Source organism: Sphingobium sp. 15-1 (assembly GCF_013375535.1).
In the GTDB taxonomy this organism is placed as follows: Bacteria; Pseudomonadota; Alphaproteobacteria; order Sphingomonadales; family Sphingomonadaceae; genus Sphingobium; species Sphingobium aromaticivastans.
The window spans coordinates 858704-1320076 of the sequence record NZ_JABXJG010000002.1; the positions used below are offsets into that span (position 1 = coordinate 858704).

At 62.9% G+C, this 461373-nt stretch carries 376 protein-coding genes and 3 pseudogenes (2 of these 379 only partly in view); 199 read left to right on the forward strand and 180 right to left on the reverse strand.

Going from position 1 to position 461373, the window contains the following annotated elements; genetic code table 11:
* The 4 genes from HUK72_RS20095 to fabG all read right to left on the reverse strand — a co-directional run.
* Nucleotides 1-249: the 5' portion of a fumarylacetoacetate hydrolase family protein gene (locus HUK72_RS20095; RefSeq protein ID WP_176598376.1), read on the reverse strand. 681 nt of this gene lie to the left of the window's left edge; the window shows 249 of its 930 coding nt (coding positions 1-249); its start codon is at nt 247-249; the stop codon falls past the left edge of the window.
* Nucleotides 250-459: 210 nt separating this feature from the next.
* Nucleotides 460-1452 carry an NAD-dependent epimerase/dehydratase family protein gene (locus HUK72_RS20100; RefSeq protein WP_176598377.1) on the reverse strand — a complete coding sequence of 331 codons (993 nt, stop codon included), beginning with the start codon at nt 1450-1452 and terminating at the stop codon, nt 460-462.
* A gap of 260 nt (nt 1453-1712) precedes the next feature.
* Nucleotides 1713-2615, reverse strand: a complete 903-nt coding sequence (locus HUK72_RS20105; RefSeq protein ID WP_176598378.1) for a MaoC/PaaZ C-terminal domain-containing protein — start codon at nt 2613-2615, stop codon at nt 1713-1715.
* Nucleotides 2616-2661: 46 nt separating this feature from the next.
* Nucleotides 2662-3411, reverse strand: a complete 750-nt coding sequence (gene fabG / locus HUK72_RS20110; RefSeq protein WP_176598379.1) for a 3-oxoacyl-ACP reductase FabG — start codon at nt 3409-3411, stop codon at nt 2662-2664.
* Between the two features lie 122 nt (nt 3412-3533).
* Between fabG and HUK72_RS20115 the strand changes: the two genes are divergently transcribed.
* The 4 genes from HUK72_RS20115 to HUK72_RS20130 all read left to right on the forward strand — a co-directional run bounded on the left by HUK72_RS20115 (nt 3534) and on the right by HUK72_RS20130 (nt 8671).
* On the forward strand, nt 3534-4781 hold the full coding sequence (locus HUK72_RS20115) for a thiolase family protein (protein WP_176598380.1): 1248 nt from the start codon (nt 3534-3536) through the stop codon (nt 4779-4781).
* Nucleotides 4782-4786: 5 nt separating this feature from the next.
* Nucleotides 4787-6211: an aldehyde dehydrogenase family protein gene (locus HUK72_RS20120; protein WP_336951012.1), complete on the forward strand. Its 1425-nt coding sequence runs from the start codon at nt 4787-4789 to the stop codon at nt 6209-6211.
* 70 nt (nt 6212-6281) lie between these two features.
* Complete coding sequence (locus tag HUK72_RS20125) at nt 6282-7163, forward strand: IclR family transcriptional regulator (RefSeq protein WP_176598381.1); 882 nt, start codon at nt 6282-6284, stop codon at nt 7161-7163.
* 32 nt (nt 7164-7195) lie between these two features.
* Nucleotides 7196-8671, forward strand: coding sequence for an AMP-binding protein (locus HUK72_RS20130; RefSeq protein ID WP_176598382.1), 1476 nt, complete (start codon nt 7196-7198; stop codon nt 8669-8671).
* Nucleotides 8672-8702: 31 nt separating this feature from the next.
* Here the strand turns inward: HUK72_RS20130 and HUK72_RS20135 are convergent, their stop codons facing one another.
* Nucleotides 8703-9491, reverse strand: a complete 789-nt coding sequence (locus HUK72_RS20135; RefSeq protein WP_176598383.1) for an SDR family NAD(P)-dependent oxidoreductase — start codon at nt 9489-9491, stop codon at nt 8703-8705.
* Nucleotides 9492-9693: 202 nt separating this feature from the next.
* On the opposite strand from HUK72_RS20135, the gene HUK72_RS20140 reads away from it, so the two are divergent.
* Complete coding sequence (locus HUK72_RS20140) at nt 9694-10170, forward strand: MaoC/PaaZ C-terminal domain-containing protein (protein ID WP_176598384.1); 477 nt, start codon at nt 9694-9696, stop codon at nt 10168-10170.
* Between the two features lie 47 nt (nt 10171-10217).
* Here HUK72_RS20140 and HUK72_RS20145 read toward each other — a convergent pair whose 3' ends face one another.
* From HUK72_RS20145 to HUK72_RS20185, 9 genes are all read right to left on the reverse strand, one after another.
* The gene (locus HUK72_RS20145; protein ID WP_176598385.1) at nt 10218-11465 is read right to left on the reverse strand and encodes a Xaa-Pro peptidase family protein; all 1248 of its coding nucleotides are present in this window, start codon (nt 11463-11465) and stop codon (nt 10218-10220) included.
* Between the two features lie 21 nt (nt 11466-11486).
* The gene (locus HUK72_RS20150) at nt 11487-13070 is read right to left on the reverse strand and encodes a hypothetical protein (RefSeq protein WP_176598386.1); all 1584 of its coding nucleotides are present in this window, start codon (nt 13068-13070) and stop codon (nt 11487-11489) included.
* A 56-nt stretch (nt 13071-13126) separates the two neighbouring features.
* Nucleotides 13127-13576 carry a hypothetical protein gene (locus HUK72_RS20155; protein WP_176598387.1) on the reverse strand — a complete coding sequence of 150 codons (450 nt, stop codon included), beginning with the start codon at nt 13574-13576 and terminating at the stop codon, nt 13127-13129.
* 5 nt (nt 13577-13581) lie between these two features.
* Nucleotides 13582-14694: an NAD(P)-dependent alcohol dehydrogenase gene (locus HUK72_RS20160; protein ID WP_176598388.1), complete on the reverse strand. Its 1113-nt coding sequence runs from the start codon at nt 14692-14694 to the stop codon at nt 13582-13584.
* Complete coding sequence (locus tag HUK72_RS20165) at nt 14688-15206, reverse strand: SCO family protein (protein ID WP_176598389.1); 519 nt, start codon at nt 15204-15206, stop codon at nt 14688-14690. Before HUK72_RS20165 ends, HUK72_RS20160 begins: the two co-directional genes overlap by 7 nt.
* A gap of 117 nt (nt 15207-15323) precedes the next feature.
* On the reverse strand, nt 15324-16571 hold the full coding sequence (locus HUK72_RS20170; RefSeq protein ID WP_176598390.1) for an amidohydrolase family protein: 1248 nt from the start codon (nt 16569-16571) through the stop codon (nt 15324-15326).
* A 16-nt stretch (nt 16572-16587) separates the two neighbouring features.
* Nucleotides 16588-17355 (reverse strand): hypothetical protein, encoded by a 768-nt coding sequence (locus tag HUK72_RS20175; RefSeq protein ID WP_176598391.1) that lies wholly within the window; start codon nt 17353-17355, stop codon nt 16588-16590.
* Nucleotides 17356-17548: 193 nt separating this feature from the next.
* Nucleotides 17549-18466: an AraC family transcriptional regulator gene (locus tag HUK72_RS20180; RefSeq protein WP_176598392.1), complete on the reverse strand. Its 918-nt coding sequence runs from the start codon at nt 18464-18466 to the stop codon at nt 17549-17551.
* Nucleotides 18467-18494: 28 nt separating this feature from the next.
* A complete protein-coding gene (locus HUK72_RS20185; RefSeq protein ID WP_176598393.1) occupies nt 18495-18632 on the reverse strand; it encodes a hypothetical protein in 138 nt (45 codons plus the stop codon).
* 214 nt (nt 18633-18846) lie between these two features.
* On the opposite strand from HUK72_RS20185, the gene HUK72_RS20190 reads away from it, so the two are divergent.
* The 8 genes from HUK72_RS20190 (at nt 18847) to HUK72_RS20225 (ending at nt 28045) form a co-directional block, all read left to right on the forward strand.
* A complete protein-coding gene (locus HUK72_RS20190) occupies nt 18847-19074 on the forward strand; it encodes a hypothetical protein (protein ID WP_176598394.1) in 228 nt (75 codons plus the stop codon).
* 3 nt (nt 19075-19077) lie between these two features.
* Nucleotides 19078-20754: a choline dehydrogenase gene (locus HUK72_RS20195; RefSeq protein WP_176598395.1), complete on the forward strand. Its 1677-nt coding sequence runs from the start codon at nt 19078-19080 to the stop codon at nt 20752-20754.
* A gap of 28 nt (nt 20755-20782) precedes the next feature.
* Nucleotides 20783-22288, forward strand: a complete 1506-nt coding sequence (locus HUK72_RS20200; RefSeq protein WP_176598396.1) for an aldehyde dehydrogenase family protein — start codon at nt 20783-20785, stop codon at nt 22286-22288.
* A gap of 129 nt (nt 22289-22417) precedes the next feature.
* Nucleotides 22418-23302, forward strand: a complete 885-nt coding sequence (locus HUK72_RS20205; RefSeq protein ID WP_176598397.1) for an MBL fold metallo-hydrolase — start codon at nt 22418-22420, stop codon at nt 23300-23302.
* A 168-nt stretch (nt 23303-23470) separates the two neighbouring features.
* Complete coding sequence (gene gabT / locus HUK72_RS20210) at nt 23471-24748, forward strand: 4-aminobutyrate--2-oxoglutarate transaminase (RefSeq protein WP_176598398.1); 1278 nt, start codon at nt 23471-23473, stop codon at nt 24746-24748.
* A 116-nt stretch (nt 24749-24864) separates the two neighbouring features.
* A complete protein-coding gene (locus HUK72_RS20215; protein ID WP_218036185.1) occupies nt 24865-26313 on the forward strand; it encodes an aldehyde dehydrogenase family protein in 1449 nt (482 codons plus the stop codon).
* 81 nt (nt 26314-26394) lie between these two features.
* On the forward strand, nt 26395-27681 hold the full coding sequence (gene ribB / locus HUK72_RS20220) for a 3,4-dihydroxy-2-butanone-4-phosphate synthase (RefSeq protein WP_176598894.1): 1287 nt from the start codon (nt 26395-26397) through the stop codon (nt 27679-27681).
* Between the two features lie 70 nt (nt 27682-27751).
* Nucleotides 27752-28045: a putative quinol monooxygenase gene (locus tag HUK72_RS20225; protein ID WP_176598399.1), complete on the forward strand. Its 294-nt coding sequence runs from the start codon at nt 27752-27754 to the stop codon at nt 28043-28045.
* A gap of 44 nt (nt 28046-28089) precedes the next feature.
* Here the strand turns inward: HUK72_RS20225 and HUK72_RS20230 are convergent, their stop codons facing one another.
* Both HUK72_RS20230 and HUK72_RS20235 read right to left on the reverse strand, forming a co-directional pair.
* Nucleotides 28090-29508 (reverse strand): aldehyde dehydrogenase family protein, encoded by a 1419-nt coding sequence (locus HUK72_RS20230; RefSeq protein WP_218036237.1) that lies wholly within the window; start codon nt 29506-29508, stop codon nt 28090-28092.
* A 22-nt stretch (nt 29509-29530) separates the two neighbouring features.
* Nucleotides 29531-31027 (reverse strand): AMP-binding protein, encoded by a 1497-nt coding sequence (locus HUK72_RS20235; RefSeq protein ID WP_176598401.1) that lies wholly within the window; start codon nt 31025-31027, stop codon nt 29531-29533.
* Nucleotides 31028-31433: 406 nt separating this feature from the next.
* Here HUK72_RS20235 and HUK72_RS20240 point away from each other — a divergent pair, with 406 nt between their 5' ends.
* Nucleotides 31434-31925 (forward strand): flavin reductase family protein, encoded by a 492-nt coding sequence (locus HUK72_RS20240; protein WP_336951035.1) that lies wholly within the window; start codon nt 31434-31436, stop codon nt 31923-31925.
* 32 nt (nt 31926-31957) lie between these two features.
* On the opposite strand, the gene HUK72_RS20245 is transcribed toward HUK72_RS20240, so the two are convergent.
* A complete protein-coding gene (locus HUK72_RS20245; RefSeq protein WP_255325882.1) occupies nt 31958-32803 on the reverse strand; it encodes a TetR/AcrR family transcriptional regulator in 846 nt (281 codons plus the stop codon).
* Between HUK72_RS20245 and HUK72_RS20250 the strand changes: the two genes are divergently transcribed.
* The 4 genes from HUK72_RS20250 to HUK72_RS20265 all read left to right on the forward strand — a co-directional run bounded on the left by HUK72_RS20250 (nt 32795) and on the right by HUK72_RS20265 (nt 38173).
* Complete coding sequence (locus tag HUK72_RS20250; protein ID WP_255325883.1) at nt 32795-33721, forward strand: aldo/keto reductase; 927 nt, start codon at nt 32795-32797, stop codon at nt 33719-33721. The two genes, HUK72_RS20245 and HUK72_RS20250, sit on opposite strands and share 9 nt — an antisense overlap.
* Nucleotides 33722-34086: 365 nt before the next feature.
* A complete protein-coding gene (locus tag HUK72_RS20255) occupies nt 34087-35445 on the forward strand; it encodes an FAD/NAD(P)-binding protein (protein ID WP_176598404.1) in 1359 nt (452 codons plus the stop codon).
* Nucleotides 35446-35662: 217 nt separating this feature from the next.
* Nucleotides 35663-36052 carry a nuclear transport factor 2 family protein gene (locus HUK72_RS20260; protein WP_176598405.1) on the forward strand — a complete coding sequence of 130 codons (390 nt, stop codon included), beginning with the start codon at nt 35663-35665 and terminating at the stop codon, nt 36050-36052.
* An 84-nt stretch (nt 36053-36136) separates the two neighbouring features.
* Nucleotides 36137-38173, forward strand: a complete 2037-nt coding sequence (locus HUK72_RS20265; protein ID WP_176598406.1) for a M3 family metallopeptidase — start codon at nt 36137-36139, stop codon at nt 38171-38173.
* A gap of 168 nt (nt 38174-38341) precedes the next feature.
* Here HUK72_RS20265 and HUK72_RS20270 read toward each other — a convergent pair whose 3' ends face one another.
* The 4 genes and pseudogenes from HUK72_RS20270 to HUK72_RS20285 form a co-directional block, all read right to left on the reverse strand.
* Nucleotides 38342-39073, reverse strand: coding sequence for an SDR family oxidoreductase (locus HUK72_RS20270; protein WP_176598407.1), 732 nt, complete (start codon nt 39071-39073; stop codon nt 38342-38344).
* Between the two features lie 22 nt (nt 39074-39095).
* Nucleotides 39096-40385, reverse strand: a complete 1290-nt coding sequence (locus HUK72_RS20275; RefSeq protein WP_176598408.1) for an MFS transporter — start codon at nt 40383-40385, stop codon at nt 39096-39098.
* A gap of 114 nt (nt 40386-40499) precedes the next feature.
* Nucleotides 40500-40670: pseudogene (locus HUK72_RS27355) on the reverse strand (cation transporter); the annotation flags it as partial.
* A 277-nt stretch (nt 40671-40947) separates the two neighbouring features.
* Complete coding sequence (locus tag HUK72_RS20285) at nt 40948-41601, reverse strand: TetR/AcrR family transcriptional regulator (protein WP_176598409.1); 654 nt, start codon at nt 41599-41601, stop codon at nt 40948-40950.
* A gap of 114 nt (nt 41602-41715) precedes the next feature.
* Here HUK72_RS20285 and HUK72_RS20290 point away from each other — a divergent pair, with 114 nt between their 5' ends.
* The 3 genes from HUK72_RS20290 to HUK72_RS20300 all read left to right on the forward strand — a co-directional run bounded on the left by HUK72_RS20290 (nt 41716) and on the right by HUK72_RS20300 (nt 47237).
* Nucleotides 41716-42696 carry an NAD(P)-dependent oxidoreductase gene (locus HUK72_RS20290; protein ID WP_176598896.1) on the forward strand — a complete coding sequence of 327 codons (981 nt, stop codon included), beginning with the start codon at nt 41716-41718 and terminating at the stop codon, nt 42694-42696.
* Nucleotides 42697-43064: 368 nt separating this feature from the next.
* Entirely contained in the window at nt 43065-45323 is a 2259-nt protein-coding gene (locus HUK72_RS20295) for a TonB-dependent receptor (RefSeq protein WP_255325884.1), read from the forward strand.
* 129 nt (nt 45324-45452) lie between these two features.
* A complete protein-coding gene (locus tag HUK72_RS20300; protein WP_176598411.1) occupies nt 45453-47237 on the forward strand; it encodes a CocE/NonD family hydrolase in 1785 nt (594 codons plus the stop codon).
* A 48-nt stretch (nt 47238-47285) separates the two neighbouring features.
* On the opposite strand, the gene HUK72_RS20305 is transcribed toward HUK72_RS20300, so the two are convergent.
* The 19 genes from HUK72_RS20305 to HUK72_RS20395 form a co-directional block, all read right to left on the reverse strand.
* Nucleotides 47286-48257: a nitronate monooxygenase family protein gene (locus tag HUK72_RS20305; RefSeq protein ID WP_066563473.1), complete on the reverse strand. Its 972-nt coding sequence runs from the start codon at nt 48255-48257 to the stop codon at nt 47286-47288.
* 134 nt (nt 48258-48391) lie between these two features.
* Nucleotides 48392-49021, reverse strand: coding sequence for a glutathione S-transferase family protein (locus HUK72_RS20310; protein ID WP_176598412.1), 630 nt, complete (start codon nt 49019-49021; stop codon nt 48392-48394).
* Nucleotides 49022-49062: 41 nt separating this feature from the next.
* Nucleotides 49063-51543 (reverse strand): CoA transferase, encoded by a 2481-nt coding sequence (locus HUK72_RS20315; RefSeq protein ID WP_218036186.1) that lies wholly within the window; start codon nt 51541-51543, stop codon nt 49063-49065.
* A 14-nt stretch (nt 51544-51557) separates the two neighbouring features.
* A complete protein-coding gene (locus HUK72_RS20320) occupies nt 51558-52448 on the reverse strand; it encodes an SDR family NAD(P)-dependent oxidoreductase (RefSeq protein WP_176598414.1) in 891 nt (296 codons plus the stop codon).
* A gap of 59 nt (nt 52449-52507) precedes the next feature.
* Complete coding sequence (locus HUK72_RS20325; RefSeq protein WP_176598415.1) at nt 52508-53533, reverse strand: NADP-dependent oxidoreductase; 1026 nt, start codon at nt 53531-53533, stop codon at nt 52508-52510.
* Nucleotides 53530-54720 carry an MFS transporter gene (locus HUK72_RS20330; RefSeq protein ID WP_176598416.1) on the reverse strand — a complete coding sequence of 397 codons (1191 nt, stop codon included), beginning with the start codon at nt 54718-54720 and terminating at the stop codon, nt 53530-53532. The genes HUK72_RS20325 and HUK72_RS20330 overlap by 4 nt, the downstream gene beginning before the upstream one ends.
* Nucleotides 54717-55724: an NADPH:quinone oxidoreductase family protein gene (locus tag HUK72_RS20335; RefSeq protein ID WP_176598417.1), complete on the reverse strand. Its 1008-nt coding sequence runs from the start codon at nt 55722-55724 to the stop codon at nt 54717-54719. The genes HUK72_RS20330 and HUK72_RS20335 overlap by 4 nt, the downstream gene beginning before the upstream one ends.
* Nucleotides 55724-56896 (reverse strand): acetyl-CoA C-acyltransferase, encoded by a 1173-nt coding sequence (locus HUK72_RS20340; RefSeq protein WP_176598418.1) that lies wholly within the window; start codon nt 56894-56896, stop codon nt 55724-55726. The genes HUK72_RS20335 and HUK72_RS20340 overlap by 1 nt, the downstream gene beginning before the upstream one ends.
* Before the next feature lie 28 nt (nt 56897-56924).
* Nucleotides 56925-57377 carry a MaoC family dehydratase gene (locus HUK72_RS20345; protein ID WP_176598419.1) on the reverse strand — a complete coding sequence of 151 codons (453 nt, stop codon included), beginning with the start codon at nt 57375-57377 and terminating at the stop codon, nt 56925-56927.
* Nucleotides 57374-59416, reverse strand: a complete 2043-nt coding sequence (locus tag HUK72_RS20350) for a 3-hydroxyacyl-CoA dehydrogenase NAD-binding domain-containing protein (RefSeq protein WP_176598420.1) — start codon at nt 59414-59416, stop codon at nt 57374-57376. The genes HUK72_RS20345 and HUK72_RS20350 overlap by 4 nt, the downstream gene beginning before the upstream one ends.
* A gap of 10 nt (nt 59417-59426) precedes the next feature.
* On the reverse strand, nt 59427-60224 hold the full coding sequence (locus HUK72_RS20355; RefSeq protein WP_176598897.1) for an SDR family NAD(P)-dependent oxidoreductase: 798 nt from the start codon (nt 60222-60224) through the stop codon (nt 59427-59429).
* 13 nt (nt 60225-60237) lie between these two features.
* Nucleotides 60238-61017: an SDR family NAD(P)-dependent oxidoreductase gene (locus tag HUK72_RS20360; RefSeq protein ID WP_176598421.1), complete on the reverse strand. Its 780-nt coding sequence runs from the start codon at nt 61015-61017 to the stop codon at nt 60238-60240.
* A 67-nt stretch (nt 61018-61084) separates the two neighbouring features.
* Nucleotides 61085-61867, reverse strand: coding sequence for an SDR family NAD(P)-dependent oxidoreductase (locus HUK72_RS20365; protein ID WP_087575710.1), 783 nt, complete (start codon nt 61865-61867; stop codon nt 61085-61087).
* 15 nt (nt 61868-61882) lie between these two features.
* Entirely contained in the window at nt 61883-62929 is a 1047-nt protein-coding gene (locus HUK72_RS20370) for a phosphotransferase family protein (RefSeq protein WP_176598422.1), read from the reverse strand.
* 51 nt (nt 62930-62980) lie between these two features.
* Nucleotides 62981-64264, reverse strand: a complete 1284-nt coding sequence (locus tag HUK72_RS20375) for an acyl-CoA dehydrogenase family protein (RefSeq protein ID WP_176598423.1) — start codon at nt 64262-64264, stop codon at nt 62981-62983.
* 38 nt (nt 64265-64302) lie between these two features.
* Nucleotides 64303-66018 (reverse strand): class I adenylate-forming enzyme family protein, encoded by a 1716-nt coding sequence (locus HUK72_RS20380; protein WP_176598424.1) that lies wholly within the window; start codon nt 66016-66018, stop codon nt 64303-64305.
* A complete protein-coding gene (locus HUK72_RS20385; RefSeq protein ID WP_176598425.1) occupies nt 66011-66907 on the reverse strand; it encodes an alpha/beta hydrolase in 897 nt (298 codons plus the stop codon). The genes HUK72_RS20380 and HUK72_RS20385 overlap by 8 nt, the downstream gene beginning before the upstream one ends.
* A 101-nt stretch (nt 66908-67008) precedes the next feature.
* A complete protein-coding gene (locus tag HUK72_RS20390; RefSeq protein ID WP_176598426.1) occupies nt 67009-69234 on the reverse strand; it encodes a TonB-dependent receptor in 2226 nt (741 codons plus the stop codon).
* Nucleotides 69235-69526: 292 nt separating this feature from the next.
* The gene (locus HUK72_RS20395) at nt 69527-70843 is read right to left on the reverse strand and encodes a TetR family transcriptional regulator (protein ID WP_255325885.1); all 1317 of its coding nucleotides are present in this window, start codon (nt 70841-70843) and stop codon (nt 69527-69529) included.
* Nucleotides 70844-70928: 85 nt separating this feature from the next.
* Here HUK72_RS20395 and HUK72_RS20400 point away from each other — a divergent pair, with 85 nt between their 5' ends.
* A complete protein-coding gene (locus HUK72_RS20400; RefSeq protein WP_218036188.1) occupies nt 70929-72053 on the forward strand; it encodes a helix-turn-helix domain-containing protein in 1125 nt (374 codons plus the stop codon).
* 31 nt (nt 72054-72084) lie between these two features.
* Here HUK72_RS20400 and HUK72_RS20405 read toward each other — a convergent pair whose 3' ends face one another.
* From HUK72_RS20405 to HUK72_RS20435, 7 genes are all read right to left on the reverse strand, one after another.
* Complete coding sequence (locus HUK72_RS20405; protein WP_176598429.1) at nt 72085-72936, reverse strand: alpha/beta fold hydrolase; 852 nt, start codon at nt 72934-72936, stop codon at nt 72085-72087.
* A 20-nt stretch (nt 72937-72956) separates the two neighbouring features.
* Complete coding sequence (locus tag HUK72_RS20410) at nt 72957-73556, reverse strand: HD domain-containing protein (RefSeq protein WP_176598430.1); 600 nt, start codon at nt 73554-73556, stop codon at nt 72957-72959.
* 66 nt (nt 73557-73622) lie between these two features.
* Entirely contained in the window at nt 73623-74420 is a 798-nt protein-coding gene (locus HUK72_RS20415) for a class II aldolase/adducin family protein (RefSeq protein ID WP_176598431.1), read from the reverse strand.
* Between the two features lie 66 nt (nt 74421-74486).
* Entirely contained in the window at nt 74487-75521 is a 1035-nt protein-coding gene (locus tag HUK72_RS20420) for an alpha/beta hydrolase (protein WP_176598432.1), read from the reverse strand.
* A gap of 225 nt (nt 75522-75746) precedes the next feature.
* Nucleotides 75747-76856: an alpha/beta hydrolase gene (locus HUK72_RS20425; RefSeq protein WP_218036189.1), complete on the reverse strand. Its 1110-nt coding sequence runs from the start codon at nt 76854-76856 to the stop codon at nt 75747-75749.
* Nucleotides 76857-76905: 49 nt separating this feature from the next.
* Nucleotides 76906-77718: an enoyl-CoA hydratase-related protein gene (locus tag HUK72_RS20430; RefSeq protein WP_255325886.1), complete on the reverse strand. Its 813-nt coding sequence runs from the start codon at nt 77716-77718 to the stop codon at nt 76906-76908.
* Between the two features lie 48 nt (nt 77719-77766).
* Nucleotides 77767-79560 carry an acyl-CoA dehydrogenase gene (locus tag HUK72_RS20435; protein WP_176598435.1) on the reverse strand — a complete coding sequence of 598 codons (1794 nt, stop codon included), beginning with the start codon at nt 79558-79560 and terminating at the stop codon, nt 77767-77769.
* Nucleotides 79561-80113: 553 nt separating this feature from the next.
* Between HUK72_RS20435 and HUK72_RS20440 the strand changes: the two genes are divergently transcribed.
* Nucleotides 80114-80920 carry an SDR family oxidoreductase gene (locus tag HUK72_RS20440; protein ID WP_176598436.1) on the forward strand — a complete coding sequence of 269 codons (807 nt, stop codon included), beginning with the start codon at nt 80114-80116 and terminating at the stop codon, nt 80918-80920.
* A 79-nt stretch (nt 80921-80999) separates the two neighbouring features.
* Here HUK72_RS20440 and HUK72_RS20445 read toward each other — a convergent pair whose 3' ends face one another.
* Nucleotides 81000-81971, reverse strand: coding sequence for a GlxA family transcriptional regulator (locus tag HUK72_RS20445; RefSeq protein WP_176598437.1), 972 nt, complete (start codon nt 81969-81971; stop codon nt 81000-81002).
* Between the two features lie 99 nt (nt 81972-82070).
* Between HUK72_RS20445 and HUK72_RS20450 the strand changes: the two genes are divergently transcribed.
* The 4 genes from HUK72_RS20450 (at nt 82071) to HUK72_RS20465 (ending at nt 86535) form a co-directional block, all read left to right on the forward strand.
* On the forward strand, nt 82071-82631 hold the full coding sequence (locus tag HUK72_RS20450) for a cysteine hydrolase family protein (RefSeq protein ID WP_176598438.1): 561 nt from the start codon (nt 82071-82073) through the stop codon (nt 82629-82631).
* A gap of 411 nt (nt 82632-83042) precedes the next feature.
* Nucleotides 83043-84563 carry an aldehyde dehydrogenase gene (locus HUK72_RS20455; RefSeq protein WP_176598439.1) on the forward strand — a complete coding sequence of 507 codons (1521 nt, stop codon included), beginning with the start codon at nt 83043-83045 and terminating at the stop codon, nt 84561-84563.
* Between the two features lie 86 nt (nt 84564-84649).
* Nucleotides 84650-85042, forward strand: a complete 393-nt coding sequence (locus HUK72_RS20460) for a nuclear transport factor 2 family protein (protein ID WP_176598440.1) — start codon at nt 84650-84652, stop codon at nt 85040-85042.
* Nucleotides 85043-85089: 47 nt separating this feature from the next.
* Nucleotides 85090-86535, forward strand: coding sequence for an amidohydrolase family protein (locus tag HUK72_RS20465; RefSeq protein WP_176598441.1), 1446 nt, complete (start codon nt 85090-85092; stop codon nt 86533-86535).
* Between the two features lie 75 nt (nt 86536-86610).
* On the opposite strand, the gene HUK72_RS20470 is transcribed toward HUK72_RS20465, so the two are convergent.
* From HUK72_RS20470 to HUK72_RS20490, 5 genes are all read right to left on the reverse strand, one after another.
* Nucleotides 86611-87411 (reverse strand): DUF2817 domain-containing protein, encoded by an 801-nt coding sequence (locus HUK72_RS20470; protein WP_336952991.1) that lies wholly within the window; start codon nt 87409-87411, stop codon nt 86611-86613.
* A complete protein-coding gene (locus HUK72_RS20475) occupies nt 87353-88123 on the reverse strand; it encodes an alpha/beta hydrolase (protein WP_218036190.1) in 771 nt (256 codons plus the stop codon). The genes HUK72_RS20470 and HUK72_RS20475 overlap by 59 nt, the downstream gene beginning before the upstream one ends.
* Nucleotides 88124-88264: 141 nt before the next feature.
* Nucleotides 88265-89845, reverse strand: a complete 1581-nt coding sequence (locus HUK72_RS20480) for a serine hydrolase domain-containing protein (protein WP_176598444.1) — start codon at nt 89843-89845, stop codon at nt 88265-88267.
* Between the two features lie 183 nt (nt 89846-90028).
* Nucleotides 90029-92290 (reverse strand): TonB-dependent receptor, encoded by a 2262-nt coding sequence (locus HUK72_RS20485; protein ID WP_176598445.1) that lies wholly within the window; start codon nt 92288-92290, stop codon nt 90029-90031.
* 396 nt (nt 92291-92686) lie between these two features.
* The gene (locus tag HUK72_RS20490) at nt 92687-93355 is read right to left on the reverse strand and encodes a DJ-1/PfpI family protein (protein ID WP_176598446.1); all 669 of its coding nucleotides are present in this window, start codon (nt 93353-93355) and stop codon (nt 92687-92689) included.
* Between the two features lie 124 nt (nt 93356-93479).
* Between HUK72_RS20490 and HUK72_RS20495 the strand changes: the two genes are divergently transcribed.
* Complete coding sequence (locus HUK72_RS20495; protein WP_176598447.1) at nt 93480-94433, forward strand: GlxA family transcriptional regulator; 954 nt, start codon at nt 93480-93482, stop codon at nt 94431-94433.
* 222 nt (nt 94434-94655) lie between these two features.
* Here the strand turns inward: HUK72_RS20495 and HUK72_RS20500 are convergent, their stop codons facing one another.
* Complete coding sequence (locus tag HUK72_RS20500; protein ID WP_176598448.1) at nt 94656-95597, reverse strand: LysR family transcriptional regulator; 942 nt, start codon at nt 95595-95597, stop codon at nt 94656-94658.
* Nucleotides 95598-95874: 277 nt separating this feature from the next.
* Here HUK72_RS20500 and HUK72_RS20505 point away from each other — a divergent pair, with 277 nt between their 5' ends.
* Nucleotides 95875-96252, forward strand: a complete 378-nt coding sequence (locus HUK72_RS20505) for a RidA family protein (RefSeq protein ID WP_176598449.1) — start codon at nt 95875-95877, stop codon at nt 96250-96252.
* 26 nt (nt 96253-96278) lie between these two features.
* Nucleotides 96279-97529 (forward strand): FAD-binding oxidoreductase, encoded by a 1251-nt coding sequence (locus tag HUK72_RS20510; RefSeq protein ID WP_176598450.1) that lies wholly within the window; start codon nt 96279-96281, stop codon nt 97527-97529.
* A 150-nt stretch (nt 97530-97679) separates the two neighbouring features.
* On the opposite strand, the gene HUK72_RS20515 is transcribed toward HUK72_RS20510, so the two are convergent.
* Both HUK72_RS20515 and HUK72_RS20520 read right to left on the reverse strand, forming a co-directional pair.
* Entirely contained in the window at nt 97680-99830 is a 2151-nt protein-coding gene (locus HUK72_RS20515) for a PQQ-dependent dehydrogenase, methanol/ethanol family (protein WP_176598451.1), read from the reverse strand.
* 163 nt (nt 99831-99993) lie between these two features.
* Complete coding sequence (locus HUK72_RS20520) at nt 99994-102285, reverse strand: TonB-dependent receptor (RefSeq protein WP_176598452.1); 2292 nt, start codon at nt 102283-102285, stop codon at nt 99994-99996.
* A 624-nt stretch (nt 102286-102909) separates the two neighbouring features.
* On the opposite strand from HUK72_RS20520, the gene HUK72_RS20525 reads away from it, so the two are divergent.
* On the forward strand, nt 102910-104157 hold the full coding sequence (locus tag HUK72_RS20525) for an MFS transporter (protein WP_176598453.1): 1248 nt from the start codon (nt 102910-102912) through the stop codon (nt 104155-104157).
* 32 nt (nt 104158-104189) lie between these two features.
* Here the strand turns inward: HUK72_RS20525 and HUK72_RS20530 are convergent, their stop codons facing one another.
* The gene (locus HUK72_RS20530) at nt 104190-104660 is read right to left on the reverse strand and encodes an Lrp/AsnC family transcriptional regulator (protein ID WP_176598454.1); all 471 of its coding nucleotides are present in this window, start codon (nt 104658-104660) and stop codon (nt 104190-104192) included.
* A 120-nt stretch (nt 104661-104780) separates the two neighbouring features.
* On the opposite strand from HUK72_RS20530, the gene HUK72_RS20535 reads away from it, so the two are divergent.
* From HUK72_RS20535 to HUK72_RS20560, 6 genes are read left to right on the forward strand one after another with little or no spacing between them, the layout of a single operon-like run.
* Complete coding sequence (locus tag HUK72_RS20535) at nt 104781-105836, forward strand: Glu/Leu/Phe/Val dehydrogenase (RefSeq protein WP_176598455.1); 1056 nt, start codon at nt 104781-104783, stop codon at nt 105834-105836.
* The gene (locus HUK72_RS20540; RefSeq protein ID WP_336952900.1) at nt 105833-106081 is read left to right on the forward strand and encodes a hypothetical protein; all 249 of its coding nucleotides are present in this window, start codon (nt 105833-105835) and stop codon (nt 106079-106081) included. The genes HUK72_RS20535 and HUK72_RS20540 overlap by 4 nt, the downstream gene beginning before the upstream one ends.
* Before the next feature lie 23 nt (nt 106082-106104).
* Nucleotides 106105-107340, forward strand: coding sequence for a thiamine pyrophosphate-dependent enzyme (locus HUK72_RS20545; protein WP_176598456.1), 1236 nt, complete (start codon nt 106105-106107; stop codon nt 107338-107340).
* Nucleotides 107341-107342: 2 nt separating this feature from the next.
* Complete coding sequence (locus tag HUK72_RS20550) at nt 107343-108356, forward strand: alpha-ketoacid dehydrogenase subunit beta (protein WP_176598457.1); 1014 nt, start codon at nt 107343-107345, stop codon at nt 108354-108356.
* Between the two features lie 4 nt (nt 108357-108360).
* Nucleotides 108361-109614, forward strand: coding sequence for a dihydrolipoamide acetyltransferase family protein (locus HUK72_RS20555; RefSeq protein ID WP_176598458.1), 1254 nt, complete (start codon nt 108361-108363; stop codon nt 109612-109614).
* Nucleotides 109615-109645: 31 nt separating this feature from the next.
* Complete coding sequence (locus HUK72_RS20560) at nt 109646-110893, forward strand: DUF3422 family protein (RefSeq protein WP_218036191.1); 1248 nt, start codon at nt 109646-109648, stop codon at nt 110891-110893.
* 235 nt (nt 110894-111128) lie between these two features.
* On the opposite strand, the gene HUK72_RS20565 is transcribed toward HUK72_RS20560, so the two are convergent.
* Nucleotides 111129-112094: a cation diffusion facilitator family transporter gene (locus HUK72_RS20565; protein WP_336952897.1), complete on the reverse strand. Its 966-nt coding sequence runs from the start codon at nt 112092-112094 to the stop codon at nt 111129-111131.
* A gap of 7 nt (nt 112095-112101) precedes the next feature.
* Entirely contained in the window at nt 112102-112611 is a 510-nt protein-coding gene (locus HUK72_RS20570; protein WP_176598461.1) for an NADPH-dependent oxidoreductase, read from the reverse strand.
* Nucleotides 112612-112706: 95 nt separating this feature from the next.
* On the opposite strand from HUK72_RS20570, the gene HUK72_RS20575 reads away from it, so the two are divergent.
* Nucleotides 112707-113558, forward strand: a complete 852-nt coding sequence (locus tag HUK72_RS20575; protein ID WP_176598462.1) for an SDR family oxidoreductase — start codon at nt 112707-112709, stop codon at nt 113556-113558.
* Between the two features lie 96 nt (nt 113559-113654).
* Here the strand turns inward: HUK72_RS20575 and HUK72_RS20580 are convergent, their stop codons facing one another.
* Nucleotides 113655-115829, reverse strand: coding sequence for a bifunctional diguanylate cyclase/phosphodiesterase (locus tag HUK72_RS20580; protein ID WP_255325887.1), 2175 nt, complete (start codon nt 115827-115829; stop codon nt 113655-113657).
* 114 nt (nt 115830-115943) lie between these two features.
* Nucleotides 115944-118064, reverse strand: a complete 2121-nt coding sequence (locus HUK72_RS20585; RefSeq protein ID WP_255325888.1) for a TonB-dependent receptor — start codon at nt 118062-118064, stop codon at nt 115944-115946.
* A 303-nt stretch (nt 118065-118367) separates the two neighbouring features.
* Between HUK72_RS20585 and HUK72_RS20590 the strand changes: the two genes are divergently transcribed.
* From HUK72_RS20590 to HUK72_RS20615, 6 genes are all read left to right on the forward strand, one after another.
* Nucleotides 118368-118916: a hypothetical protein gene (locus HUK72_RS20590; protein ID WP_176598465.1), complete on the forward strand. Its 549-nt coding sequence runs from the start codon at nt 118368-118370 to the stop codon at nt 118914-118916.
* A 113-nt stretch (nt 118917-119029) separates the two neighbouring features.
* Nucleotides 119030-119827, forward strand: coding sequence for an acyl-homoserine-lactone synthase (locus HUK72_RS20595; protein WP_255325889.1), 798 nt, complete (start codon nt 119030-119032; stop codon nt 119825-119827).
* Nucleotides 119827-120135, forward strand: coding sequence for an acyl carrier protein (locus HUK72_RS20600; protein WP_176598466.1), 309 nt, complete (start codon nt 119827-119829; stop codon nt 120133-120135). The genes HUK72_RS20595 and HUK72_RS20600 overlap by 1 nt, the downstream gene beginning before the upstream one ends.
* Nucleotides 120132-120998 (forward strand): cyclopropane-fatty-acyl-phospholipid synthase family protein, encoded by an 867-nt coding sequence (locus HUK72_RS20605; RefSeq protein WP_176598467.1) that lies wholly within the window; start codon nt 120132-120134, stop codon nt 120996-120998. Before HUK72_RS20600 ends, HUK72_RS20605 begins: the two co-directional genes overlap by 4 nt.
* Nucleotides 120999-121022: 24 nt before the next feature.
* Complete coding sequence (locus HUK72_RS20610) at nt 121023-122783, forward strand: fatty acyl-AMP ligase (protein WP_176598468.1); 1761 nt, start codon at nt 121023-121025, stop codon at nt 122781-122783.
* Nucleotides 122784-122895: 112 nt separating this feature from the next.
* A complete protein-coding gene (locus tag HUK72_RS20615) occupies nt 122896-123501 on the forward strand; it encodes a hypothetical protein (RefSeq protein WP_176598469.1) in 606 nt (201 codons plus the stop codon).
* Here HUK72_RS20615 and HUK72_RS20620 read toward each other — a convergent pair.
* Nucleotides 123483-124403 carry a LysR family transcriptional regulator gene (locus HUK72_RS20620; RefSeq protein ID WP_176598470.1) on the reverse strand — a complete coding sequence of 307 codons (921 nt, stop codon included), beginning with the start codon at nt 124401-124403 and terminating at the stop codon, nt 123483-123485. The genes HUK72_RS20615 and HUK72_RS20620 overlap by 19 nt on opposite strands.
* An 84-nt stretch (nt 124404-124487) precedes the next feature.
* Between HUK72_RS20620 and HUK72_RS20625 the strand changes: the two genes are divergently transcribed.
* Together HUK72_RS20625 and HUK72_RS20630 are read left to right on the forward strand one after the other, a co-directional pair.
* The gene (locus tag HUK72_RS20625; RefSeq protein ID WP_176598900.1) at nt 124488-125198 is read left to right on the forward strand and encodes a CoA transferase subunit A; all 711 of its coding nucleotides are present in this window, start codon (nt 124488-124490) and stop codon (nt 125196-125198) included.
* Complete coding sequence (locus tag HUK72_RS20630) at nt 125198-125851, forward strand: CoA transferase subunit B (protein WP_176598471.1); 654 nt, start codon at nt 125198-125200, stop codon at nt 125849-125851. Before HUK72_RS20625 ends, HUK72_RS20630 begins: the two co-directional genes overlap by 1 nt.
* Nucleotides 125852-126112: 261 nt before the next feature.
* On the opposite strand, the gene HUK72_RS20635 is transcribed toward HUK72_RS20630, so the two are convergent.
* The 3 genes from HUK72_RS20635 to HUK72_RS20645 all read right to left on the reverse strand — a co-directional run bounded on the left by HUK72_RS20635 (nt 126113) and on the right by HUK72_RS20645 (nt 130485).
* Entirely contained in the window at nt 126113-127822 is a 1710-nt protein-coding gene (locus tag HUK72_RS20635; protein WP_176598472.1) for an ATP-binding protein, read from the reverse strand.
* Between the two features lie 235 nt (nt 127823-128057).
* Complete coding sequence (gene acs, locus HUK72_RS20640; RefSeq protein WP_176598473.1) at nt 128058-130022, reverse strand: acetate--CoA ligase; 1965 nt, start codon at nt 130020-130022, stop codon at nt 128058-128060.
* Nucleotides 130023-130032: 10 nt separating this feature from the next.
* Nucleotides 130033-130485, reverse strand: a complete 453-nt coding sequence (locus HUK72_RS20645; RefSeq protein WP_176598474.1) for a pseudoazurin — start codon at nt 130483-130485, stop codon at nt 130033-130035.
* A gap of 229 nt (nt 130486-130714) precedes the next feature.
* On the opposite strand from HUK72_RS20645, the gene HUK72_RS20650 reads away from it, so the two are divergent.
* The gene (locus HUK72_RS20650; RefSeq protein ID WP_176598475.1) at nt 130715-130921 is read left to right on the forward strand and encodes a hypothetical protein; all 207 of its coding nucleotides are present in this window, start codon (nt 130715-130717) and stop codon (nt 130919-130921) included.
* Here the strand turns inward: HUK72_RS20650 and HUK72_RS20655 are convergent, their stop codons facing one another.
* The 3 genes from HUK72_RS20655 to HUK72_RS20665 form a co-directional block, all read right to left on the reverse strand.
* A complete protein-coding gene (locus HUK72_RS20655) occupies nt 130922-133222 on the reverse strand; it encodes a TonB-dependent receptor (protein ID WP_176598476.1) in 2301 nt (766 codons plus the stop codon).
* Nucleotides 133223-133311: 89 nt separating this feature from the next.
* On the reverse strand, nt 133312-134700 hold the full coding sequence (locus HUK72_RS20660) for a porin (RefSeq protein ID WP_176598477.1): 1389 nt from the start codon (nt 134698-134700) through the stop codon (nt 133312-133314).
* Between the two features lie 264 nt (nt 134701-134964).
* Nucleotides 134965-135921, reverse strand: coding sequence for a PQQ-dependent catabolism-associated beta-propeller protein (locus HUK72_RS20665; RefSeq protein WP_176598478.1), 957 nt, complete (start codon nt 135919-135921; stop codon nt 134965-134967).
* Between the two features lie 142 nt (nt 135922-136063).
* On the opposite strand from HUK72_RS20665, the gene pedF reads away from it, so the two are divergent.
* The 11 genes from pedF (at nt 136064) to HUK72_RS20720 (ending at nt 154925) form a co-directional block, all read left to right on the forward strand.
* A complete protein-coding gene (gene pedF / locus HUK72_RS20670) occupies nt 136064-136489 on the forward strand; it encodes a cytochrome c-550 PedF (protein WP_176598479.1) in 426 nt (141 codons plus the stop codon).
* 4 nt (nt 136490-136493) lie between these two features.
* Entirely contained in the window at nt 136494-137342 is an 849-nt protein-coding gene (locus tag HUK72_RS20675) for an ABC transporter substrate-binding protein (RefSeq protein WP_176598480.1), read from the forward strand.
* Nucleotides 137343-137563: 221 nt separating this feature from the next.
* Complete coding sequence (locus HUK72_RS20680; RefSeq protein ID WP_176598481.1) at nt 137564-139303, forward strand: methanol/ethanol family PQQ-dependent dehydrogenase; 1740 nt, start codon at nt 137564-137566, stop codon at nt 139301-139303.
* A gap of 13 nt (nt 139304-139316) precedes the next feature.
* The gene (locus HUK72_RS20685) at nt 139317-140093 is read left to right on the forward strand and encodes a response regulator transcription factor (protein ID WP_176598482.1); all 777 of its coding nucleotides are present in this window, start codon (nt 139317-139319) and stop codon (nt 140091-140093) included.
* Between the two features lie 290 nt (nt 140094-140383).
* Entirely contained in the window at nt 140384-141676 is a 1293-nt protein-coding gene (locus tag HUK72_RS20690; RefSeq protein ID WP_176598483.1) for a TolC family protein, read from the forward strand.
* Nucleotides 141673-143751, forward strand: a complete 2079-nt coding sequence (locus tag HUK72_RS20695) for a type I secretion system permease/ATPase (RefSeq protein ID WP_176598484.1) — start codon at nt 141673-141675, stop codon at nt 143749-143751. The genes HUK72_RS20690 and HUK72_RS20695 overlap by 4 nt, the downstream gene beginning before the upstream one ends.
* Nucleotides 143748-144935, forward strand: a complete 1188-nt coding sequence (locus tag HUK72_RS20700; protein ID WP_218036192.1) for an HlyD family type I secretion periplasmic adaptor subunit — start codon at nt 143748-143750, stop codon at nt 144933-144935. The genes HUK72_RS20695 and HUK72_RS20700 overlap by 4 nt, the downstream gene beginning before the upstream one ends.
* 37 nt (nt 144936-144972) lie before the next feature.
* Nucleotides 144973-151131: an Ig-like domain-containing protein gene (locus HUK72_RS27605; RefSeq protein WP_176598485.1), complete on the forward strand. Its 6159-nt coding sequence runs from the start codon at nt 144973-144975 to the stop codon at nt 151129-151131.
* Nucleotides 151132-151558: 427 nt separating this feature from the next.
* The gene (locus HUK72_RS20710) at nt 151559-152023 is read left to right on the forward strand and encodes an aminoacyl-tRNA deacylase (protein WP_176598486.1); all 465 of its coding nucleotides are present in this window, start codon (nt 151559-151561) and stop codon (nt 152021-152023) included.
* 266 nt (nt 152024-152289) lie between these two features.
* Nucleotides 152290-154512, forward strand: coding sequence for a catalase/peroxidase HPI (gene katG, locus HUK72_RS20715; RefSeq protein WP_176598487.1), 2223 nt, complete (start codon nt 152290-152292; stop codon nt 154510-154512).
* Between the two features lie 257 nt (nt 154513-154769).
* Nucleotides 154770-154925: a hypothetical protein gene (locus HUK72_RS20720; RefSeq protein ID WP_176597897.1), complete on the forward strand. Its 156-nt coding sequence runs from the start codon at nt 154770-154772 to the stop codon at nt 154923-154925.
* A 61-nt stretch (nt 154926-154986) separates the two neighbouring features.
* Here the strand turns inward: HUK72_RS20720 and HUK72_RS20725 are convergent, their stop codons facing one another.
* The 6 genes from HUK72_RS20725 to HUK72_RS20750 all read right to left on the reverse strand — a co-directional run bounded on the left by HUK72_RS20725 (nt 154987) and on the right by HUK72_RS20750 (nt 163881).
* The gene (locus tag HUK72_RS20725) at nt 154987-157194 is read right to left on the reverse strand and encodes a NahK/ErcS family hybrid sensor histidine kinase/response regulator (RefSeq protein WP_176598488.1); all 2208 of its coding nucleotides are present in this window, start codon (nt 157192-157194) and stop codon (nt 154987-154989) included.
* The gene (locus HUK72_RS20730) at nt 157191-158333 is read right to left on the reverse strand and encodes an FIST N-terminal domain-containing protein (RefSeq protein ID WP_176598489.1); all 1143 of its coding nucleotides are present in this window, start codon (nt 158331-158333) and stop codon (nt 157191-157193) included. Before HUK72_RS20730 ends, HUK72_RS20725 begins: the two co-directional genes overlap by 4 nt.
* Before the next feature lie 46 nt (nt 158334-158379).
* On the reverse strand, nt 158380-158772 hold the full coding sequence (locus tag HUK72_RS20735; RefSeq protein WP_369806042.1) for a DUF779 domain-containing protein: 393 nt from the start codon (nt 158770-158772) through the stop codon (nt 158380-158382).
* Between the two features lie 241 nt (nt 158773-159013).
* The gene (adh, locus tag HUK72_RS20740; RefSeq protein ID WP_176598490.1) at nt 159014-160534 is read right to left on the reverse strand and encodes an aldehyde dehydrogenase; all 1521 of its coding nucleotides are present in this window, start codon (nt 160532-160534) and stop codon (nt 159014-159016) included.
* Nucleotides 160535-160615: 81 nt separating this feature from the next.
* A complete protein-coding gene (locus tag HUK72_RS20745) occupies nt 160616-161263 on the reverse strand; it encodes a TetR/AcrR family transcriptional regulator (RefSeq protein ID WP_176598491.1) in 648 nt (215 codons plus the stop codon).
* Between the two features lie 188 nt (nt 161264-161451).
* Entirely contained in the window at nt 161452-163881 is a 2430-nt protein-coding gene (locus tag HUK72_RS20750; protein ID WP_176598492.1) for a TonB-dependent receptor, read from the reverse strand.
* A gap of 396 nt (nt 163882-164277) precedes the next feature.
* Here HUK72_RS20750 and HUK72_RS20755 point away from each other — a divergent pair, with 396 nt between their 5' ends.
* Nucleotides 164278-165636, forward strand: coding sequence for an amidohydrolase family protein (locus HUK72_RS20755; RefSeq protein ID WP_176598493.1), 1359 nt, complete (start codon nt 164278-164280; stop codon nt 165634-165636).
* 37 nt (nt 165637-165673) lie between these two features.
* The gene (locus HUK72_RS20760) at nt 165674-166090 is read left to right on the forward strand and encodes a DoxX family protein (RefSeq protein ID WP_176598494.1); all 417 of its coding nucleotides are present in this window, start codon (nt 165674-165676) and stop codon (nt 166088-166090) included.
* 64 nt (nt 166091-166154) lie between these two features.
* On the opposite strand, the gene HUK72_RS20765 is transcribed toward HUK72_RS20760, so the two are convergent.
* Together HUK72_RS20765 and HUK72_RS20770 are read right to left on the reverse strand one after the other, a co-directional pair.
* Nucleotides 166155-167048, reverse strand: coding sequence for a 3-keto-5-aminohexanoate cleavage protein (locus HUK72_RS20765; protein ID WP_369806024.1), 894 nt, complete (start codon nt 167046-167048; stop codon nt 166155-166157).
* Nucleotides 167045-167803: an SDR family NAD(P)-dependent oxidoreductase gene (locus tag HUK72_RS20770; protein WP_176598495.1), complete on the reverse strand. Its 759-nt coding sequence runs from the start codon at nt 167801-167803 to the stop codon at nt 167045-167047. The genes HUK72_RS20765 and HUK72_RS20770 overlap by 4 nt, the downstream gene beginning before the upstream one ends.
* An 88-nt stretch (nt 167804-167891) precedes the next feature.
* Here HUK72_RS20770 and HUK72_RS20775 point away from each other — a divergent pair, with 88 nt between their 5' ends.
* Nucleotides 167892-169361, forward strand: coding sequence for an amidase (locus HUK72_RS20775; RefSeq protein WP_176598496.1), 1470 nt, complete (start codon nt 167892-167894; stop codon nt 169359-169361).
* Nucleotides 169362-169405: 44 nt separating this feature from the next.
* Here the strand turns inward: HUK72_RS20775 and HUK72_RS20780 are convergent, their stop codons facing one another.
* Nucleotides 169406-170260 carry a dioxygenase gene (locus HUK72_RS20780; RefSeq protein WP_176598497.1) on the reverse strand — a complete coding sequence of 285 codons (855 nt, stop codon included), beginning with the start codon at nt 170258-170260 and terminating at the stop codon, nt 169406-169408.
* A 185-nt stretch (nt 170261-170445) separates the two neighbouring features.
* Here HUK72_RS20780 and HUK72_RS20785 point away from each other — a divergent pair, with 185 nt between their 5' ends.
* The 15 genes from HUK72_RS20785 to HUK72_RS20855 all read left to right on the forward strand — a co-directional run bounded on the left by HUK72_RS20785 (nt 170446) and on the right by HUK72_RS20855 (nt 183563).
* Nucleotides 170446-171450, forward strand: a complete 1005-nt coding sequence (locus HUK72_RS20785; protein WP_176598498.1) for a zinc-binding alcohol dehydrogenase family protein — start codon at nt 170446-170448, stop codon at nt 171448-171450.
* Nucleotide 171451: 1 nt separating this feature from the next.
* Entirely contained in the window at nt 171452-171823 is a 372-nt protein-coding gene (locus tag HUK72_RS20790; RefSeq protein WP_176598499.1) for a cupin domain-containing protein, read from the forward strand.
* Between the two features lie 27 nt (nt 171824-171850).
* Entirely contained in the window at nt 171851-172891 is a 1041-nt protein-coding gene (locus HUK72_RS20795) for an aromatic ring-hydroxylating dioxygenase subunit alpha (protein WP_176598500.1), read from the forward strand.
* A 105-nt stretch (nt 172892-172996) separates the two neighbouring features.
* A complete protein-coding gene (locus HUK72_RS20800; RefSeq protein ID WP_176598501.1) occupies nt 172997-173881 on the forward strand; it encodes a tRNA U-34 5-methylaminomethyl-2-thiouridine biosynthesis protein in 885 nt (294 codons plus the stop codon).
* Nucleotides 173882-174004: 123 nt separating this feature from the next.
* Complete coding sequence (locus tag HUK72_RS20805; RefSeq protein WP_176598502.1) at nt 174005-174814, forward strand: tRNA U-34 5-methylaminomethyl-2-thiouridine biosynthesis protein; 810 nt, start codon at nt 174005-174007, stop codon at nt 174812-174814.
* A 46-nt stretch (nt 174815-174860) separates the two neighbouring features.
* Nucleotides 174861-176321, forward strand: a complete 1461-nt coding sequence (locus tag HUK72_RS20810) for a 2-hydroxymuconic semialdehyde dehydrogenase (protein WP_176598503.1) — start codon at nt 174861-174863, stop codon at nt 176319-176321.
* The gene (gene mhpD / locus HUK72_RS20815; RefSeq protein WP_176598504.1) at nt 176318-177109 is read left to right on the forward strand and encodes a 2-keto-4-pentenoate hydratase; all 792 of its coding nucleotides are present in this window, start codon (nt 176318-176320) and stop codon (nt 177107-177109) included. Before HUK72_RS20810 ends, mhpD begins: the two co-directional genes overlap by 4 nt.
* 73 nt (nt 177110-177182) lie before the next feature.
* On the forward strand, nt 177183-177944 hold the full coding sequence (locus tag HUK72_RS20820; protein ID WP_176598505.1) for a 2-keto-4-pentenoate hydratase: 762 nt from the start codon (nt 177183-177185) through the stop codon (nt 177942-177944).
* Nucleotides 177941-178369: a RidA family protein gene (locus HUK72_RS20825; RefSeq protein ID WP_176598506.1), complete on the forward strand. Its 429-nt coding sequence runs from the start codon at nt 177941-177943 to the stop codon at nt 178367-178369. Before HUK72_RS20820 ends, HUK72_RS20825 begins: the two co-directional genes overlap by 4 nt.
* The gene (locus HUK72_RS20830; protein WP_176598507.1) at nt 178366-178728 is read left to right on the forward strand and encodes a nuclear transport factor 2 family protein; all 363 of its coding nucleotides are present in this window, start codon (nt 178366-178368) and stop codon (nt 178726-178728) included. The genes HUK72_RS20825 and HUK72_RS20830 overlap by 4 nt, the downstream gene beginning before the upstream one ends.
* 171 nt (nt 178729-178899) lie before the next feature.
* The gene (locus HUK72_RS20835) at nt 178900-179634 is read left to right on the forward strand and encodes a hypothetical protein (protein ID WP_176598508.1); all 735 of its coding nucleotides are present in this window, start codon (nt 178900-178902) and stop codon (nt 179632-179634) included.
* Nucleotides 179635-179657: 23 nt separating this feature from the next.
* Entirely contained in the window at nt 179658-180101 is a 444-nt protein-coding gene (locus HUK72_RS20840; RefSeq protein WP_176598509.1) for a hypothetical protein, read from the forward strand.
* A 7-nt stretch (nt 180102-180108) separates the two neighbouring features.
* Entirely contained in the window at nt 180109-180552 is a 444-nt protein-coding gene (locus tag HUK72_RS20845; protein WP_176598510.1) for a RidA family protein, read from the forward strand.
* A gap of 356 nt (nt 180553-180908) precedes the next feature.
* Entirely contained in the window at nt 180909-182501 is a 1593-nt protein-coding gene (locus tag HUK72_RS20850) for a family 16 glycosylhydrolase (protein ID WP_176598511.1), read from the forward strand.
* A gap of 30 nt (nt 182502-182531) precedes the next feature.
* The gene (locus HUK72_RS20855) at nt 182532-183563 is read left to right on the forward strand and encodes an IS630 family transposase (RefSeq protein ID WP_176596472.1); all 1032 of its coding nucleotides are present in this window, start codon (nt 182532-182534) and stop codon (nt 183561-183563) included.
* A gap of 219 nt (nt 183564-183782) precedes the next feature.
* Here HUK72_RS20855 and HUK72_RS20860 read toward each other — a convergent pair whose 3' ends face one another.
* The 3 genes from HUK72_RS20860 to HUK72_RS20870 form a co-directional block, all read right to left on the reverse strand.
* Nucleotides 183783-185030: an MBL fold metallo-hydrolase gene (locus HUK72_RS20860; protein ID WP_218036193.1), complete on the reverse strand. Its 1248-nt coding sequence runs from the start codon at nt 185028-185030 to the stop codon at nt 183783-183785.
* Nucleotides 185031-185035: 5 nt separating this feature from the next.
* Entirely contained in the window at nt 185036-186853 is a 1818-nt protein-coding gene (locus HUK72_RS20865; RefSeq protein ID WP_176598513.1) for a S8 family serine peptidase, read from the reverse strand.
* An 85-nt stretch (nt 186854-186938) separates the two neighbouring features.
* Nucleotides 186939-188279, reverse strand: a complete 1341-nt coding sequence (locus HUK72_RS20870) for an anti-phage deoxyguanosine triphosphatase (protein ID WP_176598514.1) — start codon at nt 188277-188279, stop codon at nt 186939-186941.
* 201 nt (nt 188280-188480) lie between these two features.
* On the opposite strand from HUK72_RS20870, the gene HUK72_RS20875 reads away from it, so the two are divergent.
* The 3 genes from HUK72_RS20875 to HUK72_RS20885 all read left to right on the forward strand — a co-directional run bounded on the left by HUK72_RS20875 (nt 188481) and on the right by HUK72_RS20885 (nt 192449).
* Nucleotides 188481-189677, forward strand: coding sequence for an AAA family ATPase (locus HUK72_RS20875; protein WP_066563674.1), 1197 nt, complete (start codon nt 188481-188483; stop codon nt 189675-189677).
* Between the two features lie 59 nt (nt 189678-189736).
* Nucleotides 189737-190828, forward strand: a complete 1092-nt coding sequence (locus HUK72_RS20880) for a ParB/RepB/Spo0J family partition protein (RefSeq protein WP_176598515.1) — start codon at nt 189737-189739, stop codon at nt 190826-190828.
* 418 nt (nt 190829-191246) lie between these two features.
* On the forward strand, nt 191247-192449 hold the full coding sequence (locus HUK72_RS20885) for a replication initiator protein A (RefSeq protein WP_176598516.1): 1203 nt from the start codon (nt 191247-191249) through the stop codon (nt 192447-192449).
* Between the two features lie 645 nt (nt 192450-193094).
* Here HUK72_RS20885 and HUK72_RS20890 read toward each other — a convergent pair.
* The 5 genes from HUK72_RS20890 to HUK72_RS20910 all read right to left on the reverse strand — a co-directional run bounded on the left by HUK72_RS20890 (nt 193095) and on the right by HUK72_RS20910 (nt 200169).
* Nucleotides 193095-194024, reverse strand: a complete 930-nt coding sequence (locus tag HUK72_RS20890) for a hypothetical protein (protein WP_176598904.1) — start codon at nt 194022-194024, stop codon at nt 193095-193097.
* A gap of 493 nt (nt 194025-194517) precedes the next feature.
* Entirely contained in the window at nt 194518-195549 is a 1032-nt protein-coding gene (locus HUK72_RS20895) for an IS110 family transposase (RefSeq protein ID WP_176598517.1), read from the reverse strand.
* Between the two features lie 150 nt (nt 195550-195699).
* On the reverse strand, nt 195700-196899 hold the full coding sequence (locus HUK72_RS20900) for an IS256 family transposase (protein ID WP_176598518.1): 1200 nt from the start codon (nt 196897-196899) through the stop codon (nt 195700-195702).
* A 1408-nt stretch (nt 196900-198307) separates the two neighbouring features.
* Nucleotides 198308-199141 (reverse strand): MucR family transcriptional regulator, encoded by an 834-nt coding sequence (locus HUK72_RS20905; RefSeq protein WP_176598519.1) that lies wholly within the window; start codon nt 199139-199141, stop codon nt 198308-198310.
* A gap of 752 nt (nt 199142-199893) precedes the next feature.
* The gene (locus tag HUK72_RS20910; RefSeq protein ID WP_013849042.1) at nt 199894-200169 is read right to left on the reverse strand and encodes an HU family DNA-binding protein; all 276 of its coding nucleotides are present in this window, start codon (nt 200167-200169) and stop codon (nt 199894-199896) included.
* Nucleotides 200170-200633: 464 nt separating this feature from the next.
* On the opposite strand from HUK72_RS20910, the gene HUK72_RS20915 reads away from it, so the two are divergent.
* The 5 genes from HUK72_RS20915 to HUK72_RS20940 all read left to right on the forward strand — a co-directional run bounded on the left by HUK72_RS20915 (nt 200634) and on the right by HUK72_RS20940 (nt 207349).
* Nucleotides 200634-202310 carry a ShlB/FhaC/HecB family hemolysin secretion/activation protein gene (locus HUK72_RS20915; RefSeq protein WP_176598520.1) on the forward strand — a complete coding sequence of 559 codons (1677 nt, stop codon included), beginning with the start codon at nt 200634-200636 and terminating at the stop codon, nt 202308-202310.
* A gap of 48 nt (nt 202311-202358) precedes the next feature.
* Nucleotides 202359-202919, forward strand: a complete 561-nt coding sequence (locus tag HUK72_RS20920) for a 2OG-Fe(II) oxygenase (RefSeq protein WP_176598905.1) — start codon at nt 202359-202361, stop codon at nt 202917-202919.
* An 866-nt stretch (nt 202920-203785) separates the two neighbouring features.
* Nucleotides 203786-204814, forward strand: a complete 1029-nt coding sequence (locus HUK72_RS27045; RefSeq protein WP_369806029.1) for a hypothetical protein — start codon at nt 203786-203788, stop codon at nt 204812-204814.
* 192 nt (nt 204815-205006) lie between these two features.
* Nucleotides 205007-206224: an autotransporter domain-containing protein gene (locus HUK72_RS20935; protein WP_176598523.1), complete on the forward strand. Its 1218-nt coding sequence runs from the start codon at nt 205007-205009 to the stop codon at nt 206222-206224.
* Nucleotides 206225-206350: 126 nt separating this feature from the next.
* The gene (locus HUK72_RS20940; protein WP_176598524.1) at nt 206351-207349 is read left to right on the forward strand and encodes a ParB/RepB/Spo0J family partition protein; all 999 of its coding nucleotides are present in this window, start codon (nt 206351-206353) and stop codon (nt 207347-207349) included.
* Nucleotides 207350-207443: 94 nt separating this feature from the next.
* Here HUK72_RS20940 and HUK72_RS20945 read toward each other — a convergent pair whose 3' ends face one another.
* The 3 genes from HUK72_RS20945 to epsC form a co-directional block, all read right to left on the reverse strand.
* Nucleotides 207444-207770 (reverse strand): cytochrome C, encoded by a 327-nt coding sequence (locus HUK72_RS20945; RefSeq protein WP_176598525.1) that lies wholly within the window; start codon nt 207768-207770, stop codon nt 207444-207446.
* Entirely contained in the window at nt 207767-208972 is a 1206-nt protein-coding gene (locus HUK72_RS20950) for a molybdopterin-dependent oxidoreductase (RefSeq protein WP_176598526.1), read from the reverse strand. The genes HUK72_RS20945 and HUK72_RS20950 overlap by 4 nt, the downstream gene beginning before the upstream one ends.
* Before the next feature lie 111 nt (nt 208973-209083).
* Nucleotides 209084-210007 carry a serine O-acetyltransferase EpsC gene (epsC, locus tag HUK72_RS20955; protein ID WP_176598527.1) on the reverse strand — a complete coding sequence of 308 codons (924 nt, stop codon included), beginning with the start codon at nt 210005-210007 and terminating at the stop codon, nt 209084-209086.
* A 281-nt stretch (nt 210008-210288) separates the two neighbouring features.
* Here epsC and HUK72_RS20960 point away from each other — a divergent pair, with 281 nt between their 5' ends.
* From HUK72_RS20960 to HUK72_RS20990, 7 genes are all read left to right on the forward strand, one after another.
* On the forward strand, nt 210289-211770 hold the full coding sequence (locus HUK72_RS20960) for an FAD-linked oxidase C-terminal domain-containing protein (protein WP_176598528.1): 1482 nt from the start codon (nt 210289-210291) through the stop codon (nt 211768-211770).
* 7 nt (nt 211771-211777) lie between these two features.
* The gene (locus tag HUK72_RS20965; RefSeq protein WP_218036195.1) at nt 211778-212926 is read left to right on the forward strand and encodes an FAD-binding protein; all 1149 of its coding nucleotides are present in this window, start codon (nt 211778-211780) and stop codon (nt 212924-212926) included.
* 1 nt (nt 212927) lies between these two features.
* Nucleotides 212928-214235, forward strand: a complete 1308-nt coding sequence (gene glcF, locus HUK72_RS20970) for a glycolate oxidase subunit GlcF (protein ID WP_176598529.1) — start codon at nt 212928-212930, stop codon at nt 214233-214235.
* A 143-nt stretch (nt 214236-214378) separates the two neighbouring features.
* Complete coding sequence (locus HUK72_RS20975; RefSeq protein WP_176598530.1) at nt 214379-214930, forward strand: hypothetical protein; 552 nt, start codon at nt 214379-214381, stop codon at nt 214928-214930.
* 307 nt (nt 214931-215237) lie between these two features.
* Nucleotides 215238-215789, forward strand: coding sequence for a TetR/AcrR family transcriptional regulator (locus HUK72_RS20980; protein WP_255325951.1), 552 nt, complete (start codon nt 215238-215240; stop codon nt 215787-215789).
* Nucleotides 215790-215899: 110 nt separating this feature from the next.
* Nucleotides 215900-217132, forward strand: coding sequence for an acyl-CoA dehydrogenase family protein (locus HUK72_RS20985; RefSeq protein WP_176598907.1), 1233 nt, complete (start codon nt 215900-215902; stop codon nt 217130-217132).
* Between the two features lie 12 nt (nt 217133-217144).
* Nucleotides 217145-218335 (forward strand): acyl-CoA dehydrogenase family protein, encoded by a 1191-nt coding sequence (locus HUK72_RS20990; RefSeq protein WP_176598532.1) that lies wholly within the window; start codon nt 217145-217147, stop codon nt 218333-218335.
* Between the two features lie 46 nt (nt 218336-218381).
* Here HUK72_RS20990 and cofH read toward each other — a convergent pair whose 3' ends face one another.
* The 8 genes from cofH to HUK72_RS21030 all read right to left on the reverse strand — a co-directional run bounded on the left by cofH (nt 218382) and on the right by HUK72_RS21030 (nt 228847).
* Nucleotides 218382-220766 (reverse strand): 5-amino-6-(D-ribitylamino)uracil--L-tyrosine 4-hydroxyphenyl transferase CofH, encoded by a 2385-nt coding sequence (gene cofH, locus HUK72_RS20995; RefSeq protein ID WP_176598533.1) that lies wholly within the window; start codon nt 220764-220766, stop codon nt 218382-218384.
* Nucleotides 220763-221428 (reverse strand): NADPH-dependent F420 reductase, encoded by a 666-nt coding sequence (gene npdG / locus HUK72_RS21000; RefSeq protein ID WP_369806030.1) that lies wholly within the window; start codon nt 221426-221428, stop codon nt 220763-220765. The genes cofH and npdG overlap by 4 nt, the downstream gene beginning before the upstream one ends.
* Before the next feature lie 40 nt (nt 221429-221468).
* Nucleotides 221469-222437 carry an LLM class flavin-dependent oxidoreductase gene (locus HUK72_RS21005; RefSeq protein WP_176598535.1) on the reverse strand — a complete coding sequence of 323 codons (969 nt, stop codon included), beginning with the start codon at nt 222435-222437 and terminating at the stop codon, nt 221469-221471.
* An 83-nt stretch (nt 222438-222520) separates the two neighbouring features.
* The gene (locus tag HUK72_RS21010) at nt 222521-223519 is read right to left on the reverse strand and encodes an amidohydrolase (protein WP_176598536.1); all 999 of its coding nucleotides are present in this window, start codon (nt 223517-223519) and stop codon (nt 222521-222523) included.
* Between the two features lie 45 nt (nt 223520-223564).
* A complete protein-coding gene (locus HUK72_RS21015; RefSeq protein WP_176598537.1) occupies nt 223565-224323 on the reverse strand; it encodes an enoyl-CoA hydratase/isomerase family protein in 759 nt (252 codons plus the stop codon).
* A 257-nt stretch (nt 224324-224580) separates the two neighbouring features.
* Nucleotides 224581-225390: an SDR family NAD(P)-dependent oxidoreductase gene (locus HUK72_RS21020; RefSeq protein WP_176598538.1), complete on the reverse strand. Its 810-nt coding sequence runs from the start codon at nt 225388-225390 to the stop codon at nt 224581-224583.
* A 27-nt stretch (nt 225391-225417) separates the two neighbouring features.
* Entirely contained in the window at nt 225418-227769 is a 2352-nt protein-coding gene (locus HUK72_RS21025) for a TonB-dependent receptor domain-containing protein (protein ID WP_176598539.1), read from the reverse strand.
* Between the two features lie 166 nt (nt 227770-227935).
* Nucleotides 227936-228847 carry a LysR family transcriptional regulator gene (locus HUK72_RS21030; RefSeq protein WP_176598540.1) on the reverse strand — a complete coding sequence of 304 codons (912 nt, stop codon included), beginning with the start codon at nt 228845-228847 and terminating at the stop codon, nt 227936-227938.
* Nucleotides 228848-229002: 155 nt separating this feature from the next.
* Here HUK72_RS21030 and HUK72_RS21035 point away from each other — a divergent pair, with 155 nt between their 5' ends.
* The 5 genes from HUK72_RS21035 (at nt 229003) to HUK72_RS21055 (ending at nt 235047) form a co-directional block, all read left to right on the forward strand.
* Nucleotides 229003-229761, forward strand: coding sequence for an enoyl-CoA hydratase/isomerase family protein (locus tag HUK72_RS21035; RefSeq protein ID WP_176598541.1), 759 nt, complete (start codon nt 229003-229005; stop codon nt 229759-229761).
* A 56-nt stretch (nt 229762-229817) separates the two neighbouring features.
* Nucleotides 229818-230987 (forward strand): acyl-CoA dehydrogenase family protein, encoded by a 1170-nt coding sequence (locus HUK72_RS21040; RefSeq protein ID WP_176598908.1) that lies wholly within the window; start codon nt 229818-229820, stop codon nt 230985-230987.
* Nucleotides 230984-232105 (forward strand): acyl-CoA dehydrogenase family protein, encoded by a 1122-nt coding sequence (locus HUK72_RS21045; protein ID WP_176598542.1) that lies wholly within the window; start codon nt 230984-230986, stop codon nt 232103-232105. The genes HUK72_RS21040 and HUK72_RS21045 overlap by 4 nt, the downstream gene beginning before the upstream one ends.
* Nucleotides 232106-232132: 27 nt before the next feature.
* Nucleotides 232133-233770, forward strand: coding sequence for an AMP-binding protein (locus tag HUK72_RS21050; RefSeq protein WP_176598543.1), 1638 nt, complete (start codon nt 232133-232135; stop codon nt 233768-233770).
* 143 nt (nt 233771-233913) lie between these two features.
* Nucleotides 233914-235047: a zinc-binding dehydrogenase gene (locus tag HUK72_RS21055; protein WP_176598544.1), complete on the forward strand. Its 1134-nt coding sequence runs from the start codon at nt 233914-233916 to the stop codon at nt 235045-235047.
* Nucleotides 235048-235127: 80 nt separating this feature from the next.
* Here HUK72_RS21055 and HUK72_RS21060 read toward each other — a convergent pair whose 3' ends face one another.
* The 3 genes from HUK72_RS21060 to HUK72_RS21070 are packed head-to-tail and all read right to left on the reverse strand — an operon-like array spanning nt 235128 to nt 238111.
* Nucleotides 235128-236312 carry an acetyl-CoA C-acyltransferase gene (locus HUK72_RS21060; protein WP_176598545.1) on the reverse strand — a complete coding sequence of 395 codons (1185 nt, stop codon included), beginning with the start codon at nt 236310-236312 and terminating at the stop codon, nt 235128-235130.
* Between the two features lie 12 nt (nt 236313-236324).
* Nucleotides 236325-237449 carry an acyl-CoA dehydrogenase family protein gene (locus HUK72_RS21065; RefSeq protein ID WP_176598546.1) on the reverse strand — a complete coding sequence of 375 codons (1125 nt, stop codon included), beginning with the start codon at nt 237447-237449 and terminating at the stop codon, nt 236325-236327.
* A 44-nt stretch (nt 237450-237493) separates the two neighbouring features.
* Nucleotides 237494-238111, reverse strand: a complete 618-nt coding sequence (locus HUK72_RS21070; protein ID WP_176598547.1) for a TetR/AcrR family transcriptional regulator — start codon at nt 238109-238111, stop codon at nt 237494-237496.
* A gap of 101 nt (nt 238112-238212) precedes the next feature.
* On the opposite strand from HUK72_RS21070, the gene HUK72_RS21075 reads away from it, so the two are divergent.
* Together HUK72_RS21075 and HUK72_RS21080 are read left to right on the forward strand one after the other, a co-directional pair.
* Nucleotides 238213-238974 (forward strand): SDR family NAD(P)-dependent oxidoreductase, encoded by a 762-nt coding sequence (locus tag HUK72_RS21075; RefSeq protein ID WP_176598548.1) that lies wholly within the window; start codon nt 238213-238215, stop codon nt 238972-238974.
* Nucleotides 238971-240041 carry a phosphotransferase gene (locus tag HUK72_RS21080; protein WP_176598549.1) on the forward strand — a complete coding sequence of 357 codons (1071 nt, stop codon included), beginning with the start codon at nt 238971-238973 and terminating at the stop codon, nt 240039-240041. The genes HUK72_RS21075 and HUK72_RS21080 overlap by 4 nt, the downstream gene beginning before the upstream one ends.
* A gap of 52 nt (nt 240042-240093) precedes the next feature.
* Here HUK72_RS21080 and HUK72_RS21085 read toward each other — a convergent pair whose 3' ends face one another.
* From HUK72_RS21085 to HUK72_RS21100, 4 genes are all read right to left on the reverse strand, one after another.
* Nucleotides 240094-240894 carry an SDR family NAD(P)-dependent oxidoreductase gene (locus HUK72_RS21085; RefSeq protein WP_176598550.1) on the reverse strand — a complete coding sequence of 267 codons (801 nt, stop codon included), beginning with the start codon at nt 240892-240894 and terminating at the stop codon, nt 240094-240096.
* 200 nt (nt 240895-241094) lie between these two features.
* A complete protein-coding gene (locus HUK72_RS21090; protein ID WP_176598551.1) occupies nt 241095-242489 on the reverse strand; it encodes an NAD(P)(+) transhydrogenase (Re/Si-specific) subunit beta in 1395 nt (464 codons plus the stop codon).
* Between the two features lies 1 nt (nt 242490).
* Nucleotides 242491-242781: an NAD(P) transhydrogenase subunit alpha gene (locus HUK72_RS21095; protein ID WP_025549500.1), complete on the reverse strand. Its 291-nt coding sequence runs from the start codon at nt 242779-242781 to the stop codon at nt 242491-242493.
* On the reverse strand, nt 242781-243917 hold the full coding sequence (locus tag HUK72_RS21100) for an NAD(P) transhydrogenase subunit alpha (RefSeq protein WP_176598909.1): 1137 nt from the start codon (nt 243915-243917) through the stop codon (nt 242781-242783). The genes HUK72_RS21095 and HUK72_RS21100 overlap by 1 nt, the downstream gene beginning before the upstream one ends.
* Nucleotides 243918-244142: 225 nt before the next feature.
* Here HUK72_RS21100 and HUK72_RS21105 point away from each other — a divergent pair, with 225 nt between their 5' ends.
* Nucleotides 244143-244838 (forward strand): FadR/GntR family transcriptional regulator, encoded by a 696-nt coding sequence (locus tag HUK72_RS21105; protein ID WP_176598552.1) that lies wholly within the window; start codon nt 244143-244145, stop codon nt 244836-244838.
* A 117-nt stretch (nt 244839-244955) separates the two neighbouring features.
* Here the strand turns inward: HUK72_RS21105 and HUK72_RS21110 are convergent, their stop codons facing one another.
* Nucleotides 244956-247247, reverse strand: a complete 2292-nt coding sequence (locus HUK72_RS21110; RefSeq protein WP_255325892.1) for a TonB-dependent receptor — start codon at nt 247245-247247, stop codon at nt 244956-244958.
* A gap of 6 nt (nt 247248-247253) precedes the next feature.
* Here HUK72_RS21110 and HUK72_RS21115 point away from each other — a divergent pair, with 6 nt between their 5' ends.
* From HUK72_RS21115 to HUK72_RS21135, 5 genes are read left to right on the forward strand one after another with little or no spacing between them, the layout of a single operon-like run.
* Nucleotides 247254-248984 carry an IlvD/Edd family dehydratase gene (locus HUK72_RS21115; protein WP_255325893.1) on the forward strand — a complete coding sequence of 577 codons (1731 nt, stop codon included), beginning with the start codon at nt 247254-247256 and terminating at the stop codon, nt 248982-248984.
* Nucleotides 248984-249835 (forward strand): SMP-30/gluconolactonase/LRE family protein, encoded by an 852-nt coding sequence (locus HUK72_RS21120; protein ID WP_176598553.1) that lies wholly within the window; start codon nt 248984-248986, stop codon nt 249833-249835. The genes HUK72_RS21115 and HUK72_RS21120 overlap by 1 nt, the downstream gene beginning before the upstream one ends.
* Before the next feature lie 19 nt (nt 249836-249854).
* On the forward strand, nt 249855-250991 hold the full coding sequence (locus HUK72_RS21125; protein WP_176598554.1) for an aldose epimerase family protein: 1137 nt from the start codon (nt 249855-249857) through the stop codon (nt 250989-250991).
* Between the two features lie 13 nt (nt 250992-251004).
* The gene (locus HUK72_RS21130) at nt 251005-252138 is read left to right on the forward strand and encodes a cellulase family glycosylhydrolase (protein ID WP_369806031.1); all 1134 of its coding nucleotides are present in this window, start codon (nt 251005-251007) and stop codon (nt 252136-252138) included.
* A gap of 30 nt (nt 252139-252168) precedes the next feature.
* Nucleotides 252169-253347 carry an SGNH/GDSL hydrolase family protein gene (locus tag HUK72_RS21135; protein WP_176598555.1) on the forward strand — a complete coding sequence of 393 codons (1179 nt, stop codon included), beginning with the start codon at nt 252169-252171 and terminating at the stop codon, nt 253345-253347.
* Nucleotides 253348-253368: 21 nt separating this feature from the next.
* Here HUK72_RS21135 and HUK72_RS21140 read toward each other — a convergent pair whose 3' ends face one another.
* From HUK72_RS21140 to HUK72_RS21155, 4 genes are read right to left on the reverse strand one after another with little or no spacing between them, the layout of a single operon-like run.
* Nucleotides 253369-254406: a family 43 glycosylhydrolase gene (locus HUK72_RS21140; protein WP_369806032.1), complete on the reverse strand. Its 1038-nt coding sequence runs from the start codon at nt 254404-254406 to the stop codon at nt 253369-253371.
* Entirely contained in the window at nt 254403-255038 is a 636-nt protein-coding gene (locus tag HUK72_RS21145) for a 2-dehydro-3-deoxy-6-phosphogalactonate aldolase (RefSeq protein ID WP_176598556.1), read from the reverse strand. The genes HUK72_RS21140 and HUK72_RS21145 overlap by 4 nt, the downstream gene beginning before the upstream one ends.
* Nucleotides 255035-255931, reverse strand: coding sequence for a 2-dehydro-3-deoxygalactonokinase (locus tag HUK72_RS21150; protein WP_176598557.1), 897 nt, complete (start codon nt 255929-255931; stop codon nt 255035-255037). Before HUK72_RS21150 ends, HUK72_RS21145 begins: the two co-directional genes overlap by 4 nt.
* Nucleotides 255904-257484: a sodium/solute symporter gene (locus HUK72_RS21155; protein WP_176598558.1), complete on the reverse strand. Its 1581-nt coding sequence runs from the start codon at nt 257482-257484 to the stop codon at nt 255904-255906. The genes HUK72_RS21150 and HUK72_RS21155 overlap by 28 nt, the downstream gene beginning before the upstream one ends.
* Nucleotides 257485-257654: 170 nt before the next feature.
* Here HUK72_RS21155 and HUK72_RS21160 point away from each other — a divergent pair, with 170 nt between their 5' ends.
* The 3 genes from HUK72_RS21160 to HUK72_RS21170 all read left to right on the forward strand — a co-directional run bounded on the left by HUK72_RS21160 (nt 257655) and on the right by HUK72_RS21170 (nt 260591).
* On the forward strand, nt 257655-258722 hold the full coding sequence (locus HUK72_RS21160) for a family 43 glycosylhydrolase (RefSeq protein ID WP_176598559.1): 1068 nt from the start codon (nt 257655-257657) through the stop codon (nt 258720-258722).
* A gap of 163 nt (nt 258723-258885) precedes the next feature.
* Nucleotides 258886-259614, forward strand: a complete 729-nt coding sequence (locus HUK72_RS21165; protein ID WP_176598560.1) for a FadR/GntR family transcriptional regulator — start codon at nt 258886-258888, stop codon at nt 259612-259614.
* A 53-nt stretch (nt 259615-259667) separates the two neighbouring features.
* On the forward strand, nt 259668-260591 hold the full coding sequence (locus HUK72_RS21170) for a Gfo/Idh/MocA family protein (RefSeq protein WP_176598913.1): 924 nt from the start codon (nt 259668-259670) through the stop codon (nt 260589-260591).
* 18 nt (nt 260592-260609) lie between these two features.
* Here HUK72_RS21170 and HUK72_RS21175 read toward each other — a convergent pair whose 3' ends face one another.
* The 6 genes from HUK72_RS21175 to HUK72_RS21200 all read right to left on the reverse strand — a co-directional run bounded on the left by HUK72_RS21175 (nt 260610) and on the right by HUK72_RS21200 (nt 265805).
* On the reverse strand, nt 260610-261947 hold the full coding sequence (locus tag HUK72_RS21175) for an MFS transporter (protein ID WP_176598561.1): 1338 nt from the start codon (nt 261945-261947) through the stop codon (nt 260610-260612).
* Nucleotides 261935-262156 carry a hypothetical protein gene (locus HUK72_RS21180; protein ID WP_176598562.1) on the reverse strand — a complete coding sequence of 74 codons (222 nt, stop codon included), beginning with the start codon at nt 262154-262156 and terminating at the stop codon, nt 261935-261937. The genes HUK72_RS21175 and HUK72_RS21180 overlap by 13 nt, the downstream gene beginning before the upstream one ends.
* A 125-nt stretch (nt 262157-262281) precedes the next feature.
* Nucleotides 262282-262605: a TonB-dependent receptor gene (locus HUK72_RS21185; RefSeq protein WP_176598563.1), complete on the reverse strand. Its 324-nt coding sequence runs from the start codon at nt 262603-262605 to the stop codon at nt 262282-262284.
* On the reverse strand, nt 262554-263393 hold the full coding sequence (locus HUK72_RS21190; protein ID WP_176598564.1) for a TonB-dependent receptor domain-containing protein: 840 nt from the start codon (nt 263391-263393) through the stop codon (nt 262554-262556). The genes HUK72_RS21185 and HUK72_RS21190 overlap by 52 nt, the downstream gene beginning before the upstream one ends.
* Nucleotides 263394-263521: 128 nt before the next feature.
* Nucleotides 263522-264730 carry an LL-diaminopimelate aminotransferase gene (locus tag HUK72_RS21195; protein WP_176598565.1) on the reverse strand — a complete coding sequence of 403 codons (1209 nt, stop codon included), beginning with the start codon at nt 264728-264730 and terminating at the stop codon, nt 263522-263524.
* A 226-nt stretch (nt 264731-264956) separates the two neighbouring features.
* Nucleotides 264957-265805 (reverse strand): SDR family NAD(P)-dependent oxidoreductase, encoded by an 849-nt coding sequence (locus HUK72_RS21200; protein ID WP_176598566.1) that lies wholly within the window; start codon nt 265803-265805, stop codon nt 264957-264959.
* Between the two features lie 678 nt (nt 265806-266483).
* Here HUK72_RS21200 and HUK72_RS21205 point away from each other — a divergent pair.
* A complete protein-coding gene (locus HUK72_RS21205; RefSeq protein ID WP_176598567.1) occupies nt 266484-267362 on the forward strand; it encodes an OmpA family protein in 879 nt (292 codons plus the stop codon).
* 67 nt (nt 267363-267429) lie between these two features.
* On the opposite strand, the gene HUK72_RS21210 is transcribed toward HUK72_RS21205, so the two are convergent.
* Nucleotides 267430-267948 (reverse strand): SRPBCC family protein, encoded by a 519-nt coding sequence (locus tag HUK72_RS21210; protein WP_176598568.1) that lies wholly within the window; start codon nt 267946-267948, stop codon nt 267430-267432.
* Complete coding sequence (locus HUK72_RS21215) at nt 267926-268291, reverse strand: helix-turn-helix transcriptional regulator (RefSeq protein WP_176598914.1); 366 nt, start codon at nt 268289-268291, stop codon at nt 267926-267928. The genes HUK72_RS21210 and HUK72_RS21215 overlap by 23 nt, the downstream gene beginning before the upstream one ends.
* Nucleotides 268292-268465: 174 nt before the next feature.
* On the opposite strand from HUK72_RS21215, the gene HUK72_RS21220 reads away from it, so the two are divergent.
* Entirely contained in the window at nt 268466-268693 is a 228-nt protein-coding gene (locus HUK72_RS21220; RefSeq protein ID WP_176598569.1) for a helix-turn-helix domain-containing protein, read from the forward strand.
* A 20-nt stretch (nt 268694-268713) separates the two neighbouring features.
* Nucleotides 268714-269139, forward strand: a complete 426-nt coding sequence (locus HUK72_RS21225) for an acyl-CoA dehydrogenase (RefSeq protein ID WP_336952538.1) — start codon at nt 268714-268716, stop codon at nt 269137-269139.
* 18 nt (nt 269140-269157) lie between these two features.
* Here the strand turns inward: HUK72_RS21225 and HUK72_RS21230 are convergent, their stop codons facing one another.
* Nucleotides 269158-269814, reverse strand: a complete 657-nt coding sequence (locus tag HUK72_RS21230; protein ID WP_176598570.1) for a TetR/AcrR family transcriptional regulator — start codon at nt 269812-269814, stop codon at nt 269158-269160.
* 152 nt (nt 269815-269966) lie between these two features.
* Between HUK72_RS21230 and HUK72_RS21235 the strand changes: the two genes are divergently transcribed.
* The 15 genes from HUK72_RS21235 to HUK72_RS21300 all read left to right on the forward strand — a co-directional run bounded on the left by HUK72_RS21235 (nt 269967) and on the right by HUK72_RS21300 (nt 282581).
* Nucleotides 269967-271136: an amine dehydrogenase large subunit gene (locus tag HUK72_RS21235; protein ID WP_176598571.1), complete on the forward strand. Its 1170-nt coding sequence runs from the start codon at nt 269967-269969 to the stop codon at nt 271134-271136.
* Entirely contained in the window at nt 271136-271624 is a 489-nt protein-coding gene (locus tag HUK72_RS21240; RefSeq protein ID WP_176598572.1) for a MauE/DoxX family redox-associated membrane protein, read from the forward strand. Before HUK72_RS21235 ends, HUK72_RS21240 begins: the two co-directional genes overlap by 1 nt.
* On the forward strand, nt 271624-272211 hold the full coding sequence (locus HUK72_RS21245; protein ID WP_176598573.1) for a methylamine dehydrogenase: 588 nt from the start codon (nt 271624-271626) through the stop codon (nt 272209-272211). The genes HUK72_RS21240 and HUK72_RS21245 overlap by 1 nt, the downstream gene beginning before the upstream one ends.
* A gap of 3 nt (nt 272212-272214) precedes the next feature.
* Nucleotides 272215-272760: a methylamine dehydrogenase light chain gene (locus HUK72_RS21250; RefSeq protein ID WP_176598574.1), complete on the forward strand. Its 546-nt coding sequence runs from the start codon at nt 272215-272217 to the stop codon at nt 272758-272760.
* Between the two features lie 2 nt (nt 272761-272762).
* A complete protein-coding gene (locus tag HUK72_RS21255; RefSeq protein ID WP_255325894.1) occupies nt 272763-273209 on the forward strand; it encodes a cytochrome c in 447 nt (148 codons plus the stop codon).
* Nucleotides 273206-273661, forward strand: coding sequence for a cytochrome C (locus HUK72_RS21260; protein ID WP_176598576.1), 456 nt, complete (start codon nt 273206-273208; stop codon nt 273659-273661). Before HUK72_RS21255 ends, HUK72_RS21260 begins: the two co-directional genes overlap by 4 nt.
* A gap of 15 nt (nt 273662-273676) precedes the next feature.
* Entirely contained in the window at nt 273677-275851 is a 2175-nt protein-coding gene (locus HUK72_RS21265; RefSeq protein ID WP_176598577.1) for a TonB-dependent receptor, read from the forward strand.
* Nucleotides 275852-275961: 110 nt separating this feature from the next.
* The gene (locus tag HUK72_RS21270; RefSeq protein ID WP_176598578.1) at nt 275962-277365 is read left to right on the forward strand and encodes an aldehyde dehydrogenase family protein; all 1404 of its coding nucleotides are present in this window, start codon (nt 275962-275964) and stop codon (nt 277363-277365) included.
* Nucleotides 277362-278993 carry an AMP-binding protein gene (locus HUK72_RS21275; RefSeq protein WP_176598579.1) on the forward strand — a complete coding sequence of 544 codons (1632 nt, stop codon included), beginning with the start codon at nt 277362-277364 and terminating at the stop codon, nt 278991-278993. Before HUK72_RS21270 ends, HUK72_RS21275 begins: the two co-directional genes overlap by 4 nt.
* Nucleotides 278983-279774 carry a thioesterase family protein gene (locus tag HUK72_RS21280; RefSeq protein ID WP_255325895.1) on the forward strand — a complete coding sequence of 264 codons (792 nt, stop codon included), beginning with the start codon at nt 278983-278985 and terminating at the stop codon, nt 279772-279774. Before HUK72_RS21275 ends, HUK72_RS21280 begins: the two co-directional genes overlap by 11 nt.
* A 158-nt stretch (nt 279775-279932) precedes the next feature.
* On the forward strand, nt 279933-280067 hold the full coding sequence (locus HUK72_RS27370; protein WP_255325896.1) for a hypothetical protein: 135 nt from the start codon (nt 279933-279935) through the stop codon (nt 280065-280067).
* A complete protein-coding gene (locus HUK72_RS21285) occupies nt 280057-281046 on the forward strand; it encodes an ABC transporter substrate-binding protein (protein WP_176598580.1) in 990 nt (329 codons plus the stop codon). Before HUK72_RS27370 ends, HUK72_RS21285 begins: the two co-directional genes overlap by 11 nt.
* Before the next feature lie 5 nt (nt 281047-281051).
* The gene (locus HUK72_RS21290) at nt 281052-281351 is read left to right on the forward strand and encodes an acyl-CoA dehydrogenase family protein (RefSeq protein ID WP_255325897.1); all 300 of its coding nucleotides are present in this window, start codon (nt 281052-281054) and stop codon (nt 281349-281351) included.
* A 413-nt stretch (nt 281352-281764) separates the two neighbouring features.
* Complete coding sequence (locus HUK72_RS21295) at nt 281765-282013, forward strand: hypothetical protein (protein WP_176598581.1); 249 nt, start codon at nt 281765-281767, stop codon at nt 282011-282013.
* A gap of 313 nt (nt 282014-282326) precedes the next feature.
* Nucleotides 282327-282581 carry a hypothetical protein gene (locus tag HUK72_RS21300; protein WP_176598582.1) on the forward strand — a complete coding sequence of 85 codons (255 nt, stop codon included), beginning with the start codon at nt 282327-282329 and terminating at the stop codon, nt 282579-282581.
* Here the strand turns inward: HUK72_RS21300 and HUK72_RS21305 are convergent.
* From HUK72_RS21305 to HUK72_RS27670, 3 genes and pseudogenes are all read right to left on the reverse strand, one after another.
* Nucleotides 282566-285733 (reverse strand): annotated as a pseudogene (locus tag HUK72_RS21305) (error-prone DNA polymerase). The gene HUK72_RS21300 and the pseudogene HUK72_RS21305 overlap by 16 nt on opposite strands.
* A complete protein-coding gene (locus tag HUK72_RS21310) occupies nt 285733-286062 on the reverse strand; it encodes a DUF6504 family protein (protein WP_176598583.1) in 330 nt (109 codons plus the stop codon). Before HUK72_RS21310 ends, HUK72_RS21305 begins: the two are co-directional and overlap by 1 nt.
* A gap of 745 nt (nt 286063-286807) precedes the next feature.
* Nucleotides 286808-286873, reverse strand: a complete 66-nt coding sequence (locus HUK72_RS27670; RefSeq protein WP_369806043.1) for a phage DNA packaging protein J — start codon at nt 286871-286873, stop codon at nt 286808-286810.
* Between the two features lie 608 nt (nt 286874-287481).
* Here HUK72_RS27670 and HUK72_RS27675 point away from each other — a divergent pair.
* The 7 genes from HUK72_RS27675 (at nt 287482) to HUK72_RS21345 (ending at nt 302748) form a co-directional block, all read left to right on the forward strand.
* The gene (locus tag HUK72_RS27675; protein ID WP_369806044.1) at nt 287482-288123 is read left to right on the forward strand and encodes a ShlB/FhaC/HecB family hemolysin secretion/activation protein; all 642 of its coding nucleotides are present in this window, start codon (nt 287482-287484) and stop codon (nt 288121-288123) included.
* Nucleotides 288120-295082 (forward strand): MBG domain-containing protein, encoded by a 6963-nt coding sequence (locus tag HUK72_RS21320; protein ID WP_176598585.1) that lies wholly within the window; start codon nt 288120-288122, stop codon nt 295080-295082. Before HUK72_RS27675 ends, HUK72_RS21320 begins: the two co-directional genes overlap by 4 nt.
* On the forward strand, nt 295079-298192 hold the full coding sequence (locus tag HUK72_RS21325; protein ID WP_176598586.1) for a CHAT domain-containing protein: 3114 nt from the start codon (nt 295079-295081) through the stop codon (nt 298190-298192). The genes HUK72_RS21320 and HUK72_RS21325 overlap by 4 nt, the downstream gene beginning before the upstream one ends.
* Entirely contained in the window at nt 298189-300228 is a 2040-nt protein-coding gene (locus HUK72_RS21330) for an adenylate/guanylate cyclase domain-containing protein (protein WP_176598587.1), read from the forward strand. Before HUK72_RS21325 ends, HUK72_RS21330 begins: the two co-directional genes overlap by 4 nt.
* Before the next feature lie 4 nt (nt 300229-300232).
* The gene (locus HUK72_RS21335) at nt 300233-300964 is read left to right on the forward strand and encodes a hypothetical protein (RefSeq protein ID WP_218036198.1); all 732 of its coding nucleotides are present in this window, start codon (nt 300233-300235) and stop codon (nt 300962-300964) included.
* 60 nt (nt 300965-301024) lie between these two features.
* Nucleotides 301025-301933: a phosphodiesterase gene (locus tag HUK72_RS21340; protein ID WP_176598589.1), complete on the forward strand. Its 909-nt coding sequence runs from the start codon at nt 301025-301027 to the stop codon at nt 301931-301933.
* A gap of 359 nt (nt 301934-302292) precedes the next feature.
* Nucleotides 302293-302748 (forward strand): YaiI/YqxD family protein, encoded by a 456-nt coding sequence (locus HUK72_RS21345; protein ID WP_176598590.1) that lies wholly within the window; start codon nt 302293-302295, stop codon nt 302746-302748.
* A gap of 144 nt (nt 302749-302892) precedes the next feature.
* Here the strand turns inward: HUK72_RS21345 and HUK72_RS21350 are convergent, their stop codons facing one another.
* The 4 genes from HUK72_RS21350 to HUK72_RS21365 all read right to left on the reverse strand — a co-directional run bounded on the left by HUK72_RS21350 (nt 302893) and on the right by HUK72_RS21365 (nt 306814).
* A complete protein-coding gene (locus tag HUK72_RS21350; RefSeq protein ID WP_176598591.1) occupies nt 302893-303453 on the reverse strand; it encodes a GDYXXLXY domain-containing protein in 561 nt (186 codons plus the stop codon).
* On the reverse strand, nt 303450-304613 hold the full coding sequence (locus HUK72_RS21355) for a DUF2157 domain-containing protein (protein ID WP_176598592.1): 1164 nt from the start codon (nt 304611-304613) through the stop codon (nt 303450-303452). Before HUK72_RS21355 ends, HUK72_RS21350 begins: the two co-directional genes overlap by 4 nt.
* A 163-nt stretch (nt 304614-304776) precedes the next feature.
* Entirely contained in the window at nt 304777-306144 is a 1368-nt protein-coding gene (locus tag HUK72_RS21360) for a HAMP domain-containing sensor histidine kinase (protein WP_176598593.1), read from the reverse strand.
* Nucleotides 306137-306814, reverse strand: a complete 678-nt coding sequence (locus HUK72_RS21365) for a response regulator transcription factor (protein WP_176598594.1) — start codon at nt 306812-306814, stop codon at nt 306137-306139. The genes HUK72_RS21360 and HUK72_RS21365 overlap by 8 nt, the downstream gene beginning before the upstream one ends.
* Nucleotides 306815-307045: 231 nt before the next feature.
* On the opposite strand from HUK72_RS21365, the gene HUK72_RS21370 reads away from it, so the two are divergent.
* Genes HUK72_RS21370 through HUK72_RS21390 form a run of 5 tightly spaced genes read left to right on the forward strand, consistent with a single transcriptional unit; the run spans nt 307046 to nt 316186 of the window.
* Nucleotides 307046-309298, forward strand: coding sequence for a TonB-dependent receptor (locus HUK72_RS21370; RefSeq protein WP_176598595.1), 2253 nt, complete (start codon nt 307046-307048; stop codon nt 309296-309298).
* 28 nt (nt 309299-309326) lie between these two features.
* Nucleotides 309327-310661, forward strand: coding sequence for a metallophosphoesterase (locus HUK72_RS21375; RefSeq protein ID WP_176598596.1), 1335 nt, complete (start codon nt 309327-309329; stop codon nt 310659-310661).
* 53 nt (nt 310662-310714) lie between these two features.
* The gene (locus HUK72_RS21380; RefSeq protein WP_176598597.1) at nt 310715-312118 is read left to right on the forward strand and encodes a TolC family protein; all 1404 of its coding nucleotides are present in this window, start codon (nt 310715-310717) and stop codon (nt 312116-312118) included.
* The gene (locus HUK72_RS21385; protein ID WP_176598598.1) at nt 312115-313113 is read left to right on the forward strand and encodes a hypothetical protein; all 999 of its coding nucleotides are present in this window, start codon (nt 312115-312117) and stop codon (nt 313111-313113) included. Before HUK72_RS21380 ends, HUK72_RS21385 begins: the two co-directional genes overlap by 4 nt.
* 4 nt (nt 313114-313117) lie before the next feature.
* Nucleotides 313118-316186 (forward strand): efflux RND transporter permease subunit, encoded by a 3069-nt coding sequence (locus HUK72_RS21390; protein ID WP_176598599.1) that lies wholly within the window; start codon nt 313118-313120, stop codon nt 316184-316186.
* Here the strand turns inward: HUK72_RS21390 and HUK72_RS21395 are convergent.
* Nucleotides 316177-316962 carry a hypothetical protein gene (locus tag HUK72_RS21395; protein ID WP_176598600.1) on the reverse strand — a complete coding sequence of 262 codons (786 nt, stop codon included), beginning with the start codon at nt 316960-316962 and terminating at the stop codon, nt 316177-316179. The two genes, HUK72_RS21390 and HUK72_RS21395, sit on opposite strands and share 10 nt — an antisense overlap.
* A 163-nt stretch (nt 316963-317125) precedes the next feature.
* Between HUK72_RS21395 and HUK72_RS21400 the strand changes: the two genes are divergently transcribed.
* The 5 genes from HUK72_RS21400 to HUK72_RS21420 all read left to right on the forward strand — a co-directional run bounded on the left by HUK72_RS21400 (nt 317126) and on the right by HUK72_RS21420 (nt 323149).
* Entirely contained in the window at nt 317126-318745 is a 1620-nt protein-coding gene (locus HUK72_RS21400; protein ID WP_176598601.1) for a SulP family inorganic anion transporter, read from the forward strand.
* Nucleotides 318723-319346 (forward strand): ParB-like protein, encoded by a 624-nt coding sequence (locus HUK72_RS21405; RefSeq protein WP_255325898.1) that lies wholly within the window; start codon nt 318723-318725, stop codon nt 319344-319346. The genes HUK72_RS21400 and HUK72_RS21405 overlap by 23 nt, the downstream gene beginning before the upstream one ends.
* A 638-nt stretch (nt 319347-319984) precedes the next feature.
* A complete protein-coding gene (locus HUK72_RS21410) occupies nt 319985-321145 on the forward strand; it encodes an IS110 family transposase (protein ID WP_176598917.1) in 1161 nt (386 codons plus the stop codon).
* Nucleotides 321146-321518: 373 nt separating this feature from the next.
* On the forward strand, nt 321519-322007 hold the full coding sequence (gene tnpA / locus HUK72_RS21415; protein ID WP_255325581.1) for an IS200/IS605 family transposase: 489 nt from the start codon (nt 321519-321521) through the stop codon (nt 322005-322007).
* A 125-nt stretch (nt 322008-322132) separates the two neighbouring features.
* A complete protein-coding gene (locus tag HUK72_RS21420) occupies nt 322133-323149 on the forward strand; it encodes an IS110 family transposase (RefSeq protein ID WP_176598918.1) in 1017 nt (338 codons plus the stop codon).
* Nucleotides 323150-323699: 550 nt separating this feature from the next.
* Here the strand turns inward: HUK72_RS21420 and HUK72_RS21425 are convergent.
* From HUK72_RS21425 to HUK72_RS21450, 6 genes are all read right to left on the reverse strand, one after another.
* Nucleotides 323700-324503 (reverse strand): MaoC family dehydratase N-terminal domain-containing protein, encoded by an 804-nt coding sequence (locus HUK72_RS21425; RefSeq protein ID WP_176590493.1) that lies wholly within the window; start codon nt 324501-324503, stop codon nt 323700-323702.
* An 8-nt stretch (nt 324504-324511) separates the two neighbouring features.
* Entirely contained in the window at nt 324512-324838 is a 327-nt protein-coding gene (locus tag HUK72_RS21430) for a hypothetical protein (protein ID WP_176590494.1), read from the reverse strand.
* 8 nt (nt 324839-324846) lie between these two features.
* The gene (locus HUK72_RS21435; protein WP_176590495.1) at nt 324847-326034 is read right to left on the reverse strand and encodes an acyl-CoA dehydrogenase family protein; all 1188 of its coding nucleotides are present in this window, start codon (nt 326032-326034) and stop codon (nt 324847-324849) included.
* 12 nt (nt 326035-326046) lie between these two features.
* The gene (locus HUK72_RS21440; protein ID WP_176598603.1) at nt 326047-327180 is read right to left on the reverse strand and encodes an acyl-CoA dehydrogenase family protein; all 1134 of its coding nucleotides are present in this window, start codon (nt 327178-327180) and stop codon (nt 326047-326049) included.
* A gap of 104 nt (nt 327181-327284) precedes the next feature.
* On the reverse strand, nt 327285-328421 hold the full coding sequence (locus HUK72_RS21445; RefSeq protein ID WP_176598604.1) for a phosphotransferase family protein: 1137 nt from the start codon (nt 328419-328421) through the stop codon (nt 327285-327287).
* Between the two features lie 132 nt (nt 328422-328553).
* The gene (locus tag HUK72_RS21450; RefSeq protein WP_176590498.1) at nt 328554-329519 is read right to left on the reverse strand and encodes an AraC family transcriptional regulator; all 966 of its coding nucleotides are present in this window, start codon (nt 329517-329519) and stop codon (nt 328554-328556) included.
* Between the two features lie 178 nt (nt 329520-329697).
* Between HUK72_RS21450 and HUK72_RS21455 the strand changes: the two genes are divergently transcribed.
* From HUK72_RS21455 to HUK72_RS21475, 5 genes are all read left to right on the forward strand, one after another.
* On the forward strand, nt 329698-330546 hold the full coding sequence (locus tag HUK72_RS21455; RefSeq protein ID WP_176590499.1) for an SDR family NAD(P)-dependent oxidoreductase: 849 nt from the start codon (nt 329698-329700) through the stop codon (nt 330544-330546).
* Nucleotides 330547-330612: 66 nt separating this feature from the next.
* Nucleotides 330613-331350 (forward strand): glucose 1-dehydrogenase, encoded by a 738-nt coding sequence (locus HUK72_RS21460; protein ID WP_176598605.1) that lies wholly within the window; start codon nt 330613-330615, stop codon nt 331348-331350.
* A 15-nt stretch (nt 331351-331365) separates the two neighbouring features.
* Complete coding sequence (locus tag HUK72_RS21465) at nt 331366-332499, forward strand: hypothetical protein (protein ID WP_176598606.1); 1134 nt, start codon at nt 331366-331368, stop codon at nt 332497-332499.
* Between the two features lie 13 nt (nt 332500-332512).
* Nucleotides 332513-333931, forward strand: coding sequence for a phosphotransferase family protein (locus HUK72_RS21470; protein ID WP_176598607.1), 1419 nt, complete (start codon nt 332513-332515; stop codon nt 333929-333931).
* Between the two features lie 12 nt (nt 333932-333943).
* The gene (locus HUK72_RS21475; protein ID WP_176598608.1) at nt 333944-334933 is read left to right on the forward strand and encodes a zinc-binding dehydrogenase; all 990 of its coding nucleotides are present in this window, start codon (nt 333944-333946) and stop codon (nt 334931-334933) included.
* Nucleotides 334934-334955: 22 nt separating this feature from the next.
* Here HUK72_RS21475 and HUK72_RS21480 read toward each other — a convergent pair whose 3' ends face one another.
* Together HUK72_RS21480 and HUK72_RS21485 are read right to left on the reverse strand one after the other, a co-directional pair.
* Entirely contained in the window at nt 334956-335912 is a 957-nt protein-coding gene (locus tag HUK72_RS21480; protein ID WP_176598609.1) for a hypothetical protein, read from the reverse strand.
* Nucleotides 335913-335914: 2 nt separating this feature from the next.
* Complete coding sequence (locus HUK72_RS21485; protein WP_176590505.1) at nt 335915-336928, reverse strand: aldo/keto reductase; 1014 nt, start codon at nt 336926-336928, stop codon at nt 335915-335917.
* A 211-nt stretch (nt 336929-337139) separates the two neighbouring features.
* On the opposite strand from HUK72_RS21485, the gene HUK72_RS21490 reads away from it, so the two are divergent.
* The 10 genes from HUK72_RS21490 (at nt 337140) to HUK72_RS21535 (ending at nt 349686) form a co-directional block, all read left to right on the forward strand.
* Complete coding sequence (locus HUK72_RS21490; protein WP_176590507.1) at nt 337140-338363, forward strand: Rieske 2Fe-2S domain-containing protein; 1224 nt, start codon at nt 337140-337142, stop codon at nt 338361-338363.
* 35 nt (nt 338364-338398) lie between these two features.
* A complete protein-coding gene (locus HUK72_RS21495) occupies nt 338399-339565 on the forward strand; it encodes an acyl-CoA dehydrogenase family protein (protein ID WP_176590508.1) in 1167 nt (388 codons plus the stop codon).
* Nucleotides 339566-339583: 18 nt separating this feature from the next.
* The gene (locus HUK72_RS21500) at nt 339584-339934 is read left to right on the forward strand and encodes an EthD domain-containing protein (RefSeq protein WP_176590509.1); all 351 of its coding nucleotides are present in this window, start codon (nt 339584-339586) and stop codon (nt 339932-339934) included.
* A gap of 77 nt (nt 339935-340011) precedes the next feature.
* On the forward strand, nt 340012-342135 hold the full coding sequence (locus HUK72_RS21505) for a TonB-dependent receptor (RefSeq protein ID WP_176590510.1): 2124 nt from the start codon (nt 340012-340014) through the stop codon (nt 342133-342135).
* Between the two features lie 59 nt (nt 342136-342194).
* Nucleotides 342195-343397, forward strand: coding sequence for a cytochrome P450 (locus HUK72_RS21510; RefSeq protein WP_176598611.1), 1203 nt, complete (start codon nt 342195-342197; stop codon nt 343395-343397).
* Between the two features lie 191 nt (nt 343398-343588).
* Nucleotides 343589-344836: a cytochrome P450 gene (locus tag HUK72_RS21515; RefSeq protein ID WP_176598612.1), complete on the forward strand. Its 1248-nt coding sequence runs from the start codon at nt 343589-343591 to the stop codon at nt 344834-344836.
* A gap of 11 nt (nt 344837-344847) precedes the next feature.
* Complete coding sequence (locus HUK72_RS21520; protein WP_176598613.1) at nt 344848-345960, forward strand: NAD(P)-dependent alcohol dehydrogenase; 1113 nt, start codon at nt 344848-344850, stop codon at nt 345958-345960.
* A gap of 141 nt (nt 345961-346101) precedes the next feature.
* Complete coding sequence (locus tag HUK72_RS21525; RefSeq protein WP_176598614.1) at nt 346102-347142, forward strand: IS110 family transposase; 1041 nt, start codon at nt 346102-346104, stop codon at nt 347140-347142.
* Nucleotides 347143-347455: 313 nt separating this feature from the next.
* Nucleotides 347456-348463, forward strand: a complete 1008-nt coding sequence (locus tag HUK72_RS21530) for an acyl-CoA dehydrogenase family protein (RefSeq protein WP_176590514.1) — start codon at nt 347456-347458, stop codon at nt 348461-348463.
* Between the two features lie 35 nt (nt 348464-348498).
* Entirely contained in the window at nt 348499-349686 is a 1188-nt protein-coding gene (locus HUK72_RS21535; protein ID WP_176598615.1) for an acyl-CoA dehydrogenase family protein, read from the forward strand.
* A gap of 46 nt (nt 349687-349732) precedes the next feature.
* On the opposite strand, the gene HUK72_RS21540 is transcribed toward HUK72_RS21535, so the two are convergent.
* The 4 genes and pseudogenes from HUK72_RS21540 to HUK72_RS21550 form a co-directional block, all read right to left on the reverse strand.
* Nucleotides 349733-350917: an acyl-CoA dehydrogenase family protein gene (locus tag HUK72_RS21540; RefSeq protein WP_176598616.1), complete on the reverse strand. Its 1185-nt coding sequence runs from the start codon at nt 350915-350917 to the stop codon at nt 349733-349735.
* Nucleotides 350918-350962: 45 nt separating this feature from the next.
* Nucleotides 350963-351568, reverse strand: coding sequence for a hypothetical protein (locus HUK72_RS27375; RefSeq protein ID WP_255325899.1), 606 nt, complete (start codon nt 351566-351568; stop codon nt 350963-350965).
* 73 nt (nt 351569-351641) lie between these two features.
* Nucleotides 351642-352559, reverse strand: a pseudogene (locus HUK72_RS27680) (MFS transporter); the annotation flags it as partial.
* Between the two features lies 1 nt (nt 352560).
* Nucleotides 352561-353643, reverse strand: coding sequence for an IS630 family transposase (locus tag HUK72_RS21550; RefSeq protein WP_176598618.1), 1083 nt, complete (start codon nt 353641-353643; stop codon nt 352561-352563).
* A 489-nt stretch (nt 353644-354132) separates the two neighbouring features.
* Here HUK72_RS21550 and HUK72_RS21555 point away from each other — a divergent pair, with 489 nt between their 5' ends.
* Entirely contained in the window at nt 354133-356355 is a 2223-nt protein-coding gene (locus HUK72_RS21555; protein ID WP_176598619.1) for a CoA transferase, read from the forward strand.
* 30 nt (nt 356356-356385) lie between these two features.
* Here HUK72_RS21555 and HUK72_RS21560 read toward each other — a convergent pair whose 3' ends face one another.
* Entirely contained in the window at nt 356386-357558 is a 1173-nt protein-coding gene (locus HUK72_RS21560; protein WP_176590521.1) for an acyl-CoA dehydrogenase family protein, read from the reverse strand.
* Between the two features lie 117 nt (nt 357559-357675).
* Here HUK72_RS21560 and HUK72_RS21565 point away from each other — a divergent pair, with 117 nt between their 5' ends.
* Together HUK72_RS21565 and HUK72_RS21570 are read left to right on the forward strand one after the other, a co-directional pair.
* On the forward strand, nt 357676-358431 hold the full coding sequence (locus HUK72_RS21565; RefSeq protein WP_255325901.1) for an alpha/beta fold hydrolase: 756 nt from the start codon (nt 357676-357678) through the stop codon (nt 358429-358431).
* A gap of 211 nt (nt 358432-358642) precedes the next feature.
* Nucleotides 358643-360862, forward strand: coding sequence for a TonB-dependent receptor (locus tag HUK72_RS21570; protein ID WP_176590523.1), 2220 nt, complete (start codon nt 358643-358645; stop codon nt 360860-360862).
* Between the two features lie 51 nt (nt 360863-360913).
* Here HUK72_RS21570 and HUK72_RS21575 read toward each other — a convergent pair whose 3' ends face one another.
* A complete protein-coding gene (locus HUK72_RS21575; protein ID WP_176590524.1) occupies nt 360914-361672 on the reverse strand; it encodes a hypothetical protein in 759 nt (252 codons plus the stop codon).
* 191 nt (nt 361673-361863) lie between these two features.
* Here HUK72_RS21575 and HUK72_RS21580 point away from each other — a divergent pair, with 191 nt between their 5' ends.
* From HUK72_RS21580 to HUK72_RS21590, 3 genes are read left to right on the forward strand one after another with little or no spacing between them, the layout of a single operon-like run.
* Nucleotides 361864-362616: an SDR family oxidoreductase gene (locus HUK72_RS21580; RefSeq protein WP_218036199.1), complete on the forward strand. Its 753-nt coding sequence runs from the start codon at nt 361864-361866 to the stop codon at nt 362614-362616.
* Nucleotides 362613-364223: an AMP-binding protein gene (locus tag HUK72_RS21585; RefSeq protein WP_176598620.1), complete on the forward strand. Its 1611-nt coding sequence runs from the start codon at nt 362613-362615 to the stop codon at nt 364221-364223. Before HUK72_RS21580 ends, HUK72_RS21585 begins: the two co-directional genes overlap by 4 nt.
* A complete protein-coding gene (locus HUK72_RS21590) occupies nt 364216-365235 on the forward strand; it encodes an aromatic ring-hydroxylating dioxygenase subunit alpha (protein WP_176590527.1) in 1020 nt (339 codons plus the stop codon). The genes HUK72_RS21585 and HUK72_RS21590 overlap by 8 nt, the downstream gene beginning before the upstream one ends.
* A 76-nt stretch (nt 365236-365311) precedes the next feature.
* On the opposite strand, the gene HUK72_RS21595 is transcribed toward HUK72_RS21590, so the two are convergent.
* From HUK72_RS21595 to HUK72_RS21605, 3 genes are all read right to left on the reverse strand, one after another.
* Nucleotides 365312-365725, reverse strand: coding sequence for an ester cyclase (locus tag HUK72_RS21595; protein ID WP_176598621.1), 414 nt, complete (start codon nt 365723-365725; stop codon nt 365312-365314).
* A gap of 35 nt (nt 365726-365760) precedes the next feature.
* Nucleotides 365761-367269: an aldehyde dehydrogenase gene (locus tag HUK72_RS21600; protein WP_255325903.1), complete on the reverse strand. Its 1509-nt coding sequence runs from the start codon at nt 367267-367269 to the stop codon at nt 365761-365763.
* A gap of 63 nt (nt 367270-367332) precedes the next feature.
* Nucleotides 367333-369528, reverse strand: a complete 2196-nt coding sequence (locus tag HUK72_RS21605) for a CoA transferase (RefSeq protein WP_176598622.1) — start codon at nt 369526-369528, stop codon at nt 367333-367335.
* 255 nt (nt 369529-369783) lie between these two features.
* Here HUK72_RS21605 and HUK72_RS21610 point away from each other — a divergent pair, with 255 nt between their 5' ends.
* The 8 genes from HUK72_RS21610 (at nt 369784) to HUK72_RS21645 (ending at nt 375912) form a co-directional block, all read left to right on the forward strand.
* Nucleotides 369784-370887, forward strand: a complete 1104-nt coding sequence (locus tag HUK72_RS21610; RefSeq protein WP_176598623.1) for an amidohydrolase family protein — start codon at nt 369784-369786, stop codon at nt 370885-370887.
* Complete coding sequence (locus HUK72_RS21615; RefSeq protein ID WP_176598624.1) at nt 370880-371875, forward strand: extradiol ring-cleavage dioxygenase; 996 nt, start codon at nt 370880-370882, stop codon at nt 371873-371875. The genes HUK72_RS21610 and HUK72_RS21615 overlap by 8 nt, the downstream gene beginning before the upstream one ends.
* Nucleotides 371876-371908: 33 nt before the next feature.
* The gene (locus HUK72_RS21620) at nt 371909-372541 is read left to right on the forward strand and encodes an RraA family protein (protein WP_176590532.1); all 633 of its coding nucleotides are present in this window, start codon (nt 371909-371911) and stop codon (nt 372539-372541) included.
* Nucleotides 372538-372921, forward strand: coding sequence for a RidA family protein (locus tag HUK72_RS21625; protein ID WP_176598625.1), 384 nt, complete (start codon nt 372538-372540; stop codon nt 372919-372921). The genes HUK72_RS21620 and HUK72_RS21625 overlap by 4 nt, the downstream gene beginning before the upstream one ends.
* 49 nt (nt 372922-372970) lie before the next feature.
* Nucleotides 372971-373288, forward strand: coding sequence for a 2Fe-2S iron-sulfur cluster-binding protein (locus tag HUK72_RS21630; RefSeq protein WP_176590534.1), 318 nt, complete (start codon nt 372971-372973; stop codon nt 373286-373288).
* A gap of 10 nt (nt 373289-373298) precedes the next feature.
* On the forward strand, nt 373299-373967 hold the full coding sequence (locus HUK72_RS21635; RefSeq protein ID WP_176590535.1) for an RraA family protein: 669 nt from the start codon (nt 373299-373301) through the stop codon (nt 373965-373967).
* 5 nt (nt 373968-373972) lie between these two features.
* Nucleotides 373973-374623, forward strand: a complete 651-nt coding sequence (locus HUK72_RS21640) for an RraA family protein (RefSeq protein ID WP_176598626.1) — start codon at nt 373973-373975, stop codon at nt 374621-374623.
* 71 nt (nt 374624-374694) lie between these two features.
* Nucleotides 374695-375912, forward strand: coding sequence for an acyl-CoA dehydrogenase family protein (locus HUK72_RS21645; RefSeq protein WP_176590537.1), 1218 nt, complete (start codon nt 374695-374697; stop codon nt 375910-375912).
* A gap of 87 nt (nt 375913-375999) precedes the next feature.
* On the opposite strand, the gene HUK72_RS21650 is transcribed toward HUK72_RS21645, so the two are convergent.
* From HUK72_RS21650 to HUK72_RS27685, 3 genes are all read right to left on the reverse strand, one after another.
* Nucleotides 376000-377604 carry a GMC family oxidoreductase gene (locus tag HUK72_RS21650; protein WP_176590538.1) on the reverse strand — a complete coding sequence of 535 codons (1605 nt, stop codon included), beginning with the start codon at nt 377602-377604 and terminating at the stop codon, nt 376000-376002.
* A gap of 78 nt (nt 377605-377682) precedes the next feature.
* Nucleotides 377683-379161: an aldehyde dehydrogenase gene (locus HUK72_RS21655; RefSeq protein ID WP_176598627.1), complete on the reverse strand. Its 1479-nt coding sequence runs from the start codon at nt 379159-379161 to the stop codon at nt 377683-377685.
* Between the two features lie 44 nt (nt 379162-379205).
* A complete protein-coding gene (locus HUK72_RS27685; protein ID WP_176598628.1) occupies nt 379206-380795 on the reverse strand; it encodes a GMC family oxidoreductase N-terminal domain-containing protein in 1590 nt (529 codons plus the stop codon).
* Between the two features lie 225 nt (nt 380796-381020).
* Here HUK72_RS27685 and HUK72_RS21665 point away from each other — a divergent pair, with 225 nt between their 5' ends.
* The 7 genes from HUK72_RS21665 (at nt 381021) to HUK72_RS21690 (ending at nt 389193) form a co-directional block, all read left to right on the forward strand.
* A complete protein-coding gene (locus tag HUK72_RS21665) occupies nt 381021-383267 on the forward strand; it encodes a TonB-dependent receptor (protein WP_176598629.1) in 2247 nt (748 codons plus the stop codon).
* Between the two features lie 84 nt (nt 383268-383351).
* Nucleotides 383352-384095 (forward strand): TonB-dependent receptor plug domain-containing protein, encoded by a 744-nt coding sequence (locus tag HUK72_RS27395; protein ID WP_255325905.1) that lies wholly within the window; start codon nt 383352-383354, stop codon nt 384093-384095.
* Nucleotides 384096-384316: 221 nt separating this feature from the next.
* The gene (locus HUK72_RS21670) at nt 384317-385939 is read left to right on the forward strand and encodes a TonB-dependent receptor (protein WP_255325957.1); all 1623 of its coding nucleotides are present in this window, start codon (nt 384317-384319) and stop codon (nt 385937-385939) included.
* Between the two features lie 21 nt (nt 385940-385960).
* Nucleotides 385961-387055 (forward strand): zinc-binding dehydrogenase, encoded by a 1095-nt coding sequence (locus tag HUK72_RS21675; protein WP_176598631.1) that lies wholly within the window; start codon nt 385961-385963, stop codon nt 387053-387055.
* Between the two features lie 97 nt (nt 387056-387152).
* Nucleotides 387153-388052: a nitronate monooxygenase family protein gene (locus tag HUK72_RS21680; RefSeq protein ID WP_218036200.1), complete on the forward strand. Its 900-nt coding sequence runs from the start codon at nt 387153-387155 to the stop codon at nt 388050-388052.
* Between the two features lie 176 nt (nt 388053-388228).
* Nucleotides 388229-388726, forward strand: a complete 498-nt coding sequence (locus HUK72_RS21685; RefSeq protein WP_176590545.1) for a MaoC family dehydratase — start codon at nt 388229-388231, stop codon at nt 388724-388726.
* A 5-nt stretch (nt 388727-388731) separates the two neighbouring features.
* Nucleotides 388732-389193, forward strand: a complete 462-nt coding sequence (locus HUK72_RS21690) for a MaoC family dehydratase (protein WP_255325906.1) — start codon at nt 388732-388734, stop codon at nt 389191-389193.
* A 46-nt stretch (nt 389194-389239) separates the two neighbouring features.
* On the opposite strand, the gene HUK72_RS21695 is transcribed toward HUK72_RS21690, so the two are convergent.
* Complete coding sequence (locus HUK72_RS21695) at nt 389240-390556, reverse strand: MFS transporter (RefSeq protein WP_176598632.1); 1317 nt, start codon at nt 390554-390556, stop codon at nt 389240-389242.
* Nucleotides 390557-390770: 214 nt separating this feature from the next.
* On the opposite strand from HUK72_RS21695, the gene HUK72_RS21700 reads away from it, so the two are divergent.
* The 3 genes from HUK72_RS21700 (at nt 390771) to HUK72_RS21710 (ending at nt 393866) form a co-directional block, all read left to right on the forward strand.
* Complete coding sequence (locus HUK72_RS21700) at nt 390771-392027, forward strand: CaiB/BaiF CoA-transferase family protein (RefSeq protein WP_176590549.1); 1257 nt, start codon at nt 390771-390773, stop codon at nt 392025-392027.
* Nucleotides 392024-392935: a CoA ester lyase gene (locus HUK72_RS21705; RefSeq protein ID WP_176590550.1), complete on the forward strand. Its 912-nt coding sequence runs from the start codon at nt 392024-392026 to the stop codon at nt 392933-392935. Before HUK72_RS21700 ends, HUK72_RS21705 begins: the two co-directional genes overlap by 4 nt.
* 151 nt (nt 392936-393086) lie before the next feature.
* The gene (locus HUK72_RS21710; RefSeq protein WP_176590551.1) at nt 393087-393866 is read left to right on the forward strand and encodes an SDR family oxidoreductase; all 780 of its coding nucleotides are present in this window, start codon (nt 393087-393089) and stop codon (nt 393864-393866) included.
* Nucleotides 393867-393878: 12 nt separating this feature from the next.
* On the opposite strand, the gene HUK72_RS21715 is transcribed toward HUK72_RS21710, so the two are convergent.
* Genes HUK72_RS21715 through HUK72_RS21725 form a run of 3 tightly spaced genes read right to left on the reverse strand, consistent with a single transcriptional unit; the run spans nt 393879 to nt 398824 of the window.
* Nucleotides 393879-395492, reverse strand: a complete 1614-nt coding sequence (locus HUK72_RS21715) for a GMC family oxidoreductase (RefSeq protein WP_176598633.1) — start codon at nt 395490-395492, stop codon at nt 393879-393881.
* Nucleotides 395493-395535: 43 nt separating this feature from the next.
* The gene (locus HUK72_RS21720; RefSeq protein WP_176590553.1) at nt 395536-397023 is read right to left on the reverse strand and encodes an aldehyde dehydrogenase; all 1488 of its coding nucleotides are present in this window, start codon (nt 397021-397023) and stop codon (nt 395536-395538) included.
* A 58-nt stretch (nt 397024-397081) separates the two neighbouring features.
* On the reverse strand, nt 397082-398824 hold the full coding sequence (locus HUK72_RS21725) for an amidohydrolase family protein (protein ID WP_176590554.1): 1743 nt from the start codon (nt 398822-398824) through the stop codon (nt 397082-397084).
* A gap of 161 nt (nt 398825-398985) precedes the next feature.
* Between HUK72_RS21725 and HUK72_RS21730 the strand changes: the two genes are divergently transcribed.
* Complete coding sequence (locus HUK72_RS21730; RefSeq protein ID WP_176590555.1) at nt 398986-399831, forward strand: IclR family transcriptional regulator; 846 nt, start codon at nt 398986-398988, stop codon at nt 399829-399831.
* Nucleotides 399832-399863: 32 nt separating this feature from the next.
* On the forward strand, nt 399864-400712 hold the full coding sequence (locus HUK72_RS21735; RefSeq protein WP_176590556.1) for a CoA ester lyase: 849 nt from the start codon (nt 399864-399866) through the stop codon (nt 400710-400712).
* Nucleotides 400713-400741: 29 nt separating this feature from the next.
* Here HUK72_RS21735 and HUK72_RS21740 read toward each other — a convergent pair whose 3' ends face one another.
* Genes HUK72_RS21740 through HUK72_RS21770 form a run of 7 tightly spaced genes read right to left on the reverse strand, consistent with a single transcriptional unit; the run spans nt 400742 to nt 411940 of the window.
* Entirely contained in the window at nt 400742-403009 is a 2268-nt protein-coding gene (locus HUK72_RS21740) for a molybdopterin-dependent oxidoreductase (RefSeq protein WP_176598634.1), read from the reverse strand.
* Nucleotides 403010-403020: 11 nt separating this feature from the next.
* On the reverse strand, nt 403021-403788 hold the full coding sequence (locus tag HUK72_RS21745; RefSeq protein WP_176590558.1) for an SDR family NAD(P)-dependent oxidoreductase: 768 nt from the start codon (nt 403786-403788) through the stop codon (nt 403021-403023).
* 58 nt (nt 403789-403846) lie between these two features.
* Nucleotides 403847-405280, reverse strand: coding sequence for an aldehyde dehydrogenase (locus tag HUK72_RS21750; RefSeq protein WP_176598635.1), 1434 nt, complete (start codon nt 405278-405280; stop codon nt 403847-403849).
* A gap of 16 nt (nt 405281-405296) precedes the next feature.
* Complete coding sequence (locus HUK72_RS21755; protein ID WP_218036201.1) at nt 405297-406736, reverse strand: NAD(P)/FAD-dependent oxidoreductase; 1440 nt, start codon at nt 406734-406736, stop codon at nt 405297-405299.
* A gap of 38 nt (nt 406737-406774) precedes the next feature.
* On the reverse strand, nt 406775-408559 hold the full coding sequence (locus tag HUK72_RS21760) for an acyl-CoA dehydrogenase C-terminal domain-containing protein (RefSeq protein WP_176590561.1): 1785 nt from the start codon (nt 408557-408559) through the stop codon (nt 406775-406777).
* Between the two features lie 10 nt (nt 408560-408569).
* Nucleotides 408570-410717 carry a 3-hydroxyacyl-CoA dehydrogenase NAD-binding domain-containing protein gene (locus HUK72_RS21765; RefSeq protein WP_176598637.1) on the reverse strand — a complete coding sequence of 716 codons (2148 nt, stop codon included), beginning with the start codon at nt 410715-410717 and terminating at the stop codon, nt 408570-408572.
* A 17-nt stretch (nt 410718-410734) separates the two neighbouring features.
* Nucleotides 410735-411940: an acetyl-CoA C-acetyltransferase gene (locus HUK72_RS21770; RefSeq protein ID WP_176590563.1), complete on the reverse strand. Its 1206-nt coding sequence runs from the start codon at nt 411938-411940 to the stop codon at nt 410735-410737.
* Between the two features lie 256 nt (nt 411941-412196).
* On the opposite strand from HUK72_RS21770, the gene HUK72_RS21775 reads away from it, so the two are divergent.
* Nucleotides 412197-412643, forward strand: coding sequence for an SDR family NAD(P)-dependent oxidoreductase (locus tag HUK72_RS21775; protein WP_176598638.1), 447 nt, complete (start codon nt 412197-412199; stop codon nt 412641-412643).
* 126 nt (nt 412644-412769) lie between these two features.
* On the opposite strand, the gene HUK72_RS21780 is transcribed toward HUK72_RS21775, so the two are convergent.
* On the reverse strand, nt 412770-413810 hold the full coding sequence (locus HUK72_RS21780; RefSeq protein ID WP_176598614.1) for an IS110 family transposase: 1041 nt from the start codon (nt 413808-413810) through the stop codon (nt 412770-412772).
* Between HUK72_RS21780 and HUK72_RS21785 the strand changes: the two genes are divergently transcribed.
* The gene (locus tag HUK72_RS21785; protein ID WP_255325958.1) at nt 413785-414357 is read left to right on the forward strand and encodes an SDR family oxidoreductase; all 573 of its coding nucleotides are present in this window, start codon (nt 413785-413787) and stop codon (nt 414355-414357) included. The two genes, HUK72_RS21780 and HUK72_RS21785, sit on opposite strands and share 26 nt — an antisense overlap.
* A 62-nt stretch (nt 414358-414419) precedes the next feature.
* On the opposite strand, the gene HUK72_RS21790 is transcribed toward HUK72_RS21785, so the two are convergent.
* Nucleotides 414420-416486 carry a 3-hydroxyacyl-CoA dehydrogenase NAD-binding domain-containing protein gene (locus HUK72_RS21790; protein ID WP_176598640.1) on the reverse strand — a complete coding sequence of 689 codons (2067 nt, stop codon included), beginning with the start codon at nt 416484-416486 and terminating at the stop codon, nt 414420-414422.
* A 284-nt stretch (nt 416487-416770) separates the two neighbouring features.
* Here HUK72_RS21790 and HUK72_RS21795 point away from each other — a divergent pair, with 284 nt between their 5' ends.
* Nucleotides 416771-419038: a TonB-dependent receptor gene (locus HUK72_RS21795; RefSeq protein WP_176590566.1), complete on the forward strand. Its 2268-nt coding sequence runs from the start codon at nt 416771-416773 to the stop codon at nt 419036-419038.
* 67 nt (nt 419039-419105) lie between these two features.
* Here the strand turns inward: HUK72_RS21795 and HUK72_RS21800 are convergent, their stop codons facing one another.
* On the reverse strand, nt 419106-421397 hold the full coding sequence (locus HUK72_RS21800; RefSeq protein WP_176598641.1) for a molybdopterin-dependent oxidoreductase: 2292 nt from the start codon (nt 421395-421397) through the stop codon (nt 419106-419108).
* A 196-nt stretch (nt 421398-421593) separates the two neighbouring features.
* On the opposite strand from HUK72_RS21800, the gene HUK72_RS21805 reads away from it, so the two are divergent.
* Nucleotides 421594-423015, forward strand: a complete 1422-nt coding sequence (locus HUK72_RS21805; RefSeq protein WP_176598642.1) for an aldehyde dehydrogenase family protein — start codon at nt 421594-421596, stop codon at nt 423013-423015.
* Between the two features lie 48 nt (nt 423016-423063).
* Here HUK72_RS21805 and HUK72_RS21810 read toward each other — a convergent pair whose 3' ends face one another.
* Nucleotides 423064-423744, reverse strand: coding sequence for an SDR family NAD(P)-dependent oxidoreductase (locus tag HUK72_RS21810; protein WP_176590569.1), 681 nt, complete (start codon nt 423742-423744; stop codon nt 423064-423066).
* A gap of 165 nt (nt 423745-423909) precedes the next feature.
* On the reverse strand, nt 423910-424197 hold the full coding sequence (locus HUK72_RS21815; protein ID WP_176598643.1) for a DUF1330 domain-containing protein: 288 nt from the start codon (nt 424195-424197) through the stop codon (nt 423910-423912).
* Between the two features lie 210 nt (nt 424198-424407).
* Between HUK72_RS21815 and HUK72_RS21820 the strand changes: the two genes are divergently transcribed.
* A complete protein-coding gene (locus tag HUK72_RS21820; RefSeq protein ID WP_176598644.1) occupies nt 424408-426405 on the forward strand; it encodes an acetoacetate--CoA ligase in 1998 nt (665 codons plus the stop codon).
* Nucleotides 426406-426435: 30 nt separating this feature from the next.
* Here the strand turns inward: HUK72_RS21820 and HUK72_RS21825 are convergent, their stop codons facing one another.
* Together HUK72_RS21825 and HUK72_RS21830 are read right to left on the reverse strand one after the other, a co-directional pair.
* Nucleotides 426436-427437, reverse strand: a complete 1002-nt coding sequence (locus HUK72_RS21825) for an NAD(P)-dependent alcohol dehydrogenase (RefSeq protein ID WP_176590572.1) — start codon at nt 427435-427437, stop codon at nt 426436-426438.
* Between the two features lie 77 nt (nt 427438-427514).
* Complete coding sequence (locus HUK72_RS21830) at nt 427515-428729, reverse strand: acyl-CoA dehydrogenase family protein (protein WP_176598645.1); 1215 nt, start codon at nt 428727-428729, stop codon at nt 427515-427517.
* Nucleotides 428730-429003: 274 nt separating this feature from the next.
* Here HUK72_RS21830 and HUK72_RS21835 point away from each other — a divergent pair, with 274 nt between their 5' ends.
* From HUK72_RS21835 to HUK72_RS21850, 4 genes are all read left to right on the forward strand, one after another.
* Complete coding sequence (locus HUK72_RS21835; protein ID WP_176598646.1) at nt 429004-431445, forward strand: TonB-dependent receptor; 2442 nt, start codon at nt 429004-429006, stop codon at nt 431443-431445.
* A gap of 176 nt (nt 431446-431621) precedes the next feature.
* Complete coding sequence (locus tag HUK72_RS21840) at nt 431622-433388, forward strand: amidohydrolase family protein (RefSeq protein WP_176598647.1); 1767 nt, start codon at nt 431622-431624, stop codon at nt 433386-433388.
* A gap of 71 nt (nt 433389-433459) precedes the next feature.
* The gene (locus HUK72_RS21845) at nt 433460-434284 is read left to right on the forward strand and encodes an SDR family NAD(P)-dependent oxidoreductase (protein ID WP_176590576.1); all 825 of its coding nucleotides are present in this window, start codon (nt 433460-433462) and stop codon (nt 434282-434284) included.
* Between the two features lie 48 nt (nt 434285-434332).
* Nucleotides 434333-436573, forward strand: coding sequence for a TonB-dependent receptor (locus HUK72_RS21850; protein WP_176590577.1), 2241 nt, complete (start codon nt 434333-434335; stop codon nt 436571-436573).
* A 56-nt stretch (nt 436574-436629) separates the two neighbouring features.
* Here HUK72_RS21850 and HUK72_RS21855 read toward each other — a convergent pair whose 3' ends face one another.
* From HUK72_RS21855 to HUK72_RS21865, 3 genes are read right to left on the reverse strand one after another with little or no spacing between them, the layout of a single operon-like run.
* The gene (locus HUK72_RS21855) at nt 436630-437370 is read right to left on the reverse strand and encodes an SDR family NAD(P)-dependent oxidoreductase (RefSeq protein ID WP_176590578.1); all 741 of its coding nucleotides are present in this window, start codon (nt 437368-437370) and stop codon (nt 436630-436632) included.
* Nucleotides 437367-438422, reverse strand: a complete 1056-nt coding sequence (locus tag HUK72_RS21860) for a phosphotransferase family protein (protein WP_176590579.1) — start codon at nt 438420-438422, stop codon at nt 437367-437369. The genes HUK72_RS21855 and HUK72_RS21860 overlap by 4 nt, the downstream gene beginning before the upstream one ends.
* On the reverse strand, nt 438419-439702 hold the full coding sequence (locus HUK72_RS21865) for an acyl-CoA dehydrogenase family protein (RefSeq protein ID WP_176590580.1): 1284 nt from the start codon (nt 439700-439702) through the stop codon (nt 438419-438421). The genes HUK72_RS21860 and HUK72_RS21865 overlap by 4 nt, the downstream gene beginning before the upstream one ends.
* Nucleotides 439703-439985: 283 nt before the next feature.
* Here HUK72_RS21865 and HUK72_RS21870 point away from each other — a divergent pair, with 283 nt between their 5' ends.
* The 3 genes from HUK72_RS21870 to HUK72_RS21880 all read left to right on the forward strand — a co-directional run bounded on the left by HUK72_RS21870 (nt 439986) and on the right by HUK72_RS21880 (nt 442848).
* The gene (locus tag HUK72_RS21870) at nt 439986-440861 is read left to right on the forward strand and encodes an enoyl-CoA hydratase (protein WP_176598648.1); all 876 of its coding nucleotides are present in this window, start codon (nt 439986-439988) and stop codon (nt 440859-440861) included.
* 148 nt (nt 440862-441009) lie between these two features.
* Entirely contained in the window at nt 441010-442116 is a 1107-nt protein-coding gene (locus tag HUK72_RS21875) for a 12-oxophytodienoate reductase (RefSeq protein ID WP_176598649.1), read from the forward strand.
* A gap of 15 nt (nt 442117-442131) precedes the next feature.
* The gene (locus HUK72_RS21880) at nt 442132-442848 is read left to right on the forward strand and encodes an SDR family NAD(P)-dependent oxidoreductase (protein ID WP_176598650.1); all 717 of its coding nucleotides are present in this window, start codon (nt 442132-442134) and stop codon (nt 442846-442848) included.
* Between the two features lie 16 nt (nt 442849-442864).
* Here HUK72_RS21880 and HUK72_RS21885 read toward each other — a convergent pair whose 3' ends face one another.
* Genes HUK72_RS21885 through HUK72_RS21905 form a run of 5 tightly spaced genes read right to left on the reverse strand, consistent with a single transcriptional unit; the run spans nt 442865 to nt 448137 of the window.
* Nucleotides 442865-443905, reverse strand: coding sequence for a phosphotransferase family protein (locus HUK72_RS21885; RefSeq protein WP_176598651.1), 1041 nt, complete (start codon nt 443903-443905; stop codon nt 442865-442867).
* The gene (locus tag HUK72_RS21890; RefSeq protein ID WP_176598652.1) at nt 443902-444822 is read right to left on the reverse strand and encodes a crotonase/enoyl-CoA hydratase family protein; all 921 of its coding nucleotides are present in this window, start codon (nt 444820-444822) and stop codon (nt 443902-443904) included. The genes HUK72_RS21885 and HUK72_RS21890 overlap by 4 nt, the downstream gene beginning before the upstream one ends.
* 47 nt (nt 444823-444869) lie before the next feature.
* Nucleotides 444870-445649, reverse strand: coding sequence for a crotonase/enoyl-CoA hydratase family protein (locus tag HUK72_RS21895; RefSeq protein ID WP_176598653.1), 780 nt, complete (start codon nt 445647-445649; stop codon nt 444870-444872).
* Between the two features lie 2 nt (nt 445650-445651).
* The gene (locus tag HUK72_RS21900; RefSeq protein WP_176590587.1) at nt 445652-446827 is read right to left on the reverse strand and encodes an acyl-CoA dehydrogenase family protein; all 1176 of its coding nucleotides are present in this window, start codon (nt 446825-446827) and stop codon (nt 445652-445654) included.
* Between the two features lie 41 nt (nt 446828-446868).
* Nucleotides 446869-448137 (reverse strand): acetyl-CoA C-acetyltransferase, encoded by a 1269-nt coding sequence (locus HUK72_RS21905; RefSeq protein ID WP_176590588.1) that lies wholly within the window; start codon nt 448135-448137, stop codon nt 446869-446871.
* A 284-nt stretch (nt 448138-448421) separates the two neighbouring features.
* Between HUK72_RS21905 and HUK72_RS21910 the strand changes: the two genes are divergently transcribed.
* The 3 genes from HUK72_RS21910 to HUK72_RS21920 all read left to right on the forward strand — a co-directional run bounded on the left by HUK72_RS21910 (nt 448422) and on the right by HUK72_RS21920 (nt 451786).
* Nucleotides 448422-449426 (forward strand): NADPH:quinone oxidoreductase family protein, encoded by a 1005-nt coding sequence (locus HUK72_RS21910; protein WP_176590589.1) that lies wholly within the window; start codon nt 448422-448424, stop codon nt 449424-449426.
* Between the two features lie 78 nt (nt 449427-449504).
* Nucleotides 449505-450671, forward strand: coding sequence for an acyl-CoA dehydrogenase family protein (locus HUK72_RS21915; RefSeq protein WP_255325908.1), 1167 nt, complete (start codon nt 449505-449507; stop codon nt 450669-450671).
* Between the two features lie 11 nt (nt 450672-450682).
* Nucleotides 450683-451786: an acyl-CoA dehydrogenase family protein gene (locus HUK72_RS21920; RefSeq protein ID WP_176590591.1), complete on the forward strand. Its 1104-nt coding sequence runs from the start codon at nt 450683-450685 to the stop codon at nt 451784-451786.
* Nucleotides 451787-451858: 72 nt separating this feature from the next.
* Here the strand turns inward: HUK72_RS21920 and HUK72_RS21925 are convergent, their stop codons facing one another.
* From HUK72_RS21925 to HUK72_RS21935, 3 genes are read right to left on the reverse strand one after another with little or no spacing between them, the layout of a single operon-like run.
* Nucleotides 451859-452641: an enoyl-CoA hydratase-related protein gene (locus HUK72_RS21925; protein WP_176590592.1), complete on the reverse strand. Its 783-nt coding sequence runs from the start codon at nt 452639-452641 to the stop codon at nt 451859-451861.
* A 13-nt stretch (nt 452642-452654) separates the two neighbouring features.
* A complete protein-coding gene (locus HUK72_RS21930) occupies nt 452655-453323 on the reverse strand; it encodes a 2-hydroxychromene-2-carboxylate isomerase (RefSeq protein WP_176598654.1) in 669 nt (222 codons plus the stop codon).
* A complete protein-coding gene (locus tag HUK72_RS21935; protein ID WP_255325909.1) occupies nt 453320-454144 on the reverse strand; it encodes a glutathione S-transferase N-terminal domain-containing protein in 825 nt (274 codons plus the stop codon). Before HUK72_RS21935 ends, HUK72_RS21930 begins: the two co-directional genes overlap by 4 nt.
* A gap of 133 nt (nt 454145-454277) precedes the next feature.
* Here HUK72_RS21935 and HUK72_RS21940 point away from each other — a divergent pair, with 133 nt between their 5' ends.
* The gene (locus HUK72_RS21940; protein WP_176598655.1) at nt 454278-455111 is read left to right on the forward strand and encodes an IclR family transcriptional regulator; all 834 of its coding nucleotides are present in this window, start codon (nt 454278-454280) and stop codon (nt 455109-455111) included.
* A 51-nt stretch (nt 455112-455162) separates the two neighbouring features.
* Here the strand turns inward: HUK72_RS21940 and HUK72_RS21945 are convergent, their stop codons facing one another.
* The 6 genes from HUK72_RS21945 to HUK72_RS21970 form a co-directional block, all read right to left on the reverse strand.
* Nucleotides 455163-456311 (reverse strand): acyl-CoA dehydrogenase family protein, encoded by a 1149-nt coding sequence (locus HUK72_RS21945; RefSeq protein ID WP_176590596.1) that lies wholly within the window; start codon nt 456309-456311, stop codon nt 455163-455165.
* Between the two features lie 2 nt (nt 456312-456313).
* Complete coding sequence (locus HUK72_RS21950) at nt 456314-457438, reverse strand: acyl-CoA dehydrogenase family protein (protein WP_176598656.1); 1125 nt, start codon at nt 457436-457438, stop codon at nt 456314-456316.
* Nucleotides 457439-457570: 132 nt separating this feature from the next.
* Entirely contained in the window at nt 457571-458350 is a 780-nt protein-coding gene (locus tag HUK72_RS21955) for an SDR family NAD(P)-dependent oxidoreductase (protein ID WP_176598657.1), read from the reverse strand.
* A gap of 25 nt (nt 458351-458375) precedes the next feature.
* Nucleotides 458376-459545, reverse strand: a complete 1170-nt coding sequence (locus HUK72_RS21960; protein ID WP_176598658.1) for an acetyl-CoA C-acetyltransferase — start codon at nt 459543-459545, stop codon at nt 458376-458378.
* Nucleotides 459546-459583: 38 nt separating this feature from the next.
* The gene (locus tag HUK72_RS21965) at nt 459584-460579 is read right to left on the reverse strand and encodes a trans-acting enoyl reductase family protein (protein WP_176590600.1); all 996 of its coding nucleotides are present in this window, start codon (nt 460577-460579) and stop codon (nt 459584-459586) included.
* A 162-nt stretch (nt 460580-460741) separates the two neighbouring features.
* A protein-coding gene (locus HUK72_RS21970; RefSeq protein WP_176590601.1) for an LLM class flavin-dependent oxidoreductase crosses the window boundary here: on the reverse strand, nt 460742-461373 show its end. Its footprint extends 709 nt past the window's final position; only the last 632 of its 1341 coding nucleotides appear in the window; the start codon falls outside the window, past its right edge — the gene reads right to left on this strand; it ends in the stop codon at nt 460742-460744.

The window sequence follows — 461373 nt, forward strand, 5'->3', positions numbered from 1 at the left end:
GCTGAGCTGACCGCACAGCAGCTTGGCCGGCCGCGGCAGAGGCGCGCGCAGGAGGACATCGCCCAAAGCAACCGTCGGACCATGGCCTGCGGCGATGATGCTCGCATATTCGTCCCACTTCTCGATCAGCGCCGGCATGCGGGCATAGGGCGGCAGCGCCATGATCTCGGGCAGATCGGCAGCCAGAATGCGCACAGACTGCCCATCAATCACGGCGGGAATATAATCGTCCACCAAAGCCAGCTTCATATCTCTCCCACCATTCTCTTGACTGCGCCTGCCGGAATCGCGGCGCATCTGCGCTACCATAATATACGTTACGTATATTCTGTTTGCAGACGAGTCAAGCCGTCCGCCCTTCCGTCATCCAGGCTCGCTGGCCGGTCAAACGGCGGCGAGCCTGGCTCGCGGAGAAAGAAAAATGGCGGACTGCGCGCCGATCCGATCGCTCGGACGATGCTAGGCGAGACCGTCCGCTATTTGTTGGAAAGTCTCCACTATGGACGTGCGGAGCGGACGATATTCCATCCCAAGCTCGGAAGCGGCCTTGCCATTATCCGCCCGCCAATGCGGCGTACTGAAATCCCAGGGCGTTTCCGGCGGGAACTGCCAGCGCTCGTCATTGCCAAATTCTTCCTTCAGGATCGTCGCCATATCGTTGAAGCTCAGGACATCCGCGAAGACGATGTTGCGACCGTTCGCCCCGAGAATATAAGCACCTCGCAGATGCGCATCGGCAACATCGCGCACATCAATCACGCCCACATCCCTCGACGGCAATTGCTTGCTGAAGGTGCCGTTCGACATCGCCCGAAACTGGTCGAAGGTCGCGGAAGTCTGCTTGGGAGCGGTGCCGGGTCCGACTATGAAGGCCGGATTGATCACGACAAGCTTCCAGCGAGTCTGCGCGCCAGCGATCTTCCAGGCTTCGCGTTCCGCCAGCACTTTGGAATAGGGATAAGCCGTCGTTTCCAGTGATGCATAGCCGTTCCAGTCCGCCTCGGTGCAGACCCTGTCGGTCAGCGTGACGGGATCGACGATCGCCACCGTGGAGCTTGTCAGGACCACGCGCTCGACCGTAGGGGTGCGATTGACCGTTTCCAGGACATCGCGCGTGCCGGCAAGGGCGGGTTCCACAAGATCCCGCTGGGGGTCGGAGATGCTCGACGGCAGGAGGAAGGGCGAGGCGGTGTGCATGACGATGCGGCACCCCTCCATCGCTGCCTCATGGCTCCCTTCCACAAGGAGATCGGCCTTGAAAAGACGCAGCGTTCCGGATGCCGCTTCGGCCATTTCGAGCAAATGGCCGACCTTCCCGATATTGTCGGGATCACGGACGCTGGCATGAACGGTCACCCCCGCGTCGAGCAACTGCTTGACCACCCATCCCGCAAGATAGCCAGTCGCTCCCGTGACGAGCACGGGGCCATAGGGAGCTTCCATCCTGACCATATCAAAAGCACCTTCCCAATTTTTATCAAAAAAGCCAGAATTGGCTCCTGCGGCCATCACTTCGCGCCAGAAGATTCACGGACCCGACCGGTCATTTTCCCAAATGTCGAAGGGAAACCAAGAGCAGTCTCACCTCCGCCTTCTTCGGACGACGCGGGCGCGTCTGGCACAGGCCACAGAGGTCACCAAATTATGGGCACCGCCCAAAGCTGTCAATCGTACGAAAATCGTTTTCGTGCAATTATGCACTTTGCCGCTCGCTATCCGAACTCGCAGGAAAGAGACGGAGAGATGAGCCCGGCTGCAACATGCGCAGCGATCAGCGCGCGACCATGGTCAATGACGACCTTCTGCCTTTCGGGCACCACGACCTGAAAGGCGACAGCGCCCTCGCCCTCATGCCACATCCTCACCTCAAGCGTCTCGCCGGGATGAACCGGCGCCGTGAATCGGCATTCCAGGGTCTTCAGGCGCGCCGGCTCATTGCCGCAGGCGGCGGCCAGAACGGCCCGGCCGGCGAAGCCATAAGTGCACAGCCCATGAAGAAGTGGCCCCGGAAAACCGGCTTCGCGGGCGACAGCCGGGTCGGCGTGCAAAGGATTATAATCGCCTGAAAGACGATAAAGCAGCGCCTGCTCCGGCCGCGTCATGAGCGGCAATATCCGGTCCGGCTCTCGATTGGGCACGGGCGCCAACGGAGCGATGACCGCTCCCCCGCCCCCTTGCCCGCCATCGCCGCGCAGAAAGGAAAGCTGCCGGACCGTCGCCAAAAGCCTGTTGTCGGCCTGATCGTAGATCAGACGCCGCGCACGAAGCAGGGCGCCTTTCGATGCCCCCTTGTCGACGATCGCGTCGATCGAGAATTCGCCTCGAACCTCGCCCTCGACAGGAAGGGGCGCATGGAATTCGCACGATTGCTCGGCATGCAGGACCCGCCGCCAATCGATGCCGTAACGCGGGTCCATTTGCCAGAAGCCTGGATAGGCCAGCACGACGGCCATCGTCGGCAGGGTGGCGAGCCTGTTTTCGAGAAGGAACGGCAGATCGGCGCTGTCCATACCCTGACCGGCGCCAACGCCAAGCGCATAGAGCATCGTATCGCGCCGGGAATAGCTGTGCGTGATGATCTGCGGCGGCAGGGTGAGGAGAAATTGCGGGTCCATGATCTATCCGACCGCCGCCGCGCAACATCTGGTCAGGCGATCGGCCTCACCCATAACGGCCGCCGGATACGTGCAGGACGTCCCCGGTCACATAGCCCGCGGCCTCCGATGCGAGAAAGGCGACCGCCGCCGCCACATCCTCGGCCCGCCCGAGTCGGGGCAGCGGAAGCGATGCTTCGGCATTGGCCTTGATCTTCTCGAAATGCGGCAGATTGCGGACCGCAGCGGTGTCGATGATGCCCGGCGCGACGGCGTTGACAGTGATATTGTGGCGGCCATTTTCCAACGCCATCGACCGCGTCAGGCCAAGAAGTCCCGCCTTGGCCGACGAATAGTTCGCCTGGCCGGGATTGCCCAGATAGGCGCGAGACGAGATATTGATGATCCGGCCCCAGTTTTTTGCGATCATGCCGGGCAGCACGGCCCTGGTGCAGAGAAACGCACCCTTGAGCACGACGTCGACCACCGAATCCCAATCGGCTTCCTCCATCCGGGTGATGCGCTTGTCCCTGGTGAAACCGGCATTGTTGACGAGGATGTCGACGCCGCCGAGCGCTTGAGTGATGGTCGCCACCGCTTCTTCCACGGACGCCGCATCGGCCACGTCGATCCTGACGGCCAGCGCCGTCACGCCAAGCTTGCGCAACCGGTCGGCCTCCGCTGCCGCCGCGTCGACATCGATGTCCCCGATCGCAACTTGCGCGCCCTCTTCACCGAGCAGGGCAGCGGTTCGGGCGCCGATTCCTCCAGCCGCCCCGGTTACAAACGCTACCCGATTCCCGATGCCCAGATCCATTTTTCACCCTCGTTGCTCGCTGCTCCGGTTCCCGTGGCTAAAGATTGGAACTGGGGTCGTCAACATATACGAAAATGATTTTCGTCTTTTCATGAGCGCGGAACTGCGTTAGGCGTTGGGCCATGAGCAACAGCCTTATCCTAGGCGTCGGCATGACGCCCCTTGGCAAACATCTTGATCGGTCCGTTCGCGCACTCGCTGCCGAAGCCGTCACCAGCGCGCTCCAGGATGCGGGCATGCGAAAGGAACAGATCGAAGCGGCCTGGTTCTGCAACACCCGGCAGGGCGCGCTGGAGGGCCAGCACGGCGTTCGCGGACAGGCGTCGCTTCGCGCCTACGGCTTTGAAAGCATCCCGATCTTCAACACCGACAATGCATGCGCCAGCTCAAGCTCCGGCGTCTTGCAGGCCTTCGCCGCGGTAGAGGCCGGGCTCTTCGAGGTCGCACTCGTGGTTGGCGCGGAAAAGATGAACTATCCGGACAAGCGCGTCGAAATGTTCGAAGCGTTCAAGGGCAGTTGGGACCGCGAACTCGCTGACGATCATATCGCGGCCTTGCTGGCGATTGGCGAAGGCGTGGAGGCCCCAGAGGGCAATATCGACTCGCCCGAACGCTCGGTCTTCATGGATATTTATGCGGCTCAGGCCCGGTTCCACATGAAGACTTTCGGCACCACGCCAAGACAGATCGCCGCAGTGGCGGCCAAGAACCACAATCATTCGCAACTCAATCCCTATGCCCAATATCGCTTTCCCCTGACGATCGAGGAGGTGCTGGCCGACCGCATGGTCGTGTGGCCGATCACCCGGTCGATGTGTGCGCCGATGAGCGACGGCGCTTGCGCGATCATCATCGCCTCACGCGCTTTTGCGGAAAAGCACGGGGCGCTTGGACGGGCCGTCCGCATCCGCGGGATCGGCGCCAGCAGCAGCAGCAATCGCACCGCCGCCCAATATGACAGGCATCTGACCAGAATCGCGGCCGACCGCGCTTATGCGAAGGCCGGAATCGGTCCCGAGGATGTCTCGGTCGCTGAACTTCACGACGCTTCCGCCATTGCCGAAATCCTTCATTCCGAAAATGTCGGTTTCTGCGCCTATGGCGACGGCGGCGCCCTGGTGGAGAGCGGAGAGACGAAGCTGGGCGGACGACTACCGATCAACGTCTCCGGCGGACTTCTGTCAAAGGGCCATCCCATTGGCGCGACGGGGGCGATCCAGCTTTTCGAGCTGGTGACGCAATTGCGTGGCGAAGCGGGCGAACGGCAGGTCGAGGGAGCACGGATCGGCCTTGCCGAAAATGGCGGCGGTTTCCATGGTCTTGAGGAGGCGGCCTGCGTGGTCACGATCCTCGAAGCGCCGGGCGCCTGAACGGCATGATCGAAATGGATATTTCCGGGCCCTATTGCGCAACGATCGACGGACAGCGCGTAGAGACGCCTCAATCGCTTCCCGTCATCGATCCCGCTACGGGCGAGGCGTTCGCGCAGGCGCCTGACTGCGACGCAGGGCATCTGGACGAAGCCGTGGCGGCAGCGAGGCGTGCATTTCGCCATTGGAAAGCCATTTCGTCGGAAGAACGCGATGCACTCCTGCACGCGGCCGCTGCCCGAATCCGCGAGGAAAGCGAGCCGCTTGCCCATCTTTTGACTCGGGAACAGGGCAAGCCGCTTGACGAAGCGCGTCATGAAATCGAGACGGCGGCCCGCTGGTTCGCGGCCTATGCCGATCATGCAATGCCGGTCGAAACACGCCGCGAGCCGGACGGACGACTGGCCGAAATCCGGCATGTCCCGATCGGCGTCGTCGCCGCGATCGCGCCTTGGAATTTTCCGGTCCAGCTTATGGCATGGAAGCTCGCACCCGCGCTGAAGGCCGGCAATACGGTCGTGGCCAAGCCCTCGCCCCATACGCCGCTGACGACGCTGAAAATAGGCGAACTCCTGTCAGGCATCCTGCCCGCTGGCGTGCTCAACGTCATTTCGGGTCGCGACCATCTCGGGCCGCTCATGTCCGGGCATCCCGGCATCGACAAGATTTCCTTCACCGGATCGACGGCCACCGGGAAGGCGGTGATGCGAAGCGCCGCCGGCAACCTCAAACGCGTGACGCTGGAACTGGGCGGAAACGATCCTGCGATCGTTCTCGCGGACGCCGATGCGGAAGCCGTGGCGGAACGCCTCTTCTGGGGCGCGTTCCGCAATGCCGGCCAGGTGTGCATCGCCGCCAAGCGCATCTATGTGCATGACGCGATATATGATCGTTTCGCCGCCAGGATGGTGGAGCTGGCGCGCGCGCATCCCCCGGTTCGCGGCGATGCGCCCGGCGCCCGCATCGGCCCGGTCCAGAACCGCGTTCAGTTCGACCGTGTGAAGGCGATGATCGAGGAGGCCCGCTCCAGCGGCCTTCGCTTCCTGAGCGAGCCGGGGGAGATGGCCGGTCCCGGCAACTTCATCGCGCCGACGATCATCGACAATCCGCCGGACGACGCGCCGGTCGTGCGCGAAGAGCCCTTCGGGCCGCTGCTGCCGCTGCTGCGCTTCAGCGACTTGGACGACGCGATCCGCCGCGCCAACGACAGTGAATTCGGACTGGCGTCGTCGGTCTGGAGCGCGGACATCGAGCGGGCGACGGCGGTCGGACGGCAGTTGGAGGCGGGGACGGTCTGGCTCAATACGATCCACTGCATGACGCCGACGCTGCCCTTCGCTGGGCACAAGCAATCGGGCATCGGCATCGAAAATTCCACTGAAGGCTTGCTTGAATATACTAATGTGCAGGTTCTGGTAAGGCAGCCGTGATGGGGCGACATGGTTCCACGGTGCATGCCGTGATCCGGTCGCCTATCCGGTTTGATCTCGAGAGGTACTGATGAAAGCGCAAGTCACTCCAGCGGAACGGGCCAAGCCGCGACAGGCGGGACAATTGGGCCATGCCTCTCGCGACGATGACAGTGATTCGCAGATCGTGGCGGCGCTTTCCCGCGGACTGGCCTTGCTCGACGCTTTCAACCGCGACGACAAAAGCCTGGGCAATGCCGAGCTTGCAGAACGCACTGGACTGACCAAGTCGACCGTATCGCGGCTGACCTACACGCTGACATTGCACAATTATCTGGCGTTCGATGCCCGCTCGCGCGAATATCGGCTAGGCCCCCGCGCCATTCGCCTTGGCGCGATCGCGCTTGCGACGACCAATGTGCGGACATTGGCCCTGCCGTTGATGCAGCAATTGGCGACCGGCAGCCACTTCAACGTGGGATTGGGCACCCGCGACGATCTTCAGATGGTCTACACCGACGCGGCGGAGGGTGATGCCCTGATCGCGCTCAGGCTGTTTCCAGGTTCTCGCGTTCCGATGGCGACTTCCGCGATGGGGCGGGCCTATCTCGCCGCGTGCCCGCCCGAAGAGCGGGAAGATGTGCTCGATCGGCTGCGGCCGCGCTACGGCGATGAATGGGGCCGAATCCGCAAGGGCGTGGAGGACGCGATCATCGAACAGCAACGCTTCGGCTATTGCTCCAGCATCGGTGACTGGCAGAAGGACATTAGCGGCGTCGCCGTTCCGATCGCGGCGCGACCTGGCGACACCGTCTATGTGCTCAATCTCGGCGGCCCTGCCTATGCCCTCCCTGAACGGGAATTGCGCGACCGGCTCGCGCCGGGGCTTCTCTCCATTGCCCGGCTGGTGGAGGCGGTGTTGCTGACCGGCGACGCGCAGCCCGATGCCAGCCCCGCCGATCACCCTCTTTAGCAACAATCCCGATCAGCTCCTGGAAGATTTTCATGCCCGTTCCCACCCTTCGATGCGGCGCCGCGACGCTGGACCAACTCGCCCTTAACCATAATGTCGCGAAAGTGGCCGGCGGGTTGGACGCGCTGGGCGTCACGAGCGGCGACCATGTCGTTCTGCTCCTGAAGAACAGCATCGCCTTCATCGAGATGACCCTGGGCATCGGCAAGCTTGGCGCATTCGCCGTCCCGGTGAACTGGCATTTCGCGGCAGCCGAAATCGACCTCTTGCTGGAGGATTGCGCGCCAAAGGTGATCTTCGTGCACGAGGATTTACACGCCAGCCTGCCGCCGACATGGCATTCGAAAGCACGGGTGATCGTAGTCGGCGCAGATGGCGTGCCGTCGGACTATGCGTCATGGCGCGACGAAAGCGCCGCTTTCGCCGGACCAGACCGGCCGGCGCCGGGCAGCATCGTCTATACCTCCGGCACGACGGGCCGCCCCAAGGGCGTCAAACGTCTTCCGCCAACGCCCGCACAGCAGGCGGCAATGCGCGCCGTTCGCTCCAACCTCTATCGCACGGACAGCAAGAGCCGGGTTCTGGTGCCCGGCCCTCTCTACCATGCCTTCCCCAATCAGTTCACCGTCCACGGCGTATTGACGGCCGAACATACGGAAATCATGCCGCGTTTCGATGCGGAAGCATTGCTCGCGATCATCGAGCGGGAACGGACCACCTCCGTCGCACTTGCTCCGATCATGTTCGTGCGGCTGCTGCGCCTGCCGGCCGAAGTGCGCAACGCCTATGACATCACGTCGCTGCGCTGGGCGCTGCATGCGGGCGGCCCTTGCGCCGACGACGTCAAGCAGGCGATGATCGATTGGTGGGGCCCTATGGTCGCTGAATATTATGGCGGCACCGAAGTGGGAGCGCTGACCCTGTGCACCAGCGCCGAATGGATGGACCGCCCCGGCACCTGCGGAAAGCCGCTGCCCGATGTAGAGCTCAGGATCGTCGATGCGGACGGGAACGACGTCCCGCGCGGAGAAGCGGGCGAAATTTTCGGCCGACTTCGCGCCTATCCCGACTTCACCTATCATAATGATCCGAAGAAGCGTGAGGATGTGGGACTTGGCGACCTCGTGTCGCTTGGCGATATCGGCTATCAGGACGAGGACGGCTATCTTTTCCTGTGCGATCGCGCCCGCGACATGGTGGTGTCGGGCGGTGTGAACATCTATCCGGCGGAAGTGGAAAAGGCCCTGTTCGCCTTGCCGGGCATAGACGATTGCGCGGCCTTCGGCATCCCCGATCCGGAATTCGGGGAAACGCTGGTGGCCTTCATCGTCGGCGGCGATCTTGACGGTGAAGATCTGCGCAAGCGGCTGCGCACGACGATCGCCGGCTACAAGGTTCCCAAGGCGATCGTGCGGGTCGAGACGCTGCAGCGCGACGCATCCGGCAAGGTCCGCAAATATCTGTTGCGGGAACGATATCTCGCAATGACCGGCGTCCCGGCGACCTAACCCTCTCGGGTCGCCGGGGCTTCCGGTCTCATCAGGTCAGCGTAAGCCCGCCATCGACCACAAGCTCGCCCCCGGTCATGAACGAGGAGGCATCGGAGCAGAGAAAGGCGATGACGCCGGCAATGTCCTCGGGTTCCGCCAGGCGGCCCATGGGATGCATCTTGGCGACGAGATCAAGTCCATCCTGCCCCTTTGGCCGCAATCCGAATTCGCCCAGTTGTGCGACCGAGTTCGTCATGAGCCATGTATTGACGGGGCCGGGAAATACAGTGTTCACGCGGATCTGATGTTTGGCCAGTTCCTGGGCCAGCCCTTTGCTCATCATTCGGACGGCGCCCTTGCTCGTCGAATAGACGACATGCGCCACGCCCGCGAAGAGCCCGTAAATGGACGACAGGTTGACGATCGACGGCTTCGCCTCGAAGCTTTCATGGGTCTCGATCATCAGCGGCGATGCCGCCTTGCAACCCATGAAGACGCTGCGGACATTGAGGTTCAACGTCGCGTCGAGTTCGTCGACCGTGGCATCGTGAAAGGGTCTGGGACGAAGCACGCCGGCCGCGTTGATCAGTCCGTCCAGCCGCCCATATTCCTGCCGGACGCGATCGATGAGCGCAGTCCAGCTTTGCTCGTCCGTCGCATCGAGTTGGACCGCGAGAGTCCGGCCTTCGATTGCGCCGGCCACAGACCGCGCACGGTCGAGGTCGATGTCCGCCACGACGACAGTCGCGCCCTGCGCACAGAGCGCCTGGGCCGCCGCTCCGCCGATCCCGCCACCGCCGCCGGTTACGATGATCACCCGTCCCGTCAGATCGAACATATATCGCTCTCCAAAGCTGTGGCGCCTTCGCAGAAATTCCATTTCAGGAATCAGAATGTGCAGAAAGGGCGCTCGATGATGCTGCCTGTTTTCTTGCTACGCTCTATACTTTGGACCTTCAATAGCTTGTTACGAAAATCATTTTCGTATAATTGGATTCAAGCGCTGACGTTGAATGCTTCCGAAGCGCCAAGGGCAGGATATGACCGAAAACATTCCAGATGCAGTCTATTTCGAGGACATCGAGTTGGAGCAGGTCCAACTGTCGAGTCTGGTCACGTTCGATCGCGATGAAATCATCGCCTTCGCGCAGCGATGGGATCCTCTTCCCGTCCATCTCGACGACGATGCGGCGCGGGCAGCGGGCTTTGCAGGACTTACCGCGTCGGGAACCCACATGCTGGCGGTGAAGCAACGGTTGCTGCATGAATTCAACGTCGGCCCGTCGGTGATCGCCAGCTTTGGATCGGATGAAACCCGCTATCATGCTCCCGCACGACCTGGAGACGTGGTCCGGCTGCATTTCAGTTGGGTTTCCAAACGTCCCTCCAAGTCGCGTCCGTCCTGCGGCATCGCGCAGCATCTGAGCGAACTCAGGCGAACCGATGGCGCGCTTCTGCTGTCGATCCTGGACACGGTCTTGATCCGTCGGCGGGAACCGGTGGGCGGCGCAGACTGAGACGGCGGGCCGCATTCCACAATGCTCCGGAAAACAGGCCCGGAAGGTCAATCGATGACGGTCAGACCAAGAGGCTGATCGCTCATCCTGATCGCGCCGGTCGGGCCGACCGCAATGGACTCCCCGAGAAACACCATCAGGCCGGACTTCGGGTCCCTAACCTGAACCTTGAGCGCGAACACATGATCCTCCCGGATGGGAAAGCCGATAATGGCCGGGTCGGTCGTATCGAAGATGATCATGGGACGATCTTCGCCCAGGGCGCGCGCGTGGATAATCGGAATCACCTGATAGCGCGAACCGGCACTTGTTTCCTTATATCGGGCAAGAACATCCCCCATGGAGACGCCGGGCGCCATCAGTCCCAGCACGGCCATGAACGTCTCCCAGCAGAGGTCCGCCATTTCGGCCAGTTGGGCGGGCGGGGTTCCGAGAAATGCGGTGCGGGTGATCTGTCCGAGATAGCCCGACGGACTGCGGGCTTCGATCTCGCAATAGATGGGCTCGCCGGTCTCAAGCGGGCGGCCGGTCGGGAACATGGCCAGGCTGAAATCGAAATTCGCACCCACCGACCAGCCGAGGAAATTGGGCGGGATCGATCCGCATTCGATGAGGCGGCCGACCATCTTCCCGTAAATGACTCGTTCCGGGACGCCCGGCCGTGCTTCGTTCAGGAGTAGCTTATAGGCCTCCTCGGTGATGGCGACGGCTTCCCCGACGGCGGCGCGCTCTTCCTCCGTCTTACGGCTGCGCACCGTGTCGAGGAGACTGGTGGCGTCGCTGATCGTCATTTTCGGAAATGCATTGGAAAGACGTTCGATAAAGCCGGTAGATGCCAATCCTTCGGGCGCTCGCGGCGTGCCGTGCAAGCCGGGGATGCCGATGCGCTTGCCGTCGGCATCCAGCTCGCGCAGGCGGGCGATCACCCCTTCGGCCAGCGCCCAGCGCGTGGTGCGCACATCCGTCACCCATGATTGCCAAGCCTGCCAGAAGCTTGGCGAAGGCGTCGATCCTGTTATGACGGTGACGTCGCCGTCAGCGGGAAACACCACGGAAACGGGACCGCCATTGCCGCTGATCGTCGAGAGATAGGCGGCGTTGGCCTGCAACTGGTCCATCATCCCGGGGTTGGGAGGGGTTACGAGTATGTCGATGCCCTCTGAAGCCATGGCGCGCCTGACGCGATCCCAGCGCTCGTCTCGTGTCGCCAGGCTGAGCTCATTGTCGCGCCGATAGCCGGCAAGGTCTCGTCGCTGGTCGCTCAAATCCACTTTCACCTCTCGCTGCTTCGACATCGCGCTCGCCGGACGATCAAATCAGGCCGCGGCCGGACCCGCCCAGACGATCTGGTAGGAACGGACGTCGGCATGATCGATCGTGAGCTCCAGCCCTTGCGACACGGCCTTGAGGGACGGATTGCCCCCGATACTGACCGCCCCGTCATCCGTCCCTTGCGCTATGATCTCCCCATCGCGATGGAGCGCCCAGTCGCCAAGGCCCTGAATGCGCGAAACGACGATCCGTCCCGTCCGCGCACCCTCGGTCAGCGACAGGTCGAACAGCAGGGCGCGATTGTCAGCGTCATAGACAGCCCGCCACACGTCGACGGGAAAATCGACCTCGGTCAGCGCGGGCTCCTCGAAATGGGCTCGCGTCCAGGGTTTCGTGTAAAGCAGGTGAAGCCCTTTGGGCACGTTCAACCGGGCGAAGGGAATGAAGGCATTGCTCTGCGCCGGGTTCATGACCGTCAGATTGCCCTCCGCATCATATTCTTCGTCGACGCGAAGATAATGATAGCCCCCCTTTGTCCATTGCGGAGACATATAGGCGTCGGCATAGGCAAGCAGCCCGTCGACGGTTTCCATGTCGCCCACTTCGCCGGCCAGCATCGCCATCCAGCCCATGGCGCACATCGGCCCGGCGGTCAGATCGGGATGGGCGAGATGATCGGGCATCTTGACCATCAACAAGCCGTCCTGGCGGCGTATGAGCCACCGATCGCGCTGCCGGGGATAATGTTCCTCGACGAATTCCGGGTTCCAGGCATGCATCAAGGTGCCCGTCCAGCCGTCGGACCAGACATCCATGCCGGGCAGCACTTCGTTCACATGCTGGCGGATGACCGACTTGAAGCTCCCCACTTCGTCGATGAAGCCGCCTCGCTCCTTCCAGGCCTTGACCAGACCCTCCGTCACCTCCTCCGCCGTCGAGCCGCCGGTCAGCAGGTCGTTGAAGCGGAAGCCGAGGATCGGCGGCTGATTGCAGGCGAGAAAAACGCAATGGGGTTCGCATGCGACGCCAAGATAGCCGCTCTCGACCATCTGCCAATAGATCAGATCGTTGAGCGAGTTTTGATCATAATTGAAATGATAGCCTTCAAGGGGATAGTGAAGGACAGGATTGTAATCGAGCGAGAGCGCGTTCGTCTGAGTATAGCGATCATCGTCGAAGAGAAGATTGTACATCAGCGCCATCGTCTGAAGGTAGGCGCTGTACATGATGTTGTCTTTCTTGACGGGGTCGGCCCACCCCTCGGTAACGCCCGCTTCATGGTTGAGCAGTCCGCCGCCCCGGCTTTCATCTTTCCAATGATGCCAGACGGCGGGGTGACGCATCTTCTCGATCAGGCGTTCGAACATGTTCTTGAAGGCGCCGGGCGCGGCGGGCAACCGATGGAAATGGGCAAGCCCAAGCCCGAAGGCCATGAAGGCGAGCTGGAATCGGAAGGCGGCAAAATCGGAGCCGAACGGCGTCGGCCCCATCATGCCGGACCAGTCGTTCTTCAACTGCCGGGCGAGATTGCCGATATGGCGCATGCTGCCGACCTGCTTTTCGTCCAGCAGGGGGAAGCGCTCCAGGTCCGCCTCGACGGCCGTGTTTCTATCCAGCAGAGTTGCCATGCCCATATCCTTTCGATTGGGGCCTGTTTCAGCCCGACAATATCCTTTTGCGCCCTTCAGAACGCCAGCGCCGGACGCCAATGGCTGATGCCGTTGAATGCGCAGCGGCCGACGAGAACGGCGAGCGTGAACGCGGCGCTGCCGGCCAGAGCGCCCTGAGTGGCGGCGACCGGCGTGTTGCTGATCGAAACCGCCAGCCTCTGCCCGATCATCATCAAGGCCATCATGGCGACGTAGGAGAAGGTGACAGCCAGGGCTTTCGTCGAGACGATGGAAGAGCCAGCCCAGGAGCCATGCGCCACAGTGGCCGCCAGCATCAGCAGGCTGGTGAAAGGCATCGCCCAAAGATGGAGCAGAAACAGCGATCCAATCCCACCCGATGCGCCGCCGCAAATTTGCTGCGCTATGATCCATGCGGCCGGCCCGTCCAGCCAGAGGCCAAGCGCCCCAGCGGTCAGGCAGAACGCCATTTCCCCGGCCATCGCCCTGTAGGACCACCCGGTCATGGCGATCAGCCACGCCCCGCCGGCAGCAGGATCGGCTTCAGGACCGTTCCCGCTTCCGAAGCGTGCGCCGCCTCCTCGATCTGGTCGAGGGCATAATATTGCACCAGGCGATCGAACGGAAAGCGGCCCTGCCGCCAAAGTTCGATCAGGCGCGGGATGAAAATCTGCGGCACGGCGTCACCCTCGATGATCCCGCGCACGGTGCGTCCGAAAAGGACCATGTTCATGTCGAGCGTGAACTCGGTGCCCAGGGGAGAGACGCCGATCACGCCACAGACGCCGGTCAGGCGCAGGCAATCGACGGCCTGCCGCACCACTTTGGGCAGTCCGGTCGCCTCCAGCGAATATTGCACCCCCTCGCCCGTAATCTCTCTTATGCGGGCGACGACATCGACCTCGCCTGCGTGGAGGACGTCGGTCGCGCCCAATTCCTTGGCGAGCCCCAGCCGATCGGCATTCATGTCCACCGCGATGATCGTCGTGCAACCGACAACGCGCGCGGCCATGACCGCCGACAGGCCCACGGACCCCGCTCCGAAAATGGCGATGCTCGATCCCGCCGCCGGCTTCAGGGCGTTCATCACCGCGCCCGCCCCGGTCTGGATGCCGCAGCCGAGCGGTCCCATGAGTTCGAGGGGAACGTCCTTGGGAATTTTCACGACGTTGCGCTCATTGGCCAATGCATGATCGGCAAAGGACGACTGGCTGAAAAAATGGCTGCTCAGCCGCGCACCCGCATGATCGGTGCAGCAGGAACTGCCATCGGGCCGCCCCCCGGAGAAATTGCGGCCATATAGATCGACGCAATAGCCGGGGGGTTCCTGAAGGCAATTCTGGCAGGTACCGCAACTGCCGAAGCTCAGGACGACATGATCCCCGACTTCGACCCGGGTCACCGCTTCGCCCACCGCGATCACGACACCCGATCCCTCATGGCCCAGAACGGCGGGGAGCGGCGTCGGGAAATATTGGTCCCGCACGACGAGGTCGGTATGGCACATGCCCGCGCCCGCTACCTCGACCAGCACTTCGTCCGCTCTCGGGCTTTCGAGAGTGATCGGCTCGATCGTGAAAGGACCGCTGCGTTCACGTATGACGGCCGCGCGACTGGTCAGCATGTGGCCTTCTCCTTCGGAAGAATATCCAGCAGACGCTCGACGATCTTGTCGGCGCCGATATGGTCGGCAAAATAGGTCAGCAAGCTCCCATCCGGTCCCAGAAGATAGGTGAGCGAACTGTGCGGCACCTCATACCCTTCGGGATCGTCGGGGTCCGGGCGACGACCGGCAAATACGCGAAATCGCGACCGCACATACTCGACGGCCGGTTTGTCGCCGGTGAGCCCGGTGAAGCGCGGAAAATTCGTTTGCAGGAAGGCGCGCATGACCTCGGGCGTATCGCGCTCCGGGTCCACGCTGATGTAGAATGGCGCCAGCCAGATGGCCCGTTCGCCAAGGCGCTCCAGCACTTCCGACAGCCGGCCGAGCGCGCGGGGGCAGACCAGCTTGCAACGCGTAAAGCCGAAGAATATCAGCGGATAGCTGCCCGCAAAATCGGATAGCCGACGCGCATGTCCCGTATCGTCGACAAGATCGAAGTCCAGATTGTCCGGTCGTCCGCCGTCCGCCATGACAATTTCATCCCATCCGTTGGCGGGCGATGCTGACTGTCGCCCTGCCTTGCTACAAATCCTATATGGCCGCCCGGCAGCGCCTCCTTCGAAGCACCACCGGGCGGCCGCCCCCGATCAATCCGGCAACAGGAATTCGCCGTTGGTGACGAAGAACTTCTCCAGGATCTTCGGACCGAGATGCTCCAGCGAGGAAGCGAACTCGCCAACCGGATCCTTGCCGCCTTCGACATGCGGGAAGTCGCTGGCGAAGCAGTAGACATCCTCAAGGCCATACATGTCGATATATTCGCCCACCGGCTCGAAGTCGAACGGCGACACCCGGACGTTGCGATTGATATATTCGGACGGTTTCATCGGCAGGCGGCGCCCTTCACTTCCATCAGCGAAGGTCTTCGGCTTGAGCGAATAATCATGCTCGTGCCAGATATCGAGCGAGCGGGCGAGCGGGCCGACCCAATGGGCGGTGAATTCGGTCACGCCAACGCGCAGCGTCGGATGCCGGTCGAACACGCCGCCCACGACCATGGTTCCGACGAAGTTCTGCGCCGCCAGATGATAGGTCGACAGCTTCCAGGGATTGAGGAGGACTTCGGTCGTCTCCTTATAGCCCTCGAACGCCTTTGCCTTGACCCAGTCGTTGGTGCGCAGGAACAGGTCTTCGCCGCCGATATGCAGGGTGATCGCGACCTTGGCTTCGGCCAGCATCGCATAGAAAGGATCAAGGTCGTTCGACGCCGGGGAAACGCCGCCCGGCAGCCGCGGAGCCGAGATCAGCACCGCCCGGATGCCGCCATGGATCAGCTTCTTCGTGACGGAGATCAGTTCCTCGGGCGTGTCGCCATAGATCGGCGCCACCGGACGGAAGCGAGGCGAAATCGCCGCGACCTCGACCGTCCACCGATTATAGCTGTCCATCAGTTTGCGGGCATAGCTGTAGAAAGTATCGTCCGTGACGCCGAAGCTGCCGACGCCATATTTGGCGGCTTCATTCGGGGAGCCATAGAGCGCCAGACCGCCCAATCCGGGACCGGACGGGAACATCAATTGCCGGCTGAGCCCCATAGTGTCCATGAGATCGAGCCGCCGGTTCATATCGGCAGCGCCCGGCGCGTTGGGCCCCTTGGCGGTCCAGACCGCCTTGGGGTCCATTTCTGCGACATCCCCGGCGAATCCTGGCACGCTGATGATGTTCTGGGCCCCGCCATTAGGGTTGATGTTGATCGCCCGCTCCGCCCAGGGCCGGGTGATTTCGCCCCATTCCTCGACCCAGAGCTGCGCCGGGACCATCTCGTGACTGTCAATGTCCGTGATGCGTCCGGCAAAGGGCGCCACGCTGTCCGGCAATGATGGTGTTACCTGCATTTAGACCTCCTCTATATCAATCTACCGCAGCGAGCTTGGCTGCTTCCCAGATCTCGATCGCCAAATGCAGCTTGTGCCCGTCGACGATCGGCATCGGCGTTTTCGGCGGGAAAGCAGCACATTGCTTTATGGAAAAGCCGTTCTCGAGCGGCTTGAATTGGTGATAGGCGTAAAGGTTCATCGGCGTGCCATCGCTGGCCAGGGTCGTGTGACCGGCCATCAACATGGGATAATCGGTGTCCCGCTCGACCGGGACGGATATCGTCTGGTCCGGATGGGCATAGAGCCAAGTGGGGCCGCCATAATGGCCGAATGTCTCCATATGCTCAAGGCGCGTGCTGTCGCCGCTCGCGAAATCATGGTCCGGATGCATGGCTGCATAGACATGGTGGATCGCGTCCAGGTTGACGACCTTGGCCAGATCCTCCAGCGAAACGCCGGTTACCGTTATGTCGGTCTGGGCCAGCAGCAGCGGCGCGCCCTCCGGCGCATCATTCGCCGCCTTCCACATCTTGTCCGACGCAAGAAGCTGCTCGCGATAGAGATCCTTAAGCCCCGCTGGTCCATAGGACTGGCGCGTCGCAATTGAAATGGCGCGCGCCTGATCGGGAAGCAGGCGGTCGATATCGTCATGGGACAACGGCCGGCCATCGCCTTCAATTGCGGCGCCAAGCCGCGCCATCCTATGAAGCGCAAGCATGTGGCGCTGATATTGAATGTCTTCAAGCTGACTGGCCGAGTAGCTTTGCCCGTCGATCAGACAATGTAACTGGAGATCGCGCATCAATCCTGATTCCACTCCTGTACGCGTACTTATTGCTTCCGAATGCCTAGAGCATTTGAATTTGGTTCATAACGCACTGCCGATGCATCGATGGCTGCTTCCTCTAAGCTACGCCGAGCGCCGCTCTCCACAATAACCGGAGACGCCAAAACTCTTTCGAAAGACGCCAATCCGGCAGCGCCGAGAAATGCCGTTAGCTCGCATGGGCGATCGAGCGCTGTGTCCTCCACTCGCCGGGAGAGACGCCCTCCCATTCCTTGAAGGCCCGGTAAAAGGATGTCGCGCTCTCATACCCCAGCATCGCGGCTATGGCGTCGATATCGAGATCGCGGTTGTCGAGAAGTTGCACGCCACGCTCGCGTCGCGCCTCGATAAGCAGCGCGCGATAGGTGGTCGCTTCATCGGTGATGCGTCGCTGGAGGGTACGTTCGCTCATCCCGAGTTCGCTCGCGATGGTCGCGACCTCTGGCCGGCCTGACGTCATGGCGCGCTTCATGGCGGATTTGACGCGATCACCGATCGTGCCCTCCGCCGCCGCTTTGGCGAAAGCGTCGATAAGACTTTGTGTGACAAGCTCCAGAAATTCAGGGCTATATCCGGGGAAAGGAATATCGAGATCGGCGCTGTCGAAGGTTATGGCATTATGCCGAGCGCCGAACTGCAACTCGCAGCCATAATAGGCTTCAAGGTCGTCGCAGCGCGTTCTTTCCCTGGCATATTGGACGCGAACCGGCTTGATGCGTTGCCCTGTTCCCCGCCGCCCCAATTCGACGATGAACGTGAATGCCAGATCGATGGAGAGGGCGGGTTCGGCTTCCGTCGCATAGGGCCAGTCCCGCCCCATCGACCAATGCCCCCCATCCTCCCGCGTCCATAATTTTTCGGATGAGACCATGCTCTTGAAATGGAGGAGACGGCTGATCGCATCCCGGAAATTGGCGGCATAGAGACCCGCCAGAAAACCGGGCTGCTGTCCGGTGCAGTCCCCTGCCTTGATGATGCGCAGCGCGAAACAGCAGTCGGCGGCCAGCGTCTCGATCGCCTTCCAGATGGCGAAATATTGCGGCGTCGAAAGGGGCGTCGCAGGGTTCAGATGAATGCTGGCAGGCAAACCCGCGAGATGCAGAACGGCTGACGGCTCAATCCCTGCGGCGCGTGTCGCCCGCCACAATGTGGACGGAAAGCTGCATCGATCCGTCCCGGACCTGATCACCGACCCTGATCCGGGTATCTGCGCCCCGCGTCCCTGCGCGCAGATGGCGAAGCGATGTTTTCATCCGTCATTCTCATGGCACCCGCGTCCATCCCGTTTGCCGTTGCGTTCTTGATGCTTTGAAATTGAGGCAAGCATGGCTGCGGCGCACTAACGAATGACGCCAACACTCTTGCAAATGACGCCAATCGTCATGGCGCTGTCCGGAGGCGGCACGTGCCAGCAGCGCAAGGCGTGGCAGATTAAGGCAAAGCTCGTCGTGGGAAATCACCCGGCAGGTGGCGATCGGCTTCCTGCCATACCTTTTACGTATAGCCATCGATCCTAATCGATATTTCCAGGCTGCTTGCTTCATCGGCATCCCTTTATCGGAACCGATGAAGGATGGGCGTCAGCTTGAGCCGGATTTCATGAACGGCGAAGCCGACATCCAGTCCGGCAGGCGTGGTCCTGGAGCAAGTGCGCAAGGAAATGCGCATGCCGTGATCTCCGGGGGAGGAGAATAAAGCGTGGCAAGGAAACGAGACGAGGTCAGCGAGAGCTACGACTATATCGTCATTGGCGCAGGGTCAGCCGGTTGCGTGATGGCGAACCGGCTGACGGAAGAGGGAGCCTCGGTTCTTTTGCTCGAAGCGGGCAAATGGGATCGCGATCCACTCATCCATATTCCCGTCGGCATCGGCAAGATCTTCCCCGAACGGCTCCACGACTGGGGCTATTTCATGCAGCCGGACGCAGGCATTGACGGACGCGGCATTGAATGCGCGCGCGGTAAGGTGGTCGGCGGTTCATCCTCGATCAACGTCATGGTCTATGTACGCGGTCATGCGGGGGATTATGACCGCTGGGCCGCGAACGGCGCGCGGGGCTGGTCCTATGCGGATGTGCTGCCCTATTTCAAACGGTCGGAGCGATGGGAGGGCGGCGCCAATGCCTATCGCGGCGGCAACGGTCCGTTGCATACCCAGCGGACGCGGTATCGCGACCCGATCCTGGCATCGTTCATCCAGGCCGGCAAGGAAGCCGGCTATCCGGTTACCGAAGATTATAATGGCGCCGACCAGGAAGGTTTCGGCTATGTCCAGTCGACTATCCATCGCGGACGGCGCTGGAGTTCGGCCGACGCCTATTTGCGGCCCGCGCTGGCCCGCCGGTCGCTGCGCGTGGAGACGCAGGCGGAGGCGCGTGAGATCCTGATTGATGAAGGACGCGCGACGGGCGTCCGCTATGTGCGCCAGGGGGTCGAGCGAAAGGCCCATGCGCGGCGCGAGGTGATCCTGTGCGGCGGCGTGATCGACAGCCCGAAATTGCTGATGCTTTCGGGCATTGGCGATCCCGATCAGTTGCGCGCCCTGGGAATAGGTGTGAAGGTCGCGTCCCCCGGCGTGGGCGCCAACTTCCAGGACCATCTGAGCGTCATCACCGTTCACCGCAGGAGCGATCCCGCGCCGTTCGAACGGGCCATGCGCTATGACCGGCTGGCGGGGGCGATGCTCGGCGCGATGCTGCGGCGCGACGGTTTTGCGGGGGACGTGCCGATCGGCGCGACGGCCTTCCTCAAAACCGCCAACGGGGAGTCCCTTCCCGACATCCAGTTCCTGTTCCTTGCCGCGCCTTTTCCGGCCAGGGTCTGGTTCAAACCCTTCATTCAGCCGGTTCCGAATACGTTCGGATGCCGGATCGCCCTGCTGCGTCCTGAAAGCCGGGGCGCCGTGCGGCTGGCTTCCGCCGATCCGACCGCGGCGCCGCTCATCGAGCCGGGCTTCCTCCAGTCCGAGCATGATCGCAGACGGCTGCGAGACGGCGTCCGGATGGCCCGCAAGGTGATGTCGCAGACGGCGATGCAGCCTCATGCCGGGTCGGAGATCCTGCCCGGCGAGGCCCGGCAAACGGACGAGGAACTCGACGCCTTCGTTCGGGCGAATTCGGTGACGGTGCACCATCCCGCAGGCACCTGCCGCATGGGAGGAGAAGGCGATGCCGGGCGGGTAGTCGATCCGGAGCTTCGCGTCTGCGGCGTCCAGGGGCTGCGCGTCGTCGATGCGTCAGTCATGCCGGACCTTGTCGGCGGCAACATCAACGGCGTCGTGATGATGATCGCGGAAAAGGCGGCCGATCTCATTCGCGGCAAGGCTCTGGCATCTGAGGAGCCCCATCCCTCGGTCGAGCTGGAAGCCGCCCTTTGACACCTCTTTGCGAACGGAACGCCGTGCGATGCAGACCCAATCCAGCCTGAAACCGATCGATCCCGCGAGCGAGGGCGTTCTGCCAGGCCAGCGCAATCTCTATTATGGCGGACAGTGGCACGCCCCGCTGCGCGGCGGCACGCGCGCCGTGCACGATCCGGCGACCGGGGCACTGCTTTGCGAAATAGCGGAAGCAGACGAGCGGGATGTCGACGCGGCGGTGATCGCCGCCAAAGCAGGCTTTGCCCAATGGCGCGATGTCGCTCCGCTCGAACGGGCGAAATTGCTGCGCGAGATGGCATCGCGCATGCGCGCCAATGCGGAGAAACTGGCGCTGCTCGATGCCATCGACGGTGGCAATCCGGTCCGCATGTTGCGCGGCGACGTTGAAATGGCGGCGGGGCAGATAGAATTTTTTGCCGGTCTCGTCACCGAAATGAAGGGCGCGTCGATCCCGATGGGCTCCGGTTCGGTGAACTTCTCGGTCCGGGAGCCTCAGGGCGTCGTGGCCCGGATCATCCCGTTCAATCACCCGCTGATGTTCTGCGCGGGCAAGGCGGCGGCGCCGTTGGCGGCAGGGAATGCGGTCATCATGAAACCGCCCGAGCAAGCGCCGCTCTCCGCCCTCATGCTCGCTGAAATGTTCGACGGGCTGCTCCCGCCCGGCGTGTTCAACATCCTGCCCGGCGGACGCACAGCCGGCGCGGCGCTGGCCGAGCATCCCGATGTGGCGATGGTGACCGTCGTCGGCAGCGTCGCCACCGGACGGGCCGTGATGCGATCCGCCGCCGAGACGATCAAGCCCGTGCTGCTGGAGCTGGGCGGCAAAAATGCCCTGATCGCCCTGGCGGACGCAGACCCCGAGGAGGTCGCGGATGCCGTCATCAGGGGCATGAACTTCGACTGGTGCGGCCAGTCCTGCGGCTCGACCAGCCGCGCCTTCATCCACGACAGCATCTATGACGCGGTGGTCGAAAGGGCGGCGGAGAAGATCAGGCGTTTCCGCCCCGGCATCCCCTCCGATTCCGAAACGGTGATGGGAGCGATCGCTTCCGAGGCGCAATATGACCGGGTGGTTTCGTCCGTCGAGCGCGGGATCGCGGAAGGCGCGCGGATCGTCTCTGGCGGCAAGCGGCCCAATGACGATGCATTGGCGCACGGCTGGTTCTTCGAACCGACCCTTTTCGCTGACGTGACAATGGACATGGCGATCGCCCGCGAGGAAATCTTCGGCCCGGTCCTCTCGGTGCTGCGCTGGCACGATGAGGAGGAACTGGTCGCCTGCGTGAACGGCAATGATCTTGGCCTGACCTGCTCGATCTGGACTAACGATCTGCACAGCGCGCACCGCCTCGCCGGCGCCGTCGAGGCAGGCTATGTCTGGGTCAACGAAGTCGCCCGGCATTTCCTGGGAGCGCCCTTCGGCGGTGTACGCCAGTCCGGCATCGGGCGCGAGGAATGTCTGGAGGAACTGCTCGCCTTCACCCGGGAAAAGAACATCCACATTCGGCTGAAGAAGTCGACGGCTGTCTAGAGCGCGCTGCGTTAAATCGGACGCAAGACGCGCGCGCTAAGTTTTTGTTGCCGCATCGTTTTTACGCAAAACCGGTTCCCACTTTTGCGCACGATGCTCTAGGCCAGCCCGTTAGGAAAGGAATTGGCGATGAAGATGCTCGGCAAGATAGGCAAGGTCGAGATAGGCCGCGTCTTTGACAGCGCGTTGCTGGGGTTCACGGCCCAGACATGGTTTCCCAACTTCACCCGAGAGGCGGTGAAGCCCCATGAACATTGGCTCTGCCCCGATCATTATGATCCGGAGACCGGGCGCTTTCCGATGCCCGTACATAGCTGGCTTCTCAAGGTCGGCCAATATAATGTCCTGATCGACACCTGCATGGGCAATGACAAGGATCGTCGCGCCTTCGCGGAAATGCATCATCTGGCCAACCGCTATCTGGAGCGGTTGGCGGAGCATGGACTTCAACCCGAGGATGTCCACTTCGTCCTCTGCACCCATCTTCATGTCGATCATGTCGGCTGGAACACCCGCCTGGTGAACGGACGCTGGGTTCCGACTTTCCCCAATGCGCGCTATGTCTTCTCCCGCGTCGAATATGAGGCGGCCAAGGCCGAAGCCGCCGATCCCGAATGCGCACCCTATTTGCGGGCCACATTCGAGGATTCGATCCATCCTGTCGTGGAAAGCGGCAAGATGATGCTGGTCGAAGACCTTCACGAATTGCTCGATTGCCTCCTGCTTCGCCAGGCGCCCGGTCATTCGCCGGGGCATGTCCGCATCGAGCTGCGGTCGGAGGGCGACACCGGCGTCTTCGCCGGAGACCTGCTCCATTCGCCCATGCAGGTGCCCCTCTGGCATATGAGCAGCATCGTCTGCTGGAATCAGGAGATGGCGGCCGCGACCAGACGCGAATTGCTGGAATTCTGCGCCGATGAAAATGCCCTGCTCATTCCAGGCCATTTCGAAGCGCCGTATGTCGGCCGCATCAGAAGGGACGGCGACAGCTTCGCCCTGGATCTGGGCTGGTGACATCCCGATCCGGTCCAGTTGGTCCCGCCCAATGCTGCGCGCCGGTGTGATAAGGACACCATGTGTGCCACCAATTGCATCTACGCATGACGCGCAGCCTGCCAGCATGATCCTCGTGCGCCCGCGGCTTTGTCGCCGGGATGCCGGGAACATCTTTCAAGAGAGACGATGAGCACCTCATTCCAAGACCGGCGCTTGGCCGCCATTCCGCGCGGCCTTGCCTCCGCCACACCCTTGGTCGCCGTCCGGGCGCTGGGCAGCGAGATATGGGACGCCGACGGAAAGCGCTATATCGATTTCGCGGCCGGTATTGCGGTGCTCAATGTCGGGCATCGGCATCCCAAGGTCATTGAGGCGGTCAAGGCCCAGATCGATCGCTTCACCCATACGTCTTTCCAGGTGATGGCCTATGAACCCTATCTGCAACTGGCAGAGGCGCTCAATGATCTGGCGCCGGTCCGGGGTTCGGCAAATACGCTGTTGTTGAACTCGGGCAGCGAAGCCGTGGAGGCCGCCGTCAAGATCGCCCGAATGGCCACGGGCCGGTCCGCCGTCATCGCCTTTGCCGGGGCGTTTCATGGCCGGACGCTGATGGCGACGACGCTGACGGGGAAAGTGGCCAACTATAAGCGCGGCTTCGGATCGATGGTGCCGGAGGTTTACCATGTCCCCTTCCCCTCGCCCGGATCGGGATTGACCACGGCCGATACCCTGGGCGCGCTCGACTTCCTCCTCAGCGTCGACGTCGATCCGGAACGCGTCGCGGCGATCATCGTGGAACCGATCCAGGGAGAAGGCGGCTTCAATCCGGCACCCGCCGAAATGCTGGCGGCCTTGCGCGCGCTGTGCGACCGTCATGGCATCCTGCTCATCGCGGACGAGGTTCAGACGGGCTTCGCGCGGACCGGCCGGATGTTCGCGGTCGAGCATAGCGGCATCGCGCCCGATCTGATCGCCGTCGCCAAGGGCATGGGTGGCGGCTTCCCGCTGGCCGGCGTGATCGGGCGCGCCGACATAATGAACGCCGGCGATCCGGGATCGCTGGGCAGCACCTATGGCGGATCGCCCGTCGCCTGCGCGGCGGGGCTCGCCGTGCTGGACATCATTCGCGACGAGCGATTGGCGGACCGGGCGATGGCCATCGGAGAGCGCATCGCCGCCCGCATGGCCGCTCTTGCCGGACGAGCGGACTTGATCCCGATTTCGCCCCCGCGCGGCATGGGGGCCATGATCGCCTTCGACATCCTGTCGGCCACTGACGGGAAACCTGACCCGGCCGCCGTGAAAATGGTCATGGCGCGTGCGCGCGAGCTGGGTCTGATCATCCTGTCATGCGGCACCCATGGTCAGGCGATCCGTCTGCTTCCGCCATTGACCGCTTCGGACCAGATCGTCGAAGAAGGTCTGACGGCGCTTGAAGAAGCCCTTTCCCGGAAAAGCATCTGACCCCCTTCATTCGGACCCTGCCACAGACGCACAAGCGGAACCATTCTTATCAAGCCTGTTTACATAGAGACAGATTATACGCAATATATATTCTATAAGACTCAGGGAGGTGCCGGGTGAAAATCGATTTCCACCAGAATTTCATCGATGGCGCGTGGATCGATCCGGTGGACGGGGGCACGATCCCGATCTACGAACCAGCGACAGGAGAGCCGTTCGGCCTCATCGCGGCCAGCGGCGCCGCCGACGTCGACCTCGCGGTCAACGCGGCGCGCCGGGCATTTGACGACGGCGCCTGGGGACGGACGACCGCGACCGAGAGAGGCCGGCTGCTCACCCGGTTTGCCGACCTCATCCTGCAGAATGCGGCCGAACTCTCGGCCATCGAAGCCAAGGATACCGGCAAGCCGCAAAGCGTCGCGGACGCCGACATCGCGGCGCTCGCCCGTTATTTCGAATTCTATGGCGGGGCGGCTGACAAGCTGCACGGCGAAGTCATTCCCTATCTGAGCGGCTATCATGTCAATGTCGTGCGTGAACCGCATGGCGTGACTGGCCATATCCTGCCGTGGAACTATCCTGCCCAGATGTTCGGGCGGACTCTTGCGCCGTCGTTGGCCGTCGGCAACGCCACCGTCCTGAAACCCGCCGAAGACGCATGCGCGTCATCGCTGCGGCTGGCAGAGCTCGCCAGCGAAGCCGGCTTTCCGGAAGGCGCGATCAACGTCGTCGCCGGTACAGGCCATGTTGCGGGCGCCGCGCTGGCGTCGCATCGCGGGGTCGATTTCATGTCGTTCACCGGATCGCCCGAAGTCGGCCAGATCATCCAGAAGCTTTGCGCCGATCATTACATCACCTGCACGCTGGAGCTTGGCGGCAAATCCCCCCATCTGGTGTTCGCGGATGCCGATCTCGACGCCGCTGTCCCGGTGATCGTCAAGGCGATCACGCAAAATAGCGGCCAGACCTGTTCCGCGGGCAGCCGCGTGCTCGTCGAGCGGACGATCCTCGACAAGTTCGCGGCTCTGCTCGCGGCGGCTTTTGCGAAGGTTCGCGTCGGCGCACCCGAGATGGATCTGGATTGCGGCCCCATCATCACGCGCAAGCAACAGCAGCGAGTGCAGGGCTTCATCGACCGCGCGCGTGAAGATGGCGTTGCCGTGATCTCAGAAGGGGAGATAGCCGAGGGGGCCGCGGCCGGGGGCTTTTACGTCAAGCCCGTGGTGTTCGGGCCGGTTCCTCGCTCCCATGCGATCGCATTGGACGAGGTGTTCGGGCCCGTCCTGACGGTCCTCCCCTTCGAAGACGAAGCCGATGCGCTCCGCTTGGCCAATGCAACGGAATATGGACTCGTCGCCGCGATCTGGACGCGCGACGGCGGTCGTCAGCTTCGCCTGGCGAAGCGCATTCGATCAGGGCAACTGTTCATAAACTGCTATGGGGCGGGCGCCGGCATAGAGCTTCCATTCGGCGGAGCAGGCAAGAGCGGACATGGCCGTGAAAAGGGCTTCGCCGCGCTCCACGACTTCAGCAAGACCAAGACTCTGGTCTTCCATCACGGTTAGCCCGGTCGCGGTTGCGAGAGCCGTCTCGCGAGAACTGAAAACAGGGCCGACAAGGTCAGCAATAGCGGACGGGAGTGAATGATGGAAGATGGCCTGAGAGAGAAATTGCGGCATCTCATTGTCGACGGGGGGCTATCGCGATCCGGTCTCGCTCGGGCCGCGGGACTGCCCAGCAACAGTTTGCGCCGCATGGATGACGGTGACTGGAAACCCCCGGCCGACATTCTGGCAAGGCTCCAATCCTATCTGGCGAAGCGCGAGGGAGGAACGGCGCTGGCGTCGCCGGAGGAAATCATCAATGAGGCGCGCAACGGCAGGATGTTTATTCTAGTCGATGACGAGGACCGCGAGAATGAAGGCGATCTGGTCATTCCGGCCCAGATGGCGACACCGGACGCGATCAATTTCATGGCGACGCACGGACGGGGGCTGATCTGCCTGGCGTTGACATCGGAGCGCGTGAACCAGTTGGGACTTGAACTCATGAGCCGCGAGAACGGAACGCGGCACGAGACCGCGTTCACCGTGTCGATCGAGGCGCGGGAGGGCGTCACCACAGGCATCAGCGCAGCCGACAGGGCGCGGACGGTCGCGGTCGCGATCGACGCCTTCAAAGACCGGAACGACATCGTGACGCCCGGTCATGTCTTCCCCCTCGTGGCCCGGGACGGTGGTGTTCTGGTACGCACCGGCCATACGGAGGCGGCGGTCGATGTCGCGCGCCTTGCGGGCCTCAATCCTTCCGGCGTCATCTGCGAGATCATGCGGGATGACGGGACGATGGCGCGCCTAACCGATCTGATCGGCTTCGCGCAAAAGCATGGCTTGAAGATCGGTACGATCCGCGACCTCATCGCGTTTCGCAGGCGCAACGATCATCTGGTCGAAAAGCGGTCCGACCTCAGCTTCACCAGCCGATGGGGCGGCGAGTGGAAGGCGATCGTCTTCTTCAACCGCGCGACCGGCACCGAACAGCTCGTGCTGCAAAAGGGAGAGGTCGATCCGGACCGCCCGACACTTGTCCGCATGCATCAGATGTCGCCACTTGCCGACACGTTCGGACAGGACGCGCCCCGCAGCCATCTTCTGTCGCGCTCGATGGAAATCATCGGTGAAGAAGGCGCGGGTCTGATCGTCATCCTTAATCGCCGGACGCCGGACATGTTCAGCCGGACCTTTGAAATGCTGAAATCCGGCACCGCGTCCAAAAGCGATATGGATGAACTGCGCGATTACGGTATCGGTGCCCAGATACTTGGCGAAATGGGCGTGCAGGACATGATCCTCCTGAGCAATACCCACCATAGCCTGGTAGCATTGGACGGCTATGATCTCGCGGTTGTCGGCCACCGCCCCATCGACCCTTAAAGGGCATTTGCCCGGCCTTCGGGTCGCTCCTGGCCGGCAGACAAATCCAGCACAGACAGAGGAAGCAGGAATGACGATCGTGCGGCATTATATCATCCACGCCAGAGAAGGGCAGGAAGCCGAAGTGGAAACGGCGTTGTCGGCGCTTGCAGAGCTGGCGCGGTCAACGGCCGGTTGCCGCGGAATCGAATTGCTTCACGACCTCGACAATGATCGTCGCTTTATCATCATCGAGAAATGGGATAGCGCAGAAGCACACAAGTCCGCATCCAATCCGCGGGCAAGCGCTTTGCTGGCAGAGTTGATCTCGTCATTCGAGGGAAGACCGGAAGGCGCCTATTGTACCCTTCTGAAAAGCATCTAAGCGAGACGGCCCACCACGCAAAAGCATGGTGGCCCTCCTCATCTTCAGGCTGCGTTCGTCACGATGGTCTGGACATTGCTATATTCGGCAAGTCCCTCCAGCGAATTCTCTATCCCCACACCTGATTGCTTGTGGCCGCCAAAGGCGACATGCGGCGAGAAGCTGTGGATTTCATTGATCCAGACGGTCCCCGCCTCGATCCGTTCGGCAATGGAGCGCGCCAAGGGCAGATCGCGGCTCCAGACCGAGGCGGCAAGGCCATATTCTGTCCGATTGGCGCGCTCGACCACATCGTCGATGTCGCGGAATTTCAGCAGCGGCAGGACGGGCCCGAATGCTTCCTCAACCACTACGCGGCTGTCCTCGGGCGGATTGTCGATGATGGTGACGGGCACGAAATAGCCGCGCTCCGCATCGGGGACGCCGCCGGTCAGGAAGTGCTGACCCGAAGCCTCCGCGTCGACAAGAAGCTCCTTCACCTTCTCGAACTGCATCCGGTTCTGGATCGGGCCGAGATCGGTGCCCTGGTGAGAACCGTCCCCTACCTTCACCGTGCCCGCATAGGCGGCCAGAGCGGCCGAAAGCTCGTCATAAATATCTTCGTGAATGTACAGCCGCTTCGCCGCGACGCAGAATTGCGCGCTGTTCTGGAAGGCCGCCCAGAACAAAGTCTGCGCGACCTCCTGCACGTCCACGTCGGGCAGCACGATGGCAGGGTCGTTGCCCCCAAGTTCCAGCGTGATGCGCTTGAGGTTCCCCGATGCCGAAGCCATGATCTTGCGGCCGGTCGCGGTCGATCCGGTGAAGCTGATCTTGCTGACGTCGGGATGTTGGGTCAGCCAGGCGCCCAGATCGTTTCCACCCGAAACGATGTTGAGCACCCCGGCGGGAAGGATGTCGCGGAGAAGCTCACCGAGCTTCAGCGTGCAGAGCGGGGTGTAGGGCGACGGCTTGAGAACCATCGTATTGCCCGCGACCAGCGCGGGAGCGATCTTCCAGATGGCCAGCAAAAGCGGGAAGTTCCATGGCGTGATCGCTCCGACCACGCCCAGCGGCACGCGCCGCGTCTCGACGCTGCGGGACTCCGTCTTCTCGACGACATGAAGCGGCAGTTCCTGCGTCGCGATCTCGCGGCACCAGACCACGGAACCGCCGATCTCCCATTCCGCCCCCTTGCGCGCCTTCCCCTGTTCACGCGTCAGCAGGCGCATGAAGGCTTCCGCATTCGCCTCGATAGCGTCACCAATGCGAGCAACGGCCTTTTGCCGTTCGGCCAGCGGAGTCGCACTCCAGCCTGGGAAGGCTTTGCGCGCGGCTGCGACCGCCTCATCAAGTTGGGCTCGCGAAGCGTCGGGAACCTGTGCGATCACCTCCTCGGTGGCGGGATTGAACGCTTCGAAATGGGCTGCGGCGGCAACGGCGCGGCCGTCGATCGTCATCTCATAGCCGTCGTCGAAATTCATACTCATCTCTCAAATCCTCATGTCAAAGAGCAGGCGATGACGGATCGCGCAATGCGCGCCGCAAGATTTTGCCCGTGCTGGTCCGGGGCAGTTCATCGACGAAAATATAGCGCCGCGGCACCTTGTACGGGGCAAGCCGGCTGCGGCAGTGCATGTTCAGATCCGCCTCGTTCGGCGCCTGCCCCGCGGCGAGCACGATATAAGCCTGGGCGAGTTCGCCCTTTTCCGCATCGGGAACCCCGACGACGGCCGACATCGCGACGGCGGGATGCATGGCCAGCACCTGTTCGACCTCCGCCGGGTAGATATTATATCCGCCGGTGATGATCATATCCTTCAGCCGATCGACCACGAAGACATAACCGTCCGCATCCACATAGCCGATATCGCCGGTCGCCAGCCAACCCGCGGGATCGATCGTATCGCCGGTCGCGTCAGGATTGCGCCAATAGCCCCTGGTCACCAGCGGGCCGCGCACCAGAATCTCCCCCGCTTCCTTCGCTCTGGCGATCCTTCCAGGGCGTTCCAGGGAGTTGATGCGAACCTCCGTGCCCGGAAATGGCAGGCCCACCGAACCATGCCGGGGCGGCCAGAAAGGCGAATGGGTGATGGCCGGCCCCGCCACCTCGGTCATGCCCCATAATTCCAGGAGCGGACAACCGAAGCGGGCGACCACCTCTTCGATCTTGGCCAAGGGCATGGTCTGGCCGCCAACCGTGCAGCGAGTCAGGCTGCGCAGATCGGATGAATCGGCGGCGGGATGGGCGAGCATCTGATAGAACATCGTCGGCACGCCCTCGAACAGCGTTATACGGTGCTCGCCTATGGCCGCCAGCGCCTCTCCGGCGTCGAAACGCGGAAGGACATAGAGTTCGCTGCCAGCCAGCAACCCCGCGTTCAATACGACATTGCCATAGACATGGGGAAAGGGCAGCGCCGTCAATATCCGGTCGCCTTCGTGGCGGACATGGACGGTGGCGGTCATCGCCACGCTGGCCGCGACGGCCCGGTGAGACTGGGTCGCACCCTTGGGCCGGCCGGTCGTTCCCGACGTGTAGCCGATGGTGAAAAGATCGTCCGGATCACGACCGGCCGCCGCGATCCAGTCGGCCGCCATCAGGCGATCGAGGTCCGCTTCGGAAAAGGTAAGCGGCCGTCCCAATTGCGCGGCCTGGATCGCATCGACACGATCGGCGGGAAGAATCTGGCACGCCACTTCCGCATCATCGGTGATCCAGCCCACCTCTTCCGCGGTCAGCAATATGTTGCAAGGCACGAAAACGGCGCCAAGGCGCGCGATCGCATGATAGGCAATGATCCAGTGCAAACCGTTAGGCAGATGAAGGGCGATCCTGTCGTCCGGCCCAAGGCCCTGCGCCGCGAGGCCGCCCGCCAGTCGACCAGCCAGCGAATCGATGTCGCGATAGCTGAGCGATGAGCCGCCCAAGACGGTTACGGCTGTGCGGTTTCCGTAGCGGGCGACAGCCGCGCCGCTGAGTTCGGAGATGGTCGCGATCATCGGCAACCAGGCCCCGCGATGCGCACTGGCGCGCCATCGCGCATGGCCCCGCCATCACCGTCGAGCGCCCCCATGCGCCAGCCTCTCACAAGGCCGGGGGACGTCCCTTGCGCGCTGTCGTTCCCACCACTCTGTCGCAACGGTCTCATCTCTCTCCCCAGTTCTCGCACGTCACGGCGCCAACGATCCAAGCGGCGTTGACAGCGCGCATTATCATAATATACTCTTCATATATTCTGTATATCCCACAGAGTCAATTTGGCGAGACAGGCAGGTTAATTTTTGCTGCATTTGCGGGTTTATGCGGGCCGCAGAAATTAGCGGCTGCTCGGGTTTGCGCGCATGACGATTGGTCTCGCTCGCGCCACTCCCGCCGCAGCCCGATCGGCATCGAACGGAAGTTATAGTGAGCGACACGATTCAGAATGATTTCAAACAGGCGATGCGTCGTCTGGCGTCAACAATAGCATTGGTCACGTCTGGATGCGGGGACGATTGGACAGGCATGGCCGCGACCGCCGTGACTTCCGTCACCGCCGATCCCCCCACCCTTCTGGTCGCCGTCAACCGGAGCACAAGCCTGTCGCCGGTTCTGGCGGAAAGCCGCCAGTTCTGCGTCAACCTCCTGTCGGAACGGCATCGGGATCTCGTCGCCCTTTTCAGCGGTCCCACCAAAGGTCTGGCGCGCTTTGAATCCGGCCTCTGGGGCGCTTCGGAAGAGGGATTGCCCGTGCTGCGCGATGCGGTCGCGAGCCTGGTCTGCTCGGTCACCATGACGGTGGAGGTCGCTACCCACACGCTCTTCATCGGAGAGGTGAGCAGGATCGTGAACCATCCCACCATCGACCCTCTGATCTGGGTCGACGGCAAAATGGCTTCAGTGAGCCAATTGATCTGATCCCATATCGGCGGATCGGATTGAACCGCCGTTTATAGGGGAGGTCCCGAACGCTTGTGCAGACCATCGACCAGTAGGGCGACCATCCTCTTGGCCTGCGGCACATCGCCTTCGCTCGCCGGCGTCGCAACGCGAAGCGCGGCATTCAAAAGATCAGCGGCGTCGACGTCATTCCGGATGGCGTCGGCGTCCACCGCTGCATCAAGAAGGTGGCGCAGCGACGGCTCCAAATGACCGAAAACGAAATCCGGAAGCGATTGATAGGCAGGATCGCCGGAGTGGAGAGCAGAACCCAAACCGCGCTTGGTGGCGACCAGGTCGACGAGACCGGCCATCCACAATCCCAGGGCTTCGCTTGGTTCATGGTCCCGGGCCAAGGTCGCCGCAGCTTCGGTAAGCGCCTCGACCTCCCGCCGGATTATCGCCTTGATCAGGTCCGAGCGCTGCGGGAAATGGCGATAGAGCGTTCCCACCCCAACGCCCGCCTGCGCCGCGATCGTGCGCATCGGCGCATCGACGCCAAGCTCGGTGAAAATGGCGATGGCGGCCTGAAGCAGCGCATCGACATTGCGGCGCGCATCAGCCCGAAGGGGCGCCGTCATTTCACCGCTCACGCCGTTCCCGCCATCATGTTCGTCCATCATCCTCATAAGCCTATTGCTAATCGGAACCTTGTTCCATATAAATGGAGGAACGTTCCGTTTCATATGACATAGGTCGTCTTGCGGAACTTTGCCAGCGCATTCCCTTAGGAGATCGAGATGAAATATCGCCCGCTCGGACGTACCGGCATCAAGGTGAGCCCCTATTGCCTTGGTGCGATGATGTTTGGAAAAATGGCCAATGGAGATCATGACGAATGCGTCCGCATGGTTCATCGCGCGCTTGATGCCGGGATCAACTTCGTCGACACGGCCGACGCCTATTGCCGCGGCGAATCCGAGGAAATCGTCGGCAAGGCATTGAAGGGCCGGCGTGACAGCGTCGTGCTGGCCACCAAGGCTTTCCAGCCGATGAGCGACGATCCCAACGACCGCGGCGGGTCGCGGCGCTGGCTGACGCGGGCGGTGGAAAATTCGCTGCGGCGCCTGCAGACGGACTATATCGACGTCTATCAACTCCACCGGCCCGTGCCGGATACCGACATCGAGGAGACGCTGTCGGTGCTGACGGACCTGATGCGCGAGGGCAAGGTGCGGGCCATCGGCGCATCGACCTTCCCCGCCGCCGACATCGTCGAAGCGCAATGGGTGGCCGAGCGTCGCGGGCTCGCGCGGTTCCGCACCGAGCAGCCCCCTTATTCGATCCTCAATCGCTCGATCGAACGGGATGTCCTGCCCGCCTGCCAGCGTTTCGGCATGGGCGTGATGTCGTGGAGTCCGCTGGCCAAAGGCATGCTCACCGGCAAATATCGCCAGGGCGAACAGACGCCCGACACGTTTCGCGCGAAATTCTTCCCCAACGCGATGAGCGATGAAGCAAGCCTCGACAAGATCGAGCAACTCATCCCGCTGGCGGAGAGCGCGGGCATTTCGCTGATCCACATGGCGCTCGCCTTCGTCGTGGCGCATCCGGCCATCACCTCGGCCATCATCGGGCCGCGCACGCCCGAACAGCTTGAAAGCTACCTGGCCGGTATCGAAGTGGTGCTGAGCGACGAAGTGCTCGACAAGATCGACGCGATCGTGCCGCCGGGGATTGACGTGGCACCGTTGGAGGGCGCCGCATATGTTCCGCCGTCGATCGCCACGACATCGCTCCGCCGCCGCCCCCTGGCGGAGCGCGCTGCCGCTTAATATCTCATCGACGTCACTCGGTTCTGGAATTCCGTCCGTTTTTCTGCCTTCTGGCCGGGAAACGGACGCTCCAGCGAGCGAGCCCGCGAACCTTCGGCATTGCGTCACCGGAGGAGGAATGTTTGTCGACATGAACCGCTGAGCCTTTCGCGCATGGCCGCTGTACCTGGGAGATCAGGAAACATAGACAGCGCAGCCACTTTGTCCCCGCGGTGGAAACCTGCTGGTGCGCTCGACCCCTACCAGAGCGCGATTTCCCTTGAACTGCCGCGACGCGCAGGGCATCCGATAAGTTCTCGGAAATCCGTGGCTTTTACAGGGGTATCGGCGCTGCCAGAGCGAATTCAGTCCGGAAATGCCGGCTTATGCTGAAGGTCGATCACGCCGCCATCGTCGGGGGCGGGTTCAGCGGCACACTGCTCGCCATCAACCTGCTGCGCCACGGGACGCTGCGGGTGACGGTGGTGGAGCGCCATGACGGCCGGCTGGGCCGGGGTCTGGCCTATGGCGCGGCGCAGGCCGGCCATATCCTCAACGTGCGCGCCGCCAATATGAGCGCGCTGCCCGACAGTCCGGATCATTTCACCGATTGGCTGAAGCGGCAGGGATTGGGGCAGGAAGGCAGCTTCGCCACGCGGCGCGACTATGGCGCCTATCTCTCCGCCATGCTGGACGAGGTGCGGGGGCAGGCCAGCGACAGGCTGACCATCGTGACAGATGAAGCGGTCGACCTGCGGCTGCGCGAGGATGGCGCCCATATCGCCCTGCGGTCCGGCGGCGGCGTGGATGCCGACATCGTCGCGCTGGCGCCCGGCAATCTGCCGCCCCATGATCTGCCTGCCTTTGCCGCCCTATCCGGCCATAGCGCTTCCTATGTGAACGATCCATGGGCTGCGTCTCTTGCCGAAGGGCTGGGGGCGAGCGATCAGGTTCTGCTGCTGGGCAGCGGACTGACCGCCGTCGACTGCGCGCTCAGCCTGGACAGCGCGGGCTTTCGCGGGCGGATCGTCGCGCTCTCCCGCCGTGGGCTGGCCCCACAAAGCCATGCGCCGGCCGCGCCCTATGCGGCCCGCAGCGACCGGCCCAGGGGCGCAGCCTCGGCGCTGGTCCGCGCGCTGCGCGACCGCAGTATGGAGATTGGCTGGCGCAATGCGGTCGATGAGCTTCGCCGCTTCACCCAGGACATGTGGCGCGCCGCCAGCCCGCAGGAACGCAGCCGCTTCCTGCGCCATCTGCGTCCCTATTGGGACGTGCACCGCCATCGCCTGGCCCCGCAGGTCGCCGCAAGGCTTGCAGAGATGCAGGCGGAAGGACGGCTGGAAATCCACGCCGCCAAGGTGGTGGAGGCCGTGCTCGAGGGCCATGGACTTAACGTCCGTCTGCGCAGGCGCGGGCGGGACGGGACGGAGACCCTGCCCTTCGCCCGGGTCATCAACTGCACCGGCCCGCTGGGCGACCTGCGACGCACCGACGATCCGTTGCTGCGTCAGTTGGCGATGCGCGGCGACATACGGCCCGATCCGCTGGCGATCGGCATCGACGTCGACCGGCAATGCCATGCCATCGCCCACGACGGATCGGCCCAGCAACGGCTGTTCGTGGTCGGACCGATGACCCGCGGCGCGCATTGGGAAATCGTCGCCGTGCCCGACATCCGCCGCCAGGTTTGGGAATTGGCGCGGGAGATCACCGGCGCGCATTGGGTCGAGGCCGAAGGATTGTGAAGGGGCGTGGTGCGTCACGCCGTTCCATGCAAGATGGGGTGCGGATTGGACCGGCATGCTCTAGGGTATGTGGGGATTCAGCCCATGGCGGGCTGCAAATAGCGGCTTTCTGCGCTTCCAGTGCTCACATACTTTGAGTACGCTGCGCGCCGGTTCTCGAAATCCACCATTTTCGCTCCACCCTGAACTGAATCCCCACACACCCTAAAGCGGCTCCATGACGACCTCTCCTGATCTTGCCATTCGCCTGCGCCGCGCCGATTTCAACCGTGCCCTGGCGGAAGCGGACCTGAATGCCATCGGGCCGCTGCTGGCGCTTCAGGCCGTTCTGGTCACCGGTTCGGACAGCGCCGTCATCTCGGGCCGCAAGGCGCAGCTCCAGGCGTGGAAGCGGGAATTCAGCGCGGCGGAGCGCACCATCTATACCCGCACGCCGGACAGCATCGTCGCCTCGACGGTGGAACCCATCGCCATGGAACATGGTCGGTGGCAGGGCGTGACCACCGGTTCGGACCGCCCCTTGGCATCGGGCACCTATAGCGCCAAATGGCGGCAGGTTGGCGCGAATTGGGTCATCGAAGCGGAAATCTACCTGACGCTCGCCTGACGGGAAACGCTTGAACAGCCGCCCGCCAGCGCCCAATTAGAGGCTGTTCCTCATCCCATAGAGGCCAGCAAGCCGCGAGTAGCCATGAACACCGCCAATCCCCTTCTAGCCGATAGCGACCTGCCCGATTTCGCGGCCATCCAGCCCGCCCATGTCGTCCCCGCCATGGAGGCGGCGATTGCGGCCCATCGCGCCGCCGTCGAGGGGATCACCGCCAGCGGGAAGGATGATTTCGATGCAGTCATCCTTGCCGCCGAGCGCGCCGATTTCCTGCTGTCGCGGGTCTGGTCGCCGGTCGGGCATCTCGCCTCCGTGGCCGACACGCCCGAATTGCGGGAAGCGCATGCCGCCGCCCAGGCGCTGATGACCGCCTATCTGATGGAAGCGGGCCAGAACCGCGCCCATCATGATGCCGTCGCCGGGCTGGCCGCCCGCCCCGATTTCGCCAGCCTGACGCCTGCCGCGCAGCGAGCCGTCGACCTCGCCCTGCGCGGCTTCCGCCTGGCGGGCGTCGCGCTGGAGGGTGAGGCGCGGCAGCGCTTCCTGGACATCGGCGTGGGGTTGAGCGACCTCAACACCAAATTCGGCAATGCGGTGCTGGACGCGACCGAAGCCTGGAGCGAGCATGTCACCGACGAGGCGGCGCTGGCGGGCGTCCCGGACAGCGACAAGGCGATTCTGGCCGCCTATGCGCAGGAAAAGGGGCTGACTGGCTGGCTGATCACGCTGCGCCAGCCGAGCGTGCTGGCGATCCTCTATCACGCCCAGGACCGGGCGCTGCGGGAGCGCGTCTATCGCGCCTACAACACCCGCGCCTCCGATCAGGCGGACGACAGGAGCCACGACAATAGCGAGCGGATCGACGCGATCATGGCGCTGCGTCATGAAGCCGCGCAGATATTGGGCTTTGCCGATTCCGCCGCCCATTCGCTGGAAACCAAGATGGCCGCCGACGCCGACGAGGCGCTGGCCTTCCTGGCCGACCTTGGCAAGCGGGCGCGGCCGGTCGGGGAACGCGAACTGGCGGAGGCCCGCGCCTTCGCGGCAGAGCATCTGGGGCTGGACGATGTGCGGCCCTGGGATCTTTCCTATGTGGCCGAAGCGATGCGCCGCACGCTGCATGGCGTGGATCAGGAGGCGCTGAAGGCCTATTTCCCCCTGCCCCGCGTGCTTGCGGGCACGCAGGCGCTGATCGAGCGGCTGTTCAGCGTCCGCCTCGTCGCGCGCGAAGGCGTGTCGACCTGGCATCCGGACGTGCTGTTCTATGACGTGTTGGACGCGAGCGGCGCCGTTGTGGCGGGCGTCTATCTCGACCTGTTCGCGCGGGCGGGCAAAAGGGGCGGGGCGTGGATGGACGTGTGCCGGTCCCGCTTCCGCGACGCTGACCGGCTGCATCTGCCCATCGCCTATCTCACCACCAATTTCGCGCCGCCCGCGGGCGACCGGCCTTCGCTGGTGACGCATAATGACGTGGTGACGCTGTTCCACGAATTCGGCCATGTGCTGCATCACCTGCTGACCGAGGTGGACCTACCGTCCATCGGCGGCATCAGCGGCGTGGAATGGGATGCGGTCGAACTGCCCAGCCAGTTCATGGAGAATTTCGCCTGGGACCGGGACACGCTGATCGGCCTGTCCGGCCATGTCGACAGCGGGGAGCCGCTGCCGCAGGCGATGTTCGACCGGCTGCTGGCGGCGCGGCAGTTCCAGGCGGGCCTGGCCATATTGCGGCAGATCGAGTTCGCGACCTTCGACCTGCTGCTCCACCGCGATTATGATCCGGCCAAGGGCGCGCGGGTCAACGCCATGCTGGATCAGGTGCGCAAGGCGGTGGCCGTGGTCCATCCGCCGGAATGGAACCGCTTTGCCCATGCGTTCAGCCATATCTTCGCGGGCGGCTATGCGGCGGGCTATTATTCCTATCTCTGGGCGGAATTGCTGTCGGCCGACGCGTTCGAGATTTTCGCCCATGCCGACATTCCGGGCGGCGGGGCGACCGCTTTCCGGCGTGAAATCCTTGCCGCCGGGGCGAGCCGCCCCGCCGCCGAGAATTTCCGGGCCTTTGCCGGACGCGCGCCAGAGGTCGATGCGCTGCTGCGGATGCGGGGGTTGGCTGCTTAGGGTTTGTCGCGATGAAATTGCGCGAGCCGTACTCCTGCGAAGGCAGGAGTCCAGTTCAGGCGTTGCATGGATGAGGCGAGGCCGGAACTGGGCTCTCACGAGCCATTCGTCTCATTCGAGTGCCTTTCGCAGGAACACGGTTCAAATGCCTGGCTGTACCTGCCCCCCTCAGAAATGGGCGGTGTAGCCGCCGTCCACCGCCAGCACCTGCCCGGTCACATAGGATGCCGCATCCGACGCCAGGAACAGGACCGGGCCGACAATCTCTTCCGGCCGACCCCAGCGTCCGAGCGACGTGCGGCGGGCGAGATGATCCGCGATGGCGGGGTCGGCGGCCATCTCCTCATTGGCCTCGGTCGCGAAATAGCCGGGCGCGACGGCATTCACGGTGATGCCCCGACTGCCCAGTTCCGCCGCCAGCGCCCGCGTCAGCGCGTCCAGCCCGCCCTTCGCCATGGTGTAGGCCGCGTCGCCCGACCGGGCGATCTGGCCCGCGATGGACGTGACGTTGACGATCCGCCCGCCCTCCTTCATCCCGGCCGCGATGGTGCGGGCGAGGTCGAAGGGCGCGACCAGATTGACCTCCAGCATCCGCCGCACCGCGGGCCGGTCCAGCGCGCCGATGGGTCGGCGGTCCCGATGCCCGGCATTGTTGACCAATATGTCCACCGGGCCACAGGGGCTGAGCGCCGCCCGCAGCGCCTCGCCATCTTCCAGGTCGAAGATCAGGGGCGCGCTCGTTCCGCCCGAAGCGGCGATGGCGACGGCGGTCGCCTCAAGCTGCTCGACATTTCGGCCATGGAGCAGGACATGCGCGCCGGCCCTGGCAAGGCCCAGCGCGATCTCGCGCCCCAGGCCGCGCCCGGCTCCGGTGACGAGGGCGATTTTTCCTTGCAGCATCCAAGCCTCTCCACACAGCCGGTCAGGCGAGGGCGAAGGTCTTGCTCCGCCCGCGATTGATCAGCAGCACCAGCCCCGCCCCGATCAGGCACAATATGCCCGCCGCGACGAAGGCGGGCATATAGCTTTGCCAGACCGTGCGGGAAAGGCCGCCCGCCAGCGCCGCGCTCGCCGCGCCAAGCTGATGCCCGGCGAAGATCCAGCCGAACACGACATTGGTCCGCTCCGCCCCGAAGCGCTGCGCCGTCAGCTTGACCGTTGGCGGCACCGTGGCGACCCAGTCCAGGCCATAGAATAGCGCGAACACCGACAGGCTGTAGAGCGAGAAATCGCTGAACGGCAGATAGAGCAGCGACAGGCCGCGCAGGCCATAATACCAGAATAGCAGCCAGCGATTGTCGAACCGGTCCGACAACCAGCCCGACGCCAGCGTGCCCACGAAATCGAACAGCCCCATCATCGCCAGCATCGACGCCGCGCCCACCGCCGCCAGCCCATAGTCGCCGCAAAGCGCGATGAAATGCGTCTGGACCAGCCCGTTGGTGCTGGCGCCGCAAATGTAGAAGGAGAAGAATAATATCCAGAAGCTGGGCACGCGCGCGGCATCGGCCAATATGCGGAGCGGGCTCATCAGCAGGGCGCCGAAGCTGGCGGGCTGCGGCGGGGCCGGATGCACCTCCCTCTCGCCATAGGGCGGCAGGCCGAGGTCGGCGGGGCGGTCGCGCATCAGCAGCAGCACGACCATCGCCGCCAGCAGGATCGCGCCGCACACCAGCAGGACCGAGGCGCGCCAGCCGAAACGCTCCGTCAGCGCGGCAAGCAGCGGCAGGAAGGCCAATTGACCGGTGGCGGTGCTGGCGGACAGCAACCCCATGACCAGCCCGCGCCTGTGCGTGAACCAGCGGGTCGCGACGGTGGCGCCCAGCACCATGGCGGTGAGCCCGGTGCCGATGCCGATGACGACGCCCCAGAGCAGCACGAGATGCCACAATCGGGTCATGCCCATCGACAGCAGCAGCCCGCCGACGATGATGGACAGTGAGATCAGCATCATCCGCCGCACGCCAAAGCGGTTCATGAAGGCGGCGGCGAACGGCCCCATCCCGCCGAACAACAGGAAGCGGATGGCCAGCGCCCCGGAAATATCCGCCGCGCTCCAGCCATATTCCTTTTGCAGCGGAATGATGAATACGCCGGGCGCGCCCACGGCCCCGGCAACGACCAGCATCGTCAGGAAAGTGGCGGCCAGCACGGCCCAGCCATAATGAATTTGCCGCGCGCCCATATGGCGGACGAGGGTCGCTGACAACATGAAGGCCCCTGTTCCGGAAGATTGCCGGGCATTAGATGATGTTCATCATGGCAAGGTCAAGGGGCCAGTTGGCGCAATCTGGACATGCAGGCCAGCCAGCGCGCTGGTCAGGCGCTATCGCGGGTCCGGCGAGGGGCGCGGCAGGACCAGGGCATCCTCCCGCTTTTCCGGACGGATGTAGATGGAGGTGAGTTTGGGAATCGCCCGCTTCATCTCGCTCTCCATCTCCTCGATCAGACTTTCCGCCCGGCCCATGCGCAGGTCGTCGGCAAAATCGGCGCTGATGCCCCAATGCATGCCGATCGCGGCCTTCGCTTCGAGATCACACAGAATCTGGATGGCTTCTTCAGGGTTCACATGCTGGGCCGCCATGAACCAGCGCGGATCATGAAGCCACCCCATAGCGCCATCCGGCGGTCGCCGGGGTCTCGAGACGACCAGTGGTTGGCCGAAACGATGTGAACCTCGCAGGTCGGACCGACAGGAATGACGTCCCCCGGTCGCGGTTCTTATGAAATGATCGCTCGTCGGGCCATAATAATAGACGTTCGAACGCGGCACTTCAGATCGGCTTTGGCGCGGCGGCACCTTCAACATGCACGCCGCCTGCGTAGCGGATGCCCGCCTCGAAGGCGCGCGCCAGTGTGGCTATGGTCGCGCGCAGCATCTCCTCGACCGGCGCTCCGGCGGCCACAAGCTGCGCAACGAACGCGGGGTGGACATATATCATCCCGGCATCCCGAACGACGCCCGCCGCGAGATCCACATCGTCAACCTTCCATTCGCCGCGCTGGACCGCCTTTTCGATCAGGCGGGCGATCAACGCCGTGATGCGGTCCGCATAGGCGGCGATCATGTCAGGCCGCTCCACGACGATGCGGCGATACAGGTTGTGAATTTCCTGGTCGCCCTCGAACCGCTCGCGTTTGCGGCGATGCAGGTCGAGCAACATCGCCGTCAGCTTTTCGGCGGCGGGACCGTCCGTCTCCACATGTTTGGCGGCCAGCCTGGCTTCGTCTTCCATCGCTTCCTGAACGATGGCGTCCATGATCGCGCTCTTCGAAGGATAGAAGCGATACAGCGCGGCGTGGCTGACGCCCATTGCGCGGGCAATATCGACCACATTGGTCTTGCTTTCACCGAAACGGCGGACCTGCCGCTTCGCGGTTTCCAGCACCGTGAGGGCAGAGAGAGGCCGGTCGGATTGCACGGGCATCGGAGCGATATGCACCACAACCCGAGCGTCAGCAATGGGGAAGTTACATATAACTAATATTGTAAGTTGTATGATGCGTTGCTATCTCCGGCTGAGTTAGTGGAGATCGGAGATATGAAAACCGCATTCGTGACCGGGGCCACCGGACTGCTGGGGCGCCACCTTGTCCGGAATCTGGTCGAGCAGGGCTGGAGCGTGCGAGCGTTGCATCGCTCACCGGGCGATGCGGCGGCGCTGCGGGAGATCGGCGCCCAGCCGGTCGCCGGCGATCTTAACGATCTCGCCAGCCTTCGCGATGGGATGGCGGGCGCCGCCGTCGTCGTCTTTCATGCGGCTGCCCTGTTTACCATGTGGGCCGCGCTTGCCGACTTCGAGCGCGTCAATATCGAAGGGACTTCCAATATGCTGGCCGCCGCCCAGGCTGAAGGCGTGGAGTGTTTCGTGTATATCAGCGCGGCTGGCGTCGTAATGGGCGAAGGAAAGCCGATGCGCGACGTAACCGAGGACGCGCCACTCGCTTATCCGTCCTGGGCGCCCTATCTTTCGACCAAAGCGCGCGCGCAGGAACTTGTCTTGGAAGCGAACAAGATCTCCGGCATTCGCACGGCCGTCATCATGCCGCCCATGATCTGGGGCCGCGGCATGCATATGCTCGACAATATCGTCAAAAATGTTGCGGAGGGGCGGTTCAGATGGCCGGCAGGCGGCGAACAGATGATGTCGACAGCGCATGTCGACAATGTTTGCGCTTGCGCCATTCTGGCCGCCGAAAAATCGCCGGGAGGCCGCGCCTATTTCGTTTCAGACGGCAAGAACCAGTCGATGCGCGCAGTGCTGTCCGATCTGCTCTCCACCCGTGGCGTTGTAGTGAAGGCCGCCAACGCTCCTCTCGACATGGCATGGCGAATGGCGATGGTTATGGAATTCATATGGCGGACCTTCCGGCGATCGGGTGAACCGCCGCTGACCCGGCAAATGCTTCGACTGGTAGGCTATGATTTCACCGTATCGAACCAGAGGGCACGTGATGAACTGGGTTATCAGCCTGTGACGAACTGGGCCGAAGGCTTGGCGGAAATGCGGGCCTCGGGCTGATCATCAAGTACCCGTTGCCATTGAAAGCGCCGTCAATTTAACGCGAAGTCCTCTCCACCCAATGCATTTCGGGCTTTGGAGGCGCCTTCTCCGTTTGCAATGCTCTGCCGCTATATAGGGCGGCCGGTGTTGTAATGGCGCCGCTAAGCTTCGATCAGCACCCCGGCCTCGCGAGGCTGTAAAAGATTTCGCCGCCGAGCAGTTCCTCATATTTGAACTGCGCGCCACGACGAACGCCAGGCACTCCCTGCTAGCCTCGTCGATGACTGATTTTCCATTCACGCTCGTGCGAGAAATTATCACCCCCGCTTTGCGAATAACCATCATTCCAGAGGAATGCGGAGACGCATTAAAAGATGGAGACACCAATGAATGAGGAGGGGAAATTGCGTCATCGATTGATTGTTGCCATCTGCGGAACATGTGCGTCGCACGCCGCGCTGGCTCAAGCGGACGTGTCGCCGGTCCAACCGGCGGCCAGTGCGGCGCGACCCGCGCAAGACGCATCGTCGCAAAGCCTCGGCGACATCATTGTCACTGCATCGCGCCGAAGCGACACGGTTCGGAAGACCCCCATCGCTGTGTCTGCCTATGCCGGACAAAAGCTTGAGGCCGCCCAGACGAAGAGCCTCAATGATCTGGTCGGGCCAAGCCCGAACATCCAGATCGGCAACAGCTATAATTCGTCGAACATCACGATTCGCGGCATCGGCAATCAGCAGATCAACGCGGGCCAGGATTCGGGCGTCGCGATCCATTCCGATGGTGTCTATATCGGTCAGCCTTCGCTGACCCTTGCCACCTTCCTCGATCTCGCCCGGGTGGAGATTCTTCGCGGACCGCAGGGCACCCTGTTCGGGCGCAATGCCACCGGAGGTGTCATCAACGTGGTTCCGAACGAACCGACGGCAGAGACGCATTACGGCTTTGACCTGACGGCGGGCGTCAGCCCCGCCCTGTTCCAGCTATCCGGCTTCGTCAACGGCGCGCTCAACGAGTCGGGGACGCTCAGCGGTCGCGTAGCCGCGCAGCAAACATATAATAGCGGGTTCACGCGCAATCTGCTCCCCAATGGCCCCAACCGGCTGGACGACGCGAAGAACCAGTCCATCCGCGGTCAAATCAAGTGGGTACCTTCGGACACGTTCAATGCGCGGGTTCTGGTCGAATATGCCAATGACGATTCCAACGGGCCGGCGAGCTTCCTGGAAGGAACGCCCGATTCGACCATCCCGCTGCCTTCGATCCTCGTCGGGCAGTCGCGTGGTGATGTCGGCAAGCGGGAAGTGTTCGCGAACATCAACTATCGCAAGGTTCACGCTTTCAATGCCAACCTGACCTTGAACTGGGCGCTGGGCGGCGGAAACCTGAAGGCTCTCCTCTCCTATGCCGACTCCAAGCTGCTGAACGTATCGGACGGCGACGGCACCGCGGCGGAGGATACATATGCGTCCTTCAAGAATACGGCGCGCCAGACCTACAACGAACTCATCTACGCCTCGGACAATGCGAAGCCATTCACCTATCTGCTCGGCGTCAATTATTTCCGGGAGCATCTGGAACAGGCGATCGAGGTTCCCATCGCAGAAGCCCCGTTAGGGGGGGGCGTAGTGCTCAACGACATCACAGTGTTCGGCGGAGCCGTTCCGCTCATCACGACCTCTTACGCAGCGTTCGGGCGCGCCCAATATGCATTCACGCCCGATTTCAAGCTGTTCGCCGGGCTGCGCTACACTCGCGACAAGAAATCGATCGTTCAGTATAATAATTTTATCAATGGCGGCGCACTCCAGTCATCATCCTCGAAATGGGACCGGCTGACTTACGAAATTGGCGCTTCATACGCGTTCAGCCAGACGCTCGACGGCTATCTCAAATATTCGACCGGCTTCAAGGGCGGCGGCTATTCGGCGGGCACCCTGGCTCCGTCCTTCCGGCCGGAAACCAATGCCAACTATGAAACGGGGCTGAAGGGCAACTTCTTCAACCGGGCATTGCAAGCCAATCTTGCCGCCTTCTACATGAAGTATGACGACTTGCAGGTGAACCAGATCGTCGGCGTCTCCTCCTCCGTGACCAACGCGGCCAAGGCGACGGTCTATGGTGTCGAGCTGGAAACCTCCTTGCGTCTGACTGATGCGTTCCGCATCGACTGGTCCGGCGCCTATCTGAATGCGACGTTCGACCAGTTCCAGACGGCGGACTCGTCCCGGCCCAACACGTGCGATCCGGGCACCGGGGTAGGCACGGTTCCCTGCTCGCTCGACCTGTCGGGCAACGCGTTGCCGCAGTCGCCCAAATATACGAGCAGCTTGGGCGGCTATTACGACTTCGCGACCTCATCAGGCAAAGTCACCTTCGGCGCCCGCTACGACTGGAAGTCCCGCGTCTATTTCACTGAGTTCAACCTGCCGATCTCCTCCCAGAAGTCGGTGGGCAAGCTCAACCTGTTCCTGAACTATGAGAGCGAGAACGGGCGCTTGACGGGCAGCCTGTTCGTCAAGAACGTGACGGACGAACAGGTGAAGGGCAACGTCATTGTCGTGTCCTCCATCATCGGCTCACTCGCGCTCGGTCAGTATCAGCCGGGACGCCAGGTGGGCATGTCTGTGGGCTATCATTTCTAGTCGGATCTGCGCATCCGATCGAAATAATGAACAGGAAATTCTGGCCGGCGAAGCATGCTTTGCCGGCCAGAATGCCTCTTTTTTTGGAGGCGCTGGTGTGGCCAAGCAGTTTCTGGAGTTTGCGTGACTATGTCGTCCTTTGATCAAGATACCGCTCCGAAGGACGTGGTGATCCACTATGACGTTCCGTGCGCCCTGAGCGACGGGACGGTGCTCCGGGCCGATGTGGCGCGGCCGGCGGGAGAAGGGCGATGGCCGGTCATTCTCGCACGCACGCCCTATGGCAAAGCGGTAGCGCCAGGGTTCACGACCGACCTGACGCACGGTGCCCGGCATGGATATGTCACCATCATCCAGGATGTGCGGGGCCGCGGAACGTCGGACGGCAAGGCCGATTTCCAGCCATGGGTAGACGAAGGACAGGACGGCGCGGAAGCGGTGGAATGGGCCGCCAATCTCCCTTACTCCAATGGCAAAGTCTATATGAGCGGCCCTTCCTATCTGGGGTTCGTGCAATGGGCGGCGGCGGCGGAGCAGCCATTCTCCCTCCAAGCTATCAATCCCATCGTTCCGGTCGGCGGGTTCCACCGCTCGTTCATCTATTGCGGCGGCGTCTTCGAACTTGAACTCAATGGCTATTGGTGGACCATGATCGGCGTGGAAGCGCTCATGCGCCGCGACTGGGATTCTCCCGCAGCCAAGGGCGCGGCGGTCGGACGCGCAGGGGGCGCCCTCGAAGCCCTGGCGCGGGACGGCGGTTACGACCACCTCCCCCTCGGTCGCTTCGAACCGGCGGCGAGCAGCGTGCAGGGCGCTCAGCTTTTTGATCTGCTGGAGAAACGCGCCGATGATCCTTCCATGAAGGCCAGCACGCGGGCGAACGAGTATGAGAACATCACCGTGCCCGCGCTGATCGTCGCGGGCTGGTATGACATATTCATCCGGGGCTCGATCGACCAGTTCGTCGGCATGCGTTCGAGAGGCGGCAGCGAAGCCGCGCGCCAGAAAAGCCGGTTGATCGTCGGCCCCTGGGCGCATCATCCGCAGAGCAAGATGACGGGCGAACAGATTTCGCCCGGTTCCGCCGCTATCCAGGCGCTCAACCCCTTTGGCCATATGGGCCTTGCCGCCCGCTATTTTTCCGAGCTGGACGATGCGGATAACGCAGAAGCGCCCGTCAAGATCTGGGTCATGGGCGCGAACAGGTGGTGTGACGAACAGGAATGGCCGATCGCGCGGACCATTGTAACGCCCTGTTATTTATCGAGCGGCGGCAAGGCCAATAGCGGTCAGGGGGACGGCGTCCTGTCGCTGCGGCAGGACGGCGGCGGCCCGCCCGACACCTTCGTCTACGATCCCGCTAATCCTGTGCCCACGCGCGGTGGCGCCGTGTTCGGCGTAAGCTGCGTTCCAGGCGGCAGCGATCAGAATGTGATCGAGAAACGCGATGACATATTGGTCTATAAATCCGACATTCTAGAACAGGATCTCGAAGTTACGGGGACGCCGATTGTCGAACTGTGGGTGACGACCGATGTGGTCGACACCGATTTCGTGGCTCGGCTGGTCGATGTACATCCGGATGGCACGGCACGCCTCATCACTGATGGCATCATTCGCGCCCGCTACCGCGACAATCCCGACGACCTAACCCATCAGGCAGCGCCGCTGGAACCCGGCAAGCCCTATTTGCTGCGCATCGAGCTTTTGCCGACGAGCAACATGTTCAAGGCGGGCCATCGATTGCAGCTTGATGTCACCAGCAGTTGCTTCCCGCGCTGGGCAAGAAATCTCAACATCTGGGATGAATGGGGCGGCACGTTGGCCGACGCCAAGGTTGCGCATCAGCAGGTGCTTCATGATGAAGTGCATCCCTCCCGCGTCTTGCTGCCCATCATCCCGGCGGCAAGCTGAACCGCGCGCCTGTTTGAGCGCCCCTGCCGGGGGCGCTCATGATGCCGATCAGAAGACCGCCGCCAGCCGCTCTTTGGTGATGGACTTTGCCTCCGCGACGATGCGGTCGATAAGTTGCTTGACGGTCGGGATGTCGTCGATCAGTCCGGCGACCATGCCGCAACTCCAGGCTCCGGCATCGACATCGCCATCGACCATGATCCGGTAGTAGACACCCGCCACTTGCTCGGCAATATCCTCGAACCGGATGCGGTCGCCCAGCGCCCGTTCCTTGTCGACGATCTGATCCACGGCCGGGTTGCGCAGCACGCGTTCAGTGTTCCTGAGCGGGCGCATGATGAGGCGCGTGTCCCGCTCGCCAGCCTGCACGATCGCCTGCTTGACGCGATCATGCACCGGCGCCTCCTGCGTCGCCACGAAGCGTGTGCCCAAATTCATGCCATCCGCGCCCAGCGCGAGCGCGGCGACGAGAGACTTGCCGTCCGCCATTCCGCCTGAAGCGATGAAGGGCACAGAAAGCGCTTTTGCCGCCAGCGGCAGCAAGATCAGGCCCGGAACGTCATCTTCGCCGGGATGGCCACCGCATTCGAAACCATCGACGCTGACGGCGTCGCATCCGATGTCCTGCGCCTTCAGCGCATGGCGGATCGAGGTGCATTTATGGATGACCTTGACGCCCGCCGCCTTCAGCGTCGGCAGATGCTCCACGGGATTATTTCCCGCAGTTTCCACGACCGGGATGCCCTTCTCGCAGATAACCTTTACATAGCCCGGATAGTCGGGCGCGTTCACCACCGGCAAGAAAGTCAGATTGACCCCGAACGGCTTGTCGGTCATCGCGCGGCACCGGTCGATTTCCGCCGCCAGATCGGCAGGCGTCCGCTGCGTCAGCGCTGTCAATATGCCAAGGCCGCCAGCTTGCGAAACAGCCGCCGCCAATTCGGCCTTGCCGACAAAATGCATGCCGCCTTGAACGATGGGATACCGAATGCCGAATAATTGAGTAATGCGTGTCTGCATGGGGATTTCCTGAAACCTCGTGACGTGTGATAATAGGGCGTGCATTCAGTCGCCATGACCCTATCGCGCAACGCTGTAGTCGCAATTTGGGCAGGATCGCAGGACGCCCGAGGAGGAACACCCGCTGTGTCCGGTCATCCGATGGCATTGTCCCGTTCGACCGCCATGGCCCGCCGATAGGCCTGGCGTGCTTCGAGCCTGCGGAAATATTGGATCGCCGCAGGAACGAGATCATCGCCAAGGCCGAGCGCTCCCGCGAATTTGATGGCATAGCCGACCGATATGTCGGCTGCCGTGAAATGATCGCCGCACGCATAATCCCGCCCGCTCATCATACCCATCGCCACGTCCAGGCGCTTGAGGAACCAGCGTCGATAATCCTCCGCCACTTGCGGGTTGCGGCGCTCCTGCGGTTCCAGCATGGCGTAGCGAAAATACAGCGTCTGCGGGAAAGTGAGCGTCGCTTCCCCCATGTGCAGAAAGTTGAGATAATCGGGATAGGCGCGATCGGACGGGGCAACGGACAGCCCCGCGCCGGGATGAGTGTCCGCCAGATATTGCACGATGGCAGAGGATTCGCTCATTGCTGCTCCATCCACGATCATAAAAGGAATCGTGCCCAGCGGATTGATTTCCAGATAGTCGGGCGCGCGAAAACGGGGCGGAAACGGCAGCATGTGCAACCTGTATTCCGCACCCAATTCTTCCAGCATCCAGAGCGCGCGAAACGATCGTGCGCCATCGCAATGATATAGTTCGATCACAGCCCTTCCCTCATGCTGCAGAATGGCGCTTTAGCCGTCGATCAGGCCAAGGCGTCCGCCGTCGCCAAGGCGTCGAGACGGTCCTTGCCGTAACCCAGAATCCCACGCAGCACGCGATCATTGTCCCGGCCATAGGGCGGCGCACAAAGCTCATAGCGCGCAGGCGTGCGCGACAGGCGGAATGGCGCAGCCTCGATCATCGCCGTGCCGGATAGGGGATGGTCGACCCGAACCAGATGTTCCCGCTCGCGCATTTGTGGATCGGCACCCATGCCGTAGATGGACTGGACGCGATGGGCAGGAATGCCGCACCGGCGCAAGCTTTGCTCCAGCCATTGCACATCCCGCGCTGCCGTCCAGTCCTCGACGATTGCCTCCAGATCGTCGACATGCGCCCGGCGCATTTGCGCGGTGGCGAAGCGCTCGTCCCGTTCCAGACTTGCGCCGCCCATCAGCAGGGCCAGATCGCGCCACTGCCCGTCATTCTCGACAGCGATGGCGATCCATTGATCGTCGCCAGCCGCCCGGAATACGCCATGGGGCGCCATCAGCGCGTCGCGATTGCCCACCGCCCCCTGTATCTCGCCTGTCACCGAGCAGGCCGCGATTTGCGGCGCCAGAAACTGCACGCCCGCCTCGACCTGGGATATGTCGAGATGGCACCCTTTGCCTGTCCGCCGCCGGTAATCCAGCGCGGCAAGCAGCGCCGCCAGACCAAAGCGCGGCGCCACAAAGTCTGTATAGGGCCCATAAGGACCGACCAGACGCCCGTCAGTTCCACCAACGATATATTGAAACCCGGAAAGGGCCGCGCCGTGGTTCCCATATCCCGAATAGCGTGCGTTGGGACCATCCTGCCCGGACAGGGATGTGCTCACCATCACCAGTTCGGGATTGATGGCACGCAGTTCTTCATAGGAAAGATTCCATTTGGCCATCTGGCCGGGCGTGAAGGATTCGACAAGGACATCGGCCCACCGGACGAGATCGCGAACGACGTCGCGCGCCGGTTCCTTGGACAGGTCGAGCGACAGTCCCAACTTGCCGGCGTTGCAGGTCTCGAACAGCGCGGATTGCTGCACGTCATATTGGCCGTGCGGGAACGGCCCCATGACGCGCGCGGTCTCGACCCGACGCGAGGATTCAACGCGCACGACCGCCGCGCCGAAGTCTGCCAGGGTGCGTCCCATCAACGGACCCGCGACCACCCAGGCAAGGTCGAGCACTTTCAGTCCCTCCAGCGGCCTGTCACTCATGTTGTGGGCGACGGCAGGAGCGGGCAGCGACCGCCTTCCGGCCAACCACTCGTCCCGGACTTCGGCGTCATGTTCGCCCAGCCGGGGAGCAGGACGGGGCTGCACAAATCCGTCAGGGCAGCCGCGGGCGAAAGCCCCCGGCATCCTGTAGGGCCCGAAGGGACCATTTATGGTGTCGATGAAGTCACGCGCCGCTAACTGAGGGCTTTCGGCCAGATCGGCAACCGTCAGGATCGGCGCTATGCGGACGCCGCGCTGGATCGCGACCCCGACCAGTTCGTCCTTGTGCCGCGTGGCGAGAAAGGATTGCACCCAGGCCCGAACCGCGTCGAGATCGGCCTCGCTGACGTCCCCGGCAAGGATCTTCTCGTGAAGCGTGCTCCAGTCCCAGTTGCTGAATGTCGGGTGGAACCAGCCCTCATCGCGCATCCATGTCATGAGCTTGTTGGATGCGGGACCGGCGGCTAGCCCGATGCCCAGATGCATCTCCGCCAGACCGTCCGACACTGTCCATTTGGACTTGCGCGTGATGGACCCGCTGCCGCTCAGGTCCACCACATGGTCGTCCCCCGCCTTCCTGCGCGGGACGAAATCCGCATGCGCTACTCCTTCGGCAAGGACCGCTCCGAGCGTGCACTGGGACAGGGTCTGCACGACCGCCAGATCGACATGCTGGCCCAGGCCCGTGCGCGTGCGGTCGGCCAGCGCGATCAGGGCCGCGCTGGCGGCCGTCGCTCCGGCATGCAGATAGGCTTGCGGCACGCTGATCCGCAATGGGCGGTCGTCATGCCCGCGCGTCAGCCAGAGAGGGCCGCCCGCTGCCCACAAGGTGATCTCACTGTCCGGCCAGTCGTGTTTGGAGCCTTCCAGTCCGAACGGCGTGATCGAAACATGGATAAGGTGCGGATGGCGTTCGGCCAACACGCGCGGATCGAGCCAGGACGGCCGCCCTTGCGCGGGCGTAAAGGACTCGATCAGCAGATCGGCCGATTGCAGCAAACGCTCCCATAGCGCCTCTTCCCGACCGGGATCCACGACGATGGACCGCTTGCCCGCGGCGTAAGTGGCCCAGAACAAGGATTGATCCCCGTCGGGCCAATCCGGCGCGAACGGCGCGAGCTGCCGGGCAGGATTCCCCCGTTCGGGTTCCACCTGCACGACGTCCGCGCCCATCTGCGCCAGCATATGGCCGGCCAGCAGCCCGCGGTGATCGCACAGATCGAGAACCCTGTAGGGCCTCAAAAAGCCTTCGCCATATCCCCTCATATTCGGTAGCGGCGTTACCGGACGAGCTCTTGCAGCCCGGCCACTTCCATGCGGTGCTGTTCCGGGCCGGACGCCGGCACATGCTCGCCCGCACGGTCACCGATCCTGTCCATCTGCGACAGGATAGCCGCCGCCATATCTTCTTCCTCGATCAGATAGGCGCCTCTGGTCATCGTCACATGCGCCCGTGCGAACCGGCCCGCGCCAGCGAGCATGATGGCACGGGTCGGCGCTTCTTCGGCGCATAAGGCGACGATGGCGGGGGCGACCATATCGCTGCCCAGACGCGCAAGGTCGCCGCTGTCGTAGAGGCCGCTGGTCATGCCCGTCGCCGCGCTGGGCGCCAGGCAATTGACATGGATGCCGTAGCGCTCCCCCTCGATCGCGAGCGTCTGCATCAGGCCGACCAGCGCCATCTTGGCCGCGCTGTAATTCGCCTGGCCGAAATTCCCGTATAGTCCCGACGATGAGGTGGTGAAGACCACCCGGCCATATCCCTGTTCGCGCATCAGGTTCCAGACGGCGTGCGTGCAATGGACCGATCCCATCAGGTTCACGTCGATCACGGCCCGAAAATCTTCGATGGTCGACTTTGCGAAGGTGCGATCGCGCAAGATGCCGGCATTGTTGACGAGGATGTCGACTTGTCCCCATCGCGCCACGATCTCATCGAGCATCCCGGTTACGCTGCCGGGATCAGCGACGTTGGCCGAACAGGCGATGGCCTGTCCGCCCGCGGCGACGATTTCCTGCGCGACCGCCTCGGCATCCTTTTGGGACAGGTCATTCACCGCGACCATGGCGCCATGCCGGGCCAGCGCGAGGGCGTGTGCACGGCCCAGGCCCTGGCCGGCGCCGGTCACAAGAGCGACGCGCCCGGAAAGCGAAATATGGGGAGCTATCATGAAGTCGTCCTTTCGATGGCTGCCTCCGCTGCCTGCGGAGGGCGAATGAACCTCGCCGGTCAAGGGCGCGCGTCCTCGATGTTGAGGCGAATGAGGGGCTTGCCCGCGAAACCACCGGCGAAAAGATCCTGAATGGCTTGCGGAACACTCTCCAGCCCGTCACGGATTTCCTGCCATGGACGAACGGTTCCGTCCGCGATCCATGCGGACATCTGCTCGCGAAAGGCACCCAGCAGGTCGGCACGGTCGGAATAGGGCAGATAGCCCTGAATATGGATACGCTGCGTCACGATGCGGTTGAGGTTGTGCATCGTTTCGGAGGCGCGCTCCTGATTATAGCTGCCGATCATTCCGCTGATCGCAAACCGCGCATTCGGGTTCGCGCTGGAGAGCGCGGCGTCGAGATGCTCGCCCCCCACATTGTCGAGGTAGATGTCGATGCCCTGCGGAGCCGCCGCCGCCAGCTTTTCCTCCAGCGAACCGGGGGATTTGTAATCGATCACCGCGTCGGCGCCGATCTCTTTCAACCGCTTGGCCTTGGCGCTGCCTCCAGCGGAGCCGACGACCTTCAGGCCGATGGCCTTGCCGATCTGCACGGCAGTGCTGCCGACCGCACCCGCCGCGGCCGACACGAACAGCGTCTCCCCGGCTTTGGCCTTCGCAATTTCGAACAGGCCAAAATAGGCGACAAAGCCGGTAGAACCCATGGCGTTCAGATAATGTTCGAGCGCGCCGGACGAGGGCAGCTTTTCGAAGCTCGATGCAGGCCCCTGCCCGTAATCGCGCATGCCGAACTGGTGAAGAACCCGGTCGCCGGGTTTGAAATCGGCGGAGCGTGACGCGATCACTTCGCCCACGGCCCAGCCCGGAATGGGATCGCCCAGAACATAGGGCGCAAGATAGCCGCGCGTCTCTGCCGACATCCGCACCCGCATGGCCGGCCCGACCGTGAGCCAGTCGTTCCGCACCCGAACCTCGCCTTCGGCAAGCGGCGCATCGTCAAAGTCGCGCAATTCGAACAGATCGCTGCTGGGGAGGCCTTCGGCCCTCCTCACGAGCGTCCACGCACGGGATTTGGTTGTCATGAAACGGGATTCTCCAGAATTTCAGGGGCCGAACGCGATCCGCGCTCGGCATAGAGGGTCAAGGCAGCGGCAATGCCAAAGCACATGAACGAGCCGTAGAAGGGCAGATCGGCGGATGACGGCAACAGGCCGGCGGCGATGATCGGCCCAGTGGCGAGGCCGGCAAACTGCATCGTGACCCACAGGACCGAAAGGCGTCCGCTGGGATCGATCGTGGCGACCAGCCCGGCGCAATAGGGCAGGATCAGCACCCAGCAGAACATGAAGACAAAGGCCGCCGCCGCGAAACTCGTCCGGCCGCTGTCGAACACAAAGATCAACACGGCGATGCTCAGGCCCGCCGCGCCAGCCGATATGGGCAGCCGCCGCCCCGCCCTGTCCCCTACGGCGGACACCAGAAGGCTCGCAGCGATGCCACCTATGGTTGCTAAGGACAGGGCGTTGGCAACCGCTTCGCCCGACATGTCGCGATCCAGCCCCAGCACGCCCACCAGCGGCCATGTAAGACCGACGCCGACCAGCAGAATGAAAGTCCCGAGCAGCGCGGACAGGCCATATCCATGGCCGGGCTTCGTAATTTTCTCCGCCTTGGGTTGAAGAGCCGCGACGCCTGTGGGCAACCAGCGAAGCAACAAAATGGCGAGCGTCGCCAGAGTGACGACCGACATGAAAAGCCATTGCGGATGTCCTATGGCACTAAGCCGGCTCAGTAGGGCCAGCATGACGGTCGTCGCGGTAAGATTTGCGGTGAGATAGATCGCAAAGATACGATCTGGTATCGGAGTGACCGCGATGCTGGCGGACAATATTCCCTGAAGCGCGCCAGCCGCCAGACCCGCGATGAAGCGGGCGACGATGAGCGTCAGGAAGGTCGTGGCATAAGCGGAAAGCAGATTTGCCAATATGATCAGAACCAGCCCGACAAGGGCCGCCTTGCGCCGGTCGAGCCTGCTCAGCCATGCTGCCACGAAAAGGGTCGTTACCGTCGTCCCGCCCATCTCCGAAGAGGTGATGAGCGCGATCTCGCTGTCGGTCAGGCCGATATTCGAGGACATGCCGGCGAGCAGCCCGGGCATCGCAACGATGATGGCGGCGCTTGCCAGCCCTGTCAGGACGATGGACATCACCGGCAGAACCCCGATCGCTCGGGGCGCGGACATGCCCAGGACGATTCCGCTGTCCATCATGCGTCCATCGTGACGATGACTTTCCCGACCGCCGACCGGCTTGCGAGCCGGGCAATGGCCTCGCCGCCTCGGGCGAGAGGAAAAATCTGATCGATCTTGGGCGCGATGCGGCCCGCCGTCCACCAGTCGATCAATTGCAGGATATTGCGCCGGTTATGGTCTGGCGCGCGCTTGGCGAAGCCGCCCCAGAAGATGCCGCGAATATCGCAGGATTTGAGGAGCGGCAGATTGAGCGCTATCTTCGGTATCCCGGCCGGAAAGCCGACGACCAGATAGCGGCCTTCCCAGGCAATGCAGCGGAGGGCCGGCTCGGCATAGTCGCCACCCACGGGATCGTAGATGACATGCGCGCCCTCCGGTCCCACCCGTTCCTTGAACGCCAGCCCCAGAGCGCGCGCCTGCTCCTTGTCGAACGGCGCGCGGCCATAGACCATGACGTCGTCGGCCCCGGCGGCAAGGACCACCTTCGCCTTTTCCTCGCTGGATACGGCAGCGACGACGCGCGCGCCCATGACCTTGCCGATTTCGATGGCCGCCAGCCCGACGCCGCCCGCCGCCCCCAGCACCAGAAGCGTCTCACCCGCTGTCAGATTTCCCCGATCGACGAGCGCATGGATCGTGGTGGCATAGGTGAGCAAAAGCCCGGCAGCAGCGACGGGATCTTGCCCTGCGGGAATCTTGAACGCGTCAGCCGCATCGAACACGGCATATTCGGCAAGGCCGCCGCTGGATTGAGCAAGAGTCGCGATCAGACTGTCGCCCTGTCGCCAGCCCGTCACGCCCTCGCCCATCGCATCCACGATGCCCGAAACCTCGACACCCGGCGCGAAAGGCCGTGGCGGCTTGAACTGATATTTGTCCTCGATGACCAGAACGTCGGGGTAGTTGATGCCGCAGGCCAGCACGCGCACGCGCAACTCGCCAGGGCCGGGGTCCGGCACCGGAATATCGGACAGCCTCAGGGATTCCGGGCCGCCCGGTTCGATGGAAAGCAAGGCTTTCATCACAGAACCTCGAACAGGCCGGCAGCGCCCATGCCGCCCCCGACGCACATCGTCACCACGACATGGCGCGCCCCGCGCCGACGCCCTTCGATCAGAGCGTGGGCAACCAGACGCGCGCCCGACATGCCGTAGGGATGGCCGATGGAAATCGCCCCGCCGTTCACGTTCAGCCGGTCTTCCGGGATGCCCAGCCTGTCCTGACAATAGATCACCTGGACGGCAAAGGCTTCGTTGAGTTCCCAAAGGCCGATGTCGTCCATGGTGAGGCCGAAACGCTGGAGCAGCTTGGGAATGGCGAACACCGGGCCGATGCCCATTTCGTCAGGTTCCGTGCCCGCAACCGCCATGCCGACATAACGGCCCAGCGGACGCAGCCCGCGTTCGGCAGCGAGACCGGCGTCCATGACGACGACAGCCGCCGCACCGTCGGACAACTGGCTCGCATTGCCCGCCGTTATCGTGCCGCCTTCGACCACGGTCTTGAGCGCGGCCAGTCCTTCGGCGGTCGTTTCGGGCCGTGCGCCCTCATCCTTGGTCAGCGTGACGAGCTGGGACGACACCGCGCCGGTGGCCTTGTCGCGCACCGTCATGGTCGCTTCGACGGGCACGATCTCGTCATCGAACGCGCCATTCTGCTGCGCGGCCGCCGTGCGCTGCTGCGACCGCAGCGCATAGGCGTCCTGCCGCTCACGCCCGATGCCATAACGCCGCGCGACGGTTTCGGCGGTTTGCAACATGGGCATGAACATGTCGGGCACCATCGCCACCAGTTCGGGATCCTCATCGATCCTGAGCGCGTCTGTCTGCACCAGCGAAATGGATTCGACGCCGCCCGCCACGATCACCTTCATCCGGTCGACCATGATCTGCTTGGCCGCTGTGGCGATTGTCATGAGACCGGAAGCGCATTGCCGGTCGAGCGACATGCCCGCGACGGTGACAGGCAGTCCGGCACGCATCGCGGCGGTTCGGCCGATGGTGGACTGATAGCCCTGCTGCAACGATGCGCCCAGCAGCACATCGTCGATTTCGGCCGGATCTATGCCGGCGCGGGACACCGCCGCCCGGATCGCATGAGCAGCAAGGGTCGGCGACGGTGTCGCGTTGAACGCACCGCGATAGGCGCGCCCGATGGGAGTCCGCGCGGCTGACACGATAACGGCGTCCTGCATTATAAATCTCCTAGGCAGACCCTTATGGTCACACAAAAAACTGGGTTACCCACGTCGCCACGACAGCGGGCTTTTCCTGCCCCTCGACTTCCACGCAGATGTGCTGCGTCTGCTCGAAGTGGCCGGGGTTCTTCTCTTTCACGCTCCTGAGCGTCGAAACCGAACGGATACGGCTGCCGGCCTTTACCGGCGACACGAACCGCACGCGGTCAAAGCCGTAATTCACGCCGACCTTGATGTCCGGCAATCGTGCCGCCGTGGTCTTTTCCTCAAGATAGGAAAGCAACGACAGGACCAGAAAGCCGTGCGCAATGGTGCCCCCGAAACGGGTCTCGCGCGCCCGCTCCGGATCGACATGGATATGCTGCCAGTCCATCGTCGCATCCGCGAACCGGTCGATCATCGCCTGATCAACCGTCAGCCAATCCGAATGGTGCGTGACCCCGGTATCGGCCTGCAAGAGCACCAGCATGTCGCTCATCCGGCGTTCGCCTCGTCGAGCGACCGGCCACTGCGCGCAGCATCGACCAGAAGCGGTGACAGCGAGAAGTCGTCGCCCAGCCGATCCGCATAGCGCTCAAGGTCGGCAACGACGGTGGCGAGGCCGACCTGCTCCGCCCAGAACATCGGTCCGCCGGTATGTCGCGGCCAGCCATAACCGTAGATCCAGACGACATCGATGTCCGATGCACGCTGGGCGATGCCCTCGCTCAGAATCTTGGCCCCTTCATTGACCATGACGTGCATGGTGCGAACCATGATTTCCTCGTCGGAAATGGCGCGCGGCGTCACGCCGGCCTTCGCCCGGAACGCGTCGATGATCCCGCTCGCGACCGGGGAGGGAAGATGACGGCGCTTCTCGTCATAGTCGTAGAAGCCGCCACCGGCCTTCTGCCCCCAGCGGCCCACGGCATTGAGCGCGTCACGCAGGCTTTCGATACGGGTGGGGTCGCGATGCCAGCCGATGTCGACGCCGGCGAGGTCGATCATCTGTAACGGCCCCATCGGCATGCCGAAGGCGACCGAGACACGGTCGATCTGATCGGGCGTCGCACCTTCCAGCAGCATCTCCATCGCACCCTCCAGCCGAGGGTCCAGCATCCGGTTGCCGATGAAGCCGAAGCACACGCCCGATACCACCGGCACCTTGCCGATCTTGCGCGCGATCGCCATGCCGGTGGCCAGCACGTCCGGCGCGGTCTTGTCGCCGCGCACCACTTCGACCAGCTTCATGATATTGGCAGGTGAGAAGAAATGCAGGCCGACAACGTCCTGCGGCCGCTTCGTCGCCTGCGCGATTTCATCGACCGACAGGTAGGATGTGTTGGAGGCTAGGATCGCGCCCTGCTTGGCGATGCCGTCGAGCCGCGCGAAAATCTCCTTCTTCACGTCCATATTTTCGTAGACGGCCTCGATGATGAGATCGCAGTCCGAAAGGGCGTTGAAATCCAGCGTGGGCATAAGCAGCGCCAGCGCGCCCTCGACCTGCGCGCTGGTCATGCGCCCCTTGGCTGCGGTGGCCTCATAATTTTTGCGCATCAAGCTTGTGCCGCGGTCGAGCGCTTCCTGGGCCATCTCTACGATCGTGACCGGAATGCCGGCAGACAGGAAATTCATGGAAATTCCGCCGCCCATCGTACCTGCGCCGATCACACCGACTTTTGCGATGGACCGCAACGGCACATCCTTGGGCTGGCCGTCGATCTTGGCGGCGGCGCGCTCGGCAAAGAACGCATGGCGCAACGCCTTCGATTGCGCGCCGTCCATCAACCGATGAAAAAGGCTCCGCTCCTTCTCCTGCCCCTCGGCAAGCGACAAGGTGGTCGCCGCCCGGACGGCCTCGATGCAGGCCTGAGGCGCGTCGAGACCCTTGATCTTGCGCGCATTCTGTTCCGCGAACCGGTCGAACTCGTCCCCCTCGAAGGAGACGGCACGCTCGCCGGTGGGACGCGGCCGGTCGATCGTCGCGGCGTAAGCGATGGCGTCTTCCACCAGGCTTGCCTCCGGCACGACCTTGTCCAGAAGACCGATTTCCAGCGCCTTGGTCCCTGAAATGGGGCTACCCGAAACGATCATGTCGAGCGCCGCAGGGATGCCGACGAGGCGGGGAAGGCGCTGGGTGCCGCCGGCACCGGGCAACAGACCCAGCGCGACTTCGGGTAGCCCGAGCTTCGCGCTCGCAGTCGCCATGCGATAGTGCGCGCCCAGCGCGACCTCCAGCCCGCCGCCCAGCGCGGAACCATGGATGGCTGCGACGACAGGCTTGGCACTGGCTTCGATCGCGTCGATCACCACCGCAAGTCCCGGCTCGGCAAGCGGCTTGCCGAACTCGGTGATGTCGGCGCCCGCGCTGAACATCCGCCCTGCCCCGTGGATCACCACGGCGGAAACGCCATCGTCGGTCTGGGCGGCCTGCACCGCCTGATAGACTCCGCGCCGGACATCCTCGGACAGCGCATTGACGGGCGGATTGCCGATCTTGAGTTCCAGAACAGTGCCGTGGCGATGAGTCTCGATCATAATATCTCTCTCAAAAAATGGTCTCGCCCAGAGCGCTGGGTCGGGCGAAGGGGTGAGAAGTCGAAAGCCCTGCATCCACGACCAGGGCGTGCCCGTTGACGTAGCTGGCATCGTCCGATGCGAGAAAGGCGATAGCCTGAGCGATTTCGGCCGGATGTCCGCCGCGCCGGAGCGGGTTGAGCTTGCCGATCGACCCCTCCCGGCCCTTGGCGCGCGCCTTGTCATACAGGTCTTTGGTCATGCCGCTTTCGATGAGGCCGGGGCAGACCGCGTTGACGCGAATGCCCGATCCGGCAAGCTGCTGAGCCGCGATCTGCACGAGGTTCATGACGCCCGCCTTCGATGCCGAATAGGCCGGACCGCCCGCCCCCGCGCGCAGCGCCGCGACCGAAGCGGTGCAGACGATGGAGCCGATCCTGCCGGTATCCAACATGGTCCTGGCGCCAAGCCGGACGGCCAGAAACGGACCGATCAGGTTGATGCGCAACACCTGTTCCCAGCTTTCGACACTCTGGTCGAACAATCCGGCTTCGCCGCCCGTCACGCCCGCGTTCGCGCAGACGATGTCGACGCCGCCGAAGCGGCTTGTTGCCAGCGAATACATCGCCAGCACATCCTCCTCGCGTCCAGCGTCGCCCTGCATCGTGATGATGGCGTCATCCCCAGCAAAGCTGTCCGCCAATGCCGGGCTTGTATCGAACGCGATCACCTGCGCGCCTTCATTTGCGAACAGACGCGTTGTCGCGGCGCCGATGCCTGAGGCCGCGCCAGTAACCGCCACAACTTTATTCGTGAAGCGCGCCATGATTTTGATCCTGTATTCACGCCACCGGTGCGATGGTCATGCCGCCGTCCACGACGATGGCCTGACCGGTCACATAGGAAGAGGCGTCGGATGCAAGGAAAAGGGCGGCTCCCGCCATTTCTCCCGGCTCCCCGATGCGGCGCAGCGGGATTTGCTGGCTGAACGCCTTCTCCTTTGCGGGATCTTCCCACAGCGCCTTGGCGAAATCGGTCCGTGTCACGCCCGGCGAGATGGCGTTGACCCGCACCTTGTGGGGTCCAAATTCGACGGCCAGATTGCGGACCATTGCCAGATCCGCCGCTTTCGACAGATGATAGGTGCCGATGGTGTCCGAACCGATATAGGCGCCGATCGACGAAACGATGACGATCGATCCCGATTTGCGCTCGATCATGGACGGCGCGACCGTCTGCGCCAGCCAGTGGTTCGACAGGATGTTGTTTTCCAGAATTTTGCGGAACTGGTCGTCGTTGATACCCAGAGTGGGGCCGTAATAGGGGTTGGACGCCGCGTTGCAGATCAGGATATCGATCGGGCCAAGTCTCTCCTGGGCGTTCTTGACCAGCGCCTCAAGCGCCGCCTTGTTCGAAATGCTGGCTTCGATGGCGATTGCGCGCCCTTCGCCGCAACACGCGTTGATGGCAGCCGCCACCTCGTCGCAGGAAGCCTGTTTGCGGCTGGAAATGACAACGCGAGCGCCCGCGTCGGCCAATGCCTCAGCGATGGCGCGGCCAATGCCCCGCGACGATCCCGTCACGATTGCGACCTTGCCGCTCAGGTCAAACAATTTGCTCATATTTCATTCCTGACTTCCTGTTGCGGCGTGCCGCATTCCATCTGCCGCCGATCCGCGTCGACCGGTATCAAAGCCTCGCCGGGCCTATCGCCATGCCGCCGTCGATGAGCAGCGACTGACCCGTCATGAAGGCGCTGGCCTCGGCCGCCAGATAGACAGCCGCACCTGCCATTTCGCCCGGCACGCCAATGCGGCACAGGGGCGTGCGCTTGGTTACCTGCTCGACACCAGCCGGGTCTTCCCAAAGCCGCTTCGCGAAATCCGTCTTCGTGATGCCGGGCGAGATCGCGTTCACCCGAATGCTGTGCTTGCCGAGTTCGACCGCGAGGTTGCGAACCATCTGGAGGTCGGCGGCCTTTGACACATGGTAGGTGCCGATCATGCCGGACCCGAGATAGGCGCCGAGCGAAGCGACAATGATGATCGAACCGGCCTGCCGCTCGATCATTCCAGGCGCGACAAGCTGGACGAGCCACTGGTTGGAGAGAATGTTGCCGTTGATGATCTTGTGGAATTCATCGTCCGGAATTTCGAGCGTCGGTCCATAATGCGAACTGACCGCCGCATTGCAGACCAGAACGTCCACCGGCCCCAGCCGCTTTTCCGTCTCCGCGACCAGCGCCCGCAGATCGTCCTTCACCGCAATGTCCGCCGCGATCGCCACCGCGCATGTTTCACCCAGATCCGCGTTGATCGCCGCGGCAGCCTCCTCGCACGCATCCAGATTGCGGCTGGATATGACGACTTGTGCACCCGCATTGGCCAGCGCTTCCGCGATCGCGCGCCCGATACCGCGCGACGACCCTGTCACGATGGCGACCTTGCCGCTGAGGTCGAACAGATTTTTCATATCACTCTCCAATCTTTACGGTTCGAGGGCACCAGCCAGCCGGGCCTGTTCCCAGCCAAGCCGCGCCATCGGCACGAGCTTCGCTGCGGCCGTTTCCGCCTCGAGGCTTGAGGCTGTGCCGTCGATAATGCGTTTGCGGATCCCCTGGATGATCCCGACGATCCGGAAGAGGTTGAATGCGAAATACCAGTGGGGGTTCGCGATGCGCGGCCGCCCGCTTATCGCGCAATAAAGGTCGGTAATCTCTTCGAGCGAGGGAATGCCCGCCGCCTCCAGATCGACATTGCCAAGAGCCGCAAGACCATCGGCAGGCATCAACCAGTGCGCCGCGAAATAGCTGAAATCCGCCAACGGATCACCGATCGTGCTCAATTCCCAGTCGATGACCGCCAGCACCTTCGGCCCTGACGGCTCGAAAATCAGGTTGTCCAGCCGATAGTCGCCATGAATGATCGTCGACGCCGTCTGCTCGGGCACGGTTCGGGCAAGCCATTCCATCAGCTTTTCGACTTCCGGCACATCCTCGGTTTGCGAGGCGCGATATTGGCGGCTCCAGCGCGCCACCTGCCGCTCGAAATAATTGCCGGGCCGGCCGTAATCCGTCAGGCCGACCCGCGCCGGATCGAACCGATGCAGCCGCGCCAGCGTTTCCACCATCTGCTCATAGATCGCCCGGCGCGCCGCTGGAGTTTCATCGGGCAGCGCACCGTCCCACAGTGTCCGCCCCTTGATCCGCTCCATGACGTAAAATGCCGATCCGATCACCGCGCCGTCCTCGCACAGGGCGATGGGACGAGGCACGGGAAAGCATTCGGGATACAGCGCGCTCAGCAGCCGAAATTCGCGGTCGACGGCATGGGCGGAGGCCAGCAAGGCGCCCGCAGGCTTGCGACGCAGCACATAATGCTGCGTCGCCGTGTCGAGCGCAAAGGTCGGGTTCGATTGGCCGCCCGCGAATTTGTCGAGCTGGATCGGCCCCTCGAACTCCGGGACGTGGTCCTGCATCCACCTTGTCAGCTTGCCAATGTCGATGGCATTGTCGACGATTGCCGGTTCAGACATTGCGGTCATCCCGACTTGCCCTGAGGCGAGGAGAGGCGAGCACTCCCGGCATCAGCGCGCAGCCCCTACATCGCCGCTCGACAAGCTGTCACCCGTCACATCCTTGTATTTCTTGAACTCCGCCCGCGCGATGGCGCGCGCATGCACTTCGTCGGGACCGTCCGCCAGCCGCAGCGTGCGGGTGTTCGCCCAGTCGAAGGCGAGATCGAAATCGTCGCACACCCCCGCGCCGCCATGCGCCTGAATGGCGTCATCGAGGATCTGGCACGCCATCATCGGAGCCTGGACCTTCAGCATCGCGATCTCGACCTGCGCGCTCTTGTTGCCGGCCTGGTCCATCATGTCCGCCGCCTTGAGGCAGAGCAGCCGCGTCATTTCGATGTCGATGCGCGCGCGCGCAATGCGTTGCTCCCATACCGACTGGCTCGCGATCGGCTTGCCGAAAGCCTGCCGCGACAACAGGCGGCTCGCCATCGCTTCAAGCGCATTCTCAGCCACGCCGATGGTCCGCATGCAGTGATGGATGCGGCCCGGCCCGAGCCGTCCCTGCGCGATTTCGAAACCGCGTCCTTCGCCCAGCAGCATGTTGGTCGCGGGAATCCGCACATTGTCCAGCACGACTTCGCCGTGCCCATGCGGCGCATGGTCGTAGCCATAGACGTTGAGCATGCGCTTGATCTGCACGCCCGGCGCATCCATCGGCACCAGGATCATGCTTTGCTGGTGATATTTGTCGGCATTGGGATCGGTCTTGCCCATCACCACCGCGATCTTGCAGCGCGGATCGCCGGTGCCGGTCGACCACCATTTGCGGCCGTTGACGACATAATGATCGCCATCACGCCGGATCGACGTCTGGATGTTGGTGGCATCCGAACTAGCAACGTCGGGTTCGGTCATCAGGAAGGCGGAACGGATTTCCCCGTTCATCAGCGGGCGCAGCCACTGTTCCTTCTGCTCCAGCGTGCCGTATCGGTGGAGCACTTCCATGTTGCCGGTATCGGGCGCGGAGCAGTTAAATATCTCCGAACCCCAGAATACCCGACCCATCTCTTCGGCGCACAGCGCATATTCGAGGTTGGTCAGTTGCTCGCCCTCGAACACAAAGCTGTTGTCGACATGTTCCTGGCCCGAATGCGGGGGCATGAAGAGGTTCCACAAGCCCGCCTCGCGGGCCAGCGGCTTCAGCTCCTCGATGACCTGCATCACCTTCCAGCGGGGTTCGGCCGCGACTTCGGCTTCGTAATCGGCAAGGCGGGGCTTGACGTTGGTCTGGATGAACGCGCGCACGCGATCACGAAAGGAAGTCTGGCGGGCGGTAAGTGCGAAATCCATTGTTTATTCCTTAAATAATGCCGTGTCGTACCGCGATGTCAGTCCTGCATCGCATCGGAGAGAAGCAGCGTGCGCACTTCATTTTTCATGACCTTGCCATTGGCGTTGCGCGGCAACGGCTCGGCGTGGAAGCGGATCACCACCGGGATTTTGAATGCGGCCAGCCGTTCGCGCAGCCAGAGCTTCAGCTCATCCTCGCTGACTTCATGGCCTTCCGCGATCAGGCACATCGCGCCGGGTTCTTCGCCCAGCCTGTCATGCGGCAGAGCGACCACCGCCGCATCCGTGACGGCGGGATGGCTGAACAGGGCGTTTTCGACCTCGACGGCGTAGATATTCTCGCCACCGCGGATGATGACGTCCTTGCTGCGGCCGACGATCGTGCAAAAGCCTTCCTCGTCCAGCCGGGCCAGATCGCCCGTATGCAGCCAGCCATCACCGAAGGTCGCTTCGGTGGCCTCGGGATTCTGCCAATATCCCATCACGATCTGCGGTCCCCGAACGCATAATTCCCCGATCTCGCCAATGGGCAGTGCCTCGCCCGCCTCGTTGACGACGCGCAGGTCGTCGACTGGAAGCGGCGGTCCGCAACTGTCGGGCCGGTTCAGATAGTCTTCCGCACTATGCCCGGTAATCGTGCCGGACGTTTCTGTCATGCCCCAGCCATTATAGGGCACGGCCGACAGTTCCCGTTCGATCAGGAAAGGCAGATCCGGCGCTGCCGGTGCACCGCCATAGGGGACATAATTGAGCGAACTGAGATCGAACCGGCTCCTCTCAGGAGAATCGATCAACTGCCACGCGATGGTCGGAACGCCGCCCGCCGATGTGATCCGCTCACGCTCGATGAGCGCCATCGCTTCGACCGCGTTCCATTTGTGCATGAGCACGACCTTGCCGCCGCATGCGAAGGCTGACATCAACAGCGCGGCACAGCCGGTCACGTGGAACAACGGGATCGTCATCAATGTGACCGATGGCGTAGGCTCGCTGGCCGGCTCGCCCCGGCGCAACGCGCCGCGCTGGGCGATGAAATCGATCGCCACCAGGCCCGAAAGCATGTTGCGGTGGGTGCCCAGTGCGCCTTTCGGCCGACCCGTCGTCCCGCTGGTGTAGAAGATCGTCAGCGGATCGTCGGGGTTCATCTTCACGTCCGGCAGCGGCAGTTCAGGCAGCAGACCATAGTCCGCGACCGCGCCGATGATGGATTCAAGCGAGACGATGCCGGGACGGGACGAACGAGAGACGATCATTTTCAGGCGATCCGCAAGCGCCGAACCGCCGCTTGTCACGCGTTCAAAGCGTTCGTCATCGCAGATGAGGACGGTGGAGCCGGACTGTTCGAGCGCATAGCCCAGTTCCTCTCCCGTCCACCACGCGTTGAGCGGCACGGCGATCGCACCGCAAACCGTCGCCGCGAACAGCACCACCGGCCATTCGGGAAGGTTGCGCATCGCGATGGCGACGCGATCCCCCGGCTTGACGCCCTCACGGACGAGATGGTCCGCCAGCGTCGCAACGGCGCGGAACCAGCCATCATAAGTGACGCGCTCGTCGTTGAGGACCAGGAATTCCCGCTCGCCATGTCTGGCCCGCACCTGCTTTGCCAGTTCAGCGACGTTGGCAGGCAGGCTCGCCCATGTCCGCAATTCGCGGCCGTTGATGATGGCCGTGCGGATTTCGAAGCGCGAACCCGGAACGCAGAGTTGCGCTTCTGCCTCCTTCAGCGTCATGGCCGGCCAGGATTTAGTCATTCTGCGCTCCTACGCTTGCAAGTTTATCGACCGGAGCCGCCTCGACATCTCCCAGAAACGCGGCGATTTCATCCACTGCGCGACACGCTGCCGACAGTTCCTGCGGAAAGAGGTGGAAGGCATGCGGCAGGTGCGGCCAGATGCTGAGATGAACCGTCACCGCCAGCCGCCAGAGCGCGGCGGCAAAGGCGACATCCTGATCCCGCAGATATTCGTCGGATGACGCCTGAATGATGGTCGGCGGGAATCTCTCAAGGACATCCAAAGGGGCTGCGGCAGGCGAAACCAGTGGATCGTCCACTGTCGTAACGCCCTGAAGATACAGCTCAGCGATCCTGGTCTGCGTCGTCGGCTCGCATGTCGGATCATCGGAACCCGGCGGCATCCGGTCAGGTGGACGGAAATCGACGACGCCCGACAGGAGGGCCAGCGCATCGGGCAGCCGGGCGTTGCGGGACAAAAGGTCGATCACGAGCGCGGCGGAGAGATTGCCGCCCGCGCTATCGCCCATCAGGGCGACGGTGGCGGCCTCCAGCGGGCCCGCCGGCCCGTTGGAGCACGCATGGGCGTAAGCCCGCCCGGCATCCTGAAGACCCGCCGGAAACGGATGATCGGGCGCAAGGCGATAGTTGACCGCAAACACCGCGCGCCCGGTCTTTCGCGCGATAAGATCGATCAGATGGCGGTGCGTGTCTATCGACCCGGCGAACCAGCCGCCGCCATGGATGTAGACGATATGGTGGCCGGACTTCGCCTGCGGCGGGACGAACCATTCGCCCGAACAGGTGCCGAGATCGACGAGCGTCGTGGAGCATCCGAAGTCGCGCTCGGCACCTGTCCGACAGTAATTGTCCATCACATAGCGCATCGCGACCGCAAGATCATCCATGTCATCCGAGCGCGCGATCAGGCCTGCTATATGGTCTTTGACTATTCGGGCCTGCGCCACGCTCGGATGTTCGGTCGGCATCGGTTTGCTGTCGTTTCTCTCTAGAAGTGGTATCCGAACGACGCGCCGATCTGCCGCGGCGGCTGATACTGGCTGAGCGCGAGCGATCCGATCAGCGCCGACACGACGATCACGTTCGATTTGACCTGTTTGTTGGTGATGTTCTTCGCAAACAGGCTCGCCGTGATTCGCCGGTCTTCGCTTTCATAGTTCAGGGACAGGTTGAGCTTGCCCACCGCTGACTGCGACGAGACCGGGATGTTGAACTCGCTGAAATACAGCCGTGACTTCCAGTCGTAACGGGCACCCAGCGTTACCTTGCCCGATGAGAGCGGCACGTCGTAATAGCCGCCGGCGCTAAAGCTGTAACGAGGCGCCTGGGGCAAGCTGTTGCCATCAAGATCGAACCTGCGCGTGCCATCGGGATCAATCGTTCCCAGATCGGGGCGAGCCGGATCGCCGGTGCGGAAGCGATCGAAGGTCGCATGGAGATAGGCGCCCGACACCTCGAACCGCAGGGCTTCAACCGGCCGGATGACGGTTTCGGCCTCGATGCCGTAGATGGTTGCCTTCGCGGCGTTGACGACCTGTGTCGACGCGCCATTGATCTGGTTCACCTGAAGATTATCATACTTCATGTGGAACGCAGCGATGTTGGCCTGCAATCCGTGATCGAAGAACCAGCCTTTCAGGCCAGCTTCAAGGTTGGTGTTCTTTTCCGGATCGAAGGCGGGAGCAAGACCGCCGGCCGAAAAGCCGCCCCCCTTGTAGCCAGTGGCATATTTCACATAGGCGTCGAGCCTCGTGCTGAAGGCATAGGATGCGCCCACTTCATAAGTGACCTGACTGGACGAGGTGCTCTGCCTCGGCAGGATACCGACGTAGCTATTATAATCGTCGAGATCGACCTTCTTGTCGTGCGTGTTTCGCAGGCCGGCAAAAACCTTTGCCTCGGGCGTCAGCGCATATTGGGCATGCCCGAAGAAGGCGTAGGAAGTGGTGTTGATCTTCGCACCCAGATCGACTGGCATGGGCAGCAGGCTGATCGGAACCGAAATATCCTGCTTCAGCTTTTCATGAAAATAGTTGGTGCCGATGATATAGGTGAACGGCTTGGACGCGTCGGACGTGTAAAGCAGTTCTCCATAATATTGATGGGTCTTGTTGTTGAAGTCGGAATAGGTGTGGAGCGCGTCGGTTCCGTCGCCGTCCTGAATATTGTGGATCTTGGTGTCCGCATAGGAGCCAAGCGCCTTGAGATCGCCGCTCCCCAGCGCCCAGTTCAGCGTCAGGTTGACATTCTTGCCCTCGACCCGCCTCATCGCTTCATTGTTGTACACTTCGCGCTTGCTGACACTTCCAAGCGGTTGCCCGACGAGAATTGCGGGAAGGGGCTGGTCGGGGTCGGGCGTGCCTTCGAGGAAGGTTGCCGGGCCGTTGGAGTGATCGCGCTGATATTCGACCAGCAGCCGGGCGTTGAAGCTGTCGGAAGGTTCCCATTTGATCTGGCCGCGAACCGACTGGTTGTTCGCGTCGTCCAGTCGGCCCGGCGCGTTGGACGTGACAAGATTGTTCGAATAGCCGGGGCTGTAGGTCTCCGGCGTCGACAGGTTCTTCGTGTAGCCACGGTTATAGGTCTGCTGGGCGGACAGGCGGGCGGTCCATTTACCCGATGCATCGAGGGCACCGCTGACATAGCCTGACGTGTTGATCCGGCCTGGATCAATGCCCGCCGTGACATCGAAGCCGTAATGCAATTCACGGGTCGGCTCGTTCGGGATGATGTTCACGGCCCCGCCCGTGGCGTTACGGCCAAAGAGCGTGCCCTGGGGACCGCGAAGAACCTCCACACGCGCCACGTCCAGGAACGTCGACAATGTGAGCGCGGGCTGGGCCATGTAAACGCCATCTACCTGGATGGAGACGCCCGCATCCGACCCGGCGTTGATGGACGACCCGTTGCCGATGCCTCTGATCGCGACGTTCGCTGAGTTGTAGCTATTGCCGATCTGGATGTTCGGATTGGGACCGACAAGATCCGTCAGCGCCACCGTCTGAGCGGCACGCAGCTTGTCGCCAGAATAAGCCGAAACCGCGATAGGCGTTTTCAGGATCGTCTCGCTTCGGCGGGATGCGGTAACCACGATGTCCTCTAACTGGTCCTGACCGCTTCGCCCCTGCGCGGGCGCGTCGGGCGTCTGCGCATGAGCAGCCGGAACAACGGCGGCCCCGCAGAGCAACGCAAGCACGCAATAGCCTTTCGTCATGATACCCCTCCATCAGTTTTGTCTTTTTGTGCTGATTCGTGTTGTATTGATTTCGGCTCGATGGAGAATGATGGTTGATCGCACCCGCGATGTCGCAATTTGCCGCAAGGAGGAAATCGCGTTTCGATCAATCGGCTTAGGGCCTGTTTGAGAATGCGCCTATTGGCGCATTGTGGCACCAGCCCTCTCCCCCACCCGGCCACCCAACGGCAGTATTTTATGGGTGGCCGGGTGGGGGAGAGGGCTGGTGCCGCCTCGGAAATCGCTCTTCCGCGATTTCTCAAACGGACTCTTACACCCAGAAACGGCCGGAGGAGATCATGGTCAGATCATGGGCAAACTCCCGGCGCACATGGGCAAGATCCTCCGTCCGCGAACCGCTGGCCACCAGCCGGATCAGTTTTCCGGTGAACAACGCCTGAGACAGTAGCGGATCGAGGGGCCGCAGCGACGAGGAGATCGGTGTCAAAAGACGCCGCCAGGCGCTGTGCTGGTCCGCAATGTCGGCCCAGATCGCAGATTGCAGCGACGGCTGGCGGCTGGCTTCAAGCCAAACCCGGTAGATTGCGAGACTTTCCAGCGCATATTCCGTCGCTTCGCGGAAGAAGATGACGGTCGTCCGATCGATCAGCCTTTCAAGGCTTTCTTCCCCGCGTTCCAGCGAGGCCACGATGCGATAGCGATCCTTCGCATTTTCGAACAGGCGATGCTGGGCGGCTTCGATCAGGCTGGCGGTTGTGGGAAAGTGGTAAAAGGCCCCTGACGGCGAAAGCCCCGCCTTGCTGGCCATGGCCTTGAGGCCGATCGCCGTCTGCCCCTTCGAAACCAGTTCATCCAGGGTCGCCGTCAGGATCGCCTCCCGCGTCACCGCCGACTTGCCGCTCAGCCGCGCAGGCCTGGCGGCGGGGGCCTTCTCGCCATGTCCCCACCTGTCAAGGGGGTCTTCGCCGCCATCGAACACCGCCCTCAGATCGTCCTCGGTAGGACGAAGAACCAACACGAAAAGAAGAAGTCCGACCGTTATGTCACCATAGGATCGCGCAGCCAGCTCGTTGTCGTCACCGCCTGATGAAAAGGCCCATTCGCTCCAGACTTTTGCTGCGGCAGCGAACCAACGGCGGGCCAGCGCAAGAGATTCTGGGTGGCGTGGCGCATCCAGCATGATTTCGGTCCAGCAGGCGCTTCGCACACGTTGCTCTCTGCCCACTTTGATCAGGAATTCCACAAGCCAGGATCGGGGGCACCCCGCCCCTCCCTTCCCGCTCGGCCCGGCAGCGTCATCGCGGGGAAGAAGCAGCGTATCTTCATCCAGCATTTCCTGTGAAGCAGCGGCCAGGATGTCGAACTTGCTGGCGAAATGGTAAGTTGTCGACGCCAGGGAAACGCCTGCGGTGCGAGCGATCTCCCGGTGCGTCATGCCCGCAATCCCGCGATCCGCCAAAACGAGGATCGCCCCTTCGATGATCCGTTTGCGGGTTTCGACTGACCTCGCCTGAGCAGGCGCTCGCTTTGGCCCACGTGTCCTCACGCGCGTACCCGGGATGGTGGAAAGGCGTCGGGTCACGGGCAATTCAGGACTGTCCTCTACTAAGGCATGGGTGGCAGGCATTGCCTTGAACCAGTTTTTGTCCTATAGTACAAATTATTTCAAGGACTGGCTTCGCAACGACGAGCCGCCAACAGAGAGGCTGGATATGAAAGCGAACCTCTGCCGAGTTCAGGATTCAAGCGGCTATCCGTCGATGTTCGGCTCTCAGACATGGCCCAGCGCGATGCAGGATAGCCGGTCGGTCCTGTTTTCAACCGCAGCCCGTAATTTCGGCGCCGAACAACTTTCCAGACATTATGTCGAAACATTTTTCGGCGTGGAACGGGCGCGCGCGCTGATGGCGGGAGCCGGGCTGTGCGATGCGCTGGGCCAATTGCCCGCAAGCATTTCCCGTGTGGATTTCTGGAACCTGTGCGTCGATGGAATTTACAAATATGACGATGAGGGACACGGGTGCACCCCCCGGCCACTACCGAAGGGCAGTTGGACCGTGATCTTCACCGCGGTGAACCACATGGATTCGGTGAGCGAAGGACTGAAGCGCTTCTGCGAGTTCGTTCAGGTCATTCCCTCCGGCATGACGGTATCGGTCGGCTATGGCTCCGACGGCCTTAACATTACCTACGCGATGAATGATCTGTCCGAACGGGGCGAAATCTATGTCGAGCTGATCGCGATGGTGTTTCATTGCGTTCTGGTCTGGGGCACGGGCCAATGGATCGAACCCGTCCGCACGAGGCTGTCGAGCCTGTTGGGCGATCGCGACGAGTCGCTTTTGACCGGACTTGCGACCAGTTGTTGGAGGCACGGAACCGGCGTCTCCATGGTCTATCCCAAGGAAATTCTCGACCTGCCGCTCGGCGTGCGTCGCTACAAGAGCTTCTCCTTCCACGAATCGTCCGTCTTCATGGAAATCGCGCAGAGATCGCCGCGCTCGGTGAGTTCGGATGCGTCCAGTTCGATCGTCGATGAATTGCGCGTGCTGATGCAGGAGGAAATTCCCAATCAGCGTGTCGCGGCCCGCAAGCTCGGGATGAGCGCAGCGACCTTGCAGCGCCGGCTCACGCAGGAAGGAACGAGTTTCCGTGAACTTTCCCGGGAAGTCCGGATGCGGAAGCTCTGCACCCTGCTGGCGACCGACGCCAATCTGGACGACATCGCGTTCGATCTGGGTTTTTCGGATCGCCGCAGTCTCTGGCGCGCCTGCTTCGACTGGCTCGGCATGTCGCCGACAGCCTACCGGCTGCAACGACGCCTGTGTGACAACTAGACCGGAGCGCGCGCTGGTGCGGACAGACCTGCTAGGCAGGACTATCCGCGCCCTGCCTTATATGTTCGAGCAGCAGATTCGACACGATGTCGGGGCATTGATCGACGATGAAATGTCCCGCCCCTTCAACGGTCACGAACCGGAACGGTCCGGTGACATAGTCGGACGTCAGTTCCGCCGCATATCGCCCGACCGTCGCGTCTTCGGTGCCCCAGATGTAGAGGGTCGGCAGGTCGATGGGGGGCGTCTCCGCGCCCGTGAAGCCGCTGGCGCGATACCAGTTGATGGCGCCTTCCACGCCGCCCGGCTCGGCAAGCTTGGCGATATGCACCGCCGCGATCTCTGGCGGCACATGCTGGGTTTCCAAAGCCTCCCGCAAGGGACGAAGCCCGTCAATGCGCATCCGGGCATAGGCATCCGGATCCTTCAGGAACCGGTGATGGCGGGATCGCTCCGGCTGCTCCGGGTCTTCCGCCATCGCCCGCGCGAAAGCCGCCGGATGGGGCCGCGACAATATGCTCAGGGTGCGAATCCTGTCCGGATGAACAGACGCGAGCAACCACGCGATCTGCCCGCCCCAATCATGTCCGACCAGATGGAAGTCAGCAATGCCCAGCGACCGCATGAGGTCCGCCGCATCCTGGACGATGAGTTCCACGCGATAGGAATCCTGCTCGGCGGGGCGCGCGCCCGTGGAATAGCCCCGCTGGTCGGGCGCTATGACGCGAAATCCCGCAGCCGACAGAGCCTCTACCTGAGGATGCCACATATAGCGCGATTCCGGGAAGCCATGTAGCAGCAGAACGGTCTGCTCATTGCCGTGACCCGCAATGTCGACGGTGAATTCAAGGCCATTCAGGCTGACGCAACGCGTTTCGATCATGTCTGTCTGCTATCGGCCGATTATTCTGCGGTCGGGCTTTTGTAGAACGAATATCGCATCGTCGAGAAGAGCCGGTGGACCATCGGTTCGAACGCTTCGAGCGGCATGGTGTCGTAATTGGCATCAAAGGCGGACTGATCGTAAAGGTGACAGAAATCCGCCGTATACTCAAAGTGCGGGTGCCCCCTGAACTTGTCCCGCATATGCTGGTCTTCACCGATATGATGGAAGAAATAATAGCCCTGGAAGATGGCGTGCTTTTCCACCATCCAGTGGTTCTTTTCCGAGACATAGGGCTTCAGGATCGCCGCGGCGAGATCCGCATGATTGCCTGAACCCAGCGTGTCGCCAATGTCGTGCAGCAGAGCGCACACGACATATTCCTCGTCCATTCCCGCCCGATAGGCGCGCGTGGCGGTCTGGACGCTATGTTCCAGCCGATCCACGGGATAGCCGCCGAAATCACCGTCCAGCAGCTTCAGATGCGTCAGGATCCGGTTGGACAGTCCCGCGTGGAAGGGCTTGTAATGGCTATCGATGATCGCCCAGTCCTCTTTGGTGGAATCGGCCATTTGCGTGAAATGGGTGGTGGCGCCTTCGGTTTCCTTGGGGTCGGACATTGTCAGACTTTCTTATATGAGACGGGATGCGCAATGGCGCGATGACGCCACTGCGCATTTATTCGGTCAGGCATCGAAGCCCGGCAGTTCGCGATGGAGGCGACGCAGGCAACCGGGCCAGATCAACTCATAAGCGGATTGACCGCCCTCCAGTCGAAGCGGGCCGCGCGCAGCCATCTGACGGGCCACCGTCTCCTGCGCCTTTTCGGGTGCGATCAGCACCTTGTCGCGCCCCGCTGTCAGCGCCATGACCTGAATCTTGCAGGCCCGTTCCAGGATGAACATGGTGCGCCAGCAATCGCCAGCGTCCAGGCCAACGGCCAACGTGCCGTGATTGCGCAGTAGCATCGCTGCGTTGTTGCCAAGGTCGGCGACCAGCCGCTCGCGCTCGTCCCAATCGAGCGCGATGCCTTCATAGTCGTGATAGGCAAGTTCGGGGAGCACGGCCAGCGCAGTCTGGCTGAGCGGCAGCAACCCTTCCTGCTGCGCCGACACGGCAATGCCCTGGTCGGTATGCAGGTGCATCACGAACTTCACATCCTCGCGCGCGCCATGGATCGCGGAGTGAATGGTGAAGCCCGCCGCATTGACCTTGTAGGGCGTATCCTGGACGACATGGCCGTCCATATCGACCTTCACGAGCGACGACGCCGTCATTTCCTCGAAGAAGATGCCGTAGGGATTGATGAGGAAATGATGGTCCGGCCCGGGCAGCCGTGCCGATATATGGGTATAGACCATATCGTCCCAGCCATGCAGAGCCACAAGCCGGTAGAGCGCGGCGAGATCGACGCGCATCTGCCACTCCGCCTCGCTTACTTGGCTCCTTAATGAAGGTGCCGGCGACCAAGAACCGTCAGCCATTTCAATCTCCTTTAGCTATTCCATCGAGAAGCGGGCCATCGACATCGGCGGCGAGAAGATTTCCCGTCACTTTCCCGTCCTTGCAAGATAGGCGATGTCGTTGGCTGTGTTGGCGCTAATGTCCGGCGCGCATCTCGGCAAAATCTCGACCGCATGCACCGTCCCGATCAGGGAACGACACCGCGCGGGTACCCCGGCCGCCAGCAGCTTGCGATAGAAAGCGACGCCTTCGTCATGAAGGGGATCGCATTCGTTCACGCTGATGACCGTTTGCGGCAAGCCCTTGAGATCGGCTTCGGACGCGAAGATGGGCCATGCCAGCGGATCGTGACGCTCGAACGCCTCGATACCATAGGCCAAGGTAAGACGGTTGTTCCCGATGCTGATGAAGATGCCCTCATTATTGTGGGATGACGGATGGTCGGGATGCGGCCACTGACCGGCGATAAACGGGCAAAGCGAATAAACGCCGTTTATAAGGCCGATGTCGCCATCGCGATTGAGCTTCAGCGCGGTCGCCAGGGAGAGATTGCCGCCGCCGCTTTCGCCGGCGAGAGTGATCCTGGCAGGATCGATCTTCAATTCCTCGGCATGCGCATGGACCCATTTCACGCCCGCGACGCAGTCGTTCAGGCCGGCGGGAAAGGGAGCCACTTCCGGAGCGGACGAGGGAAGCAGGCTGTTGCGGAAATCGACCATCGCGACCGCCACGCCCTGCGCCGCGATGATGCTGCCCCATCCGCGGTAGTTGGGATCGAAGGCCGACAGATACGCCATACCGCCGCCATGCATATAATAGACACAGGGCAGGACGTCCGTGCCTTCGGGGCGGATATACTGGATTTTGATTTCATTCCCGTCCGGCTGCGAAATGAACGTCTTGGTTTCGTAGACAAGGCCGGCGGATGGAGCGGACTCTTCGCACACGGCCGCCGCGAAGAAGTCGGCATCTGCTGCCACAGCTTCCTGCGCCTCCGGAGTGTGCATGAACGCGATCACCTCTTCGCGCGTGAGCAAGTCGGGCGCAGTCGGCGCCCCATACTCGCCAAATATAGCTTTGATCCGTGGATCGATCCGGTGGTCATTCAAGAGCTTTGTCATTCTGTGCCTCTCCGCTTTTTTCGCATTCCGCCCGATCGCGCGCACGGCTCCATCCATGTATAGCAGGACAGGAACCGATGGACTCGCCTGGAACCGGGCCGATTATCAGCGCGAACCGCTGTCCCAATCATGCCATCCGCACGCCATGGGGCAATGACCAGCCTTCGCAACCCTCTGGTCGCGATTTACGGCACAGCGCCTTCAACCGCGTGAAATTCGGCGGGATCATGACAGCTTGGCGAGAGCAAGCACGATCTCCGCAAAGCGTTCCGGTTGTTCCTGCTGCACCCAGTGACCGGCCCCGTCGATAAAGTGAATGGAAACCGAGTCCGCCGCCAGCCCGTCCCGCATGATTTCCATCAACCCCGGCGCCTGATATGGGCCCCAGTCAACCTTACCGGCAACGAAGGCCACCGGCATGGTGAGGCGCTGGCCGTGAAACGGCGACATATCCCGGCTGGTCATGCCTTCTGCCAGAGCGCTGCGATACCAGTTGAGCGCGGGCTGAAACCCGGTGCGGGCAAATTCGGCGGCGGCGACCGCCAGATCGGCATCGCTCAGCCATGTGCACGCCGCCACCTGCCTGGCGTCGGGCATGACGGCAGCGGCGACCTCCGCCATTCCGCTTTGTGCCGGCATGCAATAATAATGCGGCAATCGGGCAAGGTCTGCGCCGGGCCAGCTCTTGAGCGGGAACGGCCTGTTCCCGTCCCAGTCGGCGCTTTTCTGATGATAGTAGCCGCGCAGAAACTGGTGAATCCCTTGTGGCGGATGCCACATGTCGTTGTTCGCGTCTGGGCCTGAATAATAGGCTTGGTAATGTTTGCGCGGCTGCGGCAGTCGCGCAAGTTCCTCATGGACCGGATGGTCGAGGAAAGGCGCGGCCGGCGCGGCTCCTTTAGGGGGGGCGCCCCCGAAAGGCGATGCTGAAAGCACGAGGCGGCGGATCATGTCCGGCCGCGCGAGCGCGCAGAAGCCCGCGACAATCGAACCCGCATCATGGCCGATCAGCATCTCGATCGAAGAAAGACCGAGTGCTTCGACGAGGTTGAAGATATCCTTCGCCAGATTGCCTGTGGCATAAGGCTCCAGATCCGTGTGATAAGCGTCTGGCTGAGGAGTGGTGCGGCCAACACCCCGCTGGTCGGGTGCGATCACATGATAACCAGCCGCCGCCAGAAGCGGCATCAGCCTGCGCCAGCACCACGCCAGTTCGGGAAAGCCATACAGAAGAAGAATGGCGGGCCGATTCTTCTCTTCAAATCCGGCTTCGAGAATATGCATATCGAGGTTGCCGACCCCGTCGACGATACGGGACCGGATGCCATCGGGCAAAAGGGACCGGGGAAGCGGCCTGGGATGACTGGTGGAATGCCCGGCCACTCTAATGCCCGCTGAAAAGGGGCGCGCGCTTCTCCGCGAAAGCCCTGACTCCCTCAAGATGGTCCGCCGTTTGCGAACAATCGATATGGCAGCGCACTTCACGATCCATATAGGGGCCAAATTCGGAGGACAGCGCCCTGTTCAGATGCTCCTTCATATAGCCGAGCGCCTGGGGCGGAGCGGACGCAAGGCGCCGGGCGATTACGGCCGCCTGCTTGGGCAGGTCTTCGGCTTCATACACCCAGTTCGTCAGCCCCATGTCCAGCGCCCGGTCGCTCGATATACGTTCGGGCAGGAACATCATCTCTCTGGCCCGCGCCGTCCCGACGAGCCGGGTGAGCAGATATCCGATGCCGAAATCCCCCGACAAAGCGACGCTCGCGAACGCCGTGAGCAGGAAAGCCGGGCGGGCCATGACCCTGAGGTCGCAAGCCAGCGCCAGCGCGAGACCCGCACCCGCAGCCGGGCCGTGGATGATGGCCATGGTGGGCTTGGCCATCGCGACCAGCCTGCCCGACGTCGCGCGCTGAATGGCGCATTGATACTCGACGCGATCGTCTAGTTTGGACGGCGTTATAGGGTTCTCTCCCATAGCCTTGACGTCGCCACCGGCGCAGAAGGCACGGCCACTTCCCTGAAGAACCACGCACCGCACTTCGTTACTGCCTTCGGCAAATGCGAGTTCGCGGTCCATAGCTTCCAGCATCGGATCGCTCATGGCATTGCGCGCTTCCGGCCGGTTGAGCGTCAGCGTCAAAATGCCTTGGTCCAGCGTCGACAGCAGATCAGGCGTTCCTGTATTCCGGCTTCCCAAGCCATCCTCCTCTTGATTATCTCGCATGCCTAACCGAGCCTTGTATCCCTAGACCGCGCGGATCTGCTCCGGCGTCGTGGTGAGGCAGGTGACGTCCAATGCATTCACCAGCCCCAGGTCGATCTGCGCGTGCGGCAGTTGGTAGCGGAAGAAATAGTCGCAGGTGGCGCGCTTGGCCTCATAAAAAGCCCTGTTGGTGGCACCGCCTTCTTCCATGCGAACGGCGACCATTGCCTGCCACAGCCACATCCAGCCGATGACGACCGTCCCGGTCGCATCGAGATAGAGCGTCGCGTTGGCAAGGCTGCGCTCCATTTCGGGCTCCGCCAGGGCCGCGGCGGTGGCGTCGGTGACCCAGACGAGAGCTTCTGTCAGCTTGGCCGCATGGCCGGACAGCGCGGGGATGTGCGCTGCTTCGCTGATCGTGGCCTTGATGCGCTCGATCAGGAGGGCAAGGCCGCGCCCCTCCCCCAGACGGACTTTCCGTCCCAGAAGGTCGATGCCCTGAATGCCGAACGTGCCTTCGTAGATATGGTTGAGCCGATTGTCGCGATAGAGGCGCTCTACCGGATGATCGCTGGTATATCCCGCGCCACCCAATATTTGCATCGCCCATTTGTTTGCCTCAAGGCAATGTTCCGACGGCCATGACTTGACGATCGGCGTCAACACTTCAAGCAGCAGGGCGACGTCAGCTTGATCCACCTCGCCCCCGCCATTTTGCTCGTCGACCAGCAGCGCGCAATAGGTGCACAGCGCCAGCGCGCCTTCGACCGCCGCCTTTTGCGCCAGCAGCATGCGCCGGATATCGACATGCTCGATCAGCGGAATCTGGGGCGAGCCGGGATTCTTCTGGCCGATGCGGCGGCCCTGAAGGCGTTCGTTCGCATATTCGAGCGAGTAGAGATAGCCCATCAGTCCCGACATTGTCGCGATATGCCCGACACCGATGCGCGCTTCGTTCATCATGTGGAACATCGCGTGCAGCCCCTGGTTGGGCTTGCCGATCAGATAGCCGACCGAAGCACCGTCCTCACCGAAATTGAGCTGGCAGTTGGTCGTTCCGCGCTGCCCCATCTTGTGCGCCAGACCGACCAGCGTCACATTATTGTCTTCCCCCGGCCGGCCTGCTTCGTCGAGGCGCTTTTGCGGGACGAGGAACAAGGAGATGCCCTTGACGCCGGCGGGCGCGTCGGGAAGCCGGGCAAGAACGAGATGAACGATATTCTCGCTCATGCGGTGGCCGCCGCCGGAGATCCATATCTTGGTGCCGCGCAGATGATAGGAGCCGTCGCCCACGGGATCGGCCCGCGTCGTGATGTCGGACAGCGACGAGCCCGCCTGCGGTTCGGACAGGCACATCGTACCCATCCAGCGCCCCGCGATCATATGTGACGCGTAGCGGGACTTCTGCTCCTCCGTGCCGAATGCCAGCAAGAGACGTGCCGCCGCCGCGGTCAGCAGGAAGTAATTGGCGATCGCGACATTGGCGGCACTGAACATGCCGTTGACGGTCATGCTGACCGTATGCGACATGCCCAGCCCTCCGACTTCCTCGGGAAAGCTCTGCGCCGAAAGACCTGCCTCGCTATAGGCATTCAGCGCACGGCCGACATAGGCCGGCATGACCGCTTCGCCATTCTCGAAGGTCGGTGGAACGGCGTCAAGCGTGGCGGCCGTAGGCAGATATTCGGCTTCAGCAATGCGCTGCGCCGTATCCAGAAGCTGTGAAATCAACTCCCTGTCCTGCCCTTCGAAGGGGCCGGACGCATGCGCCTTCTCCAAATCGAACATGTCAAACAGCAGAAAGTCGAGATTATGACGGTCGACGATGTAGCTCACGGTAACTCCTGGAAGCCAAGCGGTGCGCGAAAGAGGCGCGATTGGCATGCGCGCGGTTGTACCTTGGGGACTTTTGGGCGTGGCGGCTAGGACGGTTTGATGCAGCCGAAACATCGCAATCTCGCTCAAGCCGCGGGGCCCGCGTGAGCGCAGATTGAACAGGCTGATTGCAGGAGAGCGGAATGGGAATTCTAGGGCCAATCGACATTCAGATGATGACGTGCCGAAAATGGTGGTTTTTCGTGACCCTTGAAGCGAGTCACGTGCCTCGCTTCAACGCAGCGTACTAAAAGTACGTGAGCACCGGAAGCACGGAAAATCGCCATTTGCAGGCCGTCAGGGCTGAATGTCGATTGGCCCTAATATTCACACAGAGTTAGACCGACCACATCTGGCAAGGTGAACCTGGTGCCATGTGGGCGGGTGAATATATATGTCACCTTGTCCATGAGGGTATTGGTCATGGTCCCCGTTGGACCGGACGCATATTGCAGCGGGTAAGAATTGGGCGCTTGCCCGTTCATCATTCCTCCATGTGCTAAAGGAAATCGATTTGTCTGGGAATCTTGGTACAGCGATCGTAACCGGGGCTTCTTCGGGTATCGGCAAGCTTTTCGCCGATCGTCTTGCCTCGCGTGGCTATGATCTCTTGCTCGTCGCGCGGCGGGAAGACCGGCTTCGCGCTATCGCGGCTGATCTGGAAAGCCGGTTTTCGGTTCGCGCTGAAGTTCTGGTCGCCGACCTCTCCGATCCTGCGGGCGTCGGCTCCGTCTCGAAGCGCATTTCGGCCGATCCTTCGGTTTCGTTCCTGGTGAACAATGCCGGCTATTCCACGATCAAGACGCTGGCCGAAACGCCGGATGATGTCATCGCCAACATGATCGCCCTCAACGTCACGGCTTTGACGACCTTGTCGAAGGCCGCTCTCGTGCGCTTTACCGAGCGGGGTGCGGGCACGCTCATCAACATCGGCTCCGGCGCGGGTTTCGCGCCCTTCCCTGGCATCGGCATTCCTGTTTATGCGTCGACCAAGGCCTATGTGTATCTCCTGACGAAATATCTTCAGAACGAGGTCGAAGGCACTGGTGTGAATGTGCGGCTGATCCTGCCTGGCGCCGTGGTTTCCGAAGGATGGGACGTGGCGGGCGGCGCCGAGCTGGACCCGCTGCCGGACGCTATCGTCATGACGACCGAAGATTGCGTTGACTCGGTGATGTCGGGTCTGGAGCAGGGCGAGCCCGTCATCGCGCCGTCGCTGGCGGACCTGTCTCTCCTCGAAGCCTATGACAGCGCGAGCGGAACGCTCCTGCAATCGATGTTCAACGCCGAGCCTGCCGCGCGCTACGGCTTGAAGAAGTAAAGCCGCCTTCCACGCGCAAGGCATCGCAGGTTGGTCGATGCCTTGCGCGATCGGACGGTCCTCCGGTCCGCGACGATGTTTATCGTCCCCGGAAGCGCAGTCGATACTCTCCGGGAGTAAGGCCGACGATGCGCACGAACAGCTTTCGGAACGAAGACGTGTCGGCATAGCCCACATCCCACGCGATACGGTCAATCGGCAGCACGCTCGATCGCAGCAGTTCCTGAGCGTTCGCCACACGCAGGCGCTGGCAATAGTCGGTGCTCGTCAGGCCCGTCGCCTTAAGGAACCGGCGCAGCAACGTCCGTTCCTCCAGCCCGCTTATCTCGGCCAGCCGCGCCAGCCGGGCATCGGTCGCTCCGGTCGCCTGTAGCCAGTGCTGGACCTTCAGCACGGCCATGTCGCCATGGTCGAGCCTGGGCGAGAAATTGCTGTAATAGCGTTGCTCGCGGCCCGGTGGGTCGCACAGGAAGGAACGCGCAGTGTCCAGCATCACCGCGGACCCAAGAAAACGGTCGATCAGGCGCAGGCACAGGTCGGTCCAAGCCATCACCCCGCCTGCGGTCAATATATCGCTCTCGTCGATGAGCAGACGGTCGGTGTCGAGTTTCACGTCCGGGAAGCGCTGGCGAAAAGGCTCTGCAGCGTCCCAGTGCGTTGTCGCCCAACGCCCTGCCAGCAGCCCTGTTTCAGCGAGCAGGAACGCGCCTGCGCACACGGAGCCAAGCACGACTCCCGCCGCGTGGTGATCGCGCAGAAAGTCGATGAAGGGTGCCGATGTTTCCGCTGTTACCGGCCCGTCAAGAGCTGGCGGAAGCAGCAATACGGTCGGCTCCGCGTCACCGCACCCCGGAGCGCTGTCGAACACCCTTTCCGGCCCCCGCTCCCCATGTTGCCAATGGCTGATGCACAACGCCGGCTCGTCCGATCCGCCCTCCGTTCTGGCCCGACGGTCAGCGAATGTCAGAAAGTCGGTAATTCCCAGAACCGATGCGGCCTGTGCACCGGGATAGAGAAGGATGCCGATCTCCACCGGCGGTTTATCGGCCATTGTCGGTATCACCCCTCCGAATGTCGTTCACGCCGGTATCAGCATCATTCTTCCAGCGCTATCCAATCCATCTTTCCACCATTTCGAAAGGAATAGTTCATGGGCCAGCGCGCCATCGTGTCTGTCGATCTCCAGAATTTCTACCTGCCTTCGGGCCAGTTGCCGCTGACCGGCATTGACGAAGCCGTGGCCAACGCCGCTCGTGTGATTGGCGCAGCCCGCGATCAGAAAGACCCGGTCATCCATGTCCGCCACGAACTGCTCCCCGATACCCCTCTCTACGTTCCCAACAACCCGGCGGACGAGATCATCGCCGGCGTGACTCCGGTCGCGGGCGAAGAGGTTGTGGTGAAGCATTATGCGAACAGCTTCAGGGACACGCGGCTGAAGCAAGTCCTCGATGCGCACAATATCGACGCGCTGGTGGTCGTGGGCGCCATGAGCCATATGTGCGTCGAGGCGATTTCGCGCGCCGCTTCCGATCTGGGATACACTGTCACCATTGTCCATGACGCCTGCGCGACGAGGGATCTGGAGTTTGAAGGGACGTTGGTGCCGGCTGCGCAGGTCCATGCCGCAAGCATGGCCGCGCTGGCGTTCGGCTATGCCACCATCACTTCGACAGCGGAATGGCTGTCAACCGCCTCCGCTCTCGCATAAAGGGCCGGAGGCGCTGACGCGCCCTGCATCATATGACCGCGTAGCCAGGCCGGCATAACCAAGACGCGCGCGGGAGCCGGCGCCCCCCGCGCGTCCACTTGCGGCACCCCCTGCAAGACATGGGGAATATTGCCGCTGCAAGCGTTGCTTAAAGAGCAACCTTGAGCTTCCCCTTATGCCATTGGACGATTTTGGGATGGGTCATACAAAAATAACGAGATTTTCGTTCGGCTTCGCGAGCCGCGCCCCGTCGCTTGAGCGTCGCGCTAGATGGGGGATGCTTGCGCGGCTGAGAGAGGGTCGGCTCAGCTCTGCATTTGTCTTGCCGGCAAAGGCAGCGATGCGGTGGGCACAGACGAAAACCGAAGCAAAGCTCGCTCTTCAATAAGTGAGCAAATTAGGGACACACTCATGACAACAGACCTGCGCGCCCCCCGGACGGACTTGCCCGAGCTTGCACAGGGTCTGGGAAATTACATCGGCGGACGATGGGAAAACGACGAGGCCGAAACCTTCGCAGCGATCAATCCAGCCACCGGCGGCGAACTTGCCCGCCTGCCACTCAGCACGCGGGAAACAGCGCGCAGGGCGGTGGTGCAGGCAAAGGCCGCGCAGCGCGCCTGGGCGCGCCTTTCGACATGGGACCGGGCTACGCTGTGCGCGTCGATCAGCGACGCAATTGCGGCCGCGACCGATGACCTCGCCCGGATCCTGTCGATGGAACAGGGCAAGACTTTGGCAGAAGCCACCGCCGAAGTGACGGCGACGGCCCACGGTTTCCACATGAGCGCTGAATTGGCGCGCTACATGACCGGGGAAGTGCAGACCGGCCAGACCCCCGACCGCCAGTTCCTGACGCAGCGTCATCCACGCGGTGTCTATGCGGTGATTACGCCGTGGAATTATCCCGTCATGATCCCGGGCGAATATCTCGCACCCGCGATCGCGACTGGCAACACCGTGGTGTGGGTGCCTGCGCCCACCACCTCGCTGGTCGCGGCCGCGCTCATGCGCGTCATCGCCAGCGTCGGCCTGCCGGACGGATTGATCAACCTGGTGCTCGGACAGGGCGCAGTCGTGGGCGATGAAATCGTCGGCCATGAAGACGTGCAGGGCATCGGCTTCACCGGTTCGACCAGGACGGGTCGGAGCGTCGCGGAGCGCGGCGCCGGCAAGCCGATGCTGCTGGAACTGGGCGGCAACGGCCCCGTGATCGTCCGGCGCGACGCGGATCTCGATCTTGCGGCGCAGGCCGCGGCGGTGGGTGCCTTCATGAACTCGGGACAGATATGCGCCGCCACCGGCCGCGTTCTCGCCGATGCCGCGATTGCTGAGGAACTGGCCGAAAAGATTGCCGAGATCGCACGGTCGCACAAGCCGGGCGACCCTCTGCACCAGGGAACCACCATGGGGCCGCTCAACAATGCTGCGGTCGTGGATAAGACTCGTGAGCATGTCGATGAAGCGATCGCGGCAGGTGCGCGGTGCCTCACCGGCGGGCATCTATTGCCGGACCTCGGTAGCGATTTCTTTTACGCGCCGACGGTGCTGGCCGACGTCACCCCTGACATGCGGGTCGCGCGGGAAGAGACATTCGGGCCAGTGGTTCCCGTGATCGCGCTGGACGGCGACGACGAGCTTCTGCGGGTCGCGAATGATACCGAATACGGCCTCACCATGTCGATTTTTTCGCGGGATATGGAACGGGCGCTGGCAATGTCGACCGAGCTGTCGGCTGGCATCATCAACATCAACGCGCATACAGTGACATGGGAAACGCACATGCCGCTGGGCGGCGCTTCGGGCACGAAAAGCGGGATCGGACGGCTCGGTGGCCGTCACACGATCGAGGCGATGACCGAAATGCGGATGGTTACCATCCCGGCGCCCCGTTACGGCAGCGTTGCTCCCCATGGCAAAGACAGGGACTGAGGGCTTCGTCCGATGCGACAAGGGGGAGAAAATAGGCCCGCTCGATTGCGGAGCGGGGCGGCACCCATATCACCGGCCATCCCGGCATGACTGATATGTCGATACAGAATGAAGCGATGATCCGGCAGGCGAGGTCGGCGTTCAACGACGCCCTCGTCAGCAAGGATTTGCCGGCAATCGCTGCTCTTCTTCAGGACGACTATGCCGTCATGCCGAGCTTTTCGACCCACTGCTTCGACAAGCCCAGCATTCTGGACGTCTATCGCAATTACTTCACCGATCCCGGCTTCATCACCTTCGACCGCACGCCGGACAGCATCATTCTCGGCTCCGATGGCAAGCGATCTGCCGAACTGGGGCGGTGGCGCGGACTGTGGCGCGGGCAATCCGCCAGGGCCGGAATCTATCATGCCGCTTGGCTCCTCTCGGACCAGGGCTGGAAGCTGGCCAAAGAAAGTTACGTGCTTCTTGAGGGCTAGGACGCCGCCGATTGCGCCAGCCTTCCAAATATTTTCAAGGAACTACGATGAACAACGATCTGCACGACGGGCCATTCGATCTCATTTTCGATCAGGCCACCGTCGTCGACGGCACGGGCGAGCCATCCTATGTCGCGGATGTCGCCGTCAGCGGCGATCGGATCGGCATGGTCGGCGATCTGCGCCACCGTGCTGCTGTCCGCCGTGTCGATGCCAGCGGCCGAATTCTGTCGCCCGGTTTCATCGACGTTCATACCCATCAGGACAATGCATTGCTGGTCGGGCCGGAAATGGCGCCGAGCGTGTCGCAGGGCATCACCACTATCATCACTGGAAATTGCGGCATCAGCCTCGCGCCGCTGGTGCGCGATACGGTGCCCCCTCCCCTCGACCTGCTCGTCTCCGGCACGTCCGGTCCCTTCATATTTTCCACGTTCGCCGCCTATCTCGACGCCGTGCGTTCCGCCTCGCCCGCCGTCAATGCGGCTCCGCTCGTCGGGCATTCGACGCTGCGGGTCGCCGTGATGGACGACATCACCCAGCCCGCCACCGAGGCGGAGATCGACGCGATGAAACGCCTGCTCGACGAGTGCATGCGGTCGGGCGCGATAGGCATGAGTAGTGGGCTTTTCTATCCGGTCGCCCGCGGCAGCACGGCCCATGAAGTCGTCGCCCTGCTCGAAGTCGTATCCGCCTATGGCGGCGTCTACACGACGCATATGCGGGACGAAGCCGACGCGATCATGGACGCGCTCGATGAATCCTTCACCACTGCCCGCAGCGCCGACGTCCCGCTTATCATTTCGCACCATAAATGCATGGGCCACCGCAACTTCGGCCGGAGCGTCGACACGCTGGCGCGGATCAATGCGGCCGCCGAAGAGCAATCGGTCGCTCTCGATGCCTATCCTTACATCGCGGGATCGTCCTCCCTCCTGCACGATCTGGCTGCCAAATCCAGCTCCACCCAGATCACATGGTCGACGCCATATCCGGACCTTGCCGGGCGCACCGTCATCGACATCGCCACGGAATGGGGCATCAGTGAAGAAGCGACGATCGAGCGGCTGAAGCCGGGCGGCGCCATCTACCATATGATGAGCGAGGAGGATCTGGACCGGATCATCAGCCATCCCAAATGCATGATCGGCTCCGACGGACTTCCCCACGACAAGATGCCGCATCCTCGCCTGTGGGGCACGTTCCCGCGCGTTCTGGGCTATTTCTGCCGGGAGCGTGGCCTGTTCCCTCTGGAAGACATCGTTCGCCGCATGACCCAGTTGCCTGCCCAGGAATATGGGCTTGTCGACCGCGGAACCATTCGTGCCGGTGCGTTTGCCGACCTGGTTCTGTTCGACGCCGACCGCATCGGGGATCGCGCAACCTATGCAGAGCCGACTAACGCTGCCGACGGGATCGAGATGGTCGTCGTCAACGGTCAGCAGGTTGGAGGCACGCGTCGTTCTGGCCGGGTTCTGACGCGCCAAGCTTAATTAAGCGGCCTTAAGAGGCATCATCGATCCCGGCCGCCCCTCCCGTCTCAGCGGCGAGGCGCGCGGGCGCACAGATCAAAGCGCCGTCAGGCCCGCCAGCGCCATCTTCGCAACCACTCTCGCGCGCCGCGCGATCATGTCTCGCCACAGAGATGACTGCGGATAGAAAAAGTGCATCAGATCGCACCGTATCGCCTCGACCGCAGGGTCGTCGGGATTGCCCTGCGCCTCCGCCCAAGCGTCTTTTATCATCAGTTCGGTAAAGCGATCGGCATCATAGGTACCGAATTCCAGACTGATCGGGAGAAGCCGGGCAGCGGGAAGCATTTGCCGGACCCCCTGCGCGAGATCGCCCTGCAGCTCGTAGGGCAACCCTTTCCGGTCTTCGAGCAGCGCGACGAACGGTTCGTCATACCACGCCCGCAACGCGGAAATCTCCGGAGAACCGGGCGTCTCGGTGCAGATCAATGTGCCTACCCCGAAAGGCCCCAGGCCCGTGTGCAGATCGATCAATGCGACAAGGCTGGCCGGCTCGAGCATGTCTTCGACCACCTGCCGTAACACGTCATGCGACCAGCTCGCCGTGCTGCCGCCATAACCCAATCCTGTGGCGCTATCATATTGGCCCTGAAACACCGCCTGCGCATGGGCATCGTCGCCATGTTTCCGTCTGAACCGGGCCACGGCCTCCAATGCCTTGTCGGGCGTCGGCGCCCGCAGACAGTCGAGGAACCCATCGCGTATCAGCGCGGCATGCTCCACATTGGGCGGCAGCAGGACCGCCCGGTCGACGAAGCTGCGGTTGAGATCGATATTTTCATGCGTATGCCGACGTCGCCACGCCGCTCCCCAAGGATTGAGCATGTGAACGAGCACGACGCTCGTATCTGCGGGAAGCCCATCGCGCGCCAGGTCGTCCAGCGCGGCACCTGGGTTGGAAGCACCTGCTCGTCGCCACCGACAGATATGAACAGGCGCGGCTTGCGTTCGGCGGCGTCGAGCCTGGCCGCAAAAGCGGACAGCTCATCGAACAGCGCAAATCCGTTCCACCATAGCGAAGGGCTTGCAGGGAAGAAGGGAAGGCGTCCGGCCGGCTGAGCAGCGCATAGGCGGTGAACAGACCGCCAAGCGAATGGCCGAACAGGGCGCGGTTCGATGTGGAGGCATCAGGATAGCGATGTGCGATTTCGGGGACGAGGGTTTCGATCAGGAACGTCAGCAGCGCTTCGGCGCCGCCATATCGCTCACCGATCAATGCGGTCAGACCGACCAGCGACTGGATATTTTCCGCCCTTATCGCAGGGGTGAGGTCAGATGTGCGCAATCGCGAGAAGGTCGAGAAATCGGTCGTGCCATAGCCGATGCCAACCACAATCGCTCCCGGCCTCGTGCCGCCCATGGAAGCCAGCCGGACAATCTCCGCAGCCACCGCGAATTCAAAATCGGCGTCCATCACGAAAAATACGGGCACATCTGCGATATCGGACGACAGCCCCGTGACCCGCGCCACGCTGATCTGGAAAGGACTTCCCTCGCCAGTATGAGGCAACTCGAACTGATCGATCAAGGCCTGGTTGGGCGCGCTCATCGGGCGCTCCAGCACCGCCGGATAGCGGGCGGCGCGATCATGCCGGATCTGCTTCGATCGCAATCGACCCCAGCCAAAGGCAGCGGTATATCAGACCAACGGGGCCAATCCAGCCCACAGAGGCCCGTCCGCCCCATGCGGTCAAGCCGTCCGGGCGAGGCGAATATGGCGCACCGGCCCGAAGTCGAGACGAAGCCCATTCCCATCGAAATCGAGAGTCATGATACCGCAGATGGGCGAAAAGCGGGTCTGCTCGATCCGCCAAATATCGGCGGCAATGGGCGTCAGCTTATAATCTGCCCAGCCATGGCGCCCCTGCAACGTTGCGCCGGCTCCGTTCCCGTCCTCGGTCAGGATCACGGTCAGGTCGAAATTGTCCGAACGATAGCTGCCGACCCGGTTCCCAAGCATTGCGCCATCATCGACCGCAATCTCGTCCAGACGATCCTCGTCGTCAAAATCGGTCAGCACGATCGCGTCACCGTCGACGCGGACCGAGCGCTGGAGGAACGCCGCCGGGGCGGGAAGCTGCAACACGCCTGTCTCGTCGGGCGTCACCGGAATGGCGGCACCGCCGTCGACCGTCAGCAGATGGTTGCCTTCCTTGTCCCCCAGGGTGACGACGCGCCCGTCGCGCTTCGACACGAAGGCGCCCGTTCGCTTTTCATATTCTGCCTTTTCCGCCACCGGCGCCAAGCCATTGACCATGGCATCGATAATCTGGAATGCCAGCACGCTGGCGCTCACATCCGACCGGTTGACCCCGATGCTGATGTCGAGCTTTGCGCTTGGAACCTTTATCATCTGCGAATTGCCGCTCATCACGTCGCCCGCATGGTGGACCACGTCGATGCCCCGATAGCTGTCGCAGAAAAGGCCGAAGCCATAACGGGTCGACCATCCGCTTGCGAGAAGCTGCGGCTCCCGCATGCGCCGCCAACTCTCCTGATTGCCGATGACCGGCGCATCCATATGTTTCAGCCAAACCAGCATGTCGGCCATCGTTGAGACCATGCCGCCCGCGCCGCTCAGTTCCATGCTCATATGCGTCTTGGAGAAAACACCGCGCGCGTCCCGGAAATGCAACGCCGCGCTGTTCGGCACGAAGTCGCTGTCCCATCGCCGCAGCATCGTGTCGTGCATCCCGGCGGGCATGAATATACGCTCGCGCAGCACTTGCTCCAGCGGCTGCCCGCTGATCTTTTCGATGGCGGCGCTGAGCAAGACATAACCGCCGTTATTATAGCTCCACCGCGTTCCCGGCTCGAAATCGACATCGTCGATCGTCTCGTAATAGGCGAGGATCTGCCGGTCGGTGACGGGGCGATCTACCCCGTGCATCGCCATGGTGAGCCAGAATGGATCGCGGATGCCGCTGATATGGCTCATCAACGAAGGGATTTTCGCGCAGGCAACAGCCGGCTTCAGGCCATCGACATAGCGGCCGATCTCGTCGTCGATCCCCGCCAGCCCCTCTTCGCAGAGAAGCAGGTAGGCAAGGCAGGCGAAATGCTTGGTGGTCGATCCGACCCGCATCCGGGTGTGCGGCGTCAGGAGGATCGGCAACTCCATGTTCGCAAGGCCGAAGCCCTTGGCATAGACGGGCACGCCGTCGATCGCGATGCCAACGGCCGCGCCTGGCAACCGGCCTTGGTCGACTTTCGCGAAAATCCTGTCGATTTCGGCTTCGTCAAAGCGGGTGCTGATCTCTTCGGCGGCCACGATCACACTCCTTTTGGCCTCATTCAGGATCCCGACAAGATCCGATGTTCGGCCGAACCTTGCCCAAGGCTCGCCCGGATCGGCAACATCTTTCTCAACAAGATGCCGGGGCACATGATGGTTTCACCCACCCGGCCCCCGGCTCCAACTCTTATCTCAGGACCCGTACCACGAGTCACCGGATCAATATTTGATGGTGAAGGTGCCGCCGAAGGTCCGCGGCGGACCATAGGACGCCAGCACGATGCCCAGACCCGGAAGGTCGTTGAGATAGGTCTTGTATACCGACTTGGTCAGGTTCTTCACCCAGGCGGTCAAAGCCCAGCGGTCATCGGATGCGGCTACGCCGACCTGCGCACCGACCACCCAATAGGAGCCGACCTTCGACACCGGCGAATTGCTCGCCTGAAGAAATTGCGAGGAGCGGTAGTTGCCGTTCATGGCCAGGTTGAGCTTCAGATCGCTGCCGATGTCGGTCGAGTAGGAAGCGTCACCCGTGAAGGTCCACTTTGGCGAGTTGACCGTAGAATTGCCCTGCAGGCTCCTGCCGCCCGCCGTGATGGCGCTGTCGATTTTGGAGTGCAGATAGCCACCGGCCGCGCCGAACTGAAGACCCTGAACAGGCTGCCACTGCACATCCAGCTCGACGCCATCGGTCTTCACACCGGCCGCGTTGGTCGTCACCGGGACGGGCGAGGTCGGGCTATCGACATTGATGAAGCCGTTCTTGAAATCATAGTGGAAAACGGCGCCGTTGACCTGCAACGTCCGACCGGCGAGGACCGACTTGAAACCGGCTTCATAGGCGGTGATCTTTTCCGGCGACAGCGACGTGAACGCCGCCTGCGAGTCAGCGAAAACGACATTGAACGCACCGGAACGGAAACCGCTCGAAACATTCGCATAGATCAGCAGCTTGTCGATGGCGTCACTGTTGATCTCGGGCTTCCACTCGGCGCCGAACTTGTAAGAGACATTCTTGTCGTTGCGCTTGCCGCCGCCGGGCACGGCGGACGAAGTCGACAGGGGGAAGATCAGAGAGGTGGGCTTCTCCTGACCCTTCACCGTCGACAGGCCATCGGCCAGCCACGTCCCGCCCTTGATCCGAAGGCTTTCATTGCTGTAGCGCAGACCCGCGATCAGCGACAGTTGATCGGTGATGGCGAAGTCGTTGTGGAAGAAGATGGCGCGGGCATTCACCTTCTGCGTGAAGTCGGTGTAGAGGTTCGTCGCACCATCGAGGATGATCAGGCCCGAATGCACGGCGAGATCGTCATGCTGATAATAAGCGCCGAGGACGTAGTTCCATCGGCTGGGCTTATTCTGCGAGATCCGGATTTCCTGCGAATACTGATTGATGTTGAACGCTTCGTACGAGTCGAGCGAGTTGACCGGCGACGAGTCCGAATCCTCGACGATGAAGCGGTTGAACTTCTGATAGCTCGAAATCGAGACCAGCTTGGTCCAGCCCAGATCGCGCTCGATGCGGGCGGTGAAGCCGACCTGCTTGGCGTGCATCTGGTGCGGAAGATTGTTGTTGGTCGTGTAAGGGTTCTGGTCGCCCGGATAGCCGCCATCGAGCGCCCGGACGCAATCGGCATCGGCGCCGTTCAGCGTGCCGTTCAGGTAAGGCTGGCAGAATTGCGGGTTGCCCGCCGCCAGCGATTCCGGCGTGAAGACGCCCGGAACGTCATAGGGAGCCAACTGGCTGTTGTCCCGCCCATAGTTGGCGGACAGTAGCACATCCGTCTTGCTGTCATGGAAGGCCAACTGACCGCGCAGCGCCCACTTCCGGTCGTAGCCCTCGGTCTTGCCGGTCAGGGTGTTGCGATAATAGCCCTGACCCTGATGGGTGGTGAAGCCGGACAGACGGGCAGACACCGTGTCGGACAGCGGACCGCTGACATAACCCTCGGCGCGCAGCGTCTCATAAGTGTCGTAACCCAGAGTGCCGCCGATGGTGAAGTGGTCGGTCGGCTTGCGGCTGTAGAAGTTGAGCGCACCGCCGGTGGTGTTGCGGCCGAACAGCGTTCCCTGCGGCCCCTTGAGCGCTTCGACACGGTCAAGGTCGAAGATCAACAACGGCGTCATGATGCTCTTCGAAAGATAGACGTCATCGATATGCGTCGCGACCGGCGGGTCGAAATTACCGGCGAAAACGTTGACGCCGATACCACGAATGTTGAACGAATTCTGCCCGACGCCGTAATTTATCTGGACGTTGGGAAGAACCGATGCGAGTTCGGTGACTTCGCGGATATTATGCTTCGAGAGCATGTCTGGCGTGACGACCGACATGGTGATGCCGACATCTTGCGCAGACTGCGAACGCTTCTGGGCGGTAACGACAATGTCCGCCAGTCCGCCGCCATCGCTCGCCTGCTCCTGCGCAAGGACAGGTGCGGCCCATCCCATCAGGCTGGTGGTCGCAAAAAGGGAGCCCATGGCCGCCCTCATGAAACCCGCTTTTGAAATCATCATCTTCAACCCCCCAATTCCTTTGCCGATCATATTGGGCGTACTCTCAGCACCTGATGCACGGAAAATCAGGCGGAGTCTCCGCCTGGACCCAGCAGTTCAATCCCGCGGCCGCCTTCTTGTCGGCTGTTCCGCATCGCGAAATTCCTCCGGTTGGACGATGGTTAAATGACTTTTCGATTACATCCAATGTCGCGGCCAACAGCCGTTGGTTGCTTTTTGAGCAACAATCCTTTCGGAGCGTGGTAGCCGCTGCTCTGAGGCTCGTCTACGACGCTGTCTGGCAGCCAAAAACCAATCAGGCCAGCCAGGCTAAGGGTGCCCGGCTGACCTGATACCATCGGTCAGCAATGCGATCGGCCGTCAGACCTGCGGCACGAAGCCTCCAACGCTGCGCAATGCGTCGCCGAACATGGCGTCGAAGGCCTTCAGCACATCGGGGGGAGCCGTCTCAGGCCGGCCCGCGTTGAAAGGCGGTTGGGGCGCATATTCGATAATCAGTTGCTGGGCCTGCGCCGTCGTTTCGCCAAAGACCTCCGCCGCCACGACAAGTGCAAAGTCGATACCCGATGTCACGCCGCCCCCGCTGAAAAAGCGGCCGTCGCGCACGACGCGGGCGTCGTCGGGAATGGCGCCATAATTGGAAAGCAGATGGCGGAAAGACCAATGGCATGCGCTGCGCCGTCCTTTCAGCAAGCCCGCCTGCGCGAGAACCAGCGAACCGTTGCAGACCGACGTGACATAACGCGCATCCGCGGCGAGCCGCTGGATGTGCCCCAGAACTTCCGGCGTCGTCATCGTGCTCTGGTCACCGCCGCCAGGAATGCAAATGAGATCGCATCGCTCAATGTCGGAAAGCTTCTCCATGCCCCTGTAAACCAGACCCGACTCTGTTTCGAGATCGCCGCCATCCGGACTCGCAAGCCGGATCCTGACGTTGGGAATCCGGAAAAAGACCTCATAAGGTCCGGCGAAGTCGAGCTGGTCGAACTTTGGATAGAGGACAAACAATATTTCAAATGGCTCGCTCAACATATGTCTCCAGTTGATCTACTGCCTTTTACCTCGCTGCCGCATTGACCTGAAGGTCGAATTTCCGGCAAATAAGGTCATATCCGGCGGTGATGCCGCCTTTTCCTGAAACGAGGAATTCTCAATGCGGATCGCCTGCCTTCTGTTTGAGGATTTTCTGCTGCTCGATGCGGCCGGCGCGCTGGGAGCGTTTGAACTGGCCGCTCGTACGGGCTGCACGGGCTATTCCATCGAGATGATCGCCGCAGCGCCCGGACCGGTACGCAGCAGTTCTGGAACGACGCTGCTTGCCGAGGATCTGCGGGACTGCGAGGACTTCCACACTCTGCTCATTCCCGGCGGGGATGGCGCGCATGACAGTGCGAAGTATCGCGATCTGATCCCCTTCATCCAACAGACGGCTCGGGCCGGGCGACGAATTGCAAGCGTATGTTCCGGCGCGTTCGTCCTGGCGGAGGCCGGCCTCCTGAACAATCGACGGGCAGCGACGCACTGGAACGGCGCGCTCGAGCTTAGCCAGCGATTTCCGAAGGTCATTGTCGATGCGGAAAGCCTCTTCGTCCGCGACCATAACGTCTGGACGTCGGCCGGCGTCGTGGCCGGGATAGACCTCGCCCTCGCGCTGATCGAAAACGACTATGGTTCGGAGATCGCGCGGCGCGTTTCGCAGTTGCTGGTTGTGCCTTTCCGCCGAGCCGGAACGCAGACGCAACACTCCGCCCTTCTCGACAATCTTGCGCCCAGCAACCGGTTCGGTGACTTGCTGGCATGGGCCCGCCAGAATTTGACCCAGCGCCTGGATGTGGAAGCGCTCGCCGACCGTGCCAGATTAAGCGCGCGGCAATTTTCGCGGTCCTTCAGGGCGTCGGTCGGCATGTCGCCGGCCAAGGCCATCGAGCAGTTGCGAGTCGAGAGCGCGCGGCCCGCGATCGAGAGCGATGCGAAATCGCTGGAGCAGATCGCGCGGGATTGCGGATTTGGCGACGCCGAAAGGATGACACGGTCGTTCCGGCGCCTGACCGGCGAAACCCCGCAGGCGCTGCGGCGGCGGGCACGCGAAAGGACGGGCAGCGCTTAGAGCCTGTTTGAGAATGCGCCTATTGGCGCATTGCGGCACCAGCCCTCTCCCCCACCCGGCCACCCAACGGCAGTATTTTATGGGTGGCCGGGTGGGGGAGAGGGCTGGTGCCGCCTCGGAAATCGCTCTTCCGCGATTTCTCAAACCGACTCTTAGAACTCTACTTATGGTCGGCACGCCTCCCCGGACTCTAGCCATCATGCATCCCGGTCAAGCAATGGCTCAATTCTGAAACCAACTGAGCGCGGCAAGCCTTTTGAGAACGGCGGTTTCAGCGATGGACTTGATGCGCCGCGGCGGGACGACCAGTTGCGCTTCGGCAGCTTCCAGCGAGGCGTTGCGGATACGAAGGGTTTTGACCAGACCCGTCTCAAGCTGACGCTGGACCAGGATTTTCGGCAATATCGTAAGGCCCAGGCCGGACGTCACGAAATGCCGCAGCGCCTCGAGCGAGTTGGTGATCATCGTTCGAGGCAAGTCCACCTGGGCCGTATGCTCGGCCGATTTGATGAGCTGGCCGATGCCGAATTCCGGAGGCACCAGACAGAGCGACTGGTTGAGCAGATTCTGCAGCGTCAAGGCGCCTTCCTGACGCGCCAGCGGGTGATCATGTCGCGCAATCACGTAAAGCGGGTGTCGCTTTCGCGCATGAATCTCGACTGCATTGTGGGGTGGTGGCGCAAAAGCGAGACCAATATTGATCCGCTCTTCAGCGATGAGGCGCATGACCGAAGCCACCGGCATCGAGTTCAACGTGATCTGGACATTCGGATATTTGACGCAAAAATCGTTGAGGACCGTTTCGATGACCGCTTCGATGAAACCTTCGCTACAGGCGATTTGGACGTCGCCCCGCTGTAGACCCTTCAGTTCCTCAAGTTGGGTGAGCATTGTCTTCTCGTCCGACACGCGGCGCCGATAAAAGTCGAGCACCAGCCGCGCGGCTTCGGTCGGCAGCACGCCTCGCCCGTGACGATCAAGCAGAACCGTATCCAGCTCCCGCTCCAGAAGTTGAATTTGCCTGCTGATAACGGACGGCTCGATGCTGAGCTTGTCTGCGGCTCCACGGATCGACTTCGCTTCCACCGCGGCATACAGATAGCCGAGCCGGCGTTCGCTCAGCCCGCCTCGAGAAACGGGTTCGAGTTCGTCCCTGATCACCATTGTCTCCGACGTGCGTTGCTCAAAAGGCAACTAATCCGAACCTAACGTCGCATTGATGGTCAGTTCTTGTCAATGTAGCGATTCAATGAACGCACAATGGCGGCCAGCCGGGGCGCGTCCCGTTTGCCCAAGCTTCCCCACGTCGCGCAAGGTGATCGAGAGGGCGAAAACACTGACTGCAAACGCGATGGCCAGCTTGCGGGCGGCCACCGCAGCGGTAGTCATGACTTTAAATCACCGAACAGTTTCAGTCCTCTACACCAAAAGGATCTTATAAATGCAAGCTTTCGGCGACGATGTTATCGGACCCACCGGCAAGGTCATCCCCATCACCCCAGCGGTTCAAGTCGGGAACCTCATCTTCCTGTCCGGACAGGTCGCGATGCGCGAAGGCAAGGTCATTGGCACCACGATCGAGGAACAGACCCATGTCGTACTTGACAATATTGCGGGTCTCCTCGCCCCGCTGGGAAAGTCTCTGGCCGATGTCGCCAAAGTAACCGTCTGGCTCGTGAACAGCGCTGATTTTGCCGGCTTCAACGCCATTTATGCCGAGCGTTTCGCCAAGCCTTATCCCGGACGATCGACCGTGGTTTCACAATTGCTGATCCCGAGCGCGCTCATCGAAATCGAGGTCATCGTGACAGCCGAATGACCGTTCCCTTCTGAGGCTCCTCCTCCATGTCAACACAATCGAAACAGATCATCGTGCTAGGGGCGGGAATGGTTGGCACCAGCGCCGCGCTTGCATTGCAGGCGCGGGGCTACGATGTCGCGCTGATCGATCGCGCCGCACCGGGCAGCGAAACGAGTTACGGGAACGCCGGAGTCATCCAGGGCGAAGCGCATGAACCCTATGCCCTGCCCCGCGATCTCGCTGACTTGCGGGGTATTGCCCTCAAACAGAACAATGCCGTCGACTGGGACTTTCGCGGCCTTTTGAAAGCAGCGCCTTCGCTACTCCCCTACTGGTATAATTCGGCGCCCAAGCGCCATCGGCGCATCAGTCAGATCTATTCGGCGCTGGTGCGGCGGGCGACCAGCGATCACGGCTCGCTAATCGCCGCCTCGGGCGCGGAAGCGCTGATCCGGCGTGACGGTTACCGTCTCATCTTCCGCGAGGCAGCGCCCTTCGATCTGATGGCGCGCAAGGCGGAGTCGTGGAAGGCCCGCTATGATATATGCTTTTCAGTCGAGGACGGCGATAGGCTGGCGGCTGCCGAACCGGCTCTTCGGCAACGGCTGGCAGGCGCGATCCGCTGGCATGATGCCTGGACTTGCAAGGATCCCGGCGGTCTGGTCAGAGCCTATGCGTCGCTGTTTCGCAAACGCGGCGGTGAGGAGGTCAGGGCCGACATTGTGGGGCTGGACACCGGCCCGGGATGGCGCGTGCGCACCAGCGTCGGCGTGTTCGAGGCGGAGCATCTGGTCGTCGCGCTCGGCCCATGGTCGCCGCAGGTGCTGGAGCCGCTCGGCTATCACTTCCCCATGATCCGCAAGCGCGGATATCATATGCATTTCACGCCGGCCGGCCCCCTCCCGAATGTGCCCATGATCGATGCGGAGGTCAGCGCAGTCTATGCGCCGATGCGCGCCGGCCTGCGGATCTGCACGGGGGCGGATCTGTCGATCGACCGCCGCGAGCCGATGCCACGGCAATTGCGGCGCGCTCATGCGGCGGCATCGGAATTGCTCGACCTCGGAGAACCGGTCGAGGCGTCCGCATGGCGCGGTGAGCGCCCATGCATGCCCGGTATGCTGCCCATCGTTGGCGCGGCCCAGCACCATCACGGGCTTTGGTTCGATTTCGGCCACGGCCATCAGGGCTTCACGCTAGGGCCGACGACCGGCGCACTGCTCGCCGGGCTGATTGCAGGCGAGCCGGATCCGATCGTTCACCCGCTCGGTCCTTCGAGGCCGACGCACCTCTGACCATGTCGCGGCCCCGATCTTTGATCGACTGACGCCGGCCTCGCAAGAGGCGCGCGCAACAGCTCTCCCACACAGCATGAAAAAACCGCCCACCGCCCCGACAGGCGGCGGGCGGCCCATTAGCCCCCGCGCTCTGACGGGGCGCGCCCGTCAGTTCTTCTTTTTCTTGCTGTCCTGATACTGCCAGAACCGGCGTGCCTCATGAGAGACGTAGCCGCGGATCGTTTCCGCTTCTGCGGGGCTCAGGCGATTGCTGAAACTGACCATCCCATTATCTTTCAGTGCGCCGTCGATGACGATCATGCGAAAGGTGTCGGCACTGGTCAGCGCGCCGGAATAGCGCAGATCGGGCAAGACCTGGTTACCGACCGCCGCTTCGCCATGGCAGCGCGAGCAGTTGGCAGAGAAGGCTTCCCGCCCCTGCTGGATTTGCGCGGCCGTCCAGGTCGATTCCGGCGACAGGTCGACGCGCTGCAACACTTCCTTTTCAAGCGGCGGCAATTTCCCGGTTCCCCCGAGGGTGAAGGTCAGCAGACGGCGCGGCGCGTTCCGCGAGCCCGCCTGTTCGTCACCGAAGCCGGTCGTCAGACCATAGCCCGATCCCCAGCCGACCAGCACGGACACATATTGCTGGCCATCGACCGAATAGGTGATGGGCGCGGCAAGAATGCCCATGCCCGTGGGAAATTCCCACAGCTTATGACCGTTGCGGCTGTCATAGGCCGTGAAGCGGCCATTCGCCAACCCCTGGAACACAACGTTGCCCGCCGTGCTGACGACACCGCCATTGACAGGATTGGCATGCTCCACACGCCAGACTTCGCGCTGGTGCACGGGATCCCAGGCGATCAACCGTCCCTTCTGCGTCTTCGCGAGCGCCTTGCGCGCGTCGAAATCGTCTGGAAGGCCCGCCTGGGCGAAGTTGACGCCCAGGTTCCATGCGCGCGGATGATATTTATACTTGGTGTCCGCCACATATTTCACCGGAACCTCAATCGTCGGGATGTAGACGAGGCCGGTCTTGTGGTTGAAGGACATCGGGTGCCAGTTGTGCGCGGCATAGGCGCCCGGCGACCCGATAAAGGGCTTGCCCGGCTTGTAGCGCGCTTCCGGCGTCTCGATCGGGCGGCCCGTCTTCATGTCGATGCCGGTCGCCCAGGTCTGCGACACGAAATTCTTTGCCGAGATCAGCTTGCCTGTCTGCCGGTCGAGGACATAGAAAAAGCCGTTCTTGGGTGCCTGCATCAGCACCTTGCGCACCTTGCCGTCGATCTTCAGATCAGCGAGCGTGATCTGCGCGGTCGCCGTGAAGTCCCAGTCGTCGCCGGGCGTCGTCTGATAGTGCCAGACATACTGGCCGGTATCGGGATTGATCGCGACGATCGATGACAGATAGAGATTGTCGCCGCCGCCGGGCGAGCGAATGTCCCGCGACCAGGGGCTGCCGTTACCCGTGCCGACATAGAGCAGGTTCAACTCGGGATCGTAGCTCATCGAATCCCAGGCCGTGCCGCCGCCGCCGGCCAGCCACCATTTGCCATGCCAAGTCTTGGCCGCGGCCTTCAGATAATCCCCTTCAAAGCCCTTGGACGGATCGCCCGGGACGGTGTAGAAACGCCAGGCCTGCTTGCCGGTCTCCGCATCATAGGCCGTCACATAGCCGCGCACGCCATATTCCGCGCCGCCATTGCCGATGATGACCTTGCCCTTCACAACGCGCGGCGCGCCCGTGATCGTATAGGGCTTGGACTGGTCGACCGTGACCACCGACCAGACCTTCTTGCCCGTCTTCCGATCGATCGCGATCAACCGACCGTCGAGCGAACCCACGAATATCTTGTCGCCCCACGCCGCCACGCCGCGATTGACGACATCGCAGCACGCCTTATCGCCCATGTCCCGCGGCACTTCGGGATCGTAGGTCCACAGATGCTTGCCCGTTTTCGCATCCAGAGCGACCACCTTGCTCCACGCGGTCGAGAAATAGAGGACGCCATCGATCATCAGCGGCGTCGCTTCCTGCGCCCGGTTGACGTCCAGGTCATAGGACCAGGCGAGGCCCATCTTGCCGACATTGTCGGCGTTGATCTGATCCAACAGGCTGTAGCGGTCTTCGCTGTAGGTCAGCCCCGTCGTCAGCCAGCTTCCGGGTTCATCTGTCTGGGACTGGACGATGCGCTTCTCGTCGACCGGCCGCTCGCCGCTGGCCGACGACGCCTGCTGCCCCGCGCTATGGCAGGCGGCGAGGGCAAAGGTGGCCAGCGAGACCATGAGCAGCGCGTTGCGACGATAGTGTGTCATCGTACCATATCCTGTTGAATAAACGATCATAATGTTTCGATCGCGGCTGATCCTGGGACCAGACCCAGCGGCAACATAGCATCGGCCAACGGCCGGAGAAGCCCATGCCGGCGGAGCGCCGGCATGGGAATAAAAGGCTTTAAGACGAGGACGGCCGGTGTCGTCACATCTTGAAGCCGACCGTGGCCCCGAACACGCGCGGCGGACCATAGACATTGAGCACCCAGCCGAACGCGGGGAGATCGTTGACGTAGATCCGATACTGGGACTTGGTCAGGTTCTTGACCCAGGCCGATATGGTCCAGCGGCTGTCGATCTCCGCGATGCCCACGCGGCCGTCCACGACCCAGTAACCCGGCTCGAGGTTCGACGGAGCGTTGACCGCCTCCATATATTGCGACGAGCGGTAATTGGCGTTGAGGGACAGGTCCAGCTTGACGCCGTCGGTGAGCGGATGCGTGTAGAAAACGCCGCCCGACGCCGTCCAGCGCGGCGAGTTGACCGGACGGTTGCCCTTCAGGCTCTGGCCGCCGGCGCTGATGTCGCTGCGGATCGATGAGTCCAGCCAGCCCACCGAACCCGTCAGTTCCAGCCCGGTCGTGACCAGCATGCGCGTGTCCAATTCGACGCCGTAGGTCTTGATATTGGCGGCGTTGATCGTGATCGGGATCGGCGAACTTGCGCTGTCGACATTGATGAAGCCATCACGGAAGTCATAGCGGAACACCGCGCCGTTAAGCTGTACGCGGCGGCCGCCCAGTTCGGTCTTGAAGCCCGCTTCATAGGCGGTGAGCGTTTCGGGCTTCAGCGACGTCAGCGCAAGCTGCGGCGACGCATATTCAGCGTTGAACGCACCCGACCGGAAGCCGGTGGACACGTTGCCATAGACCATCAGATTGTCGACAAAATCGCTGTTGATCTGCGGCTTCCACTGCACGCCCATCTTGAACGAGACATTCTCGTCCCGACGCTTGCCGCCATTTTCGGCAAGCGAAGCGAGAGAGAGCGGCCCGAGGATCGTGGTGGGATGCTGGTCCTCGCGGGACGACACGCCCGTGCCGGCATAGGTGCCACCGGACAGATGCAGCTTTTCGGAGGAATAGCGCACGCCTGCGATCAACGACAGCGTCGGCGCGACCTTGATTTCGTTGTGGAAGAACAGGGCTACCGCATCGAGCTTCTGGCCGAAGGGCGAATAAAGGCCCGGCGCCGCGCCACCCGCGATGGTCAGATAGTCGTTGTTCTTGAACTTGTCATGCTCGTAGAAGGCGCCGACGACATAGTTCCAGATGTCGTTGTTCTTGGACGCGATCCGCACTTCCTGCGTAAACTGCCCGATCTTGTTCCGATAATAGGTTTCGATCGACGCACCCGGATCGCCATCCGAATCCTCAGCGGAATCGCGCAGATAATATTGGTAGCTCGAAATCGAGGTGAGCGTGGCCCAGCCAAGATCGTGCTCAAGCCGCGCGGTTGCGCCATAGCCCTTGCTGTGGGCCTGATGCGTCAGGTTGCCGTGCGAGATATAGGGGTCCGACGAACCGGGATAGTGCCCGTCGCCGCGCACGCAGCCGGCATCCCCGCCAGTCACGGTCCCGTTCAGATAGGGCGCACAGAAGACCGGCGCACCTGCCGCCACCGATTCCGGCGTGAAGACGCCCGGCGTGTAATAGGGCGGCAGATTTGATTTATCCTCGCCATAGGTCGCGGAAACGAGCAAGGACGTATTCGCCCCCTTCCACTGGATCTGGCCGCGCAGAGCGAACTTCTTCTCGTAACCCTCGTCCCGACCAGTCGTGATATTCTTGTAAAAGCCCTGGCCCTGATCGACATACATGCCGGACAGCCGTGCGGACACCGTGTCCGACAGCGGCCCGCTCAGATAACCCTGGCCGCGAACCGTCTCATAACTGTCGTAGTTCACCGTTGCGCCGACGGAAAGCGTGTCGGTCGGCTTGCGGGTATAGAAGTTCATGGACCCGCCGGTGGTGTTCCGTCCGAACAAAGTGCCCTGCGGCCCCTTGAGCGCTTCGACGCGGTCGACATCGAACAGCAGCAGGTTCGACATGAAGTTCTTGGAAAGATAGACTTCGTCGACATGCATCGCGACGGGTGAGTCCAGATTGGAAGCGAACTCATTGACGCCGATGCCGCGGATGTTGAAGGCGTTCTGGCCGAGGCCATAGTTGATCTGGACGTTGGGGATCGCGCGGGCGACCTCGGCCACTTCCTGAACATTCTGACGGACCAGTGCGTCGCCGGTGACGACCGACATGGTGATGCCGACATCCTGTGCCGACTGGCTGCGCTTCTGGGCTGTGACGACGATATCCGACAGGCCGCCCGTGTCCTCGGCCCGGTCCTGCGCCATTGCCGGGCCGGCCACGACCATCATGCAACTGGTGGCGAGCAATCCTCGCACAAAGCCTGGCGTCCGCTTACTCGAAGCAGTCATATTACCCCCATATTGATTAACTTGACGATTGTCCCTGAACGGAAGGAGGATCATAGCCTTCTCCATTATTGTTGCTTCTTGCCGGCCATGGCCGACAGCCCGGACGAAATCTCCTTTCGGCTCTGTCGACCGGCCGAATGCATGAGGAGTAAGTAACCTTCCCCCATCATCCAATGCCGCCCCAGACAGTCATGCGTTGCTTTTTGGACAACTTGAGCAACCCGCCGCGCGGGCGAAAATAGCAGGGCCTTTCAGGAGGGCGTGATCCGCCTCACCCAAGCACGGCAGCCGCGCATCGCTGGAAAGATCTTCCTCTTTTCAAAGGCGTCGATCCCGTTTTAATTATGCCGGAGTCATAATAATCGGTTCCATTGTTGATGAACAAGCAACGGGCCTGTGGCTTGGCCATCCTTATTCCTTCACCTGCAAGATGATAAGGATGCATATCGAATATGAAGCTACGTGCGGGGAGATAGCGCATTTGGTCGACATATTGCCGCCTGTTTCCTGCGGTAAGGGGCGCAGCCCCGGCCGTGCCACGGCGACTTCGCCCTGCGCGCCGACCGCGCACGCTGCATCCTTTTCACCTGCGGCGGATTCCCCATCGGCGGGGCGGGCAGGCGCATGACGACATTGCCCCGCACACCCCGCGCCGTCATCGCGGTTCTCTTCACGACCTATCTCATCTGTTATCTCGACCGGCTCGTGATGGCGAGCGCTATCCCGTTCATCGCGAAAGACCTGCACTTTTCCGCGACCGAATCCGGCGCGGTCATGAGCGCCTTCTTTGCAGGCTATGCGCTCATGCAGATCCCCGGCGGCATCCTCACCGACCGTTTCGGACCACGGCGGATCTTGACCTGCGCCATATTGCTCTGGTCAGTCTTCACCGCGTTGACGGCGCTGGCAACGTCACTGGTCTCGCTGGTGGTGGTCAGGATATTGTTCGGAATCACCGAGGGCGCGGCTCCCTCGGCGGTTTCGAAGGCCGTCCGCATCTGGGCACCGGGACAGGTGGGACGGGTCAACGGCCTGCTTCTGGGCGCCACCCAGCTCGGCCCCGCCCTCGCTCCCCTGTTCGTCGCGGCGCTGATCAGCGACTGGGGCTGGCGGGGCGTATTCTTCTCCCTGCTCGTGCCGGGCCTTATCCTCGCAGCGCTGGTCTTCAGGGTGGTGAGAGACAGGCGTAACGACGGGGCCGCGCAGCCGGACCATGAGACCAGGGTAAAGCCCCTCCCCGCCGAAAGGTCCGGGCTGGCCCATATCCTCCGCTGCCAGCCGATCCTGTGGTCCGTGGGCTGCGCCATTTTCGCCAGCGTCGCGAACTGGGGCATGATGAGCTGGATTCCGACCTATCTTCTCACCCGGTTCGGATTGAGCATCAAGGATATGGGCATCGCGGCCGCCATGCCCTTCTTGACGGCAGCGATCGGCTATTATCTGGGCGGTCATATCGGCGACCGGCTTTTCCCGAACCGCCGTGGCCTGCCGATCGCCATCGGCCTGTTCCTCGCGTCGCTCGCCACCCTGTCACTGACGGTCGCGTCGACCGTTTTTGCAGCGACGGCTGCCTTCATGCTGATCTACTTCTTCCTCTCGATCGCACTCTCCTGCCTCTTCTCGTTGCCGCTCGCTGTCATGCCGGCGCCGCTGGTCGCCACCTCGTTCAGCGTGGTGAACGGCGGCGCGCAGCTTGGCGCGTTTCTGGCGCCCATCAGCATCGGCGCGATTCTCGACGGCAGCCGGGGCAATTTCACGCTGGTGTTCGCCACGCTGATGATCGTCCTGGCAATCGGCGCGACGATGGCGCTTCTCATCAGGCCTGAACGGCAGGACGGCTCCCTGTTGTCCGGCGGAGCCACAGCTTCCTAGGCGCGGTTTCGCGACAAAGGTTCACACCCCGCCTACACGTCGATCGGCAATTCGGTAGTGGCCTTGATTTCCGACAGGGCGACCATCGAATTGACCTCCTGTACGCCCGGCACGCGCGAAAGCTTTTCGAAGAAGAAGCGTTCATAGGCTTCGATGTCCCTGGCGACGATCTTCAGCATAAAGTCCACCGTCCCCAGCAACACGAAACATTCCAGGACTTCGGGAAATTCCCGAATGGCCATGGTGAATTCCTCAAGGTTGGAACGGCCGGTCGCCGTCAGCTTCACCTGCGCAAAAATCTGGGCATTGAGGCCGATCTTCCGCCGGTCCAGTAATGCCACTTCACCCCGGATATATCCTGCATCCTTGAGCCGCTGAATGCGCCGCCAGCATGGCGCCTGCGACAGCCCTACCATAGCCGCGACATCGGCGGTGGAACGGCTCGAATCCTGTTGCACGACCGAAAGGATTTTTCTGTCAAAGCTATCAAGAAATTCGGGCATAAATTATTCTCTTTATATCTATAGATCGAATATATTTTTTTAATAGCCACGATGCGGGAGGATGAATAGCAATTTTTATCAGGACTAGCGGTGATAGGATTGCGGCAAGGGAGCAGCGCCATGATCCACATGTTCGAAAATGCCGATTTCCAGGAACGTCTCCACGTCATCAATGATGCGGAAACCGGAGTAACGGGGATCATCGCGATCCATTCCACGGCGATAGGACCCGCCGCCGGCGGCTGCCGCCTTTGGCATTATCAAACGCAGACCGACCTCATCACCGACGCGATCCGTCTGGCGCGCGGAATGAGTTACAAGAACGCGATGGCGGGCCTCCCCTTCGGCGGCGGCAAGGCCGTTCTCCAGCGCCCCGAAGGCGACTTCGATCGCGCCGCGATCTTCCGCGTGTTCGGCGAAGCGGTGGCGACGCTCAAGGGCGCATACATCACCGCCGAAGATGTGGGCACCACCATCGCGGACATGCGGGCGGTGCGGCGGCAGGCCCCCTATGTGGCCGGGCTGGAAGTGGCCGAGGGCATGGCCGGCGGCGACCCGTCGCCCTGGACCGCGCTGGGCGTATTCGAAAGCATGAAGGCCGCCGCGCGGGACGTTCTGAAGTTCGATCTCGCCGGTGCCACGGTTGCGGTTCAGGGCGTCGGCAATGTCGGCGCCCGCCTGTGCCGGCTGCTCCGGCAGGCTGGCGCAAACCTCATCGTCACCGATGTCGACGAAACGCGCGCCGCCACGCTCGCCGGTGAACTCGGCGCGAAGCATGTCGGCATCGACGAAATCCTTGGCGTCGACGCCGACATCCTCGCTCCCTGCGCGCTGGGCGGCGTCCTGAGCGCGGACACGATCCCCGATCTTCGCGTCCGGCTCGTCTGCGGCGGCGCGAACAACCAGTTGGCGACCGAAACGGACGGCCAGGCGCTGGTGGATCGCGGCATCCTTTATGCCCCGGACTATGTCGTGAACGCCGGTGGCATCATCAATGTGTCGGCCGAATATCTGGGCGAAACCAGCGGTCAGGTCGCGGACCGTGTCGGCCAGATCGCCGGCCGCCTGCTCAATGTCTTCCGGGCTTCGGCCGAAGAGCAGGTGCCCCCCGGCGTGATGGCCGACCGTCTGGCGCAGCAATTGATTGCCAAGGCGAGGAGGCGTCAGGCCGCGTGAAGCAGCTCATGCGCTTCGACATTGTCTCTCGTTCCGATCCTCAGGCACTGATCCGGCTGCTCAACCATTTCGCGCAGCGCAGCCTGCTTCCCAGCCACGTGGCGGCCACGGAAGAGGCCGGACGGCTGAAAGTGCGCATCGATCAGCCGGATGTGGAGGAGAAGCAGGCGAACATCATCGCGGAAAGAATGCGCAATTCCGTGCTCGTCGAAACCGTCCGCATCGAACGGGGCGCAGCGTCCTGACTTTGGCCGATCAAGGATAACAGATGACCTACCCACGCAACGATCATGGCATCCATGTTCCGATGCCGAACGCCAGACCCGGCGACAGCGCGGACTTTTCGCACCACGCGATCCCGCCTGCGGGCAGCGTGCCGATGCCGCCGCTGGACGTGGCGGCGGATCACATCCGCGATCACGCCTATACGCTGATCCGGGTGCTGGACGAGGAAGGCAAAGCCGTCGGCCCCTGGAACCCCGACCTGCCGGTCGAGACGTTGCGGCAGGGCTTGCGCAGCATGATGCTGACGCGCGCCTATGATTCCCGGATGGTCCGCGTCCAGCGTCAGGGCAAGACCAGCTTCTACATGAAATGCACGGGCGAAGAAGCCGTAGCGGTCGCCGCCGCAATGGCGCTCGATCCCGCCGACATGTGCTTTCCCACCTACCGCCAGCAGGGTCTTCTCGTCGCGCGCGGCTGGCCGCTCGTCGACATGATGAATCAGGTCTATTCCAACAGCCGCGACCGGCTCAAGGGACGGCAGATGCCGGTCTTCTATTCCAGCCGGGAAGCGGGATTTTTCTCGATCTCCGGCAATCTGGGGACGCAATATAGCCAGTCGGTCGGCTGGGCGATGGGCGCCGCGGCCGATGGCGACCCGCGCATCGCCGCCGCCTGGATCGGTGAGGGCGCCACGGCGGAAGGGGACTTCCATCACGCGCTGACCTTCGCCAGCGTCTATCAGGCGCCCGTCATCCTCAACATCGTCAACAACCAGTGGGCGATCTCCTCCTTCTCCGGCATCGCGGGGGGTCAGCGCACCACCTTCGCCGCCCGTGGCCTGGCCTTTGGCATCCCGGCCCTGCGCGCCGACGGCAATGATTTCCTCGCTGTCCATGCCGTGACCCGCTGGGCCGCCCAGCGCGCCCGGCAAGGTCTTGGCCCGACGCTCATCGAACTCTTCACCTACCGCGCCGAAGGCCATTCGACCTCCGATGATCCCAGCAAATACAGGCCGGGATCGGAAGCGCAGGCGTGGCCGCTCGGAGATCCCATCGAACGGCTGAAATCGCATCTCATCAAGCTGGGCGCGTGGACCGAAGCCGAACATGCCGATCTGGCAAAAGCGCTCGATGAAGAGGTGCGGGCAGCGGGCAAGGAATCCGAAAGCTACGGCACGCTGTCCCACGGCGACCGCCCCGCCCCCTCCACGATGTTCGACGATGTTTACAAGGACATGCCTGCGCACCTCGTGGCGCAGCGGTCGCAGGCGGGGTTCTGACGATGGCGGCCATGAACATGATCGAGGCGATCAACAGCGCCATGGACGTGGCGCTGGAGCGTGACCGCGCCGTCACCATCTTCGGCCAGGATGTCGGCTATTTCGGCGGCGTGTTCCGCGCGACTGATGGCCTTCAGAAAAAATATGGCGCATCGCGTGTGTTCGACGCCCCGATCACGGAAGGCGGCATCGTCGCGGTCGCCGTCGGGATGGGCGCCTATGGCAAGCGGCCTGTGGTCGAAATCCAGTTCGCTGACTATATCTATCCCGCGGCGGACCAGCTCATTTCCGAAGCCGCGCGCATGCGCTATCGCACCGGCGGGGAATGGTGGTCGCCAATCGCGGTGCGCAGCCCCTATGGCGGCGGCATTTACGGCGGCCAGACCCACAGCCAAAGCCCTGAGGGCATCTTCACCCATGTCGCCGGGCTGAAGACGGTGATCCCATCCAACCCCTATGACGCCAAGGGCCTGTTGCTGGCGGCGATCGAGGATGACGATCCCGTCCTCTTCTTCGAACCGAAGCGGCTCTATAACGGTCCCTTCGACGGCCATCATGACCGCCCCGTCCGCCCGTGGGCGAAGCACCCGGCGAGCGAGGTTCCCGAGGGTCACTATATCGTGCCGCTCGGAATGGCCGCCGTGGCGCGCGAAGGGTCGGCGGTGACGGTCCTCGCCTATGGCACGATGGTGCATGTCGCGCTCGCGGCTGCGGAGGACAGCGGCATCGACGCCGAAGTGATCGACCTGCGCACGCTGGTGCCGCTCGACCTGGAGGCGATCAAATCTTCGGTCCAGAAAACCGGGCGCTGCGTCGTCATCCATGAAGCGACCCGCACCTGCGGCTTCGGCGCGGAACTCGCCGCGCTGGTGCAGGAACATTGCTTCTTCGAACTGGAAGCGCCCGTTGAGCGCGTCACCGGCTGGGATACCCCCTATCCCCATGCCTTCGAATGGGAATATTTCCCCAGCCCCAAGCGCCTGGCCGAAGCCATGCGCCGCACCATCGAGATATAGGTCCATGAATATATACAGCTTCAAACTGCCCGACATCGGCGAAGGCATTGCGGAGGCGGAGATCGTCGGCTGGCATGTGGCGGTGGGCGACTTTGTCGAGGAGGACGCGCCGCTCGCCGACCTCATGACCGACAAGGCGACGGTCGAGATGACCGCGCCTGTTTCGGGCCGGATCGTGCGGCTGGCGGGCGAAGTGGGCGAGCAGATCGCGATCGGCTCCATTCTGGCGGAGTTCGAGAAGGAAGGCGCGGAGGCATTGCAGGAGGCTCCGGTCGTTCAGCCCGAACCGGCGGTGGCGGAGCCTGTGGCTGCCGCAGCGCCCGCCCACGCGCCTGCGCCGGTCGAGGAGACCAAAGCCGAACCCCCGCCCCCATCCGAACCGGTCGCTCATGCCCCGGCCAGCCGCGTGCTCGCGTCGCCCGCCGTTCGCCAGCGCGCCAAGGATCTGGGCCTCGACCTTGCGGACATCAAGCCAACCGAGGATGGCCGCATCCGCCATGCCGATCTCGATGCCTTCCTGAGCTACAATGGCGCCTACCGCACGGCGGGCGGCAAGCGCGCCGACGAACAGGTGAGGGTCATCGGCTTGCGGCGCCGCATCGCCGAGAATATGGCGGCGTCGAAACGCGCCATCCCCCACTTCACCTATGTCGAGGAAATCGACGTTACCAAGCTGGAGGCTCTGCGCGCCGACCTCAACGCGACGCGCGGGACGAAGCCCAAGCTGACGATGCTGCCGCTGCTGATCCTCGCGATCTGCAAGACCCTGCCCGATTTCCCCATGATAAACGCGCGTTACGATGATGAGGCGGGCATTGTCACCCGGTCAGGCGCGGTCCACCTTGGCATCGCGACGCAGACCGACACGGGCCTCATGGTTCCGGTGATCCGCAACGCCGAAACCCGCAATATCTGGCAGTTGGCGCTCGAAGTCGTCAGGCTTGCCGAAGCGGCGCGCAGCGGCAAGGCCAAATCGGAAGATCTGTCAGGCTCGACGCTCACGCTGACATCGCTCGGCCCGCTCGGCGGCATCGCGACGACGCCGGTCATCAACCGGCCGGAAGTTGCGATCATCGGCCCCAACAAGGTGATCGAACGTCCGGTGTTCAGGGACGGCCAGGTGGTCGCCGCCAAACTGATGAACCTGTCGATCAGTTGCGACCACCGGGTCGTCGATGGCTGGGATGCTGCCAGCTACGTTCAGGCCCTCAAGCGGTTGCTCGAAACGCCAGCGCTGCTTTTCGTCGATGAGGGATAAGGCATCGACCGATCGCGGGGGGAGAGAAGGCTTGACCCAGGACCATCCCCTGCGTGGGCAGCTTACCGAAGAGATGCACGCGCGGCGCCTGGGCAATGTACAGGCGCCCTGCGAAGTCACGCAACTGCTCGCCGTCTATTCCGAAGGCGAGCAACAGGCGGTGCGGCAGCATGCCCTGAAAATCGCGGGGCGGCCGGAGGAGGCATGCACGGATTTCAACCATCTTGCCGCCTCCATTGCCGGGTTCGAATTCACCTGGGAATGCCATGCTGAATTCGCCACCTACACCTTTATTCGCAGCCTTGATGCAACGGACGATCAGGCCGAGTTCGCACCTCTCCCTCCCCACTGGATGGCCGATCTCCCGGCCGTGATCCTGCGGGGAACACAACTGCGGCTTCTATCGGTTACCGATCCCGAGCCGACGACCCTGCTCGAAGATTTCCACCCCGGCGACCTTGTCACCTGCGACGTGTTCGACAAGGCGGCGACGATCTGGGCCGATTTCCGGCTGCACAATACCGGGTTCGGCAAGCTCGTGATCAAGGACCGTCACTTGTCGGACGGGGATGCCACGCGCTTGGTCCAGTGGCTTCAGGAACTCGGCAATTATCGCAAGATGGCTTTACTCGGCCTTCCGCTGGCGAAGGAACTTGGCGGCCGCCTCAAACGGCTCGAAGACGAGTTCGGGAGCTTAGTCAACGCGATCGCCATGCCCGACCGACAAAGCGACGCGGAACTCTTCCATGCGCTGTCCAGCATGACCGCGGAACTCAACCGGCTGGAATCCGACGCCAGCTACCGCATGAGCGCCACAATGGCGTATTCCCAGATCGTCCACGACCGGCTGACTTCCCTGCGCGAAAGCCGGGTTGCCGGTCATCAGACCTTATCGGAATTTACCGAGCGCCGGTTCATGCCCGCCATCCGGACATGCCAAACCTTCATGAACCGGGTGCAGCAGGTGTCGCGGCGCGCCGATTCCGCCAGCGGCTTGATGCGGACCAGCATCGACGTTGTGCTGCGGGGCCAAACCCGCGACCTGCTTGCGTCTATGGATCGCCGCTCCGGCATCCAGCTTCGGCTGCAACAAGCCGTCGAAGGCCTCTCTGTCACCGCCATCACTTATTATATGGCCGCGCTACTGCATTATGAGCTGGAAGCGCTTCATCATATAGCGCCCTATTTCAACCCCACCATCGTCCTTGCGTTTCTCATCCCATTACTGATCCTGATGATCTGGCGCGTGGTCCGATCGAAGAGACAGCAGGTGACTTAGAGTATGAGAAGGTAACCTTCCTCACGTCATCGGACACGAAAAACAAAATTGCTTTAGAAGGAGCAATTTTGGATGCAGCCGCGCTGCGGACCCCTTTTTGGGGTCTGCAGAGCTGGCAAGAGCCGGGATTTCTTCAAGCATTGCCAAGGGTTCGTGGAAGGCCGCCGTAAGGCGACCCTCGGCGCAGGAGTTGTCCAATCTGGACATGCAGGCCAGCCAGCGCGCCGCTCGGGCGCTATCGCGGGTCCGGCGCGGGGCGCGGCAGGACCAAGGCATCCTCCCGCTTTTCCGGACGGATGTAGATGGAGGTGAGTTCGGGAATCGCCCGCTTCATCTCGCTCTCCATCTCCTCGATCAGACTTTCCGCCCGGCCCATGCGCAGGTCGTCGGCAAAATCGGCGCTGATCGCCACGAACACCGCGTCGGGTGCGGTGTGGATGGTGCGGATGTGATTGACGGCGGTGATCTCCGGCCGCCGGTCGAGCAATCTCCAGACAGTCTCGATGATCGCCCGGTCGGCGCTCTCCCCGATCAGCAGGCCCTTGGCCTCCCGCGCCAGCAGCACCGCCACCGCGCCCAGCACCAGCCCGATGGCGATGGAGGCGGCCCCGTCCAGCCGCGCATCGTCGAGATGATGGCTGGCCCAGACGCCGATCCCCGCGATGACCAGTCCGATCAGGGCGGCGCTATCCTCGAACAGGACGATGAAGCCCGCCGGGTCCTTCGACCGGCGGATCGATTGCCACCAACTGCTCGGGCCGCGCTTGCGCCCGAATTCCCGCACGGCGATGGTCCAGGACGTGCCCTCCAGCAGGAAGGCAATGCCAAGGACGATGTAATTGACGGCCGGATCGCGCAGCGGCTCCGGCTGGCGGATATGGAGCCAGCCTTCATAGATGGACACCCCTGCGCCGACCGCGAATATCAGGATCGCGACGACGAAGGCCCAGAAATAGAGTTCCCGCCCATAGCCGAAGGGATGGACCGCGTCGGCGGGCTTCTTCGCCCTCGCCTGGCCGTAGAGCAGCAGCAACTGGTTGCCGCTGTCGACCAGCGAATGCACCCCCTCCGTCAGCATGGAGGAGGAGCCGGTCAGCGCGGAGGCGACGAATTTGGCCACAGCGATGCCGACATTGGCCAGCAGCGCGCCATAGAGGACGATATTTTCCCCGATAGGCGCGGCGCGACCAGTTTTCGCCACGGGGGACTCAGCCCGGATAGGGGGCGGACTGGAGCAAGCCGGCCAGATGCGCCGCATTGCCCGCCACCATCTTCGCGGTCTTCTCCACCTTCTCCGGTACCTCCTCCAGATCCTTGAAATCGGTCGAGGCCATGGCTTCCACCACCCAATAGCAGGCGGCGATGGCCGGGATTGTCCAGCCGACATCGTTCAGCACCTGAAACCATTGCGCGATGGAACAATGCGCCCCGTCTTCATTGCCGACTATCGCCGCGACCGCAACCTTGCCGTAGCTGGGCATGCGGCCCCCGTCGTCGGTTTCGCCTAGAAAGGCGTCCATCCGCTCCAGCACCCGCTTGGCGACGCTGCTGATCTGCCCCAGCCTGATGTCGAGCGCCGCGACCCGCACCATGCCGGTCAGTTCGACGCCATCGGCTGCAAAGGCCCTTTGCAGCACCGCGATCATCGCATCGGTCGAGCTGGATTCGCCGTCCTTCGCCTTGAGGCTGCAATTGAGGGCCAGGGCTTTCAAAACCATCGCATGTCTCCATCCGCTCCGGCGGTGCGTCGAACCGGGCTCGTCCCAATGAACTCCCCGGCGGGCGACGAGTTCTTCGGGAAAGGAGATTTGCGATGCCCGCGACCGAAGGGATGATCCATGAGGATGGCCTGCCCGGCCATGAAAGCCGGCTGGAGCCCAAGCCCGAGTGGGAACCGCGCTATCCCGGCTCCGGCAGGCTGGCGGGCAAGGTGGCGATCGTCACCGGCGGCGACAGCGGGATCGGGCGGGCGGTCGCGGCGCTCTATGCCCGCGAAGGGGCCGATGTCGCGATCTTCTACCTCTGCGAACATGACGACGCGGAAAAGACCGCCGGGATCGTCCGGGCGGAAGGACGGCGGGCGCTCACCATGGCGGGCGACCTGGGCGACCGGGACTTCTGCCGGCGGGCCGTGGCGCAGGTGGTCGAGCAATTCGGGCGGATCGACATCCTCGTCAACAATGCGGGCGAGCAGCATCCCGACAGCGACATCACCGACATCAGCGAGGAACAGCTACGCCGCACCTTCCAGACCAACATCTTCGCCATGTTCTTCCTGACGCAAGCAGTCCGCCCGCATCTGAAGCGCGGGGCGGCGATCGTCAACTGCACCTCCGTCACCATGTATCAGGGGTCGAAGGAACTGCTCGACTATTCCAGCACCAAGGGCGCGATCACCGCCTTCACCCGGTCGCTGTCCGAAAATCTGGTTGGCGACGGGATCAGGGTGAACGCCGTCGCGCCGGGGCCGATCTGGACCCCGCTCAACCCCAGCGGCGGGGCGAGCCCGGAGAAGCTGGAGCATTTCGGGGAGAATACGCCCATGGGGCGGCCCGGCCAGCCCAATGAGGTCGCCCCCTCCTTCCTCTTCCTGGCGTGCGACGACGCCAGCTACATGTCGGGGCAGGTGCTGCATCCCAATGGCGGGACGATTGTCGATGGATAGGAGGAGTAGGATTTAACCGGAAGGGTAATGATCGCACTTGGAAACCGTCATGCTGAACTTGTTTCAGCATGACGGGGCTTTGATCTCTGCCTCCCCTCAGGCGGTCAGCGAGTCCGTCCGGCCTTCGCCCCGCGCCCCGCGCAAGGGCCAGGACGCGGCGCGCCGGTTCAGGGTGACGATGGCGCTGTTCTCGTTCCAGGACTGGATCAGCGCGGGGATATTCTCCGAAGGCGCCGGCCTGCTGAAATAGAAGCCCTGGGCATAGTCGCAGCCCAGCGCCTTGAGCTTGATCGACTGGTCCGCTTCCTCGACCCCCTCGGCCACGACCTTCATGTTCAAGGCGCGTCCCAGCGTGATCAGCGCCGACACGATGGCGGCGTCGCTTTCCCGCGCCGTCACGCCGCTGACAAAGGAGCGGTCGATTTTCAACGTGCTGATCGGCAAGGACCGCAAATGGGACAGGGACGCAAAGCCGGTTCCGAAATCGTCCAGCGCCAGCGGAATGTCGCAACGGTGCAGCTCGTCGATCGATCTGCGCACGGTGTCCGATCCCGCGCCCAGGAAGACGCCCTCCGTGATCTCGATCTCGATCGAGGCGGGCTCGATCGAAAAGCGGTCCATCGTCTCGATCAGGCGCGCGGCGAAGCGTTCCCGGCGCAATTCGGCCGAAGACACGTTGATCGCGACATGCCCCAGAGGCAGGCCGCGCGCGCGCCAGGCGGCCATGTCGGCAAAGACCTGGCTGGTCATCGTCTGGCCGATCATGTCGGCTACGTCATGATCGTCGAAGGCCGCGTAGATTTCCGCCGGAGAGCGGATGGTGCCGCAACTGTCGCGCCAGCGCAGCAGCGCCTCGAACCCGACCAGCTCGCCGGTCTGCAACGACACTTTGGGCTGATAATAGCTGATGATCGTGCCGTCGCGCACGGCGGTGCGGGCCCGGTTGATCATGGCCACGCGTTCCTGCATGTCCTCCAGCAAGGATTGCTCGAACATCTGCATGCGCCCGCGCCCCAGCGACTTGGCGCGATAGAGCGCCAGGTCGGCGTGGCGGAGCAGCTCGGTCGCGACCCGCCCGTCATCGGGGAAGGCGGCGACGCCGATGCTGACCCGGCATTCGAGCGAACGGCCCGCCGCGAAGAAGGTCTCGCGGATGGTGAGGACGCGGTTGGCCAGGTCGGCAAGCTGCTGCCGGCTTTCGACATTCTCGATCAATATGGCGAATTCGTCGCCGCCCAGCCGGGCCACCACCGCATCCCCGGCGAAGATTTCCTTCAACCGCCCGGCGAAGCTCTTCAACAGCTCGTCGCCGGCATGATGCCCCATCAGGTCGTTGACGTCCTTGAAATTGTCGATGTCCAGCAGGAACACGCCGACCTTCTTGAAATTCGTCAGCGCGGCGGCCAGCGCCTTGTCCAGACAGGCATTGAACATCGCCCGGTTGGGCAGCTCCGTCAGGGAATCATGCTCGGCATTCCAGCGTATCTGCTCCTCGATCAGCACGCTTTCATGAATATCCTCGGTATAGCCGTACCATTGGATGATCCGCCCTTCCTCGTCGCGCCGGGGATAGGCCTGCGCCCGCATCCACCGATATTGGTCGTTGACCATCAGGCGCACGCGCACGTCGAAAGGTTCGCCGGTGGTGAGCGAATGGGTGATGCGCACGGTCAGCGGCCCGATGTCGTCCGGATGCGTCGCGGCAAGCCAGCCGCTGCCCTCCGCCTCCTCCCGGTCCAGGCCGGAACTTTCCAGCCAGCGGTCGGTGAAGTCGATGATCCGGCCGTCGGGGTCGGCAAGCCAGGGAAGCTGCGGATTATATTCGACGATCAGGCGCAGATTTTCCATGCTGCGGCGGAGCCGGCCGATTTCGGCATGCTCCGTCGTGACGTCGACCATCACCAGGTCGGCGGCCGGCCGGCCCGCGGAATCGCGCCGGACCGTCGCGGCGACCCGGATATTTTCCAGGACGCCCTTGCCATCCTCCAGCATCAGCGTCGCTTCGGCGCGCCCGGCGCGCAGCGCGGCGCGGATGAGATGGAAGACCGGTTTGCGGAACATAGGGCGGACGCCCCGGAGCCAGCCGAACAGGAGCTGTCCATCCTCCAGGCCGAAGCGGGACAGGGTGGCGGCATCGGGGCGGCACAGCCCATCCGCATCCACCGTGCACCGCAAAACCCCCGCCGACGCCAGAATTTGCTGGTCGCCATCCATCGGGTCCTGCCTGCCTTGCAATTCATCAGGTGACCGCGATGAAACTTGGTCCGCCATTCTACTCCTGCTGTCCGGCGCCGGGGCCTTAACGATGTTTCACCATATTGCCGGCTAAGATTTGATTAATGGCCGCCGCGACGGCCATCGCCCGCAAGTCCTTGAGCCCGACGCTCAAAATGCCGCAGACAGGGTGACTCCATAGGTGCGCGGCGGTCCATAGGCCGCCGTTCTGAAAACGCCCAGTCCCGACCGGTCGTCGGCATAGGTCTTATAGGTCCTGTCGGTCAGATTCTGGACCCAGGCGGCGATGTCCCACCGTCCGTGCCGCAGGCCGAGGCGGAGATTGACGAGCGTGCGCGGATCGGATTTGAAGGCGGCGGAATTGGTCGGCTCGAAATAGACGCTGGAACGATGATCCACGTCCGCCCGGGCGAAGACTGTGCCGAAGACCACCGGAACCTCATAGCTGACGGCGCCATAGCCGGTGAAATGGGGCGCCAGCACCAGGTCGTTGCCGGTGCAGTCGGTGCTGCCGCCGCCGAGCGACGCGGGCACGCCGCAATTGTCGAACGTCTTGTAATGCGCGTCGAGAATGGCGGCATTCCCCTCCAGCCGCAGCCGGGAGGAGAGTTGCAGCGACAGCTCGCCCTCCACGCCCTCCACCTGCGCCCGGCCGGCATTGGTCAGCGCCAACCCGCTGCCCAGCACCTGCGACACTTGCAACCGGTCATAATCGGTATGGAAGGCCGCTAGGTTCAGCCGCAGCCGCTTGTCCAGCGTCAGCGCCTTGAAGCCGATTTCATAGCTCGTCGCCTTTTCCGGGCTGGCGGTCAGGCCGCCGAGCGAGGAAGCGAGGTCGACATTATAGGCGGCGCTTTTGAACCCGCGGGAGAAGCGGGCATAGACATTGGCGTTCGGCACGACCTCATAGGAAATGGTTGCGCTGGGCGACAGGTCGTCGTCGGTCGAACGGCCGTCGAAAACCAGGTTGGGGAAGCCCAGAAAGCCGAAAATGCCCGTGCCGCTGGCATCATCCTGCACGAAATGGGCGCGCTTCTTCTCACTGGTGTAGCGCAACCCGGCAGACACGGAGAGGCGATCGGTCAGCGCATAGTCGAGCCGTCCGAACAGCGCGCCGCTTTCCGTCTTGACGCTGCCCCTGGTGGTCAGCATCGGCTCGCCCGGCACGCCCAGGCTGGCGCCCAGCGCCAGGCCCCGGTCGGTGTGCACCATCTGGTCGAAATAATAGGCGCCCAACAGATAGCGCAACTTGCCGGTCTCGCCGGCCAGCCGCAATTCCTGGCTGAAGAAATGCGAATCGTCGCTGAAATTATCGGCCGCGACGAAATCGACCTGCTCCTGATCGTCGTCCAGCGACGCCTTGTAGGAGGAATCGCGATAGGCGGTGATGGAGGTGAGCGTGATCGCGTCCGACACCCATTCCGCCGTCAACGAAATGCCCTGGCTGTCGCGGTGGAGCCGGTTCGGCCGGTTGTTGTTGATGTGCAGCGGCTGTCTGGACGGGAAGTCCGCCGGATAGCCGGCCAGCGCGTCCGCCTGGAAGAAGGCGGGCGTGCCCCGATCGCGCAACCCTTCCCAGCGGGCGATGAAGGACAGTTGATCGGTCGGCGCAAATTTGGCCGACAAGCGCCAGGTCAAAAGGTCGGTCGACCCGGCATCCTTGCCCCCGGAGAGATGCTTGTAGAAACCATCCTGCCGCGCATAGGCGACCGCGCCGCGCACCGACCATTGGTCGTTGAGGCGCGTGCCCACCACCGCCTCGCCCCGGCGGTAATCATAATTGCCCATGTCCAGCCGGACAGAGGCCCCCGGATCGGCATCGGGCTGCTTCGTCTGGACGTTGACGACGCCGGCGATGGTGTTCTTGCCATATTCGGTGCCCTGCGGCCCGCGCGCGATCTCCACCCGGTCGACGTCGAGCAGATGCTGGACGAAATTTTCCGGCCGGCCGATATAGACGCCGTCCACATAGATGCCGACGCCGGTTTCCAGGCCGATATTGCGGACCAGCGTGGAAATCCCGCGAATCGAGATCTGGCCCTGCAACTGGCCCGCGATGCCGCCGCTGATGTCGACATTGGGCGCCATGCGCGTCAGGTCGGTGATGGTCTGCAAGCCTGCCGCGACGATGGTGTCGCCCGAAATGCTGGTAACGGCCAGCGGCGCCTTCAGCAACGGTTCCGGCACCTTGCGCGCCGTCACGGTGATGTCGGCGGCCGAATCCCCTTCGTCCTGCGCCCAAGCGGCGCCGGAAGACGCCATTCCCATCATCGCAGACGCCAGAAGTGCCCACTTCCAGCGCCGCCTGTAACCCTTATTAGCCATGACCCTTGAACCCGTTATCTTTTGTCGGTCCGCCCTCTCTAGGCGCGCTTGGTAAACCGGTGGTTAAACCCTTGGAGATTCCGGCTCCGGATCGGACGAGCTTGGCGCGCCGGTCGTAACGGCGCCGGTTCGACCGCCCCGGCGAAGCGTCGTCTTGCCGCAAAGAAGAGGTAGGGCGCGCAAGCCACTGCTTAACCGCCTTTTAAGACCTGCGCGGCATGACGGCAGGCAGTTGCCGCGTGAGGAACCATGAGCGAATATATCCCCAGCACACAGCTTCGCGCCGGAAGTTCGACCACCGCGGCCGATTTCATTGCGGGCGTCGACACCACGCTCACCATCGACAGCCTGGTGACGCGCTTCAGCCAGGCACTTGGCCTGCAGGCCGCCAGCCACGCCTGTTATGCGGTCGAGGGCGAAACCCGCCGCTTCCTCTTCGGGGAAACCGGTTGGTCCGGCCCGGTCGCGCAGCCGGAAAAGCTGCCGCACCTCTGCTTTCCCATCATCGGCTGGGACGAGAAGCCATATGAGGTCGAAATCCGGCTGTTGACCGCGCTGGAAAGCCGGGAAGAGCGCGCCAACCTGCACGCCATGGCCACGCTGTACCTGTGCCGGGGCATCGCCCTGCTCGACGCGCAGGACGATCTGGCCGACGCATCCCTGACCGAGACCGAGCTTTTCTGCCTGGATCAGCGGCGGGCGGGATGGTGCGATCTGGACATTGCGGAGGCGCTGGACCGGTCCGTCCAGGCGGTGAAAGTCCATATCCAGCGCGCCCAGCGCAAGCAGGCGGCCTAAGCCCCCTTTACCGATTGGATTTTTTGCCGGGCGGATGGATTTCACCCCGCAACTTTCCGATGACCGCCCCGGTATAATATGCTAAAGGCGCTGCCGCTGCATGCGGGAGACGAATGAACTTGATTCATCTGATTTCGAAGAACAATTCCGCACTTTACCAGGACGAGATCAGAGATTTGCACCAAGCCCGCGCGGAGGTGTTCGTCAACCAGCTTGGCTGGGATCTCAGGGTCAAGGACGGGTTGGAATATGATGAATATGATGATGCGCGCGCGAGCAACATCATAGGGTTTTCGACCGAGAACCGGGTCGTCATGGGGCTGCGTTTCCGCCCCACCGACGATTGCTCCATGCTGCTCGACCATTTTTCGCACGTCCTGCCGGCTGGAATCCGCCCGATCGACGATGGGCGCACCTGGGAACTGAGCCGGGGCTTTTGCATTGAACGGGGCATGCGCCGCCACAATCTGCGACGGAAGGCCGCGTGCATGATCGCGCCGCTGGAACTGGCCCTAGAGGCGGGGATCGACCGTTGCGTCGGCTTTACCGACGTGCGCATGCTCAGCTTTTGTTACGGCGTCGGCTGGAAGCTGACCCTGCTTGGCTCCGCGATGGATTATGGCCAGGGGGAAGCGGTCGCCTATGAGGTGGAGGTGTCGCAGGCCGCGCTGGACGAGATGCGGCAGATGTGGGGCCTGCCCAGGCCGTCGCACATCACCGTCGAAGACCTCCTGCCGGGGGAGGAGAATGTGCATGTCGCGGCGGTCCGGCTGACCCGCGAAAATCCGGAACTGCAAAAGATCGCCGCCCAGCCGGAGGTCGGTTCCGTCACACATCCGCCCGCGACGACCGGGGCGGAGGTTTATTATGGCAGATTCGGGACAACCCGACAGGCTGCAGGGGGGCTTTGATGAATTCCGACCTTATTCGACAGGCGACAGCAGAGGAGATCGAAGCGTGGATCGTGGCGCAGATCGCGGACATCGTGAATGTGGCGCCCGGCGCGGTGTCCGCCGACGCGCCGTTCGACAGTTTCGGCATTGATTCCGCCAAGGCGATTTCGCTGATGGTGGAGCTGGAGAACTGGCTGAACCTGCCTGACGAACTGCCGCTGGAACTGCTGTTCGAGGCGGAGGCGATCCGCGACGCGGCCACCGGCATCGCCGCCGCAGTCGAAGAGATGGCGGCGCGGCAGGCTCAGGACTCCGCCGCGCAATGATGCAGGACGAACAGATCGAATTTGGCGGCTCGGCCGCCGCCATCCGCCACCATTATGATGTCGGCAACGACTTCTATTCGGCCTGGCTGGACCCCAGCATGACCTATTCCAGCGCGATGTGGGACGGACTGCCCAAGGATGCCCCGCTGGAGGAGGCGCAGCAGCGCAAGCTGGACTATCACGCCGAATCCGTCGGCGCGGGCAGCGGCATGCGCATATTGGACGTCGGCTGCGGCTGGGGCGGCATGATGCGCAACCTGCGCAACAAGCATGGCGTCGCTGAATGCGTCGGGCTGACGCTCAGCGAGGAACAGCTCGCCTATATCGAGCGGTTGGGCGATCCCGGCATCGGCGCGGTCCTGTCCAACTGGCATGATTATCGCCCCGACAGGCCGTTCGACGCGATCATTTCCGTCGGCGCCTTCGAGCATTTCGCCCATCCGCAACAGAGCGTGGACGAACGCCGCGGGGTGTATCGCGAATTCTTCCAGGCCTGCCGCGACTGGACCGCGGGCAAGGGGCGGCTGTCGCTGCAGACCATCGCCTATGGCAAGATGTCGCCGGAGGACGCCAATCCCTTCATCTCCAACGAAATCTTCCCAGCGGCGGAGCTGCCGACGCTGGAGGACATCGTGGTCGCGGCCAAGGGGCTGTTCCGGATCGAAAGGCTGCGCGACGACGGGCTGGACTATGCGCGCACCTGCGAAATGTGGAGCAACAGGCTGCGCGGCGCGGTGCGGAGCGGCGTGGTCGATCCGGACATCCATCCGGTCGAGAAATATTCCCGTTATCTGCGCATGTCGGCCGCCGGTTTCCGCATGCGCAAGATCGGATTGCTTCGAATAGCCCTAGCGGCGGAATGATAAATCGTCGGGTTCGCAAAAACTATGCAGATAGACTTTAGTCGATCGATAATCGACATTGTCCTGGACCATGAAAACCGCGTTCCGGATCGGCCCGCGCTGATATTCGACATGGGCGAAGGGCCGCAGGACAGCCTGAGCTATGCGCAGATGGCGGCGCGGGTCAGGGAGCTTGCGGGCGCCCTGTCGGCCAGGGGCCTGGCCGGTCGCCGGATCGCGCTGCTCTTTTCGGCGGGGACCGATTTCGCGCTCGCGCTGCTGGCCTGCCTCGCGGTGGGCGGGGTCGCCATCCCGCTGGCGCCGGTCGGGCGGCGGCGGGCAAGGCTTCAGAATATCCTGACCATGCTGGGCGACATCAGGCCCGATTGCGTGATGCTAGACGACGGCATGGCGGGCCAGTTCGGGCAGGAGCTGTCCGCCGCGCTCTCCGGCGCCATGAACTATTTGGAATTTTCCACCCTGGCCGGGGAGTCGCATCCCTTCACGCCGCTGCGGCTGGCCCCGGATCGGCTGGCCGTGCTCCAGTTCACGTCCGGCACCACGTCGAACCCCAAGGGGGTGATGATCACCCACGGCAACATCGTCGCCAATGAGACGATGATCAAGGCCGCCTTCGGCCATGACCGGGATTCCCATTTCGTCGGCTGGGTGCCGCATTATCACGACCAGGGGCTGTTCGGGAACATATTGCAGCCGCTGTTCCTGGGCTCGACCTGCGTGATCACCTCGCCCGCCGCGTTCATCAACAGGCCTATGTCCTGGCTGCACCTGATTTCCCGCTATCGCGCCCATACCAGCGGCGGTCCGAATTTCGGATATGACCTGTGCGTCGATTATGCGATGCGCCGGGGCATGCCGGAACTGGACCTGTCGAGTTGGCGGGTCGCGTTCAACGGCGCGGAGCGGGTGCGGCCCAGCACGCTCGACCGCTTTGCCGAATGCTTTGCCGGTGCGGGTTTCGACAGGCGCGCCTTCCTCCCCTGCTATGGGCTGGCGGAATCGACCCTGGTGACCATCGCCGTGCCGCCCCAAAGCGAGCCTGTCGTCAGGACTTATGACAGCCGCGCCCTGGCCGCCGGGCGGGCGGAGGAAAGCGCCGAGGGGCTGGATCTCGCCTGCTGCGGCCCGGCCATGGCGGGCGGCGATGCCCGGATCGTCGACCCCGAGACGGGCGCGCCGCTGCCCGACGGCGCGGTGGGCGAAATCTGGCTGCGCGGTCCGCATATCGCGGCGGGTTATATCGACAATCCAGCGGCGACCGAGGCGACCTTCGGCGGGCGGCTGGACGAGGGCGGACCGTTCCTTCGGACCGGCGACCTTGGCTTTTCCACGCCTGAGGGCTTTTTCATCGTCAGCCGCCTCAAGGACGTCATCATCGTGCGCGGCCGCAATTATGCGCCCAGCGATGTCGAGCATATCTGGTCGGAAATCTCCGGAACCGTCGGGCAGGCGAGCGCCGCCGCCGTGGAAGTGGAGGTCGACGGCGTGCAGCATATCGCCCTGATCGCGGAGATGAAGCGCGACGAGGCCCGCGCCCTGTCCGACGAGAGCCTTCAGGAAACCGCCGGGAAATTGCGCGCCATCGCCATGGAGCGGCTGGAACTGGGCATCACCGATCTGGTGATAGTGCCCGCCAGCGCGATTCCCCGCACGACCAGCGGCAAGGTGCAGCGGAAACAGGCCGGCAAGATGCTGATGGACGGGGAATTGACCATCCTCGGCATGGCCGGTCCCTTGGCGCACGCCTTCCAGCCTGTCCGGCACAAGGCCTCGGCCAGAGGGTGAACGTCGATCGCCGGATGCCGGACTCGTTCCTTGCTGACCGGCCCTTGGAAGCGTAAACTCGCGTCCGACCTGAACGGCCCGACCAACTGCACCAAGCGGAGAGGATGGCCCGATGATTCACATGGCTTTGCCGTTGCGCTGGACTGCGTCAGCTTCCCTGCTGCTTGCCGCGACCGCCGGTCCGGCCCTCGCCCAGTCGATGTTCCTTCCCGAAGGCATGGCCATCCAGTTGGAGACGCGTCAGGAGCTTTCCTCCAAATCGGCGCGCGTGGGCGACCCGGTCGAGCTGGCGGTGGCCAAGCCGGTGACGATCGGCGGCGTGACGCTGATTCCGGCGGGCAGCCCGGCGGTCGGTGAGGTCAGCCGGGCCAGGGACAATGGCCTGCTGGGCCGGTCGGGCAAGCTGGACATCAAGGTCAGCATGATCAAGGCGAACGGTATCGACGTGCCGGTTCGCGGCCAGCGCAGCGCGCAGGGCAAATCGGGCACGCTGGGGTCCGTGGGCGCGGGCATCCTCTTCCTGCCCCTTGCAGTGATCATCCGGGGCAAGGACGTCAAATTGCCCACCGGCACGTTGTTCGAGGTTTATGTCGACAAGGAGGTCGCGATCGGATCGGCTCCCGGCGTCGTGGGGCCCGACGTGGCGGCCCCCCTCGATGGGCGAGAGGCGCCCCATGGCATCAGGACCGTCGACCCCAATCAGGCATTGGGTTCCTGATCCTCATCGCCCTCCGGCCCCAGGCGGAGCGCGCTCGCCTGATCGAATATCGCATGGGTCACCGGATCATTGTCGGAAACCCGCTTCGCCACATGGAAATCGATGGGGGCCAGCGCCGGCATCCCCTCCAGCTCGACCAGGGCGCCGCTCGCCAAATCGGCGCGGGCCATGGGTTCGGGGAAAATGCCGATCCCGCCGCCTGCCTTGGCGATGTCGATCATCATCCGCGCATTGTTGCACAGGTTGAGCGATTTGCGCGCGATCCGCGAAGCGGCGATCGCGTCCCGCATGCGCCCGTAAATGGGCGAATGACTGGACAGCGACCAGATCGGGATCGTGCGGTCCCCCGCATCGCCATGGAAGGACGCAGCCACGGCCGGATTGGCGAGCCAGACCAGGCGAACCGCCCCAATCGGATGCGATTGGAGCGAGGGATGGGCGACAGGCCCGGCCGCGAAGGCAATGTCGGTGCGGCCGATCAGCAATTGCTGGATCAAATTGGCGGTGAGGTCGATTTCCAGTTCCAGGCTGACATGCGGCATATCCGCCTTCAACCGCGACACGAAGGGCGGAAGGCAGCTTGCGGCGGCGATTTCCCCCGCCCCGATGCGGACCACGCCGGTCGCCTCCTCCAACCCGCCGCAGCGCAGCAGCATGCTCTGCAGATCGCTCCACAGCGGGCCGCAATCGCGCACCAACTGGCGCCCGGCGGGGGTGAAGGACATGGTCCGGCCCTCCCGGCGGAACAGGCGGACGCCCAGATGCCCCTCCAGCTCCCGCACCCGCGCCGAAATGGCCGGCTGGGTGGTGTTGAGCCGCTCCGCGGCGGCGGCGAACGTGCCCAACCGGTCGATCCAGAGCATGGTTTCGAGATGAAAGAGGCCGATGCGATTGATAGACATTATTTTTGATTAGAGCAAAAAACAAATCATTAGAAATGATAAATTCTTTGCGCCAGAACTATGATCCGAAGGAGAGGCATGCTTATGGTCAAAAAGCTTTATTCGGATGCTGCGAGCGCGTTGGAGGGTTTGCTCTTCGACGGGATGCATCTGTGCGCGGGCGGTTTTGGGCTGTGCGGGATTCCCGAGCGGCTGATCGACGCGATCCGGGATTCGGGCGTCAAGGATCTGACCATCGCCTCCAACAATGCCGGGATCGACGGCGAGGGCCTGGGCAAGCTGCTGCGCACGCGGCAGGTGAAGAAGATGATCTCCTCCTATGTCGGGGAGAATAAAGAGTTCGAGCGGCAATATCTGGCGGGCGAGCTGGAGGTGGAGTTCTGCCCCCAGGGCACGCTGGCGGAGCGCTGCCGGGCGGGCGGCGCGGGCATTCCGGGCTTCTACACCAAGACCGGCGTCGGAACGGCCGTGGCCGAGGGCAAGGAAGTCAAGAATTTCGACGGGCAGGATTATATATTGGAGCGGGGCATCTTCGCGGACATCGCCATCATCAAGGGCTGGAAGGCCGATGAGAGCGGCAATCTGATCTTCCGCAAGACGGCGCGCAACTTCAACCAGCCCATGGCGACGGCGGCGAAGGTCTGCATCGCGGAAGTCGAGGAGGTGGTGCCGACCGGCAGCCTCGATCCCGATGCGATCCATCTGCCGGGCATTTACGTCAAGCGCATGATCATAGGCAGCCCCTATGAGAAGAAGATCGAATTCCGCACCGTTCGCCAGAGGGAGGCTGCATAATGGCCTGGACGAGAGATGAGATGGCCGCGCGTGCGGCGAAGGAATTGCAGGACGGTTTCTATGTGAACCTGGGCATCGGCATTCCGACGCTGGTGGCGAACCATATTCCGGCGGGCGTGGAAGTGACGCTCCAGTCGGAGAATGGCATGCTGGGCATCGGGCCCTTCCCTTATGAGGGCGAGGAGGATGCCGACCTGATCAACGCGGGCAAGCAGACGATCAGCGAATTGCCGCAGTCGGTCTATTTCTCCAGCGCCGACAGTTTCGCGATGATCCGGGGCGGGCATATCGACCTGACCGTGCTGGGCGCGATGGAGGTCGCGGAAAATGGCGACATCGCCAACTGGATGATCCCCGGCAAGATGATCAAGGGCATGGGCGGCGCGATGGACCTGGTCGCGGGCGTCAAGAAGATCATCGTCGTCATGGAGCATACGTCCAAGGACGGCAGCCCCAAGTTCATCCCCGCCTGCACCCTGCCGCTGACCGGCAAGAATGTGGTCGACATGATCGTCACCGACCTTTGCGTGTTCCAGCGGCCCGATCATGACAGCCCGTTCCGCCTCGTCGAACTCGCTCCGGGCGTGACGGCGGAGGAAGTCGCCGCTAAGACCAGTGCGCATTATCTGGTGGACGCCGTTCAAGCCGCTTGAAGGATGGAGCGGTTGATCTAACTGCATCAGAGCAACCGTTCCCTCTCCTGTGAGCCTGGTTTAACGCCCGATGCTCCAGAGTTTGTCCTGTTTAAGGTGAATCGTGTTCCTGCGCAGGCAGGAACCCAGTTGAGACGTTGGAACTGGGTTCCTGCCTGCGCAGGAACACGGTCCGCTTCCATCTCATCAGGACAAACTCGAGCTTTTTGCCGCGTCGCCCTTTGCGCGCAATGCTCCAACCTGATCTTCCGACTGGAAAAGTCAGGCCGCCTGCGCCCGCGCCGCCGCTATGCAGGCTTGCAGATGCTTGTGCCGGAACGGTTTGGACAAGCGGGTGATGTCCGGCGCGATCAGGTCGACCCCCTCATAACCCGATATGATGAGTAGGGCGATGTGCGGATGATCGACGCGCAGGCGCAGCGCCAGTTCCACCCCCGTCATGCCCGGCATGATATGGTCGGTGATGAGGATGTCGGGCCGGTCGCCGGACTCGATCATGCTGAGAGCGCGTTCGGCGCGATCGGTGTCGACCACCTCATAGCCCATATCCACCAGCATTTCGCGCGTGCTGTTTCGGACAAGATCATTGTCGTCGACCAGCAGAACCTTGCCCGAACGTGCCTTCAGGGCCTCGTCGATGACCGGGGGGGCCGCCTTCACGCTGGGCGCATGCTCGACCGGAAGCCAGAGCCGGACGCTGGTGCCCCGACCCACGGCGCTGTCGATTTCCACCATGCCGCCCAATTGGCCCGCAAGGCCATGGACCATGGACAAGCCCAGCCCCGTGCCATGGCCGGACGGCTTGGTCGTGAAGAAAGGCTCCATCGCCGCCGCCTTGACTGCGGGAGGCATGCCCGCGCCGCTGTCCGTCACGGTGAGGCAGACATATTGGCCGGGCGCGAGCGCGGCGGGCAACCGGCTCTGCCGGGCCTCCCCGGCTATGCTCAAAGTCCCGCCATCGGGCATGGCGTCGCGGCTGTTGACGGCCAGATTGAGAAGCGCGACCTCTAGCTGATGCGCATCAGCGCGCACCGGCGGCAACATCGCCTGAAGATCGATCGACAGCGCGATCCGCGGCCCCAGCGTACTGGCCAGCAGATCCTGCATCCCGCCGAGCAGGTCGGGCAGGTCGACCGCCTTGACGGCCAACGGCTGGCGGCGGGCGAAGGTCAGGAGCCGCTGGACCAGGGTCTGGGCGCTTTCCGCCGCCTGCATGGCGATGGAGGCGTGCCGGTCGATGGATTCGGGGGTTCTCTTCCCCGACAGGATCAGGTCCAGCCCGGCGACGATCGGCATCAGCAGATTGTTGAAGTCATGGGCGACATGGCCGGTCAACTGGCCCAGCATGTCCAGCTTCTGGACCTGGCGCAGACTGTCCTGCGACCGTTCCAGTTCCGTCGTGCGTTCGCGGACGCGATGTTCGAGATGGTCGTTCAGCGCTTCCAGCGATGCGAAAAGCCGCCCATTTTCCAGCGCGGTGGACGCGGCGCGGGCCAGCGCCTCCAGCAAGGCGATCTCATTGTCGGTCGGCTGGGCGAATTCCGACCAATAGGCGCCCAGGGCGGCGATGGGTTCGATCCGGCCGATCGGCACCATCGCCATGGACCGGACGAAGGTGGTGCGATACGCCTCCACCGGCACGCGCGGATCGTCGAAAACGTCCGGGATCACCACCGTCTGATGATGCTCCATGGCCCAGCCCGACACGCAGCTTGCGGCGGGGAAGCGCTGCCCCGCCCAAAGCGGCTCCATCGAATCTTCCGCGATATAATGGCACTGATCATCTTCGCGCAGGACGACCGCGATGCCGTCCGCCCCCACGGCGCGACGGGCAAAGGCGCGCAGCACATGGGTTATCGCCTCCAGGGACCGCGCCCCGGCCAAGGCCTCCATCGCTTCGGCGGCGATGCTCCACCGCGCCGCCAGCGCCTTTTGCTCGGCGCCCCGTTCGCTTGCCAATTTCCTATCCATCGACAACCTTTTGCATCGGAACCGCGCCTCTTCCTATCATTGGATAGAGCCGATCACAAAGCAATATGATCAATGGTTTAGGGGGTCGATTCGACCGATGACGATCAATTTTCCCTTAACCCTGTGCTTTCGAAATGACAGTCGGGCGGGGAAACGGGCTTTGGCTTTCCCGGTTGGGAGCCCCCGGATATGCGGGATGCTCCCGCGCAGGCGGGAACGCGGCGGACTTTCCCGCTTATCCCACGCGGCTTCGTATCAATTCCTCCACTATGGCGGGATCGGCCAGCGTCGATATGTCTCCCAGCGCCTGGGGCGACACCTCCCCTTCCGCGATCTTGCGCAGGATGCGGCGCATGATCTTGCCCGACCGGGTTTTGGGCAAGCCGGGCGAGAACTGGATCGCGTCGGGCGTCGCGATCGGCCCGATTTCCTGGCGCACCCAGGCCACCAGCGCCTTGCGCAGCGCGTCGGTGGCTTCCTCGCCGCTGTTCAGCGTCACATAGGCGTAGATGCCCTGCCCCTTGATGTCGTGGGGGAAGCCGACCACCGCCGCTTCCGCCACGCTCCCATGGCTCACCAGCGCGCTCTCGACCTCGGCCGTGCCCATGCGATGGCCAGACACGTTGATCACGTCATCCACGCGGCCCGTGATCCAATAATCCCCATCCGCATCGCGCCGACAGCCATCGCCGGTGAAATATAATCCCGGATAGGTGGTGAAATAGGTCTGGAAGAAGCGGTCATGATCGCCCCAGACCGTCCGCGCCTGCCCCGGCCAGCTCCGCGCGATGCAGAGATTGCCCTCGCCCGCGCCCTCCACGGCCACGCCATTGCCGTCGACCAGCAGCGGCTCGACCCCGAAAAAGGGCTTGGTCGCGGCCCCCGGCTTCAGGTCCGTAGCGCCCGGCAGCGGCGTGATCATGTGCCCGCCCGTCTCCGTCTGCCACCAGGTATCGACGATCGGGCAACGCCCTTCGCCCACCACCTCATGATACCAGCGCCACGCCTCCGGATTGATCGGTTCGCCCACCGTGCCCATCAGCCGCAGCGAAGCGCGGCTGGTGCGGGTCACATATTCGTCCCCCTCCTTCATCAACGATCGAAGCGCAGTCGGGGCGGTGTAGAGCGTCGTCACCTGATGCCGGTCGACCACTTCCCAAATGCGCGAAGGCGTCGGCCAGTTGGGCACGCCCTCGAACATCAGCGTCGTGCCGCCATTGGCGAGCGGCCCGTAGACGATATAGCTGTGCCCGGTGACCCAGCCGACATCGGCGGAGGACCAGAAGACCTCGCCCGGCCGATGGTCGAATGCAAGGTCGAAGGTCATCGCCGCCCAGAGCAGATAGCCGCCGGTCGAATGCAGCACGCCCTTGGGCTTGCCCGTGGAGCCGGAGGTGTAGAGCAGGAACAGCGGGTCTTCCGCCGCCATCGCCTCCGCCGGGCAGTCGGCGGAAACCTGCGCGGCCAGCTCGTCATAATAAGCGTCGCGGCCCGGCTCCATCGCCACCTCGCCGCCGGTCGCCCGGACGACGATCACGCGGTCCAGCATCGGCGCCATGGTGGCCGCCGCATCGACATTGCGCTTCAGGGGCACGGTCCTGCCGCCGCGCCGTCCCTCATCGGCAGTGATGACGATCCGGCTGTCGCAATCGGTGATGCGGCCCGCCAGCGCTTCGGGCGAAAAGCCGCCGAACACCACGCTATGGATCGCGCCGATCCGCGCGCAGGCGAGCATGGCGAAGGCCGCCTCCGCTATCATCGGCAGATAGAGCGTCACCCGGTCGCCGCGCGCGACGCCCGCGCCCTTCAGCACATTGGCGAAACGGCAGACTTCCCGGTGCAGCTCCGCATAGGTGAAGCGCCGCGCCGGTTCCCTGGGATCGTCCGGCTCCCAGATGATCGCCGCCTGATCGCCGCGTTCGGCCAGATGCCGGTCCAGGCAATTGGCCGACACGTTGAGCATGCCGTCGCTGAACCATTTGATGCCGAAATCGCCCTCCGCAAAGCTGCTTTCATCGGCGCGGGTCGGTTGACGCAGCCAGTTCAGCCGCTTCGCCTGCTCCAGCCAATAGGCCTCCGCATCTTCCATCGAGCGGCGGTAGCCTGCGGCATAGCCCGCCGCATCGACCTTCGCCTCGGCCGCCCATTGCGGCGGCACGGGGTAGAGGTCATCGCTTCCTGGCGCGGCAAGGGTCAGCATCGGCCCTGCCTCACTTCACTTTGGCGAGCGCGACGGTCATCCGCTTGGCGGCGAAGGGCGGCAGCTTGACCGCCCGGGCGGCGGCGAGATCGGCCGGGGCCACCTTGCCCACCTGCACCAGCGCGACCATGCCCATCGAATAATGCGGCATGCACTTGATGCCGTAGAGGCCGGGCTTGCTCACGGTCAGCACCGCTTCCTTGTTCATCGCGCCCTTCATCGGCGTGGCGCCGGCAGGCAGCATATTGGACATGGTTTCGGCATTGTGGCTGGGGTTGGTCGGCTGGAAACGGATGGTGTCGCCCACTGCCGCCTTCACGAAGGAGGGTTCGAACACCATGGCGCCGTCCGCGCCCTGATTCTTCATGTGGACGATGATGTCCTTGGCCTGCGCCGACAGCGGGGCCAGCGTCAGCAGCGCGGCGGCGGCGATGCCGCCCAGGGTGATGCGAATGTCGGTCAAGGCTCTCTCTCCAGCAAATTTGGCTTGGACGAAAGATGACGCGGCGCAGCGGATCGCCGCAATGGGCCTTTGGTCCTAGGGCATGGCTCGCAAATGCACCATGGAACAGAGTTCAGACGGCGGGGCTGAAGGCGCGGATGCTGGCCCGCATCGACCAACCGGACTGAACGCCCCTGGAACCAAAAGCCGGATCGATCGTTCTGGCGCTGGAAAAAAGGGGGAGGATGCCATGCCCACATCCGAATTCTTCAGGGAGCAGGCGGAAATCTGGGAGCAGCGCGCCGGTGCGGAAATGTCCCGCCCTGCGCAGGAGGCGGCTCTGGCCGCGGCCCGCAAATGGCATGGCGACGCCAATTTCGCGGAGATGATGGCGATCGGCCTCGTCGCCACGGCGGTGCCGGAACCGCTGGCGAACCGGCCCGTCATCAAGGCCTGATCAAAACTTCACCTTCACCCCCGCCTGCCAGCGGCGCGGCGCGCCCGGCCCATAGGCGCGGGGGTTGGAGGCCCCCGGCGCCTCCGCCATTTCCACCTCCTCCGTGTCGGAGAAGGTGCCGAAAGTCGCATATTTCCGGTCGAACGCGTTGCGCACTTCCCCGAACAGCGTCACCCCCGGCATAAGGTCGATCCCGGCGCGCAGATTGAGCAGCGCATAGCCCTTCAACCGCGCCTGATCATTGCCCTCGTCGCCCACCAGATATTGCCCCGACCGCACCATCGCATCACCGCCGATCGACCATCCGCGCCCCGCATAATCCAGCGACAGCGTGGCGCTATGGCGCGGGATGCCGGGCAGCCGGTCGCCCGGCCGGACAAGGATCAACCCCTCCTCGTCCGCCGCCGGATTGGCGGGACTCGAAAGCGCCAGATCATGCCGGTAGGTCGCATCGGTGAAGGCATAGCTAAGGCCGCCGCTGAAACCGCCGCGCATCGCCTTCAGACTGAATTCCACGCCCTGCCGCCGGGTCGCGCCGATATTGCGGAACCAGGCCCGCCCGCGAATCTCCGAAGCGACATATTGGATGTCGTCGCGGTTGCGCGTGCGATAGGCCGACAGCAGCCATTCCAGCCGGAACCCGCCCCATTGGCCCTGCCCACCCGCGCCCGCTTCCCAGCTTTTGGCGACGACCTGCTTCAACGGCGGATCGGCAATGAAGAAATTGGCGAGGCTGCACGGCGCATTCTCATCCGCGCAGGACAGTTCGGCCGGGGTCGGCGCGCGGTTGCTCTCCGCATAGCCCGCCCGCAAGGTCAGCCCGTCCGACAGCCTGTAATCGAACTCCAGTCCGGGGTTCAGCCGCTCGAACCGATGGTCGCCGTTGAGTGCGGTGCCGATCCGGTCGCGCATCATGATCGAGACGCGATTGTAGCGCAGCCCGATTTCCGCCGAGAGCCGATCCGTCAGCGGCAACCGGTCCTGCGCGAACAGGCCCCAATAGCTGGCATGGGCGACCAGACCGACCGGCCGGATGGCGCCATCCGGCTGCGCGATGGCCGGCCCCAATCCCTCGACGCTGCGTTCCCCGGTCAGCGCGCCCAATTCGGTCGTGGCGCCGAAGCGGCTACGGCTGGTGTCATAGCTCATGCCGATGGCCAGATGGTTGCGCCCGCCCGGCAATGGCCGTTCGTCAACGATCTGCACCAGCGCGCCCATCGCCCGGCTGTCGAGCCGCCCCCGGTTGAGCAGGCCGTAACCCTCACCGCCCAGACTGTCGGCAATGGCATTGCCGTTCGCATCCGTCAGCGGCGCCTCTTTCCCGCCATCGACTGTCTCCAGGCAGAGCAGGCCTTCCGTACCTTCGGCCTCGCACCCCTCTATATCGGCGGCATCGCCATTCACCGTGCGCAGCTTCAATCGCTGCGCATAAAGCGTGCCCTCGATCCGCGTCCCCTCGCCCAGCGCGACCCAGGGATGCAGGCTGATCCGGCCATAGCGGGCCCTGGCCTTATCCGGCCAAGTGAAGACCGCCCGCCGGTCCGCCGCCAGCAATTCCACCGGCGCAACGCCATTGCCGGTCAGGTCGGTATCCGCGCCGATCCATTTCAGATGCAGCCCGCCGGTTGCCGTATCGAAGCCGAAATCGGCATAGCCGTTATAAAGCGTCGAGGGCGAATGGTCGCGCCAGCCATCCTCATGACGATATTGAAACGCCCCGAAGGCGCTGAAATCGCCCTTCTGGAAGCCGCCCGCCACGCTTGCCTCCCGCGTGCCGAAACGGCCTGCGCTCAGGCTCGCCTCCAGACCCGGATCGCTCGCCCCGGTCTTGGTGTCGATCACCATCGCCCCACCCAGCGCGTTCAGACCATAGACGGCGCTGCTGTCGAACAGGGTGAAGCTGCGGATCGCCGCCTCCGGCAGCAGGTCGAAGGCGACCGTGTCGCCAAAGGGCTGGTTGAAGCGCGCGCCGTCGAGATAGACCGCCAGCCCCTGCGCCTGCCCCTGCAGCGGCGAGGCGGTGAAGCCGCGATAGACCAGATTGGGCTGCCACGGATTGCCCTGCGCATCCTGCAAGGTGACGCCGGCGATGGACCGGGTGAGCGCGCCCAGCAGATCGGGCGACCCGGCGCGGCCAATATCCGCGCCGGTCAAACGGAGCGCATCGTCTGCATCGATCGCCCCGCCCGGCGCCGTGACGACGATCGGCTGCCGCTCCGCATCGGCTGCGGCGGTCTCAGCCCGCGCCTGCCCCGCCAGAAGCGCGCATGCGGCGCCCATCAGCCACAGGCCTTTCCTCATCCCCGATCCTTCTTATCCGCCCATGAAAATGGGGCCGCATCCTTGGTAGAATGCGGCCCCGCTCCGTGACATTGTTCCTTGGGTCGGGATCAGAAGAACAAAATCGCCCCCGCCGCGATGGCATCGGAACTCGCCTTATTCCCGTTATGCGCTTCCGACTTGCTATGGACATATTCGCTGAGCAATGTGACCCAGCTCGTCAGCCCATAGCGAACCTGCCCGACCCAGCTCGAATTCTTGTCCACCAGCGTGGGATTCGCCAGCGCGTCAGCGGCATTGGCATAGTCGAGATTGCTCTCGCCATAGCTGCCCCCGACCGAGAATTTCCCGAAGCTCGCCAGCCCCTGCAAATAGAAGCCATGGCTGTCGCGCTTGTTGCCCAGCCCATCGGTGTCGAACAAATTGAGCGCCGTCGTGCCAAGGCCCGAAGCGTCATAATAGGTGCCGACCAGCGTCAGCGGCCCCACCGTCACCTTCGCGCCCGCGTCCCAGCCCCAGCCGGTATAGTCCGGCCCGGCGATCACATTATGCTTCTGCCGGATGCCCGCGGCCCAGAGGCGCGTCGCCACGCCGCCGAACTTGCCGTCATAGACCAGCTTGCCCTGGAAGCCCGGCTCCTTATTGGACTCATCCGGCCCCGTCAGCGAGGAGAGCGGCTCAAAAATGCCGATGCTGGCGGTGAAGCCGCTAAGATTGGGCGTGGTATAGGTAATCTGAGGCTGGAAGTCGGTATAGATATAACCGACGCCGATCCGTCCCAGCGTCGTGTTCGACGGCGCGACATTGCCCGCCGGCGTGCCCGACGACAGTAGGGTGATGTCGTTCAGTATCTGCTCCGAAGCGAACAGGCCGATGTCGCGGCCGATCTTCACTTCGCCAAAGCCGGGGCGGCCAAAGGTCAGATAGGTCTGGCGGAAATCGATGCCCGCCGTCTGAAGCCCGCGCGGATTGCCGGGGCTGTTCGCGCCGCCGCCCGAATAGCTGACGGAGTTGATGCCCGGATACATGCCGAAATGCGCGCCCACGTCCCAGCCGCCCTGGTTGGTCGTGACCTCCACCTTCAGGAAACCGGGGAGCAAGCCGTTGCGGATGGCCGAACTGTTGCTGCCCACGGTCGCCACGCCGCCCACGACGCTGTTGGTGGCGCTGGGCGCCTCGCCATTGTCATGGACGTAGAAGCCGTTGACCGAGCCGGAAAATTTCAGCGTCACGCCGCCCATTTCGAAGCCCACGCCACTATCGGTCATGCGAACGGTCCGCCCGCCGCCTGACGCATCGGGCGTTACCGGAGGCGCCGCAGGGGCTGCCGCCGCCTCTGCGCTCTCATTCTTCAGCAGTTCCTGATATTCATCGTCGGAGAGAATACCCTTTTCATGCAGCCGCTTCAGCAGATCGGCCGTCGTTCCCGCCATGGCTGGCGTAGCAGTCGCGCAAAGCAGCCCCATGGCCGCGCTCGCGAGGAGCAGCGTCCTTTTCATAACATCCTCCCTCTTATGTGCCGGTCAAAGCCCCCGGCGAAGGGAAGAGTGGGGCGGACAGCCTCATACTGGAAATTGGACTTAGGGCTTCCTCCCTTGGGAGGAGGGAGTTGGAAGGAAGCGAGGCGCTTGTTCTCCCCTCCCGTTTACGGGAGGGGTCGGGGGTGGGCCGCCGCGCCAGCGGCGTTCCGGCCTCACGGATGGCTCAGAAGCTCGCTGCGCTCACGCCCTCCCCTAACCCCTCCCGCTTGCGGGAGGGGAATATCAAGGAACTACCACGATCCCCCAGGGCGCGGCGCCGACCGGAATCGTCCCCGTGACCCTGGCATTGGCCAGGTCGATCACGCTCACATTGTCCGAAAGACCATTGGCGGCATAGGCATGTCCGCCATCGCCACTCACCGCGACGTGCCACACCCGCTTGCCCACCGGCACAAAGGCCCGCACCTTGCGCGATGCCACGTCGACCAGCGCGACATGATCCGCCCGTCCCAACGCGATCACCGCCGTCCTGCCGTCGGGCGTGAAGCGGATACCGCAGGGCAGGATGCGATGCTCCGCCACACCCGGAATGGCGAAGTGCAACGTCTCCACCACCTTGTGCGAGGCGGTGTCGATGATCTGCACCGTGCCGCCCACCTCCGCCGCAACCCAGAGCTGTTTCCCGTCCGCTGTGAATTCTACATGGCGGGGGCGCAGGTCGACGGGCGTTGCATCGATCATCTCCTTCTTCGCCACGTCGATCCAGTTGACGACATTGTCTTCCTCGGACGTCACGGCCACCCATCGGCTGTCCGGGCTTTGCGCCACGCCCTCCGGCTCGCCGCCGACATCGACCTGGAAGGCGACGCTCCGGCTCGCCAGATCGATCGCGGTCAGCGCGGCATTATCCTCATTGGCGACGAACAGGGTCTTGCCGTCACGCGAGAGGAAGAATTGCTCGGGATCTTCACCAGAAGGCAGTTCCGCCACCACCTTGCCCGTCGCCCGCTCGATCACCTGCACCGCATGATCGGTCGACGCGCAGAGATAGATATATTTGCCGTCCTTCGACACGGTGATCCCGCGCGGCCGCCCGCCCACCGGCCATGTCGCCACCAGCTTCGCGCTCGCCGCGTCGATCACCGAGACGCTGTTGCCGCGCTCATTGGAGACATAAAGCGTCTCAGCCTGCGCGCTCATCGGGACCAGCATCAGCCCCGCCCATAGGATGCGCTTCATGTTCCTCTCCATCCTGCTCTCCTCCCAAGGCTCTATCGGGCGGGCGGCGGCTGCGGGATTGTACCAACGGCCAATAGGGGAGCAAAGCCCGTCGGCCTACACTCGCAGCCAATCAGGGGAATTACGGGTGAGGATTTCGAAGATGAATCTGGGACGCATTTCGCTGCTGGGCGCCATGGCTATCTTAGGCGCGACCACGGCAACCGGCCTGATGGCGCATGGCAATGTGACGCCGCAGGCCGTCGACACCTCTGCCCTCCCGGAAATCGGGGGGGAATGGCTTGCGAAAAACCCCTATAGCGGCAATGCTAAGGCGATCGAGATCGGCCAGTCGGCCTATGGCCAGAATTGCGCCCGCTGCCATGGGCTGGATGCGGAAAGCGGCGGCATCGCGCCCGATCTGCGCTATCTTGAGCAAGGCGAGACCGGCGATCAGTGGTTTGTGGAGCGTTTCCGCCACGGCTCCAGCCATGATGGGAAGGTCTATATGCCGCCGTTCGGGGATGTTCTGGGCCAGAAGGCCGGCTGGGCGATCCGCGCCTGGCTCGAAACCAAGTTCCAGGGCTGACGACATGATCAGCCGGCGAAGCCTTTTGGGCGCGGCGGTGGCGCTCGGGCTTTTGCCGGGGATGACCCATGCTGCGCCGCTGGGCAAGGTCAAGCAACTCGGCGTGTTGCGGGTGGTGGTCTATAAGGACAACCGCCCATGGTCGTGGGAGGAAGGTGGCAAGCTCGTCGGCCTCGACGTCGATCTCGCCAGGGCCATCGCCGCGAAGCTGGGCGTGCGCGCCGATATCGCTGAACTCGTGGCCGACGAAAGCGTGGACGACGATCTGCGCCATGGCGTGTGGAAAGGCGGATTGCTCGGCTTCGCGCCCGGCGACCTGATGCTGCACATTCCCTTCGACCGGACCTTCGCCGCGCGCAACGATCAGGTGGCGATCGTCGCGCCTTATTATCGCGAAAGCTTTCGTTTTGCGGGTACGCAAAATGCCATCGACCTCGAAGCGCCGCCGACCGGATGGCGCGGCCATCGCCTCGCGGCCGAGCTGGATTCCATTCCCGATTTCTACCTGATCGGCTCCTTCGGCGGGATATTGGCGAAGGATGTGGCGCACTATCCCAGCGGCTCCGACGCGGTGGCGGCAGTGGCGGCGGGCAAGGCCGATGCGGTCCTCGCCAGCCGGGCGCAGATCGAGGAAGGGCTGCACCGGGAGACTGCGGGCTTGACGGTGCGCAAAGGCCCGCTGCCTGCCTTCACCTCGCCCGGCTGGGACATCGGCATGGCGGTCAAGGAGAATAGCCGCACGCTGGGCGACGCGGTGGAGGAGATCATCTCCACCATGGCCGCGAGCGGCGAGATGAAGGCGCTGTTCGCGCCTTATGGGGTCGAGTGGACGCCCGCGCTGGCGGCGGGATGAACCTGCTCTTCCCCTCCCCTTCAGGGGAGGGGACCGAGGGGTGGGGGCGTGCCCCAAACGCCACCCCGGATAAATCGGCCAACCCCCACCCCAACCCTCCCCTGAAGGAGAGGGAGCCAAGAAAAAAGACCGACCCAAGGTCCAATTGCTGCGCACAATGGGTGCAATAATCTGATGATGTCGGGGGCGTGTCCAACGCTCCACAACAGAGGGAGGATGGAATGAGAGGACATATGATGCGTGGCCTGTCCGGCGCCGCAATATTGACGCTGGCGATCGCTGCCGCGCCGCTTCTGGCCGAGGGGCCGACCGACGCGGACCTGATGAACGATGCGGCAACGCCCGGCGACGTCCTGACCTATGGCATGGGTCCGCAGGCGCAGCGCTTCAGCCCCTTGAAAGCCATCAACGCCTCCAACGTGTCGAAGCTCGTCCCCGCCTTCGCCTCCTCGCTCGGCGGGGAGAAACAGCGCGGGCAGGAAGCCCAGCCGATCGTCTATGACGGCACCATCTACGTCACCGGCAGCTATTCGCGCGTCTTCGCCTTCGACGCGCGCACCGGCGAGGAAAAGTGGCAATATGACGCCCGCCTGCCCGAAGCGATCATGCCCTGCTGCGACGTGGTGAACCGCGGCGCGGCGATCTATGGCGACAAGATCATCTTCGCCACGCTCGACGCGCATATGGTGGCATTGAACCGCCACACCGGCAAGGTCATCTGGAACAAGCAGACCGCTGACTATCAGGCCGGCTATTCCGCCACCGCCGCGCCGATGGTGGTGAAGGGCAAGGTGATCTACGGCAACTCCGGCGGCGAGTTCGGCATTGTCGGCGCGGTGGAAGCGCGCGACGTCAACACCGGCGAACTGGTCTGGCGCCGCCCGACGATCGAGGGTCATATGGGCACGCTCGGCGGCAAGGATAACGGCATCACCGGCAAGACCAACGCAAGCTGGACCGGCGACCTGTGGAAGACCGGCGGCGGCGCAACCTGGCTGGGCGGCACATACGACCCGGAAACCAACCTGCTCTTCTTCGGCACCGGCAACCCGGCGCCCTGGAACAGCCATTTGCGCCCCGGCAACAATCTCTACACCAGTTCGACCCTTGCCATCGATCCCGACACCGGCGTCATCAAATGGCATTATCAGACCACGCCGCACGACGGCTGGGACTTCGATGGCGTGAACGAGTTCATCCCCTTCGACGCCACGATCAACGGCAAGCCGATGAAGCTGGGCGCGAAAGCCGACCGCAACGGCTATTTCTTCGTGCTCGACCGCACCAACGGCAAGTTCATCAGCGCCAACAAATTCGTCGCGCAGACGACTTGGGCCAATGGCTTCGACAAGAGCGGCAAGCCCAACACGATCGAGGCTGGCCGCCCCGGCGCGCCGACCACGGAAAAGGGAAAGCCGGTCTTCGCTTCCCCCAGCTTCCTGGGCGGCAAGAACTGGATGCCCATGGCCTACAGCCAGGACACCGGCCTGTTCTACGTGCCCAGCAACGACTGGGGCATGGACATCTGGAACGAGCCGATCGCCTACAAAAAGGGCGCGGCCTATCTGGGCGCGGGCTTCACCATCAAGCCGATTGCGCAGGATCATATCGGTGCGCTCCGCGCCATGGACCCCAAGACCGGCAAGATCGTCTGGGAATATAAGAACAAGGCGCCGCTCTGGGGCGGGGTGCTCTCGACGGCGGGGAACCTCGTCTTCACCGGCACGCCGGAGGGGTATCTGAAAGCCTTCGACGCCAAGACCGGACAGGAACTCTGGAAGTTCCAGACCGGCTCCGGCGTGGTGGGCAGCCCCGTCACCTGGGAACAGGATGGCGAGCAATATGTCGCGGTGATGTCCGGCTGGGGCGGCGCGGTACCGCTCTGGGGCGGGGAAGTCGCGAAAAGCTTCAAGGACATCAACCAGGGCGGTTCGCTCTGGGTGTTCAAGCTGCCGAAATAAGAGGACAGGCTAGATGATCGTCATGGGACGCGGGAACCATATCCACCAGCCTTCGGCCATGCCGCCAGGTGCGATGCGGCTTGCCACGGCCCATGACTTGTCCGATTATCCGGGGCGAGGGGTGGGCCAATATATGGGTGGCGAGGCAATCATGGAGCGGGTGCTGATCGTCGACGATCACCCCCTCGTGCGCGACGGGTTGCGCAGCGTGATCGCGATCAGCTTTGATAATTGCGACATCTTCGAAGCGGCGAGCATGGACGAGGCCGTCTCGCTGCTGGAAAAGCAGGATAATTTCGACCTGATCCTGCTCGACCTCAACATTCCCGATGTCCGCCGCCTGGATGGCCTGAAACTGCTGCGGGATCGTTTCCCCATCCTGCCCGTGGTGATGGTTTCGGGCGCCTTCGACCGCGCGATCGTACAGGAAGCGCTGGCCGCGGGCGCGGCGGGCTTCATCCCCAAGTCGCTGAAGCGCAGCGCCATCGTCGACGCGCTGCATCGGGTGGTGTCGGGCGAGATCTACCTGCCTGAAGCCATGGGCGAAAGCATCGCGCCTACGGCGGAGGAGGATGAGATCGCCCGGCGCATCGACAGCCTGACGCCGCAGCAGAAGACGGTGCTGGCGCATCTGGTGCGCGGGCGGCTGAACAAGCAGATCGCGCATGATCTGGGCGTGTCGATGACCACCATCAAGGCGCATGTGTCGGCCATCCTCCAGAAGCTGGGCGTGCTCAGCCGCACGCAGGCGGTGATCAAGGCCAATCAGGTGCATTTCCGGGCGGATTAGGGCGGATTCCCGACTAGATCTTGTAGCCGTTAAGCGATACGTGCTCCTGCGCAGGCAGGAGCCCAGTTCAGACGGCAGGCCTGGGCTTCTGCCTGCGCAGGAGCACGGAAATGTCCGGGCCGACATGCGCTCTACAATATTAAGCGCCAATCTCGCCTCGACAGAAAGTCCCGTTGCAGGACAGAAAAATCCCCGTCCCCGCTTTATCCTTGGTCATACCGAATATGGGTGATGTGCGAAAAGCCAAGGCCAATTAGTCCAGCGGCGAGTCTGTTGGGGGAATTTCGCTGTTGGTTTCCGGTCGTTGGTGGCGGGGTCTGTTGCTGGGCGCGTCGGTCTTGTCCGCGCCGGCAAAGGCCGAGACGTTCGAGCAGGTGCTTGAACGCATGGCCGCCGCGCATCCGCGGATCGTCGCCGCGCAGCAATTGACCCGCGCCGGGCGCGCCGATGTGCGCGCAGCGAAATCCAGCTACCGCCCGCAATTCGGGTTGGAAACCGATCTCGGCTGGGATGACGGCAATTCGACGCGCTCCTCCGGTTTCGCCCTGCTGCCCGAAGCGAAGGTCAGCCAGCTTGTCTATGACGGCGGCCGCACCCCGGCGGAAATAAGGCGGCGGCGGTTGCGGGTCGACCTGCTGGGGGTGCAGGAGCAGGCGGCATTGGCGGATCTGTCGCAGCAACTGGCGGCCGCCTGGATCGACCATGCGCGGGCGACAGAGTTGATCGACATCGGCACGCAGCAGGTCGCGGCGCTGGAGGCGCTGGACCGGCTGGTGGTGGAGATTGCCAGCTTCGACCGCGGCCGCGCTTCCGATGTGGTGATGGTGGAATCGCGGCTGGAGCAGGCGCGCACCGCGCTCCAGACGCGGGAGATCACGCTGGTCGAGGCGCGAGGACGCATTCGCGAAGTGTCTGCCCTGCCGGTCGAGCCGCAGGGCGGCGTGCCGGACATTGCCGGGGCGCTGCCGGAAACGGCGGACAGCGGCGAGGCGATGGCGGCGGGCAGTCCCGCGGTGCGGAGCGCCGACATCGAGGTTGCGGAAAATGAAGAGGCGGTGAAAGGCACGCGCAACTGGTGGCTTCCGCAACTCGCCCTGGAAGGGGCGCGCACGTCGGAGCGGACAGTGGAGGGCGATACGCGGCTGTTCAACGGCTTCGCGGTGCGGTTGCGCGCCTCCGCCCTGCCGTTCGACAGCGGCGGCGGGCGGGCGCGGCATGAAGCGGCCAAGGCAGAGCTGGACTCGGCGGAATCGAGCGCGGCGCTGACCCGCACTTCGCTGGCGGCGCAGGTGCGGCGGCTCTGGACATTCCAGGCGCAGCGGCAGGCGCGGCTACCCTCGCTGGCCGGGCTGATCGCTCGGGCCGACGATGCGCGCAACATCGTGTTCGAGCAGTTCCGGCTGGGACGGCGGACCATATTGGACCTGCTGGGCTACGAACTGGAGCGCTTCAACGTGCGGGCGCAACTGGTGAACGAGCGGTTCGACATCGCCCAGACGCAATATCAGCTCATGGGCGTGCTCGGGCGCATCTACCCGGCAGTCATGGGCGCGCCAATGATCGAAATGGGGGCAAGGCCGTGACCGACCTGACCGCCATCCCCTCGCTCCCCGACGCGCTGGCCCGCTGCCTTTCCCTGCGCGGCCATGGGGTGAGCGCGGCAGTGCTGCGCGCAGCCATCGGAACAAGCGGCAATCCGGACGACATGCTGCGCGGCCTCACCGAACTGGGCATCGGCGCCAGCCTGATCCCGGCGCGGGCGGTGAGCGACGATTTGCTGCCGGTGGTCGCCCTGCTGGCCGACGGTCTGCTGCTGGTGGCGGTGCGGCGCGACGGCGACGTCCTGATCGACGCGGCGGGGGTGAGCATCGGCGTGGACGAAGTGACGCGCTGCATCGCCTTCGCCCCGCCGGCCGCGATGGATGGGCGCGCCGACGATCTGGTGAAGGCGACGGGCAGCGGCTGGTTCTGGCCCGTGCTGTGGCGCCATCGCCGCTATTTTTACGAGGCGGCGGCGCTGTCGGCGGTGATCAACCTGCTCTCGCTGGCGGGGATCATCTTCATGATGACGGTCTATGACCGGATATTGCCCAATCTCGCCTTCGTGACGCTCTGGTCGTTGCTGGCGGGAGTCGCGATCGCCTGCCTGTTCGAATTCGTCTCGCGCACCATCCGCTCGCACGCGCTGGACGCGGCGGGGAAGAAGATCGACCTGATCCTGGGCGATGCGGTCTTTTCCCGCGTGCTCGCCACCCGGCTGGAGGCGCGGGCGCAATCCTCCGGCGCCTTCGCCAATGTGCTGAAGGAATTCGAGTCGGTCCGTTCCTTCGTCACAAGCGCGACGCTGACCACCATTGCCGACCTGCCCTTCGCGCTGCTGTTCCTGACGGTCTGCGCGCTGATCGGCGGGCCGCTGGTCGCGGTGCCCTTGCTGGCCTTCATCGCCGTGCTGGCTCTCTCGCTGCTCGTGCAGATCCCGATGGCGAAACTCGCCCGCGAAAATCTGCGCGAGGCGGCGGTGCGGCACGGCACGGTGATCGAAAGCCTGGAGGGGCTGGAGACGCTGAAGGCCCTGCGCGCCGAAGGGCGGATGCGGCGGCGGCATGAAATCTCCAGCGGCTTCATCGCGGATCGGGCGCTGATCAGCCAGCGCTGGTCCAATCTGGCGCTCAACATCACCATCGCTGTGCAGCAGATCGGCGCAGCAGTGCTGCTCGCCTGGGGGGTCTATCTCGCCAGCATCGGCCAGACCACGGCGGGGGCGCTGGTCGCCTGCGTGCAATTGAGCAGCCGGTCGCTGGCGCCGCTGGTGACGCTTTCCTCGCTGGCGGTGCGCTTCCAGCAGGTGCGCTCGGCGCTCGCCAGCCTGAACCAGATCATGGCCCTGCCGCTGGACCGCGACCCCAGCCGCCATCTTCTCTCCAACGATGCCTGGCGCGGCGACGTGGAACTGCGCCACGTCAGCTTCGCCTATGAACAGGGCGCGCAATCGGCGCTCAGCGACGTGTCGCTCAGCATCAGGCGGGGCGAAAAGGTCGCGATCCTCGGCCGCATCGGCAGCGGCAAGTCGACCCTGCTGCGGATGCTGGCCGCGCTCTACCGGCCGCAGGAGGGGCAGGTCTTTCTCGACGGCGTCGACATGACCGCCATCGAGCCTGCCGATATTCGCTCGACCCTGTTGCTGGTCGGGCAGGATGCGCGGCTGTTCCATGGGACTTTGCGCGACAATCTGCTGGTGGGGGCGCCGCAGGCGAGCGACCAGCGGCTGTTGCAGGTGGCGCAGGATACGGGGGTGACGGCGCTGGCGGGCGCGCATCCCTTGGGGTTCGACCGGGGGGTCGGTGAGCGCGGCGACACGCTGTCGGGCGGCCAACGCCAGACCGTGGCGGTCGCGCGCTCGCTCATGGCGGAGGCGGCTGTCTTTCTGTTCGACGAGCCGACCTCCGCCATGGATCAGCAATCGGAGGCGGAGGTGCTGCGCAGCATCGCCGCGCTGGCGGATCGCGGCGCGGGCTATGTGATCGTGACGCATAAGAACTCGATCCTGCCGTTGGTCGACCGGGTGATCATCATGGATGCGGGCCGGGTCATCGCGGACGGCCCACGCGACGCCGTGCTGAAGGCGCTCTCCGAAGGCAAGGTGAGGTCGGCGGCATGACTATGCTTTCCGCCCTGCGTTCGCCGCTGGCCGTGGCCGGGATGCGGGACCGGCATCCGGGTTGGCTGGTCTTTTCGCTGCTGCTGCTGGCTTTGCTGACCGCGTTGCTGGTGTGGTCGCGCTTCGCCGTGCTGGAGGAAGTGACCACCGGCGCGGCGCAGATCGTGCCGTCGGGCAAGGTGCAGACGATCCAGAGCCTGGAGGGCGGCATCGTCTCCGCGCTCAAGGTGCATGAGGGCGATCTGGTCGAGGCGGGCCAGCCGCTGATCGTGATCGACCCGACGCGGGCGGAATCCTCCTTCAACGAGATGGAGCGGCGGCGGCGGTCCCTGCTCGCTTCGGCGGCGCGGCTGCGGGCGGAGGCAAGCGGCCTCCCCCTCTCCTTCCCCAAGGACATATCCGGCGATGGCGATCTGATCCGCTACGAGACGGAGACCTATCGCGTGCGCAGGGCGGCGGTGGATCAATCGACCGCGGCGCTGTCCGGCTCCATCGCGCTGATGCGGCGCGAGCTGGGGATCACCGCGCCCATGGCCGCGCGCGGGCTGGTGCCGGAGGTCGACGTGCTGCGCCTGCGCCGCCAGATCAACGACGCCCAGACTCAGATCAGCGAGCGGACCAATCGCTATCGGGCGGACGCGGGCACGGAACTGTCCAAGGTGGAGAGCGAACTGGCGCAGGTGTCGGAGGTCGTGACTGGCCGCCGCGACGCGCTGGACCGCACGGTGCTGCGCGCGCCGGTGCGGGGCACGGTCAAGAATGTGCAGGTGACGACCATCGGCGGCGTGGTCCAGCCGGGCGCGGCGGTGCTGGAGATCGTGCCGTTCCGCGACGTGCTGCTGGTGGAGGCGAAAATACGGCCGTCCGACGTCGCCTTCATCCGGCCGGGGCAGGACGCGACGGTGAAGCTCGCCGCCTATAATTACCTCGTCTACGGGTCGCTGAAGGGCAAGGTCGAGACGATCAGCCCCGACACGCTGCGCGAGGACCGCAAGCCCAATGAGGAAGCCTTTTACCGCGTGCTGATCAGCACCGGGCAGTCCTCGCTCATTCACGACGGCAGGCCGCTGCCCATCATTCCCGGCATGACCGGCACGGTCGAGATACTGACCGGGCGGCGGACCGTGTGGGATTATTTCCTGCGGCCGGTGCTCAAGATCGAGGAAGCGTTCCGGGAACGCTGAAGAGACATTCACAGACGATGCAACAGGGGAGTTTCGCATGAAGATCGTGGCGAAGATTTCGACCAAGTCGGGGAAGCTGGTCCGCACGGTTGCGCTTGGCAAGGGCGCGAACCTGCTGACGGCGGACAAGGACGCCCTTGTCGCGATCGTCGATGAAGCGACCGGCAAGACGGTCGACGGCGCGCATTATGTCCGGCACGGCGGCGAAGTGACCGTGCAGGTGCCGGACGCCGCCTTTGCCGAGGCCGGAAACGGGATGGGCGAAGCGGCGGGCGCGGCGCAGGACGCTCCGGCCCCGGCGGAAACGCCCCCTGCCGCTCCGGCGGCCGGCGCGGGCGCGGGCGGCAATGGATTGGCCTTCGGCATATTGGGCGGACTGGCGGCGGTCGGCGGCATCGCCGCTGCGGCGGGCGGTGGCGGCGGCAAGGCCAAGGACACCAGCGCGCCTGTCGCGCCCACCGGCCTGGCGCTCGCGGCGGCGGACGATACGGGCAGCTCCAGCAGCGACCGGATCACGAAACAGACCAGCGCCCTCACCATCACGGGTTCGGCGGAGGCCGGGGCCACGGTGACGCTGCGCGACGGCAGCACGGTGCTGGGGACCGGAACGGCGGGCAGCAGCGGCGCCTTCAGCATCGACGTGTCGCTCAGCGAAGGCGCGCACAGCATCACCGCCACCGCGACCGATGCGGCGGGCAATGCCGGAACAGCCTCTTCGGCTCTGGCGATCACGGTCGATGCGACCGCGCCGACCGTGGCGATCAGCGCGACTCCGGCTGCCCTGGTGGCTGGCCAGACGGCGACGGTGACCTTCAGCTTCAGCGAGGCGCCGGCCGGGTTCGACGCAAGCGACATCAGCCTTTCGGGCGGGACGCTCAGCAATCTGACCGTTTCGCCCGGCAACGCCAATGTCTATACGGCGACGCTGACGCCGACGGGCGCGGTGACCATCTCGGTCGCGGGCGGCGCCTTTGCCGATGCGGCGGGCAATGCGAGCGGGGCGGCTTCGCTGGCCGTCGCCTTCGATCCCGGCGCGAGCGGTTCGGCCATTGACGGCTATATCGCGAACGCCCTGGTCTTCCGCGATGCCGATGGCGACGGCGTCTGGGATCATGAGAGCTTCACCGACAGCAACAATAATGGCGTGCGCGACGCGGGCGAGGCCTTTGTCGACGCCAATGGCGACGGCCAGTTCACCGCCGAATATCACACGACCACCGACGCGCAGGGCAATTTCAGCGGCCTGTTCGGCACCGGCCAGATCGTCCTGACGCCGCTGGTCGCGGGCGACGGCACCAACCTGTCGCGCGACATTTCGACCGGCATCGCCTTCACCGGCAAGCTGAGCGCGCCCGACGGATCGAGCGTCGTCACGCCGCTCACCACCATCGTCGCCGCGCTGGCGGGGACCGGGGCGAATGCCACGCAGATCGCCAGCGCGGAGGCGCAGGTGAAGGCGGCGCTGGGTCTTGACGCTTCGCTGAACCTCGCCAGCTATGATCCGATCGCCGTGGTGGCGGGATCGACCGATGCCGCCGCGCTCGCCAATGCGGTCGCGGTGCAGAAGGCGGCGATCCAGGTCGCCAACATCCTGTCCGTCATGGCCAGCGCGACCGAGGCGGCGGGCAGCGGCGCGGCGGCGGGGCTGAACGCCGCCGTCACCGCCATTGCGGGGCAGGTCGCGGGCGGCAGCGTCGATCTGACCAGCAGCGCGGCCATCGACCAGATCGTGCAGGCGGTCGCGGCGACCGGCGGGACCGGCATCACCGCGCAGGCGGCGGCGATCAGCAGCTCGCTCGCCAACGTCAATCTGACCATCGCGCAGGCCAGCGGCAGCAGCGCGATCGACACGCTGACGGCGGTCGCCACCTCGCAGATCGTGGCGCAGGAAACGCTGGCAACGGAAGTGAGTACAGCGGTCGGCGGCGGGACGGCGCTGAACGGCAGCGCCTATCAGGGCACGGCGCTGGCGGAGAAGATCGACGACGCGGCGGGCCAGGTGCAGGTGATCGTGCCGACCACGCCCCCGGCGGGCGCGCTGGGCGCGCCGGACCGGCCGGTGGTGGACGACGGCGCGCGCATCTCCGCGGCGGAGGCGGCGGACGGCGTAGTCGTATCGGTCGGTCTGGGCGCCAATAGCGGGGTCGCGGCGGGCGATACGCTGCGGCTGTCGATCGGCGGGGTCGAGGTCAAGGCGGTGACGTTGAGCGCAGGCGACATTGCCGCCGGCACCGTCGGCATTGCGTTGGCGGCGAGCGATCTGGGCGCGGACGGCGCCAAGTCGATCACGGCGGGCTTCGTGTCGGCGGCGGGCCTGGCAGGCGCGGTGTCGCTGCCCGCCGCGGTGACGCTCGACACCCTTCCCCCTGCCGCGCCGAGCGCGCTGGCGGTGACGGAAGGACCGCTGCTGACCGCGCGCGAAGCGGCGGACGGCACCAGCATCATCGGCACGGTCGAGGCGGGCAACAGCGTGACGCTGACCCTGACCAACGGCGCGCAGACGCTGGTCAAGCAGGCAGTGGTGACCGGCACGGCCTTCGCGGTCGTCCTGTCCGAAGCGGAGATCGCTGGGCTGGGCGAAGGCGCGGTGCGCTATTCGGCGGTGGCGACCGACGCGGCGGGCAACAGCAGCGCGCCGTCGCTGACCGGGCAATATTTCTACACGACGGAAACCATCGTCGACGCAAGCACACGGATCGACGGCGCCGAAGCGCGGTTGCTGGGCGATGAGGAGAATGCGCTGCGGCTGACCGCGCTGTCGGGCGGCGGCTTCGCGGTCAACTGGACGGTCGATACCAATGGCGACGGCGATGTCGACGGCCTTGCCATTCAGCGCTTCGCCGCCGATGGCAGCAAGGATGGCGGCATCATCCTGTTGCGGGGGATTTCCCAGCAACTGATCAACAGCGAAAATGACGAGCAGGCATTCGACCTGCAGGCGCTCGGCAATGGCGGCTATGCGCTGACCTATGCGCTGGAGCTGGAGGATGTCGGGCGGCCGATCGGTTTCAACCCGCAGGTGACCTCCACCATCCTGGTCGGCCAGCCGACCGACATCTTCATCCAGTCGGCGCCCGCCAACGCCGTCTTCATCCTGGCTGGCCTCGGCAATGACGGGCTGACCAAGACCATCACCCTGACGCCGGGCAACGGCCGCATCGAAATCACCCAGGCGATGCTGGACCAGTTCGCGACCGACAATCGCCTGACGCTGAACGTCGCCGGCCTCACCACCGGGCAGCAGGTCAACGTCTTCGTCAACGCGCTGGAGGATTGGCATTATGATCCGGCGGCGGCGCTGGAGCATCTGAGCGTCAGCCGCACGGTGGCGAACGGCGTCGGCGTGATCGCGACGCCGACCGGCCATCCGGAGGGCTTCCATATCGACGCCGCCGTCGGCACGCCGACCTTCGTCAACATGCAGATCACGCCCAACGGCGCGACCGGCATCGACATCAGCGGCGTGACCGGCGCCATGCAGCTTCCCAACGGCGCGATCCAGATCAACGGCGTGGTCGCGGACGCGAACGGCGTCTATCATGTGCCGCAGGCGCTGCTCGACCAGTTGGCCGGGCATGATTATCAGGCGATCCTGATCGTCGGCGGCCTCACCAACGGCAGCACCATCACCGGCACCGTCGACGTGCGGCAGCCAGTCGCCGCGCCGGAGGGCGTGTTCGTCCAGACCTTCGACGCGCAGGGCCTGTCGGTCAGCGAAAGCGCGCGGCTGGATGGAGCGGAATCGCGCTTCTACGGCGATGACGACGATAATGGCGTGCGCGTCACGCCGCTGTCGGGGGGCGGCTTCGTCGTCAACTGGGTGGTGGACGCCGATCATGACGACCAGGGCGATGGCTTTGCGGTGCAGCGCTTCGCCGCCGACGGCAGCAAGGTCGGCGGGGTCGTGCTGTTGCAGGGCATTGCCCAGCAATTGATCGACTATGCCGCCGATGAGGATGTTCCCTTCGACCTGCAGGCGCTGGAAAATGGCGGCTATGTGCTGGCCTATGCGCTGGCGCGGCCGGAGGTGGGGCAGTTCGTCACCTTCAGCCCGTCGCTGACCGGCGTGCCGATCATCGGGGAGCCCGCCAACATCTATCTGGGCAATCCACCCGCCAATGCCAGCTTCGCCCTGACCGGGCTTGGCATGGATGGGCTGACCAAGTCGGTGGCGGTGACCGTGGTCGACGGAGAGATCGCGATCACCCAGGCGATCCTCGATCAATTCTCCATCGACCATCGCCTGTCGCTGACGGTCACCGGCCTCACCAGCGGGCAGACCGTCCCGGTTTCCATCTATGCGGAGGAAATCCAGCAATATGATCCGGCGGCGGAGCTGATGCAGCAGACGTCCAGCCGCCAGGTCACGGGCAACGGCGCGGGCGTGGTGACGGCGCCCACGCTCCATGCCGAAAGCTTCCACATCGATTCCGCATCCGGCACGCCGACCAACGTCAATCTGCAGATCGCGCCCAGCGGCGGCGCGTTCCTCGATGTCAGCGGCATCGCCAATGCCACCCGCCTGCCCAACGGCGTGATCCTGATCAGCGGCGTCACGGCGGACGCGAACGGCAATTATGCCGTTCCGCAGGCGCTGCTCGCCCAGCTTGCAGGCCATGATTATCAGGCGATCCTGGTCGCCAACGGCCTGACCGCCGGGTCCACCATCACCGGCACGGTCACCGCGCGCACGCCGCATGTGCTGCCCGAGGGGCTGTTCGTCCAGACCTTCGACGCCAATGGCGTGGCGGGCGTCGATACCGGCCCGCGGCTGGACGGCCCGGACAGCCGTATCTCCGGCGATGACGAGGATAATGGGCTGCGCGTCACGCCGCTGACTGGCGGGGGCTTTGCCGTCAGTTGGGTGGTCGACGCCGATGGCGACGACCGGGCCGACGGGCTGGCGGTGCAGCGCTTCGCCGCCGACGGCAGCAAGTCGGGCGGCGTCGTGCATCTGCAGGGCATCGCATCGCAGCTTTCCGATGCAGATGGCGATTCCATCGCCTTCGATCTGCAGGCGCTCGACAATGGCGGCTATGCGCTGAGCTACGCGCTGGAACCCGAGGAGGTCGGACGGCAGATCGTCTTCACCCCGCAATTCACCAGCACGGCCATCGTCGGTCAGCCCGTCGGACTCTATGTCGGCTCGGCCCCTACCGGCGCCAGCTTCGCGCTGGTGGGCCAGGGCACGGACGGCCTGTCGAAGACGGTCGCCCTGACGGCGGTCGACGGCGCCATCCAGATCGACCGGACGATCCTCGACCAGTTCGCGCTGGACAATCGCCTGACGTTGACGGTCAGCGGCCTTGCCGCAGGGGAGAATGCGACCGTATCCGCCTATGTGCTGGAGGATCAGCGCTATGATCCGGCGGCAGGGCTGCATGAGGTGGGCAGCAGCCTTCAGGTCGGGCCGGGCGGCTTTGGCGTCATCGCCACCGGCGCGGGTCATGCCGAGGCGTTCCATATCGACTCCGCCGTCGGCACGCCGACCACGGTGCTGCTGCAAGTGACGCCCAACGGCGCGACGCAGATCGACCTGAGCGGCATCGCCAACGCGAACCCCCTGCCGACGGGCGCGATCAGCATCGGCGGACTGACGGCGGATGCCGACGGCTTCTACCATGTGCCGCAGGCGTTGCTCGACCAGTTGGCGGGGCATGATTATCAGGCCGTGCTGATCGTCGGCGGCCTCACCGCCGGGTCGACCGTCACCGGCACGATCAGCGTGCGGGAACCGGCGGAGGTGCCGGAGGGCGTGTTCGTCCAGACCTTCGACGCCAATGGCGTGGCGACCAGCGCCGACCTGCATCTGAACGGGACGGCGGGGAACGACCTGCTGCTGGGCGATGCCGGCAACGATGTGCTGAACGGGCTTGACGGCAATGACGTCATCGATGGCGGCGCGGGCACCGACACGCTGACCGGCGGGGCCGGGGCCGACCTGTTCATCCTGGAGGCGCCGCATGGCCAGACGCTGTCGGTGGCCGACCTGATCACCGACTTCCAGGCCGGGATCGATCATCTGCGGCTGCCCGACAGCGTGACCTTCGCCAGCCTCCAGATCGTGCAGGGCGATCCGGCGGCCAATGGCGGCAGCAGCAGCGAAAGCCTGATCATCGACAGCGGCAGCGGCGACATATTGGCGCGGCTGGCCAATGTGGATGCGGCGGCGATCACCCAGGCGTCGTTCGCCTGACCCTCTCTCGCTCCCCTCCCGCAAGCAGGAGGGGAGCGAGACTTGCAGCCAAACCCGCTATCTGGCGGGCCCGGCTGTAACCGCCATGGACAAGGATGGTCGGGGCAGCCGGGCCCAGAGATCGCGCCAAGGGGGTTGGAGCGATGCCGCAGCCTCCCCGAGCGGTCAGCGGCCCCCTCATCATAATGCCGCCGCCCCTGCATGGCATCTGCGCAACATGCTGATCCGGCGGCGATTCAGGACGATGGCGCATGCGCCTTTGGAGGCATTGACGAAAGCGCCGCATCCCGCATCTGCAATGGCCATGGCGATTGGTTATCGGCACGGAATCTGCTATTCCTTGTCCATTGGATGGCACTGGCCAGACCATCGCGCATGACGCCCGGCTGACCGTGCCGTCCCGGCATTTGGGCCGATGGAGGATGTCATGGCGATTTCCCAAAGATTGCGCGGCTATCTGGACCGTTGCGGCACGCGATTCGATGAATGGCCGCACGACCATTCCAGCGAGATGGCGCGGGCGGCGCAGGCGGCCCATGTTCCCGGCCGGCAGGTGGCGAAGGCGGTGCTGGTGCAAGCGGGCGACGAATATATGCTGGCGGTGCTGCCCTCCTCCAAGCATGTGAGCTTCAATTTCCTGCAGCAATGGCTGGCGCGCGACGTCACGCTGGCGGAAGAGCATACGACGGCGGCGCTCTTCCCCGATTGCGAATTGGGCGCGATCCCGCCGGTGGGCGCGGCCTATGGGCTGAAGACGATCATCGACGACGACATGCTGATGGATCAGGACGTCTGGTTCGAAGGCGGCGACCACAGCACGCTCGTCCATATGAATGCGGAGAATTGGCGGCGGCTGCAAAAGGGCGCCGGGCATTTCGCGTTCAGCATCTAGAGATGAAAAGATGTCCCCCTCCCGCAAGCGGGAGGGGTTAGGGGTGGGCGCGAGCAAAGCGAGCATCTGCCCTATCGGCTGGGGCAGAACGCCGCTGGCGCGGCGCCCACCCCCGACCCCTCCCGCCTGCGGGAGGGGAGTTATGTTCCCCCTCTCATGCAATTAATTCCACACTGTTATCGGAAAAATCCTCCACTTCCGATGTTCCCCCATCGCCGGGCATCGCCTAAAATCACGGTCCCGGAGAAGCTGAAAGGAATCATGCAATGGACGCAAAGACGAGCAATGATCCGCTGTCCTGTCCCGTGAAGGAGCCTGCCGCGCTGCGGTCCCTGCTGGGTCGCACCAATCGCGACTGGTGGCCGAACCAGCTTTCGCTCGACATCCTCCAGCAGAACGGCCTGTCCGGCAATCCGCTGGGCGACGATTTCGATTATGCGGCAGCCTTCAAGTCGCTCGATTACGAAGCGCTGAAGAAGGATCTGACCGCGCTCATGACCGACAGCCAGCCCTGGTGGCCGGCGGATTACGGCCATTACGGCCCCTTCTTCATCCGCATGGCCTGGCATTCGGCGGGCACCTACCGCACCGGCGACGGGCGCGGCGGCGCCTCCTCCGGCTCGCAGCGTTTCGCGCCGCTCAATAGCTGGCCGGACAATGCCAATCTGGACAAGGCGCGCCGTCTGCTCTGGCCGGTCAAGCAAAAATATGGGCAGGCGCTGAGCTGGGCCGACCTGATGATCCTGGCGGGCAATGTCGCCATCGAGTCGATGGGCGGCCCGGTCTTCGGCTTCGGCGGCGGCCGCGCCGACGTGTTCGAGCCGGAAAAGGATGTTTACTGGGGCACGGAGGAGCTTTGGGTCAACCAACCCGGCAACCAGACCCGCATCCAGCCCGACAAGAACATGGTGCTGGAAAGCCCGCTCGCCGCGATCCAGATGGGCCTCATCTACGTCAATCCGGAGGGGCCGGGCGGCAATCCCGACCCGCTGCAATCGGCGCGCGACATTCGCGAAACCTTCCTGCGCATGGGCATGAACGATGAGGAAACCGTCGCGCTGACGGCGGGCGGCCACACCTTCGGCAAGGCCCATGGCGCGGGCGACGCGTCCAAGATCGGCAAGGAACCGGAAGGCGCGGACATCGCGCAGCAGGGCCTGGGCTGGCAGAGCGGCTATGAAAGCGGCGTGGGCGATCACACCATCACCAGCGGCATAGAGGGCGCGTGGACGCCGACGCCCCGGACCTGGGACCACAGCTTCTTCCACATGCTGCTCGACTATGAATATGAACTCGTCAGGAGCCCGGCGGGCGCCCAGCAGTGGCAGCCGGTGAACCAGAAGCCGGAGGACATGGCGCCGGGCGCGCACAGCCCGGACAAGCGCGTGCCGACGATGATGACCACGGCCGACATGGCGTTCAAGATGGACCCGGAATATCGGAAAATCTCCGAGCGGTTCCGCAACGATCCGGCGGCGTTCGAAGATGCCTTCGCCCGCGCCTGGTTCAAGCTGTGCCATCGCGACATGGGGCCGAAGGCGCGCTATCTCGGCCCCGAAGTTCCGGCCGAAGACCTGATCTGGCAGGATCCTATCCCGCCCGTCGACCATGTGCTGGTCAATGCGGCGGACATCGCCTCGCTCAAGCAAAAGATATTGGCGTCCGGCCTCGGCGTCAGGGAACTGGTGCAGACGGCCTGGGCGTCGGCGTCGACCTATCGCGGTTCGGACCATCGCGGCGGCGCCAATGGCGCGCGCATTCGCCTCGCCCCGCAAAAGGACTGGGACGTGAACCAGCCCGAACAGCTCTCCCGCGTTCTGACCGCGCTGGAGAAGATCAAGGCCGAGTTCGACGGCGCGGGCGTGAAAAAGATCTCGTTGGCCGACCTCATCGTGCTGGCCGGATCGGCGGCGATCGAAAAGGCGGCGAAGGACGGCGGGCGCAGCATTGAGGTGCCCTTCACTCCGGGCCGCACCGACGCGACGCAGGAACAGACCGACGTGCAGAATTTCGAGCCGCTGGAGCCGAAAGTCGACGGCTTCCGCAACTATCTGCCCGTACCGTTCAACGTGCCGGTCGAGGAACTGCTGATCGACCGCGCCCAATTGCTGACGCTCAGCGCGCCGGAAATGACGGTGCTGGTCGGCGGCCTGCGCGTGCTGGGCGCCAACCATGGCGGGTCGCAGCATGGCGTGTTCACGGACAGGCCGGGGACTCTCAGCAACGACTTCTTCGTCAACCTGCTCGACATGGGCACGGCGTGGAAGGAAGTGGAGGGGCAGAAGGATCTGTTCACCGGCACCTGCCGCGATACCAACCAGCAGAAATGGACCGGCACGCGGGTCGATCTGGTCTTCGGATCGAACTCGCAGTTGCGCGCCTTGTCAGAGGTTTATGCCTCCGCCGATGCGGGCGACAAGTTCGTGAAGGACTTCGTCGCGGCCTGGACCAAGGTGATGAACGCCGACCGGTTCGATCTGGCGGCTTGATGGATGGGGTCGCTCCTTCGGGAGCGACCCTCCCCTGTTTGGACCAGAGCCAATCCCCATTCACGCCGACCACGGGTGAACACCACCCCAAAACCACCCGTCATGCTGAACTTGTTTCAGCATGACGAAGGAAGGATGGGTCAGCGCAGTGATCCTAAATACCGGGTGACCTACCAGTCGGACTAAAACTTTTCGCTTAATTGAGCTTGCGTAACTTTCATGCGACACTGGCCCTCGCAGGGATGCGGAGACTCGCCGTGCACGATCATCTGAAAGACGCTGCCGACGCGGCCAATCTGACGGACGAGCAGCTCGTCGCCATCCGCCGCAAGATCGGTGATCCCAAACGTCCGACCGGCTTCGAACAGGCCGTGCTGGACGAAATGGAAAGACGGCATCTGACCCCTTCCTGATCCTCCCATCATGAGATGGGGGAGGATTGAGAGCCTCGTGCGTTCATCGGGATCACCCCACCTATTTCAGCATCGTCCGCAACAGCGCCCGCAACTGCGCCGGCTTGACCGGCTTGCCCAGCAGCGGAATGCCCCAGCCATCCATCCGGGCCTTCAACGCCTCGCCCCGGTCGGCGGAGATCATCACCGACGGCACCGGACGCCCGAAATGGTCATGCAGCCGCTCAATCACGGCATCGCCCGTCTCGCCATCGTTCAGATGATAATCGACCAGGATGACGTCGGGCGCTTCGCCCTCGGCGAAGGCCGCCACCGCCTCCTCGAAACCCGCCGCCGTCGTCACCGCGCAGCCCCATCCGCCGAGCAGCGTCGCCATGCCGGTCTGGATCGCCCGCTCATTGTCGACGACCAGCACCTTCAGCCCGCGCATCGACCGGTCGCTGCGCGGCGCGCTGCCGCCCTCCCCTTCCTCCACCACCGCCTCGCCCGGCGGCACGCGGATGGAGAAGGTCGCGCCCTGCCCCGGCACCGATTCCAGCGTCACCTCATGGCGCAGCATGTCGCTCGCCCGGCGGACGATGGCGAGGCCCAGCCCCTTGCCGCCCGCCCCCCTGCCCCCAGGCGTGTCGAGACGGCGAAACTCCTCGAAGATCAGTTGCTGCTTGTCGAAGGGAATGCCGGGACCGCTGTCGGCCACGCTCAGCCTTATCCCGTCCGCCTCCGCGACGCAGGCGACGCGAACCGACCCGCGCTGGGTGTAGCGCAAGGCGTTGGACAGGAAATTCTGGAGAATCCGCCGCAGCAACCGGATGTCGGAGCGGACCCAGACCGGGGCCGTCTCCACCGCCAGCACCAACCCCGCCGAGCGCGCCATCGGCGCGAATTCCGTCCGCAGCGTATCAAGCAGCCGGTCGATGCGGAAATCGCTGATCTCCGGCTGGATCGCGCCCGCGTCGAGGCGGCTGATCTCCAGCAGCGCCTCCAGCAGATCCTCGACCGAATCCAGCGCAGTGGAAGTCTGGTTGACCAGCGCCCGCGTCGGCAGCGCCAGCCGCCGGTCGCCCAGCGCCGCGACGAACAGCCGCGCCGCATTCAATGGCTGCAACAGATCGTGGCTGGCAGCGGCGAGAAAGCTGGTCTTGGACAGGTTCGCCTTCTCCGCCGCCGTCTTGGCGTCCATCAACTGCGCCTCGATCTGGCGCCGCTCGGCCACCTCCGCCTCCAGTTCGGAGGTGCGTTCCGCCACGCGCCGCTCCAGCGTCTCCGCGGTCTCGCGCAGCGCCGCCTGCGCGCGCAGCATGTCGGTCACGTCGGTGAAACCGATCACCTGCCCGCCGCGCTGCATGGCGTTGCTGCGAATCTCGAAACTGCGCCCCCCGGCATGGACCAGTTCGCTGCGATGGCGCGCCCCGCCCCGGTCGAGGCAGCCCTTGTCGTCCATGCCCAGCGTGCCCCGGCACCAGTCCAGCAGCGCGGCATGGCTATCCCGCTCCTGCGCCCAGTCCTCCGGCAGTTCCAGCAGCCGTTGCAGCGCCTCGTTCCACGCCGCCAGCCGCCCCTCGGCATCGAACAGGCACACGCCTTCGGACAGATTGTCGAGCGTCGCCTGCAACACGATGTTGCGCTCGGCCAGTTCCCGCGCCCGGTCACGGGCATCCTCCGCCTTCACCTCGGTTATGTCGGTATAGATGCCGACGATGCCGCCCTCGCTGGTGCGCAGCTCGTTGATCTGCACCCAGCGCCCGTCGGACAGCGCCTGCACATGCCCGCCCTCCGCCACGCTATGGCGCGCCAGCCGGTCCGACACCCATCGGTCCTGCCCCACCGGGCGGTGATGGGCGGCGGCGAGCTTGGCGATCTCGTCGAAATTCATGCCCTCGCGGATATGATCCGCCAGTTCCGGCCAGAAACCCAGATAGGCTTCGTTATAAAGGACCAGCCGGTCCTCCGCGTCGAACAGGACGAACCCCTCATTGATCGAAGCGATCGCATCGCGCAGCCGCATCCGCGCCGCGTCCGCATGGCCATGGGCAGAGGCGAGGTCGGCATTGGCCTCCGCCAGCTTCGCCAGCGCGTCCTCCAACTGCACGGTCCGCTCCCGCACCATGGCTTCCAGCGAGATCGCCGTCTCGAACATCGAAAAGGCGTTGCCGGCCATGTCGCTCGACCGTTCGACCCGGTCGATCAGCGCCGCATTGATCTTGCGCAACTTGCGGTTCTCGTCCCGCAATGCCTCCAGTTCGGCGGAAGAAAGCGCCGCCTCGCTCATCGCCCGATAGCCAGCCCGCTGAAGGTCTGGTTGACGTGCAGCGCATGATATTGCTCGCCATAGGTGTTGAAGCCGATCACCCGATGCCGCCCGTACAGCTCCGACACGGCGCGGCTGATCTGCCGCTGCTCGGCATCGATGCGGTTCAATACGCAATCGAAGGCGATGATCCGGTCGACCGGCCCCACCTCCGCCGCGATGTCCGCGAACAGCGCGTCCATCCGCGCAATCCGGTCCACCGGCTCGCCCACGGTCATCACGATCCCCTCATCGATGGCACAGTAGAAGGTAAGGCTGCCGTCGGGGTTCGCACTCTGGATCGACCGCACATGATAATCGCCCCCCGCCCGCACCATCAGCGGATGCGCGGCATAGAAGGCGACGCCCAGCGCCTCGCCCGCATGGCCCGCCAGCCGCAGATATTCCTGCGCGGCGGGTTCCGCATTGATCTCGGTCACGATCCGGTCCTGCGGAATGGCGCCGGTGACGACCATCTTCGCCTCGCTCGGCCGGTAATGCTGCGCCTTGAACACATGCAGCGGGCGCGGCGTGGAGAGGATCGCCACCACCGCCGCATGGGCGTGGAAGCGCCCGCCATCGAAGATCGCCGTCTCGCGAAAGGCCATGCCGTCGCCCGACGACCCGCCGATCAGCGCGATGTCGCCCAGCCCGTCCTGGATCGTCATGGTCAGCAATTCTTCCCGGTGCGACAGCCCGTCGACCAGGAACAGCGCGACATGATTGACCTTCTCGCCCAGATGGCGGCTCTCCCGCTCGGCGCGGGCGGCAAGGCCGCGCACGGCTTGGCGGGCGGCGGCGGGATCGAAATTCTCAATGTCGTCGAAGCAGAGCGAGGTCATGTGAAAGGCCGAAGCCGGGAAGCCGATGACGCTCAGGCTGTCCTCGTCATAGCCATTTTCGGTCAGCTCGCCCGAACTTGTGCAGCCGATCGCCACCACCCCCTCCGTCCTGCGGTTGACCGCCCGGGCCAGCGCGTCCCGGTCGAAACGGTGCGAGCAGAACAGCAACATGCCGGCCAGCGGCTCCTCGCCCAATTGCCGGGCGACTTCAGCCATGGCCTTGGCCGGATCGCCCGCATGGCTCGACGCAAAGGCGATTTCCGATGCCAGCACCGTCATGTTCCTCTCCCCGCATTTTCTCCCTGTTCTGCTTGTCTAATGGGAATCAGCCGCCGCGCAAAGGCTCGCCCGCCGCGGCGAGCACTTCCGCCTCTTCATCGGTGAAAACCCGCGAGCGGACGATGAAGCGCATCCCCTCCGGGCTTTCCAGCGACATGCCCGCGCCCCGGCCCGGCACGACGTCGACAGTGACCTGGGTATGCCGCCAATATTCGAACTGCGCCGCGCCGATCCACACCGGCACGTCGCCCGCGATATGGCCGAGGAGCACGTCCTGCCCCCCGACCCTGAACTCGCCGCGGGGGAAGCACATCGGCGCGGAGCCATCGCAACAACCGCCGGACTGATGGAACATCAAGGGGCCGTGGCGCGCGGTCAGCCGGGCGATCAAGGCTTCGGCTTCCGGCGTGGCGAGGATGCGGGGCGGAAGGTTCATCATCATCATCATCTCCAGTTCCCCTCCCGTAAACGGGAGGGGTTAGGGGTGGGCGCGAGCATAGCGAGCTTCCAGCTTAGCCATTGCAGAATGGCGCTAAGGTTGCGCCAGCCCACCCCCCGGCCCCCCTCCCGCTTGCGGGAGGGGGGAAGGAAAAAGGCGGGCGCCCATCCCCGGGCGCCCGCCGAAACCGAAGGCGTGAAAGAGGAGAGGCCCGCCTTCGGCATGCGACCCGCCGCTCGCCTCAGAAGAACCCAAGCGCCTTGGTCGAATAGCTCACCAGCAGGTTCTTCGTCTGCTGATAATGATCGAGCATCATCTTGTGCGTCTCGCGCCCGATGCCCGACTGCTTGTATCCGCCAAAGGCCGCATGCGCCGGATAGGCATGGTAGCAATTGGTCCACACCCGCCCGGCCTGGATATTCCGCCCCATGCGATAGGCGGTGTTGCCGTTGCGGCTCCATACGCCCGCGCCCAGCCCGTAAAGCGTGTCATTGGCGATGGCGAGCGCGTCCGCCTCATCCTTGAAGGTCGTGACCGACAGCACCGGTCCGAAAATCTCCTCCTGGAAGATGCGCATCTTGTTATGCCCTTCCAGCACGGTCGGCGTCACATAATAGCCCTGCTCCAGCTCGCCGCCCAGATGCGCACGCGTACCCCCGGTCAGCACCTTCGCGCCCTCATCCCGACCGATGTCGATATAGGAAAGTATCTTCTCCAACTGGTCGTTCGACGCCTGCGCGCCGATCATCGTTGCGGGATCGAGCGGGCTGCCCTGCACGATTTTCTGCACGCGGGCGACGGCGCGCTCGATGAACTTCTCGTAGATGCTCTCCTGCACCAGAGCGCGGCTCGGACAGGTGCAGACCTCGCCCTGGTTGAGCGCGAACATCGCAAAGCCTTCCAGGCACTTGTCGAAATAATCGTCGTCCGCGTCCATCACATCGGCAAAGAAGATATTGGGCGACTTGCCGCCCAGCTCCAGCGTCACCGGAATGAGATTCTCCGACGCATATTGCATGATCAGCCGCCCGGTCGTGGTTTCCCCGGTAAAGGCGATCTTCGAAATCCGCTTGTTGGTGGCGAGCGGCTTGCCCGCTTCCACGCCGAAGCCGTTGACGACGTTCAGCACGCCCTCCGGGATCAGGTCGCCCACCAGGTCCATCAGCACCATGATCGACATCGGCGTCTGCTCGGCGGGCTTCAGCACCACGCAATTGCCCGCCGCCAGCGCCGGGGCCAGCTTCCACGCCGCCATCAGGATCGGGAAGTTCCACGGGATGATCTGCCCCACCACGCCCAGCGGCTCATGGAAATGATAGGCGACCGTGTCATGGTCGATCTCCGCAATGGAGCCTTCCTGCGACCGCACGCAGGCCGCGAAGTAGCGGAAATGATCGATGGCGAGCGGAATGTCGGCGGCGGTCGTCTCGCGGATCGGCTTGCCGTTGTCGATGGTCTCGGCCATGGCGAGCAGGTCGAGATTCTCCTCCATCCGCTGCGCGATCTTGTTGAGGATATTGGCCCGCTCGGTCGCGGACCGCTGGCCCCAGCCTTCCTTGGCGCGATGTGCGGCGTCCAGCGCCAGCTCAATATCCTCGGCGGTCGAACGGGCGATCTTGCACACGCTCTGCCCCGTCACCGGCGAGATATTGTCGAAATAATCGCCCCGCGTCGGCGCCACCCACTGGCCGCCGATGAAATTGTCGTATTTCTCGCGGATCAGCGTGTGCCCTGAGAACCGCGCCATTGCCTGCTGTAACATCCATCCTCTCCCGGACTCGTCTGAAAGTTGGGGACAGGATGAACCTTTCGAGGGAATGGACAATTAGACCTTGGGTCGGCTTCAGGCTCTCGCTTCCGCCCCTCCGTTCGCGGCGCGGTGGCGCAAGGGTATCCGGGTATCGACATCCGCGACGCCCAGCCGTTCCTTCACGGATTTCCGCGCCCGCTGCAGGATTTTCTCGGCCGCCTTCCGGTCAGTCGTCATCCGCGCCATGACGAGCGCGCCCAGCGCTTCGGAAAAAGCGGCGTTCGCCGCCTCTTCCGGATCGTCACAACCGGCGCGCTCCAGCAGGCGGGTCATGCCGTCGATCAGCCCGCCCATGCCCCTGGTCAGCCGTTCCCGGCTGTCTTCGGACAAATGGCCCAGTTCGCTGGTGAGCGAGGGGATCGGGCATCCCGTCTCCGGATGGCCGCGATGCGCCATCGACAGATAGCCGTCGAAGAATTTCGCGAGCGCCGCGCGCGGATCACCAATGTCGAGCAGGGCCAGGAACCGCTCATAGCGCTCATGGAACATATGCTCGATCGCATGCGCCACCATATCGTCCTTGGACGCGAAATGCGCATAGAAGCCGCCGACCGTCAGCCCCGCGGCGGACATCACATTGGCCACGGCGACCTTGTCGATGCCCTGGCAACGGATCGCGCGCGACGCTTCCGTCAGGATCCGCTCCCGTGTGCGGGCCTTATGTTCACTCGGGTATCGCATTCCTCATTCCATAAGCGGCCGGTCGCAGCCCCTTATGACGAAAAAGACGGTTGTCCGCCATGGCTGCCACGGCGGAGATAATATTATAACCGTTCAGTTCAAGCGATTTCCGTTCGCGACGGCGCTGGACAAGGACCAACAGGCAAGGAAGCGGACGGGGCGAACCCCGTCCGGTTTTTTTCAGCATATCATTTGAACTTGACGCCCAGCGTGACGCCATAGGTCACTGGCATGCCGGCGAACCTCACGATCGCATCATAAGCGGTCTGCACATTGGTCGAATAATATTTGTTGGTGACGTTCTTGCCCCAGACGGACAGCTTCCAGGCGCCGTCCGCGGCTTCCACACCTGCGCGCAGATCGAGCACGCCGTAGGACTTGATCTTGAAAAGATCGTCGAACGCGTAATCGTTCCGGCTGTTCGCCGGCAGCACGATCCCCCGCGATCCGCCGATATTGGCGTTCTGATCGCTCCGCCAATTATAGCTTGCGCCGACGAAGGGCTTAACGTTGCCGACCTGCCATTTATAATCGGCCGACGCGTTGAGCTGCCATTTCGGCGTGTAGGGGATGGGCGATCCGGCGAAGTCGGTGAAGCTGTTCGTCCGGCTGAAGTTGGAGAACTCCAGGATCTTGCTGTCGATATAGCTGCCCGCCACGCCGATGCTGAGGCCGCGGATCGGATTGCCGCTGACTTCCAGTTCGACACCCTTCAGCTCGGAACGGGGCACGTTCACCAGCGCTTCGAGCAGGCCGAAGACCGGGTCGGGCACCTTGCCGCGAAGCTGCTTGTCGCTGTACTTGTAATAGAAGCCCGCGCCGGTCAGGTTGATGCGGCGGTCGAACAACTCCGCCTTGAAGCCCGCTTCGAAGCTCAGGATCGATTCCTGCGTGACCGCCCGGCTCTGCTCGAACGATGCGCCGGACAGGAAGGGGAAGCTGCCCGCCTTATACCCGCGCGCGACGTTGCCGTAGAATAGCAGTCCCTTGCGCGGCTTGAAATCCACGCCGACGCGCCAGGACACATTGTCCTCATTGAGCTTGGCGCGCAGCTCGCCCGGCAGATAGGTCGCAGGCGTGCCGTCGAAGGTCACATTGTCGAGCGCGGCGCATTGATCATTGGCTAGCGGCGCGACGGGCGTGAAAGTGGGCGTGAAGCCGGGGATCGGAATGGCCCCGAACTGGATGCCGTTGGCGATGCCGGTGAAGGTGGCGGCGAATGTGCCGTCGCCGCGATCATAGGTGCAGTTGGAGAAGGAACGATCCGCCTGGGTATAGCGGATGCCGCCCTTCAGCGTGATCTGGTCGATGACGTCGAATTCGACATTCGCGAAGCCCGCATAGTTGCGCATATTCTGCTGCGAACGCAACCGGTCGCCAGTGAAGCCGAAGATCGGCGCGGCGCTGATCTCGCTGAAGTTGAGCGTGCTCCGCTCCCGCGTATTGGTGCGCTCATAATTCGCGCCGACAACCCAGCGCACGCGCTGATTGCCGGAATTGGCGATGCGCAGTTCCTGGCTGAAGCTGTCGACCCGGCCGAAAGTCTCCCCATAATCGCCATTGGCGAGCGCAGTGCCGTCAAATTCGAACCGGCCATTGTCGCGCGAATAGGCGGAATAGGAGGTGATCGACGTCAGCGTGATGCTGTCCGTCAGGTCCAGATCGCCGCGCAGGACGGCCTGGCCCATCTTCTCCAGGATGTTCGGCTTGGAATAGGGTTCCCAATCGGCGGCGCGGGCATTGTGCGGCGCGAACGGCAGCGTCAGCAATTCGCCCGGAACGGTGGCCGGAAACTGCGGGATCAGGCCGACAAATTGGGGCGCCGCAGGATCGCTGGAATCGCGCCAGCCATTGAGGTTCAGGCGGAAGCGCAGGCTGGAGGTCGCATCCCAGTCCAGCAGGATACGCCCCGCAATATAGCCGACCTGGCCGTTGCGCTCATGGGGGCGGGTATAGCTATATTGCCAGTCGTCGCCCATGGCGCCGTTGATGGCGATGCGCCCCGTCAGGTTTTCGGCCAGCGGGCCGCTGATATAGGCATTGCCGTCGACGCGGGAGAAGCGGCTGTAGCTGAGATCGCCCCCAGCCTCGAAACTGTCGGTCGGCTTGGCAGCGATGAAGTTGATTGCGCCGCCGGTCGAATTGTTGCCGAACAGCGTGCCCTGCGGCCCCTTGAGCACTTCGATGCGCTCCAGGTCGAAGGCAGTGTGGGATGTCATGACCGGCAGCGGCTGCGGCGCTTCGTCCAGATAGACCGAGACGGTGGGATAGCTCGCCAGCGTGCTGTCGTAGAAACCCACGCCGCGCAGCGTGTAGACCGGCGTCGAATATTGGGTGGGCTGGAACGTCAGCGACGGCACGGCGCGCGACAGATCCGACAGGGACGTGACCTGCTGGTTCTTGAGCGCTTCGCCGGACAGGGCGGTGACGGCCAGGCCGACATCGTTCAGCGACTGTTCGCGCTTGTTGGCGGTGACGACGATGTCGGCGCTGTCCAGCGACGGCTCCTGCTCTTGCGACGCGGCGCCCGTCTGCGCGGCGGCGGCCGACGCGGCCAGCCCGACGATCGCGGCGGTTCCCAATAATATGGGCCTATAGATATTTACAAACGATTGCATTCGTCTCCCCTCCTCAAGCAAGCAATATGATAGTCCGGCTTGGCCGAAGGGACTTTCCGATCCTCTTCCGCCAAGAAAATCCCGCGAAGCCGTTTCACTGGCCGCCAGAGGCTTGGAAAGCGACTCTGGCCGGCTTCTGCAATCGTTTGTAGATGCCGCAGGACCAGGCTCAGGTCAAGAGGCGACATGCCTGTCCGGCCCAAATAGCGCGGACCGGCAAATCCGGCGGCGCGCGACGGACAGGGCTGGTCCGCTCTTCGGCCCGTCCAGTCCGGAGAAGGATGAGAGAATCCTGTTGCTTTTCCGGGATCGAGGTTCAGAAATCAGTTCAGGCTTTACGGCTTATGCAAACGATTGTAACAAGGCCTCCGCTCATATTCAGTCAGGAGAGTGCTCATGGTCGACGCAACATCAGCTAAGGGAAATGCGGGGCGCGGCGACATAGTGATTCGGAACGCCACGATCCTGACCATGGACCCGAAGCTGGGCGATCTGGCGGGCGCAGACATCCATATCCGCCATGGCGAGATCGTGGCGATCGGCCAGGCGCTCGACGCCCCCGGCGCGGAGGTGATCGACGGATCGCGCAATATCGTCCTGCCGGGCTTCATCGACACGCATTGGCACCTCTGGAACGGCCTCTTCCGCGGCCTGGTCAGCTATTACCGGCCCGATCTGGGCTATTTCCCGATGAAGAAGCTGCTGGGCAAGCTCTTCACCCCCGATGACATCCATTGGGCCGTGCAACGCGGTCTTGCCGAAGCCGTGCATGCGGGCATGACGACCGTCCACAACTGGGCGCACAATATCCAGAGCCCCGCCCATGCCGACGCCAATATCAAAAGCCATATCGCGACGGGCGTGCGCGGCCGCTTCAGCTATGGCTGGGCCGAGGGTCAGGCCGATGACCAGCCGATGGACCTTGCTGACCTGCCTCGCGTGAAGGAGGAATGGTTCGCGGACGGCCATGACCATCTGCTGCACCTGGGCATTTGCGTGCGCGGGCCGGAAACGCCGCAGCCGGAAATCCGGCGCGACGCCTATCTGAAGGAATGGGAAACGGCCCGCGCCCTGGGACTGCCCATCACCATGCACGCGGCGCAGATGCGCGCCGCCAGGTCAAGGGCGATCGAGCTGCTGGAGGCGGACGGCCTTCTGGGCACCGACGTCCAGCTCGTCCACTGCATCCATGCCTCCGCCGACGACCGCAAGCGCATGGCCGATTCGGGCACCAGCCTCAGCATCAGCCCCCTGATAGAGCTTCAGGTCGGCATGGGCTTTCCCCAGACCGGCGAAATGCTGGAGGCGGGGGTGCTGGTGTCGCTTTCCACCGATACCGTCGCCGTGACCGGCGCGAACATGTTCGCGATCATGAAGGCCACGCTCGACATCGAAAGAGGACGCGCCGAGAATATGGCGCTGTCGCCCCGGCGCGTGCTGGAAATGGCGACGATCGACGGCGCGCGCGACGTGGGCATTGCCGACAGGGTCGGATCGCTCGTTCCCGGCAAGCGCGCCGACCTGATCATGGTCCGTCTCGACCGGATCAACGTCTCCACCCTGCCGGCGGCGGACTGGGTCAGCCTGCTGATCCATCACGCGCAACCGTCCAATGTCGATCTCGTCATGGTCGACGGGCGGATATTGAAGAAGGACGGCAAGCTGACCACGCTCGACGAGGAACGCATCATCGCCCATTCGGAACAGGCGATCACCGGCCTCATGCAGCGCGGCGGCCTGCTGGCCAGCGCCTGACGCCCTTTTCCCGACATTTTCTTCATAGGCAGGTCCCATGCCAGGCTTTATCGCACAGCTTCTTGAATCCCGCTGGTTCCTGTTGGCCGCAAGGTTGCTGCTGACGTTCGTCTTCTGGACCGGCGGGCTCGCGGGGATATTCGATTTCCCCGGCCGGGTGGCCGAGATGCGCCACGCAGGCCTGGCTCCGGCGGAACTTTATGTCGTTGCCGTCACCCTCGTCGAACTGGGCGGGACGGCCCTGATCGTCGCCAACCGCTGGTCCTGGCTCGGGGCCGGCGCGCTGGGCGTGTTCCTTGCCCTGACGGTTCCGGTCGGTCATCCCTTCTGGACGATGGCGGAACCGCAGCGCACGATGTCCTTCTTCATTGTCCTCGAACATGTCTCGGTCATTGGCGGGCTGATGCTCGCCGCCTCGCTGGGACATCTGACCACAGGCGGGAAAGCGCGGTAAAATACGCGCCCCGACGCAAAAAGGGGGACGCCGGATCAGGTCCGGCGTCCCCCTTTTCGGTTCCTCACGCCAGCCGCAATGCCTTGCGCGCTTCGGCGGGGCTTGCGAGCTGCCCGCCCAGATCCTCGACGATGCGGCGCGCCTTCGTCACCAGTTCCGCATTGCTTTTCGCCAGCACGCCCTTGTCGAGATGGATCGTATCCTCCAGCCCGATCCTGACATGGCCGCCCGCCAGCAGCGATTGCGCGACCGTGGTGAAGGCGAAGCGCCCGATGCCGAACGCCCCCCATATGCTGCCAGCAGGAAGCTCGCCGCGCGCATAAAGGATGGTTTCCGGACTGGGCTGGAAGCCATATCGCACGCCCGTCACCAGCGAGCAGAGCGGAGCGGGATCGATCGTGCCGTCCTTCACCAGATCCGCCAGCATCGCGATGTCGCCGGAATCGAACAGCTCGATCTCCGGACGCGCTCCGGATTCCCGGATGATCGCCGCCATCTTCCGCACATTGACCGGCGTGTTGATGACGACCGCCGATCCGGAATTCATCGTGTTCAGGTCGAGCGTGCAGATTTCCGGCCGCAATATGCCGATATGCTCGACCCGCTGTTCCGGCGGCAGCAGCGTCGTGCCGGGGCCCGCCACGCTGGGGTCATCCTGCGAGGGAACGAAGCGGCCGCCCGGCCCGGTCGTGATATTCAGGATAAGGTCGGGATTGGCGTCGCGGATGCGGTCTACCGTCTCCTTATAATGGGCGATCGCCATCGACGGCTTGCCGCTTTCCGGATCGCGGACATGGAGGTGGACGACGGCCGCGCCCGCCTTCGCTGCCTCCAGCGCGGAGGCAGCGATCTCCGCCGGCGTCACCGGCAGGAAAGGCGTCTGCTCGCGGGTCGTGAGATTGCCCGTCACCGCGCAGGTCAGCACGAAGGGGGCCTGGATCGGATAGGTCGAGCTCACAGCGCGCGCCCTCCGTCGACCTGGATGATGTGTCCCGTGGAGTAAGTCAGGTGGGTCGCGCAGGCGGCGATGGCGCGGGCGATGTCGTCGGCGCTCGCGATCCGCTTGAGCGGCGTCGCGTCGGCCACTTTCTCCGAAAAATCCGCGCCTCGGCCCGGAACGAAGCTGGTATCCACGACGCCCGGCGAGACGGCCAGGATGCGGACTTCCGGCGCGAGCACGCGGGCAAGCGCCTTGGTCATCACGTCGATCCCGGCCTTCGCCGCGCAATAGGCGATGTTCGAACCGACGGCAGTGAAGCTGGCGATGGAGGACAGCGATACGACCAGCCCATCGCCCGATGCCTTGAGCAGCGGGGCAAGCTCGCGGATCGTGGCGAACTGAGCGCGCCAATTCACCTGGAACATCTCGTCGATGAACTCGTCCGTCAGCGCGTCCAGATCGCCATGGGGAATCGCCTTGGTGAAGCCGCTGGCGTTGATCAGCCCGTTCAGCGCCCCTCCGCATTGCGCGGAAAGCGAATCCCGCAATTGCTGCAACGATGCGGTGCTGGTGATGTCGACGGGGTGCAGGCCGCCGCCATGCGCAAGCGAGTCGAGCACCGCCGCGCCGCGCTCCGCGATCGTCGCCGCCCGGTCGGCAATATGCACGACAGCGCCTTCGGCCGACAGGGCGCGCGCGGCGGCCGAGCCAATGGCCCCCGTTCCGCCGACGACTAAGAAGCTTTTTCCCGTCAACGGGCTGTTGATGCGCATGCTGGCGTTCCTCCGCGGATGAGTGATTGCGAATTTCGCGAATAGCATTACAATCGATTGCAATGAATTTGCAAGCACGGAGACCAGGATGGAGGAATTCGGAACGGCCAGCGCCATCGCGGAAGCGGTCAGGGCGCGGCGCGTCAGCGCATTGGAAGTGGTGGACGCGGCGATCGCCAGGATCGAGGCGCGCGACCCGACGCTCAACGCCTTCGTGCATCGCGGGTTCGAACAAGCGCGCCAACGCGCTGCCGCCATCGATTCGAGGATAGGCGACGGGCAGGATGTCGGCCCGTTGGCAGGAGTGCCCACCGCGCAAAAGGATTTGTTCAATTTCTATCCCGGCTGGCCCAGCACGTTCGGCGGCATCCGCCCGCTCCGGCATTTCTCGCTGGACCTCAAGACCACCTACCCCCAACGCATGGAGGATGCCGGCGCCGTCGTGCTGGGCATCACCAACTCGCCAGTGATGGGATTTCGCGGGACATGCGACAATCCCCTGTTCGGCCCCAGCCGCAACCCCTTCAACCCGGACCATAATAGCGGCGGATCGTCCGGCGGCGCGGCGGCGGCGGTCGCGGACGGCATGTTGCCAATCGCGGGGGCCAGCGACGGCGGCGGATCGATCCGGATACCCTCCTCCTGGTGCGGGACGTTCGGCTTCCAGCCCTCTTATGGGCGGGTGCCGATGGTGATGCGGCCGAACGCCTTCGCTGGCGTGCTGCCTTTCGTCTATGAAGGCCCCATATCCCGGACCGTGCGGGACGGCGCGCTCGCCATGCTGGCGCTGGCCGGGCACAATCCCGCCGACCCCTTCAGCGTCGCGAACGACGTCGACTGGCTGGGCGCGCTCGACCGGCCGGTCAAGACTCTGAAGATCGGCCTTGCGACCAGCCTGGGCGGCTATCCGGTCGACCCCCGGGTGGCGGGGGCGATCGGTGCGGCGGCGCGGGGGCTGGAGGAAGCGGGCATGACCGTGGTCCCGCTGGATTTCGCGCTACCCTGCTCGCATGCGGAACTCACCAATCTCTGGTGCCGCATGATGGCCGGGATGATGATTTCGGTGTTCGACGGCTTCAAGGCGCAGGGCCTCGACATATTGGGCGACTTCCCGGATTCGATCCCCACTGAGCTGGCGCAATGGATCGACATCGCGCGCGGCCTCAGCCGCCGGGAGGTCGAGGCGGACCAGGAACTCCGGTCCCGCGCCTTCGACATGCTGCAGGGCGCGCTATACGGCGTCGACATGATCGCTTGCCCGACGACGGCCTGCCTGCCGGTGAAGAACGCGCTCGACGGCAACACCAAGGGCCCGTCCGAGATTGCGGGGGAACCAGTCAATCCGCTGATCGGCTTCTGCCTGACCTATCTCACCAATTTCTGCGGCAATCCGGCGGCTTCCTTGCCCGCCGGGCTGGTCGACGGGCTGCCTGTCGGCCTGCAACTGATCGGCCGGCGCTGGGCCGATGCCGATCTGCTGGCGGCCTGCGCCGCCTTCGAGGCGGCCCGGCCCTGGCAGGATAGCTACGCCATCTGCGCCGCCCGTCCGCTGGCGTGAAACGGAAAGGCCCCGGCCTGTGACGGCCGGGGCCTTGGCTCCGCTCAGTCGATCGGCGGCTTGGGAATATAGGCCTCGCCCGCATGCATCGCGAAGGTGCGCTCCATGCGATAACTGCCGTCGGCCTGCTTCTCATATTGGCCGATCAGGCCAGGCGTGACCCCGAAGACGACGTCGGTGTCGATATATTGATCGCCATTCACGAACACCTGCGAAATGCGGGTTTCGTAACCCGGCTTCCACAGCAGGAAATGGAGATGGGCGGGCCGGAAGGGGTGCCGCCCCTGCGCCCGGAGCAGACCGCCAACCGGACCATGGGTCGGCACCGGATAGCCCGCCGGCAGGACGGTGGTGAACCAGAAACGGCCTTCGGCGTCGGTGGTGAACTTGCCGCGCAGGTTCATGTCGACCTGATCTTCGTCCTGATTTTCGTACAGACCGACGGGGGAAGCATGCCATACGTCGACCTCCACCCCTGCAATCGGTTGCCGTTGCGCGTCGATCACCACCCCCTGCACTTCCAGCTTCGGACCGGGCGTGGCCGACCGGCAGATGGTGGCGCCATTTTCCGTCCGGGGCGAGTGCATGCGCCAGAACGGCCCCAGCAACGCCTCGGCCTCTTCCAAATGGTCGGGATCGCCGTCGCACAGCAATGTCGAAAAACCCAGCACGTCGGACAGCAGCACCGCTTCATTGTGCCGGTCGTTGGTCGCCTTGCCCACGGCGTTCAGGAAATCCAGGGCAATATCGAGTTCGGGCCGGGTGAGACGGGTCCGACGCGCAAAGTCGTGGAGATTCTCGACCAGCGCCTCCATGATCTGCCGGAGGCGCGGATCGGGCGTCCCGGACATGGCGCGAATCACCTCCTGCGTGATCGCTGTATCGGCTTTTGCTTGCATGTTTTGCTCTCCTACGCGGAATGCCGCGACGCCAGGGGCTGGTCCGTCGCGGAAGATGGCATTTGACATCCTCCGCTCACACCAACTACAATCGATTGCAAAGTTCAACCCCATTCTCACGCATTCCCCAAGAGCCGGCATGGTCCAGCCACTATTTTCTCCCTTGAACCAACAGGATAACAGGAATGAAGGATTCCCAGAACGGCGTTACCCGGCGGCTTCGCCTGATGGAAAAGGCGAATGACGCCGCCAGCATTCGCCTTCCCGTCGAGTCGAACGTGCGTTTTGAGGTCAAGCCGGATCAGGTGCTTGTCGAGATCGCCTGCGCGGCCGTGAACCCCAGCGACGTGAAGGCGGCGATCGGCATGATGCCCTATGCCGTCTGGCCCCGCACGCCGGGGCGCGATTTTTCCGGCCGCATCGTCGAAGGTCCAGGCCCGCTGATCGGCCGCGAGGTTTGGGGATCGAGCGGCGATTTCGGCATCCGGTGCGACGGCACCCATGCCTCGCATCTCGTGCTCGATCTCGATTGCGTCTCGCAAAAGCCGTCCAACATCTCGCTGCTGGAGGCGGGCGCGGCGGGCGTCCCGTTCGTGACCGCGTGGGAAGGTCTGCGCCGCGCCGGCTTTCCCAAGGAAGGCGAGACGGTCCTGGTTTTCGGCGCCAATGGCAAGGTGGGCCAGGCCACAATGCAGATCGTGACGCTGCTCGGCGCCCGCGCGATCGGCGTCACCCGCCGGGACGAACCCTATATCGGCCATGCCAACGCGCCGGTGGAGATGATCGACGCCAGCGCCGTCAACCTGGCCGAAGCCGTCCGCGACCTGACACAAGGCGAGGGCGCGAGCCTTATCTACAACACCGTCGGCAGCCCCTATTTCGAGGCGGCGTCGGACGCGCTGGCGAAACGCGGCAAGCAAATCCTGATCGGGACGATCGACCGCGTCATCCCCTTCGACATATTGAAATTCTATCGCGGCCAGCATGAATATATCGGCATCGACACGCTGTCGCTCAGCACCCGCGACACCGTGGCCATGCTGACGGCGATGACGCCGCATTTCGAAAGCGGTGCGCTGCGCCCCTTTGCGGTCGGTGAAGCCTCCATCCATGCGCTGGAGGACGCCGCATCCGCCTATGCGAAGGTGATGCAGTCGGATCGCGACCGCATCGTCCTGGTCCCGCGCTGACATGCACGTCACCCGTTTCGCGGAAGCGCCCGAATATAGCGCGCCCGGCCATGACGGCATGCGCTGCCTGCGCATGTTGGGGAAGGAAGCCTGCCCGTCCGGATTCGCCTGGATGGGCCTGTCGATCATCGAACCGGGCGGCTGCATCCAGCCGTCGGCCTCGCCCTATGAGAAGCTGTATCTTGTCGTCGAGGGCGAGCTGGAATTTTCCGGCGGCGGCGCTCCGACGACGCTGGGCCGGTGGGACGCATGCCGGTTCGCGCCGGGCGAAGAGCGAATGATCGCCAACAGGTCCGGCCGGCAGGCCACGGTCGTGCTCGCCATGGCCAACATGATCCTGGATTCCGACACGGGCGCCGCAAGAAGCGCGTAACCAATCATCCGCTGATGGAGAGGTCATATGTATGTACGCAATGCCTGGTATGTAGCGGGCTGGGCGCAGTCCCTGGCCCATGGGGAACTGCTCGCCCTCAAGATCCTCGGCAAGCCGATCGTCATCTATCGAAGCGGGACGGGAAGGCTGGCCGCGTTGGAAGACCGATGCCGGCACCGCGCCGCTCCTCTGTCCAAGGGCCGGGTCGAGGGCGAGGACATCCGGTGCATGTATCATGGCTTCAAATATGGAGCGACGGGCGTCTGCACGGAGATTCCGGGCGTCGTCGCCATCCCCTCCGCCGCCCGCGTCACCGCCTATCCGGTGGTCGAGCGGCATAGCTGGATCTGGATCTGGATGGGCGATGAAGCCAGCGCCGACCCCGCGCTGATCCCCACCGTCAGCGGGATCGACGAAGGCCGGTTCGTCCTGAAACCGGGCGTCATCGACTATCAGGCGGCGGCCGCCCTGATCTGCGACAATCTCCTCGATTTCAGCCATTTGAGCTATGTTCACCCCAACAGCTTCGGCGTAACGGACGAATGGGCCCGCACCCGCCCCCGGATCGAGACGCGCGAACGCGGCCTGCATCTGGAACGCTGGGTGCTCGACCAGCCGCCGCCCCATCACCAGCCGGAGCTGGGCCGGATCGACTATTGGAACGAATATGAGTTTTCGGTTCCGGGCATATTGAGCCTGACCTTCAAGATGTTCCCCGTCGGCACCGCCGAACGTCATGCGGGCCAGGCTCCGGGCGACGACCCGTCCCTGCTCTCGTTCAGCTATGCGCTGCAGGCCGTCACGCCCATGACGGACCGCACGGCGCGCTATTTCTTCGCCTATGGCCCCAGGGTCGAAGAGGATGTCGACGGCTATGCCGAGGCTTTCTCCGCCGTCGCGAACGCGGCCTTCCTGGAGGACAAGGAGATTATCGAGGCGCAGCAGGCGCGGCTGGCGGATGGCGAAGCCGACATGCTGATCGTCCGCGCGGACTCGGCCCTGGTGCAATATCGGCGGCTCATCGAACGCTTGTCGGCCGCCGAGACCGGCCTTGACGAAAAGCATTAATACGCAACTTGATCTGCAATCGATTGCAAGTTAGTTTTCATGCCGTGAGTCGCCGCTTCGACGGCGAAGCTGGATGGGTTCAAAACAGCGCTGAGAGGACCAGCCATGTCTGAAGGTAAGATTGTCGCCGGCTTTGTGGCGCCACACCCCCCGCATCTCGTCTATGCCGAAAACCCGCCCCAGAACGAAGCCCGATCGGAGGGCGGCTGGGAAATGCTCCGCTGGGGCTACGAGCATGTCCGCAAGAGCATCGAGGAATTGAAGCCGGACGTGCTGCTGGTGCATTCGCCGCACTGGATCACCCTGGTCGGCCACCATTTCCTCGGCGTGCCGCGCCTGACGGGCAAATCCGTCGATCCCATCTTCCCGAATCTTTTCCGCTACAATTTCGACATGCAGGTCGACGTCGAACTGGCGGAAGCCTGCTGCGCGGAGGCGCAGGCTGTGGGCCTTACCTCCCAGATGATGCGCAATCCCAATTTCCGCGTGGATTACGGCACCATCACCACCTTGCACATGGTCCGTCCGCAATGGGACATCCCGGTGGTGGGCATCTCCGCCAATAATTCCCCTTATTATCTGGAACTGGACGAGGGCATCGAGGAAATGCAGCGGCTGGGCGTCGCGACCCGGCGCGCCATCGAAAAGAGCGGCAAGCGCGCCGTCCTGCTCGCCTCCAACACCTTCTCGCACTTCCATTTCCATGAAGAGCCCGAGATTCCCGAGGATATGAGCCGGGAGCACCCGCAAAGCTACAAGGGCTACAAGTGGGACATGCGCATGATCAACCTCATGCGGCAGGGCAAGCTGCGCGAGGTGATGGACCTCTTCCCCGAATGGGTCGAGGAAGCCTTTGCCGAAGTGAAGTCCGGCGCCTTCCCCTGGATGGTGTCGGCCATGGACTATACCGACGTTCCGGCGCAACTTTACGGCTATGGCACCGTCATCGGCACGGGCAATGCCGTGATGGAATGGCGCCTCGCTTCCTGATCCCCGGCCTGGAGCGCGCCGCCGCGAACCCGGCGCGGCGTGCTCTTCGTTCTTCGTTACCGCATCGTCGTCACGCAAACCGATTCCTTTTTTGCGCGCGATGCTCTGGAATTGGAGTTCCACATGCCAATCGTTTCCGCATTTCTGATGCCGGGCAACCCGCTTCCTTTCCTCCGGCCCGACAATCCCGCCTGGCGTCCGCTCGCTGACGCCAGCCATGCGGCGGGCCGGGCGCTTGCCGCTTCCAGGCCCGACGTTCTGCTGATCTATTCGACGCAGTGGTTCGCGGTCTTGGACGAATTGTGGCAGGCGCGGCCCCACAGCACCGGTATCCATGTCGACGAGAATTGGTACGACTATGGCGACCTGCAAATGGACCTGCGCGCCGATGTCGAGCTGGCCCATGCTTGCGCCACTTCTACAAACGATTGCGGATATAAATCGAAGACTGTCGACTATGAGGATTTCCCGATCGATTCCGGCACGATCGTCGCCAACGCCTTTCTGAACCCCGGCGGCGTCATCCCCGCCGTGGTCGCCGCCAACAATCTCTATCAGGACTTCGCCACGACGGAGGCACTGGGCAAGCTGGCGGCGGCGCAGGCCGATCTGCAGGGCAAGCGCGCTGCCGTGATCGGCATCGGCGGCCTTTCGGGCCGCTATTTCGATCATGCCATCGACATAGCGGAGGACCGCATCGTCCGCGATGAAGATGATGCCGCGAACCGCGCCTTGCTCGACGCCATGCAGCGGGGCGACGAAGCCCTGCGCCATCAACTGCCCCACTATCTGGAGACGGCCAAGGGCGAGATGGGAATGAAGCATCTCGGCTGGATCTTGGGCGCCACCGGCGGCTTTAAGGGCGCGACCGTGCATGGCTATGGCGCGACCTACGGAGCCGGGGCGGCTGTCGTCGAATTCACCCTCAACTAACCGGCCAGCACGGCGCCTTCGGGGGCCGTGCCGCCTCGGAGCGAACATGCCACGAATTGACTATCGCAATTTCATCAACGGCCGTTTTGTCGAAAGCAAGCGGCGGTTCGAGGACATCAACCCAGCCACGGGCCAAGCGCACGCGATCGTCCATGAAGCGGACGAAAGCCTGGTCGAAGAGGCCGTCGCGGGCGGCCGGCGGGCGCTGGAAGGCGATTGGGGCAAATCGACGGTCGAGGAACGCGCCGATCTGCTCGACAGGATCGCCGCGGGCATCGATCGCCGGGCGCAGGATTTCCTGGCCGCCGAAGTCAATGACACGGGCAAACCGGCGGCGCTGGCGGGGTCGCTCGACATCCCGCGCGGCGCGGCCAATTTCCGCACCTTCGCCAACATCATCCGCACCGCGCCGGGCGAGGTCTATGAAAGCCCCACGCCCGACGGCGGCGGCGCGCTCAACTATACGCTGCGCCGTCCGCTGGGCGTGGTCGGGGTGATCTCGCCCTGGAACCTGCCGCTGCTGCTCTTTAGCTGGAAGGTCGCCCCTGCCCTCGCCTGCGGCAATGTCGTCATCGCCAAGCCGTCGGAAGAAACCCCCGGCACCGCGACGCTGCTGGCGGAGGTCATGGCGGAGGCGGGCGCGCCGGAGGGCGTGTTCAATCTTGTCCACGGCTTCGGCCCGAATTCCGCCGGAGAGGCGATCGTCAAGTCGAAGGGCGTCAACGCGATCACCTTCACCGGCGAATCGAAGACCGGCGCGACCATCATGCGCCAGGCGGCCGAAGGCGTGCGCCCGGTATCGTTCGAACTGGGCGGCAAGAATGCGGCGCTGGTCTTTGCCGACTGCGATTTCGACAAGGCGGTCGAAGGCGTGGCCCGCTCCACCTTCCTCAACACCGGCCAGGTCTGCCTCTGCACCGAGCGGGTCTATGTCCAGCGACCGATCTACGATCGCTTCGTCGCCGCCCTCGCCGCCAAGGCCAAGGCGATGCGGCTGGGCGATCCGTGGGATAGCCGGACCGAAATGGGTCCGCTCATCTCCTGCGGCCATCGCGACAAGGTGCTGTCCTATTACGACCTCGCCCGCGAAGAAGGCGCGGAGGTCGTCGCGGGCGGCGGGATCGCGGAGCTGCCCGGCGCGCAGGCGGGCGGTTGGTATATACAGCCCACGGTCTGGACCGGCCTGGCCCAGAATTCGCGCTGCATGCAGGAGGAGGTGTTCGGCCCTGTCTGCAACATCATCCCGTTCGATGACGAAGCCGAAGCCGTGCACCTGGCGAACGACAGCAAATATGGCCTGGCCTGCGCGGTCTGGACCAGCAATCTGATGCGCGCCCACCGCCTCGCCGGTCAGATCGAGGTCGGGCTGGTCTGGCTCAACACCTGGTTCCTTCGCGACCTGCGCACGCCGTTCGGCGGCGCCAAGCTGTCCGGCCTGGGGCGCGAGGGCGGCCGGCACTCGCTCGATTTCTACTCTGAACTCAAAAATGTGTGCATCAAGCTATGACCTCTCCTATCGAACAGGCTGCCCGGCAGCTCTTTTCCGCACAGGCCAGCGGCACCCCCTGCCCGCCCGTGCGCGGGCTGCTGCCTGACGGCGACCTTGCCGCCGCCTATGCGGTGCAGAACCTCAATGTCCAGCGCGCCGAGAAGGACGGTCGGCGCATCGTCGGGCGCAAGATCGGTCTCACGGCGAAAAGCGTGCAAAAGCAATTGGGCGTCGATCAGCCCGATTATGGCATTCTCTTCGCGGACATGGAGGTGCAGGACGGCGAGACCATCGCCTGGGATCGCGTGCTCCAGCCGAAGGGGGAGGCGGAAGTCGCCCTCGTCCTCGATCGGGATCTTGACCGCAAGGATACGACGCTGACCGAACTGGTCGCCGCGACCGCCTATCTGCTTCCGGCGATCGAAGTCGTCGGCAGCCGCGTCGCCAATTGGGACATTTCCATCCTCGATACGATCGCGGACAATGCGTCCAGCGGCGCCTATGTGCTGGGGGCGACCCCAAAGAAGCTGGCCGACGTCGATCTGCGCCTGTGCGGCATGGCAATGTTCCGATCAGGCGAGCCGGTGTCGGTCGGCGCGGGCGCGGCCTGCCTAGGCCATCCCCTCAACGCCGCCCTGTGGCTGGCGCGCACCATGGCGAAGGTCGGACGGCCCTTGCAGGCGGGCGATGTCGTCCTGACCGGCGCATTGGGACCGATGGTCGCCGCCCGGCCCGGCGACGTCCTCGAAGCGCGCATCGAAGGGCTGGGATCAGTCACGGCCGTCTTCGGACGGGAGGCCATATGAGCAAGACGAAGCCAGCGGCCGGCCATGCGCCCGGCCTTTTGAAACAGCGCGATGTCCAGGGAGCACGCCGATAATGACCGACATCGAACATTTTGCCGCGACGGTGGACGAAGCCGCCCGGACCGCCACCGCCATTCCCCAGTTCGGAGCAAGCTTGAGCGAGGCCGACGCCTATGCCGTTCAGGCTGCCTCCATCAACCGGCGCCTCAGCCGTGGCGAGCGCCGCATCGGCATGAAGCTGGGCTTCACCAGCCGCGCCAAGATGGTGCAGATGGGCGTGAGCGACCTGATCTGGGGCCGCCTCACCGACCGGATGCTGGTCGAGGAAGGCGCCCCGCTCGACCTCAAGCGCTTCATCCATCCGCGCGTAGAGCCGGAAATCGCCTTCCTCATCCGCAAGCCCCTGTCCGGCGTGGTCTCGATGCTACAGGCGCAGGACGCGATCGAAGCCGTCGCGCCCGCGATGGAGATCATCGACTCCCGCTATCGCGACTTCAAGTTCAGCCTGGGCGACGTCGTCGCGGACAACGCCTCCTCCTCGGGCCTGGTGGTGGGGCCGTGGCGGCGCGCCACGCAGGACATCGCCAATCTGGGGATAGTGATGCAGTTTGACGGACTGCCGGTCCAGATTGGCTCCAGCGCGGCCATCCTCGGCCATCCGCTCCGGGCGCTGGTGTCGGCGGCGCGCCTGGTGGCTGACGCGGGCGAGGAACTCAGCCCCGGCGACATCGTGCTGGCCGGTTCCGCGACCAATGCGGAGCCGCTGCGGCCCGGACTGCATGTCCGCCTCGACGTCCAGGCGCTCGGCGCCGCCGAATTCACGGTGGCGGCATGACGGAGGCAAAAGGCATCGTCGCCGGGAAAGCGAAGCCGCGTGGCCGCTTTCCCCACATCCGCCGCGCCGGCGATCTCTTGTTCGTGTCCGGAACGAGTTCGCGCCTGCCGGACAACAGCTTCGCGGGCGCCAAGGTCGACCCCATGGGCGTCACCGATCTCGACATCCGCGTGCAGACCCGCGCCGTGATCGAGAATATCCGCGACATCCTGCGCAGCGAAGGAGCCGATCTGCGCGATCTGGTGGAGGTCGGCTGCTTCCTCGTGAACATGAACGATTTCGGCAGCTTCAATGAGGTCTGGTCGGAATATTTCGATGAGACCGGCCCCACCCGCACCACGGTTGCCGTCCACCAGCTTCCCCACCCCCTCCTCCTTGTCGAAATGAAAGCGGTGGCCCATGCCCCGCGGAAAGGCCGCCAATGACCACGCCCGCCCAACAGGAAATCATCGTCCGCACTTATTTGAAGGCGATGGAGGCGGGCGACCTGGACGCCACCCTCGCCTGCTTCGATCCGGAAGGGGTCGTCCACTCGCCGGTCTATGGCGAGGTTCCGGTCGCGCCATTCTACCGCAAGCTGTTCGACGACACGATCAGCGCCAGCGTCCGCATCCACACCATCTACGCCGCCGCCGGTGACGCGGCGGGGCGCTGGGCCGCGCATTTCGCCTATGAATGGGTGCGCAAGGACGATGTCAGGATCGACACCGACCTTGTCGACCTGTTCGAGTTCAGCGGTACATCAGGCTTGATCAAAAGCCTGAAGATCATCTTCGATCGTTAGCGTTACGCATGCAACCGCCCAGATGCAGGACCATGGTCAACTTCCGTCGATGATCCAGAGATGCTATGATTTGCAGTCGAGTATTTCCGTGTATCCAGTCACATGTCCGTTACTGCGATGCATGACTTCAACCCCCGCATTTTCCATTAATCCACGCCGCAAGGAGTTATAATGCAACCGAATAATGAGAACCACGCCGCAGCGGCGGACTCGGCGCTGCACATTCGGCACAACATCGCCTTGTATCACCGCGACCATATGCGGTTCAATGCGACGCTGCTGCTGGAGATCGCCGCGGACATCAGCCGCGAGGCAAACCGGCTCAAGGTCTTTGGCGACTATTGGCAGCGGGAGGCGGAGCCGCTGGCGACGGCTCCCTTCGACACCTCTCATCCGCGCAGCACCGCCGCCGGTTGCGGCGACCTCAGTCCGCTGAGTGCCGTCGCGGGTGCAGGCATCCTCTTCATGGAAGGTCTGGGCGAGCCGGAAGAAATCCGGGTGCTGAAGGAGAAGCTGAGGTACCGGGGCGAGCAGTTCGTGGACAAGGGGCAGTGGCTGGTCGACATCATGGCGGTCATCTGGAAGCAGGATCTGGAGCTGCTCGATCCCGCCACCGTCGCCGCATGGCCATGGGTATCCGTGATCTCCAACACCTGGCGCGGCGCGAAGCAAAGGCTGACGGCGGGAAAGCTGCTTCTCACAGCGCGCGATTATCTGGAGAAGGTGGACTTCACGCCGGCCGCGATCCGCAAGAACCGCGCCGCATCGGGCAAGCTGCTCCTCTCCGCCGCATGGGCGATGGACGCGGCCGCCACGCTCTTCTGCGAGAACACCTCCAGCCTGACCTATGACGATCCCGAGATGATCAGATACCTGACCTTCTTCGAAAACGCCGCTTCCCGCTGATCCCCGCATTTACGGAGTATTCCATGTCAACGACAACCGATCTCAGGATCTATTCGAGGCAGCTTCTGCAGGCCGCGCAGCAGCTCGATGCCCTGATCGACCAGGTGGCGGCCCCTGCCCTGACCACCGACGAAATCGCCGCCGTCGCCGCCCATTCGCAAACGCTGCTGGAAGGGCTGACCGCAACGCGCTCGGGCCTGCAGTCGGCGGGCAAGGACGGGCTGGAGGCGGCGCTCGATCCCGCCAAGGTAAGGCGCGCAATGGCCGCTTCGATCGCGGAGCTTCCCCTGGAACCGGCGCTGTACGCGCTGCAGGCGGTGGCCCCGCTTGTCGAGAAAGCGAAGGCGCAACAGTCGGACCACGGGGTTCTGTCGGTGCCGTTGTGCCTGGCCTATCGTCACTGCGTTGAAGCGCTTCGGCCGCTGGCCGCGGCAATCGATCCGCAAGATCTTGTCCAGGCTCGTTGAGGACATCATGACCAACCAGAAATTCACCAAGACGAACGTCAATCACAACAAGGGCTGGGCCCGCGACCTGTTCAGCGACGTTTCCATCGTCGAGGCCGCAGCGGGGGCGAAGTTCCTTTTCCTCTCGGGCGTCTCCGCCGAGGACCCCGAAGCCACCGAGCTTCACGCGGTGACGATCCTGGGCGATGGCGACTTCCGCAAGCAGACGCACATTGCTTTCGGAAAGATCAAGTCCATGCTGGCCGCGCATGGCGCCACCCTTGCCGATGTCGTGCGCATGACGGCCTATGTCACCGATCGGGCCAATATCTGGACTTATTTCGAAGTCCAGGGGGAAGAGCTCGACGGCGCCCCTCGCCCACCTCACACCTTCCTGGAAGTCTCCTCGCTGGCGGTTCCTGAAATGCTTGTGGAGATCGAAGTAACCGCGATGATCGGCACCCAAAGCTGAACGGGTCTGGAGCGTTTCCGCATTGAGCGAACGAACCGCCGTTTCTGATCGACTCCGCCCCGTCTCAAACGGGGTCGGAGTCGATTTTTTATGCACGATCATGAGGCTGCGCCGAGACGCCGCCCTGCCGCCGGGCGTCGTTCGGGCCTGAAGACGCCGCCGACATGTGCATGATCATCGACAGATGACGCCCACGGTCTTTTCAATGGCCTGAAAATCCATTATTATTCAACGCTATAGCGGACGAATCCGCATCAACCATCTATGGACCCGCAACGGCGCCGGGGCAATCCGCCGTTCCGGGAAGGAGGTTCAACACAGGCGGCACGGGGCCGCTCAACAACAGGGGTCGTACCATGCGCATTTTCTCTCTACGCCCGCTTGCGGGCGTCTTGTTCGCGTGCGTGCTCATATTCTGCCTCAGCGAGTGGGGCCTGTCCCTCACCGCCGAAACTGAAAGAAGCGCTGCGCCCCCGCGCGCGGCGAAAGACCGGCCGGGCGTCGCCGCCATCCTCACCAACGGCTTTTTCGGCAAGGCGGCGAACCCGTCGCCGCAAATCGACTTCTCGCGACCGTCACCCAGTCCCTGGACCACGGCCCTGGACAGCAGCAATCCCGCCGCGCTGCTTCCCGCGACGGCAAATATGGGCCGGACCGGCAGCCCCGTCTGGGGCGCAACCGGGCAAATGGCGCTGACCAGCACCATGCTCTCGCTCGCCGCCACGTCCACCGCGCAGGCGGGCGATTTCGCCAATTTCGACTTCGCCGGCGGCACCCGCTATCCGGAACTGGCGACGGCGTCGGTCGGCCCCGCCTTCTACCGTCCCGGATCGACCGTCGCCTATGTGCCGATCTCGCTCGACCGGCCGACGCCCAACACCGTGATCGCGCGCGTGATGACGGAGGATGGGCCGGGCCTTGTCAGGGGCGTGGCGGGCGTCAACTATCAAAGCATCTACAAGGCGGTGATCTTCCGTCCGGGCGACCCGCTGACCAAGACCGTCTCGGTGCCGATCCTGCTGGGCGTGCCGCAGGCGGACTTCATCGTCCGCTTCGTCGAGGCGCCCTGGGGCGGCAAGATGGGCACGGACCGCGCCTTCGTGCAATGCGATTTCCAGCAGCCGCCAACCGCGGAACAGACCGAAGGCCGCGAACCACGCAGCTTCCAGCCTTCGGGCACGCTTCAGTGGAAGATGAGCCGCGAAACCATGAAATGGTCGGACGCCGGGCATGACAAGGCCTGGTCGACCAAGCTGCCCAATGGCCGTTCGCAGCCCGGCAATCAGGAAACCGGCATCTATCTCGACGGCTGGGTCTACCGCGACTATGGCATAGAAGCGCCGCTCCGCTACACGGACGAGGGGCTGGTCATGCACACGCAGAAGCTGACGGCACCCATAACCTGGGACGGCGTGCCCTATAATTACGGTTCGGTCGTGCTGAGCGGTCACAACACCCGGCCGCTGCAGATCGGCTATGGCCAATATGAATTCACCGCGAAGATGCCGAACCGGCGCGGGTCCTGGCCCGCCTTCTGGCTGATCTCAACCGCCGGTTGGCCGCCGGAGATCGACATATACGAAGGCTTCGGCTTCGAAAGCTGGTGGGATTTCGACCGCTACACCGCCAATACGCTGCATGGCGGCGCGAACATCACCCGGACATTTCAGCAGGGCATCTTCATGAACACCGACGAAATCTACGGCATCGGCGGATTCACTTCGGGCTTCCACAGTTTCGCGGTGGACATTCAGTCCGACTACATCACCTGGTTCATTGACGGGAAGGAGACCTATCAGGCGGTCAATCCCTTCGCCGGTTTCCGCTGGTATCCAATCATGGACGTCGCGGTGAAGACCAGCGGCGACTATATGGACGGCTCCGGCGACATGATCGTCAAGGACGTCAAAGTCTATTCGAACTATAGACCGGGCATGAAAATATATTGATTTCGAGTTGGTTGATGGGTATGATTGACCATGGAAACAGACGCCCGGAAATTGAGCGCATCAGCGCTTCACGAGCTTCGCCGGCAGGTGATCCGCCTTCACAAGTCGGGCCACAAGGTGATGCGGATTGTCGAGCTGACGGGCCTTTCGTGGCCGGCAGTTCGCAAAGCGATCGACAACTATGAAGCGGAAGGCAGCAAGGGTCTTAAGCCCAAGGAGCGTGGCCGGTCCCAAGGTGACGGACGGAGCCTGAGTCCAGAGCAGGAGTTGCACATTCGCCGGCTGATCAGCGAAAAGCGTCCCGAACAACTGAAGATGGAATTTGCGCTGTGGACCCGCGGCGCGGTGATGGAATTGATCGCGCGGGAATGTGGCATTCCCCTGAAAATCCGAGCGGTTGGGAATTATCTCAAGCGGTGGGGGTTCACACCGCAAAAGCCGATCCGTCGCGCCTATGAGCAAAACCCTCAGGCCGTGAGGGCCTGGCTGGAGACGAGTTATCCTGCGATCGAAAAGCGGGCAAAGGCCGAGGACGGCGAAATCCACTGGGGGGACGAGACCGCAGTCGTCAACACGGACGTGCGCGGTCGATCTTATGCTCCAAAGGGAGAAACTCCAGTGGCCTACGCGCCTGGGAGCCGTGCCAAGTTGTCGATGATCTCAACGGTCACCAATCAGGGCAAGACGCGCTGGATGATCATCGAGGACAACTTTGGCGCCGAACGGCTGATCGAGTTTCTCGAAGCCCTGATCAAGGACGCTGATCGCAAGATATTCCTGATCCTCGACAATCTTCGGGCCCACCACTCAAAACTGGTCAAAGCATGGCTCGAAACGCGCAAGGACAAAATCGAGATCTTCTATCTCCCCAGCTACTCGCCCGAATTGAACCCGGACGAGCGGCTCAATGCCAGCCTGAAGCATGCCATCAGCACCACCGTGCCGGAGAAAACCAAGGCCAAACTCAAAGCCGCGGCCCAAAACCACATGACTGGCCTCGCAAATTCTCCAGAAAAAGTCCGCGCTTTCTTCAGAGACCCCCGTTGCAAATATGCAGCCTAACTATCAACGTGCCGGATCAATAGGGTGCGTGGGCATTCAGCCCATGGCGGGCTGCAAATCGCGGCTTTCTGCGCTTCGGGTGCTCACGACCTTCATGGTCGCTGCGCGCCGGTTCTCGAAATCCATGATTTTCGTCTCACCCTGAACTGAATGCCCACACACCCTAATGCACCGTGCTCCTGCCTGCGTAGGAGCACGGCATCATTAAAAAGGCGAACCCTAAAAACCAATCGGGTCGAGAAGGTCGATCGCGACGGAACCCTGGGCGGGCGTCCGCACCTTGAACTTATATCCTTCCTGCCCCGCCTTGGCGAACAGGGTCGCGAGCCCATGCTTGTCCGCATCCCATGCGGGCGGCGCGGGCTTGTGCTTCGCCAGCTTCTCCGCCCTGGTCGCCGCCCGCTCCTTTTCCCGCAGCGCGTCGATGGCATCGACTTCGCCGGTCAGGTGGATGGTGTAGCGGTCCGTCTTCGGCCGGGCGTGGATCAGCATCTCGAACGTCTCGCGATCGGGGTTTTCATATTTGCCGCTGGCCGAAGCGACATAATGATCCGCCGTCACCGCCTTGAAGAAACCGCTCGCCGTGTTCCGGTCGCTGCCATGATGCTGCATCTTCAGGATGTCGACATGCAGCTTGCCGTTGTCGAGCAGCCCCGCATTGTCCAGACCATCAAGCATATAGTCGCCCCGCGCATCGCCGGTCAGCAGCATCGTCTTGCCCTTGTAGCCAGCCAGAATGACAATGCTGGACAGGTTCGGCACGGACTCGTCGACATAGGCAGCGAACGACGCGGCTGGCCCCTTCGGCAATTCCGCCGCGAACTTCTGCCGCAGTGCGTCGATCTGCGCGGGCAGCGGCCCCACGATATGCAGGCTCAGCCCGCTGCCGAAATCCACCGGATCGGCCGGATCGCTGCCCGGCTGGACCAGCCCGGCAAATCCCTGATTGGTCGGAATGCCCAGCAGTTCCGCATCGCTCCGCAGCTGCGCGCCCTGCCCCACGCTGGCGAAGATCTTCAACGCCGCGTGCCGATCCTCGTCATCGCCGTCCATTTCCGCGATTTCCGGGAAAGTCTGCGCGCCAAAGGAGGACAGGATGGAGGCGCGCACATCCTTGGGACTGCCCCCCGCGATCCGCTCGAAACTATTGTGCCAAAGCTGCCGGACGGGCCAGGCCCAGGGGCGATGATCGGTCTTGGCGTCGCGCCATTCCTCGGTGAAGTCGATGACCCCGCGAATATGATCGTCATCGATATGGCTGACGATCAGCAGGTCGATCGCAAAGGCGCCGCCCGGCCGGTTCTGCTGGAGCTGCTTGAGCCGAGGCTTCAGCGACTGGCCATAGACCTGCGAAGGCCCGCCGTCGATCAGGATCGTCCCCGGCGACCCCGCAGGGCCGAAATGCAGCAGCAGGCAATCGCCATGCCGTGCGGCCAGCGGTTCCAGCGTGAAATGCTCCATCATCATCTCTCCTAATAGGATTGAAGGGCACGCAGAATGTCGAGCAGGCCATGGCCCTGAAAGACGCGCTCCCGGCCAAGGTCGGTGGCGCTTTCGCACAGTAATTGCTTGATGCGACGCGGCTGGCCGATCAGTTCAGGGAAGCGCCCCATCAGGATCGCGGCGGCGGCGCTGACATGCGGCGCGGCCTGGCTGGTGCCGTCGAGCGGACCGTAATCGTCGCCGGGGATGGTACTGCGGATGCGCTCGCCCGGCGCGACCAGATCGGGCTTCAATCGTCCGTCGCCGGTCGGCCCCCGGCTGGAGAAATAGGAGACGCCATAATTATGCGGCTCGCGCTTGTGCGTCGACCCGACGGTGATCACTGATTCCGCATTGCCGGGGTCAGTGATGCTGAGCGTGGCATAGCCGTTATAGACCCCCTTGGCGGTTTCGAAGCCATGATAGCCGTTATTGCCCGCCGCCGCGACGACCGTGACCCCCGCCCCCACCAGCCTTTCGCATTCGTCACAGATCGGCGTGCGCCCGCAGGCGTAATTTTCCACTGCATGGGGGATGGAGAGGCTCAGATTGACGCCATGCACCGCGATATGTTCGTTCCGGCCGTTCAGATAGCGGACGAATTGCAGCGCGCTGATCACCGCGAATTCGGCCTGCTTGAGTTCCTCGTCTGGATCGCCCGCCGCCGGAACGAGGATGCGCAGGTCCATCAGCCGGATATTGGGGCACAGGCCGGCAACGATCGCCTCCCCATCGTCGCCGCGCCAATTGGCGCCGATGATCCCGGCGACATGGGTGCCGTGCCCGTCCTGGGGTCGCGGCGGCGTCTGGAGGCGGATCAGCGGCTCGATCGACGACCAGTCCATATTGTCGGTTTCCAGCGCGCGGTGGATCGCCGTCAGCAGCACGACGCCCTGCTCCATCGTCAGCCCAGCCCGGTCGCAGCAGCGCGCAAGCTCGGGATTCTGCCTCGGATTGCGCCGATAGGCAGCGTTGATCAGCGGGCGCAGGCTCGCCAGATCATAGCTGCCCACGACGCGCCGAACGCCGCCGTCGTTGAAGGCGGCATGGTTCGCGTCGATGCCGGAATCGATCACCGCCCAGATGATGTCGCTGCAATCGACCTCGAACACCCGCGCCGCCGCATCGGCCTTCACCGTGCTGCGCGACTGGCTGTCCGACAGATCAAGCGGCCGGTTCATGGACACGCGCCATATGCCCTTTGCCGGAGGAGCGCTCATGATCAGGGCCGCCATGTCGCCAACGGCAAAGCCCTCCACCAGATCCTCCGCATGGGCGATGGCCTGCTCCGCGAAAGCGTCGCCCGGATCGGCTGCTGCTGGTGCGCTCAGCCGCTCGCCCTCTACCGCTATGGCGCCGATGAGGAAGGCGATGCGGGCAACCTCGAACGCCGCCATGGCGGGACGCGGCCCTCGGGCGCGGGGCCCCGGCCGATCACGCGACAGGATGTCGGCCAGCCATCCGGCCTGCATATTGCCGTCAATCGCGAGCTGGACGGCATCCTTCGCCCATTGGGTGCGCGGCAATATCAGCCTGCAAAATTCCTCGAAGGTCAGCCGCATCGCGACGAACCCGCGCAGGGCGGCGGGAACCGCCTCGACCAGAGTGTCGTCGCCATGCGCGTCGAGCATCTCCCGCAGCAGGCGGTTGGCCGAATCCGTGTTGAGCGGCGTGATCAGCAGATCATGGCGGGCGTCCGGCGCCGCCGCATAGGCATACCAGACTTCGGGCAGGATCGGCGTATCCTGCGTGAAGCGCTGGCGCTCCCCCATGCCGAACAGGAGCGAATTGACCTCAGCCGGTGTCAAGGACGTAGCCCCCTTCTACGTTCGGAACGCCATTTATTATAGCGATGTCATAGCGTTCGCAAATGTCATTCTGGCGTCGGCGCCATCAGAACTGGTCGAAAATGGACCCCATGCGTGGACTGAAAAGCCGGTCATAGGCCTTGAGCAAAGCGCCGTCGGTCATCCCCGCAATATAGTCGCAGATCACCCTCGGCACCTCCTCCCCCGCCCGGACCAGCGCCAGTTGATCGGCGGGCAGCAAAGTCTCCGGCTCTGACGCCAGAGCCTCGAAGACCGAAACCACCATCTTCTGTCCCTTGAATTCCAGTTGCTGTACCCCCGCGCTCTGGATCACGGCCTGATAGATGGCGTCTTTGAGCGCGCCCAGGAACCGCGCCGGGCCTTCCTGCATCCCGGCCCGGTAGCGGATCAGCGGCTCCTCAAATTCCTCCAGCGTCTCGATCCGGCAATGGGTGACCAGATGATGGACCATCCGGCTGATGCAGCGCTTGCGTTCGCCGCCCTCCCCGAACAGCATCTCCACCAGCCGCTCATAGACATTATTCTCCGACTCGCCGGGATATTTCCGCTTCAGATGGACAAGGAAGGAGGCGCATTCCTCCTCCGGCACCAGCGATCGGAAAGCCTCCTCGCTGATCAGGCGCAGCGCCAGCGCATCCTCCAGATCATGGACGCCGAAGCCTATATCGTCGGCCACGTCCATGATGCTGCAATCGAAGGATTTGTGAATGGCCTTATGGTGCTTGCCGCTTTGCGGGCGCAGCGCGGTGAACCCCTCCCGGTCGGCGCTCGACAAGGGCGCCAATATCCATTGCACCGCCTGCCGCTCCGTATCGAGATAGCATTTGGGCGGCTTGGACGCGGCGCGGTCGATGATGCGGATGGCGGTGGGCCTGTCGTTCAGCCGGGGCGCGCAGGCGGGATTATAGGCCTGGGAAAAGGGAACCGGATATTTGAGGACGCCCAGCAGCGTCCGCCGCATCAGATTGGCCCCCGCCCCTGCCGAATATTTTTCCAGCCGGGACAGGATGCGCAGGGTCTGGCCATTGCCCTCGAACCCGCCCGCCTGCCGCATGCAATAATTCAGCGCGACCTCCCCGCCATGGCCGAAGGGCGGATGGCCCAGATCATGGGTGATGCCGATCGCCTGGATCAAGCTGTGGCCGGGCAGATGGGGAATGGCGGGATGGTCCGCGAAATCCTGCCGGAACTGGCGCGCGATGCCGCCCGCGATCTGCGCGACCTCCAGCGAATGGGTCAGCCGCGTGCGGTAGAAATCGCTGTCCCCCAGGTTGAGGATCTGGGTCTTGCCCTGCAGGCGGCGGAAGGATGCCGAATGGATGACCCGCGCATAGTCGACATCCGCCTCGTCGCGGGCATCCTCGCTCTGCGCTTGCCAATTTTCCTGCCGGTCGTACCAGCTCATCCGGGTTGTTCTCCGACGAATCTTAAGGTCGCCCTGTCGTGGATTCGGGCATAGCCTGAACCTGTTCCCCTGTCTCGGAAAACGGATTCATTATTCGGTGGCGGTGCCGCTTCGCATCTCAATTTCCCCTTATTTGCCAATTTGAAGGATTTATGCCACATCTGCCCCAAACAAGCTTCAACATCGCGCGCGAGGGCAGGAATGAACGCAGTGGTAACCCAGATCGGGGATCTGGCGGAGGCCGGCGAAAAGATGGTCGAACGCCTGCGCCGCAAGGCTTTTCTGCCGGATAGCCGCAAGGAACTCAACATCCGCTTCGGCATTGCCGAGGCGGCGCAACTGCTTGGCTGCTCGACGAATCGGATTCGCATGGCGGAGGAGGATGGCCGCCTGCCCCCTGCCCCGCCAACCGAAAATGGCCGCCGCCCCGGTTACAAGGTGGAAGAGCTGCTGAACATGCGGCAGGTGCTGGGCGCTTCGCCCGAACGCGCCCCGATGGACGTGCCCGCGATCATCGCGGTGCAGAATTTCAAGGGCGGCGTCGGCAAGTCGACCGTCACCACCCATCTCGCTCATTATTTCGCGGTCCAGGGCTATCGCGTGCTGGTGGTCGACTGCGACAGCCAGGCGACGACCACCACGCTGTTCGGCTTCAACCCGCATTTCAACATCCAGCGGGAAGAGACGCTCTACCCCTATCTGTCGATCGACCCGACACAGGTCGACCTGCTCTATGCGGTCAAGCACACCGCCTGGCCCAATGTCGACCTGATCCCGTCCAATCTGGAACTGTTCGACGTGGAATATGAGCTGGCGGCGGCGGGCAGCGACGGCGGCTCCGTGCTGGCGGCGCGATTCCGCAAGCTGAAACAGGGGTTGATGGATCTGGCGCGCCATTATGACGTGGTGCTGCTCGACCCGCCGCCAGCGCTGGGCACGATCAGCCTTGCGGTGATGCAGGCGGCCAATGCGCTGCTGGTGCCGCTGGCCGCGACCACGCCCGATTTCTGCTCCACCGTCCAGTTCCTGTCGATGATGGATCAGGTGATCGGCCAGCTCCAGCAGGCGGGGATCGAGGTCGACTATCATTTCGTGCGGCTGCTCTGCTCGAAATTCGACAGCAACGATCCCAGCCATTCGATGGTCCGCGCCATCATGGAACAGAGCTTCGGCCCTGCCCTCCTTCCCATCCCGATCCTTGACAGCGCGGAGATCAGCCATGCGGCGCTGCGCATGATGACGGTCTATGAGCTGGAAAAGCCGATCGGCACGCCGCGCACGCACAAGCGCTGCCGCGCCAATCTGGACGAAGCCATGGGCCAGATCGAGGCGCTGGTGCGCCAGGGCTGGGGCCGCGTCGCCCCAGCGCGGGAGGAGGACATTGTCAATGCGGCGTAAAACCCTCTCCCCCACGCATGTGTTCACAAAATGTTCCCTAATTGCGGAGGGGGAATATCATGGCGCGTAAGCAATCGGATTATCTGGCGGCCCTCCTGTCCGACGAAGCGGAGGCGGCGCCGCCCGTCGCGGCCGAGCCGGAGGAAGCCAGGACGCCCGCTCCACCCCTCTCGCCAGCCCCGGCCGCACCGCGCCAGGAACGCGCCCGCGGCACGACGCTGCTAGGCCGCGAATCCGCCCTTGCCCGTCTCGCCTCGGGGGAGGTGCGGCAGGTCACGCAATTGCTGCTCGATCCGGCCAAGGTGCGCATCTGGACGGGCAATGCCCGTCACTATGCCCATCTCAACGAGGAGAATTGCCGGGAACTGATCGACTCGATCATCGCGGAGGGCGGGCAGAAAGTGCCCGCCGTGGTCCGCCGGATCGAGGATGATCCCGATCACGACTATGAAGTGATCGCCGGCACCCGCCGCCACTGGTCGATCAGTTGGCTGCGCGCCAACAGCTATTCCGACATGATGTTCGTGGCGCAGGTCGCCCAGCTCGACGATGAAGCGGCCTTTCGTCTGGCCGACCTCGAAAACCGCGCGCGCAAGGACGTGTCGGACCTGGAACGCGCGCGCAACTATGCCGACGCGCTCAAGGCCCATTATGGCAGCCATCTGACCCGCATGGCCGAACGGCTGAAGCTCTCCAAGGGCTGGCTCAGCAAGATGATCAAGGTCGCGGGGATAGAGGATAGGATCATCGACGCCTTCGCCTCCCCGGCAGACGTGCAGTTGAAGCCTGCCTATGCCTTGGCCCAGGCTCTGGACGATCCGAAGGCGGCGCCTGCGATCAACGCGGAAGCGGGCCGCCTCGCCTCCGAGCAACGTGCCCTGCGGACCGCGGGCGCTTCCTCGATTCCCGCCGCCGAAGTGCTGAAGCGGCTGCTCGACGCGCCACGCGTCGCGCAAGCCGCGCCCAAGGAAGAACCCTTCACCTGGAGCACCCGTTATGGCCGCCCGGCGTTGACGGTGCAGTCGGTCAACCGACAGGGCGTCACCATCCGGTTCCATGCAGGCTCAGGCGCGGACATGGAAACGCTCGCCACGGCATTGCGCGACACGCTGGAACATCTCGAACGGCAAGGCATGGGGCTTCAGCGCTGATGGAATATGGGGGGCAGGGTGGATATGCAGGGGAAACGGGATGCCCGGCCGGGCTGACCCGCTTGCCCCTGCCCGCCGTTTCCCCGGGGAAACATCCCCTGCCCACACGATCCTCCGCAACGGCAATGCCATTCCCGTTTCCCCGGGGAAACACCCCTCCCTGCCCCGGCCCGCTTTCGCCCGACGACCACCCATCGCCCCCAATGGCGAAGCCTGCCCCCATGGCCGCGCCAACCCCCTCCCCTTTCCCTCGCGACATGGCTGTCCCGAACGGCGATCACCGCCCCCCGCCATCTTGCCCCTGCCCTGCCGACAGCCTCTCCACTTCACCACATCATTCACGGTTTCGCCGCCACGACGCGCCACCGCACTCCGCTGCACCACGCCATGGGCCGCCGCTCATCTTCAGGACCTGCCCATGACCCGCGCCGCCAAGACCGAGATCAACGACCAGTTCGAGCTGTTCCTCCCCTATATTGCGGACATGCCGCTGCGCGATCAGCGCGAGATGATGGAGCGCCCCTTCTTCAGCCTCGCCAAGTCGAAGCGGGTCAAGCCGATCGACTATACCTCCCCCGACGGCAAGGCCTGGGTGCATGTCTCGGCCAATCCCGACTATGGCATGGCGACCATCTGGGACGCCGACATATTGATCTATTGCGCCTCGGTCCTCGCGGACATGGCGCGCCGAGGCCTTAACGACATTCCGCGCAAGCTGCACCTCATGCCCTATGATCTGCTGCGCGCCATCCATCGCCCGACCACCGGCCGCGCTTATGAGCTGCTGGGCCAGTCGCTCGACCGCCTCGTCTCGACCACGATCAAGACCAATATCCGCGCCGAAAATCGCCGCGAAGCCACCTTCAGTTGGCTCGACGGCTGGACGCAGTTGGTCGACGAACGCACCGAACGCTCACGCGGCATGACCATTGAACTCAGCAACTGGTTCTATGAAGGCGTACTGATGCAGGGCGGCGTACTCAGCATCGACCGCGCTTATTTCGACCTGACCGGCGGCCGCGAACGCTGGCTCTACAAGGTGGCGCGCAAACATGCGGGCGGGGCAGGGGAGGGGGGCTTCGCCATCTCCATGCCGACGCTCTTCGAAAAATCCGGAGCCGAAGGCGCCTATCGCCGCTTCAAGTTCGAGATCGCCAAGATCGCTGAACGCGACCCCCTGCCCGGCTATACGGTGCAATTGGAGCAGCCGGACGGCAAGCGCGAGCCGTTCCTCCGCATGCGCCGCCGCCCGCAGGCCGATCCCTTGCCCGCCGCGACACCGCCGCGCACGACCGCAGAGCCGCGCTCCTCGAACAGCCGGGTTGCGACCGCTGCGGCCGCGCCCTCCTCTGCGGCCGCCGACAAGGAGATGCTGGTCGATGCCGGCGCCATGATCCGTCGGACCTTGGCCGGGCTTTCCGCCAAAGCCAGCGCTGGGGAAATCACCGACGCCACGCTCGCGACCCTGCGCGCCGAATATCCCGGATGGGACTATCAGACCCTCCATCAGGAATTCCGCGGCTGGCTGGAGGCCGATCCCGCCCGCACGCCGGTCAATTATCAGAAGGCGTTCATCGGCTTCGTACGCCGCTTCCACGAGAAAAACCGGCACCGGCTGTAAAGAGGCAATGCCTTGTGCATCGCATCGCCAGGGAACGAAGGACGCTCCCGAAAGCCATGCGAAAGAGGCAAGGGCAACTGGCCAAAATAGCGCACCGGCGGGCACGAACCATCGGTTGGAGGGCTTCCCTTCGTTGCTCTCGCGCAGCAGCGCCGGACAATCGAGGCGCCTCATGCGCCCTCTACGCTCTTCCTCCCATGCCCCGCCTGCAAGACAAATAAGGGGGAGGGCAAAGCCGTTCCCGAAGTGTCGGGTTGTCCTGCCAAATATGCAGGCCCCCGCACCAGCCAATTTCTCCGCCCTCCGTTTGCCGAGGATTTTGAACGTCCTTCCCGGCACCCCTGACGAATATGATTCAATCTCCCGCACCCAATCTACGGCAAATAGCGACCTTCGACATTCCGGGAACGCCATTCGCTCCTTCAGGAACGTTTTCCCGACATTTCGGGAACGCCGCCTTCGACATTATGGGAACAGACCATCGACCTTCCGGGAACGGCGGTCGAATGCCGACTCATGCGATTCTCGCGATTCGCGCATGGGCTTGGAGAGCCTTAACTCTTTAACTTCCTTAGAAACCTTGTAACAGCAGGGAGATTATAGGGTCTGAAAAGAACTGGATGGGCTCTTTGATGCCCGCTTTCCCTAACCCCGCTCCTTCAGCTTTTCGACCTGCGCCACAAGCTTCGTCGCGCCTTGATGGGAAATGCCCAGCAATCGGGCGACAGCCGTCTTGCTGAGGCCAGGATAGGCAAGCTCCAGCCGCATCAGCAAGGGCGCCCTGCTCCGCCGCGTCACGTCCAACGTCACCGGCAAGCGCGCCAGCTTCGCCTCCAGCCGGTCCAACTCTACCAACCCCTGACCCGCTTGCCGAGCGACCATGACAGCGATCTGTCCAGCCAGAAGCCCGGCATCGTCCGGCCAGAAGCGCGGCAAATCGACCAAAAGAGGCAAGCGGCGCAAACTCAGTCCCGTGGCCATGAGCGCGCCGGGCAGATGGCAGGCGAGAATCCACCCCATGTCGAACCGTCGCGGATCGATACGCCATTGCCGCCCATCGGCGGTGGTCACAAGCTGCCCCTCGGTGACGGGAGCGTCGAGGCTTGCCCGCGCATCGATCAGCCGTTGAGCGATCGCCTGGAAGGAAGCGGCAGGGTAGGGGGCCTCAAGCAGCATCTGCGCCATGCGCCAGGCAGGCCCAAAGCGCACCAGATCTTCCGACGCCCACAGATCGGCTTCCTTCCGGTCGTCGAGCAGGGTTCGGGAGATGTTGAGCGTCGCGCGGACGATGGGGTCGCCTGCCTCCGTCGCGGAAAGGGCAAAATGGAACAGGGCGGCGACGGATAGGGGATCGTTCAGCCCCTCGCTATGCCGGGGCGGCGGCGTCCGCCCGCAAATCCAGTTTTGAAGATCCGCAACCGAAACCGGGACCCCTGCAAAGCTCGCCAGGGCCGCGGCTCCCTTCAGCCTCGCTCTCGCCAGCCAAATATCGGCTGCGGGGCTGTTGCAAAGCCGTCCATCGAGTCGGCCCAGGAGAAGCAGGGCGTGATCCGAAGATGACGAAAAGTCGCGCATTTCCAAGGTATAGCGCAACAAGTCATACAACCAAATAGCATGGTTGGTTGTATTGGCTATGATATTATTTTGAGGATGGATGGTAGGGGAAATAGAGCGCCAAGCGACTAATCCGCCGGTAAGCCTATGCCATAATAAATCGGCGACCGCCAGTCTCTGAATGATGGTGATCAGGCACAGGAAGAGGAAGGTGCATATGGATTGTGTGCGAGTAAAAGGACCGCTTCAACGCGGTGGGCGATGGTGTCCCAACACGTTCTCTAATCGCCTTGGTCAAGTGCTGATCTCTCAGCGATCCATCCTGCGTGCCGGGCTCTTGGGTTCTCTCCGCGGTCACCGCGTCGGGTGCCGCACGTTTGCGTTCCAGGTCGGGTGGATCGAAGTGGTGTGCGCGGTCATTGCCGCTAACCTGGGAGCGATCTCACCCTCGCCGCGCGTCCCGGCTGGACGCATTCCGTTGTGCTGATGATCAGTGTCGTTTCAGTTGCGAGATCTATGCCATCGCCGGCTCCCGGAAGGGCGTGTTAGTGCGCCACATCGCATGCAATGTTACAGCAAGTTTCCGCGCCAGAGCCACCTTGGCTTTCCGGGGTCCTGTTCTTTCGGCGATAGCTTTGGCCCAGCTGCGTAGGCGTGGGCCACCAAGGTCCCGACAGACGATCGCATTCGCCGCCTCGAACAGGCATTTCCGCGTGAACCCATCCCCGCGTTTCGAGATGCGACCGTTCCGGCTAATCTCGCCAGACTCGTAGCGCCTTGGCGTCAGCCCGAGGTAGGCACCGGCGCCGGACGACCGTCGGAACCGGGCGGCATCATCGAAGGCTGCTACTACGGACATCGCTGTGATCGGTCCTACACCGGGGGCGGTCATTAACAATCTGACCGTCGCATGCCGCTTGGCGATCGCCCTGATCCGCTTGTCGAGTGTTGCTATGTGAGACAGAATGTCGCGGCGAGCCTGTATCAGCGTTTTAAAAATCGGGATGAGTTCTGGGGCAACCAGCAGTTCCTTGGCGATGATTTCGTCGGCCCGACGCTTGAATCCACCGACACGCTTGCCAAACATAACACCAAAGGTCTTCAAAAGCCCCCGGACCTCGTTCTCCAGCCGAACCCGCATGCCGACGAACGCTTCCCGGGCTGTCAGCATCGCCCGATTGACGTAGGCGTCGTGGCTCTTGATCTGCACAGCCTTGAACCAGCCGGTCCGTACGATCTGGGCCAGACCACGGGCATCATGACGATCGGTCTTGTTGGGCATCATTTTCAACACACCGTTGGCATGGCGCGCGTCCAGACAGATGATCGGCACCTCTCGCGCCACCAATTCGTTCCAAAGCCAGACAGCCAGAGGGCCAGTTTCCATGCCGACCCGCTCAAGGCCATCTGATCGCTCCGCGAGCCAATTGGCAATCGCCTCCGGGCAGGTCGGCACCTTGGCCTCCGCCAGCATCGCGCCGTCCTGGTCCACCATGCAAATCGCCGTCTGATCCTGCGACACATCCAGAGCTGCAAACACCGCCATTGCATCCTCCTTGTTCAAAGCTTCGGCATAAAGTGTCGAAGCGGAAGTCCCATTCTGCATCAGTTGTTGAGATATGGGGCGTGGCGATTACGCTAAGTGGTGTAGCTTCGCCGGCGTAGCCATGGCGATCTCCGGCTAGAGCCGGGTTGATCATGCTGCCATGGGTGGCAGCGTGACGAGCGGATCATCGCTGATTTGGGCGACGCTTTCCAGTGTCATGTAACGGGAACGCTGGACCGCCCATTCATCGTTCTGTTCCAGCAGGATAGCGCCTACGAGGCGGGTGATAGCCTCCTCGTTGGGGAAGATGCCGACCACCTCGGTGCGCCGCTTGATTTCGCCGTTGAGGCGTTCGAGCGGATTGGTTGAATGCAGCTTGGTACGGTGCTGGGGCGGGAATGACATGTAGGCCAGCACGTCCTGTTCGGCGTCGTCCATAAGCTTGGCCAGCTTGGGCACCGCCGGCCGGAGTTGATCAGCGACCTTGCGCCATTGGAGTTTGGCAGCCTCGGCGGTTTCTTGGGCATAGGCGGTGGCGATAAGCGCGGAGACGACCCGGTTTCGGCTCCGCCCGGCATGGGCAATGGCATTGCGGGCAAAATGCACCCGGCAGCGCTGCCAGGTGGCGTTGAAGACCCGGGACACGGCCGCCTTGATGCCTTCATGGGCATCGGAGATTACGAGTTTCACACCACGCAGACCTCGCCTCGCCAGATTGCGCAGGAAGTCGGTCCAGAAGGTTTCGGCCTCCGACGCGCCGATCGCCATGCCCAGCACCTCGCGGCGGCCATCGCTGTTCACGCCGACCGCGATGGTAACCGCCACGGAGACGATCCGCCCCGCCTGCCGCACCTTGAGGTAAGTGGCATCGACCCAGAGATAGGGCCAGTCGCCTTCAATGGGCCGATCGAGGAACGCCTTCACCCGCTGGTCGATCTCCTGGCACAGCCGGCTCACTTGGCTCTTGGAGATGCCGCTCATCCCCATCGCCTTGACCAGATCATCCACCGATCGGGTCGAGATGCCCTGAATATACGCCTCCTGGATCACCGCGGTCAGCGCCTTCTCCGCCAGCCGGCGAGGCTCCAGGAAACCGGGAAAATAGCTGCCGGTGCGCAGCTTGGGGATGCGCAATTCGACCGTACCTGCGCGCGTCTCCCAATCCCGATCGCGGTAGCCATTGCGCTGCGCCTGCCGCTCCGCGCTCTTCTCGCCATAAGCGGCGCCGGTCAGCCCACCGACCTCCAGTTCCATCAGGCGCTGCGCGGCAAAGCCGATCATCTCACGCGGAAAATCGCTGTCGGCACTCTTTCCCAGCAGCGCCTGAACGTCCATCATCTCCTTGGTCATCGGGATCTCCATGGCTTGAGTCTCGCAACCCAAATCTATCCGAGACCTCCGATGGCCACCCGCGAAACTGACCGGCCGCTACTGCGCTTGATCGATGAGCGCGCGTCCGGTCAGCTTCGCTACCCTCGAGCTACACTATCACCTGGGACACGACCCGGTGGGCGAGCGAGGGAGAGCGTGTTTCGCCTGAGCACCGGGAGAAAAAAGAGCGATGCCGCATATTTGGGCTCCGAAGGCCCGCCAGGCACCGATAGGGGATTTTGGTATTCTGCTATGGCAACCGTTCCTTTTCCCTCTCAGCGAGCTCCTGGCGCTGCCTAATTTTTGGGCATTTCGCCCGATGATGAGTGGTCTGCATATTGGCAGCGGGACCGCATCGCGTGGTGGAGCCAGCGGGTTCTATGTCGCCGTGCGTGCGCATCAAAGTTAAGCAGAGGAAAGGAGCGCGACGAACTTTCCGGACGGTGCGATTAAGGGCTGTGGTTTCCAGCCCCATTGCAGAGGAGTAGGACGGCAACGCTTAAATGTCTCGACCATGCTACTCGACCCGAAGTGAGAGCGCGCAATCGGGACTTCTGTCCATGCTCGATTGTCGATGCCTGGAAAGCACCGAAGCAACTGACCACTGCATCACTCAAATCCAAGCGTGGCATGGTCCATCTTGCGAACCTGAATTATGCATTGGAAAGCTGCGCTTCAGGTGCTTTGTCCTCCCTGGCCGATCTGTGTCCCGCACCAGCTCCACTCGCTACCGCGACTGACGGAGGTCAGGAGCGAAAGTGATGTTTGAACTCATCGACCAGAGGGGGAGGGCAGGATAGCAATATAGCCGGGTCGTAGCAAAGTTATGAGCGATAGCCTTTTATCGTCATGACGGAGGAGGAGGGCGCTGGATGAAATGAATGATCCAGCCAGACTTGGTTGTCCTTATCCTTGATCGGCAAGGCGCGGGGAATGGGTGCGATGATGGATGGGCCAAAGTTGCTTCACATCGTCGGCTATTCATGGGTCGTCCCCGCCTATCAGCTTGGGCAGCTAGGCCGAGCGCTGATCTATAGGCGGAAGGCGGTGACATTGGCACGACCTCATTTCCTCGCATTTCAGGCTCCAGAGTCTCGTATTGACGGGCGCTTCACCATCATCGATATGAGTTCACGCTTCTTCCGAGTTTAATTCCACGCGGCGCCGATTGGGGCTGGAGAACTGAAGACCGGACATGATGGCTCTATAGCCATAAGCCCATTGCACTCCTCTTATTTTGCATGACTTGGCTGCGCAGCGGTGGCTCGCACAAGTTGCGCTTTTACTGATCATCATGTCCCCGACAAGAAAGCGCCCCGACCGGCACTAGTCCGTCGGGGCGCGATCTTGATTGGCGCGTGAAAAAGGCGGCTTGGAGCCGCGGCGCTCAGGCCGTCTGGGGCGTGGGCGCTTTGGCGGCAGGCTTGGCAGCCGGTTTTTTCTTAGCGGCTTTGGCGGGTGCCTTGGCAGCGGCAGCGGGCTTATCCCCCGCCGGAGCCGCATCCTTCTTGGGAGCAGCCGGCGTAGCGATGGACAAGCGCTTGCGCGAGGCCGCAGGCTTTGCTGCCGGAGCCTTGGCGGGAGCGGCTTTGGCGGCAGGCGCCTTCGCCTCAGCGGGCTTCGCGGCGGACGCCTTCGTCTCGGCCGGCTTTGCTGCCGGGGCTTTGGTGTCTGCCGCCTTTGCGACGGGAGCCTTGGCGGGCGCCTTTGCCGCAGCGGGCTTGGCGGCCGGTGCCGGCTTCGTCACGGCGGGCTTCGGAGCCGCGGGCGCGGCGCTTGCCGGAGCGGCGGCCGGTTCGGGCGCCTTCTTAGCGCTCACCGGCTTGCGGCCAAGACCCAGCTTGGTGGCGACTGCACGCCGCGCTTCCGAATAGTTGGGCGCGACCAGCGGATAGGATTTCGGTAGGCCGTAGCGCTCGCGATAATCATTGGGCGACAGGCCGTGGCTGGCGAGGTGGCGCTTCAGCGTCTTGTACGGCTTGCCGTCAATCATGCTCAGAATATGTTCCGGCGAGGACAGGCTTTTGCGCACGGAAACGGCCGGCGTGTAAGTCGGCGTCGCCGCTTCGTCCGCCTTTGCCGCCAGATCATCAGTCAAGGCTAGGCGGGTGGTTCGAATGAGGTCGGCAAGACCTTCGCTCGCGACATTATTGTTGGAGACAAAGGCGCTCACCAGCTGAACAGTGAGCGTTGTGATGTCAGGCTGGTTGTTTTCAGACATTGGCCCCGCTTCCCATCTTTGAGTAATAGAAACGGCCTTTTGCGCGGTTTTGCGTGAAATGTAAATCCGAAACAATTGGGGCGTTGTTATTCACTGCTTTCGTAAAGGAACAAACAATCTCTTTGTTTCGGGATGGCACAGGTCAGCGGTCGAATTCCGCGTCCGGTGGCCGCCTGTTTTTCGGCCAATATCCGAGGATTTCGGCCGTCCGACGCGGCCGTTTGCGCGGAAATATGCCGGCCGCCGTTGATATTCGTTTCCGGGATGACAATGCTGGGATGTAGCGAGACAATATTCCGATGTCGTGAAGTCTGTTCAGGCCAGTTGAGGCGCTCAGCATAAAAAAAGGCCGGTCGAAAGACCGGCCTACTGAGTTAGGAGAGGATGCCTGAAAGGCACCCGCCAAATGGCGGCCAGCGCCTGCGATGGCAAATGCGAAGCGCGGCGATGTGATTGCGTTCGGCGCAATCCGGTTGACCCGATCGGTGATCGCAATCCTGGGAGGGCCTTGCCGCAACAGGGCAGGGCTCCGTAAGACGAGCCGCCTCACTTAGTCGGTCGCGCCAACAGGGATCAGGGGTTTTGCGATGGGGCAGCCATTCATCTGCTATGAGGAGGCGCGCCCCGCCGAAGCAGCAGGGGCGCGCCCTTCGATCAAGAATGGGATCCTGCCCGGTCATCTGGGCCGATCCTTCCGATCTTTCGACGGCGAACTCTTCATCGGCGGCCGGTGGCGACCGCCGAATATCGCTTTAGCCGTTCAACTGATCCTTCACGGCCTTCGCCGGGGTGAAGGTCAGCTTCTTGGAAGCGGCGATCTGGATCACGGCGCCGGTCGAAGGATTGCGGCCTTCGCGAGCGGGCTGATCCTTGACCTTGAACTTGCCAAATCCGTTCAGCGAAACTTCGTCGCCCTTCGCGGCGGCACCAGCGATCGCGGCGAAAACGCCGTCGACATATTTGCGCGCGTCGGCCTTGGTCAGGCCATGATCGGCGGCCAGTGCTTCGGCGAGTTCAGTATTGTTCATGATGATCTCCCTTTCGTGGACGGATGGTCTTAACCTGTCTCTTCGCCCTCAACTAGCCCCTTTGCGACCAGCAATCAGCGAAAATCAGCGTTAAAATCGCGTCATTCCGGCTTTTTGACCCTGAATCGGCGGTCGCCGGGCGTCGTTGGGGCGCTTTGCCCCTTCAATCGCGACTCCATCGCCCGCTTCGTTCCGGTTGAGGTCAGGGGCGTTTCCCCCCTTCAAGGCGCAGACTGGAGGGTGTCGATCCGGTCTCGCCAAAATGGTCGCAATTGTCGCGCGGGGCCGCTGATGCCGGCTTGCCTGGCAACCGCCAAATGCCCGGTTTCGCCTTTTACGAAAGCTTGCGAATATAACCGATCCGGTCCCGGTTGCAGGTGAAGACCGCGTCATTTTCTCTCATCCTTCTCTTGGGGCGGCCGCTTTGGCGCGCAGGGCAATATGGGACGATGTGGCAGCGGATCATGACGAGGAAGGCGCTGCACCGGCGCGCCGTGCGGGGGATCGCGATAGGGCTGGGCCTGATGCTGGCGGTGCCCGCCGCAGCCCAGCAGGGGCCGGGCCAAACAGAGACGGCCCCGATCATCGAGCGCGACCGGACGGATAGGCTGGAGCCGCAGATCGCGCATCCCACTGCCGCCGCGCCCCGTCCGGCGCCGTCGATCGAGATCGCGCCCGCAAGGACATCTGCCGCCCAGATATTGCTGGCGCGGCTTCATTATGCCGGGACCATGCTGCCCGCGGCGCGGCTGGATGCCGCCACGGCCGCTTATATTGGCCGGCCTCTGACTGGCGAGACGTTGCAGGCGATCGCCAATGCGATCGCCGCCGTTTACGCGAAGAGCGACATTGCCTTTTATTCCGTCGCCATCCCGCCGCAGGTGCCGACGGGCGGCGTTCTGACCGTCCGGCTGGTCGAAGGACGTGTAAGGGACTATCGGCTGGCGGGCATCTCGCCCAGCATGCCGACGGATCTGATCGCCGCGCATATGCGTCGGTTGATGCGCGACGCGCCGCTGCGCAAGAGCATGTTGGAAAGGACGCTGTCGTTGCTGCGCGACATTCCGGGGCAGACGGTCGATGCCCGGCTGCGGCAGTCGGGCGCGCCGGGCGACCTTCTGATCGACCTGATCGTCAAGCGCAGGCAGGTGCAGATCGGGCTGACGATCGATAATAGCGGCGTCAGCAATGTCGTGCAGGGCGTGCAGGCGCAGATGTCGGTCACGGTCAACGGCCTGGTCCGTGAAGGGGACAGCAGCCGGTTATCCGGCTACCTGCCCTTCTATCCCGACCGCTATCAATATTATTCGCTCAGCCACAGCACGCCGCTTGGCAGCAATGGCTTGACCCTGAGCGCGCAGGCCGCCCATGTGCAGACCCGGTCCCGCGACAGCAGGACGAAGGGGGAGGCGACACTGGCCGGTCTGACGCTCAGCTATCCGGTTGTGCGATCCACCAGGACCAATTTGTCGGTCACGGCGGCGGTCGATGGAATAAACAGCGACAATTATTTCCTGGACATCCGCTTTGGCGATTATAGGTCGAGAGCGCTGCGCCTGGGGGCGTCCTGGTCGCATGCCGATGCGACGGACGGTTACGCCCTGTCGGCAGTGGTCAGCCAGGGTTTGAATGCGCTGGGAGCCAGGCCCTTTGCCGGCTTTTCCGAAACCGGCTTCGCCAAGATCAATGTTCAGGCCGTGGCGGTGAAGGGGATCAGCCGGAAACTCAGCCTCAGGACTTCGATCAAGGGACAATATTCGAAGGATGATTTGCCGGTGACGGAACGCTTCCCGCTTGGCGGCCGGGGCGCGGGCATGGCTTTCCGCACAGGCACGCTGACGGCGGAGCAGGCGGTCGCGGGCAGCGCGGAGCTTGCATGGTCTCTGCCGGCGAAATCGCCTTTGCTGAAGGCGAGCGCCTTGTTCGTCGCAGCCGACGGCGCGCTGGCGCGCACGACCGCACGGCCTTTTTATGGGCTTGCCGCGCAGGATTACAGTCTTGCGTCGGTGGGGGGAGGGGTGCGGCTTGGTCTGGGTCCGAAATGGCGTGTCAGCGCCGAAGTCGCCGTGCCGGTGAAGCGGCCCGATCCAGCCTATAGCCGCAAGGCGCGCTTTTTCTTTGGAGTGGGTCGGGCGTTTTGATCCGTCCTTTTTGCGAACACGCAAAACAGATGCGCAGGATATAAGATGATGAATAATGTGTGGGAGGTGTGGCCGTCGGCCCTTACCGGTGCAGAATGCGATGCGATCGTCAAGCGGGCGGCGCTCTACACGCCGGAAAGCGCGACCGTCGGCTTCGCGCAGGGCGCGCGCAGCGATCATGCTTACCGATCATCCACCATAAGCTGGCTGGACGTTCATCGCGACAAGGATATTGTCGACCGGCTGATGCAGTTCGTCCACTCGTCGAACCGGACCAATTTCGGGATCGACATCATTGGCCCCTATGACCTGCAATATACCGAATATCATGGCCGGGCGCAGGGCAAATATGACTGGCATCACGATGTCTGGCTGGAATCGTCCCGCCCGTTTGATCGCAAGCTGTCGGTCGTGGTGCAACTGTCCGATCCCGGGGATTATGAGGGCGGCGCCTTCGAATTTTTCGGGCTCCAGCAGCCGGGCGCGAGTTTCGCGCCTCGGGGTAGCATGCTGATCTTTCCTTCCTTCCTCCAACACCGCGTCCTGCCAGTGACCAAGGGCGCGCGGCGCAGCCTGGTAAGCTGGATCGAAGGGCCGAGATGGCGATGAGCTGGCCGCCGACGGCCTGATCGCCCGCTTCCTGACATTTCTGGAAAACGGTTCCGGTGGTGGTCGATTGCGCCGCCGGAAATATTGGCGCGCGTTTCAACCGCTTGTTTGGACTGCCCAATCCGCTCTCATCAAAGAACGGGATGAAAATGAACCATTGTGGAAGAAAATCTGCTGGGCCGGACTTGCTGGCTGTACATGGCATTTTGCGAGGAACTGGGCCTTCATGGGCTGCAGAAATGGCGCCTGAGTAGGGGATTGCTTATATGCTGACGGGTTTTGCGCACGCCGTGCTTATCGTCTTGCGCGTCCCAATGAAAGCAATTCGGAGCATCTTCTCTATTATAACCAGACCGGTTTTTTCTTGACGAGGTGATAAGGGCTGTCCGGCTTAACTTGTCCCTGTTGCGATCTGCTCGCAGGGAAACAGGGAGTTTGCGATGTCACGTCAAGGATCGGTCCAATCGGGAAGGCGCTATTTATTGTGCGCCACTGCGATACCTCTTCTTTTGCTCAGCGCTTGTGCCGACGGAGTCGGGTTCGACATTGGGGCAGGGGGTGGTGGTCAATCACCGTCCGGCCCGTCGGGACCCAGTGGTCCGACCGGTCCCACGAGCCCCTCCGGCCCGGCAGGCCCTGGTGGTCCCACCGGCCCGAGCGGTCCAACCGGTCCTTCCGGTCCCTCTGGCCCTGGCGGTCCGGCTGGCCCTACCAGTCCGGCGGGTCCCGCAGGCCCCGCTGGTCCTGGCGGACCTACTGGACCTGCTGGTCCTACCGGACCGGGCGGTCCGACTGGTCCCTCGGGCCCAACTGGCCCCAGCAGTCCGACAGGCCCCACGGCTAGCGGATCGATCATTGGGGCATCGGTGGGCAATCTGCCGGTGGTCGGTCCCACCGGGCCAAACTCGCTGATCGGCGTCAATGTGCTGCCGGGGGAAACCCCCGCGGCGGGCAGCGTGGCGACGGTCGATCTATTGACGGGCGACGGCACTGTCGCGCAGGTCGCTTTGCCGACCACGGCGCAAAGTGTGCAGCAGGGCTTGGCGCCCGTGGGAACGCTCGCCGGGACGATACTCGGCGCTCCCACAGGGGCGGCCGTGACGCAGCTTACAGACGGCCTGTCACCCACAGTGGCGGCCGTTAGCTCGACCGTCGGCCAGATCACCGCACCCCTGCTCGGCACGGTCAATGGGGCATTGTCTCCGGTCACCGATCCGCTCGTCAGCGAAAATGGAGTGTTGGCTCCTGTAACGGGACTGGTCGAAAATGCGGTGGGCAGCCTGACCGGCGTGCTGGGCGGCGTTGGCGGCGATCCTTCGGCCGCGTTGGCCGGGCCGCTCGTCGGGGCGAATGTCGGCGGCAATGCGCTGACCGGGGCCTCCAACACGGATACGCTGGTCGGCGTCAATCTGCTGCCCTCCGAAAGCGGTGCGTTGGCCGGGCAACTGGCGACCGTGGGCGTCCTTTCGCAAGGCAATCTGGTCGACCTGGCCGTGCCGACAACGGCGGCCGGGGTGGAGGCTGGATTGCAGCCGCTTGGCAATCTTGCGGGCGGCATATTGGGTCCGCAGGCCGAAACGGCCGTCGATCAGGTGACCGGCGCCCTCGCTCCGGTGGTCGCGACCGTCACCAATACGGTCGATAGCGTCGCCGCGCCGTTGCTCGACACAGCCAACAGCCTGGCCCCCGCGTTGCCCGGCGGACAAAGCGGGTCGCCGCTTGCGCCGGTTACCGGTGTCGTTGGCGGCCTGCTCGGCGCGGGGGGAGGGGGCGGCGATGCCCTTGCCCCCGTCACGGGGCTTTTGAACGGCGCCCTCGCTCCGGCAACCGGATCGGGTCAGACGACCGCGCCTGTGACGGGCTTGCTGGGTGGCCTGCTGGGAGGCGCCAACTGACGCTGGGAGCGCGGCCCGGCATGGTCCTCATGCATGGCGGGTCGCACCCCGACGATGCTCTCCCCCATTAGCCCCCGGGGGAAGGGCGGGGGCGAGGAGGCAGTGGGCGCACTGCCTCCTCAAACCTTTGAGCGCCAGCATAGGGGCATCTTGCGTACACGCAAAAAATTCCGCCAAAAGGGGAAATCCGTCTTGTTCAACCGTCCTTTTTCGATCCGGCGTCTGGTTCAAGGCGCTACGGCACTTCTGTTGCTTGGCGCGCAGCCCGCCCTTGCTGGTCCCTATTCGCCCTATGCCGTGACGCCGGGCGAGGCGGCCGTTGGCGCGATGCTGGATGCAACGCCCAGCGCGTCCGCAGGCGATCGTGGAGCCATGCTTGCGTCGATCGACGCTCTGCCGACAGCGGCGGCGCGTGCCGACGCGTTGGGTCAGCTTTCGCCGCGCAGCTATTCCCTGCTGCCTCGCCTGTCGATCCAGTCGATGGACGCCGCGGACCGGGAAATCCGCTCCTGGCTTGCCGAAAGGCGGAGCATTGCCCTTGACGCTCCTGCCAGCGTTCCGACGAGCGGCGATCGCACCATCACGATGATGCTGACGGGCGGCGTCAAGCAAGCGACATATAAGGGCCGTACCGACCGGCCGGAGGCGGAGTCCGACAGCCGGTCGCTGCGCTTCGCCATCGATGTGAAGCCGGTCCGTGGTCTGATCGTCGGGGCGACATTAGGCATTGATGGCATCGATGCCCGGCTCGACCCGGCGCAGCGTCCGCGGATCAGCCAATTCAACAGCATGATCGGTCCCTATTTCAGCTACAGCAACGGCCGCTTCTACGCCGATGCGACGGCATCCTATACGCTGTCCGAATATAAGCTGCGGCGCCAGATCGGCTGGCCCGGCTTTACCGACAGGATGGTGGCGCCGGTCGACGGCGACGGCTGGGCGGCTTCGGGCGAAGCGGGCGCCATGGTTCGCGCAGGTGCGGTGCGGATACAACCCTTTGCCGGTCTGCATTACCGTTATGCCGATGTGAGCGGCTTTACGGAAAATGGCGCCGCCGCGGCGCTGCAGGTCGCCGCCTTCCGCACCAAATCGCTGCGCGGCGCTTTAGGCGCGCGGGCCTCCGTCAATGTGGCGAAGGGCGGCTGGATATTGCGCCCCTCGGTCGAGGCGCAATGGCAGCGCGAACTGCGCAGCCATGCCGACAGTCGGATCGAAGCGCGTTTCGCCACTCGCGATCTGCCGATCTTCACGCTGCGTCCCACGCGGTTGGCGCGCGATGCGGGATTGGTGAATGCCGGGGTCAGCGCAACCTGGAATAGCCGCACGACCGTTCGCCTTGGCTATGCAGGCGAGTTCAGTTCCGACCGCCACATTCACGCGGCGACGCTGACGGTAGGCCGCCGCTTTTAGGAAAGAAAATCCCTTCTCGCGAGCGGCAGGAAAGAAATGGATTGCTCCAAAACGAACCGGGTTTTCCGCCACAACCGGGCTTATCCGGCTATTGCGCCTCCATGCTACGCAAAATGGGAGTGATCCATGGCCCGCTTCATCCGCGATATATTGGCGACCCTGTCCCACGAACCCGCCGCCAAAGCCCCCGCCGATCAGGAGCAACTGAGCCGCCTCGACGAACGACTGGCTCATTTTGCGGAGAAGGGGGCGGGGCCACGCGGGACGATTTCGATCCAGCCGGACGAATGTTCGGTCTGGGACGGCAATCCGCGGGACCAGCCGGGATTGACCGCCGATAGTTGCCGCTCGCTGATCGATTCCATCGCCAGCGAGGGCGGCAACCGCATTCCCGTTCTGGTGCGCCTGAATTCGCCAGGTTCGGACCGGCCCTATCAACTTCTGGTCGGCAGCCGCCGACGCTTTGCGGTGGATTGGCTCAACCATAATGGGCGGCCGGAATTGCGGCTGGCGGCGCTGGTCGTCGACTTGTCCGACGAGGAAGCTTTCCGCCTGGCCGATATTGAAAATCGCGAACGGGCGGACATCAGCGAGATGGACCGGGCGCGCAGTTATCAGCATGCGGTCGACCGCTTCTATGGCGGGGTGCAGTCGCGCATGGCCGAGGCGCTGAATCTGTCGAACAGCCAGTTGAGCCGCCTGCTCGCCCTGGCGCAATTGCCCGATGAAGTGGTCAATGCCTTCGCCACCAAGGACGAACTGCGGGTGCGCTATTCGGAATTGCTGACCCCGCTGCTGCGCCGCCACGATCAGCGCGGACGGGTGATAGCCGAGGCGCAACGGATCGGAGAGCGGCAGCAGTCGCTTGCCCGCGACGGCGATCGCATGATCCCGCCCGCTACCGTGCTGGCGCGGTTGCGGGAAGCCGCCATGCCCCAAGCGCCAGAGGAAGCGCGCGACATCGCGATCATCGCGGGCGGCGCGCGCATAGGCCGCGCTAAACCCAGCCGCAGCGGCGGCCTGACGGTGGACCTCAGCATCGCGGATGACGCCGATCTGGACGAACTGCTGGCGCGGCTGCGCGAAACCATTGTCGCGGTACGCTCTGCTCCTATGGCGATCTAAACCGCACGGGGGACAGGGCCAAGGCGTCGACTGCCATCATCCGACCAGGATAGACATGCTTTTGCGTGTACGCAAAATCGATGAGGTCACATCTTCAAGGATTGGAACGGGGAGAGGGATCGGCGTCCTTCTGACCGTAGGTGGCAGCCAGATAAGCGGCGATGCGTGTCGCATCAGCGGGTTCGATTGGTGCGCCGTAGACCTTGACCATCTTGGTCACGCTGTCGCTCCAGAACTGTGCGCCCTTGCCGCGTGGCTGACTGGTTACATAGTCTAGCGAATGGCAGGCGGAACAAATCGCCGTCGCCAATTCCGCATCGGGACCGGGCAGGAGGGTGATGGGCCGCTCCGGGGGCAGGCGATAGCCGGCGGCCGTTGCGCTGGTGGCGGCGAGCAGGGCGATGGGGAGCAGCGCTTTCATAGGGCGACGATCTCCACGGCTTCGATGACGTTGCGCATATAGCCGGAGGGTTGCCAGCGGGGTTCCAGCGGCTGGACTTCTCCCGACCGGCTGGTGGCGCGGACCAGAATGCGGTGGCGGCCGGGCGGAAGGCTTTGCCGCAATTGCCATGACCGGAAGCTGTAGCGGCCCAGATCTTCGCCCAGCGTCGCCTGTTGCCAATTCCGGCCGCCATCGGTCGATATGGCGACGCTCGAAATCCCTGTCCCGCCGTCGAAAGCGATGCCGGACAGGAGCGTCGATCTCCCCGCGCTAAGCTGCGCTCCAGGCGCGTGGCTGGTGATGAAGGAGCGGATGTTGAGGCGACCGATCGGGCGGGTCTTGTCGGGTTTTCCGCCCGGTGCCACGCAGGCACAGTCATTGTCGGGAATGCGATAGGCGGTCTTCATCCAATAGCCGTCATAGTCGGCATCGACGACGGTGATCTCATTGAGATGCTTGACCCAATAGGTGCCATAATGCCCCGGAACGACCAACCGTAGCGGATAGCCGTTGAGAAAGGGCAGGTCTGCGTCGTTCATGGACCAGGCGACCATCACCTCGCCGTCGCGGGCATGGTCCACATCCAGCGCCTTGATGAAATCGGGAATGCCGTCGGCCTGCGGATTGTCGAGGCCGTTGAAGGTGACCTGCCGGGCGCTCGTCCGCACGCCTGCGCGGTCGAGCAGAGTCTGGAGCGGAACGCCGCGCCAGCGGGCATTGCCCATTGCGCCATTGCCAAGCTGACCACCGCCGACGCGCGGCTCGAAAAAGCCGCGTCCATTGCCGGAACATTGGTTGACTGCGACGATTTCCTGGACCGGGAAGTCGCGCTTCAATTCTCTCAGCGAAAGGGAGAGCGGCCTGTCGACATGCCCCCCGATCGCCAGCCGGAACTGCCGGGCATCGATGTCGAGTGGCAGGTCCGAAAGATGATAGCGGACGAAAAAGGCGTCATTGGGCGTGATCGATCCTTGGTTGAAGAGCGCCATGGGCGTCTCAAGCTGCGGCGGCCGGGTGGTGAGACGGATGAGCGGACGCTTCTGCGGATAGCGGGCCAGCGTCCGTTCCCCGTTGGCGAAGGGCAGGGCGATGCGCCCTTCGCCCGGCCGCGCCCAAAGGGGCGTCGGCAATAAGGCGCCCGCCATGGCCGTGAGGAGGTTGCGCCGATCAATGCCTTCCATGCTTTGTCCTCCCATGATGGCTGTCGCGTTGCGGACCCTTGTTCCTGTCGACGATTGGAAGTCGATGTTGCCGGTGGCACGGTGCGCAGGCTGGCCTCATCTCCTTGGAGCCTATCGAATTTGGCGGATCGTCGGCGCGGGCGCTTCGACAATGCTTCCCGGCGCAACATCCTGCCGGAGCCAGACATTGCCGCCGATGCGGGAGCCGGCGCCGATCGTCACCCGCCCGATGACGCTGGCATTGGCGTGGATGACGACATCGTCCCCGATGATGGGATGCCGCAAAATATCGTGGCGCCCTTCGACATCCGGATCGCCGCCCAGCGTGACGCCCTGGTAGAGCCGCACTCGGTCCCCGATAATCGTCGTTTCCCCGATCACGACGCCCGTTCCATGATCGATGAAGAAGCTGCGGCCAATGGTCGCGCCTGGATGGATGTCTATCCCCGTACGTTCATGCGCGATCTCCGCGATGACCCGTGCCACCAGCGGCGCGCCCAATTTGTAGAGAAGATGGGCGATGCGATGATGGATCACGGCAGTTAGCGACGGATAGGCGAGCAGCACCTCATCCACGCTGCGCGCTGCGGGATCGGCGGCGTAGCCGGCCTCCACATCAGTGTCGAGCAGGCGGCGGATGGCCGGCAGCCGGGCGGCGAATATGCCGATCGCCCGATCGACGCCGATTGCGATGGCCTGCTGATCGCTGTCCGGTTCATGATAGCCGCGTTCCAGCCGAATTTGCGCGGCGAGCTGCGACAGCGTGGATTCCAGCGCCGCCGCCACATAATTATTCTCATTCTGGGCGGTGAGTTCCGGCGGGCCAAAGCGCAGCGGGAAAAGGGCGATCGCCAGCTCGCGGGAGATGCGTTGAAGCGCCTGACGCGAGGGAAAATAGATGCCCTGTTCGGCGTGGCGCGCATGCCCGGCGCGCCAGTCCAGTCGCGCCTGATGCAGCCCTTCGACAACGAGGTCGATCTGCCGGGGGAATTCAACGCCTTGGTCAGCCAGGCCCTGTTCGAATGTGATGCTCATTTTGCTTCCGGATTAAAACCACGGCGGACTATATCTACCATTAAGATAGTAAAAAGGAGAGGGTTTATCCATCCCCGGGCAAAGCTATGGTTTCAGCCGATCATCGGATGCGGCGCTTTCGGCCATGGGCGCAGATTTCCGCCGCCCGAGTTGGCGAACCCAGCCGCATCAGAATCGCGATAATTATTACTCTGTAAGAAAATATGAATTGAGATTTTTTACTCTAGTGACCTGATCGGCAAGCATCTATGATCGAAAGGGAAAGGAGAACGCAGGTGCGCATGCCCGAACCAGACTCCGCCACCCTGTCGCGCAAGGCCGAGATCGTTGCCGCGCTTCGGTCGATCGTGCCGGGCGAAGGGGTGATCGATGACGCCGACGCCCTGCGACCCTATGAGTCGGATGGACTCACCGCCTATCGCCAGCCGCCGCTGGTCGTCGTCCTGCCCGAAACCACCGCCCAGGTCTCCGCCATTCTCGCATGGTGTCACGCCAATGAGGTCAAGGTGGTGCCGCGCGGGTCGGGAACGTCGCTGTCCGGTGGCGCGCTGCCGCTTGCCGACGCCGTGCTGCTTGGCATGGGAAAATTCAACCGGGTGCTCGACATCGATTATGCCGATCGCGTGGCCGTGGTTCAGCCCGGCGTCACCAATCTGGGCGTGACCCAAGCGGTGGAAGGGCGCGGCTTCTATTATGCACCCGATCCGTCGAGCCAGATCGCCTGCTCGATCGGCGGCAATGTCGCGGAGAATTCGGGCGGCGTCCATTGCCTGAAATACGGTCTCACGACGAACAACGTCATCGGCTGCGAAATGGTGCTGATGGACGGCGAAGTGGTGCGCATCGGCGGCCGTCATCTCGATCCGGCGGGCCTTGACCTTCTGGGCGTGATCGTCGGATCGGAAGGCCTGCTGGGCGTGGTGACGGAGGTCGTGGTCCGCATCCTGCCGCGTCCCGAGACCGCCCGCGCCCTGCTGATCGGCTTCCCGTCGGTGGAGGGCGCAGGCCAATGCGTGGCGGACGTGATCGCGGCCGGCATCATTCCCGCGGGCATGGAGATGATGGATCGCCCGGCCATTCACGCCGCCGAAGCCTTTGTCGGGGCAGGCTATCCCCTGGACGTCGAGGCGCTGCTGATCGTGGAGCTGGACGGCCCGGCGGCGGAGTGCGATCACCTGATCGTGGAAGTGGAGCGCATCGCGCATGCCAATGGCGCGGTTTCGGCGCGCTGCTCCGAAAGCGACGAGGAGCGGGCGGCATTCTGGGCGGGCCGCAAGGCGGCGTTCCCGGCGGTCGGCCGGCTTGCTCCCGACTATTATTGCATGGACGGCACGATTCCCCGGCGCTGTCTGCCCCAGGTTCTCGACCGGATGCGCGCGCTGTCGGAACGCTATGGCCTGGGCGTCGCCAATGTCTTTCACGCCGGGGACGGCAATCTGCATCCGCTCATTCTCTATGATGCGAACATCCCCGGTGAATTGGAGAAAGCCGAGCAATTCGGCAACGACATCTTGCGCCTTTGCGTCGAAATGGGGGGCGTGCTGACGGGCGAGCATGGCGTCGGCGTGGAAAAGCGCGATCTGATGCCGGAGATGTTCAGTGAAACGGATCTGAACCAGCAGCAGCGCCTGAAATGCGCGTTCGACCCCAAATCCTTGTTGAATCCGGGCAAAGTCTATCCGCAGCTCCATCGATGCGCGGAACTTGGACGGATGCATGTTCATCATGGGGCCGTGCCCCATCCCGATCTGCCACGTTTCTAGAGACTGCATGATGATGACGCCCAATTGCGAGGCCGATGTGATGGCGTGCGTTGCCGACGCCGTGGCGCAGGACCGAAAACTGGCGATTGCCGGCGCGGGCAGCAAGGCGGCGTTCGGCGCCCCGGTGGAGAGCGACGGCCTCTCCCTTGCTGCGCTGTCCGGCGTGGTCGCCTATGATCCGGCCGAGCTCGTCCTGACCGTCAGACCGGGGACGCTCCTGAAGGACATACAGGCGCTCGTCGCGTCGGAGCGTCAGATGCTGGCGTTCGATCCGTTCGACCATGGCCCCATCTATGGCGCGCCCGTTGGAGCCGCCACGATCGGCGGCGTGATCGCGGCCGGAGCGGCCGGTTCGCGGCGGTTGTCGGCTGGAGGCGCGCGCGACCATTTGCTGGGCCTGCGCGCCGTGTCCGGACGGGCCGAGCTGTTCGTCGCCGGCGGGAAGGTCGTGAAGAATGTCACCGGCTTCGATCTGCCGAAACTGGCGGCGGGAAGCTGGGGCCGCCTTTTCGCCATGACCGAGCTGACGCTCAAGGTCCTGCCGCGTCCCGAAACAAGCGCAACCCTCGCCATCGCCGGTCTGGAGGGCGAGCGAGCCATCAGCGCCATGGCGGCGGCCATGGGAAGCCAGGCCGAGGTCGCGGCGGCCGCGCACCGCCCCGGCACCGGCAATGCTCCGTCGTTGACCGCCTTGCGGCTGGAGGGCTTCGAACCGTCGGTGGCGGCGCGGGTCCGGCTCCTGTCGCACCTCCTCGCCAGCCATGGCGCGGTTGATTGCCTTTCCGCCGAAGCGGCCGACAGCTTCTGGTCCGACATGCGAAACCTTGCGCCGCTGGGGGCTGATCGGGCGCTGTGGCGTATAAACATACCGCCAAGCGCGGGCGCGAAGCTGACGGCGGGGCTCGCGGCGCAGGGCGCAGACTGGATGCTCGACTGGGCCGGAGGATTGGCCTGGGTGGCGTTCGATGGCGATCCCGCTCTCGTCCGCGCCCATGCCGAAGGCGCAGGCGGCCACGCGACCTTGCTGCGCGCCTCTCCGCAAGCACGCCGCGCCGTGCCCGCCTTCCATCCGCCAGCGCCCGGCCTTGGCGCCCTCGAACAGCGGGTTCGCCGCGCCTTCGATCCGCTGGGCATTTTCGAGACGGGACGGTTCTGAGATGCAGACACGCTTCAAGCCAGAGGCCCTACGCGACCCCGCCATGGCCGCGTCGGAGGCCGTTATCCGCAAATGCGTGCATTGCGGCTTCTGCACCGCCACCTGTCCGACCTATGTGCTGCTTGGCGATGAGCTGGACAGTCCACGCGGGCGCATCTACTTGATGAAGGACATGCTGGAGAATGAGCGGGAGCCCAGCGCCGAAGTCGTCAAGCATATCGACCGCTGCCTGTCCTGCCTCTCCTGCATGACGACTTGCCCATCCGGTGTGAACTACATGCATCTTGTGGATCATGCCCGCGCCTATATTGCGGAGCGCTATCGCAGGCCGCTGAAGGACCGGTTATTCCGCGCTCTGCTGGCCTGGGTGCTGCCCCACCCCCGGCGCTTCCGTCTGGCCTTGCGGCTTGCGCGGCTGGCCAGGCCTGCCGCGCCCTTACTGCGGGGGACGAGCGCCTTGCAGCCGATGGCGGCGATGCTCGACCTGGCGCCCGCCGCCGTCGCGCCAACCGCCAGCGCCGACGATTCCATGATCGCGCAGGCGCGGGGGCGGGTCGCCTTGCTCGCTGGATGCGCCGAACCGGTCCTGCGGCCCGAATTTCGCGCCGCCGCCATTCGCCTGATCAACCGGACCGGTTATGACGTGATCTTCGCGCCGGACGAAGTCTGCTGCGGCGCGCTGGTGCATCATATGGGTCGCGAGGACGCCGCATTGGCCGCCGCCCGGCGCAATGTCGACGCCTGGACGCGGGAGATTGAGGGCAAGGGGCTGGCCGCGATCATCATAACGGCGTCCGGCTGCGGCACGACGATCAAGGATTACGGCTTCATGCTGCGCGAGGATGCGGCCTATGCGGAGAAAGCCGCGAGGGTCTCCGCCCTTGCCAAGGATGTCAGCGAATTTCTGGCCGACGCCGATCTGCCGCCCGGCGACGGCAGGGGTCTGACGATAGCCTATCATGCCGCCTGCTCGCTCCAGCATGGGCAAAAGGTGACGGATGCGCCCAAGCGCCTGCTGGCCAATGCGGGCTTCCTGGTCCGTACGCCGGCGGAACCGCATCTGTGCTGCGGGTCGGCTGGGACGTACAATATCCTGCAACCCGAAATCGCCGGTCAACTCGGTGCGCGCAAGGTCGCCAATATCGAACGTCTGGCGCCCGACGCGATCGCGACGGGCAATATCGGCTGCGCCATGCAGATCGGCCAGCGGACCGCCATTCCGATCGTCCACACGGTCGAGCTGCTTGACTGGGCCACGGGCGGTCCGGCGCCAGCGGCCCTCGCGATGTTCGAAAAGGTTGCGGAATAGCCATAGCGGCCTTGCCGGTCCCATAGACTGACTCATGTGTCACTTTACCCGATTTTCCTGGGTAAAGTGACACATGGGTTTTTTGTGCGGCGGGCTGGCGAAAGGGGGATTCACAGCGACTCGCTTCATGCTAGATTCCTGCTATGTTCCAGCAGCCCGACCTTTTCGAAACCAGCTTGCCAGCGCGGAAGGAACGCAAGAGCTCCGGTTCGCCCAGGCTCCCGGACCTCGTCGAACGGATTTCCGCCGTTACCCGAAGACCGCGCTATGCGCTCCTCGTGCTCAAGCTGATCGCTCAGGAAGCGGGCGCGAACGGCAGTCTTGGTCCCTATGTCCAGACCGAGGAGGGGAGGGTGCCCGTGCGGGATTGGCTGTGCGCCGCGCTCGCGCCCCTCGCCCGGCGCGATTGTCGTCGGTTGGCGATGGTCGAGGCGGTGAAATCGGAGGTCGCGGCGCGGGCCGATGCCTCGCTCGACCCCTCCGATCTTGCGCGGGAGTGCGACGAACATATCCAGGCGCGGATCATCCGGTCGGGTCGGACAAGCGTCAGCCGCGCCGTCTCCGATCTGGTGAAGGCGGGATTTTTGCGCAGGCATTATCAGGGATACCGGTTCGACCATCCAAACCGGGGCGCTCAGCGGGAGGCGGTGTACACGATCACGCACGAAGCGCGGGGGGCGCTGTCGCGGCACTGAGGTCGGCGGGGGGCTTCTTGTAAGGGGTGATGACTATCCATTCACCGACTGAATATTCACTGACTGTTGACTCATCGACATGCAAGGCCTAGCATGTCGATGCTTGCTGATGCCGGGGAGTCGGTTCGGGAGGCAAAGGGCCTTCGGGTTAAAAAGATAATTTCAGACATTCGTTCACAGGAGAGGATCGATCGAACAGGGAGAAGCCGCGCCATCGATCGCCCATGATGAAGGCCGCGGGGGGGCTGCGCGCCAGCGCCGCCGGCTGACCAGGGAAGAGCTGGCCCCCGAAGCGCGCGAAGCCATTCTGCGCGCCGCGATGCGCGTCGTCGGCCAATATGGATATGCGGATGCCACTATTGCGCGGGTGACGAAGGTAGCGGGCATCGCGCAGGGAACATTCTATCTCTATTTCGAATCGCGTCAGGCCCTGTTCGACGAACTCTTGCCCCATTGCGGGCAACAAATGCTGGAGTTCATCCGAAAGCGCGTCGCGGGCGCGACGGATATTTTCGAAAAGGAGGAGCGCGGCTTTCGGGCGTTCTTCGAATATATGGAAATAAACCCCGCCTTTTTTCGCATCCTGACCGAAGCGGCGGGCGCCGCGCCGGAAGCGCATGCAAGGCATTTCGCGCTGGTGACCGGGCCCTATGTCCACACGCTGCAGCGCGCTTTGGCCGCAGGCGAGATAAGGAATTTCGACGCCGGTGAGCTTGAGGCGGTGGCCTATATGCTCATGGCGATGCGGGAATATCTTTATCTGGGGCACCTCAAAAATGGCGGTGGCGACCGGTCGGCGCTGGAGGAGACCGTGCGGGTCTACATGAAATTCGTCCAAGGCGGGCTTGGGAGACAATAACGATCCCTCTTGGCCAGCCGGCCTCGGCATATTGGGAGATTGGACCTGTGAAGATCGGAGGCAGCGTACAGTTTCGGCAATCCGACATATCGGAGCTGGCCGTGCTTGAGATGGCTTCGCGACCCGCGCCGGAAGCCGCATCCCTCGACAGCACGGCCGATGCGGATCTTTCGGCGTTCCGGGAAGAGGTTAGAAGTTTCCTTCGCGAACGGTTGCCCGCCGATCTGGCCTATAGGCCGCGGATGATGATGTCGCTGCGCGAAGACATTGTGCGCTGGCAACGCATATTGGCGGAGCGGGGTTGGGGCGCGCCAAGCTGGGCGCGAGACCATGGCGGCGCGGGCTGGACCACCCAGCAATGCCTGATCTTCGAAGAAGAATGCGTCGCGGCGGGGACGCCGACCCAGGACATTGTTGGCCAGAAATTATTGGGGCCGGTGATCAACCAATTCGGCAGCGCCGAACAGAGGGCCGAGCATATCGCGCCCATATTGAACGGCGACCGCATCTGGTGCCAGGGCTTTTCGGAGCCGGAAGCAGGATCGGATCTGGCATCCATCCGCACCAGGGCCGAACGCGACGGCAATGTCTATATCGTCAACGGCCATAAGGCCTTGGTCAGCCATGCCCATCAGGCGGATTGGATTTTCCTGCTCGTGCGCACACATGGGGATGGGCACAGGCATGATGGCATCAGCCTGCTTCTGGCCGATCTGCGTTCACCTGGCATCACCGTTCGTCCGGTTCCCAGCCTGGCCGGCTTCCATCATCTCAATGAAGTGATCCTGGACAATGTGCGCGTGCCCGCCGGCAATCGGATCGGGGAAGAAAATGCAGGCTGGGCCATCGCCAGGGTGCTTCTGGACGGCGAGCATGCGGCAACCGCCGATCTGCCCGCGCTGCGCGCCTATATATGGCAGCTCAAGGAGCTTGGCGGCAGCGAGAAGGTCGGCGGCAGGCTGCTGATCGAACAGCATGCCTTCGCGGTTCGTCTGGCGCGGCTGGAGGCGGAGTTGGAAGCCGTCGCGATGATGGTCGCGCGCGTGGCGGCGCTGGAGCAGGCGCAGGATCATGGCCGGGCGGCCCGCGCTTTGGGGTCGATGCTGAAGCTGCGCAGCACCGATCTGCAACAGCGTCTTACCGAATTTCTGGTGGAAGCGCTGGGCGATTACGGAGCGGTTCGCGGCGCTTTCGACAATGCTGGCGAGGACCCCTTCGCGCCCTTGCCCTATTTCGCAAAGAATATCGCCTCGGAAATGTTCTTCCGGCGCGGCGCGACCATTTATGGCGGGAGCAGCGAGATACAGCGCGTCATCATTGCGAAGACCCTCTTCAATCTGTGATGGGGAAATCCCATGAACTTCGACCTGGACATGGAGCAAAAGAGGCTGCGCGACGATGCGCGCGACTTCACCGAGTGCCATTACGGCTTTGACGATCGCGAGATGCTGCCGGACGACAAGGCGGCGCATGAGCGGGACCATTGGCGGTTGTTCGCCGTCAGGGGCTGGCTGGCCACGGCGCTGCCGCGGGCCTATGGTGGCGGTGGCGGGTCTTCGTTCGAAACGACGCTGATCGCCCATGAATTCGGCCGGGCGCTGGTGCTGGAGCCTTATCTCGGCTGCGCCGTGATGGCGGCGCAGACCATCGTTGCGGCCGGGACGCCGCAACAGCTTGAGCGTTTCATTCCGGAATTGGCGAGCGGACGATGCAGGGTCGCGCTCGCCTATAGCGAAGCCCAGTCGCGGGGTATGCCGGAGCCGATCCTGCTGCGGGCGGAACGCGCGCCCGACGGCTTTATCCTGCATGGACGCAAGACGCTGGTGCTGGGCGGCGTCGGCGCCGACCGTTTCGTCGTGTCGGCGGTGGCGGGCGAACAGCCGGTGCTTCTGATGATTGATGCCGCTTCGCCCGGTCTGACGATCACCGCCCTGGAACTGCATGACGGGCGGCAGGCGGCGCAGCTTGCGTTCGACGGCGTCTTCGCGCCTGGCGAAGCCTTGCTGGGCGAGCCTGAAAAGGCGCTCGCCGCGCTGCGCCACGGCCTTGCCCATGGCACGGCGGCATTATGCGCGGAACTGGTCGGCATGATGGAGCGGGCCATCGAAATCACCGCCGACTATCTTCACGGTCGCGTGCAATTCGGCGCGCCCATCGGCAGGTTCCAGGCGCTTCAGCACCGGTTGGCCGATATGGCCGCAGAGATGGAACTCAGCCGTTCCATGCTTTTCGCGCTGGTGGCCGCGCTGGACGACGGCGACAGGGAGGCCATTCAGCGCGCCGTGTCGCAGACCAAATCGCTCGTCGGGCGCGCCGCCAAAAGCGTGTGCGGACAAGCGATACAGATGCATGGCGGGATCGGCATGACGGAGGCCTGCCCCATCGGCCATTATTTCAAGCGCGCTGTCGTCGCGGACAGCCTGTTGGGCAGCAGCGACAGCCATGACGGCGTCCGGGCCGATGCGCTGGAACATACGCTGAAGACTGCCGAGCTTCGTTGGTATGAACTGCTGCCCCTTTGGTGGACCGCCAGGCAAGGGGCATAGCACGCAACCATCGGGTGCCGGTCGATCCGGCGCGCCTTTCGCGGCTTCACGCGCAGGCGGAAATCTTCCTCGGCACATCTTCATAGAGTGTCGTGCGCTGGCGCAGCGGCCGTCCAGCGGCGGCGGCGGCCCGTTCCAGATCGGCAACCGTCAATTGCTGGCCATGCGCCGCTCCGGCAGCCCGGCTGATGGACTCGTTCATCAGCACGCCGCCCAGATCGTTCACCCCGGCATTCAGGCAGGCGGCGGCTCCATCGATGCCCAACTTGACCCAAGATGCCTGGATCGAGTCGATCGCGCCATGCAGCGCGATGCGCGACACCGCATGCATCAGGACGGTCTCGCGCCAGGTCGGCCCCTTGCGCGCCAGCCCCTTGGTATAGACCGGCGAAAGCATGTGGACGAAGGGGAGAGGAACGAATTCGGTGAATCCCCCGCTTTCCAATTGCTGCCGGCGAATGGCCAGCAAATGCCGTGCCCAATGGACCGGCTGTTCGACGCTGCCGAACATGATCGTGGCGGTCGTGGGCAGTCCGACCCGATGCGCCGCCGCCGCCACCTCCAGCCATTGGGCGCTGTCGAGCTTGTCGGGGCAAAGTATGGCGCGAACATCGTCGTCCAGGATTTCGGCGGCGGTTCCGGGCAGGGAACCGAGCCCTTCGTCTTTCAACTGACGCAGGAAATCGGTCACCGTCATGCCCGAAGTCGCTGCGCCCTGGCTGACCTCCAGCGGGGAGAAGGCGTGGACATGAATATCCGGCTGCGCGGTCTTCACGGCGCGAAGGATGGCAAGATAGGTCTCCCCAGTGTAGCGCGGATGGATGCCGCCTTGCAGGCAAACCTCCGTGGCGCCGCGTTCCCAGGCTTCCTTTACGCGACTGGCAATGTCCTCCAGTTCCAGATCATAGGGTTTGTCGCGTGCGCCGCTCTTGGCCGATGTCTTGGAAAAGGCGCAGAAACTGCAGCTAAATGTGCAGATATTGGTATAGTTGATGTTGCGGTTCACGACATAGGTCACAGGATCGCCAATCACGCAGCGCCGGAATTCGTCGGCAGCCGCGACCACCGTCTCCGCCGCGCTGCCGCGTGCCGCGAACAAGGCCGCCGTTTCGGCTTCCGTGAGGGTGTGGCGGGCGGCTGCGCGTGAGAGGATCGCATCGATCCGGGGCGCCGCGATGAAAGCGGGCGCCGATATGCCGAGCGGACGGTCCGGCGATCCGGGGGCGGCGAAGGCGAGGCCGGGACTCCAGACGCCGTCCCGCGCCAGTCCTTCGGCATCCGCATGACGCCGCATCGCCCGCGCAACATCCGGTTCCGCCCAGCGCTCAAGATTGTGCAGGAAGGCGGGATAGGCCGTCAGCCGTTCGACCAGCGGACGGCCGGATGCCGCGCACTCCGTCTCCAGCGCAGCGATGGCGGGCCAGGGCGCTTCCGGATTGACATGATCGATCGTGACCGGAGAGATGCCGCCCCAGTCGTCGATGCCCGCGTCGATCAGCGCGCCCGTTCGCTCCGGATTGAGATTGGGCGGCGATTGTATTCCGACCTGCGCGCCCATGATCAACCGCGCCGCCGCGATGGTCCACAGCAGTTCTTCTTCCGAGGGTTCCGGCGCCTGCGCCATCATTGTTCCAGGCTTTGCCCGGAAATTCTGGACGATGACCTCCTGAATATGCCCATGACGCCGATGGAGGTCGCGCAGGGCGAAGAGATCCTCGATCCGTTCCTCGCGGGTTTCGCCAATGCCGATCAACAGGCCGGTGGTGAAGGGAATGGCGGCCTCTCCCGCCGCGGCGATCGACGCGAGCCGCGCCGCCGGGCGCTTGTCGGGAGAGCCGAAATGCGGGCCGCCGCGCTGACAGAGCCGTTCGGCCCCGCTTTCCAGCATCAGGCCCATGGAGCCGGACACGCGTCGCAAGCGCGCATAGTCTTGCGGCGCCAGAACCCCGGCGTTGATATGGGGGATGAGGCCGGTCTCTTCGAGCACGCGGTCCGCAATATGTTCGAGATAGTCGATGGTGGTTTCGAAGCCGAGCGACGTCAGCGCCTGCCGCGCAGCGGCATAGCGCGTTTCGGGTTTGTCGCCCAGCGTGAAGAGCGCTTCCTTGCACCCGGCTTCGGCGCCGGCGCGCGCGATGGCCATCACCTCGTCCGGAGAGAGATAGGCGCCCGCAAGCCGTCGCGGCGCCTTTGCGAAGGTGCAATAATGGCAGACGTCGCGGCAGAGCTGGGTCAGGGGAATGAAGACCTTGCGGGAATAGGTCAGCCTTGCTGCGCCGGCGCTGTCGCGAACGGCCCGGCTTCGTTGCGTCAACTCCGCAAGCGGCGCGTTCAGCAGATATTGGCGCAGTCCGCGATCATCCTCCGCAACGACAGGTGGCGGAGCGGGGAATGGCGGCACCGGCAGACCTGTCCCGTCGTCCCTTTTCATCGGTCGGCGTCCTTCATCTTGCCCGTGATGCGGATGCCGGCCTGCACCAGCTTGTAGCGGCGGTTGAGCTGGATAAGAACCGAAGTCAGCGCTTCGGCCGCCGCCGAATTGGCCAGCGGACCCACATGCCAGCTCCGCATGCCTAGTTCGGACAGGAGGGCTTGGACGGCTTCCACCGCCCCGGCATCGTCGCCCGCGACGAGGACATCGGCGTCGATCTCCTCACCTGAGGCCAGCTTTTCCGCGCCGATATTCTGCAGCGCTGAAACCAGCCTGACATCCGGACCCAATATTCCGGCCGCTTCCAATGCGGCGCAACCCGCTTCCGGCAATTGCACGGTGCCGACCCTCGGCGGTCGCAGGGGCACTGTCGCGTCGACGACGATCTTCCCCTGCGCGGCGTCGCGGATTTGCGTCAGGGTTTCCCGATGCGCGGCATAAGGGACCGTGACGAAGATGATCTCAGCCTGGCTTGCCGCCCCGGCAAGGCTCGCGCCCGCGACGCGGTGGCCCGGCGCATCCTCGGACATCCGCCGTGCCACGGCATCCGCCTTGGCGGGATCGCGGGAACCGATGCATATGGCATGCCCGGCCTTCGCCAGCCGCCCCGCCAATGCGGCGCCAAGGGCGCCCGTGCCGCCCAGGATTGCGATTTTCGTCAAGTCCGTTCCCATATTTCGAGTGCAGGATAGCGCCCGTCCTTCAGGACTTGGCCATGTTCATGAAGGCGTCCAGCTCGCGCGGAACGTCGTCGACCGGCTGGAAGATCAGCTCCGTAACGCCACGCGCTTCATATTCGGCCAGCTTGTCCTTCCACGCGGCGCGATCCATCGTGTTGCCGTACAGGCCCAATACTTCCGGCGTCAGGAATGGACGGTCGATCTCGTTCACCAGTGCGGCATGCCCATCGTGGACCGCCATATGGCGGCGTTCGGCGGGGATGGCCTCATAGGCCGCCTTCCAGGCCTTGCCATTGGGCAGGGTTTCCGGGTCTTCGAATTCCAGCAGCATGTGCATGGCGACCGCCGCCATCGGCCCCCCGGCCCGCAACGCATGATCGGAACTCAACGGCTCGCCCTCGTCGAGCACAGTTCCGCTCATGATCGTGGCGTTCCATTCGAATTCGGGCTCGGAATTAGTGACGGTGATGACGCCCTTCCCATATTTCTTCGCGGCCGCGACACCCTTCGGTCCCTGGACCGCGATGAGGAACGGAATGTCGATCGGCCGCGGCGGCGCCCATTCGTCATAATGCATCATCTTCATGATCGCGCCTTCCCACAGCGTTTCCTCACCGCGGAGAAGGCCTTGCAGCACCTCCAGATATTCGCTGACATAGGCCCAGGTAAGCGGCCGTTGGCCCATGGTGATGCGGCCCGTGAAACCGGCGCCGACCGCCACGATCACCCGCTCCTGGCCCGCAATGGACGCCAATGTCGCGATGGCGGTCGCCGTCACCATCGGGTGGCGCAGCGAAGGCACCATCACGCCCGGACCCAATATGATGTTCGAAGTCCGCTCCGCGGCGCGGCAGAGTTGCACCCAGACATCGGCGGCGATGGCGGGCGTGTCATAGAAGAAGGCGCGCTTATAACCGAGTTGATCCGCGATGGCGGCATGTTCATGGCTCTTCAGGGAACTGTTGAAGCCGCAGGAAATCGTCAGGGACATCGGCTTGACCTTTCAGTTTCGATGGTGGGTGTCGATGGATTGCGAGCGAGAGCCGCAAACCTCCTTGTTTGGGGAACAGGCACTCAGTCCGGCTTTGGCAGGTCCAACCGATAGAGCGACAAGGCCGTATCGTGGAACAGCCTGGCCCGCTCGGGTTCGGTGAGGGAGGCGGTCATGCGCTTCACCATGTTCCAGAAGGCGACATAGGTGAAAAGCGGCGAATCCACGGGAAAGTTGCTCTCCACCACGCAGCGATCGGGCGTGAACGTCTCTATGGCGAAAAGCACTTCGGGGCCCCAATGGCCGGCCAGCCATTCGGATGAGCGCGGCTCCGCCCAGACATCGGGATGAACGGCGGGGAAGAGGCCCAATCCGCCGATCTTGAAATAGACATTGTCCAGTTCCGCCAGACGCCTGAGTCCGGCCCGCCATTCCTCCAGCACTTCGCTGCGCCTGTCCGCATAGGGACCGACGGCCAATGGGCAGCCCAGATGCTCCAGCACGAAGCGGCAATTGGGTTGCCGGGATGCAAGGCGCCGGAAATCGTCAAGCTGATGATGATAGACCCAGGCTTCGAATATCAGGTCGCGTCGGGCGACTTCGACCAGCGCGTCGGCCGCCGCGTCCGTGCGCAATATGCCGGGGATGATTTCATATACGCCGGGCGGGAAGCTGAAATGCTCGTCCCAGGCGGCGCGGCAGCGAATGCCCTTGAACGTTTCGCCGCCCGCCGCCTGATGGGCATCCAGCACCTCTCCTATGCCCGATCCGAGCCGCAGATCGGCATGTGCGATGATGCCGGCCAACTCGCCCCGGCCTTCCGGCCGCAATCCGGCCACCCATTCGGTCTCTCCGACCGGCGCCATATGTTTGGGGCCATGGGGTCGATAGGCGGCGGAACATTCCGCGAAAACGGTGCCGACGATATTGTGGCCCGCCGTCGTGTCCCGCATCAGCTCTTCAAGCAGATAAGGCGGATAGGGAACATCCGGAAAACCGCTTTCGAACCAGATATGGTGATGCGTGTCGATAATGGGAATGTGAGGTTCCAGAGCCTCTTCCCGGATTGGTGGGCTGCTCATCGCCAATATCTCTCCCGCGGCCACATTATGAATTATCCTATATGTTCACCGTCCGGTGAAGACGGGTTTACGTTTTTCGACGAAGGCGCGCATGGCTTCCTCGGCGTCCTGGGTGTTTCTGATGTCGAGGGTCATTTCCTGTTCGTACCGGTATCCGTCGCGCAGGCTCATATATTCGATGGTGTTGAGGGTACGCTTGAAGAGCTGGACGGCGAGCGGGCTTTTGGAAGCGATCTCGCGGGCCAGGTCCATGGCGGTGGGGATGAGCGCGTCGGGTTCGACGCAGGCCTCCACGATGCCGAGGCGGTAGAGCTCGGGCGCCGGGACGCGATAGCCGGTGAGCGCCATGCGCCGCAGCAGCGAATGGCTGAACAGGCGCTGGGCATGCCGCCCGCCGCCCATCAGGCCGACGTCGATCTCGGGCAGGCCGAGCGAGGCCGTCTGCGAGGCGATCAACAGGTCGCAGGACGCCGCGACGGTGAGGCCGGAACCCAGGGCGGGACCGTTGAGGGCGCCGATGACCGGCTTCCTGCACTCGACGATGGCGTGGAAACTCTCGCGGGCGCTGCGCAGATCGTCGCGGGTGACGGGCGCGGTGCGATGGAGGTCGGTGCCTGCGGAAAAGACCCGGCCCGCGCCGGTCAGCACGACGGCGCGCACGGCATCGTCGACCGAAAGCTGGTCGAAACAGGCCTTGACCTCTTCCTGGAAGGTGAAGTTCTGCGCGTTGACGGGCGGCTTGTCGAAGGTCACCAGAGCGATATGCTCATCAATCTCCACGCGCATCGCGGTCAGGTCATACATCGCGGCAAGCTCTCCCAGGGCCTTGTGTCCGTGCCGGAGGCAACCGCTTGCAGCATGCCGCAAGCCGATGCTCCGGCTTTCTTCCCCGCAACCCTAAAAGCCGCCCACTCATAACACTAGTGACATGCACCGTATTTCAGCTATGCATCCCATGATATGACTGGTGGCGGTCATCGCAAAAAAGGCCGTCGACCCGCCGGTCGACAGCCTCCTTTGAAAAGCGACGAAATTTTGGACGAACGCCGTCCGGAAACAATTTACGCCAGCGTATGCGCCCGGGCGCTCATGCCGCCTTCGCACGGGAGGATGGCCCCGGTCGTCCATCGGGCCTCTTCCGTCAGAAGAAACAGAGCTACCCGCGCCGGATCCTCAGGGTGGGCGATGTGGTTCATCGGGGATGCATCCGCAATGGCTTGCCGGGCCTCTTCCGTCGGCATCCACGCGTCGAACATCTCGGACCGTGTCGAACCCGGCGCGATGGCATTGATGCGGATGTTCCGCCGGGCATAGTCCAGCGCGGCGCATTTGGTCATGCCGTCCAGCCCCCATTTGCTGGCGCCATAGGCGGACATGTTCGCCATGCCGACCAGCCCGCCAATGGAGGAGGTGTTGACGATCGCCCCGCCTTGCCCATGCTCCAGCATCGCGGCGATCTCATATTTCATGCACAGGAACACGCCGCGCAGATTGACCGATATGACCTGATCGAAGTCCGCCGGATCGACTTCGTGCAACGGCCCATTGCCCGCATTGGCGCCCGCATTGTTGAAGGCCATGTCGAGCCGGCCGTAAAGTGCCTTGACCCGGCCCACCGCCGCTTCGACCGAAGCCGCATCGGTCACGTCGCAGGAAACCGCACTGACCTCCAACTGCCGCGAGCGCAGGTCCTGGACAAGCGCGGCCAGCTTGTCCTCGCGCCGCGCCGCCGCGACGACGTTCGCTCCTTCGGCGGCGAACAGGCGCACTGCGGCTTCCCCGATGCCGCTGGTGGCGCCCGTCACCAAAACCGTCTTGCCCTTGAGCCGGTCATAAGTCTTTTCGAGCCTTGGAGGGCTGAGATAAGACATATCAAATCTCCAATTCACGCAGGCCGATTAGAAATCGGCCTGCAATTCGACGAAGAAGGACCTGGGTTCGGCCCATCCCTGATAAAATACCGAGGGAAGACTGTAGTTGCGATAGCCCTTGTCGGTCAGGTTCTTGCCCGACACCACGAGCCTGTAGTTGCTCCAATTATAGGAAATCGATCCGTCCAGAAGTCCGTAGGAGGGCTGATAATCATATTCGCCCAGAAGCGTGCCCGTCCCCACGACATAGCGGCTTTGCCATTTATAGCCGATGTTCAATCCCAATTCGCCGGGGCCGACAGGCGCCTTGTAATCGGCCCGGATGCCGTAGGAATATTTCGGCGCGCGCTCGACGGGATCTCCGGTAATGTCGAAGGTGGAACCCGGCGTTCCCGCCTGGCCGCCCGGCCCGATGCCCGACAGAGCGCCGGGCAGGATACCGCCGGTAACCTTGGCATCGAGGTAGGAGAACTGGGCTTGCACGGTGAGGCCGTCGATCGCCTTTGGCCGCAGGCTCGTTTCGATTTCGACGCCCCTGTTCCTGATCTTGGGCACGTTGATGATATAGGTATTGCTGCCCGGACCATAGCCGGGCGCCACGACGAACGACACGATCTGATGGTCTTTCAAGACGGCGGTGAAAGCCGCGACATTGAGCGTTAGCTGACGGTCGAAAAGAACGCCCTTATAGCCGATCTCGTAACTCACGTTGGTTTCGGGCTCGAAGGTCGAATAATTGGCGCCGGGCGAATAATTGTTCTGCGACGGGTCCTGCTCCGACAGAGACCCGCGTGGCGAGAAACCGCCCGAGCGGAAGCCCTCCGAACGGCTGGCATAGACGACATTGTCCCGCGTCAGCTTGTAAGTGGCGGAAAAGCGGGTGAGCAGCGCATTCCATGACCTCTCGTCCTGGAATGCGACGAGGGCATTGTTGACTGGTCCTGAAGCGTCATAGATTTGCGCGAAACGGTTATGGAATTTCTTCTTCTCATATAGGTATCGCGCACCCATGGAGAACTGCAATTGTTCGGTGACATTGGCGTCTATATTCGCGAAGCCCGAAATGCTCTCATTCTTCTCGCCTGAAAACTGGCCCGTCTGATACTGATCGACGGCCACGCCGGGAATCTGATTGGCGGTGAGCTGGACGGCATCATTGTTGCTCTTCAGATAATATAGGCCGATCATGGCCTTGGCCGGGCCGAAATCCTTGCTCAGGCGCGTTTCCTGCGTGAACTGCCAGTAATTTTGCGGCCGGTTGAAATGCAGCACGGGCAGGAACGGATTGGGCAGAATGTTGCAGCCCAGACCCTGAACGTCGCTGCCGCAACTGGAATCGCCGTCATGGATCAGCCGGTCGTCCTGATCCAAATAAGCGGTGATGGAAGCCAGATCGCCAATGGGCGTTTCCCAGCCCAGTTCCAGACTGTACCGCTGCTGCGTCATGGTGAACGACGTCGGAAAATCAGTCGCCACCTGGTAGCGCTTCAAGGGCTGGGTCACGCCCGGCACATAGGGCACGCCGAATTCGTTGAACGACAGAGGGCCGCCCGCCAGCAATTTCGCGCCCAGCAGATTGCCGAACTGGTTGGGCGTGCCGTCGCCCTTCTGACGCACATAGTCGGCCGTCGCCTGTATGTTGAGTTCCGGGGTAACGTCCCAGGCCAGGGCGATCGTCCCGGTCGTCATCCGGTCGCCGCCGACATGCTTGTCGCCGGTATAGACATTTTCCAGATAGCCGTGATTGCGGCGATGCGATCCCGCGATCTTGATGCCCGCATTGTCCCCCAGCGGGGCGTTCGCGATGACGCGGCCTATGACCTGGCCGAAACTGCCCGTCCCTATGGATGCGCGCAGACCCCAATCCTTGGTGGGACGCGACCGGCGCACGCTGACGGAACCGCCAATGGTGTTCCGTCCCTGGAAAATGCCCTGGGGGCCGCGGTTGATTTCTACCTGGACGATGTCGAAGGCGTCGATCAATTGTCCGGTATTGGGACCGATGACGACATCGTCGATCAGCAAACCGACAGAGGGCGCCTGGCCTTTCTCTATGTCGGAATAGCCAAGGCCGCGGATGAATATGGCGGCGGCACTGGCGCCACCACCTGACGGCCCGATGTTGACGTTCGGCGCAACGCCCGTGAGGTCCTGCAAAGTTCTGGGCTGCTGCGCGACGAGCTGAGCCTCCGTAACGGCGGTGACCGCGACAGGAACATCCTGAAGACGCTCCGCCGATTTGCGCGCCGTGACGATGATGTCGTCCAGAGCCGCCGGGCTGCCCTCATTCTGCTGCGCGGATGCGGTCGTGGTCAAAGCGCCCAGGGCATAGAGCCCAAGAGCGCAGATGAGCGGACGCGCATGAAGCAATGATTTCACCTTAACCTCTCCCCGTACTTGTTTTCGCATATCGTACGGTGCCGGAGAGTAAGGGAAATGCCGTCATGCCGTAACTGGCAGGGAACATATTTCAGATATGCGTCATCAGGCATATCGACGGCGGAGGGACGGATGTTCAGGCGAAAATCGGCCGAAATGGAGCGCGCTATTTTGGAATGGCCTTGCGAAGAACGGCCTGGATGAAGGCGAAGATTTCCCGCGCCGCCGCGCCCAGCGGGCGGTGCAGCACCTGGCTGGCGACGATGATCCGGACCATGGGCGGATCGACGATGCGGACCGCCTTCAGCCGCCCTTCCGTCACGGCTTGTTCGACGGCAAAACGCGGCAGGATCGTATAATGCCCCTTCTGCTCCGCCACCAATGTTTGAAGAGACGAAGATGTCGGCTCGATCACGACGTTGAGGTCCACTTCCTGCCTGCTCGACACGAGGTCGAGAACGTTGCGGGTCGCGCTGGGACGGGGAGGCAAGGCGAGCGGCAGACCGTGCAACTGCCTGAAGGCGATCGTCTCGGCGTCCAGCAGCGGATCGTCGGCTCGGCCTATCAAGCAGGATTCGGCCGTGGCCAAGGGCGTTTCAAGCTGTTGGGGGCGGCCGTAGCGGTAGAAGATGGCAATGTCGAACCGGCCCTCGCCATGCCATTCCTCAATCTGTCCCGAATCCCCCTCGACGATTTCCACCCGCACATCGGATTGCCGCTCCCGGATATTGTCCAGCAGCGGCGGCACGATCAAGGCGGCGATGGACGGCAGCGTCGCGATCCGGACCACCCCGCTGGGCAGGGCCTTCGTTCTTGAAATCTGCGCCGCCAGCAGATCGGCCTGTTCCAGCAGTTCGCGGGCTTTGGGCAGGGCGCGTTCGCCCATCTCCGTCAGTACCACGCCCCGCCCCGTCCTGTGGAACAACTGCCCGCCCCATGCGCTCTCGACCGCCGCGATGCGGCGGCTGATGGCGGGTTGCGTCGTCTGGAGCATCTGGGCGGTTCTGGAAAGGCTTCCGCTTTCCGCGATACGAACGAAGAGTTCCAGCCCGGCGAGGTCGCGATTATTCTCAGTCATATCATAGGAAGCATAGCTGAAATACGGTGCATGTCACTAGTGTTATGAGTGGGCGGCTTTTAGGGTTGCTGTGAAGAGCGCCGGAGGATCGGTTTGCAGCATACTGCAAGCAGCACCTCCGGCACGGACACAAGGCCCTGGGAGAGCTTGCCGCGATGTACGACCTGACCGCGATGCGCGTGGAGATTGATGAGCATATCGCTCTGGTGACCTTCGACAAGCCACCCGTCAACGCGCAGAACTTCACCTTCCAGGAAGAGGTCAAGGCCTGTTTCGACCAGCTTTCGCTCGACGATGCCGTGCGCGTCGTCGTGCTGACCGGCGCGGGCCGGGTCTTTTCCGCCGGCACCGACCTCCATCGCACCGCGCCCGTCACCCGCGACGATTTGCGCAGCGCCCGCGAGAGCTTCCATGCCATTGTCGAGTGCAGGAAGCCGGTCATCGGCGCGCTCAACGGTCCCGCGTTAGGCTCAGGCCTCACCATCGCGGCGTCCTGCGACCTGTTGATCGCCTCGCGGACGGCTTCGCTCGGCCTGCCCGAGATCGACGTCGGCCTGATGGGCGGCGGGCGGCATGCCCAGCGCCTGTTCAGCCATTCACTGCTGCGGCGCATGGCGCTCACCGGCTATCGCGTCCCGGCGTCCGAACTCTACCGTCTCGGCATCGTGGAGGCCTGCGTCGAACCCGATGCGCTTCTCCCCGCCGCCATGGACCTGGCCCGCGAGATCGCTTCCAAGAGCCCGCTCGCCGTCCAGCTCTTCAAGCGCACCCTCAACACCATCGAATATATGAGCCTGCGCGACGGATACCGGTACGAACAGGAAATGACCCTCGACATCCGAAACACCCAAGACGCCGAGGAAGCCATGCGCGCCTTCGTCGAAAAACGTAAACCCGTCTTCACCGGACGGTGAACGGAAATAATCTTGAAGAGGCTGCGGTTATGGGCGAGCGAATAGACAGACAGGTCATGCTGGAACGCGCGAGGACTTTTCGGGGGGAGGTCCGGGACTTTTGCGAGAACGAACTTCCGGTCGCTCTGAAACGGAAGGTGGCTGACGGACAATTGCTGGAAAAGGAAGACTTTGTGAGCCATCTCGCGGCGCTTGCCAAGCGCGGCTGGGTCGCCGGTCACTGGCCTTCCGAATATGGCGGATGCGACTGGACGCCGCTGGAGCGCTTCATCTTCGAGGAAGAGTCGCAGCTTCGCGGCGCGCCCTGGCTTATTCCGACGGCGATCAATTATGTCGCCCCCGTCATCATCCATTTCGGCAATGAGGCCCAGAAGCGCCGTTTCCTGCCGCCTATCCTGGCGGGAGAGGAGTGGTGGACGCAGGGCTATTCGGAACCGGGCGCGGGTTCGGACCTGGCGGCGCTGAAGACGAAGGCCGTGCGGACCGGCGACAAATATATCGTCAACGGGCAGAAGATATGGACGTCCAACGCGCATTGGGCGGACTGGATGTTCGCCTTGGTCCGCACTGGCGACGGGACGCGCAAGCAGGAGGGAATTTCCTTCCTGTTGATCGACATGAAGACGCCGGGCATCACCGTTCGCCCGATCCTGACGATCGATGGCCATCATCACGTCAACGAAGTGTTCCTCGACAATGTAGAGGTGCCGGCGGAAAATCTGGTCGGTGAAGAGGGGCAGGGCTGGTCCTACGGCAAGTTCCTGCTGGGCGAGGAGCGGCTGGTGGTTGCCGATACCGGCATATCCAAGCGTCAGTTGCTCCGGATCAAGGCCATGCTCCAGGACGGACAAGTCTGGCGGCCGGTCGATGCCAGCGCGATGCGGAAGCGCCTTCATGAACTGGAATTGCGTCTGCACGGATTGCGCACATTCTGCATGGAGGCGGCGCTGCGCGGTCATCCGACCCCGACCGAAGGGTCGATGATCAAGATTCTGGCGACGGAACTCCAGCAGGCGATAGCGGAGCTGACGGTCGAACTCTTGGGGGGCGCGGCCACGGCCTATGATCCCGCGAACGCCATCGGCCCCCATGGCCGCTCGCCGGTCGGTCCGGCCAATGCGGCGGGCCTGACGACCGAATATCTGCATGGGCGGGCGAAGACCATCTACGGTGGCTCCAACGAAATCCAGCGCAACATCATAAGCAAGGCTGAGCTTGGACTATGACCGCCCGATTGATCGAAGATGAAATTGACGCCGCGCTCGATGACGTCGCGCGCAAATTCGCCGCCAATGATTATAATTTCGAGGAGAGGCACCGGCTAAAGGCCGAGCAGCGCCGCTTTTCACCAAGCGCATGGACCGCCATCGCTGACATGGGCTGGCTGGGCCTCGCAACGCCGGAGGAGTTCGGCGGTCTGGGATTGCGGCTTTCCTCCATCGCCGTGCTGGCCGAAGCGGCGGGCGCGATGTTTCTCAACGAACCGCTGACGGATACCGGATTTTGCGGCGGTTATCTCGTCAGCGAACTGGGTTCATCCGCGCAGAAGGCGGAGTTATGCCCGCAAATAGTGGATGGCTCGCTGCGTCTGGCGGTGGCGCTGGACCCCGCGGCATGGCTTGCGGCCGATGCCCGCGCGGTGGTTGTGGACGGCGATGGAAAGCTGACGGGCGCGCTTCCGCTTTTCCCGGGCGCGGATATTGCGGACAGATTATTGGTGCGGGCGACTGGTGCGTCGGGGAAGTCCAGCGTCCATATCGTCGATCCGAATGCTGAAGGCGTGACCATCGCTCCCTATTCGCTCATCGACGGGCGCGGAGCGGCATCCGTCACCCTTGGCGGATGCGCCTCTCAGCCGCTGGGCGAAGATGTTTCGGACGCGGAGGCTACCCTCGCCAATGCCCTGGCGATCGGGGCGCTCGCTACGGCGGCGGACTCGCTGGGCGTCATGGACCGGGCCGTGAAGGTCACGGTCGCCTATCTCAAGACCCGCGTTCAGTTCGGCCGGCCGATAGGCGACAATCAAGTGCTTCAGCACCGCGCCGTGGACATGCACATGCTGACGGAGGAATCGCGTGCAGTGGTCGCGGGGGCCGTCCTTGCCGGGGCGGCTGGCGATCCGGCCTTCCGTCACCATGTTCATGCGGCCAAGGCGATTGTGGACGCCCATGCGCGCAAGGTGGTTCATGGCATGATCCAGCTTCATGGCGGCATCGGCATGGCGGACGAGCATGTCGCCGGCCAATGCCTGGCGCGCGTCATGGTCAATGAGCAGCTTTTCGGCCAGTATCGCGATCATCTGGAGCTTTTCGGCTGCGGTTTGAGCGATGATTTCGGTGCCTGATGATGGTCCGGTGGATGTGAGACAGAAATGACGATGGATATAAGCGGCTGGAACACCAGGCTGACGGATGAGATGATAGCGCGCCATGTCTCCTCCGGCGCGTGGCCCAATCTCACGATCGCGGATCGCGCGCGGGATTGGGCAACGCACACGCCGGACGCCGTGGCGGTGATCGACGGCGATGTCAGCCTCTCCTACGCCGAGCTTTTCCGGCGCTCGCTCTTGCTGGCGCGGGCGTTTCTCGGCCATGGCCTCCGGCCCGGCGATGTCGTCAGCTTCCAACTGCCGAACTGGCATGAGGCGATGATCATCAACATCGCCGCGGCGATGACCGGCCTGGTGGTCAATCCGATCGTCCCCATCTATCGGGACGCCGAAGTGGGCTTCATCCTCGAAGACACGCAGGCGCGCCTGCTGTTCATTCCGGAAAGCCTGCGCAGCGCCCATTATGTCGAACTGATCGAGCGTCTGCGTCCCAAATTGCCGAAGCTGGAGCATGTGGTCCTCGTGCGGGCAAGCCGGGACGGCTATGCATCGTTCGACGACTGGATGGCGTTCGGGGAAGGGGAAGGTACGCCGGACGCGGCCGCGCTGCCTGCGGTCGATCCGAACGCGGTCAAGCTCGTCCTTTACACCTCGGGCACGACGGGCCAGCCGAAGGGCGTGCTGCACAGCCACAACAGCCTGGGCGCGGAGATCGACGCGATGGCGCGCCTGCGATCCCTGACGGCGGCGGATGTCGTTTTCATGCCCTCGCCGGTCACGCATATCGCGGGCTATCTCTATGGTATGGAGCTTCTCTTGACCTGCGGGATGAAGACGGTGTTCATGGAGCGGTGGAAGGCGGCCGAAGCGGTCGACCTCATCGCGGACCATCAGGCAAGCTTCACCGCCGCTGCGACGCCCTTCCTGGCGGAGCTGGTCGCGGAGCTGGAGCAGCGGGGCGTGACGCTCCCGTCGCTGCGCTTCTTCGGCTGCGGCGGCGCGCCCGTCGCGCCCGACATCGTCGAACGCGCCCGCCTGGTCCTGCCCCATTGCGAGACCACTCGCGCCTATGGGGCGACGGAGGCGCCGACGGTCAGCGTGGGCGTCGTGCCGGGCGATCCGGTGGAACTGGCCGCCATCACCGACGGCGCGGTCTTGAATCATGAGGTGCGCATCATCGATCCCGCGACGGGCAGACCGATGCCGCCGGGGCAGGAAGGCGAGATCGTCACGCGGGGGCCGGAGGTGATGCTGGGCTATACCAATCCCGACGCGACGGCGGAGGCGTTCGACGAGGAGGGATATTTCCATAGCGGTGATCTCGGCTTCCTGTCGCATGGCAGCTACATCACGGTCACTGGCCGCATGAAGGACATCATCATCCGTGGCGGCGAGAATATCGCTCCTAAGGAGATAGAGGACGTCCTACATTGCCACTCCGCCGTGCGGGAGGCGGCGGTGGTCGCCATGCCGCATGCCAGGCTGGGCGAGACGCCTTGCGCCTTCGTCGTGCTGAATGAAGGCGGCGCGCTGGATTTCGAAGAGATGACGGCTTTCCTGGAAAGCCATAAGGTGGCGAAGCAGAAATTTCCGGAGAAGCTCCTGATCGCTGAAGATCTGCCCCGCAATGCCGCCGGCAAGATATTGAAGCATCTGCTGAAGGCGCGGCTCAAGGACTAATCCCCTGAATCCGAAGTTCGCCGCATTAATTTCGTCACCCCGGGTCAAGCCCGGGATGACAGTAATGAAACGAACTTCGATTCCGCCAACTAGGGCCAATCGACATTCAGCCCTGACAGGTCGCCGCGAATAGCCGGAGAAACATGATGGAAGACTTCCGGACGAACCTCGTGCTCCATTCGACATTGCGGCCCAATGGCGATGTCGAACTCAGCATCGATCAGGAGGATATGCCGCCGCCCGCCGAGGATGAGATCATCGTCAGGATGCAGGCGGCGCCGGTCAACCCGACCGACCTGTTCCTGCTATGCGCCCTGGCCGACCCGGCCACTGCGCAGCGGGTGGAGCGGGACGGCGCGACCAAAACTGTCCTGCGCGCCGCGGATTGGGCCGCGAATGCGCTGTCCTCGCGCTGGGACAAGCCGATGGCGGTGGGCAGCGAAGGCGCCGGCCGTGTCGTCGCCGCAGGGCTGGGCAAGGCGGCGCAGGCGCTGATCGGGCGCACCGTCGCGCTTTGGGGCGCGGGCAGCTATGCCCGTTATTGCAAGGTTCGGACGGCAGACGCCATGCTGCTGCCGGACGATGTGTCGGCTGCCGAAGGCGCGTCCGCCTTCATCAATCCCATGACCGTGTTGAGCATGATCGAAACTATGCGGCGGGAGGGGTTCACGGCCCTGGTCCATACGGCGGCCGCGTCGAGCCTGGGACAGATGCTGGGCCGCCTGTGCCGGAAAGACGGCATCGGATTGGTCAATATCGTCCGCAGTCCCCAGCAGGTCGAATTGCTGCGGTCGGCGGGCGCCGAACATGTTTGCGACAGCAGCTCGGCCAGTTTCGATGAGGATTTGCAGGACGCCGTGCGGGTGACGGGCGCTCGCCTGGGCTTCGATGCGACTGGCGGCGGCACGCTTGCCAGCCGGATTCTCGCCGTGATGGAACGGGTGGAGATGGAGGGGAAGGGCAACCGGCAATATGGCTCCACCGGCAAGAAGAAGATTTATGTCTATGGCAAGCTGGATGCCGATCCGCTGCACTTGCTGGGCAATTATGGACTGTCCTGGGGAGTGGGCGGCTGGCTGGTTTATAATTTCATCGAAGAGGCCGGGAAAGATGTCGCGGAGCGCCTGAAAGCGCGAATAGCGACAGAAATCAAAACGACTTTCGCTACCCGGTACGGCAAGACCATCGACCTGGAGGAATTGTGCGATCCGGCCATGATAGCCTATGTGAGCCGGATGACGACAGGCGGGAAATGCCTTATCGACATGTCGCGATAATGGCCCCCGGCTTCTTCCATTCCTGAAATCATGCTGGGCGGCGGGACGGCTGACGGAAATCCGTCAGCCGTCCCGCCGGATCAGAGCAGTTCGATCGCCATCGCTGTCGCCTCTCCGCCGCCGATGCAGAGGCTGGCGACGCCGCGCTTGAGGCCGCGATTCTGGAGCGCCGCGATCAACGTCGCCAGGATGCGCGCGCCGCTGGCGCCGATGGGGTGGCCCAGCGCGGTGGCGCCGCCATTGACGTTCAGCTTGTCGTCGGGAATGCCCAATTCCCTGGCGGCGATCATCGCGACGACGGCGAAGGCTTCGTTGACTTCGAACAGGTCGACATCGTCGACCGACCAACCGGCCTTGCTCAACACCTTGCGCATGGCGGGCACGGGGGCGGTGGTGAATTTGGACGGCTCATGCGCATGGGCGGCGCACGCCACGACCCTGGCCACCATCTTCAGCCCCTGCCGCGCAGCGACGCTTTGGCGCGTCATCACCAGCGCCGCCGCCCCGTCCGAGATGGAGGAGGCGTTCGCGGCCGTGATCGTGCCGTCCTTCACGAAGGCGGGTTTCAGCGACGGGATCTTGTCCGGCTTCGCCTTGCCGGGCTGCTCGTCAGTGTCGACCAGCGTCTCGCCGCCGCGCCCCGGCACGGATACCGCCGCGATCTCCCGCACGAAGGCGCCGCCGGCGATGGCCGCATTGGCGCGCGCGAGCGACCGGATGGCATAATCATCCTGCTCGGCGCGGGTGAACTGATAATCCCGCACGGCTTCCTCCGCGAAGACGCCCATCGCCTTGCCGGGTTCATAGGCGTCCTCCAGCCCGTCCATCATCATCGTGTCGACGATGCGGTCATGGCCGATCCGGGCGCCCGAACGATGCTTGGGCAGGGCATAGGGCGCGTTGGTCATGCTTTCCATGCCGCCCGCCAGCACCACGTCCGCCGCGCCGGACGCCAATGCCTCATGCGCCATGATCGCCGCCTGCATGCCGGACCCGCACATCTTGTTGACCGTGGTCGCTTCGGTGTTGAGCCCAAGGCCCGCGCCCAGCGCCGCCTGCCGGGCGGGCGCCTGCCCCAGACCGGCGGGCAGCACGCAGCCCATATAGATGCGGTCGACGGCATCCGCGGCAACGCCGGCGCGCTCGACCGCGGCCTTGATCGCGGCGGCGCCCAGCTCGGTGGCTTTCAGCGGCGACAGCGCGCCCTGGAACCCGCCCATCGGGGTGCGTGCATAGCCGGCTATGATGATCGGATCGTCCTGCATCCACATTCTCCTTCAAAGCGCCCTTGCGATGACCATGCGCTGTATGTCCGACGTGCCTTCGTAAATCTGGCAGACGCGCACGTCGCGGTAGATTTTGGCGACGCCGAATTCCTCCAGATAGCCATAGCCGCCCAGCGTCTGCATGGCGCCGGAAACTATGGCCTCCGCCGCCTCCGCCGCGAACAGCTTCGCCATGGACGCTTCGGTCAGGCAGGGTGCGCCCGCATCCTTCACGCGCGCGGCGTTGAGCACCAATTGCCGTGCCGCCTCCAGCCGGGTCGCCAGGTCGGCCAGGCGGAAACCCACCGCCTGATGCTCGATGATCGGCTTGCCGAAGCTCTTGCGCTCCTTGGCATAGCCGACCGCGATCTCCAGCGCCGCCTGCGCCATGCCGACGCATTGGGCGGCGATGCCGATCCGCCCCGTCTCCAGATTGGCGAGCGCAAGCGCGTAACCCTGACCCGGCCGGCCGATCAGCAGATCGTCCTCCACGAACATATCCTCGAACCGCAGGGCGCAGGTGTCGGAGGCGCCCTGACCCATCTTATGCTCGACCTTGTCGACGATATAGCCGGGCCGGTCGGTCGGCGCGATGAAGGCGGACAGGCCCTTTTTCCCCGCCTCCGGATCGGTCACGGCGACGATCATGACCAGTCCGGCGATCCGGCCGGACGTGATGAACTGCTTGGCGCCGCTGATGCGCCAGCCGCCGTCGACCTTCACCGCGCGCGTGCGGATGGCCGAGGCGTCCGACCCCGCGTCCGCTTCGGTCAGGGCGAAGGCGCCGATGGTGCGTCCGCCGATCAGATCAGGCAGGAAGCGGCTTTTCTGCTCCGCGCTGCCATCCTTGAGCAGACCGGAGACGAGGATCGAGTTCTGGATCGACACGATGGTGGAAAGCGCGCCGTCGGCGGCCGCCAATTCCATGAGCGACAGGGCATAGGATACCGAATCCGCCTCCGCGCCGCCAAAGGCCTCCGGCGCGGTCATGCCCCAAAGGCCGAGGGCGGCCATCTGCTCGAACAAGGCGCGGGGATAGCCGCCTTCCGCCTCGAACCGGGCGGAATGGGGGCGGACCTCCTCCTGCGCGAAGGCGCGGACCGTGTCGCGGATCGCAAGCTGGGTTTCCGTCAGCATAGATATTCACCCATAAATTCCAGGCCGGACCGTCACGGCCGGACTCAGTGGCGCGGGTCGAGACCCTTGGTCAGAATGTCGACCAGTTTTTCCGCAATATCTTCGGCAGCGACGGCACCGCCGGGATCATGCCAGCGGGCCGGCCAGTTGAGCGCGCCGGCCAGGGCGAAGGCGGCCATCTTCACGTCGACCGGCGCGATCGAACCGTCCGCCATCGCCTCTTCGATCAGGGTGCGCAGCGCATTGTCGATCTCCCGCTTCAACTGGCGGTAACGCGGGCGGCTGGCGGGGGAGAGCGCCTCTTCCCCGGTGCGGACCACGCAGCGGCCGAAATCGTCCATATTGACCTCCGCATAGCGGCGCAGGAAGCGGATCAGGCGTTGGCGGCCGTCGCCTTCTTCCTCCCGCGCCCGCTCCGCAGCCGCGAGCAATTGCTGCAGGCCGATCGTGACGCATTCCAGCAGCACCTGATCCTTGTTGGCCAGATAATGATAGATGGTGCGTTTGGATATGCCCAGGCTGGCGGCGACATCGTCGAGCGACGTCGCGTGGAACCCCCGGTCGTTGAACATCCGCACGGCCGCGCGCAGCACCGCTTCGCGTTTCGCGGTGCGCTCCGCCTCCTTTTGGGCCGCGCTTCTGAAGGGGGAATGGGCGTCCATCGATCTCCTCTTTTCTCAGCCCGCAGCATTGACAGGAAACGCATAAATACGCAATGCACTTGAAAGTACATAACGCACTCATGGGTTTTTTGGAGAGTCGCATGGATATTGGCGGAGTCGCGGCCATCGTCACGGGGGGCGCTTCGGGTCTTGGCGGGGCCACGGCGGCGCGTCTGGCGAAGGCGGGCGCCAGGGTGACCCTGTTCGACCTCAACCCCGAACTGGGCATGGCCAAGGCCGAGGCGATCGGCGGGCAGTTCATCCAGGTCGACGTCGCGAACGAGGCGGCCGTGCAGGAAGCGGTGGAGGCCGCCGAGGCGCGTCACGGCATCGCCCGCATCCTCGTCAACTGCGCGGGCATCGCGCCGGCAGTGAAGACGGTGGGCAAGGACAATGCGCCGCATCCGCTCGACACGTTCCGCCGGACGATCGAAGTCAATCTGATCGGGACGTTCAACCTGATCGCCCGTTTCGCCGCCCGCGCGGCCGGCGCGGAGGAGGTGGACGGCGAGCGCGGCGTGATCGTCAACACGGCGTCGGTCGCCGCCTATGACGGGCAGATCGGCCAGGCGGCCTATAGCGCGTCGAAGGGCGGTGTCGTCGGCATGACCCTGCCGATCGCGCGCGATTTGGCCCAGCACAAGATCCGCGTGATGACCATCGCGCCCGGCATTTTCCTGACGCCGATGCTGGAGGCCTTTCCCCAGAATGTGCAGGATGCGCTGGGCGCGCAGGTGCCCCATCCCAGTCGCCTCGGAAAGCCGGACGAATATGCGCAACTGGTCGAAAGCATCATCGCCAATCCGATGCTGAATGGCGAGGTCATCCGCCTGGACGGCGCGATCCGCATGGCGCCGCGATGAGCGCCGCGTCCTCCGCCAATGCGGGAACGACCGCCGTCCGGGAAGCCCATCGCTTCGACGAGGCGCGGCTGGCGGCCTGGATGAGCGACCATGTGGCGGACTTCGCAGGGCCGCTGACGGTCGAGCAGTTCAAGGGCGGCCAGTCCAACCCGACCTACAAGCTGGTGACGCCCGCCCGGTCCTATGTACTGCGCCGCAAGCCGCCGGGGCAGGTGCTGAAGGGCGCCCATGCCGTCGAGCGGGAGGCGCGGGTGCTGTCGGCGCTGGGCAAGACCGGCTTTCCCGTCGCCCATGTCCATGGCCTGTGCACGGACGAGGAGGTCATCGGCAGTTGGTTCTATGTGATGGAGATGGTGGAAGGGCGCATTTTCTGGGACGCAACCTTTCCCGATGTCGGACGCGAGGAGCGGCCCGCCTATTTCGACGCGATGAACGGCACGATCGCGGCGCTTCACCGCCTCGATCCCAAAGCGGTCGGCCTGGGCGACTATGGCCGGCCCGGCAATTATTTCGAGCGGCAGATCGTCCGTTGGTCCAAACAATATCTGGAGGATGAGGCGGCGGGCCGCGATCCCGGCATGGACCGCCTGATCGAATGGCTGCCCACCGCCATTCCGGCCGGGGACGAGACGCGGGTCGTCCATGGCGATTTCCGCTGCGACAATATGATCTTCCACCCGACAGAGCCCCGCATTCTGGCCGTGCTGGACTGGGAATTGTCCACTCTGGGGCACCCGCTGGCCGATTTCGCCTATCATGCGATGATGTTCCGCATGCCGCCGGACATCGTGGCGGGGCTGGGCGGGGCCGACCTGCCCGCGCTGGGCATAGCCTCCGAGGAGGAATATCGCGCCGCCTATTGTCGCAATGCCGGTCGCCCGCTGATTTCGGACGCGGACTATGCCTTTTGCATCGCGTTCAACTTCTTCCGGCTGGCGGCGATCTTCCACGGCATCAAGGGGCGGGTGATCCGGGGCACGGCGGCGTCCGCCCATGCGAAGGAGCGGGTGGAAAGCCTGCCGCGCCTCATCGCCCTGGCGGTCGAGAGCATGGAGGCCTGCCGATAAGCGGCGCGCCGGTCGGCTTCCTCGCGAGGGACTGGCGCTCGATCCCGCCCGCTCAATAGTGGATCGCGCCGGGGGTGCCGCCGCCCGCCGCGATAGCGTCGCCGTTGATCGCGACGCTGCGCGGCGAGGCGAGGAAGGCCACGACGACCGCCACCTCCTCCGCCTCGATGATCCGGCCGGCCAGTGAATGGCCAAACAGCGCCTTTTCCGCCTGGGATTCGGAAATGCCCTCCGCCGCGGCCTTGCGCGCGACCGTTTCGGCCGTCTTTTCCGTGCGGGTGGCGCCGGGATGGACCACGGTGACGTTGATCCCCTTCGGGCCCAGCTCGTCCGCCAGATTTTTGGTGAGCGCGGCCACGGCGACATTGCGGGCCGACGCTGGAATGGTGAAGGCGCCGCGCGCCGCCAGCCCGCTGATGTTGATGATCCTGCCCCAGCCGTTCGCGACCAGATGGGGCGCTGCCGCCCGCGCCACCCGCAAATAGCCGACCAGCTTCGTGTCCAGCTCATCGAGCAGATAGCCCGATTCCACCCCGGCCACGCCCGGCATGGCGGGCGGCATGCCGGGGCGGGCGGCGTTGTTCACGACGATGTCCAGCCCGCCCAGCAAGGCGACGGCGTCCGCGATCAATGCGTCGACCTGCGCGTCGTCCCGCGTGTCTGCGGCCAGGGCATGAAGCTCGCCTCCGGTGTCGCGGGCCAGTTCGGCGGCCGTGGCGCGCCCGGCGTCGAGGTTGCGCGACGCGATGACCACGCGGACTCCTTCCTCCGCCAGCGCCCGCGCGATCGCCTTGCCGATGCCCCGGCTTCCGCCGGTGACGATCGCCCGCGTGCCCGACAATTGCAGATCCATCTTCCACCCCCATTTTCAAAAAGAGGCGGCAGTTTAGACGCGCTTCTGCGCGATCCGTTATGACGAGTTCCCATGAATAGATGATCTGTTGTCATGATAGGGGCTGGCCGCGCCGTCCCGCAGCCTCCCGTCCGCAAGTCAAAAAAGAAGCCCGCCACAAACGGGCGGGCTTCCTTTTCCCGGTCGGTGGGCGCACCCGATCAGTGCAGCCCTGATCCCCCGCCCGCCAGTTCCTTGGCGATGGTGCCGACCATGTCCTTGGCGTCCCCGAACAGCATCTGGGTGTTGCTGTTATAATAGATCGGATTGTCGATCCCGGCGAAGCCCGCGTTCATGGAGCGCTTGATCACGAACACCGACTTGGCCCGGTCCGCCTCGATGATCGGCATGCCCGCGATCGCGCTCTGCGGATCGTCGCGCGCCGACGGGTTGATCGTGTCGTTCGCGCCGATGATCAGCGCCACGTCCGTCTGCGGCAGTTCGGGGTTGATGTCGTCCAGCTCGATCAACTGCTCATAGGGCACGTTGGCCTCGGCCAGCAGCACGTTCATATGGCCGGGCATGCGGCCCGCGACCGGATGGATCGCGAACTTGACGTCGACGCCCTTCTTGGTGAGCGCCTGATAGAGTTCGCTGACCTTGTGCTGGGCCTGCGCCACGGCCATGCCATAGCCCGGAATGATGACGACGTTGCTGGCGTTCTCCAACTGCATCGCCGCTTCCTCGGCCGAAGCCGAACGGACCACGCGATCGTCCTTGCCGCCCGCCGCGCCCGCCACGACCTTGCCGAAGCCGCCGAACATGACGTTGGCGAAGCTGCGGTTCATCGCCTTGCACATGATGACCGCCAGGATGAAGCCCGACGCCCCGTCCAGCGCGCCCGCCACGATCAGCAGCTTGTTGCCCAGGGCAAAGCCCATGGCGCTCGCCGCCAGACCGGCATAGCTGTTGAGCAGCGCGATGACGGTCGGCATGTCCGCCCCGCCGATCGGGATCACCAGCAGGATACCGAACAGCAGCGCCAGCGCCACGAAGGCCGGGAACAGCCAGGTCTGCGTCGGATCGATCGCCAGCATGGCCCCGATCACCACCGTCGCCAGCGCCACGCCGCCGTTCAGCACGCGCTGACCGACGAAGGACACTGGCCGGCTGCCCATGATCTCCTGCAATTTGGCAAAGGCGATGACCGATGCGGTGCAGGTCAGGAAACCCAGCAGCATCTCGAACATCAGCGCCCACATGATGAAGCCGCCCGCATATTCGGCATGGGCGTGCTTGTAATATTCCGCCGCACCGATCAGGCCGACCGCCAGCGCGCCGAAGGCGTGACTGATCGCGGTCCGCTGCGGGATCGCGGTCATCGGCATCAGCAGCGCCATCGGAATGCCCGCCGCCGCGCCCGCGATCATCGCGATGATGATGAGATTATAGTCGACCACCTCATGCTGGACCAGCGCGCCGATAATGGCGACCAGCATGCCGATCTCACCGGCACGCACGCCACGGCGGGCTGTCGTGGGATGGCTCATCCACATCAGCGCCAGAATGAACAGCGACGATGCGATGATCGCCGCAAAGGGTACGAATGCGTTCATCTCACTTCCCCCGCGGCTTGAACATCTTGAGCATGCGGTCGGTGATCATGAAACCGCTGACCAGGTTCACCGTCGCGCAGAACACAGCGACGAAGCCCAGCGTCTTCGCCAGCGGCGTCGCGCCTTCCTCGCCCGTGATGCTGATCGCCCCCACGATCACCACCGCCGCGATCGCATTGGTCAGCGACATCAGCGGCGAATGCAGCAGCGGCGACACCTTCTTGATCAACTGGAAACCGACAAAGGCCGCCAGGATGAAGACGAACAGATAATCGGGATTAAGCGAACTCATTACAGTGCCCCCGTCAATTGAAGCAGCCTCTCGCTGACGACTTTCCCACCCTGCGTCACGCGGATGGCGTTGCCGATTTCCTCGTCCAGCACCGGCGCGTTCTGGTCCTTGTTCCAGAAGGCGGAGAGGAAGTTATAGAGGTTGCGCGCAAACAAGGCCGATGCGTCGGCGGCCAGGCGAGAGGGCACATTCTTGTGCCCGACGATCTTGACGCCGTGCCGCTCGACCACTTCGCCCAGCACCGCGCCCTCGACATTGCCGCCCTGCTCGACGGCGAGGTCGACGATCACGCTGCCCGGCTTCATCGACGCGATCTGCGCGTCGGTAATCAGGCGCGGCGCGGGCTTGCCAGGGATCAACGCCGTGGTGATGACGATGTCCTGCTTGGCGATATGGCCGGACACCAGTTCGGCCTGCGCCCTTTGATAATCCTCGGACATTTCGGTGGCATAGCCGCCCTTGCCCTCGCCCTCGATCCCGGCGACGCTCTCCACGAAGATCGCCTTGGCGCCCAGGCTCTCGATCTGCTCCTTGGTCGCGGAGCGCACGTCGGTCGCGGAGACCTGCGCGCCCAGGCGCCTGGCGGTCGCGATTGCCTGAAGGCCCGCGACGCCGACGCCCATGATGAAGGCCTTGGCCGGAGACACCGTGCCCGCCGCCGTCATCATCATCGGGAAGGAGCGGCCATATTCAGCTGCCGCGTCCAGCACCGCCTTGTAACCGGCAAGGTTGGACTGCGAGGAGAGGATGTCCATCGACTGCGCGCGGGTGATGCGCGGCATGAATTCCATCGCCAGCGCCTCGAACCCCGCAGCCGCATAGGCGTCGATCCGCGCCCGCTCGACGAAGGGATTAAGGCCCGCGACGATCCAGGCGCCGGGCTTGGCGCCCGGGATGCTGGCCACGTCCGGCCCCTGCACGCCCAGGATGATGTCGGCCCCCGCCACCGTCGCGGCGCGGTCCGCCACGGTCGCGCCCATGGCGGCATAGTCTGCGTCGGAAATGGCGGCGGTCAGGCCAGCGCCCGTCTCCACCGCGACCTCGGCCCCGAGAGCCTTGAACTTCTTGACTGTCTCCGGCGTGCCGGAAACGCGGCGCTCATCGGGCGCCATCTCTTTCAATATGCCGATCTTCACTCCATCCACCCTCGTCATGCGCTGACAAGGCCCTCGCTCGGCCGAAGCCGCCCGCTGTCCCTGCCTTTGCCTTAAATGTGCCCATTATCGACCGCTAGCCGTTCCAATAATGGCAAATGGGAAAGAATCAAACCATTAATATGCATGTTATATAAAAGATCGCGCCAGGAGTGCCCTTTGGCGCTCAAATTCGCTATGGGCGTCGGACGCCGAACGAGGAGCAAGATGAGCAGCCGCAAGCAAAATTCCCGTGAAGGATTGGTGACGGCTGCCGTGGCGAAGCTGCGCGACATGATCGTGGCGCAACCGCCCGAGGCGCAGATCGGATCGCTGCCGGACCTGGCGAAAGCTTTGGGGGTGGGCATCGTCACCGTGCAGCAGGCCGCGCGCGTGCTGGAGCATGAAGGCTTTCTGAAGGTCCGCCGCGGGCCCGGCGGAGGCTATTACGGGACGCGGCCCGATGCGGAGGGGTTGAGCCAGGCCATTTCGGGCTTCCTGGCGCTGCATCATTCGGCGCATCCCGAGGCGATCGACATCATCACCTTGCTCGATTGCGAACTCATGGCGGCGGCGGCGCGGGCGACAAATGACGAGCTCCGGCAGAAACTCGCGGCGCTCGTCAAATCCATCGACGGGCGCAACACGGCGCGTCAGCGCGGCGCCTTCGATCAAAGCATGCTCGACATTCTTTACCTGATGGTCGACCGCCCGCTCATGGAGCTGCTTTCCCGCGTGGCCGTGCACCATTATGCCGAATATCCCCGCGGGCCGGTCTATGGCGGAAGCGACGGCAAGCAGCGCTGGAAACGGGAAAGGCGGGCCATCATCGCCGCGATCCTCGATGGCGACCCGGAGCGTGCCCGGTTCGAAGCCCAAAGACGACGTCGCGAGATCATGCGCCAGCTCGACGCCGCGATCTGAGGCAGCCGCCATCATGAAAAAAAGGGCGGAACGGCCAAAAACCGTTCCGCCCGATCAACCGGGGGCATTGGAGGGGTAGGGCGGCGTGCAGTCCGCCCCGCCCCCGGATGAATAGCGTCAATATTTCACGCGGATGCTCGCACCGTAGAATTTGTCGTCGATGCGGATGTCGTGCGGGAAGGCGGGCGAGTCGAAATAGCTGTAATATTTGCCGCCGTTCACGTTCACGCCGTCCACCGTCACGGTAATGTTCGGGGTCACGTCATAGCCGACCGAGAAGTCGAGGCGGCCATTGGACTTGACCTTGTTGAACTGGCTGCTGAAGTCCGGACTTGTGAGGGTACCGGCACCGAACAGCGTCTCATTATAACCCGAGCGCCACGTATAGACGACGCGGGCGGTGATGCCGTACTTCTCGTAGAGCGCGCCGGCGGTGTAGCTATATTTGGAGACGCCGAGCAGTTCCTTGCCCTCCAGCAGATCGCCGGGGGTGGTGACTTCGCTGTCCGCCAGCGTGAAGGTGCCCATCACGCCGAAACCGTCGAAACCTTCAGGCAGGAAGTCGAAGAAGGCCTGGCCCGCCACTTCGATGCCCTTGAGCTTCGAGGAACCGAGATTGCGCGGCTGGACGATCTGATAGGTGTTGCCGTCGATGACCTGGATCGAGGTCGACGGCGCGACGCGGTCCTTGAGCTTGCGGTAATAGCCCGCGACCGACACATAGCTGGAACGTCCGAAATAATATTCCGCCGTCACGTCGAAATTGTCGGACATCTGCGCCTTAAGGTCCGGGTTGCCGCCCGAACCGGCCAGGATGACGTTCGGGTTGCCGCCCGGCGCCGCCAGCGACAGGCCAGGATTGAGATCGCCAAAGGTCGGACGCGCCACGGTCTTGGCATAGTTGGCGCGGAACTGCAGTTCCGGCGTGACGCGGAAGCGGATGCTGGCGTTCGGCAGGGCATAGAAGTCGCGGGTGTTGCGGCTGACCGGATCGAACAGGTCGGCGCCGCCCGGACCCGCGCCGATCAGGCGCGAGGTGCCGTCCAGCGTGCGCTTCGTGTCGACCAGTCGAACGCCGACAAGGCCGTCGATCAGTGACGAACCGCCCAGATCGATCTGATATTTGCCCTGGATATAAGCCGCCCAGGTCTTTTCCGAAGCGTCATAGTTGCGCGTCGGGTCCCAGGCCGGATCGCCCGCCGGGGCGCCGTAGAGCGCGCGCAGATCATCCGTGTTGCTCAGCAGATAGTCCGCGTTCGGCGTGTACCAGTGCGATCCGTTGTTGATGTACGGGATCGAGTCCGGCGAACGCACCATGAAGTCCGACGGCAGCCCCACCGAGGAGACCAGCGTGCCGCGGTTCGGCCCCGGGAAGCCCGGCCCGCCGGCAAAGGCCCGGAAGGAACCGGCGCGGTCGGAATAGCGCAGGCCTACCTGGAACTGACGCAGGAAATTGCTGTCGATGTCGAAGGCGGAATCGAGCTTGAAGGCATATTGGCGGCTGTTCGACTTGTTCAGATCCTGGAACAGCGAGTTCGCGAAGACGAAGCCGTCCGGATTGCCGAGCGGATCGCCCTGCATCACGGTGGTGCCATGGCCGTTGTCGTCGACGATGATATCCACCGACGCGCCATGCTTGGCAGTGTCGACGATGATCGCGCGGTTCGAATTCTTCGACTGGATATAGCTGCCGTCGAAGACCAGATGCACGACATCGCTGTCCCATTTGAGACCACCGCCGAAGACATATTGGTCGGTGCGCTGTTTCTTCGCCTGGGTGCTGGTGAGCACGTCGACGCCGTTGAAGGTGGCCGACTTGCCGATGCACAGATTCTCGACGTTGCCGCCGCCGGGGAAGCCGTTATCCGCCACATTGGCGGTGAAGCAATCGTCCCCTGCGACCGCATTGGTGATCGAGCTGCCGGCGAACAGGTCGGAGAAGATGAAGTTCGTCGCGAAGGTCGAGCGATAGCCGGTGTAGAGGCCATCGAGATAGAATTGCAGTTCCGGGGTGATCTGCCACTGGAAGGCGGCGTTGATCTGCGGGCGGGTGTTGTGGCCGGTATCGGTCAGGCCGCCGACGCAGGTGGGCAGGACGACATTGGCTGCGCCCGCCGGGCCATGATTGCTCGACCGCGGATCGCAGTTGAAGGAGATCGGCCGGCTGAAATTGTTGCGCCCATAGGAAACGTCGACCAGCAGGCCCATTTCGCCATCGCCCGCATCCCAGCGGTTCGACACGAGGATGCCGCCGGTATAGCTGGTCTTGTCCGAAACAGTGCCGCGATAGGCGCGGCCGGCCGAATCGGGTAAAATGGATGGGAGGCGAACATTTCTTCCGCTGATGACAGCAAGATCGAACCGGGCCCGAAGCTGCGCTCCCGCGCATGGTTCGACGATCCCAGCCATCCTGACATGACGGCGCTCTACCTGGAGCGCTATCTGAATTATGGCCTTTCGATCGAGGAGATGCAGTCGGGCCGCCCGATCATCGGCATCGCCCAGTCGGGCAGCGATCTGGTGCCGTGCAATCGCCATCATCTGGTTCTTGCCGAGCGGATCAAGGCGGGTATCCGGGACGCGGGCGGCATCCCGATCGAATTTCCGAGCCATCCGCTACAGGAAACCGGCAAGCGGCCGACCGCGGGCCTTGATCGCAACCTGGCCTATCTCAGTCTCGTCGAGCTGCTCTACGGCTATCCGATGGATGGCGTGGTGCTGACGATCGGCTGCGACAAGACCACGCCCTCCGCGCTGATGGCGGCGGCGACGGTGAACATTCCCGCGATCGCGCTGTCGGTCGGTCCGATGCTCAACGGCTGGCATGAGGGGAAGCGCACCGGCGCAGGCACCATCATCTGGAAAGCGCGCGAGATGCTGGCGAAGGGCGAGCTGGACTATCAGGGCTTCCTGAAGCTGGTCGCTTCGGGCTCGCCCTCGACCGGCTATTGCAACACGATGGGCACGGCGACGACGATGAACTCGCTGGCCGAAGCGCTGGGCATGTCGCTGCCCGGATCGGCGGCGATCCCCGCGCCCTATCGCGACCGCCAAGAATGCGCCTGGGAGACGGGGCGCGTCATTGTCGAGATGGTGAAGGCCGACCGCAAGCCCTCCGACATCCTCACCCGCACGGCTTTCCTCAATGCGATCCGGGTGAATTCGGCCATTGGCGGGTCGACCAATGCGCCGATCCACCTCAACGCCATCGCCCGCCATATCGGCGTCGAACTGACGCTGGAGGATTGGGAGGAGCAGGGGGCCGACGTGCCGCTGCTGGTGAACCTCCAGCCCGCCGGCGAATATCTGGGCGAGGATTATTACCGCGCGGGCGGCGTGCCCGCTGTGATGGGCGAATTGCTCAAGGCGGGTCTGATCGACGGCAATGCGCTCACCGCCAATGGCCGCACCGTCGCGGAGAATCTGGCGGGCGCGAAAATCCATGACGAGGATGTGATCCGGCCGTTCGAGCGCCCGCTGAAGCAGGCGGCCGGGCTGGCCGTCCTCAGCGGCAATCTGTTCGAGGGCGCCGTGATGAAGCTGTCGGTGATCTCGGAGGAGTTCCGTAGCCGCTATCTCTCCGATCCCGAGCATCCCGACAGGTTCGAAGGCCGCGTCGTCGTGTTCGACGGGCCGGAGGATTATCACCAGCGCATTGACGACCCGGGCCTTGGCATTGACGAGAATTGCATCCTCGTCATTCGCGGGGCGGGGCCGGTCGGCTATCCGGGCGGCGCCGAAGTGGTGAACATGCGTCCGCCCACAGCGTTGATCCGCGCTGGCATCCACGCCTTGCCCTGCATCGGTGACGGGCGGCAGTCCGGCACGTCGGGCAGCCCCTCCATCCTCAACGCCTCGCCGGAGGCGGCGGTCGGCGGTGGCCTCGCGCTGCTGCGCACTGGGGACCGGGTGCGCATCGACCTTAAGAACCGCAGCGCGGACATGCTGGTCGATGATGCGGAGATCGCCCGTCGGCGGGAGGAACTTGCGGAGATCGAACGCGCCGTCACGCCTGAATCGCAGACGCCCTGGCAGGAAATTCAGCGCAGCCTGGTCGGCCAGTTCGCGACCGGCGCGATCCTGGAAGGCTCCGAAAAATATCAGCGCATCGCCCAGACGCGCGGATTGCCGAGGGACAGCCACTGATGGATCACGTGCGCGTCATCGCCCGCGACCGCGTGGATATTCTGGGCGAGGGGCTGTTCTGGTCGGTCCGCGATGGCGTGCTGCTGTGGACCGATATTCTCGGCAAGCGGATCAACCGCCTGACGCCCGCCACCGGGCAGGTCGAGAGCTGGGAAACGCCGGATGTCGTCGGCTGGATCATCGGCCGGGCCAGCGGCGGCTTCGTGGCCGGGATCGGCCGTTCGGTCGCCAGCGTGTCGCTCGATCCCTTTTCCTGCGAGACGTTGGCAGCCATTCCCGGCGAGCCGGAGGCCAACCGCGTCAACGACGCTGCCGCTGATGCGCAGGGTCGCCTCTGGCTGGGCACGATGCCCTTCGCTTGCGATGTGCCGACAGGGGCTTTCCACCGCTTCGCGAAGGGCGCTTTCACTCGCGCCGACGCCACGCCCTATACGATTCCCAACGGCCCTACGATCGATCCCGAAGGGCGGTTCCTGCTGCACACCGACAGCGCGATGGGCGTGATCTTCCGCTATGCGCTGGAGGATGGGACGCTTGGCAAGCGCGAACCGTTCATCAGCTTCGAGGCGGGCTGGGGCGCGCCGGACGGCATGACCTTCGATGCCGAGGGGTATCTCTGGGTCGCGTGCTGGGGCGCCTCCTGCGTCACCCGCTTCGCGCCGGACGGCACGCCGGTCCGCCGCATCGCGCTGCCCGCAAGCCAGATCAGCAATTGCGTGTTCGGTGGCCCAAACCTCGACCGGATATATGTCACCAGCGCGGCCGATGGCGTCGAGGAAGCGCAGGGCGGCGCGCTGTTCGAGATCGATCCGGGTTGCCGCGGGCTTCCCCCATTCCTTTACCAAGACTGAAGTTTCGAGAGGAGAGACGATGCTCAGGACCATGACCGCCGTCGCCCTGCTGGGCGCGGTGTCGACTTCCGCGCTGGCGGCCGAGGCCCGGCGCGAGACCTTCGGCCGGATGCCCGACGGCACGGCGGTAGAGGCGGTGACGCTCACCAACGCCAAGGGCATGTCGGTGCGCGTGATGACGCTGGGCGCGTCGATCCAGTCGGTGATGATGCCGGGCCGCGACGGCAAGGCGGTGGACATCGCGGTCGGCTATGACGATCTGGCGGGCTATGCGAATGACGGCCAGTTCTTCGGTGCCACGGTGGGCCGGGTCGCCAACCGCATCGCCAAGGGCAAGTTCAGCTTCGATGGCAAGGCCTATGCAGTGCCCGTCAACAACGGTCCCAATTCGTTGCATGGCGGCACCAAGGGTTTCGACAAGGTCGTCTGGACGATCCGCGAGGTGAAGCAGGGCCAGAAAGCGGGCGGCGTAGTGAGCGTCACCATGCGCTATGTCAGCCCCGACGGCGATCAGGGCTATCCCGGCACGCTGACCACCGACGCGACCTATGCGCTGGACGAGCAGAATGTTCTGACGATCAGCTACACCGCGACCACGGACAGGCCGACCGTGGTCAACATTTCCAACCACGCCTATTGGAACCTCGCGGGGCCGGGCCGCACGGCGATGGACCATGTGCTGACCATCCCGGCGGATCGCTTCACGCCCACCGACGCGACTTCCATTCCGTTTGGTCAGCACCGCAGCGTCGCGGGCACCGTGTTCGATTTCCGCCAGCCTACCCCGGTCGGCGCGCGGGTGCGCGAAGGCGGCGACGAGCAGATCCGCTACGGACGCGGCTATGACCATAATTGGGTGGTCGGAAACGCCGTCACCAAAGACCAGCATCTGATGGCCCGCGTCACCGAACCCGCGTCCGGTCGCGGCTTCGAACTCTGGTCGAACCAGCCGGGCCTGCAATTTTATTCGGGCAATTTCATGGACGGCACGATCGTTGGCAAGGCCGGGCAAATCTACCGCGAGGGCGACTCGCTGGTGTTCGAGCCGCAGCTTTTCCCGGACAGCCCGAACCAGCCGCAATTTCCGTCGGTCCGCCTCGATCCGGGCAAGACCTACCGGAACGTCATGACCTACAAATTCTTCGTCGCACAATAAGAGGGGACTGTTCGTGAAAGCTCTCGCCATCTGCCTGCTGGCCTCTGTCGCCGCGCTGACCGCCATGCCTGCCGATGCCCGGCCGCAATGGACCCCTGCAGAAGCCAAGGCTTGGTACGCCAAGCAGCCCTGGCTGGTCGGCTCCAACTATGCGCCCGCCAACGCCATCAACCAGCTTGAGATGTGGCAGGCGGAGACGTGGGACCCTGCGCGAATCGACCATGAGCTGGGTCTTGCGGAGGGCATCGGCATGAACACCATGCGCGTGTTCCTGCACGATCAGCTCTGGCAGCAGGACCCGGAAGGCTTCAAGAAGCGCATCGACCAGTTCCTGACGATCGCGGCGAAGCACAAGATCAAGCCGCTGTTCGTGCTGTTCGATAGTTGCTGGGACCCCAATCCAGTGCTCGGCCCGCAGCGCCCGCCCATCCCCGGCGTCCATAATTCCGGCTGGGTCCAGAGCCCCGGCCTGCCCGCGCTGCGGGATCCGGCGCAGGAACCGCGCCTGAAGGCCTATGTGCAGGGCGTGATCGGCGCCTTCGCGAAGGACGACCGCGTGCTTGGCTGGGATCTGTGGAATGAGCCGGACAATGGCGCCGACCAGTATAAGGGCCAGGAAGGCAAGCAGCCTTTGGTCCTTGCCCTGCTCACCAAAGTCTATGGCTGGGCGCGTGACGTGGACCCGACGCAGCCGCTCACCTCGGGCGTGTGGCAGCATGACGACTGGAAGACCGAAAGCGCGCTGACGCCGATGGAGAAGCTGCAGCTCAGCCAGTCGGACGTGATCTCCTTCCACGACTATAACTGGCCGGAGAAATTCCAGGACCGCGTAAACCAGCTCAAAATCTATGGCCGTCCGATTCTGTGCACCGAATATATGGCGCGGGGCAATGGCTCGACCTTCGACGGCTCGCTGCCGATCGGCAAGCGCGAGAATGTGGCGATGATGAACTGGGGCTTCGTCGACGGCAGGACGCAGACCCGCCTGCCGTGGGATTCGTGGAAAAAGCCCTATACCCAGGACGAGCCGACCATCTGGTTCCATGAGGTCTTCCGCAATGACGGCACGCCCTATCGCCAGGCCGAAACCGACCTGATCCGCTCGCTGGCCAAGGCGCCCAAGGGCGTCGTGCCCGCGAAGAAATAAGCCGGTCAGCCGGTCCGAGGAGAGAGCTGCATGCGCACCGTCCCGCTATTAGCCGCTTTCTGCGGCCTTGCGCTATCCGTCCCTGCCCATGCCGCGCCGGTGTGGGCAGGGGCGTGGGGCTATGCTCCGGCCGATAGCGATGCGCGGGAGCCTGAACAGCCGCCCGGCACCTATCGGTACCGGGTGCGGCTGACGCAAGCGGGCGACGCGTTGCAGCTCAGTTTCAGCAATGCGGAAGGGGACAGGCCGCTGGCGATCGCGGCGGTCAGCATTGCCGATCCGTCGGCGGCCATGGGCACGGAGATCGGCGCCAATCCGCTCCGCCCGCTCACTTTCTCAGGCAAGTCCGGGATCGCGCTGCCCGAGGGACATACGGTCGTCAGCGATCCGCTGGCCGCGCCGTTCCGCGTCGGGCAGGACGTGATCGTCAGCGTCACCTTCACGACGCCGACGCGGCCTGCGCGCACCAACCTCGGACTGGAAATGGCGTTCGCGCCCGCCGGGGCCGAGCCGCAGTTCACGCCGATCAAGGTGCGCTCCTATCTCTCGCTCGCGTCGGTGCGGGCAAAGCGGGCGCCCTGCACCGTGGTCGCCTTCGGGGATTCGATCACCGACGGCTTCCTTGGCCTTTCGCCGCAGACCCGCGGCTGGCCGGGCCGTCTGGCCGAGCGTCTGGCGGCGCTGCCCTCTGCCCGGCGCTGCGGCGTCGTCAATATGGGCATCAGCGGCAATCGCGTGCTGCGCCGGGGCCGGGCGACCTCCGCGCTCGACCGCTTCTGGCGCGACGTGGCGAGCGTGCCCAATGTCACCCAAGTGATCTTCCTGGAGGGCATAAACGACATCGGTGCCGGCAAAGACAGCGGCCCGGAGGCGACGACGCCCGACCAGCTCGTCCAGGGCTATCGCCAGTTCGTGGCGCGGGCCCATGCGCTGGGGATCAGGGTGATCGGCGGGACCATGACGCCCGCGCTCCATGCGGGCTATATGTCGCCCGCCAAGGAGCAGACGCGGCAGGAGGTGAATACCGCGATCCGGAGCGGGGAGATTTTCGACGATGTGGTCGATTTCGACGCGGCGGTGCGCGATCCGGCGTCGCCTGCCGACTTGCGACCCGACTATGATCCGGGCGACCACCTCCACCCCAATGACGCGGGCCTGCGCGCCATGGGGGATGCGGTGAATCTTTCGGCGCTCCGCCCGGCAAATTGAAGCAGGCGAGGGCCGTCCGGGTCACGGCGCTGGGGCGGAGACCGGCTCGCCCGCGCGGGAGGGCACAGGGAAGATCGGCATCCCGTCCTGGCTCCATTCCATACGCTGCACGCGGGGGGAGCGCGCGGCGGTGCATTTCCGGTCCGCGCCGTCATTGGCGTGATAGACGATCCATGTCTGCCTGCCGCCCTCGGTCGTGAAGAAGCCGTTGTGGCCGGTCGCATAGACATTGTTCTGCGGCGCCTTGGCCAGCACCGGGCGCTGCGACTTGGTCCAGCTTGCCGGGTTCATGGGATCGCTGCCGGGCTTGGCGTGAAGCAGGCCGAGCGCATAATCGTCCGACCAGCAGGCGCTGGCCGAATAGGTGAGGAACAGGTCGCCCTTGGGGCCGGGCAGAAATTCCGGACCCTCCAATATCTGCCGTCCGCCCTGACGCTCGAACGGCTGGTCGGGGCGCGCGATCACCGTTTCGCCGGGGCCGAGCGTCCATGCATTGGTCATCGGCGCGATGGCGAGCACGCTGTCCGGCCCGTCATAGGCCGAATAAACAAAATAGCGCTGGCCGCCATGCTCGAACACGGTGCCGTCCAGACCCGTCATGCGCGTGTTGACGCGCCTTCGATCGATCCATTCGCCTTTCAGCGGATCGGCGTTCGCATTCTCCAGCACGAAGACGCCGCGATGGGCATCGTCATCATGCCCGGCCTCTGCGGCGGTGTAATAGACATACCATTTGCCGTCGAGCCGGTGCAGCTCCGGCGCCCAGATGGAGATCGCATTGGGGCCGCTGGCAGGCGGGGTCCAGATCACATGCTCGGGCGCGTCGGCCAGTTTCGCGAGATCATTGGTCTGGCGGATGGCGATGCGGTCGCCTTTGGTGCCCAGGAAATAGAAGGTCGCGCCATGATGGACGATCCACGGGTCAGGCCCGCTCGACAGCAGCGGATTGGCGAGCGTCGGGGCGGCCTGCTGCGTGCTGGCGGTGGCGCAGCCGCCAAGCGCCAGCATGGCGGCCAGAGTCAGGGGAGTCAGCGTCAGGGGAGCGAAGGCGCGGATCACGAGCGGTCCTCCCGTCCGGCCCAGCCTTGCGCGAAGGCGCGGGCGTTGGCGGCGATCTCTTCCGTGGTCGCGCCGACGCGATAAAGCGCCGATCCCAGCCCGAAACCGTCCGCGCCCGCCTGACGCCAGGGTTCCATATTGGTCGGCGTGATGCCGCCGACCACCAGCAGCGGCACCTCTTTGGGCAGCACCGCCCGCTGCGCCTTGACCACGGCGGGGGTCGCCGCCTCCGCCGGGAACAGCTTGAGCCCGCGCGCGCCCGCCGCGAGCGCGGCGAAGGCTTCGCTCGGCGTGAAATAGCCGGGCAGCGAGACCATGCCGCGCCGGGCGGTCTCGGCAATGACGGCGATGTCGGTGTTGGGCGAAACCACCATCGCGCCGCCGGCATCCTGCACCAGCGCCACCTGATCGACGGTCAGCACCGTGCCTGCGCCGACGATGGCGGCATCCTCGACGTGGCGCGCCAGCTTTTCGATGCTGAGCAACGGATCGGGCGAATTGAGCGGCACTTCGATCAGGCGAAAGCCCGCTTCAACCAGCGCGTCGGCGGCCGCCTCCACCTCATCGGGGCGGATGCCGCGCAGGATGGCGACGAGCGGAAGTTGCGAGAAGGCGTCGGAAAAATCGATCATGCTTTGATGTCCCAGATGCGGGTGATGCCGGCGACGAAGGAGGCGTGGCTGTCGACGACGACAGCTTGCCCTCCGGCGATGGCGATGGCGGCGGAATAAAGTCGCGCAAGCAGGCCGTCGGCAAGCAGATGGACCTGCTGCCCCGGCTGCGTGATCCGTGCCCGGCAGTCGCTGCCGAGCAGCAGGCCGCTGACATAGCCGGCCGCCGCGCCGGGCGCGCGTCTGCCCAGCACCGCCGCGGCGCGCACGCCGAACAGGGCGGAAAGCAAGTCCCGGTCGGCGCTGGCTTCGACGCCCTTGCGGAAATCCTCATCCGCGTCGACCTCGCCGGTCATTTCGCTGCCGATCAGCGCGTGACCCTTCAGCAGCGCGAACATCTCGCCGGTCATGGCGGTGGTGAAGTCGGCAAGCGCGCTGTCCTGCATCACTGCCCATTTGGCATGGGTGCCCGGCTGGCACAGCAGCGCGTCGCCGGGGGCCAGCCCCGCCGCGACCGCGCCCAGAAGCTGCACTTCCTCGCCGCGCATGACGTCCTGCCGCTCGTCGCCGTCGCGGCAGACGCCCGGCACGATGGCGACGCCTTCTTCGGGCGAGACGAGGCGCGCCGCAAGGTCCGCCAGCGAAGCCGGAGCGGGCACATAGCCCGCATCATGCCATCCCCGGTTGGAGCCGACCATGCCCGCGAGCAGCATGGGTAGCCCGCCATGGCGCTCGCGCAGTCCCGCCACGGCTGCGGGAAAGCCGCCCGCCGGAACCGAGAGGATGCCCATATCGTCGCGCTCGGTCGCGACGACCTCGCCACCCTCGATCAGATAGGCGCGGCGGTTGGTCGTGCCCCAATCGACCGCGATGAACGCCGCGCCGCTCACCAGAACACCGCGTAGAGGACGCAAAGCACCAGAATCACCGCGATCGCTCCTGCATTGAACCCGGTTGAGGTGGCATAGCGCACGTCCCCGGTCGCTATGCTGTCCTTGTCGCGCCGCGCCGGGGTGGCGAGGGAGACGGCGACCGCCAGCGCCAGCGCCGCGAGGAAGACCAGGCCCATGCGGTCGAGGAAGGGGACCTCCGGCGCCCAGAGCTTGAAGCCCCAGGACAGCGCCACCGATGCCACCGCCGCCGTGATCGCGCCCGGCTCATTGGCGCGCCGCCAGAACAGGCCGAGCAGGAAGATCACGGTGATGCCCGGCGTGAAGAAGCCCGTGAACTCCTGGATGAACTGGAATGCCTGCTCGCTGGAGCCGACCAGCGGCCGCGCCGTGAGGATGGCGATGACGATCGCGATCGCGGCGGCGACGCGGCCCACCAGCACCAGATGGCGTTCCCGCCTTTCGCCGGGTTCCTCCATCCTGCGGAACTTGGCCCAGACGTCGAGCGTGAAAATGGTGGCGATCGAGTTGATCTTCGAGGCGGTGGACGCGATGATCGCCGCCACCAGCGCCGCGAAGACGAGGCCCAGCAGGCCCGGCGGCAGCAGCCGCATCATCGTCGGATAGGCTTCGTCCGGCTTGGCGAGGTCGGGCGCCAGGACGACGGCGGCGATGCCCGGCAGCACGATGATGATCGGCATGATGAGCTTCAGGAAGGCCGCGAACAGCATGCCGCGCTGCGCCTCGTCCACTGACTTCGCCGCTAGGGCGCGCTGGATGATATATTGGTTGAAGCCCCAATAGCTGAGGTTCGCGATCCACATGCCGCCGACCAGCACCGAAAGGCCGGGCAGGTCCATATAATGCGGGTCGCCTTTCTGGAGGATCATGTGGAAATGGTCGGGCGCGCGTTCGACCAGGCGCGAGAAACCGGCGACGACGCCTGCGCCCCCGCCGATCTCGCCCAGCGTCAGCACGGCGATGATGAGCCCGCCCAGAACCAGCAGCGTCACCTGCACGATGTCGGTCAGCGCCACCGCCTTCAGCCCGCCGCGAAGCTGATAGAGCAAGGCGAAGACGCCGAGCGCGACCAGAGCCACGTCCTGGTTCACGCCCGCCACCTTCATCACCGCGACCGATCCGAGCCAGATGATGCTGGTCAGGTTCACGAAGATGTAGAGGACCAGCCAGAATATCGCCATCAGCGTGCGGATGCCGTTGCCGTAGCGCCGCTCCAGGAACTGCGGCATGGTGTAAATCTCGTTGCGCAGGAAGATCGGCAGGAAGAATTTGCCGACGATCAGCAGCGTTGCCGCCGCCATCCATTCATAGGAAGCGATGGCGAGGCCGATCGCATAGCCCGAACCGGACATGCCGACGATCTGCTCCGCCGAGATGTTCGCCGCGATCAGCGAGGCGCCGATGGCCCACCAGGGCAGGTTCTTCGACGCCAGGAAATAGTCGGTCGAGTTTTTCGGCCCGGCCCCCGCCTTGTCGCGGCTGACCCATTGCGCGAGGCCGAATATGCCGATCGCGTAGATCACGACCACGCTGATGTCGATCGTCGCCAGTCCCATCTCAACTCCCCAATCTTCCGACGTCAGTGGAACATGCCAGCCACTTGGCCCGAATCGCAATCCGGGTCCGCCGATCCTGTCTTCATAAAACGCATATTTATAATATCAATCTTGACAATGCACCTTCGCAGCGGTCTATCTCCCGCCGAACAATTTATGGGAGACGGAAATTGGCTCGGGGCAAATCGCTTCTCGCGTTCGCTGCGGCATCGGCCGCCATCACGCTTTCGCTGGTGCAGGTTCCCGCCGCGGCGCAGTCGCAACCGGCGCGCGCCGAAGTCGTGCCCGGCGCGCCGGAGACGCCCTATGTCGATCCGGACAAGGCCTATCTCTTCGCCCACATGACCAAGGAGCGCTATGGCGTGCTCTATTATTCGGTCAGCCGCGACGGGCTGCACTGGCAGCAGATCAACGGCGGCAGGCCGGTGTCGGAGGATTATCACGGCCACGCGTCGATCGCGCGCGGGGGCGACGGGCGCTATTATCTGGTCGGCAACAAGAGCGACGAAGACCCCTATATCCGATTCTGGGTCTCCGACGATCTCGTTGGCTGGAAACCCTATGGCACCTACCGCCCCGACCTGTCGAACATCCCCGGCCTGCCGCACGCCATGCAGCGGATCGGCGCGCCCAAGCTGTTCTTCGACAAGCCGTCGGGCCAGTTCCTGCTGAGCTGGCACACCGCCACCGTCCCCGGCGTTCCCGAAGACCCGGAGCGCTATTGGGCCAGCCAGCGCACGCTCTATGTCCTCTCGCCCGATCTCAAGCGCTTCGCGAAGCCGCCGCGCCGGCTGTTCGACTGGGACATGGCGACGATCGACACCTTCATCCGGCCAGAGGCGGACGGCAGTGCCTATTGCGCGATCGTGAAGGATGAGCGCTATCCCAGCTACAATTGGACCACCGGCAAGACGGTGCGCATTTCCTGCGCCAAGGATCTGCTCGGCCCCTATCCGCTGCCGGGACCGCCGGTCAGCCCCAATTTCCGCGAGGCGCCGACCGTGATCCGCGCGCCGAACGGCGAGGATTGGCTGATGTACTATGAACAATATGCGGGGACGAGCTATGGCTTGTCCAAGGCGCCGCGCCTGACGGGGCCGTGGTTCCAGGTTTCGGGCAATTCGGGCGTGCCGGAATGGAATCGCTTCGAGATGCCGGCCGGGCTGCGCCACGGCTCCATGGTCGAGATCAGCAAGGCGCAATATGACGCGCTGGTGAAGGCGTTTCCGAACAAGTGAGAAGTGACGGCCGACGGACGCGAAAGGCTTGACGCAGCCTCTGGTCACGGCAAGCCTGTCCGAATTATCATATGAATCGACTTATCATATGAAAGAACCTTGTCTGCGCCGGAGCGGGCATTACCATAGGTTGCCGGAAAACGGAGCGGATAAGGACAGCATCTTGACAGGGGCATCTCATCTCATCGTCGACGAACCGGCGGCGCAGCTTGGCCGCAATCTGACCTACGGTCTGCTCGACAGCATCGGCCGCGCCATCGTCACCGGCCGGTTCGACAATGTCGTCTTCCCCACCGAGGCGGAGCTTGCCAAGCAGCATGGCGTCAGCCGCTCCGTCACGCGGGAAGCGGTCAAGATGCTCACCGCCAAGGGCCTGTTGAGCGCCCGCCCGCGACAGGGCACGACGGTGCAGCCGACCTCCTCCTGGAATTTGTTCGACACCGACGTGCTGCGCTGGATGCTGGAACGCCAGCTTTCGGTGGACCTGCTGCGCCAGTTCAACGAGCTGCGCGTGGCGGTCGAGCCGGAGGCCGCAGCCCTCGCCGCGCGTGTGGCGGGAGAGGAAGACATCAAACGCATCGACGAGGGGCTTCAGCGCATGCAGGCGGCTGAAAACGGCCTCGACGACCCGCTGGAGGCGGACATCGCCTTCCATGTCGCCGTCCTGCGCGCCTCGAAAAATCCCTTCTATATCCAGCTTCGCGACGTGGTGAGCACCGCGCTGCGCACTTCGATCCGCTTCACCAACCGCATCAAGGGCCGCACCGCCGACGTCGTCGAGCATGCCAAGGTGCGCGACGCCATCGTCTCGCGCGATCCCGACGGGGCGCGGATAGCGATGCGACGGATCATCGGTGACGTGCTCCTGCTCATCGAGGATCGGCTACCCTAGGGTCAGGTTGCCCGGTCCGGTCGGTCGCGGCGCCCGCAAATATAAGAGGATTTATCGTGGAGCCTGTCCGATTGGGTCTCGTGGGCGTCGGCAAGATCGCCAGCGACCAGCATCTGCCCGCCATCGCCGCCGACGATCGCTTTCTCCTCGCCGCGACCGCCAGCCATCAGGGCCGGGTCGAGGGGGTGGACGGCTATCATGACATTGGTGCGATGATGGAGGCTTGCCGGCTTGACGCGGTTTCGCTGTGCACGCCGCCGGACGGGCGGTATGAGCAGGCTCTGGCCGCGATCGAGGCCGGGCTGCACGTCATGCTGGAAAAGCCGCCGGCGGTGACGCTCTCGCACGCCGAAGCGCTGGTGCGGGCGGCGCGCAAGGCGGAGGTGACGCTATTCGCCGCATGGCACTCCCGCGAGGCGGCAGGCGTGGCTCCGGCGCGTGCATGGCTCGCGGACAAGCGCATCCTGGCCGTCCGCATAGATTGGCGGGAAGATATACGCCGCTGGCATCCCGGCCAGGAGTGGATTCTCGGCCCCGGCGGCTTCGGCGTCTTCGATCCCGGCATCAACGCCCTGTCGATCGCGACGGAGATACTGCCCCACGAACTGCTGCTTGAGCATGCCAGGCTGGACGTGCCGGCGGGGCGCATGTCGCCCATTGCCGCCGATCTTGCGATGCGCTGCGGCGAGGCCCAGGTGCGCGCCGGGTTCGACTTTCTTCAGACCGGTGCGCAGAGCTGGTCGATAGAGGTCGACACCGACAGGGGCACTCTGCGCCTCGCCATGGGTGGCAGCGTCCTGCACCTTCCCGGCGAGCGGGAGCGAACCGAGCCGGATCGGGAATATCCGCGCCTCTATGCGCGCTTCGCGGCGTTGATCCAGGCGCGGAAAAGCGATGTGGATGTGCGTCCGCTTCGCCTGGTATCCGACGCTTTCCTGATCGCGGAGCGGCGGATCACCGCGCCTTTTGCCTTTTAGGGTGGGCGTATCCGTCCGTCAGCTTGGCTCTCCCGCTGCATGCGCCCTGTTCCACTTGCTGAGTTCCGCCCGTTCCAAACCCTTGCCGCAGGCCCATAGCGCGGCGAAGGCGAACGGAACCACCGCCAGGCTGCACAGGATGCCTGTCGCGAGATTGCCGGTCAGCACGGATATTTTGCCCACGAAATAAGGCCCCAGCCCGGAACCGATCATCGTCGACGCCAGAAAATAGGTCGTCGTCGCCGTCCCGCGCATGCGCGGCAAGACGAGTTCCTGGATCGTGGCGGCCCCCGCGGTGAGCCACAAATTGCCAAGGAACGCGACCGGCGCATTCGCGCAATAGAATATCCAAGGGGTGTGGGTGCTGCGCATGATGACGATGAAGGGCACGGGCAGCAGGGTCGCCGCCAGGCCGACCCAGATGCGTCCCAAGGGACTATATTTGAGCAGAAGATCGGAAAAGCGCCCGCCCATGATGACGCCCAGCACGCCGCTGACGGCGGTGGTGACGCCCAGGATCATGCCCGTCGTGCCCTTGTCGATGGGGAAGCTGCGAAGTGAGAGGGGCGCCGCCCAGAAACCGATGATCAGATTGATCATCGACACGCTTCCAAAGCCCAGCATCGCCAGCACGAAGGTCGGCGTGCCCCAGGTCAGGGCGAAGGTGGGCCGGTCCCGGTGCCGCATCGATTGCGCGGAAGAGAAGGCCGCATAATAGCCGATCCCCAGGATCGCCCATTGGAGTATGTCGCCGGTCAGCCGGATCATGGCCCATGCCGCCGCCCCCGTCAGCGCCGCCACCGCCAGATTCGCCAGGAGCGAACCCGGGCCGGCGCATGCCGCCTGCACGACCGTAAGGGGAGGAACGACACTCGCGACGTCGCTCAGAAACCGTCCCCAGATCCGCGTTTCGCCGGGGCGCGAGACGCCGTCGCTCAGGCCGCGCCGCGGCTCCCGCAAGGTGGCCACCCAGAAGGCAAGAAGAATGCCCGGTAATCCCACCGCCAGGAACGCGGCCTGCCAGCCCGCAAGTCCGAATGGCGGATCGGCTGGAAAGGCCTGGTCCCAATGCAGGGCCAAACTGCCGCCCACGGCGAGCGCCAGGCCCATGCCGAAATAGAGGCCACCGATGAAAAGGCCGAGCGCGGTCGCCCTTTTGCCCTTGGTGAACCAGTCGGACGTGAGCGAAAAGCCCGCCGGGCTGGCCGTCGCCTCGCCAATGCCGACGCTCATCCGTGCCGCCACCAACTGGAAGAGGGAGGAGGACAGGCCGCACGCAACCGTCGCGGCCGACCAGAGCGCGAGGCCGATCGCGAGCAGATGCGTCCGCCGCCAGCGATCCATCAGGCGGCCCATGGGATAGCCGAAAAGGGCGTAGACACCCCGAAGGCGGTTCCGTGCAGAAATCCGAGCTGGCTGTCGGAAAGCTGGAAGGCGCGTTTCAGATCCTCCGCGAGGATCGAGAGGATCGTGCGGTCCAGCGCGTTGAACATGTACATGACGATCAGCACGAACAGGACGTACCAGGCATAGGGACTGTCGGGCCGGTCGCCCCGCTCGTCCATCGGCCGGGGATGGGCAGGCTGGCGACCGTTTCACTGCTCATGACTTGCACGCCGGTGCCCCCTTCATTCCCAGCACCGCTGGACGGACGATAGCGGCATGCCCGCCATCGTCCGCGATCCTTGCATCAGAAACGGACATCCAGCGCGACGCCCCACGACGACAATGCTTCATAAGGCACGACCTGCATGAGTCCCGGATTGTTGGTCACGATGCGCGTGACGTAGCGTTTGTCGAAGATATTCTTGCCGATCACGCTCAGCTTCCATTGATTGTCCGCCGCCCTTATGCCCAGGGTGAGGTCGACCGTCTTATATCCGGGCGCGCGCGTCGCGGGATTCACGCCGACGCCATATTGCGCGGCGGATTGATAATAGAGATGGGCTTGCGCGAAGGCATTCAGCGACGGGGTGACGGCCATATCATAGGCGATGAAGCTGTTGTCTTCCATTCCGGATTGCCGACCGTGCGGAAGCCGTTGACCGACTGGACGGACGCGGTCGATCCCATTGACGGCGCCGCGCAGACGCCGGGCGTCGCGCTGCGCGGTTGCAGGGCATAGCATGGGGCGTTCGTGAAGTCGGAATATTTGGTGTCGTTCCATGTGAGGTCGCCGCTGATCGAAAAGCCGCCCAATGCCCCACGGGGATTGAAGGCGAACTCGGTCTCAATTCCCTTGGCATGGATGCCGCCGGCATTGATGATCGTGTAGGTCAGGCCGTTGCCGCCAGTGCCCGGAAGCGCGGCCGTGATCTGGAAATCCTTGTACGGCGCATAATAGCCGGTGACGTTGAATGTCACCTGGCGATCGAAGAATTGCGTGCGCAGTCCGACTTCGTAGGAATGCGCGATCTCCGGGTCCACGATCGATTGGGTCTGGGCGAAGACCGCGGGCGTCAGATCGGCGGCGAAATTGAAGCCCGGCCCCTTATAGGCGCGGTATGCGGTGGCGTAGATCATGATGTCGGGCGCGACATGATATTGCGCGCCCGCCCGCCAGGAGAAATGGTCATATTTCACGGACGAGGCGACAGACAGTGGCGTATAGCCGGCGATGGCCGAGCCGGGAAGGAAGAGGCTCATATCCGGCCCGCCCTCCGCCGGGGCGCCGTCGCGCGGCAACCCGCGCTCGAACGTGCCGCGGCTCTTTTCATGGGAAAGACGCGCGCCCGCGATAAGGGTCAGCGGACCGAGATCGTAATTGAGGTCCACGAACGCCGCATAATTCTTCGTGTTCATACAAGAAGGAGTGGCGATATCTATATGTTATATAAGGAAAATCTGAGAAACATCATTGTGGATGATGATTGGATATGCAGGATGCCTTTTGGATATGCTGCCTTTGCAGGAGCACAATCCTATATTCCTCAGGCAGCGCCCTTGGCGGGCGTATTGACGCCCATGGACTTGAGATATTGCTTGACGTTGCGGGCGGCTTGGCGGAGCCGCTGCTCATTCTCCACCATGGCGATGCGGACAAAGCCCTCGCCATCCTCGCCATAGCCGACGCCCGGCGCGACCGCGACCTTGGCATGGGTCAGGAGCTGCTTGGAGAATTCCAGGCTCCCCATCTCCTTGAGCGCAGGCGGCAGCGGCGCCCAGGCGAACATCGACGCCTTGGGCGCGGGAATGTCCCACCCGGCGCGGCCAAAGGCCTCCACCATCACGTCGCGTCGCTTGTGGTAAAGCTCGCGGTTCTTCTGCACGATGTCCTGCGGTCCGTTGAGCGCCGCGCAGGCCGCCGCCTGGATCGGCGTGAACGCGCCATAATCGAGATAGGACTTTACCCGCTTCAGGGCCGCGATCAACTGCTTGTTGCCGACCGCAAAGCCGATGCGCCAGCCCGCCATCGAATAGGTCTTGCTGAGCGAGGTGAATTCCACCGCCACATCCTTGGCGCCGGGCACCTGGAGGATGGAGGGCGTCGGATTGCCGTCATAATAAAGCTCGGAATAGGCAAGGTCGGACAGCACCCAGACCTTGTTCTCCTTCGCCCAGGCGACCAGCCGCTCATAGAAAGCGAGGTCCACCGTCTCGGCGGTCGGGTTGCTGGGATAGCCGACCACCAGGATCGAGGGGCGCGGCACGGTGAAGGCCATCGCCCGCTCCAGCGACTGCCAATAATGTTCGTCCGGCGTCGTCGGCACGGAGCGGATGGTCGCCCCCGCGATGATGAAGCCGAACATGTGGATCGGATAGCTGGGATTGGGCGCCAGCACGACGTCGCCCGGCGCGGTGATCGCGGTGGCGAGGCTGGCGAGACCCTCCTTCGACCCCATGGTCACGACCACCTCGGTCTCCGGGTCCAGATCGACGCCGAAGCGGCGGCCATAATAATTGGCCTGCGCCTTGCGCAGTCCGGGAATGCCCATCGACTGGGAATAGCCGTGCGCGCTTGGCTTTTGCGCGACTTCGCACAGCTTGGCGATGACATGGTCGGGCGGCGGCAGGTCGGGATTGCCCATGCCGAGGTCAATAATGTCCTCTCCCGCGGCGCGCGCGGCGGCCCGCATCGCGTTCACTTCAGCGATGACATAGGGCGGCAGACGCTTCATGCGGTAGAATTCTTCGGACATTTTTGGGGCTTTCCTGAAAGCTCGCGGTAAGGAATAGTGCGCAACACGCATTCAGCTTGTCACATCCAGGCTATAACCCGCCCAATTGCGACACGCCAGTGAAAGCCGCGAAACCGACCATGCTTTCGGCCGGGTCCACTATTGTCGATGCTCGGCCTCCCAAATTTTAGGCTGACCCGGCCCCACCGACCAGGCGAGTGCCCAACCTCCCCCTGCAGCCAGCCGGTCAGTTCTCCCGCGCCGACATGAACGCCTCAAAGGCCACCTTGTAATCGGGATGCCAGCGCGAGAGCGCAGGGCGGTTGGCGATGATGTCGTCCATGGCCCAGAGCATCCGCTTCTCATCGGTGGCCCGGTCAACGTCATTGTCGGGACACAGCATATAGAAGTCGCCGCGGCGAAGGCTTTCCAGCATGAAGTCAGCCACTTGTTCAGCCGTCCAGGCGGCTGCCGGCTTTTCCCCCCGACTGGTTATGCCTGTGTAGGTGAAACCCGGAATCAGCAGATAAGCGGAGACCCGGCCGCCTGTCGCCATGCGCAACTCATGCGCCAGGGATTCCGTGAAGTTGCGAACGCCGGCCTTGGACAGATTATAGGCGGGATTGCCGGGCGGACTCGTGATCCCCTGCTTGGAACCGGTATTGATGACGATCCCCGGTCCGTCCCCCGCCAGCATGGCCGGGACGAACGTCTGCACGCCGTACAGCACGCTCATCAGATTGGTGCTGAGAAGATCGCCCCAACCGTCGGCATTTTCCCATGGCTTGCCTGGGTTTCGGCCGGTCGCCGCGTTGTTCATCAGCAGCGACACGGAACCCCATTGCGCGACGACAGCGTCCCGCAGCCGCTCCACATCCGCGCGAGAGGAGACATCGGTCGGCACAGGCAGCACGTCGCCCAGTTCGGAGAGCGTCCGGCTCGCCATCTCCAGCCGCTCGCCGGCAAGATCAGCCAACGCGACCTTCATGCCAAGGCCGAGAAGCCGGGAAGCGACCGCAAAGCCGATGCCGCTGGCAGCGCCGGTCACGACGGCGACGGACGCTGGGGACAGCGCGGCGGGAAGATCGATTGTCATGAACTCTGTCCTTTTTGTGATCGGCTCTTTTTGGCGGTCAGGGCAGCGGTGCCGACAAATGACGGGACGCCAACGGCAGATATTTCTGCCCTATCTACCGCATCATAGCGCGCAGGATGGAGATTTCCACAAGGCGCCCGAGCGAATCAAGCGCAGAGAATCGGCACTGCGCGACGGCGGAAAGAGGCGCCGCCTGTCCGGCTTCGCGCCCATCCCCGTCATTCCCGACCGGGCAAAGCGCGGCGAAAGCAGAGGCGAAGACTCCGCCAAATGAATGTTTAGGAAGGATAAAAGGCGGATCGTTGAATGTCGCCCATGGGCTTGTCCTTCCGATTTTTGGAACAAATGGCTATTTATTGGGACGATGCCTTCCCCATCTATTGGGCAAATCCAGCGGACATGGACTTGAGTTGCGCGACGCATCCTGCATCGGTTCGTCGCACGATATGCTCCAATTGCCTTCACAATCACAAGGGGCACTCCCCCTGTTCATGTAGCAGAAAGGTTAATCTCAACAGGCAGAATATTGATGGCGCTCACCCGCGGCGCCATGCCGCAGTTCTTATGAAGGTAAATGGAGGGGGTTCTGACAGCCGAATACGCCATTACGCGAACGGCAGTCGGACGAAAAGCTGCGGTCACGCAGGCCCGACTGATCGAATTTGAAGGAGTAGCGTGATGAGTGTCAATTCCAAGAGCCCGAAATTTCTCCTGTTGCTCGCCCTGCTTGCCGGGGCATCGTCGGGCAGCGTCGCCGCGCAGACCCAGGACGCGCCCCCGCCGCCGCCCTCCGCCGACGTCTCGGCAACCGCCTATCTGCCCGCCGAGAAGACGGTGGGGCCGGAGATCAAGGGCATTATTTCCGCCCGCAGCGGCGACAAGATGCAGGTCACGGCCGCCGACGGCACCAAATCCGTCATCGTCATCAACGACGCCACCAAGATCAGCGCCAGCAAGGGCTTTTTCGGCCTCAACCGCAGCAGGCTCGCCGCGACCTCGCTGCTCAATGGCCTGCCGGTGACGGTCAAGACCCTGCAATCGGGCGAGGGCCTGGTGGCGAGCCAGATCAACCTGCAGAACAAGGATCTCAAGACCGCGTCGATGATCCACAACGGCACGGAGCAGGGCTTTGCCGAACAGACGGCGGCAACCCAGGCGCTGCGCGGCCGCATGGGCGAGATCGACCAATATAATGTCAAGAGCACGACGAACGTGAATTTCGACACGGGCAAGGCGGTGTTGTCCGAACAGGCGAAGAACGACCTCTGCGCGGCGGCGACCGCTGCCGATGGAATGCCTAATGCCCTGCTGCTCGTCGTGGGTTACACCGATTCCACGGGCGGCGATGAATTCAACCAGGTGCTGAGCGAAAAGCGGGCCGGTCGCGTCGTCAATTATCTTCAGCAGGCCTGCGGCTGGAAGCCCTATCGCATGCTGACGCCCACCGGCATGGCCGAAGCGGACCCCCTGGCGAGCAACGACACCATCGAAGGCAAGGCGCAGAATCGCCGCGTCGCGGTGAACATCCTGGTCAGCAAGGCCGTCGACGGCCTGTAAGATGCGCGGGGTGGGTTTCGCCCACCCCGGCTTTTCGCGTCCGATCCGCCGTTGCGAAGCGTGACCGTCATTCGCGCATGTTTGCGGTCAGAAGCAGATCGTCCAGTTGCTTGAACGTCTCGCTGAAGCCGCTTGTGCTGCCGGACGCGATCGCATCGTCCAAAGCTTCCTTCGAGGGATGGAGGTCGTGCATGACGACCAGCGTCCCGCTTCCTCTTTCCTCGAAGGTCACGGTGGTGATGGCTCCGCCTTCTCCGCCTTCTTCATTTGTCCAGACGAGTCGGGAATAGGGCGTTACCTCAATATATTTCCCGAAAAATTCCATCGGCTGTTCGGAAGCGGCGTGGCCGAATACGAAGCGGTAGGTGCCGCCTGCGCGAACATCGGCCTCGCAGGAAATGAAGAACACCCCAAATGACTTTGGCGCCCACCATTGTTTGAGCAATTCCGGCTTGGTCCAGGCATCGAACAGGATTTTGGCGGGGGCGTCAAAGGTCCGCGTGACGATCAGCTCACGCTCGGACTTTCGTTCCACCGTCGTGTGGTTCTTTCCCGAAACGGGATCACTCTGTCCCTTGGCGTCCATCGGTTTCTTCCTTCCGTTTCAGTTCCCCGACAAGCTTGTCCAACTCGTCGAAGCGTGAAGCCCAGAGCTGGCGATACCTCTCCATCCACGCCATTTCTTCGGTCAGTCCGCGTGGGCCGAGCTTGCAGTTCCTGACGCGACCGACCTTCTCCGTGGTCACGAACCCGGCCTGCTCCAATATGCTGACATGCTTCTTCATGCCGGTGAGCGTCATGTGGAACTTCCCGGCAAGGTCCGTGATCGACGAATCCGCCCGCCCGAGCTGTTCCAGGACGCCGCGTCGCGTGGCATCCGACAAAGCGGCGAAGGAGGCGTCAAGGCGGGCGGTGGAAAGATGAACCATATGGTTCACTATTATCGCAAGGATCGCCTCCGCGCAAGGGCAAGCCAGCATGATTGCGGCAAGGAGCGCTTATCGGCTTAACGCATCGCCATTGTTGGGATATGACCAATGGTCTGATATCGGGTAAGACGCCCCGGTTGAGAAGCGCTCCGGCAAAAGGAAATAAAACGGAAAATGGCGACGCGTACGGAACGAGCAGAGGCGGATCAGGACGGCCAGGGTTTCACGCCCCCCAGGTCGCCATTGCGTGTGATGAACATATTGGAGGAGCTGGCGGCCGAGCCGAGGGGCCTGCCGCTGGTCCGCCTTCTGGAAAGGATGGACCTTCCCAAGACCAACCTGGTAAGCCTGTTGAGAGCGCTTGAAGAGGCGCGTTATGTCGTCGGCACGGTCACCTGCTGACGGGCCTTAATGCGGAGCGCATCCTTGTCGCGGCCACCGCCGTGGGCATTGCCCGCCGCTCGCTCGAACGCGCCGTCCAATATGCCAAGGATCGCACGGTGTTCCAGCGCCCCATCGGCGCCAATCAGGGGGTCGCCTTCCCCCTCGCGGAAGGGTTCGCCCAATATTCGGTGGTGGCTCTGCTGCTCGACAAGGCGGCGGCGATGTATGACGCGGGCCAGGACTGCGGCGTCGAAGCGACGATGCTCAAATATCTCGCCGCGGAAATCGCCTACAAGCTGGCCGACCAGGCCGTGCAGACCCATGGCGGCAAGGGTTACGCCACGGAGTTCGATGTCGAACGCTACTGGCGCGAGGCGCGGATGTTGCGGCTGGCGCCGATCACGCAGGAACTGGCGCTCAATCATCTCGCCACCCACGGCCTGGGGTTGCCTCGCTCCTTCTGAGGCGAGGGCGGCTTTGCACTAGCCTTTCGGGTCGCGCCCATAGGTTTCCACCAGGGAAACGAAAGAATGAATGGCGATGTCCTTCAATTTGGGCATCAGCGGCTCGAAAGGCTTTTCGAACCCGGCAAATGGGGTCATCCCCTCGATCGAGGCGGAGATGAAAAGGGCGATCGCGGCGCGGTCGTCCGGCCGCAGGTCGGGGCGCATTTCCCCGATGATCTCAGCGAAAGGGGCGCGGGCGCGTTGATAGAGATCCTGCACGCGCCCCAGCACGAACGCGTCGTGATTGGACAAGGCCCATAGTTCGGGAAAGAGGCGGGTCGTCTTCTTGCTGCGAATGTCGTCGAGGATGAAGAGGCAGATGCGCCGCAACCTTTCGGCTGGCGCGCCCGGTTCGTGGATGATCTGGTCGAATTCGATCTCATAGCTGCGGATGACGGCTTCCAGCAATTCGCGGACCAGATCCTCGCGGCTGCGATAATGATAGGTGAGGTTGCCGAACTTGATGCCGCAGGCGGTGGCGACTCGGCGCATGCTCATTGCGCGATACCCCTCCTCGATTAGTATATCGAGCGCTGTCCGCAATATGAGTTCGCGCGTCTCATTGCCCTTGGAATAGCCGCCATCCCGTTCGGGTACGACCAGTTCGCCTGAAAATCCTTCACCCATATCCATAGGAAATTCCACAAATTTTCCAAAGTTCCGCGACACCATAGAGGTTCCTTGAAAATATGTCATCCGACAAATTTAGGTCACTTGACAGATTTGTTGCTGATTAGTCATATTTGCAGCGAGCGGACAAGAGCCGCCATCAGGAGAGGATCTCTATGCGGTCAGTTGGCCTCAGCCTGCTGCTATGCGCGGCCATGCCCTTGCCGGTCTCCGCCGGAACGGCGGAATTTCCCAAACCGTTGCCCGAGGAGCAGATTCCCAATGTCGCGGGATTGCCCGCGATATGGCCGAAAAGCTGGGTGCTAATCCACGATCTCAACTTCGCCTCCATCCTGGACGGGAAGCTGGCGTTGGTTGACACGGCGTCGGCGGACCGGCCGTTGAAGGGACATGTCCGGGCCGCCCAGTTCGGCAATGAGCTGGTCTCGCCCGAGCGGGGTGAGATTTACACGGCGGAAACATTCTACAGCCGCCTGACGCGGGGCGAGCGCACCGACGCGATAACCATATGGGATATGAAGACCCTCCAACCCAAGGGCGAGATCGTCCTGCCCGGCGGTAAGCGGCAATTGTCCGTGACCTATCCCAATGTCTTTCAGTTCACCCATGGCGGCAAATGGGCGCTGGTCGCCAATTTCACGCCGGCCCAGTCAGTGACGGTGGTCGATCTGGAAAATCGCAAGCTGTTGAGCGAGATCGATTTGCCTGGCTGCACCCAAATCTATCCCACCGGCGAGCGCGGCTTCAGCAGCCTGTGCGCCGATGGGTCGATCTTCAGCGTGACGCTGGATGACAAGGGGCAGGCGGCGGCGTCGAAGAGCGTCGCCAAGGTGCAGGACATCGACAAACAGCCCCTGTTCGGCACGCCCGCGATGGTCGGGCGGACGGCGTGGTTCGTCAGCTATTACGGCATGATCCAGGGCATCGATCTTTCGGGAACGGTGGCCAAACCTCTGCCCGGCATGTTCAGCGTCGGCAAGGCGGAAGGGGGCGCGCCGGAGTGGCGGCCGGGCGGCTGGCAGGTGATCCGCGCTGATGCCAAGGGGCTGCTCTATGTGCTGATGAGTCCCAACGGCAAGGAAGGCAGCCACAAGGATGGCGGCACCGAAGTCTGGGTCGTCGATCCGGTGAAGAAGGCTCGCGTATCGCGCATCAAGCTGCGCGGGCAGGGCTTGGCGATTGCGGTGACGCATGAGGACGCCCCCCATTTGATCGTGGCGCGGGCGGACGGCGTGATCGACGTGCATGACGCGGCGACGGGCGCCTTCGTGCGGACATTGGGGGCGACGGTCGCGGCCAATCCGATCGTGATCACGGTGCCGTGATGGCGGCGCTTTCCCTTTTCCTGGTGATGCTGCTGGGCGCTTCCGCGGTGCACAAGGCGGTCGGGCGCGAGCGGCTGGCGGTCGTGGCGGCGCGGCTGGCTGGAGCGCGGGCGCAGGTCGGGCCGCTGCTGCTGATCTTGGCGGGCGTGGTTGAGGCGGCGGCGGCCCTGTGCCTGCTGATCCCGCCCTTGCGGCCCGTCGGAGCGATGGTCGCGACGCTGCTTTGGCTGGTCTATGCGGTGGCGCTGTGGCGTCGGCGCGGCCAGTCGCTCGACTGCGGCTGTGATTGGGTGGCGCGGGAACGGCCGGTCGGCATGGCGCAGATTGCCCGGCCGGCGCTGCTCGCGCTGCTGGCCTTGCTGACCCTTGTCATGCCGTCCTTCGCCTTCACGTTCGACGCGCCCTTTGCCGCGGCAGGCCTGCTGGCCCTCTATCTCGCCGCCACCGAACTTCTCGCCATTCCCCAGCCTTCGTGGAGAAACCGCTGATGCTGACGTCACAGATTTTGCTTTGGGCGGCGGTGGTTGTCCAGGCTTTGCTCATCGCCGCGCTCGCCCGGCAGGTCGGCATATTGCATGAACGGATCGCGCCCGCTGGCGCGCTCACTCTCCATCAAGGCGTGAAGATCGGGGAGAGGGCGACGCCGCTCGAACTGCTCACCATCGACAATGAGCGGCTGACCATCGGCGGCCAGCGCGACGGGCGCAGCCAATTGCTCTTCTTCGCCTCGCCCGACTGTTCGGTGTGCAAGTCGCTGCTGCCGGTGCTGCGCTCGGCGGCGCGGGCGGAGGCGGACTGGATCGATGTGGTGATCGCGGGCGACGGGACGAAGACCGCCTATCGCGCCATGGCGGCGGAGCATGGGCTGGAGGGCTTGCCGCTGGTCCTGTCCGAAGCCCTGGGCCGCGCCTTCGGGGTTGCGAAGCTGCCTTATGCGGTGCTGCTGGACGAGGGCGGCAAGGTCGCCTCGCTCGGCCTCATCAACAGCCGCGAACATCTGGAAAGCCTGTTCGAAGCCAAGGAACATGGCGTCGCCTCGATCCAGGATTTCCTCGCTCGCCGGAAGGGGGCCTGAGCCATGGCGCAATTCGACAAATTCACTGAGAAACTGGCACGCGGGGTCGCCCGCAGCACATCGCGCCGATCGCTGCTCGCCTGGCTGGGCGCCGGGATGACGGGCAGCGCCCTGATCCCGGTCCTGCCGGTGGCGCGCGCCTCCACCCATCCCGACGCGGTGCGGCCGGAAATGACGTCCGGCACGCCGCAAGACCCCGGCAATCAGGCAAGCTGCGACTATTGGCGCTATTGCGCGATTGACGGCTTCCTCTGCTCCTGCTGCGGCGGGACGGTGAACAGTTGTCCGCCGGGGACGGAAATGTCCCCGATCACCTGGATTGGCACCTGCACCAATCCGGCCGATGGGCGCGCTTATATCATCAGTTACAACGACTGCTGCGGCGTATCCTCCTGCGGTCAATGCCTGTGCAACCGCAATGAAGGCGACCGGCCTCAGGTCCGGTCGCAGTCGAACAATGATTATAACTGGTGCCTGGGCACGGAGAGCAGCGTTTACAACTGTTCGGTCGCGGCGATCGTCGGCACGGCATTGGAACAGCCGAAATGAGGATGGCGTTCTCCATTCTCCCGCTCCTGATGCTGGGCATCGGAACCGCCGCCGCGCAGGACGGGGCGTCCATCTACAATCGCTGCGCCGCCTGCCATACCCGCACCGGCGCGGGCGTGCCGGGGGCTTATCCGCCCCTGGGCAGCGACTTCCGCGCGCTCGCCGCCAAGCCGGACGGGCGCCGCTATCTGGCGCTGGCGGTGATCAAGGGGCTGAACGGCCCGATTTCCGTCGAAGGCAAGCCCTATCGCGGCATGATGCCCGCGCAGGGTGGACTGGACGATGCCTCGGTCGCTGCGGTGCTGAACCATGTCGGCGGCGCCATTGCCAAGGCTGGCCCGGCTTTCAAAGCCTTCACCGACAAGGAGGTGGCGGGCTATCGCGCAGGGGCCAAGGCGCTGACCGCCGCCGATGTCGCCCGGCTGCATGAAGGGGCGGGCGGCAAATGAAGCTGGCGCCGTTCGTCCTGATCGCTTTTGCCGCGACGGCCGTCGCTCTGGCGGCGCGGGCGGGCGAGCGGCCGATGCCGGGCGTGACCAATGCGGCCCAGGCGCATCAGGATTATATATTGAAATGCCAGGGCTGCCATCGCCCGAATGGCGGCGGTGACGATCGTTCCAACCCGCCGATGAGCGGGATCGTCGCCCGCTTCCTTTCGGTGCCGGGCGGGCGGGCCTTTATCGGCCGGGTGCCGGGCGTCGCCACCGTCGATCTGGACGACCGGCGGTTGGCGGAGCTGGTGAACTGGACCCTTTACACATTCGACGCGGAGCATGTTCCAGCCGATTTCCGGCCCTATACGGCGGCGGAAATCGGCGCTTTGCGGCGCAATCCGCTGCGGCTGGAACGCGTGGCCACAAGGGCGCGGCTGGTCGCGGCATTCGAACAGGAAAAACAATGATAGGAGGGTAGGTTCATGGGGGAAGTATCTTTGCGCGCGCTGGCATTTGGCGCGCTTGCCCTGGCGCAACCGGCGCTGGCGCAGGAAATGCCGTCGGCCGATATTGTGGTGACCGCCGCCAAGCGGTCCGAAAATGTCCAGTCGGTGCCGATTTCCGTGTCCGCGATCGGTGGCGACAGTCTGGCGAAGTCGCGGATCAGCAATGTCGACAGTCTGGTCACCAAGGTGGCCAATCTTCAACTGACGTCGATCGTGGGCGACAATACGCCGATCTTCGCCCTGCGCGGCGTGTCCATGTCCGACTACAGCCTTAACCAGTCCAGCCCGGTCGCGACCTATTATGACGAAGTCTATAAGGGCAATTTCGCCTTTCTGGGCGTCGCCATGTACGATCTGGAGCGCGTCGAAGTGCTGCGCGGGCCGCAGGGCACGCTTTATGGCAAGAACACCACTGGCGGCGCGGTGAACATCATCAGCCGTGAGGCGAAGCTGGGCGAGACCAGCGGTTATATCAATCTCGGCTACGGCAATTATAACCGCTATGAAGCGAATGGCGCGGTCAACGTGCCGCTGGGCGAGAAGGCGGCGCTGCGCGTGGCGGGCACTTTCGCGCGGGCGGACGGCTGGTTCAAGAATGTCGTGCCGGGCATGCCGGACCTGGCCAGCACCCGCGAATATGCGGTGCGCGGCACGGTGAAGGCGGAGCCGGTGGAAGGGCTGACCTTCGTGCTGCGGGCGTCGACCAGCTATCAGAATCCGCGCAATTACGGCATCTATGCCCAGCCGGAGGCGCTCAACCGGCCCGGCCTGTCTCGCTGGCAGATCGCGTCGGATGTGCCCGACCGGCGGCGGGCGCGGACGACGTCGGTGGCGCTCACCACCAATCTCGACCTCACCGATGCGCTGGCGCTGACCAGCATCACCTCCTATGACCGGGGCAAGCTGTTCTTCCGGGAGGATACGGACGGCACGGCGACCAGGCTGCTGGAAATCCCCTATTATGACAAGGCGAACCAGTTCGCGCAGGATCTGCGGATCACCAGCGACACTGGCGGGCCGTTCGACTTCATATTGGGCGCTTATTTCAACCGGGAAAAAGTGTTCAATCGCACGGCCTTCGAAATCGCTACTGATGTCGACGTCAATGAAGACGGCGTGATCGACGCGCAGGACTGTGCCGACGGCTTGCCGGTCGCCTGCAAGGTCCAGAATCAGTTCGATCAGGTGAAAAAGAGCTATGCGATCTATTCCGACCTGAAATATAAGATTGGCGAAGCGGTGACGCTGCGCGGCGGTCTGCGCTACACCCATGATACGGGGCGGCAGAACGGCTTCATCTCCCAGGCGCTGGGTGTCGACAACAGCCTGGTCCAGACGCTCATTCCCCTGTCCAACCTGCGGTTCAAGAAGAATAATTTTTCCGGCAAGGTCGGCGTCGATTACAAGCTGGCGGACGGCAATCTTCTTTATGTCAGCGTCAGCCGGGGGTATCGCGCGCCCAGCTTCAACGCGCAGGCATTCTTCGATCCCTCGGAACTGTCGGTGGCGAAGGCGGAACAGGTCACCTCCTATGAAGTCGGCGCCAAGACGCAATTCTGGGATCGGCGCATCACGTTGAACATGGCTGGTTTCTATTATGATTATAAGAACCAGCAGTTCATCAACGTCGATCCGTCGAGCGCGGCGCAGACCTTGCTCAACATCCCCAAGTCGCGCATCTATGGCGGAGAGGCGGAATTGACCGTGCGGGCGGCCGATATGCTGACGTTGCGCGCGGGCATGGGTGTGCTGTCGGCCAAGATCAAGCAAGGGACGGTCAGCGGCGTCGATGTCGGCGGCAACCGCCTGTCCAACGCGCCGAGCCTGACGCTGAACGGCGGGATCGACTGGACGGCGGTGGAGGGCGGCTTCGGCGCTATCTCGATCCATCCGGAAATCGCCTATCAGTCGAGCCAATATTTTGAGGTGTTGAACATCCCTCGCCTTCGCCAAAAGGGCTATGCGCTGGTCAGCGGCCATATCGATTGGGAAAGCGCCGACGGGCGGTTCAACGCCTCGCTCTGGGCGAAGAACCTCACCAAGAAATTCTACTTCACCTCGCGGGTGGATCTGCTCGCGGGCTTTGGTTTCGACTATAATCACATCGGCAATCCACGCAGCTATGGCGTGAGCGTCGGCGCGAAATTCTAGAGCAGCCGATCCGATTGCATCAGTTCGGCTGCTCTAGGTCTTTGGTTGTTGCGTTTTCCGAGTCAGCAGCTGTTCCACCTGCTTCGAAAACGCTTTTGGAGGAGAGGATGATGGCTGACTATAAGCTGCTGATCGGCGGCGAACTGGTCGAGGGCGACCATGAGATGGCGGTCGTCAACCCCGCGACGGGCGAGTCCTTTACCACCGTCGCCCGCGCTTCGGCACGGCAGGCGGATGAGGCCATCGCGGCGGCCAAGGCGGCGCAGCCCGACTGGGCGGCGGTGCCCTTTGCGCAGCGGCAGGCGAAGCTGGTGGCGCTGGCCGACGCCGTGGCGGCCAATGCGCCGGAGCTGGCGCGGCTGCTGACGCTGGAGCAGGGCAAGCCGCTCCCCGAAGCGCAAGGAGAGGTGGCGTGGACAGAGGGTTTTCTGCGCCATTACGCGACGCTGGAACTGCCCGACCGGGTGATCCAGGATGACGCGGCGGGCTATATAGCGGTCAAGCACAAGCCGCTGGGCGTAGTCGTGGGCATCATCGCCTGGAACTTCCCGCTGCTGGTCGCCTGCTGGAAGATCGGCCCGGCGGTGCTGGCGGGCAACGCCATCGTGCTGAAGCCCGCGCCGACGACGCCTGCTACCGCTCTGGCGCTGGGCGCTTTGTGCCGGGAGATTTTCCCGGCTGGGGTGGTGAATATCATCACTGATGCCAATGATCTGGGGCCGCATCTCACCGCCCATCCCGATGTCGCCAAGATCGGCTTCACCGGCTCCACCGCCACGGGGAAGCGGATCGCCGCCAATGGCGCGGACAGCCTGAAGCGCGTGACGCTGGAACTGGGCGGCAACGATCCGGCGATCGTGCTGGAGGATGTCGATGTGCGCGAAACGGCGAAGGCGATCTTCGGCAATGCATTTCTGAATTGCGGGCAGGTGTGTCTCGCGGTGAAGCGCGCCTATGTCCATGCCGATATTTACGACGCCATGTGTGAGGAGCTGGCGGCGCTGGCGGAGGCCGCGATTGTCGGTGACGGTTTGGAACAGGGAACGCAGATCGGGCCGATCCAGAATGCGATGCAGTTCGAGAAGGTGAAGGGTTTCCTCGACGCCGCCAGGGCTGAAGGCAAGATCGTCGCCGGCGGGCAGGCGATGGAGCGGGCAGGCTATTTCATCCAGCCGACCATCGTGCGCGACGTGACCGACGGCATGACAATCGTGGATGAGGAGCAGTTCGGCCCGATCCTGCCGGTCGTGAAGTTCGACGATGTGGACGATGTGATCGCCCGCGCCAATGCGTCCGACTATGGGCTGGGCGGATCGGTCTGGTCGGCGGACGTCGGGCGGGCGTCGGAGATCGCCGCGCGGATCGAAAGCGGGCAGGTCTGGGTCAACCAGCATCTCGCCATCGGACCGCATATCCCGATGGCGGGCTTCAAGAATAGCGGCCTTGGCGTCGAGCAGGCCGAGGAGGGGCTTGCCGAATATACCCAATTGCAAGTCATCAACATCAAGCGATGAGCGGACTTTCGATCGCGCGGGGCGCCACCGACGTCCCTTTGCTGGAAACGACCATCGGGGAAGCGCTGCTGAAGGTCGCCGCCGAACATGGCGACGGCCTGGCGCTGGCGTCGCGGCATCAGGGCATCCGTTGGACCTGGGCGGAATTGCTGGAGCAGGTCGACAAGGCCGCGACCGGCCTGCTGGCGCTGGGCGTCGCGAAAGGCGACCGGGTCGGCATCTGGGCGCCCAATTGCGCCGAATGGACCGTCATCCAGTTCGCCACGGCGCGGATCGGCGCGATCCTGGTCAACATCAATCCGGCCTATCGCACTGCGGAGGTCGACTATGCGCTGAACAAGGTCGGATGCAGCCTGCTCGTCACCGCGCCGCGCTTCAAGAGCAGCGATTATGTCGCCATGCTGCGGGACATCGGCGCGGCGGCGCTGCCCGATCTTCGTCATGTCGTGACGCTCGGCACGGAGCGGCATCAGAGCCTGCCATGCTGGTCCGACATGCTGCATGAGCCGGACCCGCAGCGCCTCGCCGCCATAGAGGCGACGCTCGACCGCGACGATGCGATCAATATCCAGTTCACCAGCGGCACCACCGGCCATCCCAAGGGCGCGACCCTCACCCACCGCAATGTGCTCAACAACGGCTATTTCGCCGGTCGCGCGATGAAGCTGACCGCCGCCGACCGCCTGTGCATTCCCGTGCCGCTCTACCATTGTTTCGGCATGGTGCTGGGCAATATGGCGGCGCTGACCAGCGGCGCTGCGATGGTCTATCCGGGCGAGGCCTACGATCCCCGGCTGGTGCTGGAGGCCGTGCAGGCGGAGCGCTGCACCATGCTGCATGGCGTGCCGACCATGTTCATCACCCTGTTGAACCAGCCCGATCTGGCTGATTTCGACCTCTCCACCTTGCGCACCGGGATCATGGCGGGGTCGCCCTGCCCCGAAACGGTGATGCGGCAGGTGATGGACCGGCTGCACCTGACCGGGATCACCATCGGCTATGGCATGACCGAAACCAGCCCGCTCACCACCCAGACCGCCACCGACGATCCGCTGGAGGAACGGGTGGCGACGGTCGGACGGGTGCATCCCCATGCGGAGGCGAAGGTGGTCGGCCCGGACGGCGCGACCCTCCCGCTGGGCGAGCAGGGCGAATATTGTTCCCGCGGCTATGCGGTGATGCTGGGTTATTGGGGCGATCCCGAACGAACGGCGGAGGCCATCGACGCGGAGGGGTGGATGCATTCGGGCGATCTTGCGACGATGGACGCGCGCGGCTATGTCCGCATCACCGGCCGCATCAAGGACATGATCATCCGTGGCGGCGAGAATATCTATCCGCGTGAGATCGAGGAATATCTGCTCCGCCATCCCTCGGTTGCCGATGCGCAGGTCTTTGGCGTCGCGGATGAGAAATTCGGGGAGGCGGTCTGTAGCTGGATCATTCCCAAGCCGGGCGTCTGCCTGTCGGAGCAGGAGATATTCGATCACTGCCGGGGCCAGATCGCGCATTTCAAGATTCCGCGCTATGTGCGTATCGTGGAACGGTTCGAGATGACGGTGACGGGCAAGGCGCAGAAGTTCGAGATGCGGCGGATCATGGAGCGGGAATTGGGTCTTGGATCGTGACGTGAGCGGCCCGCAGGCCTATTTTCTGCGGACGGAGGATGGGCATTTCATGCCCACGCGGCATGTCGGCGGCGCCTGGAATCTGGCCGAACAGCATGTCGCGCCCGCGATGGGCCTGCTGATCGACGCGATCGAGTCGGATCACGCAGCGCGGCGGACGGACCGGTTGCAGGTTGCGCGCTTGTCCTATGATATTTGGGGCACGATTCCGATGGAGGCGGTCAGCATCGACGTGACGGTGCTTCGGCCAGGGCGGACCATCGAACTGGTGGAGGCGCGGCTTTGCCATGGCGGCCGCCCGGCCATCCTCCTGCGCGCATGGTTGACGCAAGCCTATGACAGCGCGGGAATCGCGGCGGTCCGTTTTCCTGCCATGCCGCCGCCGGACGCCATGCCCGCCTGGAGCCCCTCCAGCCTGTGGCCTGGCGGCTTCATCGCCAGCGTGGAGGTGCGGCGCGCTCAGGAACAGCCGGGCCGCGCCCGCTGCTGGGTCCGCTCGCCCCTGGCCCTGCTGCATGGGGAAGCCGTGTCGGAAACGGCGCGGACGATGGGCCTGGTCGACATCGCCAACGGCCTGACCCCGCTGGTTTCGCCGGCGGAGGTCGCCTTCCCCAATCTCGATCTCACCGCCCATTTCTTTCGGCAGCCGAAGGGCGAATGGATCGGTCTGGATATTTCCGTGTCGGGCGGCGCCCTGGGGATCGGCCTCACGCACAGCATTCTGCACGATGCGGATGGACCGGTGGGCGCCATCTCCCAATCGTTGACGATAAGGCCCTAAAGCCACCGAAACATACGCGTCACCAGGCGACCCAGACTGCTGCATGGGCGGGAAAAGCGTTCGACTAATGAATTCTAATAGTTCCCCCAGCATTGCTTGTGAGACTTATCTCTACCAATAAAATAGATAAACGGGAAATTTCTGCCGGAAGGACGAATATGAACCCGTTGCGTTTCCTGATCCTATGCTGGAGCCGCTTGCGCGATGCCGCCCGTCGCGAATTTCTGCGCGATCCCGATGTGATCCTGTTTGATCGGGCAGCGCCGGAGCGGGAAAGTCTCAGTGGTCGCTGAAGGCTGGTCGCGGCGCGGTTTTCTGGCGGCTGGGGCGGCATCCGGCCTGCTGCTGTCGGGATGCGGCGCGAGTCGGGATTCCCGGCCCCGGCTCCGCGTGTCGATCACCGGCAAGGGGGAAGGCGACACGCGGCTGCTGTTCAAGGCGGCCGGCATCGCGCCCAAGGGTTTCGACCTCGCCTATAGCGAATTCCAGTCCGGTCATCTGGTGGTGGAGGCGCTGAATGGCGGTTCGCTCGATTTTGGCGGGATGAGCGAGATACCGCCGATTTTCGCCGCCGCCTCGACGATCCAGAGCTTCCGGCAGATCGCCGTCGCCCATGGCGACGTCAACAACCAGGTGGTGCTGGTGCCGAGAGGCTCCAATGCGCGCTCCATTGCCGATCTCAAGGGCAAGCGAGTCGGCTATGTGCGGGCCACCACCTCCCAATATTTCCTGATCCGGATGCTGGAGGAGGCGGGGCTGGGCTGGGACGACATCACGCCCGTCGCCATGGGCGTTTCCGATGGCGCGGCGGCCTTTTCCCAAGGATCGCTGGATGGCTGGGCGATCTACGGCTTTCCCATCCAGCGGGCGGTGGCGACGGAGGGCGCCCGGATATTGCGCACCGCCTACGGCATATTGTCGGGCAATTATCTGGTGTCGGCCCATGTCGACGCGCTGGCCGATCCGCAATTGTCGGAGATCATCCGCGAATATCTGGCGCTGGTGCAGCAGGCCTATGGCTGGGCGGCGGCGAACAAGGATGAATGGGCAGGCATCATCGCCCAGGACATCGGCGTCCCCCGCGACTATGTGGCGGACCAGTTCAAGCGCCAGAGCGCGAGCTATGAGCTGCGTCCCGTGACCGATGCGGCCATCGCTTCGCAGCAGCAGGTGGCGGACCTCTTCTTCGCCCAGAAGCTGTTGCCCAAGCCCGTCGACGTGCGACCCCTCTGGGACAAGCGGTTCAACGATTCCATACCGAAAAGAGGCTGAAGATCATGGCCAGCCAGGCATTTGTTCCTGAAACCCCGTCCCTTGCGCCGATCGGCCCCGAACGGCTCGACCGCATCACCCGGCAACTGGCGGAAACCGCCGAAACCTATGACCGGAGCGCCGAATTTCCCCGCGCCAATTTCGACCTGTTGGGGCGGGAGGGGCTGATCGGGCTGACCGTGCCGGTCGAATATGGCGGGCGCGGCGCGTCCCTCTCCGAAGCGTTGCGCGTGCTCGGCGCCGTGGCCAAGGGGGAGCCGTCGACGGCGCTGATCCTGTTCTATTACCCAAGTAATAGGACCTAAAGTTTCATGTATTTGGGGAATAAGGGTTTCCTGCGGACATTCCAAAATTGTCACCCGATCGAATAGTCTAAGGGATATTGCCGTTTCTTCGGGGACATGGGGAGGAATGAGATCATAGTCGAAAGTTGACATTGAATTTACTTCTTTGATTATAATTGAATATATTATTTTATCAGATTATTTTCAATATAGAGCTAACGGTAACATTTTCTCCAATGTCATCTTTGCCTCAGTATCTCTCACGAGACAAAGTGGGCAATGCAAACTGGGAAACGTCGTTGCTGCCTCACGCAGATCATAGATTGTGCCCGATAAGCCGTAAATCGCGACAATATATTTCAGCACGACAGGCTGTCTCGAAAGCGCCAAAAAAGCTGGCTACCGGTTGGAGTGGTCACAGCGCGACGCTCGTAATGGGTGTTATCCTCTGTACCGCGGAGCGGTTCAACAGCTATGATCTGAACGCCAGTGTCGAAGGCGGCATCATCGCCGACAAGTTGTTCTTCCGCCTGAGCGGTCGCGCCTATCATACCGATGGCCAGTATCAGGACTCAGTCTATTCCGACGCGCGCCTCGGCCGCCGCAACACCAAGTCGATCAGCCTCAGCCTGCTCGCGGAGCCGACCGATAATCTCAAAATTCGGTTCTTCGGCGTTTACTGAAACGACAGCGATGGCCTGCCGGCCAATACAGCTGAGAGCAATAAATCGAGACGAGACGCATTTTGATCAGGCTTCGCACTTCTGTCTTTTCGTGACCGCAATGTCTCATGCCCAAGGCGCAGACTGGGCAGGCATCGTCACAATAGCAGGGTTCTGCTAAACAGGCTGCCAGCGATGATGCCGCGGAATCGTCGTGACCGCCTAGCGGTGCGAACATCGCCGGCAGTATGTGCCTGTCACCGGCGGCTCCTGCAGATGGGGGCCATCCCAATAGTGGCCCTGGCCCACCAATCCCAAGCGCTTCATTGCCGCCATGCTCGCATCGACTGCCATGGTCAAGGTCTTCGGTCAGGCTCAGTCCAACCTTTCCGGCCTTGCGCTCGCTGCGGCGGCGGGTTTCTTCACCAATGCCGGCGTCGCCGCTCTTTATTTCATCATTGCACTGTGCTTCCCGATCTCTGTCCGGGGCGGCAGCACCGGCGTCGTCATAGGCATCGCTCTTGGCGGGGCAGTATTGGGATCGATCATTCACGGTTTCCTGTTCAGCCTCAATCAATGGAAATCGTGACTGCGGATCCGCGCAATTTCGACTTGCTCCGTCGCTGTTCCGAAGAACGGTGAAGCCAGTGTCCGTGCTTTGGAAAAAGCGGGATCGCGCGGATCGGGACCGCCGCCATGGCTAGCCCCATCGCCGCGCCCCGGCACGACTGTGAAGTCCGCGCGTCCCACAGAGCGGAGCATCTCATCATGGTCGATGATCCGGTCGCAGATGATGTGGATGACTTCGCCCTCCTTCTGGAGTCGGCCTCGCATGGCGATCATGGAGGCGGACATGACCTGTCGCCGGTAGATTTCGAACCGGTCCGGCCAGAGTATATGCCCTGAGCGACCCCGGTCTCGTCCTCGATCGTCACGAACAGCACACCTTTCGCCGAGCCGGGCCGCTGGCGGACCAGGATAACGCCGGCGACTTCGATGTTGCGGCCGTCGCGGATCGACGTGAGATCGGCGCAGCGCACGATCCGCATGGCGTCGAGCTGGGGGCGCAGGAAGCTCAGCGGATGATTGCGGAGCGAGAGCTGCAGCGAGCGATAATCCTCCACCACCTCACGGTCTTCGGTCATCGGCTGGAGCGTGACCGACGCCTCTCTGCCTTCTGGCGAGAATTTCCCTTCACTTTCGTCGGCCGCAGCGAAGAGGGGGAGGGGCGCTTCGCCCAGACCCTTGACCTTCCAGAGACCTGTCGTCGATCCTGCGCGATACAGGCAAAGGCATCGGCCTCGGCGAGCCGCTCGATCGCGGCACCGTGAAGATTGGCGAGGCCGCGCACCTGCCGGAACCCCAGGCGCACGGCCCTGTATTGGCCGCGCGCCGGTTCGAGCGTGCAATCCCAATGGCTATGATTGATCGACACCGGACGGACCTCGACGCCATGCTGCCGCGTATCGCGCACGATCTGGGCGGGCGCGTAGAAGCCCATGGGCTGGGCGTTCAGGAGCGCGGCGCAGAAGACGTCGGGATGATGATGTTTCATCCAGCAGGAGGCATAGGCGATCTTGGCAAAACTCGCCGCATGGCTTTCGGGAAAGCCATAGCTGCCGAACCCTTCGATTTGCTTGAAGGTGCGTTCGGCAAAATCCTTGGGGTAGCCCCGTGCGATCATGCCGTTCACCAGCTTGTCGTAAAAATGGCTGACGCCGCCCGTCAACTTGAAGGTCGCCATGGCGCGCCGCAACTGGTCGGCTTCGGCCGGCGTGAAGCCGGCACCCACGATCGCGACCTTCATCGCCTGCTCCTGGAAGAGCGGTACGCCCAGCGTCTTCTTGAGGACCGCTTCGAGCTCAGGCTTGGGATATTCAGGCACCTCCTTGCCTTCCCGGCGGCGCAGATAGGGATGGACCATGTCGCCCTGGATCGGGCCGGGCCGGACGATCGCGACCTCGATCACGAGATCGTAGAATTCTTTCGGCTTGATCCGCGGCAGCATCGACATCTGCGCACGGCTCTCGATCTGGAAGACGCCCAGCGTATCTGCCCGCTGGATCATGGCGTAGACGGCCGGGTCGTCGTGGAGATCGGCCATCCCAACGCGTAGGCCCTTATGCTCATCCAGCAGGTTGAAGGCGCGGTTCATGCGACCCAGCATGCCAAGGCCCAGCACATCGACCTTCATGAACTTCAAGGCGTCGATATCGTCCTTGTCCCATTCAATAATCTGCCGGTCTTCCATCCGTGCAGGCTCGATCGGCACCAGATCATCGAGCCGGTCCTGGGTCAGGACGAAACCGCCGGGATGCTGCGAGAGATGGCGCGGTGTGCCGATGAGCTGGCGGGAAAGCTCAAGCGTCAGCTTCAGGCGATGATCGTCGGCATTGAGATTGACGCTCGTGATCTGCTCGTCGGTGATGCCATCCATCGACCAGCCCCAGACCAGACCGGCCAGCATTTTCGTCGAATCGCGCGGCAAGCCCAACGCCTTGCCCACCTCCGCGACCGCGCCACGGGTGCGATAGCGCGTCACCACAGCCGTCAGCGCAGAACGGGTGCGGCCATAGGTCTCATAGATCCACTGGATGATTTCTTCGCGCCGCTCATGTTCGAAATCAACGTCGATATCCGGCGGCTCCTTGCGCTCGCCCGAGACGAATCGCTCGAACAGCAGCTCATGCTTGATCGGATCGAGAGCATATAGCAGACGCAGCTGTTCGCCGCCGAGCCGCGCCCCTGGCAGAGAATGCCGCGCCTCCGGCTCTCGGGGACGATCGAATTTACCGTCAGAAAATAGGGTGCGTAACCGAGCTGGTCGATCAATCAGAGTTCATGAGCGATCTGCTTGGTGTAGGGCTCGGGTAGCCCATCGGGAAACATCCGCTTGGCAGCCGACTGGGTGAGCGCGGCGAGCGCCTGCTGCGCCGTGCGGCCCTCCATCACCTGCTCATAGGGATATTGATACTGGATTTCGTCCAGATCGAACTGGCACAGGCCGGCGATGTCGGCGCTGGCCTGGATCGCATCGGGAAAGGCGATAAAGCGCCGCTCCATTTCCACGGGTGATTTGAGGTTCCGGTCCATATAGCGCTCGCGCTTGAACCCGAGACCGTCGATCGTCGTCTTCTCCCGGATCGCTGTCATCATATCCTGGAGGGGCCGGCAGTAGGGTGAATGGTAGAGAATGTCGCCGGTCGCCACGCTGCGGACATTCGTCGATCGCGCCATCTCATCGAGCCTGTGGAGCCGCGACATGTCGTCGGGTCGGCGGCGCAGCGCGAGCGCCATATGGGCACGCGATCCGAACGCGGTTCGCAGATCAGCGAGATGAGCGCGCGTCACGCTGTCGGGCTCGTCTGGCACGAGGATGGCAATCTGTCCCTCAGTATGAGCGATGACATCGGCCCATTCGAGCAGGCAGCAGCCCTTGCCGCCGCGCGACGTGCCAACAGAAAGCAGCCGCGTCAGGCGCGACCAGGTGGGGCGGTCCGTTGGATAGACGAGCAGGGCGCGGCCATCGGTGAGATCGATGCGCGCGCCCGCAATCATTCGGACGCCCGTCGCCTTCTGCGCGTCCCATCCGCGCACCCCGCCCGCGACGCTGCCCCAGTCGACGAGGCCTAGCGCCTTGTGACCGAGCAGAGCGGCTGCCGCGAAAAGCTGCTCGGGCGAGGAGGCACCGCGCAGGAAGGAAAAGTGGCTCGTCACCTGGAGTTCGACATGGCGGGCCATCAACCGAAAACCCCATGCATGAACCAGTTGAGGTTTCCCGTCTGCTCATCGACCCCGTCGCCGCGGCGGAAGAGCCAGAAACGCTCGCCACTCGCTGCCTCGACCCGGAAATAGTCCCTGACCGCCGACATCTCCTGAGTGTTTCGCCACCATTCGCCGTGAATGCGCTCAGGGCCATCGCCAGCGACGACGCGATAGCGCGAACCCCGCCAGACGAAGCGTCTGGACGGATGATCGGGCAGCAGCGCCACGACATTGGACAGGAGTTCGGTCCGCTTCAGCAAGCGGACCGGCCGTTTCCAGCCCGGCCAGCCCTTCGGCTTTGCCAAGGGACTTACACGCCGCTCCGCGCGCTCGGGCACAGGCCGACGACATGGCAGATGATCTGCGCGCCGACGCCACAAGCCCGGACCCTGATGCCCGGCCGTTCGCGCAGCCGCGCTATTGGGGGGGCTTCATATTATACGGTGCATGATTGTGCCGCTAAAACCACCGAACCGGTGAAGTTCTTCATCCGGCTTTACCCAAAATTTACCATCAACTTTTACCCCCGATCTACCGATTGTTATGGGGGATAGGGGCGAATAATGGCGGCTGCTTCAAAGCAGAACCTTCGGCTTGGCCGAGGGAGCGGGCATTTGTGGGCGGTCGAACTTGCCGCGGCGATCGGGCTGGCGGCACCCTCTGTCGCCGTTGCTCAGCAGGCCCCTGTAACGCCGCCGACGCGGAGCGATCTGGAGCCGGTGCCCCAGGCCAAAACGGTCCCGCGTCCGCGATTGACGGTCGATGACGGTGTTGAGCGCGCGCCCTGTGCGCTGGAAGATCCAGCCTATTCCTCGATCAAGATCAGGATCACCACGGCCACCTTCCATAATCTGGGTCCGGTGCGCGCCAGCGAACTGAGCGACACCTATGCCGATCTCGTCGGCACCGAACAGCCGGTCAGCGTGGTTTGCCGCATTCGAGACGCGGCCGCGACCAGGTTGCGCAATCTGGGCTATATCGCCGCGGTTCAGGTCCCCGCCCAGCGGATAGAAAATGGCGCGGTCACTTTCGAGCTACTCTATGCCAAGGTCACTTCGATCCGCGTGGTGGGCAAGGTCGGCCGTAACGAGCGACTGATCGAGAGCTACCTTTCAAAGCTGGCCGACGGGCAGCTCTTCAACCGCTTCGAAGCCGAACGCTACCTGCTGCTGGCCCGCGACATACCGGGCTATCAGGTGCGCCTTTCGCTCAAGCCCGCAGGCACCGGGGCGGGGGAAATGATCGGTGAAGTGCGGATCGACTACACGCCCGTAACGGTCGATTTCAGCGCGCAGAACTATGCTGGCCCCAGCACCGGCCGCTATGGCGGGCAGTTGCGGGCGGTGTTCAACGGGCTCACCGGCATGGGCGATCGCACGACGCTCTCCTTTTATACGACGGCTGAGGTCCACGAGCAGAACATCCTGCAGGCGGGCCACGAAATGGCACTGGGCGGCAATGGCCTGCGGCTCGGCGGACGCGTGACCTATGCCTGGACCCGGCCCGATCTGGGGCCTGCGGTCCCCGATGTCTCGGCGCGCACGCTGTTCGCGAATTTCGAGACGATCTACCCGTTTGTCCGCAAGCAGGCTGTCACCATCCGCGCCGCCGCCGGGTTGGACTTCGTCAATCAGACAGTCGATTTCGGCGGGCTACCCCTCAGCGAAGATCGCCTGCGGGTGGGATATTTGCGGCTCGATTTCGATTCGATCGATCTCAAGGGCATGGGGCCGGGTGGCTCGATCCTATGGAAGTTGAACGGCTCGCTGGAAGCGCGCAAGGGACTCTCGATCTTCGGCGCCAGCCCCAACTGCATCACCCAGCAGGCGACCTGTCTTGCAGCGGGGTTCGTTGCGCCCAGCTTGCCCGGCGGCGATCCCAAGGCGGCGGTTTTCCGCTTCAACGCCAATATCGAACTGCATCCGCTGCGCCGATTTGCCGTGGCATTCTCTCCGCGTGCGCAGGTCAGCACCGCCGGACTGTTCTCCTTCGAGCGCTTCTCTCTGGGCAACTACACGGTCGGGCGCGGCTTCGATCCGGGCACGGTGACCGGAGGCGATGGCGTCGGCATCCAGACCGAGCTGCGGTACGAAGGCTTCCGGCTCAATCCGCGCAGCAAGCTTGAATTCCAGCCCTATCTGTTTGTCGACAACGCCTGGACCTGGGACCGGTCAGCGGCGACGGGCGGCGCGCAAAAGCTGCATTCGCTGGGTGGCGGACTGAGAAGCAGTTTCGGCGGCCGGGCTCGTCTCGACCTTGCCGTCGCATTCCCGCGAACGATCCTGCCCGGCGAGACCGGTCGTCGCGATCCACGCTTCCTCGCGACCTACTCGATGAACCTTCTGCCCTGGAGCACGCGCCGATGAGCCGCCGTTCGTCTCTCTCCCTGCTGCGCGACACGTCGCTTGTCGCGCTGCTGGTGGCCATGCCGCAAGTGGCGCAGGCGCAGGCTTTTCAGGGCGTCGGCGCGGTCGATTTCGGCAGTGCGACGATCGATTCCGCAACCCCGGGCGTCGACACCATCACCGTCAACACCGACAGGGCGACGATCACCTGGTCGCCCAGCGACACGGCGACGGGCGGCGGCCCGATCAATTTCCTTGCCAGCGGCGACACGGTAAACTTTGCGGCGAACGCCAGCCTGGGCACCAACTATGTCGTGCTGAACCGCATCGTGCCCACCGATCAGACCCGCGCGGTGCGGCTCGACGGCAACATCAACAGCGACGCGGCAGGCAGCGTCTGGTTCTACAGCCCCGGCGGCTTGCTCGTCGGCGGCACGGCGCGGATCAATGTCGGCAGTCTGCTGCTCAGCACCGGCGATCCAGTGATCGATGGCACGGGCAATTTCATGCCCACCCCCGGCCAGTTCAGCATCGCCGGGCAATCGGGGAGCAGTTCGGTCGTGGTGGTCGAGGCCGGAGCCGAGGTGCGTGCAGAAACCCTGGGGCAGAATAATTACATCGTCGCCATCGCGCCACGCATCCAGCAGGACGGCCTTGTCAGCGCGCGCGGCTCGGTCGCGCTCGTCGCGGCGGAAAGCGCCGACTTCGCGGTCGACAGCCTGGGCCTGTTCAACATCAGCGTCACCGCCGGAAGCGAGGTTTCGGCCAACAGTTTCACCCACACAGGTTCGACCGGCGGCCCTGATGCGGCCGGGGCGGGCGAGAAGCGCCGGGTCTATATGGTGGCGGTGCCCAAGAACAACGCGATAACGATGGCGATCGAATCGAGCGGCTCGATTGGCTTTGACATTGCGGGAGCGGCCAGCCTTGACGGCAACGCCATCGTGCTTTCGGCCGGGCACAATATCGTCGACAGCGGCTCCAGTAATCCGATTGCCGCTGGTGCCGCAGGGATTGGTCCGGCGGACCTGAACATCGCCCGGGGCAGCTACACGTCGAACAGCTATGCAAGCGCGGTCGGCAATGTCACCGTCACTGACACGAACCCGGGCGGCACGCCCGACATCGCCTTCGCCTCCAATCTCGCCATCCACGCCGACTCGACCGCAAAGCTGCGGGCCGAGCAAGGCATGATTTCGGTTGGCGGCGATCTTGTCCTGGAGGCCGATGCCGGGGGGACGAGCGCTGGCATGGCGTCGCTCGAGGCCGGTCTGGCCGGGACCGCGGTCAACGTTTCCGGCAATCTCCTCATCTCCGCCAGTGACCTCAGGATATCCGCCCCGACGACATTGGCCGGTATCGCCCAACTGCAAAGCGATGGCGGCACCGTCACGGTCGGAGGATCGGCGGCGGTTGTCGCCATGGCCGTCGGTTACGACACGACATTCGGCAGCGGCGGCAGCGCGTTCGGCGGTCAGGCCTATGTTACCACTACTGGCGGAGGGGGGCTTTTCGTCTCGGGCGGTCCTCTCACCGTCGATGCGTCCGCCAAGGGCGGGCTCGCGGGCGATTCTCCCGGCTCCATCGGTGGTGACGCCTTTGGCGGGACGGCGCAGGTCGCGACCGCAAGCGGTGGGATAACCGTATCGGGCGCCCTCACCATCAACGGCAGCGCTATCGCAGGCGATGCCGGGCCAACATATGGTCTGGGCGGCAATGCACAGGCCGGTACGGCAGAGCTGCTGATCCAGGGCGCGGTCATGACCGGGGGTGTTTCGCTGAACGCCAGGGGGCAAGGCGGCAGTGCCAGCTTTGGCGGCAACGCGAGTGCAGGCCCCGCCCGTGTGACCTTGAGTCCGGGAAGCGTTCTGGCGGCGACAGGCGCCTCCTTGTTCGACACATCGGCACGCGGCGGAGACGGCAGCATCGGGCTTGGAGGCCATGCCATCGCCGGCAAGGTTTCCGCCGGTGTCAGCGACAGCGCAACCACGATGGATCTGCGGTCGAGCGTCGCGTTCAATGCCTCGGCCATCGGCGGGAACAGTGGGAGCGGGCCCGGTGGAGACGCGACGAGCGGAACGGTGCTGCTCACTGCCGATGCCGGTACGCTCAAGCTGGCGAGTGCGGGCGGATCGCTTGCCTTCGATACCAGCGTGTTGGCGGGAAGCGGTTCCGTCAACGGCCTTGCCCTGAACGGGGCTGCGCTGCTCAGCGCCGCACCGGCCGCCACGACCATATTGGGAACGGCGGCAAGCGCGCCCATGGGCGACATCGCCATCGACGCGCCGATCGCGATCGGCGGCAACAGCCAATTCAGGATCACGGCCGCAGGGTCGATCGATCTGGCCGGACCAGCCACCGGCAGCGGCGCGAACGCCATGCTCACCCTGCGGGCGGATGCGGGTGGCAACGGTACCGGGACGGTCACGGCACAGCCCGGCACCTTCAATCTTACCGGCACGGGCAGCCAGATCGACCTCTACTATAATCCGGCCAGCTTCGGCACGCCCACCGATTTCTCCGGCAGCGTGGTCGCGGGCAACTGGACCGGCTACCAGTTGGTCAACAGCCTTACCGATCTCCAGGCGATCAACAATTTCCTTGGCCAGAGCTTTGCGCTCGGCCGCGACATCGATGCGACGCCGACAGCCGGATGGAACGGCGGCGCGGGCTTCGTGCCGCTCGGCGCGGGATCGTTATATTCGGGCAATTTCGATGGCCTCGGACATGTCATCACCAACCTCACCGTCAACATGCCGGGCGTGGCTCTGGCCGGTCTCTTCGCCACAGTCGGCGGTCCGGCGTCCCAGCCAGCCATTTCGATCCGCAACCTCGGCCTGATCGACGCCACCATCACAGGCGGCGACAATGTCGGCGGCCTGATCGCCCAGACCGCCAATTGCGGCTTCTGCGGCCCCGTCAAGCTATCGAACAGTTTCGTGACCGGGGTCGTGACCGGTCAGAACAATGTCGGCGGCCTGATCGGCAGCAGCAACATGAATACGTTCGTCGACGGTTCGCATTCGACCGCCTCTGTGACCGGTAGCGGCAACCGCATCGGCGGTCTGATCGGCAGCGCTTATCATGCCGTCGTCACCCGGTCCTTCGCGACAGGCGATGTCACCGCAGCGAACAACAGTAGCGAAGTCGGCGGCCTCATCGGCTGGCATGACTATGGCAGCATCGATCAGGCCTATGCCAGCGGCGACGTCGTGGCGGGAACCGGGGGGCAATTCGTCGGCGGGTTGACGGGCACCAACTGGGTTTCGGTGACCCGCTCCTACGCGCTGGGCGACGTAATAGCGGGATCTGGCAGCGACAGCGTGGGCGGCTTCGCGGGGCAGAATATCGGCCCCGGCTATGGCGCTATCGATACGAGCTATTCGACCGGCGCCGTCATCGCGCCAGGCGGCTCCAATGTCGGCGGTTTCGTCGGCAACAATGCCGGCGGCGTCATCACCAACGCCTATTGGGACGACTTCACCAGCGGCCAGTCGTCCGGCTTCGGCGCCGATACCGGCACGATCGCGAACCTGCTTTCCGTTACCAGCGATCCGGGCCAGTCGGGCGCGAGCAACTATGCCTTCGGCCCAGCGGCATACACTAACCTCAATCCCAATGACTGGATCTGGGCCGAGGATGTCACCCGGCCGATCGGCATATGGGAACAGCCCCGGTTCCAATCCGGCTTTGCATCGATCGGCAGCATCCACCAGATGCAGCTGATCAGCCTTGCGCTCGACGGCAATTACAGGCTGTCGCACGATATCGACGCCACCGAGACCGCGCGTCTGAGCGGTGTCTGGGGCATGGACGGCTTTATCCCGCTGGGCAATGGCGAGCCGCCATTTTTGGGCATTTTCGATGGCGCGGGGCATGTCATTTCCGGCCTGAGTTTCAACCAGCCCTCCACAAGCGAGATCGGTCTGTTCCGTTTCAATGAGGGCACCATCCGCAACCTTGGCCTTGCCAATGTCAACATCCTTGGCGGTCAAGGCTATGTCGGCGCGCTGGCCGCGAGCAATTCGGGAATGATTACAGGCTCCTTCGCGACAGGCTTCATCAACTCCGGCGGGTCGGACACGGGCGGTTTGGTCGGCCTGAACCAGAGCGGAGGCATCATCGATAACAGTTGGTCCGGCGTGACCGTCAACGGCACCAACTATGCCGGTGGGATTGCCGGTTCCAATGACGGTACGATTGCCTTCACCTTCGCCAATGGCGCCGTTGCAGCGCCCGGCGCAGGTGGCCTTGTCGGCGGGAACTCCCCGACCGGATCGATCCTCAACAGCTATTGGGACGGTGAAGCGTCGGGCGTGTCGGTGGCCTGCTCCATCGATGGCGGATCAAGCTGCGCGAACGCTGTCATGCTCAGCACTGCCCAGTCCAGAATGGCCTCCAGTTTTGCAGGCTGGTCGCTCGATACAACCGGCAGCGGGACCGCGATCTGGCGCATCTATGACGGGCTGTCGACGCCGCTGCTCAAGGCCTTCCTCCGCCCGCTCAAGGTCGGGCCAATGGACATGACACTCGCTTATGACGGCACCGTGCCGGTACTCAATGTCATCCCTGCTGGCACGGACCTGGCCCACATATTCGGCAGCGCGGGCATCAGCGGGATCAGCCGCAACGCCGGCAGTCATGCCGTGAGCTATTCGGGCGGCCTTTCGTCCGACCAGCTTGGCTATAATATCGTCGTCGTCCCCTCGGCCACGCTGACGATCACGCCGGCCGCGCTTGTTCTCAATGCCGCTGTCGATGTGCGCGCCTATGATGCCACCACTGTATCGAGCGGATCGGTCGGCATCGTCGGACTTCAGGCGGGCGACACCGTGAGCGGACTCACGCAATCGTTCAACAGCGCGAATGCGGGCGGGCACGCACTTGCCGTTGATCCCGGCTACACGATCAACGACGGCAATGGCGGCAACAACTACACCGTCTCCTTCAACATGGCCCCGGGGAGCATTACCCCTGCAACGCTCTCTCTTGCCGCAATGTCCGACAGCCGCAACTATGACGGCACCGCCGCTTCCGCTGGCACCGTCTCTGTGTCCGGACTGCAGGGCGGCGACACGGTGGGCGGGCTCACCCAGTCTTTCGATAGCGCGAATGCGGGCGCACGCACGCTTGGCGTCGATGCTGGCTACACGATCAACGATGGCAATGGCGGCAACAATTACACCGTCTCGCTCAACACGGCGTCAGGCAATATCGCGCCGGTGGCGCTTACCGTTGCCGCGAACAATGATGCGCGAACCTACAACGCCGCCGCATATTCCGGTGGCAATGGCATAACCTACAGCGGGTTCGTCAACGGAGAAACCGCAGCGGTCCTCGGTGGCTCGCTCAGCTACACCGGAAGTTCGCAGGGTGCAGTCAACGCCGGAGGCTACGTCATTGCGCCGGGCGGACTGACCTCGGGCAACTACACGATCGCCTATGTCAATGGCGCGCTCACGATTGCTCCAGCGTCGCTCGTCCTGAATGCTTCATCTGATACGCGGTCCTATGATTCCACGACCGGTTCGACCGGAACGGTTGGCATTACCGGCTTGCAGGGAGCCGACACCGTCACTGGCCTTGCCCAGTCCTTCGACAGCGCGAATGCCGGTGTTCGCACAGTTGCCGTCAACGCCGGATATGCGGTGAACGACGGCAATGGCGGAGCGAACTATACGGTCACGCTCAACTCGGCCTCCGGCAGCATCACGCCAGCGGCGCTGACCCTGTCCGCTGCGGTGGACACGCGGTCCTATGATGCGACCACGGCTTCGACAGCAACGGTCAGCGTGGTCGGCCTGCAAGGTGGCGATACGGTCACCGGGCTTGGCCAAAGCTTCGATAGCGCCAATGCCGGCGCACGCATTCTGGCCGTGAACGCTGGCTACTCGGTGAACGATGGCAATGGCGGGGCGAACTATGCAGTGACGCTCACCAACGCTGGCGGAAGCATAACGCCCGCCGCCGCGACAATCACCTATGCCGCGAACCCGGCGAGCAGCATTTATGGTAATGCGCCGGGTGGCCTGACGGGCACGGAAAGCGCAAGCGGGCTGTTCGGTGCGGACAGCCTGGCCACAGTAACGACCGGCACTGCGGTCTATTCCACTTCCGCCAACGCGTTGAGCGGCATCGGCAGTTATGCTGTTACCGGATCGGGACTCAGCGGCAATTCTGCGAACTACAGCTTTTCCTTTGTCCAGGCCCCCACGAACGCAACCGCTTTGTCGATCATTGCGCGCGCAGTCACCGTAACCGGCGACCTTCTCGACCGGCTCTATGGCGATGCGAACCCGGTCCTTACCTACACGGTCGGCGGCGCGGGGCTGGTCAACGGCGATATGCTGACCGGCTCGCTCGCAACCGCCGCCAACGGGCTGTCGGGCGTCGGTTCCTATGCCGTGACGCAGGGCACGCTCGCCGCCTCGCCCAATTATGCACTGACCTATGTCAACGGATTGCTTAACGTCGCGCCCCGGCCGCTGAGCATTACGGCCAATCCCGCGAGCCGCCTGCAATCGGATCCCAATCCGGCGCTGACTTATATTTTGGGCGGCAACGGTCTGGTCAATGGCGACAGCCTTTCCGGCGCGCTGGCCACCACCGCGACGGCAGCCTCGCCGGTCGGCGTTTATCCCATCACGCAGGGGACGCTGGCCGCTTCCGCCAACTATGCTGTGAGCTTTACAGGCAACGACCTGACGGTCCTTGCCTGCGGCCCGGCCAATGGCTGCGCGGGGCCAGCCGTGCCTGAAATCGCAAATCAGGTGAACAGTTCCGTGCAGCAGCAGGAGCAGAGCGAGACCAGGCAGCCGGAAGAGGAACAGAAGGAACAAGCCGCAGCAGAGAGCACGGGTAATCCCAAGGTGGTGGTCAACAGCGTGATCGACACCAGGAACGTCAGCCAGTCGCCGCCGGTGGACGAGCCGGTTTCCGGCACCGGCAATTCCACCCTCTGGATTCCGGGAGACGAATGATGAAGCGCATCGCCCAATATCTGGCCGTGGCGGCGTTCGCCCTTGCCCATGCGCCTGCCTTCGCATCGCCTGCGGCCGTCTCGGCGTCCGACAGCTTTCGCGTTGGCGATCGCGGCGTATTGTGCACCGCGCAGAGGCGCAGCGAGGACGCCCGGTTCGCCTCTATGTTCGACCGGGCCTACGACATTGTCTGCCGCGATGCAGCCACGCCGGTCGCGCGGCTTTATGCGCTTAAGGCCCGTGCGGGGGATCCGGAGGATCGCCATGCAGGCGAAAGGGACAAGGACCTGTCCTGCGCCCGTCCCGAGGAAGCCCCGATACCCGACCTTCGCGGCGTCGGGAAAGCCGAGTGCCGCAATGGCGCGGGCCTCAACTACACGATCTACACCTTGCGGCATGGCGACGAGTTGCTCAGCGCCGAAGGTCTTTCGGCCTATGATAGCGCCCTGCAGATCGGGCTGCGCGCCCTTGCGGCCGACCGTGCCGTCGGCGGCGAGATTTCGGTAGCGACCACCAATGCCGGAGATCCCGCTGCCTTTGCGCGGGTCCAGGCGGCCAGCCTCGATCCCGGCCAGGCGCTCGCCGCCGGTTATGGCCGCAATGTCGAAGGCAGCTACGCCGAGGCGTCGGAATTCTTCGAGGCGCTGGTCGGCCGGGTCCGCACCAAAAATGCCGAAACCAGCAAGACCGCCGAATATTACGCCAATGCAGCCATGCAACAGTCGAACCTCGGCAACATGGCCGAGGCCGATCGCCTGTTCGCTGAAGCGGCCAAGGTCGCTGACGGATCAGACCCTTTGTTCGGACGGCTGTTTCGTAACCTCAAGGCCACGCACAAGCTCAACAAGCGCGATGCCGACGGCGCCATTGCGGCGCTCGATACGGCAGTCCCGGCGATAGCCGAGGCGGCAGGATTGAGTTCACGGCTGGCCGAGGGTTTCATCGACAAGAAGCTTTCGCAGCGGCTCCAGATCGATGACGATGCCATGACTAGGCTCGGCGGAGGGGCCACGTACCTATCCGAAGCCGAGCGCGGCACATTGCTTGATGCCCAATCGCATTATCTGCGCGGCGTCGCTCTCCGTTTGAATCACGAACGCGATGCGGCCAGGTCCGAATTCGCCAAGGTGCTGGCCGATTATTCCTCGGTGCGTGGCGGCGCGGTGCGCTCGATGCACTGGATGGTCGCCAGTGTCTCCATCGAACTTGCCCAGATGGCCGAGGCCGATGGGAAGGGCGGCGTTGCCGAAAACCATCTGCGCGATGCGTTGCGGATTTATGAGGCCGACTATCCGGAATCGGCAACGGTGCTGGCCGTGAAGGCCAGGCTGGCCGGGCTGCAGGCAAAACATGGCGCCATGGGCGATGCCATCCCGGCCTATCGTCAACTGGTGCGCGACGCTGCGCGCATTCCGGGCGGCAGCGAGGCACTGCGCGCACTCATCAAGCCCTATTTCGATGCGCTCGCCGCGAAGGGGGATGTCCAGTCCGCGAGGGACTTCTTCGTTGCCAGCCAGGCGATGGTGCGGCCCGGTGTCGCCCAGACCCAGGCCGTGTTCGCGCGGGAGCTGTCGGGCGGCAGCGACGAGGCATCGGGCCTGTTTCGCCAGTCGATCAGCCTGACCCGCGATATCGTCGTCACCGACGTTGAAATCGCCCGCCTCGGCGCGATTGAATCGCGCACCCCTCAGGAAGACCAGGCGCTTGCCACGGCGCAAGCCCATCGCCAGCAGGCCGGCGCCGATCAGACCGCGCTGCTCGCCCGCCTGGCTGCGTTCCCCAAGTTCCGCGTCATGACCAACTCGGCCCTCGAACTCGAAGGCATGCAAGCCGAGCTCAAGCCCGAGGAAGGCTATTACAAGCTGCTCATCGTTGACGAGGCGGCCTATGGCATCCTCGTGCGCCGCGATAGCGCCCGGATTTTCAAGCTCCGCGCAACCCGCACCGAGCTGGAAAAGCTGACCGACACCATCCGCGATTCCATCGTTATCGAAGAATCGAACCAGCTCACCACCAATCCGTTCGACCTCTCCGCCTCGCATAAAATGTACGACCTTCTCTTCGGCGCGGTGGCTGGTGAGATTCCGTCGGTCAGGCATCTGGTGTTCGAACCGGATGGGCCGCTGCTCAAGCTGCCCGCCAATGTTCTGGTCATGGATCAGGCAAGCGTCGATGCCTATGCCGCGCGCCAGAAGGTGAAGAATCCGGACGAATTCGACTTCACCGGAACCGCCTGGCTGGGTCGCGACCGCATCATCTCCACCGCTGTTTCCGCGCAATCCTTCGTCGACGTCCGTCGCCTGCCTGCCTCGCGTGCCAAGCGGCATTATCTGGGCATGGGCCAGAATACGCCAACGGCCAAGCTGGAATGGGCGCCGCACAGCGAGGAAGGCCGCGATGCCTGCGACTGGACGCTCTCGCTTTGGAACAAGCCGATCTCTTCGGCTGAGCTCAAGCTCGCTTCGCAGCTTCTCGGCGGGTCCGGCAATGAGGTGGTGACGGAGGATGGCTTCTCCGACTCCGCCCTGCGCGAGCGCGACGATCTGAAGGATTTCCGCATCATCCAGTTCGCGACGCATGGCCTCGTCACCGCGCCGCGCCCCGGCTGCCCTGCGCGCCCCGCGCTGGTGACCTCCTATGGCAAACGCCAGTCGGACGGGCTTTTGAGCTTCAAGGAAATCTTCGACCTCAGGCTCGACGCCGATACGGTGATCCTCTCGGCCTGCGACACGGCGGGCGCGGCGACGGCGGCGGCGACACGCGAAGCGGGGATCGGCACCGGCGGGAATTTTGCGCTCGACGGCCTGGTGCGTGCATTTGTCGGCGCCGGGGCGCGCTCGGTCATCGCCAGCCACTGGCCGGTGCCCGATGACTATGACGCCACCAGAAAGCTGATGTCGCTCATCTACGAGGACAGCAGCACCCGTCCAGTCGGGGAATCGATGCGGCTTTCGCAGAACCGGTTGATGGACGATCCGCTGACGTCCCACCCCTATTATTGGGCAGCCTTCGCCATTGTCGGCGATGCCGCCAAGCCGCTGTCCGGCGACACCACAAGTCAGTTCGCCGGGGCAGAGAGTGCCGCGAACGAGAAGGAAGCACGGCAATGAGCGATACCCAAGGGAAAGCGGCCAAGGGCCTTGCCACGAGGCTAGGGAAACTGGCGACGCAGATCGGCCGGGGCCGGATCGCACTCTCGCTGCTCGGGCTGGTCTTGGCGGTGCTGGTCGCCCGATTGAGCTGGAATCTACCATTCGCCATCGATGCCGAACATGCTCTGTTCGATGCGCGGATCATCGCCACCGCGCCGACTGTCCAGCAAGATAATCGCGTCGTCATCGTCCCCTATACCGACGAGACCCTGATCAAGACCGGCAAGCGCTCGCCGCTGGACCGGACGACCTTGGCCAAAGCGCTCGCGCGGCTGGACGCCATGGGAGCCAAGGCGATCGGCATCGACATATTGATCGACCAGCCGCAGAGCGACGACGCGCTTCTCATCCAAACCTTCCAGGGGATGAAGACCCCCACTTTCCTCGCCCATGCCTCCATCGACACGGCAAGCGACAAGATCCTCTACGAGCAACAGATATTCCTGGAGACCTTCCAGAAGGAAATCGCCAAGGGCGGCCATGTCCATCCCACCAGCATCGTCATCCAGACCGATTCCGACAATGTCATGCGCAAATGGGCCGACATCATCCCCGGCGCTCCGCCACGCATGCCCAATGCGCTGAATCCCGGCGACAAGGCCTTCGCCCATTATACCGGCAGCCTGGCCTATCGCCGGCCGGCGCTCAAGGATCAGCCGATCTTCGCGGCCATTCCGATCGACACCTTCGCCAGCGACGAGCTGTTCCAGTCTCCCGAAGCGGCAGCGATGTTCGCGCAGCAGATCAAGGGCAAATATGTCCTCATCGGCGGCAATATTCAGGATATCGATATCTTCCAGACCCCGCTCACCCGCGGTGCGGGCAAGGGCGAAGCGAAGAATATCTGGGGAATGGAGCTGTTCGCCCACATGCTCGCCCAGATGATGGACGGTCGGCTGTTGAAACCGGTGCCGAACGCCGCGCTTTGGATGGCGGCCATCGCCGCCGTGCTCGCCGGGGCTTTTACCGCGTCCTTCAACCGCAAGCCGTTTCTCTCCGGTTCGCTTCTGGCGGTTCAGATCGCGGCGCTGGGTGGCATCCCGTTCCTGCTCGCCGCCAACGACATCGAGACCTACGGCCTCCCCGCGTTCGGCTGGATTGCCGGCTGGCTGGCCGCGTTCATCATTGCCGGCTCGGCGGCGCGGGCGCTGAGCGCCGAGCAGCGCAGGTTCGCGCAAGGCGCTCTGGGCAAATATCTGCCAGCCGACATTGCGGCGGAGATCATGAAGGATCCCGATTCGCTCCAGCTCGGCGGACAGAAGCGCGAGATATTCGTGATCTTTTCAGATCTTGAGGGCTTTACCAAGCTGAGCCACGCCATCGAGCCGGAGATGGTGGCCAGACTGCTCAACCGCTATCTCGACATGCTGAGCGAAGTCGTGCTCGCCCATGGCGGGACGATAGACAAATTCGTTGGTGATGCCGTGGTGGCCTTCTGGGGCGCGCCGATCAGCCGCCCGGATGACGGCGAACGCGCGGTAAAGGCCGCACTCGCAATGCACGCGGCGGGCGAGCTGTTCCGCAAGACCGTACCCGAAGGCGTCCCGCCCATCGGTATGACCCGGGTCGGCCTGCACCATGGCGAAGCGATCGTCGGCAATTTCGGTGGCGAGGGACGCATCCAGTATACGGCGCTTGGTGACAGCATGAACACCGCCGCGCGCCTTGAATCCGCGAACAAGCAGACCAAGTCCGCCGTCCTCGTCAGCGAGAGTGCGAAGGAACGCTCGGGCCTCGATATCTTCCGGCCGATGGGCAACGTCGTGCTGCGCGGCCGGGCTTCGTCGCTCAGCATTTTCGAGCCGGTTCCCGATATGCCCGAGGCCGAACGCAAGCAGTTTTGCGAGGTCGTCGGCAAGGCCATTGGCGGCTGTGCCGAGGCGCTGAGCGCGCTTGAAAAGAAATCGGAAACCATAGCGGATGACAAGGCCTTAACGCAGCTCGTCTACAGGCTGAAGCACCAGGAAACAGGAGGGTATTTTGTTCTCGACTAGGAAGTTGACGGCACTTGCGGGCGTAGTGATCGCCCTTGCCACCGCCGACGCGGCTCTCGCTGGAACCTTGGTGGTCCGTTCGACTGGCCCTTCGGCTGCCTCCTATCCGGTGGGCAAGACCCTCGCGGCTGACGCCAAGCTGGCGCTCAAGCCCGGTGACATGATCACCGTGCTCGACGCCGCAGGCACCCGCGTCCTCAAGGGGCCGGGCCAGGTTGCGGTTGCCGGCTCGGGCGCCGCGACGGGTTCCGGCTTCACCGCGTTGCTCGCCAATGCCGGCGCGCGCCAGTCACGCACCGGGGCCACCCGCAGCGCCATCGGCGGCGGTCCTGCCCGCAGCCCGAATGTCTGGTATGTCGATGCGTCGCGAGGCGGTCTCCAATGCATCGCTGACGCGGGTACAATGGCAATCTGGCGTCCCGACAACGCTGCCGAGGGTTCGGCTACCGTGACTCGCGAGGGCGATGGCAAGAGTGCGCTTGTGGACTTCCGCGCTGGCCAGTCGGTTCGCGCCTGGCCGGTCGAAGAGCTGCCTGCTGCCGAAGGTGCGCGATTCAAGATCGCGCTCGCCGGTGCCGCCGCGCCTGTCACGCTCAAGGTCACCATGGTGAGCCCGGCCAGCGCCGAGCTCGATGGCGTCGCTTCCGCACTGCTGGCCAAGGGCTGCAACAACCAGATGGACGTTCTGGTTGAAGGCTCAAAGCAGGAATCCGGATCGGCGCTGGCCGCGAAATGATGATGCACAGCGGTCGGGTGGGGCCCCGGCCGGTGCAACGCACCTGGGGAGGGGCAAGCGGTGTTGATAGCGCAAATCACCGACATCCATCTCGGCTTCGATCCCGGCAATCCCGGTGAGCTGAACCGGCAGCGGCTGGACATGGTGCTCGATCGTTTGACGGCCGGTCCAAACCGGCCGGACCTGCTGCTCGTCACCGGGGATCTTACCGACAAGGGCGATAGCGAGAGCTATGCACGCCTGGCGGAAGCGCTGGCGCCGTGCCGCTTCCCGGTGCATCTGTGTGTCGGCAATCATGACCTGCGCGATCCATTCCGCGCGCAGTTCCAGCATGTTCCTGACGCCTTTGGCTTCATCCAATATGCGATTGACCTCGACGGGCTGCGCATCCTTGTCCTCGATACGCTGGAGGAAGGGCGCCATGGCGGGGCGTTCTGCGCAATCCGCGCGGCATGGCTGCGCGCCAAGCTGGCGGAGAAGCCGGACTTGCCCACGATCATCGCCATGCACCACCCGCCGGTCGAGCTGGGGATCGACTGGATGGACACCGTATCTCAGGAACCCTGGGTCGCCCGCTTCACTCAGGCGATGTGCGGTGCCGATCAGGTGAAGGCGATTGTCTGCGGTCATGTCCACCGACCGGTCATGACGCTCTGGCAGGGCCGGCAGGTGACCGTCTGCGCCTCATCTTCTCCCGAAGTCGCGCTGGATTTCCGTCCGATAAATCCCGATGCGACCGACGACCGCGCGATGATCGTCGCGGAGTCTCCAGGATTGGCGTTTCACCGCTGGGACGGCGAACGGCTGGTCACTCATTTCGACGTTGCCGGGAAACGCCAGACCCTGGCACAATATGATGCAAACATGCAGGCACTGGTCCGCCATTTGCTCGAAGAGCGCCCTGCCGAAGCAGGAAATCCCGCTGCGGCCCTTCACTGGCAATACACCACCCAATCGCGCACCGCGTAGTATTCAATTTCATTTCAGCAGCGGGGCAGCAAACCACCGGCGATGGGCGGTCTTGCATTGCGTTTCATCCTGAATCATGCATTTTGCCTTCGATCCGGGGCCGGATTGCTTGGTTATATTGGTAGCTTTCTTCGACCTTTCGCCATAGTCGGACTATCGACCCATTCCTGTCATTCAGCCGCCGATTTTCGATCCCAGGTGCGGACCGTCCGCCGTTGAGAGGCTGAGCCAACCAACCGGCCACTATCTGTGCTCCGATAAACGTAGAGATCCGGTGCCGCTATCCATGCCAAGGCTATTTTCAACCTCGCCGGAAGAAGGTCCTCCTCTTTTCAAACGATCCCTTCTATATCTTTCGAATGCTCCGAATCCTCATCGATGCTGACGCTTGTCCGGTAAAAGACGAGACCTACAAGGTCGCGTGGCGATATGATGTGCCTGTCATCGTCGTCAGCAACAGTCCCATTCGGGTGCCCATGCATGCGCTCGTCTCACGCGTGGTGGTGAGTGACGGGTTCGATGCAGCGGATGACTGGATCGTCAAGCATGTGGAGGCACACTCCATCGTCATAACCGCCGACATATTGCTAGCCGACCGATGCCTGAAGTCTGGATGCGGGGCGGTGATCGCGCCGACTGGGAGGCCTTTTACCAATGCCTCTATCGGCAATGCCGTTGCAGTGCGGGCCATCATGGCGGATTTGCGCGCAGGCGCGGTCGGCGATGGCCTCGGTGGACCGGCCCCGTTTGGGAAGGCGGATCGGTCACACTTTTTGTCGGTGCTGGATGAGGCGGTAGTACGGCTTCGGCGGTAAGGAGTGGCGCGAAGCCTTTCCGCCCTCATTCCCCGAACGATGATCCTTCTCTGCCGGTCCTGGTCAAATTTCGCGTTTCAGAAAACGACTGTTCGTTCATCCACGCAATATGGCGGCGTCGCAGCATGCCTCATTCGTGCTGGGCTAGATGCTGTCACGCCGTCTGAACTCCATATCTACCGGTCGCATGATGCCGTCAGGCCTGATCCTGACCCGGACGAAGCCCCGTTGGCCGGGGTTGGCCAATTGGCGCGACAATGCCAGCGCCCGCGTTTGCGACACGAACAAGATGCCGGAATTCAGTCCCCGAACTTCCCGCCGGGCGTCCAGGGAGGCTCGAACAATGATGGCGCATCCCTTTACCTTCTCGGGATTGGTCCGTCCCAGAATGAAGGGCAATTCCCGAACCCTGGTGATGTCAGGGGCCGTCCCTTCGATGCATAGCTGGCTAACGAAGGATGCACTGAGTGGCACGTCATCGCTGCCCCGTTCTCCGGACGACGGGGCATCCACAGGCCAGTCATATTGATATTGGACATAATGTCCCCGCAACAGATCTCTCGGATCGTAACCGCGAATGGGGATCAGCCATTCCTGTCCTTGCTGGGCCAGACGATAGGTCGCAGCCCAGCTGATGCCAAGCACGACAAGGGGCAGCACAAGGGCAACCGCGAGCCAAGAACGGGGCGAAGCGATAATCTTCATCCCTCATTCCTCCCCTTCGGTGCATAGCGTCTGGATATTCGCACCGTCACCCAGGCTACCGCCATGGCAAAAGCGCCGGACAGGATGAGGCCCGCGCCATTGCCCAACAGGTCATCATTCAGTTCGAAGCTGAGGATGATGATGCGAAGGGCGAGCAATGCAATCGCCCCCTGGAACAGCAGCCGCCACCGGGCGAAAAGCGCTCCCGCAGCGACCGCGCCCCATAATGTCAGGAAGAAGAACGCTCCGATCCAGGGCCCCCGGATCGAACCATCAATACCCAAGAGCAGCGCCTGCGCGAAATGCATCACGGCCGCGACCACCAATATGCTTGCGGTCGCCTGACCGGAGCGTGTTTGCCTGACAGTCCAGATCACCGCCGCCGCACCGATCAACGCGAGGCTCTGGATCGCGGCGCCGATGATGCTGCGCCCTCTGCCGTCCCACTCGCCTGCGATGATGACGATGCTGAGGCCGATAAGGATGGTGGCGATGGCTAGCTGTTCGAGCAGACGCCAGAACACAGGGCGATCGCTGCGGTCGCGCATGAACGCGGCAAATGCGGTCACCGCCATGGGCGGGCAAGCGATCAGCCCCCAATAAAAAGTGGGATGGACAAGCTGTGGCGCGTGCTGACCCCACAACCAACTATGGCCATATTCATCGGCATGGGACCATGCGGTGCCAAGCACACCCGCCAGCCACAGGCCCGCAATCGGCCAGGCTCGCCCGAACAGCAGCAGCAGCGGCGAAAAAATGATCACCCATGCCAGCAGCGGCTGCCAGAGGGGGGAAGAGGTCTGATAGACCTGCCCGATATGGCCGAAAAGGCTGAGGCCAAGCACCGCCGCGACGAACAGCAGGCCATCGCTGAAATGACTGTTCTGCGCCGCCGCATCGGGCAAATAGCGCCAGAGCAGACCCGCAAAGCCGATCATCAGCGCAAAGTGGATAGCAAGGCGGGTTTCACCCGGTATCGCATCCCAGTTCGCGGCAACCACGGACACGATGCCCAGACCAATGGTCAGGGCGCCAAGCCCGATGATCGCCCACAGACCCAGTGGCCGGCTATGCGCGGCCTCCCAGGCACGGATGTGGTCAGCGATCTTGGCGTCGATCAGGCCCGCATCCTGCCACGCCTTGAGTTGCCGTTCCGACATGCCTCTTACTCCTCCCGCTCGGCGGATTGGAAACGCAGCTGGACGGCGCCATTCGCAGGCACAGTCATGGCCCAGACCCGTTTTCCCGGCTTATTCGTCAGCCGGCTTTGTTGCTTAGCGGCTATGGAGGAATTCAGCTTCGCTGTGGAGCTATTTCATCATGTCACAGACTTGCCGATGCAGGCAAGGTTTGCGGCAGAATGAACCCTATCGTCAGTCCCGGTGCATTGTCACCGATTTCCAATTGCCCATCATGCATTGCGACGATCGCCGCGACCAAATTAAGGCCCAGGCCATGGCCAGCCGTGGTTCTGCCGCGGTCCATGCGCACGAAACGGCGGAAAATGGCTTCATGCGCGTCGCCGGGCACGCCCGGTCCATTGTCACAGACCGCAACACGCACCTTGCCGTCACGGTTTTCGAGAAGCAGATGTACGGCCGTGCCGGGCTGCGTGTGCATCTGCGCGTTGTCGAGCAGGTTCACGATCGCCTGCGAGAGCAATTCCCGATCACCTTGCACCGTTGCGATAGCAGCCAAATTTGCGGTCAAGGTGCGACCGCCTTCTTCAACGGCGGGGAGATAGCTGTCGGCCATGTCGCGGGCGATTTCCGCCAGATCAACGGTCCGAAAACTCGCCTTGCGCCGTCCACCCTCGATTTCGCTGATACGTAAAATGGCCGCGAACAGGGCAAGTAGCTTGTCCGTCTGATCCAGCGCGGAAGCCAGCCTTTCCCTCAGGCGATCCGGATCCTCCCCGCCTTCCAGGCTCTCTTCCAGATGACTGCGCAGCCGGGCCAGTGGCGTGCGCAGGTCATGCGCGATATCCCCCGACAGTTGACGCAGATTTTCGAGCAGGACCGTGATCCGGTCCAGCATCCGGTTGAGCGAATGGGCCAGCGCGTCAAATTCGTCGCCGGTCCCGCTCTCAGGCACGCGGCGGTTAATATCGCCCGCCATGATCCGGTCGGCCGCACCACTGATGGCAGCCAGGCGACGGCGGAGATAGGCGCCAAGCAGGAGCGCGCCGGTCAGACTGAGCAGCAGCACGATGGCGAACGCCACCAGAAAAATGCCGCCTAGCGTCTGGTCGACACGCTCGACCACCGAACGATCCGCGCCTACGACCAGGCGAGAGCCATCATCCAGATCGACGGACCAGGCGCGGGCGACATCCGGCCCCTCCAGAACGTCCTGAAAATCAAGGTTGCTCCAGCCCGCCGGCGGGCGGCGGGCATGCAGGCCGCCCGCTATGCGCCGGCCGTCCCGCGCGAACACCGCATATAGGAGTTCATTGACGCTGTTACCTGCCTCTCGCTCGCCAATGGCAAAGGTGAGTCCTTCCTGCCCCTCCAGCCGATATTCGGCGATCAGGGCGCCGCTATCCTCGACGATCTGCGCTTCCAGTTGGCGCATGAAGGCGGCATGAGCGAAAAGGATCACCGCGACGCCCAGCAACGCCGTCGCCAGCGCAAAGCCCAGCGCATAAACCAGCGCGATGCGATAGGCCGCGCTGCGCAGCACCTTAGCCATGCATGGCCAGCCTGTAGCCGACACCGCGCACGGATTCGATGCTGGCGGGCACGCCGCTGTCGCTGAGTTTCGAGCGCAACCGGCTGATATGGGTTTCCACGATGCTGGTCTGCGGATTGAAGGTGAAGCCCCAGACCCGTTCCAGCAGCATGGCACGCGTCACCGGCTCGCCGGAATGGCGCATCAGTTCCTCCAGCAGCCGCATCTCGCGCGGCTGGAGGGCCACGAGCCGTCCCTTGTAGCGCAAATCCCGCCGCATCAGGTCAAGGACCAGTTCCCCCTCCTCGATCCGGGAACCGGGATCGGGCACATGGGCGCGGCGGGTGATTGCCTGAAGCCGCGCCAGCAGTTCGTTCATGGCGAACGGCTTGCCGACATGATCGTCCGCCCCGGCCTCCAGACCCTCCACCCGGTCATCGATGCCGTCGAGCGCGGTCAGCAGCAGCACCGGCACCCGCTCACCCTGTCTGCGCCATTGCCGCACCAGGTCCAGCCCGGTCATGCCCGGCAGCATCCGGTCGAGGACCACGGCATCGAAAGCCTGTTTCCCGACATCAGTTGCCGCCTGTTCGGCGCTCGTCACGCCATGCACCGCATGCCCGGCGCGGCGCAGCCCATTTTCGATGAACAGGCGCAGATCGGGATCGTCCTCTACCACCAGAATTTGCAATGCTCAGGCTCCCAATGCTCAGAGTCTGTTTCGAAATGCGCGGAAGAGCGCATTTCCAAATAGACTCTCAGCTCTCATGTCCGACCGTCGCCGCAAATGTAAGGGCGGCAGGCGGTGCTGGAAACCTTACATTTCCCCACACTTTGAACTGTTACCAAAGCGTCACCGATCCGTCATCACGCACCCATAGCCGGTCCCACGACGCCAAAATGGCTGAAAGGGGATTGTTTCATGACCATTACCACGCTTCGCCGGGCGCTGTTGCTTGGCACCATCGCGACCCTTCCCTGCATCGCCGGCCACGCGATGGCTGCGACGGAGGCCAGCGCTGCTGAGGATCAGGGCATTGCCGAGGGTTCCAACATCCTCGTGACCGCAACCAAGGTCAACGAGATCGCACCTGTCACCGCCTCGCTCCAGACGACGCAGCCGCAGGCGATCATCTCGCGCTCCTTCATCGAGGACTCGCTGCCCGCGACCGCCGATTTCAACCAGATCGCGCTGATTTCGCCCAGCGTTTCCAATTTTGGCGGCACCAACGGTGCGGGCCTTTCGGAATCCAAGGCGCAGATCCGCGGCTTTCAGGACGCCGAATATAATATCACCTATGACGGCGTTCCCTTTGGCGACACCAATGACCCGTCGCACCATAGCAACACCTTCTTCCCGTCGAACACGATCGAAACGCTGGTGGTGGACCGCGGCCCCGGCAACGCTTCCAATCTGGGCATCGCCACCTTTGGCGGCAGCATGAACCTCTTTTCCCGCGCCACCCGCGAGGATGCGAGCGCAGAACTGAAGGGCAGCTATGGCACATGGAACACGTGGCTGACCCGCGCCGTGCTGCAAAGCGGTGCCATCAAGCAGCTAGGCGGCACGGAAATCATGCTGTCGGGCCAGCATGTCGAATCGGACGGCGCCCGCAGCTACAGCCCCTTCCGGTCGAACAATATCTTCGGCAAGATAATGATCCCGATCAGCTCTGACGTGAAGCTGACGCTGCTTGGCACCTATAACGAAAACCGCTTCAACCAGCCGGACAAGGATGGCGCGACGCTGAGCCAGGTAGCGCTGTACGGCAAGAATTTCAGCCTGAACAACGACCCCAATAGCCAGACCTATTATGGCTATAACCACACCAACAAGACGACCGATTTCGAGATCGTCAAGCTGGAGGCGAATATCGCGCCCGGTTCGAGCTTCGAAAACCGGGCCTATACCTACAGTTATGACAATGAAACGCTGAGCGGCAACGACGTGACGCTCTATGCGACGGCTACGCCTGCGCAGATCGCGGCCGCCAATGTCGTCACGCTGACCCCCGGCGGTACGGCGGTCTCCGGCGTGCCGGGCTATACCAAGACCAACAAATATCGCGTCTGGGGCGACATCGCCAAGGCGCGCATCCAACTGACCGATTTTGCGACGGTCACGGCGGGTCTGTGGATCGAGCGGGCGAACACCTATCGCCAGCAGCGCGACGTGAACCTTCTCACCCAGGCGCCCAACTATATCGAGAAGAAGATCACGCTGGCCAACTATCCGGCGGGTACGGTCCAGCCGCCCGCCAACATCAAGTTCGATCAGGACAGCCACACCGATCACGCTGAACTGTTCACCGAACTGGAACTGCGTCCGCTGCCCGGCCTCACCGTCACGCCCGGCTTCAAACATGTCGATCTGGAACGGCAGATCAACGCCACCTATAACCAGACGACCCGCTTCGCGCAGAATATCAGCAAGGATTATCAAGCCGACCTGCCGTTCCTGACCGCCAATTATGCGGTGACGGAACAGCTATCGGCCTATGCGCAGTTCGCAAAAGGCTTCCTCGCCCCGCCGCTTAGCGTCCTGTATGTCGTCTACCCGAAATATTCGACCGCAACGCCGCAGAAATCGACCAATTATCAGGCCGGTTTCGTCTACCATGGCTCGCATCTCAGCCTTGACGCCGACCTCTATTATATCGACTTCCGCAACAAGGTTGCGGTCGACACCACCGCGCCCGCCAGTGAGGGGACCGTCTACATCAACCTCGGCCGGGCGGTGTATAAAGGCGTCGAGGGCCAGTTGACCTACGCCTTCGACAATGGCCTTGCAGTCTTTGCCAACGCCTCGCGCAACTATGCCAAGACCCATAATCCGGGCGTAGCGCACACGCAGATCGCCAATGCCCCGATGTGGACGGCGGCGGGCGGCGTGCTGTTCAAACAGGGGCCGGTCAAATTCTCGCTGATCGACAAATATACCGGCCCGCAATATGCGGCTGAGGGCGAACCTGCCGCCTATCGCATCGCCGGTTACAATAGCGCCATTCTGTCGGCCCGTTACGAAATCGGTCCGGTGCGGATCGGCGTCGAGGTGAACGACCTCTTCAACTCGACAAAAATCACCAATATCAACCAGGGCAAGACAGCGCCCTATGACCAATATTTCTACCAGCCCGGCCGCTCGGTCATGGGCGATGTGACGATCACCTTCTGACGAAAGCGGGACGATGACCGGCGGCGTGATGAAATGGGTATTTGCCGCCGGTCTGGCCTGTTGGGGCGCGACCGGGGCGGCGGCGGATCAACCGTCGCCGCTCTCAGCCTATATGGTAATGACGGGTGACGGACCGGTGGCCCGCACTGTGATGGCGGGGACGGATGCCTGCCCCCTTCTGTCCATCGACGGAAGGCGCGAGGCGATGAGCGTGCGCGCAGAGCCCGCTGACCTGCCGCAGCGCCCGACCAGATCGAGCGTTGAAAACAGCAAGGCTTCCCGCTTTCCAGTGCGGATATGTGAAGCGCGAATTCCGGCGAATGCGCGAACCGTCCATGTTGCTGACCGCCTTCTTCCGGCGCCCCATGCGTCCGCCCGCCGCATCGTGGTGATCGGCGATACGGGCTGCCGCATCAAGGCGTCGGACAATGCCTATCAGGCATGCGACGATCCAGAGGCATGGCCTTTCGCCCGGATCGCAGCGCAGGCAGCCGCCTGGAAGCCGGACCTTGTGCTGCATGTGGGCGATTATCTTTATCGCGAAAACCCCTGCGCCGATCATCCGGGCTGCGTGGGCAGTCCGTGGGGCTATGGCTGGGACGTATGGGACGCGGATTTCTTCACGCCGGCCGCGCCATTGCTGGCGGCTGCGCCCTGGGTGATGGTGCGCGGCAATCATGAAAGCTGCCTGCGCGCCGGGCAGGGTTGGTGGCGCCTGCCGGCCGCGCAGCCGTTCGTCGCGGGGCAAGACTGCAATGATGGAGAGAATGATGCGCGTGGCGACGAAAGTGCGCCCTTCGCCGTGCCGCTGGGCGGCGGCGCGCAGGTTATCGCCATCGACCTTGCCATCATGGGCGAGGACGCGATCCCGCCAGGCGATCCACGTTACGGGCAGATCCGGACGATCCAGCAAGCCGTTGCCGACATGGCGAAGGGTCATCGCTTCACCCTTGCAACCGATCACTATCCACTTCTGGGCCTTGCGGCCTCCAACAAGCGGGGCCTGCTGCGCATCCAGGCGGGCTATGCTTCGGTGCGGTCCACTTTCGGCGCCGCCGACCCATCCCTGACCCTTGCCGGTATCGACATGCTGGTCGCAGGCCATGTCCATGAATGGCAGCAGGCCGATCTTGGCCCCCGCCACCCCAGCCAGTTCATTTCCGGCATGGCCGGAACGCAGGAGGATGTGACGCAGGTGCCCGGCGCCAAGGTTTTTCGGTTCGACAGTTGGACGGACCATTTCGGCTTCATGACGCTGGAGCGGACGGGCAGGCGGCGCTGGCGGGTCGAGGTTCATGACCTTGCCGGACAGATCATCCGCCGCTGCGTCGTCAAGGGCCGGCGATCATCCTGCGCCGCCTAACCTTACCATATTGCAATTAGGCGCTTGTCCAGCGTGAGCCTAGAGCCCTCATCATGATGCGCAGGCCGGTTTTCTTCCTGTTTTTGTCGCTATGCGCCTGGCCGCTTGGCGGGTGCCAGTCCTACCACCCCGCGCCCATGGACGCGGCGGCGCTGGCCCTTGCGCGCCAGCAACGCTCCATCGACGCCGGAGCCGTGCAGGCCGAACAGGCACAGATAGCCCCGGCGGCACCCTATGACGCCACGCATTGGACCCGGCTTTCGGTGCTGGCGGCCTTGCTGGTCCACAATCCCGATGTCGCCGTGGCGCGGGCCGCCATGGTCACCGCAAGCGCGCAAGAGGCTGCCGCGCGCCAGGCCCCCGGCGCGACGCTGACGCTGAGCAGCGAATATGCGAACGACCCTACGACTCATTCGCCCTGGCTGCTCGGCGGCGCGATCGATGTGCCGCTCGATACGGGAGGACGCCGCGAAGCGCGCATCACCAGCGCAGCCATCGGCGTAGCCATTGCGCGCTATGACTTTGCCGATACGGTCTGGGCCGCACGGATGCAGGCACGCCGTGCGCTGGCCGACATGCTGGTCGCCATGCGCGAGGCCGATGCGGCGACCCGGCTCCTCGCCTTCCGCCATCAGCAGCAGGCGGCGATGGAAAGGCGTCTGAAGGCTGGCGCGGTGGCCCGCGCCGATTTGGAACGGGTGCGGGCCGATGTCGCGACCGCCGCAGCAACCGCCGATGATGCACGCGGCAGGACCGCCGGTGCGCGGCAGACGCTCGCCACCGCCATTGGGTTGTCCGTCGAAGCACTGGCCACCATCGCTTTCGATTGGGCGGATTTCGACGAACCGGCGCCGGAGCCGATACGGGCCATAGGGGATCGCATCGGCGCGACCGTGGCGCGGGCCGACATCCTCAAGGCCATCGCCGCCTATGATCAGGCGGAAAGCGACCTGCGCGGCGAAATCGCCAAACAATATCCGGCCATCTCCCTTTCGCCCGGCTATACCTGGGAACGGGGTCTCACCAAGCTGCCCCTGTCGATCGGCCTCGCCTTGCCGCCGCTCGACCTCAATCGCCATGCCATCGCCGCCGCGCAGGCGAAGCGGGCGGAGGCCGGGCGTAAATTGGAGGCGGTGGTCGCCGCCGCCAATGCCGCGCTGGACGCCGCGATCATGGAATGCCGCCTGGCCCGCGCGGCGCTGGCGCGGGTACGGAGCGCCGACCTGCCTATCGCCCGCCGCCTTGCGGCGCAGGCTGACGCGCAACTGCGCCAAGGCCAGATTGACCGCACCGACTGGGCCTCCGCGCAGGGCGGGGTGCCGCAAGCTGAACTGGCGGAATGGGCTGCATTGGCCCGGGTCCATGCCGCCGACGCGGCGCTGGAAGATGCGCTGCGTCGTCCCCTTGAAGGGCCTGAATTGATGCTGAAACCCGGTGCGCTGGAGCCTGCCGCATGAAACCGCTGTTCCTTGCGGCTGGCTCTGCCTTGTCGGGCGCGGCGCTTGCGTCGGCCTTGTTCCTTGCCTGGCCCGCGCTGACGCCAGACGCTGACGACGCGTCGCCATCCGCTATCGCACCGGCCACGCCCGAAGGCGTGGTGGCGCTCGACCCAGCGCAGGCGTCCCGAGCGGGCATTCATGCCGTAACGCTTCTCCCCGCGCAGACAAGCGCGGTCCGGCATGGCCTTGCCCGTGCGCTCGACATCAGCACCCTGTCCGCTATCCAGAGCGAGATCGTCAGCGCCCGGGCGGCCCTGACCGCCTCCCAGGCGGATGACGCCCGGCAACGCGCGCTCGCGGCCGCCGATCAGAGCGCCTCCACAAAAGCGGTGGAAATCGCCCGCGTGCAGGCCGTGGCCGATCGAGCGCGGCTGGCCGCCGCCACGCAGCGTGTGGGGCTGGAATATGGTCCCGGTCTGGCGCGGCTGTCATCCGCTGCGCTGGGCGATCTGGTCAGGGCCGTCGCCGCAGGGCAGGCCAGTCTGATCCGGGTGGACTTTGCCGATGGTGCGGCACCTGGGACCGGCGTGGCGCGGATCGGTGAGGGCGCGGTGGCGATGCCTGTCCGCCTGATCGGTCCCGCCGCTGCCGCCGATACCCGTCTGCAAAGCGCGGGTTCGCTCGCGATCATATATGGCGCTCTGGCGCGGGAACTGGGCACGGGCCGCGTGCTGCCGGCCAGCATGGCCCAAACGAAGGGCAAGGAAAGCGGCGTCATCGTGCCCCGTGCCGCTCTGTTGCGCTATCAGGGCGGACTTTGGGTCTATCGCGCCGAACCGGGCGGCGGCTATCGGCGGGTCGAGCTGACCGATGCGCGCGCGCAGGTCGATGGCTGGTTCGTGCGCGACGGCCTGAACAACGGTCTGAAACCGGGCGACCGCGTGGCGGCCGATGGCGCGGCTGTACTGCTTTCCATCGAGCGCGGTGGCGAAGCGGCGGGCGAGGACGACTGACGCCATGCTCGCCATCATCGTCCGCCAGAGCGTGCGCCATCCCTGGGCGGTGCTGACTGCCGCCTTGCTGCTCCTGCTGATCGGGGGGCTTGCGTTACGCGCCGCGCCCTATGACGTCTTCCCCGATTTCGTGCCGCCGCAGGCCACGATCCAGACCGAAGCGCCCGGCTATGTGCCCGAACAGGTCGAGGCGCTGGTCACCCGTCCGCTCGAAACCGTCGTCAACGGCGCCAATGGCGTGGAATCGGTGCGGTCGGAATCGATCCAGGGCTTGTCGGTCATTACCGTCACCTTCAAGGAAGGATCAGACCCCTATCGCGCGCGGCAGGTGGTGGCCGAAGCACTGGGCGATGCCGCCGCGCGCCTGCCCACAGGCGTGGGAACGCCGCAACTGACGCCGCTCACCTCCTCGACCATGGACCTGCTGAAGATCGGCTTCACTTCGCGGCGGATCAGCCCGCTGGCGCTGCGCGATCTGGTGCAATGGACGGTGCGTCCGCGCCTGCTGGCCGTGCCGGGCGTTGCGCGCGCCAATGTCTTTGGCGGGGCGCAGCGGCGCATCGAAATCCGCGTCCGTCCCGCCGACCTGATCGCCCGCAACCTGTCCATCAACGACCTGTCGAGTGCCATTCAGGCGAGCGCGGCTGTGCGCGGCGGCGGCTTTGCCGACACGCCCAATCAGCGCATATTGGTACAACCCGACAATGGCGCGGTGACGGCGCAAAGCCTTGCCCAATCGGTGCTGACGCCGATTAACGGCGGATCGCTGCGGCTGGGTGACGTCGCTGATGTGGTCGATGCGCCCGCGCCGCAATTTGGCGATGCGCTCATCATGGGGAAGCCGGGCGTGCTGCTCGCCCTGTCGAGCCAATATGGCGCCAATACACTCGACACCACGCTGGCGGTCGAGAAGGCGTTACAGGACATGCGACCGGCGCTCGCGGCGCAGGGGGTGACGCTCTATCCCGCGCTCCACCGCCCCGGCAATTTCATCGAGACGGCGCTGGCGGGCATTCGCCATGACCTGTTGATCGGCGGGCTGCTGATCGGTTTCGTGCTGATCGCCTTCATGCGCAGCCTGCGCGTGGCGCTGATCGCTTTCCTGTCGATCCCGCTGTCGCTGCTGGCGGCGATATTGGTGCTCGATCATTTCGGCCAGACGATCAACACGATGACGCTGGGCGGTCTGGCCGTGGCGCTGGGCGTGGTGATCGACGACGCCATTGTCGACATAGAGAATATCGCCCGCCGCCTGCGCCTCGCCCCGCCGGACATGCCGCGATCCGCCGTGGTGGAGGCCGCATCGGTCGAGGTGCGCGCGCCGGTGGTCTATGCAACTTATGTGCTGCTGCTGACCATGGCGCCGATCCTGATGCTGACCGGCCTGCATGGCGCCTTCTTCCGCCCGCTGGCGCTGGCCTTCGCGCTGGCCGTGACGGCGTCGCTGCTGGTGGCGGTCAGCGTGACGCCCGCGTTGGCCTATCTGCTGCTGCGCAATGTGGCGCACCGCGACGAGCCTCGCTTCATCACCCGCATCAAGGCGGGTCACGAACGGCTCGTGCGCCGCCTCTGCGCCCATCCGCGTCCGATTGCGCTCGTCGCCGCCCTGACCGGGATCGTCGGTAGCCTGCTGTTCCTGTCGCTGGGCAATGAACTGCTCCCCGCCTTTCGCGAGCGGCATTATGTGTTGCAGGTGATCGGCCCTACCGGCGCGTCGATGGACTGGATGCGCCGGACCGGCGCGCGCATCTCGCATGACCTGCTCGCCTTGCCGCAGGTCGCGACGGTCGAGCAGCAAATGGGCCGCGCCGAAGCGGGCGAGGACACATTCCTCCCCAATCACAGCGAGTTCCATGTCAAGCTGAAGCCCGTCAACGGCGCGGGCGAGGAAGCGGCGCAGACGGGCATCCGCGCCGTTCTGGCTCGCTATCCCGGCATCCAGACCGAGGTGCTGACCTTCCTGGGCGACCGTATCGGTGAAAGCCTGTCGGGCGAAACGGCGGCTGTGGCTATCAGCGTCTATGGCGCCGATCTCGACACGCTGGATCGCGTCGCCGCACAGATATCGCGGGTGGTGGGTCAGGTGCCGGACGCTGCCGATGTGCAGGTGAAGGCGCCTGCCGGAACGCCCGTGCTGCGCGTCCGCCTCGACCATGACCGCATGGCGCTGCACGGTATCACCGCCACCGACGCCTATGATGCCATAGAGATCGCCTTTCAGGGCCATGTCGTCGCGCAGACCAGCGATGCCAACCGCACCGTGGACATTGCGCTCGCTCTGCCGCCGTCACTGAGACAGGACCCGGAGGGCATCGGTGACATGCTGGTCCGCGCCGCTGACGGCACCGCGGCGCGCCTTGGCGACATTGCCACGATCCGGGAGGAGGAAGGCCGCTCCACCATCGCCCATGATGGCGGCCAGCGGCGGCAGGTTGTCACCGTGAACCCGACGCGCTCGGACGTCAGCGGCTTCGTCCGCGCCGCCAGCGCCCGCATCGCGGCACAGGTTCCTCTGCCGCCGGGCGTTTATGTGGAATTTGCCGGCGCGGCCGAAGGACAGGCAGCGGCTTCGAACCAATTGCTGCTGAACGTCGCCTTCGCCGCCATCGCCATGGTCGCGCTGCTGTCGCTCGCCTTTGGCGGGGCGCGGCCGGCTGGGCTGATCCTGTCCGGCGCGCCCTTCGCGCTGGCTGGCGGGGTTGTCGCCGTGCTGCTGACCGGCGGCACCCTGTCGCTAGGGGCGCTGGTGGGCTTTGTCACCCTGTTCGGCATTGCCGCGCGCAACGCCATATTGCTGCTGTCCCACACCGACCATCTGGTCCAGACGGAAGGCGCGCCCTGGTCGCTCGACACCGTGCTGCGGGCCACAAGGGAGCGGGTCACGCCGATCCTGATGACCGCGCTTGTCACCGCCCTTGGCCTTGCGCCGCTTGCGATCGATTCGGGCCAAGCCGGTCGCGAGATTCAGGGACCGATGGCAGTGGTGATCCTGGGCGGCCTGATCAGTTCGACCGTGATGAGCCTGCTGCTGCTGCCGGTCCTCATCCTGCGCTGGCGGCACGCTCAAAGATGAAGGGTGAAGCTCAACATGGCGCGGGCATCGGTGCGGATATCGCCATCCGCGGCCAGTCCCAGATCGCTCATCGGGCGCTGGAGGGAGGCCAGCGAAAAACGCCAATTACCTTGCCCGCTTTCCGTGCCTGAGCCCAGGGCGAAGGACAATTCCGGCCCACGCCCGGTCGCGGGCGCACCACCAAGAGCCTCAGCCATCCGCGTCAAATCATCCTGGTGCCTTGACCGCGCGACGGATATATAATCCAGCATCAGCCGGGCGTTCCCGCCGAACGAAAAGCCGCCGCCCAGCCGGGCCATCCCGGTTGCCAGCCGGTGCGGCGTCACCTCCAGAACCGACAATCTTCGGGCCATGCGCGCATATTCCGCGTCCAGGACGAAATCGACGCCGGACAGGAGAGACAAGGACGCGCTGGCACCGACGAATTTGAGTGTCCAGCGATCCACGGCATAGGGCATATCATAACGCTGAGCGAAATTGGCCGCCCTGCCTGCCGTCAGCGCCAGTTCCACAGGTCCGATGCCTAGCGTCTTTGAACGGACTTTCCTGTTTGCAAGGTCGAAGCGATCTTCGGCTCTCAGGCCGTTGCCCAGGGTCAATCCCGGCGGACGTTTCGATGCTGGCAAATCCTTGTCTGCAAGACGGGTCTCCAGTTGGGCCATCAGCACATTGTCCGCTCGCGGCACCAGGTCCGTTCCCGCCACAGCGGAAACCGGCCATGTCAGACCGAACCATCCAAGAGCAACCGCCGATAGAAAGGGTGCATGTCCCGACATCTGTCCAGCCTCCCCACTCATGAAGAAGACGGCGCGGAAGCGGCCAGCCTCAGTTGGCACGCAGAAATCGGTTCTGGCTTTAACAGGCTCTTGCCGTCCGGCGCGTTGCTTGCGAAACATGGCTCCACGCCCTTGGGACGGGCTTTGCAGAGGATGTCCAACCATGCAGGGGCGCGATGTCATCGCCGGGCTTTCGATTGCGGGCCTGATGCTGCCCGAAGCGATCGCCTATGCGGGCATAGCGGGCCTGCCGCCGCAGCGCGCCATATTGGCGGCCATCGCCGGTGCCTGTGCCTATCTGATCCTTGGCCGCAGCCGCTTTGCCATCATTTCCCCTACCTCTTCCTCGGCTGCGATACTGGCCGCGGCACTCGCCGCCCTTCCCATGCAGGCAGGCGCCAGCAGCGCTGCCGCAACGCTGATCGTCGCCATCGCCGGCATGATCTTCTGCGTCATGGCGGCGGCGCGGCTGGGCGGGCTGGCCAGTTTCATATCGCGTCCCGTCCTGCGTGGCTTCGCCTTTGGCCTGGCGATCACGATCATCATCAAGCAATTGCCGATCATCGTCGGCCTTCCACTGCATCGACCGGCCATCGGCACACTGCTGCTGGCCCTGCTCGACAATATGGGTGGCTGGCACATGGCGAGCATCGCCACCGCCCTTGCCGCCCTGGCAGCACTGCTGGTGCTGAAGCGGGTGCCGTCCCTGCCGGGCGCTCTCCTGGTCCTGGCGGGCGGGATCGGCGCGTCGGTGCTGTTCGACCTGCCAGGCCGGGGGGTGGCCAGCGTCGGGACGATCGACCTGATCCCCCGCTGGGAAGGGATCACTCTGCCGGACTGGCAACACTTGTCCCGGCTTGTCCAGCTGGCGGCCCCGATCGTCCTCATCCTCCTTGCCGAAAGCTGGGGTACGATGCGCAGCCTGGCGCTGCGCCATGGCGACCGGGTGGACCCCAATCGGGAAATGGCGGCGTTGGGCGTTGCCAATCTCGCCGCCGCCATGGTGCAAGGCATGCCGGTCGGCGCGGGCTTTTCCGCCGGATCGGCCGCGGAGGCAGCAGGCGTGCGCAGCCGCTGGACTGGGCTGGTGGCGGCAGGCGCGCTCGGGGCCTTGGTGATCTTCGCCATGCCGCTGGTCGCCCGGCTGCCGCAACCGGTGCTGGCGGCGGTGGTCATCGCGGCACTGCTCCATGCGCTCAACCCCGGCCCACTGCTGCGGCTCTGGCGCATCCGCCGGGATAGTCTGACGGCCTTTGGAGCGGCGGCTGGTGTGCTGATACTGGGCGTGCTGGACGGCATGCTCTTTGCCATAGCCCTGTCGCTCGCACTGCTGATCCAGCGCCTGGCGGCGCCGCAGCTCAGCCAACTCGGCCAGTTGGGGTCGGGGCATGACTATGTCGATCTGCTGCGCCACCCCGATGCGGTCAGCCCGGATGGGATGATGATCCTGCGCCCCGCCGAGCCGCTGTTCTTCGCCAATGCCGAGCGGGTATTGGGGCGTGTCGCGGACCTGCTGCGCGCGGAGCCCGACAGGCGCATGCTGATCCTCAGCCTGGAGGAAAGCTTCGACATCGACAGCACCGCGCTGGATGCCCTGACCGAATTCGACGCCATGATGCGGGCGAGCGGCATCACCGTGCAACTGGCGCGGGTACGTGACCATGTCCGCGACCTGATGCGCGCCGCGGGCACCACCGATCTGATCGCGCGCAGCAGCTATAGTGTGGACGATGCCGTGCAAGCACTGAAACGGGAAAAAGATGATGCCGCATGTCAGCCCTGAACCCCTGTTGCATTCGGTCGAACTGGCCGCACTGCGCCCCACGCAGATGACGGTCGGTCTGATCGAGGTGGCCCGCAAACGGCATGAATGGAGCATCCGCGCGGATCGCGACCGGCCTGATTTCCTCGGACGCCATATGATCCCCGTCGTGATCGGCCCCAAGGGCAAGCGTTGGATGGTCGATCACCACCACCTTGCCCGCGCCCTTCATGAAGAGGGGGTCGTCCATATCCTGGTCAGCGTGTTGGCCGACCTTGGCCATCTCAACAGGGCGGCCTTCCTCACCTATATGGACAATCGCAACTGGCTGCATCCCTTTGACGAAAAGGGACTGCGGCACGACTATGAAGCGCTGCCCAAACATATCGGCAGGCTTGCCGACGATCCCTATCGATCCCTGGCCGGAGCACTACGAAGGGCAGGGGGCTATGCAAAAGCCGACATTCTCTATGCCGAATTTCTCTGGGCCAATTTCCTTCGTCAAAGGATCAAGCTTGCCCGCCTGCGTGATGATTTCGATGCCTGCCTGCGCAAAGCGCTCGCTTTGGCGCGATCCAGGGAAGCAGCGCATCTCCCCGGCTGGGCGGGGTGCACCGAATAAGGATTTCCGGAAGACTGATGGCGCGTATACGCCATTCGGGAGCAGCGGTTTTGCCGAGATGCTTGCTCCAATCCGCACAAGTCGGAATACCCCAGCTTCGGCATCTCATGCCTATTGGCACGTCGTTCCGCGAAACGCAGCTTCCGGCATCGACAACCTCACCGCCGAGTAACGGGAATGGGCGCGCAGCAGCCGATTCCGCTGCCGACCCTTTGCTGTCATTCAGCGATTCAATTCACTTCTCCAGTAGCGGACCTTGCTTCCGGCTATAGGAAGGTCATGAGCAGGGGGCTTGGATGCGACATCGCCAGCAGGACAGACATGACGATCTCGTTGATCCCAGTAATCCGTGGCCTGAATTGGCATTGTTCGCGCTTCTGTCAGCTTTGGCCTTGAGCGGGCCAGTTATCAAAGCGGTTTGCTGGCTTTTTAGCCTCGTTTCCTGACGAGCAGGTGGTCTCCATTCCGGGCGTCCTCTCCATGGGTACCGCTGCGCTAGCAACGCGCGTCCCATAATTTAGAGTCCTCCATCGGGAGAAACCCCTCCGACTTCAGATCCCATGATGAGTGGATAGCAGCCGACACTGTGGCAAGGTGAGGTTGCTAAAAGACTTACCCTGGAGATCAACATGCCTGCTATGACATTGATCCGAGCCGAGTTGCCTGCCGCTATCCGTGTCGATCTTGGCGCAATTTTTGTCTCGTTGGAACTGAGTAAATCGACCTGGCTGGTGACGGTATTGGCGCCTGGTAGCGAAAAGATGTCGCGCTACACCGTTGTCGGTGGAGATCTGGCTGGTTTGTTTGGTTGCTTTGACGAACTGCGCCGGAAAGCACAGATGCGAACGGGCCAGCTCTATCCCCTGGTGGTGATCCAGGAGGCGGGTTTCGATGGGTTCTGGATCGATCGGGCGCTCAAGCGGGAAGAATGGATCGACAGCCATGTGGTCGACGCAGCTTCGATCGCGGTATCACGCCGAAACCGGCGCGCCAAAACGGATCGTCTCGACGGAGAGGTATTGGTGCGCACGCTCATGGCCTACAAACGTGGCGAACCGCGCGCGTGCTCGATGGTACGGGTGCCTTCTGTTGAGGACGAGGATCGGCGACGGATCTGCCGCGAACGCAAAGCGCTTGTCGCCGAGAGGGTGCTCCACGTTAATCGCATCAAAGGCTTGCTCTTCAGCCAAGGCATCCGCGATTATGAGTTGCTTCGGCGCGACCGTCGTTCCCAACTGGAGACCTTGCGAACCGGCGATGGCCGCCCGCTTCCGGGTCATCTCAAGGCCCAAATCTCCCGCGAAATTGATCGTCTCGAATTGCTGCTGGATCAAATCAAGGCGGTGGAAGCCAAGCGTGATGCCTTGATGAAGGAGGATGTCGCTAATCTTTCCTCGCCGGCAGTGTTGTTAAAGCAGCTCAAGGGGATCGGCCCGGAATTTGCCTCCGTGCTCGCCCACGAAGGCTTGTGTCGCCATTTTGACAACCGGCGACAACTGGCCGCATATGCTGGGCTGGCCGCCTCGCCATGGCGGAGCGGAAAGATCAATCGAGAACAGGGGATCTCCAAATCTGGTAACCCGCGCTTGCGTACAACGATGATCCAGCTTGCATGGTTGTGGATCCGCCACCAGCCGGTCTCGGCTCTGGCGCTCTGGTTTAAAGAGCGCGTTGCCCAGAGCAGTGGCACCGGCAAGAAGGTCGCGATTGTTGCGCTCGCCCGCAAGCTGCTAGTCGCCCTTTGGAAATTTGTGACCAGTGGCGTCGTCATCGAGGGTGCCGTGATGAGTCCGGCTTGATGCAATCCTTCGTTTCGAGTTTTACTTATCCTTCAGGGCCTGATCAGTCCTGACGGATCCAGGTGGGCGAACCGACATCCGACATGGCTCAAGAACCAAGAGCCGCACTTTAGAATGGTTTCGTTCTCCTGAGTCCTTGCCCGCCGGATGCGGGATTGTGGTGCAGCTGCTCGGTGCAGCGACCGGATGTGAGTTTGTACAGGCTCGTAGTCTGAGCCGGTACTGGTCAATCGGACTCAGACCTCGGATTCGCAGCTACAAAAAGGATAATGCTATGTCGCACTGATAAACTGCTTGACCCGATATTCATCATGTGAGTCGGATACTGGCTTCAGCCACAGACTCGGCCAGTAGCCTGTACCCTCGGAGAAAAATGAACAGCCCGAAGGGCGAGAGTTCATTTTTCTCCGAGGGTACAGGCTATGGGCTACAGCAGCGGTTGTCACACAACATTTCATCATCGCTACCATCTGGTCTGGGCGCCGAAACGAAGTTCAGCAAAGCTAAATATCGGTTCAAGGTGCTCCATGGTGAGGTACGCCTGCGGGTGCGCGAGATCATCCGACAGGTCTGCGCCGAGATGGGCGTGACCATTGTCCATGGCGTATTGTCTCGCGACCACGTCCACATGTTCGTCGAGATACCGCCCCACGTCTCGGTCAGCGACTTCGTGCGGCGCGCCAAGGGCAGGTCATCGCGCAAGATCCAGCAGGAGTTCGAGCATATCCGCAAGCGCTACTGGGGCCAACGCTTCTGGCAGCGGGGCTACTTCTCGACGACATCCGGCAACATCACCGATGACACCATCCTGCGTTATCTCGACAAGCATGGCCACAAAAATGGCTTCAGCCCCTCCGCATGATCCTACCGGCGTCAGCCGGTCAGATGGGGTGGTTGCCGCCCTCCCCAGACGGCATCGCGATGTGCCAAGATAGTGGTGTTGAGAGCCACTGAGCGGGAAGGACGGCATCCGTGACGAAGGATATTATGATTGGGGTGGACCTGGCAAAGAGTGTTTTCCAGATCCACGCAGCAAGCATGACGGGGCAGTTGAAGTTCCGCAAAAAACTCTCGCGGCAGAATTTCCCCAAGTTCATGGCCGACCAACCTCCAGCGGTAGTCGTGATGGAAGCTTGCGGCAGCGCGCATTATTGGGCGCGCGAGATGGTCAGGCTTGGCCATGAGGTGAAGCTGATCGCGCCGCATTATGTGAGGCCGTTCGTGAAGCGCCAGAAGAATGATGCAGCGGACGCGGAGGCTATCGTGATCGCTGCCCAGAGGCCGGAGATGCGCTTCGTCGAGCCCAAGTCTGCCGAACAACAAGGCAGGGCTATTCTGTTCCGCGCCCGGGAGCGGCTCGTCCATCAGCGCACCGAACTGGTCAATGCGCTCAGGGCCTATCTATATGAATATGGCCACGTTGTTCCCCAAGGCATCCACCAGATCAAACGAATCGAGACTATTCTGGAAGAACCACACAGCGACTTGCCTGGGTTGATGCGCGAGGAATGCCGCGATCTTCTGGATCAGATCGCAGCCCTAACGACGAGGATCGAGGCCAAAACTGTCAAGGTCAAGGCTCTGTCGACCAAGCGCGAGATGACACGCCGACTGCAGACAATGCCTGGAGTCGGTCCGCTGACTGCTCTGGCAATTGAAGCCTTTGCCCCTCCGATGGAGAACTTCCGTTGCGGACGTGACTTCGCCGCTTGGCTTGGACTGGTCCCGCGTCAGTTTTCCTCGGGCGGTAAGGAACGGCTCGGCCGTATGTCGAAGGCAGGGCAAGCCGATATCCGCAGGCTGCTGATTATAGGGGCGATGTCGCGCCTAAACTGGCGAGGCCGGAAGTCGCTCCCTGAAAAGTCATGGCTGGCGCGCATGATAGCGCGTAAACCGAGGATGCTTGTGGCAATTGCTTTAGCCAACAAGATGGCACGGACTATCTGGGCCATGCTGACGAAGAAAGAGGACTACCGGGTTCCGGTGCAGGCAAAGGCGGCGTGAGTCGTGCCGCAAAATCTACCTGACATCGGATGAGGGGGGTGTGAGCAGGCGACGACCCGAATGGGCAAAATGATCGAACAGATCTGGATTAGGAAAACCAGGTGAATGACATGAGCATTAAGCTCGACGGTCAGATTTGGACTTGATCCGCAGATCACCATACCGGCCAGCGGTCTCTGAAAATGCCGCTTTTACAGGCCTTACAGAAGACCGCACTCGATCACACGCGCTTCGGACTCGAAACCTCTTGCATCACGGGCGGCAACCACAGAAGTCATTCAGCCGGTGATCGCGCGGCTGTCTGTTCTCGGGCGACCACTAGACTCAGGACCTATTAAATTGCGTGCGGTGATGAGGAACGTCGAGGCCGCGAGGTGGATTTTCATATCGACCTTGGTTGTCACGCGGGATTATTGGACAGCAATTGGCGTGTACCACAGCCCGAACAAGGTACGGCAGTTGCGATATGTTGCTAAAGTTGCTGCTCATCTCAAGAAACGATACGGAAGCCAAGCCTTCAAAACGAAGTAGCATGGATGTCTCGCCCCGATCAGGGTGGATGGCCGATGAAATCGACTTGAGCTCGCAGCCGCAGGTCGCCCTTCGCACCCATTACGAAAGCGGTGCCGGTGGCGCTGTCGAAACCGAAACAGACAGTTTCATCTTCCCGTGTCGGCGCAATCATTCTGTATCGAAGCCGACTAATGGGCCGTTCATTCTCGATTTCACCGGCCAGGCTCGTCGCAAGCAATGGTGCATGAACGATCAGGCGTTCGTCGTGCATCACCTTCCGACAATAATCCCTGTCGAAATGGATGCGGTGACTGTTCAGCGTCAGTGCGGAATAGCGTTGCAGCGCGACGTCATCGAAACGCTCGGTCAACAGGATGTTACCGGGCGGAGGAGCGATCGGCCGGCGGTCGCGCGGCGTCATATCCGTGTAAACCAGATCCTGATCCTCAATGAGAACGGATGCGCCTTGTCTACGGTAATCATGTTTGATCGTCACAAACCATAATTTGCCGACGGAACCCTGCTTTGGATCGACCTTGGCGACATGGGAGTGCCGGGTGATCCTGTCGCCAACCTCAATGGGTTGGAGGAATCGAATGTCGCCGCCGGCCCACATGCGATTATGTGCGGGAAGATGCGGAATGAAATCGCCCAACTGTTCATGGCCATCCGGGCCGAGCTTGCTTCTGCGGATGGGCGAGATGCAAAATAGCCAATGCCATAGGGCTGGCAAAGCCTCTCCCTGGGTCGGTGGGTCCCGGTCCAGCAGCGCAGAAATATGATCCAGCCGACGCTGATCGATCCGGTCCGAGACGATCTGGATATTGTCAACACTTGCCATGATGGCCTTCAATGTCTGAACGTTGCCGGGCTGACCCGTGCGAGGATGATGCGGAACCGCAGCAGCATCCAGAAGCAATAGGCCATGCTTCCCAAGGCGAGTGCCGCGATGAGGAACAGGCTCAGGCTGAGCCACAGTCGCCGTTCCACCAATTGAACCATGACCGACAGCAGGAGGAAGCTTGCCATGACGTCCGAAAGGACAAACCGCCCCCACGGCATCGATACAAGCGACAGGGTTTCCTGTACGATGTCTCCCGTGGCCAGCGCCAATATGCACATGACAATGAGTGCCAGGGTCGTGACAGCGACGACGCCAATATAGGTTCTTTCCATTATTCCCCCTAACGAATGCGCGGCAGGCCAAGCCCCATCTGCGCCACGATATCGCGCATCACTTCATTGGCACCCACACCTATCCGGTTGATCGGCGCCCGGCGGTACAGGATTTCCGTTCCTCCGTGCATCGGCGCATCGCTTTCCTCATGACGCAGCAATCCGGGAAGGCCGAGCAACTGCATGCCGAAATCGGCGATCCGTGTCCGCAGTTCGGAAGTGTGAATTTTCAGCCCCAGTGCCTGGGCATCGATATTCTCACCCGCATCCTTGCGGCAGGCAATATCCCAGCCCATCATTTCCGCCAGTTCCAGGTCGACCATGAAATCGACCAGCGCCTCGCGAACGTCGGATCGGCTTGAGAGCAACTCGCCCTCATGCGCTGTGTCCCGGCAATATTCCACCAGTTCGTCGAGGATGAGCCGGAGCGATGGCGCGAGGCCCAGAAAGCTGCGCTCGCCCATCACCGCGTTCATGACGATCGACCATCCCTGGCCCTCTTCGCCGATCAGGCACTCGTCCGGTACGCGAACATCCGCGAAGAACACGTCGTTGAAAACATGGTCGCCCCAACTGTCCACGCGCTGGATTTGGACGCCCGGCGCGTTCAGCGGCACGATGAACACGGAAAGCCCCTTGTGGCGCCCTCCCGGTTCGCCGGTACGGGCAAGAAGCCAGACATGGGTGGCGATATGGCCCCGGCTGTTCCAGCATTTCATGCCATTGATCAACCAGCCGTCGTCATCGCGCTGAGCCCGTGTGCGCAGGTTCGCAAGATCGGTTCCCGCCTCGGGTTCGGAATAGCCGATGGATAGCGTCACCCGGCCATGCACGATGTCGTCCAGCCAGCGATCCTTGTTGGCCTTGGTCCCAACTCGCGCAAGGGTGGGGACCAGCGACGTCACGGTCGCTCGCATGAAGCGCGGCGCGTTGGCATAGTCGATTTCGCTGATCAACAGCATCTTGTCGATGGCCGACATCTGTTTGCCGCCATAATCGGCGGGCAGGTCGGGGATTTGCCATCCGCGCTCGACCATGGCGGCATCGAAGGCGAGCACATCGTCGTCCCAGACTTCCTCGCCGATCGCTTCGCCTTCGTGCAGCAGGCGCCGGAGACGTTCGGGAAGGCGTTCGGTCAGGAAGGAGCGAACCTCGGCGCGCAGCTGCTGTTCGTTTGCGTTCAGGGAAAAGTCCATGGCTGTTTCGCCTCAATATGCCAATTGCTTCAGCAGGGCCTGGCGGTGATAGCGCCGGGAACCGAATGTGGCGTCGGTGACCTTGGCCCGTTCGGACCAGAGGTAAAACCCGGTTTCGCGGGCGTAACCCATCGAACCCCACAGCTGATGAGCAGAGATGGTGGCATCGGTGTAGAGCTTCCCGGCGGCCAGCTTGGCTAGGGGGAGTGCTTTGCGGACATCTTCGCCCTTTGCTTTCATCGATAGCGCCCGCAACGCCGCGACGCGCGCACCTGCGAGCGTGATGAAGATGTTCGCCAGCATGTGTTGGGGCACCTGATTGGCGCCGACCGGCTTGCCGAACACGATGCGCTCCTTGGCATATTCCGTGGTGCGGTCGAGCACCGCCTGGACGCCGCCGATCATTTCCATGATCTGGAGACATGCGGCCGATTCCTGGATGTCGACAAATGCGGAAAGGGTGGTTGCTATCGCGTCCTGCCCGCCCAACAGCGCATCCTGGCCGATTTGGATATCCGTGAATTCCAGCTCGTAGAACTTCTCTCCGCCAAAGGTCGACTGGAGGCGCGGCTGTAATTTGTCCACCGGAACCGCGAATACGCCCCAGCCCGGAGTTTCCCATGCATCGCGGATCGCGCAGACGATCAGCACGGTCTGGCTGATCCCGGCGAAGGGAACAAAATATTTGCGCCCCGACAGGGACCATCCGGTCGACGTCCGACGTGCCGATGTCCGCCATAGTTCGGGCGTGTCCGAAGCCTGCGGTTCGGCACCGGCGACGCATGCCAGGCTGTTTCCGTTGAGCAAGGGGGGCAGTAATGCAGCCGCCTGTTCGTGCGTGGCGAGCCGGGCAATCAGGAGGGCGGCGTGGACCGACGCATAAAAGCTTGCGGGAAGCAGGCGATAGCCCGCCGCCCGGTAGACCAGCCCGAGTTCGACAAGCCCCATGCCGCCGCCACCAAATTCGACGGGCGACGCGAATCCGATCCAGCCGGCGGCGGCCAACATCCTGTGAAGGCGGTCGTCATGGCCCGTCCCGTCCGGGCCGAGGGTTCTGATCGCCTTGCCAATCGGCCATTCCTGTTCAAGGACTTTGGCGCAATGCTGTTCGAGCGCCAGATCATCGTTGCTGAGAAGTGTGTCCATATCCTGATCTCTGCCGTCATCCCTTTGTTTCGTAATACTCGCGGCATCGGGAAACCCATGCTTGAGATGGACCTTTCGACATGCGCCGTCCGGGAACAGGGCCGTCAGGAATGCCCAAGCAGGCGCATGGTGTCATGATCGACCATGGCGGCATGATATCGTTCCGCAAAGGCCGCAAGCGTCTCGACCGGCTGCATGTCGGATGGCGTCAGGAACCAGGAAACATATCCATGGATGACATCACGCCGATAGGCGAGCCATGCCTCGTCCCAACCGGGAACCGCGATGCCATGTCGGTGCAGTTCGGCCAGATAATGTTGCAGCAGATCGATTTCCCCGCATCGGCGGTCCTCGACGGAAAGCGCTCCGACGAGAAAATAGGCGACATCATGCGCCCAATGGCCTGCATGCACGACCTGCCAGTCCAGGAATCTGGGCTCGCCGTCGCGGGTGAAGTAGATATTGCCCAGATGAGGATCGCCATGGAGGATGCATGTGCCGGGGCCCTGCAAGCGCCACAGCCGTTCAAGCGCTTCGGCCACCTTCTCCCGGTCTGCCAGGATGCCGGATGGTTTTGTGCGCTTGTGCCTTTCGAACTGGGCGGACCAGTGATCGGCGAGGAGCCAGCGTCGGAGGACGACCCTGAGAGAATCCTTCCAGTCGAATTTCGTCAATTGCCGCACGTCATTCCACCAGCGCGCATGCAGCGCCGCGAGCGAAGACAGGGCTGAACGCGCCTGGTCGATGCTCATCGGTCGCGTTGCATCGCCGAAGCTGCATTGCGCAGCCTCGAGATCCTCCATCAGCACCAGTGCCTGATGGTTCGCGCGATCGATTCCCTCGAAATAGGTCCGGGGCAGGGCGATGGGAACGTCCTGCCCGAGTTGACCGTAGAACAGGGCTTCGGCGCGATAGGCCGCCCATACGCGCTTGCGCATCGCGGCGTTGAAACCGCCCTTGAGCAGCATTTTACGAGGCAAGGACGCCCCGGATGGCCGGGCCGAATATTCGAGCGCCAGCGACAGCTTCGTCGCCGTGCCCCAGTTAATCGTCGGCATTGTCACCGATGACACGACAACTCCGGGATACCGCATGCCGAGGACGTAGCTCAGCCATGCGGCGTCCACCCGCTCTATGTCGACCGGCAGGTGCTGGAATTGCAGTTCGGGCGCTACAATCTGTTCTACAGCCAGCCCCGCGGGCTTCGACGATCCGGCGTCCATATCGTTTCGAAACTCCATCTGGAAGCGGCTCCATGTCTGGACTTCCGTTGGTGCGTCTGTACCCGAAACAGGGCATGCTATCTCCGCAGGCAGCATGCCCGATCCCTGTTGATCAGCGGATTTGCAATTTTCCCCGGCGCTGAAGCCTTGTCAGTGGGTCAGCTTTCCAAAACTTTCCCGCTCTATCTGTATCTTCAATTCCCTCGGCGGCATTCCGAACCGGGCCTTGAACGCGCGGGAGAAGTGGCTGGGGCTGCTGAAGCCGCTGTCGAGCGCGATCTGGATGATGCTCTTGCAGTTTCTCGGGTCACGGCCCGCAAGCACAAGGTCTTCATAGGCGCGGGCAAGGCGCCGCTCCCAGATCCACTTTTCGATTCGCGTGCCGAGCAGACCGAAGCGCTCATCCAGATAGCGGCGGCTGACATTCTGCGCCTCCGCCACGCGTTCCGCAGTGAGCCAACCTTCCGCAAGATTATTCTCGATAAAGGCCATTGCGCGCCGCATGCGCACACATGGTTCGATGACGCCCCGAGCTTCGCGGAATGGCGAAGTCATGTGCGAAAGCGTCAGCAGGGAATTCAGCAAGGTGCCATATTCGTCCGGCCGGATGGAAGCCGCATTGTCCCAGATCTGCTGGATCATCTTGAAGAAGACGTCGTTGAAACTGTCGCCGACATTCGCCTTGGACAAAATGATCTTGTAAAAATCGGACCGGATGAAATTCGAATTCGGCATGCGGAAGAACAACTGCTTGAATTCTTCCGGATATGTCATCGTCAGGCGGTTGGCCGCGTCGAAAAAGGCGAACTCGCCCTCGTGAAGTTCAACCGTGCGATCATTTTGCGATAGCGAGAGCACGCCGTTGAGGTTGATGACCACCATCGGCGCAAATCGCTTGTTGCAAGGTGCCGGCCGGATGATCTCCTGCGCTTGCGAATGGAGGTAATAGAGCTTTGCTCCGCCCAGTTCGAAGGACAGGAATTCTCCGCCCATGTCGTGGCAGAGCGGACGCTGCTGAATGCCGGACACCGCATCGCACAGACCATTCTGCCAATGTATCGATGCTTCAGGATCCAGCGACGGATCCGGCACCCGCGCCAAGACATTCACGCCCATTCCCTACTCCTCGGTCTTTTATATTTGCTATCAGGATATGCCGGTTTTGCGTTCTGTCAACATTCCGGCAAGGCGCGCGAGCAGAGGCTATACGCGGCTTCCAGATCAGGACAGAAACTTCCGGTGCGCAGGTAAAGAAGCGGGCTTTGCGTAGAGTCGAAGAGGAATCCGAACAGCCATGGTTTCGCCAAGAATTGCTCTCGTTACCGGCGCTAGCCGGGGAATCGGCAAGGCCATCGCCATCGCGCTGGGGGAGGACGGCTACACCGTTTATCTGACCGGGCGGGCTGGATCGGCGGATGACGCCTCCATGCCACTCTTGTCGGCCGCGGATGAGGTGACGAACGTGGGCGGCAAAGGCATTCCGGTCATATGCGATCATGGCGACGATAGCCAGGTGCGTGCACTTTTTGATCGGATCGCAGCCGAGCAGAACGGACTCGACCTTCTGGTCAACAATGCGACCTGCCTGCCGCGCGCTCTGGTCGCGCAGGGCGGCTTCTGGGACCGCTCGCTGGAACTGGCCGACATGTTCGATGTCGGCCTTCGTTCGGCCTATGTCGCCAGCGCGATGGCCGTTCCGCTGATGCTGAACAGGCCGCAGGCCCTGATCGCGAGCGTTTCCTTCTTTGGCGCGGTCACCTATTTTCACGGTCCTGCCTATGGCGCGCAGAAAGCCGGGCTGGACAAGATGATGGCGGACATGGCGCTGGAACTGAAGCCGCACGGTGTTGCCGCGCTTTCAGTGTGGCCCGGGCTCGTCAAGACGGAAATGGTGCTGCAACGCTGGAGCGGAACGCCGGAGGGCGAGGAGCGGCTGAGGTCATATGAGACCCCGGCCTTGACCGGCCAGGTCGTGGCGGCTCTCGCCAGCGACCCGGACTTGATGACCTATTCCGGCCAGCAGGTCATTGTCGCCGAATATGCGGAACGTCACGACATTCGGGAGCCGGACGGCAGCCAGCCGGTGTCGCTTCGGGAGAAGATGGGCGATCCTCGGCCGTTTCACATGACGCATTCCATCTGAAGCAAGCCGCGCAGCGCGATGGAGGCCAAGATGTCATCCTGCCGCAAGTAAAAGGATGATAGCGCGATGGGAGTTCTGGACGATAAGGTTGTGCTCATTTCCGGCGGCGCCCGCGGGATGGGAAGCGAACATGTGCGCCGGATCGTGGCGGAAGGCGGCAAGGTCGTCTTCACCGACCTGCTGGAGGACGACGGCCTGACGCTGGCCGGCGAATTGGGCGAAAGCGCCGAGTTCGTAAGAGCCGACGTTTCCAGCGAGGAAGACTGGCAGAAGGTCGTGGCGCTGGCCGAGGCGCGCTTCGGAAAGCTTGATGGTCTGGTCAACAATGCCGGCATCGTGATCCGCGCGCCGTTCGAGACCTTTTCCGCCGATGATTATAGGAAGGTTATCGAGGTGAACCAGATCGGCACCTTCCTAGGCATGAAGGTGGTGATCCCCGCGATGCGTCGCGCCGGGGGCGGATCGATCGTCAATATCTCGTCGATTGCCGGGCTGGTTGGGCGCGTGCAGACGGTCGCCTATTCCTCCTCCAAATTTGCCGTCCGCGGGCTGACGAAGGTCGGCGCGAGCGAGCTTGGCGAATATGGCATCCGGGTCAATTCCATTCATCCCGGCGCGGTCATGACTCCGATGTTGAAGGGCATGGACAAGTCCGTTGTCGACTCCCTGACCGGCGCCGTTCCGCTGAACCGCATCTGCCAGCCCGAGGAAGTGAGCTCGTTGATCGCATTTCTCCTGTCGGACCAGTCCGCCTATTGTTCCGGCGCCGAAATCACGATCGACGGCGGAATGACCGCTCATTGACCGGAGGCAACCGCCATGCTGACCTCGCTGGACGAAAGCCTGTTGCATCAATGCGCGCTGCCGATGGCGCATGCGCAGACCAGCGACCACCGCTTCTTCGACCGTTTTGTCTTCGGATGCATCCATCCCGACGGCGATCTGGCGATCGTTGCCGGGATGGGCGTGTACAAGAATATGAACGTCATCGATGGCTTTGTCTTCGTGCAATATCAGGGTCAACAGCATAATATCCGCTTCTCTAGGGCGCTGCATCCGATTGCCGATCCCTATGGATCACGGATCGGGCCCCTGCGTCTCGATCCGCTGCGTCCTTTCGAGGCGGTTCGGCTGACGCTGGAGCAGGGGGATTTTCCCATCGCGTGCGAACTCGATTTCTCGGCGGTGCTGCCGGCGCGGATGGAAAAGCCGCATATTGCCCGTCTCGATGGCCGGATCACGAACGACTATCTGCGGTTTCACCAGCTTGGCAAATCATCGGGCTGGGTGGATCTGCATGGCGCCCGGCATCCGGTGGAAGGATGGTTCTCCTGGCGGGACCATAGCTGGGGCGTCAGGCCCAATGTGGGCGGGTTCGAACCGTTCACCGGGACGGGATCGGCCTCCGGATTGCCTTCCGCCTCGCGCGGGGGCGCCGGCACGCTGGTATGCTATGCCGGGTTCTGGAATGGCGAGCTTGGCGGGCATTTCCAGTTCATCGACAATGGCGAAGGGCTGCGCCTCTATACGGATGGCGAGATAGTCTATCCTGACGGCCGCCATGTCGAGATCACCGCGCTGACGCCGCACATACGCTTCCATGAAGGGACGCGCATCATGGACGTCATGGAGGTGGAGATGGGACTGGCAGATGGCAGCTCGATCGAGCTTGAGGTGGCCACGCTGGGGCGTCCGTTCGTCTACAAGGGGGGCGGATATAATGGGGGCTTCAGCGACGGTCGCGGTCATGGCGTGTTTCGCAGCGAAGCCCTGCTGATCGAGCAGGACGTCTACGATGTCCGCCATGTGGAGAATGTCGGCTTTGCCGATGATTCTGTGGGCAAGCCTGCCCATCGCGAGCAGTTCGCTCGTGCGCGATTGGGCGGCAAGCCGGGTTACGCCTACACCCCCTGCATCGTCGTGGGCAGCCACCCGCGCTTCGGTTTTGAATAGCACAGGAATTGTGATGCAATTTGATCGATATATGCTTTCGGTGGCCGCCGCCGTACACAATGATGTGGTCCCGGAAATCACGGAAAGCTACCCCCGGCACCGGGTCGAGTTGGTCGAAACCATGTTGTTGCGGCTGGCTGCCGATGCGGCGGGGGGATTTGGCCGGGAATTTGTCGCGGAACTTGCGAAAGTGCGCGGCGGGATGGCGGAAGCAGCGTTGCCGCAGGCGCTTGGCGAAGCCCTGGAACATCTGGCGCAACTTGATCCCGCGGACGACGCCGCAATCGGGCGGGGACGCGTCGTGCTGTCCCGGCTCCTTGCGGAAAACAGCAAGGCCATCGATCGCGCGTTCATTCTCAGCCTGACCGGGGCGATCGCGAAGGCCGAGGAGGCCAGCCGGACCGCCCGCGAGGCCGCGATTGCCCAAATGGCGTCCAGGCTGGGCCACAAGGCCGGATCGGCCGAGGAACTGGTCGTCAGTGCCGACCAGATGAGCGATTATCTGAGGCGGCGGTTCGGGCGGCAGGATTGCCTTGCCACGACGGTCAAGCCCATTCCGGGCGGGCGTTCGAAAGGCACCATCCTGCTGGATGCGCGGGTCGGCGAAGAAGCTCGATCCTTCGTCATCCGGAAGGATTTTTCGAAAAACTTCATGGGCAGCATGGTGAAGGATGAATATCCCGTGATCCGGGCGGCGTTCGACGCCGGGATCAAGGTTCCCGAACCGCTCTGGCTGGAGGAGGATGCCGGGATATTGAACGGCCAGTTCATCGTTTTCGAACGCATTGCGGGCGGACCGGCCGGCACGATGTTTGACATCATGGCCGGACCCGGCGTTATTCGCGACTATGCCCAGCAATTGGCCCGCATGCACCGGATCGACGTTGAAGCGACTGGCCTCGACCGGCAGCTCAAGTTCGGCGACAGCGAAGCGCCGGTCGCGGCGATGGTGCGGCAATCCTATTCCAAGCATCGCGCCAACACGCCTGACGAACTGCTGCTGGAGGTAGCGCACCAATGGCTGCTGGCCAATCTGGACTGCGTTTCGCAGCGGCGGGCGCTGGTCCATGGCGACGCGGGATTCCACAATGTGTTGTATGATGGCGACCGCATGACCGGCCTGCTCGACTGGGAACTTGCTCATGTCGGCGATGCGGCCGAAGACCTCATGAAATGCAGGGCTGCGGCCTCCCAGGTCATCCCCTGGGAAGAGTTCATGAATATCTATACCGATCATGGCGGCGAGCCGACCACGCCCCTGCGTGAGAAATTTTTCACGGTCTGGCGGCTGGTCGATTTCTCGCTCTACGCGGCGGACGCCCGCGCGATGTTCGAATCCGGCGAGGACAGCGACCTGCGCCTGGCAGCCGTCGGCTACAATACGTTCAGCCGATTGCAAAGTGCGCTTGCCGCCGCTCTCGCCCACGATTGATGGATGGATGCCTTGGCTGACGGTCATCGTGTCGCGGCGTTCGATCCTTCTTCGGCAACGCTGAGGATTGAACAGCGCGAGCGCCCGGCGCCGGGGCCGGGACAGATATTGGTCGCTGTCAAGCGGTGCGGCATTTGCAGTTCGGACCTGCAATGGGCGCGCTCGCCCGGTCGTCTTCCGCGCGGTGCGGTGCTGGGGCATGAACTGTCCGGATTGGTCGTTGCGATGGGCGAAGGCGTCGATCATCTGGCCATCGGCGACAAGGTCAGCTTCATGCCATTTGCCGGATGCGGACGTTGCGACTGGTGTTCCAGAGGGCTGTTCCTGCATTGCCCCGAAAAGCGATCCCAATGGGGCGGTTTCGGTGAATATGCCCTTGCCGATACCCGATCCTGCGTGAGGCTCGATGCTGCACTGCCCTTTGCGCAGGGGGCCATGATCGAGCCTTTCGCCTGCGGGTTACGCGCGGCTCGCCGGAGCGGCCTGGGCGCCGGTGACAGCGCCATGATCTTCGGGGCTGGGCCGATTGGTCTGGCCAGCTGCTACTGGCTCAGCGCCATGGGCGTCGACGTCTGGATGGTGGCGCGCAGCGATCGCCGCCGGGCTGTCGCGGAACGGATGGGAGCCAGCCGGTTCATCGCGGGAGAAGCGAAGGCGGAGGATGCCGGTTCGAGGACGATTTTCGAGTGCAGCGGCGCGCCCGGCATGCTGGAATATGCGTGCCGCATCGCTCCCCGGCTTTCGACGGTGATCGTCGCCGGCATGGCGGAGGGCGGGGCCAGCATCGATCCGGCGGTTTGCTTGGTGAAGGAAGTCACCCTTGCTTTTTGCGCGGCATATGGAATGCAGGATTTTGCCGACACGGCAGAGCATTTCGCTCGCGGAGATGCCCGGCCGCTGGAGCTTGTAGACCAGGAGGTGTTACTGGATAGGCTGCCCGATATCTTTGGACAGATGCTGACGAGCAATCCCTATTGCAAGGTGCAGCTTGTATTCCCGTGATATTCCCTCCCGGCCCGTACCATTATGATGCCAGAACTGAATTGAGTCCAAGTTCGATGTGGCCGATCCCAGTTCGACCCGTGCGCAGGTCCGTGATCGGGCAGAGATGCTCCATGATCTCGTAGACCGGTCCGCTTTCCCGCTTTTCCGATGTGAAGGGCATGATTGCAAAGCTCTTCGTCAGGTTCGCCTCGATCAGATAGCTGTCGTCGGCAACGCTCTCCAGCGTGAAGCGAACCGCGGAAAAGGCGTTGGCCGTGCGGGTGACGTCAACGGCGATCCCCGAGAGCACGCGGGGGCCTTGTGCGTCATCGACATAACCTTCCCGCGCTTCCACGCCCTGACGGCTAAGCATCCGGCTCGTCTTCACGCCGATCACCATGTCGTCGAACAGCAGCCCGCACCAGCTGTGGTTCGCGATCAGGCTGTCCGCGCGCATGCAATAGCTGTGGTCGCGATAGCCAAGCCCCTGGATTCTGCGTTCGCCCGTGCCACCGACAGCCAGCCTGCCCTGGACGGCAAGCGCCTGCTGATGGTGATCGTGCGGCAGGTTGGTTCCCAACGTCATCTGCTCGCGGAAAGTCACCTGATGGGGTGCGATGGCGCGGCATGCGGCGAAATCGAATGTCGGATGGGTGGCGGAAAATTCGAACTCCGCGTCGATCTCGTCCCCCCTGACGGCAAGTCTGAAGCGGCGGCCCGGCTCGACGAAGTCGATGCGCACGGCGCCGTCCGTCAGGCAGCGGTCGAACGCCGAAATGCCCTGAAAGGGACGCTCATTCGAATATTTGAACCGTTTCCCGTCAAGCACCATGCTGAAGGTGAAGCGGGCGCGGTCGAAAGCCGGCTCGGTGTTGACGTGGCACAGCGCATAGCAACCCTGTTCGGGCGCCATCACGACAAAAAGCCAATTCTCCTTCCATCGCAGCTTCGCAATGTCGGGGACGGGGTGGGGCAGGTCGTCAATGGGTAGCGCCACGTTCAATAGCCCTCGTCATGAATCTGTTCGATCCGTTCGTTGTCCGATGCGGAAAGAGCGCCCGCCTCCACGGCGGCCAGTGCGTCCTTCAGGTGCGCGACTTCGGAAAAGCCGCCGATGACGGTGGCGACGCGCGGCTGTTGCAGGATATATTGATAGGCCGCCAGGGCAATCGGCTGTTCGGGCGGGCGATTGAGAAACGCATAGCGCCTGGCAAGCCGGATCATGGGTTCGTGAACCTGCGGCATCATGCGGAAATAGCCGCGTGACAGTTGGTGGATGCCGTCCAGCCCATGTTCCAGAATCTGCCCGGCAAGCGCGCCGCCCGCGAGCGGGCGGACCACCGAAATCCAGGCGTCGTGCCGTTCCGCGGCCTCGAACAGGCCGCTGAAATCTATGGCGGCAGGCACCCCCGCGAACGGACGGACGGCTGATGGATTGGCAAGGTTATAAGTCAGGTTAATCATCGAAAATTCGCCGGTATCCAGCACCTGGATCACCTGATCAGCTTCGGATTCGTCGCAGGCCAGCCCCAGCATGCGGCATTTGCCGGCTTCCTTCGCCTTTACCAGCGCGGGCAGGGCCTGTTCGATGACTTCGGCCGGAGTGATCGCCCGGATCAGCGGGTTTTCGGGGTTGATCGCATGGCGGATGGGGTTGTGCAGCAACAGGATGTCCACATGGTCGCGGCGCAGCCGAAACAGGCTGTCTTCCAGACTTTCCGTGACCTTTTCGCCGATGCGGGCGAAATCATGCGGCGGAATGAAGGCCTTGGTCGTGACATGGGCGTCCCGCGCGCCCAGATCGGCAAGGACACGGCCTATGTTTACCTCGGCCGCACCCTTGCCATAGGCCGCAGACGTGTCGAACAGGTTGATGCCGTGTTCCAGAGCGAATTCGACCAGCGCGATCTGATCCCGCGAACTGCCGTGGACCATCGTTCCGGCATTGTCGCCGGTGCCAAAGGCGATCTCCGACAATTTGAGGGGGTCTTTTCCGATAGAACGATATCGCATGCGCAGGCTCGGTCCTTGTTGTTGCGCGCATATAGGTGCGCTCGCCTTCGGCGTGTGTCTTGACCAATCTAGAACCCCATTTGTCCGCCCGGCCTGTGGGCGGGGTTAAACCAAAGCATCCATGTCAGGCAGTAACGCGACGCCGTGCTGGGCTATTGATCTGACATCGAAGCGCGATGGCGTTTGGTGCCAACTGACGATGGATTTCATCATGCTCAATTCTGCCGACAATGAACTGATTACCCGAGTGGAAGGCGACGCTCCGATGGGACGCTTCCTGCGCGAAAATTACTGGTTCCCCGCCGGGCTGTCGGTCATGCTCAAGGCGGGAAAGGCCCCCCAGCGCGTGGAGTTGCTGGGCAAGCACTATGTCGCGTTCCGCAGCGATGACGGCCGCGTCGGATTCTTCAACGAAAACTGCCCGCACCGGGGCGCTTCGCTCGCGCTGGCGCGCAACGAGGACAATGCGCTCCGCTGTATTTTCCATGGCTGGAAATTCGGCGTCGATGGTGAAGTGAAGGAAGTGCCGACCCAACCGGAGAATCATAGCGAATTCTGCAAGCGTGTTCCGCTCAAGGCTTACCCGGTGCGGGAGGCTGCGGGGCTCTTCTGGGTCTGGCTCGGCGGCGGCCAGCCTGCGCGGTTCCCGGAGTTCGATTTCACCCAATATAAGGAACCGAATGTTCGAGCGATCCGGCAGGAACTGAAATTCAACTGGATCCAGAGCGTCGAGGGCCTAGTCGATTCGGCCCATGTGTCGATCCTGCACCAGGGCTGGTTGCAGACGGCGGGCGACAGCAAGAAGGGGCTGGCCTCCGCAGGGCAGGATACCGCCCCCGTCTACGAGTTCGAGGACCATAATGGCGGGTTCCGCTATGCGGCCATTCGCAAGCAGGAGGGTGACAACCGCTATATCCGCGTCACCAACTTTACGGCGCCCTTCTACTGCTTCGTCCCGTTCAACACGGGCAATTGCGTCATCTCGGTGCCGATAAACGACCGCCGCACCGCGCTCTACTTCGTCCATTACAATGCCGATGGCCCCATTCCGCCTTCCGCCTACGATCCGCCGAGCGAGCCGTGGAACTGGCCGCCTTATCTGAGCGGGGACGCCTCCACCCATTGGGGCCAGGATCGCGATGCGATGGAGAAGGGCAGCTTCACGGGCTTTACCGACCATTTCATGCTGGAGGATTTTGCGGTGGCGGCCAGCCAGGGCGAAATCGCCGATCGTTCGCAAGAATGGCTCAATGAGGGCGATCGCGCGATCATCAAGTTCCGCAAGCTGATGCTGGACAGCGTTAGGGCGTTCGAGCGCGGCGAGAAGCCCTCGATCGCGCAGCTCGATGAGGTTCCGTTCCCCAATATTCGGGCGGAGGCGGAAATTCTTCCTGAGAACACCGATTGGCGAAGCCACTTCGCCATGACGAAGTGACCGACGCAAAACTTATAGTGCAGGGGATGCTCTGAATGACGGAATTGGCATCATTGGGGTTTGGAAGAAAAATATTCCGGGACGACCACGAAGCATTTCGTGAGACGGCGCGTAATTTCTTCCGCAACGAGGTCGAGCCGAACGTCAAGGGGTGGGAAAAGGACGGCTTCTATCCAGCCGAACTGTTCAAGGTCGCTGCGAGATACGGCCTTCTGTGCGCCGGCATCCCCGAAGAATATGGCGGTGGGGGCGGCGATGTGCTGCACCACATGATCCTGCATGAGGAACATGGGTACAGCCCGGGCGGCGTATCGCTGGAGGCGGGGCTTGGCACCGACCTGACGGCCTATGTTCTGTTCAACGGCGGGACGGAAGAGCAGAAGCGCGAATGGCTGCCCTTCTTCGCGCAGGGTAACGGCATTGCCGAGGTCGGGCTGAGCGAGCCAGGAGCCGGCAGCGACGCCAGGGGGATCAAGACTTACGCCCGTCGCGACGGCGACGACTGGATCCTGAACGGGCAGAAGATGTGGATGTCGAACGGCCCGCTGATGACCGTTCTGTTCGTTGTGGCCAAGACGGATGAGGGGGGACGTGAAGGCACGACCATGTTCATCGTGCCCATGGACAGCAAGGGCATTACGCGGTCGCAGCCGACCGATCTCATGATGAAGAGCTGCGGCGGCGTATGCGAGGTCTTTTTCGATGATGTCCGCATCCCGGCCGGGAATGTTCTGGGTGGGGCCGACGGCGTGGGCCGGGGATTGCGCATCGCGCTGTCGACGCTGGACCTTGGCCGCGCCTCGGTCGGCGTGCGCGCCATCGCGGCGAGTGAACTCGCACTGGCAGTCACCACGGAATATACCAGGACACGGCAGGCCTTCGGCCAGCCGGTCTTCGATTTCCAGAACACGCAGTTCAAGTTGGCCTCGGTCGCCACCGAGATCGCTGCGGGCCGGGCCTTTGTCGATTCCTGTCTCGAAAAGCTCGTGGAGGGCGGATTGCGTCCACAGGACATGGCCATGCTGAAACTGTTTTGCAGCGAGGTCGAGGGCCGGGTTATGGATGAATGTCTGCAACTTCACGGCGGCGCTGGTTTCAGCAACGAATATCTGATCTCGAAGCTCTACGCCCATGCCCGAGTGCATCGAATCTATGTCGGAACATCTGAAATAATGAAGCAGATCATCGCGCGTTCTCTATAAATCGTCCTAGGAGTTTATATGTTCAAGCTGATCGGACTCCTGAAGAAAAGAAGTGACGTCGACTTCGAATATTTCAAGGATTATTACGAAAACCAACATGCGCCTTATGCTTCGGAAATACTGCCCGTTGGACGGGACTACCGACGAAACTATGTGAAGCGTTTGCGTGCCAACGGCGTCGAAGTGGATGATGCGTTCGAATATGACGTGGTTACGGAAATGTGGTTCGACGATGAAGTCGGCTATGAAAGATTCTCCGCAGCCATGGCGGACGCTGAAATTCGCAGAAAAATCATAGCGGACGAGGAGAAATTTCTCGACAGGTCCAAATCGGTAATCATGATCGTAGAAGAATGCATATCGAAATAAGTAATAATAACAATTAATGGAGGGGAAACATGGATTTTTATCATCGTTATTTGTGTGGGATGGTTTCTTCATTTGCAATGATGGCGGCATTTTCGTGCGCCAGCGCCCAGGTGGCGGGAGAGTCGCAGGCGGCTGGCGAAGCGCGCGATGCGCAGGGTTTGCATGACATCGTCGTGACCGCCCAGCGCCGCGAACAGAGGCTTCAGGACGTGCCGGTCGCCGTCTCGACCGTCAGTACGGAGACGCTGGCGGCCGGCGGCATCATCAGCACCGACGGCCTGGAACAGTCCGTGCCGGCGGTCAGCATGACCCGGCAGCTTTCCGGCGCGACCCCCTATATTCGCGGTGTCGGCACGCAGTCGGTATCGGCCGGCAATGAGCCCGCCGTAGCCTTCTATGTCGACGGCGTCTATTATGCTTCGCCTTATGCGAACATCTTCAATTTCAATAATATTGAGCAGGTCGAAGTCTTGCGCGGACCGCAGGGCACGCTGTTCGGCCGCAACGCGACCGGCGGGCTGGTGCATGTCCACACGCGCGATCCCCAGGCGGAGCCGACGATGCGGGCCAGTGTTTCCTACGGCAATTATGGGACGCTGCAATCTTCCGTCTATGCCTCCGCAGGCAGCGACAAGATCGCGTTCGATATCGCAGGTTCGATCGTTTATCAGAGCGACGGTTATGGCAAGAACCTGTTCACGGGCGATGACGTCAATTATCGTCGCGAACGCGGCATTCGATCCAAGATCAAGTTCACGCCGACCGACAATCTGACCATCCTGTTGTCCGGTGATTATTCGCTGCTCCAGTCCGATCTGGGCGTCATTCTTCAGCCGCAACCGAACACTGCGGTCAAGGCGTTGGGTGGCGGACGTTTCGACAGTATCGCCAATCTCGATCAAAGCGTTCACACGCAATATTATGGAGGCAGCGCATCCATCGAGCTAGACCTTGGTGGCGCCACGCTGAAGTCACTGACCGCCCTGCGCAAACTGGACACGCTTATCCGGTTTGACCAGGATGCGACGCCGATCGCTTATGCCGATATTTATCTCAATGAAACCGATCGTTATTTCCAGCAGGAAATAACCTTGCAGGGCAAGCTGGGCGATCTCGTCTATACGGCTGGCGTCTTCTATTTCGACGGCTATGGTCGATATGATCCGCTGGGCGTCCGCTCGATCTCGCCGGCATCCAATATCGACATCTATTCGCCACAGACGACGAAGTCGTTGGCCGGTTTCGTCCAGGGCGACTATAGTTTCGGCAACACCACGATCACCGCCGGGTTCCGTTACACGCGCGACAAGCGCACCAACACCCCAAAACTGGTGGCGCCCGGGGGTGATCAGAATGATCCCACCGATGTCATTGCGGCGTTCCCGACCAAGTCGGCAACCTTTTCCAAGCCGACTTGGCGTCTTGCCGTGGCACAGAAATTCGGTCCGGACGTGATGGTCTATGCGAGCTATAATCGCGGGTTCAAGAGCGGCGCCTATTCCGCATCCTCGCCTACGGCAGCCCCGGTCAAGCCTGAGACGCTGGACGCCTACGAAGCGGGTCTGCGTTCAGAACTGTTCGACCGGTCGCTGCGGTTCAACCTCACCGGCTTCTACTATACCTACAATAATATTCAACTGAACCGCATCGTCAACGGCGCGGGCCTGCTGTTCAATGCGGCCAAGGGTGAGCTCTACGGCGCTGAACTCGAAACGGCCTATGTCACGCGTATCGGTGCGGGTGAACTCAACCTGTCATCGAACCTCTCGTTCCTCCATGCCAATTACACGTCTTTCCCGAACGGCCCGATCCTGACGCCAATCGCAGGCGGGTTCAACGCGCTCACCGCCGGCGACCTCAGCGGACATCGCATGATCCATGCGCCGAAATTTTCCGGTTCCTTCGCGGCCAGTTACAAGGTGCCCGTTGGTGACACCACCAGCCTCGAACTGGGCGTGAACTATTTCCACAGTGCCAGCTTCTTCTGGGAGCCGGATAATCGCGTTTCCCAGCCATCGGTCGACGTGATCAACGCATCTGCGGGGCTGGGCTTCGCTGATGGCAAGTTCAAGTTACGCGCATTCGTCAAAAATCTGACGAATGCAAAATATTACGCATATTTCACGGAGAGCACGCTAGGCGACAAGGGCGGGCCGGCAGATCCTCGTACCTACGGCGTCGGTTTCGACGTTGCATTTTGAACCATGAGATAGGGGAGCAACCGATGAACCCTGAGATTGATTTCAGCAAGTTCGACATATTGGGGGATGACATCATTCCCCTCTTCAATGATCTTGCCAAGAAACCAGCCGTGCACTGGAATGAAAGCAGTCAAGTCTGGGTCGCGGGCCATCATGATGCCGTTGTCGAAGGGTTCAGCGGAAAGCTCCCGCTATCGGCCGAACGTCACCTGATAGCCATCGGGATATTCCCAGAGGAAGAGCGCGCTGCCAAAACAGGCAATATATTGAAATATTTTCCGCATTTTGTCACGAATGTTGAGCCGCCCGAACATTCGCGATTGCGCAAGCTGCTGATGGCGGCCTTTAGCAAGCGCATAGCGGAAGGCTATAGAGAGGTCGTCCGTGAAATCGTCGGGCGCACCATCGATCAGCTGGGCAATACCACGCAGATTGACTTCGTCGCGCAGTTTGCCAGACCCATAACGGTCAGCGCCATCCTGCATGTGATGGGCCTGGGCCCCGATTACTATGCCGACACGGAGCGATGGGCGCGGGCGCTCAATGAGGGGCTTGCCGGCATGCCGGACCCGGAGCGTATCCAGAAAGCCGATGAAGCGATTGGAGACATGGCCGCGCGCTTCATGCCAGTCATTTGCGAGCGGCGGGAAAGCGGGTCCCAGGAACGCGACTTTCTGGGAGAACTCATCCTTGCCGGGGAGGATGGCGATCGGCTGTCGGACGAAGAGATCGCGGCGCAGCTGATGCTTGTGATCGTCGCGGGTCACGATACGACCCTGAACACTATGGCGCTGACCGTCGCCAAATTGACCAGTCATCAGGACGTCGTCGAATATATACGGCAAAATCCCGACCATTTTGAGCAGTGTATCATGGAAATGATGCGCGTCGTGAACATGTCAACGCTCATGAGCCGTATCGTGACGGCCGACTTCACCTGGCATGGGCAGGATCTGAAGGCCGGCCAGATCGCGTTCCTCCTGATTGCCGGCGCGAATCGGGACCCGACGGTGTTCGCGCAACCGAACGAGATCGACTTCAGCCGTAATCAGCGCCGGAACATGACTTTCGCGCCAGGCAGGCATTTCTGCATCGGGCACTGGTTTGCCAAGATGATCATGTCCGAGGCGCTGCCAGCTTTCATGGAACGGTTCGAGGATTGGAAGGTCCCGGCGGACAGGCTGGAGTTCAGCAATTCCATCGGCTTTCGCGGGCTGGTGAAACTGCCGCTCCAGCTGATGCCGAGGGGGGTGGATGCGTAGCGCCCTTTCCTGGAGTTTCCGTATTTCGTCTGCCTGCGACGCGGTGGCGGGGCGACCCGGCATGTCATCGGCAACCGGATATCGGCAGACAAGCCGCGCCATCCAAGCCGGTAAAGCTGCTGCCGGCACGGTAGGATAAAGCGGCGGGAGGGGTTGATCGATTGGTCGCCGAACCGCATTTGGAGGCAAGCTTGATAAGCGAAGAAGAAGATCTCAAGCTGATGGACGGCGCATTCTTTGCGCAAGGCTACCCCTATGACCTGTTCAGGAAGATGCGGGATGAAGACCCGCTTCATTGGACCAAGGGCAAGTTCGGCCGGGATTACTGGTCCGTAACGCGGCACGCCGATGTTCAGAAGATCCTTGGCGACACCGAGCGCTTCAGTTCGCAGCGCTGGGGGGTTTCGCTGCCAACATCGGCCGAAATGGTCGATCCGAGCAAATCGGAACATGCAAGATTGCAGCAGGCGGGGGCCATGCTGCCGACGCTCGACCCACCGCGCCATACGGTAGCGCGCGGCAAGTTCACCGCGCGTTTTTCGCCCCGGGCGATCAATCAGCTGGAGGACAAGGTTCGGCAGGTCGCGTCGGAAATCTTGGATTCGGTGGACCCGTCCAAGCAGATCGATTTCGTGCTGGACGTCGCGGCCCGACTGCCTACGTCAATGATCTTTACGATCATGGATATCCCGCGCGAAGACTGGCCGATGCTGTTTCACTATACGAACATGCATACCTGCCCGGAAGAGCCGGAATTCTCGATCGGCACGCCGCTCGAAACCCGGCAGAAGGGGGTGCAGGGCAGCATCAACTATTGCCGGGAACTGGGGCTGCGGCGTCGCGGGGGCAGCGGGGCGGACCTGATCACCCAGATCGCGCAGATCGAGATCGACGGCAAGCTGCTGAGCAATGACGAACTGGGCTTCCTAGGCCATATGTTCATTGTCGGCGGGCAGGAGACGACGCGCAACTCGCTTTCGGCGGGCATGCTGGAACTGGCGCGCAATCCGGCGGAATATCAGAGGCTGCGCAACGACCGCTCCCTGCTCAAGACCCTGCCGGATGAATTCATCCGCTGGGCGACGCCCGTCGCGCATTTGATGCGCACCGCCAAATGCGATGTCGAAATGCACCGCAAAACCATCAGGGAGGGCGACTGGGTCGTTTCTTGGATGGCTTCGGCCAATCGCGATGAACGGGCTTTCCAGGAACCGGACATGTTCGATGTCGGCCGGCGGCAGAACCCTCATGTAAGCTTTGGTTATGGTCCGCATTTCTGCCTTGGGGCCTGGCTTGGCCGATTGCAGATCCGCACCATCATGGGTCTGATACTTGACCGGTTCGAAACTCTCGAATTGCGCGGGGAACCGGAAAGTGTAGCCTCCATCCAGTTCTGTGGCATGAAGCATCTGCCCTTTGCGCTGCATGAGCAGGCCTGAAGGGATGTCCGATGGCAACTGAAGCCGTTGTCGCCCTGCTGTCCGCCATTGGCGAACCGTTGCGCTTGACGGAAGCGCGGATCGCCGATCCGCGTTCGGACGAGTTGCTGGTCAAGATCGCCGGAACGGGCATATGCCACACCGATCTGACCGTTCAGCACGGCAAGTTTCCTTCGCCTGTCCCCATCATATTGGGTCATGAAGGCGCCGGCGTGGTCGTCGCGGCGGGCGACGATGTCGGTGACATAGCGGTCGGCGACAAGGTGGTGCTGACATTCATGTCCTGCGGTGCCTGTCCGTCCTGCCGATCGGATGCGCCGGCCTATTGCGAAAAGTTCGGCCGGCTCAACATGGGCGGCTATCGGGAGGACGGCAGCAGCGCGACCTCCTGCAACGGGCATGGGGTCGCCGGTCATTTTTTCGGCCAGTCGTCTTTCGCGACACATGCCTTGGTGAACCGGCGCAACGCGGTGAAGGTTCGCCCCGACGCGCCCATTCACATGCTGGGGCCGCTCGGGTGCGGATTGCAGACGGGGGCAGGGACCATCTTCAATGTCCTGAAACCGGAAAAGGGCAGCAGCTGCGTGATATTCGGCGGCGGCGGCGTCGGCCTGAGCGCCGTGATGGCTGCCCGGCTGGTCGGCTGCGATCCGATCATCTTGTGCGAACCGGTGGAAAGCCGCCGGACGCTGGGCCTGGAGCTGGGGGCGACGCTGGCTGTCGATCCCCGCGCGGGAGACGATATTGCCGCGCGACTGATCGAGCTATGCGGGGGCGGGGCGGATGTCATTTGCGACACGACCGGCATCCCCACCATGATCGAGGCGGCGGTCGAGGCGCTGGGCATCGGCGGCAAGCTTGGCCTGGTGGGCATGAATTCGATGGACGCCATGGCGAGACTGCCTGTCATTTCGATGCTGAGCAAGGGCGTGACGATCAAGGGCGTGATCGAGGGAGATAGTAATCCCAAGCGGTTCATTCCCTATCTGGTCGATCTCTTCATGGACGGCAAATTTCCGCTCGACCGGTTGATTTCCTTCTTTGACATCTCGCAGATCAATGAAGCCCTGGCAGCGCAGGAAAAGGGTGACGCGATCAAGCCGATCCTGACTTTCGGGCCGTGAACCGCTCCATCCGATGGCAATTTTCCGAAGGTTGGATATCGTCGCACGGAATGATCCAGTCTTGTTGGTGTGGACGGCCTCCAAACGGCATCACAATGTGCCAGGTTGAGGTTGTTGCAAATCTCAAGGAGGAGACCGTCCGTGGAACATCTTATCCGAGTTGGCATCGACACGTCAAAGCACGTTTACCAGCTTCATGGCGTCAACGCCGCCGAGAAGCCCATCCTGCGCAAAAAGCTGCGCCGTACCGAGATGATGGCGTTTTTCGAGAAGCTGCCGCCAACGGTGATTGCTATCGAGGCGTGTGGGGCGTCTCACCATTTGGCGCGGCTCCTGACGTCGTACGGCCATGAAGTGAAGCTGATCGCGCCGCAGTTGGTGAAGCCCTATGTAAAGCGCGGGAAGAACGATGCGGCTGATGCCGAAGCCCTGTGCGAAGCAATGAGCCGACCCACGATGCGCTTTGTGCCCATCAAGACTTCTGAGCAGCAGGCAGCGCTCATGCTGGTCGGCGTACGCGATCGGTTGATCCGCACCCGTACGCAGTTGGTCAACGCGATCCGTGGTTATGCTGCAGAGTTCGGGCTGATTGCTGCCCAGGGCAAGTGCCGGATCGTTCCGCTGCTCGACCGTATCGCGGTCGACCCTACTGTGCCGGCGCTTGCGCGAACCCTGTTTGCCGCGCAGGCGAAGGAATATTCTCGGCTTCAGGACCAAATCGAAGAGGTCGAAGCGGAGTTGGCGGCATGGCACCGCGCCAACGAATGCAGCCGACGCCTGGCGGAAATCCCCGGTGTCGGTCCAATCGGAGCGTCACTCCTCATGATGAAAACGCCAGCGCCCGAGCTGTTTGCCTCAGGGCGACAATTTGCCGCCTGGATGGGCCTGACACCAAAGGACCATTCTACCGGCGGCAAGGTCCGGCTTGGCATTATAACACGCGCCGGTGACGAACTGCTGCGAAGTGTGCTGGTGGCCGGTGCCACCGCGCTTCTACGGCATGTTCGAGCAGGAAAGGGCAACAATGCAAACGCCTGGCTACTTGAACTGCTCAAGCGCAAGCCGCCAAAGCTCGTTGCCGTGGCGGTTGCGAACAAGATTGCGCGCATTGCCTGGAAGCTCATGGTGACCGGCGAGCGCTACCGGGCAAACAGTATTCCGCTACGCGAGGTAGCGGCATAGAGCTTGGCGAACAGGGGGTGCTGATGTGCAAGCACTCGTGTTGAGCTGAGGCCTGAACTTGCAATAGAATGCGCAGATGGGATCGATCATTCCGGGCGTGAGACACTCCGTACGATGCAATGGCTACTACATGCCGGAAACTTGTTTGGAACTCATGTGGCGGAAACCATCTTGGCCCGCGGTCATTTGCGGCTGCACCTTTGAGGCCGGACATATGAACGCAAGCGATCGGTCATACTCTGCTAAATCTATTGTCAGGCGGGGGCCGTCCACATATGCATCGTGAAATTTTGAGGACACAGAGAGCAGCATCATGAAGTCTTCCCCATTCGCCGATCCTTCAAGAGCCATGGTCGACCATATGCTTGGCGACGACCGCATCGCGTACAGGCGTCGTCTCGACGAATGTCTTGAAAGCGCGGCGGCGGCCGGTTCCGGCAATGTGCTGCGACAGGTGGCGACGGAGGGCCTGCTCGCCGGTCAGGACGGCGATCTGGTGAAGCTGGCCCTTGGGGCGGAAGCGGCGGCGGGCCAGCCGGCGCTGCAATGCCTTGCCAGCGACAGATACAGCCTGCTGGCGAAGCTGTTGGGCAGCGCCGAGCAGAAGTCCGTCATTTTCGCACCCGTGCCGCCCGTGCAGGCGCTGTGCCTGGCCGATCGGGCGTTGACGATCGAAGCAGGCCCGGACCGGGTTGTCGTGAGCGGTACGATCCATTCCGTTCCTGTCGCCGCTGAGGCTGAATGGCTTTATCTTGTCATGTTCGGGGAAGGTGGGCGGGCCTGCTACCTTGTTCCCGCCGCTTCCAAGGGTGTGAACCGCAAGAATATAAGCGTTACCGGTTCGGCCGATGTGGAACTGGATCGGCTCTCGCTCACGGCCGATCAGCGTCTGACGGCGGAGCCGCAGGAGCTGGAGCGTCTTCTGGGTGTGATCGGCCTGATCGACGGGCTTGAGACCCTGGCCGCGGGCCAGCGCCTTTGCAACGAAAGCGTCGCCACGGCGAAGAGCAGGCCGGCAGGGTCGGCGACCGGGTTCGACGATCAGGACATACAGTTCCGCCTGGCGGCGGCGCAGGCGCGCCTGATGATCGCTTCGGGCTATCGCACCGCAATCTTCCGCGATCTCGCCTCGGAAAGGGTGGATCCCTTCAAGGGAGCGGTGGCAAAGCTGTGGCTGAGCGAATGTGCCGAGGAAGTGGCGCGCGCATCGACCATGGCGGGACTCAGCCCCCGAAACGGAACTTCGGAAGTCATTACCACAATGCTGGCGGACGCCATGCGGGGCAATATGCTTCGCGATCTGGTTTCCGGGCAGATTTGATCCCGCTCCAGAGACAGGCGGAAAAGGATAGCGTCATGCGTACAACTGCACGGCTGGAACTTGAAGGTCATGATTTCAATGAAGAAATCTTCAGCACCGAACATGAGATGTTTCGCGAAACCGCGCGTCGCTTCATCCAGAAGGAACTCGAACCCCACTATCTTGAGTGGGAGCATACGGAAATCGGATATCCGCGGGAAATCTGGCAGAAGGCGGCGGACGCCGGTCTGGTAGGGCTGGCCATTCCGGAGGCTTATGGCGGCCCGGGGGCCGACCTTCTCTTCAAGATGATCCTTGCCGAGGAAATGGGCAAATCGGTCGCGGGCGTGAGCACCGGCGCAACCCTGTTCAGCGCCGACCTGATGACCTCCATGCTGGTGGAGCATGGGACCGAGGAACAGAAGCAGCGCTATTGTCCGGGCATATTGGCCGGGACGACGATTTCATGCGCAGGCATATCGGAACCGGCGGCGGGCAGCGACGTCAACGCCATGCAGACCCGGGCGCGTCGCGACGGCAGCGATTATCTGATCAGCGGACAGAAGGTCTATATCAGCAACGGCATGCACGCCGACCTCTGCTATCTGGTCGCCCGGACCGATGAGGATATTGAGAGAGGGCGGGGGGCCCTTACGATGTTCCTGGTCGATATGAACACGCCGGGCATGGAAAGGCAGCGCATGTCGACGCTTGGCGAACGGGCGGGGTCCGTTGCCGAACTGTTCATGGAGGACATGCGCGTCCCTGAAACGGCGATATTGGGCAAGCCGGGGATGGCGTTGCGGGAAAATCTGGCCTTCCTGTTCACGGCGGATCGCGTCGGCCTAGCGCTGCGCGCCATTTCGGTCTGCCGCCTGGCCTATGACCTGACCGTTCAGCATACCAGCGAGCGCCGGGTCTTTGGCCGGCGCGTGATCGATTTCGGCAATAGCCGCGCCAAGCTGGCCTCCATCCGGGCCGATATAGAGGTGATGGAAGGTTTCAAGGACACGTTGCTGCGACAGTTCAAGGCGGGCCTGCTGGATCCGTTGACGTCGTCAAGCGCGAAATACTGGATCTGTTCGAAGGAATTCGAGATCGCCAATGAGTGCCTGCAATTGCATGGCGGCTATGGCTACATTACTGAATCCCCCATATCGCGGATTTTCACTTTCGCCCGGCTGGAAACAATTTACGCCGGAACGAACGAGATCCAGCTTGGCACGATAGGCCGGTTGATCTGAACGCGGCATGCGATCCGGCGTCTGTCGGGCACAGGTGCCGGATCGCTCATGACGGCCGGATGGGCTTGCCGAGCAGAACGTCCGCGATGATCCTCTGCTGGATTTCCGAGGTTCCCTCGAATATCCTGGTAAGCCGGGCGTCGCGCCAGTGGCGTTCGACGGCATGGAGCGTGGTGTAGCCCGCGCCGCCCAATATCTGCATCGCCTCGCTCGTCACCCGTTCGGACATTTCGGATGCGAAATATTTGACCATCGAGATTTCGGCCCGGGCCTGGCGTCCGGCGTCCAGTTCCGTGCATACATGATGCATAAGCTGGCGGGCGGCCTCGATCTCGGTCGCCATCGTCGCGATCTTGAACCGGATCGCCTGGAAGTTGGAAATGGGTTCGCCGAACTGGACGCGCTCCTTCGCATAGGCGATGGCGTCTTCCAGAGCGCCCTGGGCCAGGCCGATCGAACGGGCCGCAGTGTGGGCGCGCGCAACGCCAAGCGATGCGGCCGCCTCCTCGAAAGCCTTGCCCGATCCCCCCTCGTCCCGTGCCGGCACGCGCAGCCCTTCGAACCGCAGTTCCCAGGTTTTCCAGCCATGATAGCCGATCTTGGGGATCGGGCTTCCGCTCAACCCGTCCGGGAAGGTGCAGCGCAGCTTGTCGACGATCAGACTGATCGTGCGGGGACGGGCGGCCTGGTCGGCACCCGGTTCGTCGATCCGGCACAGGACGCTGATGAAATCGGCACGATCGGCGAAGGTGCACCAATATTTGTTGCCTGTTATCACCCATTCATCGCCATCGCGGCGCGCGCGACAGCTGATCCCGGAAAGGTCGGAGCCGGTGCCGGGTTCCGAAAGGGCGGCGGCGCCGAGATATTTGCCCGTAGCCATCGCGGCAATCTTTTCGCGCCGTTCCGCCTCGCTGCCGGGAATGGCGCGGTAGAATGCGTTTCCGCGCGCGAGCAGGCTGGCGACGCTCATCCAGGCGCGCGCCAGTTCCTCCGCGACGAGGCAATATTCGAAGACGCCGAGGCCAAGCCCGCCATATTCTTCCGGAATGAGGATGCCGAAAAAGCCCAGCGCGGCCATCTTCTCGATCAGCGCATCGGGAATGTCGCCCTTTTGGGGATCGAGTTCATTCGCGACCGGCAGCACTTCCGCGCGGGCGAAGTCGCGCGCGAGATCGCGGATCATCAACCGTTCGGGTGTGAGATAGGGGGAAATGACAGGGTCGGTCATGGCTGTTCCTGTTCGAACTGTTCACGGCGCACGGGCGGGGGGCTTCTATCGGGCTTGCCTGCCCGGCATATGAAAGGATTTGGCGGAGCACAGGACCAGCAGCATTGCGATCGGCGTGACGCCTGCGGTCACGGCGAAGACAGCTGGACCGATGGCCGCCGGTCCGTTGAAGAAGGTCGCGACATAGGGCGTGAGCACGCCTCCAAGGCCGGCGCCTATGATGTTGCTCAGCAGGAAATAGACAGCGACGAACTGCGCCCGCATCGACGCCGGGGCCAGATGCTGCGCGACGATCTGCGGGAGCGTGTAGGATCCCGCGACGAAGAAGAAGGCGAGGGAGGCCGCGACCATCGTCGCCATAAGCGAGTCCGACAGGAAGGCGACACCGGTCGCCGGGATCGCGCAGGTCATCATGGTGGCGGCAAGCAGCGGAATTCGGTCGATGCGGCCGCGCGTGATCAGTTTCGAGCCGAGAAAGGGCGTCGCGGCCGCACTCAACACCGCCGCCATTCCCGCTGTCGAGGGTATCAGCACGCCCGCCTTGCTGGGGGTAAAGGCGAATCCGCGCACGAGATAGGGAAGCGTCCACAGGGTGAAGGCGAAAAGCGGAATCTGGTAAATGGAGATGCCGAGGAAAAATTGCCCGAACAACCGGCCGCAGGAAAGAAAGTATCGAACCGTCTGGCCGAAAGCCGGATGATGGCCTGGCCCGGCATCGGCGCGGTTCGCGTACGAACAGGATGAAGGCGAGGCCGAGGATCACAGCGGGCAGGCCGACGATGGCAAAGGTCAGTTGCCATGGCGAATAGAGCGGGGGCACCGTTCCCGCCGCCAGCAGTGCGGCGTACCAAGCAAGGGCGCCGCCGCCCAGCGCGTGTGAAAGCGCGCCGCCCAGGATGCTCGATCCGAAGAAAAGGCTGAGCGGCGTGGCGCGCCGTTCGACCGGAAACATGTCCGCCAGCAGAGAGATTGCCGAGGGCACCAGAGCCGCCTCGCCAAGGCCGCCGCCCAGACGGAAGAAGAGCAGTATTTCGAAATTGGACGCGGTCGCGGACAGCGCCGTCATCATGCCCCACGACAGCGCGCCAAGGCCGATGAGCCATTTGCGGTTCCCGCCGTCGGCAATCCGCGCCAGCGGGATTCCGGCGGAGCAATAGAGCAGGATGAAGGTGAAGCCCGAAAGCAGGCCGATCTGGATGTCATTGACCCCCAGTTCGGCGCGAATTGGCTCTGCGAGCAGCGATATGATCGTCCGGTCGACATAGGAAATGATGGTCAGGAGGCAGAGCAGCGTGACAGCCAGCACGGGCTGGAACGGCGATGGCGCGCCGCGCACTTCGGCTTTACGGGCGAGGTGCCCGCGCCGATAAGCGTCATTCATGCTTGCCGCGCCAGCACGGCTGGGGCGAATTTGGCGCCCGCGGCGGTTTGCTTCATTTTGTCGAGCCTCGCATCGTCTCTCTCGGCGCGTGGGTTCGCGCCTGCTTTTGGACAAGAGCTTCACGTTCAAACGCATTATTGCAAGCTTTTCAGGCGATTGATTGCATCTGTGCTGAAATCGGCCCGCGCCGCATGCAATGGGCGAGAGGAACACACGGCCGACCCGTTCTGCGCCAGCGCGCGGAAGAGAGCAAAAATTCATCCTAGTGGATTGGTTCCAACGTTTGGAACCCTCGGTTTCGGGCTGCGATGATGTCGTCGGGATTGGCTTTCCAGATGAAGGGTTTGGGGTTTGCGGCGTTGTATTCGCGGATGAAGCGATTGATGGCGGCCTGGAGATCGACGAGGGAATGGAAGACCCCGTGTTTGAGCCGGCGTCGGGTCAGCTTGGCGAAGAAGCCCTCGACGGCATTGAGCCATGAGCTGGAGGTTGGCGTGAAATGGAAGGTCCAGCGCGGATGGCGGGCGAGCCATTGCTGGACCTTGTCCTTTTTGTGTGTCGCATAGTTGTCGAGGATCACGTGGATCGCTTTGTCCGCCGGCACTTCGCGCTCGATACGGTTGAGGAAACGGATGAACTCCTGATGACGATGGCGCTGCATGTTCTGCCCGATGACCGTTCCGTCCAGCACATTGAGAGCGGCAAACAGCGTGGTCGTGCCGTGCCGCTTGTAATCATGGGTCATGGTGCCTGCGCGGCCCTTCTTCATCGGCAGGCCGGGCTGGGTGCGGTCGAGCGCCTGGATTTGCGACTTCTCATCGACGGACAGCACCACCGCATGAGCCGGCGGATCGACATAGAGGCCGACGATTTCGGTGAGCTTCTCGGCAAACGCCGGGTCGTTCGACAGTTTGAAGCTGCGCCAGCGGTGCGGGCTGAGACCGTGCGCCTTCCAGATCGCCTGCACCGTCGAGGCGGCAACGCCAGCCACCTTCGCCATGGCGCGCAACGTCCAGTGGGTCGCCTCGTGCGGGGGCGGCTCATGCGTCAGGCGGACGATCTCGGCGACATGCGTGGGCGGGATCGGCGCCTTGCCGGGCGGACGGGATTTATCGCGAAGCAGACCCTCGACGCCTTCGTTCATGAAGCGTTCCTGCCATCGCCAGACGCAGGTCTTGGACTTGCCCGTCGCGGCCATGATCGCCGAGGTACCCAGACCATCGCCGCTCAGCAGCACAATACGGGCCCGCCAAACGTGCTTCTGCGGGCTCTGCGGGGCCGCTGTAATGTCGCACAATCGCTGACGGTCGGCGGCGGACAGGGTGAAAGTGATGCCATCGCGCATCCTCTCAGACTCGCACGCCAGCAAGCCGATGGGAATCCCCCATCGGACTCTTTTGTTCCGGTCAATCCACTAGCGTTCGGCTTATATTTTTGTACCGTCCCGATACCCGCGCAGATTGTTACGAAACTGAGTTCGACGAACTATATGACTTTTATCTGAAGGCTCTCAACAAAGCATTCAAGGGTGTTGGAAATTCCAGTCGCAACCGACGGTAGTGTGACCTGTCGCGCTGACACCGGACGCTTACCAGCAACAGAACGGCCGAGAGCATTACAGGTGCGATCAAATTGTTCGCTATTTGTTCCGGAATCGCCAATGTCATGCACCGATTCCGATTATTGCGGGGGCAGGGATAATCTGGGCCGAAGACGAAGAGAACAAGGTTCCAGTCCAGGCCAGATCATGATGCCTGCCAGACGCTTCTTTCATAGACGGACTTTCTGGTTCATGTAACCTGCAAACAGATTTCAGACGGGGAGAGGTTGACGCATGGCCGATGCCGGCAACCGCAGCGAAAATGCGCGGGTCAGGACCGCGTTTCACGACTTGCGTGTGGTCGACTTTGGCGCGGGCATGTCTGCGGCTCTTGTGGCGAAACAGCTCTCGGAGTTTGGCGCGCGCGTCGACCGTATCGAACCGCGGGCGGGCGATCCGTTTTACGATATTTATTCCGCCTATCGTTTCTGGCATCGCAATGCCGTTCTGGCCGACCCTGAGAGCGCGGTCGATCTGCTGGAGCGGGCCGACATCTGCATAGTGGGTGGAGAGGATTATCCGGGGTTCGACGCCGGTTGCCGGAGCGCGGAGGCGCTGAGCCGGGATTATCCTAAACTGATCGTCCTGAAACTGGTCGGCGATCCTGTGTCGTTTCATGGTCGCCACCCGGCCGTCGATCTTCTTGTTCAGGCGCGGCTGGGCATCGTTCATGAACAATATTCGGCCCGGCCGAATGTGCAGTCATTTCCCATGCCCAGTTACGGGGCCGCCCTGCTTGGATTGATTGGAACCCTGACCTGTCTGGTGGAGCGGGAAAAAAGCGGGTTCGGGCAAGTCGTCACGGCTTCGCTCGTGGCGGGTGGGGCGATGTTCTGGGGGCCGTTCTGGATGACGGCGGAAAGGCCGGATCACGGTTTCCGGAGCATCACTCCGCGAGACGTGCGACATCTGACGCTGCGCTGTGCCGACGCGGAGTTCGTCCAGATCACCATGGCGGTTCCCGGCGCCGTCGCGGGTGTGCACACAGCCCTGAAGATCGGCGGCAAGGTGTGCGATGCCGATCGGGGCATGCCTGACCAGTCGCGCGGGCCGGCTGCATTTTTCGGTGATGTCGAGCTTTACGACCGCCATGCTCGCGCATTCGACCGCGTGACGCTGGTTCAGGCATTTCGCGACAACGGGGTGCCGGTGGAGGCCGTTCTGGAACCCGGAGAATGCTGGGATGACGAACAGCTCAGGTTCAACGGTCTGATCCAGGTCGACCCGGACGGGTGGGAATATGTGGGCAACCCCATCCGCGTCGGCCTTGCTTCTGGATCGTCCCGACCGTCGCCAGCCGGGCCAGTCGACCACGATGCAAGCGGCCCCCCGCTCGCCGGTGTCCGCGTCATGGACTGCGGCATTTTCGTCGCCGGTCCCTATGCGGCAAAACTGTTGGGCGATTATGGCGCTGACATCATCCGGGTCGAGTCCCCGTCCGGTCCGGCGACCTTGAGCGGGGAACGGACGATCATTTCCGCGAATATCGGAAAGCGGTCGATCCGCATCGATGCGAAGTCGCCCGATGGACAGGCGGTCCTCGATCGGCTCTGCCGGACGGCCGACATCGCCCTGAACAACTTCCGGCCGGGAGTGAGCAGCCGTCTGGGGCTAGACCAGGAAACGCTGCGTGGCGTCAATCCGGACCTCATCACCCTGGAAACGACCGCCTATGGGCCGCAAGGACCAAAGGTTGCGATGCCGGGTTTCGACATGGTGATACAGGCGCATTGCGGCTTGCAGGTCCGGGCTGGCGGAACGGTCAATCCGCCGCTCTGTACCAGAACGCCGATCGTCGATTTCACGGCAGGCGCTGTCGGTGCCATCGCAGTGCTGGCCGGGCTTTACGAACGGGTGAAGACAGGTCGGACAATGTCAGTCGAAACCAATCTGCTCAACATCGGGGCCTGGATGATGTCGGAACTTGTCCGTTCGCCAACGGGCCAGAATATGGGAGCAGAAGTGCTGGACGGGAGCCAGACCGGCTTTCATCCATCAGAATGCCTGTATCGAACATCGGACGGCTGGATCGCCGTTGCTGCCCGCTCTGATGCGATGGCTGCGGAGTTCGCCGCAGTCCTTGGCGTTGAAGTTCCCGCGTGCAGGCGGGATTGGGGGGCAAGCGAACATGACAGGCTGGGCGCCCGGATCGTACAGGAGACTACGCAGCGGCAACTGGATCGGCTGCATGCCGCGGGCGTCTGGGCGGAGGCCTGTGTACGGGACGGTTGGCAGGAGGTCCTCAAGGCAAGTGACATCCTGCAGGAAGTGGACGATGCCGACTATGGACTGGTTCGACATTGCATCGGGCCGCTGGTCCGCTTTTCGCGCAGTAGGACGGCTTCGCACCAACGTCTGTCGAGGGCGGCCGGCGCGGACAGCGGTGAGATTCTTGCGGAGCTGGGTTTTTCACCGGAGGAGCGCGCCAGGATGTTCGGAAACGGAACCGTCATGTAGAGATCGGCGCGCCGTGCGAGCGCCCGGTCCTTAAAAAAACCGGGCCATCGTCTTTTTCTGGACTTCGCTCGTGCCGGCATAGATGGACGCCAGCCGCGTTGCGGTGAATATCTGCGAAATGGGCGCATCCGTCATATAGCCGTAGCCGCCATGCAGTTGCAGGCATTCGTTGGCTGCGTGAAAGGCGCGGTCGGCGAACCAGATCTTCGCGGCGGAGGCTGTCTCGTCGTCCAGCGTCCCATTGTCCAGCTTGTTGAGGACAGTATCGAGAAACGCTTCGCCTGCAAGGATGTCCGCGCGGATCTCGGCAAGCTTGAACTGGGTGTTCTGATATTGGATCAACGTCTTGTCCGAAATCTTCCGTTCTTTCGCGTGCGCGACGGTCAGGTCGAAGGCCAGTTGCATCGCCCCAAATGAACGGGCTGCGGAAATCGCGCGGTCCGGGGGAAATAGAAGGCGCAGATTGTCGGACAGGCCGCACCCCCGCTTTCCCACGATGGCCGTCGCCGGAACCCTTACATCGTCGAGGAAAAGTTCCGCCACGCCCTGAGCCTTCATGCCCAGCGTGTCCATGCGCCGCCGGGCAAAGCCCTTTGCGTCGCCCTCGACAAGGAACATTGTCATCGCATGGCGGGGACCGTCGCAATCCTCCTGGGTGCGCGCGAGAATGTAGAAAAGATCCGCATTGCAGCCATTGCTTATGTAGACCTTCTGGCCGCTGATCCGGTAATCGCCGCCATCCTTGCGCGCAATGCTGCGAAGAGACAAGACGTCCGATCCGGCGCTAGGTTCCGTCAGGCCAAGGGCCTGGTTGGTTTCGCCTGCCAGAATGGCTGGAAACCAGTGGTCCTTCTGTTCACGCGAACCGAATGCCACCAGCATTTCGGTCAGCATGTCGTTTTCGAAAATACCGCCTACCCACGCTCCGGCAACCGCTCGGCCCATTTCCTGGGCATGGATGATGTTGAAGAGCTGCGTACCGCCGGGGCCGCCCCAATCCTCCGGAACGAGCGTGCCGACAAGGCCGAGTCTGGCCGCCGTCTTCCAGATTTCCTGCGGCACGCCGCCGGCGCGAGGATCGCACCATGCGCGATAATGGGGATCGATTTCGTCGCGGATGAAGCGGCGCAGGGTATCACGGAAAAGATCATGTTCCAGTTTGAAGGGCGTGAATTGGGAAGAACCGTCTTGCCTCGTCGTCATCGCGCTTGTCCTCACATGATGCGTTCGCTCGGCAGGGTTCAGGATATGGCCAGGCATGGCTTGCCTGAACTGGATTATGGTTGTTGGACCATGACAATTAATCCTGTCCAATCCGGCATGGGCAGTTCATGTCCATGCCGGCAATCATATGGGTCGAACTTCTGCACGGAACGGAAATTGGCAACATTTTTGCTTGTTCATGGAGCATGTCACGGTGCCTGGGCGTGGGAGAAGGTGATGCCGCTCCTTGCAGCCAATGGACACAGGGTGTCGGCGCCCGACTTGCGCGACGCGCCGGCCAGGGCCGGGCTGGACGTCATGAGCGCCCGTGCCGAACATGTCGCCGCGCTGATCGAACGGCAGAAAGAAAAGGTCATTCTGGTCGGGCATAGCCTGGGCGGTGCGATCATCAGCCGCGTGGCGGAAATGGCGCCTGAACGCATAGCCAGGCTGGTCTACCTCGCGGCGCTGCTATCGCCGTCCGGTTCCGACATCGCATCCATGCCCGTGACGGAGGATGCGCCGCCGCTTGTGTTCCAGGCTGACGGTACGACCTTCATCTTCGATCCGGCCACCGCGCATGAAACGCTGTTCCACGATTGTCCGATGCCCGATGCCTTCGCGGCGATGAAGCGGCTGCATCCCGAACCTGTCGAAGTGCTCAGGGCGCAAATGCCCTTGCTGTCCGACCGATATGAATCGGTTGCGCGGGCTTATATCGTAACCGCGCTCGACCGGGCCATTGCGCCCGAACATCAACTGGCGATGATAGCGGCCATGCCTTGCGCGCAGGTTGAGACTGTCGAGAGCGGGCACTCGCCATTTTACAGCATGGCCGAAGGTCTGACCGATATGCTGGTTTCCCTTGCCTGATCGCCTGGAATTTTCGTGCGGTCGTGCAATGGTTAGAGCAATGAATTAAAATGAGAATCGATAGGTTAGATTACTTCTTCGACATTATAGTGCGCGATTTTCATCCAGTTGGGTCAATCGCCGGCACTGATAATTTGTGAAAGAAGGGGCATGATACACATGACGCTGGCGTCCGGAAAACCGGCAGCAGGATTAGTTCAGGGAGAGGGATATGAAATTGAAGTTTGCCATGCTGGCATCCTTGGTTGCGATGCTGCCAGCCCATGCCGCGATGGCGCAGCAAGCGGGCGATGTGGGCGAGGGACAGGGATCGGCTGTCGATAGCGGTGGTCTTTCCGACATCATCGTGACCGCGCAGCGGCGCTCGCAGAGCCAGCAGTCGGTGCCCATCACGATCACGACGATCAGTGCGGAAACTCTTGGAGCGACCGGCATATCGGCTACCGACGACCTGGTACAGATGACGCCAGGCCTTACCTTTACGCGGCAGCTGAAAGGCGCGACGCCCTATATTCGCGGTGTCGGCACGCAGTCGGTTGCGGCAGGTGTCGAAAGTCCGATCGCGACCTATATCGACGGCGTCTATTACATGTCGGCTGTCGGCAATGTATTCTCCTTCAACAATATCGAACGGGTCGAGGTGTTGAAGGGCCCGCAGGGCACATTGTTCGGACGCAATGCCACGGGCGGCTTGATAAATGTGATTACGCGCAAGCCAAGTTACGACACGTCGCTTGAGGGCAGCCTGTCTTTTGACAATTATGCGACGCTTGAAGGAAAGGCCTATGCGACGACGGGTCTATCGGACAATCTGGCGATAGATCTGGCCGTACAATATGAACGCCAATATGATGGCTTCGGCAGATATATCGCAACCGGTGACGATGCGCTCTATCGCAGAAGCGGGGGGCTGCGGTCGAAGATCCAGTGGGAACCGACATCCGAGGATCGCCTTACCCTGTCGGCCGACTGGTCGCGCGACAATAGCGATCTGGGCGCCACGCGCGATGTCGTGGCAGGCACTGTTTCGGCGCTGGGCATCAGACCCGCGGGTGGCTTCTATGATATGCAGGGGGACTATGAAACAAAGGTCCGCACCGATTATTGGGGTGTGAGCCTGCAATATGAACGTCAGTTGGGAAGCGGCTCCCTGACGATATTGAACGCCTTCAGACAGTTGAAGTCCCAGGTCAACATCGATCTGGATTCGACCGGGGCGCCCTTCCTCGTAGCGCAGATTCACGAAAGTAACCGGACCTGGCAGACTGAAATTCTTTACAACGGCTCGCTGCCGAATTTCGAATATACCGTGGGCGCATTCTATTTCAATGCGCGCTCCGCCTACGATCCTCTGACGATTACAAGCGCTTTCATACCTAGCCAGAATTATAGCACTTATCCTGTTCAGGATACCAGATCCTACGCCGGTTATGCGCAGGGAACCTACGATCTTGGGCAGAGCACGCAATTCACGGCCGGCCTGCGTTTCACGAACGACGCTCGCGAATTTTCGGCCGAACGATATGCGCTGGCGCCAAATCCGGCGGGCGCGGGGACCATATTGTTGACACGGGCCCGTACCAAGGCGAACTACAGCAAGCTGACCTGGCGTCTTGCGCTCGACCAGAAACTTGCCGATCACGTCATGGCCTATGTAAGCTACGACCGCGGTTTCAAGAGCGGCGTCTTTAACTCGGCGCAGGAGCTTCAGCCGCCTGTCAGGCCCGAAACGCTCGACGCCTATACGCTCGGCCTGAAGTCGGAACTGTTCGACAGGACGCTGCGCCTCAACATTGCCGGGTTCCATTATGATTATAAGGACATCCAACTCGCACGACTTGAAAACGGCACGCTGTTCCTGTTGAACGCGGCACAAGGGCGCATCAATGGCGCAGAGGTCGAGGGCGTATTCTCGCCTCGCCTCGCCAATGGTCGCCTGGACATCAACTTTGGCGCAACCTATCTCGATGCCAAGTACAAGTCGTTTCCCGATGGCCCGTCGCTCGTTCCCGCGCCTGGCGTTTGCACGCCGACGCCGCACTCGACCGGAACGCCGACGGGCGGCAACGTTTCCTGTTCGACCGATCTCAGCGGCAACCGCATGGTCCGTTCGCCGAAATTCGCCTTCAACATCGGTGGAACCTACGCCATTCCCGTGGGTCAGACCGAACTTGCGCTAACCATGAACTATGCCTGGACCGGCAAATATTTCTGGGAAGCGGACAATCGCATGGTGCAGGACAGCTACGATCTGTTGAACGCCACGGCGAGGCTTGGCTTCGGTCCGGATCAACGGTTCGGCATCAGCGTCTTCGGCAAGAACCTGACCAACAGCCATTACAGTTCCTACCAGACGCAAAGTGCGTTGGGCGATACGCAGTCGCCAGCTCCGCCCCGGACTTACGGTGCGGCCATCGATTTCAAGTTCTAAAATGAGATATGCCCCGTTTCAACGTGAAACGGGGCATATTGCGATGTTTTTTCAGAACTCCAGCGGCAATCCGATCACATCCTCGAAAATATGATCGCGATGTGCGATCAGGCGGTCGCTGAGTATGTCGGCGACCCGTGGTTCGCATGTATCGTACATCGCACGCTGATAGGCGGGAATCCGATCGGCCAGATGATCCGGTACATCGAACATGATCGAAAAGCTGGCCCAGTAGAGGTCGGCCGCTGACGGCCTGTCGCCCACCAGATAGCGGCGTCCGAGCGCATGTTGCGCGGCCAGCCTGTGGTCGAGCCCGGACAATATCTGGCGCAGCCGTTCGGGTGCGCTGGCGGCGGTGACCGGCGAATAGCCATATTGATCGCGCAATCCTTGCGAACCGCTGGTCTTGGCCGGACCGCTCAATGTCCACATCGAAATGCGCCGACACCATCCAAGGCCCCAGAAGCCGCAGATTTCCGCGCCGATGCCGAGGCAGATCTGGCGATCCTCCGGATCGGCGGGCAGGAGCGATGGTCCCTGTCCCAGCCGTTCGGCGAGAAACAGGATTTCGAGCCACCCGCTGCAAGGCGGTTCGTCGTCAAGCACGGCGATGGGCGCGTTGCGCATCCCGGTCCAGTCGACAAGCTTGTTATTCGCCTCACCAGCCATCTGGGCGACGGGGAGATAGGCGACGGACCTGAAGCCAAGCACCGCCTTTGCCGCCTGCCCCCATGGACCGGGAACATGGGCCGTCAGCACCAGCCGCAGGCCCGGCTTGTCCCGTGCCTCATCCACCGACAGATATTCCATGGACGCTCCTCCCTGCTGCTTGCGCATTTGCTGTGTCCGGGTGGAAACTATTTCGGTGCATCCTGGCCCGCAATCCGGCCACCTGCCACGCATGCGTGAACAGCCATTTCGATCAAGCGTGCCGCGCTGAGAGAGGCCAATTTATCGCTAGTTGCGATTGGAGAGTTCCGTTGGGTAGATTGTCGGGAAAGGTGGCCGTGATAACCGGCGGGGCCAAGGGGCTGGGCGCCGCCGATGCGCGTCTGTTCGTGGCCGAGGGCGCATTTGTCGTCATCGCCGATACGGACGCGCAAGCCGGTGAGGCGCTGGTCGGGTCTCTTGGCGATATGTCGCAATTCCTTCGCACCGACGTCAGTATCGAGGCTGACGTGGCGCAGCTGGTCGATGGCGTGATGGCGCGCCATGGCCAACTGGACGTCTTCGTCAACAATGCGGGAATATCGATCCCTAGCACGCCCGCCAGCATTCTTGAGCCGGATTATCGAGCGGTCATGGCCGCGAGTATCGACGCGACCGTGTTCGGCTGCAAGCATGCCCTGCGCGTGATGCGGAGCGGCGCCATCGTCAACATGTCCTCGATAGCGTCGATCCAGGGCGTGCCCTATTCCGCCGCCTATTCCGCCGCCAAGGGAGCAATAGAGGCCTATACCCGCAGCGTTGCGGTCTATTGCAAGGTCAATTCGATACCCGTGCGCTGCAACTCGGTGCATCCCAGCGCATTTGACACGCCGATGTTCCAGGAAAGTCTGGATACGATGGGCAGGACGCTTGAACCGGAAGCGGCGGCGCAGTTCCGGGCGCGGGCGGCGAAAGGCGCCGGCGATCCCCGCGATGTGGCCAATCTGGTTCTGTTCCTGGCGTGCGATGAGTCCCGCTATGTCAACGGGCAACGGTTTGTGATCGACAATGGCGGCATTGTAACGCCGCTGGGAGTGGGCGGATGACGCAGGCCGGCAAAACTGACCGGGCCGACAATCTGGCGGCGCGGTCCGACGGAGCGACGATGGGGTGCCTGATCTGTACGTCCATCGCCCGACATGGCCCCCGCGTGGCGCTGGTCGATGACAGGGTCAGCTGGACATATGACGATCTGGGCCGGCAGATCGGCAAGGCCATGACCGTCTTGCGATCCAACGGACTGGAAAGGGGGCAGGGCATAGCCATACTCTCGGCGAACCGCTGCGAACTGGTGGCGGTCGAATATGCGGCGATGTTGCTGGGTCTCAGCTACACCGCGCTCCATCCGATGGCGGCGCAGGACACGCATGAATTCATTCTGGCGGACTCCGGCGTCAGCATGCTGCTGGTTGATGGGGGCGTACTGAAATGGCCGCTCCATGGGTTGCGGGAGCGCATCCCCTCGCTCCGCAGGATTTTCGCCCTAGGCGCGGTTGACGGCGCGGAGGATTTTGTCGAGGCCATGGCCGCCGCCACGGTCGCGCCCCTGCGTGACGAGGCGCAGGCGGAAGATGTCGTCCGCCTGTTCTACACCGGCGGCACCACGGGAAAACCCAAGGGCGTCATGTGGCCCCATCGCGTCATGCTGGCGGTGACGGTGCTTCAGGGCATCGATTGGGAATTGCCTCCGCAACCCCATTTCCTGGCCGTGACGCCTGTCAGCCATGCGAGTGGGGCCGTCATCCCGACGGTATTGAGCCGTGGCGGATCGGTGCGCCTGACCAAAGGGTTCGGGGTCGAAAGCTTCTGCGCGCTTATAAGCGACGAAGGTATCGACTGCACCTTCCTGGTGCCGACGATGATCTATGTCCTGCTCGATCATCTGGCGCGGACGGGCGAGCGGCTGGAGGGGCTGGGCACGATCATGTATGGTGCCGCACCCATGTCGCCTGACCGCCTCCGGGAGGGTATCGAACGGCTGGGGCCGATCTTTTGCCAGCTTTACGGCCAGACGGAAGCGCCGATGTGCATCACTACCCTGCGCAAGGGCGACCATGACCCGGACAATGCAAGAATACTCGCATCATGCGGTTATCCTACCCCGCTTGTCCGTATCGCCTTGCTGGACGAGGAAGGCAGGCCGGTTGAACCGGGGCGTCCGGGTGAACTGTGCGTGCGGGGGCCGCTTGTCTCGAACGGTTACTGGAACCGGCCCGATGCCAATGAGAAAAGCTTTGCCGGCGGCTGGTTGCATACCGGCGATGTCGCGGTGCAGTCGCCAGAGGGCTATTACACCATCGTCGACCGGACGAGCGATCTCATCATCACGGGCGGGTTCAATGTCTATCCGAGCGAAGTGGAGGATGTGCTGAATGCGCATCCGGCTGTCGCCCTTTCCGCCGTGATAGGCGTTCCCGACCCCAAATGGGGTGAGGCGGTCACCGCGTTTCTGGTCGTGAAGCCCAGCACAAGCGTGGACATAGAGGAATTGCGCGCCGGGATTCGCAGTGCGCGCGGCGCCATTTGGGTGCCAAAGGAATTTCACGTCGTCGATGAAATTCCGCTGACCGCGATCGGCAAGATCGATCGCAAGGCGCTGGGCAGCCTGTTGCCCTGCAGCAAGGACGAGATGCGGGGAGCGAGCGGTGACTGAACCCGATGAATTGCGGAGCATGGACGCCAACCTCTATTGCGCTCCCGAAATTTTCGAGCGCGAGCGGTCGTCGATTTTCCGGCGCTGCTGGCAATTGATATGCCTGCGCGATGCGGTCGATGGGCCAGGGGCCTGCCTGCCTGTTACCGTCGCCGGGGCCGCCCTTATCCTGATCCGGGGCGATGATGGCGTCCTGCGCGCCTTTCGCAATGCTTGCCCGCATCGCGGCGCCCGGCTGGTGGAAGAAGCGCGCGATTGCGTCGACGCTCTGCAATGCCCCTATCATGGCTGGAAATTCGACACATGCGGAAACCTGACGGACATGCCCTGGTTCGGGCAACCATCCCCGCTGGACCCGGCGCTCTACCCGCTGCAGGAAGTGTCCGTCGCCGAATGGCGTGGGCTGATCTTTGCCGCCATCGATCCCGTCGAGCCGCTTGAGCGCCAATTGGGCGACTTGCCCGATTTGCTGGCGTCCGTTCCCCTGGAAAGCATGAAGACGCTGGGGCACAGCACATTCGCGGCGGACGTCAACTGGAAATGCTATTTCGACCAGTTCACGGAGAATTATCACGTTCCCATCGTCCATGCGCCGGACAAGAGTGTCGCAATCTGGAATTACACGGTGACGGCCGGGGAGAACACGGTCACCCTGGCGGCGCCCGGCGACGGCATGCATTTCGGCGGGCGGTGGGTCTGGATCTGGCCGAACTGCACATTCTCGACTTTTCCGGGCGGCGCCAAGCTCAGTCGCGTCGAGCCCACGGGCCCGATGTCCTTCGAAATCCACTACCAATATCTGTTCGAACCCACCGCTCCGCTGGACGAGGATGCAAGGCAACGGGTCATCCAGGCCACCGAGGCTATCTTTCGCGATGACGTGATGGCCTGCAAGCTCGTTCAGGGCAATTATGCCAGCGGCAATTTCCAGTCCGGTCCGCTACGACCCGATCTTGAAAACGGAACCGCCTATTTCCAATCCCGTGTCCTGAACGCATTGGGAATGGCGTGACGGTACGCAGGTGAAGTGCGGCAATTGCACGCTTGATCGTCACGGACAGTCAAGCGCTCCCTTCACCTCTCCATGATCAGATTTGCTGCCCCAGATCGCGCCGCAATGCGACTTCGTCCACATTGTGCCAGCTTTCGACGATCCGGCCGTCGCTGAAGCGGAAGAAGTCCACGGCGCTGATCCGGACGCTTCGGCCACTGGCCGATATGCCCAGATAATCGCCCCTGTGGATGCCGCTCGTGATCGATCGGCAAACGACCAAATCATCCTTGCCGAACAACAGTTCGATTTCGACCGTGGCATCGGGAAAGGCAGCACGAAAGGCGGCGAGCGTCGCCTTTGCCTGCGTGCCGCCGGTGACCGCGCCATGCAGATGCCGCCTGCATGCGGGCGACAGAATCCGGTCGAGGACCTCGGGCCGGTTTCCGCCCCATCCCTTGACCAGATATTCCCTCGTCAGCGCCTCATTGCGCGAGACTTCCTCATTCATGTCCGTTCATCCCGCGACAGCATGGCGCGAACAGTTCAGTCGAGCTTCACGAAGACCGACTTTGTCGACAGATAGGGATCAAGCCCCTCTCGTCCCAGTTCGCCGCCCCAGCCCGACTGCTTGTGCCCGGCTATGGGAAGGGACGTGTCGGTTACAAAGGCGCAGTTCGCCCAGACCACGCCGGCGTCGATCCGCTTCGCCATCTTGTGAATTTTTCCGGCATCCCGCGACCAGATCGCGGACGCCAGGCCATATTCGGTGCTATTGGCGATCCGGGCGATATCCTCGATGTCATCGAACGGTGATGCGCATAGTACGGGGCCGAAAATCTCTTCCCGGACCACCCGCGCATCCGGGTTCGGATTGGCCAGCACTGTCGGTTCGTAATAGAAACCGGCGCCGGAAACCGCCCTGCCGCCGGTCACGATTTCCGCGCCGTCGCCAGGCCCGGTTTCGACCAATGACCTCACCCGCTGCAATTGCTTGTCAGAGATGATCGGGCCGATCTGCGTATCGGATGCGAACTGATCGCCGATTTTCATGCTGCTGGCGATGGCCGCGACCCCCTCGACCACCTTGTCGAAGGATTTGCGTTGGACATAGAGGCGCGAACCGGCCACGCAGACTTGGCCGCTGCGCACGAAGATGCCGGTCGCCACGCCCTGTATGGCGGCATCGAGGTCGCAATCATCGAAGACCACGACCGGGGACTTGCCGCCCAGTTCGAGTGTGACCCGCTTCAGATTTCCGGCCGCTGCCTTGACGATTTCCTTGCCCACTATTGTCGATCCGGTGAAGGCGACCTTGGCAATGCCGGGATGGGCGGCGATGGCCGCGCCGGCTTCGATGCCGTAGCCGGTCACGACGTTCAGCACGCCTTCGGGCAGGCCCGCTTCCAGAGCAAGTTCGGCGAGGCGCAGGGAAGAAAAGGGCGTCTCCTCCGACGGTTTGAGGACGCAGGAGCAACCGGCCGCGAGCGCCGGAGCGATCTTGATCATGGCGATCGACATGGGGAAATTCCATGGCGTCACGAAACCGCACACGCCGATAGGCTGTTTCAGCGTGTACGCATGAAATTCGCCGGTTTGCGCGTTCGATATTTCACTCGTCACGCCGTGGATCTTGGTCGCCCAGCCTTCATAGTAGCGCAGGTAGGAGACGACTTCGCCGACCATGTGCAGCGCCATGCCGTACAGCATGCCGCTGTTCAGGGATTCGAGGAAGGCCAGTTCCTCGGCATGTTGCTCGACCAGATCGGCATAGCGCGACATGATCCGGGCCCGGTCAGCGGCACTGGTCCTGGCCCACGGGCCGTCCATGAATGCGCGCCGCGCGGCATCGACCGCCACGTCGACATCCTCCGCCGCACCGCGTGGGGCCGATCCGATCGTCTCGCCCGTGCCGGGGTCCCGGATCGACATCGTGGCACCAGACTGAGCAGGTGCCCGCCGTCCTCCGATCAGCATCAGGCGTTCGCCAATAGTCCGTTGATTGAAGTCGATCATGTTCACGGCTTGCACCATCCCTTTCCCGAAATTCTTCATTATCGAAGCCTCTACAGAAGCATTGCGGCCATGCCGTGCAGACGCGCGGCATGGAGGTCCATTCTATGTCCTTTCGCGCTCCGCCCGGCCTTCGGCCCCGATTTGCAGATCTTCCAGCAGATAGTCATTGGCTTCGCCCAGTACCGGGACATGGCCCGTCGCGCGGATGTCATGGCCCTCGATCACGAAGCCGTGGCCGATGCCGCGGACATGGCGCAGGGCGCCGCGATCCTCGGCATAGTTCAGCCCCATGCCGCGCCGCACTTCGCTGTCGATGATGGGGCGGCCCCGCGTGTCGACCGGGGCGACTGCCTCGATGCCCGCGCCTTTCAGCCTTGCCAGCAGGTCGCGGGTAGCGATGGAGGTGGTCGCCGCCTCGATCTTTTCGACAATGGCCTGTGACCAGTCGTTCGGCTCGCCGAGAGCGAACATCGTTGCCAGCGTCTGCCTTTCTTCAGCGGTTCGCGCCGACAGGGCCACCCAGCCGTCCTCGGTCCGATAGACATGTTCGTTCGCCGTATAGCCGCGGCGGTCCCGCATCAGCTCCACCGGGCCGACAAGCGATCCGTCGGGCGCAAACACGATGTCGGACATGATCATCCAGGGCGCGTTGAGCAGCGGCACCTCCATGGCGGCGCCGCGACCCGTTCTTTCCCTGAAGATCAGCGCGAAGAGAATGGCTATTTCGCCCAACAGGCCGCCGACGGTGTCGACCGGCATCGTGCGGGTCAGGGCGGGAAGGTTGCCGGCGCCGCCGGCACGCAGTTCAAGCCCGCTCAACGCCTGCATCATCGGATCAAATGCTGGCAGGCCGGACATGGGACCGGTGGAGCCGAAGCCGGAATTGAACAGCACGATCTTGCCCGGGTCGGCATCGAGAAGGGTTACGCCGTCTATGCCCATGCGTTCGGCCACGCCGACCTTGAAATTGCTGCACACGATATCGGCGCTTTCGATGAGGCGCTGGGCCATGACCCGGCCCTGATCGTCCTTCATGTCGATGGTGGCGGAACGCATGCCCCGGTTGGCCGCAGCGAAGAATTTGGCCGACCCGCGCATCGGATCGCCTTTGCCGTTCTCGACCTTGAACGTCTCGGCTCCCAGGTCCTTGAGATGCACGGTCGCCGTCGGTCCTGCGACATAGGCGCCGAAATTGACTGCGCGAACACCGGCGAGGGCCTTATCGCCCGTCCGTCCGTCGCTTTCCTCGCGGTCGCTTTTCGTGGCTGCGGGGTCGAACCGGATCAGCAGGCCGGGCTGACGGTATCCTCCGTCATATTCGCGGATGATCCCGTTATGTTGCACTTGGGGCAAACGCGTCGCCTGCTCATAGGGCAGCACCGGACCGGCCACGATCTTTTCACTGCCCAAGGCTGCCAGCAGGTCGCCGCTGTTCCACCTGGCGATATGGTCCGAGATGAGGGGTATGTCCCCGAAATACTGGTCGCCCGGCATGGACGGATCAGGCAGGCCGGGGTCCGAAGGATCGAGATCGGCTTCGATGCCCAGCAATTTGTAAAGGCGGTATTTGGCGCCCAGCGATCCCAGCACGACATGCACGAACTTGCCGTCGCTGCAACGCGCTATGATAGGGCGGGCGGAGCGTGGAATGTTGAAACTGAACCACAAGGGTTCCTCCTCCGCCCAGCTCCAAAGCGGCGCAAATGTCGTCAGGGCGCTTTCAAGGAGGCCGACCCTGACGGAGGCGATCTTTCCAGCGCGCTCGCGCATGAACAGCGCGGTGCCGATCGCGATCAGCGCCTGAAGGCATCCGCCAAGACCTGAGGCCGAATATCCCAGCACCGCCGGTTCTGCGAGCCCGGTTTCGTACATCATGCCGCTGATGGCCTGGATGAGCAGGTCCGACGACGGCGGTGCCGACCCCTTGTCGAGGAACAGCCCGTCATCGCTGAGGCCGGGTTGCAATTCGACCAGGATATAATTGCGGCTCTGGTCCGAAACCGGAATTTCGATCGGCTGGAAGCCGGCCAGTTGCTCGCCACCGGCCAGGACGATATCGGCTGACGCGAGCGCGGCGGTGATCCGTTCCGGCGTTGCCGTCGCGACTTCGGCCACGGCGCTGCGCCAGGCGCGATAGGCCGGGTAGATCTCGTAAAAGGGATCACCCTGCACGGGTTCCAGGCGAACGACCCGCGCGCCGCAGTCGGCCAGAAACTTGGCGGTCAATGCGGCGGCGTGCCCAAGACCCAAATCGACCACTTCGATCCCGTGAAGCGGCAGTTCCTGTGCGTGCTGCATATGTTCATCCTGTTGCCGACATCAGCGCATCTTCAGCTGAAAATGCAAGGGGCCAGCATAGATGCCCGCAGGATCGTGACTGTTCTCATATGGAAAGGACGAATTGACACTGCCGGGCGTCCGCCGGGCGCCTCGATCATCCGCTGGCGGCCTGCGGAACGCCCGCTCATCCATGTCAAGCAAGCCAAACCTGCCCTGAACGCCTACCCGATGTCCACGCGCAATTCGCCATCAGTCAGCCATGCAGGTATCCGAATGATCATTGATTCCCATGCCCATCTCGTGACTCCGCTTTCGCTTCTGGGGATCAGGGCGGGGCTTGAGGTGTCGGGCGGCCAGCACTCGCTGAAATGGTTGCAGGCCATGCTGCCGCAGGCCGACCTCGATGCCGCGCTTGAAAAGAACATCGCCACGATGGACGATGTCGGTACGGACATGCAGATCATTTCGCCGCGTCCGTTCACGCTCATGCATTCGCATCACCGTTTCGACGATGTGAACCTGTGGGTCCGGCTCCAGAACGACATCATCCACGCCAATGTGGAGAAGTATCCCAAGCGTTTTCGCGGCATGGCCGCATTGCCCCAGGTCAACGGACTGCCGATCGAGACGGTGTTTGAGGAACTGGATCGCTGCATCAACGAACTGGGCTTCGTCGGCATCCTCCTCAACCCGGACCCGAGCGAAGGCAAGGGTGATTCCCCGCATATCGGCCAGGAATATTGGTATCCGCTGTGGGAGAAGCTCGCGGAGATGGACGTGCCGGCGCTGATCCACAGCGCCGGATGCTGCGGCCGGGAAACCTATGACGAGCATTTCGCGACCGAGGAAAGCATGGCGATCACGAAGCTGTCGCATACCGACATCTTCGAACGGCATCCTGGCCTGAAGATCATCGTTTCGCACGGCGGCGGCGCTATTCCCTACCAGATCGGCCGCTGGCGTTCGCACTGGCTGATGACTCAGGCTTCCGAAAACCCGTCCATTGCGGCCTTCTTCAAGGATCTTCAGGCGGCGGCGAAGGCTGGAAAGCCGCTGCCGCAGGCGCCCGACGAACTGGTGACCTTCGATGATGTGCTTAAGAAATTCTATTTCGACACGGATGTCCACGATCCGGAATCGATGAAGCTGCTGTTCGGGAAGGTCGGGGTGGATCGATGCCTGTTCGGCACTGAACGGCCGGGCAGCGGCGGCGGAATCGACCTCAAGACGGGACGCCCCATGGACGATCTGAAATTCACGATCGACAATCTGGACACGCTGACCGCCGAGGACCGGCGCAAGCTCTATCAGGACAATGCGCTCAAGGTGTTTACGCGGATTCCGCAGGATATCGTGGAAGGGCGCCTCGATGGCTGAGATCATACTCGGCATATGCACATCGCATTCGCCGCTTCTGACCTTCGATGCCGGGACTTGGCGCGAGCGCGCCGAGGATGACAAGCGCAATCCGGAGCTGACGCTGTCCGATGGGCGTTCGGTCACCTATGACCAGCTCCTGCTGGAGCGCGGTCCCCGTTATGCGGCGGAGGCGGGCGTCGCCAGTCTGGAAGCTCAGGCGGCGAAGACCGGCCCCGCCCTCGACCGGCTGGCGGCGGAGGTCCGGGCGGCTCGGCCGGATGTGGTGCTCATCGTCGGAGATGATCAGGAGGAGTTGTACAAGGCCGGGAATACGCCCGCCCTCGCCATCTATTATGGTGACGAAGTGGTCATGAGGCCCCTTGGCGAGATTGTGAGCCAGCCGCCGTCCTGGATGGAACAGGCCATCGGCGGCTATGCCATGGAAACGACGAACCGCTTCCCCGGCGCACCGGATTTCGCCTTGCGACTGGTGGAAGGGCTGATGGATGCGGGTGTCGATCTGGGCGTCGCATCCTCTGTGAATGACCCCAGGAAAGCGGCATTCGGGCATGCCTTCGGCTTTGTGGCCCGCCGTTTGCTCGACGAAGGCAAAGTGCCCGTCGTTCCCATCCTGCTCAACACCTATTATCCGCCTAATGTCATCCGGCCAGGCCGCTGCTATCTTATCGGCGAACTGATGCGGCAGGTCGTGGAGGCGATGCCGGATTCGTTGCGCGTCGCCGTGGTCGCGTCGGGTGGACTGAGCCATTTCGTCACGGACGAGGCGCTTGATCTGCAAGTGCTGGAGGCGCTCAAGCAGCATGATCGCGATGCGCTCGGTGCGGTGCCGATGGAGGCCCTGCGCGCGGGCTCGTCCGAGATTTTGTGCTGGATCATGGCAGGTGGGGCGTTCAGCCACCTTCGCTACAGCTGGTCGGAATATATGCCGGTGTACAGGACCGAAGCGGGCACCGGCATAGGGCTGGGTTTCGGAGTCTGGAAATGAGGCGCGGCGTTTGCATGGCCGAGGAGGCTGATCGTGGCTTTTGACTTTGAGTCCGCAGCCGGCCTTTCGAGCGCCACGGTGCATGAAGCGAGCGGCAAGATCGGCGCCTTGCCCTCGATCATCAAGCCGGTGGCGCCTGGTCTGAAACTCTGCGGCCCGGCTTACCCGGTCCAGTCGCCGCCGGGTGACAATCTGTTTCTCCACCATGCCATTTATGCAGCGCCCGCTGGGGCGGTGCTGGTGATCGACTGCGGGGATGCGGCCGAATTCGGCCATTGGGGGGAAGTCATGGCGGTTGCCGCCCAGTCGGTCGGAATCCGGGGGCTGGTCATTCATGGCGGCGTTCGCGACGCCGCGAGGATGGCCGAAATAGGCTTTCCGGTCTTCGCGTCGAACATATGCATCCGGGGCACGGGCAAGGACCCGCTGGGCAAGGGCCAGATCGGCGGCGCGGTCGCTATCGGCGGCATCACCGTTGAGGCCGGAGACCTCGTCATTGCCGATGATGACGGCGTCATGATCGTGCCCGCCGACAGGGCGGAGGCGACCGTCGCAGAAAGCCGCGCCCGCGACGCGGCGGAGCAGGATTATTTCCGCAGGCTGCGCGCAGGCGAGACGACGCTGGCCATATACGGCCTACCGGGTATTTTGAAGGAAGAACAATGACCCGGCAAAGCATTGAAGTGGAAGGGCTGGGCCATCCCGGCTTTCCGATCCCGGCTGCATCGCGGGTCGGCAATATCGTGGCGTCGGGCGGCATTCGGGGCGTCGACCGCGAGACCGGCGTGATGCCGGCCGATGCCGCAGGTCAGGTGAAGCTGATGTTCACGAATGTCATGGCGGTGGCGCAGGCCGCTAGTGTTTCGGCTGAACGCATCGTCAAGATGACATTCTGGGTAACCAGCCGTGAATGCACCCTGCATATCAACGAGCTGTGGCTTGCCCATTTCCCCGATCCCGCTTCCCGGCCTGCTCGGCACGTCATGACATATGACTTGCCTGGAGGGATGCTGGCGCAATGCGACTTTCTTGCCGTGGCGGAATGACATCCGGGACTTGGCCCGTGCCTGGCTTTGCTGAGACCAGAAGGTAAATTTGATGAGATTGAACATTACCTCTCGCAGTGGAGAGACGAAGGCGATCGAGGCCGAGGAAGGCGTTACGCTGATGGAGGCCATTCGCAACTCCGGCTTCGACGAGATGCTGGCGCTGTGTGGCGGATGCTGCTCATGCTCCACCTGCCAAGTCTATGTCGACGATGCGCAGATTTTATTGCTGGAGCCGATGAAGGGAGATGAGGACGATCTGCTCGACAGTTCCGCGCACCGGCAATCCAGTTCGCGCCTGGCCTGCCAGATCGTGCTGAATGCGGACCTGGCCGGTCTCCACGCCATTATCGCTCCCGAGGATTGAGGATATTCCCATGGCTGAAGATTCCCGTGCCGATCATCTGGAACGTCTGGCAAGGCTGGATTGCTGCGCCGTATCCGACGCCCTCGACGCCCTCGGCATTTCCGGACTGACGCAGGGGCTCCGCGCCTTCAGTGCGCCCGGGAAGGTGACGGGCAGGGTCATCACCGTGCAACTCGGCGAGGATGATGGCAGGGCCACCAAACGGCATCTGGGGACATCGGCGGTCGATGCCTCCGGACCCGATGATGTGATTGTCGTCGCACATGGCGGTCGTCTCGATGTCGCGGGCTGGGGGGGAATATTGTCTCTCGGCGCGAAGCGTCAGGGCGCGCGGGGCGTGGTGATCAATGGCGCGTGCCGTGACATTGACGAGGCGAGGGAGATGGGCCTGCCCATCTATGCGCTCGGAACGACCGCAAGAACCGCGCGGGGGCGGGTGATCGAACATGACTGGAATGTGCCGGTCGCCATTGCCGACGTGACGGTTTCGCCCGCCGATCTGGTCATCGCCGATGGCAGCGGCGTCGCCTTCATCCCCTCCGACCGGATCGAGGAGGTGCTGGAAAAGGCCGAGACGATCGTCCGCAAGGAGCAACTCATGGCCGATGCGGTGCGATCCGGAAAACCGCTCGTCGAGGTGATGGGCGCCAATTATGAAACAATGTTGAAGAAGGATTGAAGCACGTGGGTTCCTCTGTCGCACACCGCCTGGGATCGCTCAGCTGCACGGATTTGAGCGATGCTATGGACCGCCTTGGCATAGCCTGCCAATGCGCGGGGATCATGCCGCTCGATCGCAGCTTCAGCCTGGTGGGTCAGGCGTGGACATTGCGTTACGCCCCCATCGGCCATGAAGGCGGCACCGTCGGCGATTTCATCGACGATATCGAGGAAGGCTCGGTCGTCGTGATCGACAATGGAGGCCGGACCGATGTCACGGTCTGGGGCGACCTGTTGACGGCGACGGCGTCGCGCCGCAAGATTTCCGGCACGGTGATCGATGGCATTTGCCGCGACGTGGATCGCGCCTTGGCTCTTGGCTATCCCCTGTTCGCGCGCGGCAACTGGATGCGCACGGGCAAGGATCGCGTCCGGCTGGAAGCGACGCAGGAACCTGTCCAGATCGGCGGCATCCGTGTCCGCCCCGGCGACTGGTTGCGGGGCGATGGCGACGGGATCGTGGTCGTGCCCCAGGTTTCGCTAGAGGCCGTGCTGGAAGTGGCGAGCGAAATCCACGAGGCTGAGGAAGCGATCCGGGCCGCGGTGGAAAATGGCGCGGATCTTCGCGAAGCGAGGGCGCAATATAATTATCATGCGTTGCAGACGCGGCGCTGAAAATCGCCCGTCGTCACGGTACGCCGGCCTGACGATCTTTCTGGACGGCCTGCTGCAAGGGAGCGAATATTATGGCTGATCGTGCGGGAGATCAGTTGCGCGCGGACTTTTTCCTGCCCGATGAGGTCAAGGCAGTGCGCGGGGAAGTCCGGCAACTTTGCGAGCAGCTGTTGGGCCCCATTGCGCATGATCTGAACGGAGCGGTAGAGAGCCGCACCAACTTCCCCCGCGCGGTCCTCCAAACGTTCGCGAAGGCAGGTATATTGGGCATTCCCTTTGCGCGCGATGTGGGCGGACGCGGACTTGAGCACCCGACCTTGTCCCTGCTCGTCGCCATTGAGGAAGTGGCCTATTTCTCCTCCGGTATCGCTTCCGCCTTGCTGGATGCGCCGCTCATTCTGGTCGGACAGACGCTGGATCGCGCCAGCCCGGCTTTGCGGCAGCAATATCTGCCGCGCATGATCCGCGGCGAGATCGTGTGCAGCTTCGCCACGAGCGAACCCGCCGCGTCCACCGACCTGTCGCCCGGCGCCATGCAGACGGTGGCCCGCAAGGTCGATGGCGGATGGCGGATTAGCGGGACGAAGCGCTGGATAACCAATGCCGTCGCCGCCGACTACATGCTCGTGCTCGCCAGGACGGGGGACAAGTCTCAATCCCTGTTCCTGCTCGACATGCATGACAATGCCGTGTCGGTCGCCGATCCCGACCAGAAGATGGGCAATCGCCCCCAACTGACCTCGGACGTCAGGTTCGATGGCAGCTTCGTGGCGGATGACCATGTGGTCGGCGAGGTCGGTGGCGGCCTGCGCGCCGCCCTGGGCGCATTGATGCTCGGTAGAATGGGCATCGGCGCGGTGGGGATAGGCATGGCGCAAGCCGCGTTCGATATCGCGTCCGACCATATGCGGACGCGAGAGGTTTTCGGACAGAAGCTGGGTGGCTTCCAGCATTGGCAAATGACCTTTGCCGATCACGCCATTGCCATCGAGCAGGCGCGTTCACTCTATGAAAAGGCCGGCGCGATGTTCGACGCCGGAGAAAATGTCGAGATGCTGGCCGCGATGGCAAAGGTTGCCGGATCGCGTCTGGCCGTCGATGTCGTGCGTGATGCGATTCAGGTCAGCGGAGCCTATGGCTTCGTTCGGACCATGGGCGGCACCGGGGAAGAAAAACAGCTCGAGGCGATCTATCGCGACGCCAAGATCGGCGAAATCTACGAAGGCGCCAACGAGATTCAGAAATGGATCATCGCGCGGCGGTTCCTGGGCAGGCAGATCACCGGTTGAGGGGGAGGGCTGGCGCGGTCTTGCAATGCGCTCCCGGGGCGCATCGGCTTGGCCGCGCCAGCCTTTTTGGCATTCGACGGATTTCCGTCATTTCCGGTCGGAAGAGCTTTCATCCTTCGCTATGATATCGGCGGCTTTTTCGCCGATCATCATGCTGGCCGCGTTGGTGTTCCCGCTGACCATCGACGGAAATATCGATGCGTCGGCGACGCGCAGGTTCGCAATGCCATTGACGCGGAGCCGGGGGTCCACGACCGCATCGTCACCGCCCATGCGGCAGGTTCCCGCCGGATGATAGATGATGTTGGAATTGGCACGCAGAAACGCGCGCAGTTCGTCGTCTGTCTGTCCTTCGGCGGCGCTGTCCGATCCTGTAACGACGTCCTTGAACGAAGGCGTCGAGAATAGCCGTTCCGCCAAGCGCGTGCCGCGGAGCAGGGTTTCGAGGTCGGCGGGATCATCGAACATTTTCGGAAAAATGGCGGGCGCATCGAAAGGATCGGCAGAGCGTAGTTCGATATGGCCGCGGCTTTCGGGACGGCTGACATTGACGCACATCATAACGCCATCCGTGTCCGCAAGCCGCACCTTGCCGCCGGCAAATGTATAGGCGCTGCTGCTGAAGGTGATCTGTACGTCCGGATAGGGCGATGACGACAATGTCCGGGCGAACGCGAGTCCCTGGGAAGCGATGGCGGTGGCCGGGCCGGACCGGAATGCCATCCAGCGGGCGGCGTTCCAAAGCCGGCGAAGCCCCTTTCCTTCGCGGTTGAGGGAGCGCATGGTGACGTTGCGCGCGATGACGCAGGCCGGATGATCTATCAGGTTCATGCCGACATTGTGATTGTCATGGACAATCGGGATGCCATGCCGGGCAAGCGAGGCGGACGGGCCGATCCCCGAGAGCATGAGAAGGTGAGGGGAGCCGATAGCGCCGCAAGCTAAAACGACCTCGCGATTGCAATAGAGCCGATGGCGCGATCCGCCGGTCTGATATTCGACCCCGATCGCCTTTTTCCCGTCGAAGAGGATGCGTGTTGCCTGCGCTCGCTTCATCAGGCGCAGATTGCTGCGCCTGAGCGCGGGCCTCAAATAGGCGCGGGCCGCGCCGTCCCGGCGGCCGCGACGGACATTGGCCTGACAGGGGCCGACGCCTTCCTGACTGGCGCCGTTATAGTCCGGGGTCCTCATGATCTGGATGCTTTCGCACGCGTCGATGAACCGCTGGGTGGCTTCGGGAATGCGCCATGCTTCCACAATGTTCACCGGCCCGTCACGTCCTCTGGTCGCGTCGTCGCCCAACAGGGTTCGTTCCCCACGCTTGAAGAAGGGAAGAACGTCGCGATAGGACCAGCCTTGCGCGCCTGCCTTTTCCCAATCGTCGAAGTCCGCCTGCTGCCCGCGCACGAACACCATGCCGTTGATGGAGGTGCTGCCGCCGACCACCTTCCCTCTTGGCCAATGTTCGGTTCTGTCGCAGCGCGTGGGGTCAGGTTCGGAATGAAATCCCCAGTCGAATTTCGGTGTGGCAAGCGCATACATGACTGCGCCCGGCACGCTGATCCAGGGATGATGTTCCGCGCCGCCTGCCTCCAGCAGGACAACCTGCCGACGTGAATCCTCGCTCAGCCGAGCGGCGATCACGCATCCCGCCGCCCCGGCGCCGACGACAATATAGTCGGGTCTGTCCATGCACGCTCCATTTGCGAAGATTGTCCAATGACTTTCCGGGGTGGAAATCCTTGGATTCCCATCCCGGCACTCGCCCGGTCAGCCGAGTGAAGCGACGACGGACTTTGTTTCCAGATAGGCGTCGAGCCCCTCGCGGCCCAGTTCGCGACCCCAGCCCGATTGCTTGTAGCCGCCGGCGGGCAGGGACGGGTCGGAAACCATGGCGCAATTCAGCCAGACAAGGCCCGCCTCCAGCCTTTCCGCCGTCAGATGCGCCTTGGCGATGTCCCGTGTCCATACATAGCCGGCGAGGCCATATTGGCTCTGATTTGCATCGTGCAGCACATCGTCCAGTTCGTCGAAGGGAGACGCGACCAATACCGGTCCGAAAACCTCCTCCTTCAACAGGCGCGCTTCGTTGGGCAGATGCGTGACGATGGTGGGATCGACAAAATATCCGCCATTTTCGGAGGCATTGCCGCCCAGCACGACGTTGCCGCCCTGCGTCTTGCCGCTGGCGATCAGGTCGGCAACGCGCTCCTGCTGCCGCAGGGAAATGAGCGGCCCGATGTTTGCGTCGGGATCGAATGCCGACCCGACGCGCATCCCGGAGGCCGCTTCGGCAATCGCGCCCACGACGCGGTCGAAGGATTTGCGTTGGACATAAAGGCGCGAACCGGCCACGCAGACCTGGCCGGAACGCTGGAAAATGCCGGCGGCAATGCCAGCCGCGGATGCATCCAGATCGGCATCGTCCAAAACGATGACCGGGGACTTGCCGCCCAGCTCGAGCGTGACCTTCTTGAGGTTTCCGGCCGCCGCCCGTACAATCGCCTTGCCGACCGCGGTCGATCCGGTGAAGGCGACCTTCGCGACCTGATCATGCGCGGCGATGGCGGCGCCGACGGTTTCGCCATAGCCCGTCACGACGTTCAGAACGCCCGGCGGCAGACCGGCTTCTTCCAGGATCTCGGCAAGCCTCAGCGCGGTGAAGGGGGTTTCTTCCGAAGGTTTCAACACGCATGAACAGCCCACGGCCAATGCCGCGGCCAATTTGGTCGACGCCAGGGTCAGCGGGAAATTCCATGGTACGATCAATCCGCATACGCCGACGGGTTCCTTGAGCGTATAGGCGTGCAGGGGCATGCCGGGCAGCGATACGTTGGATGTGATCCCGTGGATCTTCGTCGCCCAACCCGCATAATAGCGAAAATATTCGGCCGATGCCGCCGGCATGTACCGCGCCATGCTGTGGAGCATGCCGCTGTTGAGCGCCTCGAGGCGGCCGATCTCGTCCGCATGGCTTTCGATCAGGTCGGCGGCGCGCCACAGGATTTTTGCGCGCTCGGCGGCGGGCATTTTCCGCCAGACCCCGGACTGGAAACTGCGCGATGCGGCCTGGACCGCGCTGTCGACATCGGCGGCGGAGCCATCTGGGGTCGTGCCGATGATCCGCCCGGTGCTGGGATCGTGAATGTCGATCGTCTTTCCCGACAGCGCCGGAACCGAGCGGCCGTTGATCCGCATGAGTTTGGCCCCGACATTCTGATCGATATCGTTTTCCAACTGTTGAGACATGACAATCTCCAATAAGTTATCGGTAATGCTGATCTGGTGGCCGCCTAAATCTTCAGGTCAGCGGCAATGAGGTCGGATGCCTTTTCGGCGATCATGATCGTGGGCGTATTGGTATTGCCCGATACCAGGGTCGGCATGATGCTCGCGTCGACGACGCGCAGCCCCTCCACCCCGCGCACGCGCAGCCGATGGTCCACCACATCGTCCGGGCCGGGACCCATCGCGCATGTGCCGACAGGATGGTAGACGGTGGACCCCGCCGTCCGGGCATAAGACAACAGCTCTTCATCCGTCCGCAGGGACAGGCCGGGCATGGTTTCGTTCCCCCTGAACGGCGCCAGCGCCGGTTGAGCCACGATTTCCCGGCAGATCTTCAGGGCGTCGACCGTCACCCGGCGATCCTCTTCGGCGGCCAGATAATTTGCCCTGATGATCGGCGCTGAGCCCGGATCGGCGGAGCGGATGTGAATGGACCCCCGACTTTCGGGACGCATCTGCAATGCGGCGCAGGTCATGCCCGGTTCCTTTTCAAGCGCATTGCTGTGCGGATTGCGCGATCCGGGGATGATGCCGATCTGGATGTCGGGACGGTATAGACCTGGTCGGGACTTCATGAAGGCCAGAAGCGCGCCGGGGGCGAGGGTGAGCAGCCCGTCCCGGAAGAGAAGGAATTTCGCAATTTCCTTGACCAGCGGCCAGCCCGATGCGCGCTGGTTGAGCGTTACTGGCTGACTTACGCGGTAGGTCGCGAAGGCCGCATAATGATCCTGCAGATTTTCGCCCACGCGGGTCGCGGGATGGACGGGATCGATGCCGTATCTGGCGAGGATCGCCGGATCGCCTATTCCCGAAAGTTCAAGCAGTTGGGGAGAATTGATCGCGCCGCCCGACAGGATGATTTCGCCGCGACATCGGATTGTGTGAACCGCGCCCTTCGACCGGCACAGGATGGCGCGCGCGCGTTTGCCTTCGAAAATGATCCTTTCCGCCAATGTGTCGGTGAAGACCGTCAGATTCTTGCGATGACGGACTGGTTTCAGATAGGCGACGGCGGACGATTGACGCAGGCCCGACCGTGTCGTCTTTTCGACATAGGCGTAGCCTTCCTGCTGGCCGGCATTGATGTCGCGCCCGGAAAGCCCCATGGACGACAGCGCGTCGCAAAATGCGTCCGAGATCAGGTCGGGCGGCGTCGTTTCGACATTTAGCGGCCCGCCCGTTCCGCGCGTTGGCGCGGCATGTCCATGATCCTCCAGCCGTTCGAAATAAGGCAGGACATCGTGCCAGCCCCAGCCATCGTTGCCGGTAGCCTTCCACCCGTCATAATCCTCTTGCTGGCCTCTGACGTGCATCAACCCGTTCAAGGCGGACGAGCCGCCCAGGACGCGGCCGCGCGGCCAGCCTATCCGGCGGCCCTCCAGTTCGGGCTCCGGCTCGGTTTCATATCGCCAGTCCAGCCGCTTGCTGCCGAGATTGATGACATAGCCGGCCGGGATGTGAATGAACGGATTTCTGTCCGGCGGCCCGGCCTCGATCAGTGCGACGGTGTGCCTCGTGTCCCGTGACAGCCGGTTGGCCAGCACACATCCCGCGCTGCCGCCCCCCACGATTATATAGTCGAATTCTGGACCCACTGGCTGCTCTCCTAGCCTGACCCTAGGGGAGCCGGGAGGCGTGCGCTAACCGGGAGTGCAAAGATCATGAACGTGATGGAAGTTTTGCTTTGATAGCATGTGTCTTGCTGATGATGCCCGCAGGAAAGTAAGTAATATCCCCTAAAAATGACCGCTGATTAACATAGCCAATTAGACGGTATTCCATAGGCGATTTTTGGATCGGCTTCGGAAAGGGGAGGATATATGGTAATTCACAAAACAAGTCTGCGCGCATTTCTGATGGGCACTGTGGTGTTTTCTGCGGCGGCCGTTCCGGCCCTGGCGCAGCAGGTGTCCGGTTCCGGCGACCGGGCGGCCATCGCCGATATTGTCGTGACCGCGCAGAAGCGGGAGCAGCGGCTTTCGGACGTTCCTGCCGCGATCCTGGCGACGGCGGGCGATGAACTGGCGCAGCGCAACATCACGACCAAGGACCAATTGATGGCGTTGGTGCCGGATTTGAGGGTGACGTCAGTCACGGGCGGCCTAGGGCAAAATCTGTCGATCAGGGGCATCGGTCCTGCGAACAACTATAATCTCAACGTGCTCGTCCCCGTAGGCCTGTATCAGGACGAAATATACCAGACGTTCACGACTTATCCGGGATCGCAGATGTTCGATCTCAGCCGCGTGGAAGTCCTCAAAGGTCCGCAGGGGACATTATATGGACGCAACACGACCGGCGGCGCGATAAACTTCATTTCCAACCAGCCAGGACTGCAAGGTGGACAGTATCATGGAAATATCAGTGTCGGATATGGAAATTACGACCGGTTGGAACTGCGCGGCGCGTCCGACCTGACGCTGATCGACGATGTTCTGGGGATCAGGGTGGCGTTTCTCCAGACCCAGAGAAACGGCTATGTCAAAAATGTGGGGGCGACCGGACCGGACACATTCGGATCCGACAACACAACCGCGGGCAGGTTCCTTCTGGCCTATAAACCCACTTCCAATTTCAAGGCCACATTGGGTCTCTACTATACGGATTTCAAAGGATCGATCCCAGCGGCCATTCCCGTTGGCGTGGCTCCGGGCGATGATGTGGGCTATTATTCCAGGGCTGGGCTTTCGAAATATGAAGCGGAACTGGATTTCTTCGCCCCGCATAGCGCCAGAAACTATTATGGCGGCCTGACCCTCAACTGGGACATGGGCGATGTGTCGCTGACGTCGATCAGTTCCTATGGAAAGGCCAAGGGACGGGTGTCGAACGATTGCGATTCAACCCCGGTCCAAATTTGCCGGTCGGACATTTTCCCGCGCACCGACCAGGCCAGTCAGGATCTTCGCATCTTCTATGACGCCGGGCCGCTTCAACTGACCACCGGCGTCAATTATGGATGGGACAAGTTCAAACAGATATTCAATGTCGGCTTCGGCACCACCTATTTGCGTAACAGTTATACGCAGATCCGTGATACCTATGGCATATTCGCCGACGTGACCTACGCGCTTTCCGATGCATTGGAACTGACCGGCGGCCTGCGCTACACGAAGGACAGCATCCAATTCAAGGATGCGCAGACGGAATTGGTGACCGGTTCTGTCAGCGGACCACCGACAGGATTCTTCACGATGCCGCTTCAGCCCACGGCGAAGCGCAAGACGGACGGCGTTACAGGCCGTTTCATCGTCACCTATGAATTCCTGCCGGACGTCCGCTTTTACGCCAGCTACAGCAAGGGCTATCGCGGCGGCGCATTCAACGGCGTGCAGCTTCTCAGCCCGATCGAGCTGAATTTCGTGGGTCCCGAAAAAACCCAGAATATCGAGGCGGGCATCAAGGGATCGCCCAATCCCATGATCCAGTTCGCGTTTGACGTCTTCTACATGAAATTGAAGAACCAGCAGGTGCAGAGCCTGATCAACATTCCGGCCTGTCCGACCTGCAACCCACCCACATCCGCAGCTGCCTATGCTGCGTTGGCGGGACTGAAGGGACGCAATTACGGGGCGGAGCTGGACCTTTCTATCAGGCCTTCGGACCGGTTGAAGCTCAGTCTTCAGGGAACATATTTGAATACGCGCTATGCGTCGGGGATCGACCAGCAGGTGTCCAATTTCAACGTGGGCGGAAACAGGTTCCCCTTCGCACCCAAATTGTCGATCCGCAGCGGCATCGACATTGTCGCGCTGGACGATAGCGATTCCAAGCTGACGCTGACCGCAAATGCCAGTTATACCAGCCGTTACTGGTTTGATCCGGCGAATGGGAAGAATTCATTCCCCGGATTCTTCGCGTCGCGCGATGGGCAGAAGCAATATACGACTGTCGATGCGCGCATCCTCTACGAAATAGGCGATTTTGAAATTTCTCTCTGGGCGAATAATATTTTCGACAAATTCTATCTCATCGGCGGAGCCAATACCCAGGCGTCGTTCGGATCGGACCAGGTTTCGCTTGGTGCACCAAGAACATTCGGCGGTTCGATCGGCATGAAGTTCTGAAGACTTCGTCATCGGACATGGGCAGTCGAAACGAAGAAAGTCGAAACCGATTGCGGTAGGAAGTCACGCCAGATTGACTATCACATGAGAAATGCAGCCGACAGGACATCCTGTCAGCTGCATTTGCCTTTTCACTGGTTCAATTTCACAAGATTGATTCAAGACAAAACCAAACGCAATTACGGATGTAATAACAGGATAGTCATGTGGCGAAGACGATTTGAAGATGCTGCAGATAATATATGCCTTCGCCAAGAACCAAACGGTCTTCAGGGGAGGACAGACATGTCGGCATTTCGAAACGCAATTCTTTTGGCCAGCGCGGCCTGGATCGTGCCATTTTCATCAGCGCAGGCTCAGGATAAGGTCGCTTCACCGGGGGAGATGGAAGCGGACATCATCGTCACCGCCCAACGCAAGGACACTAGCCTGTCCCGGACCCCGGTAACCGTGGCGGTGTTGTCGGCGGACAGGCTGGCCGATGCGCAGATTGTTTCCGAGGCGGATCTGCGTGTTTCCGTTCCGGGCCTGTCGGTGCGCGCCGGAACCAATTCCAACCAGCTCAACTATTCGATCCGCGGCAATTCGCAGGATGCCTTCAGCGGCACCCGGCCCGGCGTGCTGCCCTATATCAACGAAGTCCAGATCGGTGGATCGGGGGATCGACGGCATTTTATGACCTGGAATCGATTCAGGTGCTCAAAGGCCCGCAGGGCACGCTTTTCGGCCGAAGCGCGACGGGCGGAGCGGTCCTGTTCAGCACGGCCAAGCCGACCAATGCGTTCGAGGGATATGGCAGTGCGCTGGTGGGGGACCATGGGGCGCTGAAGTTCGAGGGGGCGGTGAACACGCCGCTGGTCTCGGACCAGTTGCTGCTGCGGGTTGCGGGCTTTTATGCCGAACGTCACGGCTTCCAGCATAATCTGTTGGATGGAGAGAGAGAAGGCGACGGCAAGCGTTATGGCCTTCGCGGCAGCCTGACGACGCAGTTCGGTCCGGCCGTTCGCAACGAATTGATGGTGGATTATTATAACGCACGGGGCGCTAGCATGCTGGGCGTTCTGAGCGGGCTGCTGCCGCTCGGCGCACCCGGTACGCCCCCCTTTATTCCGTCGACGCTGCTCTATGCGGGCGCCTCGACGCCGGCCGACCGGGCAACCGGCATCGCGACCCTGGCTGCGTTTACCGGTCAGTCGGAAGCGGTCGCCGCGCAATTTTACGATGCCTATTTCGCCGATCCCCGGCATCCCGATACGGGGCTTCAGGGCGAATTCGCGGCACAACGGGCCAGGGGGCCGTTCGTCGTCAATTCGGACGCCGCAAATGTGTACAATACCGACAATGTCATCCTGACCAACGCGACGACCATCGACGTGGCGCCGGACACTATCATCAAGAATATCTTCGGCTTTACGCGCCTGAAAGAAGTTTTCAGCCTTGAATCCGATGGCGTCCCTTATGCCCTGGGTGAAACCGGCCGCACTGTCGACGAAGCCTATCATACGCTGACGCAGCAATTGTCCGAAGAATTACAGCTTCAGGGGAAGGCAGTCGACGGGCGGTTGGACTATGTGCTGGGCTTCTATTATTCCCACGAACGCTATACCAGCCTCTCGAAGTCCGCCTTTTTCGACATATTGTTCGGCGGGGCGTTGTCGGTCGATCATTATCGCCTGACCAACCGTACCTATGCGGGCTATGGCCAGATTACCTATAAGCTGACGGACACTGGCCTCTCGGCGATGGTCGGTGCGCGCTATACGAGCGAGAAGGTCCGCAAGCAGAAATTGGCGGGCGACGACGACATCGTCATGCCCAACCCGGCCTTCGATCTCGATCAATCGGTAAAATATAATCGGCTGAGCTGGAATTTCGGCCTGCAATATCAGGCGTCGAACGAACTGTTCCTCTATGCGGCGACGCGCCGCGCCTACAAGAGCGGTGGCTTTGTCGGGACATCGCCATCGATCGTCGGCTTCGGCGACGTGGGCGGCGACCAGTTCCGGGCGGAAAAGGTGGACGACGTGGAAGTGGGCGCAAAATTCTTCGGCAATATGGCGGGCATGAGGACGCGCCTGAACGTTGCCGGCTATTATCAGTGGATATCGAACAGTCAGCGCACGGCCTATACGCTGCTGGCTTCCGGTGGCCCTGCGGCCGTCACCGTCAATGTTCCGAAGGGACGGGCGTTCGGGTTCGAACTGGATGGATCGATCGAACCGGCCTCCTGGCTTACACTGGGCGGCAGCGCCAATTATATCAATTCGAAATTCGGTTCGGAACCGGCCTCCGCCAATGGACAGAACCAGGTGTTCGACCAGGTTCCCGATACGCCGAAATGGACGGGCATCCTTTATGCTGACATCGCCATGCCCCTGTCCGGTTCGCTGACGGGGATTCTGCACGGCGACATCTATGCGCAGACCAAATCCTTTATCTCCCCCCGGTCGCAAAATAATGTCGGAACGGTCATAAGTGGCTATTCAGTCGCGAATTTCCGCGCGGGTATCGAGCATAAGGCCAGCGGCTGGTCCCTGATGGCCAATGTCAAGAACGCCTTTAACCGCACTTATTTCGTCGGCGGCCTGCCTGCTGGCGAGATCTATCAGATCAACGTGCAGATTCCGGGAGAGCCCCGCACGTTCACAGTCGAAGCCCGTCTCAAATTTTAGGGGCTCCAGGAAGGATTGAAGATGAAGACCCGCGCCGCGATATGTGTCGAACCCGGCAGGCCTCTGGTGGTGGATGAGGTGGATGTTCGCGGCCCGGGCCCTGGCGAAGTCCTGATAGAAATCCGCGCCACCGGGCTTTGCCATTCCGACTGGCACCAGATCAGCGGCGACCTTCCACTATTTCCCTATCCTACCATTGCGGGCCATGAAGGCGCGGGGGTGGTGCTGGAGGTCGGGCCGGGCGTGGACAGTGTCGCGCCCGGCGATCATGTCATGCCTGTCGCGGTGCCCGAATGCCGCCAGTGCGTAAACTGCAATTCAGGCCGCACCAATTTGTGCTCTGAAATGTACGCGAATTTCGAGCGGACTGACACGCCCTTCACCTGGCGTGGCAAGCCGGTATACATGCAATCGGGCACCAGCTCATTCGCCAACCATACGGTCGTGCGTGACATCGCGGTGGTCAAGATCCGCAAGGACGCGCCCTTCGACAGCATATGCTATGCCGCATGCGGGTACATGACCGGGGTGGGCGCGGTCTTCAAGACCGCCCAGGTCAGGCCGCAATCGAGCGTCATCATCTTCGGTCTGGGCGGCGTCGGGCTGAATGTGGTTCAGGCGGCGCGCATGGCTGGGGCGCGGCAGATTGTCGCCGTCGACATCAACGACAGGCGCGAAGCACTTGCGCGACAGTTCGGCGCGACGGATTTCGTCATGCCCCAGAATGCCGAAGGGGACCTTGTCGAATATCTACGAGCCATGACGGGCGGCGGCGCGGACTACAGCTTCGAATGTATCGGCAATCCGAAGGTCGGCGTGCAGGCGCTGGAAAGCGTCCGTCCCGGATGGGGGGTGAGCGTCGCGATCGGGGCCGGGGCTGCCGACGAGGCGCTGAGCATTCCGGCGATCACCATCCTGAACGGCCGGACATGGAAAGGGTCGATGCTTGGCGACGTCCGCCCGCGCAGCGAATTGCCGGGCCTTGTCGACCTTGTGATGGAAGGGCGATTGCAGCTCGAGCCGCTCATCACCCAGCGGCTGCCGCTGGAACGGATCAATGAAGGATTCGATGCGATGTTGCGGGGGGAATCCATCCGCACCGTCATCATTTTCTGAAAGCGCATGCCAGCGCCGGGCCAAAACTGAACAAAGGTGAACTGTGTCAATCGAAAATATCAAAAGCCGCCTTTCCCTGCCTGTCATCGCATCGCCCATGTTCATCGTGTCGCAGTTGGACTTGGTGCTCGCGCAGTGCAGGGCGGGTATTGTGGGTTCGTTCCCAACGCTGAACGCGCGTCCGGCCGGCGTGCTGGAACAATGGTTTGCGCGTCTCAAATCCGAAGTGGGTCCCGATGATGCACCTTTTGCCGCCAATCTGATCGTCCACCGCACGAACGAACGACTGGATGAGGATCTGGCCCTCTGCGTCAAATATGAAGTGCCGCTCGTCATCACCTCGCTGGGCGCCCGCTCGGACGTCAATGAGGCCATTCACAGCTATGGCGGACTGGTCCTGCACGACGTCACGACCAACGCTTTCGCGCGCAAGGCGATCGAGAAGGGGGCTGACGGTCTCATCGCGGTCGCCGCCGGCGCGGGTGGTCATGCGGGCGTCACGTCGCCCTTTGCTCTGGTCAGCGAGATACGACGCTGGTTTTCCGGGCCTTTGGCGCTGTCGGGATCGATCTCCAACGGCGCCTCCATATTGGCGGCGCGTGCTCTGGGCGCGGATTTCGCCTATATGGGTTCGGCGTTCATCGCCACGCACGAAGCTATCGCGGTAGACGACTATAAGCAGATGATCGTCGATTGCGATGCGACGGACATCGTCTATTCGAATCTCTTTACCGGTGTGCATGGCAATTATCTGAAGCCAAGCATCGTCCGTGCTGGCCTCGACCTTGAAGACCTGCCGCAATCAGATCCCTCCAAGATGGATTTTGCGGCTCTTGCAGACGGCCGCAAGGCCTGGAAGGATATCTGGGGATGTGGGCAGGGCATCGGGGCGATTGACGCCGTGCAACCGACCGCAGCGTTGATCGCCCAGCTGAAGCGAGAATATGATGCGGGGCTGGCGGCTTTGCTGCCAGCTGGTGGGCATAACGGCAGATGAACTGATTTTCTCTATATAGTTCGTGCTGTTATATGTTTCTTGCTGCAATACATGTGTAATGTCGGGAGCGTCAGATTCTTGGTGCTGGCAAGTCCGTCATGCCGATGTCTAGATGCAATCTGGGTCCGAAAGCCGCGCTGTTTCGGACGTACATCTGGTAGATTTGGGAGTAAAAGGTGAGCGACGATATCAGACAGCGGGCAAAGCTCTGGCCGAAGGGAAGATTGTTCGAAGATTTTGCCGTCGGTCAGCAATTCGACCATCATTGGGGGCGTACCGTCACCGAAACGGAAGCCACGACCTTCGCCAGCCTCACGCTTGCCTATAATCCGCTCTATTTCAATCGGGCGTTCGCACAGGCGGAGGGGCATCCCGAACTGGTTGTCTGTCCTCAGCTTGTCTTCAACATCGTGCTGGGGTTGAGCGTCGAGGATTGCAGCGAGATCGGCGGACCCTTTCTTGGCGTCTATGACCTGACCTATCATCGGGCGGTTTATCCTGGCACCACCATCCTGGCCCGGAGCGAAACGGTCGAGGCGCGACTGTCCGACAGCAATCCGGAAAATGGCATCGTCACATGGAAGACCGAAGGCTTCACCCCGGACGGCGAGACGCTGGTCACATTCCGTCGTTCCAACCTTATTCGACTGCGCAACCCGGGGAGCAAGATCTGATGGATATGAACAAGCTGACGGGGTCGAACAATTATTTCGAGGATTTCGAACCGGGCATGGTCATCCAGCATGCGCGCGGCAAGACCGTGACGGCGCTGGACAATGTGCTGATCACCAACATGGTGATGAACACCGCCGAAGGACATTTCAACGAAGACCTGATGGCGAAGCATCCGTTCGGCAAGATCGTTGTCTATGGCGGTGTCAATTTCTCCATGGTCTGCGGGCTCGCTTCGCAGGATTGTTGCGAAAATGCGGTGGCCGAACTGGGGCTGGACAATGTCAAGCTGACACGCCCGGTGACGCATGGCGACACGATCTACGCCTATTCGGAGGTGCTGGAGAAAAGGGATGCCGATCGTCCCGATGCCGGGCTCGTCATCTTCCGCCACTATGGCTACAACCAGCGCGACGAGTTGATAGCCAAGGTGGATCGCACGATATTGCTGAAGCGCCGGCCGGCCTGAACCGCCGCTATTTTATCCGCGGTTTCGGGAAAAGTCCCGGCAGGCTTCATGCCTTGCCGGGATTTTTCATGACCGTTTCATTCTCCTCGCCGAGCCGGACGCCGAGGCGCCAGAAGAAGACGGAGGCGATCAGGGAACCGGACAGCGCGAGGATGAGCGCCAGGCGCAGGGAAAGTTCCGCATTCCCAGTGATTGCGACGAACAGGTCGCTGCAACCGCCGGTCAGGAGCGGTCCGAGGCCAAGGCCGATCCCGGTGGGAAAGACGAGAAGAATGGCTGATGTCAGTCCGCGCAGGTTCGCCTGGACCATGGACTGGGCCAGCGCGTTGACCGGCGCGATGAAAAAGCTTGCCGCGATGAGGCTGAAAAAGCCCGCCGCCAGTGTGATGGACAGGGATGAAGCGAGATATTGCACGCCCGCGAAGGGCACCAGGATGAAGGTGGCGATGCCGGGCGCCCAAGCATAGGAGCGAATATCCCTTGTCACGAGGCGGTCGATGAGCTGGCCACCAGCGAGTGCTCCGATCCCTCCGCCCAGTCCCACCATGATCGCGCTCCATATGGCGATCTGCGTCATTGACAGATCGTGGCTGCGGGCCAGAAATGGCGGCATCCAGATCATGACCGCCTGGTAGGAATAGGAATGAAGCGTCGCCGCGATCACCAGCAGGCGAAAGGATTTCCTGTTCCAGAGATAGCGGCAGCCTGCCCGGAAGCTGATCGACAGCGGCGGTTCCGATCCGGCTTGACGTTCGAAGCGACCCCGCTGCGGTTCACGCAGGAACAGCAGCAGGGGAACCATGGCGAAGCCGGCTAGCCCGATGAACAGAAAGCTTTCGCGCCATTCCAGATGGTCTGAAAGCCAACCGCCTAATGCAATGCCGGCCGTGACCCCGACCGGGCTGGCCAGCGCCCAGATGGAAAACGCCCTGCCGCGCCGCTCGAACGGGAATTTGTCGGACAGCAGGGAATGGGTCGCGGGCACGCTCACCGCTTCGCCCAGCGCCACGCCCATGCGCAATATGGCCAGGCTGATAAAGCCGCCGGCAAGGCCGGTCAGTGCCGTCATGGTCGTCCATAGCGTTAGCCCGCCCGCCATCAGAAAGGTTCTTTTCTTCCGGTCGACCAGCATGGCGATTGGCACGGCGGCGCCCGCATAGAGAATGGCGAAGGAAAAGCCGGTCAACGCGCCCAGTTGCGTGTCGCTCAGACCCAGTTTCTGCTTGATCGGAATCTGGAGAATCGAGAGCAGCGACCGGTCGAGATAGTTGAAAAGCGCGACGATGAAGAGAATGGTCAGGGCGACATTAGGACTGTCGCGCAAACCGGCCAGGCCATGATGGCGGCTAACGTCCTGCTTCATCCGGCAATCCTCTCTCATAATTATTGTAAATTGCTATTTTATGCTTTCGATTCTGTTTGCGCTGGAGATAAAGGCGATCTCGCAGTGGAATTACAGGTGTAATACCGCGCCGCTGAATGGCGCTATTGGTTGCGATAAGCGATGGCGGCTTTCAATCAGGGTACAGGATCGAACGCATAGGGCTTCGGTCATGCGACTGGCTGGTTGAAAGATCATGGATACCATATCGAGCTTTGGTGCACTGTCGGATTTGCGGATCATCGATCTCACGCAAATGCTCGCGGGCCCCTATGCCACGATGATGCTTGCCGACCATGGGGCAACCGTTATCAAGATTGAAGGGCCGGAAGGGGACATGACCCGTGCTGGCGGCCCGTTTCGGAAGGATGATGAGGAAAAGCTGCTTGGCGGCTATTTCCAGAGCATCGACCGGAACAAGGAAAGCGTTTGCCTGGATCTCAAGAGCGAGGAAGGCAAAGCCGCCTTTAAGGCGCTCGTTCTCGACGCGGATGCCGTGGTGGAGAATTTCCGGTCTGGCGTGATGGAACGTCTGGGCCTGGGCTATGAGGTGCTGCAGGAGATCAATCCACGCTTGGTTTACGGGACGTTGCGCGGGTTTGGCGATGCGCGCACCGGCAAGTCGCCCTATAATGACTGGCCAGCTTTCGATGTAGTTGCGCAGGCGATGGGCGGGATCATGGCGATCACGGGGCCGGATCCCAACACACCTACGAAGGTCGGTCCCGGCGTTGGCGACATCATTCCCGGAATGATGTTGGGTTTCGGCGTCCTGTCAGCTATCCATCACGCCCGGCGAACGGGGCAGGGGCAGTTTGTCGATATTTCCATGGTCGATGCGGTTCTGGCCGTGTGCGAAAGGACGGTGTGGCAGAATTCCGTGCTGGGCCTGGTGCCCGGGCCGGAGGGTAACCATCATCCCTTCCTGTGCCCTTTCGGCATGTATCCCGCTGCGGATGGTTTCGTCACCATTGCGGCGCATCAGGATCGATTCTTCGAATTTCTGTGCCAGACCCTTGATGCTCCGGAATTGCCGCACGACCCGCGCTTTCTCGACCATGCCAAGAGAGGCGCGAACAAGGGCGCGCTGATCGAAGCATTGAGCGCGCGGACATGCGCTTTCACCAAGGATGAACTTTCGCGGATGCTGGGAGGCAAGATTCCGTTCGGTCCCGTTCTCAACATAAGCGAGATATTCGACGATCCGCACTTCGCTGCCCGCGAAATGCTGGTCGATGTCGAACAGCCGGGATTGGAACCCGTCAAGATTGTTGGCGTACCGATCAAGATGACTCGCACGCCCGGAAAGGTTGTCCGGCGCGGGCCTTATCTTGGCGAGCATACGGAATTGCGCCTGCGGGAGGCGGGACTGGATGAAGATGTCGTAGCCAGGGTGATGAGCGCGCTCGCGCAGCCCTGGAAAAAGGAAGAGAAGGGAATGGTTGAATCATGAGCAAACGTCCAGTTCGTCTGCGTCGCGTGCAGTTGTCCGTTCCGGGCAGCAGCGAGAAGATGTTGCAGAAGGCTGCCGCGTCCGCCGCGGATCATGTCTTCTGCGATCTTGAGGACGCAGTGGCGCCGGCGGCAAAGGTCGGTGCGCGCGACCTGATCGCCGATGCGCTCAATAACCTGGATTGGGGCAAGAAGACCCGTTGCGTGCGGATCAACGACGTCACCACCCAATATTGCCACGATGACATCATCACCATCGTGGAAAAGGCCGGTGAGAATGTCGACACGATCATGCTGACCAAGCCGTACAAAGCAGCGGACGTGATCTTTCTGGACCATATGCTGACCCAGCTTGAAAAGAAGCTGGGCCTCAAGAACCGGATCGGTATCGAAGTGCTGATCGAGGAAGTGCAGGCCTTGCAGAATGTCGAGGAAATCGCCCGTTCTTCCGACCGGCTCGAAGCCCTGATCTTCGGCATGGGCGACTATGCCGGTTCGCAGGGCATTGACACGGACGATATCGGCGCGACCGGCAGCTATCCGGGCGACATATTCCATTATGCGCGCTTCCGTATCGCCATGGCGGCCCGTTCGGTCGGCATTGACGCCGTCGATGGTCCCTTCGCCAATTTCAAGGATGAAACGGCCTATCGATCGGAAGCCATGCGCGCACGTTCGCTCGGCATGGTTGGAAAATGGGCCATCCATCCGTCGCAGATCGAACCGGCACTCGATGTGTTTTCGCCGTCCCAGGCCGATGTCGACCGCGCCCGGAGGATGGAGGCCGCCTATCGCGAGGCGGAGGCCAAGGGCTTGGGCGCCGCTCAGGTGGACGGCATCATGATCGACGTCGCGGTAGTGCGACTGGTGCAGAATACGCTGCGCAAGGCCGACCTGATCGGCATGTGACTATGACCGGGCAGTCCTCCTGATGGACCCGCCTTGTCTCGCGACGCATCCATCATCCATGGGATGAATGCGTCGCGAGGCGTAAAACCATTGGCCAGTCCGGCCGATCTCTGCTGCCTTTTCATTTCAGGTCAGGATGAAGGCAGCTAGGATGGGATCAACGCGAAGGGCAGTCATCACGGGTTCCGCTTCCGGAATAGGCAAGGCGACGGCCGAACGGCTGACTGATGCGGGATGGAGGGTGATCGGGATAGATCTCCGTGATGCGGAGGTGGTGGCTGATCTGTCCACAGCCGAAGGGCGCTCTGGCGCTTTGCGGTCGGTGTCCACCATCTGCCCGGACGGCATCGATACCCTCGTCACATGTGCGGGAATATACCGACCGATCGACTCGCCGGGCATCGTTTCCATCAATTATTTTGGCACTGTGGACATCATTCGGGGCCTACGGTCGCTGTTGCTGAAATCGGCGTCGCCGCGCGTTGCAGCGGTGTCGTCCATGGCGACGATCCTTGATGTGGATGAGGAGGTTGTTACGGCCTGCACAGCCGGCGACGAAGTGCATGCCTGTAGAGCCGCCGTCGCCGCGGCAGCGCGATGCCCGGAAGAGCCGATCATCTATTCCTCGACCAAGCGCGCCATCACGAACTGGATCAGGTCGCAATCGGTGGCCGACGACTGGGGTGGCTCGGGCATATTGCTCAATTGCGTGTGTCCCGGCGTCATACGGACACCTCTGACGCGGGACGACCTATCCGATCCCGCGCGCATGGAATGGCTGCTCAATTACAATCCGGCGGTCATCAAGGACATTCCCGGCCCGGATGTTGTGGCGAGTCTGCTCGCCTATCTCGTGAGCGCCGAAAACGCCTATATGGTGGGACAGGCGATTTTCGTCGATGGCGGCACCGAAGTCAGGCAGCGCATCTGACGCCCTCAAAGCCTAAACTTTGAGCGACCGCAGGATCAGTTCGGCGCCCCTTTCCCCGATCATCATCGACGGCGCATTGGTATTGCCGGACGTGATGCGCGGCATGATCGACGCGTCGATCACCCGCAAGCCGTCAATGCCCCGAACGCGGAGCTGGGGATCCAATACGGATTCGCCTTCCCGGCCCATGCGGCATGTTCCCACCGGATGGTAGCCAATGCCGACACGCTGGCGCAGATAGTCCAGCCAGCCCTCGTCCGACATGATCGGTTGGGGCGGCTCATTGCGCGCTTCGACGAAAGGCGCGAATGCCGGCGCGGCGAAGATCTGCTCGGCCAGGCGGCCGACCTTGGTCAAGGTGCGGATGTCCTCCGCATCCTCCAGCATGTTCAGCGCGATTTTCGGTGGGGCCAGATGATCGCGGCTCTGTAATGTGATCTTGCCCCGTGCGTTCGGGCGGCAAATCTGCCCCCCGATGGTCACGCCTGACCTGGCATGCAATTTGGGCTGGCCTGAAAGGTCCATCGCCAGAGGAATGAAGCTGAAACAGACATCGGGATCGGCCAGATGGGCCTCGGTTCTGGCATAGGCCATGGCCTGAACGGCGGGCGAGGTGAGCGGTCCTTTGCGGAACAACAGATAGTTCGCCACATGTCGGGGCAGGTTCGACAGCTTCGGCGCCATGTTGTAAGTGGGCATCGTCACGAGCTTGCTGACGGCCAGCACCGCATGTTCCTGAAGATTCTCGCCGACGGGAAGATCGGCGAGAATGTCGATGCCCAGTTCGCGCAAATGCGCCGCTGGCCCGATTCCCGACCGCATCAATATAGCCGGCGATCCGATCGTGCCTGCGCTGATGACGATCTCGCGCCGGGCGGCGGCGCAATAGGGTTCGCCATTGCGGCTTCCAACGACGCGAACCGCTCGGCCGTCTTCACATTCGATCCTGTCGATCGTGACGCCCGTGACGACGGCAAGATTGGGTCGATCAAGAAGCGGCGAGACAAAGGCGCTGAATGTGTTCGAACGCTGGCCCCCCGCCGTTGTCGTCCAGATGTGGAACGAACCGAATTCATGTCCGTCGCAATAATCGTCCCGGCGCGGTAGCCCGACCTCGTCGCAGGCGCTGACGAAATTTTCGGTCAGGGGATGTTGCGACCGGACCGGGGCAACGCCCAGCGGACCGGACGTCCCGTGATCCTGCGATGGCGGCCCGTGGAATTTTTCGGACTTCAGGAAAAGCGGCCATATGTCGTTAGCGGCCCAGCCGGTGCAGCCCATTGCCACCCAGTCGTCAAAATCCCGCTTTTCGCCCCGGCAATACACCATCCCGTTGATCGAACTCGACCCGCCCAGCATCTTTCCGCCCGACCAGACCTGCTCGATGTCGCCTCGCGTGGTGTCGGCCTCCACATGGTACATCCAGTCGGACGTGGCGTTCGCCATCAGCTTGAGCGTGCCCGCCGGCATGTCGACCAGCATGCGTCTGTTCGATCCGCCCGCTTCGATCAACAGCACGTTGATCGCGGGATTTTCCGCAAGCCTGGCGGCTACCACGGCCCCCGCGCTGCCGCTGCCGACTATGATATAATCGGCAGCGGTTTCGGTCTCGTTTCTCATGTTCATGAAGAAGCAGAATTCCAGAAGAGCAACAGGGACGGCGCTGGCCTCAGCGCAATTGTACGAACACCGATTTGGTCTCGAGGAAATTGTCGAGCGCCTCATCGCCGAGTTCGCGGCCCCAGCCGGATTCCTTGTATCCGCCAAAGGGCATGGTGATGTGGTTGACCCCGAAGCAGTTGACCCAGACGGTGCCGGCGCGGATGCGCGATGCGATCTGGTGCGTCCGGTTGACGTCCGACGTGAACAGACAGGCGGCCAGGCCATAATTGGTGTCGTTGGCGATGCGGATCATCTCGTCCACATCGTCGACGGGCGTCGCCGAAATGACGGGGCCGAAAATTTCCTCCCGCATGACGCGTGCATTGGCGTTGACGTTCGCCAGGACGGTCGGCTTGACGAAAAAGCCCTTTTCCAGATCGCTGGGGCCGCCCGCGACAATCTCCGCCCCTTCTTCCTGCCCGATCTCCATATAGCGGACGACCCGGTCCCTCTGCTTGGCCGAAATCAGGGGGCCAAGATTGGTCGACGGGTCGAAGCCATTGCCGACCTTCAAATTATTGGCGAAATCCGTGATGCCAGCGAGCACCTTGTCATAGGCCTTCTTCTCGATCAGCAGCCGTGAACCCGCCCAGCAGACCTGCCCGGAATTGAGAAAGGTGCTCATCGCCGCGCCGGGGATGGCCACGTCCATGTCGGCGTCACCGAACAGCAGGCATGGTGATTTCCCGCCCAGTTCCAGCGTGATGCGCTTCAGATTGCCGCTGGCGCTGTCGACGATCCGCTTGCCGACATCGGTCGATCCGGTGAAGGAAATCTTGTCCACCAGCGGGTGATCGACCAGCGCCTGCCCGGCGTCGCCATAGCCGGTGACGATGTTGATCACGCCATCGGGAACGCCGGCCTCGACCGCCAGCTGTCCCAGCCGCAATGCCGACAGCGGGGTGTTCTCGGCCGGTTTGACGACGACCGAACAGCCCGCCGCGAGCGCCGGCGCCACCTTGACCACGAAGACGCCGACAGGTCCGTTCCATGGCAGGATGAGGCCCGCGACGCCAATCGGCTCGCGCATGGTATAGGCGTGCATCTGCTGCCCGCCGCCGGAAATCGCGCCGCTCGCGTCCCGGCCGAATATCCGGGTTGCCGAACCTGCATAGAAGCGCATCCAGTTCGCCGACGCCTTCACCATGCCGTCCGCCATGTAGCGGGGCATGCCGTTGTTGAGAATGTCGAGATCCGCGAGTTCGGTCGCATTCTTTTCGATCAGGTCGGCGAAACGCCACATGATCGCGGCGCGATCCTCCGCCTTCAGGCCACGCCACGAGGCGGTTTCGAAGCTCCGCCGGGCGGCCTTCACTGCGCGGTCGATGTCCTTCGCGGCGCCGCGTGGGACGATGGCGATGCGTTCCTCGGTCGCCGGATCGAACACGTCGATCGTTTCACCGCCCTCCGCCTCGACCCAGTGGCCGTCGATCAGGAGCTTGTGGGATGAAGCGGCAAAGGTCCGCACGCTGTTGACGGGCTGATGCGCGTTCAAGCTATATTCCTCTTTATCGATTTTATTGACGATTCCGTTGCGGGACACGGCAACGAAATTATTGAGCGGCTTCCATTTTTGCGTCGGCGCGCTGGTTCATGACGATCTCGCCGGGGGTGGCGCCCGTTTCCTTGCCGTTGGTGAAGGTTTCGACGCCGTTGACGAGGATGTGGCGGATGCCGATCGCGCGAGTGACTTTGCGCCAGTCGCCGCCCGGAAGATCGTGGACAACTTCATAGTGGCCACGGGGCTGATAATCCAGCTTGTCGGCGTCGTAGATCATGAGATCGGCCGCATAGCCGGGCTGCAGAAGGCCACGATCGGTCAGTCCGAAGGCGCGCGCATTGCGGTAGCTGAGCAGGGAATGAACCTGCTCCCGGCTGATCCGCGTACCTTCCTGCGTCAGCCACAGGATGAGGTCGGTCGACCAGTAGCCGCCATTGCCATGTTTCGAATGTGCGCCGCCGTCCGAAATGCCCGCCAGCACTCGCGGATGGCTGAGAATCTCTTCGATCGTCTCCACATTGCGCGTGCCATTGTCATTGTTGGAGAACATGACATGCATGTTGGATTCGATGAGCGTATCGAGGAACAGTTCCGCGACCGGCTTGCCCAGGTCGCGGGCGATGTCACCCAGCAATTGCCCTTCGCGCCCTTCCAGTGAGGCGGAGCCGGCTGGATCGACGATCATATAGGCTTCCAGTCGGCCACCTGCGGTCGACATTTCGCGCGGATCATAATTGTCGATGAAGGTCTTCCGATAGGCCGGGTCCTGCACCAGCGTCATCTTGGCCTCTGCCGTGGTCGCCATGGAAAGGCGGCGGAACGCGGCGACGGAATCCCAGACATTATAATGCAGCGGCGTGATTTCGAGCGGCTTGCGGAAGGAGAAGCATTGCGACCAGATGTCGAGCTTCTCTTCCTGCATCCGGTCCAGCCAGCGCATGATGCCGCGATGTTGTTCGGGATCGGTGTCGCTGCCCAGCAGGATATTGTGCAGAACCGGACGGCCGCTGATGCGGGCCAGTTCTTCCGCTGCATAACGGCGCGGTTCGTCCATGCCGGGCAGTTCGCACAGGATCTGGATCGTGCCTTCGCCGCGCTCGGCAAGGACCCGCGCCAGATTATAGGCTTCCTCCGCATCCATGGCGTCGGTCGGCATGGGCGACTGGTCGTGATCGAGATGATTGTTGCCGCCTTCGCCCATGAAGGATAGGGCAAAGCCGCTGGCGCCCGCGTCCATCGCCTCATGCAGCAGGTCGCGCATCTGCTTGCGTTCCTCGACCGTGCAGGGGCGCTTCTTCGCCTCGTCGGGGCCCACGACATAGGACAATAGCGGGTTCATGGGCAGATAGGTGGCGACATTCAGCCCCTTGGGCAGCGACTTGAGATGCGCGATCCAGTCGGGAAAGCTTTCCCAGGTCCAGTCCATGGTCGACGCCATAGCCTCGAAGGGAACTTGCTCGGTGTTTTCCATCATGCGCATGTAGCGCTCGCTCATGCCCTTCCGGACGGGAGCGAAGCTGAAGCCGCAATTGCCGATAACGACCGTCGTTGTGCCGTGCCACCCCGACGTTGTGCAATAGGGGTCCCAATGCAACTGGGCGTCATAATGGGTGTGAAGATCGATGATGCCGGGCGCGACGATCAGGCCCCGTGCGTCGATTTCCTTGGCGCCCTGGCCGGGAATCGCGCCGATCTCGACGACCTTTCCGTCGCGGATGCCGATATCTGCCAGTCGTGCGGGTTCGCCGGTTCCGTCGATTACAGTTCCGCCACGCACTACAACGTCAATATTCATCTAACCTCTCCGATCGCGATTGCCTATCGCTACCATCAAATGGGGTTTGGTGCGGGCTTGTTCGAGCTGTTTCGGGTATTATTACATGGGTAATGTGGGGTCCGCGCGAATTGCGGAAAATGGCTACCCGGCAGTAAGGTTCGAAAAGGAACACACAGATCATGTCCGATACCGCATCCGATATGGCGGAAGACCGCCTGAGCGACATCAGTCCATGGACTGTGGACAAGGCGAATTCGCAATGGCGATCCGTGAAATCCGCGGAGCGCACGCTGGCGCTTTTCGAACTATTTTCGCTTCATCAGCAGCCCATGTCGATCGGCGAAATGGCGCAGCGGTTGAACATTCCGCAGCCCAGCGTGAGCATGCTGGTGCGCAATCTCGTCCAGCTGGGCTATCTGGAGCATGATCGCACGAGCCGTAATTATCTGCCCACCATCCGCATCATGCTACTGGGCAGCTGGATTCATCGGCAGTATCGCCACCAGGGCGATGTGGAGACGCATCTGGACGACCTGATGAGTCAGGTGCAGGAAACCGTGTTCTTGGGCATTCAGAACGGGATATATTCGCAATATGTGAGCGCCCAGCTACCGGACGTGTCGCAACGGCTGGAGGTCCAGTCCGGTCTGTTGCGTCCCATCACTCGCACTGCGCTCGGCCGCGTCCTGCTATCGCTCAAGTCCAAAGAAGAGGTCGCGCTGATCGTCCGGCGTTCCAATGCTGAAACTCAGGATGAGGCCGAGCGGGTCGATCCCAGGGAGTTCGAGGCGCTTCTGGCGAACGTCCGTGAGAAGGGCTATGCTGAGACGAGCGGCGACATGTCGAAGAATTACAGCGCCTTCGCGGTGGCGATCAAGCCAACCATCGGCCAGATTCCCATGGCGATCGGCGTCGGTGGGCGTACCGACCGCATCATGGACAAGCGGGATTTGGTGATTGCCGCGCTTTTCGCGGCGAAAGCGAAGCTGGAGCCCAATATATCTGGGGATGACGGCCCGGACTGATTCTCATCACATCAATAGCAAGGAATTTGAATATGCGACCATTCCGCAGCGTCCTCTATCTGCCCGGCAACAAGGAAAGGGTTTTGGAAAAGGCCGCCAGCTTGCCCTGCGACGTCCTGATCATCGATCTGGAGGACGCCGTCGCGCCGGATGCGAAGGATGCTGCCCGCGACCTTGCGATCCACGCGATCAGGAATATCGACTATGGTGATCGTCTGGCGATGTTGCGCGTCAATGGGCCGGAAACGCCCTGGCATGAGGCGGACATGGCCGCCGCCGGGCATGCGCCGGCGATCCTGCTGCCCAAGGTTTCCGACGCGGGCATGCTCGCCGCCGCCCGCGCGCGCCTTGGGCCGGGCAAGCCGCTCTGGGCGATGATCGAGACCTGCCAAGCGATCCTGCGCATGGACTCCATCGCCGGCGCGGCGGACGAAACAGGGCTGGAGGGTCTGGTCGTGGGCACCAACGATCTGGCGAAGGAGTTGCGGTGCCAGGTCGATGACAATCGCACCGCATTGCAGAGCGCGCTCTTCACGGTGGTCGCCGCCGCCCGGGCCTATGGGCTGGTTGCGGTGGACGGGGTATGCAACCGGCTGAAGGATGAGGATTTTCTTGCGGCGGAATGCCGTCAGGGGGCCATGCTTGGCTTTGACGGGAAGAGCCTGATCCATCCCGAGCAGATTGATGTCGCGAACCGGATCTTCTCACCGGCGGAAGCGGACATCGTGCACGCCCGCGCCGTGGTCGAGGCCTTCGAGGACCCGGCGAATGCGGGCAAGGGCGTCCTGACCGTGAACGGCAAGATGGCCGAACTGCTTCATCTGGAGGAAGCCAGGAGGATCATCGCGGTGAAGGCGCGGATTGACGCACTGGCCGCTTGACCGATCATGCGCCGGAACGGGTCGCAGCTTCAGTGGGCTGTGGTCCATTCCGGCGCCTGCGCCGTGCGGGACAGACGCACCCGCAGCCCGTTGAACACCGCGTTGCCCGACGGCATGTCCAGCAGGGCTGCATCGGACAGAAGATTATAGTTGCTGCCGGGGCGCTGATGCGCCACCTCCATGCGGGTTCCCGCTTCGTGATGGCCCCAGCCATGCGGTAGGTTGAGATGCCCGCGCTGCACATCGGCGTTGCGCTCGACCGTCACGGTCACCTGACGGCCCCCGGCGTCCAGCGCCACGGTGTCACCATCCGCCAGACCCAGCAGGTCCGCATCGTCAGGGTGGACGTGGAGATGGCTGCGAGCCGGACCTTTCGCCAGATTCGGCAGATTATGGAGCCAGCTGTTCATGGAACGCAGATCCCTGCGCCCGGACAGGATGAAATAGCCCTTTGCTGGTTCCAGCTCTCCGAGCTTTCCGGCCGCGATCCATTGGTCGAGCCGCTCAAGGTCGGCCATGATGGGTGCGGGGGCGAGGTTCACCTTTCCATCCGGCGTGCGGATGAGGTCCATGAGCCTGCCCGACGGCGCATATCCGCGATCCACGCCATGGTCCGCGGCGCGCAGGTCAGTCAGGGTGATGCCGGCGGCCTGACCGAAGCCATCGCCGAAAGGCCCGGTGCGAATGAAGAAATCGCACAGCTTTTCGACGCCTGTTTCTCCGGTCAGCTGTTGCATGATGGCTTCGTGCGGCGGGTCTGTCATGCAGGCGCGCTGCATGCTCCACCCGACCAGCCCGGCGACATAGTGCCGGTCGTAGCACTCGGCATCCCGTCCCGTGAGCGCCGCGCCGAGACGCAGAAGGATCTCCCAATCCGCCAGACCGGGATCGGCAGCCGGCAGGGCCGGGGAAAAGCGGGCGTAGGAGCGGGGAGAGAAAGCCCCGAACATCAGCGTGCAATTGGGTTCGCCCAGAGGATCGCCCGGCGGAAGGATCAGGTCGGCGTGACGGCTCGTTTCATTGAGATACATGTCGATGGAGATCAGGAAATCGAGCTTTTCGACCGCCGCCTCTATGGCCCGGCTGTCGGGGAAGGAGCGTATAGGGTTTCCGGCCAGCGTGATCAGCGCCCGCACGCGGCCTTCGCCGGGCGTCGCGATTTCTTCCGCCAGTGCGGCGGCGGGCAGGCGGCCGCCCAGCTCGGGCAATTTGCGCACGCGCGTGTGAAAGCGGCCATAGGGCGCCTGGCCCTTGGAATAGGGGCTGGAAAAGAGGGCGGTGGACACGATAGGCATCGGGATCAGCATGCCTCCCTCGCGGTCCAGATTGCCCGTCAGCGCATTGATGGCTTCGATCAGCCATGACGCGATGGAACCGAAGGGCTGGCAACAGGTGCCTACCCGCCCATAGACGGCTGCCCTTGGTGCCGCCGCGAGGAATCGGGCCAGCGATCGGATCTTGTCCGCGTGGACCCCAATGATGGCGGCGACCTTTTCCGCCGGGTAGCGTGCGGCGACCTGTCGAAGCTGGTCGATGCCGGAAAAGCGCGTTTCCAGGTCCGGGCGGTCCGCCACGCCATCGCTGAACAGGCTCTCCACCAGGGCCAGCAGTAGCAGCGCGTCGGTCGATGGCTGTATCGCGAGATGATCGTCCGCCATTTCCGCCGTGCGCGTGCGGCGTGGATCGACAACGACGATCCGCCCGCCTCTTTCGCGCATCTGCGCAAGCTTTTTAGGCAGGCCCGGCAGGGTCAGCATGCTGCCGTTGCTGACCGCTGGGTTCGCGCCCAGGATCAGCAGGAAATCGCACCGTTCTATGTCGGGCACCGGATTGATCCCGATGTCGCCGAACATCAGGGCGTTGGCGAGCATGCGCGGATAGGCGTCGATGGATGCGGCCGTGTAGATCTGCCGGGACCCGATCGCCTGGGTGAGCGCGCCGGTGTAAAGGACGCTCCCGACATTGCCCGCCACCGGATTGCCGACATAGGTGGCGATGGCGTCGGGGCCGTGTTCCTGCCGGATCGCGCTCAGCTTTTCCGCGGCGAGCGCGAAGGCTTCGTCCCAGCCTATCGGTTCGAATCCGTCCTGCGTGCGCCGCAGCGGCTGACGAAGCCGATCGGGATCGCGCCCGATGCCGGCCATCGCCTGCGACTTCGGGCACACGAAGCCCTGGCTGACAGGGTCGTCCGCGTCACCCTTGATCGACCGCACCTGCCCGTTGGATGCGGTCTCGATCACCAGGCCGCAGCCGGCCTCGCAAATCGTGCAGGAACGATAGTGGCGATCGTGCGACATATTGTCTTCCGTCACGCCCCCATGATCGTCGCGCCGCCATCGACGACGATCGTCTGCCCGGTCACGAAGCTGGACGCGTCGGACGCAAGGAAAAGGGCTGCGCCCGCGATTTCGCGGGGTTGCCCCACGCGGCGCAGGGGCACCGGATCGACGAAGCGGGCCAGCGCCTTTTCATTGTTCATGATCGCGGAGGCGAAGTCCGTCTCGATTAGGCCCGGCGCGATGGCGTTCACCCGCACGCCGGAGGGGCCATATTCCGCCGCCAGATTGCGCGCCATCTGAAGGTCGGCGGCCTTGGACATGTTGTAGGCGCCGATCGACGTCGAGGAAAGCAGTCCACCGATGGAGGAGATCAAGATGATGGACCCGGCCTTGCGCTCGATCATCTCCGGTGCGACCATGCCGATCAGGGTCAGCGGCGAAAGGACGTTGTTGTCGAATATCTTTCGGAACATCTCCTCCGAAATCGACGTGAGTGGGCCGTAATGCGGATTGCTGGCCGCGTTGCAGACCAGGATGTCGATCCGGCCGAAGGCTTCGCGCGTGCGCTGGACCAGACGAGTCAGATCGTCCCTGGAACTCACATTGGCGGGAACGGAGACCGCCCGCCCGGGACCATGGCGCGCTTCGATTTCCGCCGTCGCCGCCTGACAGGCGTCCTCTTTCCGGCTGGAAATGACGACGCGCCCGCCATGTTCCACAATGGCCTCTGCGATCGCGCGCCCGATGCCGCGCGACGAACCCGTGACAATGGCGGTTTTCCCTGCCAGATCGAACATGCCTTCTCCTCTCCTCTCCTGTTTCTCCGTCAGTTGTCCGGCGACGATCCGCCGGCTGTCATAATTTGATCGTGACGCATTTGAGCTGCGTATAATGATGCAGCGCCTCAATCCCTTTTTCCCGGCCGTAGCCGCTGTTCTTGTAGCCCCCCAGCGGCGTTTCGACGCCGCCCGCCATATATTCGTTCACATAGATCTGACCTGCCTGGATGGCCGCCGAAACCCTGTGGGCGCGGGACAGAGACTGGGTCCAGATACCGGCGGCCAGGCCATATTCGGTATCGTTGGCGATGGCGATGGCCTCATCCTCGTCCTCGAACGGGATCACGACGAGCACGGGGCCGAAAATCTCCTCCCGCGCCAGTCGGCTGTTATTGCTGACATCGCCATAGACGGTCGGCGGCAGGAACCAGCCGCCGCCCCATCCTTCGCGGGTGACGGCGCTGCCGCCTGTCGCGGGTTCCAGCCCTTCGCTCCGGGCGATGTCGAAGAAGGATGCGACGCGGTCATATTGCGCCTTCGTCGTCAACGGACCCATCAGCGCGTCGACGTCCGGCCCGACCTTGAGTTGACCCACTGCCGCCGCCAGCTTTTCGACGAAGGCGGCATGGATGGACCGCTGTACGAGCAGGCGGCTGCCGGCCAGGCAGACTTGCCCGGCATTGCCGGCAAAGGCGCGGATCGCGCCCGGAATGGCGGCGGAGAGATCGGCGTCCTCAAAGACGATGTTGGGGGATTTGCCGCCCAGTTCCAGGGTCAGCGGGATGATGCGATCCGCCGCGATATGGGCGATGGCGCGGCCCGCACGCACGCTGCCGGTAAAGGCGATTTTGCGGATGTCGGGATGCGAGACCAGCGCGCTGCCCGCTTCGGTCCCTGACCCCAGCACTACGTTGAAGACCCCGGCGGGCATGCCGCATTCGACGGCGATCCGCGCCAGCAGCACTGTTGAACCGGACGTGAATTCGCTCGGCTTCGAAACGACGCAGTTGCCCGCTGCAAGGGCAGGGGCAATGCCGCGGGCGGCCTGGTTCAGCGGCGCGTTCCAAGGCGTGATGACCCCGACCACGCCAAAGGGTTCGCGCAGTGTGTAGCTGTGATATCCCTCGCCCAACCCGATGACCTCGCCATGGAACAGGTTGGTGAGGCCGCCGTAAAATTCGAAATATTGCGCCGCGACCTCGGTTTCAAAAGGCAGCTGCCATCCCGGCTTGCCGGTTTCGGCGCGTTCGATCGCGCCGAATTCATCCCGGCGGTCGCGGATGGCGCGGCCGATGTCGGTCAATATCCGGCCTCGGTCGAGCGGCCGCATCGCCTTCCATTGCGCGAATGCGGACGAACATGAGCGAACGGCCCGGTCCACATCCTCGCCTCTGCTGTCGGCCACCTTGGCGAAGGGCGCACCGATGGTCGGATCGAAGGAGTCCGTATAGGTGCCCGAGGCCGGCTCGGCATCGGCGCCAGCGATGAAATTGTTCCAGACGCGATCCATCGTTCTTTTCCTGTGATCAGTGGGGGAGGTCGAGCATCGCGTGAATGTCGGCGCGCGATGGGTTGGTTGATCCGGCCATGATATCGCCATGCCGTTTTCGGACAACCGCGCAGAGCGCGGCAAGCAGGGCCATCGGACCTGACCGCCAGCGATCCGGGCCGTCCAGCATGTGGACATTGCACAGGAATCCGCGCATCAGCCGGGGGGAATGAGGCAACGCGCGCTGTATCAGTGACAGCCGCCAATGTGCGGGCGAGGGGCGAGGGTCGGCCAATTCCGTGCCCGCCAGTGCCGCCGCCCGACGGGTCGCGGCGTCGTCCATGCGGCGCATGTCGTCGAAATAGGCTCTCAATTCCCGCTCAATGCCGCGTTCATAGGCATGGGCCGCCGCGCCGAAGCTGTCATGCGCGTCGATGGCATCCGCAAGGCGGCAGGCGGCGATGAGTGCGAATGTCAGGCCACGGCCATAAAGAGGGTTGGACGTCACCAGCGCATCGCCCACTGGCAGGAGATTGTCCACGACCGGCCGCCCATCCGCCATGTAGCTGCGCCATCGGCTCTTGAGATCAGCCATGCCAGCGACGCGCCCCAGCGGCCGGGAGATGGCTGGATCGACGAACGGCGCCAGCCCGGGCAAGCGCCGGCAGATGTCGGTAAAGCCCACATCGGTCGATGCCAGCCCACGCAGCGCCTTTTCCCGTTCAGGCAGGGCGAGCGTGATCGAAAAGCAGCGATTGTCCGCCGGGATCACGCCGAATTTGAGATAGCCAAGATCGCCGGTGCGTCCCTGCGGTGGTTCAGGTTCGGTCACGTCTTCCGCAAGGTTGTAGAAGCGGCTGTGATAGGTCAGGTCGCACGGCGCAATATCTTCGTGGGGCCCGACGCCCGCTTGCGCCAGCCAGCCGGGAATGGGTGAACGTCTGCCGCCGGCATCGATGATGAGGTCGGCATGGATCGCTTGCCCATCGACCGTCAGCCCCGTGGCGCGGGGCGGCTGTCCGGGCCGCTGGTCCAGCAGCAGGGCGCTGGCCTTCGATCCGTAGGCGACGGTCACGCCCGGCAATGTCGCGACATGATCGCGCAGCACCGCCTCGAACGTCGTGCGGCGCATGGCGATGGTGCGGAGCGCATCCTCACCGCTTCTCTCGCGCACCCTGGCGCGCAGGGTAGGGGAGAGGTTGTCGGCAAAGGACAGCTCGCGCGCACCGGCGGCCATCATGCGATCCAGCAAGGCGGGGTGACGCTGTTCGACGATCTGCTTGAAGCGCGCCCGAAAGGCGTGGGTATGGCGGATCTGGGCGACGCCCAGGCGCCGCCAGTCGTTGAACAGACGATCGGGATGGCCGGGCTCAGGCGAACGGTCGCGTTCGATCACGGTGACGCGATGCCCCGCATCCGCCAGCGCCAGCGCGCTGAGCAGGCCCGACACGCCCCCTCCCATGATCAATATGGTCAACTGTTCCAAACGCCTTCGCCCAACTCATCCTCGTTCTGCTAAAATGCCGCCTCCGCCAGCGTCATGAGCGGTGCGGGGCCGCTCTCTATCTGAGCAAGAAGCCCGCTGGCGCGGGGCAGCAGACGACGCATGTAAAAGTCCGCCGTTGTCAGTTTCGCCTGGCCGAAGGCTTCGCCATGCGCGCCCTTTTCCACCTGGCCGGGCACGGCCTTCGCCATTTTGAGCCAGAGCCAGCCGAGCATGGCGTAGCCCGTAAGCTCCAGGAAGGGATAGGCCGCCGCGCCGATCGCGTCGGGATCCTTCCTGGCATTCTTCATCATCCAGGCGATGGCGGCCTCCAGATCGTCCAGAACCGGACCAATCGGCCGGGCGAGGTGGGACAGGGCCTCGGGCGTTTCAGCGATCTCACGGCGCATCTGCGCCATCAGCGTGGCGAAGCCGCGCCCATCGTCCTGCCACAATTTCCGGCCGACCAGATCCATGGCCTGAACGCCATTAGCGCCTTCGTAGATCATGGTGATGCGCGCATCGCGGACAAGCTGCTCCACGCCGGTTTCGCGGATATAACCATGGCCGCCGAACACTTGCTGCGCCGTGACCGCGCATTCATGGCCGCGGTCGGTGACAAAGGCCTTCACGACCGGCGTGGCGATGCTTAGCAGGTCGGTTGCCTGCTGCCGCGCGTCGGCGTCGGGCGCATGGCGTGCCAGATCGGACTGGGCGGTGGCCCACAGGCACAGCGCCCGGCATCCTTGCACGAGCGAGCGGCATTCCATCAGCATGCGGCGCACGTCGGGATGGACGGTCAGGGGGTCAGCCGCCTGCTCGGGATCGGCGGCGCCAGTAAGCGCGCGGCCCTGCCGCCGTTCGCGCGCATAGGCGACAGCGGCCTGATAGGCGGCTTCCGCAACCGCCACGCCCTGAATGCCGACATGCAGCCTGGCGTCGTTCATCATCACGAACATGGCGTTGAGACCCTTGGTCTCCTCGCCGATCAGCCAGCCGGTGGCGCCATCATAATTCATCACGCAGGTCGCATTGCCGTGCAGACCCATCTTTTCCTCGATCGCGCCGCATGACAGGGCGTTGCGCTGGCCGGGGGTGCTTGGGCCGTCAGGCAGGAATTTGGGCACGATGAAGAGGGACAGTCCCTTCACATTGTCGGGCGCGCCCTCGGTCTTCGCCAGCACGAGATGGACGATGTTGTCGGACAGGTCATGTTCGCCGGCCGAGATGAAGATCTTGGTGCCGGTGATGGAGTAGGTTCCATCGCCCACCGGCCTTGCCCGCGTGCGGATGAGGTTGAGGTCGGTGCCGCATTGCGGTTCCGTCAGGTTCATCGTGCCCGTCCATGTGCCGGACACCATGGGCGGCAGATAAAGCGCCTTCTGCGCTTCATTGCCATGCGCCAGGATCGCGCTGACCGCGCCGGAGGTCAGTCCGGTATAGGCGCCAAAGCTCAGATTGGCCGAAAGCACGAATTCTTCCGTCGCCAGCCAGGCAAGATGGGGCAAGGCCTGCCCGCCATAGGCTTCCGGCGGGAACAGCGCCGTCCATCCCGCCTCCCGATATCGGGCATAGGCTTCACGGAAGCCATCGGGGGCGCGGACATTACCGTCCGCGTCCCTTCGGCAACCTTGCTTGTCGCCATTGGCGTTGAGCGGCGCGATCACCTCTGCCGCGAAGCGGCCGCTTTCCGACAGGATCGCGGAAAGCGTTTCGGTCTCCATATGGGAAAAGGCGGGCAGCGCAGCGATTGCGGGCAGCGCCGCCACCGTGTCGAGAACGAACAGGCTGTCTTCTACTGGAGCGGTATAGTTCATGGCCGTTGCTTCACGCTGCCCTGGTCATTTCGCTGGCGACCATCGCCGCCATGGCGTCGGTCACGCGGAAGCGTTCGCCATAGCGGTCGGCCAATGCGGCCGCCCGATTCAGGAACGCGGCGCGGCCGTACCAGTCGATGAACTGAAGCGCCCCGCCGGTGTGTGCGGGAAAGCCGAAAGCGAAGATGGAGCCGATATTGGCTTCGGCCTCGCTGCGCAGGACGCCTTCCTGGTAGCAGCGCAGCGTTTCGATGGACTGCCTGAAGAGCAGCCGGTCCCGAATATCCTGGCCCGGCACCGATCCGTCGCCCGATGCATAGGCGGACAGGCCTTCCCACAGCGATTTCGAGCCATCGTCATGATAGGTGTAGAAACCGCCGCCATATTGGCGCCCGCCACGGCCTTGCGCCAGAATGTCGAATGACACGGCGCGGGTCGCGTCCATGTCCGCCGGATAGCCGTTGGCGACGCCCAGCATCTCGTCGATACGGCCGTGGGTGCTCAACACCTTGCTCATCAGCAGGATGCTCGTTTCGTCGGCTACCGCGAGCGGGCCGACGGGCATGCCGGCTTTCCAGGCTTCACGCTCGATCTGAACAGGGGCAACGCCGTCGCGGATCAGCGCCGCGCCCTCGTCCGTGAAGGTGCCGAAGACGCGTGAGGTGAAGAAGCCGCGGCTGTCGTTGACGACGATCGGGATCTTGCCGATCTGCTTGACATAGTCATAGGCTGCGGCGGCGGTTGCGTCCGATGTCTGTTCGCCCCGGATGATCTCCACCAGCTGCATCTTGTCGACGGGCGAGAAGAAATGGATGCCGATGAAACGGCTGGGGTCCGGCACCGCCTTCGCCAGCAGTCCGACGGGGATGGTCGAAGTGTTCGTGCCGTAGATGCCGCGATCCGACAGGCTGCCGAAGGTTTCGGCGATGATCTTTTCCTTGAGCGCGATGTCCTCGAACACGGCCTCGATCACGATGTCGACACCCTGCATGTCGGCATAGTCGCCCGTGGGCGTGATCCGGCCGAGCAGGGCGCCCTTGTCGGCCTCGCTCATGCGTCCCTTGCGGATGCGGCCATCCGCGATCTTCGCCGAATAAGCCTTGCCCTTTTCAGCGGCCTCGACCGACAGGTCCTTGAGCGCCACGGGCAGATTGCGCGAAGCGTGCGCCCAGGCGATGCCCTGGCCCATCATGCCGGCGCCCAGAACGGCGGAGCTGGCGAATGTCGCCTGTTCGCCCTGCGGCCGGTTCGCGCCGTTCTTGATGCCGTTCATGTTCAAGAAGAAGGCGGTGATCTGCGCGCGCGCCTCCGGGCTGCGCACCAGCTTAACAAAGGCGCGGCTCTCCGTCTTGAGCGCGCTGTCGAAACCCATGCGCATCGAATTCACGGCGACGTCCAGGATGGCGGCAGGCGCGGGCATCAGCCCCCGCGTCTTCGCGATCAGCATCGTCGGCGCGATTGCGGCGATCTGGCGCACGGCATTGCTGTCGGCATTGCCGCCGGGATAGGCAAAACCCCTCCGGTCCCAGGGCTGGGTCGCGGCTTCGGGATTGGCCTTGATCCACTGCTTCGCGGCAGGGATCAATTCTTCGGCCGTGTCGACCAGCGCATCGACGATGCCGATCTTGTAAGCCTTGGCCGCCGGCATGGTGGTACCTTCGAGAAGCAGCGGCAGCGCCTTTTCAAGGCCCAGCAACGCCACCATGCGCACAACGCCGCCCGCGCCGGGAATAAGGCCGAGCGTGACTTCGGGCAGACCGACAAGCGTTTTGGGGCTGTTCAGCGCCACCCGATAATTGCAGGCGAGCGCGATTTCGAAGCCGCCGCCCAGCGCTGCGCCGTTGATCGCGGCGGCGACCGGCACGGGGAGCCGTTCCAGCCTGCGCAGGAAGGACTTTGCGGTCTGGACCTTTTCGAATTCCTGTTCCGGCGTCTTGCCGCCTTTCAGCATTTCCTTGAGGTCGCCGCCGGCGAAAAAGGTCTTCTTTGCGGACGCGAAAATGACGCCGGACAGTCCTGCCTCGCGCTCCAGCCGGTCGAGCGTCTCGGTCATGCCGACATTATAGGCCGCGCCCATCGTGTTGGCCGACTGGTCGAACATATCCATGGTGACGGTCACGATGCCGTCGGCGTCCTTTTCGTAGATAAAACCGTTCATTGTCGTCATTCCTTCGATCAGACGCGCTCGATGATGGAGGCGATGCCCATGCCGCCGCCCACGCACATGCACAGCAGGCCGCGCTTCAGCGAGCGCCGCTCAAGTTCGTCGAGAACGGTCGAGACCAGGCAGCCCCCCGTCGCGCCGAGCGGGTGACCCAATGCGATGGCGCCGCCGACGACGTTCAGCTTTTCGTCGGGAACATCCAGATCCTTCTGAAGCAGCAGCGCGACCGAGGCGAAGGCTTCGTTGATCTCGACCAGATCGATGTCGTTCATGGTGAGCCCGGCCTTTTCCAGCGCCTTTTTGGAAGCCGGACCCGGTCCGGTCAGCATGATGACGGGATCGGTCGCCAGCACGGCGGTCGAAACAACGCGACCGCGCGGGGTCAGGCCGATGTCCCTGCCGGCCTTCTCGCTGCCGAGCAGGACGAGGGAGGCGCCATCGACGATGCCCGAACTATTGCCGGGCGTATGCACATGGTTGACGCGTTCCAGCCCGACATATTTGGACAGGGCGATATCGTCATAGCCCATCTTGCCCATGCCGGCGAAGCTGGCCTTGAGTGCGCCCAGCGTCTGCATGTCCGTATGGGGCTTGATGAAATCGTCGCGTTCCAAAATGGTCAGGCCGCTTTCGTCGCGCACGGGCACCACCGAACGGTCGAACCAGCCATTGTCGCGGGCATAGGCGGCCTTGCGCTGGGAACCCACCGCGAACGCGTCGCAATCGTCGCGGGAAAAGCCGTTCATCGTGGCGATCAGATCGGCGCCTATGCCCTGCGGCACGAATCCGGTGGCGATGTTGGTGGCAGGGTCCTCGAACGCGCCGCCGTCGGCGCCCATAGGCGCCCGGCTCATGCTTTCAAAGCCGCCCGCGCAGACAAGATCTTCCCAGCCCGACGCGATCTTGGCCGCCGCCGTGTTGAAAGTGTCGAGACCCGATGCGCAAAATCTGTTGACCTGCGCGCCCGGCACGCTTTCGTCCCAGCCCGCCTTCATCAGCGCCAGCTTGGGTAGCACGGCACCCTGCTCCAGCGTGGGGGTGACGCATCCCAGAATAACGTCGTCGACCCGGGCGGTGTCCAGGTCGTGGCGTTGCTGCATTTCGTTCAACAGCGTCGTTACCAGGTCGATCGGCTTGCACTCGTTGAGCGAACCATCGCTCTTGCCCTTTGACCGGGGCGTGCGGATCGCGTCGTAGATGTAGGCGGTGTTGGCCATTTTCTCTCCGAGTGTAAGATAGTCTCTACGCGTCTTCTTCCGTTGGCAGGCAGTGTCATGCAAGACAGGCAAGGCGACATTACATACGCAATGGCTTTTCAGCCTCGCCGATGCGGATCAGGGTCGTGATGGATGATGGCAAGGTCATGATTTCGATTTTCGCTGGCATGGATCGAGGCCAGACTGAACTGGTTTCCGATCCTTCGGAATCGGTAAACATCAGAGCCATAGAGCCGGCAAGCGAGAGGAAAAACCGATGGGACGTGTTCAGGACAAGGTCGTCATCGTCACTGGCGCAGGCGGCGGATTGGGCGAAGCAAGCGCGCGTCTGCTCGCCCGGGAGGGGGGCAAAGTCATCCTCACGGATATCGATGAGGGCAGGGGAGCGCAGGTCGCCCGCGACATCGGCGAGCCGGCGCTGTTCCTGAAGCGCGACGTGCGCGATGAGGCCGGCTGGGAATCGTTGGTCGACGAAGTATGTGGTCGTTTCGGAAAACTGGACCTGCTGGTCAACAATGCCGGCGTCACGCGAATGGGCTTTCCCGACGACACATATGTGGACGGCCCCCGCCTGACAATAGATTTAGCAGAGTATGACCGATCGCTTGCGTTCATATGTCCGGCCTCAAAGGTGCAGCCGCAAATGACCGCGGGCCAAGATGGTTTCCGCCACATGAGTTCCAAACAAGTTTCCGGCATGTAGTAGCCATTGCATCGTACGGAGTGTCTCACGCCCGGAATGATCGATCCCATCTGCGCATTCTATTGCAAGTTCAGGCCTCAGCTCAACACGAGTGCTTGCACATCAGCACCCCCTGTTCGCCAAGCTCTATGCCGCTACCTCGCGTAGCGGAATACTGTTTGCCCGGTAGCGCTCGCCGGTCACCATGAGCTTCCAGGCAATGCGCGCAATCTTGTTCGCAACCGCCACGGCAACGAGCTTTGGCGGCTTGCGCTTGAGCAGTTCAAGTAGCCAGGCGTTTGCATTGTTGCCCTTTCCTGCTCGAACATGCCGTAGAAGCGCGGTGGCACCGGCCACCAGCACACTTCGCAGCAGTTCGTCACCGGCGCGTGTTATAATGCCAAGCCGGACCTTGCCGCCGGTAGAATGGTCCTTTGGTGTCAGGCCCATCCAGGCGGCAAATTGTCGCCCTGAGGCAAACAGCTCGGGCGCTGGCGTTTTCATCATGAGGAGTGACGCTCCGATTGGACCGACACCGGGGATTTCCGCCAGGCGTCGGCTGCATTCGTTGGCGCGGTGCCATGCCGCCAACTCCGCTTCGACCTCTTCGATTTGGTCCTGAAGCCGAGAATATTCCTTCGCCTGCGCGGCAAACAGGGTTCGCGCAAGCGCCGGCACAGTAGGGTCGACCGCGATACGGTCGAGCAGCGGAACGATCCGGCACTTGCCCTGGGCAGCAATCAGCCCGAACTCTGCAGCATAACCACGGATCGCGTTGACCAACTGCGTACGGGTGCGGATCAACCGATCGCGTACGCCGACCAGCATGAGCGCTGCCTGCTGCTCAGAAGTCTTGATGGGCACAAAGCGCATCGTGGGTCGGCTCATTGCTTCGCACAGGGCTTCGGCATCAGCCGCATCGTTCTTCCCGCGCTTTACATAGGGCTTCACCAACTGCGGCGCGATCAGCTTCACTTCATGGCCGTACGACGTCAGGAGCCGCGCCAAATGGTGAGACGCCCCACACGCCTCGATAGCAATCACCGTTGGCGGCAGCTTCTCGAAAAACGCCATCATCTCGGTACGGCGCAGCTTTTTGCGCAGGATGGGCTTCTCGGCGGCGTTGACGCCATGAAGCTGGTAAACGTGCTTTGACGTGTCGATGCCAACTCGGATAAGATGTTCCACGGACGGTCTCCTCCTTGAGATTTGCAACAACCTCAACCTGGCACATTGTGATGCCGTTTGGAGGCCGTCCACACCAACATGTTTGGAGGATTTTCGCTTCATCTACGCGGTCAATGTCGAGGGAACATTCCTCGGTTGCAAGCATGCGATCAGGGCGATGGCGCGATCTGAAGGAGGATCGATCATTAACATATCGTCCATCGGCGGATTGACCGGGACGTTCGGCACCACCGCCTACAGCGCCGCGAAAGGGGCCGTGCGCGCCCTTTCCAGATCTGTAGCCGCCCATTGCGCGCAGGCGCGGCGCGGTATCCGCTGCAATTCCATCTATCCCGCCGCGATGGACACGGACATGGTTCGGCGGGGGGCGCAGGAACTGGAGGAAAGGGGCATCGCCATGCCGCCCACCATCGCCACGACCCTGGGTACGCCCAACGACATCGGCCATGCCGTCGTCTATCTGGCTTCGGACGAATCCCGTTTCATGAACGGGGCGGAACTGGTCATCGACAATGGCATAACCTCGACGCCCGGGCAGGTGCCATAAACAACCAGCGAAGGGCGTCGGGATAGGCCGGGCGCTGCCGGGCCTATCCCGTGCATAGCCCGTCAGGATCGGGTGAAGCTTCCGCCGTTGCTCGCCTTTTCCCGCAGCAGGGCGGCCGGGGCAAAGGCTTCGCCATAGCGTTCGGCCATCTTGTCGAGTGCAGCGACGATCTTCGGCAAACCGACCATGTCGGCCCAGAACATGGGGCCCCCGGTGTAGACCGGCCAATTATATCCCAGGATGCAGGCGACATCGATGTCCGACGCGCGGATCGCGACGCCTTCTTCCAGGATGCGGGCGCCTTCGTTGACGACGGGATAGAGAAGGCGAGCGACGATCTCGTCCGCATCCAGCGGATCGGACTGTTCGATGCCCTTTGCCGCAGCCAGATCGGCAATGACCTTCGCCGCGACCGGGGATGGCGTCGGCCGACGCTTTTCGTCATAGTCGTAGAAGCCGCCATTCTTCTTTTGGCCGAGGCGATCGAGCGCCACCAGATCGCCCATCAAGGTCCGTTCCGACGAGCCGCGGCCCAGCACGTCCAGCCCGATCAGGTCGAGCATGGCGAAGGGCCCCATGGCAAAGCCATAGTCATAGATCGCCTTGTCCACGGCTTCGGGTGATGTGCCCTCAAGGATTACTGCGTCGGCCTGCCGTCCACGCGGCTCCATGATCCGGTTGGCGATGAAGCCATGGCATACCTTGCTGACGACCGGAACCTTGCCGATCGTCCTGGCCATCTTGACGGCGGTCGCCAGAATGACGTCGCGCGTCTGCTTGCCCCGCACGATTTCCAGCAGGCGCATCACATTGGCGGGCGAGAAGAAATGCAGGCCGATCACATCGCCCGGACGGGACGTCGCGGCGGCGATTTCGTCCAGATCCAGGAAGGACGTGTTGGAAGCGAGAATGGCGCCTTTTTTCGCGACCTGATCGAGCTTGGCAAAAATCTCCTTCTTGACGTCCATGCGCTCAAACACGGCTTCGATGACCAGATCCACGTCCGCCAGCGCGGCGATGTCGGTGGACGGCTGGATCAGGGCCATGCGCTGTTCGACCTGTTCCTGGGTCAGGCGGCCCTTCTTCGCGGTGTTTTCATAGTTGCGGCGAATGACGGAAATACCCCGGTCCAGCGCCTCCTGCGACATTTCCACCAGCGTCACCGGGATGCCGGCGTTGAGAAAATTCATCGAAATCCCGCCGCCCATCGTGCCGGCCCCGATCACGCCTACGCTCTTTATCGGGAGGGTAGCGATGTCATTGGCAAGATCGGGAATTTTCGACGTCTGCCGTTCCGCGAAGAAATAATAGCGTTGCGCGGCGCTTTCGGACGAATCGTGCAATTCGCGGAACAGCTCCCTTTCGCGCTTCAGCCCTTCCTCGAACGGCAGGTCTACCGCCGCCTGCACCGCGCGGACAATGTTGCCCGGCGCCTTGAAACCCCTGAAACCACGTGCATTCGCCTTGAGATAGTCGTCGAACAGTTCTGGCTTGCCCTTGAAGGGGTCGATCTTGTCCTGCCGGTCGCGAACGCGAGCGATGGCTTCGCCGCGCGCCAGGACGGTCCTTGCAAAGGCGACGGCGTCGGCGCGCAGTTCACCCTCCTGCGCCAGCGCATCGATCACGCCCAGCTCAAGGGCCTTTTTCGCATTGATCTGTCGGCCATTGGCGATCAGGTCGAGGGCGAGTTCGGGCCCCACGATCCGGGGAAGGCGCTGCGTCCCGCCTGCACCCGGCAGAAGGCCAAGATGCACCTCCGGCAAGCCAACCTTGGCGCTGGGCAAGGCAATGCGATAATTGCAGGTCAAGGCCACTTCCAGCCCGCCACCAAGCGCCGTGCCATGAATGGCGGCGAATACCGGCTTTCCGGCATCTTCTATGAGATGCAGAATATCGTGCAGGTCCGGCTTTTCCGGCGCCTTGCCGAATTCGGAAATGTCGGCACCGGCAAAGAAGGTGCGTCCGCCGCAGATTAGGACGATCGCGCGAATGTCGGCATCCGTTGAGAAACGGTCAAATCCCTCCGCAATCGCGCGGCGGACCGCAATCCCAAGGGCATTGACGGGCTTGGAATCGATCGTGACGATTCCGATTTCTCCGTCGCGATCATAGCTTGCGATCTCAGTCATTCATCCTCCAACAGCATCTTTGGCCCTGCGATGGGCGCAATATTCGGGTCGACGCCCGCATGGGCGCAATCGAGCCAAGGGAGTGGCGAGGGACGGCCGACCTGACAAGCGATTTGCCACAAGCCCCTGCGTCCCGCTCCATAAATTGCAGATGTGATGAATAGGTACTGGCATGCCCGTCGGCTCTGGCGACATCACGAGCATGATCTTTGGCGCAGGGCCATCAATAAAATTGGATTGTCGATGTATGACCAAAGAAAGCCATAAGTACAGGGGAGGTGGAATTGTCGATTTTCAAGGTCGGAACGAGCGTTATTGCCTTTGCAGCCATATTTTCTCCCGCGCTTTGTGGGACTGCACTGGCGGAGACCTCATCCGGTAATCCGAACGAAACGCCGCAGCGCGCCGACGGCGGGGCAGGGTTGGGGGATATCGTCGTCACCGCGCGGCGGCGCGCGGAACGGCTTCAGGATGTGCCGGTCGCCGTGTCGGCCATCAGTGAGCAGAGACTTGCGGCGCTGCATGTCGTGCAGGCCGACCAGCTTCCCCAACTGGTGCCCAATTTGCAGGTCGGTTCCTTCGCGGGGCAAAGCCAGCCGAACTTCACTCTGCGCGGCGTGGGCACCGCCAACCAGTTCAACGTGAATACCGCCCAGCCCATAGGCATTTATGTGGATGAGGTCTATCAGACCTTCCGCCCAACGCAGGGTGCGCAGATTTTCGACCTGGAGCGGCTGGAGGTCGTGCGCGGCCCTCAGGGCACATTGTTCGGCCGCAATACGACTGCAGGCGCGATCAGTTATATTACGCGCAAGCCGACGCTTGACGGCAATCCGGACGCTTATGTGAAGGCCGGCATAGGGCGGTTCAGCCGCTTCGCGTTTGAAGCGGCGAGCGATTTCGAACTTGGCAGCGACATGGCGGCGCGCGCGGCCGTCATCTACCGCAAGGGGAAGGGGTCGGTCGAAAATGTGGGTGATGGCCCCGATTTCGCATCCGTCGACAGTTTCGGTGGGCGCTTGACGCTGCGCTGGCAACCCTCTGCCGATGTCGATGTCAATCTCACCGGCTTTTACAATCGTGACAATCCCGTACCGCCTGCATCCTTCTCTGTCGGGCTAGGGCCTGGCGGCACCAATCCCTACGGCTATTCCCGCAATGGCCTAGGCGACTTTCAGGCGGAATCGGATCACACCGGCCGTGTGAAGACCCACGCTGGGGGCGTGACCCTCAACGTCAATGTCAAGCTTGACGACGCCCTGTCGCTGGTTTCGGTAACATCCTACAGCAAGGCGAAGTTGCGGCAGCGTTCCGATCCTGATGGGTCGCCCTCCTTCATCCTGGGTTTCCATGGCAATGTCGATGGCGATCAGATGAGCGAGGATCTGCGCCTGAACTATGAATCGCCGGGGTTCAATCTGGTCGCGGGCGTCTATTATGGCCGGGACTATCAGAAGATCCGCAATCAGGTCGAATTCTATCCCTACACGCCGGCTGGCGGGATATTCCGGTATAATTTCGACCAGAGAAGGCAATCCTACGCCCTATATTCCGAGGCCAGCTATGAACTGGTTCCGCGCCTGACATTGGCGTTGGGCGGTCGATATACGCGTGACCGCAATCAGTTTTTCGATGCGCAGGCCTATCTGGTGGACAAGGATGTCGGCGGAACGCCGATCGTCATGACCATTCCGGCGAGCCTCACATTCGATCCCAATCTGTACGCCAAGCCCCTTGACAAGAAGGACGGATATTTTTCCGGCCGCGCGATTCTCAGTTACAAGGTTACGAACGATATTCTGCTTTTCGGCAGCTATTCGCGCGGCTGGCGTAGCGGAAACTTCAACGGACAGCCGCTCTTTTCCGAAGCGGAAATCCTCTACATCAAACCGGAGCGGGTCGATGATTTCGAACTGGGCCTGAAATCTTCCCTTTTCGACAGACGGCTGACCTTCAACCTAACGGCCTTCTACATGAAATATAAGCGGCAGCAGGTTCAGGACCAGATCGCCGTTGGATCGTCGCTGCTGACTACACTGCGCGGCTTTGACGGCACCATCAAGGGGCTGGAGGTGGAGAGCAATCTCAGGATTTCCGATGGGTTGAGCGCTTACGCCAATCTTGGCCTGCTCGACAGCAAATATGATGACGGTCAGGCGACTTTCGCGGGGCCGATTGGCGGAAATCCGTTCCCCTATGCGCCCGACATCACCGTGCAGGGCGGGTTCGATGCGCGGCTTTATGCGCGCGACGAGAGCGAAATCCATCTCTACGGCAATGCGTTCCATTCCGGCAAGTTCGCCTATACGCCCGAAGGCGCCGGCGTCCTGGTCGGCAATACCGTCTATTCGCATGGCGGGCGGCCTTATTGGCTGTTCGACGCGCGTCTGGCGTTCACGGTTCAGCGCAATTTCGAATTTTCGCTATGGGGCAAGAATCTGTCCAACGAACGCTATTTCCCCTTCTTCAGCAACACGCAGGCGCTGGGTTTCGACTTCGGCATCATCGGGGAGCGGCGGACCTGGGGAGCGGAGGTGAAATATTCCTTCTAGGCTTTCTGGGCAATGAAAGCGGCGAACGGTTCAGTTAGGGCGTTCGCCGCTTTGAAATCCGTCCGGATCAGGCGGGGGCGACCGCGTTTCCGCTGGCTTCCCGAACCCCTGCGTCCGCCGCGACCGGCCGGATGGTCACGGCAATGCCGTTATACACGGCATTGCCGCTTGGCGCGTCCAGTTCGCCCTCATCGGTCAATATGTTGAAATTCGGGCCGGGACGGCTGCTGGCGACCTGCGTGCGGCTGCGCTCGGCATAATGACCCCATCCGTGAGGCAGGCTGACCGATCCGCTACGCACGGTATCGGACAGCTGGACCGATACCGTGATGCTGTTGCCGGCCGTCGACATGTCCGCGCGGTCCCCATCCCGGATGCCCAACACTGCCGCATCATCCGGGTGCATCAGCAACTGGAACCGCTCCGGTCCCTTGGCCAGCGTCTCCACATTATGGAGCCAGCTGTTCATCGACCGGCGATCGCGCCGTCCGAACAGCAGGAAACGTCCGGCCTGTGGCATGGGTGGCGCGAAACGTCCTTCACGGCGCCAGTCGTTCAAACGGCGCAGGTCGTCGGCGATGGCGGCGGGCGCGAGGTCGATCATCCTGTCCGGCGTGCGGATCAGGCCGGGCAGTCGGCCCGCGGGCGCCGCGCCCAGCATGATGCCATCGGGTTCCTGGCGCACCTTTGCCAGGGACAGTCCCTCAGGCCTCATGCCGAAACGGTCACCGAAATCACCCAGTCGCACGAGCAGGTCGAAAATCTTCTCGCTGCCCGTTGCACCGTCAAGCCGCGCAAAAATGACGTCGGGCGTCAATTCCCCATCATAGTCGAACATGGCCATAGCCTGCGTCACAAGCGCCATCAGATGCGCCTGTTCGACTTCGGCCCTCGGTTTGTCGAGCAGCCTTGCGGCCAGTTCGATCGCGATGTCGCCGTCGGACGGGCGGTCGTGGGGCTTGGGCAGCACGGGCTGCGCGTAACGGACGAAGCTGTGCGGCATGAAGGCGCTGAACAGGAAGGTGAAGCTTGGCTTGCACAGGGTGTCGAGCGGCGGAATGATGATGTCGGCGTGGCTGCTGGTTTCATTGAGATAGGGATCGATCGCGACCATGAAATCGAGCGAGGCCAGGGCGCCTTCAATGCGCGGGCTGTTGGGAAAGGAGCGGGCGGGATTGCCCGCGATGCAGATGAGCGCGCGAATGCGGCCTGTTTCATCCCCCTCTATCTCTTCCGCCAGGGCGGCGGCAGGAAGCTGGCCCCCGATCTCTTGAAGCTTGCGGACACGCGTGTGGTAGCGGCCATAGGGCGGCTGATCGCCGACGAAAGGCGCGGAATAGAAGAGGTTGGGCACCACTGGCTTGGAAAATATCAGCCCCCCTTCGCGGTCGAGATTGCCCGACAGAATGTTGAGACAGCCGATCAGCCAGGCGCAGACCGATCCGAAAGGCTGGCATGATGCGCCGATGCGGCCATAGACTGCGGCGCCCTGGGCGGTTGCGATCTCGCGGGCCAATTGCCTGATGCGGGCCGACTCTATCCCCGTCTCGACAGCGATGGATTCGGGGGGATAGCCGTTCGCCAACCGCTGAAGAGCATCAAGGTTCCTGACCATGGGCGTCAGGCGGCCGAGGGAGACGAGCCCCTCGTCGAAGAAAGTGTGGATGAGGGCCAGCAAAAGCAGCGCGTCGCTTGCCGGATGGATAGCGATATGCTCGTCCGCCTGCTCGGCCGTTTCTGTCTTGCGCGGATCGACCACAATCATGCGCCCGCCGCGCGCGCGCATCTTGCCCAGCACCTTGGGCAGCCCGGGGACGCTCCACAGGCTGCCGTTCGACACCATCGGATTGGCGCCGATGACGAGAAGGAAGGAAAGCCGGTCGATATCCGGAAGGGGATTGAGCCCGATGTCGCCCAGCATCGAGGCGTTGGCGAGCAGGCTTGGAAAGGCGTCGATGGAAGCGGCGGTGTAGAATTGCGTCGAACCGACGGCTGAGGCCAGAAGGCCGCCGAATATCAGCAGGTCGGGGCTGTGGCCGCCGGGATTGCCGAGATAGGTGGCGATCGCTTCGGCGCCGTGCTGGTTGCGAATACCGAGTAGTGCCTGACCGGCGATGTCGAACGCTTCCTGCCAGCTGATTTCCTCGAAGCGCGAGCCCGTACGCTTCAAAGGCATGCGCAGGACGTCGGGATCGCGGTTCAGGCCCAGCATCGCCTGTGACTTGGCGCAGACATAGCCGTGGCTATATTTGTCATCGCCATTGCCTTTTATGGCGATGACTTGATTGTCTTCGATCGTCGCCACGACGCCGCAATTCGCCTCGCAATATGGGCATGTCTTCTTGGCAAAGCTGATCAAAGCCGCTCTCCTGCGCAGAAGGGGCTGCCTTATGTCCCCTGTTTTGGACGGATGGTATCATTGCTATCGGTCAATGGCTGCGCGGACGACCTCTTGGTGTAAAAGCATCATCCATATGATGAAAGTCGTACCGATGGTCGATACGCCTTCGACTGCGCTATTCAGGCCTTAAGCTATATTTGAGATAGGAGATGTTATGCCCGACTATTTGAAATTCTACATCGACGGAGCCTGGGTCGATCCGGCCGAACCCAGAAAGCTGGATGTAATCAATCCGGCGACCGAAGAGCCGGTCGCAAGCATCTCCATAGGATCGGCGGCCGATGTCGATCGCGCCGCCGTCGCCGCCCGGCGTGCCTTCGGCGTCTTTTCGCAAAGCAGCATCGAAAGCCGTGTCGCGCTGCTGGGCCGGATTGTTGAGGAGTATGAAAAGCGGAAGGAAGAGATGGCCAAGGCGATCACGTCCGAAATGGGCGCGCCTTCCTGGCTGTCCAGCCAGTATCAGGTCGCATTGGGGCTGGCCCATATCAAGACCGCCCATGCGATGCTCCAGAATTTCGCGTTCGAGGAACTTCGCGGCACGACCATGATCGTCAAGGAACCCATTGGCGTTTGCGGTCTGATCACGCCATGGAACTGGCCCATCAACCAGATCACGTGCAAGGTCGCGCCGGCACTGGCAGTGGGCTGCACGATGGTGCTCAAGCCGTCCGAAGTCGCGCCGCTCTCCGCCATGATCTTCGCCGAGATCTGCGATGCCGCCGGTGTCCCGGCGGGCGTGTTCAACCTGGTTAACGGCGACGGACCAGGTGTCGGAACGGCGATTGCTGGCCATCCGGAAATCGACATGGTGTCGTTTACGGGGTCCACCCGCGCCGGCATTCAGGTCGCTCAGACGGCTGCGCAGACCGTCAAGCGGGTTGCGCAGGAACTGGGGGGCAAGTCGCCCAATATCCTGCTTGACGACGCGAATTTCGAGGAAGCGGTGGCGGGCGGGATCGTCCGTATGATGTTGAATTCCGGTCAGTCCTGCAATGCTCCGACGCGAATGCTGGTGCCGGCGAGCCGGCTCGACGAGGTAAAGGCCATCGCGAAGAAGACGGCGGAATCGCTGACCGTCGGAAATCCCGAAGAGGAGGTCCGGCTCGGCCCCGTCGTGTCCGAAGTGCAATGGAATCGTATCCAGCAACTCATCGAAAAGGGTGTCGAGGAAGGCGCGACGGTCGTGGCGGGCGGGCCCGGACGGCCGGACGGACTGAAGCGCGGCTATTTCGTGAAACCGACCATCTTTGCCGATGTGACGCCCGACATGACGGTGGTTCGGGAGGAGATTTTCGGGCCGGTGCTGGTGATCCAGGCCTATGTGGATGAAGCCGACGCCATCGCGCTGGCGAACGATACGCCCTATGGGCTGGCCGCCTATATCCAGAGCGGCGATCCCGCCCGCGCCAATCGGGTGGCGCGGCAATTGCGCGCCGGTCAGGTGACGCTCAATGCGGCGGGCCTGGACTTCACGGCGCCCTTTGGCGGCTATAAGCAGTCCGGCAATGGACGCGAATGGGGCGACCATGGCTTTGCCGAATATCTGGAAACCAAGGCCATGCTGGGCCACGGATAAAGGGGGCGCGGGGCAGGGCCAGCCGGTCCTGCCCCGATGCAGTGGGGATCAGCCGCCGCGTGTCACGGGAATGAGGGCGCCGCTGATCGCGCCCGCCTCTGCCGAGCACAGGAAGGCGATGACATCGGCAATCGCCCTGGGCTTCACCCATGTGCTGGTGTCGGCGTCCGGCATGTCGCGCCGATTGGTCGGCGTATCGATGATGCTGGGCAGGACGGCGTTGACGGTGATGTCGCGGTCGGCAAATTCGGCGGCAAGCGTCTCAGTCAACCGATGGACCGCCGATTTCGATGCGGCATAGGCGCCCATGCCGGTGTCCGCTCGAAGTGCGGCGAATGCGCCGACATTGACGATCCGCGCGGCCGATTGGTTCAGCAGGAAGGGAAGGGCGGCTTTGATCGCATTCGCCGTCGTCTGAAGGTTCAATGCGTAGAGTTTCAGCCAGCTGGCAGGATCGCCATCCTCGAACTTCTGCCAGACAAAGCCGCCGGCGACATTGATAAGGGCGTCGATCCCGCCAAGCCGCTCCGCGGCTTCGCGAAGCGCCTGTTCCGCGGATGAAGGATCGGCCAGGTCGACATCGCCTATCGCCACGCCGCCTTCGGGCCATCCGGCAGGAACCGGCGCATAATCGATGCACGCGACTTGCACCCCGAACGATTGGAAACAGGCTGTTACTGCCTGACCCAGTGCACCAAATGCGCCTGTCACGACTGCCGACTTCACCATAAAACCTCCATTCAAACGCGAAACAATATTACACTGCTCCGCTACAATTCCGGGCAGGGGATTTGCCAGTCATCCGATGGATAGTGGATCGTCGCAGCAGGAAATTGCGGATGCAATATTGCAATGTCGGACGGTGCGGGCCGAATGGCGCCGACGACCCGATATTCAGACCCCCTGGATGATGAAGGCGCGATAATCGGCGCCCAGATGCCGGTGCCGCTTCGCTTCCTGATATGCCGGGCTGTCATACCAGGCCCTGGCCGCTTCCACCGTCTTGAACTCTACGATGACCGCGCTGTCCGTCGGCGGGCCTTCCAGTGTTTCCGTCGCTCCATAGACGGCGCGGGGGATCGCTTCATGTCCGGCGAAGGTGGGGCCGGCCATCCTCGAATAGATTTTCATCTCCTCCTCGTCGCGGATATTTTCACGCATGAAGACAATATAGGCCGGCATGTAACACTCCCTTCTTTGACATGCTGAGAGGCGGTGATGCACGGCGGCGCGTGCGCAGTCCAGTGTCGGGCAGGCATGGATCGCGCCTGCCGCACGGCTTCACATTCCTGATGGATTGGCAGGCAATGACGGATTGCTCTTCGCTCGGCCTGCGGTTCATTCCATTCTTCCATCGATTGCGGGGCGGATGTGAGAGGATGGAAAGAAGGCATGACAGTCGAAGGAGAATTGCTGTGGCGTCCGTCGCAGGATTTTGCGTCCGGATCCAACCTTGCGCAATATATGGAATGGCTAAGGCCGCGGGGGCATGATTTCACAGACTATCCCGCCCTGTGGCGCTGGTCGGTTGACGAACCCGATGCGTTCTGGGCGTCCTTGTGGGACTATTTCCAGATATGGTCCGACCGGCCATATGAAGAGGTCTGCACCAAGGGGGCCATGATCGATGCGCGCTGGTTTACCGGATCGCGCGTCAATTATGCCGAACATGTGCTGCGAAACCTGGATTCCAGGGGCGGGGACGCAGTGGCCATCCACTATCGGTCCGAAATGCGGCCCGGCGGCACGGTCAGCTGGCAGGAACTCGAGGAGAAGGTCCGCCGGCTGGCGACCGCGATGCGCGATCTGGGGGTTGTGCCCGGCGATCGGGTCGTATCCTATATGCCCAATATTCCCGAAACGGCCATAGCGATGCTGGCGACCGTGGCGATTGGCGCCATCTGGTCGTCCGCGGCGCCGGAATTCGGGGTCGGCACCGTGACGGACCGTTTCGCGCAGATCGAGCCCAAGCTGATCTTTGCCGCCGATGGTTATCGGTTCGCGGGCAGGGATTTCGACCGGCGCGCGGATATCGCCGCCATCGTCGGGAAACTGCCCACGCTCGAACATCTGGTCTGGCTGGATTATGCCCATCCATCCGGCGCGCCGGTGGCCCATCGGGGCCTCCGCAAATGGGACGATCTGGTGGCGGGCGACGCGCCGCCGCGCGAGCAGTTCCGCTACGAACGGGTGCCGCACGATCATCCGCTCTGGATATTGTTCTCGTCGGGCACCACGGGTCTGCCCAAGCCCATTGTGCAGGGCCATGTCGGCGTGCTGATCCAGCATATGAAGGGCATGAGCTTTCATGTGAACATCCGGCCCGGAACCGTGCTGTTCATCTACAGCACGACCGGGTGGATGATGTGGAACTCAACTATGTCCGCGCTGTGCGTGGGCGGCGGCACCGTCCTGTACGACGGCAGCCCCTTCGCCGATGGCGTGGGAACGCTGTTCGCCGTCGCGCAGGATACCGGCGCGCATGTCCTGGGCGCCAGTCCGACGCTGGTGCAGGCCGCGGCCAAGGCCGGTTTCCGGCCGCGCGACCATTTCGCCCTCGATGCGCTGGAGGCGATCATATTGGGCGGCGCGCCCTCGACGCCCGAAACTTTCGCCTGGTTCTACGACGCTGTGAAACCCGATCTGTGGGTCACATCGCAATGCGGCGGCACGGAACTATGTTCGGGCATTGTCGGTGGCGTTCCCATCCAGCCCATATATGCGGGCGAGATACAGGGGCCGATGCTGGGCATCGACGTGGCCGCCTTTGACGATCAGGGCCGTCCCGTGATCGACGAGGTCGGCGAGATGGTCATCACAAAGCCCGTTCCGTCAATGCCGCTCTATTTCTGGAACGACCCCGACAAGTCCCGCTATCGGGCCAGCTATTTCGAGACCTTTCCGGAGGTCTGGCAGCAGGGCGACCTGTTCAAGATGAACGACAGGCTTGGCTGCTATGTCTACGGAAGGTCGGACGCGACGCTCAACCGTTTCGGCGTCCGCATCGGCACGGCTGAAATTTACCGCACGCTCGAAAAGGTGGACGGGGTTCAGGACGGGCTGGTGCTGTGCTGCAATCTTGCGGGCGGCGATTATTACATGCCCTTGTTCGTCAAGCTGAAGGAGGGCGTCGCGCCGGACGATGCGGTCAGGGCAGCAATTATTCGCCGATTGCGCGACGAGAACAGCCCGCGCCATGTGCCGGATGAAATCCTGTTCGTGCCGGATATTCCCTATACCATGACGGGCAAGCGGTTGGAAATTCCCGTACGCAAGATATTGCTGGGCGCGGAGGTCGCAAAGGTCGCGAGTAGGGAAACCATGGCCAATCCGGCGAGCCTGGACTGGTTCACCGACTTCGCCGCGTGCAAGGGGCTGGTCGGGCTGTGACATTCAGGCCCCACCCGGCGGAGGTTTGTATCAGAAGTCGATGGCGATCTTGCCGAAATGCGCGCCTTTTTCCTGAAGCAGAAATGCGGATTGCAGTTCTTCCAGAGGAAATTGATTGCCGATGACGGGGCGGATGCCCGTTGTCTCCAGCGCGCGGACGGTGTCGAGTTGGTGGCGGCGGCTGCCCACCGTGATGCCTGCTATCGTCAATTGCTTGCCGAATATCCGCGCGGTCGGCACCGGCCCCTGGATGCCGGCCAGCACGCCGACCAGTGAGATCGTTCCGCCATAGCGCGTCGCGGCGATGGATTGCTCCAGGGTCGCGGCGCCCCCCGTCTCGACGACGATATCGACGCCTTTGCCGGAAAGCCGGTTCGCAGTCGCGCCCCAAGCCGGATCGCTGCGATAGTTGATGACCTCGTCCGCGCCGAGCGCGCGTAGCCGCTCCAGCTTTTCGTCGGATGAGGATGTCGCGATGACGCGGGCGCCCATCGCCTTGGCCAGTTGCAGGGCGTAGACCGATACGCCGCCGCTGCCCATGACGAGGACCGTGTTGCCCGCCTTCAGTTGGCCCTTGGGGACAAGCGCGCGCCATGCGGTGACGCCAGCGCAGGTGATCGTGGCGGCTTCCCTGTGGCTGAAGCCGCGTGGCGCATGGGTGAAGGCGTGCCATGGCGCGCAAACCATGTCCCTGGCGAAACCGTCGATCCCGTCTCCGGGCACGTTGGACGGGCGCGCATCGGGTTCGCGCCCGTCGATCCAGTCAGGAAAGAAGGTGGAAACGACATGATCGCCAACGGCAAATTCCGTGACATCCGCGCCGACGGCAACGACCGTTCCCGCGCCGTCGGACAGGGGGACAATGCCGGAAACGGTCGGAATCCGGCCGGATACCACACCATAATCATGATAGTTTAGCGAGCTTGCGCTGATCCGGACAACGATTTCGCCTGTCGCCGGAGCCGGGGGTTCCGCCTCTTGGACCAACGCAAGGTTTCCGATTCCTGGTGCGGGCAAGCGAACGGCTCTCACATTTCTCTCCCTGTCGGTTTTTCGCTTTGGCCGCCTGGCGACGGTCAAGCGGCGTTTCTCCCTGTTTCCCCTGTCTTTCAGCCAACAATTTCGCGACCGAGGAAATGTCGCGCAATGATCCATTTCTGAATTTCGTTGGCGCCCTCGTATATCTCACCGATCTTGGAATCGCGATAGATCGCTTCCAAAGCTTTTTGCTCTCCCGTCGCTCCCATTTCCTTGACGAAACCATAGGCGCCGCTGACCTGAATGGCGTCGCGTGCGACATCGACTGCCGCCCGCGACCCAACGATCTTGGCCATGGCGGCTTCGACTTCGCACGATTCTCCCGCATCATAGATGGCGCCGGCCTTGTGGAACAGGGCGCGCGCCTGTTCGATGGCGATGGCATGGTCCGCGAAGGTCATCTGCCAATGCTGGAACCGGCCCAGTTCCTGGCCGAAGACCTTGCGCCGGCTCATATGATCGCTCGCTATGTCGAAGGCGGCCTGAGCCATGCCCACACCGACCGCGCCGATGCCCATGCGCCCGATCGTCAACGCACCCAGCGCGCCGCGCAGTCCCGCCCCCACTTCGCCGACGACATGGTCGTCTGCAACGAAGCTGTCCTCGAACAGTACGTCGGATGTCAGCTGCGGATGATTGCCCATTTTCCGGTCAGGGTCCGCGACGCTGACGCCATTGTCGCGCATGTTGACGAGCAGCAATGTCTGTGCCTTGTCGCCGGTGCGGCACAGCACCAGCATATGGTCGGCCGCCACGGCGTTGGTGATCCATCGCTTGCGCCCCGAAATGCGCCAGCCGCCCTCGACCTTGACCGCTCTGGTCTGCATGCGCGCCGGCGACAGGTCGGTGCTGGCGTCCGGCTCGCTGGTCGCGAAACTGCACACGATTTCGCCCCTGATGAGCCGGGGGAGATAGGATTGGCGCAGATGCGGCGCTGCCCGGTCGAGCGTCTGGCCCACAAGGATAAGCTGTGCGTCGAGAAGCGCGGACGCCACGCCCGATGAATAATAGGCGATCTCTTCCAGCGCCACGAGCAGCGAGAGCGTTGGATGCTTGAGGCCTCGCCCGCCCACATCGGCCGCGAAGGGGATCCCCAATATGCCCGCGGCGGCCATCTGTCCAAGCATGGCCCGAGGAAAGCTGTCTCGCGTTTCCGCGCGATTGTTCAGTTCATGCGCAACCAGGCGGAGATGGGTGTCGGCAAAATGCCTGACCTCCGCGCGGATGCCCTTCACTTCGTCGGGCAGATAATGATCCGACCACAATCGCGTGTCGCGCCTCTCCATGATAGCCTCTTGTCCCATATCATATTTGCCGTTTGAGCCGGTTTCGACCCATCCTGATGGTTTGGATATGCTCAAGTATCACGACATGGGCGCAAATCGCGGACAGACGACAGCTTTGCCAGGATGATTACAGGTGTAATAAGCCAGTTCGGACCAGCGGACTGACTTGAGAACTTCAGCATCGTCAACCAAAAACGTAGACCACAAGAGACATTCGCATTCACGTTTAAGCCGGGGAGCCAAAGGTGGCGTAATACCGGCCGGGGAGGATTTTATGAAATATCGGTTTTTGCTGGCTGCAAGCGTCGCCGCCCTCTCGCTCTCGCCTGCATATGCGCAGGAGTCGGCGGAAGCTCCGGCGGATCAGGGGGCGACCTCGCCACAGGCGGCCGTCGACGGCGGCGATATCATCGTCACGGCGCGGCGGCGCGCGGAAACCCTTCAGACCGTGCCCGTCGCCGTTACCGCGGTGAGCGGCGAAAATCTGAGGTCCTTGGGGGTGGTCAATGCCCTGGATCTTGCGCGCGTGACGCCGTCATTGACGCCGACCAGCGTTTTTTCTTCAAATCACCTCAATTTCACCATTCGCGGCCAGGCGCCGGAGAATAATAACTTCGGCAACAATCCGACCGTCGAGATCTATTTTGCAGATGTCGTTCAAATATATCCATCGCTGGCGGGTATTTATGACATGGATTCCGTCCAGGTCCTGCGCGGGCCCCAGGGTACGTTGTTCGGGCGTGCCGCAAATGGCGGCGCCGTTCTTTATTCTCCAAAGGCGCCGGGCAATGAATTCGAGGGATATATTTCTGGCCAGATCGGAAATTATAATGATCGAGAAGTCGAAGGCGCGCTGACCATTCCGGTCGTGCCTGATGTCTTGAGCATTCGCGTTACGGGCAATGTTGTCCGGCGTGACGGTTATACGAAGATCTTGAACCAGGATAATTTTGACCTGGACAACAAGCATTCTGACGCGTTTCGCATCACCGCGAAATTGACGCCGAATGAATGGCTGACCAATACGACCATATTCGATTATTCCAATGTGGATTCGCACCAGAGCTCATGGTATCTGCTGGCGGCACGGCCGAACGGATTGGCGTCGACCATTTTCTCGCCTACGTCGCCCTACCCCTTCTTCAACGCGTTCCTTGCTGCCAATCCGGATCTGGCGGCTATCCCGGGGGTCAGTCAGGGACTTCAGGGCTATCTGAACACGGTGCAACAACTGGGGCCGCGCAAGGTCTATTACAACACGCCGTCGGATTTGCTGATATACAAGAACAAGGTACAGAATTTCATCAACAAGCTTGAACTGGACTTTGATGCGGTCAAACTGAAATATGTGCTGGGCTACCAGCGCATGTATGTCGCGCTCGGCTATTCCGCGGACGCCTCACCCTTTCCGATACTTGACGGTTATCAGCCGACATTCGCTCCTACCGCGCGTGCGTCGCAGAAAAAGCAGTTCTCGCACGAGTTGCAGCTGTCCGGAATGGTCGGCAACAACCTCGACTGGATGGTCGGTGGATATTATGAAGAACGTGACGACATAGTTCCTGGCAACACGCTCTTTGGCCAGGCGTTTGGTGGCTTTTTTACTGGCTCTACGACCACTGTGCTCAATGGCATCGATACGCGAAGCAAGGCGATTTTCGGTCAGGCGACATATAAAGTCACGAACAAGCTGCGCGTCACGGGAGGTATTCGCTACACCTGGGATAACATCCATGCACAGAGTTATTCCGCTTTGACGCCCACGGGCCTTCCCAACGGTCAGGCAAGCGGCATCACTGTATGCCCGGGAACCAACACGCCTTTTTCAGTGTATGAGGCTGCTTGCCGAGGCGTTTTGACCAGGCAGTCTCCGAACGATGCAAACTGGACCGGCAGCATCGACTGGCGGCCGACGGACAATATGATGTTCTATGCGTCGGCAAAGCATGGCTACCGTCCAGGTGGTGTTTCGACGACTGTCGTTGTACCTGCACTTCGCGAATATAAGCCCGAATCCATCACCGAATATGAATTGGGCGCCAAACTGAACGGCTATATCGGAACGGTGCGGGGGCGGCTTGCGCTTTCGCTGTTCCAGCAGGAAATCCGCGACGCGCAACGCGGCGTCATCATCTTCAATCCTCTGACTTCGCAGGCGCAGGGCTTCACGACCAATGCCGCCAAGGCGCAGGTTCGTGGTGTCGAGGTTGAAGGCGAACTGATCTTCAACAAATGGTTCCGCATCTCGGGCTTTGCCGATTATACCGATGCCAAGTACAAGGCCTTTGACATTCCGGTCATCGGCCTGACCGGGGGCGAACTGGCGATCGTGGGCCATGATGAGGCCACCGCTAATCCCTTTCCCAATGTTCCCAAATATCACGCCAGCGTCAACGCGACGGTGACGCTGCCCGTGCCGGACGACTGGGGCAAGATCAGCGTCAACGCCAATTATCTCTACCAGTCGCGATTTGTCTTTGCCGTGCAGAGCGATCTTGAACCTGAGGCGGTTGCGCCGGGCTACGGGCTGGTGAACGGACGCATTGCGTGGAACGATGTGCTGGGCGCGCCGGTCGATGCGAGCTTCTTCGTGAACAACCTGACGAACAAGACCTATTTCCGTGGCGGTATCGGCCTTCAGACGCTGCTGGGCATCACGCACGCGTCGGTCGGCGAGCCGCGGACCTATGGGATGCAGTTGCGCTTTCGCTTCTGACCGTTCGCAATGGGCCGCCGGGCCGCCCTTTACATCTGTAATGGATGGTCCGGCGGGCGTGACCTTTGGTCCCCGATATACGATCATGGATGTGGAACAGGATGCGTCTGCATGTAGCGCGCGCCTTGTCATAAAGGGCGGCGGGTAAATCCGCCATCCGACCATAGGAGACAAGAATGACATACGATCTCATCGTCCGTAACGGTACCATTGTGGATGGGACGGGCGCCGGGCGCGTCGTTGCCGACCTCGCAGTGTCGGACGGCAGGATCGTGCGGATTGGCGACCTGGGGCAGCAAAAGGCGCTGAAGGAGATCGACGCCATGGGCCGGATCGTTGCTCCGGGGGTGATCGACCTGCACACCCATTATGACGCCCCGCTGCATTGGGATCCCTACGCCACGAGCTCTTCGTGGCATGGCACGACTTCCGTGGTGATGGGCAATTGCGGTTTTGGCTATGCGCCGTGCCGGCCGGAACATCGCGAACGCTACATGATGATGATGGTCAACACCGAACAGGTGCCCTATGAAGCGCAGCAGCAGGCCATCAACTGGGAATGGGAAAGCTTCCCTGAATGGCTGGCGCATCTTCGCGCCATGAAGAAGGGGATCAATGTCGGCATGTTCCTGCCGCTCAATCCCCTTCTGGTTTACGTCAAGGGCGACGAGGTGAAGTCGCGGCCGACGACCGACGCCGAGCGGGCGCGCATGAAACAATTGCTGAACGAAGCGATGGATGCAGGCGCGAGCGGCTTTAGCCTTTCGTTGCTCGGGAACGGCAATGGCCATGTCGATTTCGATGGCACGCCGGTGCCCACCGACGTCATGGACCCGGAAGACGCCTATTGCCTGGCGGAACTATTGCGGGAACGCGGCGACGGCATCATCCAGTCGCTGGTTCAGCTGCGGATGGAGTCGCGGCCGGACATTTCGGAAAAGCTTGCTCGCATTTCGGGGCGGCCCGTGATCCATAACGTCATCATGGCGGTGGAAGGCTCCGACAATCCGACGCCGGCGCAGCTGGAACTGATAAATCGCTGGAAGAACACGCTGGACTGGGTCGACCGGATGGAGAAGGAGGGTCTCGAAATCTACCTTCAGTCCGTTACTTTTCGCGGCTGGGCGGAGTTCAAGATCGAGGAATCGACCTTGTTCAACGCGGTGCCGGTGTTCGAGGAATTTTCCCGCTGCAAGACGACCAGCGAGCGCATGGCGCTGGCCCAGAATGCGGAGTGGCGCAAGGCTGCGCGGGAATCCTATCGCTACGAATATTTCATTCCCACAGGCGGCGGCTTCGAGAAATATATTCTGGGCTCGGCCATCGGAAGCGAAACCTATCAGCCCTATGAAGGCATGAAGGTCGGCGACATTGCCGCGAAGCTGGACCGGCATGTTGTGGACGTATTCTTCGATATCCTGGTCGACACGCATATGCAGGTCGATTTTGTTCTTGCGGAGGCGCAGTCGCGCGACGGCAACAAGATCGAGCAGATATTGCGCCATCCGCGCGTGATCGCCGGGACATCCGATGGGGGTGCGCATGTGAAGATGTTCGTGGGCGGGCAATATTCCACCGACCTCATCAACTGGATGGTCAAGGAAGACAAGCGCCTGACGCTGGAGGAAATGCACAATATCCTGAGTGCGCGCCCGGCGCGGATGTTTGGTTTCCATGACCGTGGCACGCTGGAGGAAGGCAAGGCGGCCGACATCGTGATCTACGATTTGGACACGCTTGGTTTCGAACGCAAATATGTCGTGGCGAATGATTTGCCCGGCGGAGATTGGCGCCGGACCGTACCAGCGCGCGGCGTCGATTATGTCATCGTCAACGGTCAGGTCGTCATGGACCATGGCAAGCCGAGCGGGCTGTTTCCCGGCCAGTACATGACTGGCGGCGATGTCGCTGTGGTCACGGATTTCGCAAACGCGGCGGAATGACGACGGCAGGAAGCCGAACGGTTCCATCCATCGGCTGATGTCGCTGCATCAGGCGACATCGGGAGGTTCTTATGGATTTCGACGAGACACCTGTTCCTGACTTCAGCGGTCTGGGCCGACTGGATGACCAGGTTTTCGTGGTTCTGGGGGCGGGCCAAGGCATAGGTCGTCAGGCGGCCCATGCCCTCGCCCAGGCGGGCGCGCATGTGGTTTGCGTCGGCCGGCGGGATGCTGCGACACAACATGTTGCTGACGAGGTCAAGGGCAGCGCCTTCATTGGCGATGCGCAGGACCGGCCGACAATGGTGCGGCTGTTCGCCGAGATCGAAGCGCGTCATGGAAAGCTGAACGGCATTGTCGACATTATCGCGATCGGCATTGCCGGCGGTATCCTGACCATGGGCGACGAGGATCTCCAGTGGCAGTTCGACAATGTGCTGCGCCATGCCTATCTGGCGTTGCAGATCGGCGCGCCATTGATGGCGAAATCCGGCGGCGGGAGCATCGTTCTCGTCAGTTCTGTAGCCGGGCACAGAGTGTGGACCAATCCGGCGTTCGGCTATGGCATCGCAAAGGCGGCGCTCAATCACATGGTCGCCACGGCGGCTGTCGAACTGGGGCCGCTCAACATCCGGGTCAATGCCGTCGCGCCGGGCCTTGTCACGACGCCGCGCTGGCAGAACCAGACCAGCGAATGGTATGAAGCGGTCGCGGAAAAATATCCGTTGCGGCGCATCGGCGCGCCGTCCGACATCGGCAGCGTCATCCTGTTTCTCGCGACGGATCTGTCGCGCAATATGACCGGGCAAAATCTGGTCGCCGATGGCGGGCTCACACTGCTCTCGCCAAAGCCGGTCTCCGACGATGCGTCGGGCTGGTCGAAGGACATGGCGTAGCCGCCGCTCCGCAAGCGAGCAGAATAATTACATAAGGGGAGGACAGACATGAATCAGTTTCACCTATTGCGCACCGCATTACTCTGCGCCTCGGCTCTGGCGAGCATTCCCGCCATGGCGCAGGCGGACTCACCGGAACCAGCGTCGTCTCAGTCCAACCCGGACGGCGCTTCCCGCGGCGGTGTGGACGACATCATCGTGACGGCGCAGCGTCGCGAGCAATCGCTCCAGAAGGTACCGGTCGCGGTCACCGCGCTGGACGCCACGGCACTGGCCGAACGCGGCATCGCCACAAGCGAGGACTTGCAGATATCGACGCCGAATCTGCTGCAAACCACCGTCAACGGTACCACCCAGACGTTCATTCGCGGCGTTGGGGCACAGTCGGCCATTATCGGCAATGAAAGCTCCATCGCCACCTATGTCGACGGCGTCTACATCGCATCGCTGACGGGCGCGGCGTTCGGATTGAACAATGTCGAACGGGTGGAGGTCCTGCGCGGGCCGCAGGGCACATTGTTCGGCCGCAATGCGACTGGCGGTGTCGTCCAGATCATCACGAAAACGCCGACGCAGAAGTCCGAATATGCTTTCGACCTGTCCTATGCCAATTATGAGACCGTGACCGCAATGGCTTATGCCGCAGGCGGGCTGAGCGACAAGGTCGCGGCCAGCGTGGCGCTGTACAGCACTTCGCAGGGCAAGGGGTTTGGCCATAACATCGCGACAGGCAGCGAGATCAACAAGCGGGACGAGCAGTCCATTCGCGTTAAGCTCGCCATCGATCTCACGGACAACCTCAATATTCTTTTGGCGGGCGATTATGATCGCCAGAAGAACGACCTTGGCACCAATCGCAACACTTATGAGGATAGTCGAACCGTGCTGGGCGGCCACCGGGTCGGTGGCGCTTTCGACGGCAATTACAGTTTCGACCCTCGCGCGAAAAGCAGCCAGTTCGGGTTCAGCCAGAATGCGACGCTCGATCTGGGCGATGTCACCTTGCGCAGCATAACGGCCTATCGCGAGTATAAATGGTACAATCATTACGACCAGGACGCCACGCCGGTCCCTATCGTCGGCGTGGTTCGTGACGAGAAGAACAAGACGTTCCAACAGGAATTCCTGCTGGAGGCGAAACTGGGTCCCGCAGATCTTACCACCGGGCTTTTCTATCTGAATTCAAAGGCGTCCATCAATCCGGTCTCGACGCAAAGCGTGAGCCTTGCCAGCTTCAACCTGAGCCGTATATCGGACCAGGATGTCAATTCCTACGCCGCCTTCGGGCAGGCCAATGTGGAGGTGCTGGACGGCCTCAACCTGACCGCCGGTTTGCGCTATACCTATGAAAAGGCGAAATTGAACGGCGAACTGATCGCCCTGCCCGGCAATAGCGCACCGGCCGGAACCGTGCTCGTTACCATCAATGACAAGCAGATTTCCGCACGCAAGCTGACATGGCGCTTTGGCGCCGACTATCAGGTCGCGCCCGATATCCTGCTCTATGCGTCCGGCAGCCGGGGTTTCAAGACCGGCGGTTTCAACCTGACATCGATCACGCAGTTGCCGACCCGTCCGGAAACGCTGGACGCCTATGAAATCGGATTGAAGACCGACCTTTTTGATCGCCAGTTACGCTTCAACGCCACGGCCTTCCATTACGACTATTCGGATATCCAATTGTCGACCGTGCTGCCGGGGGGCATCCAGACGCTCAACGCAGCCAGCGCGAAGTCCGATGGCCTGGAGTTCGAAGTCGTGGCGGCGCCGCGAATGCCGCTGGGGAATTTGCAGATTGGCGCGAATCTGACGGTGCTTGACGGGAAATACAATTCCTTCCCCAATGCGCCTTATTATCTTCCGCAGCCCTATAGCTCGGTTCCCGCGGGCCTGACCTGCCCTGCGTCTTCCTCCACATCGCCGGGCGGAAACGCCGCATGCACCTTCGATGCGAAGGGCAACAAGATGATCCATGCGCCCGATTGGACGGCCAATGTGAATATCTCCTATGTCGTGCCGGTGGGAATGGGCGACCTGGAACTGTCGGCCAATTATTTCCACAATGACGGTTTTTACTGGGAGCCGACCAACCGCATCAAGCAGGACGCCTATGATGTCGTGAATGCGCAGATCGCGTACAAGTTCGCCAATGATCTTCGCATCCGCCTGTTTGGACGCAATCTGACGAACAAGCTCTATTATTCGTCCGTGTCCGAACAATCGCTGGGCGATCTTGGAACGGCGGCGGCGCCCCGAACCTATGGCGCCGGCATCGATTTCCGGTTCTGATGATCTTAAAGGAGAGTGTTCGCGTTCCCAGGAACGCGAACACTTTATTTTTTCGTTCAGCCGCCGCCGTCGACGCGGATAAGCGTGCCCGTGGTGAAGCTGGAACAGGGGCTGGCCAGATAGAGGGCGGTCGTCACGATCTCTTCCGGCCTGCCCGGGCGTCCGAGGGCATTGTTCGCCGTCATCTGCCGATCGGCGGGCCAGGCCTTGGCAATGTCGGTCAGGAAAGGACCGGCGGCAATGGTGTTCACGCGAACCCGGGGCGCAAATTCATGGGCCAGCGAAAGCGACATGGCGTTGAGCGCCGCCTTGGCCCCGGAATATGCTACGGCGCCCGGCACTGCCTTCAGCGATCCGGTCGAGGATATGTTGATGATCGCGCCGCCGTCGCCCTTCGCCATGCGATGCCCGATCTGGCTGGCAAGTCGAAACGGCCCCTTGAAATTCAGGGACAGGATCTTGTCGAACAGCTCTTCGCCCATTTCCGCGCTTGGGATGGCCGGGGACATGCCCGCATTGTTGACGAGGACGTCGATGGCGCCGAAATGGTCATAGGCAGCCTCGATCAGCCCATCGATCTCGTTCCATTTCCCGACATGCGCCGCCACAGGGAGCGCGCGCATGCCCATTGCGCGGATGTCGGCGGCCACGGCTTCGCACGCTTCCAGCTTGCGGCTCGCTACGATGACATCGGCGCCATGGCGGGCGAAGGCGAGCGCCATTTCGCGCCCCAGACCCCTGCTGCCGCCCGTGACGAGAGCGACCTTGCCGTCGAGGCGGAAAAGGGGGTCCGTCATATGGATTGCTCCGATAAGAGTGGGCCGCCGGACCATCGCGCGAGCTGTAGCGCGCGTTCCAGCATGCGGGGAACGCCATATTCCATGCTGGCATGGCGTTCCAGCGTGGACTGGCCAGCGAGATATCGCTGATACCAGCCCTCAAGAATCACCGCGAGCTTGAACGAGGCCAGCGCCATATAATAGGGCAGGGCGCCCACATCGAGACCGGAAGCCTGCGCATAGCGGGCTGCCATGTCCGCGCGCGGCGGGAAACCGTTCCAGTCGAGATAGGGAGCGAAACTCTCCGGCTCGCCCTCGTCCCGCCAGCTGGCGAGAAGCCAGCCCAGATCGAGCATCGGATCGCCGATCGTCGCCAGTTCCCAATCGACGATCGCGCTCAAACGCGGCGGCGTCGCGGGCGCGAACATGACGTTCACGAACTGATAGTCCCCATGGATCAGGCTGATCTGACGGCTTTTGGGCATTTCATCGCGCAGCAGCCGTGCGAGGCGGACGAAACCGTCCAGCTTGCGGCCGCCGCTGCGGGCCAGCTGCTTTTCCCAGCGGTCGACCTGTCGCTCAAGGAAATTGTCGGGCCGCCCGAAATCCGACAGGCCAATGGCGCGCCAGTCGACAGCGTGCAGCATCGCCAGCGCATCGACGATCTCCTCGCCCATCCGCGTCTTGGCATCGTCGTCGCGAAAGGCAGGGGGCAGGGGACTCCTCGGCGCGAATCCATCCACCCATTCGAGCAGCGCGAAAGGCGCGCCGATCACCGAGCCGGTTTCCTCCGACGCAAGCAGACGGGCATGAGGCACGCTGGTCCGCCCCAATGCCTTGAGAAGGCGGATTTCCCGGCTGATGTCGTTGGAAGATGCGTCGACCGGGGTCATCGGTGGCCGCCTCAACGCAAGCCGCCGCGCACCATGATCGACCCGGAACAGCAGGTTGCTGAGGCCGCCACTGACCGGCGCGATGCCCAGTTCCGTCTCCCGCTCTTCAAAGACATCGTTCAGGAATGTCAGAAGGCGTGCCGGGTCGACTTTCGTGGCGGTGTCCGGGTCGATCATGGCACACCCGCTTCGGCTTCGAGACCGAATTTGGCGATCGCTCGCGCCTTTGCATGGCTACGCAGATAGTCGGGGAACATCGTCGCGCAGGGTTCGACGCCCTTCAATATCTCCCGCGCGACGGTGACTTTGTGCACCTCTGTAGGTCCGTCCGCCAGGCCCAGCGTGTAGGAGTGGATCAGCGCGTCCGCAAAGGGCGCCTCGTCGGTGACGCCCAGCGATCCGTGCAGATGCAGCGCCCGTTCGGCGATGTCGTGCAGGACCTTGGGCATCAGCACCTTCACCGCCGCGACATTCTTGCGCAACCTGCTCCAGTCGCTTTCCCTGTCGTGGAGCCAAGCGGTCTCCAGAATGAGAAGGCGAAACTGACGAAGCTGAATCCAGCTGTCGGCGAGCTTTTCCTGTACCATCTGCTTGCGGGCAAGCAGTTCGCCCTTCGTACTGCGGGATAGGACGCGCTCGCACATCTGTTCGAAACAGTGGGTGGCCTGCGCCAGCGCGCGCATGGCGTGATGCATGCGCCCGCCCGAAAGCCGGACCTGCGCAACCTCGAAAGCCTTTCCCCGGCCGCCGAGCATGGCGTCGGCAGGAACCCGGACATCGGTCCAGCGCAGATGGGCATGGGCCTTGTCCGGTTCGCCCAGATAGCCATAATCCTTGACGATCTCGATGCCGGGCGTGTCTGCCGGTACGATGAACATCGACATTTGCGCATGCGGCGCGGCGTCGGGATCAGTCACCGCCATGACGATGTAGAAGCTTGCGAAACGGGCGTTGGACGCGAACCATTTTTCGCCATTGATGACCCACTGGTCGCCATCCAGCATAGCGGATGTCGTCATGCCCAGAGGGTCCGCGCCGCCTTGCGGCTCGGTCATGGTGAAGCAGGATACGATCCGGTTGGCCAGCAGCGGTTCCAGATAGCTTTTCTTCTGTTCCTCCGTGCCGTAATGGGCGAGAATCTCGCTATTGCCCGTGTCGGGCGCCTGCGCGCCGAAGACGATCGGGCCGAAGCGCGCTCGTCCGAATTTTTCACTCATCAGCGCCAGCTTGAGCTGGCCCATGCCTGGACCACCCAGCTTGGGCGAAAGGTGACAGGCCCACAGGCCCCGTTGCTTCACCTCGGCCTGAAGTGGACGGACCAGCCGCTCGAACAACGGATGGGCAAGATCGTAGGGATTGTCGAGAACCAGCTCCAGCGGTTCCACCTCTTCCCTGACGAAACAGTCGATCCAGTCGAGCGTTTTCTGGAACTCCGGGTCCGTCTCAAATTGCCACATTGTCTGTCCTCTCCTGGCGCGGGCATGGGGAGATATCGGCCGGGACCGGGTTGCAGGCCTTGCCGGGAACATGCTCGCTTTTGGCGTGTCGCGGGCAAGCTTCTTCCGGTGGCCCGGCTTGTCAACGGCTTTGGCCATGCGCGTGCATGTTCAACACATGCTCGATATTTGTCGCCCGGCTCTGGCGATTGGAAGGTCGGCCGGTACAGTTGATGGGCTGTAAGGCCTGTTGGACAGACCGGCTGCGGCATGGGGGGAATGGGCGCCACGGGGAGTGTGGGCAATGCAGAAGCCATTTCAGACGATAGACTATCAATGCCCCGCTCCGCATGTCGTGCGGATCGTGCTGGATCGTCCCGCGCACCGCAATGCGCAGGACACGCGGATGCTCTACGAACTCAACGAGGCATTCGACCGTGCCGCGCAGGATGACGAGATCAAGGTCATCATCCTGGCTGCGACCAGTCCGCATTTTTCCGCCGGGCACGATCTGCGCGAACCGGACAAGGAGGAGGCGATCGGGCGTCACCGGACTGTCGGAACCTGGTGCGGCTTCGCCTGCGACGGTGCGGAAGGGCAGATGGCGCGTGAAAAGGAAATGTATCAGGGGCTGTCCGAACGATGGCGCAACATCGCGAAGCCGACGATCGCGGCCGTCCAGGGCCGCTGTATTTCCGGGGGACTCATGCTGGTCTGGCCATGCGACATCATCGTCGCGGCGCAGGATGCGCAGTTCATGGACAATACTGTCGCCATGGGCCTGAACGGCGCGGAATATTTCGCGCATCCATGGGAACTGGGATTCCGCAAGGCGAAGGAGATGCTGTTCACAGCCGATTTCCTCAGCGCCGACGATGCCCATCGGCTGGGAATGGTGAACCATGTCGTTCCCGTGGGGGAACTGGGAGGCTTCACGCTGAACCTGGCGCAAAGGATTGCCCGCAAGCCGCTATTCGCACTGAAGCTCGCCAAGGAAAGCGTCAACAATGCTCAGGATGCACAAGGCCGCAATGGTGTCATGAATGCGGCGTTCGGCCTACATCAGCTGGCGCACAGCCACAACAAGCTGAAATTCGGCGTGTCGATAGATCCTTCGGGAATCGATCCGGCCATGCGGGGAAAGGTGGTGCTGCCCGGTCTGGCGGATGTGCCGGACTGATCGTGGCCGTCGCGTTTTCATTATCTATGTGATGAAGATGCGCCAAGACGCCGGGAAGGGCTTAGTGGTCTTTCCTCGGGCGTCCAGGCGTGAAAAACTCCTCACAATTTCAACCGGCCTGGCAAAAGCCGCAATGAATGGGAAGCGGATGTCACTTGAGAAGCTGTTTGCGCCCTGTACGATCAAGGGGCTCGATCTGAAGAACCGCATCGTCATGGCGCCCATGACCCGGTACAAATCGCCCGGCGGCATATTGAGCGACGAGATGAAGGCCTATTATGGCCGCCGCGCGCGCGCCGATGTCGGCATGATCATATCCGAAGCCACCGGGATCGACCGCGCCTGTTCGCTCAATCATCCCGACGTGCCCCGATTTCATGGCGATGCGGCGCTGGCCGCCTGGGCCGATGCGGGCAGAGACGTTGCATTGGCGGGATGCGTGATGGCGCCTCAACTATGGCATGTCGGTGCGGTCAATGCGGGACAGCCCAAGGGATGGGCGCCCGAACGGCCCTATGAAAGCCCTTCCGGTTATCTGGACGCAAAGCACAAAAATGGCGTGGCGATGAGCGAGGAGGATATAGCGGACGCCGTGGCGGCTTATTCGCAGGCCGCCGTCGCCGCCCGGGATGCAGGCTTTCCGTGCCTGGAACTGCACGGCGCCCACGGCTATCTGATCGATCAGTTTTTCTGGGACGTCACCAATCGCCGGGAAGACGCCTATGGATCGAAGGACCTGCCCGGTCGGGCCCGTTTCGCTGCGGAGGTGTTGAAGGCGGTTCGCCAGGTCGTGGGTCCGGACTATCCGATCATCCTGCGCCTGTCGCAATGGAAGCAGCAGGATTATGGGGCCAAGCTTGCCGCCACGCCGGAGGCTTTGGACAAATGGCTCACGGTGCTGATGGATGCCGGCGCCGATATCTTCCATTGTTCCCAGCGCCGCTTCTGGGAGGCGGAATTCGAAGGGTCTCCGCTCAACTTCGCGGGCTGGGCGAAGAAGCTGACCGGCGCACCTTCCATCACCGTGGGCTCGATCGGCCTGCACGGCGACATGATCGCCACCATAACCCGTTTCGAGAGCGCTGCCTTGGCGTCGCTGGACGAACTGCTGGAACGTCTGGACCGGGACGAGTTCGACCTCGTGGCGGTCGGGCGGGCGCTGATCCAGGACCCGCTCTGGGCGACCAAGGTCAGGGAAGGGCGCGATTCGGAACTGCAACCGTTCGACGCCGCATCGCTCGCGTCGATATATTGAAGGCGTAGAACGGCGATGCTCGCGCAGGATTTGGCAGGCAAGACGATACTGGTGACGGGCGGCACGTCCGGCATCGGGCTTGCCATTGCCGCCCGGTTCGCCGATGCTGGCGCGCACGTGCATGTCACCGGCACACGCGCCGCCACCAGCGATTATGATGTCGACCTCAGCCGTTTCCGCTTCCATAGCTGCCGGCTGGAACGGCCGGAGGACCGGGAGGCGCTGTTCGACGGCGTCGGGTCGCTCGACGTGCTGGTCAACAATGCGGGAGGTTCATCGCCGGACGAATATCAGCTTGAAAATTTCGCGGCGACCCTGAACCTCAATCTGGTTGCCGTGATGGATCTGTGCGTTCGCGCGCATGCCGTTCTGACAAAGCCTGGTGGCGCCATCGTCAACATCGGTTCCATCGTGTCCTTTCTGGCGAATGACCGTTCGCCCGGTTACACCGCCGCGAAATCGGGATTGCTGGGGCTGACGAGGGCGGTGGGCGCGCGGTGGGCGCGCGATGGCGTGCGGGTCAATATGATTGCGCCCGGCTTCATCGCGACGGACCTGTTCGCGGCGCATTTCAAGGGGCAGCGTGCCGAGAAGGCGATGCAGCGCATCCCCTTCGGCCGTTGGGGCGAACCGCGCGAGATCGCCAGTGCGGTACTGTTCCTTGCCTCGGACGCAGCTTCCTATATTACCGGAACATCGCTGACGATCGATGGCGGGGCCATGTTGCGCTGACCTGGGGCGCGAAGCGTCAACGCGTGGCAGTCGCCCGCCCCAGCGCCGCGAAGCTGGCCAGCGTGTCCTGAATGCCATGCGCGCTGGCCGAAGCGGCATTGCCGCGGCGGAATCGGCCCAGCACCCCATGTGCAATGGCCGCGAACCGAAACATGTTGACGACAAGATAGGGCGTCAGGTCGGGGATCGCGGGACGACCCGTGGCGGCGCAATAGGCTTCCACATACTCCTCCTCGCGCATCAGGCCCATCGCCGCGAGGTCCTGCCCGGCAAGCCCCCAATGCACGGTCGGCGGCGCGCGGAACATCATGACGTGATTGGCGAGGTCCACCAGCGGATCGCCAAGCGTGGACAGTTCCCAGTCCAGAACGGCGCTGATGCGTGGTTCCACCGGGTCGAAGATCATATTGTCGCACCGATAGTCGCCATGGACGATTCGGGCCGGGCCGCCTTCGGGGATATTGTCGTGCAGCCAGTCGGCCAGATAATCCATGTCGACCAGACGCCCGGTTTCGGGATCGGCTCTGTATTGTTTTGACCAGAGCGCGACCTGCCGCTCGAAATAGCCGGTCGGGCGGCCATAGTCACCCAGCCCCACTGTTTCGGGATCGATCAGGTGCAGGCGCGCCAGCGTGTCGTTCATGGCCAGCATGTGATTGGCGCGGGCGGATCGACCGACATCGCGGAACATTCCGTCCCAGAAGATGCGGCCTTCCACCAGGTCCATCACATAGAACCAGCTGCCGATGACGGCGTCGTCGGTGCAAAGGGCGCGGACAGTGGGCACCGGGAAGTCGATGGCGCCCAATGCGCGCATCACTCGCGCCTCGCGATCCACGGCATGCGCGCCCTTGAGCAATGCTCCGGCTGGTTTCCGGCGCATGACGTAGCGGGCGGACGGCGTTTCCAGCCGGAAGGTCGGGTTGGATTGGCCGCCTGCAAATTGCGTGACGGTCAAAGGGCCCTGAAATTCCGGAACATGCGCGCCGAGCCAATGCGCCAGCGCCGCCTCGTCGAAACGGGCATTGCCGCGCACAGGGACGACGGGCGTGTTCATGACGGATCGTTGCCGGACTGTTCGGGGCTTTCGAGCGCGAAAGGCGGATCACGCCACCATGGATAGAAATCCGGCATGTCGCTCGACACCCGCATCGGGAAGTCGGCCGGCCGCTTTTCCATGAAGGATGCGACGCCCTCCCGCGCATTCGCGCTCTGGCTGAGATAGAGGGTCGCCCGGCTGTCTATCCGATGCGCCTCCATGGGATGCGCCATGCCCAGCCCGCGCCAGAGCATCTGGCGTGTGAGCGAGACAGAGACCGCCGCCGTGTTGTCGGCAATTTCGCGCGCGATCTTGCGCGCGGCGTCGAGCAGCTGCTCATCCGGGTGGATGCTCTGCACGAGGCCGCCTTCGAGCGCCTCCTGCGGGCCGAATATGCGGCCGCTATAGCACCATTGCAGCGCGCGGGAGATGCCGACTACGCGGGGGAGGAACCAGGAGGAGGCAGCCTCCGGCACGATGCCGCGCCGCGCGAAGACAAAGCCGAACCGCGCGCTCTCGCTCGCCAGGCGGATGTCCATGGGCAGGGTCATGGTGGACCCGATGCCGACAGCAGCGCCGTTGATGGCGGCGATGATCGGCTTTTGCAGGGCGAAGATGCGCAGGGTCAGCCGGCCGCCGCCGTCGCGCGCCGCCTCGCTGTCATAGTTGAAACTGCCATCGGCATGCCGCGCTTCACTCTTGCCGGAGGCCATGAAGCCATCAGCCCCTCCGGACAGGTCGGCGCCCGCGCAAAAAGCCTTGCCCGCGCCAGTGACGATCACCGCCCGCACGGCGTCGTCGGCATCGATCCGGTCGAACACCTCGATCATTTCCGACATCATCTGGCCGGTAAAGGCATTCATCCTGTCGGGCCGAGACAAGGTGATGATGGCGATGCCATCGGCGAGCGCATAACCTATCGTTTCGAACTGCATATCCTCTCCCATCGCTTCCCGGCGCCGTGACCGCGCGGCCCGGCCGTTCAGTCTTCGAATATCGGCATGCGCCCCGCCATTCCCGCCGCGACCGCCTCGCGATGGTGCGCACCCTCCAGCAACGCGATCTGTTCCGTTGTTTCCCGGCGCAGGACCCTTGCCGGATCGGAGCCAGTGCCAGGGGCTAGCAGCCGCTTGGCGGCGCGAACGGCGCTGGGGCTCATGCCTGCAATCTGCCCGGCCAGCGCCAGGGCGGCGTCGAGCGGATCGATCTCGCGGCGGGTGCAGATACCCAAACGCACGGCTTCATCGCCGTCGAATTCGCGCGCGCTGAACAGAAGCTCGGCAAGCCGGTCCCGTCCCGACATGGCCGGCAGCAGCAGCATGCCCGCCATGTCGGGCACCAGACCCCATTGTAGTTCCCTGATCGACAGTCGCGCCGCAGGCGCGACGAGGCGGATATCCGCACCCAGGGCGAGTTGCAGGCCGCCGCCAAAGGCGACCCCATGGATCGCGGCGATCACCGGCACGGGCAATCGGCGCCATTGCAGTACTGCTCGCTGGGGAAGGTTGGCGCCGTTGTCGTCGCGATCCTCCAGTCCCAATGATGTGGGACCGGCCTGTAATGCTTCAAGGTCGATCCCTGCGCAAAAGCCGCATCCTTCGCCGGACAGGACCACCGCCCGACAATCCGTGCGCCCTTCCAGTGCCTGGGCTGCGGCCACCAGTTCCTCAAGCAGCGGCGCCGTGATGGCATTCAGCCGGTCGGGGCGGTTCAGCGTCACATGCGCGACATGTCCGTCCCAGCGAGTGCGCACCAAAGTCACGGTCAGCCCTCCAGGCTGCGCGCGATCAACAGCTTCATGACTTCGCTGGTGCCGCCATAGATGCGCTTGACCCTAACATCCTTGTACATTTGAGCGATGGGATATTCGTTCATATATCCATAGCCGCCGAACATCTGCTGACAGGTGTCGACAATCTGCTGCGCGCGTTCCGACACCCAATATTTGGCCATGCTCGCGGTCGTCGCGTCCAAAGTGCCGTTCATATAGCGCGTGATGCAATCATCGACGAACGTCCTGGCGATCACGGCCTCGGTCTTGCACTCCGCCAGCTTGAACTGCGTGTTCTGGAAATCCAGCAGGCGCTGTCCGAAGGCCTTGCGCTCGCGCACATAATCCAGCGTGACAGAAAGGGCGGCTTCTATCGTCGCCAGGCTTTCAATGGCGATGATGAGCCGTTCCTTGGACAATTGCTGCATCAGCATGCGCATGCCCTTGCCTTCGCCGTCCGCGCCGCCGATCAGGTTGTCGGCCGGCACATGGACATCGTCGAAGAAGAGTTCGGACGTGTCGCCCATCTCCACGCCCACCTTGTCCAGATTGCGGCCGCGCCGGAAGCCCTCTGCATCGCGGGCTTCCACGACGAAGAGGGAGATCGCCTTGCCGCCGTCTTCCCGATCCGTTTTCGCGGCGACGATGATCAGGTCGGCATGCTGGCCATTGGTGATGAACGTCTTTTGGCCCGAAATCCGATATCCATTGCCGTCCTTTCGCGCTGTGGTGCGAATGCCCTGAAGATCGGACCCGGTGCCGGGCTCGGTCATGGCGATCGCGGCGATATATTCGCCCGACGCCAGTTTTGGCAGCCATCTGCGCTTCTGTTCCTCTGTGCCGTAGGTCGCGATATAGGGCGCGCAGATCGCATTGTGGAGCGGGATGCCGAAACCGTCCGCGCCGGCCCCCGTCATGCGGCGGATCAACACCGCCTCATGTCGGAAGTCGCCGCCAGCGCCCCCATAGCTGGCGTCGATGGAAATGCCGACTAAACCGGCCTGCGCGGCTTCGGACCATGCAGCGCGCGGCACGATGCCGTCCTCGCGCCATTGCGCCAGCCGTTCGGGCGCAAGCTTGTCTTCGACATAACGGCGTACGCTATCGTCGAACATGACGATTTCATCGTCCATCCAGGCTGCGGGTTCGGTGAATAAATCGGTCGGCATCGTCTTTTCCGCTATCCAGGCCTTGTTCGCCAGGGCGTTCCTCAGTCGACAAAATCTTCCACGCACTCGATGATGATCGCCGGGGCCATGCCGCCAGCCGCGCACATGGTGGCAAGGCCGTAGCGACCACCGGTGCGTTCCAACTCGTCGACCAGCGTCCCGATCAGGATCGCGCCCGTCGCTCCGATGGGATGGCCCAGCGCTATCGAGCCGCCATTGACATTGACCTTGGCGCGATCGAGGTCGAGGTCCCTGATGAACTTCTCGGCCACGATGGCGAACGCCTCATTGATTTCCCAAAGGGCGATATCGTCTTTCGTCAGTCCGGCCTTGGCGAGAACCTTCTTGGCGGCGGGGACCGGTGCGTTCAGCATCAGCGTGGGGTCATCCCCCATGTTCGCCGTCGCCACTACGCGGGCCCGAGGCTTCAGCCCGTTTTTGCGCGCATAGTCCTTCGAGGCGAGCAGGACGGCCGCCGCGCCGTCGACGACGCCCGAACTATTGCCCGCATGGTGGAAATTCTTCACTTCCACATCCGGATAGCGGCGATTGATCTGGGAGCGGAAGGTGTCGCCCTTTTCGTTGAAGGCATAGTCGATCAGCCCCTCAAAGGCGGGCTTCAGCTGCCCCAGCCCCTCGGCCGTCGTCTCGGGCCGCGGATATTCCTCCTTGTCCAATACGACATTGCCCGCGTCGTCCAGCACCGCCACGACAGACTTGTCGAACCGGCCTTCGGCGATGGCTTGCGCGGCGCGGCGCTGGCTTTCCGCTCCAAATGCGTCGAGCGCCTCGCGGCCGATGCCTTCGATGCTGGCGATGGCGTCGGCGCAAATGCCCTGATGCGATTGGGGATGGCGTGCGTCGAGACGCTCGTTATAGGAACCCATCAGCGTCATGGGCAGGCCGGCGGCGACCTCTTCCTTTTCGCGGGCGCCCGTGAAGCTCATCATCTCCGTGCCGCCGGCGATGACGCAATCTTCCATCCCGCTCATGATCTGGGCGGAAGCAAGGGCGACAGTGCTGATCCCGCCGCCGCAGAAACGGTCTAGCGTCATGCCCGAAGCCGATACGTCATAGCCCGCGTCCAGCGCGGCCATGCGGCCCAGATCGCCGCCCTGCTTGCCCTTCTGCGAGGAAGTGGACCAGATGATGTCATCGACCGTGCTGGTGTCCAGTCCGTTCCGTTCGGCAATCGCCTTGAGACAGGTGGCCGCCAGATGCTGCGGATGCAAATTGGCCAGCGCGCCCTTGCCAACCTTGCCGATCCCTCGCGGGGTGCGAACCGCGTCGATGATATATGCGTCAGTCATATCCGCTTCTCCATATCATGGGGCGCAGGCGCGGCATCCCATCGTCGCGTCAGGCCATTTGCAACAGAAGGCTCAGATGCTTCGTTCGCCGGCAACGCTAAAGAAACCGCGTCGGCATTCCGGAGCCTGTCGATACCAGCCTGTGGCAAGTGTTTGCGGCGTTGGATAGCCCTCCATGTATCGATCACCAGTATAATATCTTTCCCGACATCTTCACCTGGGGCCTTCTTCGCGAAACGTTACGCAGCGACACCCAGCCCAAAAATGGAGAGGAATCGGCAGGTATGAAGGCATTGGTTAGCAACTTGCCCGGCGGACCGGACACGCTTGAGATCGTCGATCTACCGGAGCCGTCGGTGGGACCGGGCGAATTGCGCGTGCGGGTGGTCGCCTGCGGCATCAATTATCCCGACGTCCTTGTCATCGAGGATAAATATCAGGCTCGGCCCACCCGGCCCTTTTCCCCCGGCGCGGAGTTTTCCGGCATTGTGGATGCTGTGGGCGAGGGCGTGGAAGGTTTCGCGCCAGGGGACCGAATCCTGGCGGCTGGCAGGTTCGGCGCTCTGGCCGAGCTTGTCGTCATCGACGCGGTGCGGTGCCATCATCTTCCCGACACGCTGTCGTTCGAGACCGGCGCGGCCATCCAGTTCACCTATGCGACATCCTATCATGCGCTCCAGGACCGGGCACGGCTTCAGCCGGGCGAGACGCTGTTCGTCATGGGCGCGGCCGGGGGCGTGGGGCTGACGGCGGTGGAGCTTGGCCGTATGATGGGCGCAACCGTGATCGCCGGAGTGTCCAGCGAGGAAAAGGCGCAGGCCGCGCGGGCGGCCGGGGCGCACGCGACATTGATATATCCGGCGGGTCCGCTCGACACCGAGGCGCAGCGCGCCTTCAGCAAGGCGATCCGGGAAACGGCGGGCGGCGACGTGGACGTCGTCTATGATCCGGTGGGCGGTAGCTTCGCCGAACCGGCGCTGCGCACGCTCGCCTGGGAAGGTCGCTATCTGGTAATCGGATTTCCTGCCGGGATTCCGAACATCCCGCTCAATCTGACACTGCTGAAGGGATGCCAGATCATCGGGGTCTTCGCAGGGGCCTACAGCGAACGCTTCCCGGATCGCTATCGGGCGATGGTCGATGAACTGATCGAAAAGGTCGCCAAAGGCGAATTGCGACCCGTGATTTCCAACGTGTTCCCGTTGGAGCAAGGAGGTGCGGCCATTGCCGAGCTTGCCGATCGGAAGGCGAAGGGCAAAGTGATCGTTCGCGTTGCAGCACAGCCATAGGATGTTCACGCGCAGGCGCAAGCGATGCCTTTCGTGTCGAATGGCCCGATGAAGCGACCTGTTTTGGAGAGGAAGAAATTGGACAAGAATCTTGATGATTTTCGCAGGGGCGCACGCGCCTGGCTGGAGGAAAACTGTCCGGCGTCGATGCGCGAGCCGGTGCGGGACGAACGCGATTTTTGCTGGGGTGGGCGCAACTGGCGCTTCTCCAGCCCGGATCAGGAAGTATGGCTCAGGCGGATGAGCGAAAGGGGCTGGACCGCGCCTGAATGGCCCAGCGCCTATGGCGGCGGCGGCCTGACGACGGCGCAGAGCAAGATCCTGCGCGAGGAGATGGCGCGGATCGGCGCACGATCGCCGCTTTTCTCCTTCGGCCTGTCGATGCTGGGGCCGGCCCTGCTGAAATATGGCACGGAAGATCAGAAACGGCGTTTCCTGCCGGAGATCGTGCGTGGAGAAATACGCTGGTGCCAGGGATATTCGGAACCGGGCGCTGGATCGGATCTGGCTTCGCTCAAGACGCAGGCGCGGCAGGAGGACGGGGCGTTCGTCGTCAATGGCCAGAAGGTCTGGACATCCTATGCCGACAAGGCCGACTGGATATTCTGTCTGGTCCGTACCGATCCTGATGCGCCCAAGCAGTTGGGCATCAGCTTCCTGCTGTTCGACATGACGATGCCGGGCGTATCCACGCGCCCCATCAAGCTGATTTCCGGACTGTCGCCATTTTGCGAGACGTTTTTCGACGATGTGCGGGTTCCGGGCGACCAACTCGTCGGGACGCTCAACCGGGGCTGGGACGTCGCCAAATATCTGTTGGCCCACGAGCGGGAAATGATTTCCAGTTCGTCTGTGCTCGGCAATATCCGGCCGGTCGGTCCGCAACTGGCGCCGCAACTGGCGCGCAATCCGGTGCGGCGTGCGCGCGCGGCGATGCTGGATGTCCGCATCCATGCCTATGCCGCCTGTTCGGAACTGTTTTCCGCCGAACTCAAGAGCGGCGCCGCCCATCCGGCCAAGCCGTCGCTGATGAAATATCTGGGGACCGAACTGAACAAGAGCCGTCAGGAGATGATCGTCTGGGCCGGGGGCATGGCCGCGCTGGAATGGGACAGCGTAGCATCCGATGGCGGCCATGCCGCGCGCCGATGGCTTCGGAGCAAAGGCAATTCCATCGAGGGCGGCACGAGCGAGATCCAGCTCAACATCGTGGCCAAACATATCCTCGCCCTGCCATCCAGCTAAGGAATTTTTGCATGTCATTACTTCTCAGCGAAGATCAGACTTTGCTGCGCGACAGTGCAGCGGGCTTTGTCGCGCAGCACTCCCCCGTTTCGAGGGTCCGTGCATTGCGAGACGATCTGGTTGGCTATGACAAGGCGCTCTGGAAGACGTTTGGCGACATGGGCTTTTCGGGTCTGCTGTTGCCGGTCGAGGCCGGTGGATCGGGTCTTGGCCATTCCGAGATCGCCATAATTCAGGAACAGATTGGCCGGAACCTTTGCGCATCGCCATTTCTGGCAACCGCTGTCGGCGGAGCGATGACCCTTGCCGCGGCGTCCGGCGCAGCGGCGGCCGGATGGCGCAGCGCGATTGCGGAGGGAAGCATCTGCATTGCGCTGGCGATCGATGAGGACGGTTCTGGCGATCCTGACGCCGTGCGGACCGTGGCGGTGAAATCGGGGGAAGGCGTGCGTCTTACCGGCCGCAAGACCGCTGTGATGTGGGGCGGCGATGCGGACCTTCTGCTGGTGCTCGCGCGGGATGGCGAGGGCGATCACCCGCGTTTCTACGCGGTCGATCCGGGTGCGAAAGGCGTCACCATCGGCAAGGCGCGCCTTGCCGATGGCGGCATGGCGGCGCATATCGACTTCGATACCGTCGACCTGTCCGGCGACGCCCGGATCGACGGCCAGCCGCCTGCGCAAGATATTCTTGACGCCTGCGCGCTGGCGGCTGCGGCGGAACTTTATGGGGTGGGCATGACGGCGTTCGAGATGACGCTGGGCTATCTGAAGGAACGCAAGCAGTTCGGCGCGACCATTGGCAGTTTCCAGGCCCTTCAGCACCGGGCGGCCCATCTGCACGGTGAACTGGAACTGGCGCGCGCGGCGCTACGCCGGGCGCAGTTACTGTTCGATGAGGGCGCGGAAATTGGCGTCGCAGCCAGCGTCGCCAAGGCGATGGCGGGTCTTGCGGCCGATCTTGCGGTTCGCGAAGGCGTGCAGATGCATGGCGGTATCGGCATGACCGACGAACATGACATGGGCTTGTTCATGAAACGCGCGCGCATCCTCAACACGCAGTTCGGCGATCCCGATTACCACGCCAATCGTTGCGCGCTGCTGAGCGGTTACTAGCGCGGTTTCGATTCAGTCGATGCGGCGGCCTGGAAGAGCGGCTGCCGCACCGTCGTGAAAAGCCCTGCCTCCTTATCGTCCGCTGAAGCGCGCCGGCCGTTTTTCCATGAAAGCATTGACGCCTTCGGAAAAGTCGTCGGTCTCGCCGGCGATCTTCTGAATACACCTTTCTTCCAGCAGGGCGGCTTCATAGTCGTCGTCGACGGCCTTCCATCCGAGCTTCCGGATATAGCCAAGCGAACGGGGGCCTTCCGCCAGCCTTTTCGCGAGCGAGATCGCTTCGGTCATCAGCACGTCCGGCGTGACGACGCGATTGACGAGACCCCAGGACAAGGCCTGCGCCGCACCGATCTTTTCGCCCAGAAGCATCATCTCCATCGCGCGCGTCCGGCCGATGGTGCGCATCAGAAGGTGGCTCGACCCGCCATCGGGCACCAGCCCGATTCTCGAAAATGCCTGAAGGAAATAGGCATCTTCGCTGGCGACGATCAGGTCGGCGGAAAGGGCGAACGCGCATCCGACACCCGCCGCGGGGCCATTGACCGCCGCAATCCACGGAATGTCGATGTCCCGCAGGCGCAGCAGCAGCGGATTGATGTGCGTTTCAAGGATAAGACCGGCATCGATCTTTTCTCCCGGCTTCACGCTGAGCGCGCTGCCAAGGCCCGCGCCGGAGCAGAAGGCCCGGCCTTCGCCCGTCAGGACGATGGCGCGCGCTTCCTTTTCCAGCCGATTGAAGGCCTGACCCAGGGTGGTGATGATATCGCCGGTAACGGCATTGAGCGTCGAGGGATCATTGAAACTGATGACGCCGACGCCATCGCGAATGTTCACGAGGATCTTGCTGTCGGACACATTATTCTCCTGTTTATTTGGCTTCGTTAAGCTGGTCGGCGCCGGCCCAGCACCAGAATGGGGCGTATCGAGCTTGTGGCGATCGTGCGCGTTCAAGATGGAATGTCAGGTTGCGAATTCTGTCGACGCCGAAGAACATCGCCTTCCCTAGGAAGAATGTCGGCGAGCCGAAGGCGCCGCGGGCAATCGCCTCGTCGGTGAGCGCGCGCAGTTCTTGCTTGACCCGTTCCTCGCCAAGCATGTCGCGAAAGGCCAGCGGGTCCATGCCGACGTCGGAGGCAAGATCGCCCAGAACCGCCGGGTCGGCAATGTCGCGCCAGTCGCGATGATAGGCTTCGAAGAGCTTGCGCGCATAGGGGATGAGCAGATTCTGGCGTGCCGCGACAATGCAGCTGCGCATCGCCTGAACCGAATTGACGGGATGGAAGGGCGGCGGAAAGCGGAACTCGATTCCGGTCATGTCCTGCCATTGTCGCAGATCTGCGCGTCCCCAGGTGACCTTGGCCGGCACATTTTCCCGAACATGATAGACGCTGGGATTGACGGCGTTGAATATTCCACCGGCAAGAACCGGCTTGTAATCGATTTGAACGCGATAATGCCGCGACACGGCCTCGATGGTTTCGAAAGCCAGATAGGTCCAGGGGCTGGCACAGTCGAAATAGAAGTCGATGTTGGTCATACCGGTCGCCTTGACGCTTCGATCAGTTTTTGGCGCGCGGCCTGGGCTTCAACGCTGTTGACACTGGCTATGCCGGCGCCAGCGGCGAGTCCGCGCTGCACGGCCTCGCGCTGGCGCACGAGCGCGAACCAACGGGCCACATGGGGGAAGCGATCCATTGGAATCTGTTGTTTCTTGTGGGTCATGATCCAGGGGAAACAGGCCATGTCGGCAATGGAATAGTCGCCGCAGATAAAGGGGCCAAGCCTTTCCAGCTGCGTGTCAAGAACGCCGTAAAGCCGGACGACCTCATTGAAGAAGCGTTCGGTGGCATAGGGCGCCGCGCCGGGCGCGTAGAGAAGGAAATGGCCATTCTGCCCGGCCATCGGACCAAGTCCGGCCATCTGCCACATCAGCCATTGCATCACCGCCGCGCGTTCGCTGACGCCAGTGGGGAGAAATCGCCCGATCTTGTCCGCGAGGTAGAACAGGATCGCGCCGCTTTCAAAAAGCGATATCGGATCGTCACCCTCGATCGGTGCATGGTCCACAATGGCCGGAATGCGTCCATTGGGATTGATCGACCGGAATGATGGGGAATCCTGGTCGCGCTCACCAAGGCGCATCGAAACGATATTATAGGGCAACTCCGCTTCTTCGAGAAAGATCGAGACCTTCCAGCCATTGGGCGTGGGGGCGTAATAAAGATCGATTGGATGCTCGCCTTGCCTGACAGGGCTTGGTCCGTTTCGCATGGGTCCTCTCTTGCGGATCGGTTTCCGGCGTCCAACTGAATGCCGTCTCTCGCTATTCTGTGTGATATTGAAGGTGCAGCTGCGCATGGTGGCTGTCCAGCGCGTGGAGGCTCTCGCCTATTGACAACGCATATGTGATGAATCTGGCATATGCATCATAAGTTCGATTGCGCGCATCGTACTGACGATGCAGGATGCGTGAAAATATAGGAGAGATGAGATGCTGGAGCAAAATGCGCTCGTTACAGCGTTGCCGGAAAGCCAGGTCGCCGGGGGCGCGACGGCGCTCTCGGACAAAGTCGTCAAATCCGCCGGTCGTGCGCTTCAGGTGCTGGAGTTGTTCGATATCCTGCAACGGCAGGCAAGCGTAACGGAAATCTCGCAGCTTTTGGGATATCCTCAGTCCAGCACATCCATGCTGCTTCGCAGCCTGGTCGAAATGGGCTATTTGCGATTTGACAGCAGCAACCGGAAATATATCACGTCCAGCCGAACCGCCATTCTCGGCAAATGGGCATCCAGCGAACTGGTCGGAGACGGCGGGCTGACCCGGTTGATGTCGCGCATCAACCAGCGGACCGGCCAGGCCGTCGTGCTCGCGATGCGCAATGGCCTGTATTCGCAATATGTTCATGTCATCCAGGCGACCGAGGCTGTCAGGCTGTTCGTCGTCCAGGGTTCCTTGCGCAAGCTGGTGCGATCCGGCACTGGCTATGTTCTTCTTGCCTCCCTGTCGGACCAGACCATCAAGGGTTTCGTGACGCGTTCCAATTCCGAACGCGCCGAAGGGGAGGAGCCGGTCGCCTATTCGGAATTGCTGGCGCGGATCGATGAGGTGCGCAAACGCGGCTATGCGATGACGAACAGCCTCGTGACGCCGGGCGCAGGCATGCTGGCGATGAAGCTGGGTAATCCCGAGCCGCTGGCCAATGATCTTCCCTATGTAATCGGCCTGGGTGCGGCCGAACATATTCTGCTTGAAAGGCGCGATGAGTTTCTTGCGATCATGCAGGAAGAGTTGAAGGCCGCAACGCATCGGTCCGACCTGCACTGAACTGGGAACTGTTGTGGCGGTGCGCCTTTCGACGCATCGCGCAACAAACGTTCAGCCGGGCAAATCCAGCCATTGCTTGGCAAGAATGTTGCGCTGAACCTCACTGGTGCCCCCGAAGATGCTGGCGGGCAGGGACATCATCAACATCTGCCGCACATCGATTGCGCCGTCGGCAGTTGCAATGACGCCATCCAGGGCGCGTTCATCGACCAGTTCAATGATCTGCGCGGTCAAATATTGTAACAACTCGGCCGCCGTGACCTTCAGGATCGAAAGATCGGCATCGACCGGGGCGCCGGAAATCATATTCGCGGTTGCAATGCGAAACAGACAAGTCAGTTCATGAATTCGCAGCGCGGCGTCGGCTTCGACATCATGATAATGCGGATCGTCTTGAAGCCCGAGCGTCGTTGCGAGGCGGCGAAGCGAGGCGAAGGCGAGGCGTGCCAGGGCAGGGCTTGCGACCGAAAGCCGCTCGAAGCCTAGCAGCGACTTGGCGATCGTCCAGCCCTTGCCTTCCTCGCCGACGCGATTGGCGACCGGAACGCGTACATCGTCGAAGAATAGTTCACAAAATTCGGCATAACCGACCAGCGTCTCGATAGGACGGATGCGGATGCCGGGGGTCGCCAGATCGATCAGCAGGAATGTGATGCCTTCCTGCTTCCGTCCCGCGTCGCTGGTGCGCACGAGCGCGAAACAATGGGTCGCGTGGTGCGCGATGGACGTCCATATCTTTTGCCCGTTGACGATATAATCGTCGCCGTCCCGGACCGCCCTGGTCCGCAGGCTCGCCAGATCGGAACCGGCATTGGGTTCGGAATAGCCCTGGCACCAGACATGTTCCGCGGAAAGAATGCGCGGCAGATAGAAATCCTGCTGTTCCTTCGTGCCATAGCGGATCAGCGTGGGCCCCAGCATGGTGACGCCCATGTCATAATATCGGGCAATCCGGTGACGTTCATATTCCTCGGCAAGGGCAATCTGTTGATCGACCGAAAGCCCCGCACCGCCAAATTCCTTGGGCCAGCCGGGCGCCGCGAGCCCCTGCGCATTCCGCAGCCGGTGCCAGGCCCGTGCCTCTTCCGCCACGATTCGGTCGAAAGGGCGGCGGATCGCCGGCGGACAACCCCGCTGAAGCCAGGCGCGTATTTCCTCGCGGAAAAGATCGTCAGGCAGCGCGGCCCAATCCCGTGCCATTTTCAGTCATCCTTTGTGAGTGCGAGGGTCGCAAAGCGGCGTCGCTGGTGGCGTTCGCCGCCAAGCCAAGGCGTCAGCCCGATCGCGGCGGTCAGGTAAAGGCCTGCATCCGCTTCCTGCGTGTAACCGATCGCGCCGAGTATCTGAATGGCCTTCCGGCTGACCAGAAATGCGGTGCCTGCACTGCTCGCCTTCGCCGCAGCGACCGCCGCGTCCGCCGAAGGCAGGTCGCGATCAAGCGCGCGCGTCGCATGATCGATGGTGGCGGTGGTCAGCCTGACCCGCATGGCAAGGTCGACCAGCTTGTGTTGCAGGGCCTGAAAACTGCCAATGACCCGGCCGAATTGCTCCCGGGTTCGGGCATAGTCGGTTGCGATCTCCAATATCTTCTCGCTCATGCCGGCAAGATAGGCCGACAGCAGCACCGTGCCTTCCGTTATCGCCTGATCGAGCGCCCTGTCCGCCGCTTCGCCGACGAGCAGCAGCGCATCGCCCGGGATCTCGACATCGACGAAGTCCAGCGACGCGAACCGTCCGCCTTCGCGATGGTCGTGCGGCGTGACGGTGATGCCCGCCGCACCGGCCTGCACGGCGACGATGGCTGTCGCACCGTCGCCGTGCAGGGCCGACACCAGCAATATGTCGCAAGTCGCGCCATGAGGGACATTGAGTTTCCGCCCGTTCAGGCGATAACCGTCTTGTGCGGACTCCAGCCGGGTGGTGGGAGGCGCAGGAGCGGTCTGGGCGATGCTTTCCTGCCAGGCCAGCGTGGCGAGGTGCTGGCCCGACATCAGGTCCGACAAGAGCGCATCACTCCCGCAAGAGGCCAGGATCGCGGAGGGCATGAAGGCGCAGGCGATCAGGGGCTCGGGCAAAAGCGCGCCGCCAAAAGCGCGCACCATCGAGGCGGTCGTCGTCAGGGACAGGCCAACGCCGCCGCTGCCTTCGGGTAAGCGCGCGGTCAGCCATCCCTCCTCGGCCATGTGCGTCCAGACCGCCCGGTCATAGCCGGTCGGGTCCTTCAGCAGCATCCTGACCCGTGCGGGCGAGTGCCGGGCTTCAATGAAGCCGGCTATCGCTCCGCCGATCATGGCCGCAATTTCGCTGTCCTGGTCTGTATCAGTCATGAAGGCGCTCTTCAGGGTCGGCGGCACCGGAGCGGCGATCCCATGCCATGGGATCGCCGCTCCGACTCATTTGCTTGACGCGATTTCCTGACCGGCGATCAATTCCGCCTGCCGAAATCGTCTTAAAGCAGGTCAGCGGGGGGCCATGCGGATGGCGCCATCCAACCGGACATCCTCACCGTTGAAATAGCTGTTCCGGCACATTTCCACCGCCAGGCTCGCATATTCCTCCGGTGCGCCGAGACGCTTGGGGAAGGGGACGCTTTCGCCCAGCGCGGCCCGCACCTTTTCGGGCGCCCTGGCGAGCAGGGGCGTGTCGAAGATGCCGGGCAGGATGGTGTTGACGCGAATGCCCTCCGACATCAGGTCGCGCGCGATGGGCAGCGTCATGCCGACGATTCCGGCCTTGGAGGCGGAATAGGCGACCTGACCCATCTGGCCATCCTCAGCGGCGACGGAGGCCGTGTTGATGATGACGCCGCGTTCGCCGCCGTCGAGCGGCGGCAGCGTCATCATCCCGGCTGCTGCGCGGGCGATGCAGCGGAAGGATCCGACCAGGTTGATCTGGAGGATCTGATTGAAATCTTCCGACCTGAAGATCTTGATCTCGCCCGTTTCACGATCCCGGCTCGCCGTCTTGCCGGCATTGCCGCGCCCGGCGCAGGCGATCAGGATGCGTTCCTGGCCGTGCGCGGCCCGGGCCTTGGCGAAGCCGGCATCGACGCTTTCATCGTCGGTGACGTCGACGCGGCAGAAGATGCCACCGATCCGCGCCGCAAGCTGTTCGCCCAGTTCCTCGTTCAGGTCAAAAATCGCGACCTTGACGCCTTGGGCGCTCAAGGCGGCTCCAGTTGCGGCTCCCAGCCCCGAAGCGCCCCCGGTGATGACCGCTGAACAACCCTTCAATTCCATGGATAACTCCTGTTCCTGATCTTGATCAAAGCGCTTCGACAATCGTCAGATTGGCCAGGCCGCCGCCTTCGCACATCGTTTGCAGGCCATATCGTTTACCACGGGCGCGTAGGGCGCAAACGAGCGTGCTCATCAACTTGGTCCCGGATGCGCCCAGCGGATGGCCGAGCGCGATGGCGCCGCCATTGACGTTCAGGCGGCCCGGATCGGCGCCGGTCGCCTTCAGCCAGGCGAGGGGGATCGGCGCAAAGGCTTCATTGACCTCGAATAGGTCGATGTCGTCGATTTTCAGGTCGGTCCGATCCAGCGCCTTGCGCGTCGCGCCGATGGGCGCTTCGAGCATGATGACGGGGTCTTCGCCGACCAGGGTCATATGATGGACGCGCGCCAGCGGTGTCAGGCCATGATCGCGGACCGCCCGCGCGCTGGCGATCATGACGCCCGAAGCACCGTCGCAAATCTGGCTGGATGTCGCGGGCGATACCATGCCGCCTTCCTCGATCAGCTTGACCGACCCAATGCTGTCGAGATTGGCGTCGAATCGGATCCCTTCATCGACAATATGTTCTTTGGTGGCGCCATCGACCTGAATCGTCACGGGCACGATTTCGCTGTCGAACCGGCGCTCATTGGTGGCCGCAATGGCCTTCAAGTGACTTTCATAGCCGAACCGGTCGAGGTCGTCGCGAGTGAAGCCATGCTTTCGCGCGATCATTTCCGCGCCCTTAAACTGGGAGAAGACGATGCCGGGATAGCGTTCCTCCATCCGGGGGCTCTTGGGTTTGCCGAACCCGTTTTCGGCGGGAAGCTTCACCGACAGGCTCATGGGCACGCGGGTCATCGATTCCACGCCTGCCGCGATGACGACGTCCATCTGGCCAGACATGACGGTAGCTGCGGCGAAATGCAGCGCCTGCTGTGACGATCCGCACTGGCGGTCGATGCTGACGCCCGGCACCGATTCCGGCAGGCGGGATGCGAGTACGGCGTTTCGGGCCACATTGGTCGATTGTTCGCCGACCTGACCCACGCATCCCATGATCACATCCTCGACGGCGGCCGGATCGATGCCGGAACGATCCACCAGCGCGTCGAGCACGGTCGCGGACAGATCGGCCGGATGATATCCGGACAGGGCGCCGCCCCGGCGGCCTCCCGCAGTACGGCCGACGCTGACGATATAGGCTTCAGTCATGAGAGATGCTTTCTTGGATCATTGCGGTGGATGAGGCGTCAGTTCAGGTCGATGATGCGCGCGTCGCCGATGCTGGTGGCAAGGCCGACGCCATAGGCCGAAGAGGGAGACTGCCAGCCGGGACGGAAATCCCCGGCCAAGACCCGTCGCGCCACCTCTACGCCCGATTGCTGCGTATAGGTATATCCCGATAGCGTATCGATCAGCGAACGCGCCACCTGGCCATCGGCGCCCGTGACTTCGATCTGCACCTTGGAGCGTCCGGCATCCCTTTCTTCCAGGGAAGGACCTTCGGGTAGGTCAGCCGGGTCGATATGATCTTGGATCGCGCCCAGTTCAAACTGGAAATATTCGGTAATGTTCGCGATGCCTGTGGACTTGTATCCGGTGATGAGATCGCCCATCGGCATGGGTATGCATGTTTCCGGGCCATCGCCGAAATCCACGGCGATCGGAGCGGGCGCTTCATGCAGTTTCACGATCTCGCCGTGGCGCCGCGCGAGCGGTCCCAGTTGGGCGATCTCGCCAGCGCTGATCGCCGAACCGCGCGAAACGCCGCCGAAATGCTTCAGGGCTATGCGCATGTGGACTGGCTGTTCGACGCGGCGCGACGTGTGCAGGCCCAGGCAATCGCTGGGAATGACATCCCACCCGACGCCGGGCATCAGCATCACGCCGGCGGCTTCCGCCCGGGCGGACATCGATTCGGCCAGGGCATAAACGCCGAATTCGCCGGTGATGTCGAGATAGTGGGTTTTGGTCGAAATGCAGCCGTCCAGCATCTGCAAAGCGGTCTTGCTGAAGGGACCCGCGGCGTGGATCACAACGTCGACATCGACCAGAGCCTGATGCACGGCCTCCCAACTATCGAGGGAAAAGTTGACGCCCTTCACCCCGAAGCGTTCGGCGGCGGCGTCGACTTTGCTCCGGTTTCTTCCGGCGACCACGAAGGGAATGCCCAGTTCCGCGCATCGCTCACTCAACAGATTGCCCGTATATCCGGTCGCGCCATAGATCATCAGTCGCGCTGACATCGCAGTCTTCCTTATGCGTTTTTGAGTCTGTGCCGGGCCATCAATCACTAACATCCGCCATGCGCAACCTTGGTCGCGCAGGCATCCCATATGTGTCGGATTGGTGGGGAGTGGACCAACCGGATGGAGCGCCGGGACGATGGCGCTCCATCCTTCGCGGCCTTAGCCTACGGCTCTGTCCTTCGGCCGATCTTGGGCATGGAGCGGGTTGGCTTCCGCATATTTGTCTGCGGCGCCGCCCTTTTCGAACAGGCTCTGGGAAGAAAGCGCCATCTGCTCTTCTTCGTTTTTCTGCTCGCCCTGCACCTCATAGAAGCGCTTGCCGAACGCCTTCGTGACCGGGATTTCATGGTCCGCCATCGGCGCTCGGGCCTGCTTGCGGGCAAGCGCAGCCTCGATATAGGGTGCGAGTTCGGCCTGTTTCTTCGCGTCACGCGCATCTGCCTCCGCCGCGAATTCCGGCATGACGTCCTGCGCGAAAAGTTCCATGCTTTCCGTGATATGCTCGTTGGAAAGGCGGCCGCTCTGTTGCAGGAAGATCACCTGATCGACGCCGATTTCCTGAAGCTTGCGGACATGATCCCGCAGGTCTTCGGGCGTGCCGATGCCATAGGTGTCGGCATCCTTCGGCAGTTTTTCCAGTTCTTCGTTGAAGCGGCCGGCAATGTCCGACCGGCCCGGCTTATGTTCGCCGAAGATATAATAATGACCGCTCGAAAAGCCAAAGAAGCGGAAATGGTCGAGCCCGCGCCGCACCGCTTCCTCGCGATCCTTGTGGATCGAGAAGGCGGAAA

Excerpts from the sequence above, each read along its gene's own strand:
- HUK72_RS21005 (WP_176598535.1), bottom strand. The coding sequence starts at position 222,437 with ATGTCCCTGACGATTTCCTGCGGCTTCAACAGTTCCCTGAAGAGCCAT.
- HUK72_RS21120 (WP_176598553.1), top strand. The coding sequence starts at position 248,984 with ATGGATCACGTGCGCGTCATCGCCCGCGACCGCGTGGATATTCTGGGC.
- HUK72_RS21300 (WP_176598582.1), top strand. The coding sequence starts at position 282,327 with ATGCTCGCATCGACTGCCATGGTCAAGGTCTTCGGTCAGGCTCAGTCC.
- HUK72_RS21465 (WP_176598606.1), top strand. The coding sequence starts at position 331,366 with ATGCTGACCTCGCTGGACGAAAGCCTGTTGCATCAATGCGCGCTGCCG.
- HUK72_RS21750 (WP_176598635.1), bottom strand. The coding sequence starts at position 405,280 with ATGGATCGCGTCTGGAACAATTTCATCGCTGGCGCCGATGCCGAGCCG.
- HUK72_RS21410 (WP_176598917.1), top strand. The coding sequence starts at position 319,985 with ATGACATTGATCCGAGCCGAGTTGCCTGCCGCTATCCGTGTCGATCTT.
- HUK72_RS20585 (WP_255325888.1), bottom strand. The coding sequence starts at position 118,064 with ATGATGGGAATGGCGTCTTCCGGCGCCGCTTGGGCGCAGGACGAAGGG.
- HUK72_RS20965 (WP_218036195.1), top strand. The coding sequence starts at position 211,778 with ATGATGATGACGCCCAATTGCGAGGCCGATGTGATGGCGTGCGTTGCC.
- HUK72_RS21145 (WP_176598556.1), bottom strand. The coding sequence starts at position 255,038 with ATGATCGATTTTTCCGACGCCTTCTCGCAACTTCCGCTCGTCGCCATC.
- HUK72_RS21865 (WP_176590580.1), bottom strand. The coding sequence starts at position 439,702 with ATGTGGCAATTTGAGACGGACCCGGAGTTCCAGAAAACGCTCGACTGG.
- HUK72_RS20700 (WP_218036192.1), top strand. The coding sequence starts at position 143,748 with ATGACTATGCTTTCCGCCCTGCGTTCGCCGCTGGCCGTGGCCGGGATG.
- HUK72_RS20610 (WP_176598468.1), top strand. The coding sequence starts at position 121,023 with ATGCAGATAGACTTTAGTCGATCGATAATCGACATTGTCCTGGACCAT.
- HUK72_RS21950 (WP_176598656.1), bottom strand. The coding sequence starts at position 457,438 with ATGACTGATACAGACCAGGACAGCGAAATTGCGGCCATGATCGGCGGA.
- mhpD (WP_176598504.1), top strand. The coding sequence starts at position 176,318 with ATGACCTCTCCTATCGAACAGGCTGCCCGGCAGCTCTTTTCCGCACAG.
- HUK72_RS20890 (WP_176598904.1), bottom strand. The coding sequence starts at position 194,024 with ATGCGCGACTTTTCGTCATCTTCGGATCACGCCCTGCTTCTCCTGGGC.
- HUK72_RS20975 (WP_176598530.1), top strand. The coding sequence starts at position 214,379 with ATGTTCCAGCAGCCCGACCTTTTCGAAACCAGCTTGCCAGCGCGGAAG.
- HUK72_RS21570 (WP_176590523.1), top strand. The coding sequence starts at position 358,643 with ATGAAATTGAAGTTTGCCATGCTGGCATCCTTGGTTGCGATGCTGCCA.
- HUK72_RS21220 (WP_176598569.1), top strand. The coding sequence starts at position 268,466 with ATGGCGACGCGTACGGAACGAGCAGAGGCGGATCAGGACGGCCAGGGT.
- HUK72_RS21860 (WP_176590579.1), bottom strand. The coding sequence starts at position 438,422 with ATGATCGACCCGGACACCGCCACGAAAGTCGACCCGGCACGCCTTCTG.
- HUK72_RS21420 (WP_176598918.1), top strand. The coding sequence starts at position 322,133 with ATGATTGGGGTGGACCTGGCAAAGAGTGTTTTCCAGATCCACGCAGCA.
- HUK72_RS20790 (WP_176598499.1), top strand. The coding sequence starts at position 171,452 with ATGCACGTCACCCGTTTCGCGGAAGCGCCCGAATATAGCGCGCCCGGC.
- HUK72_RS21090 (WP_176598551.1), bottom strand. The coding sequence starts at position 242,489 with ATGAACGCATTCGTACCCTTTGCGGCGATCATCGCATCGTCGCTGTTC.
- HUK72_RS21835 (WP_176598646.1), top strand. The coding sequence starts at position 429,004 with ATGAAATATCGGTTTTTGCTGGCTGCAAGCGTCGCCGCCCTCTCGCTC.
- HUK72_RS21965 (WP_176590600.1), bottom strand. The coding sequence starts at position 460,579 with ATGTCAGCGCGACTGATGATCTATGGCGCGACCGGATATACGGGCAAT.
- HUK72_RS21230 (WP_176598570.1), bottom strand. The coding sequence starts at position 269,814 with ATGGATATGGGTGAAGGATTTTCAGGCGAACTGGTCGTACCCGAACGG.
- HUK72_RS21190 (WP_176598564.1), bottom strand. The coding sequence starts at position 263,393 with ATGAACACGAAGAATTATGCGGCGTTCGTGGACCTCAATTACGATCTC.
- HUK72_RS21375 (WP_176598596.1), top strand. The coding sequence starts at position 309,327 with ATGAAATGGGTATTTGCCGCCGGTCTGGCCTGTTGGGGCGCGACCGGG.
- HUK72_RS20805 (WP_176598502.1), top strand. The coding sequence starts at position 174,005 with ATGCCAATCGTTTCCGCATTTCTGATGCCGGGCAACCCGCTTCCTTTC.
- cofH (WP_176598533.1), bottom strand. The coding sequence starts at position 220,766 with ATGAAAAGGGACGACGGGACAGGTCTGCCGGTGCCGCCATTCCCCGCT.
- HUK72_RS21940 (WP_176598655.1), top strand. The coding sequence starts at position 454,278 with ATGCTGGAGCAAAATGCGCTCGTTACAGCGTTGCCGGAAAGCCAGGTC.
- HUK72_RS21155 (WP_176598558.1), bottom strand. The coding sequence starts at position 257,484 with ATGGGACTGGCGACGATCGACATCAGCGTGGTCGTGATCTACGCGATC.
- HUK72_RS21245 (WP_176598573.1), top strand. The coding sequence starts at position 271,624 with ATGCTGACGTCACAGATTTTGCTTTGGGCGGCGGTGGTTGTCCAGGCT.
- HUK72_RS20750 (WP_176598492.1), bottom strand. The coding sequence starts at position 163,881 with ATGCAATCGTTTGTAAATATCTATAGGCCCATATTATTGGGAACCGCC.
- HUK72_RS27675 (WP_369806044.1), top strand. The coding sequence starts at position 287,482 with ATGGGGCCGGGTGGCTCGATCCTATGGAAGTTGAACGGCTCGCTGGAA.
- HUK72_RS20680 (WP_176598481.1), top strand. The coding sequence starts at position 137,564 with ATGAGAGGACATATGATGCGTGGCCTGTCCGGCGCCGCAATATTGACG.
- HUK72_RS20655 (WP_176598476.1), bottom strand. The coding sequence starts at position 133,222 with ATGAGGAAAGGCCTGTGGCTGATGGGCGCCGCATGCGCGCTTCTGGCG.
- HUK72_RS20385 (WP_176598425.1), bottom strand. The coding sequence starts at position 66,907 with ATGGATGATCTTGCGGTCGCGATGCGCTATGTGATGGACAATTACTGT.
- HUK72_RS20495 (WP_176598447.1), top strand. The coding sequence starts at position 93,480 with ATGCGGATCGCCTGCCTTCTGTTTGAGGATTTTCTGCTGCTCGATGCG.
- glcF (WP_176598529.1), top strand. The coding sequence starts at position 212,928 with ATGCAGACACGCTTCAAGCCAGAGGCCCTACGCGACCCCGCCATGGCC.
- HUK72_RS21210 (WP_176598568.1), bottom strand. The coding sequence starts at position 267,948 with ATGGACGCCAAGGGACAGAGTGATCCCGTTTCGGGAAAGAACCACACG.
- HUK72_RS21770 (WP_176590563.1), bottom strand. The coding sequence starts at position 411,940 with ATGGCCAACACCGCCTACATCTACGACGCGATCCGCACGCCCCGGTCA.
- HUK72_RS20940 (WP_176598524.1), top strand. The coding sequence starts at position 206,351 with ATGGCCCGCTTCATCCGCGATATATTGGCGACCCTGTCCCACGAACCC.
- HUK72_RS21920 (WP_176590591.1), top strand. The coding sequence starts at position 450,683 with ATGTCATTACTTCTCAGCGAAGATCAGACTTTGCTGCGCGACAGTGCA.
- HUK72_RS20255 (WP_176598404.1), top strand. The coding sequence starts at position 34,087 with ATGCTGAAGGTCGATCACGCCGCCATCGTCGGGGGCGGGTTCAGCGGC.
- HUK72_RS21550 (WP_176598618.1), bottom strand. The coding sequence starts at position 353,643 with ATGCGCGATGGCATCACTTTCACCCTGTCCGCCGCCGACCGTCAGCGA.
- HUK72_RS20590 (WP_176598465.1), top strand. The coding sequence starts at position 118,368 with ATGAGCGAATATATCCCCAGCACACAGCTTCGCGCCGGAAGTTCGACC.
- HUK72_RS20780 (WP_176598497.1), bottom strand. The coding sequence starts at position 170,260 with ATGCAAGCAAAAGCCGATACAGCGATCACGCAGGAGGTGATTCGCGCC.
- HUK72_RS21045 (WP_176598542.1), top strand. The coding sequence starts at position 230,984 with ATGACCGCCCGATTGATCGAAGATGAAATTGACGCCGCGCTCGATGAC.
- HUK72_RS20900 (WP_176598518.1), bottom strand. The coding sequence starts at position 196,899 with ATGACCAAGGAGATGATGGACGTTCAGGCGCTGCTGGGAAAGAGTGCC.
- HUK72_RS20860 (WP_218036193.1), bottom strand. The coding sequence starts at position 185,030 with ATGATGATGGAGCATTTCACGCTGGAACCGCTGGCCGCACGGCATGGC.
- HUK72_RS20545 (WP_176598456.1), top strand. The coding sequence starts at position 106,105 with ATGACCTACCCACGCAACGATCATGGCATCCATGTTCCGATGCCGAAC.
- HUK72_RS21765 (WP_176598637.1), bottom strand. The coding sequence starts at position 410,717 with ATGAACGGTTTTATCTACGAAAAGGACGCCGACGGCATCGTGACCGTC.
- HUK72_RS21330 (WP_176598587.1), top strand. The coding sequence starts at position 298,189 with ATGAGCGATACCCAAGGGAAAGCGGCCAAGGGCCTTGCCACGAGGCTA.
- HUK72_RS20175 (WP_176598391.1), bottom strand. The coding sequence starts at position 17,355 with ATGCGCGATCTCCAGTTACATTGTCTGATCGACGGGCAAAGCTACTCG.
- HUK72_RS20630 (WP_176598471.1), top strand. The coding sequence starts at position 125,198 with ATGGCCTGGACGAGAGATGAGATGGCCGCGCGTGCGGCGAAGGAATTG.
- epsC (WP_176598527.1), bottom strand. The coding sequence starts at position 210,007 with ATGAGCATCACATTCGAACAGGGCCTGGCTGACCAAGGCGTTGAATTC.
- HUK72_RS21255 (WP_255325894.1), top strand. The coding sequence starts at position 272,763 with ATGGCGTTCTCCATTCTCCCGCTCCTGATGCTGGGCATCGGAACCGCC.
- HUK72_RS20730 (WP_176598489.1), bottom strand. The coding sequence starts at position 158,333 with ATGACGGTGCTGGCATCGGAAATCGCCTTTGCGTCGAGCCATGCGGGC.
- HUK72_RS21055 (WP_176598544.1), top strand. The coding sequence starts at position 233,914 with ATGATGGAAGACTTCCGGACGAACCTCGTGCTCCATTCGACATTGCGG.
- HUK72_RS21380 (WP_176598597.1), top strand. The coding sequence starts at position 310,715 with ATGATGCGCAGGCCGGTTTTCTTCCTGTTTTTGTCGCTATGCGCCTGG.
- HUK72_RS21900 (WP_176590587.1), bottom strand. The coding sequence starts at position 446,827 with ATGCCGACCGATTTATTCACCGAACCCGCAGCCTGGATGGACGATGAA.
- HUK72_RS21400 (WP_176598601.1), top strand. The coding sequence starts at position 317,126 with ATGCAGGGGCGCGATGTCATCGCCGGGCTTTCGATTGCGGGCCTGATG.
- HUK72_RS20555 (WP_176598458.1), top strand. The coding sequence starts at position 108,361 with ATGAATATATACAGCTTCAAACTGCCCGACATCGGCGAAGGCATTGCG.
- HUK72_RS20525 (WP_176598453.1), top strand. The coding sequence starts at position 102,910 with ATGACGACATTGCCCCGCACACCCCGCGCCGTCATCGCGGTTCTCTTC.
- HUK72_RS21870 (WP_176598648.1), top strand. The coding sequence starts at position 439,986 with ATGCAGAAGCCATTTCAGACGATAGACTATCAATGCCCCGCTCCGCAT.
- HUK72_RS20795 (WP_176598500.1), top strand. The coding sequence starts at position 171,851 with ATGTATGTACGCAATGCCTGGTATGTAGCGGGCTGGGCGCAGTCCCTG.
- HUK72_RS20455 (WP_176598439.1), top strand. The coding sequence starts at position 83,043 with ATGACAACAGACCTGCGCGCCCCCCGGACGGACTTGCCCGAGCTTGCA.
- HUK72_RS20465 (WP_176598441.1), top strand. The coding sequence starts at position 85,090 with ATGAACAACGATCTGCACGACGGGCCATTCGATCTCATTTTCGATCAG.
- HUK72_RS20810 (WP_176598503.1), top strand. The coding sequence starts at position 174,861 with ATGCCACGAATTGACTATCGCAATTTCATCAACGGCCGTTTTGTCGAA.
- HUK72_RS21445 (WP_176598604.1), bottom strand. The coding sequence starts at position 328,421 with ATGGAGTTTCGAAACGATATGGACGCCGGATCGTCGAAGCCCGCGGGG.
- HUK72_RS20840 (WP_176598509.1), top strand. The coding sequence starts at position 179,658 with ATGTCAACGACAACCGATCTCAGGATCTATTCGAGGCAGCTTCTGCAG.
- HUK72_RS21700 (WP_176590549.1), top strand. The coding sequence starts at position 390,771 with ATGGATACCATATCGAGCTTTGGTGCACTGTCGGATTTGCGGATCATC.
- HUK72_RS21595 (WP_176598621.1), bottom strand. The coding sequence starts at position 365,725 with ATGAATGAGGAAGTCTCGCGCAATGAGGCGCTGACGAGGGAATATCTG.
- HUK72_RS20620 (WP_176598470.1), bottom strand. The coding sequence starts at position 124,403 with ATGTCTATCAATCGCATCGGCCTCTTTCATCTCGAAACCATGCTCTGG.
- HUK72_RS20450 (WP_176598438.1), top strand. The coding sequence starts at position 82,071 with ATGGGCCAGCGCGCCATCGTGTCTGTCGATCTCCAGAATTTCTACCTG.
- HUK72_RS21435 (WP_176590495.1), bottom strand. The coding sequence starts at position 326,034 with ATGGACTTTTCCCTGAACGCAAACGAACAGCAGCTGCGCGCCGAGGTT.
- HUK72_RS20895 (WP_176598517.1), bottom strand. The coding sequence starts at position 195,549 with ATGGCGGTGTTTGCAGCTCTGGATGTGTCGCAGGATCAGACGGCGATT.
- HUK72_RS20800 (WP_176598501.1), top strand. The coding sequence starts at position 172,997 with ATGTCTGAAGGTAAGATTGTCGCCGGCTTTGTGGCGCCACACCCCCCG.
- HUK72_RS21035 (WP_176598541.1), top strand. The coding sequence starts at position 229,003 with ATGTACGACCTGACCGCGATGCGCGTGGAGATTGATGAGCATATCGCT.
- HUK72_RS20530 (WP_176598454.1), bottom strand. The coding sequence starts at position 104,660 with ATGCCCGAATTTCTTGATAGCTTTGACAGAAAAATCCTTTCGGTCGTG.
- HUK72_RS20300 (WP_176598411.1), top strand. The coding sequence starts at position 45,453 with ATGTCGTCCTTTGATCAAGATACCGCTCCGAAGGACGTGGTGATCCAC.
- HUK72_RS21320 (WP_176598585.1), top strand. The coding sequence starts at position 288,120 with ATGAGCCGCCGTTCGTCTCTCTCCCTGCTGCGCGACACGTCGCTTGTC.
- HUK72_RS21820 (WP_176598644.1), top strand. The coding sequence starts at position 424,408 with ATGACAGTCGAAGGAGAATTGCTGTGGCGTCCGTCGCAGGATTTTGCG.
- HUK72_RS27370 (WP_255325896.1), top strand. The coding sequence starts at position 279,933 with ATGAACCCGTTGCGTTTCCTGATCCTATGCTGGAGCCGCTTGCGCGAT.
- HUK72_RS21050 (WP_176598543.1), top strand. The coding sequence starts at position 232,133 with ATGACGATGGATATAAGCGGCTGGAACACCAGGCTGACGGATGAGATG.
- HUK72_RS20605 (WP_176598467.1), top strand. The coding sequence starts at position 120,132 with ATGATGCAGGACGAACAGATCGAATTTGGCGGCTCGGCCGCCGCCATC.
- HUK72_RS20315 (WP_218036186.1), bottom strand. The coding sequence starts at position 51,543 with ATGAGGGGATATGGCGAAGGCTTTTTGAGGCCCTACAGGGTTCTCGAT.
- HUK72_RS20505 (WP_176598449.1), top strand. The coding sequence starts at position 95,875 with ATGCAAGCTTTCGGCGACGATGTTATCGGACCCACCGGCAAGGTCATC.
- HUK72_RS21250 (WP_176598574.1), top strand. The coding sequence starts at position 272,215 with ATGGCGCAATTCGACAAATTCACTGAGAAACTGGCACGCGGGGTCGCC.
- HUK72_RS21960 (WP_176598658.1), bottom strand. The coding sequence starts at position 459,545 with ATGACTGAAGCCTATATCGTCAGCGTCGGCCGTACTGCGGGAGGCCGC.
- HUK72_RS21855 (WP_176590578.1), bottom strand. The coding sequence starts at position 437,370 with ATGACGGACCCCCTTTTCCGCCTCGACGGCAAGGTCGCTCTCGTCACG.
- HUK72_RS20775 (WP_176598496.1), top strand. The coding sequence starts at position 167,892 with ATGGAGGAATTCGGAACGGCCAGCGCCATCGCGGAAGCGGTCAGGGCG.
- HUK72_RS21275 (WP_176598579.1), top strand. The coding sequence starts at position 277,362 with ATGAGCGGACTTTCGATCGCGCGGGGCGCCACCGACGTCCCTTTGCTG.
- HUK72_RS20185 (WP_176598393.1), bottom strand. The coding sequence starts at position 18,632 with ATGAAAACATCGCTTCGCCATCTGCGCGCAGGGACGCGGGGCGCAGAT.
- HUK72_RS20760 (WP_176598494.1), top strand. The coding sequence starts at position 165,674 with ATGCCAGGCTTTATCGCACAGCTTCTTGAATCCCGCTGGTTCCTGTTG.
- HUK72_RS21665 (WP_176598629.1), top strand. The coding sequence starts at position 381,021 with ATGGTAATTCACAAAACAAGTCTGCGCGCATTTCTGATGGGCACTGTG.
- HUK72_RS20915 (WP_176598520.1), top strand. The coding sequence starts at position 200,634 with ATGACGAGGAAGGCGCTGCACCGGCGCGCCGTGCGGGGGATCGCGATA.
- HUK72_RS20395 (WP_255325885.1), bottom strand. The coding sequence starts at position 70,843 with ATGCCTGCCACCCATGCCTTAGTAGAGGACAGTCCTGAATTGCCCGTG.
- HUK72_RS20250 (WP_255325883.1), top strand. The coding sequence starts at position 32,795 with ATGGTTCATCGCGCGCTTGATGCCGGGATCAACTTCGTCGACACGGCC.
- HUK72_RS21455 (WP_176590499.1), top strand. The coding sequence starts at position 329,698 with ATGGTTTCGCCAAGAATTGCTCTCGTTACCGGCGCTAGCCGGGGAATC.
- HUK72_RS27605 (WP_176598485.1), top strand. The coding sequence starts at position 144,973 with ATGAAGATCGTGGCGAAGATTTCGACCAAGTCGGGGAAGCTGGTCCGC.
- HUK72_RS20990 (WP_176598532.1), top strand. The coding sequence starts at position 217,145 with ATGAACTTCGACCTGGACATGGAGCAAAAGAGGCTGCGCGACGATGCG.
- HUK72_RS21425 (WP_176590493.1), bottom strand. The coding sequence starts at position 324,503 with ATGGCAAGTGTTGACAATATCCAGATCGTCTCGGACCGGATCGATCAG.
- HUK72_RS20660 (WP_176598477.1), bottom strand. The coding sequence starts at position 134,700 with ATGAAAAGGACGCTGCTCCTCGCGAGCGCGGCCATGGGGCTGCTTTGC.
- HUK72_RS20685 (WP_176598482.1), top strand. The coding sequence starts at position 139,317 with ATGATCGTCATGGGACGCGGGAACCATATCCACCAGCCTTCGGCCATG.
- HUK72_RS21935 (WP_255325909.1), bottom strand. The coding sequence starts at position 454,144 with ATGCGCAGCTGCACCTTCAATATCACACAGAATAGCGAGAGACGGCAT.
- HUK72_RS20825 (WP_176598506.1), top strand. The coding sequence starts at position 177,941 with ATGACGGAGGCAAAAGGCATCGTCGCCGGGAAAGCGAAGCCGCGTGGC.
- HUK72_RS21505 (WP_176590510.1), top strand. The coding sequence starts at position 340,012 with ATGATGGCGGCATTTTCGTGCGCCAGCGCCCAGGTGGCGGGAGAGTCG.
- HUK72_RS21730 (WP_176590555.1), top strand. The coding sequence starts at position 398,986 with ATGTCCGATACCGCATCCGATATGGCGGAAGACCGCCTGAGCGACATC.
- HUK72_RS21785 (WP_255325958.1), top strand. The coding sequence starts at position 413,785 with ATGCCAACTCGGATAAGATGTTCCACGGACGGTCTCCTCCTTGAGATT.
- HUK72_RS20380 (WP_176598424.1), bottom strand. The coding sequence starts at position 66,018 with ATGACTAAATCCTGGCCGGCCATGACGCTGAAGGAGGCAGAAGCGCAA.
- HUK72_RS20535 (WP_176598455.1), top strand. The coding sequence starts at position 104,781 with ATGATCCACATGTTCGAAAATGCCGATTTCCAGGAACGTCTCCACGTC.
- HUK72_RS21890 (WP_176598652.1), bottom strand. The coding sequence starts at position 444,822 with ATGCAGTTCGAAACGATAGGTTATGCGCTCGCCGATGGCATCGCCATC.
- HUK72_RS20905 (WP_176598519.1), bottom strand. The coding sequence starts at position 199,141 with ATGTCTGAAAACAACCAGCCTGACATCACAACGCTCACTGTTCAGCTG.
- HUK72_RS21645 (WP_176590537.1), top strand. The coding sequence starts at position 374,695 with ATGGCTGATCGTGCGGGAGATCAGTTGCGCGCGGACTTTTTCCTGCCC.
- HUK72_RS20850 (WP_176598511.1), top strand. The coding sequence starts at position 180,909 with ATGCGCATTTTCTCTCTACGCCCGCTTGCGGGCGTCTTGTTCGCGTGC.
- HUK72_RS20580 (WP_255325887.1), bottom strand. The coding sequence starts at position 115,829 with ATGGCGGACCAAGTTTCATCGCGGTCACCTGATGAATTGCAAGGCAGG.
- HUK72_RS21070 (WP_176598547.1), bottom strand. The coding sequence starts at position 238,111 with ATGGACGCCCATTCCCCCTTCAGAAGCGCGGCCCAAAAGGAGGCGGAG.
- HUK72_RS21670 (WP_255325957.1), top strand. The coding sequence starts at position 384,317 with ATGCTGGGCGTTCTGAGCGGGCTGCTGCCGCTCGGCGCACCCGGTACG.
- HUK72_RS20445 (WP_176598437.1), bottom strand. The coding sequence starts at position 81,971 with ATGGCCGATAAACCGCCGGTGGAGATCGGCATCCTTCTCTATCCCGGT.
- acs (WP_176598473.1), bottom strand. The coding sequence starts at position 130,022 with ATGCTGACCCTTGCCGCGCCAGGAAGCGATGACCTCTACCCCGTGCCG.
- HUK72_RS21265 (WP_176598577.1), top strand. The coding sequence starts at position 273,677 with ATGGGGGAAGTATCTTTGCGCGCGCTGGCATTTGGCGCGCTTGCCCTG.
- HUK72_RS21945 (WP_176590596.1), bottom strand. The coding sequence starts at position 456,311 with ATGGCACGGGATTGGGCCGCGCTGCCTGACGATCTTTTCCGCGAGGAA.
- HUK72_RS20770 (WP_176598495.1), bottom strand. The coding sequence starts at position 167,803 with ATGCGCATCAACAGCCCGTTGACGGGAAAAAGCTTCTTAGTCGTCGGC.
- HUK72_RS20330 (WP_176598416.1), bottom strand. The coding sequence starts at position 54,720 with ATGATGGACAGCGGAATCGTCCTGGGCATGTCCGCGCCCCGAGCGATC.
- HUK72_RS20675 (WP_176598480.1), top strand. The coding sequence starts at position 136,494 with ATGATCAGCCGGCGAAGCCTTTTGGGCGCGGCGGTGGCGCTCGGGCTT.
- HUK72_RS21195 (WP_176598565.1), bottom strand. The coding sequence starts at position 264,730 with ATGTCCGAAGAATTCTACCGCATGAAGCGTCTGCCGCCCTATGTCATC.
- HUK72_RS21810 (WP_176590569.1), bottom strand. The coding sequence starts at position 423,744 with ATGGTGAAGTCGGCAGTCGTGACAGGCGCATTTGGTGCACTGGGTCAG.
- HUK72_RS20415 (WP_176598431.1), bottom strand. The coding sequence starts at position 74,420 with ATGGCTGACGGTTCTTGGTCGCCGGCACCTTCATTAAGGAGCCAAGTA.
- HUK72_RS21385 (WP_176598598.1), top strand. The coding sequence starts at position 312,115 with ATGAAACCGCTGTTCCTTGCGGCTGGCTCTGCCTTGTCGGGCGCGGCG.
- HUK72_RS20230 (WP_218036237.1), bottom strand. The coding sequence starts at position 29,508 with ATGAATTTCGACGACGGCTATGAGATGACGATCGACGGCCGCGCCGTT.
- HUK72_RS21355 (WP_176598592.1), bottom strand. The coding sequence starts at position 304,613 with ATGTCGGAACGGCAACTCAAGGCGTGGCAGGATGCGGGCCTGATCGAC.
- HUK72_RS21360 (WP_176598593.1), bottom strand. The coding sequence starts at position 306,144 with ATGGCTAAGGTGCTGCGCAGCGCGGCCTATCGCATCGCGCTGGTTTAT.
- HUK72_RS20460 (WP_176598440.1), top strand. The coding sequence starts at position 84,650 with ATGACTGATATGTCGATACAGAATGAAGCGATGATCCGGCAGGCGAGG.
- HUK72_RS21745 (WP_176590558.1), bottom strand. The coding sequence starts at position 403,788 with ATGTTCGATCTGGCAGGGAAAACCGCCATTGTCACGGGTTCGTCGCGC.
- HUK72_RS21735 (WP_176590556.1), top strand. The coding sequence starts at position 399,864 with ATGCGACCATTCCGCAGCGTCCTCTATCTGCCCGGCAACAAGGAAAGG.
- HUK72_RS21460 (WP_176598605.1), top strand. The coding sequence starts at position 330,613 with ATGGGAGTTCTGGACGATAAGGTTGTGCTCATTTCCGGCGGCGCCCGC.
- HUK72_RS20370 (WP_176598422.1), bottom strand. The coding sequence starts at position 62,929 with ATGTCTGAACCGGCAATCGTCGACAATGCCATCGACATTGGCAAGCTG.
- HUK72_RS21015 (WP_176598537.1), bottom strand. The coding sequence starts at position 224,323 with ATGTATGACCTGACCGCGATGCGCGTGGAGATTGATGAGCATATCGCT.
- HUK72_RS21740 (WP_176598634.1), bottom strand. The coding sequence starts at position 403,009 with ATGTCGCACGATCGCCACTATCGTTCCTGCACGATTTGCGAGGCCGGC.
- katG (WP_176598487.1), top strand. The coding sequence starts at position 152,290 with ATGGACGCAAAGACGAGCAATGATCCGCTGTCCTGTCCCGTGAAGGAG.
- HUK72_RS21610 (WP_176598623.1), top strand. The coding sequence starts at position 369,784 with ATGATCATTGATTCCCATGCCCATCTCGTGACTCCGCTTTCGCTTCTG.
- HUK72_RS20755 (WP_176598493.1), top strand. The coding sequence starts at position 164,278 with ATGGTCGACGCAACATCAGCTAAGGGAAATGCGGGGCGCGGCGACATA.
- tnpA (WP_255325581.1), top strand. The coding sequence starts at position 321,519 with ATGAACAGCCCGAAGGGCGAGAGTTCATTTTTCTCCGAGGGTACAGGC.
- HUK72_RS21295 (WP_176598581.1), top strand. The coding sequence starts at position 281,765 with ATGGGTGTTATCCTCTGTACCGCGGAGCGGTTCAACAGCTATGATCTG.
- HUK72_RS21565 (WP_255325901.1), top strand. The coding sequence starts at position 357,676 with ATGGGCAGTTCATGTCCATGCCGGCAATCATATGGGTCGAACTTCTGC.
- HUK72_RS20270 (WP_176598407.1), bottom strand. The coding sequence starts at position 39,073 with ATGCTGCAAGGAAAAATCGCCCTCGTCACCGGAGCCGGGCGCGGCCTG.
- HUK72_RS20160 (WP_176598388.1), bottom strand. The coding sequence starts at position 14,694 with ATGCTGACCAGTCGCGCGGCCGTCATACGTGAACGCAGCGGTCCTTTC.
- HUK72_RS20475 (WP_218036190.1), bottom strand. The coding sequence starts at position 88,123 with ATGAGCGCGCCCAACCAGGCCTTGATCGATCAGTTCGAGTTGCCTCAT.
- pedF (WP_176598479.1), top strand. The coding sequence starts at position 136,064 with ATGAATCTGGGACGCATTTCGCTGCTGGGCGCCATGGCTATCTTAGGC.
- HUK72_RS20145 (WP_176598385.1), bottom strand. The coding sequence starts at position 11,465 with ATGTCGAAGCAGCGAGAGGTGAAAGTGGATTTGAGCGACCAGCGACGA.
- HUK72_RS20345 (WP_176598419.1), bottom strand. The coding sequence starts at position 57,377 with ATGAGCGACATGCTGGTGCTCTTGCAGGCCGATACCGGGGTCACGCAC.
- HUK72_RS20410 (WP_176598430.1), bottom strand. The coding sequence starts at position 73,556 with ATGTCCGACCCCAAGGAAACCGAAGGCGCCACCACCCATTTCACGCAA.
- HUK72_RS21095 (WP_025549500.1), bottom strand. The coding sequence starts at position 242,781 with ATGAGTTCGCTTAATCCCGATTATCTGTTCGTCTTCATCCTGGCGGCC.
- HUK72_RS21235 (WP_176598571.1), top strand. The coding sequence starts at position 269,967 with ATGCGGTCAGTTGGCCTCAGCCTGCTGCTATGCGCGGCCATGCCCTTG.
- HUK72_RS20290 (WP_176598896.1), top strand. The coding sequence starts at position 41,716 with ATGAAAACCGCATTCGTGACCGGGGCCACCGGACTGCTGGGGCGCCAC.
- HUK72_RS20950 (WP_176598526.1), bottom strand. The coding sequence starts at position 208,972 with ATGGAAGGCATTGATCGGCGCAACCTCCTCACGGCCATGGCGGGCGCC.
- HUK72_RS21030 (WP_176598540.1), bottom strand. The coding sequence starts at position 228,847 with ATGACTGAGAATAATCGCGACCTCGCCGGGCTGGAACTCTTCGTTCGT.
- HUK72_RS21520 (WP_176598613.1), top strand. The coding sequence starts at position 344,848 with ATGGCAACTGAAGCCGTTGTCGCCCTGCTGTCCGCCATTGGCGAACCG.
- adh (WP_176598490.1), bottom strand. The coding sequence starts at position 160,534 with ATGTTACAGCAGGCAATGGCGCGGTTCTCAGGGCACACGCTGATCCGC.
- HUK72_RS21850 (WP_176590577.1), top strand. The coding sequence starts at position 434,333 with ATGAATCAGTTTCACCTATTGCGCACCGCATTACTCTGCGCCTCGGCT.
- HUK72_RS21715 (WP_176598633.1), bottom strand. The coding sequence starts at position 395,492 with ATGAACATGAGAAACGAGACCGAAACCGCTGCCGATTATATCATAGTC.
- HUK72_RS20845 (WP_176598510.1), top strand. The coding sequence starts at position 180,109 with ATGACCAACCAGAAATTCACCAAGACGAACGTCAATCACAACAAGGGC.
- HUK72_RS21115 (WP_255325893.1), top strand. The coding sequence starts at position 247,254 with ATGACGGCGCTCTACCTGGAGCGCTATCTGAATTATGGCCTTTCGATC.
- HUK72_RS21605 (WP_176598622.1), bottom strand. The coding sequence starts at position 369,528 with ATGCAGCACGCACAGGAACTGCCGCTTCACGGGATCGAAGTGGTCGAT.
- HUK72_RS21240 (WP_176598572.1), top strand. The coding sequence starts at position 271,136 with ATGGCGGCGCTTTCCCTTTTCCTGGTGATGCTGCTGGGCGCTTCCGCG.
- HUK72_RS20170 (WP_176598390.1), bottom strand. The coding sequence starts at position 16,571 with ATGCAGGTAACACCATCATTGCCGGACAGCGTGGCGCCCTTTGCCGGA.
- HUK72_RS20625 (WP_176598900.1), top strand. The coding sequence starts at position 124,488 with ATGGTCAAAAAGCTTTATTCGGATGCTGCGAGCGCGTTGGAGGGTTTG.
- HUK72_RS20205 (WP_176598397.1), top strand. The coding sequence starts at position 22,418 with ATGAAGATGCTCGGCAAGATAGGCAAGGTCGAGATAGGCCGCGTCTTT.
- HUK72_RS20165 (WP_176598389.1), bottom strand. The coding sequence starts at position 15,206 with ATGGCGGACGGCGGACGACCGGACAATCTGGACTTCGATCTTGTCGAC.
- HUK72_RS20870 (WP_176598514.1), bottom strand. The coding sequence starts at position 188,279 with ATGAGCTGGTACGACCGGCAGGAAAATTGGCAAGCGCAGAGCGAGGAT.
- HUK72_RS21885 (WP_176598651.1), bottom strand. The coding sequence starts at position 443,905 with ATGAACACGCCCGTCGTCCCTGTGCGCGGCAATGCCCGTTTCGACGAG.
- HUK72_RS20745 (WP_176598491.1), bottom strand. The coding sequence starts at position 161,263 with ATGCGATACCCGAGTGAACATAAGGCCCGCACACGGGAGCGGATCCTG.
- HUK72_RS21370 (WP_176598595.1), top strand. The coding sequence starts at position 307,046 with ATGACCATTACCACGCTTCGCCGGGCGCTGTTGCTTGGCACCATCGCG.
- HUK72_RS21585 (WP_176598620.1), top strand. The coding sequence starts at position 362,613 with ATGACGCAGGCCGGCAAAACTGACCGGGCCGACAATCTGGCGGCGCGG.
- HUK72_RS21290 (WP_255325897.1), top strand. The coding sequence starts at position 281,052 with ATGGCCAGCCAGGCATTTGTTCCTGAAACCCCGTCCCTTGCGCCGATC.
- HUK72_RS20735 (WP_369806042.1), bottom strand. The coding sequence starts at position 158,772 with ATGATGAACCTTCCGCCCCGCATCCTCGCCACGCCGGAAGCCGAAGCC.
- HUK72_RS21075 (WP_176598548.1), top strand. The coding sequence starts at position 238,213 with ATGGATATTGGCGGAGTCGCGGCCATCGTCACGGGGGGCGCTTCGGGT.
- HUK72_RS21395 (WP_176598600.1), bottom strand. The coding sequence starts at position 316,962 with ATGTCGGGACATGCACCCTTTCTATCGGCGGTTGCTCTTGGATGGTTC.
- HUK72_RS20200 (WP_176598396.1), top strand. The coding sequence starts at position 20,783 with ATGCAGACCCAATCCAGCCTGAAACCGATCGATCCCGCGAGCGAGGGC.
- HUK72_RS20570 (WP_176598461.1), bottom strand. The coding sequence starts at position 112,611 with ATGGTTTTGAAAGCCCTGGCCCTCAATTGCAGCCTCAAGGCGAAGGAC.
- HUK72_RS20260 (WP_176598405.1), top strand. The coding sequence starts at position 35,663 with ATGACGACCTCTCCTGATCTTGCCATTCGCCTGCGCCGCGCCGATTTC.
- HUK72_RS21135 (WP_176598555.1), top strand. The coding sequence starts at position 252,169 with ATGCGCACCGTCCCGCTATTAGCCGCTTTCTGCGGCCTTGCGCTATCC.
- HUK72_RS21105 (WP_176598552.1), top strand. The coding sequence starts at position 244,143 with ATGAGCAGCCGCAAGCAAAATTCCCGTGAAGGATTGGTGACGGCTGCC.
- HUK72_RS21530 (WP_176590514.1), top strand. The coding sequence starts at position 347,456 with ATGAAGTCTTCCCCATTCGCCGATCCTTCAAGAGCCATGGTCGACCAT.
- HUK72_RS21020 (WP_176598538.1), bottom strand. The coding sequence starts at position 225,390 with ATGTCTTATCTCAGCCCTCCAAGGCTCGAAAAGACTTATGACCGGCTC.
- HUK72_RS21065 (WP_176598546.1), bottom strand. The coding sequence starts at position 237,449 with ATGCTGACGGAAACCCAGCTTGCGATCCGCGACACGGTCCGCGCCTTC.
- HUK72_RS20520 (WP_176598452.1), bottom strand. The coding sequence starts at position 102,285 with ATGACTGCTTCGAGTAAGCGGACGCCAGGCTTTGTGCGAGGATTGCTC.
- HUK72_RS21175 (WP_176598561.1), bottom strand. The coding sequence starts at position 261,947 with ATGGGCCGCCTGATGGATCGCTGGCGGCGGACGCATCTGCTCGCGATC.
- HUK72_RS21845 (WP_176590576.1), top strand. The coding sequence starts at position 433,460 with ATGGATTTCGACGAGACACCTGTTCCTGACTTCAGCGGTCTGGGCCGA.
- HUK72_RS21180 (WP_176598562.1), bottom strand. The coding sequence starts at position 262,156 with ATGGACGAGCGGGGCGACCGGCCCGACAGTCCCTATGCCTGGTACGTC.
- HUK72_RS21760 (WP_176590561.1), bottom strand. The coding sequence starts at position 408,559 with ATGAACTATACCGCTCCAGTAGAAGACAGCCTGTTCGTTCTCGACACG.
- HUK72_RS21675 (WP_176598631.1), top strand. The coding sequence starts at position 385,961 with ATGAAGACCCGCGCCGCGATATGTGTCGAACCCGGCAGGCCTCTGGTG.
- HUK72_RS21600 (WP_255325903.1), bottom strand. The coding sequence starts at position 367,269 with ATGAAGAATTTCGGGAAAGGGATGGTGCAAGCCGTGAACATGATCGAC.
- HUK72_RS20650 (WP_176598475.1), top strand. The coding sequence starts at position 130,715 with ATGCCCACATCCGAATTCTTCAGGGAGCAGGCGGAAATCTGGGAGCAG.
- HUK72_RS21490 (WP_176590507.1), top strand. The coding sequence starts at position 337,140 with ATGCTCAATTCTGCCGACAATGAACTGATTACCCGAGTGGAAGGCGAC.
- HUK72_RS20515 (WP_176598451.1), bottom strand. The coding sequence starts at position 99,830 with ATGACACACTATCGTCGCAACGCGCTGCTCATGGTCTCGCTGGCCACC.
- HUK72_RS20600 (WP_176598466.1), top strand. The coding sequence starts at position 119,827 with ATGAATTCCGACCTTATTCGACAGGCGACAGCAGAGGAGATCGAAGCG.
- HUK72_RS21690 (WP_255325906.1), top strand. The coding sequence starts at position 388,732 with ATGAACAAGCTGACGGGGTCGAACAATTATTTCGAGGATTTCGAACCG.
- HUK72_RS20135 (WP_176598383.1), bottom strand. The coding sequence starts at position 9,491 with ATGTTCGATCTGACGGGACGGGTGATCATCGTAACCGGCGGCGGTGGC.
- HUK72_RS21955 (WP_176598657.1), bottom strand. The coding sequence starts at position 458,350 with ATGGAATTGAAGGGTTGTTCAGCGGTCATCACCGGGGGCGCTTCGGGG.
- HUK72_RS20500 (WP_176598448.1), bottom strand. The coding sequence starts at position 95,597 with ATGGTGATCAGGGACGAACTCGAACCCGTTTCTCGAGGCGGGCTGAGC.
- HUK72_RS21215 (WP_176598914.1), bottom strand. The coding sequence starts at position 268,291 with ATGGTTCATCTTTCCACCGCCCGCCTTGACGCCTCCTTCGCCGCTTTG.
- HUK72_RS21345 (WP_176598590.1), top strand. The coding sequence starts at position 302,293 with ATGCTCCGAATCCTCATCGATGCTGACGCTTGTCCGGTAAAAGACGAG.
- HUK72_RS21450 (WP_176590498.1), bottom strand. The coding sequence starts at position 329,519 with ATGGGCGTGAATGTCTTGGCGCGGGTGCCGGATCCGTCGCTGGATCCT.
- HUK72_RS21650 (WP_176590538.1), bottom strand. The coding sequence starts at position 377,604 with ATGGACAGACCCGACTATATTGTCGTCGGCGCCGGGGCGGCGGGATGC.
- HUK72_RS21430 (WP_176590494.1), bottom strand. The coding sequence starts at position 324,838 with ATGGAAAGAACCTATATTGGCGTCGTCGCTGTCACGACCCTGGCACTC.
- HUK72_RS21725 (WP_176590554.1), bottom strand. The coding sequence starts at position 398,824 with ATGAATATTGACGTTGTAGTGCGTGGCGGAACTGTAATCGACGGAACC.
- HUK72_RS20665 (WP_176598478.1), bottom strand. The coding sequence starts at position 135,921 with ATGAAGCGCATCCTATGGGCGGGGCTGATGCTGGTCCCGATGAGCGCG.
- HUK72_RS20125 (WP_176598381.1), top strand. The coding sequence starts at position 6,282 with ATGAAAGCGCAAGTCACTCCAGCGGAACGGGCCAAGCCGCGACAGGCG.
- HUK72_RS20360 (WP_176598421.1), bottom strand. The coding sequence starts at position 61,017 with ATGAGCAAATTGTTTGACCTGAGCGGCAAGGTCGCAATCGTGACGGGA.
- HUK72_RS20855 (WP_176596472.1), top strand. The coding sequence starts at position 182,532 with ATGGAAACAGACGCCCGGAAATTGAGCGCATCAGCGCTTCACGAGCTT.
- HUK72_RS20295 (WP_255325884.1), top strand. The coding sequence starts at position 43,065 with ATGAATGAGGAGGGGAAATTGCGTCATCGATTGATTGTTGCCATCTGC.
- HUK72_RS20305 (WP_066563473.1), bottom strand. The coding sequence starts at position 48,257 with ATGCAGACACGCATTACTCAATTATTCGGCATTCGGTATCCCATCGTT.
- HUK72_RS20235 (WP_176598401.1), bottom strand. The coding sequence starts at position 31,027 with ATGATCGCGACCATCTCCGAACTCAGCGGCGCGGCTGTCGCCCGCTAC.
- HUK72_RS21910 (WP_176590589.1), top strand. The coding sequence starts at position 448,422 with ATGAAGGCATTGGTTAGCAACTTGCCCGGCGGACCGGACACGCTTGAG.
- HUK72_RS21540 (WP_176598616.1), bottom strand. The coding sequence starts at position 350,917 with ATGACCGACCCTGTCATTTCCCCCTATCTCACACCCGAACGGTTGATG.
- HUK72_RS21815 (WP_176598643.1), bottom strand. The coding sequence starts at position 424,197 with ATGCCGGCCTATATTGTCTTCATGCGTGAAAATATCCGCGACGAGGAG.
- HUK72_RS20365 (WP_087575710.1), bottom strand. The coding sequence starts at position 61,867 with ATGAAAAATCTGTTCGACCTCAGCGGCAAGGTCGCCATCGTGACAGGG.
- HUK72_RS21350 (WP_176598591.1), bottom strand. The coding sequence starts at position 303,453 with ATGAAGATTATCGCTTCGCCCCGTTCTTGGCTCGCGGTTGCCCTTGTG.
- HUK72_RS20320 (WP_176598414.1), bottom strand. The coding sequence starts at position 52,448 with ATGATAGCTCCCCATATTTCGCTTTCCGGGCGCGTCGCTCTTGTGACC.
- HUK72_RS27395 (WP_255325905.1), top strand. The coding sequence starts at position 383,352 with ATGAGAAATGCAGCCGACAGGACATCCTGTCAGCTGCATTTGCCTTTT.
- HUK72_RS21485 (WP_176590505.1), bottom strand. The coding sequence starts at position 336,928 with ATGCGATATCGTTCTATCGGAAAAGACCCCCTCAAATTGTCGGAGATC.
- HUK72_RS21555 (WP_176598619.1), top strand. The coding sequence starts at position 354,133 with ATGGCCGATGCCGGCAACCGCAGCGAAAATGCGCGGGTCAGGACCGCG.
- HUK72_RS21830 (WP_176598645.1), bottom strand. The coding sequence starts at position 428,729 with ATGGAGAGGCGCGACACGCGATTGTGGTCGGATCATTATCTGCCCGAC.
- HUK72_RS21080 (WP_176598549.1), top strand. The coding sequence starts at position 238,971 with ATGAGCGCCGCGTCCTCCGCCAATGCGGGAACGACCGCCGTCCGGGAA.
- HUK72_RS21775 (WP_176598638.1), top strand. The coding sequence starts at position 412,197 with ATGGGACGTGTTCAGGACAAGGTCGTCATCGTCACTGGCGCAGGCGGC.
- HUK72_RS20615 (WP_176598469.1), top strand. The coding sequence starts at position 122,896 with ATGATTCACATGGCTTTGCCGTTGCGCTGGACTGCGTCAGCTTCCCTG.
- HUK72_RS20335 (WP_176598417.1), bottom strand. The coding sequence starts at position 55,724 with ATGAAAGCCTTGCTTTCCATCGAACCGGGCGGCCCGGAATCCCTGAGG.
- HUK72_RS21125 (WP_176598554.1), top strand. The coding sequence starts at position 249,855 with ATGCTCAGGACCATGACCGCCGTCGCCCTGCTGGGCGCGGTGTCGACT.
- HUK72_RS20325 (WP_176598415.1), bottom strand. The coding sequence starts at position 53,533 with ATGACAACCAAATCCCGTGCGTGGACGCTCGTGAGGAGGGCCGAAGGC.
- HUK72_RS21705 (WP_176590550.1), top strand. The coding sequence starts at position 392,024 with ATGAGCAAACGTCCAGTTCGTCTGCGTCGCGTGCAGTTGTCCGTTCCG.
- HUK72_RS20420 (WP_176598432.1), bottom strand. The coding sequence starts at position 75,521 with ATGACAAAGCTCTTGAATGACCACCGGATCGATCCACGGATCAAAGCT.
- HUK72_RS21880 (WP_176598650.1), top strand. The coding sequence starts at position 442,132 with ATGCTCGCGCAGGATTTGGCAGGCAAGACGATACTGGTGACGGGCGGC.
- HUK72_RS20835 (WP_176598508.1), top strand. The coding sequence starts at position 178,900 with ATGCAACCGAATAATGAGAACCACGCCGCAGCGGCGGACTCGGCGCTG.
- HUK72_RS20350 (WP_176598420.1), bottom strand. The coding sequence starts at position 59,416 with ATGATCGAGACTCATCGCCACGGCACTGTTCTGGAACTCAAGATCGGC.
- HUK72_RS20390 (WP_176598426.1), bottom strand. The coding sequence starts at position 69,234 with ATGACGAAAGGCTATTGCGTGCTTGCGTTGCTCTGCGGGGCCGCCGTT.
- HUK72_RS20880 (WP_176598515.1), top strand. The coding sequence starts at position 189,737 with ATGGCGCGTAAGCAATCGGATTATCTGGCGGCCCTCCTGTCCGACGAA.
- HUK72_RS21805 (WP_176598642.1), top strand. The coding sequence starts at position 421,594 with ATGCCCGACTATTTGAAATTCTACATCGACGGAGCCTGGGTCGATCCG.
- ribB (WP_176598894.1), top strand. The coding sequence starts at position 26,395 with ATGGAAGATGGCCTGAGAGAGAAATTGCGGCATCTCATTGTCGACGGG.
- HUK72_RS20960 (WP_176598528.1), top strand. The coding sequence starts at position 210,289 with ATGCCCGAACCAGACTCCGCCACCCTGTCGCGCAAGGCCGAGATCGTT.
- HUK72_RS20375 (WP_176598423.1), bottom strand. The coding sequence starts at position 64,264 with ATGGATTTCGCACTTACCGCCCGCCAGACTTCCTTTCGTGATCGCGTG.
- HUK72_RS20485 (WP_176598445.1), bottom strand. The coding sequence starts at position 92,290 with ATGGGCTCCCTTTTTGCGACCACCAGCCTGATGGGATGGGCCGCACCT.
- fabG (WP_176598379.1), bottom strand. The coding sequence starts at position 3,411 with ATGGATCTGGGCATCGGGAATCGGGTAGCGTTTGTAACCGGGGCGGCT.
- HUK72_RS21875 (WP_176598649.1), top strand. The coding sequence starts at position 441,010 with ATGTCACTTGAGAAGCTGTTTGCGCCCTGTACGATCAAGGGGCTCGAT.
- HUK72_RS20120 (WP_336951012.1), top strand. The coding sequence starts at position 4,787 with ATGATCGAAATGGATATTTCCGGGCCCTATTGCGCAACGATCGACGGA.
- HUK72_RS20985 (WP_176598907.1), top strand. The coding sequence starts at position 215,900 with ATGGCTTCGCGACCCGCGCCGGAAGCCGCATCCCTCGACAGCACGGCC.
- HUK72_RS21470 (WP_176598607.1), top strand. The coding sequence starts at position 332,513 with ATGCAATTTGATCGATATATGCTTTCGGTGGCCGCCGCCGTACACAAT.
- HUK72_RS20945 (WP_176598525.1), bottom strand. The coding sequence starts at position 207,770 with ATGAAAGCGCTGCTCCCCATCGCCCTGCTCGCCGCCACCAGCGCAACG.
- HUK72_RS20820 (WP_176598505.1), top strand. The coding sequence starts at position 177,183 with ATGACCGACATCGAACATTTTGCCGCGACGGTGGACGAAGCCGCCCGG.
- HUK72_RS21680 (WP_218036200.1), top strand. The coding sequence starts at position 387,153 with ATGTTCATCGTGTCGCAGTTGGACTTGGTGCTCGCGCAGTGCAGGGCG.
- HUK72_RS21405 (WP_255325898.1), top strand. The coding sequence starts at position 318,723 with ATGATGCCGCATGTCAGCCCTGAACCCCTGTTGCATTCGGTCGAACTG.
- HUK72_RS21200 (WP_176598566.1), bottom strand. The coding sequence starts at position 265,805 with ATGACAATCGATCTTCCCGCCGCGCTGTCCCCAGCGTCCGTCGCCGTC.
- HUK72_RS20885 (WP_176598516.1), top strand. The coding sequence starts at position 191,247 with ATGACCCGCGCCGCCAAGACCGAGATCAACGACCAGTTCGAGCTGTTC.
- HUK72_RS21270 (WP_176598578.1), top strand. The coding sequence starts at position 275,962 with ATGGCTGACTATAAGCTGCTGATCGGCGGCGAACTGGTCGAGGGCGAC.
- HUK72_RS21930 (WP_176598654.1), bottom strand. The coding sequence starts at position 453,323 with ATGACCAACATCGACTTCTATTTCGACTGTGCCAGCCCCTGGACCTAT.
- HUK72_RS20910 (WP_013849042.1), bottom strand. The coding sequence starts at position 200,169 with ATGAACAATACTGAACTCGCCGAAGCACTGGCCGCCGATCATGGCCTG.
- HUK72_RS21535 (WP_176598615.1), top strand. The coding sequence starts at position 348,499 with ATGCGTACAACTGCACGGCTGGAACTTGAAGGTCATGATTTCAATGAA.
- HUK72_RS20710 (WP_176598486.1), top strand. The coding sequence starts at position 151,559 with ATGGCGATTTCCCAAAGATTGCGCGGCTATCTGGACCGTTGCGGCACG.
- HUK72_RS21635 (WP_176590535.1), top strand. The coding sequence starts at position 373,299 with ATGGCTGAAGATTCCCGTGCCGATCATCTGGAACGTCTGGCAAGGCTG.
- HUK72_RS21495 (WP_176590508.1), top strand. The coding sequence starts at position 338,399 with ATGACGGAATTGGCATCATTGGGGTTTGGAAGAAAAATATTCCGGGAC.
- HUK72_RS20245 (WP_255325882.1), bottom strand. The coding sequence starts at position 32,803 with ATGAACCATGCGGACGCATTCGTCATGATCTCCATTGGCCATTTTTCC.
- HUK72_RS21325 (WP_176598586.1), top strand. The coding sequence starts at position 295,079 with ATGATGAAGCGCATCGCCCAATATCTGGCCGTGGCGGCGTTCGCCCTT.
- HUK72_RS20510 (WP_176598450.1), top strand. The coding sequence starts at position 96,279 with ATGTCAACACAATCGAAACAGATCATCGTGCTAGGGGCGGGAATGGTT.
- HUK72_RS20725 (WP_176598488.1), bottom strand. The coding sequence starts at position 157,194 with ATGAGCGAGGCGGCGCTTTCTTCCGCCGAACTGGAGGCATTGCGGGAC.
- HUK72_RS21905 (WP_176590588.1), bottom strand. The coding sequence starts at position 448,137 with ATGACTGACGCATATATCATCGACGCGGTTCGCACCCCGCGAGGGATC.
- HUK72_RS21110 (WP_255325892.1), bottom strand. The coding sequence starts at position 247,247 with ATGGCTGGGATCGTCGAACCATGCGCGGGAGCGCAGCTTCGGGCCCGG.
- HUK72_RS21205 (WP_176598567.1), top strand. The coding sequence starts at position 266,484 with ATGAGTGTCAATTCCAAGAGCCCGAAATTTCTCCTGTTGCTCGCCCTG.
- HUK72_RS20155 (WP_176598387.1), bottom strand. The coding sequence starts at position 13,576 with ATGACCGGGTGGTCCTACAGGGCGATGGCCGGGGAAATGGCGTTCTGC.
- HUK72_RS21500 (WP_176590509.1), top strand. The coding sequence starts at position 339,584 with ATGTTCAAGCTGATCGGACTCCTGAAGAAAAGAAGTGACGTCGACTTC.
- HUK72_RS20130 (WP_176598382.1), top strand. The coding sequence starts at position 7,196 with ATGCCCGTTCCCACCCTTCGATGCGGCGCCGCGACGCTGGACCAACTC.
- HUK72_RS20550 (WP_176598457.1), top strand. The coding sequence starts at position 107,343 with ATGGCGGCCATGAACATGATCGAGGCGATCAACAGCGCCATGGACGTG.
- gabT (WP_176598398.1), top strand. The coding sequence starts at position 23,471 with ATGAGCACCTCATTCCAAGACCGGCGCTTGGCCGCCATTCCGCGCGGC.
- HUK72_RS20785 (WP_176598498.1), top strand. The coding sequence starts at position 170,446 with ATGAAGGATTCCCAGAACGGCGTTACCCGGCGGCTTCGCCTGATGGAA.
- HUK72_RS20595 (WP_255325889.1), top strand. The coding sequence starts at position 119,030 with ATGAACTTGATTCATCTGATTTCGAAGAACAATTCCGCACTTTACCAG.
- HUK72_RS21615 (WP_176598624.1), top strand. The coding sequence starts at position 370,880 with ATGGCTGAGATCATACTCGGCATATGCACATCGCATTCGCCGCTTCTG.
- HUK72_RS21790 (WP_176598640.1), bottom strand. The coding sequence starts at position 416,486 with ATGACTGAGATCGCAAGCTATGATCGCGACGGAGAAATCGGAATCGTC.
- HUK72_RS20265 (WP_176598406.1), top strand. The coding sequence starts at position 36,137 with ATGAACACCGCCAATCCCCTTCTAGCCGATAGCGACCTGCCCGATTTC.
- HUK72_RS20830 (WP_176598507.1), top strand. The coding sequence starts at position 178,366 with ATGACCACGCCCGCCCAACAGGAAATCATCGTCCGCACTTATTTGAAG.
- HUK72_RS20400 (WP_218036188.1), top strand. The coding sequence starts at position 70,929 with ATGAAAGCGAACCTCTGCCGAGTTCAGGATTCAAGCGGCTATCCGTCG.
- HUK72_RS21440 (WP_176598603.1), bottom strand. The coding sequence starts at position 327,180 with ATGGACACACTTCTCAGCAACGATGATCTGGCGCTCGAACAGCATTGC.
- HUK72_RS21060 (WP_176598545.1), bottom strand. The coding sequence starts at position 236,312 with ATGCAGGACGATCCGATCATCATAGCCGGCTATGCACGCACCCCGATG.
- HUK72_RS20105 (WP_176598378.1), bottom strand. The coding sequence starts at position 2,615 with ATGGACCCGCAATTTCTCCTCACCCTGCCGCCGCAGATCATCACGCAC.
- HUK72_RS20635 (WP_176598472.1), bottom strand. The coding sequence starts at position 127,822 with ATGGATAGGAAATTGGCAAGCGAACGGGGCGCCGAGCAAAAGGCGCTG.
- HUK72_RS21185 (WP_176598563.1), bottom strand. The coding sequence starts at position 262,605 with ATGGAAGACAACAGCTTCATCGCCTATGATATGGCCGTCACCCCGTCG.
- HUK72_RS20285 (WP_176598409.1), bottom strand. The coding sequence starts at position 41,601 with ATGCCCGTGCAATCCGACCGGCCTCTCTCTGCCCTCACGGTGCTGGAA.
- HUK72_RS20875 (WP_066563674.1), top strand. The coding sequence starts at position 188,481 with ATGAACGCAGTGGTAACCCAGATCGGGGATCTGGCGGAGGCCGGCGAA.
- HUK72_RS20100 (WP_176598377.1), bottom strand. The coding sequence starts at position 1,452 with ATGGTCAGGATGGAAGCTCCCTATGGCCCCGTGCTCGTCACGGGAGCG.
- HUK72_RS21010 (WP_176598536.1), bottom strand. The coding sequence starts at position 223,519 with ATGAGCAGCCCACCAATCCGGGAAGAGGCTCTGGAACCTCACATTCCC.
- HUK72_RS20405 (WP_176598429.1), bottom strand. The coding sequence starts at position 72,936 with ATGATCGAAACGCGTTGCGTCAGCCTGAATGGCCTTGAATTCACCGTC.
- HUK72_RS21390 (WP_176598599.1), top strand. The coding sequence starts at position 313,118 with ATGCTCGCCATCATCGTCCGCCAGAGCGTGCGCCATCCCTGGGCGGTG.
- HUK72_RS20225 (WP_176598399.1), top strand. The coding sequence starts at position 27,752 with ATGACGATCGTGCGGCATTATATCATCCACGCCAGAGAAGGGCAGGAA.
- HUK72_RS20575 (WP_176598462.1), top strand. The coding sequence starts at position 112,707 with ATGCCCGCGACCGAAGGGATGATCCATGAGGATGGCCTGCCCGGCCAT.
- HUK72_RS21695 (WP_176598632.1), bottom strand. The coding sequence starts at position 390,556 with ATGAAGCAGGACGTTAGCCGCCATCATGGCCTGGCCGGTTTGCGCGAC.
- HUK72_RS20340 (WP_176598418.1), bottom strand. The coding sequence starts at position 56,896 with ATGCAGGACGCCGTTATCGTGTCAGCCGCGCGGACTCCCATCGGGCGC.
- HUK72_RS21655 (WP_176598627.1), bottom strand. The coding sequence starts at position 379,161 with ATGTCTCAACAGTTGGAAAACGATATCGATCAGAATGTCGGGGCCAAA.
- HUK72_RS20150 (WP_176598386.1), bottom strand. The coding sequence starts at position 13,070 with ATGGCAACTCTGCTGGATAGAAACACGGCCGTCGAGGCGGACCTGGAG.
- HUK72_RS21575 (WP_176590524.1), bottom strand. The coding sequence starts at position 361,672 with ATGGAATATCTGTCGGTGGATGAGGCACGGGACAAGCCGGGCCTGCGG.
- HUK72_RS21840 (WP_176598647.1), top strand. The coding sequence starts at position 431,622 with ATGACATACGATCTCATCGTCCGTAACGGTACCATTGTGGATGGGACG.
- HUK72_RS21625 (WP_176598625.1), top strand. The coding sequence starts at position 372,538 with ATGACCCGGCAAAGCATTGAAGTGGAAGGGCTGGGCCATCCCGGCTTT.
- HUK72_RS21560 (WP_176590521.1), bottom strand. The coding sequence starts at position 357,558 with ATGACGACGAGGCAAGACGGTTCTTCCCAATTCACGCCCTTCAAACTG.
- HUK72_RS21710 (WP_176590551.1), top strand. The coding sequence starts at position 393,087 with ATGGGATCAACGCGAAGGGCAGTCATCACGGGTTCCGCTTCCGGAATA.
- HUK72_RS20920 (WP_176598905.1), top strand. The coding sequence starts at position 202,359 with ATGAATAATGTGTGGGAGGTGTGGCCGTCGGCCCTTACCGGTGCAGAA.
- HUK72_RS21260 (WP_176598576.1), top strand. The coding sequence starts at position 273,206 with ATGAAGCTGGCGCCGTTCGTCCTGATCGCTTTTGCCGCGACGGCCGTC.
- HUK72_RS20275 (WP_176598408.1), bottom strand. The coding sequence starts at position 40,385 with ATGTTGTCAGCGACCCTCGTCCGCCATATGGGCGCGCGGCAAATTCAT.
- HUK72_RS20115 (WP_176598380.1), top strand. The coding sequence starts at position 3,534 with ATGAGCAACAGCCTTATCCTAGGCGTCGGCATGACGCCCCTTGGCAAA.
- HUK72_RS20140 (WP_176598384.1), top strand. The coding sequence starts at position 9,694 with ATGACCGAAAACATTCCAGATGCAGTCTATTTCGAGGACATCGAGTTG.
- HUK72_RS21085 (WP_176598550.1), bottom strand. The coding sequence starts at position 240,894 with ATGGATCTGCAATTGTCGGGCACGCGGGCGATCGTCACCGGCGGAAGC.
- HUK72_RS21040 (WP_176598908.1), top strand. The coding sequence starts at position 229,818 with ATGCTGGAACGCGCGAGGACTTTTCGGGGGGAGGTCCGGGACTTTTGC.